The 346951-nt window shown below is 41.5% G+C and carries 375 protein-coding genes, 2 other RNA genes, 1 pseudogene, 3 riboswitches and 1 other annotated feature (1 of these 382 cut by a window edge); of the genes and pseudogenes, 306 read left to right on the forward strand and 72 right to left on the reverse strand.

The window, feature by feature from the left end:
• From QSJ46_RS07175 to QSJ46_RS07185, 3 genes are all read left to right on the forward strand, one after another.
• On the forward strand, nt 1–477 hold the 3' portion of the coding sequence (locus QSJ46_RS07175; protein WP_039179911.1) for a lipoate--protein ligase family protein. The gene continues 360 nt to the left of window position 1, outside the view; 477 of the gene's 837 nt are visible here — the last part of the coding sequence; its start codon lies off the left edge, out of view; its stop codon occupies nt 475–477.
• An 85-nt stretch (nt 478–562) separates the two neighbouring features.
• A complete protein-coding gene (mntR, locus tag QSJ46_RS07180) occupies nt 563–997 on the forward strand; it encodes a transcriptional regulator MntR (RefSeq protein ID WP_003215946.1) in 435 nt (144 codons plus the stop codon).
• A gap of 104 nt (nt 998–1101) precedes the next feature.
• Nucleotides 1102–1977, forward strand: coding sequence for a patatin-like phospholipase family protein (locus QSJ46_RS07185; RefSeq protein ID WP_047202281.1), 876 nt, complete (start codon nt 1102–1104; stop codon nt 1975–1977).
• Here the strand turns inward: QSJ46_RS07185 and QSJ46_RS07190 are convergent.
• Nucleotides 1974–2369, reverse strand: coding sequence for an SA1362 family protein (locus QSJ46_RS07190; RefSeq protein ID WP_039179905.1), 396 nt, complete (start codon nt 2367–2369; stop codon nt 1974–1976). The genes QSJ46_RS07185 and QSJ46_RS07190 overlap by 4 nt on opposite strands.
• 38 nt (nt 2370–2407) lie before the next feature.
• The gene (locus QSJ46_RS07195) at nt 2408–3364 is read right to left on the reverse strand and encodes a DUF1385 domain-containing protein (protein ID WP_047202280.1); all 957 of its coding nucleotides are present in this window, start codon (nt 3362–3364) and stop codon (nt 2408–2410) included.
• 223 nt (nt 3365–3587) lie between these two features.
• Between QSJ46_RS07195 and QSJ46_RS07200 the strand changes: the two genes are divergently transcribed.
• From QSJ46_RS07200 to QSJ46_RS07345, 30 genes are all read left to right on the forward strand, one after another.
• Nucleotides 3588–4115 (forward strand): YqhR family membrane protein, encoded by a 528-nt coding sequence (locus QSJ46_RS07200; RefSeq protein WP_047202279.1) that lies wholly within the window; start codon nt 3588–3590, stop codon nt 4113–4115.
• Between the two features lie 108 nt (nt 4116–4223).
• Nucleotides 4224–4667 (forward strand): type II 3-dehydroquinate dehydratase, encoded by a 444-nt coding sequence (aroQ, locus tag QSJ46_RS07205; RefSeq protein WP_034280247.1) that lies wholly within the window; start codon nt 4224–4226, stop codon nt 4665–4667.
• On the forward strand, nt 4664–5725 hold the full coding sequence (locus tag QSJ46_RS07210) for a M24 family metallopeptidase (protein ID WP_039179897.1): 1062 nt from the start codon (nt 4664–4666) through the stop codon (nt 5723–5725). Before aroQ ends, QSJ46_RS07210 begins: the two co-directional genes overlap by 4 nt.
• Nucleotides 5726–5750: 25 nt before the next feature.
• A complete protein-coding gene (efp, locus tag QSJ46_RS07215; protein ID WP_024422954.1) occupies nt 5751–6308 on the forward strand; it encodes an elongation factor P in 558 nt (185 codons plus the stop codon).
• A gap of 328 nt (nt 6309–6636) precedes the next feature.
• Nucleotides 6637–6918 carry a YqhV family protein gene (locus QSJ46_RS07220; RefSeq protein WP_024422953.1) on the forward strand — a complete coding sequence of 94 codons (282 nt, stop codon included), beginning with the start codon at nt 6637–6639 and terminating at the stop codon, nt 6916–6918.
• A 66-nt stretch (nt 6919–6984) separates the two neighbouring features.
• Complete coding sequence (gene spoIIIAA, locus QSJ46_RS07225) at nt 6985–7908, forward strand: stage III sporulation protein AA (RefSeq protein WP_047202278.1); 924 nt, start codon at nt 6985–6987, stop codon at nt 7906–7908.
• A complete protein-coding gene (spoIIIAB, locus tag QSJ46_RS07230) occupies nt 7902–8417 on the forward strand; it encodes a stage III sporulation protein SpoIIIAB (protein WP_285604517.1) in 516 nt (171 codons plus the stop codon). The genes spoIIIAA and spoIIIAB overlap by 7 nt, the downstream gene beginning before the upstream one ends.
• A gap of 19 nt (nt 8418–8436) precedes the next feature.
• Complete coding sequence (spoIIIAC, locus tag QSJ46_RS07235; RefSeq protein ID WP_003153142.1) at nt 8437–8643, forward strand: stage III sporulation protein AC; 207 nt, start codon at nt 8437–8439, stop codon at nt 8641–8643.
• Nucleotides 8640–9053 (forward strand): stage III sporulation protein AD, encoded by a 414-nt coding sequence (spoIIIAD, locus tag QSJ46_RS07240; RefSeq protein WP_087978339.1) that lies wholly within the window; start codon nt 8640–8642, stop codon nt 9051–9053. The genes spoIIIAC and spoIIIAD overlap by 4 nt, the downstream gene beginning before the upstream one ends.
• 19 nt (nt 9054–9072) lie before the next feature.
• Nucleotides 9073–10266, forward strand: a complete 1194-nt coding sequence (spoIIIAE, locus tag QSJ46_RS07245) for a stage III sporulation protein AE (protein ID WP_047202277.1) — start codon at nt 9073–9075, stop codon at nt 10264–10266.
• A gap of 14 nt (nt 10267–10280) precedes the next feature.
• The gene (spoIIIAF, locus tag QSJ46_RS07250; RefSeq protein ID WP_285604518.1) at nt 10281–10913 is read left to right on the forward strand and encodes a stage III sporulation protein AF; all 633 of its coding nucleotides are present in this window, start codon (nt 10281–10283) and stop codon (nt 10911–10913) included.
• A complete protein-coding gene (gene spoIIIAG / locus QSJ46_RS07255) occupies nt 10906–11577 on the forward strand; it encodes a stage III sporulation protein AG (protein WP_039179881.1) in 672 nt (223 codons plus the stop codon). Before spoIIIAF ends, spoIIIAG begins: the two co-directional genes overlap by 8 nt.
• Nucleotides 11577–12209 (forward strand): SpoIIIAH-like family protein, encoded by a 633-nt coding sequence (locus QSJ46_RS07260; RefSeq protein WP_024428006.1) that lies wholly within the window; start codon nt 11577–11579, stop codon nt 12207–12209. Before spoIIIAG ends, QSJ46_RS07260 begins: the two co-directional genes overlap by 1 nt.
• Before the next feature lie 195 nt (nt 12210–12404).
• Nucleotides 12405–12887, forward strand: a complete 483-nt coding sequence (gene accB, locus QSJ46_RS07265) for an acetyl-CoA carboxylase biotin carboxyl carrier protein (protein ID WP_039179875.1) — start codon at nt 12405–12407, stop codon at nt 12885–12887.
• A gap of 11 nt (nt 12888–12898) precedes the next feature.
• Complete coding sequence (accC, locus tag QSJ46_RS07270) at nt 12899–14248, forward strand: acetyl-CoA carboxylase biotin carboxylase subunit (RefSeq protein ID WP_285604519.1); 1350 nt, start codon at nt 12899–12901, stop codon at nt 14246–14248.
• Nucleotides 14249–14273: 25 nt separating this feature from the next.
• Nucleotides 14274–14681, forward strand: a complete 408-nt coding sequence (locus QSJ46_RS07275; RefSeq protein ID WP_034280262.1) for an Asp23/Gls24 family envelope stress response protein — start codon at nt 14274–14276, stop codon at nt 14679–14681.
• Between the two features lie 210 nt (nt 14682–14891).
• Nucleotides 14892–15287 carry a transcription antitermination factor NusB gene (gene nusB / locus QSJ46_RS07280; RefSeq protein ID WP_012010530.1) on the forward strand — a complete coding sequence of 132 codons (396 nt, stop codon included), beginning with the start codon at nt 14892–14894 and terminating at the stop codon, nt 15285–15287.
• Between the two features lie 11 nt (nt 15288–15298).
• Nucleotides 15299–16150 carry a bifunctional methylenetetrahydrofolate dehydrogenase/methenyltetrahydrofolate cyclohydrolase FolD gene (gene folD / locus QSJ46_RS07285; RefSeq protein ID WP_039179869.1) on the forward strand — a complete coding sequence of 284 codons (852 nt, stop codon included), beginning with the start codon at nt 15299–15301 and terminating at the stop codon, nt 16148–16150.
• A gap of 70 nt (nt 16151–16220) precedes the next feature.
• Nucleotides 16221–17567 (forward strand): exodeoxyribonuclease VII large subunit, encoded by a 1347-nt coding sequence (gene xseA / locus QSJ46_RS07290; protein ID WP_041086139.1) that lies wholly within the window; start codon nt 16221–16223, stop codon nt 17565–17567.
• Nucleotides 17564–17824: an exodeoxyribonuclease VII small subunit gene (locus tag QSJ46_RS07295; RefSeq protein WP_039179863.1), complete on the forward strand. Its 261-nt coding sequence runs from the start codon at nt 17564–17566 to the stop codon at nt 17822–17824. The genes xseA and QSJ46_RS07295 overlap by 4 nt, the downstream gene beginning before the upstream one ends.
• Entirely contained in the window at nt 17808–18704 is an 897-nt protein-coding gene (locus QSJ46_RS07300) for a polyprenyl synthetase family protein (protein WP_181286116.1), read from the forward strand. Before QSJ46_RS07295 ends, QSJ46_RS07300 begins: the two co-directional genes overlap by 17 nt.
• 150 nt (nt 18705–18854) lie before the next feature.
• Complete coding sequence (gene dxs / locus QSJ46_RS07305; RefSeq protein WP_047202274.1) at nt 18855–20756, forward strand: 1-deoxy-D-xylulose-5-phosphate synthase; 1902 nt, start codon at nt 18855–18857, stop codon at nt 20754–20756.
• Nucleotides 20753–21607, forward strand: coding sequence for a TlyA family RNA methyltransferase (locus QSJ46_RS07310; RefSeq protein WP_212040004.1), 855 nt, complete (start codon nt 20753–20755; stop codon nt 21605–21607). Before dxs ends, QSJ46_RS07310 begins: the two co-directional genes overlap by 4 nt.
• Before the next feature lie 369 nt (nt 21608–21976).
• Complete coding sequence (gene ahrC, locus QSJ46_RS07315; protein WP_024422938.1) at nt 21977–22426, forward strand: transcriptional regulator AhrC/ArgR; 450 nt, start codon at nt 21977–21979, stop codon at nt 22424–22426.
• A 33-nt stretch (nt 22427–22459) separates the two neighbouring features.
• Nucleotides 22460–24193, forward strand: coding sequence for a DNA repair protein RecN (gene recN, locus QSJ46_RS07320; protein ID WP_107163375.1), 1734 nt, complete (start codon nt 22460–22462; stop codon nt 24191–24193).
• Nucleotides 24194–24393: 200 nt separating this feature from the next.
• The gene (gene spoIVB / locus QSJ46_RS07325) at nt 24394–25671 is read left to right on the forward strand and encodes a SpoIVB peptidase (RefSeq protein WP_039179850.1); all 1278 of its coding nucleotides are present in this window, start codon (nt 24394–24396) and stop codon (nt 25669–25671) included.
• A 285-nt stretch (nt 25672–25956) separates the two neighbouring features.
• Entirely contained in the window at nt 25957–26760 is an 804-nt protein-coding gene (gene spo0A, locus QSJ46_RS07330) for a sporulation transcription factor Spo0A (protein ID WP_024422935.1), read from the forward strand.
• 270 nt (nt 26761–27030) lie between these two features.
• Nucleotides 27031–27228 (forward strand): hypothetical protein, encoded by a 198-nt coding sequence (locus tag QSJ46_RS07335; protein WP_047202271.1) that lies wholly within the window; start codon nt 27031–27033, stop codon nt 27226–27228.
• Nucleotides 27216–28316, forward strand: coding sequence for a Rap family tetratricopeptide repeat protein (locus QSJ46_RS07340; protein ID WP_048239244.1), 1101 nt, complete (start codon nt 27216–27218; stop codon nt 28314–28316). The genes QSJ46_RS07335 and QSJ46_RS07340 overlap by 13 nt, the downstream gene beginning before the upstream one ends.
• A 227-nt stretch (nt 28317–28543) precedes the next feature.
• Nucleotides 28544–29281 carry a glycerophosphodiester phosphodiesterase gene (locus QSJ46_RS07345; protein WP_064497583.1) on the forward strand — a complete coding sequence of 246 codons (738 nt, stop codon included), beginning with the start codon at nt 28544–28546 and terminating at the stop codon, nt 29279–29281.
• Between the two features lie 35 nt (nt 29282–29316).
• Here QSJ46_RS07345 and QSJ46_RS07350 read toward each other — a convergent pair whose 3' ends face one another.
• Nucleotides 29317–29553 carry a DUF2627 domain-containing protein gene (locus QSJ46_RS07350; protein WP_039179838.1) on the reverse strand — a complete coding sequence of 79 codons (237 nt, stop codon included), beginning with the start codon at nt 29551–29553 and terminating at the stop codon, nt 29317–29319.
• Nucleotides 29554–29702: 149 nt separating this feature from the next.
• On the opposite strand from QSJ46_RS07350, the gene QSJ46_RS07355 reads away from it, so the two are divergent.
• From QSJ46_RS07355 to QSJ46_RS07395, 9 genes are all read left to right on the forward strand, one after another.
• On the forward strand, nt 29703–31775 hold the full coding sequence (locus tag QSJ46_RS07355) for a sigma-54 interaction domain-containing protein (protein WP_047202268.1): 2073 nt from the start codon (nt 29703–29705) through the stop codon (nt 31773–31775).
• A 123-nt stretch (nt 31776–31898) separates the two neighbouring features.
• Complete coding sequence (gene yqiS / locus QSJ46_RS07360) at nt 31899–32792, forward strand: phosphate butyryltransferase (RefSeq protein ID WP_047202267.1); 894 nt, start codon at nt 31899–31901, stop codon at nt 32790–32792.
• Nucleotides 32793–32818: 26 nt separating this feature from the next.
• Complete coding sequence (gene bcd, locus QSJ46_RS07365) at nt 32819–33913, forward strand: branched-chain amino acid dehydrogenase (RefSeq protein WP_285604520.1); 1095 nt, start codon at nt 32819–32821, stop codon at nt 33911–33913.
• Between the two features lie 33 nt (nt 33914–33946).
• Nucleotides 33947–35068: a butyrate kinase gene (gene buk, locus QSJ46_RS07370; RefSeq protein WP_039179830.1), complete on the forward strand. Its 1122-nt coding sequence runs from the start codon at nt 33947–33949 to the stop codon at nt 35066–35068.
• A complete protein-coding gene (lpdA, locus tag QSJ46_RS07375) occupies nt 35058–36482 on the forward strand; it encodes a dihydrolipoyl dehydrogenase (RefSeq protein WP_285604521.1) in 1425 nt (474 codons plus the stop codon). The genes buk and lpdA overlap by 11 nt, the downstream gene beginning before the upstream one ends.
• A gap of 17 nt (nt 36483–36499) precedes the next feature.
• On the forward strand, nt 36500–37492 hold the full coding sequence (locus QSJ46_RS07380) for a thiamine pyrophosphate-dependent dehydrogenase E1 component subunit alpha (RefSeq protein ID WP_039179824.1): 993 nt from the start codon (nt 36500–36502) through the stop codon (nt 37490–37492).
• Nucleotides 37493–37504: 12 nt separating this feature from the next.
• Nucleotides 37505–38488: an alpha-ketoacid dehydrogenase subunit beta gene (locus QSJ46_RS07385; RefSeq protein ID WP_024422925.1), complete on the forward strand. Its 984-nt coding sequence runs from the start codon at nt 37505–37507 to the stop codon at nt 38486–38488.
• A 19-nt stretch (nt 38489–38507) separates the two neighbouring features.
• Nucleotides 38508–39761 carry a dihydrolipoamide acetyltransferase family protein gene (locus QSJ46_RS07390; RefSeq protein ID WP_285604522.1) on the forward strand — a complete coding sequence of 418 codons (1254 nt, stop codon included), beginning with the start codon at nt 38508–38510 and terminating at the stop codon, nt 39759–39761.
• Between the two features lie 66 nt (nt 39762–39827).
• Nucleotides 39828–40121 (forward strand): YesK family protein, encoded by a 294-nt coding sequence (locus QSJ46_RS07395; protein WP_039179818.1) that lies wholly within the window; start codon nt 39828–39830, stop codon nt 40119–40121.
• A 14-nt stretch (nt 40122–40135) separates the two neighbouring features.
• Here the strand turns inward: QSJ46_RS07395 and QSJ46_RS07400 are convergent, their stop codons facing one another.
• Nucleotides 40136–41029 (reverse strand): YegS/Rv2252/BmrU family lipid kinase, encoded by an 894-nt coding sequence (locus QSJ46_RS07400; RefSeq protein ID WP_144490302.1) that lies wholly within the window; start codon nt 41027–41029, stop codon nt 40136–40138.
• Between the two features lie 168 nt (nt 41030–41197).
• Between QSJ46_RS07400 and QSJ46_RS07405 the strand changes: the two genes are divergently transcribed.
• From QSJ46_RS07405 to QSJ46_RS07430, 6 genes are all read left to right on the forward strand, one after another.
• Entirely contained in the window at nt 41198–41635 is a 438-nt protein-coding gene (locus QSJ46_RS07405) for a BrxA/BrxB family bacilliredoxin (RefSeq protein WP_024428021.1), read from the forward strand.
• A gap of 195 nt (nt 41636–41830) precedes the next feature.
• On the forward strand, nt 41831–42595 hold the full coding sequence (locus QSJ46_RS07410) for a transporter substrate-binding domain-containing protein (protein ID WP_047202263.1): 765 nt from the start codon (nt 41831–41833) through the stop codon (nt 42593–42595).
• 114 nt (nt 42596–42709) lie between these two features.
• Nucleotides 42710–43366 (forward strand): arginine ABC transporter permease ArtQ, encoded by a 657-nt coding sequence (gene artQ, locus QSJ46_RS07415; RefSeq protein ID WP_039179807.1) that lies wholly within the window; start codon nt 42710–42712, stop codon nt 43364–43366.
• Nucleotides 43359–44081 carry an arginine ABC transporter ATP-binding protein ArtM gene (gene artM, locus QSJ46_RS07420; protein WP_034280282.1) on the forward strand — a complete coding sequence of 241 codons (723 nt, stop codon included), beginning with the start codon at nt 43359–43361 and terminating at the stop codon, nt 44079–44081. Before artQ ends, artM begins: the two co-directional genes overlap by 8 nt.
• A gap of 120 nt (nt 44082–44201) precedes the next feature.
• Nucleotides 44202–45155, forward strand: coding sequence for an aromatic acid exporter family protein (locus QSJ46_RS07425; protein ID WP_024422917.1), 954 nt, complete (start codon nt 44202–44204; stop codon nt 45153–45155).
• Nucleotides 45156–45207: 52 nt separating this feature from the next.
• Entirely contained in the window at nt 45208–45717 is a 510-nt protein-coding gene (locus QSJ46_RS07430; protein WP_041106809.1) for a L,D-transpeptidase, read from the forward strand.
• A gap of 38 nt (nt 45718–45755) precedes the next feature.
• Here the strand turns inward: QSJ46_RS07430 and prli42 are convergent, their stop codons facing one another.
• Nucleotides 45756–45848: a stressosome-associated protein Prli42 gene (prli42, locus tag QSJ46_RS07435; protein WP_149126490.1), complete on the reverse strand. Its 93-nt coding sequence runs from the start codon at nt 45846–45848 to the stop codon at nt 45756–45758.
• Between the two features lie 101 nt (nt 45849–45949).
• On the opposite strand from prli42, the gene mce reads away from it, so the two are divergent.
• Genes mce through QSJ46_RS07455 form a run of 4 tightly spaced genes read left to right on the forward strand, consistent with a single transcriptional unit; the run spans nt 45950 to nt 49445 of the window.
• On the forward strand, nt 45950–46372 hold the full coding sequence (gene mce, locus QSJ46_RS07440) for a methylmalonyl-CoA epimerase (protein WP_107163385.1): 423 nt from the start codon (nt 45950–45952) through the stop codon (nt 46370–46372).
• Nucleotides 46365–47828 carry an acyl-CoA carboxylase subunit beta gene (locus tag QSJ46_RS07445; protein WP_285604609.1) on the forward strand — a complete coding sequence of 488 codons (1464 nt, stop codon included), beginning with the start codon at nt 46365–46367 and terminating at the stop codon, nt 47826–47828. Before mce ends, QSJ46_RS07445 begins: the two co-directional genes overlap by 8 nt.
• 16 nt (nt 47829–47844) lie before the next feature.
• A complete protein-coding gene (locus tag QSJ46_RS07450; protein ID WP_073979640.1) occupies nt 47845–48966 on the forward strand; it encodes a tripeptidase T in 1122 nt (373 codons plus the stop codon).
• 14 nt (nt 48967–48980) lie between these two features.
• The gene (locus QSJ46_RS07455; RefSeq protein ID WP_039179788.1) at nt 48981–49445 is read left to right on the forward strand and encodes a chemotaxis protein CheW; all 465 of its coding nucleotides are present in this window, start codon (nt 48981–48983) and stop codon (nt 49443–49445) included.
• A 36-nt stretch (nt 49446–49481) separates the two neighbouring features.
• On the opposite strand, the gene QSJ46_RS07460 is transcribed toward QSJ46_RS07455, so the two are convergent.
• Both QSJ46_RS07460 and QSJ46_RS07465 read right to left on the reverse strand, forming a co-directional pair.
• Nucleotides 49482–50300, reverse strand: a complete 819-nt coding sequence (locus QSJ46_RS07460; RefSeq protein WP_052773100.1) for a membrane protein insertase YidC — start codon at nt 50298–50300, stop codon at nt 49482–49484.
• A gap of 28 nt (nt 50301–50328) precedes the next feature.
• The gene (locus QSJ46_RS07465) at nt 50329–50610 is read right to left on the reverse strand and encodes a hypothetical protein (protein ID WP_039179781.1); all 282 of its coding nucleotides are present in this window, start codon (nt 50608–50610) and stop codon (nt 50329–50331) included.
• Between the two features lie 180 nt (nt 50611–50790).
• Here QSJ46_RS07465 and QSJ46_RS07470 point away from each other — a divergent pair, with 180 nt between their 5' ends.
• The 10 genes from QSJ46_RS07470 to QSJ46_RS07515 all read left to right on the forward strand — a co-directional run bounded on the left by QSJ46_RS07470 (nt 50791) and on the right by QSJ46_RS07515 (nt 60870).
• A complete protein-coding gene (locus QSJ46_RS07470; protein ID WP_285604523.1) occupies nt 50791–51783 on the forward strand; it encodes a carbon-nitrogen hydrolase family protein in 993 nt (330 codons plus the stop codon).
• Nucleotides 51784–51897: 114 nt separating this feature from the next.
• The gene (locus QSJ46_RS07475) at nt 51898–53142 is read left to right on the forward strand and encodes a DNA polymerase IV (RefSeq protein WP_047202259.1); all 1245 of its coding nucleotides are present in this window, start codon (nt 51898–51900) and stop codon (nt 53140–53142) included.
• A 98-nt stretch (nt 53143–53240) separates the two neighbouring features.
• A complete protein-coding gene (gene gndA / locus QSJ46_RS07480; protein ID WP_039179776.1) occupies nt 53241–54650 on the forward strand; it encodes an NADP-dependent phosphogluconate dehydrogenase in 1410 nt (469 codons plus the stop codon).
• Between the two features lie 114 nt (nt 54651–54764).
• The gene (locus tag QSJ46_RS07485) at nt 54765–55613 is read left to right on the forward strand and encodes a GRP family sugar transporter (RefSeq protein ID WP_039183192.1); all 849 of its coding nucleotides are present in this window, start codon (nt 54765–54767) and stop codon (nt 55611–55613) included.
• Nucleotides 55614–55625: 12 nt separating this feature from the next.
• Complete coding sequence (locus tag QSJ46_RS07490; protein ID WP_107163388.1) at nt 55626–56411, forward strand: glucose 1-dehydrogenase; 786 nt, start codon at nt 55626–55628, stop codon at nt 56409–56411.
• Between the two features lie 136 nt (nt 56412–56547).
• Nucleotides 56548–56859 carry a PTS sugar transporter subunit IIB gene (locus QSJ46_RS07495; RefSeq protein ID WP_039179770.1) on the forward strand — a complete coding sequence of 104 codons (312 nt, stop codon included), beginning with the start codon at nt 56548–56550 and terminating at the stop codon, nt 56857–56859.
• Between the two features lie 3 nt (nt 56860–56862).
• Nucleotides 56863–57195 carry a PTS sugar transporter subunit IIA gene (locus tag QSJ46_RS07500; protein ID WP_039179767.1) on the forward strand — a complete coding sequence of 111 codons (333 nt, stop codon included), beginning with the start codon at nt 56863–56865 and terminating at the stop codon, nt 57193–57195.
• A 25-nt stretch (nt 57196–57220) separates the two neighbouring features.
• On the forward strand, nt 57221–58567 hold the full coding sequence (gene celB, locus QSJ46_RS07505; protein WP_041086060.1) for a PTS cellobiose transporter subunit IIC: 1347 nt from the start codon (nt 57221–57223) through the stop codon (nt 58565–58567).
• Complete coding sequence (locus QSJ46_RS07510) at nt 58551–59957, forward strand: glycoside hydrolase family 1 protein (RefSeq protein ID WP_047202255.1); 1407 nt, start codon at nt 58551–58553, stop codon at nt 59955–59957. Before celB ends, QSJ46_RS07510 begins: the two co-directional genes overlap by 17 nt.
• 190 nt (nt 59958–60147) lie before the next feature.
• On the forward strand, nt 60148–60870 hold the full coding sequence (locus tag QSJ46_RS07515; RefSeq protein ID WP_047202254.1) for a GntR family transcriptional regulator: 723 nt from the start codon (nt 60148–60150) through the stop codon (nt 60868–60870).
• 47 nt (nt 60871–60917) lie between these two features.
• Here the strand turns inward: QSJ46_RS07515 and zwf are convergent, their stop codons facing one another.
• Entirely contained in the window at nt 60918–62393 is a 1476-nt protein-coding gene (gene zwf / locus QSJ46_RS07520; RefSeq protein ID WP_212039998.1) for a glucose-6-phosphate dehydrogenase, read from the reverse strand.
• A 221-nt stretch (nt 62394–62614) separates the two neighbouring features.
• Between zwf and rnz the strand changes: the two genes are divergently transcribed.
• Entirely contained in the window at nt 62615–63544 is a 930-nt protein-coding gene (gene rnz, locus QSJ46_RS07525) for a ribonuclease Z (protein ID WP_285604524.1), read from the forward strand.
• Between the two features lie 139 nt (nt 63545–63683).
• A complete protein-coding gene (locus tag QSJ46_RS07530) occupies nt 63684–64991 on the forward strand; it encodes an aspartate aminotransferase type Ic (protein ID WP_047202251.1) in 1308 nt (435 codons plus the stop codon).
• Between the two features lie 46 nt (nt 64992–65037).
• On the opposite strand, the gene QSJ46_RS07535 is transcribed toward QSJ46_RS07530, so the two are convergent.
• Nucleotides 65038–65802, reverse strand: coding sequence for an alpha/beta fold hydrolase (locus QSJ46_RS07535; protein ID WP_285604525.1), 765 nt, complete (start codon nt 65800–65802; stop codon nt 65038–65040).
• 120 nt (nt 65803–65922) lie between these two features.
• Entirely contained in the window at nt 65923–66939 is a 1017-nt protein-coding gene (gene namA / locus QSJ46_RS07540) for an NADPH dehydrogenase NamA (RefSeq protein ID WP_047202250.1), read from the reverse strand.
• A 141-nt stretch (nt 66940–67080) separates the two neighbouring features.
• On the opposite strand from namA, the gene QSJ46_RS07545 reads away from it, so the two are divergent.
• A complete protein-coding gene (locus QSJ46_RS07545) occupies nt 67081–68694 on the forward strand; it encodes a M20/M25/M40 family metallo-hydrolase (protein ID WP_285604526.1) in 1614 nt (537 codons plus the stop codon).
• A gap of 130 nt (nt 68695–68824) precedes the next feature.
• Nucleotides 68825–69304, forward strand: coding sequence for a DinB family protein (locus QSJ46_RS07550; protein WP_285604527.1), 480 nt, complete (start codon nt 68825–68827; stop codon nt 69302–69304).
• A 36-nt stretch (nt 69305–69340) separates the two neighbouring features.
• On the opposite strand, the gene proC (QSJ46_RS07555) is transcribed toward QSJ46_RS07550, so the two are convergent.
• A complete protein-coding gene (gene proC, locus QSJ46_RS07555; RefSeq protein WP_047202247.1) occupies nt 69341–70168 on the reverse strand; it encodes a pyrroline-5-carboxylate reductase in 828 nt (275 codons plus the stop codon).
• Nucleotides 70169–70209: 41 nt separating this feature from the next.
• Nucleotides 70210–70421, reverse strand: a binding site (T-box leader).
• A gap of 167 nt (nt 70422–70588) precedes the next feature.
• On the opposite strand from proC (QSJ46_RS07555), the gene QSJ46_RS07560 reads away from it, so the two are divergent.
• Together QSJ46_RS07560 and QSJ46_RS07565 are read left to right on the forward strand one after the other, a co-directional pair.
• The gene (locus QSJ46_RS07560; protein ID WP_107163391.1) at nt 70589–71539 is read left to right on the forward strand and encodes an MBL fold metallo-hydrolase; all 951 of its coding nucleotides are present in this window, start codon (nt 70589–70591) and stop codon (nt 71537–71539) included.
• 12 nt (nt 71540–71551) lie between these two features.
• A complete protein-coding gene (locus tag QSJ46_RS07565) occupies nt 71552–72328 on the forward strand; it encodes an SDR family NAD(P)-dependent oxidoreductase (protein WP_039179737.1) in 777 nt (258 codons plus the stop codon).
• A gap of 63 nt (nt 72329–72391) precedes the next feature.
• On the opposite strand, the gene QSJ46_RS07570 is transcribed toward QSJ46_RS07565, so the two are convergent.
• Nucleotides 72392–73720, reverse strand: a complete 1329-nt coding sequence (locus QSJ46_RS07570) for a CoA-disulfide reductase (RefSeq protein ID WP_107163392.1) — start codon at nt 73718–73720, stop codon at nt 72392–72394.
• Between the two features lie 187 nt (nt 73721–73907).
• Here QSJ46_RS07570 and coaA point away from each other — a divergent pair, with 187 nt between their 5' ends.
• Nucleotides 73908–74867 carry a type I pantothenate kinase gene (coaA, locus tag QSJ46_RS07575; protein WP_039179731.1) on the forward strand — a complete coding sequence of 320 codons (960 nt, stop codon included), beginning with the start codon at nt 73908–73910 and terminating at the stop codon, nt 74865–74867.
• 34 nt (nt 74868–74901) lie between these two features.
• Here coaA and QSJ46_RS07580 read toward each other — a convergent pair whose 3' ends face one another.
• From QSJ46_RS07580 to QSJ46_RS07595, 4 genes are all read right to left on the reverse strand, one after another.
• Nucleotides 74902–76137 carry an MDR family MFS transporter gene (locus QSJ46_RS07580; RefSeq protein WP_047202243.1) on the reverse strand — a complete coding sequence of 412 codons (1236 nt, stop codon included), beginning with the start codon at nt 76135–76137 and terminating at the stop codon, nt 74902–74904.
• 198 nt (nt 76138–76335) lie between these two features.
• Nucleotides 76336–76680 (reverse strand): YolD-like family protein, encoded by a 345-nt coding sequence (locus tag QSJ46_RS07585; RefSeq protein WP_047202242.1) that lies wholly within the window; start codon nt 76678–76680, stop codon nt 76336–76338.
• Between the two features lie 15 nt (nt 76681–76695).
• Nucleotides 76696–77928: a DNA polymerase IV gene (locus tag QSJ46_RS07590; protein ID WP_047202241.1), complete on the reverse strand. Its 1233-nt coding sequence runs from the start codon at nt 77926–77928 to the stop codon at nt 76696–76698.
• Nucleotides 77929–78080: 152 nt separating this feature from the next.
• Nucleotides 78081–78530 (reverse strand): YfmQ family protein, encoded by a 450-nt coding sequence (locus QSJ46_RS07595; protein WP_047202240.1) that lies wholly within the window; start codon nt 78528–78530, stop codon nt 78081–78083.
• Between the two features lie 273 nt (nt 78531–78803).
• Between QSJ46_RS07595 and QSJ46_RS07600 the strand changes: the two genes are divergently transcribed.
• The 5 genes from QSJ46_RS07600 (at nt 78804) to QSJ46_RS07620 (ending at nt 82474) form a co-directional block, all read left to right on the forward strand.
• Nucleotides 78804–79283: a GNAT family N-acetyltransferase gene (locus tag QSJ46_RS07600; protein WP_285604528.1), complete on the forward strand. Its 480-nt coding sequence runs from the start codon at nt 78804–78806 to the stop codon at nt 79281–79283.
• A complete protein-coding gene (locus QSJ46_RS07605; protein WP_224928805.1) occupies nt 79280–80254 on the forward strand; it encodes a GNAT family N-acetyltransferase in 975 nt (324 codons plus the stop codon). Before QSJ46_RS07600 ends, QSJ46_RS07605 begins: the two co-directional genes overlap by 4 nt.
• Before the next feature lie 79 nt (nt 80255–80333).
• Nucleotides 80334–80660: an iron-sulfur cluster biosynthesis family protein gene (locus tag QSJ46_RS07610; RefSeq protein ID WP_047202238.1), complete on the forward strand. Its 327-nt coding sequence runs from the start codon at nt 80334–80336 to the stop codon at nt 80658–80660.
• Between the two features lie 12 nt (nt 80661–80672).
• Nucleotides 80673–80912, forward strand: coding sequence for a YqkC family protein (locus QSJ46_RS07615; protein WP_024422884.1), 240 nt, complete (start codon nt 80673–80675; stop codon nt 80910–80912).
• Between the two features lie 299 nt (nt 80913–81211).
• Nucleotides 81212–82474 (forward strand): response regulator aspartate phosphatase, encoded by a 1263-nt coding sequence (locus QSJ46_RS07620; RefSeq protein WP_047202237.1) that lies wholly within the window; start codon nt 81212–81214, stop codon nt 82472–82474.
• A 26-nt stretch (nt 82475–82500) separates the two neighbouring features.
• Here the strand turns inward: QSJ46_RS07620 and QSJ46_RS07625 are convergent, their stop codons facing one another.
• Nucleotides 82501–83427 carry an alpha/beta hydrolase gene (locus QSJ46_RS07625; protein WP_212039994.1) on the reverse strand — a complete coding sequence of 309 codons (927 nt, stop codon included), beginning with the start codon at nt 83425–83427 and terminating at the stop codon, nt 82501–82503.
• A gap of 123 nt (nt 83428–83550) precedes the next feature.
• Here QSJ46_RS07625 and QSJ46_RS07630 point away from each other — a divergent pair, with 123 nt between their 5' ends.
• Both QSJ46_RS07630 and QSJ46_RS07635 read left to right on the forward strand, forming a co-directional pair.
• Entirely contained in the window at nt 83551–83775 is a 225-nt protein-coding gene (locus QSJ46_RS07630; protein WP_047202235.1) for a YqkE family protein, read from the forward strand.
• 195 nt (nt 83776–83970) lie between these two features.
• Nucleotides 83971–84381 (forward strand): antimicrobial peptide LCI, encoded by a 411-nt coding sequence (locus QSJ46_RS07635; RefSeq protein ID WP_224928797.1) that lies wholly within the window; start codon nt 83971–83973, stop codon nt 84379–84381.
• 225 nt (nt 84382–84606) lie between these two features.
• Here QSJ46_RS07635 and QSJ46_RS07640 read toward each other — a convergent pair whose 3' ends face one another.
• Entirely contained in the window at nt 84607–85530 is a 924-nt protein-coding gene (locus QSJ46_RS07640) for an aldo/keto reductase (RefSeq protein ID WP_285604529.1), read from the reverse strand.
• A 168-nt stretch (nt 85531–85698) separates the two neighbouring features.
• On the opposite strand from QSJ46_RS07640, the gene QSJ46_RS07645 reads away from it, so the two are divergent.
• From QSJ46_RS07645 to lysA, 23 genes are all read left to right on the forward strand, one after another.
• Nucleotides 85699–86256: an NUDIX hydrolase gene (locus tag QSJ46_RS07645; RefSeq protein ID WP_046311676.1), complete on the forward strand. Its 558-nt coding sequence runs from the start codon at nt 85699–85701 to the stop codon at nt 86254–86256.
• A complete protein-coding gene (locus QSJ46_RS07650; protein ID WP_047202232.1) occupies nt 86253–87434 on the forward strand; it encodes a TIGR00375 family protein in 1182 nt (393 codons plus the stop codon). The genes QSJ46_RS07645 and QSJ46_RS07650 overlap by 4 nt, the downstream gene beginning before the upstream one ends.
• Nucleotides 87421–87873: a GNAT family N-acetyltransferase gene (locus tag QSJ46_RS07655; protein WP_039179697.1), complete on the forward strand. Its 453-nt coding sequence runs from the start codon at nt 87421–87423 to the stop codon at nt 87871–87873. The genes QSJ46_RS07650 and QSJ46_RS07655 overlap by 14 nt, the downstream gene beginning before the upstream one ends.
• A gap of 235 nt (nt 87874–88108) precedes the next feature.
• Nucleotides 88109–88330 carry a hypothetical protein gene (locus tag QSJ46_RS07660; protein WP_039179694.1) on the forward strand — a complete coding sequence of 74 codons (222 nt, stop codon included), beginning with the start codon at nt 88109–88111 and terminating at the stop codon, nt 88328–88330.
• A gap of 111 nt (nt 88331–88441) precedes the next feature.
• Nucleotides 88442–89572, forward strand: coding sequence for a S8 family peptidase (locus tag QSJ46_RS07665; RefSeq protein ID WP_082672218.1), 1131 nt, complete (start codon nt 88442–88444; stop codon nt 89570–89572).
• A 116-nt stretch (nt 89573–89688) separates the two neighbouring features.
• Nucleotides 89689–90333: a stage II sporulation protein M gene (gene spoIIM / locus QSJ46_RS07670; RefSeq protein ID WP_047204127.1), complete on the forward strand. Its 645-nt coding sequence runs from the start codon at nt 89689–89691 to the stop codon at nt 90331–90333.
• Nucleotides 90334–90443: 110 nt separating this feature from the next.
• Complete coding sequence (gene fur, locus QSJ46_RS07675; RefSeq protein WP_003215577.1) at nt 90444–90896, forward strand: ferric iron uptake transcriptional regulator; 453 nt, start codon at nt 90444–90446, stop codon at nt 90894–90896.
• A 117-nt stretch (nt 90897–91013) separates the two neighbouring features.
• Nucleotides 91014–91241, forward strand: a complete 228-nt coding sequence (locus tag QSJ46_RS07680; protein ID WP_024428058.1) for a YqzK family protein — start codon at nt 91014–91016, stop codon at nt 91239–91241.
• Between the two features lie 6 nt (nt 91242–91247).
• Entirely contained in the window at nt 91248–92138 is an 891-nt protein-coding gene (xerD, locus tag QSJ46_RS07685) for a site-specific tyrosine recombinase XerD (RefSeq protein ID WP_039179686.1), read from the forward strand.
• A 153-nt stretch (nt 92139–92291) separates the two neighbouring features.
• Complete coding sequence (deoB, locus tag QSJ46_RS07690; RefSeq protein WP_285604530.1) at nt 92292–93476, forward strand: phosphopentomutase; 1185 nt, start codon at nt 92292–92294, stop codon at nt 93474–93476.
• A gap of 11 nt (nt 93477–93487) precedes the next feature.
• Nucleotides 93488–94300 (forward strand): purine-nucleoside phosphorylase, encoded by an 813-nt coding sequence (locus tag QSJ46_RS07695; RefSeq protein WP_285604531.1) that lies wholly within the window; start codon nt 93488–93490, stop codon nt 94298–94300.
• 159 nt (nt 94301–94459) lie between these two features.
• Nucleotides 94460–95614, forward strand: a complete 1155-nt coding sequence (locus tag QSJ46_RS07700) for a D-alanyl-D-alanine carboxypeptidase family protein (protein WP_404841315.1) — start codon at nt 94460–94462, stop codon at nt 95612–95614.
• 162 nt (nt 95615–95776) lie between these two features.
• Nucleotides 95777–96130 carry an anti-sigma F factor antagonist gene (gene spoIIAA / locus QSJ46_RS07705; protein ID WP_024422866.1) on the forward strand — a complete coding sequence of 118 codons (354 nt, stop codon included), beginning with the start codon at nt 95777–95779 and terminating at the stop codon, nt 96128–96130.
• Nucleotides 96127–96567: an anti-sigma F factor gene (gene spoIIAB, locus QSJ46_RS07710; protein ID WP_024422865.1), complete on the forward strand. Its 441-nt coding sequence runs from the start codon at nt 96127–96129 to the stop codon at nt 96565–96567. Before spoIIAA ends, spoIIAB begins: the two co-directional genes overlap by 4 nt.
• A 13-nt stretch (nt 96568–96580) precedes the next feature.
• Nucleotides 96581–97348, forward strand: a complete 768-nt coding sequence (gene sigF / locus QSJ46_RS07715) for an RNA polymerase sporulation sigma factor SigF (RefSeq protein ID WP_024422864.1) — start codon at nt 96581–96583, stop codon at nt 97346–97348.
• Nucleotides 97349–97462: 114 nt separating this feature from the next.
• Nucleotides 97463–98083: a stage V sporulation protein AA gene (locus QSJ46_RS07720; protein WP_034280357.1), complete on the forward strand. Its 621-nt coding sequence runs from the start codon at nt 97463–97465 to the stop codon at nt 98081–98083.
• The gene (locus tag QSJ46_RS07725) at nt 98073–98489 is read left to right on the forward strand and encodes a stage V sporulation protein AB (RefSeq protein ID WP_039179670.1); all 417 of its coding nucleotides are present in this window, start codon (nt 98073–98075) and stop codon (nt 98487–98489) included. The genes QSJ46_RS07720 and QSJ46_RS07725 overlap by 11 nt, the downstream gene beginning before the upstream one ends.
• Before the next feature lie 20 nt (nt 98490–98509).
• Entirely contained in the window at nt 98510–98962 is a 453-nt protein-coding gene (gene spoVAC / locus QSJ46_RS07730; RefSeq protein WP_047204123.1) for a stage V sporulation protein AC, read from the forward strand.
• A 12-nt stretch (nt 98963–98974) separates the two neighbouring features.
• Nucleotides 98975–99991, forward strand: a complete 1017-nt coding sequence (gene spoVAD, locus QSJ46_RS07735) for a stage V sporulation protein AD (RefSeq protein ID WP_107163399.1) — start codon at nt 98975–98977, stop codon at nt 99989–99991.
• Nucleotides 99991–100341 carry a stage V sporulation protein AE gene (gene spoVAE / locus QSJ46_RS07740; RefSeq protein ID WP_007501045.1) on the forward strand — a complete coding sequence of 117 codons (351 nt, stop codon included), beginning with the start codon at nt 99991–99993 and terminating at the stop codon, nt 100339–100341. The genes spoVAD and spoVAE overlap by 1 nt, the downstream gene beginning before the upstream one ends.
• 6 nt (nt 100342–100347) lie before the next feature.
• On the forward strand, nt 100348–100956 hold the full coding sequence (gene spoVAEA / locus QSJ46_RS07745; RefSeq protein ID WP_047204121.1) for a stage V sporulation protein SpoVABEA: 609 nt from the start codon (nt 100348–100350) through the stop codon (nt 100954–100956).
• The gene (locus QSJ46_RS07750; RefSeq protein ID WP_047204120.1) at nt 100910–102382 is read left to right on the forward strand and encodes a spore germination protein; all 1473 of its coding nucleotides are present in this window, start codon (nt 100910–100912) and stop codon (nt 102380–102382) included. Before spoVAEA ends, QSJ46_RS07750 begins: the two co-directional genes overlap by 47 nt.
• Nucleotides 102383–102497: 115 nt before the next feature.
• On the forward strand, nt 102498–103823 hold the full coding sequence (gene lysA, locus QSJ46_RS07755) for a diaminopimelate decarboxylase (protein ID WP_212040029.1): 1326 nt from the start codon (nt 102498–102500) through the stop codon (nt 103821–103823).
• Between the two features lie 37 nt (nt 103824–103860).
• On the opposite strand, the gene QSJ46_RS07760 is transcribed toward lysA, so the two are convergent.
• On the reverse strand, nt 103861–104745 hold the full coding sequence (locus QSJ46_RS07760) for a DUF1002 domain-containing protein (protein ID WP_024422856.1): 885 nt from the start codon (nt 104743–104745) through the stop codon (nt 103861–103863).
• A gap of 321 nt (nt 104746–105066) precedes the next feature.
• On the opposite strand from QSJ46_RS07760, the gene QSJ46_RS07765 reads away from it, so the two are divergent.
• Complete coding sequence (locus QSJ46_RS07765) at nt 105067–105504, forward strand: peptidylprolyl isomerase (RefSeq protein WP_008359679.1); 438 nt, start codon at nt 105067–105069, stop codon at nt 105502–105504.
• A gap of 28 nt (nt 105505–105532) precedes the next feature.
• Here the strand turns inward: QSJ46_RS07765 and QSJ46_RS07770 are convergent, their stop codons facing one another.
• Nucleotides 105533–106732 carry an MFS transporter gene (locus tag QSJ46_RS07770; protein WP_285604532.1) on the reverse strand — a complete coding sequence of 400 codons (1200 nt, stop codon included), beginning with the start codon at nt 106730–106732 and terminating at the stop codon, nt 105533–105535.
• A gap of 271 nt (nt 106733–107003) precedes the next feature.
• On the opposite strand from QSJ46_RS07770, the gene QSJ46_RS07775 reads away from it, so the two are divergent.
• The 7 genes from QSJ46_RS07775 to QSJ46_RS07805 all read left to right on the forward strand — a co-directional run bounded on the left by QSJ46_RS07775 (nt 107004) and on the right by QSJ46_RS07805 (nt 111353).
• Nucleotides 107004–107585 carry a TetR/AcrR family transcriptional regulator gene (locus QSJ46_RS07775; protein WP_107163402.1) on the forward strand — a complete coding sequence of 194 codons (582 nt, stop codon included), beginning with the start codon at nt 107004–107006 and terminating at the stop codon, nt 107583–107585.
• A gap of 210 nt (nt 107586–107795) precedes the next feature.
• Nucleotides 107796–108032 carry a DUF2164 domain-containing protein gene (locus QSJ46_RS07780; protein WP_039179646.1) on the forward strand — a complete coding sequence of 79 codons (237 nt, stop codon included), beginning with the start codon at nt 107796–107798 and terminating at the stop codon, nt 108030–108032.
• Between the two features lie 230 nt (nt 108033–108262).
• A complete protein-coding gene (locus QSJ46_RS07785) occupies nt 108263–108607 on the forward strand; it encodes a hypothetical protein (RefSeq protein ID WP_008344451.1) in 345 nt (114 codons plus the stop codon).
• Nucleotides 108608–108712: 105 nt separating this feature from the next.
• Nucleotides 108713–108854, forward strand: a riboswitch (FMN riboswitch).
• Between the two features lie 252 nt (nt 108855–109106).
• Complete coding sequence (gene ribE / locus QSJ46_RS07790) at nt 109107–109757, forward strand: riboflavin synthase (RefSeq protein WP_039179642.1); 651 nt, start codon at nt 109107–109109, stop codon at nt 109755–109757.
• 11 nt (nt 109758–109768) lie between these two features.
• Nucleotides 109769–110395 (forward strand): 3,4-dihydroxy-2-butanone-4-phosphate synthase, encoded by a 627-nt coding sequence (gene ribB / locus QSJ46_RS07795; protein WP_080967235.1) that lies wholly within the window; start codon nt 109769–109771, stop codon nt 110393–110395.
• A gap of 26 nt (nt 110396–110421) precedes the next feature.
• Nucleotides 110422–110886 carry a 6,7-dimethyl-8-ribityllumazine synthase gene (gene ribH, locus QSJ46_RS07800; protein WP_029706184.1) on the forward strand — a complete coding sequence of 155 codons (465 nt, stop codon included), beginning with the start codon at nt 110422–110424 and terminating at the stop codon, nt 110884–110886.
• Between the two features lie 113 nt (nt 110887–110999).
• Nucleotides 111000–111353 (forward strand): GNAT family N-acetyltransferase, encoded by a 354-nt coding sequence (locus tag QSJ46_RS07805; protein ID WP_039179637.1) that lies wholly within the window; start codon nt 111000–111002, stop codon nt 111351–111353.
• A gap of 24 nt (nt 111354–111377) precedes the next feature.
• Here the strand turns inward: QSJ46_RS07805 and QSJ46_RS07810 are convergent, their stop codons facing one another.
• Together QSJ46_RS07810 and QSJ46_RS07815 are read right to left on the reverse strand one after the other, a co-directional pair.
• Nucleotides 111378–111902 (reverse strand): DUF309 domain-containing protein, encoded by a 525-nt coding sequence (locus QSJ46_RS07810; protein WP_285604533.1) that lies wholly within the window; start codon nt 111900–111902, stop codon nt 111378–111380.
• 90 nt (nt 111903–111992) lie between these two features.
• Nucleotides 111993–112085: a YjcZ family sporulation protein gene (locus QSJ46_RS07815; protein WP_012010430.1), complete on the reverse strand. Its 93-nt coding sequence runs from the start codon at nt 112083–112085 to the stop codon at nt 111993–111995.
• Nucleotides 112086–112294: 209 nt separating this feature from the next.
• On the opposite strand from QSJ46_RS07815, the gene QSJ46_RS07820 reads away from it, so the two are divergent.
• From QSJ46_RS07820 to QSJ46_RS07890, 15 genes are all read left to right on the forward strand, one after another.
• Entirely contained in the window at nt 112295–113053 is a 759-nt protein-coding gene (locus QSJ46_RS07820; protein WP_024422848.1) for a segregation/condensation protein A, read from the forward strand.
• Complete coding sequence (scpB, locus tag QSJ46_RS07825) at nt 113043–113636, forward strand: SMC-Scp complex subunit ScpB (RefSeq protein ID WP_024422847.1); 594 nt, start codon at nt 113043–113045, stop codon at nt 113634–113636. The genes QSJ46_RS07820 and scpB overlap by 11 nt, the downstream gene beginning before the upstream one ends.
• 113 nt (nt 113637–113749) lie before the next feature.
• Nucleotides 113750–114229, forward strand: a complete 480-nt coding sequence (locus QSJ46_RS07830; RefSeq protein WP_285604534.1) for a YpuI family protein — start codon at nt 113750–113752, stop codon at nt 114227–114229.
• Nucleotides 114230–114342: 113 nt separating this feature from the next.
• Complete coding sequence (locus QSJ46_RS07835) at nt 114343–115494, forward strand: D-alanyl-D-alanine carboxypeptidase family protein (protein ID WP_107163405.1); 1152 nt, start codon at nt 114343–114345, stop codon at nt 115492–115494.
• Nucleotides 115482–116069 carry a nucleoside recognition domain-containing protein gene (locus QSJ46_RS07840; RefSeq protein ID WP_039179626.1) on the forward strand — a complete coding sequence of 196 codons (588 nt, stop codon included), beginning with the start codon at nt 115482–115484 and terminating at the stop codon, nt 116067–116069. The genes QSJ46_RS07835 and QSJ46_RS07840 overlap by 13 nt, the downstream gene beginning before the upstream one ends.
• 4 nt (nt 116070–116073) lie before the next feature.
• The gene (locus QSJ46_RS07845; protein ID WP_041085969.1) at nt 116074–116610 is read left to right on the forward strand and encodes a spore maturation protein; all 537 of its coding nucleotides are present in this window, start codon (nt 116074–116076) and stop codon (nt 116608–116610) included.
• Between the two features lie 135 nt (nt 116611–116745).
• Entirely contained in the window at nt 116746–117480 is a 735-nt protein-coding gene (gene rluB, locus QSJ46_RS07850) for a 23S rRNA pseudouridine(2605) synthase RluB (protein ID WP_024422842.1), read from the forward strand.
• Nucleotides 117481–117570: 90 nt separating this feature from the next.
• The gene (gene resA / locus QSJ46_RS07855; RefSeq protein WP_047204114.1) at nt 117571–118101 is read left to right on the forward strand and encodes a thiol-disulfide oxidoreductase ResA; all 531 of its coding nucleotides are present in this window, start codon (nt 117571–117573) and stop codon (nt 118099–118101) included.
• A gap of 1 nt (nt 118102) precedes the next feature.
• On the forward strand, nt 118103–119782 hold the full coding sequence (gene resB, locus QSJ46_RS07860; protein ID WP_047204113.1) for a cytochrome c biogenesis protein ResB: 1680 nt from the start codon (nt 118103–118105) through the stop codon (nt 119780–119782).
• Nucleotides 119766–120944 (forward strand): c-type cytochrome biogenesis protein CcsB, encoded by a 1179-nt coding sequence (ccsB, locus tag QSJ46_RS07865; RefSeq protein WP_039179613.1) that lies wholly within the window; start codon nt 119766–119768, stop codon nt 120942–120944. The genes resB and ccsB overlap by 17 nt, the downstream gene beginning before the upstream one ends.
• Before the next feature lie 85 nt (nt 120945–121029).
• The gene (locus tag QSJ46_RS07870) at nt 121030–121752 is read left to right on the forward strand and encodes a response regulator transcription factor (RefSeq protein WP_003215596.1); all 723 of its coding nucleotides are present in this window, start codon (nt 121030–121032) and stop codon (nt 121750–121752) included.
• Nucleotides 121749–123530, forward strand: a complete 1782-nt coding sequence (locus QSJ46_RS07875; RefSeq protein WP_047204111.1) for an ATP-binding protein — start codon at nt 121749–121751, stop codon at nt 123528–123530. The genes QSJ46_RS07870 and QSJ46_RS07875 overlap by 4 nt, the downstream gene beginning before the upstream one ends.
• Nucleotides 123531–123732: 202 nt before the next feature.
• On the forward strand, nt 123733–124341 hold the full coding sequence (gene sigX, locus QSJ46_RS07880) for an RNA polymerase sigma factor SigX (RefSeq protein ID WP_039179611.1): 609 nt from the start codon (nt 123733–123735) through the stop codon (nt 124339–124341).
• Complete coding sequence (locus QSJ46_RS07885) at nt 124253–125362, forward strand: sigma X negative regulator (RefSeq protein ID WP_107163407.1); 1110 nt, start codon at nt 124253–124255, stop codon at nt 125360–125362. Before sigX ends, QSJ46_RS07885 begins: the two co-directional genes overlap by 89 nt.
• Before the next feature lie 104 nt (nt 125363–125466).
• Nucleotides 125467–126114, forward strand: a complete 648-nt coding sequence (locus QSJ46_RS07890) for a peptidoglycan DD-metalloendopeptidase family protein (protein WP_212039987.1) — start codon at nt 125467–125469, stop codon at nt 126112–126114.
• Between the two features lie 199 nt (nt 126115–126313).
• On the opposite strand, the gene serA is transcribed toward QSJ46_RS07890, so the two are convergent.
• Nucleotides 126314–127888, reverse strand: coding sequence for a phosphoglycerate dehydrogenase (serA, locus tag QSJ46_RS07895; RefSeq protein ID WP_024422834.1), 1575 nt, complete (start codon nt 127886–127888; stop codon nt 126314–126316).
• Nucleotides 127889–128175: 287 nt separating this feature from the next.
• Nucleotides 128176–128306, forward strand: a riboswitch (FMN riboswitch).
• A 144-nt stretch (nt 128307–128450) separates the two neighbouring features.
• Between serA and QSJ46_RS07900 the strand changes: the two genes are divergently transcribed.
• Nucleotides 128451–129032 carry a riboflavin transporter FmnP gene (locus QSJ46_RS07900; protein WP_041109656.1) on the forward strand — a complete coding sequence of 194 codons (582 nt, stop codon included), beginning with the start codon at nt 128451–128453 and terminating at the stop codon, nt 129030–129032.
• Nucleotides 129033–129066: 34 nt separating this feature from the next.
• Here QSJ46_RS07900 and QSJ46_RS07905 read toward each other — a convergent pair whose 3' ends face one another.
• Entirely contained in the window at nt 129067–129315 is a 249-nt protein-coding gene (locus QSJ46_RS07905) for a ferredoxin (RefSeq protein ID WP_003215700.1), read from the reverse strand.
• Between the two features lie 267 nt (nt 129316–129582).
• Between QSJ46_RS07905 and QSJ46_RS07910 the strand changes: the two genes are divergently transcribed.
• The 17 genes from QSJ46_RS07910 (at nt 129583) to fni (ending at nt 145634) form a co-directional block, all read left to right on the forward strand.
• Entirely contained in the window at nt 129583–130635 is a 1053-nt protein-coding gene (locus QSJ46_RS07910; protein WP_224928759.1) for a YpbB family protein, read from the forward strand.
• Nucleotides 130628–132136, forward strand: coding sequence for a RecQ family ATP-dependent DNA helicase (locus QSJ46_RS07915; RefSeq protein WP_107163411.1), 1509 nt, complete (start codon nt 130628–130630; stop codon nt 132134–132136). Before QSJ46_RS07910 ends, QSJ46_RS07915 begins: the two co-directional genes overlap by 8 nt.
• A complete protein-coding gene (locus tag QSJ46_RS07920) occupies nt 132133–132774 on the forward strand; it encodes a CPBP family intramembrane glutamic endopeptidase (RefSeq protein WP_047202731.1) in 642 nt (213 codons plus the stop codon). The genes QSJ46_RS07915 and QSJ46_RS07920 overlap by 4 nt, the downstream gene beginning before the upstream one ends.
• Nucleotides 132719–133504, forward strand: coding sequence for a LysM peptidoglycan-binding domain-containing protein (locus QSJ46_RS07925; RefSeq protein WP_285604535.1), 786 nt, complete (start codon nt 132719–132721; stop codon nt 133502–133504). The genes QSJ46_RS07920 and QSJ46_RS07925 overlap by 56 nt, the downstream gene beginning before the upstream one ends.
• A gap of 64 nt (nt 133505–133568) precedes the next feature.
• Complete coding sequence (locus QSJ46_RS07930; protein ID WP_047202733.1) at nt 133569–134024, forward strand: DUF2663 family protein; 456 nt, start codon at nt 133569–133571, stop codon at nt 134022–134024.
• An 87-nt stretch (nt 134025–134111) separates the two neighbouring features.
• Nucleotides 134112–134900 (forward strand): metallophosphoesterase, encoded by a 789-nt coding sequence (locus QSJ46_RS07935; protein WP_047202734.1) that lies wholly within the window; start codon nt 134112–134114, stop codon nt 134898–134900.
• A 165-nt stretch (nt 134901–135065) separates the two neighbouring features.
• Nucleotides 135066–135644 carry a genetic competence negative regulator gene (locus QSJ46_RS07940; RefSeq protein WP_024428080.1) on the forward strand — a complete coding sequence of 193 codons (579 nt, stop codon included), beginning with the start codon at nt 135066–135068 and terminating at the stop codon, nt 135642–135644.
• A gap of 196 nt (nt 135645–135840) precedes the next feature.
• Nucleotides 135841–137115, forward strand: a complete 1275-nt coding sequence (locus tag QSJ46_RS07945) for a Glu/Leu/Phe/Val family dehydrogenase (RefSeq protein ID WP_007500982.1) — start codon at nt 135841–135843, stop codon at nt 137113–137115.
• 124 nt (nt 137116–137239) lie between these two features.
• Entirely contained in the window at nt 137240–138211 is a 972-nt protein-coding gene (locus QSJ46_RS07950; protein ID WP_047202735.1) for a YpdA family putative bacillithiol disulfide reductase, read from the forward strand.
• Between the two features lie 155 nt (nt 138212–138366).
• Nucleotides 138367–139023: a glutamic-type intramembrane protease PrsW gene (prsW, locus tag QSJ46_RS07955; protein WP_024422824.1), complete on the forward strand. Its 657-nt coding sequence runs from the start codon at nt 138367–138369 to the stop codon at nt 139021–139023.
• Between the two features lie 134 nt (nt 139024–139157).
• Entirely contained in the window at nt 139158–140066 is a 909-nt protein-coding gene (gene sleB, locus QSJ46_RS07960) for a spore cortex-lytic enzyme (protein ID WP_047202736.1), read from the forward strand.
• A gap of 16 nt (nt 140067–140082) precedes the next feature.
• Nucleotides 140083–141432 (forward strand): germination protein YpeB, encoded by a 1350-nt coding sequence (ypeB, locus tag QSJ46_RS07965; protein ID WP_047202737.1) that lies wholly within the window; start codon nt 140083–140085, stop codon nt 141430–141432.
• 102 nt (nt 141433–141534) lie between these two features.
• Complete coding sequence (locus QSJ46_RS07970; protein ID WP_107163415.1) at nt 141535–142182, forward strand: flagellar brake protein; 648 nt, start codon at nt 141535–141537, stop codon at nt 142180–142182.
• A 63-nt stretch (nt 142183–142245) separates the two neighbouring features.
• Entirely contained in the window at nt 142246–142428 is a 183-nt protein-coding gene (locus QSJ46_RS07975) for a DUF5359 family protein (protein ID WP_024422820.1), read from the forward strand.
• A 71-nt stretch (nt 142429–142499) separates the two neighbouring features.
• The gene (gene cmk, locus QSJ46_RS07980; RefSeq protein WP_039179588.1) at nt 142500–143177 is read left to right on the forward strand and encodes a (d)CMP kinase; all 678 of its coding nucleotides are present in this window, start codon (nt 142500–142502) and stop codon (nt 143175–143177) included.
• Between the two features lie 223 nt (nt 143178–143400).
• On the forward strand, nt 143401–144552 hold the full coding sequence (gene rpsA, locus QSJ46_RS07985; RefSeq protein WP_041085926.1) for a 30S ribosomal protein S1: 1152 nt from the start codon (nt 143401–143403) through the stop codon (nt 144550–144552).
• 14 nt (nt 144553–144566) lie between these two features.
• Nucleotides 144567–145634, forward strand: a complete 1068-nt coding sequence (gene fni, locus QSJ46_RS07990) for a type 2 isopentenyl-diphosphate Delta-isomerase (protein ID WP_285604536.1) — start codon at nt 144567–144569, stop codon at nt 145632–145634.
• Between the two features lie 215 nt (nt 145635–145849).
• Here the strand turns inward: fni and QSJ46_RS07995 are convergent, their stop codons facing one another.
• On the reverse strand, nt 145850–145981 hold the full coding sequence (locus QSJ46_RS07995; protein ID WP_075611569.1) for a YpzI family protein: 132 nt from the start codon (nt 145979–145981) through the stop codon (nt 145850–145852).
• A 128-nt stretch (nt 145982–146109) separates the two neighbouring features.
• Between QSJ46_RS07995 and QSJ46_RS08000 the strand changes: the two genes are divergently transcribed.
• From QSJ46_RS08000 to ypjB, 36 genes are all read left to right on the forward strand, one after another.
• Nucleotides 146110–146703 carry a YphA family membrane protein gene (locus QSJ46_RS08000; RefSeq protein WP_483295690.1) on the forward strand — a complete coding sequence of 198 codons (594 nt, stop codon included), beginning with the start codon at nt 146110–146112 and terminating at the stop codon, nt 146701–146703.
• On the forward strand, nt 146700–147584 hold the full coding sequence (locus QSJ46_RS08005; RefSeq protein ID WP_039179575.1) for a YIEGIA family protein: 885 nt from the start codon (nt 146700–146702) through the stop codon (nt 147582–147584). The genes QSJ46_RS08000 and QSJ46_RS08005 overlap by 4 nt, the downstream gene beginning before the upstream one ends.
• 6 nt (nt 147585–147590) lie before the next feature.
• Nucleotides 147591–147785: a capping complex subunit for YIEGIA gene (locus QSJ46_RS08010; protein WP_008344527.1), complete on the forward strand. Its 195-nt coding sequence runs from the start codon at nt 147591–147593 to the stop codon at nt 147783–147785.
• Between the two features lie 159 nt (nt 147786–147944).
• Nucleotides 147945–149255: a ribosome biogenesis GTPase Der gene (der, locus tag QSJ46_RS08015; RefSeq protein ID WP_034280419.1), complete on the forward strand. Its 1311-nt coding sequence runs from the start codon at nt 147945–147947 to the stop codon at nt 149253–149255.
• Nucleotides 149256–149269: 14 nt separating this feature from the next.
• On the forward strand, nt 149270–150307 hold the full coding sequence (locus QSJ46_RS08020; RefSeq protein WP_039179572.1) for an NAD(P)H-dependent glycerol-3-phosphate dehydrogenase: 1038 nt from the start codon (nt 149270–149272) through the stop codon (nt 150305–150307).
• Between the two features lie 267 nt (nt 150308–150574).
• Entirely contained in the window at nt 150575–150778 is a 204-nt protein-coding gene (locus QSJ46_RS08025; RefSeq protein WP_034280421.1) for a DUF2768 domain-containing protein, read from the forward strand.
• An 18-nt stretch (nt 150779–150796) separates the two neighbouring features.
• Complete coding sequence (locus QSJ46_RS08030; RefSeq protein ID WP_107163417.1) at nt 150797–151522, forward strand: hypothetical protein; 726 nt, start codon at nt 150797–150799, stop codon at nt 151520–151522.
• Nucleotides 151523–151726: 204 nt separating this feature from the next.
• Complete coding sequence (gene spoIVA, locus QSJ46_RS08035) at nt 151727–153205, forward strand: stage IV sporulation protein A (RefSeq protein ID WP_008344534.1); 1479 nt, start codon at nt 151727–151729, stop codon at nt 153203–153205.
• A 375-nt stretch (nt 153206–153580) separates the two neighbouring features.
• Nucleotides 153581–153859 (forward strand): non-specific DNA-binding protein Hbs, encoded by a 279-nt coding sequence (hbs, locus tag QSJ46_RS08040; protein ID WP_003215863.1) that lies wholly within the window; start codon nt 153581–153583, stop codon nt 153857–153859.
• A 190-nt stretch (nt 153860–154049) separates the two neighbouring features.
• Nucleotides 154050–154619 carry a GTP cyclohydrolase I FolE gene (gene folE / locus QSJ46_RS08045; protein ID WP_003215789.1) on the forward strand — a complete coding sequence of 190 codons (570 nt, stop codon included), beginning with the start codon at nt 154050–154052 and terminating at the stop codon, nt 154617–154619.
• A gap of 24 nt (nt 154620–154643) precedes the next feature.
• Nucleotides 154644–154874 carry a trp RNA-binding attenuation protein MtrB gene (gene mtrB, locus QSJ46_RS08050; protein WP_008344541.1) on the forward strand — a complete coding sequence of 77 codons (231 nt, stop codon included), beginning with the start codon at nt 154644–154646 and terminating at the stop codon, nt 154872–154874.
• Nucleotides 154875–154989: 115 nt separating this feature from the next.
• The gene (locus QSJ46_RS08055; protein WP_285604537.1) at nt 154990–155757 is read left to right on the forward strand and encodes a heptaprenyl diphosphate synthase component 1; all 768 of its coding nucleotides are present in this window, start codon (nt 154990–154992) and stop codon (nt 155755–155757) included.
• Nucleotides 155758–155760: 3 nt separating this feature from the next.
• A complete protein-coding gene (locus tag QSJ46_RS08060) occupies nt 155761–156465 on the forward strand; it encodes a demethylmenaquinone methyltransferase (RefSeq protein WP_285604538.1) in 705 nt (234 codons plus the stop codon).
• A gap of 24 nt (nt 156466–156489) precedes the next feature.
• Complete coding sequence (gene hepT / locus QSJ46_RS08065; RefSeq protein WP_041085904.1) at nt 156490–157452, forward strand: heptaprenyl diphosphate synthase component II; 963 nt, start codon at nt 156490–156492, stop codon at nt 157450–157452.
• A gap of 129 nt (nt 157453–157581) precedes the next feature.
• A complete protein-coding gene (gene ndk / locus QSJ46_RS08070; protein WP_024422808.1) occupies nt 157582–158028 on the forward strand; it encodes a nucleoside-diphosphate kinase in 447 nt (148 codons plus the stop codon).
• A 145-nt stretch (nt 158029–158173) separates the two neighbouring features.
• Nucleotides 158174–158953, forward strand: coding sequence for a CheR family methyltransferase (locus tag QSJ46_RS08075; protein WP_039179563.1), 780 nt, complete (start codon nt 158174–158176; stop codon nt 158951–158953).
• A 74-nt stretch (nt 158954–159027) separates the two neighbouring features.
• The gene (aroC, locus tag QSJ46_RS08080; RefSeq protein WP_285604539.1) at nt 159028–160200 is read left to right on the forward strand and encodes a chorismate synthase; all 1173 of its coding nucleotides are present in this window, start codon (nt 159028–159030) and stop codon (nt 160198–160200) included.
• Nucleotides 160200–161291: a 3-dehydroquinate synthase gene (gene aroB, locus QSJ46_RS08085; RefSeq protein ID WP_047203214.1), complete on the forward strand. Its 1092-nt coding sequence runs from the start codon at nt 160200–160202 to the stop codon at nt 161289–161291. Before aroC ends, aroB begins: the two co-directional genes overlap by 1 nt.
• The gene (gene aroH / locus QSJ46_RS08090) at nt 161288–161671 is read left to right on the forward strand and encodes a chorismate mutase (protein WP_024422804.1); all 384 of its coding nucleotides are present in this window, start codon (nt 161288–161290) and stop codon (nt 161669–161671) included. Before aroB ends, aroH begins: the two co-directional genes overlap by 4 nt.
• Nucleotides 161672–161902: 231 nt before the next feature.
• Nucleotides 161903–163450 (forward strand): anthranilate synthase component I, encoded by a 1548-nt coding sequence (gene trpE, locus QSJ46_RS08095; RefSeq protein WP_039179554.1) that lies wholly within the window; start codon nt 161903–161905, stop codon nt 163448–163450.
• Nucleotides 163422–164444, forward strand: a complete 1023-nt coding sequence (trpD, locus tag QSJ46_RS08100) for an anthranilate phosphoribosyltransferase (protein ID WP_039179552.1) — start codon at nt 163422–163424, stop codon at nt 164442–164444. Before trpE ends, trpD begins: the two co-directional genes overlap by 29 nt.
• Nucleotides 164437–165189 (forward strand): indole-3-glycerol phosphate synthase TrpC, encoded by a 753-nt coding sequence (gene trpC, locus QSJ46_RS08105; protein WP_107163421.1) that lies wholly within the window; start codon nt 164437–164439, stop codon nt 165187–165189. The genes trpD and trpC overlap by 8 nt, the downstream gene beginning before the upstream one ends.
• A complete protein-coding gene (locus QSJ46_RS08110) occupies nt 165186–165854 on the forward strand; it encodes a phosphoribosylanthranilate isomerase (RefSeq protein WP_285604540.1) in 669 nt (222 codons plus the stop codon). Before trpC ends, QSJ46_RS08110 begins: the two co-directional genes overlap by 4 nt.
• Nucleotides 165835–167037 (forward strand): tryptophan synthase subunit beta, encoded by a 1203-nt coding sequence (gene trpB, locus QSJ46_RS08115; RefSeq protein ID WP_073979675.1) that lies wholly within the window; start codon nt 165835–165837, stop codon nt 167035–167037. Before QSJ46_RS08110 ends, trpB begins: the two co-directional genes overlap by 20 nt.
• On the forward strand, nt 167030–167833 hold the full coding sequence (gene trpA, locus QSJ46_RS08120; RefSeq protein ID WP_041109616.1) for a tryptophan synthase subunit alpha: 804 nt from the start codon (nt 167030–167032) through the stop codon (nt 167831–167833). The genes trpB and trpA overlap by 8 nt, the downstream gene beginning before the upstream one ends.
• A gap of 11 nt (nt 167834–167844) precedes the next feature.
• Nucleotides 167845–168942: a histidinol-phosphate transaminase gene (hisC, locus tag QSJ46_RS08125; RefSeq protein ID WP_285604541.1), complete on the forward strand. Its 1098-nt coding sequence runs from the start codon at nt 167845–167847 to the stop codon at nt 168940–168942.
• A 115-nt stretch (nt 168943–169057) separates the two neighbouring features.
• Nucleotides 169058–170173 carry a prephenate dehydrogenase gene (locus tag QSJ46_RS08130; protein ID WP_047203221.1) on the forward strand — a complete coding sequence of 372 codons (1116 nt, stop codon included), beginning with the start codon at nt 169058–169060 and terminating at the stop codon, nt 170171–170173.
• Between the two features lie 10 nt (nt 170174–170183).
• Nucleotides 170184–171470, forward strand: coding sequence for a 3-phosphoshikimate 1-carboxyvinyltransferase (gene aroA / locus QSJ46_RS08135; RefSeq protein WP_047203222.1), 1287 nt, complete (start codon nt 170184–170186; stop codon nt 171468–171470).
• A 280-nt stretch (nt 171471–171750) separates the two neighbouring features.
• Nucleotides 171751–173022: a tetratricopeptide repeat protein gene (locus tag QSJ46_RS08140; protein WP_058837950.1), complete on the forward strand. Its 1272-nt coding sequence runs from the start codon at nt 171751–171753 to the stop codon at nt 173020–173022.
• Between the two features lie 75 nt (nt 173023–173097).
• Nucleotides 173098–173637: a ReoY family proteolytic degradation factor gene (locus tag QSJ46_RS08145; protein ID WP_008344562.1), complete on the forward strand. Its 540-nt coding sequence runs from the start codon at nt 173098–173100 to the stop codon at nt 173635–173637.
• Nucleotides 173638–173698: 61 nt separating this feature from the next.
• A complete protein-coding gene (locus tag QSJ46_RS08150) occupies nt 173699–174145 on the forward strand; it encodes a YpiF family protein (RefSeq protein WP_285604542.1) in 447 nt (148 codons plus the stop codon).
• A 144-nt stretch (nt 174146–174289) separates the two neighbouring features.
• Nucleotides 174290–174796 carry a ubiquinol-cytochrome c reductase iron-sulfur subunit gene (locus tag QSJ46_RS08155; RefSeq protein ID WP_007500911.1) on the forward strand — a complete coding sequence of 169 codons (507 nt, stop codon included), beginning with the start codon at nt 174290–174292 and terminating at the stop codon, nt 174794–174796.
• A gap of 2 nt (nt 174797–174798) precedes the next feature.
• Nucleotides 174799–175473 carry a menaquinol-cytochrome c reductase cytochrome b subunit gene (qcrB, locus tag QSJ46_RS08160; RefSeq protein WP_003215804.1) on the forward strand — a complete coding sequence of 225 codons (675 nt, stop codon included), beginning with the start codon at nt 174799–174801 and terminating at the stop codon, nt 175471–175473.
• A 41-nt stretch (nt 175474–175514) separates the two neighbouring features.
• Entirely contained in the window at nt 175515–176282 is a 768-nt protein-coding gene (locus QSJ46_RS08165; RefSeq protein ID WP_039179522.1) for a menaquinol-cytochrome c reductase cytochrome b/c subunit, read from the forward strand.
• A 100-nt stretch (nt 176283–176382) separates the two neighbouring features.
• Nucleotides 176383–176976, forward strand: a complete 594-nt coding sequence (gene lhaT, locus QSJ46_RS08170) for a lipoprotein heptaprenylglyceryl N-acetyltransferase LhaT (protein WP_285604543.1) — start codon at nt 176383–176385, stop codon at nt 176974–176976.
• A 65-nt stretch (nt 176977–177041) separates the two neighbouring features.
• Nucleotides 177042–177845 carry a sporulation protein YpjB gene (ypjB, locus tag QSJ46_RS08175; protein WP_034280441.1) on the forward strand — a complete coding sequence of 268 codons (804 nt, stop codon included), beginning with the start codon at nt 177042–177044 and terminating at the stop codon, nt 177843–177845.
• 30 nt (nt 177846–177875) lie between these two features.
• Here ypjB and QSJ46_RS08180 read toward each other — a convergent pair whose 3' ends face one another.
• Nucleotides 177876–178748 (reverse strand): YitT family protein, encoded by an 873-nt coding sequence (locus tag QSJ46_RS08180; RefSeq protein ID WP_024422789.1) that lies wholly within the window; start codon nt 178746–178748, stop codon nt 177876–177878.
• 137 nt (nt 178749–178885) lie between these two features.
• Between QSJ46_RS08180 and QSJ46_RS08185 the strand changes: the two genes are divergently transcribed.
• The 17 genes from QSJ46_RS08185 to QSJ46_RS08265 all read left to right on the forward strand — a co-directional run bounded on the left by QSJ46_RS08185 (nt 178886) and on the right by QSJ46_RS08265 (nt 193839).
• Nucleotides 178886–179221 carry a nucleotide pyrophosphohydrolase gene (locus tag QSJ46_RS08185; RefSeq protein ID WP_107163426.1) on the forward strand — a complete coding sequence of 112 codons (336 nt, stop codon included), beginning with the start codon at nt 178886–178888 and terminating at the stop codon, nt 179219–179221.
• 5 nt (nt 179222–179226) lie between these two features.
• Nucleotides 179227–180030 carry a 4-hydroxy-tetrahydrodipicolinate reductase gene (gene dapB, locus QSJ46_RS08190; protein WP_039179514.1) on the forward strand — a complete coding sequence of 268 codons (804 nt, stop codon included), beginning with the start codon at nt 179227–179229 and terminating at the stop codon, nt 180028–180030.
• 17 nt (nt 180031–180047) lie between these two features.
• Nucleotides 180048–180467: a methylglyoxal synthase gene (mgsA, locus tag QSJ46_RS08195; RefSeq protein ID WP_034280445.1), complete on the forward strand. Its 420-nt coding sequence runs from the start codon at nt 180048–180050 to the stop codon at nt 180465–180467.
• Nucleotides 180454–181158 (forward strand): bacillithiol biosynthesis deacetylase BshB1, encoded by a 705-nt coding sequence (bshB1, locus tag QSJ46_RS08200; protein ID WP_285604544.1) that lies wholly within the window; start codon nt 180454–180456, stop codon nt 181156–181158. Before mgsA ends, bshB1 begins: the two co-directional genes overlap by 14 nt.
• A gap of 2 nt (nt 181159–181160) precedes the next feature.
• Nucleotides 181161–182306 (forward strand): N-acetyl-alpha-D-glucosaminyl L-malate synthase BshA, encoded by a 1146-nt coding sequence (gene bshA / locus QSJ46_RS08205; RefSeq protein WP_107163427.1) that lies wholly within the window; start codon nt 181161–181163, stop codon nt 182304–182306.
• Entirely contained in the window at nt 182299–183501 is a 1203-nt protein-coding gene (locus tag QSJ46_RS08210; RefSeq protein ID WP_107163428.1) for a CCA tRNA nucleotidyltransferase, read from the forward strand. The genes bshA and QSJ46_RS08210 overlap by 8 nt, the downstream gene beginning before the upstream one ends.
• Nucleotides 183474–184457 carry a biotin--[acetyl-CoA-carboxylase] ligase gene (locus tag QSJ46_RS08215; RefSeq protein WP_212039975.1) on the forward strand — a complete coding sequence of 328 codons (984 nt, stop codon included), beginning with the start codon at nt 183474–183476 and terminating at the stop codon, nt 184455–184457. The genes QSJ46_RS08210 and QSJ46_RS08215 overlap by 28 nt, the downstream gene beginning before the upstream one ends.
• A gap of 197 nt (nt 184458–184654) precedes the next feature.
• A complete protein-coding gene (gene panB, locus QSJ46_RS08220; RefSeq protein WP_024422781.1) occupies nt 184655–185494 on the forward strand; it encodes a 3-methyl-2-oxobutanoate hydroxymethyltransferase in 840 nt (279 codons plus the stop codon).
• A complete protein-coding gene (gene panC, locus QSJ46_RS08225) occupies nt 185491–186357 on the forward strand; it encodes a pantoate--beta-alanine ligase (RefSeq protein ID WP_047203232.1) in 867 nt (288 codons plus the stop codon). The genes panB and panC overlap by 4 nt, the downstream gene beginning before the upstream one ends.
• Entirely contained in the window at nt 186350–186733 is a 384-nt protein-coding gene (gene panD / locus QSJ46_RS08230; RefSeq protein ID WP_024422780.1) for an aspartate 1-decarboxylase, read from the forward strand. The genes panC and panD overlap by 8 nt, the downstream gene beginning before the upstream one ends.
• 114 nt (nt 186734–186847) lie before the next feature.
• Nucleotides 186848–189640 (forward strand): ATP-dependent DNA helicase DinG, encoded by a 2793-nt coding sequence (gene dinG / locus QSJ46_RS08235; RefSeq protein WP_285604545.1) that lies wholly within the window; start codon nt 186848–186850, stop codon nt 189638–189640.
• Nucleotides 189641–189772: 132 nt separating this feature from the next.
• Nucleotides 189773–189943, forward strand: coding sequence for a YpmA family protein (locus QSJ46_RS08240; protein ID WP_064497519.1), 171 nt, complete (start codon nt 189773–189775; stop codon nt 189941–189943).
• A 12-nt stretch (nt 189944–189955) separates the two neighbouring features.
• Entirely contained in the window at nt 189956–190441 is a 486-nt protein-coding gene (gene tseB / locus QSJ46_RS08245; RefSeq protein WP_039179489.1) for a cell wall elongation/penicillin-binding protein regulator TseB, read from the forward strand.
• A 115-nt stretch (nt 190442–190556) separates the two neighbouring features.
• Nucleotides 190557–191849, forward strand: a complete 1293-nt coding sequence (asnS, locus tag QSJ46_RS08250; protein WP_087975939.1) for an asparagine--tRNA ligase — start codon at nt 190557–190559, stop codon at nt 191847–191849.
• A gap of 99 nt (nt 191850–191948) precedes the next feature.
• Nucleotides 191949–192653 (forward strand): DnaD domain-containing protein, encoded by a 705-nt coding sequence (locus QSJ46_RS08255; RefSeq protein WP_047203234.1) that lies wholly within the window; start codon nt 191949–191951, stop codon nt 192651–192653.
• Between the two features lie 17 nt (nt 192654–192670).
• Nucleotides 192671–193333, forward strand: a complete 663-nt coding sequence (gene nth, locus QSJ46_RS08260) for an endonuclease III (protein ID WP_024422776.1) — start codon at nt 192671–192673, stop codon at nt 193331–193333.
• On the forward strand, nt 193330–193839 hold the full coding sequence (locus QSJ46_RS08265; protein ID WP_285604546.1) for a YpoC family protein: 510 nt from the start codon (nt 193330–193332) through the stop codon (nt 193837–193839). Before nth ends, QSJ46_RS08265 begins: the two co-directional genes overlap by 4 nt.
• A gap of 36 nt (nt 193840–193875) precedes the next feature.
• Here QSJ46_RS08265 and QSJ46_RS08270 read toward each other — a convergent pair whose 3' ends face one another.
• Complete coding sequence (locus tag QSJ46_RS08270; RefSeq protein WP_047203236.1) at nt 193876–196584, reverse strand: PBP1A family penicillin-binding protein; 2709 nt, start codon at nt 196582–196584, stop codon at nt 193876–193878.
• Nucleotides 196585–196603: 19 nt separating this feature from the next.
• Complete coding sequence (recU, locus tag QSJ46_RS08275) at nt 196604–197239, reverse strand: Holliday junction resolvase RecU (protein WP_058837936.1); 636 nt, start codon at nt 197237–197239, stop codon at nt 196604–196606.
• Nucleotides 197240–197285: 46 nt separating this feature from the next.
• On the opposite strand from recU, the gene QSJ46_RS08280 reads away from it, so the two are divergent.
• Nucleotides 197286–198242 carry a DUF2515 domain-containing protein gene (locus QSJ46_RS08280; RefSeq protein WP_107163434.1) on the forward strand — a complete coding sequence of 319 codons (957 nt, stop codon included), beginning with the start codon at nt 197286–197288 and terminating at the stop codon, nt 198240–198242.
• 23 nt (nt 198243–198265) lie between these two features.
• On the opposite strand, the gene sspM is transcribed toward QSJ46_RS08280, so the two are convergent.
• On the reverse strand, nt 198266–198370 hold the full coding sequence (gene sspM, locus QSJ46_RS08285) for an acid-soluble spore protein SspM (RefSeq protein WP_039179471.1): 105 nt from the start codon (nt 198368–198370) through the stop codon (nt 198266–198268).
• A 197-nt stretch (nt 198371–198567) separates the two neighbouring features.
• On the opposite strand from sspM, the gene QSJ46_RS08290 reads away from it, so the two are divergent.
• The 3 genes from QSJ46_RS08290 (at nt 198568) to QSJ46_RS08300 (ending at nt 199792) form a co-directional block, all read left to right on the forward strand.
• A complete protein-coding gene (locus tag QSJ46_RS08290; RefSeq protein ID WP_224928722.1) occupies nt 198568–198801 on the forward strand; it encodes a DUF5446 family protein in 234 nt (77 codons plus the stop codon).
• A gap of 49 nt (nt 198802–198850) precedes the next feature.
• Nucleotides 198851–199231: a YppE family protein gene (locus QSJ46_RS08295; protein WP_228280239.1), complete on the forward strand. Its 381-nt coding sequence runs from the start codon at nt 198851–198853 to the stop codon at nt 199229–199231.
• A gap of 108 nt (nt 199232–199339) precedes the next feature.
• Nucleotides 199340–199792 (forward strand): YppG family protein, encoded by a 453-nt coding sequence (locus tag QSJ46_RS08300; RefSeq protein WP_107163436.1) that lies wholly within the window; start codon nt 199340–199342, stop codon nt 199790–199792.
• 20 nt (nt 199793–199812) lie between these two features.
• Here the strand turns inward: QSJ46_RS08300 and QSJ46_RS08305 are convergent, their stop codons facing one another.
• Complete coding sequence (locus QSJ46_RS08305) at nt 199813–200232, reverse strand: Hsp20/alpha crystallin family protein (protein WP_285604547.1); 420 nt, start codon at nt 200230–200232, stop codon at nt 199813–199815.
• A gap of 169 nt (nt 200233–200401) precedes the next feature.
• Here QSJ46_RS08305 and QSJ46_RS08310 point away from each other — a divergent pair, with 169 nt between their 5' ends.
• A complete protein-coding gene (locus QSJ46_RS08310) occupies nt 200402–200908 on the forward strand; it encodes a PTS sugar transporter subunit IIA (protein WP_039183169.1) in 507 nt (168 codons plus the stop codon).
• Between the two features lie 53 nt (nt 200909–200961).
• Here the strand turns inward: QSJ46_RS08310 and QSJ46_RS08315 are convergent, their stop codons facing one another.
• A complete protein-coding gene (locus tag QSJ46_RS08315; protein ID WP_285604610.1) occupies nt 200962–202080 on the reverse strand; it encodes an NADH-dependent flavin oxidoreductase in 1119 nt (372 codons plus the stop codon).
• 160 nt (nt 202081–202240) lie between these two features.
• Here QSJ46_RS08315 and QSJ46_RS08320 point away from each other — a divergent pair, with 160 nt between their 5' ends.
• The 12 genes from QSJ46_RS08320 (at nt 202241) to pbuX (ending at nt 215196) form a co-directional block, all read left to right on the forward strand.
• Complete coding sequence (locus QSJ46_RS08320; protein WP_285604548.1) at nt 202241–204487, forward strand: DEAD/DEAH box helicase; 2247 nt, start codon at nt 202241–202243, stop codon at nt 204485–204487.
• A 24-nt stretch (nt 204488–204511) separates the two neighbouring features.
• Nucleotides 204512–205759: a ribonuclease H-like domain-containing protein gene (locus tag QSJ46_RS08325; protein ID WP_285604549.1), complete on the forward strand. Its 1248-nt coding sequence runs from the start codon at nt 204512–204514 to the stop codon at nt 205757–205759.
• A gap of 316 nt (nt 205760–206075) precedes the next feature.
• Entirely contained in the window at nt 206076–206315 is a 240-nt protein-coding gene (locus QSJ46_RS08330; protein WP_202738889.1) for a CotD family spore coat protein, read from the forward strand.
• A 48-nt stretch (nt 206316–206363) separates the two neighbouring features.
• Nucleotides 206364–206906 carry an SLOG family protein gene (locus tag QSJ46_RS08335; RefSeq protein ID WP_047203245.1) on the forward strand — a complete coding sequence of 181 codons (543 nt, stop codon included), beginning with the start codon at nt 206364–206366 and terminating at the stop codon, nt 206904–206906.
• Between the two features lie 75 nt (nt 206907–206981).
• The gene (gpsB, locus tag QSJ46_RS08340) at nt 206982–207287 is read left to right on the forward strand and encodes a cell division regulator GpsB (RefSeq protein ID WP_012010336.1); all 306 of its coding nucleotides are present in this window, start codon (nt 206982–206984) and stop codon (nt 207285–207287) included.
• A gap of 60 nt (nt 207288–207347) precedes the next feature.
• An RNA gene (gene rnpB, locus QSJ46_RS08345) (RNase P RNA component class B) lies at nt 207348–207734 on the forward strand.
• 109 nt (nt 207735–207843) lie between these two features.
• Entirely contained in the window at nt 207844–208998 is a 1155-nt protein-coding gene (locus QSJ46_RS08350) for a THUMP domain-containing class I SAM-dependent RNA methyltransferase (RefSeq protein WP_039179443.1), read from the forward strand.
• Nucleotides 208999–209103: 105 nt separating this feature from the next.
• Nucleotides 209104–209301, forward strand: coding sequence for a hypothetical protein (locus QSJ46_RS08355; protein ID WP_285604550.1), 198 nt, complete (start codon nt 209104–209106; stop codon nt 209299–209301).
• A gap of 75 nt (nt 209302–209376) precedes the next feature.
• Nucleotides 209377–211314, forward strand: a complete 1938-nt coding sequence (locus QSJ46_RS08360; RefSeq protein ID WP_285604551.1) for an ATP-dependent DNA helicase — start codon at nt 209377–209379, stop codon at nt 211312–211314.
• A gap of 123 nt (nt 211315–211437) precedes the next feature.
• Complete coding sequence (locus QSJ46_RS08365) at nt 211438–212943, forward strand: carboxypeptidase M32 (RefSeq protein ID WP_039179434.1); 1506 nt, start codon at nt 211438–211440, stop codon at nt 212941–212943.
• 136 nt (nt 212944–213079) lie between these two features.
• Nucleotides 213080–213179, forward strand: a riboswitch (purine riboswitch).
• Between the two features lie 116 nt (nt 213180–213295).
• Nucleotides 213296–213880, forward strand: coding sequence for a xanthine phosphoribosyltransferase (gene xpt, locus QSJ46_RS08370; RefSeq protein ID WP_047203248.1), 585 nt, complete (start codon nt 213296–213298; stop codon nt 213878–213880).
• A complete protein-coding gene (pbuX, locus tag QSJ46_RS08375) occupies nt 213877–215196 on the forward strand; it encodes a xanthine permease PbuX (RefSeq protein WP_285604552.1) in 1320 nt (439 codons plus the stop codon). Before xpt ends, pbuX begins: the two co-directional genes overlap by 4 nt.
• 199 nt (nt 215197–215395) lie before the next feature.
• Here the strand turns inward: pbuX and QSJ46_RS08380 are convergent, their stop codons facing one another.
• On the reverse strand, nt 215396–216250 hold the full coding sequence (locus tag QSJ46_RS08380; RefSeq protein WP_285604553.1) for a polysaccharide deacetylase family protein: 855 nt from the start codon (nt 216248–216250) through the stop codon (nt 215396–215398).
• A gap of 424 nt (nt 216251–216674) precedes the next feature.
• Between QSJ46_RS08380 and QSJ46_RS08385 the strand changes: the two are divergent.
• The 7 genes and pseudogenes from QSJ46_RS08385 to QSJ46_RS08415 form a co-directional block, all read left to right on the forward strand.
• Nucleotides 216675–216999 (forward strand): annotated as a pseudogene (locus QSJ46_RS08385) (transposase); the annotation flags it as partial.
• 326 nt (nt 217000–217325) lie between these two features.
• Nucleotides 217326–218426, forward strand: coding sequence for a type III polyketide synthase (locus QSJ46_RS08390; RefSeq protein ID WP_285604554.1), 1101 nt, complete (start codon nt 217326–217328; stop codon nt 218424–218426).
• A complete protein-coding gene (locus QSJ46_RS08395) occupies nt 218423–218932 on the forward strand; it encodes an isoprenylcysteine carboxyl methyltransferase family protein (RefSeq protein ID WP_285604555.1) in 510 nt (169 codons plus the stop codon). The genes QSJ46_RS08390 and QSJ46_RS08395 overlap by 4 nt, the downstream gene beginning before the upstream one ends.
• 85 nt (nt 218933–219017) lie before the next feature.
• Nucleotides 219018–219104 (forward strand): Fur-regulated basic protein FbpC, encoded by an 87-nt coding sequence (locus QSJ46_RS08400; protein ID WP_226340839.1) that lies wholly within the window; start codon nt 219018–219020, stop codon nt 219102–219104.
• A gap of 133 nt (nt 219105–219237) precedes the next feature.
• Nucleotides 219238–222834: a dynamin GTPase gene (dynA, locus tag QSJ46_RS08405; RefSeq protein ID WP_285604556.1), complete on the forward strand. Its 3597-nt coding sequence runs from the start codon at nt 219238–219240 to the stop codon at nt 222832–222834.
• Nucleotides 222835–222875: 41 nt separating this feature from the next.
• On the forward strand, nt 222876–223139 hold the full coding sequence (locus tag QSJ46_RS08410) for a YpbS family protein (RefSeq protein WP_039179417.1): 264 nt from the start codon (nt 222876–222878) through the stop codon (nt 223137–223139).
• 277 nt (nt 223140–223416) lie between these two features.
• Nucleotides 223417–224304: a 5'-3' exonuclease gene (locus QSJ46_RS08415; RefSeq protein WP_039179414.1), complete on the forward strand. Its 888-nt coding sequence runs from the start codon at nt 223417–223419 to the stop codon at nt 224302–224304.
• Nucleotides 224305–224503: 199 nt separating this feature from the next.
• Here QSJ46_RS08415 and QSJ46_RS08420 read toward each other — a convergent pair whose 3' ends face one another.
• From QSJ46_RS08420 to QSJ46_RS08430, 3 genes are read right to left on the reverse strand one after another with little or no spacing between them, the layout of a single operon-like run.
• Nucleotides 224504–224629 (reverse strand): hypothetical protein, encoded by a 126-nt coding sequence (locus QSJ46_RS08420; RefSeq protein ID WP_003215584.1) that lies wholly within the window; start codon nt 224627–224629, stop codon nt 224504–224506.
• A gap of 42 nt (nt 224630–224671) precedes the next feature.
• The gene (locus QSJ46_RS08425; protein WP_039179411.1) at nt 224672–225067 is read right to left on the reverse strand and encodes a reverse transcriptase-like protein; all 396 of its coding nucleotides are present in this window, start codon (nt 225065–225067) and stop codon (nt 224672–224674) included.
• A gap of 1 nt (nt 225068) precedes the next feature.
• Nucleotides 225069–225758 carry a queuosine precursor transporter gene (locus QSJ46_RS08430; RefSeq protein WP_047203254.1) on the reverse strand — a complete coding sequence of 230 codons (690 nt, stop codon included), beginning with the start codon at nt 225756–225758 and terminating at the stop codon, nt 225069–225071.
• 94 nt (nt 225759–225852) lie between these two features.
• On the opposite strand from QSJ46_RS08430, the gene QSJ46_RS08435 reads away from it, so the two are divergent.
• From QSJ46_RS08435 to QSJ46_RS08445, 3 genes are all read left to right on the forward strand, one after another.
• Nucleotides 225853–226524, forward strand: coding sequence for a ribonuclease H family protein (locus tag QSJ46_RS08435; RefSeq protein WP_047203255.1), 672 nt, complete (start codon nt 225853–225855; stop codon nt 226522–226524).
• 1 nt (nt 226525) lies between these two features.
• Nucleotides 226526–226708, forward strand: coding sequence for a zinc-finger domain-containing protein (locus tag QSJ46_RS08440; RefSeq protein ID WP_024422748.1), 183 nt, complete (start codon nt 226526–226528; stop codon nt 226706–226708).
• A 169-nt stretch (nt 226709–226877) separates the two neighbouring features.
• Nucleotides 226878–227060: a hypothetical protein gene (locus tag QSJ46_RS08445; RefSeq protein ID WP_039179402.1), complete on the forward strand. Its 183-nt coding sequence runs from the start codon at nt 226878–226880 to the stop codon at nt 227058–227060.
• Between the two features lie 51 nt (nt 227061–227111).
• Here QSJ46_RS08445 and cspD read toward each other — a convergent pair whose 3' ends face one another.
• Complete coding sequence (gene cspD, locus QSJ46_RS08450) at nt 227112–227312, reverse strand: cold-shock protein CspD (RefSeq protein ID WP_003215784.1); 201 nt, start codon at nt 227310–227312, stop codon at nt 227112–227114.
• A gap of 263 nt (nt 227313–227575) precedes the next feature.
• On the opposite strand from cspD, the gene QSJ46_RS08455 reads away from it, so the two are divergent.
• Nucleotides 227576–228277, forward strand: coding sequence for an AIM24 family protein (locus tag QSJ46_RS08455; RefSeq protein ID WP_041085797.1), 702 nt, complete (start codon nt 227576–227578; stop codon nt 228275–228277).
• A gap of 33 nt (nt 228278–228310) precedes the next feature.
• On the opposite strand, the gene QSJ46_RS08460 is transcribed toward QSJ46_RS08455, so the two are convergent.
• Both QSJ46_RS08460 and metA read right to left on the reverse strand, forming a co-directional pair.
• Nucleotides 228311–229462, reverse strand: a complete 1152-nt coding sequence (locus QSJ46_RS08460; RefSeq protein ID WP_024422744.1) for a diglucosyl diacylglycerol synthase — start codon at nt 229460–229462, stop codon at nt 228311–228313.
• Between the two features lie 227 nt (nt 229463–229689).
• Complete coding sequence (metA, locus tag QSJ46_RS08465) at nt 229690–230598, reverse strand: homoserine O-acetyltransferase MetA (protein ID WP_024428133.1); 909 nt, start codon at nt 230596–230598, stop codon at nt 229690–229692.
• A 139-nt stretch (nt 230599–230737) separates the two neighbouring features.
• On the opposite strand from metA, the gene QSJ46_RS08470 reads away from it, so the two are divergent.
• From QSJ46_RS08470 to QSJ46_RS08525, 12 genes are all read left to right on the forward strand, one after another.
• Nucleotides 230738–232420, forward strand: coding sequence for a formate--tetrahydrofolate ligase (locus QSJ46_RS08470; RefSeq protein ID WP_285604557.1), 1683 nt, complete (start codon nt 230738–230740; stop codon nt 232418–232420).
• A gap of 74 nt (nt 232421–232494) precedes the next feature.
• On the forward strand, nt 232495–232977 hold the full coding sequence (locus QSJ46_RS08475) for a glutathione peroxidase (protein WP_047203257.1): 483 nt from the start codon (nt 232495–232497) through the stop codon (nt 232975–232977).
• Between the two features lies 1 nt (nt 232978).
• Nucleotides 232979–233602: an HD domain-containing protein gene (locus QSJ46_RS08480; RefSeq protein ID WP_107163445.1), complete on the forward strand. Its 624-nt coding sequence runs from the start codon at nt 232979–232981 to the stop codon at nt 233600–233602.
• 30 nt (nt 233603–233632) lie between these two features.
• Nucleotides 233633–234769: a conserved virulence factor C family protein gene (locus QSJ46_RS08485; RefSeq protein ID WP_125587073.1), complete on the forward strand. Its 1137-nt coding sequence runs from the start codon at nt 233633–233635 to the stop codon at nt 234767–234769.
• A 307-nt stretch (nt 234770–235076) separates the two neighbouring features.
• Nucleotides 235077–236753, forward strand: coding sequence for a dihydroxy-acid dehydratase (gene ilvD, locus QSJ46_RS08490; RefSeq protein ID WP_024422739.1), 1677 nt, complete (start codon nt 235077–235079; stop codon nt 236751–236753).
• Nucleotides 236754–236834: 81 nt separating this feature from the next.
• A complete protein-coding gene (locus QSJ46_RS08495) occupies nt 236835–237269 on the forward strand; it encodes a BrxA/BrxB family bacilliredoxin (RefSeq protein ID WP_039179382.1) in 435 nt (144 codons plus the stop codon).
• A 66-nt stretch (nt 237270–237335) separates the two neighbouring features.
• Nucleotides 237336–238124 carry a class I SAM-dependent methyltransferase gene (locus QSJ46_RS08500; protein ID WP_212039969.1) on the forward strand — a complete coding sequence of 263 codons (789 nt, stop codon included), beginning with the start codon at nt 237336–237338 and terminating at the stop codon, nt 238122–238124.
• 284 nt (nt 238125–238408) lie between these two features.
• The gene (locus QSJ46_RS08505) at nt 238409–239026 is read left to right on the forward strand and encodes a YpjP family protein (protein ID WP_047203261.1); all 618 of its coding nucleotides are present in this window, start codon (nt 238409–238411) and stop codon (nt 239024–239026) included.
• An 18-nt stretch (nt 239027–239044) separates the two neighbouring features.
• Nucleotides 239045–239572, forward strand: a complete 528-nt coding sequence (locus tag QSJ46_RS08510) for a phosphatidylglycerophosphatase A family protein (protein ID WP_047203262.1) — start codon at nt 239045–239047, stop codon at nt 239570–239572.
• Nucleotides 239573–239675: 103 nt separating this feature from the next.
• Entirely contained in the window at nt 239676–240470 is a 795-nt protein-coding gene (locus tag QSJ46_RS08515) for a thymidylate synthase (RefSeq protein ID WP_047203263.1), read from the forward strand.
• The gene (gene folA / locus QSJ46_RS08520) at nt 240467–240952 is read left to right on the forward strand and encodes a type 3 dihydrofolate reductase (protein ID WP_047203264.1); all 486 of its coding nucleotides are present in this window, start codon (nt 240467–240469) and stop codon (nt 240950–240952) included. Before QSJ46_RS08515 ends, folA begins: the two co-directional genes overlap by 4 nt.
• Nucleotides 240953–240971: 19 nt before the next feature.
• Nucleotides 240972–241595: a lysophospholipid acyltransferase family protein gene (locus QSJ46_RS08525; protein WP_285604558.1), complete on the forward strand. Its 624-nt coding sequence runs from the start codon at nt 240972–240974 to the stop codon at nt 241593–241595.
• Between the two features lie 36 nt (nt 241596–241631).
• Here QSJ46_RS08525 and trhA read toward each other — a convergent pair whose 3' ends face one another.
• Both trhA and QSJ46_RS08535 read right to left on the reverse strand, forming a co-directional pair.
• Nucleotides 241632–242270 (reverse strand): PAQR family membrane homeostasis protein TrhA, encoded by a 639-nt coding sequence (trhA, locus tag QSJ46_RS08530; protein WP_024428144.1) that lies wholly within the window; start codon nt 242268–242270, stop codon nt 241632–241634.
• Nucleotides 242271–242284: 14 nt separating this feature from the next.
• Nucleotides 242285–243238, reverse strand: a complete 954-nt coding sequence (locus tag QSJ46_RS08535) for a sigma 54-interacting transcriptional regulator (protein ID WP_285604559.1) — start codon at nt 243236–243238, stop codon at nt 242285–242287.
• Nucleotides 243239–243419: 181 nt separating this feature from the next.
• Between QSJ46_RS08535 and ilvA the strand changes: the two genes are divergently transcribed.
• The 7 genes from ilvA (at nt 243420) to ypmT (ending at nt 248250) form a co-directional block, all read left to right on the forward strand.
• Nucleotides 243420–244688 (forward strand): threonine ammonia-lyase IlvA, encoded by a 1269-nt coding sequence (gene ilvA / locus QSJ46_RS08540; protein WP_025093104.1) that lies wholly within the window; start codon nt 243420–243422, stop codon nt 244686–244688.
• A gap of 36 nt (nt 244689–244724) precedes the next feature.
• Nucleotides 244725–244976: a YpmP family protein gene (locus QSJ46_RS08545; RefSeq protein WP_024422728.1), complete on the forward strand. Its 252-nt coding sequence runs from the start codon at nt 244725–244727 to the stop codon at nt 244974–244976.
• 187 nt (nt 244977–245163) lie between these two features.
• Nucleotides 245164–246006 (forward strand): DegV family protein, encoded by an 843-nt coding sequence (locus tag QSJ46_RS08550; RefSeq protein WP_047203268.1) that lies wholly within the window; start codon nt 245164–245166, stop codon nt 246004–246006.
• A 23-nt stretch (nt 246007–246029) separates the two neighbouring features.
• Nucleotides 246030–246620 (forward strand): SCO family protein, encoded by a 591-nt coding sequence (locus tag QSJ46_RS08555; protein ID WP_047203269.1) that lies wholly within the window; start codon nt 246030–246032, stop codon nt 246618–246620.
• Between the two features lie 69 nt (nt 246621–246689).
• Nucleotides 246690–247451, forward strand: coding sequence for an SGNH/GDSL hydrolase family protein (locus QSJ46_RS08560; RefSeq protein WP_047203371.1), 762 nt, complete (start codon nt 246690–246692; stop codon nt 247449–247451).
• Nucleotides 247452–247461: 10 nt separating this feature from the next.
• Nucleotides 247462–248028 carry a YpmS family protein gene (locus QSJ46_RS08565; protein ID WP_041085768.1) on the forward strand — a complete coding sequence of 189 codons (567 nt, stop codon included), beginning with the start codon at nt 247462–247464 and terminating at the stop codon, nt 248026–248028.
• A gap of 24 nt (nt 248029–248052) precedes the next feature.
• Nucleotides 248053–248250 carry a protein YpmT gene (ypmT, locus tag QSJ46_RS08570; RefSeq protein ID WP_047203270.1) on the forward strand — a complete coding sequence of 66 codons (198 nt, stop codon included), beginning with the start codon at nt 248053–248055 and terminating at the stop codon, nt 248248–248250.
• 31 nt (nt 248251–248281) lie between these two features.
• Here ypmT and QSJ46_RS08575 read toward each other — a convergent pair whose 3' ends face one another.
• From QSJ46_RS08575 to QSJ46_RS08585, 3 genes are all read right to left on the reverse strand, one after another.
• Complete coding sequence (locus QSJ46_RS08575) at nt 248282–248947, reverse strand: DUF4397 domain-containing protein (protein ID WP_047203271.1); 666 nt, start codon at nt 248945–248947, stop codon at nt 248282–248284.
• Between the two features lie 121 nt (nt 248948–249068).
• Nucleotides 249069–249329 (reverse strand): hypothetical protein, encoded by a 261-nt coding sequence (locus QSJ46_RS08580; RefSeq protein ID WP_024422721.1) that lies wholly within the window; start codon nt 249327–249329, stop codon nt 249069–249071.
• Between the two features lie 54 nt (nt 249330–249383).
• Complete coding sequence (locus QSJ46_RS08585; protein ID WP_007500780.1) at nt 249384–249815, reverse strand: MarR family transcriptional regulator; 432 nt, start codon at nt 249813–249815, stop codon at nt 249384–249386.
• Nucleotides 249816–249953: 138 nt separating this feature from the next.
• Here QSJ46_RS08585 and msrA point away from each other — a divergent pair, with 138 nt between their 5' ends.
• Both msrA and msrB read left to right on the forward strand, forming a co-directional pair.
• Nucleotides 249954–250487 (forward strand): peptide-methionine (S)-S-oxide reductase MsrA, encoded by a 534-nt coding sequence (gene msrA / locus QSJ46_RS08590; RefSeq protein WP_047203272.1) that lies wholly within the window; start codon nt 249954–249956, stop codon nt 250485–250487.
• A complete protein-coding gene (gene msrB / locus QSJ46_RS08595; RefSeq protein ID WP_024422719.1) occupies nt 250487–250918 on the forward strand; it encodes a peptide-methionine (R)-S-oxide reductase MsrB in 432 nt (143 codons plus the stop codon). The genes msrA and msrB overlap by 1 nt, the downstream gene beginning before the upstream one ends.
• A gap of 51 nt (nt 250919–250969) precedes the next feature.
• Here the strand turns inward: msrB and QSJ46_RS08600 are convergent, their stop codons facing one another.
• Nucleotides 250970–251998 carry an SDR family NAD(P)-dependent oxidoreductase gene (locus QSJ46_RS08600; protein ID WP_047203273.1) on the reverse strand — a complete coding sequence of 343 codons (1029 nt, stop codon included), beginning with the start codon at nt 251996–251998 and terminating at the stop codon, nt 250970–250972.
• Nucleotides 251999–252249: 251 nt separating this feature from the next.
• Here QSJ46_RS08600 and QSJ46_RS08605 point away from each other — a divergent pair, with 251 nt between their 5' ends.
• Complete coding sequence (locus QSJ46_RS08605; protein WP_212039967.1) at nt 252250–252972, forward strand: acylneuraminate cytidylyltransferase family protein; 723 nt, start codon at nt 252250–252252, stop codon at nt 252970–252972.
• A gap of 29 nt (nt 252973–253001) precedes the next feature.
• Here QSJ46_RS08605 and QSJ46_RS08610 read toward each other — a convergent pair whose 3' ends face one another.
• Both QSJ46_RS08610 and QSJ46_RS08615 read right to left on the reverse strand, forming a co-directional pair.
• Nucleotides 253002–253964, reverse strand: a complete 963-nt coding sequence (locus tag QSJ46_RS08610) for a CgeB family protein (protein WP_107163452.1) — start codon at nt 253962–253964, stop codon at nt 253002–253004.
• Nucleotides 253965–253979: 15 nt separating this feature from the next.
• Entirely contained in the window at nt 253980–254381 is a 402-nt protein-coding gene (locus tag QSJ46_RS08615) for a hypothetical protein (RefSeq protein WP_039179354.1), read from the reverse strand.
• Between the two features lie 207 nt (nt 254382–254588).
• On the opposite strand from QSJ46_RS08615, the gene cgeC reads away from it, so the two are divergent.
• The 7 genes from cgeC (at nt 254589) to QSJ46_RS08650 (ending at nt 260675) form a co-directional block, all read left to right on the forward strand.
• Nucleotides 254589–254909, forward strand: coding sequence for a spore maturation protein CgeC (gene cgeC, locus QSJ46_RS08620; protein ID WP_041085753.1), 321 nt, complete (start codon nt 254589–254591; stop codon nt 254907–254909).
• Nucleotides 254910–254926: 17 nt separating this feature from the next.
• A complete protein-coding gene (locus QSJ46_RS08625; protein WP_352230644.1) occupies nt 254927–256222 on the forward strand; it encodes a glycosyltransferase family 2 protein in 1296 nt (431 codons plus the stop codon).
• A gap of 145 nt (nt 256223–256367) precedes the next feature.
• Nucleotides 256368–257744 (forward strand): sigma-54 interaction domain-containing protein, encoded by a 1377-nt coding sequence (locus QSJ46_RS08630; protein ID WP_285604561.1) that lies wholly within the window; start codon nt 256368–256370, stop codon nt 257742–257744.
• Nucleotides 257745–257861: 117 nt separating this feature from the next.
• Nucleotides 257862–259262, forward strand: a complete 1401-nt coding sequence (gene kamA / locus QSJ46_RS08635) for a lysine 2,3-aminomutase (RefSeq protein WP_285604562.1) — start codon at nt 257862–257864, stop codon at nt 259260–259262.
• Between the two features lie 2 nt (nt 259263–259264).
• The gene (locus QSJ46_RS08640) at nt 259265–259546 is read left to right on the forward strand and encodes a YokU family protein (RefSeq protein WP_285604563.1); all 282 of its coding nucleotides are present in this window, start codon (nt 259265–259267) and stop codon (nt 259544–259546) included.
• 79 nt (nt 259547–259625) lie between these two features.
• Nucleotides 259626–259850 (forward strand): YozE family protein, encoded by a 225-nt coding sequence (locus QSJ46_RS08645; protein ID WP_024422709.1) that lies wholly within the window; start codon nt 259626–259628, stop codon nt 259848–259850.
• Nucleotides 259851–259994: 144 nt separating this feature from the next.
• Nucleotides 259995–260675 carry a hypothetical protein gene (locus tag QSJ46_RS08650; RefSeq protein WP_048239409.1) on the forward strand — a complete coding sequence of 227 codons (681 nt, stop codon included), beginning with the start codon at nt 259995–259997 and terminating at the stop codon, nt 260673–260675.
• Here QSJ46_RS08650 and QSJ46_RS08655 read toward each other — a convergent pair.
• On the reverse strand, nt 260672–260806 hold the full coding sequence (locus tag QSJ46_RS08655; RefSeq protein ID WP_255290989.1) for a hypothetical protein: 135 nt from the start codon (nt 260804–260806) through the stop codon (nt 260672–260674). The two genes, QSJ46_RS08650 and QSJ46_RS08655, sit on opposite strands and share 4 nt — an antisense overlap.
• Before the next feature lie 119 nt (nt 260807–260925).
• Between QSJ46_RS08655 and QSJ46_RS08660 the strand changes: the two genes are divergently transcribed.
• The 5 genes from QSJ46_RS08660 (at nt 260926) to QSJ46_RS08680 (ending at nt 263834) form a co-directional block, all read left to right on the forward strand.
• A complete protein-coding gene (locus QSJ46_RS08660; protein WP_064497481.1) occupies nt 260926–261096 on the forward strand; it encodes a YozD family protein in 171 nt (56 codons plus the stop codon).
• Between the two features lie 50 nt (nt 261097–261146).
• Entirely contained in the window at nt 261147–261755 is a 609-nt protein-coding gene (locus QSJ46_RS08665; RefSeq protein ID WP_144490254.1) for a phosphatase PAP2 family protein, read from the forward strand.
• Between the two features lie 54 nt (nt 261756–261809).
• On the forward strand, nt 261810–262127 hold the full coding sequence (locus tag QSJ46_RS08670; RefSeq protein ID WP_107163458.1) for a hypothetical protein: 318 nt from the start codon (nt 261810–261812) through the stop codon (nt 262125–262127).
• 112 nt (nt 262128–262239) lie between these two features.
• Nucleotides 262240–262935, forward strand: coding sequence for a purine-nucleoside phosphorylase (deoD, locus tag QSJ46_RS08675; RefSeq protein ID WP_285604564.1), 696 nt, complete (start codon nt 262240–262242; stop codon nt 262933–262935).
• Between the two features lie 68 nt (nt 262936–263003).
• On the forward strand, nt 263004–263834 hold the full coding sequence (locus QSJ46_RS08680) for a M15 family metallopeptidase (RefSeq protein ID WP_285604565.1): 831 nt from the start codon (nt 263004–263006) through the stop codon (nt 263832–263834).
• Between the two features lie 50 nt (nt 263835–263884).
• Here QSJ46_RS08680 and QSJ46_RS08685 read toward each other — a convergent pair whose 3' ends face one another.
• Nucleotides 263885–264136 (reverse strand): hypothetical protein, encoded by a 252-nt coding sequence (locus QSJ46_RS08685; RefSeq protein ID WP_048239413.1) that lies wholly within the window; start codon nt 264134–264136, stop codon nt 263885–263887.
• 92 nt (nt 264137–264228) lie between these two features.
• Complete coding sequence (locus QSJ46_RS08690) at nt 264229–264927, reverse strand: class I SAM-dependent methyltransferase (RefSeq protein ID WP_285604566.1); 699 nt, start codon at nt 264925–264927, stop codon at nt 264229–264231.
• A 150-nt stretch (nt 264928–265077) separates the two neighbouring features.
• Here QSJ46_RS08690 and QSJ46_RS08695 point away from each other — a divergent pair, with 150 nt between their 5' ends.
• Nucleotides 265078–266463, forward strand: coding sequence for a S41 family peptidase (locus QSJ46_RS08695; RefSeq protein ID WP_285604567.1), 1386 nt, complete (start codon nt 265078–265080; stop codon nt 266461–266463).
• Between the two features lie 242 nt (nt 266464–266705).
• On the opposite strand, the gene QSJ46_RS08700 is transcribed toward QSJ46_RS08695, so the two are convergent.
• The 3 genes from QSJ46_RS08700 to QSJ46_RS08710 all read right to left on the reverse strand — a co-directional run bounded on the left by QSJ46_RS08700 (nt 266706) and on the right by QSJ46_RS08710 (nt 269252).
• Nucleotides 266706–268193 (reverse strand): sodium:solute symporter family protein, encoded by a 1488-nt coding sequence (locus tag QSJ46_RS08700; protein ID WP_039179321.1) that lies wholly within the window; start codon nt 268191–268193, stop codon nt 266706–266708.
• Complete coding sequence (locus QSJ46_RS08705; protein WP_024422700.1) at nt 268193–268396, reverse strand: DUF3311 domain-containing protein; 204 nt, start codon at nt 268394–268396, stop codon at nt 268193–268195. The genes QSJ46_RS08700 and QSJ46_RS08705 overlap by 1 nt, the downstream gene beginning before the upstream one ends.
• Before the next feature lie 238 nt (nt 268397–268634).
• Nucleotides 268635–269252, reverse strand: coding sequence for a nitroreductase family protein (locus QSJ46_RS08710; protein WP_041085726.1), 618 nt, complete (start codon nt 269250–269252; stop codon nt 268635–268637).
• A gap of 138 nt (nt 269253–269390) precedes the next feature.
• Between QSJ46_RS08710 and yodB the strand changes: the two genes are divergently transcribed.
• Nucleotides 269391–269723 (forward strand): transcriptional regulator YodB, encoded by a 333-nt coding sequence (yodB, locus tag QSJ46_RS08715; protein ID WP_041085725.1) that lies wholly within the window; start codon nt 269391–269393, stop codon nt 269721–269723.
• A 75-nt stretch (nt 269724–269798) separates the two neighbouring features.
• The gene (locus QSJ46_RS08720) at nt 269799–270017 is read left to right on the forward strand and encodes a hypothetical protein (protein ID WP_024422697.1); all 219 of its coding nucleotides are present in this window, start codon (nt 269799–269801) and stop codon (nt 270015–270017) included.
• A 40-nt stretch (nt 270018–270057) separates the two neighbouring features.
• Here QSJ46_RS08720 and QSJ46_RS08725 read toward each other — a convergent pair whose 3' ends face one another.
• On the reverse strand, nt 270058–270531 hold the full coding sequence (locus QSJ46_RS08725) for an Hsp20/alpha crystallin family protein (RefSeq protein WP_039179316.1): 474 nt from the start codon (nt 270529–270531) through the stop codon (nt 270058–270060).
• Between the two features lie 86 nt (nt 270532–270617).
• Between QSJ46_RS08725 and rarD the strand changes: the two genes are divergently transcribed.
• From rarD to bshB2, 4 genes are all read left to right on the forward strand, one after another.
• Nucleotides 270618–271529 (forward strand): EamA family transporter RarD, encoded by a 912-nt coding sequence (gene rarD / locus QSJ46_RS08730; protein WP_241218592.1) that lies wholly within the window; start codon nt 270618–270620, stop codon nt 271527–271529.
• A 78-nt stretch (nt 271530–271607) separates the two neighbouring features.
• Complete coding sequence (locus tag QSJ46_RS08735; RefSeq protein WP_262090283.1) at nt 271608–271889, forward strand: hypothetical protein; 282 nt, start codon at nt 271608–271610, stop codon at nt 271887–271889.
• Entirely contained in the window at nt 271886–272236 is a 351-nt protein-coding gene (locus QSJ46_RS08740; protein WP_008359999.1) for a YojF family protein, read from the forward strand. The genes QSJ46_RS08735 and QSJ46_RS08740 overlap by 4 nt, the downstream gene beginning before the upstream one ends.
• Before the next feature lie 18 nt (nt 272237–272254).
• Nucleotides 272255–272920 carry a bacillithiol biosynthesis deacetylase BshB2 gene (gene bshB2 / locus QSJ46_RS08745; RefSeq protein WP_039179311.1) on the forward strand — a complete coding sequence of 222 codons (666 nt, stop codon included), beginning with the start codon at nt 272255–272257 and terminating at the stop codon, nt 272918–272920.
• A 43-nt stretch (nt 272921–272963) separates the two neighbouring features.
• Here the strand turns inward: bshB2 and QSJ46_RS08750 are convergent, their stop codons facing one another.
• Complete coding sequence (locus QSJ46_RS08750; protein ID WP_285604568.1) at nt 272964–274325, reverse strand: MATE family efflux transporter; 1362 nt, start codon at nt 274323–274325, stop codon at nt 272964–272966.
• Between the two features lie 59 nt (nt 274326–274384).
• Nucleotides 274385–274510: a hypothetical protein gene (locus QSJ46_RS08755; protein WP_008359993.1), complete on the reverse strand. Its 126-nt coding sequence runs from the start codon at nt 274508–274510 to the stop codon at nt 274385–274387.
• An 82-nt stretch (nt 274511–274592) separates the two neighbouring features.
• Between QSJ46_RS08755 and cdaS the strand changes: the two genes are divergently transcribed.
• The 7 genes from cdaS to odhB all read left to right on the forward strand — a co-directional run bounded on the left by cdaS (nt 274593) and on the right by odhB (nt 284832).
• Nucleotides 274593–275219 carry a sporulation-specific diadenylate cyclase CdaS gene (gene cdaS, locus QSJ46_RS08760; RefSeq protein WP_039179307.1) on the forward strand — a complete coding sequence of 209 codons (627 nt, stop codon included), beginning with the start codon at nt 274593–274595 and terminating at the stop codon, nt 275217–275219.
• Between the two features lie 404 nt (nt 275220–275623).
• Nucleotides 275624–276949 (forward strand): C40 family peptidase, encoded by a 1326-nt coding sequence (locus QSJ46_RS08765; RefSeq protein ID WP_142394572.1) that lies wholly within the window; start codon nt 275624–275626, stop codon nt 276947–276949.
• Nucleotides 276950–277027: 78 nt separating this feature from the next.
• A complete protein-coding gene (locus QSJ46_RS08770; protein ID WP_285604569.1) occupies nt 277028–277606 on the forward strand; it encodes a superoxide dismutase family protein in 579 nt (192 codons plus the stop codon).
• Nucleotides 277607–277695: 89 nt separating this feature from the next.
• Nucleotides 277696–278574, forward strand: a complete 879-nt coding sequence (locus QSJ46_RS08775) for an ATP-binding protein (protein WP_285604570.1) — start codon at nt 277696–277698, stop codon at nt 278572–278574.
• Nucleotides 278575–278585: 11 nt separating this feature from the next.
• Entirely contained in the window at nt 278586–280502 is a 1917-nt protein-coding gene (locus tag QSJ46_RS08780) for a vWA domain-containing protein (RefSeq protein ID WP_285604571.1), read from the forward strand.
• Between the two features lie 224 nt (nt 280503–280726).
• Nucleotides 280727–283561 (forward strand): 2-oxoglutarate dehydrogenase E1 component, encoded by a 2835-nt coding sequence (sucA, locus tag QSJ46_RS08785; RefSeq protein WP_039179296.1) that lies wholly within the window; start codon nt 280727–280729, stop codon nt 283559–283561.
• Nucleotides 283562–283575: 14 nt separating this feature from the next.
• Nucleotides 283576–284832 carry a 2-oxoglutarate dehydrogenase complex dihydrolipoyllysine-residue succinyltransferase gene (gene odhB / locus QSJ46_RS08790; RefSeq protein WP_285604572.1) on the forward strand — a complete coding sequence of 419 codons (1257 nt, stop codon included), beginning with the start codon at nt 283576–283578 and terminating at the stop codon, nt 284830–284832.
• Nucleotides 284833–284867: 35 nt separating this feature from the next.
• Here the strand turns inward: odhB and QSJ46_RS08795 are convergent, their stop codons facing one another.
• The 4 genes from QSJ46_RS08795 to QSJ46_RS08810 form a co-directional block, all read right to left on the reverse strand.
• The gene (locus tag QSJ46_RS08795; RefSeq protein WP_039179291.1) at nt 284868–285818 is read right to left on the reverse strand and encodes a bile acid:sodium symporter family protein; all 951 of its coding nucleotides are present in this window, start codon (nt 285816–285818) and stop codon (nt 284868–284870) included.
• A gap of 149 nt (nt 285819–285967) precedes the next feature.
• Nucleotides 285968–286789, reverse strand: a complete 822-nt coding sequence (locus QSJ46_RS08800) for a superoxide dismutase (RefSeq protein ID WP_107163464.1) — start codon at nt 286787–286789, stop codon at nt 285968–285970.
• Nucleotides 286782–288656, reverse strand: coding sequence for a terpene cyclase/mutase family protein (locus tag QSJ46_RS08805; protein ID WP_285604573.1), 1875 nt, complete (start codon nt 288654–288656; stop codon nt 286782–286784). The genes QSJ46_RS08800 and QSJ46_RS08805 overlap by 8 nt, the downstream gene beginning before the upstream one ends.
• A gap of 302 nt (nt 288657–288958) precedes the next feature.
• Complete coding sequence (locus QSJ46_RS08810; RefSeq protein ID WP_099663404.1) at nt 288959–290443, reverse strand: aldehyde dehydrogenase family protein; 1485 nt, start codon at nt 290441–290443, stop codon at nt 288959–288961.
• Between the two features lie 212 nt (nt 290444–290655).
• Here QSJ46_RS08810 and QSJ46_RS08815 point away from each other — a divergent pair, with 212 nt between their 5' ends.
• The 8 genes from QSJ46_RS08815 to QSJ46_RS08850 all read left to right on the forward strand — a co-directional run bounded on the left by QSJ46_RS08815 (nt 290656) and on the right by QSJ46_RS08850 (nt 296368).
• Nucleotides 290656–290868 (forward strand): DUF6501 family protein, encoded by a 213-nt coding sequence (locus QSJ46_RS08815; protein WP_024422683.1) that lies wholly within the window; start codon nt 290656–290658, stop codon nt 290866–290868.
• 49 nt (nt 290869–290917) lie between these two features.
• Nucleotides 290918–291055, forward strand: coding sequence for a DUF4025 domain-containing protein (locus QSJ46_RS08820; protein ID WP_075611524.1), 138 nt, complete (start codon nt 290918–290920; stop codon nt 291053–291055).
• Between the two features lie 279 nt (nt 291056–291334).
• A complete protein-coding gene (locus QSJ46_RS08825; protein WP_024422682.1) occupies nt 291335–291673 on the forward strand; it encodes a PH domain-containing protein in 339 nt (112 codons plus the stop codon).
• 175 nt (nt 291674–291848) lie between these two features.
• Nucleotides 291849–292496, forward strand: coding sequence for an SDR family oxidoreductase (locus tag QSJ46_RS08830; RefSeq protein ID WP_285604574.1), 648 nt, complete (start codon nt 291849–291851; stop codon nt 292494–292496).
• Nucleotides 292497–292587: 91 nt separating this feature from the next.
• Complete coding sequence (locus QSJ46_RS08835; RefSeq protein ID WP_285604575.1) at nt 292588–293088, forward strand: TraR/DksA family transcriptional regulator; 501 nt, start codon at nt 292588–292590, stop codon at nt 293086–293088.
• 132 nt (nt 293089–293220) lie between these two features.
• Nucleotides 293221–293406: non-coding RNA, 6S RNA (ssrS, locus tag QSJ46_RS08840), on the forward strand.
• Between the two features lie 133 nt (nt 293407–293539).
• Entirely contained in the window at nt 293540–295342 is a 1803-nt protein-coding gene (recQ, locus tag QSJ46_RS08845; RefSeq protein ID WP_285604576.1) for a DNA helicase RecQ, read from the forward strand.
• 234 nt (nt 295343–295576) lie between these two features.
• Entirely contained in the window at nt 295577–296368 is a 792-nt protein-coding gene (locus QSJ46_RS08850; RefSeq protein ID WP_039179273.1) for a LysM peptidoglycan-binding and 3D domain-containing protein, read from the forward strand.
• Between the two features lie 153 nt (nt 296369–296521).
• Here the strand turns inward: QSJ46_RS08850 and QSJ46_RS08855 are convergent, their stop codons facing one another.
• Entirely contained in the window at nt 296522–297034 is a 513-nt protein-coding gene (locus QSJ46_RS08855) for a GNAT family protein (RefSeq protein ID WP_285604577.1), read from the reverse strand.
• A gap of 198 nt (nt 297035–297232) precedes the next feature.
• Between QSJ46_RS08855 and QSJ46_RS08860 the strand changes: the two genes are divergently transcribed.
• The 4 genes from QSJ46_RS08860 to prpB all read left to right on the forward strand — a co-directional run bounded on the left by QSJ46_RS08860 (nt 297233) and on the right by prpB (nt 301452).
• A complete protein-coding gene (locus QSJ46_RS08860; protein WP_024422676.1) occupies nt 297233–297772 on the forward strand; it encodes a DUF420 domain-containing protein in 540 nt (179 codons plus the stop codon).
• A gap of 168 nt (nt 297773–297940) precedes the next feature.
• The gene (mmgD, locus tag QSJ46_RS08865; protein WP_047203849.1) at nt 297941–299083 is read left to right on the forward strand and encodes a citrate synthase; all 1143 of its coding nucleotides are present in this window, start codon (nt 297941–297943) and stop codon (nt 299081–299083) included.
• A 2-nt stretch (nt 299084–299085) separates the two neighbouring features.
• Nucleotides 299086–300522 (forward strand): bifunctional 2-methylcitrate dehydratase/aconitate hydratase, encoded by a 1437-nt coding sequence (locus tag QSJ46_RS08870; protein ID WP_285604578.1) that lies wholly within the window; start codon nt 299086–299088, stop codon nt 300520–300522.
• A 12-nt stretch (nt 300523–300534) separates the two neighbouring features.
• The gene (gene prpB, locus QSJ46_RS08875; protein ID WP_285604579.1) at nt 300535–301452 is read left to right on the forward strand and encodes a methylisocitrate lyase; all 918 of its coding nucleotides are present in this window, start codon (nt 300535–300537) and stop codon (nt 301450–301452) included.
• Nucleotides 301453–301539: 87 nt separating this feature from the next.
• Here prpB and QSJ46_RS08880 read toward each other — a convergent pair whose 3' ends face one another.
• Both QSJ46_RS08880 and QSJ46_RS08885 read right to left on the reverse strand, forming a co-directional pair.
• Nucleotides 301540–302202, reverse strand: coding sequence for a lysozyme family protein (locus QSJ46_RS08880; protein WP_285604580.1), 663 nt, complete (start codon nt 302200–302202; stop codon nt 301540–301542).
• Nucleotides 302203–302299: 97 nt separating this feature from the next.
• Nucleotides 302300–303625, reverse strand: coding sequence for an APC family permease (locus tag QSJ46_RS08885; RefSeq protein ID WP_285604581.1), 1326 nt, complete (start codon nt 303623–303625; stop codon nt 302300–302302).
• Nucleotides 303626–303811: 186 nt separating this feature from the next.
• Here QSJ46_RS08885 and czrA point away from each other — a divergent pair, with 186 nt between their 5' ends.
• The gene (gene czrA / locus QSJ46_RS08890) at nt 303812–304141 is read left to right on the forward strand and encodes a Zn(II)-responsive metalloregulatory transcriptional repressor CzrA (protein ID WP_024422670.1); all 330 of its coding nucleotides are present in this window, start codon (nt 303812–303814) and stop codon (nt 304139–304141) included.
• A gap of 31 nt (nt 304142–304172) precedes the next feature.
• Here czrA and QSJ46_RS08895 read toward each other — a convergent pair whose 3' ends face one another.
• A complete protein-coding gene (locus QSJ46_RS08895; RefSeq protein WP_107163470.1) occupies nt 304173–304697 on the reverse strand; it encodes a CcdC protein domain-containing protein in 525 nt (174 codons plus the stop codon).
• A 118-nt stretch (nt 304698–304815) separates the two neighbouring features.
• On the opposite strand from QSJ46_RS08895, the gene QSJ46_RS08900 reads away from it, so the two are divergent.
• The 7 genes from QSJ46_RS08900 to QSJ46_RS08930 all read left to right on the forward strand — a co-directional run bounded on the left by QSJ46_RS08900 (nt 304816) and on the right by QSJ46_RS08930 (nt 310826).
• Nucleotides 304816–305748 (forward strand): helix-turn-helix transcriptional regulator, encoded by a 933-nt coding sequence (locus QSJ46_RS08900; RefSeq protein WP_285604582.1) that lies wholly within the window; start codon nt 304816–304818, stop codon nt 305746–305748.
• A gap of 54 nt (nt 305749–305802) precedes the next feature.
• Nucleotides 305803–306276: a GyrI-like domain-containing protein gene (locus tag QSJ46_RS08905; RefSeq protein WP_285604583.1), complete on the forward strand. Its 474-nt coding sequence runs from the start codon at nt 305803–305805 to the stop codon at nt 306274–306276.
• Between the two features lie 36 nt (nt 306277–306312).
• The gene (locus tag QSJ46_RS08910; RefSeq protein WP_285604584.1) at nt 306313–307032 is read left to right on the forward strand and encodes an MBL fold metallo-hydrolase; all 720 of its coding nucleotides are present in this window, start codon (nt 306313–306315) and stop codon (nt 307030–307032) included.
• 3 nt (nt 307033–307035) lie between these two features.
• Nucleotides 307036–307608, forward strand: a complete 573-nt coding sequence (locus QSJ46_RS08915) for a TetR/AcrR family transcriptional regulator (protein ID WP_047202672.1) — start codon at nt 307036–307038, stop codon at nt 307606–307608.
• A 147-nt stretch (nt 307609–307755) separates the two neighbouring features.
• Complete coding sequence (locus QSJ46_RS08920; RefSeq protein WP_285604585.1) at nt 307756–308637, forward strand: hypothetical protein; 882 nt, start codon at nt 307756–307758, stop codon at nt 308635–308637.
• On the forward strand, nt 308600–309208 hold the full coding sequence (locus QSJ46_RS08925) for a DUF4166 domain-containing protein (RefSeq protein ID WP_285604586.1): 609 nt from the start codon (nt 308600–308602) through the stop codon (nt 309206–309208). Before QSJ46_RS08920 ends, QSJ46_RS08925 begins: the two co-directional genes overlap by 38 nt.
• Entirely contained in the window at nt 309198–310826 is a 1629-nt protein-coding gene (locus QSJ46_RS08930; RefSeq protein ID WP_285604587.1) for a YndJ family protein, read from the forward strand. The genes QSJ46_RS08925 and QSJ46_RS08930 overlap by 11 nt, the downstream gene beginning before the upstream one ends.
• Here the strand turns inward: QSJ46_RS08930 and QSJ46_RS08935 are convergent.
• The gene (locus tag QSJ46_RS08935) at nt 310823–311302 is read right to left on the reverse strand and encodes a hypothetical protein (protein ID WP_039179231.1); all 480 of its coding nucleotides are present in this window, start codon (nt 311300–311302) and stop codon (nt 310823–310825) included. The two genes, QSJ46_RS08930 and QSJ46_RS08935, sit on opposite strands and share 4 nt — an antisense overlap.
• Nucleotides 311303–311529: 227 nt before the next feature.
• Between QSJ46_RS08935 and csaA the strand changes: the two genes are divergently transcribed.
• From csaA to QSJ46_RS08950, 3 genes are all read left to right on the forward strand, one after another.
• On the forward strand, nt 311530–311862 hold the full coding sequence (csaA, locus tag QSJ46_RS08940) for a chaperone CsaA (RefSeq protein WP_285604588.1): 333 nt from the start codon (nt 311530–311532) through the stop codon (nt 311860–311862).
• Nucleotides 311863–312375: 513 nt separating this feature from the next.
• A complete protein-coding gene (locus tag QSJ46_RS08945; protein ID WP_285604589.1) occupies nt 312376–313767 on the forward strand; it encodes an MFS transporter in 1392 nt (463 codons plus the stop codon).
• A 24-nt stretch (nt 313768–313791) separates the two neighbouring features.
• Nucleotides 313792–315399: a glycoside hydrolase family 43 protein gene (locus QSJ46_RS08950; protein WP_285604590.1), complete on the forward strand. Its 1608-nt coding sequence runs from the start codon at nt 313792–313794 to the stop codon at nt 315397–315399.
• A gap of 43 nt (nt 315400–315442) precedes the next feature.
• Here the strand turns inward: QSJ46_RS08950 and xylR are convergent, their stop codons facing one another.
• A complete protein-coding gene (xylR, locus tag QSJ46_RS08955; protein WP_144494299.1) occupies nt 315443–316603 on the reverse strand; it encodes a transcriptional repressor XylR in 1161 nt (386 codons plus the stop codon).
• Nucleotides 316604–316813: 210 nt separating this feature from the next.
• Here xylR and xylA point away from each other — a divergent pair, with 210 nt between their 5' ends.
• The 3 genes from xylA to QSJ46_RS08970 all read left to right on the forward strand — a co-directional run bounded on the left by xylA (nt 316814) and on the right by QSJ46_RS08970 (nt 320460).
• Entirely contained in the window at nt 316814–318151 is a 1338-nt protein-coding gene (xylA, locus tag QSJ46_RS08960; protein ID WP_212039947.1) for a xylose isomerase, read from the forward strand.
• Nucleotides 318152–318186: 35 nt separating this feature from the next.
• Complete coding sequence (gene xylB, locus QSJ46_RS08965) at nt 318187–319686, forward strand: xylulokinase (protein WP_285604591.1); 1500 nt, start codon at nt 318187–318189, stop codon at nt 319684–319686.
• A gap of 87 nt (nt 319687–319773) precedes the next feature.
• Nucleotides 319774–320460: a glycoside hydrolase family 11 protein gene (locus QSJ46_RS08970; protein WP_064497461.1), complete on the forward strand. Its 687-nt coding sequence runs from the start codon at nt 319774–319776 to the stop codon at nt 320458–320460.
• A gap of 245 nt (nt 320461–320705) precedes the next feature.
• Here the strand turns inward: QSJ46_RS08970 and QSJ46_RS08975 are convergent, their stop codons facing one another.
• Both QSJ46_RS08975 and QSJ46_RS08980 read right to left on the reverse strand, forming a co-directional pair.
• Complete coding sequence (locus tag QSJ46_RS08975) at nt 320706–322748, reverse strand: molybdopterin oxidoreductase family protein (RefSeq protein WP_212042974.1); 2043 nt, start codon at nt 322746–322748, stop codon at nt 320706–320708.
• Nucleotides 322749–322879: 131 nt separating this feature from the next.
• On the reverse strand, nt 322880–324076 hold the full coding sequence (locus QSJ46_RS08980; RefSeq protein WP_047203380.1) for a cytochrome P450: 1197 nt from the start codon (nt 324074–324076) through the stop codon (nt 322880–322882).
• A gap of 470 nt (nt 324077–324546) precedes the next feature.
• On the opposite strand from QSJ46_RS08980, the gene proC (QSJ46_RS08985) reads away from it, so the two are divergent.
• The 3 genes from proC (QSJ46_RS08985) to QSJ46_RS08995 are packed head-to-tail and all read left to right on the forward strand — an operon-like array spanning nt 324547 to nt 327777.
• A complete protein-coding gene (proC, locus tag QSJ46_RS08985; protein ID WP_483298730.1) occupies nt 324547–325344 on the forward strand; it encodes a pyrroline-5-carboxylate reductase in 798 nt (265 codons plus the stop codon).
• A 27-nt stretch (nt 325345–325371) separates the two neighbouring features.
• Nucleotides 325372–326490 (forward strand): glutamate 5-kinase, encoded by a 1119-nt coding sequence (proB, locus tag QSJ46_RS08990; protein ID WP_285604592.1) that lies wholly within the window; start codon nt 325372–325374, stop codon nt 326488–326490.
• A gap of 18 nt (nt 326491–326508) precedes the next feature.
• Entirely contained in the window at nt 326509–327777 is a 1269-nt protein-coding gene (locus QSJ46_RS08995) for a glutamate-5-semialdehyde dehydrogenase (RefSeq protein ID WP_285604593.1), read from the forward strand.
• A 68-nt stretch (nt 327778–327845) separates the two neighbouring features.
• On the opposite strand, the gene QSJ46_RS09000 is transcribed toward QSJ46_RS08995, so the two are convergent.
• Entirely contained in the window at nt 327846–328409 is a 564-nt protein-coding gene (locus QSJ46_RS09000; protein WP_107163508.1) for a GNAT family N-acetyltransferase, read from the reverse strand.
• 87 nt (nt 328410–328496) lie between these two features.
• Between QSJ46_RS09000 and QSJ46_RS09005 the strand changes: the two genes are divergently transcribed.
• Entirely contained in the window at nt 328497–329324 is an 828-nt protein-coding gene (locus QSJ46_RS09005) for a MerR family transcriptional regulator (RefSeq protein ID WP_285604594.1), read from the forward strand.
• A 49-nt stretch (nt 329325–329373) separates the two neighbouring features.
• Here QSJ46_RS09005 and QSJ46_RS09010 read toward each other — a convergent pair whose 3' ends face one another.
• The 3 genes from QSJ46_RS09010 to gltC form a co-directional block, all read right to left on the reverse strand.
• Nucleotides 329374–331203 (reverse strand): ABC transporter ATP-binding protein, encoded by a 1830-nt coding sequence (locus tag QSJ46_RS09010; RefSeq protein ID WP_285604595.1) that lies wholly within the window; start codon nt 331201–331203, stop codon nt 329374–329376.
• Nucleotides 331196–332932, reverse strand: coding sequence for an ABC transporter ATP-binding protein (locus QSJ46_RS09015; protein ID WP_285604596.1), 1737 nt, complete (start codon nt 332930–332932; stop codon nt 331196–331198). The genes QSJ46_RS09010 and QSJ46_RS09015 overlap by 8 nt, the downstream gene beginning before the upstream one ends.
• Nucleotides 332933–333026: 94 nt before the next feature.
• Nucleotides 333027–333929 (reverse strand): glutamate biosynthesis transcriptional regulator GltC, encoded by a 903-nt coding sequence (gene gltC, locus QSJ46_RS09020; protein WP_034280677.1) that lies wholly within the window; start codon nt 333927–333929, stop codon nt 333027–333029.
• Between the two features lie 152 nt (nt 333930–334081).
• Between gltC and gltB the strand changes: the two genes are divergently transcribed.
• The 7 genes from gltB to QSJ46_RS09055 all read left to right on the forward strand — a co-directional run bounded on the left by gltB (nt 334082) and on the right by QSJ46_RS09055 (nt 345738).
• Nucleotides 334082–338653 carry a glutamate synthase large subunit gene (gene gltB, locus QSJ46_RS09025; protein WP_285604597.1) on the forward strand — a complete coding sequence of 1524 codons (4572 nt, stop codon included), beginning with the start codon at nt 334082–334084 and terminating at the stop codon, nt 338651–338653.
• Nucleotides 338654–338669: 16 nt separating this feature from the next.
• A complete protein-coding gene (gene gltD, locus QSJ46_RS09030; RefSeq protein ID WP_024428371.1) occupies nt 338670–340154 on the forward strand; it encodes a glutamate synthase small subunit in 1485 nt (494 codons plus the stop codon).
• Between the two features lie 191 nt (nt 340155–340345).
• Nucleotides 340346–341047 (forward strand): DUF421 domain-containing protein, encoded by a 702-nt coding sequence (locus QSJ46_RS09035; RefSeq protein ID WP_285604598.1) that lies wholly within the window; start codon nt 340346–340348, stop codon nt 341045–341047.
• Nucleotides 341048–341135: 88 nt separating this feature from the next.
• On the forward strand, nt 341136–342110 hold the full coding sequence (locus QSJ46_RS09040; protein ID WP_285604599.1) for a pectinesterase family protein: 975 nt from the start codon (nt 341136–341138) through the stop codon (nt 342108–342110).
• A 125-nt stretch (nt 342111–342235) separates the two neighbouring features.
• Nucleotides 342236–343720, forward strand: coding sequence for a D-alanyl-D-alanine carboxypeptidase/D-alanyl-D-alanine endopeptidase (gene dacB, locus QSJ46_RS09045; protein ID WP_285604600.1), 1485 nt, complete (start codon nt 342236–342238; stop codon nt 343718–343720).
• Nucleotides 343721–343745: 25 nt separating this feature from the next.
• Nucleotides 343746–345113, forward strand: a complete 1368-nt coding sequence (locus QSJ46_RS09050; protein ID WP_285604601.1) for an MATE family efflux transporter — start codon at nt 343746–343748, stop codon at nt 345111–345113.
• 64 nt (nt 345114–345177) lie between these two features.
• The gene (locus QSJ46_RS09055; protein ID WP_285604602.1) at nt 345178–345738 is read left to right on the forward strand and encodes a CatB-related O-acetyltransferase; all 561 of its coding nucleotides are present in this window, start codon (nt 345178–345180) and stop codon (nt 345736–345738) included.
• 20 nt (nt 345739–345758) lie between these two features.
• On the opposite strand, the gene QSJ46_RS09060 is transcribed toward QSJ46_RS09055, so the two are convergent.
• The coding region (locus QSJ46_RS09060; protein WP_483298731.1) for a BclA C-terminal domain-containing protein at nt 345759–346951 on the reverse strand (1193 nt) is incomplete at its 5' end.

A 346951-nucleotide genomic window follows, 5' to 3' on the forward strand; every position in this document is an offset into this window, starting at 1 on the left:
TTTAAAGAGCTGGGACTCGATGCGTATTTTGCCATTCCTCGTACAGATAAAGAAAAGGAAAGCTTAAAGAATCCAAGATCTTCTGTATGCTTTGATGCCCCTTCTTGGTACGAGCTTGTTGTAGAAGGCAGAAAGGTAGCGGGCAGTGCTCAGACGAGACAAAAAGGTGTCATCCTCCAGCATGGATCTATTTTAATTGACCTTGATGAGGATAAATTATTCGATTTGTTCCTTTATCCTAACGACCGGGTAAGAGAGCGGATGCAGCGAAGCTTTAAAAACAAAGCGGTTGCCATCAATGAAATCTCAGACCGAACTTGTACGATAGACGATGCGCGTGTTGCGTTTAAAAGAGGATTTGAAAAAGGATTAAATATTGAGCTTGAACCTTATGAGCTGACAGATGAAGAATTAGCGTTTGTCCATCATCTCGCCAAAACGAAATATGCCTCAGATGATTGGAATTACAAGCGTTAAGACGATGGACACTCCTTGTTTTTTAATGAACGATGGTGTAGAATTGGGTTGATTATTAAGTAAAGGTGCATTATGGAGGGGTTTTATGACTACACCTAGTATGGAAGATTACATTGAACAAATTTATATGCTGATAGAAGAAAAAGGATATGCCAGAGTCTCTGATATTGCAGAAGCACTCGCTGTCCATCCCTCCTCTGTAACAAAAATGGTTCAGAAGCTAGATAAAGATGAATACCTCATTTATGAGAAGTATCGTGGTCTAATTTTAACCCCGAAAGGCAAAAAAATTGGAAAACGTCTCGTATACAGACATGAACTGCTGGAGCAATTTTTAAGAATCATTGGTGTAGATGAAGAGAAAATTTATGATGATGTAGAAGGCATTGAACATCATCTCAGCTGGAACAGCATTGACCGCATCGGCGATCTCGTTCAATTTTTTGAAGAAAACGATGAGCGATCTGTTCAGCTGAAAGCGATTCAAAAGAAAAACGAACAAACAAATCAAGAATCTTAATCAAAAAGGACACCCTTAGCATGGGTGTCCTTTTTGATTAAAGTTCTAATTGAAAGCAAATGCTCCTACACTATTATTAGCGTGAAATCAAAGGGGGCTCCTTGATGAAGATAGATGGTGTGTTCTCAGGTGGAGGCATTAAGGGGGCAGCGCTTGCTGGTGCCTATGAAGCGCTTGAAGCGAGAGGATTTCAATTTGTCCGTCTTGCTGGTACAAGTGCTGGAGCAATCATTGCTTCACTCATCGCAGCAGGTTTTACAAGCCAGGAAATTCGGGAGCTTTTAGATGAAATGGATGAGCATCAATTGCTTGATAGAAGATGTCAATTCATCCCGTTCAAAATGCTTAGGTGGGTATCCATTTACTGGCGTCTTGGTCTTTATAAAGGAGATCGGCTGGAAAAATGGCTGACTGATGTGCTAAAACGAAAAGGGGTCACCGTGTTTGGAGACCTCAAAAAAGATTCGCTGAAAATTGTTGCGTCCGATTTAACGAATGGAAAAATCCTCGTACTGCCAGACGACCTTCCTTCATATGGCTTAAATCCAGAGCGGTTTTCCGTGGCGAGGGCCATTCGAATGAGCTGCAGCCTGCCGTATTTTTTCGAACCTGTCAAACTGAAGTCTTCAAAAGGCATTTGTACCATTGTAGATGGAGGAGTGCTTAGCAATTTTCCAATTTGGCTGTTTGCTGAAGAGAAAAAAAGACCGTTCGTCGGTGTCACATTAACGCCAAACGAAAAAGAACGCCCACAACACTCCATCCGCAATGCGTTTGAACTGTTTGGCGCTCTTTTTGAAACGATGCGTGGTGCTCATGACGAAAGACATATCGCCACAAAACACGAACGTCATATTATTTTTATTCCTGTAGAACACGTCATTGCCACTGATTTTCAACTCATGACAGAAAAGAAAAAGGCGCTCGTCGATCTAGGCAGACAGAAGGCCGAGCAATTTTTAAAAAGCTGGACATTTTAAAATAAGGCGCGATTCTTCTTTTTGTTTTTCTTGCCTTCAATCACAGTCAAATGTGTTTGGCTTTTCTTTTTGAGAAGGACGGGCTTAGACTTGTGGTCAGTCGGCACGCTTCGCAAATGAGTGACCCGATTTTTCATCTGGCTTTTCGTTTTTGGTTTAGGCTGCTGGTAGCGACGTTTTGATTGTTTGACTGCTTTGCGATAAAGATTGCCTTCTGTTCCAGTTCTTCGATTCATCAGCCATCTAAATAGGAAAAATAGGGCCGCTCCAATGATCACAACAGACAGCAGCATTGTAAAAAGTCTGCCTGGGTTCGTTGTGAGTAAGTACACAAATCCCAAAACACCTAAAGCGAAAATAATGGTAAAAGCAGGATGTACTCGGCGATTCATAACTGTCCACCTCCGAAGGAATTTACCGGATTTATAAGTTAGATCACTTGATGAGCAGAATCTGACGCTTGTTTTAGAGATGCTTCCTCTAAACGAAGAAGTTCATTAAAACTTGCAATGGCTACCTCGACTTGATCGTCAGAAGGTTCTTTTGTTGTAAGCAATTGCAGCCAAAGGCCAGGATAGCCAAGCACTTTAAGTACAGGCACTTCTCGGAGTTTGTTCGTGAGCTGAAGCACTTCAAATGAAATGCCCAGAACAACCGGAATGAGCGCCAAGCGGTTCAGAACTCTCACCCATAAAGGATCTGTCGGTACGAGTAAATAGACGAACATTCCAACAATGACAGTGAATAAAATAAAGCTGCTGCCGCATCGATAATGCAGACGGGATTGCTTTTGGACATTTTCCACTGTGATGTCAAGGTTCTGTTCATAGCAGTTTATGACTTTATGTTCTGCCCCATGATATTGAAATACTCTTTTAATTAAAGGGGTCATGGAAATAAAGTAAATATAGCCTAATAAAAGGACCAATTTAAAGAATGTTTCCACTGCGATTTGTGCGAAATTCCCTGAAAAGATGGGACGCACAAGCTCTGCTAAAAAGACAGGTACCAGGGTAAAGACAAATTTACTAAAGAGAAGAGAGAGAACTCCGATCACAGCAATGCCGAAAATCATGGATAATTTTGAGCCTTTTTGTTCTTTTTCAAGAGTATGATCTTCAGAAGGATCTAAGTCATATCGCTCACTGGAGAAGTTTAAGTGCTTACTGCCGTTTGCGCTTGCTTCAACAAGTGCAGCAACACCCCTGACAAAGGGGATTTTCTTGAGAAAGGCGGTTCGTTTATTGGAGGTCCGGGGAAGCTTCAAAAACTCAATGGACTGGTCCTTTCGCCGAATCGCTGTCACATAGTTCTTCTTACCTCCGAACATGACACCTTCGACAACTGCCTGCCCTCCATAAGCTGGAGGATTTGTTTGATTGGACATATTTCATCAACCTGCCTGTTTCCTGTAATTTACATGCATTTCCTTATACCTTTATTGTACAGGAAATGAGGGGAAATCACTAGCGCACAGGTCGATTATCTACTAGAATTCTATCTACCTCTTTTTAGCCAGTATACCCTGTTTTAAAAATTTTACACTCACGCATGGAAATCCTTTTTTTTCATGACATTTTGGACATACTACTTGCTGGAGGTGTTCACAAATGAAACGTGATGAAAAGAAAAACCAAGAAGAAAAAAATCAGTCCGTGCAAACGACATCACTTGTGGCAAGAGCAGCTGCTACAGGCTTTGTAGGCGGTGTTTTTTGGGGCTTTATCGGGTTTCTGACCCATGTGTTCCATTTTTCAGAGGTGAGTCCTAACATGCTGCTTCAGCCATTTGTGCTTGGAGAGTGGAAAAAGGGAGGACTTGGTACTTTTATAAGTATTATGCTGTTAGGAATTTTATCGATTGGAGCCGCCTTTATTTATTATGGGCTTTTAAAAAGGATCAAAGGCTTTTGGATGGGTCTAGTTTATGGCGGGCTTTTATGGCTGCTTGTTTTTTACGTATTTAATCCCATTTTCCCAGATGTAAAGCAAGTACAAGACTTGCAGCAAAGCACCATTGTTACGACATTTTGCCTATATATTTTATATGGAATGTTTGTCGGGTACAGCATTTCGTTTGAATATAATGAATTGACGAGTCAAAAGCTTGCGAGGGCACTCGGGAAAAAGACAGAATAAAGTGTAAATCACCTATTCATATGATAAAATATTTTTGGAAACGAAAGGTTTCTAAGGAAAAAGAAACAGATCTCAATATAGATTGAATTAGGGTGAAGGAGTGGTCATATGCCTCATTTTCTTGTACTGAATGGACCCAATTTAAATAGGCTTGGCAAAAGAGAGCCTGCTGTTTATGGAAGTAAGACGCTGACAGATTTAGAGACAGATTTGTTCCAGTTTGCAGAACGAGCAAACATTCAATTAACGTTCTTTCAATCGAATCACGAAGGAGATTTGATTGATGCGCTCCACGAAGCAGAAGATCAGTACGATGGAGTCGTGTTTAACCCGGGTGCATTTACCCACTACAGCTATGCGCTGAGAGATGCCATTGCAAGTATTTCTTTATCTGTCATTGAAGTACATATCTCAAATGTTCATAAGAGAGAGGAATTCCGCCATCATTCTGTACTTGCTCCAGTATGCCAAGGGCAAATCGTTGGACTTGGCTTAGAAGGGTATAAATTGGCGATTCGTTATTTAGTCAGTGAAGGGGGAGCAGTATCATGAAACTTGAAAAACTAAGAACACTTTTAAGCGAATTAGAGATCGATGGCCTTGTCATTACGAGCAGCTTTAATTTACAGTACATGACCAGCTTTACCGGATCTGCCGGCCTTGCAGTTGTGTCAAAGGACCGAGCAGCTTTTATCACGGACTTCCGCTATACAGAGCAAGCGAAGGATCAAGTCAAAGGTTATGACATCATTGAACATAAAGGAAACATTGTGGAAACGGCTGCCCAAACGGCGAAGGAATTTGGAGTAAAACGCCTTGGGTTTGAACAAAACCATATGACATTTGCCACGTATCAGCAGTACGCAGCCAAAGCAGGTGAGATAGAGCTTGTTCCAGTCTCTGAATCAGTTGAAAAGTTGCGCTTGATTAAGTCTAGTGAAGAGATTAAGATATTAGAGGAAGCTGCGAAGATTGCAGATCACGCCTTTGATCATATTCTCACTTACATCAAGCCGGGCCTGACGGAAATTGCTGTCATGAACGAGCTTGAATTTTTCATGAGAAAAGAAGGTGCTGAAGGATCTTCATTCGATATGATTGTTGCTTCTGGTGTTCGTTCAAGCCTGCCGCACGGAAGAGCGAGTGAAAAGGTAATTGAATCTGGTGATTTAGTGACACTCGATTTCGGTGCTTACTATAAAGGCTATTGTTCTGATATGACAAGAACGATTGCTGTCGGAACACCAAGCGACAAGCTAAAGGAAATTTATCATATCGTATTAGAAGCAGAAAACGCTGGTGTGGATAGAATCAAGCCAGGCTTAACAGGAAAAGAAGCTGATCGCATCACACGAGACATCATTGAAAAGTACGGCTATGGTCAATACTTCGGGCATTCAACCGGGCACGGCCTAGGTATGGAAGTACATGAAGCGCCAGGCCTTTCCTCACGATCAGAGGTCGTTTTAGAAGAGGGAATGGTCGTCACAGTTGAGCCGGGGATTTACTTGCCAGATGTCGGCGGCGTGAGAATTGAGGATGATATTGTCCTGACAGCTGACGGCAATAAACGATTGACCCACTCACCGAAAGAACTTATCATATTATGATGGTGAAATGTAGGAGGATGACAAAATGATTTCAGTAAACGATTTTCGTACTGGCCTGACAATTGAAGTGGACGGCGGTATTTGGCGAGTAGTGGATTTCCAGCACGTAAAACCAGGGAAAGGCGCAGCGTTTGTTCGTTCGAAACTGCGTAACCTGCGTACTGGTGCCATTCAAGAAAAAACATTCCGCGCAGGTGAAAAAGTAGCGAAAGCACAAATCGAAACAAAAACAATGCAATACTTGTATGCTAATGGCGATCAGCATGTCTTCATGGATACAAGTTCTTATGAGCAGCTTGAACTAAGTGAAGCACAAATTAAAGATGAGCTGAAATATTTGCTTGAAAATATGTCTGTTCAAATCGTGATGTACGGTGCTGAAACACTTGGAGTAGAACTTCCAAACACAGTAGAACTAGAAGTAGTAGAAACAGAGCCTGGTATTAAAGGTGACACAACATCAGGCGGATCAAAACCTGCAAAAACTGAAACTGGTTTAATCGTCAACGTTCCTTTCTTTGTGAACCAAGGAGATAAACTAGTGATTAATACATCAGACGGCTCATACGTTTCAAGAGCGTAATGAACGAAAAAAGGCTGTAAACCTCGTGTTTACAGCCTTTGTCTTCTTTTCAGCGTGATAGAAAACCTTTGCAGTCTAGGAAGGGTGAGCACTGGCGCGGAGCGAATTTGTTATTCGTGAGCACCAGCGCGCAGACCTGACACCGAATGCGAGGGTTTGTCTACACGCTGAGACTGTAAACCTCGTGTTTACAGTCTTTTTTTATTGAAAAATGACTCCTCAAGACTGGCCCTCTCTCAATTCTCTCATTCATCTCTCTTCCTTCCTGAAAAACAAGACTACTTCCAAATGGTCAAGCATATAGTGTAAAAAAAGCTGGAGGTTCTATATGAAACAATTTCTCCCAGGTCTACACCCGTCGGTCGCTGCAATGGCAGGCATGAGGTTCTTATCCGCTGCCATTGAACTGACGGCAGCCATCCTCATTTTAATCACAAATGATGTACGGAAAGCGGTGGTCATCAATAGTATATTGGCGATCATTGGGCCACTCATTTTTATTATCACGATGACGATTGGAATCTATCAAATTGCAGGGCAGCTATCCTATGCAAAGCTCGTGTTCATTTTCATTGGTGTCGTGTTTATTCTTGTTGGGATCTATAAGTGAAACGGCTTGGCATAATTAACGGCTCACATCATACATTTTAGAGAAGAAAAAAAGGAGGGGAATTCGTTGCGGAGTTTGTTGGATATTCTCCCGCACTCGATTGGACAAGAACTCAGACTGCTGAAAGAGGCAGAATGGGCGCAAATAGAAGAAATCCGCATTCGCACGGAACGTCCTATTGAACTGATGCAAGGAGGAAAAGCACGTTTTCTTTCTTATCACACAACCTGGGAAGATGCGTCTCAGCTATTAGGCAGGCTGAGCAATTACAGCATGTACACACTTGAGGAAGAGCTAAAACAGGGCTATATCACCATATCTGGCGGACACCGGGTAGGACTTGCAGGAAAGGTGATCGTTGAAAACGGATTTGTCAAAGGGCTAAGAGATATCTCTTCATTTAATATCCGCATTGCAAAAGAAAAAATCGGGATTGCGCTTCCCTTTCTTCCTTATTTATATGAAGAGCATTGGCACAATACACTGATCATCGGTCCCCCGCAAACGGGGAAAACCACATTGCTCCGGGATATAGCACGTCTTGCTAGTACAGGCACAAAGACAATCCCTCCTAGAAAAACAGGCATTATTGATGAGCGTTCTGAAATCGCCGGTTGTATAAGAGGGGTGCCGCAGCACCATTTTGGCCACCGGATTGATGTACTCGATGCGTGTCCAAAGGCTGAAGGGTTGATGATGATGATTCGGTCAATGAGCCCAGAGGTCATGATTGTCGATGAAATCGGAAAAAGCGAGGATGTCGAGGCACTTTTAGAAGCGATTCATGCCGGAGTCAACATCATCGTCTCAGCTCATGGCTATTCACTTGAAGATGTATATAAACGTCCTTCATTTAAGCCGTTATGGGAGCTTCGTGTGTTTGAACGATATGTTGAATTAAATCGAAACAATGGACCGGGTACGATCGGGCGGATGTACGGCGGGGACGGACAAGAGATGAAATGGAGGCGGGGAGTGGACGTATGTTAAAGCTCATTGGCGCTATTTTTATTGTTGCGGCCACGACTTGGGGAGGATTCGAGTTTGCCAAACGATATAGCGACAGACCTAAACAAATTCGGCAGCTACGGTTTGCTCTCCAGTCTCTTGAAGCTGAAATTATGTATGGCCAAACCCCTTTAGCGCGGGCGGCAGAGCAAATTGCAGCGCAGGTAGGTCCTCCTGTGAATCAGCTGTTTGAACAATTTGCAGAAAAGCTGAAGGTGGGGACTTTTTCTGCACGTCATGCATGGATCGAAAGTCTTGAGGATGTTTGGAAAAAAACCGTATTGAAAAAAGGCGAATATGAGGCATTGAAACACTTTGGGGAAACACTTGGCCAGCATGATGTCACATCTCAGCAAAAGTATATCAAGCTTGCTTTAGGCCATTTGGAATCAGAGGAGAAAGAAGCAGAAATCGCCCAAGCGAAAAATGAAAAAATGGTCAGAAGCCTTGGATTTTTAAGCGGATTGTTACTGATTCTTTTATTGATGTGAGAGGAAGGGAGTCGAGAGCATGGGCGTTGATGTAAACGTCATTTTTCAAATTGCCGGAGTAGGCATCGTCGTGGCCTTTCTCCATACGATTTTAGACCAAATGGGGAAGAAAGAGTACGCTCAGTGGGTGACGCTGCTTGGGTTTATCTACATTTTGTTTATGGTGGCAACCATTGTAGACGATTTGTTTAAAAAGATTAAAGCCGTATTTCTATTTCAAGGATAGGGGAGGGCTTACAAATCGAAATCATACAAATTGTTGGACTTGGTTTAATCGCTACTTTTTTAGCATTAATCGTCAAAGAACAGAAGCCAACCTTCGCCTTTATGCTTGTCGTTTTTACTGGATGTGTGATTTTCCTTTATTTAATTGATCAAATCTATGCCATTATCTCAATGATTGAAAAAATTGCAGCAAGTGCCGGCGTCAATATGAAGTATGTTGAAACCATATTGAAGATCATTGGTATTGCTTATATTGCGGAATTTGGCGCTCAGCTGACGAAAGATGCTGGGCAAGGCGCCATTGCATCAAAAATAGAGCTAGGCGGTAAGATTCTCATCTTGGTTATGGCAGTCCCGATTTTAACAGTTATCATTGAGACGATTTTAGGGATGATCCCGTCCATGACGTAAATGAAAAGAGGTGATGATAATGAAACGGGTGACCGCTGTAATGGGATTAATGCTTTTCTTTTGGCTGATTGCTCCGCATGCAGAGGCAGAAGAAAAAGAACCTTTATCTAATGAACAGCCAGCAGCAGAGGAAGTGGCGAATGGACAGGCTGATGCACTTGAGCTTCATTCCATCAGTGACTTTTGGGAAACCATTTTGGACGAGTATGGCGGCTTTTTGCCAGAAAGCCAAAAGGGCACAGTGAAGGAAATGATTGACGGTGATAAAGAGCTGTCTCCCCAAACATGGCTGAAAGCCTTTGTGCATTATCTATTTCACGAGGTCATTGCAAACGGAAAGCTCCTAGGTACTCTCATTTTACTCACCATCTTTTGTTCGCTTTTGCAACTTTTGCAAAATGCCTTTGAACAAAGCACCGTCAGCAAAGTCGCATATGCTCTTGTTTATATGGTGCTGATTATTATTGCACTCAACAGCTTTCATGTGGCGATTTCTTATGCCACAGAAGCCATTCAAACGATGACCAGTTTTATTCTTGCTCTTATTCCTCTTTTACTAGCGCTTATTGCTTCATCAGGCGGACTTGTCTCAGCTGGATTCTTTCATCCCGTTATTTTATTTTTAATGAACACGAGCGGTGTTTTCATTCAGTATGTTGTTCTCCCGCTCATCTTTTTATCAGCAATATTAAGTATTATCAGTACGCTGACCGAACAATACAAGGTCACCCAACTTGCGCAGCTGTTAAGAAATGTGGCAATTGGCGGGCTTGCCGTTTTTTTAACTGTTTTTCTCGGCGTCATTTCCGTTCAGGGTGCATCTGCAGCGGTTACTGATGGAATCGCTCTTCGTACAGCCAAATTCATTACCGGTAACTTCATCCCTGTTCTAGGCAGAATGTTCACAGATGCGACGGATACCGTGATCAGCGCCTCTGTTTTACTTAAAAATACAGTTGGACTAGTTGGGGTCGCCATTTTGATTTCAATTGCCGCCTTCCCGGCGATTAAAGTACTTTCGTTAGCCCTTATATATAAGCTTGCGGCTGCGATCCTTCAGCCGTTAGGGGGCGGACCCATCATCAGCTGTCTTGATGTCATTTCAAAAAGTGTGCTGTATATATTTGCCGCACTTGCTGTTGTGTCGCTCATGTTCTTTTTAAGCATTACCGTCATCATTACTGCGGGTAATCTGACCATGATGATGAAGTAAGGAGGGGAAACCTGTTGAGCTTTCTCACGGAATGGATCACAAGTATTATTCTCTTTATCTTATTTGCGATTGTCATTGATCTTCTGCTTCCCAATTCGAGCATGCAAAAGTATGCAAAAATGGTCGTCAGTCTGCTGCTCATCGTGGTGATGCTCAATCCGATTTTTGCTTTATTTCGAGCAGATCCTGACCAAATTTTTGCAGAATTGATGAAAGGGAAGGAAGAAGCGCAGTCAGAAGAAATAAAAAATCAGATGAATTTAGAAAAAAAAGAAATACAAGCCTCTCAGCGTGCATATATTTTAAAGCAAATGGCTGTCCAACTAGAAAAAAGCGCAAAGGAGCCACTGGAGAAGGAGAGCTATGAAATGAAACACGTAGAAGTGCTGGCTGATGAGGAGCATCTGGATCAGAATATGGAGGCGGATCAATTTCGCATCAAAGCAGTTCTTTCCCCGCTCACAGGTGATGCTGTAGAAACGGTGGCAAAGGTGGACATTGATCTCTCCAGGCAAAAGGAGGAAAGCGCTGAATCTTCTAGCAAAGAGATCACGAGTGTGAAAGAGACGCTGGCTAATGTTTGGAATACGAGTCCTGAGCACATCGCGCTGAACATTGAGGGAGGTGACGCAGCAGATCATGAATAACAAGGACTGGAAACAAAAGCTGAAATCCTTCTTCCAACCGCCTGAAAAAGGTGAAGGGAAACCCAAATTAACGAAGCACCATTACTTGCTGCTTGTATTCATTATCGGCGTATCTTTCATGTTAGTCAGTCAGATCTTGTCACCGCCATCAAGCAAACAACAAGCTGCGGTTCCTGCTGCTAAAAAAACATCCTCAGAAGAGCAGGAAGTATTCAAACCGGCATCCTCAGGTAAACCAAAGAATTCAATTGAGGACGTGGAGCAAGAATACGAAAACCAGCTGAAAGAAATTTTAGAGACCATCATCGGCGTTGAGGATGTATCCATTGTGGTCAATGTAGATGCAACGTCTTTAAAAGTGTTTGAAAAAAACAAATCCAATAAAAGTACAACGACCGAGGAAACAGATAAAGAAGGCGGTGTACGAAGTGTCACTGATCAAACAAAAGAAGAAGAAGTCGTCATCATCAAAAATGGCAATGAAGAAACACCAGTCGTTGTTCAAACGAAAAAGCCAGAAATCAGAGGTGTCCTCGTTGTTGCTCAAGGAGTAGACAACGTTCAAATAAAGAAAACCATCATTGAAGCGGTTACACGAGTGCTTGATGTACCGAGCCATAGAGTGGCTGTTGCCCCTAAAAAAATCAAGGAGGATTCGGAATGATGTTAAAAAAACAAACGGTTTGGCTATTAACGATGCTAAGTTTAGTTGTCGTATTAAGTGTGTACTATATCATGTCTCCACAGGGTGAAAATGCAGTGACAGTAGAAGATACGAAATCAAAAGGGACTGAAGAGAAAAAGGTTGAAACAGAAAAAGGAACGGACAAAGGAATGGAAAAAGGCGCTGATAAGAAATCCACTGACAAAGAAACAAACGGCAAACAGGAGGATATCGAAACAAGCGGTGAAGAAGGGAAAGCTGTGTCAGAGCAAACAGACGATGAGCTTTTTACAACATACAGACTAGAGCTTGAAGATAAACGAAGCAAGCAGCGCGAAGAATACAACGAAATCGTCTCAAGTGACGATGCAACGGCACAAGAAAAAAGTGAAGCATACGATCAAATGACAGCGCTTAGTGAAGCAGAAGGAACTGAGCGTCAGCTCGAGACCTTGATCAAAACAAAAGGCTATAAAGATGCGCTCGTAAGTGCTGAAGGAGATAAAGTGAGCATCACGGTTCGTTCTGATAAAAAATCAAAGTCTCAAGCGGCCGATATTATTGATATGGTCACAAAAGAAATGAGAGGTCTTGATAACGTAGCTGTCACTTTTGAGCCCACTAATCAATAAAAAATGAACTGGCGCCCTTTGCCGAAAAGGGCGTTTTTTGATGCGGCTTGACGCCCTCTCCAAGGTGCTTACGCGAGACGCTTCGCCACAATAGTAGTTGAATTCATTGAAATCCTCCTGTAAGATGGGTATAGTACGTACTTTTAGTACTAGCCTATAATAAAAAGATAAATCCATACATAGGGGTGCAAATCCATGTTAAAAATTGAAGAAATTCATGAACTGATCAAATTAATTGACGACTCTACAATCGACGAATTTACGTACGAAAACGAAGGTGCGAAAATCAAACTGAAGAAAAATAAAGAAGTCGTTCAGCAAGTTGCGGCACAAGCACCAGTGGCTCCTGTCCAAGCAGCTCCAGCTCAACAAGCTCCTACAGCACAAGCTCCAGCTCAGACTGAAGCCCCTGCACAAGAGGCAACTGCGTCTGAAAATCTGCATAAAATTACATCCCCAATGGTTGGCACATTTTATGCTTCATCTTCACCAGAAGCAGATCCATACGTGACAACAGGTTCTAAGGTGAAGGAAAATTCAGTTGTATGTATCGTTGAAGCGATGAAACTGTTTAATGAAATCGAAGCAGAAGTAAAAGGTGAAATCGTCGAAGTATTAGCTGAAAACGGTCAGCTTGTAGAATTCGGACAACCCCTCTTTCTAGTGAAAGCAGAGTAAGGAGTACGATCATGATTAAAAAGCTATTAATTGCAAACAGAGGAGAAATCGCAGTTAGAATTATCCGCGCTTGTAAAGAGCTTGGAATTGAAACTGTTGCGGTATTTTCTGAAGCGGATCGCGATGCGCTGCATGTACAAATGGCTGATGAAGCATATTGCATCGGACCAACTGCTTCTAAAGATAGTTATTTAAATGTCACGAATATCGTCAGCGTAGCAAAATTAACAGGAACAGATGCGATCCATCCAGGATACGGCTTTTTAGCAGAAAATGCAGACTTTGCAGAGCTTTGCGAGGAATGTAATGTGATCTTTGTTGGACCAACCGCGTCAGCGATTTCCAAAATGGGAACGAAAGATGTCGCGCGAGAAACAATGAAGAGTGCAGGCGTCCCGATCGTTCCTGGTTCTCAAGGAATTGTAAAAGATCTTGATGATGCTGTTTCAACAGCAGCTAGTATTGGGTATCCTGTCATTATTAAAGCAACTGCAGGCGGAGGCGGTAAAGGAATCCGTGTGGCTCGTACAGAAGAAGAACTTATTAACGGAGTCACCATCACGCAGCAGGAAGCGGCACAAAACTTTGGGAACCCTGGTGTCTATTTAGAAAAGTTCATTGAAGACTTTAGACATGTGGAAATCCAAGTGCTTGCAGATCAGCATGGCAATACGATTCATTTAGGAGAGCGTGACTGCTCGATCCAAAGAAGAATGCAAAAGCTTCTTGAAGAAACGCCATCACCAGCACTGAATGCAGACATCCGTGAGCAAATGGGTGAAGCAGCCGTAAAAGCAGCAGAAGCTGTTGAATACACAGGTGCTGGAACAGTCGAATTCATTTATGATTATAATGAAGAGAAGTTCTACTTCATGGAAATGAATACTCGTATTCAAGTAGAGCATCCTGTGACAGAAATGGTCACAGGTGTAGACTTGATCAAAGAACAGATCAAGGTTGCATCAGGTGAGAAGCTTTCTCTTACACAAGAGAATGTTGTATATGAAGGCTGGGCGATCGAATGCCGTATCAATGCAGAGAACCCAGAGAAAAACTTCATGCCTTCTGCTGGTGAAATTAAAATGTATCTTCCGCCAGGCGGTTTAGGAGTACGTGTTGATTCTGCCGCTTATCCGGGCTATGTGATTCCGCCATATTATGACAGCATGATTGCAAAAGTGATCACATATGGTAAGACGAGAGAAGAAGCGATTGCGAAAATGAAACGTGCGCTTCAAGAATTCGTCATTGAAGGAGTCTATACAACGATTCCATTCCACCTTAGATTGCTCGAGCATGAAACATTTGTGAGTGGTAATTTTAATACGAAGTTTTTAGAAACATACCAAATCATGAAATAATCACAGCTTTCGGAGGTGAATGATCGTGTCAGAAAACAATTTGCTTGAAATGAACCTTGATGAAGATCAATTGGGAAAAGTGCAAATTGCACCAGAAGTGATTGAAGTCATTGCTGGGATCGCCGCTTCAGAAGTCGAAGGCATTGCCGAAATGCGCGGCAATTTCGCTGCTGATGTAGCAGAACGCTTTGGTAAGAAAAATCACCGTAAAGGTGTAAAAGTAGATGTCTCTGATGAAGGCATCACAATCGATGTGTATTGTGTGGTTGAATTTGGCCTATCCATTCCAAAGGTATCCACTGCTGTACAAGAAAATATCCGTCAAACCCTTTTAAACATGACTGCCTTAACGATTAATGAAATTAACATTCATGTCGTTGGCATTCAATTTGATACAAAAGCACCTGAGGCTGAAGTAGATCAAGAAATGTAAAGAAGGGTTCAAGTGAAACCAAGGAGGCATTGCCTCTTTGGTTTTTTAAAGCCCATTTTTGGGTGATTTCCGAATATTGATAACGTCACGTGTTGATTGATTCGTTTTTCGTCAAAGCTCGCATGGATCTTGGTGCGACCACGGTCAAAATATGTTATGATCTCTGTATGGCTTAACGACAAGCGGATAAAGTGGTTAAAGGAGTAAATAATGAAAAGAAGAACTGCAAGAGAAAAGGCGTTACAAACATTATTTCAAATTGATGTGAGCAATATTGATCCGAAAGAGGCCATTACACATGCGCTGGATGAACAAGAATCAGATCCTTTTTTCGAGGAACTGGTTTTCGGTGTGCTTGAACAAAAGGACAAGCTTGATGACATGATCTCACAGCATCTAGTGAATTGGAAACTCGATCGTATTGCAAACGTAGACAGAGCCATTTTAAGGCTGTCTGTGTACGAGATGGTGTATCAAGAAGACATCCCAGTTAGTGTCTCAATGAATGAAGCGATTGAACTTGCCAAATTATTCGGCGATGATAAAGCACCGAAATTTGTAAATGGTGTACTTTCGAACATTAAAAACGACCTAAAGCAGCAATAGGAGGATTCGACATGACAGCAACAATCATCGATGGGAAAGAAACAGCAAAAGAAAAGCGTGAACAATTAGCAAAAGAAGTAGAAGAGCTAAAACAAAAAGGAGTCACACCTGGTCTTGCCGTTATTCTAATCGGTGATGATCCGGCTTCACTTTCTTACGTACGCGGGAAGAAAAAAGCAGCAGAAGCAATGGGCATGCATTTCCAGCTTGATCATTTAGATGCTTCTTTAACAGAAGAAGAATTGCTTCAGCTGATTGATCAGTACAATGCGAACGATCAATTCCACGGGATTCTTGTTCAACTTCCACTGCCTAAACACATTTCTGAAAAAGCCGTTATTGAACGTATTTCACCTGAGAAAGATGTAGATGGTTTCCATCCATTAAATATCGGGAAAATGCTGCTTGGGGAAGATACATTCCTTCCTTGTACACCAGCAGGTATTGTTGAATTATTGAACAAAACGGGTGTCGATCTTTCTGGAAAAGAAGTGGTTGTTGTGGGCCGCAGCAATATTGTCGGCAAACCAGTTGGACAATTGCTGTTAAATGAAAACGCAACGGTTACTTACTGTCATTCAAGAACGGCAAATATTTCAGAACACACGTTAAAAGCGGACATTTTAGTTGTTGCCGTCGGTCGAGCAAATTTTATTAAAGCTGACCAAATCAAAGAAGGCGCAATTGTCATCGATGTAGGAGTCAATCGTTTGGATACTGGGAAGCTTGTTGGGGATGTTGATTTTGAAGGAGCAAAAGAAAAAGCTTCTTACATCACACCAGTCCCTGGCGGAGTCGGTCCAATGACGATTACGATGCTTGCACACAATACGGTTAAATCAGCAAAACGTACATTAGCATAAGCTTTATCCATTCATCCACCTGCATGCTGCCGGTGGATGAATGTGCGTTTTTGAAGAGGAGGAATACGTCATGAGTGAAAAAGCCTTTGTGACGGTCACAGCCCTTACAAAATACATAAAAAGAAAATTTGATGTTGATCCGCATTTAGAAGATATTTGGATCAAAGGTGAGTTATCCAATGTGAAGATTCATTCAAGAGGTCATGTGTACTTCACCTTAAAAGACGAAAACGCACGCATGCAAGCTGTCATGTTCCAGCGTTCCGCAGCAAAGCTGCCTTTTTCACCAAAAAGCGGAATGAAAGTGTTTGTACGCGGCGGAATTCAAGTATATGAACCAAGCGGCAACTATCAATTATATGCAAAAGAAATGCAGCCTGATGGTGTTGGTGCTCTTCATCTCGCTTATGAAGAGCTGAAGAAAAAGCTGGCAAGTGAAGGCTTATTTGATGCGCGCTATAAAAAACCAATTCCTGAATATCCAGAGGTTGTTGGTGTCATTACATCCCCAACAGGAGCGGCTGTCAGGGATGTCATTACAACGATTAACCGGCGTTATCAGCAGGCGAAAATCATTGTGCTTCCGGCGCTTGTCCAAGGTGAAAATGCCACGCGTTCAATCGTAGAGAGGATCAAGGAAGCAAATGAAAAACAGCTTTGTGATGTCTTGATTGTCGGAAGAGGAGGCGGTTCGATCGAAGAACTTTGGGCCTTTAATGAAGAAGCTGTCGCAAGAGCGATCTTCGCATCAGACATTCCAATCATTTCTGCAGTAGGGCACGAAACGGATTTTACAATCAGTGATTTTACTGCAGACATGAGAGCACCCACACCAACAGGAGCAGCCGAGCTCGCTGTTCCAAGCACAGCCGATTTAATAGAACGAATCAAATCCATCGACATTCGGCTGACAAGGGCCGTGAAGAATCGAACATCACAAGCGAAAGACCGTCTTGTGGCGCTGCAATCCTCTTATGCTTTCCGTTTTCCAAAACGATTGCAGGAGCAAAAAGAGCAGCAATTCGATTTGGTATTTGACCGTTTTCAAAAACAGCTGACGAGACAAATTGAACAAAAACGCAGTCAACTAGACCGCCAGACATACAGGTTGAAGCCGCTTCATCCAAAAGAACAGCTGCTTCAAGCGAAAAAACGCCATGCCAATGAAACAGAACAGCTCATCCGAAGCATGAATGTGCAAATGAAAACAATTCATTCGCAGTTCCAATCTGTTCTTGGTAAACTAAATGCATTAAATCCACTTCAGGTGATGGAAAGAGGCTACAGTTTAGCCTATAAAGACGATGAACTGATTAAAAGTGTGAACCAAGTCGATACGAAGGATCAGCTGGCTATCACCATGAAGGATGGACGTCTGATTTGTGAGGTTATTGAGAAGGAGGGACAATCATCATGACAGAATCAAATAAACAAAAAGAAGAACAAATGACATTTGAAGAAGCGATGAAAGGTCTTGAGGAGATCGTTGGGAAGCTCGAAGAAGGAGATGTACCACTTGAGCAAGCTATTCATTATTTTCAAGAAGGCATGACACTTTCAAAGCTTTGTCATGAAAAATTACAGCACGTTGAAAAGCAGATGGATTTCATTTTAAAAGAGGACGGTGAGCTGGCTCCTTTCTCAGTGAAGGAGGCAGATGCTGGTGAAAAGTAATTTGCAGGATTTTTTAACAACACGAAAACAGGCCATTGAAGATTATTTATTTACATATGTTCAGGAATTGAAGATTCCTGAAGACCTAAAATCTTCGATGCTTTACTCTCTTAAAGCTGGAGGGAAAAGAATTCGTCCTGTTCTCGTTCTTGCTTTATTACATGCCTACGGCAAAAAAGAAGAAGATGGCATACCGGTTGGCTGTGCTGTAGAGATGATTCATACGTATTCATTGATACACGACGACCTTCCTTGCATGGACGATGATGACCTTCGCAGAGGAAAGCCGACCAACCATAAAGTATACGGGGAAGCAACAGCGGTTCTCGCTGGCGATGCTCTTTTAACAGAAAGCTTCCGTCTGATTACATCTCAGCTATCTAGCAGCGTCTCTCCTGACCAAAAACTCAAAATCGTAGATGAACTTGTGAAGTCAGCAGGTGCGCTAGGCATGGTTGGCGGGCAATTTGATGACATGGAAGCAGAGCAAAAACAAGTCCCTCTTGCAGAACTAGAATCCATTCACGCCCGGAAAACAGGAAAACTTCTCACATTCAGCGTCACAGCAGGTGCAATGCTGGCAGGTGCATCAGATGACGAAATCGAAAAACTAAGAGAATTCAGCTATCATATTGGCATTGCTTTTCAAATCCGTGATGACATTTTAGATCTCGAAGGAAGCGAAGAAAAAATAGGAAAACGTATCGGCTCTGATACGGCGAATGAAAAGTCGACATATCCTTCTTTATTAACGCTTTCAGGAGCAAAAGAAAAACTGCATGAGCACATCACACGTGCAAAAGAAATTGTCTCAAATCTTGAATTAGAGCAGCAATTGCTGCATGAGTTATGTGATCTGATCGCCTCAAGAGATCATTAAAAACAGCCTAGATTTGAGGGTCTTCGAGCAATTGTGGTAAACTGTAAACAGTTTATCATGATGAGACAACTCTTATTCCTGCTTGGTTTTCGTAGGAATAAGGCATTATATATGTAGATAGAAATTTTGTTGAAAGCGAGTTGATCCTGATTGGATCTTTTATCAATAAAAAATCCAACGTTTCTAAAAGGAATGTCAATAGCAGAATTAGAGGAGCTTAGTGCTGACATTCGCATGTTTTTAATTGAGTCCTTGGCTAACTCTGGCGGGCATATCGGTCCGAACCTGGGTGTCGTTGAACTTACGGTTGCCCTTCATAAAGTATTCGACAGCCCGAAAGACAAGTTCCTTTGGGATGTTGGACATCAGTCTTACGTTCACAAGTTGTTAACTGGAAGAGGGGCGGAGTTTGATACACTTCGTCAATATAAAGGACTTTGCGGTTTTCCTAAACGAAACGAAAGCGAGCATGATGTTTGGGAAACAGGCCACAGCTCAACGTCATTATCTGGCGCGATGGGTATGGCGGCGGCGCGTGATATTAAAGGAACAGATGAATATATCTTGCCGATTATCGGAGATGGTGCATTAACCGGAGGTATGGCGCTTGAAGCTCTGAATCATATCGGTGATGAAAAGAAAGATATGATCGTCATCTTAAACGATAATGAAATGAGTATTGCACCAAACGTCGGTGCGATTCACACAATGCTTGGCAGACTGCGCACAGCAGGCAAATACCAATGGGTAAAGGACGAGCTCGAATATTTATTCAAGCGGATTCCAGCTGTAGGCGGAAAGCTTGCTGCCACAGCAGAGCGTATTAAAGACAGCCTCAAGTATTTACTTGTGTCTGGCATGTTCTTTGAGGAAATGGGATTCACTTACTTAGGTCCTGTCGATGGACATTCTTATGAAGATCTTTTTGAAAACCTTGAATATGCAAAGAAAACAAAAGGTCCTGTCTTGCTGCATGTCATCACGAAAAAAGGAAAAGGCTATCAGCCGGCAGAATCCGATAAAATTGGGACTTGGCACGGCACAGGTCCATACAAAATTGATACAGGTGATTTTGTAAAGCCAGCAGCAGCTGCCCCGTCATGGAGTGGTCTTGTCAGTGAAACAGTCAGAAAGCTTGCGCGGAAAGATGAGCGAATTGTGGCCATCACGCCTGCGATGCCTGTTGGCTCAAAACTTGAAGGCTTTGCAAAGGAATTTCCAGAGCGAATGTTTGATGTAGGAATTGCTGAGCAGCATGCAGCCACAATGGCAGCTGGGCTTGCGACGCAGGATATGAAGCCATTTTTAGCGATTTATTCAACGTTCCTGCAAAGAGCTTATGATCAAGTGCTGCATGATATTTGCCGCCAGAACCTCAATGTATTTATCGGGATTGACCGTGCGGGTCTTGTCGGTGCAGATGGAGAAACGCATCAAGGTGTGTTTGATATTGCCTTCATGCGTCATATGCCGAATATGGTGCTCATGATGCCGAAGGATGAAAATGAAGGTCAGCACATGGTCAATACAGCCATTCAGTATGATGACGGTCCTATTGCCATGCGTTTCCCGCGCGGAAATGGTCTTGGCGTGAAAATGGATGAACAGCTGAAAACCATTCCGATTGGGTCTTGGGAGGTTCTTCGTCCAGGGAAGGATGCCGTCATCTTAACATTCGGTACGACGATTAAAATGGCGCTACAAGCAGCTGAGGAACTTCAAAAAGAAGGAAAATCAATACGTGTCGTCAACGCCCGGTTTATTAAGCCTCTTGATGAAGCGATGCTAAATGACATTCTTTCTGAAGGGATTCCGATTTTAACGCTTGAAGAAGCTGTGCTCCAAGGAGGATTTGGTAGCAGTGTATTAGAATATGTACACGACAAGAAAGCATCACATATTAAAGTAGAACGTATGGGTATCCCAGATCAATTTATTGAGCATGGAAGTGTTGATGCCCTGCTTGAAGAAATTGGTCTGACGAAAGCACAGGTTGCTAAAACTTTACGTGACCTGCTTCCCGCAGCACCAAGAAAAGGAATTGGATCATGACATCAAAGAAAGAACGACTTGACGTTTTATTAGTCGAACAAGGACTAATGGAAACAAGAGAGAAAGCAAAGCGTGCCATCATGGCAGGAATCGTTTACTCAAATGAAAACCGTTTGGATAAACCAGGAGAGAAAATTGCTCGTGATACTCCGCTCACAGTGAAGGGGAATCCTCTCAAATACGTAAGCCGCGGCGGGTTAAAGCTCGAAAAAGCGCTCAAAGAATTTGATCTGACAGTTGAAGGGAAATTGCTGATTGATATTGGCTCATCTACAGGCGGATTTACGGATTGTGCTCTTCAAAATGGAGCGATCAAATCATATGCTGTAGACGTTGGCTACAATCAGCTTGCGTGGAAATTAAGGCAGGATGACAGGGTGATCGTCATGGAGCGCACCAATTTCCGCCATTCCGTCCCAGCTGATTTTACTGAAGGATTGCCAGAAGTGGCTTCAATTGATGTATCTTTTATTTCACTTAAGCTCATTCTGCCAGCTTTAAAGCATATTCTTGTTCCGGGTGGTGACTGTATTGCACTCGTCAAGCCTCAATTTGAAGCGGGCAGAGAGCTTGTTGGGAAAAAAGGCATCGTGCGCGAGCCGTCTGTCCACCTCGGTGTACTAGAAGCAATGAATCAATTTGCTGCTAAAGAAGGCTATGATGTAAAGGATGTTTCATTTTCGCCTATCACTGGTGGAGACGGAAATATCGAATTTCTGCTTCATTTAGTGCTTCATCCTGATCAAGAGGAGAATACGGCGCTTCCGGTTTCAGAACTTGAGAAAGTCGTGAAGGAAGCCCATTCCGTATTGAAAGAAAAGAAAAACAGCCCTGAGCCGGCTGACACATGAGATGATTGATACAAAAGGAATAATAGCTCGCTATTATTCCTTTTCAGATTGTTGACAAAGGGTTAAAATGATCTTTATTTTAGCCCTTTGTCTTCTTTTCAGCGTGATAGAAAACCTTTGAAGTCTAGGAAGTTCGAGCACTGGAGCGGAGCGAATTTGACATTCGTGAGCACCAGCGCGCAGGACTGACACCGAATGCGAGGGTTTGTCTACACGCTGAAAGGAATAATAGCTCGCTATTATTCCTTTTTACATGGTCAAAAGACGAGAATCGGCTGGATCTCACGTAATGCTTGTTTTTTGAAGTGTGCATCATATAACATAGAACGTAAAGACAAACTGAGAATAAAACGCCTAGGGGGGTCAAATATGAATAAAGGTCAAAGGCATATTAAAATTAGAGAAATCATTGCAAGCCAAGAAATTGAAACACAAGATGAATTGGTCGATATTTTGAAAGCCGATGGATATAACATCACACAAGCGACCGTTTCTAGAGATATTAAAGAATTACATTTAGTGAAAGTTCCGACGAATAATGGAACATATAAATACAGTCTTCCTGCGGATCAGCGGTTTAACCCGCTGTCAAAGCTGAAGCGATCCCTAATGGATGCATTTATCAAAATGGATGCTGCCAGTCATTTAATTGTTCTGAAAACAATGCCGGGTAATGCTCAGGCGATCGGTGCTTTAATGGATAATTTAGATTGGGAAGAAATTATGGGAACGATTTGCGGAGATGATACCATTTTAATCATTTGCCGCACTCCAGATGATACAGAGACAGTTTCGAGCAAAATTTTAGAGCTTCTATAAAGAATCAGGTTTACTAAAAGAGGTGTCAAATGAGTGTTAGCAGAACTAACCATTAAAAACTTTGCAATCATTGAAGAGTTAACGGTTTCATTTGAAAAAGGACTCACAGTCCTAACAGGGGAAACAGGTGCCGGAAAATCCATCATGATTGATGCTGTCTCACTTCTCGTGGGAGGAAGAGGGTCCTCTGAATTTGTCCGATACGGTGAAAAAAAAGCAGAGCTGGAAGGGCTTTTTCTTGTACCAGCCGATCATCCTGTATTTGCTCTATGCGAAGAGCAGGGAATTGACGCATCAGATGAAATGATGATCCTCCGCCGTGATATTAACAACAGCGGGAAAAGCATTTGCCGGATTAATGGAAAGCTTGTCACCATCTCACTTTTACGTGAAGTAGGACGGCTTTTGCTTGATATACATGGTCAGCACGATAACCAGCTGCTTATGGAAGATGAAAATCATCTGCATTTGCTCGATCAATTTGGAGCAGAAGAAATTGCACCAGCACTCTTGCAGTATCAAGAAGCATATGATCAATATATGAAGACGGCTCAAAAGCTAAGACAGTTGTCCGAGAATGAGCAGGAAATGGTGCACCGCTTAGATTTACTGCAATTTCAGCTAGAGGAGATTGAGGCAGCGCAGTTAGAGCCGGGAGAAGATGAGCGGCTTCAGGAAGAGCGTCATCAAATCAGCAACTACGAGAAAATCTATTCCTCACTCCAAAACGCGTATAACGCTTTGCGTAATGAGCAAGGAGGACTAGATTGGGTCGGCATGTCCTCAAGCGAGCTTGAGCAAGTGTCTGAGATCAATGATGATTTGAAAAAGCTATCTGAACAAGTATCGAATTCCTACTACTTATTAGAGGATTCAACTTTCCAAATGCGAAGCATGCTGGATCAATTAGAATTCGATCCGGCTCGTCTTGATTTTATTGAATCCAGGCTGAATGAAATGAAGCAGTTAAAACGAAAATACGGCACAACCGTTGAGGAAATTTTGGAGTATGCGGCGAAGATTGAAGAAGAAATCGATCAAATTCAAAATCGAGACAGCCATCTGCAGACGCTCAAAAATAAACTGGATGCGATGAGCCGTGATGCCCTGCTGGAAGCACTTAACGTTTCGGAGCTGCGTAAAAAATGGGCCAAAAAGCTAGCGAAGCAAATTCAAACGGAGCTCAAGGATTTGTATATGGAGAAGTCATCATTTGATACAGCTTTTTCTATTCGATATGCGCCTTTTGGCAGCACCGATTGTCCGCTATTAGACGGAAAACCTGTCCAGCTCGGGAAAAATGGAATCGACCAAGCACAATTTGTCATTTCTACAAATACAGGCGAACCGATGAAATCTTTATCGAAAGTAGCCTCAGGTGGAGAAATTTCACGTGTCATGCTCGCTGTGAAGAGTATTTTCTCAGCCAAACAAGACGTCACATCCATTATTTTCGATGAAGTTGATACAGGCGTGAGCGGCAGAGTCGCACAAGCCATTGCTGAAAAAATTTACAAAGTAGCGTCTGGATCACAAGTGCTCTGCATTACACATCTGCCTCAAGTAGCTGCAATGGCTGACACACATCTCTTCATTTCGAAACGCTCGAAAGCGGGCAGAACACTGACGAGTGTCAAACCATTAAGTCATGAAGAAAAAGTGAGTGAAATTGGCCGGATGATTGCCGGTGTGGAAGTGACTGAGCTGACAAAACAGCATGCAAAAGAACTATTGCACCAAGCAAATGATGTCAAAACAACAGGGTAGCTGAATCATCAGCTGCCTTTTTTATATGTTGTGTAAAAGCCGGCGTATATACCCATAAAATCGTCTTTTTCTTTTATCAATTTATCCAATCATTTTCTAAAGCTGCCGGTTATAAATCCTCTCGAAGAAGGCAAAAGTAAAGATGTAGCCAAAACATGAGTGTTCTGGTGTGGGTAAGGAGCGAGGAGAGTGAAAAATGAATGCCCGAAAAGATGAGAAAAGCCATTGGTGTGATTCTCCTTGTTTCTTTAATAAGTACAGGGTTTATGAGCATAGTGAAGGAATACATCAGCATTCCAACAAATGTTGCTGTATTTGAAAAACAGAAGCACTCAATTGACACATCGATTGAAGCGTCAGCCAATGCTTCTTCGCCAGCCTTTAGCCTTTCAGAGAAAGAGAATCAGCTGGATATTACAGGACAAAAGGCGGGAAAAGCCGAAATTGTTTATGATTTTAAAGGATTTCCTATTAAGAAAACAAAAGTTGATGTTCTCCCTGAATTAAAAGTCGTTCCTGGAGGACAATCCATTGGCGTCAAGCTCCACTCTGTAGGAGTTCTCGTTGTAGGTTTTCATCAAATCACAACAGCAGACGGCAAAAAATCACCAGGTGAAGCCGCAGGCATTCAATCAGGGGATATGATCATTGAAATCAATGGTCAAAAAATGGAGAAAATGAATGACCTCACCCCATTTATTCAGAAAGCAGGGAAAACGGGTGAAACGCTTCGTTTGCTCATAAAGAGAGATCATAAAACCTTTCAAACAACATTAACACCCGCAAAAGATGCAAGTGAAGGCATCTATCGAATTGGTCTTTACATTCGTGATTCTGCAGCAGGCATCGGCACGATGACCTTTTTTGAACCTTCATCTAAAAAATATGGTGCCCTTGGGCATGTGATTTCTGACATGGATACAAAAAAACCAATTGTTGTCGACAATGGTGAAATTGTTAGATCAACCGTGACATCGATTGAAAAAGGCACAGGAGGCAATCCTGGAGAAAAATTGGCGAGATTCTCTTCCGAAAGAAAAACAATAGGAGATATCTCCCGCAACAGCCCTTTTGGTATCTTTGGTACGTTAACCGAAAAGCTTGAAAATCATGTAGCAGATAAACCACTTCCAGTCGCTTTATCAAATGAAGTAAAAGAAGGCCCAGCAGAAATTTTAACCGTTGTGGATCATGATAAAGTGGAGAAGTTTGATATTAAAATCGTCAGCACAACACCGCAGAAATTCCCAGCAACTAAAGGAATGGTATTGAAGGTAACAGATGAGCGGCTCTTAAGCAAAACGGGCGGAATCGTCCAAGGAATGAGCGGAAGCCCCATCATTCAAAATGGCAAAGTCATTGGAGCTGTCACACACGTATTCGTCAATGATCCGACTAGCGGGTACGGTGTACACATTGAATGGATGCTGTCGGAAGCAGGAATCGATCTTTATCAAAAAAACAAAAAAGCAAGCTGATCATTTAACTGCCGCGAATCTTCCGGCAGTTTTTTTCTACCCTTTCTTTCTCTTCCATCATGTTATAAAATAAGGAAAAAGAGATTTTTCGACAAAATGAAAAAAAGCATGTTGTCAAATTGCAATAATCGTCGATTCGTTAAGAAAAACATAGAAAAAGCTAGATAATGCTCTATTATTCGGAAAATTAAAGTTTTTTAAAGGGGATAGCATGGTTTTGTCGAATTGAACACTCAGAAGAGAAATGCAAAAGACTAAAGGAATCGACATTGGGGAGGAAAGAACGTGGAGAAAATTAAAGTGTGTGTAGCTGATGACAATCGAGAGCTTGTTGGCCTTTTGACAGAGTACATTGAGGGACAGGAAGATATGGAAGTACTTGGCGTGGCGTATAATGGTCAGGAATGCCTGACATTATTTAAAGATAAAGAGCCCGACGTTCTCCTCTTAGATATTATTATGCCTCATTTAGACGGTCTTGCTGTACTAGAACGCCTCCGTGAAAACAATGAAATGACAAAACAGCCAAGTGTGATTATGCTAACGGCCTTTGGACAAGAAGATGTCACGAAAAAAGCAGTTGATTTGGGCGCATCTTATTTCATTTTAAAGCCATTTGATATGGAAAACCTAGTAGGTCATATTCGTCAAGTCAGTGGAAACGGCACACAAGTTACCCATCGCTCTTCATCAATCCAAAACAGTGTTCTTCGAAACAAACCTGAACCGAAACGTAAAAACTTAGATGCGAGCATTACGACCATTATTCATGAGATTGGCGTGCCCGCTCATATTAAAGGCTATTTATACTTAAGAGAAGCGATTTCTATGGTGTACAATGACATTGAGCTTCTCGGAAGCATTACTAAAGTGTTGTACCCGGACATTGCGAAGAAATTTAACACGACCGCTAGCAGGGTAGAACGAGCGATTCGTCATGCCATTGAAGTCGCTTGGAGCAGAGGGAACATTGATTCCATTTCCTCACTCTTTGGTTATACTGTCAGCATGTCAAAAGCGAAACCAACCAATTCAGAATTTATTGCCATGGTAGCTGATCGTTTGCGATTAGAGCATAGAGCTAGCTAGTTTATTTTCATGAAAAAACGTTTCTTCATTGAGACGTTTTTTTATTTTGAAACATGTTGTCAAAAATTGGTTAGGTTGATAAAATCATTTTAATGTTTAAATTGGACAAACGGGCTGCTTTATTTTCAGAATAAAATGAAAAATAAAGCATGAAAAAAATAAAAAAGACATAAAGTAGTGGTAATCAGCTGCGCCAATCGATCATGAAGTCTTCAAAATAGAAAAAGAAAACGCTCATTCGTAAGAAAAAGGATGAGAGGAAAAGGTCTTATGGAATTGGTAATTAAAGCAAACGAGATCGAAAGTTCTATTTCTATTGACCTGATTGATTGGCGTTTTAAAGTCACTGGCTTCTTAGAGATTGTGCCATTTGAACTGAATATTCCCATTGTCGAATTTAATAATTTTCACATTCTTTTACTATGCTATAATAATGAAAAGAAGAGGGTGAGGTTATGGGAAAGCTGAAAATCCACTCTGCTGAGGTAGCGAACGAAATTAGCAAGTGGACGAGGGTCATTTCTCAGAATGACTTAGAAAAATCTGCTGTCTATAAAGAGAAAATTCAGAATTTGCTAAAAAATACAGATGAAGACCGTGAAGTTCTCCTTTATTATCAGCTTGTTGACGGCAGACATGAAATGTTACTTGGAAATATTGAAAAAGCCAATCAAATTATGAAAAGTGTCGGAACGCTCGATGAGAAGGCAGATGACATTATTAATTTTTATTTTTACTTTTACAAAGGCCAATATGCTGCATATGTGAAAAAGTATGATGAAGCCATTAGTTTTTACAAAATTGCAGAACAGCGGCTAAAACGTGTGAATGAAGACCTTGAAGTAGGAACTTTTCACCATAAGGTTGCTTCAATTTATTACGAACTGAAACAAAATTTCATATCCATTAATCATATTAAAAAAGCCATCGATACATTCAAAGCGCATGAAGAGTATACAGCGCAAGCAATTGACAGCTTGATTTTACATGCAAGTAATTGTATTGATTTGTTCCAATTCGATGAAGCAGAGGAGAAGTATCAAGAAGCTCTTGAGAAAAGTAAGCGCATTAACAATGAAGTGCTGATTGGGAAATGCTATCACAATTTAGCTGTTCTTTATTATGCAAAGCATGATTATGAAAAAAGCGCACATTATGCAAAAAAAGGAATGGGCATTCAAATTCACCGTGACAATAGTCATTATTACATCCAATCTTTATATGTTCTGGCAAACGCCTTAGTGCATCTAGGAGATCAAGAGGCGAGGGAATATATTAAAGAGGGTATTCTGTATAGTTGTGATATCCAAAATAATGAATATATAGTAAAATTTGAAATTTTGGATTTGATGTGCGAGAATAGTGGGGCAGCAGACGTATTCTCTGAAAAATTAGACTACATAGAAAAAAATAGATTATATGTGGAGCTTGAGGATTTGTCTGAACAAATATCGAAATACTTCAAGGAACGAAATGATTATCAAAATGCCATTCGTTTTCTTGAAAAGAAATTCGATGCACAAATACTTCAAAAGAAAGTGGAGGTTATCTTATGAAAAAGTTGTTGTTAGGTGTAACCGTTGTTACAGCAGTCGCAGTTGTTTCTTCCCTTTTTGCTCTTGACGTAGAGACGACAGAGCAAGCCATCAGAGCGATTACGTGATCGAATTTATCTGTCAACCTCTTCATGCGAATCAGAAGAGGTTTTTTTATGTGCTCAAAACTGGAAAAACGAAAAAAGACACGTCATAATGAAAGGAAGCATCATATTTAGAGGTGACCTATGACGAAAATTTTTGCACACAGAGGCTTTAAAGGCATTTATCCTGAAAACACCATGATAGCCTTCGAGCATGCACTCCATTCGGGAGCTGACGGAATTGAGCTGGATGTTCAGCTGACGAAAGACGGCAGACTTGCTGTCATTCACGATGAGAAACTGAACAGAACCACGAATATGAAAGGTTTAGTGAAAGACCATACATATGAAGAATTAAAAGCAGGAGATGCGAGTCATTCTTTTTATGAACAAACCGGTGCTGTATCCATTCCTCTTTTAGAGGAAGTATTAGAGCTAGTGACGCAGCAATCATCATTGATCATTAATATTGAACTGAAAAACTCCATTTATCGATATCCAGGTATCGAGGAGAAAGTAAAAAAGCAAATCGAGCATTTTCAAATAGAAGACCGTGTACTTGTTTCATCGTTTCATCACGGCAGTTTAGCTCTTTTTCACAAACTGATGCCGCATGTTGAACTTGCTGTACTCACAATGGATGTGATTCATCAGCCGGAAATGTATATAAAAACAGTACCAGCAAGAGGCTATCATCCAAATATTAAGGGTGCAGGCGTGACCAAAGAGGTTGTGTCAGCTCTACATGCATCTCAGCAAGTAATCAGGCCGTTTACAGTAAACAGTGAAAAGCAAATGAAAAACATGTTTTCCTTAGGTGTCGATGGCATTTTCACTGATTTTCCTGACCGAGCCGTGAAAATAAGAGAAGAAATGAAATAAAGACCTGCTATCATCAGCGGGTCTTTTTTCACGTTTTATCTCTGCTTAAAGCGAGCAGTCACTTTATTTCGTTTACGGTCTCTATATAAAATAAAGCCAGCCACTACATAAAGCCCTCCCCCTAAAAATAACAACCCTGCAATTCCTTGCAGCCATAAAAATGGAAATGGTGCAATGATGATGCCGAAAACAGTGTCACGCAGCAGCTTAATCCCAAGTGCAGCAAGCGCGCCAGGTATTAAAATAATCACTAGTGCAAGTATTCTCCCCATCAAATGTCCCCTTAAACGTCATTTACTTCCATTGTCTAATTCAAAAAATATTTTGTCAAGAAAGGAAAACGTGGTAATATAAGAGTTGTGCAATTTTTTGCAACGGAAAAATATGGTGTGCAAATTTTTTCATATAAAGGGGTAACGGGATGCAGAGAGTCTTGATTGTCGGTGCGGGACAAGGTGGATCAGCATTGCTAGAAACATTGCTGAAAACAAATATGATTCAAATCATTGCGATCGCCGACCTTGATCTTGAGGCACCGGGGATGGCAGAAGCGAAAAAGAATGGAATTGATACGACAACGGATTGGAAAGAATACATAAAAGATGACATTGATATCATCATTGAAACAACAGGCAGTTCAGCAGTGCTGAAAGAACTGATGGAAGAAAAGCCGGAGCATGCTGTCATTGTTCCTAGTTCAATGGCTTACGTCATATCAGAATTAATGTCAGAAAAACAACAGCTAATTCAAATATTAAAGGAACAAACCTATAAGCATGACCGCATTTTTAATGCAACGAACGATGGGATGATTTTTATAAACATGGACGAAGAAGTCGTCCTGTTTAATCGATCAGCGGCCAAAATGGTTGGATGTTCGCAAAAAGATGCGATTGGCCGCGACATACGAGAAGTGATCCCAAACACAAAACTTCCCGACATTTTAAGATCGAGAGAGCCAGAATTTAATCAAAAACAATTTCTGAACCAGCAAATACAAATTGTCACAACGCGTTTGCCAATTATTGATGACGCGGGGAGAATGCTAGGTGCTTTATCCATCTTTAAAGATATTACAGATGCCGTTGAGCTTGCGGAGGAAGTAACGAACCTTAAAGAAGTGCGAACCATGCTGGAGGCGATCATTCAATCGTCAGATGAAGCCATATCGGTTGTTGATGAGCAGGGAAAAGGGATCTTGATCAACCGAGCTTATACGAAAATGACTGGATTAACAGATAAAGAAGTTGTGGGGAAACCTGCAGGTGCAGATATTTCTGAAGGAGAAAGCATGCATTTGAAGGTACTTGAAACAAGAAGACCGGTTCGAGGCGTCAGAATGAAAGTCGGGCCAAATAAAAAAGATGTGATCGTCAACGTAGCGCCGGTTATCGTTGATGGCATCTTAAAAGGCAGTGTCGGCGTCATTCATGACGTATCAGAAATACAATCACTTACGAATGAACTAAATAAAGCAAGGCAGCTTATCCGGACACTTGAAGCAAAGTACACATTTGAAGACATCATTGGAGAAAGTGAGCAAATGCTTGTGGCACTTGAGCAGGCAAAGCTAGGCGCAAAAACGCCAGCCACCATTTTACTCCGGGGAGAATCAGGTACTGGAAAAGAGCTGTTTGCGCACGCCATTCACAATGAAAGTGACCGGAAATATAATCGCTTTGTACGGGTCAACTGTGCAGCCTTATCTGAGACCCTTTTAGAGTCAGAGCTTTTTGGCTATGAAGAAGGAGCGTTTTCTGGTGCAAGGCGCGGCGGGAAAAAAGGACTGTTTGAAGAAGCGAATCAAGGCAGCATTTTCTTAGATGAAATTGGTGAGATGACGCCAAGTACACAGGCGAAGTTGCTGCGCGTCATGCAGGAGAAAGAAATTGTAAGAGTAGGCGGAACAAAGGCAATACCAGTCGATGTTCGTGTGATCACGGCGACAAATGTCAATATTGAAAAAGCGATGGCGGAAGGAAAGTTCAGAGAGGATTTATATTATCGCATGAACAGATACCCGATCTCTATCCCGCCGCTAAGGCAGCGCCTTGAGGATATTGACTCGTTAAGCAAACGTCTCATCCAAAAGATCAATTTAGACTATGGACGGAACGTTCGCGGGTTAACAGAACAGGCACTTCATAGACTGCGATCATATAAGTGGCCTGGAAACGTAAGAGAGCTTGAAAATGTACTTGGACGAGCCATGATCTTTTTAAACCCGCAAGAAGAATGGATTGATGAGGGGCATATTTCTTTCATGGAGTCTGAAGATCAGGAAGAAAAAGAGCAGCAGGAACTGGCTGTCAGTCAATTTGAGGGGGAGACGCTTTCGGATGCTGTTGAGGCATTTGAAGCGCAGCTAATTAAACAAACCCTTGAAAAGCATCAATTCAATCGCACGAAAACAGCGAAAACGTTAGGGATCAGCATACGGAACCTTTACTATAAAATGGATAAATATCAACTTGCAAAAGATAGCATGCAATAAAATGCATGTAAACTGCAAAAGATTGCACGAATGTCATGCGAATTGCCTCATTTTACTGCATTTCAAACTGGCACGGAACTTGCATATAAAACATGAACCGAGCACAAGGAAAGGTGGGCATATATGAAGCTTGACGATCTGATTATGAAAGCCGCCCAGCTGCAGAATAAAACGGCGGCTGTGGCTCATGCAGAAGACGAAGAAGTGCTTCATGCCATCAAGATGGCAATTAAGCGAAAGGTCGCTCGCTTTCTCCTGGTTGGGAACAAACGCAACCTGAAGGAGCTAGTGAAACAGCATGAAATCGATGAGGACTGGATAGATATTATTCATTCAGATTCTCCCGAAGAATCTGCCAAAATAGCCGTGCAGGCAGTGAGCGAGAAGCATGCAGATATTTTGATGAAGGGGCATGTCCCGACAGCCGTTCTTTTAAAAGCGGTACTGAATAAAGAATATGGGCTCAGGACAGCAAGTGTCTTATCACATGTCGCAGCATTCGAAGTACCGGGCTTTGACCGCTTTATTTATGTCACAGATTCTGCGATGAACATCGCGCCCGATTTAAATATGCTGAAAGAGATTACGATCAATTCTGTTCAAGTAGCACAAGCTGTCGGAAACGACATGCCAAAGGTTGCAGTGCTTTCTGCGGTCGAGGTCGTGAATCCGGCAATGGATTCAACTTTAACTGCGGCAAGTCTAGCGCAAATGAATCGGCGGGGGCAAATTTCTGGATGCCTGATTGATGGGCCTCTTGCTTTAGATAATGCCATCTCTCAAACGGCAGCTTCTCATAAAAATATTACGAGTGATGTAGCCGGCCATGCAGATATTTTGCTTGTGCCAACAATTGAGGCAGGAAACATTCTTTATAAATCTCTCATCTACTTTGCACATGCGAAGGTGGGAGCTGTGGTGGCAGGAGCCAAGGCGCCGATTGCTTTAACAAGCCGGTCTGATTCAGCTGAAAGTAAGCTTTATTCAATTGCGCTTGCCATCTGTACATCAAATTAAGCGGAAGTAATAGGAGGAATAACACAATGGAACTTTTTAAATATATGGAACGATACGATTATGAGCAGCTTGTATTTTGTCAGGATGAGCAGTCTGGCTTAAAAGCGATTATTGCGATTCATGATACAACACTTGGACCTGCACTAGGCGGAACGAGAATGTGGACGTATGAAAACGAAGAAGCAGCTATTGAGGATGCACTGCGTCTAGCAAGGGGAATGACTTATAAAAACGCGGCAGCAGGACTTAATCTTGGCGGCGGAAAAACAGTGATCATCGGTGACCCGAGAAAAGACAAAAACGAAGAAATGTTCCGTGCCTTTGGACGTTACATTCAAGGGCTGAATGGCCGCTATATTACAGCGGAAGATGTCGGTACAACGGTAGAAGATATGGATCTCATACATGAAGAAACCGATTTTGTCACAGGTATCTCTCCTGCATTTGGTTCATCCGGAAATCCGTCTCCAGTCACAGCTTACGGTGTATATAAAGGGATGAAAGCCGCTGCCAAAGCTGCTTTCGGTACAGATTCATTAGAAGGAAAAACAATTGCTGTCCAAGGTGTTGGAAATGTGGCCTACAATCTGTGTAAACATCTGCACGAAGAAGGCGCACAGCTTATTGTCACAGATATCAACAAAGACTCTGTCAAGCGAGCTGTTGAAGACTTCGGCGCAAAAGCAGTCGATCCTGACGATATTTATGATCAAGCATGTGATATTTATGCACCGTGCGCACTTGGTGCAACCATTAACGATGTAACCATTCCAAAGTTAAAAGCAAAAGTGATTGCAGGTGCTGCAAATAACCAGCTAAGAGAAACGCATCACGGAGACCTTATCCATGAAATGGGGATTGTATATGCTCCTGACTATGTGATCAATGCAGGCGGTGTGATTAACGTGGCTGATGAGCTTTATGGCTATAATTCAGATCGTGCGATGAAAAAAGTCGAAGGCATTTATCAAAATATTGAACGTGTGATTGAAATTTCAAACCGTGATGCCATTCCTACTTATAAAGCGGCAGACCGATTGGCTGAAGAGCGAATTGAAAGAATGCGCAAATCAAGAAGTCAATTCTTGCAAAATGGTCAACATATTTTAAGTCGTCGCTAATTGGAAGAATGAGTTGAAACGGAGGTTTTGTTTTTGCTGACAAAAGAATGGCGTATTCTCACGATTAATCCTGGCTCTACTTCAACAAAAATTGGTGTGTTTCATAATGAACGTTCTATTTTTGAAACGACACTTAGACATACAGATGAGGAATTAAAGTCGTTTCCTCATATCATTGATCAATTTTCTTTCCGCAAAGAAACCATTTTGAAAACACTGCATGAACAGGGGATGAATATCTCAAAGTTTGATGCAGTGTGCGCGCGTGGCGGTCTCCTTCGTCCGATTGAAGGAGGCACATATGAAGTCAATGAGCAAATGGTGAAAGATCTAAAAGAAGGATATGCCGGCCAGCATGCATCTAATCTCGGCGGAATCATCGCGAGAGAAATCGCACTTGGCCTGAATATCCCAGCTTTTATTGTCGATCCAGTTGTGGTGGATGAACTAAAGCCAATTGCTCGTATTTCAGGGCTGCCAACGATCGAAAGAAAAAGCATCTTTCATGCATTAAATCAAAAAGCGGTCGCAAGAAAAACAGCGGCTTCTTTTGGAAAAAGTTACGAAGATTTAAACATGATTATTACTCATATGGGCGGCGGTATCACCATTGGTGTTCATGAAAAAGGGAAAGTCATCGATGTGAATAACGGTCTGCATGGCGAAGGTCCTTTCAGTCCTGAGCGTGCGGGAACCTTGCCGACAGGTGATCTTGTAAATCTTTGTTTTTCGGGTGAGTATACCCAAGAGGAAATGCTCAAACGCATTATTGGTGAAGGCGGGCTAGCGGGCTATCTTGGCACGACAGACGCTGTAAAAGTGGAACGCATGATTGAAGCAGGTGATGAGCGTGCGGCGCTCATTTATGAAGCAATGTGCTATCAAATTGCCAAGGAAATTGGTGCGGCTAGCGCTGTTTTAAAAGGAGCAGTTGACGTCATTGTATTAACAGGCGGACTTGCGTACAGCAAACAAATTACATCAAGTATTCGCGGCTATATTGACTGGATTTCAGATGTTGTCGTGTATCCAGGTGAAAATGAGCTGCAATCGTTAGCGGAAGGTGCGCTTCGTATTTTAAAAGAAGAAGAATCACCGAAAGAATACCCAAATGATCAACAGGAAAAGAAAGGAGTGACAAGTCATGGCAACTGAATATGACCTCGTCATTCTTGGTGGAGGCACAGGCGGCTATGTAGCAGCCATCCGTGCCTCACAGCTTGGATTGAAAACAGCAGTTGTAGAAAAAGAAAAGCTCGGCGGAACATGTCTTCATAAAGGCTGCATTCCGTCTAAAGCGCTGCTTAGAAGTGCAGAAGTATATCAAACCGTCAAACGCGCAGCTGATTTTGGAGTTGAGGCAGGCGGCATTGCCTTGCAATTTGCCAATGTGCAAAAAAGAAAAACAGAGATTGTCGAAAAACTAGCAGGCGGCGTCAAACACTTAATGAAACAAGGGGAAATTGATGTATATGAAGGGATCGGCCGTATTCTTGGCCCATCTATCTTTTCGCCAATGCCAGGAACGATCTCCGTAGAAATGGCAAATGGAGAGGAAAATGAAATGCTCATTCCAAAGCAGGTCATCATCGCCACAGGCTCAAGACCGCGGGTACTGCCAGGGCTTGAAGCAGATGGAACTCACATCCTCACATCAGATGATGCACTTGAACTGCCAGAGCTTCCGCAGTCGATGCTAATTGTTGGAGGCGGAGTGATCGGAATCGAGTGGGCGTCTATGCTCAATGATTTTGGAGTAAACGTCACTGTGATTGAGTTTGCAGACCGCATTTTGCCAACAGATGATCATGACATTTCCAAAGAAATGGAAAAGTTGTTATCTAAAAAAGGCATCACCTTTGTTACAAATGCGAAGGTACTGCCAGAGAGCGTAGAAAAGCAGGAGAATCTTGTCACAATTCAAGCGGAAAAGGATGGAGACATTCAGACGTTTGAAGCGGAAAAACTCCTTCTTTCAGTCGGCAGAGTACCTAATATCGAGGGCATAGGTCTTGAAAACACGGACATCCAAACCGAAAAACAAGGCATTGTCGTGAATGAACATTATCAAACGAAAGAATCGCATATTTACGCAATAGGAGATGTCATTGGCGGGCTTCAGCTGGCACATGTCGCTTCCCACGAAGGTATGATTGCTGTTGAACATATGGCTGGGAAAGATCCAAAGCCGCTCGATGAAACGCTCGTATCTAAATGTGTTTACTCTCACCCAGAAACCGCTAGTGTTGGACTCACTGAACAGGCGGCAAAAGAGCAGGGCTTTGAAGTCAAAATAGGGAAATTCCCATTTATGGCGATTGGAAAAGCGCTTGTGTACGGGGAGTCTGATGGATTCGTCAAAATCATTGCCGATCAAAAGACAGATGATATTTTAGGAATTCATATGATTGGTCCTCATGTAACAGATATGATATCTGAAGCTGGATTAGCCAAAGTACTTGATGCAACCCCGTGGGAAGTGGGGCAGACGATACACCCGCATCCGACCTTATCAGAGGCGATTGGCGAGGCAGCCCTTGCTGTTGACGGGAAGGCGATCCATTTTTAATCAAGGAGGGAAACATGATGAGTAACATGCGTCATCAGGAATTAGGATTATCAGATGAACAAGCAATTGATATATATAGAACAATGCTTCTAGCGAGAAAAATCGATGAACGGATGTGGCTATTAAACCGTTCAGGTAAAATTCCATTCGTCATTTCTTGTCAAGGGCAGGAAGCGCAGCAAGTCGGTGCTGCATTTGCCCTTAATAGAGAAGAAGATTACGTCTTACCTTACTATCGTGATATGGGGGTTGTCCTTGCTTTTGGGATGACAGCAAAAGATTTAATGATGTCTGGTTTCGCAAAACAAGACGATCCAAACTCAGGCGGAAGACAAATGCCGGGGCATTTTGGACAAAAAGCAAATCGAATTGTGACCGGATCTTCACCTGTAACAACGCAGGTTCCTCACGCGGTGGGAATTGCCCTTGCTGGACGATTAGAGCAGAAAAACTTTGTCAGCTTTGTCACGTTCGGTGAAGGCTCATCAAACCAAGGAGATTTTCACGAAGGCGCTAACTTCGCTGCTGTGCATAAACTGCCTGTTATTTTCATGTGTGAAAACAATAAGTACGCGATTTCCGTGCCATATGACAAACAAGTGGCCTGTGAACGCATTTCAGATCGTGCGATTGGATATGGGATGCCTGGCGTAACTGTAGATGGAAATGATCCGCTTGAAGTATATGCCGCTGTCAAAGAAGCGAGAGACCGTGCGGCTAGAGGCGAAGGCCCGACATTGATTGAAACAATCTCTTACCGTTTAACTGCGCATTCAAGTGATGACGATGACTCAAGCTATCGAGAAAAAGAAGAAGTGCTCGAAGCAAGAAAGAAAGATCCGCTCATCCAATATGAAACGTATTTAATCGAAGGAAACGTCATGACTTCTGAAATGAAAGAAGAGATGACAAAAGAAATCATGCAAATCGTAAACGAAGCCACTGATGAAGCGGAAAACGCAGCTTATGCTGAGGCAGAAAGCGCACTTCGTTACGTGTATGCGGAGTAAGGGGGAAGAAAAATGCCTGTTATGTCATATATAGACGCCATTACATTGGCGATGAAAGAAGAAATGGAACGAGATCCGAAAGTGTTTGTGCTCGGAGAGGATGTCGGGAAAAAAGGTGGCGTATTTAAAGCGACAGCGGGTCTTTACGAGCAATTTGGAGAAGCGCGCGTCATGGATACACCTCTTGCAGAATCAGCCATTGCTGGTGTAGGTATTGGGGCAGCGATGTATGGAATGCGCCCAATTGCAGAAATGCAATTTGCGGATTTCATTATGCCTGCAATCAACCAAATCATTTCAGAGGCTGCAAAAATTAGATACCGATCAAATAATGATTGGAGCTGTCCAATGGTCATCCGCGCACCATACGGAGGCGGAGTACACGGGGCACTTTATCATTCACAATCGGTCGAAGCGATTTTTGCTAACCAGCCTGGTTTGAAAATTGTGATGCCTTCTACACCTTATGATGTCAAAGGTCTTTTAAAGGCTGCAGTGCGTGATCCAGATCCTGTATTGTTCTTTGAACATAAACGTGCATACCGCCTTATTAAGGGAGAAGTGCCTGAAGAGGATTACACTCTTCCGATTGGAAAAGCAGATGTGAAACGTGAAGGCGATGATATTACGGTCATTACATATGGCCTTTGTGTGCATTTTGCGCTGCAAGCAGCAGACCGCCTTGCAAAAGACGGCATTTCCGCTCATATTCTCGATTTGAGAACAGTGTACCCGCTTGATCAGGAAGCGATCATAGAAGCGGCTTCTAAAACAGGGAAAGTGCTTCTGTTAACGGAAGATACAAAAGAAGGCAGCATCATGAGTGAGGTTGCGGCAATCATTTCGGAGCATTGCTTATTTGATTTAGACGCACCAATCAAACGCCTGGCAGGACCAGATATTCCGGCAATGCCTTATGCGCCGACAATGGAGAAATTCTTCATGGTCAACCCGGATAAGGTAGAAGCTGAAATGAGAGAGCTAGCGGCGTTTTAAGAAAGAGGAGGGTTTCAAAGTGGCAATTGAACAAATGAAAATGCCTCAGCTAGGTGAAAGTGTAACAGAAGGAACTATTAGCAAATGGCTCGTTTCACCTGGCGATCATGTGAATAAATACGATCCAATTGCGGAAGTCATGACGGATAAAGTGAACGCAGAAGTCCCGTCTTCTTTTACAGGAACGATTACAAAGCTATCGGCTGAGGAAGGCGAAACGCTGCAAGTAGGAGAAGTGTTCTGTGAAATTGAAGTTGAAGGAAGCGAGCAGCAGAGCGAGAAAGAAGCAGCACCTGAGCAAAGCAAAGCGCCTGAAGCAGATCAAACAAATGAGAATCAAAGTCAAAAGAAACGATACTCTCCAGCTGTTCTTCGTTTAGCAGATGAGCATGGCATTGATTTAGCAGCTGTTCAAGGTACGGGAGCAGGCGGCCGAATTACTAGAAAAGATTTGCTGCAGCTTATTGAAAACGGCGGCGTCAAAGAGAAGACAGCTCCTGTCAATGAACGTGCTGTTCAACCGGAGCCTGCGCAGCCAACTCAAGCAAAAGCGACTCCTGCCATCCCTTCCATGCCTGGTGATGTTGAGCTGCCAGTCACGCCGATCCGACAGGCAATTGCGGCCAATATGCTGAGAAGCAAACATGAAATTCCGCATGCATGGACGATGATGGAAGTCGATGTGACAAATCTAGTGACAAGAAGAAATCAGCTGAAGGATCAGTTTAAAGCAAAAGAAGGCTTTAACTTGACGTTCTTTGCGTTCTTTGTCAAAGCTGTGGCTCAGGCCTTAAAGGAATTCCCTGAAATGAACAGTATGTGGGCCGGAGATAAAATTGTGCAGAAGAAAGCGATCAATGTTTCGATTGCTGTCGCTACAGATGACGCGCTTTTTGTTCCAGTCATTAAGGATGCGGATGAAAAGACCATTAAGGGCATCGCCAAAGAAATTCATGAGCTGGCGTCTAAGGTGAGACAAGGAACGCTCAAGCAAAGTGATATGGAAGGCGGTACATTCACTGTCAACAACACGGGATCATTTGGTTCAGTACAATCTATGGGAATCATTAATTATCCGCAAGCGGCGATTTTACAAGTAGAATCGATCGTGAAGCGTCCAATGATAGTAAACGGAATGATTGCGGCAAGAGACATGGTCAATCTTTGTCTTTCATTAGATCACAGAGTACTAGACGGTCTTGTATGCGGCAGATTCCTTCAGCGAATTAAACAAATCCTTGAAGGCATCGACGAGCAAACATCTGTTTATTAAAACAATCATTTTCCCCCTCCCGGCATGAGAGGGGGATTTCCACATCTAGGGGAAAGGAGCGATGATATGTCTGGACTAGATTTTTTTGCTTTTCTAACGATTGGTCTCATGTTTATCACAGCGATTGCCTTCGCTTTTCTGCGGTACATTTCTAAATCACGTAATCATCCTGAACGATTACTGCTTATCATATCGATCGTTTCAATCATTCAAATCGTGTACTGTCTGCTGATTGTCGGTGGCTTCAAAGGAGCTGCCAATAGCTTTTTAGGAATATCACTTCTAGCTGGTACACTTCTCGGATATGCACTTGAATATTTATACAGACGCTATATCAAAAAAAAGCCCGAATCAAAATGATGTCGGGCATTTTTTTATTCTGCTGGAACAATAAAGGTCAAATGCTGCTTTAACACTTCTAAAGAAGAGGGAGCCTTCATATAAACCTCACCATCCGTATCAGCATCCATTTCCTCTTTTGTGTGGATACGAATACTGGACGCTTGAATGAGAGACAGATCGCCGGTGAAATCCTCCAGCTCTTCCCGGTTCATTGAGAAGATCTCTTTCAAAGCAGAGAAACTCGTATTTCTGCAAATTAAGATTTCAGCTTTTCCATCATCAATGGATGCATTAGGCAAATCAATTTTATTTGTACCGATAAAATGTCCATTCATGACAAGAACGATGACAGCTTCCTCTTCCCAGCTTTCCTCTTCGGTCTCAATCCGTACGTGAAAAGGATCTGTTTGCTGCAGTGTGCGCAGGGCACTTGTGAAGTAGCTGATTTTACCGAGTACGGCTTTTTCCTTGTCGTTAATGTTGTTGGACGTGTCTGCGATCAGCCCAATTCCCCAAAAGTTTAATACGTATCGATCCTCTGCTTTGATTAAGTCGACCTTTTTCTCTTTGCCGTCTACAATCATTTGAGCGGCTTTTTGCATCTGTTGAGGAATACCAAGCGTTCTAGAAAAATCATTGCATGTCCCGCCTGGTAATATCGCTACAGCGGGCCTTTTTTCTAAGCCGCCAATACCGTTCATACATTCATGCACGGTTCCATCTCCGCCTAATATGATGAGCAATTCCACCGTCTCATCAATATGACGACAGAAATCATAAGCATCATTTGGCTGCTTTGTTGGTTTAAGAATGAGTTCATCAATATGTAGAGAAAGAAGAGGCACTGTTTGACCGAGTGTTTTTTCCATGTTTTTTTGTCCAGCATTTCCATTATAAATGAGCATCGCTTTTTTGAATTGTGCCATCACGCAGTTCTCCCTTTCATCTCTTTATCATCACTTTTCCCCAATTTGACAGCTCATAAACGATGTTCGGAAAAAGAGGCGATGGATAAGACAACACATTTGCCCGCAGGCGTTTTCCTTGTTATGATGGAGTTAAATGGTTATGGTACGCTAAAGGAGTGGACGGACATGAATATTGATTTTAATTTATTTATGAATGATATTGTAAAACAAGCGAGAGAAGAAATTAAGCAGGCAGGCTACACTGAGCTCACGTCAGCTGAAGAAGTAGACGAAGCACTGACTAAAAAAGGAACGGCACTTGTTATGGTGAATTCAGTATGCGGCTGTGCAGGCGGTATTGCAAGACCAGCTGCTGGCTATTCTGTTCATTACGATAAGCGTCCAGATCAATTGCTGACAGTGTTTGCTGGGCAGGACAAAGAGGCCACAGCAAGAGCTCGTGAATACTTTGAAGGCTTCCCGCCATCTTCACCATCCTTTGCCTTATTAAAAGATGGAAAAATCATCAAAATGGTCGAGCGTCATGAAATTGAAGGACACGAGCCAATGGAAGTCGTGTCAAAACTACAAGCCGCTTTTGATGAGCATTGCGAAGAAATCTAACATATGACTTTTGAATGAATAAATATAAAGCAGTCCGGTCTTTAGATCGGTCTGCTTTTTGTTTTATAAGACAATAGAATCAAAATAATTTTAGCAAAATACTATTGCATCTTAAAAAGAAAGTGTTTAAAATACATTATAGTGAATAAATATTCAAATCAATACATGATTTTAAATACTGGGAGGCATCATCATATGAAAAAGTGGTTATTATTACTTATGACAGCTGGTCTTGCAGCTGCACTCGCAGCATGCGGAACTTCTTCTAATAATTCAAACGCATCAGGAGATGACAAGACAATCGTGATGGCGACATCAGCAGATTATCCGCCATTTGAATCAAAAGACGGAGATAAAATTGTCGGTTTTGATGTAGATCTTGCAACAGCACTAGCGAAAAAGAACGGCTACAAGCTAGAAATTCAAGATATGGACTTTGCTAGCCTTGTATCAGCCCTCAAAACAAACAAAGCTGATATTGTCCTTGCAGGAATGACACCTACAGAAAAACGTAAAAAGCAAGTTGATTTCTCTGATGTTTATTACAATGCTAAAAACTTGGTTGTATCAAAGAAATCTAGCGGTATTAAAGTAGAGAAAGATTTAAAAGATAAAACAGTCGGCGTTCAATTAGGTTCTATTCAACAAGATGAAGCAAATGGTTTGCAAAAGAAATATAACCTTACAGTTGAAGACCGTAATAAAATTTCTGATATCATTCAAGAGATCAAAGCAGGCCGTTTTGATGCAGCAATTATTGAAGATAAAGTAGCTGCTGGTTACTTGAAAAAGGAAAAAGACTTCCAAGCATTTGGATTGAACAGCTCAAACGAAGGTTCAGCCATTGCATTCAAGAAAAATAGCGACTTAACAGCGAAGTTTAATAAATCATTAAATGAAATGAAAGATAATGGTGAACTTGATAAATTAATTAAAAAATGGTTTGCTGATGAAAAGTAAGTCAGGAAAAGGATCAGCGTCATTCAAGAAAATCAAGTAGAAAAGCGCTGAAAAGTTCAACTCGTGTTGAACTTTTTTCCTGTTTTGTATGAAGGCAAAAAAAAGGAGAATGTCATGTTTGATTTTAAAGATGTAATACCTCAGATGCCCTTTATTCTAGAAGGGCTTAAGGTCACGCTTTCTATTGTAGTGGTATCCCTTTTCCTTGGATTTATCTTAGGAATTTTATTAACGCTTTGTAAAATTAGTGTGTTTAAACCGCTCATTTGGATTGCAGACTTTTATACGTCAATTTTCCGAGGCACACCGCTTGTGCTTCAATTGCTCATTATTTATTTTGGTCTGCCTCAGCTTCTTGGGTTCCAAATCGATCAATACTGGGCTGCTGTAGCGGCATTTTCACTCAACTCGGCGGCATACGTATCTGAAATTATTCGTGCGGGTATTAATGCCATCGATAAAGGTCAAAAAGAAGCAGCCGTTGCTTTAGGCATCCCTTATGCTAAAATGATGAAGGACTTATTGCTTCCGCAGGCGTTTAAAAATATTTCACCTGCACTTGTGAATGAAACGATTACACTGACAAAAGAATCAGCGATTGTAACAGTCATCGGACTGGGTGATGTCATGAGACGAGCCTATCAAGCTGGGGCCGTCACGTATAATTATCTTGAACCGCTTATTTTTGCGGGTCTTATCTATTATGTCATCGTGCTTGTTCTCACCTTTGTCGGCAAATCGGTGGAAAGGAAGTTAAAATCAAATGATTAAAATAGAGAAACTCACAAAATCTTTTGGTAAAAACGAAGTTTTAAAGGGGATCGACACGACCATTAAAGAAGGGGAAGTTGTTGCCGTTATTGGACCATCTGGTTCAGGAAAATCGACCTTCCTCCGCTGCATCAACTTACTTGAAAAGCCGACTTCCGGTGTAATAACAATTAAGGACACTGAAATCACCAATCCAAAAACGAATGCACTAAAAGTGCGTGAGAACATCGGAATGGTATTTCAGCATTTCCATCTGTTCCCGCATAAAACCGTGCTGGAAAATATCACGTATGCTCCAATGAATGTGAAGAATCAATCGAAGGAAGACAGCATCAAGCAAGCTGAAGACCTGCTCAAAAAGGTAGGGCTTCTAGAGAAAAAAGATGATTTCCCGAACCGTTTGTCCGGCGGTCAAAAGCAGCGTGTGGCGATTGCACGTGCGCTTGCAATGACACCAGACATTATGCTGTTTGACGAACCAACGTCTGCCCTAGATCCAGAAATGGTCAAGGAAGTATTAGAGGTCATGAAAGAGCTGGCTCAATCTGGAATGACACTCGTCATCGTCACACATGAAATGGGCTTTGCAAAAGAAGTGGCTGACCGTGTGATCTTTATGGATGACGGGAAAATTGTAGAGGATGCAAACCCTGTACAATTTTTTGAATCACCGTCTTCACAGCGTGCGCAAGACTTCTTACAAAAAATATTATAAAGAAAAAAGGGAAGGAGACTTAACATCTCCTTCTTTTTTTGATTATAATGGGGAAAGTAAAAAAAGTTCATCATTTCACAAAAGTGAATGGAAACAAGACAGAAAAGAGTGAATCACATCATGTTTAAAATCGGCTACCGAACGCTGAAAACAGCATTAGGAACAGCGATCGCTATTTATATTGCACAATTGCTTGGCTTGCAAAATTATTCAGCTGCCGGGATTATTACGATCCTGTGTATTCAAGTGACAAAGAAAAGATCCCTCTTAGCATCGGGAGCCCGCTTTGCAGCATGCAGTCTCGCTATTTTATTTTCTTATTTATTTTTCGATCTGATCGGGTATCATCCTTTTGTGATCGGTTTGATGCTGCTTGTCTTTATTCCAACAACGGTTCTGCTACGAATTAAAGAAGGGATTGTCACAAGTTCAGTCATCATTCTCCATTTATACATGTCTGGCGGGATTACCCTGCATCTCATTTGGAATGAACTGCTGCTGATTACCATTGGTGTTGGGGTAGCGCTGATTATGAACCTCTATATGCCTAGTGTTGATAAAAAGCTCAAACGCTACAGCGAACAGATTGAAGCCAACTTTGCTAAAATCTTTGAAGAAATCGAGCAATACTTAATGACAGGGAAGCAAGACTGGACAGGAAAAGAAATACCAGAGACACATCAATTGATTAAAGAAGCAAAAGCTCTTGCATATCGTGATGTTGAAAACCATGTATTAAGACATGAAAACCTGTATTATCATTATTTCAACATGAGACAAAAGCAATTTGAAATCATTGAGCGTGTGCTGCCCAAAATTACGTCGATTTCCGTCACAACGGAGCATGGACAAATCATTGCAGAATACATTAGAGACTTACGCGAACATATTCACCCAGGGAACACAGCGCATAAGTTTTTAAGACGTCTCATTGATATGAAAGAAGAATTCGACGCACTTCCGCTCCCGCAAACACGAGAAGAATTTGAGGCAAGAGCGGCACTCTTTCATTTCCTCGGTGAAATGGAACAATATTTAGTACTGAAAAGCTATTTTAAAGGGATGAAAGAATAGAGACGCATGAGTTCCTCCTTCATTGGTCAATCTAATGAAAAAGGAGGAGCCTATGCGTCTTTTATTTTATACCGTACTGACCATGTCCCTTTCACCTATCTGGCCGCTTGGGCAAAACCCGCTGCCAGGTGACCCATTTGTCATTATTAATAAACAAACAAATGAACTTGCCTTTATTGATCAAGGGAAAATTCAAAAAGTATATCCTGCCTCTACAGGAAAAACAGCAGATTTAACGCCAGAAGGTGAATTTACCATTATGATCAAAGCGAAAGATCCCTATTACAGAAGAAAAAATATTGAAGGCGGTGCGAAGAATAATCCTCTTGGACGAAGATGGATTGGATTTGATGCACGAGGAACAGATGGCAGAACCTACGGAATTCATGGAACGAGTGATGAAACTTCGATTGGGAAATTTATCACGGCAGGCTGTGTGAGACTTCATAATCAAGATGTAGAGCTGCTGTTTGATCAGCTTCCAATTGGAACAAAGGTATGGATTACAAAATCAAGTGCTTCCTTTGAAACGCTTGCCAAAGACAAACAGGCCATTCGTTGATATCCCGAATCACCTGCTTGTCTGCTTTTATTCAATCCTTATAAAAAGGCTGCTGCTCCTGCTAAAAGTGAAGAAACTAACAGCAGGCTAATCATAAGCAATACCATAAATTTCATGAATTTTTGAGACATATCGCACCCCTATAACCGAAGATTTTTGCGACAAGCGCAGTTGTCTTTATTTTATCTGGTTTTTTCATATGCGACAAGTGATCAGCAAAGGAAGTGAACGGATGACACAAATCGATCATATTGCCATTGCCGTCTTTTCTATTAAAGAAACATCTCAAACGCTTCATCAGCTATTTAATTGGCATTTTTCAGACATACAAGAGATTCCTGAGCAGGAGATTAAAGCGTCCTTCACTTCACTTGATGATCTGCACATTGAATTAATTGAGCCAATCTCAGCCCGCAGTAAACTACATAATTTCTTAACAAAAAGAGGAGAGGGGCTTCATCATATTGCGCTAAAGTCGGGTGACATTCAGGCTGATCTTAGCCGTCTCGATCACCTTGGCGTGCAGCTTCTCCAAAAAACAGCACAGATGGGCGCCAGCGGAAAGCAAATTGCATTTATTTCACCTAAAGAAACGTCAGGTGTGTTATTTGAATTGTGCGAGTCCTTGAAAGGAGAGAAACATAGTGATGAATGAATCATTCAATGACTTGTCTGAATGGCGGAAGAAAGCGCTAATGGGTGGCGGCGAAAAACGAGCAGCGGCTCACAAGAACAAGGGAAAGCTGACGGCTCGAGAGCGGCTTCATGAACTTCTTGACGAGGGCAGCTTGATGGAAATTCAGTCATTTGCAACAGGCGAGCTCTCAGAGCATGTTGGAGACGGTGTCGTCATTGGAACGGGACTCATTCATGGAAAACCAGTATGTGTTTATGCACAAGATGCAACAGTATACGGAGGCTCTTTAGGCGAAATGCATGCGAAAAAAATAGCCTCTTTAATGGATCTGGCCGCTAAAAATCAAATGCCGGTCATCGGTCTAAAAGACTCAGGTGGTGCGAGAATTCAAGAGGGTGTGGTATCATTAGAAGGATACGGACAGATTTTTAAACGGAATGTGCTGTACTCTGGTCGAATCCCGCAAATATCTGTTATTTTAGGATCATGTGCTGGAGGTGCAGTCTATTCTCCTGCATTGACTGATTTTGTCTTCATGACAGAGCAAACAGCTCATATGTTTTTAACTGGTCCGAAAGTAATAGAAAAAGCAACAGGAGAAACGGTCTGTCCTGACCGTCTTGGCGGTGCAAGTGTTCAGCATCAGACAAGCGGGAATGTGCACTATACTGGGAAAGATGAGAAGGACGTGTTAAAAGCGGTTCGAACTCTTTTAACGTACATACAAACGAAACAACAATCTGTCACACGCGCTGGGGCACGAAAGCACGATTCCGCCGATCCAGGCAGAATTCTGCCAAAGGATCCATCACGCACCTATGATGTCAAACAAGTGGTGACAGCGATAACCGATCCAGACTCATTCTTTGAAACGCAGCCTTGTTTCTCAAAAAATATTGTCACAGGTTTTGCCAGATTACAAGGAGCCTCCATTGGTATTGTTGCCAATCAGCCAAAGGTGCTGGCAGGCAGCCTTGATCTTGACGCTGCCGATAAAGCGGCCAGGTTTATTCGATTTTGTGATGCGTTTCATATTCCGATCTTAACCCTTGTGGACGTTCCTGGTTTTTTACCAGGGGAGAAAGCTGAGCATGCAGGAATTATCCGCCACGGTGCAAAGCTTTTATATGCGTATGCTGAAGCAACCGTTCCCAAAATCACTGTGATTTTAAGAAAGGCGTTTGGCGGTGCTTATGTCGCGATGAATAGCAAGGGCTTAGGCGCTGACTTTGTTTATGCATGGCCAGAGGCCGAAATTGATGTCATGGGGAAAACGTTCGCAGACGAAATTGTTCATCCTGCTTCGCGCGAGTCTGAAAACAAACCAAGTGTATGGAAAGCTGCCCAGGCAGGTCTGATAGACGATATTTTTATGCCAGCTGAAACGAGAGAGCGATTGATCCGCTCATTTGATTTGCTTCGCAGTAAGGAAGAAGATAGACCGTTAAAAAAGCATGGCAACATGCCGCTATAAGAGGAGGAGCATCATCATGATCAATGAAAAACGCTTACTAGACGAATTTTTAGAATTAGTTCAGGTTGATTCAGAAACAAAACACGAAGAGAAAATTGTTGAAGTATTAAAAGAAAAATTCTCGCAGCTTGGTCTTAAAGTGGTTGAAGACGATTCAAAAGCGGCAACAGGTCACGGTGCAGGCAACCTTGTCTGCACATTAGAAGGAAATCAAGAGGCAGATACGATTTATTTCACTTCTCATATGGATACAGTTGTGCCGGGAAATGGCGTAAAGCCAGTCATTGAGGACGGCTATGTGAAAACAGATGGAACAACCATTCTTGGTGCTGACGATAAAACAGGACTTGCTGCTATGTTTGAAGCGATCCGTGTGCTGAAAGAGAAAAATTTACCGCACGGGAAGATTGAATTTGTGATCACAGCAGGCGAGGAATCAGGACTTGTTGGAGCAAAAGCGTTAGACCCAAATTTGATGACAGCGAAATACGGCTATGCCCTTGATTCAGATGGCAAGGTTGGTACGATTATCGTAGCTGCACCAACACAGGCAAAAGTACGCGCAACGATTTACGGAAAAACCGCTCACGCAGGTGTCGCGCCTGAAAAAGGTGTGTCTGCGATTACTATTGCATCTAAAGCAATTGCCAGCATGCCACTTGGCCGAATTGATGAAGAAACTACGGCGAATATCGGCCGTTTTGAAGGCGGAACACAAACGAATATTGTGTGCGATCAAGTCGATATTTTGGCGGAAGCACGCTCTTTAGAGCCAGCAAAAATGGAAGCTCAAGTAGCGAAGATGAAAGAAGCCTTTGAAAAAACCGCTAAAGAAATGGGCGGAAGTGCCGATGTACAAATTGACATCATGTATCCAGGCTTCAAATTCTCACACGGCGATCAAGTCGTAGAAGTGGCGAAAAAAGCGGCAGCAAAAATTGGCCGTCCTTCAGAACTGCAGACGAGCGGCGGAGGCAGTGATGCAAACGTCATTGCAGGCAACGGCGTCCCAACTGTCAACCTAGCTGTTGGATATGAAGATATTCATACGAAAAATGAGAAAATGCCGATTGAAGAATTAGTCAAAACAGCTGAAATGGTTCTCGCCATTATCGAAGAAACGACAAATCCATCGTAAAGGCAGGAGACTCTGTGAGCGCGCAAAAGATTATTATTTTTCAGGTGGGGCAAGAGGAGTTTGGCATCAGTGTAGAGCATATTCGTTCGATTGAAAAGGTCCCTTACTTACAAGAAGTATCGAACCTTCCAAAAGAAATTAAAGGGCTGATGTCATTAAGAGGAGAGGTCATTCCTGTCAGTGACACAGGTGTGATGCTTCACGGAAAGCCTCTTGATGTAAACGAGCAGTCAAAGGTGCTGCTATTTGAAGTAAACGATCAAATGATTGGCTGTCTTGTCTCAGATGCAAAAGATATTATCGATATCGAGCAAAGCGAGATCAAGCCATTTCATATGAACACGAAGGCCTCTGAATATTTCTTCGGCGTTGTGGAGAGAGAAAACAAAATGATTTTACAAGTGGACCCAAATAAGTTCCTTGGGAAAATTGAGGACCTCGATCAATTGCCAGACCGGTTGAAAGAAGAATTGGCATAATGAAAAGCCCCTTATCTTTAGATAAGGGGTTTATTTTTATTCAGCAGCTGGTTTGGCTTGTTCGTTAGCCGCAGCTTTCGTTTTTGATTTTTGGTACATGACATTTAAAATAATCGTTTGAATCGTGAGTAGTAGTCCGCTTGTCATCCAGTATAAAGGAAGAGCAGCGGGTGCATTAATTGAAAGAAACAGCATCATGATCGGGAAAATCATGCCCATCACTTTCGCCTGCTTCAGCGCAGCCTCTGTCTGGGTGCCTGATTGCTTCGCATATTTTTGCGTGACATAAAATTGTAAGAAATACATAGCCCCTGCAAAAATCGCCACCAATAAATCGGTTTGTCCTAAATTAAACCATAAGAACGTATGAGTTGCGATCTCAGGTGTTGAGCGGATTGCTGAGTAAAAGCCAAGAACAATTGGAATTTGAATCAGCATCGGCAGACAGCCCATGGCAAGCGGGTTCACATTGTTCTCTTTATATACTTTCATCATTTCCATTTGTAGTTCTTTTTGTTTTTCAGGTTCTTTCGTTTTCTTCAATTTGCTTTGTATTTGGTCAATCTGAGGCTTCACCAATGCCATTTTTTCCTGCATGACTCTTTGCTTCTTAAATTGATTCGCAAAAAGCGGGAAAATCAGCAGGCGGACAATCAAGGTGACGAACATAATCGATAAACCATAATCATCATGAAAGAAGTTCGCAAGCCAAATGATCAGCTCAGAAAAAGGCTGAACAAAATAATGATGGAAAAACCCATCAGAGCTCGTATTCGTTTGCGCACTCGCTGCAAATGCAGGTGACGCAATCATCATCAAACATAAAGTCGTAAAAACAGTCAATAAACGTTTCAATTCGTTTCCTCCTCATGATTAAAAAAATTTAATTAGCGAGAGGAAGCGAATGGTCTTCATCATCATTAGATGATCTTTTCATTCGAATGACTTTACTAATCCAAGTTGTAATGCGATCATATATGATAAACAGAAAGTCTGTTCGATTCAAGCAAGATGCGTCCAACTCTTCCAAACGATGCCCACCAAGGTGTTCGTTCATACGGCAGTCTTTTAGTAAAAACGCAATGCCGATGGCCGTCAGCGCTGGAAGAATAATCGTAAAGAATTCAACAAGGAAAAAGACTTCATTGAATGTATCAATAATCATGATTATCACATCCATTTCATTACTCACAGTGTACTATACACATGGTTAAATGTCTAACAGAACCGCGTGTTTTCTCCATTAAATAAAATTCCTTATTATGTATAAAATAGTAAATGTCATCCAAACTTCATATTTCCTATCCTATAATGAGGGGGATGAAAAGAAATGGAGGTTTTGAATATGACAAGTATTTACCCAAAGTTTCGAGCAGCTGCGGTACAAGCAGCACCAGTCTATTTAAATTTGGAAGCAAGCGTTGAGAAATCATGTGACCTGATTGACGAGGCAGCTTCAAATGGTGCAAAGCTTGTGGCATTCCCAGAAGCATTTTTACCAGGTTATCCTTGGTTTGCTTTTATTGGTCATCCAGAATATACAAGAAAGTTCTATCATGAATTATATAAAAATGCAGTTGAAATCCCTAGCTTAGCCATTCAAAAAATCAGTGAAGCAGCAAAAAGAAATGAAACGTACGTTTGTATATCATGCAGTGAAAAAGATGGCGGCTCTCTCTATTTAGCTCAGCTTTGGTTTAATCCAAATGGAGATTTAATAGGAAAACATCGGAAAATGAGAGCTTCTGTAGCAGAAAGACTCATTTGGGGGGATGGAAGTGGCAGTATGATGCCAGTGTTTGAAACTGAAATTGGAAACCTAGGCGGATTGATGTGCTGGGAGCATCAAGTCCCGCTAGATCTTATGGCGATGAATGCCCAAAATGAGCAGGTACATGTAGCCTCTTGGCCAGGTTATTTTGATGATGAAATATCAAGCAGATATTATGCCATCGCGACACAGACATTTGTGCTGATGACATCATCTATATATACGGAAGAAATGAAAGAGATGATTTGTTTAACGCAGGAGCAAAGAGATTACTTTGAAACATTTAAGAGCGGGCATACGTGCATTTACGGGCCGGATGGGGAGCCGATCAGTGATATGGTTCCAGCTGAAACAGAGGGAATTGCTTACGCTGACATTGATGTAGAAAGAATCATTGATTACAAGTATTATATTGATCCGGCTGGACACTACTCCAATCAAAGTTTGAGTATGAATTTTAATCAACAGCCTACTCCGGTTGTGAAACAATTATCCCCTCAAAAAAATGAAGTATTCACATATGAGGACATTCAATATCAACATGGTATACTTGAAGAAAAAGTGTAAATGAACGTGAAACCTTCTCTTTTTTAGAGAAGGTTTTTTTAAGGAAAGATGAAGTAAATCAATGTATAATCAAAAGCAACTGATCAAAATTTAGGTAGACAAGAAAATGGGGTTATGCCAATGTCAAATATTATTTTTCATATAGACATGAATGCTTTTTATGCCAATGTAGAAATGGCGTATGATCCTTCTTTGCGAGGGAAACCTTTAGCCATCAGCGGAAATGCAAAAGAGCGTAAAGGGATTGTTGTGACGTGCAGCTACGAGGCGAGAGCATTAGGTGTGAAGCCCCCGATGCCCTTGTGGGAGGCGAAGCGGCTATGTCCGGGACTCATTGTCCGCACACCGAACTTTGACCGGTACCGCAGCTCCTCACAAGAGATGTTTACAATACTTAGAGAATACAGCGATTTAGTCGAACCTGTATCGATTGATGAGGGCTACATTGATTTAACGCATACGCCATATGCCGAGCATGCGGTAAAAACGGCTCATGATATTCAAACAAGGCTAGTAGAGGAGCTGATGCTTCCTTCAAGTATCGGCATTGCACCGAATAAATTTTTAGCGAAAATGGCGTCTAATTGGAAAAAGCCAATGGGCATCACCATATTGCGTAAACGAGATGTTCCGAACATGCTTTGGCCGCTCCCTGCTGGTGATATGCATGGGGTTGGACAAAAAACGGCAGATAAATTGAAAACCATCGGAATTCATACTATAGAAGACTTAGCGAAAGCGAATGAGTATACGCTAAAAGAATTGCTTGGCATTAATGGACCGAGATTAAAGCAAAAGGCGAACGGTGAACATGACGGCATCGTGGACCCAGAAAGAATATACGAATTTAAATCCGTCGGCAATTCATCCACTCTGCCTCATGATTCGGATGATTCAGATGAACTTGTCACGTTAATTGATAAGCTGTCACAATCTGTGAGTGCAAGGTTAAGGAGAAAAGAAGTGATGGCGAATCGGCTGCTCATCATGATTCGGTATGCAAGCTGGAAAAATATCACGCGAAGTGTCATGCTCACAAATCCAACGGATCGAAAGGAAGACATATTTGAAGCGGCAAAGCAGTTATTCCTGAAACATTGGAATGACCAGCCAGTGAGGCTCTTAGGTGTGACGGGGACGGACCTTGTCGAACGAAAAGCAGCCGTTAAACAGCTTGATTTATTTTCATATACAGAAGATGCAAAAGAAGAGCCCCTCCAAACCATTTTAGATGGACTGAAAGAAAAATATGGAAAGCCACTGGTGCAAAGAGGGATCACCATTAAGGAAAAAGAGAGTAAAACAAGCGGGACAAGTTTTAATAAAGATTTTTTTCAGGACGAAAGAGGAAATGACTAGCCTGAAAACTTGATAAAAGTGGTGATGTTGTGGTAATTTCAAAGGGTACATCATTTCAGCAGTAATCAATATAGTGTGTTAGAAGGGACGTCAGAATTATGTCAAAACAACAAATCGGTGTGGTTGGACTAGCCGTTATGGGGAAAAACCTTGCCCTCAATATTGAAAGCCGCGGTTTCTCCGTATCCGTTTATAACAGATCTAGCAGCAAAACAGAAGAGTTTCTTCAAGAAGCAAAAGGAAAAAACGTTGTTGGCACATACAGCATCGAAGAATTTGTTCAGTCGCTTGAAACACCGCGTAAAATTCTTTTAATGGTAAAAGCTGGAGCAGCAACAGATGCAACCATTCAATCATTACTTCCTCACCTAGAGAAAGGTGACATTTTAATTGATGGTGGAAATACATATTACAAGGATACACAAAGACGTAATCAAGAGCTTGCAGAAAGTGGCATTCACTTTATTGGTACAGGTGTTTCCGGCGGTGAAGAAGGCGCGCTAAAAGGTCCTTCCATCATGCCAGGCGGTCAAAAAGAAGCGCATGAGCTAGTGAAACCAATTTTAGAAGCGATCTCTGCGAAAGTAGATGGCGAGCCTTGTACAACGTATATCGGCCCAGATGGAGCAGGACATTATGTCAAAATGGTTCATAACGGTATCGAGTACGGAGATATGCAATTGATCTCTGAATCATACTTTATCTTGAAGCATGTTGCTGGATTGTCAGCAGGGGAGCTTCATGAAGTATTCTCAGAGTGGAACAAAGGCGAGCTTGACAGCTATTTAATCGAAATTACAGCTGACATTTTCACAAAAGTGGATGAAGAAACAAACCAGCCGCTTGTGGATGTGATCTTAGATAAAGCTGGTCAAAAAGGAACTGGAAAATGGACAAGCAAAAGCTCACTTGATCTAGGTGTCCCGCTTCCAATCATTACTGAATCTGTTTTTGCGCGCTACATTTCAGCAATGAAAGATGAGCGTGTGGAAGCAAGTCAATTGATCCAAGGTCCTGAGCCTGCGCAATCAGCTGAGAATAAACAAGAGCTGATCGAAGCGGTTAGAAAAGCCCTATTCATGAGTAAAATCTGTTCTTACGCACAAGGCTTTGCGCAAATGAAAGCAGCGTCTGATGAATATAACTGGGATTTAAAATACGGTGAAATTGCGATGATCTTCCGCGGCGGATGTATCATTCGTGCAGCCTTCTTACAACAAATTAAAGAAGCATATGACCGTAATCCTGAACTGAAAAACTTATTGCTTGATCCATACTTTAAGGATATTGCTCAAAACTATCAATCATCACTTCGTAAAGTCATTTCACTTGCAGTGGAACAAGGAGTTCCTGTTCCATCATTCTCAAGTGCACTTGCTTACTTTGATAGCTATCGCACGGCTGTCCTTCCAGCGAATTTAATTCAAGCACAGCGTGACTATTTCGGTGCACATACGTATGAGCGCACAGATAAAGAAGGCGTATTCCATACTGAATGGATGAAATAAACAGAACGACTGATAAACCTTACCTTTGGTAAGGTTTTTTTGTTTGCATATTTTCGGCTAAAAATGAGAAAAAGAGGGATGCTATGTAAAAAAGACAAGAAAGTAGGGATAGAAGTGGGCATCTTATATGCACTTCTCCCAGCGATATTTTGGGGAAGTATAGTTCTCATCAGTGTCAAACTAGGCGGGAATGCGTATCAGCAAACCCTCGGCATTACGCTCGGCGCGTTTTTATTTTCGATTGTAGCTTTTTTCATTAAAATGCCAGAGCTGACCCCGCTTATATTTGCGGTTTCCGTCATTTCAGGCATCTTTTGGAGTATTGGACAAATGAATCAGCTTTCAAGCGTCGCTTTTCTCGGCGTGTCTAAAGCGGTTCCTTTATCAACGGGCATGCAGCTTGTGAGCACCACCCTATTTGGCGTCATGGTCTTCAAAGAATGGCAAACGATGACGGTCATTCTCATTGGTTCCTGCGCCATTTTACTAATCATTGCAGGTGTTGTCATGACATCGCTCGGTCAAAAAAAGAACGGCGGCGAGAATGGCAGAGGCAATTTTAAAAAAGGGATCATTATTCTACTCATTTCAACCGTTGGCTACGTCGGATATGTTGTCATTTTAAGATGGTTTGATATTGATGGCTGGTCTGCACTCGTCCCGCAATCTGTCGGCATGCTGCTTTCATCCTTAGCGATTAGTTTAAAGCAGGATCCATTTAGTAAATATACGTTTAGAAATATCATTGCCGGTCTTGTTTGGTCAACAGGAAATCTTGGGCTGCTTTTGGCCATTCCATTAATTGGCGTAGCCGTAAGCTTTTCAATGTCACAAACAGGGATTGTCATCTCAACACTAGGCGGCATTTACTTATTAAAAGAGAAAGCATCTAGAACAAGCTTTGTCATTGCAGGCTGCTTGATGATTATTGCAGGCGGTGTGCTGCTAGGCTTTACAAAATAGGAGGTAACACGAATGTATCCAGATTTAGAAGGAAAAACAGTTCTGATTACAGGCGCAGGTACAGGAATTGGCCAAGCGATGGCACGCCGATTTGGACAAGAAAAAGCCAATGTGGTGATCAATTACTTTTCTGATAAAGAAAATCCGGATGACACCATTGCAGATATTCAAAAACATGGCGGACAGGCTGTGAAAATCAAGGGAGATGTATCAAAGGAAGAGGATATGCAGGCAATGATTAATAAAGCTGTTGATACATTCGGCAGTCTTGATGTGATGATTAATAATGCAGGCATTGAAAATGAAGTGCCTTCCACCGAAATGACGCTGGATAATTGGAACAAAGTGATGTCTACCAATTTAACAGGTATGTTTCTAGGATGCCGTGATGCACTGAGGTATATGACGGATCATGGGATAGAAGGCTCGATCATTAATATGTCGTCGGTTCATCAGCAAATTCCTTGGCCTCATTTTGTGCATTATGCAGCTAGTAAAGGAGGCGCCAAGCTTTTGACAGAAACATTGGCGCTTGAATATGCCCCTAAAAAAATCCGTGTTAACAGTATTGCACCAGGCGCCATTGATACCCCGATTAATGCGGAGAAATTCGATGATCCAGCCTTGAAAAAAGGTGTGATTGAGCTGATTCCAATCGGCTATATTGGAAAGCCGGAAGAAGTGGCAGCATGTGCTGCCTGGCTGGCATCAAAAGAAGCAAGCTATGTTACGGGCCTAACGTTATATGTAGACGGCGGCATGACAAAGTATCCTGGGTTCCAGGCAGGAAAAGGATAATATAAAAAAAGAGCGTACAATACGCTCTTTTTTTATATTAAATACAGACAAATAAAATTAAATGTCTAGACATTTAAAAATAAAAATATATAATATTAATTGGAAGCGCTTTTATTACAACAATGGGGTGAGAGAAATGAAACGTATTTTATTAGCATGCAGTTCAGGAATGTCTACGAGTTTACTAGTGACAAAGATGAAAGCACATGCCGATTCAATTGGGGACGAAGCAGAAATTTGGGCAGTTGGGCAAGATCAAGCGAGAAAAGAAATGGCGAATGCAGATGTTGTGTTAATTGGACCGCAAATGAGCTTTTTAAAAGGAGATCTGCAAAAAGAAGCAAAAAAATACGGGATTGAGGTAGAAGTCATTGATATGCAGGCATACGGGCTTGCCGATGGACAAAAAGCGTATGAACAGGCACTTGCACTGATGGGGGAATCTTAAAGGATGGAAAAGAAAACACTCGAAGGGCTCACGGAGGAACAAGTCAGCTTTCAATTGATCTTACACAGCGGGAATGCACGCAGTAAATTGCTCGAGGCTCTGAAACAATATCGAGAAGGTCTAGAAGAAAAGGCTTTTGGTCTCATGAAAGAAGCGGAAGAAGATTTACGGCATGCACATGACATCCATTTTCAACTCGTGCAGAAGGAGGCAGGAGGAGAAACAACATCCTTTTCCTTACTGCTCATGCACGCCGAGGATCACTTAATGTCGACTATTACCATCAAGGAGCTTGTGGGAGAGCTCCTGCCGATATTCCAATCGCTTAAACAATAAAGGGTGTAAACAAGGGGGGAAACCAATGTTTGATAAAATAAGTGCCATTTTGGTTCCGATTGCTGGGAGATTGAACAACAACCGCTATTTAGGCGTATTACGGGATGCCTTTATGCTTGCGTTCCCGCTCACCATCTTTGGTTCCATTATGGTTGTGCTGATGAATTTGCCATTTTTAGATAAAATCATGAGTAAAACCGTACTGGAAGGCGTCCAGTCTGCACTGAATATCGCACCGAGTGCGACCATCAGCATTATGAGTGTGTTTGTTGTATTTGGGATCGGCTACTATTTATCGAAAAGCTATGATGTAGAAGCTGTCTTTGGCGGCGTGATTGCTTTAGCCTCTTTCTTGCTTCTAACTCCGTTTTTACTAGAACAAGAAGGCGGTGCAACGATTGCAGGCGTCATCCCAGTCGATCGTTTAGGTGCAAAGGGGATGTTCCTAGGAATGATCACAGGCTTTTTATCTGCTGAAATTTATCGTTATTTTGTCCAGAAGAAATTTGTGATCAATATGCCGCAAGGGGTTCCGCCAGCTGTTTCCAAGTCTTTTGCTGCACTGATCCCGGCTACTTTGACACTTACAACCTTTTTATTAATTAATATCATCATTACACAAGGCTTCAAAACAAATATGCATGATCTGATTTATCATGCAATTCAGGCGCCGCTTGTCGGTCTTGGAAGCGGTATCATTCCGACGTTGATCGCTGTTTTCTTTATACAAATTCTTTGGTTCTTTGGGCTCCACGGTCAAATTATTATCAACTCTGTCATGGATCCGATTTGGAATACATTATCCATTCAAAACCTAGAGAGCTATACAAAAACAGGTGAGGTTCCTAATATCATCAGCAAGCAGTTTATTGAAATCTATACGGTTGGAATGGGTGGAACCGGTATGACGCTTGCTGTTGTGTTTACCATTTTAATTTTCCTGAAAAGTAAGCAATTAAAACAAGTAGCCAAGCTCGGCTTAGGACCAGGATTATTTAACGTCAATGAACCGATTATCTTCGGTTTACCAATTGTCATGAATCCACTTATTCTGATTCCGTGGATTTTGGCGCCAATGGTCATTACATGTATTACTTATTTTGCGATGGCATCAGGCATTGTACCGCCGCCTACAGGCGTGAATATCCCGTGGACAGTACCGATCTTTATTAGCGGAATGATGGCGACAAATTCACTAGCTGGCGGTCTGCTTCAGTTGTTTAACCTGATGATTGTGTTTGTCATTTGGTTCCCGTTCCTGAAATTTATTGACCGGATGAATGTGAAAAATGAAAAAATAACGACAACAGAAAATACGAAGACAGCAAACATCAAAGGTGAAGGAGACTCAATACATGTCGATGGAAACTAACAAGCAATCATATACATTTCCAGAAGGTTTCTGGTGGGGATCTTCTGCTTCTGCGACGCAAACGGAAGGGAGCGTCCCTGGTGATGGAAAGGGACCGAACATTTGGGATCATTGGTTTGAACAAGAGCCTACTCGTTTTTTTGATGGCGTAGGGCCGAACGTGACATCTCAATTTTATCGAAAATATAAAGAGGATATCCGTCTCATGAAAGAAATTGGCCACAATTCATTTCGGCTGTCGATTTCATGGTCACGCCTTTTACCTGAAGGAACAGGTGCAGTCAATGAAGAAGCGGTGTCCTTTTATAATGATGTGATCAATGAACTGATTGCACATGATATCGAGCCATTTGTGAACCTATACCATTTCGATATGCCAATGGCGCTGCAGGAGAAAGGCGGCTGGGTGAACAGACAGGTGGTCGACGATTATGTCAGCTATGCGACATTATGCTTCCAATTATTTGGTGACCGGGTGAAAAAATGGTTTACCCATAACGAACCGATTGTTCCTGTAGAAGGCGGATATATGTATAGCTTTCATTATCCAAACGAAGTCGATTTCCAAAAGGCTGTGCAGGTCGGTTTTCATGAACTTTTATCAAATGCGAAGGCGATTGCGGCTTATAAAGAGATGCAGCAAGGGGGTAAGATTGGCATCATCTTAAACCTGACCCCTTCGTATCCGCGAAGCCAGAATCCGCGCGATGTAGAAGCAGCTGAGATGGCCGATGCTTTCTTTAACCGCTCCTTCTTAGATCCTGCGGTGAAAGGACATTTCCCGGAAAAACTAGTAGAAGTCTTAAAGAAAGAAGGCTTTATGCCAAGTATGGAAGAAGGGGACCTTGAGCTGATTCAAGAGAATACGATTGATCTTCTTGGCATCAACTATTATCAGCCAAGAAGAGTGAAAGCGAAAGAGCATATACCGCATCCTCAAGCACCATTTATGCCGAACCATTATTTTGATTCTTTTGAAATGCCGGGAAGAAAAATGAATGTGTATCGAGGCTGGGAAATCTATGAAAAGGGTATTTACGATATATTGAAAAAAGTCCAGACAGACTATGATAATATCGAATGCTTTATTTCTGAAAATGGTATGGGTGTCGAAGGAGAAGAGCGATTTAAGGATGAAGAAGGAATGATTCATGACGATTACCGTATTGATTTTATATCTGAGCACCTCAAATGGGTGCATCAAGCCATTCAAGAAGGAAGCAATGTGAAAGGTTATCATCTGTGGACATTTATGGACAACTGGTCCTGGTCGAATGCATATAAAAATCGTTATGGATTTGTCTCAGTTGATCTTCAAAAAGACGGGAAACGAACGATTAAGAAGAGTGGATACTGGTTTCAATCAGTTTCAAAGAATAACGGTTTTTAATCAAAATACTTGCTCTTTCCTTGAAAAGGGCAAGTATTTTTCTTATGTGACGGTAAGTGGATGAAACAAAAATGGCTGGCACCTTTTAAGCTCACATCCCTTAGTGTAGAATGAGAAGAAGGCTAAAAAAACGCCATATTCCTTCTAGAAATAAGGCGCTATGAAAAAACAAGTCAGTTGGTGGTGTGAGATGAAGAAGTACGAACTCATTTCAGAAGAAATCAGAAAACGAATAGGAACAGCTTATTATCCAGAAGATCAACCCATTCCAGATGAAAACTCGCTTGCCGCTGAATTTCAATGCAGCAGAATGACGATGAAGCGTGCGCTTGATCTTCTCGTTGCAGAAGGTCTGCTCTTTAGAAAAAGAGGCCACGGTACATTTATTGTAAAGGCAGCGCTCAATCAAGGGGCCATCAATGTATCAGGCCATGAAAATAAAGGGTTCACAAAAGTCATGGCGGATAAAAACGTCACGACTCAAATCATTCACTTTGATGTCCATTTTCCAAGCGAAGAGGTGGCAGCCCATCTATCTATTGACTCAACCACACCTGTTTATGATATCATCCGGCTCCGTCTTGTGGATGAAGAGCCTTATGTATTAGAAAAAACGTTTATGCCTGTAAATCTCATTAAGGGCATAGATGAAAAGGTTCTACTGGGTTCTATCTATGGCTACATTTCAAATCAGCTTCATTTAAAAATAGCAGGAGCGCACAAGAAAATTAGAGCGGCTAAATCAGATCAGCTGGATCAGCAGTATTTAGGGTGTGACCCAACAGATCCTGTGCTTGAAGTCGAGCAGGTTGCTTATTTAAACGCAGGGCAGCCATTTGAATATTCATTTAGCCATCATCGCTATGATAAATTTGACTTTTCAACGGTTGAAATCACGAAAACAGGACGTTAAAAAAAGAGCAGAACCCCCAAGGGAGACTGCTCTTTTTTCATTTGATTTTATATGTTCCACCAATGATATCCATCTTTTTCTAGAAGCTCATCAGCTTCTTTCGGTCCCATAGAACCAGCAGGATAGTTTGGTTTTAATGTTTTGTTTTCTGCCCATTTCTCAGAAATCGGATCAACGAAGTTCCAAGAAAGTGCCACTTCATCCCAGTGAGCAAAGTTTGTTGCATCGCCTAGTAAGCAGTCATGAATCAGTTTTTCATATGCTTCTGGTGTATTCATGATGTCGTTATAGTTTGTCTGGTAGTCGAGTTTAATCGGTTTCGCATACGTGCCGCCATCCAGCTTGCGAGCATTCAGGTGAAGGGTGATGCCTTCATCTGGCTGAATATGAATGACAAGTAGGTTTGGATGCATGGCATTTCCGTTACCATAGTACAGGTTCATTGGAATGTCTTTAAATTGAACCACGATTTGAGTAGATTTCTTTTCTAACCGTTTTCCTGTACGAATGTAAAATGGCACCCCGGCCCATCTAAAGTTATCAATCAGCAATTTCCCAGCAACAAATGTTTCTGTGTTTGAGTTCGGGTCAACATTTTGCTCTTTCAGATAAGAAGGAACCTCGCTGCCATCAATCGTACCAGTATCATACTGTCCGCGGACAAAGAATTGATCGACCTCATCTTTAGAGAAAGGACGAAGAGCGCGCAATACTTTCCGTTTTTCGCTGCGGATTTCCTCTGTATTCAGTTTAATTGGCGGCTCCATTGCTAAAAGGGCAACCATTTGAAGCATATGGTTTTGGACCATATCTCTTAGTGCACCAGAATTTTCGTAATATCGAGCCCGGTCTTCAACCCCCAATGATTCACTGGATGTTATTTGAATGTTTGAGATATAGCGGTTTGTCCAAAGCGGTTCAAAGATGGCATTCGCAAAACGGATAACCTCAATGTTTTGAACCATTTGTTTACCAAGATAGTGATCAATACGATAAATTTGATCTTCTGTGAATGCATCACGAATTTCTTCATTTAATGTTTTCGCACTTGGCAGATCATGCCCAAATGGCTTTTCAATGACAAGACGTGACCAGCCGGTTGTTTCTGATACGCCCTCACTCTTTAGGAACTTCGCGATCGTTCCGAAGAATTCCGGTGCCATAGCTAAATAGAACATGCGGTTATTTGGAATACTGTACGTATCTTCAAGGCCTGTTAGAAGCGTGTTAAGTGATTGATAGGAAGCAGGGCTTGATACGTCAAAATCGTGATAATAGAAATGTGAAATGAACTCTTCTGTTCTCGCTTCTGCATCATCAGAAGAAACAGATTCCTTTACCACAGATCTGAGGTCCTCATGAGACCACGGACGGCGTCCAACTCCGACAACAGCGAATTGATCACCGAGCTTTCCGCTATGATAAAGTCTATGTATAGAAGGGTAGAGCTTGCGTTTGGCAAGGTCTCCTGTTGCGCCAAAAATGACAATGACTGCTTTAGGGTTGTTAGTTTCTGTATTCACGAGAAGTACCTCACTTTATTCGTAGCATTGTTGTAAAAACCGAGAATGTATGTACATTTTCTTTATTTTAAAGGTTCATTGTTCGTAAAGCAAACATTTGATTCGACTTTTTCTGCTCTCGTTTCACTTTTTTCAAAAATTCCGCTGAATTCACATTTACCTTGTCTTCATGTATTCTATATGAATGAAGATATTGTATACCGGCTTTAGGAGGAAAAGTAATGGAACTGCTCTTTTTAGGAACAGGTGCAGGCATTCCTGCAAAAACAAGAAACGTCACTTGCACAGCGCTAAAGCTTTTAGAAGAACGAAATGCAGTGTGGCTTTTTGATTGCGGAGAAGCAACACAGCACCAAATCTTACATACAACGATTAAACCGAGAAAGATCGAGAAAATATTTATCACACATATGCACGGAGATCATGTATATGGCCTTCCGGGACTTCTTGGCAGCAGATCCTTTCAAGGCGGGGAGGATGAATTGACGATCTATGGACCAAAAGGCATCAAGGCCTTTGTAAACGCAGCACTTTCAGCCTCGCAATCGCATTTGACATATCCGCTGCATATCATAGAAATAGAAGAAGGGATCGTATTTGAAGATGATACCTTTCAAGTAGAAGCAAGAAGAGTCTCTCACGGGATTCCGGCTTTCGGCTACCGGGTTGTGGAAAAAGATCTACCTGGTTCATTAAAAGCCGAAGACCTAAAAGAAATCGGTGTAAAACCTGGACCTTTGTATCAGAAGTTGAAAAATGGGGAAACCGTGACACTCGAAGATGGAAGAACCATCGATGGAACCGATTATTTGGAACCCCCTAAAAAAGGGAGAATCGTTGCATTTTCAGGAGATACCCGTTTGTGCGAGAATATAACAAGGCTTGCCAAAAATGCGGATTTGTTAGTCCATGAAGCAACATTCGGTAAAGAAGATGCAGATTTAGCCTACAATTATTATCACAGCACAACAGAACAAGCAGCGAAAACAGCACAGTTAGCAGGCGTAAAAAGGCTTATTTTGACCCATATAAGTGCACGTTACCAAGGAGAAGAAGCACTGAAACAACTGTTGAAAGAAGCCCGCGATATATTTCCGCTGACAGAAGCTGCACATGATTTCTCTTCTTTCCCCATTGAACGCACCCTGTAAAAATTGGATGAATCGTCAAAAAAAGTTGTGTGATTTTTTTGATATTTATGATGACGCTCTTTTTCAGGTAGTGGTAAAATGGTGAAGAAAAAACAAATGACGAATCAAACTATGAAGAATACGGGAGGCACAATCAAAGATGAGCGGTTTTACAGCATTAAGTGAAGCAGAATTGAATGACCTATATGTGGCACTACAAAATGAGTATGAAACTTACAAAAGTAAAAACTTGCACTTAGACATGTCTAGAGGGAAGCCTTCACCAAAACAGCTCGATTTGTCTATGGGCATGCTCGATGTTGTGACATCAAAGGATGCAATGACAGCTGAAGATGGCACAGATGTGCGAAACTATGGCGGCTTGACAGGCCTTCCTGAAACGAAGAAATTTTTTGCAGATGTACTTAATTTAAAGCCTGAACAAATCATCATCGGCGGTAACTCAAGCCTGAATATGATGCATGATACCATTGCACGTGCGATGACTCACGGCGTATGTGACAGCAAAACACCTTGGGGAGAGCTGTCAAAGGTAAAATTCCTTGCACCAAGCCCAGGGTATGACCGTCATTTTGCCATTTGTGAGCTATTTAACATAGAGATGATCACGGTCGATATGAAGGCTGATGGACCTGATATGGATCAGGTAGAAAAATTGGTCGCAGAAGATGAAGCGATTAAAGGCATTTGGTGTGTACCGAAATATAGCAATCCAGACGGCATTACGTACTCAGATGAAGTCGTTGACCGCTTAGCTTCAATGAAAACAAAAGCAGACGATTTCCGCATTTTTTGGGATGATGCATATGCAGTCCACCATCTAACGGATACACCTGACACGTTAAAAGATATTTTTCAAGCAGTTGAAGAGGCAGGATACCCGAACCGTGTGTTTATGTTTGCGTCTACGTCTAAAATTACATTCCCTGGCTCAGGTGTTGCGCTGATGGCGTCTAGCCCGGACAATGTGAGCTTTACTCAAAAGCAATTATCGATTCAAACGATCGGACCGGACAAAATCAATCAACTAAGACACCTTCGTTTCTTCCAAAATCCAGAAGGTTTGAAGGAACATATGAAAAAGCATGCAGCGATCATTAAGCCAAAATTTGACCTCGTTCTTTCCATTCTTGACGAAAAACTTGGCGGAAAAGATATTGCTGAATGGCACAAGCCAAATGGCGGATATTTCATTAGTTTAAATACACTTGATCATTGTGCAAAAGCGGTTGTGCAAAAAGCTAAAGAAGCAGGTGTCACAATGACAGGTGCTGGTGCAACATATCCATATGGAAAAGATCCGCTTGATCGTAACATTCGCATTGCACCAACATTCCCGGCTCTTGAAGAACTAGAGCAAGCGATTGACATCTTTACAGTATGTGTTCAGCTTGTCAGCATTGAAAAGCTGCTTTCTAAAAAAAGTCAATCTGCTCCAACGGCATAAATAAAAGAAACTCCTTGACTCATAACGGGTCAAGGAGTTTTTCGGTTTAATTAGCAGTTTGATAATAGGAGACAGGTTGTTTGGCTGCGCACCATACATCATAGATGGCAAGCTGTACAATATGCGGTTCATCATGATGAATATAGTGCGAGCTGTTCTGCGCTTGAATCCATCCGCTTTGGGATGACAAAGACAGCATGCGTTTATGAAGTCTGAGCCAAGCTTCATGCGCTGGATGAAACAATCGGCTCTTACCTGATGAAATGACAAGAAGCGGCATCATCCCATAATGGGCTTGCTCCTCTTTGATTGTGTTTAACATTTGCTGAAAGTCCTCATGCGTACATTCTGCTGTAAATTGCGCCATATATGAAGTGCGTTCTTCCTTTGATAAAAGCGGCAGGATCACCTGCTCTTGTTCCTCACTTGCTGGGTCTAGCAGCACCATGCCGATGACATCATCTCCTCTTCGGCTTGCCCATAGCCGGCTGACAAGAGAGCCGAATGAGTGAGCGACGATGAGAAATGGCGGCTGAATATTGGCTTCTTTCAGCAGCGCATCTAAATCATCAGCGAGGTCATGCAAGGTTCTTCCTTCACCGCTCTCACTGCTCTTTCCGTTTCCTAAACGGTCGTATAAGAAAACCCCAAGCTCTGGGTCAATATCACGGGCCATATTTGACCACGTATCACTAGAAATGCCGTAGCCGGCTTCAAAGATAATCGTGGCTTGCCTTTTGCCTTGACGATGTTTTGTATAAAAATGGTGTTCATCTATATGATACATTTTTTCAATCATTGCCGAATTCATTCTTCCATCTCCTCTAAGTGGTTCTTTAGCTAAAAGACGGCACAAAAGGCAGATATGTTTCTCTTAAAAACAAAAAAGATGCCTATTTCGAAAAATAGACACCTTTTTTCCTAAGAGCTTTTACCAAGCGCGATCATATTGATGCGGGCTTTCAATGGATGTACGGAGCTCTTGAGCAGCTGTTTTTGGAAAGTATGGATCGCGTAAAAATTCTCTGCCAATAAAGATCAAATCTGCACGCTGATTTCGTAAAATCTCCTCTGCCTGTACACCAGATGTGATCAGACCGACAGCTGCTGTTTGAATGCCGGCACCTTCTTTTATTTTCTCAGCGAATGTTACTTGGTAGCCGGGGAATGTGTTGATTTTCGCCTGTACGACAGCACCTGAGCTGACATCGATTAAGTCGACACCTTGCTCTTTGAGCCAAGTGGCAATCCCAATATAATCTGCAATATCAAGTCCTTTTGTTGTGTAATCAGAAGCCGACACACGGACAAATAAAGGTCCGTCCCATACGGCGTTGACCGCGTCTACGACTTCTCTTAAGAAACGATAACGGTTTTCTGGTGAACCGCCATAGTCGTCTGTTCGGTGGTTCGCCAGCGGTGAAAGAAATTCATTGATCAAATAGCCATGTGCACCATGAATTTCAATGATGTCAAATCCCGCTTTTTTTGCCCGTACAGCTGCATCCTGAAACGCCTGAACGGTATCTTTGATTTGATCAACAGACATCTCGACAGGGGTTTTAGATGTTTCATCAAATGGAATGCTTGATGGTGCAAGGATGTCCCCATCAAGTTCAGCTTTACGTCCTGCATGGGCTAGCTGGATGGCTGTCTTCGTTCCGTATGCTTTGATTTGTTCGTTTAATGAAGCGAAACCTTCAATGTGCTCATCGCTCCAAATACCGAGGTCGTGATCACTAATTCTTCCCTCAGGAGATACAGCACTTGCTTCCACCATGATGAGGCCAGCCTGACCTTGTGCACGGGAAATATAATGTGTGAAGTGGAAAGGCTGTAATTTCCCATCACGGTCATAAGATGAATACATACACATCGGGGACATCACGATGCGGTTTTTCAGTGTAACACCTTTTAATGTCCAAGGTGAAAAGAGTTTTGTTTCCAAAATACTTTCGCCTCCTCATGGAATTGTATAGCCGATTATAACAGCCATTCAAACTTTCGTCATAAAAGGTGCTCAAAGAATATAGCTTTTATACACGTTTTTGTATAATGGAGAGATAGAGACATCAAAGGGGGAGAACGGATGAAATGGCAAACAGAGAGTGAACTAAAGGAGCTCCTGACAGCTCTTATGCAATATGAAAGCATATCAGGTACAACAGGAGAAGTCGCGTTAGCGGAATACTTATATTATTTGCTAAGGGAACGGCCTTATTTTGAGCGGAACCCTGATCATTTGGCTTTGCATCCGATGAAAGATGGCCGGTATTATTTAACGGCACTTGTGAAGCGCAGTACGATGCGTCGTACCGTGCTGCTTCTTAGTCACTTTGATGTAGTTGATACAGAAGATTACGGCGAATTTCAAAACATGGCATGCAAGCCTGAAGAGTTAGTGGCATCTTTTTCGCAAAAAAGTGCGCTTCTTCCAAAGAGGGCAAGAGAGGACCTTGCTTCAGGCGACTGGCTGTTTGGGAGAGGGGCCATGGATATGAAAGCAGGGCTCACCGTGCAGCTTTCTATGCTGGAAAGAGCGATGACAGAAACATTTGATGGAAATGTCCTGCTTGTCACAGTTCCTGATGAAGAAGTGAATTCACAAGGAATGCTTGAGGCTGTCCCGAAACTAAAGGAGCTTAAAGAAAAGCATGACCTTGACTATACCGCGTGTTTAAACAGTGAGCCCATGTTTGAAAAGTATCCAGGGGATGAACATCATTATATGTATACAGGCAGTATAGGAAAGGTATTAGCCGGATTTTTCTGTAAAGGGATTGAAACGCATGTAGGAGAGCCATTCTCAGGCTTAAATGCGAATTTTATGGTATCTGAACTAAACCGGCTGTTAGAGCTCAATAGTGATTATTGTGAGGAAGTAGATGGTGAAGTAACGCCGCCCCCAACGAACTTAATGCAAAAGGACTTGAAAGAAGCCTATTCCGTTCAAACACCTCACACAGCCGTATCTTTATTTAATGTGCTCATGATGAAACGTTCAAGTGAAGAACTGCACGGCCTTCTCTATGATACTGCGAAGCAAGCAGCAGACCAAATCGAGGCCAATCTTCAGCAGAAAACAGCTGACTTTCAGCGCTTCAAACACTTTACACCCATCGACGCGAGGGTTACGGTTCTCACGTATCACGAGCTGTATCAAAAGGCCGCAGAACGCTCTGGCGAACAGGAGGTTGAGCGCATTGTCAACTATGCCTTTGCCAACCGGGGTGAGCTTGGAGATCGTGATTTTTCAACGAAAATTGTCTCGGAGCTGACGACGCTTTGTAAGGAAGAAGGACCGCTGATTGTTCTATTTTATAGTCCGCCATTTTACCCTTCTGTGTCCTCAACAGAAGATCCGCATATTCAGAAGACATTCAAGAAGATTCAAGAAGAGGCAAAAGAGGTGTACGGACTTGAAGTGGAGGAAGTGAAATATTTCCCGGGATTGTCTGATTTAAGTTACTTACAGCTCGAAAAGCAGGAGGTAGGTCATTACACGACCAATATGCCGCTTTACCAAAAAGGCTATTCTTTACCGCAAGGAGAAAAGGAAGCCCTTTACGTTCCAGTCATCAACGTGGGTCCATTAGGAAAGGACCCGCACAAATGGACAGAGCGGCTGCACGTCCCGTTCTCTTTTGGCATTTTGCCAGAATTACTAGAATCAACGATTCATGCTTTATTAGAGAAAAAGTAAGTAGATGTGATGAAGAGCCCTATCTTGGTGATAGGGCTTCTATTTTTAAATAAACGATCTTTCCACTTAGATAAATAGAGTATGATATTGATGAAGACTTACATTTATTTGAAGGGGGTAAGAACATTAAATGGAAACTGGGATATTAACAAAAACAGACATCATCACATCGCTTCAGGAAAGTATGCGTGAACTTGAGAAGCTAGTGGGGGCTTGTGATGATAACACACTGGATCAATCTTTAGGGGAGGGGAAATGGTCAATCAAGCAGCTCGCCGGGCATTTGTATGACACAGAAGAAGTCTGGTCAGAGCGGATAGAGCAGGCGATATCAGATGATCACACGCCCTTTCAATCGTATGATCCTGAAATATATGTGAGAGAAAGAGCGTATGAATGGTATAACGCAGAGGAGATCAAAGCATTGATCAAACGGATGAAAGAGAGACGAAACAACACGCTTCGGCTATTAGAAAAAGGCATATGGGAACGATCAGGCCTGCATCCGGAAGAAGGACTAATGACCGTTCAAATATTAGCTGAAACCATCGCTTTACATGAACAACATCATCTGGATCAAATCAAAGCCATCATGTCAATGAGGCAGTGAAAAAGCACCTGTCATCAAAACAGGTGCTTTTCAAATTCATTTATACGTGCTTGCTGAAAACATTTCGTTTAATTCTGCTGCGCGTTTAGTTGCTGTTTTGACACAATCGACAACAGCTTCTTCAAATTGATAGGCAGCCAGTGTGTTCAGGCCGGCTTCTGTTGTTCCGCCTTCACTTGTGATTTCTTTGCGCAGTTCGGCAGGTTCTTTTCCGCTGTCTTGAAGCATATTGGCGGCGCCTGCAATCATTTGGCAAATGAGTAATTTCGCAGTTGCTTGGTCCATTCCAAGTTCCGAAGCACCTCGCTCCATTCCTTCAATCAAATGATAAATGAAGGCAGGGCCGCTGCCTGCGATGGCTGTCACCGCATTTAGCTGCGATTCATCTAATACGGTGACATGCCCGATCGTTTCAAACAGCTCGACGGCCTTTTTCTTTTGCTTTTCAGTAACTTCACGACTTACGGCAATACCTGTTGCTGACTGCTGAATCGCCGCTGATGTATTTGGCATCGCACGAACGACTGCACTCTTTCTGCCAGCATAGTGTTGAATTGTTTCGATGGAAATACCCGCTAAAATAGAAATGATCAGCTGGCCATGTAAATGAGGCTGGACTTCAGAAATTCCGCTTTCTGCATCCTTCGGTTTTAGGGCAAAAACGAGAATATCCGCTTCTTCATAAATAAAGGAGCGAGCGAAATCCGTTTTGACCCCATATCGCGCCTGTAATTCCTCTAATCGTTTTTCATTCGTTTTGTTTGTGACAATGATATCTTCATTCGACATCATGCCGCTTTTTAATAAACCTTTGATCATAGACTCTGCCATCGAGCCTGCACCGATAAATCCAATTTTACTCATAAGCTGCTCCTCCTTGTAGAAAATAAAAAAACCTCTCGCCTGAAAAGGACGAAAGGTTTTTCGCGGTACCACCCTCAATTAGCATGCAAACATGCATACTCAGCTCTAGTCCCTTAACGCGGGAAACGTTTAGGTTTGCCTAACAGCTCAAAGGGCAGGTTCAGCAAATAAGAGGATGGTGAAGTCTTACAGCCGGCGGACCTCACTCTCTTGCATCATTATTTTGCTTACTAATCCTTGTCATCGCGCATCATATATTTGTTGTTCATTATGCAACGATGGACAAGTTTATGTCAATAGGGGCAGTTAAAAAAATTGCCCATCTAAACCGCATGACAGTCTGCCTTTTGCAAGATACAATGAAGTAAGAAGACTGAGTCCCACAATCATGAGTCAAAAAGCAGGAGATGACATATAAAAGTGAAAGAAGACATCATTCAATTATCCATCCCGACGCCGTTTGCCGTTGGGGATGTGCATGCATATGTATTAAAAGGAGAGGCCGTAACCTTAGTAGATTGCGGGCCGATGACAGAAGAGGCAGAGCATGCCTTTGTCACGCAACTAAAGGAACATCGTTTATCGATAGACGATATTGATCAAGTGGTGCTGACCCATCATCATGCAGATCATGTCGGTCTATTGAATTTGATGAAACCTCATGTCCGTGTGATCGGACACCAGCTAAATGAGCCGTATATTAGTCAGGATCCAGTGTTTAAGCAGCACCAAGTGGACTTTATGGTTCCTTTTTTTCAGCAGTTAGGTGTGCCGCTTCGACAAAATGAGTGTGAAAAAATGGTGAAGCAATCTTATACATATTCTTGTACTTCACATGTAGATGAGGTCATAAAAGAAGGTGATCGTTTAAGCGGGCATGAACACTTCTTTGTGATGGAAACACCCGGACACGCACAGTCTCACCTTTCCTTTCTAGACGAAAGAACGGGGAATTTTATTGGCGGCGACCTGCTTTTGACGACCATTTCCTCAAATCCGTTAATGGAAGCACCGTATGAAGGTGAGGAACGTCAAAAATCACTGCTTCAATATAAAGCATCACTTAATCGGTTATTGCGTCTGCCAATCAAGACGATTTATCCGGGACACGGTCAGCTCATCACGGCTCACCATGAATTGATCGAAGAAAGATTTAAGAAACAAGAAAAACGGGCAAACACAATGTATCAGCTGCTCAAACAAAAAGAAATGACAGCCTTTCATCTTTGCCGTAAGCTATTTCCAGTGCTATATGAAGAGGCCTTATTTTTAACGATGTCAGAGACAGTCGGTCAGCTTGATGTGCTCTTAGCGGCTGGTCAAATTGAAGAATTAGAAAAAGACGGAATCGTCTATTATAGGGCAAACTAAGGAGTGAAACGCATGGGGCGATTGACAGGAAAAAGAATTTGGATTACAGGCGCATCTGGGGGCATTGGTGAAAAAATGGCGTACTTGGCAGCAGAAGAAGGCGCAGAAATCATAATTTCAGCAAGACGAACAGAAAAGCTTACAGATGTGAAAGAAAAAATTGTGAGCGCTGGCGGGGTGTGTCACATTGCTCAGCTTGATGTCAGCCAGCTTGAGGATATTGATCGCGCGTATGAAGAAGTGGGGCCGGTCGATATTTTGGTCAACAATGCCGGCTTTGGTGTATTCGATCTCGTCGAAGATGCGTCCATCGAAGAAATGGTGTCGATGTTTGAGGTGAATGTGTTCGGTTTAATCGCCTGCACGAAAAAGGTCATCCCTGAGATGAAGCAAAGAGGGCAGGGACATATTATCAATATCGCATCCCAGGCAGGAAAGGTTGCGACGCCAAAATCAGCCATTTATTCCGCATCAAAGCATGCCGTTCTTGGATTTTCAAACAGCCTCAGAATGGAGCTGGCAGACTCAGGCATTCACGTGACGACAGTCAATCCAGGACCGATTGCAACAGATTTCTTTACCATCGCTGACCGCAGCGGTGAATATGTGAAGAACGTTGACTTTATGATGCTGAGTGCGGACAAGGTGGCAGGCAAAGTCGTATCTGCCATGATGACGAAAAAGAGAGAGATTAATCTGCCCGGGTGGATGAACGCTGGCAGCAAATTGTATCAGTTATTCCCATTTTTATTTGAAAAAGCAGCACGCAAAGCGTTGATGAAAAAGTAACAAAAAAGAAACCGGTTTTGAACTGGTTTCTTTTTTTGAGGTAAGGCTTCATTGCGCCACTTTCTATATCCGTCTTGCCGCTTGCTGAAGCGGGTCCCATACACTGTTGAAGGGCGGTGCATAGCTAATATCTAAATCTTCAAGATCTGTTATGGTCAGCTCTTGGTAAAGGGCAGCCGCCACGATATCGATCCGTTTATCTACACCGTTTCTGCCGATGATTTGGGCACCAAGCAAGGTATGGTCATCGCTTCTGTAGATCAGTTTGACTTTCATTTTCTGCGCATCTGGGTAATATCCTGCGTGATCCGTACTGTCAATGGTGATGGTGGAGAAAGGAATGTCCGCTGCTTCTGCTTCTTTTTCTGATAAGCCTGTTCTTCCCGCTGTCAAGTCCATAAATTTCATGATGGCTGTTCCAGTCACGCCTTGAAACGCCCGGTTTGTTCCTGTCATATGAAAGCCTGCGATTCTCCCTTGTTTATTCGCAGTTGTGCCAAGCGGAATATAATCCAGTGATTTTTTGATGCGGTGATAGGTCGCCGCGCAATCACCAGCAGCATAAATGTCTTTTATATTGGTTTGCATGTATTGATTTACTGCAATAGCGCCATTTTGAAGACGCTTGATACCGGTACGATGTAAAAAGGAGGTTTGCGGAGTGACGCCGATGGCCATGATGACCATATCTGTTTGAATGGTTTGTTTGTCTGTGATAACAGCTGTGACATGTGACTTGCCTTCTAATTGCTGCACTGTTTCTCCAAGTGATACGTGAATACCCTTGGCGTCAGCCTCGTCTTTAAGATATTTTGCCATATCGGAGTCAAAGCCCGGGCCGAGTGCTGCTCCCCGCTGAATGATATGTACGTTTTTTCCGAGCGCTTTTAAATTTTCAGCCATTTCAAGGCCGATATATCCACCGCCAATGATGGTGACATGTGTGATGTCCTTTTTTAAATGGTTCAAAATGGACAGCGCATGCGGGATGGTTTTTAATACGTGTACGCCTTCTAATGGCTGAGTGTCTAAATCCAGTGTGACAGGGCTTGCTCCTGTTGCAATTAAAAGACGGTCATAGCTTTCTGTAAAAGGTTCTTTTGTTTTTGTATGATGACCCGACACTGTTTTTTGCTCTGGGTCAATGGAGGTCACTTCGTGTAAGCATCTGGCGTCAATTCCATATTTCTCACGAAAAGTTTCAGCACTGCGTGCGATCAGCTTTCTGTGATGATCAATGAGACCGCCGATCAAGTAGGGGAGTCCACACTGTCCATATGAGAAAATCTCTCCTTTCTCAAAAGCAACAATGTGTGCATCCGGATCCTCTCTATATATTTGCATAGCGCAGCTCATTCCTGCTGCATCTCCGCCAATCATCACATATTTCATTTGGTGTGCTCCCTTCTATCTATCGTACTGAATACTCTTATTTACCCTCATATCCCTTTTTTTAATGCTTTTTTTGCAAAAGAAGCAAACTTTAGTTGAAAAATAAAGACAGCGCCTTCATTTTAAGCTACAATCGGATTATCGTCTTTTTGGGTTACGAGTTTAGTGAAGATTGGTGGGAAAGACTTTGAGTGACACGCGACTAGATTTTAATACGCTATACACGCGCCATACGAGAGAGGCCTGGGCCGCTCTTGGAGAATATATGCCGGTATCTGTTTCAGAAGAGGAAGCGAGAGCGCTGCAAGGGCTAAATGACTATTTATCGCTCGAAGAAGTTCGAGATATTTACATACCGCTTATTCGTTTTCTGACATTACATGTCTTTGCAGAAAAACAAAAAAACCAGCATGTGAATGCCTTTTTAAACTACCCGCATCATGCCAAAATTCCCTTTTTAATTGGGATTGCTGGAAGTGTAGCTGTTGGGAAAAGCACAACGGCTCGTATCATTGAAACGCTTTTATCGAGGCTTGGAGATGGGCTGAAGGTAAGTCTTGTGACAACAGATGGCTTTTTATATCCTCAAAAAGAATTAAAGGATCGAGGGCTGATGGAAAAGAAAGGATTTCCAGAAAGCTACGATGTCAAAGCCCTGCTGTCTTTTTTAAATGAATTAAAATCAGGTAAACAAACTGTGCATGCCCCGGTATATTCGCATCTGACCTATGATCGGCTTGAAGGGGTGTATGAAACAGTAGAGGATGCGGATATTGTCATTATTGAAGGAATCAATGTGCTCCAATCACCAGCGCTGGATGATCTGAAGGATGAACCGCGTGTGTTTGTATCAGATTTCTTTGATTTTTCGATTTATGTAGACGCCGCTGAAACGCAAATTCAATTATGGTATAAAGAACGGTTTCGTTTGCTAAGAGAAACAGCCTTCCAAGACCCTGAATCCTTCTTTCATCAATATAAAGATTTGACGGATGAAGAGGCAGATCAGATGGCAAGCACGATTTGGAATACCGTGAATCGGCCTAATTTATATCAAAATATTTTGCCGACAAAATATCGAGCTGATCTCATTTTGAAAAAAGGTGATCAGCACAAGGTGGAAGAGATCGCCATCCGCCGGGTATAAAGAAAAAACCGCTCAAACGAGAGAGCGGTTTTTTTTAATGATCTCCACTTACTTTAACAGCTACGTCTGCCGCCGATCGCTTTTTTAAACGGTAATATCCTATGAGTAAGAATGGAACGCCTGCAATGGTGATCATCGACAAGACCGTAAAAATGGAGAGGGGATGGGCTGCACCAAAATAGTCAATGCACAGTCCGCCGACAAACGGTCCGATGACGCTGCCGAGCTGAGAAAATCCCATCGCACCAAAGTACGATCCCTTCACTTCAGGCTTTGCAATATTGTCTACAAAAAGATCCATCATCGCAAACAGCAGAACCTCGCCAATCGTAAACACGACAATGATGAAAGCAAGCATGCCGAGACTCTGTGAAAAAGCAATGGCAAACAAACTGCCTGCAAGAAGAATATTCCCAGTGGTCAGCGACAAAATGGTGGAGTAGCGCTTCGCAATCATGATGAGCGGGTATTGTACGACAATGACAACCACTGCATTTAAAGACAAAAGATAGCCAAACAGTTTAGGACCATCCTCAATCATAGGTGACGCTGATAAGTATTGAGGCAGTGTTGAGCTTAAATGCGAATACCCGAACGAACATAAGGTAACGCCGATGAGGATGATGCTAAAGACCGTATCTTTTTGAATAATGGAAAGGGCTTTTTTGACGCTGATTTGTTTTGTGCTTTCTGGAGCAGCAACTGGATGTTTCTGAAATTGCCAGGCCAGTGTTAATCCGTATAACAAATAAATAAAGGCAGCGACAAGAAATGGAAACGTTGTTTTCGATGACCCGAGATATAAGCCAAGCAGCGGGCCGAAGATTACACCAATATTAATGGCCGTATACCTTAAATTAAAAACAAATAACCGAATACTTGATGGGGTGACATCAGATAAGAGTGCTTTAGACGTCGGTTCAAACAGTGCTCGGCACAGTCCATTTAAAGCGTTCATGAGGAAGAAGACCCAAATGGCATCTGCAAACGCAAAGCCAACAAAGACAAATGACCAGCCAAAGATGGATAGAAGCATGACTTTTTTTCTGCCGATTCGGTCAGAAACATAGCCGCCGTAAAAACTCGCAACGATCCCAATAAGGGAGCTGACGGCAATGATTAACCCAGCTGAAGAAGCTGAAGCCCCTTTGACTTGTGTCAAATAAACGGCCAAAAAAGGAATGCTCATGGACGTCGCCATTCGGCCGAATATGGTGCCGATGATGATCGTCCAACTAAGTGGATGTAAAGTACGTAAATTATTTTTCATGCTGTTTCTCCCCTGAGTGTTAAGATGTTCCAATCATACATGAAAAATTGTGCAAATTAAATACACAATTTGATGGAGGGGACATCCGCCATATGACAGAGGAGCTCCGAATAGCCCGCAAATTTGGAGAGCATGTTTTTCTGCCGATGCTTCTATGTCTTTTAGATCTGCTGATTCGTACGATCACTTAAAGACCATTTAATCAAGATCAATCGCGGCAATTTGCTGCAAGGACAGGTGGAGGACATCTTCATCATTGACGATTTTTATGCGCTGCGTTTCATAATGAATGGCTTTCACCCAGCCCCAAAACTGCTGTTTCATACCTGCTGCAGCATATGTCACGCAAATCGCTTGATCCTCTGTAATCGACTGTGTGATCAAAAAATTCATTTCCTCTAGCTGATCAGTGCTCAGCGGAGGAGGCGTGTATTCTTTTTTCTTCCGTTTTTGAGCAAGCAGCTGTTCACGGTGCTCTGGGAGCATCATTCGGCTTGATTCCCACATGATGTTATATCCAGGTGTTAATTTATTGGGATTCATGGATGTTCGCCTCCGTTATTTGTAATGTCCACCAATTTTTTCGGCGCGGTGATACGCCTGCCCTGCGCTTGTTAGTGACGAAGCGTGCAAGAGTGCAGCAGGTCCATACTTCATATGGATGGCATCAAATACTTTGCTGAGTCTGTCTTTTTTTAAATGGTGATCAAATAAACTCAGCTGATATTGGCTGTCAGGCTGCAGCTGCGAGAGAGTAATACCTACACTGCGAATGGGCTGGCCGTCCCAGTGCTGCTGACATAGCTGAATGGCTGCGTCTGCAATATCTGTCCCATACTGTGTGGGTGAATGGAGCTTGATTTGTCTATGAAATCCAGTCGGATGAGAAAAATCAGCACCTCTTACGCCAACAGACACCGTTTGCCCAACATAATGCTTAAAGCGCGCACGTCTTGCCACTTCTTCACTCAATTCAAGAAGGGCGACTTTGATGTCCTCAAAGGACGCATAATCATGGGGAAGGGTCATATGATGCCCAACCGCTTTTTGCTGATCATGTGTGTGAAGAGTGACCGGGGAAGGGTCGTGGCCTAAAGCAGTTCGTTGCAGAAGCTCCCCGTTGATTCCCCAGCGTTTTTTTAGCCGGTCTGACGGATAAGTAGCAAGCGTCCCAATGGTACTGATGCCCATTCGTTTTAAATGGTGCTCCATTCGTTTGCCGACGCCAAATAGTTTTCCAACCGGAAGCGGCCATAAATCTGCCGCGACCCGGTCTGCACGAAGCTCATAGATGCCAGATGTGTTTTTTTTAGCAAAATGGTCACAGGCCATTTTAGCGAGCACTTTATTAGGACCAATGCCAACACGTGCGTAAATGCCCGTCTGGTTCATAATAGTCGTTTGTATATTTTGGGCGATCTCGCGGGGGGAACCGAGTAGTGTCACACTCCCCGTAATATCGAGAAACTGTTCATCAATTGAATAGGGTTCGACAAGATCTGTGTATTGTTCAAGCAGTTCTGTCATCATGACAGAAACATCAAGGTAGCGCTGCATACGTGGACGTACGACGACGGCTTCAGGGCATTTCTCCTGTGCTTCCCATAATCTTGATGCATTTTGTACGCCCCGTTTTTTAGCGAGCGGGCAGGCCGCAAGTACGACCCCGCTCCGCCGCTCAGGATCTCCTGAGACGATGAGCGGCACATCCTTCAAATGGGGAGCCTCCACTTTTTCGACCGACGCATAAAATGACTGCATATCCACAAGCAGAATGGCTCGTTCATTCATCATTTTCACCTCTTAGAACGTATGTTCTGTATATATTTTAACCGCCAGCAGGTGAAATTGATACTGGTAAATCATTCAAAGAGAAGAGTGTAAATCCATACAAAAAAGACGAAGTGTCTCCACTTCGTCTCATCTGTGTAAAATGAGCCATTTTAAGCATGTGCCAAGTTATTAGATGCTTGGAGCGGCTCAGAACGCAAACGATAGGCCGTTAGTTTTTTCTTAGGCTTATGAGTAAACTGCCGCACTACATCCACGTGGTCATCGTAATGATACAGATAAAGGGTCACATCATGCTTGCCAAGCTTTGTTTGCATGGTAAGCGGCGCCGGTCCTTCCTGTGGGTGAAGAAAACGCTCTTCGTCACCAGGGTAAATATAATAGCGTTCAATAAAGATCGCATCATTAAAATGTTGAATAATTTCAGATGTTTGCTGATCATCGAGAGGACGTCCTTGAAACGTCATCGTTGTTTGATCACTTGTTACTTTTGCATGCACTGCATAACGACTAAAAAGTCGTTCAACAACACCAGAAGGCAGCGAAGTGACAAGCAGCTTTAAAAGACTAAACACAACAAGTGAAGTAACAATCCAAACCAATATCATCATCTCCAATAAACTTTTGTTACATTTCTTATATGAACAATTTTAACATAACAAAAGAATGGATCTTTCGCACAAAAAGTGAACTTTTTGAAATAAGTGTGAAGATTTAAAAGGAGATGACAGCAAAAGAACGAAGAACCAACAAAGCTGAAAGGAAAAAAGGCTGATACATCACCTTTACAAACAATTGATCAGACAGGTAGACTATTGAAACAGTTGATTTTTTGTGAAACGGTACAGCTAAAAATGAAAAGGGGCGAGGCCATCATGATACGTCAAGTGAAGCCGTCAGATTTTTATGCGGTCACATCCGTCATTCAAAGCTGGTGGGGAGGCAGAGATTTGCGCGCAAAATTGCCAAAGCTATTTTTCGAACATTTTCAGCAAACAAGTTTTGTCGTTGTTGAAAAAGGTGAACTGATCGGCTTTTTAGTCGGTTTTTTATCGCAATCGGATTCAGATGAAGCGTATATTCACTTTGTGGGGGTACATCCAGACCACCGAAAATTGAAGATTGGCAAAATTCTCTATCAAGCGTTTTATGAAGCGGCTGAAAAGGAAGGAAGAACAACGATTAAGGCCATCACAGCTCCTGTCAATAAAGTCTCGATTGCTTACCATACAAAACTCGGTTTTCAGATAGAAAAGGGAGATAAGACGGTCGATGGCATTTCAGTTTTTTCAGATTACGACGGCATTCATGAAGACAGGGTGCTGTTTGTGAAAAAGCTGGAGGCGAAAGCATGATCATTAGACTGGATCAAAAAAATAAAGAACAAGCAAAAGAGATGTTACATATCCAATTGGCCGCATATCAGCGGGAGGCAGAACAAATAGGCTATCAAGATTTACCGCCCTTAAAAGAAACGGTTAAAGATATAATAGAAACAAATGAGATTTTCATAGGATTTGAAAAAGAGGGGCATTTGTTAGGGATCGCTTCATATGAACTGTATGACGACCGGATCATCCTCAGCCGGTTAGCTGTGCACCCTCATCATGTCAAACAAGGCATCGGGACAGCGCTCCTGCAATCCATAATCCAGCATCAAAAAACAATTGAGCTCACAACAGCGGAAGCAAATATACCAGCAATCAAGCTTTATGAAAAACTAGGGTTTAAACAGAAGGACCGTTTGCAGGTGGAAAACAATCTGATGTTAACAAAGATGGAACGTTTAATGCTTCGAAAAGTGGAAGTGATTGAATACCAACCGAGCTGGCCAAAACAATTTCAAGATGAGCATGACAAGCTGAAAAAGATAGTTGGCGACAACTGGGGATATGGCCACCATATTGGCAGTACGTCAGTCATAGGAATGGCGGCTAAGCCAATTATTGATATATTGCTAGAGGTGAAGCATATCAGTCGCTTAGATGAATGTAACCACCTGTTTCGTCAGCTTGGATATGAACCGCTCGGAGAAAATGGACTCAAGGGAAGACGTTTTTTTAGAAAAGGCGGCTTGAATCGAACACATCACGTTCACGCCTATGAAGCTGGACATGATGATGTAAAAAGGCATTTGGTGTTCCGAGATTATTTACAAGCTGCACCTGATCGTGCCAAAGCCTATGCCAATAAAAAGCGTCAATTGGCAAAAGCATATCCTGAAGATATGGCAAGTTATATGAAAGGAAAAGATGGGCTCATTAAAGAAATTGAACAAGAAGCGTACAATTGGTCAGAGCAGTTAAAGAAAAACGATCAGACATAAGAACTGGCAGGACGTGAACATGTTTAATTAATGACTGATATGTTACAATGTAACAATCAACGAAAAAAGGATGTTCGGCATGTATATTCATATAACAGAACCAGCAGCAGCGTTCCTTACAAAACAACAAGCAGCGCATGAAACAAAAGAACTGCTCCTTCGATATGATTCAGATGGGTGCGGCTGTGCGGTAAGCGGTGTCCCAATGATTTGGCTCACAGGTGAAAGAACAGGCGAATGGGAAGAGCTCAAGCATAATCAGCTCTTTAAGCTGTACATACACACAGCACAAAAGGTCTTTTTTGACGAGGAAATGACGATTGATTTTAATGAAAAAGCCAACACACTCATGTTGAAAAGTCCTCAACAAATACTCAGCCCGAGAATGGGTATACTTGTAAAGTAAGGTGGAAATGTAGTGGATCAAAAGCTAAAAGTGATACAAAATACGGCACAAAATAAAACATGGGTGTCGTTTTTAAATAACAATCATCCCTATAGCCTTTTGCACTGGTCAATAGGTGGAATGGATTCGGTGAAAAAGGACGTTTGGCTTCTTCAAGATGAAGTCACATTTGAAACGGAAGAATTTCCAACACTCGAATTAGCTGTCAATTGGATCAAAGAGAATATGGACCAAGTAACAGATGTATTATAAAAGCCCTTTTTCGAAAGGGTTTTTTTCGTGCGTTCATCATCTATCAAACGGCACGGTTGTCTAATCTGAAAAATGATCTTTTGAAACAGAAAAAGGCGTTTTCAGCAAACAATTCGACAAAATGAGCAAGCTGGAAATAAAAAAATAATGGCTGTAAATGCCGAAAAATAGGCATTTGCAGCGTTTATTGCGGGATACCGAAAACTTTGCGAAAAATGACATTTCATATTTCTTCCATTCGAGGAAATGTGATAGAATACAACATGTATCGTATATGAGAAGGGAGGTGCTAAAGTGAATTGAAGCTCAAGCTGTCATCGCCTCAGGTTGGAATCAAAATAAACGAATGGTATAGGCAGATTTGCGGATTTCATGTGATGAAAGCAGAGAAGCTGAAGGCGGAGATCGAGCAGGAAATCCTCGAAATGGAGCAGGATCAAAACTTGTTATTGTTTTACCAGCTGATGGATTTTCGCCACAAGGTAATGCTTGAATATTTTGAACCGGCAAAGAAAGCCTCGAATGATGAAGAGATTAAGAATTTGCTAGAAACGATCGAACATTCACAAACGAAATTAACGGATATGCTTGAATACTATGTTCATTTTTTTACAGGAATGTTTGAATTTGAACAGAGAAACTACTTAAGTGCCATTGCTTATTACCGCTCAGCAGAAAAAAAGCTCAATCTCATATCAGATGATATAGAAAGAGCAGAATTTTACTTTAAATTAGCAGAAATTTACTACCACATGAAACAAACCCACTTTTCGATGCACTATGCCTTGCAAGCGTTAGATACGTATTCTGCCTACAGAACGTACACGCTGAGAATCATCCACTGTGAATTTGTCATTGGTGCAAACTATGATGATTTGAAATGCTATGAACATGCATTGCCCTACTTTAAAAATGCTCTAAAGCGAGCACGCTCAATTGGAAACCCTCGAGTCATAGGTTCGGCCCTTTTCAACTTAGGTAACTGTTATTATCAAATGAACGACCTTGCGGAAGCAAGCCGTTATCTGAAAGACTCTATTGAAGTGTTTGAAAAGGAGAATTTAACCCATCTTAATCGCTCTCTAGACCCACTATTTATGCTGACACAAATCCTGTTTAAACAAAAACAAATAGAAGAGTCGTTAACCCTCTATCAACAAGGTATTATGAAGGCCTGTGAATTAGAAGATGAAATTTACATCTGCAAATTTCAGTTCTTAAAAGCATTATACGTTGATGCAGACATAACAATCATAGACGATACATTAGACCTGCTCGAGGACAAGCGCTTATACCCGGATATTGAGGAATTGGCACTTGATGCGGCTCATTATTACAATGAGCTTGGACTGTTTGAAGTATCTACCCGGTTTTACGAAAGGAAAATTCAAGCCATATCAAAAATTCAAAATGGGGGTCATTTATATGAAAACGAGTTTGATAGTTCTTTTATTGGCAGCAACTGCAGGATTATCGGTCATGAGTCAGCAACAATCGGAAGAGAGCCATATGGAGCTTGCGGGCAGACACCATACAACAGTGGTGACTATCGCATAAGTTAGCTCAAAAAGAGGGGACGAACTGCTGTTCATTCTCCTCTTTTATTTTCATTCAATTCAAACCTTTGAAGAAATGTTTGAATTTCTTGCTCATAAGCTTCCTTATTTTCGCTAAAAGACATTGCATGCGCACCGTGTGGCGCAATAAACAACTGTTTGTCACCCTTTTTTCGTGCATATAACTGCTGACTTTGCTCACAGGGGATATAGTCGTCATGGCGGCTATGAATAAAAAGTACAGGTTCTTTCACCCGATCGATCACATCAAGAGGGGAAACTTGCCGGATGCGGTATCCGTCCCGCCATTTTAACACTTGATCACTTAATGGAAGAATCCATTGCCCTGAAAGGCGAAAATCTGTTTTTAATCGATACAGAAGCTGGTCCTTAAAAGAAGCAAAAGGGCAGTCTGCTATGTAAAAATTGGCGTTTGCTTCCAGCTTTGCGGCATATAACAAGGTCGTGACTGCACCCATTGATTCTCCGTGTATCCCAATGATGGCACTTTCTCCGAGTCTTTGTCTGAGCCACTTTACGATCTTTGCTAGATCTTCTTTTTCATAATATCCATAACTCGTGGTTTTCCCGCCGCTCATCCCGTGTCTTCTATGATCATAAAGCAGCACATTCCATCCGAGCTTTTGGAATAATTTCATATACTTAACGGAATTAATCAAACTGACTGTCACACCGTGGCAAAGTACGATTGTGCGTGTTGTATGAGGATGCGGCACAAAATAGCCATGTAGATTATAACCAAATGCTGAAGGAATACACACTTTCTCTTTCTTAAGCTGCTGAAATTCCTCGTGATGATAATGGCCTCCATCTGATTCTCGTTTGATGAGCTCTTCATCCGTTAATTTTCGAATATACATCATTTTATTGGTGAAAAAAATGCCGATTACAGCGAGTGGACATAATATGAAGGCAAATATAGCAATCCATTTCTTCATCTAGCCAATTCTTCCTTTCCGGAGTTTTTTCTATGACGATCATACCACATCTTGGTAGATTGGCGTGCCTCTTGCTCAGAAAATAAAACGGATGATACACTAAGTCAAAAGGAGAGAGGCACAATGAAAAAGACCAATCAGGATCAAGCGAAATTAAAGGACGGCATAAAGGACGATGTCAAACAGCAGCTTCTTCAAATGAAACAGAACCTCGCCGTCGAAACAGAAAAAAGAGAAGAACAAAAACGACAAGACCTCCTTCGGCAGCAGAAAGAAAAAGAAAAAAACAAAAGCTTTTCAGAGCTGCTAGATGAAAGCCATTTAGACTGGAGAAAGTATAAAAGCTAAAAAAGGGAGCAATGATGCTCCTTTTTTCATGTCATCATCATTGAGATAGATCCACAGAGAATAAACATAGGTCCATAAAGAGAAAAGCATTTCTGCCCCCTTCATATCACTTCATTTCAGAATCGCGACAGTATAATCTTTATAGTCAAACGAGACGAAATCCCATAACTTATGTTTTTAAACAGAAGTAAAAAGGTGAGTAATGATTTATTTAAATTCCTTTTTATTGAAAATATGGTCATTAAGACCCTTTTGATAGAGGATCGTTCTCCTTATAATGAAGGTGTATTACAAAATTTGGGAATGGAGATGATTCACATGAAATTGAGAAAAACAATGGCTGGAGTCGCTTTATCTTTAGGATTGCTTTTACCTGTTTCTGGACAAGCTCTTGCAACAAATGATTTAACGAATGCGGATGTGAGTACAAAGGCTACTTCAATTGTAGATTGTTCCAAAACTCCTTTTAAAAAAGAAGATAATAGATTATGTATGTTTTCAGATAATGGCGTTTTTGCAAATAGTTTCAACCAATTTGGTACTACATTTTATCTTAAAGGCAAATCTGGAAATTATGCATTTTATGAAAGTAAAAATAAAAGTTAATAAGACAACGGGGGCTCTTAGCCCCTCATACTGAGAGAAAACAAGATCGCATTTTTGTTCCTCTGGTTGAGGAGAAAATAAAATGTAAGTGCCAAGTTCTTCTCTCATCTGCATATGAGAACATGAAAACGTTCATTCATCATACATACACTAAAATAAAAAATTGTAGAAAAACACGAGTTTTTCTACAATCTGAGAGATCACACCATGTGATCTCTTTTTATATTATTTAAACCGGTGCGCTTCATACACAAACGGTTTTGTATAGTAAGTTACTGCTTTGACTTCTTGGTCGCTTAAAGAACGTGCATTTGCTGCTGCTATGTTTTCTTTTAACTGATCCACTGAGCTTGCGCCAAATACAACGGAACTGACCGCAGAATGTTTCAGTACATACTGAATGGACAGTTCAGTGAGGGACAGGTCATAAGCGACTTTCTTTAAAGAAGGAATGATCTGCTGGAGCTCTTCAAATGAATATTGAAGATAGCCGTTTTTTTGAATCACTGCACTTGCTTGAGAAAGTGGTTTTTCAGTTAATAATCCTTTCGCTAAAGGACCTCTTGCGACGACGCTAATGCTTTGTTCTTCAAGAAGAGAGAACCATTCTTCCGGGCGGCGGTCGAGTAAGCTATATTGCATCATCACGCTTACGATATTGGACTTTTTGGCATATTCCTTAATGACATTTGGGCGGATAGATGAAATGCCATAATAGCGAATAACGCCTTCCTCTACTAATTCTTCAAAAGCCTCAATGGTTTCATCAATGGGGTCATCAATCGTGCCTCCGTGCAATTGATATAAATCAATATAATCTGTTTGAAGCCGCTTGAGGCTTTGTTTTACTGCTTCCTTTATGTACGCCTTTGAAGGGTCCCAGTCCCAGCCTGGTTTGCCTTTTTCAAAGCGGTTGCCGCCTTTTGTCGCCAAAATCAAATCCTGCCGTCTATTTTTGATGGCTTCCCCAACAATTTCCTCATTTGTCCCAAAATCATATAAATCGGCTGTATCCAAATAGTTAATTCCGAGATCAATGGCCTCATCTAATAAAGAGAGCGCTTTTTCTTTTTCAGTCCCAAGAGACATGCATCCTAGTGCCGCCTCGCTCACTAAAAGATCTGAGGTGCCAATTCGTCTTTTTTTCAATTCCATCACACTCCTATCCTTTCACATTAAGTGAAAAAAATCAGGAATTCAAGCTAGGTGATTTCAAATGGCGCATTGAAGCAAGCGTTCTGCTTTTCGCTTCTCTTAAATCATCTATGTTAAAATAAATGAAGTAAAAAGTGAAAGTAGAACGAGGAGCTGACAAAATTGAAGGACTTTGAAGAAAAAACATTATCGTCGAAAGAATTATACAACGGAAAAATCATTGATTTGGTACTTGAAGATGTAGAATTGCCGAACGGAAAACAAGGCAAACGAGAAATCATTAAACATCCTGGTGCAGTAGCTGTCATTGCACGTACAGACGAAAATAAAATCATCTTGGTCAAACAATACCGTAAAGCACTAGAGAGAGCCATCGTTGAAATTCCGGCTGGAAAACTAGAAAAAGGGGAAGAGCCGGCACATACAGCATTAAGAGAATTAGAAGAAGAAACAGGATATACAACTCAGCAGCTTCAAAAGCTGACGGCCTTTTATACATCACCTGGTTTTGCAGATGAAATTGTTCACATTTATCTAGCAGATCAGCTAGTTCCGCTTGAAGAAAAAAGAGAGCTGGATGAAGATGAATTTGTCGAAGTAATGGAAGTTTCATTAGAAGAAGCCTTGCACCTCATTGAAAAGCAGCATATTTACGATGCAAAAACAGCCTATGCCATTCAATACTTACAACTGCAAGAGGTACTTGAGTCAACAAAATGAAGGAATTTTTTGCTGACATCCATATTCATATTGGCAGAACAAGAACAGGCAGAGCTGTCAAAATTACAGGTGCAAGGTCATTGACAATTGACCAAATTCTCATTGAAGCAGCAGAAAGTAAAGGGATGGGGATGATTGGTGTGATTGATGCACAATCTCCAGAAGTCTTAGAAGAGTTAATAGAGGGTGTAGAGGAAGGCCGGTACACGGAACTAAATGACGGCGGTCTATCATTTGGACCGACAGTGCTGCTTTTAGGCAGTGAATTAGAGATCAATGATGACCATTCAAAGGGTCCGATTCATGTGCTGGCATTTATGCCCACATTACACAAAATGTCTGAGTTCTCCGCATGGCTTTCGCTTCATATGAAAAATGTGCATTTGAGTTCACAGCGCCTCTATGTTGATGGGAAAACACTTCAGCGCAAAGTAAAGGAGCTAGGAGGATTGTTTATTCCTGCTCATATTTTTACGCCGCATAAAAGTCTATACGGCAAAGGGGTGAACACTTCTTTAACGGAAGTATTTGACCCTGATCTTATTGATGCTGTTGAGCTTGGTCTTAGCTGTGATACGTCAATGGCTTCCCGGCTGAGTGAGCTGAACCGGTATCCCTTTTTAACGAATTCAGATGCTCATTCTTTAGGGAAAATCGCGCGAGAATATACAAAAATCAAAATGGATCATGCCTCTTTTGCCGAATTCAAGCTAGCCCTTGAAGAAAAAGATGGTAGAGCTGTCACAGGAAATTATGGACTTGCTCCGCGGCTTGGGAAGTATTATCATACGACCTGCGAGAAATGCGGGGTAAGACCTCACGCATCAGATCAGGAAGAGTGCCACGAATGCGGACATACCCGGATGACAAAAGGAGTAAGTGAGCGTTTAAAAGAGCTTGCTGACCAAGAAAGTGAAAAAAGAATGAGACCTCCTTATGTTCATCAGCTCCCACTCCAGTTTATTCCGGGTGTTGGACCTAAAACGCTGGAGAAGCTAAAAGCCGTGTTTCACACAGAGATGAATATTCTGCATCAAGCAACAGAACAAGAACTAAAAGCCGTTTTGCCAGAAAAGACAGCGGGCTACATCATCAAAGCAAGAAAGGGCGAAGTCGGACTAATCGCTGGTGGAGGCGGAGTGTACGGTAAGGTGGATATCAATCATGAGTCACATTAAATGGACATGTCAAACGTTTGAACAATTGTCAAAAGAGGATCTTTACTTGATTCTTATGGAAAGAGTTAACGTGTTTGTTGTAGAACAAACATGTCCTTACCCTGAAATTGATCACAGGGATCAAGAAGCAATTCATCTCATCGCAAAAGAGAATGGTACCATTGTGGCTTATTGCCGAATTTTTCAAAACGGGATCGTGTACAAAGAGGCGTCCATCGGCCGTGTTCTTGTGACGCAGGCCGGCCGGAAAAAAGGGTATGGAAAGATGCTGCTCATCAAGGCTTTGGAAAAGCTTAATGAACTAGGTGAAACAAGTGTCAAAATACAGGCGCAAGCCTACCTGAAGTCATTTTACGAATCATTTGGTTTCAAGGTCGTCTCAGATGTTTATGATGAAGATGGGATTCCGCATTTTGATATGATAAAAACAGAAAGATAGACGTATTTACGTCTATCTCAGCGTGTAGACAAACCCTTGCATTCGTTGTCAGGTCTGCGCTCCGGTGCTCGCCCTTCCTAGACTGCAAAGGTTTTCTATCACGCTGAAAAGAAGACAAAGGGCTAAAATTAAGATCATTTTAGCCCTTTGTCAACAATCTGAGATAGACGTATTTACGTCTATCTTTTTTATGTAACATCGTGTATCATAACGTCAACGAAAGGGGTTTTGCCAAATGGGAAAAAGCAAAGCAAAGAAAAAACGAGAGCATATCCAAAGGCAGCACAGCCGTAATCCAGAACTGTCGAGAGGAAACATGCCGCATTTTAGCACACACGAAAGGAAGACAAAAACAAAACAAGAAGTCTTGCAGCACATGATGAAAAAACATAAAGGACGAAATGCTTATGATCACTATCAAGAGGATCATAAGCATTTTTATTTTGCTTTTTTGTGACAACTAGATCAAATAAATGGAAAAATTTTAAAAAATAGGACAAACGGTCGTTTCTTTTTGTCTAAAAATGTAGTTAAATGACAAAAAGAAACGAAAGGGAGAGTGAGTATCGTGAACGTCAAGTCATTTGGAGCAGGGCTTTGTATGGCAAGTGTGCTTGTGGCATCGGTCATGTTTGGCGCGTCAGATATTTCTGCAAAGGAGCAAGCAAAAAAAGAGTACATGATCGGCTTTTCTTCTTCCGTTCAAGACAAAATACAAAAACAGCTTGTAGAAGAAGCTGGCGGGCATGTGAAAGAATCCATAGAGCAAATAGATATGATGAAAGTGTCGTTGAATGAGACATCGAAAAAGAAACTGAATGAAGCAAAAGAAGTGACCTTCATTGAGGAAGATCAAAAAGCAAAAACAAGCAGTCAAACTGTTCCATATGGCATCAAAAGCATCAAAGCACAAAAGGTACATAAACAAGGATACGCTGGACAGAATGTCAAAGTAGCAGTTCTTGACAGCGGGATCGACGGCAAACATGAGGATTTACATGTCACCGGCGGGGTGAGCTTTGTACCGACAGAGTCCGATCCGCTTGTAGATCCGCATAAACATGGCACGCATGTGGCAGGGACAATTGCCGCTTTAGATAATAAGGTAGGTGTCGTTGGTGTTGCGCCAAAAGCCTCTATCTATGCTGTTAAGGTGGCAGATGAAAATGGTGACGGCTACTATAGCTGGATCATAAAAGGGATTGAATGGGCCATTGAGAATGACATGGATGTCATCAATATTAGTATGGGGGGAGCAAGTGAATCTGAGGCGCTGAAAGAAGCGGTAGATCGAGCGTATGATAAAGGGATTCTCATTGTGGCTTCTGCGGGGAATGAAGGAAGTTATGGATCTCTCAATACGATTGACTATCCGGCTAAATACAGCTCCGTGATGGCTGTTGCCTCTGTTGACCAAAAAAAGCAAAGAGCTTTTGATTCATCTGTTGGCGAAGAACTGGAAGTCTCAGCACCAGGCGTTTCAACGCTGAGCACCATTCCTCATAACGAATATGGCTACATGAGCGGAACGTCAATGGCATCACCGCATGTAACGGGCGCTGCGGCTGTCATTCTATCAAAACATCCGAATCTGACAAACGATGAAGTGCGTGAGAGACTGTCAAAAACGGCGACAAAACTTGGAGAACCTTTTTATTACGGTGCCGGGCTTGTGAACGTACAAAAAGCCGCACGATAAATGAAAAAGAGAAAGCAGTGAGCAGGCTGCTTTCTCTTTTTTCTTTCAATAAAACTGTCATGTTTCGTAATCTCTCTCATAGAATCTAGTAACCTTACGATTTGGGAGGAAGACACATGCGGAAAAAGTCTTGGAAGGAGCATCTTCTTCAGCACGTAAAAGATCATCTCTCGATTTATTTATTTGTCTCTGTACTCTTTTTAATGGGTGTGATCTTCGGTGCCATCATTGTCAATAGCATGACATTCAGCCAGAAAGAGGATTTATTCTATTATTTAAATCAATTTTTTGGTCAGCTGACGAATGAGAAAGCAGCAGAATCAAAAGAAATGTTTTTACAAAGCTTCCTGCATCATATGAAATATTTAGGCCTTATGTGGATACTGGGAATATCCATCATTGGTCTGCCGCTCATCTTTCTCATGATCTTTTTAAAAGGAATTGTTGTTGGATTTACTGTTGGTTTTCTCGTGAATCAAATGGGGCTGAGTGGATTTTTTCTCTCGTTTGTATCGGTGCTTCCGCAAAACATTCTGCTTATTCCAGCCTATTTAGTGATTGGCACCTGTGCGATTGCGTTTTCCATCCGTCTCATTGGACAGCTCTTCATGAAAAAAACCATCAGTCAAGCACCCGTCCAGTGGTTTGGCCGGTATGCATCGGTTCTGCTGATGATTTTAGCGCTTGCTGCACTTTCATCTTTTTTTGAATCGTACATATCATTCATGCTCATGAAAAAGCTGGCAGGCGTTCTTTTATAATTGTTATTAATTAAAAATCAATTTATTTATCAATTTAAAATGATTATAGTTGGCTCTCAGCACATCATTTGATATAATGATCAAGTAATGTGGCGTAGGAGGGAAAGTCAATGGAAAATAGGATTGATCGAATTAAGAAACAGCTTCATTCTTCCAGCTACAAGCTCACGCCACAGCGTGAAGCCACAGTAAGAGTACTGCTTGAGAATGAAGAAGACCATTTAAGTGCAGAAGATGTATACCTCCTCGTAAAAGAGAAGTCTCCTGAAATTGGTCTTGCTACTGTTTATCGGACGTTAGAATTGCTCACTGAACTGAAAGTTGTTGATAAAATTAACTTTGGAGACGGCGTTTCGCGATATGATCTTCGCAAAGAAGGAGCCGCTCACTTCCATCACCATCTTGTCTGCATGGAATGCGGAACAGTCGATGAGATAGAAGATGATTTATTAGAAGATGTCGAAGAGATTATTGAACGTGACTGGAAATTTAAAATTAAGGATCATAGATTGACATTCCATGGTATTTGCCACCGGTGTCATGATGATGAATCCGGCAAATAATCCGAATTGGAACCTTTTCATTTAAGATGAAGAGGTTTTTTGCATTTTCGCTGTATATTCCTTGTCCTACCTGGCATATGCTGAAGTAATGAGAAGGTGAGAAAGGACTTGAAGATCATGCGAAAATGGCTCAAAACAACAGGTGAAGTGATCAAAGTATTTATCTTGTTCACAGGTTTTACCGTCCTGTTCTATTATGCTATGATATGGATAAATTCAGAATATGAAAGCTACCATCGTTATGATAAACCAGAGGGTGCAGCAATTAAAGTGATGGAAATGGATCAGCCGAATCAAGACAATTGGCAAGACCGATTGATTTATTTTTATCAAAACGGGGAGTAGAAATCATTGAACGATCAATTATCCGACTTTATTCATTTTATGACCGTAGAGAGAGGACTCTCTGAAAATACCATTGTTTCTTATAAAAGAGATTTGCAGAACTACTTGTCTTTTTTAATGACACATGAACAGCTGACGGATATTAGCGATGTCACGCGCCTGCATATCATTCATTATTTAAAGCAGCTAAAAGAGGAAGGGAAATCGAGTAAAACGTCTGTACGGCATCTATCATCAATCCGTTCTTTTCATCAATTTCTGCTTCGGGAAAAAGTGACAACGGATGACCCGTCATGGAACATTGAAACCCAAAAAACAGAGCGAACATTACCGAAAGTTTTATCATTAGGGGAGGTCGAAAAGCTGCTTGATACACCAAATCAGCACACTCCCTTTGACTACCGAGACAAAGCAATGCTTGAGCTCTTATATGCAACCGGCATTCGCGTTAGTGAAATGCTGGATCTGACTCTTGCCGATGTTCACCTCACAATGGGCTTTATCCGCTGTTTTGGAAAAGGAAGAAAAGAGCGAATTGTGCCAATCGGTGAAGCTGCCGCAAGCGCAATTGAAGAATATATCGAAAAGGGAAGAAGCAAGCTGTTAAAAAAACAGCCGTCCGATGCCTTGTTTCTCAATCATCACGGGAAAAAAATGTCGCGCCAGGGCTTTTGGAAGAACTTAAAAAAACGAGCCATTGAAGCAGGGATTCAAAAGGAACTGACGCCTCATACGCTCAGACATTCATTTGCTACACACCTGCTTGAAAACGGTGCGGACTTAAGAGCCGTACAGGAGATGCTCGGACATGCCGATATCTCAACAACACAAATTTATACACATGTGACGAAAACAAGACTGAAAGATGTGTATCACAAATTCCATCCAAGGGCATAAGTAAAGCATGACACGATGAATGGGTGTCATGCTTTTTCATCTTTACGCCGTTTATGGTTGTCAACTGGCTTGTAAACGGTTTATACTTGAGATGTCTGACCTCTTACTGTTTGTAAGGTCAAAAGACAAGAATATTGAAGGAGGCGCTTTTTAATGCCTGATTATCAGTATAAACGCATTTTCCTCGTCGTAATGGATTCAGTAGGGATTGGGGAAGCACCAGATGCTGCTGATTTTAATGATGTAGGTGCAGATACACTTGGACATATTGCTGAAAAAATGAACGGGCTTCATATGCCGAATATGGCGAAGCTTGGGCTGAGTCATATTAAAGAAATCAAAGGAATTCCAGCGGATGAAAAACCGCTTGCGTATTATGGAAAAATGCAAGAAGCATCAAATGGTAAAGACACAATGACAGGGCACTGGGAAATCATGGGTCTTTACATAGACACACCGTTCAAAGTCTTTCCAGACGGATTCCCAGATGAACTATTAAATGAATTAAAAGAAAAAACTGGCCGGGGTATTATTGGAAATAAACCTGCGTCTGGTACGGAAATTTTAGATGAGCTTGGCGAAGAGCACATGAAAACAGGCGATTTAATCGTTTATACATCTGCAGATTCTGTGCTGCAAATTGCTGCGCACGAAGAAGTTGTGCCATTAGATGAGCTTTACCGTATTTGTGAAATTGCCCGTGAACTCACATTAGATGAAAGGTATATGGTTGGACGGATTATCGCTCGTCCGTTTGTTGGAGAGCCTGGTGCTTTTGTTAGAACGCCAAACCGTCATGATTATGCGTTAAAACCATTTGACCGTACAGTCATGAATGAACTGAAAGATGATGGGCTCGATGTCATTGCGATCGGAAAAATCTCTGATATTTATGACGGCGAAGGAATCACATCATCTCTTAGAACAAAATCGAACATGGATGGAATGGACAAGCTGGTCGATACACTTAAAACAGACTTTACAGGACTCAGCTTTTTGAACCTTGTTGATTTTGACGCTCTTTACGGACATAGAAGAGATCCAGAGGGTTATGGAAAAGCATTAGAGGAATTTGATGCACGTCTTCCTGAAGTATTTGACCTGTTGAAAGAGGATGATCTTCTTGTGATCACAGCAGATCATGGAAATGACCCGGTTCATCACGGAACAGATCATACAAGAGAATACGTTCCGCTCATTGCTTACAGCAAAAAGCATCAGGAAGCAAATGAACTGCCAACAGCAAAAACGTTTGCTGATCTTGGGGCAACCGTTGCAGATAATTTCAAATCAACGATGCCTAAATACGGAACAAGCTTTTTATCTAAACTCAAATAGGGGGAAATCTCGTGGGAGCACAGTTTTCAGAAGCGGCGGCATATATTAAACAAGCATCGACATATGTACCAACAGTTGGATTGATTTTAGGATCAGGGCTTGGTATTTTAGCAGATGAGATTGAAAATCCAATCAAAATAAAATATGAAGATATTCCCGGATTCCCTGTTTCAACAGTAGAGGGACATGCAGGGCAGCTCGTGATCGGAACGCTGAGAGGCACTGTCGTTTGCGCGATGCAAGGACGTTTTCATTTCTATGAAGGATATGATATGAAGCAAGTGACGTTTCCTGTCCGTGTGATGAAAGAAATTGGTATTGAAACATGCATTGTCACAAATGCAGCCGGCGGAGTGAATACGTCATTCCGTCCGGGGGATCTCATGCTGATCACAGATCATATCAATATGATGGGAACCAATCCATTAATTGGCCCAAATGACAGTCAAGGCGTTCGTTTCCCTGATATGTCTGCACCGTACGATAAAGAATTGCTGGCACTTGCAGCAGAAACAGCCCAGCGTTTAGGTATATCTGTACAGCAGGGGGTTTATGCAGGGATGACAGGCCCTTCATATGAAACACCTGCTGAAGTTCGTTTCCTAAGAACACTTGGAGCAGATGCGGTAGGAATGTCGACTGTTCCAGAAGTCATTGTTGCGCGTCATGCAGGAATCAAAGTACTTGGCATTTCATGCATTTCCAATGCGGCATCTGGTATTTTGGATCAGCCGCTGTCACATGATGAAGTGATCGAAGTAACGGAAAAAGTGAAAGCAAGTTTTCTTGATTTAGTAAAAGACATTGTCGAACAACTTTCATAGCATGTGTCCAGAAGCCTTCTGCTACCCAAGCAGAAGGCTTTTTTTATTTGCAATCATACGATCTCTGAATAAAACAGCCTGTATGAGGAAAAAATAGAAAGGATTACGATAATGGAGGTCTGCCACTTGAAACGTCATATATGTGCATTGTTTATTTTAATGATCCTTATCTCAATGGTTTCACCATCTGCGACAGCAAAAGAAAAGATTGAAAAACCAGGAGAAAAACAAACATCAGAATTGGCACACGAAGCCAAATCAGCGATCTTAATAGAACGTGACACGGGAAAGGTGCTTTACAACAAAAACAGCGATGAAAAGCTTGCACCCGCAAGTATGACCAAAATCATGACGATGCTTCTCATCATGGAAGCTATAGATCAGGGTAAACTGAAAATGACAGACAAGGTCAGAACGAGCGACTATGCAGCGTCCATGGGAGGCTCACAAATCTTCCTTGAACCAGGAGAAGAAATGACCGTGAAAGAAATGCTGAAAGGCATTGCGATTGCTTCGGGAAATGATGCTTCAGTTGCCATGGCAGAGCATATTGCAGGATCTGAAGAACAGTTCGTAGAGCAGATGAACAAAAGGGCGAAAGAGCTTGGCCTCACCTCAACAGTCTTTCAAAACCCAACAGGACTTCCTGAAAAAGACCATTACAGCACAGCTCACGATATGGCAATAATGGCAAAAGAGCTGTTGAAATATGAACAAATCACCAAATTCACAGGTGTCTACGAAGACTATCTACGACAAAACACAGATAAAAAATTCTGGCTTGTAAACACAAACCGTCTGATTAAATTTTATCCAGGTGTCGATGGGGTGAAAACCGGTTTTACAGGTGAAGCGAAATACTGTTTAACTGCATCTGCTAAAAAAGGCAACATGCGCGTCATTGCGGTTGTCTTCGGCGCAAGCACCCCGAAAGACAGAAACGCTCAGGTAGTCAAAATGCTGGACTACGCATTTAGTCAATATACGACTCATCCGCTTTACAAACGAGGGCAAGATGTGGCGGAGGTCAAAGTGAGCAAAGGGAAAAAGAAAAATATTCAGCTCGTTACTTCTGAACCGATCTCCCTTCTAACGAAAAAAGGCGAAAATGTGGATCAGATCAAAAAAGAAATCAAATTGTCTCATGATGTCAAGGCTCCATTTTCAAAAGGAACGGAACTTGGTACGATCGTCTTGAAAAAAGATGGAAAAGTGCTGCATGAAAGTCCTGTAGAAGCAAAAGAAGGAATGGAAAAGGCAGGCATTTGGACTTTCTTCAAACGAGCAATGGCTGATTTTGTAAAATGGAAATAAAAGGAGAAAGGCTGCTGAAATTGGCAGTCTTTTTGCTATGAGGAAAAAGAAAAGAACATCTAAATGTGACGAATGGTCACTAGTTTTGTCATGGTGAAGGATTTACTTCTTATAAAAGAGAAACACTCTTTATCCGAAATTAGAGCAAGGAGGAATAAAAAGATGAGCCTTGGTATTGATTTTCAAGTAAAAGAGAGCGTACTTTGCATTCGGTTAACAGGAGAGCTCGATCATCACTCCGCAGAAACATTGAGACAAAAGGTGACGAATTATTTGGAAACAGAGGACATTCGCCACATTGTGCTGAATCTGGCTGATTTATCGTTTATGGACAGCTCTGGACTCGGAGTGATTTTAGGAAGATATAAAGAGATTAAGCAGCTTGGCGGAGAAATGGTCGTCTGTGCCATCTCGCCAGCAGTGAATCGGTTATTTGATATGTCTGGTTTGTTTAAAATCATTCGTATGGAGCCTTCAGAGCAAACGGCTTTGCAAACATTGGGGGTGGCGTCATGAGAAATGAAATGAATCTGACTTTTTCGGCATTAAGCCAAAATGAATCGTTTGCGAGGGTGACAGTCGCGGCGTTTATCGCTCAGCTTGATCCGACTTTAGATGAATTAACAGAAATCAAGACCGTCGTATCCGAGGCAGTGACAAACTCCATCATCCATGGCTATGATGGGAATCCAGATGGCAAGGTGCATATCCATGTCACATTAGATGACCATGTCGTCTACCTCACCATCCGTGACGAAGGCATGGGTATTACCGATCTTGAGGAAGCAAGACAGCCGCTTTTTACAACAAAACCAGACTTAGAGCGCTCTGGAATGGGCTTTACCATCATGGAGAATTTTATGGATGATGTCATGGTGGACTCATCTCCAGAAATGGGCACGACCATCCGTTTAACAAAGCATCTATCAAAAAGCAAAGCGCTTTGTAATTAAAGGAGCTGCTCATATGGATGTGGAGGTAAAAAAGCAAGCTAAAAAAGCCCAGCTGTCAAATGATGAAGTCAAAGAGCTCATCAAAAAAAGCCAAGACGGTGATCAGCAAGCAAGAGACCTCCTCGTAGAAAAAAACATGCGTCTTGTTTGGTCCGTTGTTCAGCGCTTTTTAAATAGGGGATATGAACCAGATGATCTGTTTCAGATTGGCTGTATTGGACTGCTGAAATCTGTGGATAAATTTGATTTGTCATATGATGTAAAGTTTTCAACGTACGCCGTCCCAATGATCATCGGGGAAATTCAGCGATTCATTCGGGATGATGGTACGGTCAAAGTCAGCCGGTCATTAAAGGAACTCGGAAATAAAATCCGGCGAGCAAGGGATGAGTTGTCTAAGTCTCATGGAAGAATGCCGACCGTTCAAGAAATTGCCGAATACCTTGATATCACACCAGAGGATGTCGTCCTCGCCCAAGAAGCGGTCCGCTCCCCATCATCCATTCATGAAACGGTGTATGAAAATGATGGGGATCCAATAACATTGCTTGACCAAATTGCCGATCATTCTGAAGAAAGATGGTTTGACAAAATTGCTCTGAAAGAAGCGATCAAGGAATTAGAAGAAAGGGAAAAACTCATTGTGTATTTAAGGTATTATAAAGACCAGACACAGTCTGAGGTTGCAGAAAGACTTGGCATTTCACAGGTGCAAGTCTCACGGCTTGAAAAGAAAATTTTAAAACAAATCCAAATGCAAATGGATCAAAAAGACAGCTAGCCAATTCGGCTGGCTTTTTTTGTGTGGTAATTACCGGTAAATCAAGTTCTGTCAGTATGAGAACCATTTTTCACCACATACTATTTTTAACCCCTCGTATAGGAAGTGACTTGGATGGACGGACAAATCTTTATTCGGCTGCGCCATCGAATCAAGACCGGAATAGATCAGCTCATTTATTTAGAGGATATCGCCCAAATCACTGGTGATGAGTTTGCTGTGCAAAAGCTTAGCAAAATGCCGGTGTATCATGTCAGCAAAAAGGATCGTCACATCGTCGTTCTTGATATCATGCATGTCGTCAAAACGATCAAAAAAACGTGGCCAGATATCGACATTCAAACCGTTGGCGGCTCTGAGGCCATTGTTGAAATTGATACAGGCAAACGCCAGCTTTCTCCCGTTTTATTTGTGTTTGTATGGCTTCTATTATTTGTCGGAGCGGCGCTTGCCATTATGAATTTCCACGAGGATGTCAGTATGCGGCTCGTTCATATCCGCCTATATGAAATGATCACAGGGAAAACGGTTGAGCATCCGTATTTATTACAAATTCCATATAGCTTTGGACTCGGCTTTGGCATGATTTTGTTTTTCAATCATGTATTTAAAAAGCGTTTAAATGAAGAACCAAGTCCGCTCGAAGTGGAAATGTTTAAATATCAGCTCGATCTCGATCATTATGTCGCACTCAATGAAAATAAAGAAACATTGAAGGATATCCATGATCGGTAAATGGCTTTTTGTCGTACTCGTTGGACTTGGCGGCGGTTTAACAGTCGGAGCAGGATTTGTGGCATTTCTTACAGTGCTTGGCATCATCCCCCGCTTAATGCAATTAACCAAAACGCAGCGCTTCATACAAGGGTACGAGGCGGCTGTCATTAGCGGGGCGGTTGTTGGCGGCTGGGCCACCTTAAGTCAAATACATCTGCATTTAACCAAATGGCTGGCGCTGCCGGTCGGTCTTTTATCAGGCATCTTTGTCGGCATGCTTGCAGCTGCACTTACTGAAGTATTAAATGTACTTCCTATATTAACGAAAAGAATTGGAATGGACGGGAAAATTGTTTTGCTGCTCATGGCCATCGTCTTAGGAAAGATATTTGGTTCACTATTTCATTGGCTTATTTATATTTAAGAAATTGGAGGGAACAACACGTGTCGAGTTTAAAAGAGAACTATCCATCTAAGGTGAAAACGTATCAGCCCAAACCACCTTATGTCCTCAACTGCATCAAGGCGTTTTTAATTGGTGGCTTGATCTGTCTAATAGGTGAGGGGCTGCAGAATTTCTATATCCACTTTTTTGATTTTAACGAAAAGACAGCAGGGAACCCAACAGTGGCAACCCTCATTTTAATTTCTTCTATATTAACTGGAATCGGTATTTACGATAAAATCGGCCAGTTTGCTGGAGCGGGATCGGCCGTACCAGTGACAGGCTTCGCTAACAGTATGACAAGTGCTGCCCTTGAGCATAGAAGTGAAGGGCTTGTTTTAGGTGTTGCCACAAATATGTTTAAGCTCGCTGGGAACGTCATTGTGTTCGGTGTCGTCTCGGCATATATCGTAGGGATCATTCGATACATCTTGGAAAAGATGTTTTCGTAGGAGGAATGAAAGGTGAAACTAACAGGTAAACAATCTTGGGTATTTGAGCACAAGCTTTATGTCAATGCAGAAGGAACTGCTGCAGGACCTAAGGAAAAAGAAGGTCCAATTGGACATTTAATTGATAAAACATACGATGAAATGCACTGTGATCAAAAGAACTGGGAAATGGCTGAAAGGAAGCTCATGGATGATGCGATATCAACCGCTTTATCAAAAGCAAATTTGCAAAAAAGCGATATTGATCTGTTGCTGGCTGGAGATTTACTCAACCAAAACGTCACTGCAAACTATGTGGCAAGAGAGCTGAAGATCCCGTTTCTCTGCTTGTTTGGAGCATGCTCGACCTCAATGGAATCGGTCGCCATTGCGTCAGCACTCATTGATGGTGGCTTTGCAAATAGAGCCATCGCAGCAACAAGCAGTCACAATGCGACCGCAGAACGCCAATTTCGAAACCCGACCGAATACGGCGGACAAAAGCCAGATACAGCAACAAGTACCGTAACAGGGAGCGGAGCCGTTATTATCAGCCAAGAGCCCTCACAAATTCAAATTACAAGTGCAACGGTAGGCAGGGTCATGGATCTTGGCATTACAGATCCATTTGATATGGGGTCGGCCATGGCACCGGCCGCGGCAGACACCATCAAGCAGCATTTAGAAGACTTAGGAAGAACAGTAGATGATTACGATTTGATTTTAACTGGAGATTTATCAGGCATTGGTTCACCGATCTTAAAGGATCTCCTGAAAGAAGAAGGTATTCAGCTTGGGCGAAAGCACGATGATTGCGGTTTAATCATCTATACGCCCGATCAAAACGTATTCGCTGGAGGCAGCGGCTGTGCTTGTTCAGCGATTGTGACATTTAGTCATATTTTTCAAGAAATGAAAGCAGGGAATTTGCAAAGAGTACTCGTTGTGGCAACCGGGGCGCTACTCAGCCCGATGATGGTTCAGCAAAAAGAGACCATTCCAACCATTGCGCACGGTGTCGTATTTGAGCGTGCAGGAGGAGAGAGCTAATGGATTATCTTATCGCTTTTGTGGCAGGCGGACTTATTTGTGTCATTGGCCAGCTTTTGCTAGATGTACTCAAACTCACGCCTGCACATGTCATGACTACTTTTGTTGTGGCAGGTACCATTTTAGACGGATTCGGTATTTATGATAAATTTATTGAATTTGCCGGTGCAGGCGCAACCGTACCAATCGTCAGCTTTGGTCATAGCTTGCTTCACGGGGCGATGCATCAAGCGGATGTACATGGATTCATTGGTATCGGCATCGGTATTTTTGAATTAACCTCTGCTGGTATATCAGCTGCGATTTTATTCTCATTTATTATCGCACTTATCTTTAAACCGAAAGGATAACCTAATATGGGGCAAAGACGGAAAGTCATTTTAGTGACAGACGGAGATATATATGCTGCCAAAACCATTGAGCTCGCCGCTAAAAACGTCGGCGGACGATGTATTTCTAGCTCAAAAGGGAATCCAAGCAAACGAACAGGACCTGAACTTGTTCAGATGATTTTAAAAACGCCGTATGATCCAGTTTTTGTGATGTTTGATGATTCTGGACTGACCGGTGAAGGAACAGGCGAGACGGCGATGAAACATGTGGCACGCCACCCTGAAATCGAAGTCATTGGCGCGATTGCAGTTGCATCCAAGACGCACCAAGCCGAATGGACAAAGGTCCATGTCTCCATTGACCGGGAAGGTGAACTGACAGAATACGGTGTCGACAAACACGGTCTTCCCGAAATGGAGCCCCATAAAATGAGCGGGGATACAGTGTATTGTCTTGACTCCCTCAATCTCCCGTTCGTTGTCGGGATTGGAGATATTGGCAAGATGGGACGGAAAGATGATCTGAGCAAGGGATCTCCAATCACGATGAAAGCAGTGGAATTAATATTAGAAAGGAGTGGCTTCCATGAAGAAAGACAAGGTAAACGTGTACCGAGACCCGAAGAAAAATGAAGATTACTTCAAAGAAAATGTCGGAATGGGTCTCAGCTTTGACCTTGGTGTTCGGAAAATTTATATACACGATCAGGAAATCCAGCTTTACTATGTAAACGGATTGTGTGATACACAGTATGTCATCTACTTATTAAAAGAACTAATCGAAATCAATGACAACGAACCAGAATCAGATGATCTTGCACATGTAGTCGAGAACCGCCTTGTCAATCAGCAGGTCTCCAAGGTAGAAACGCTGGATGAAGCGGTGGATCAAGTACTGTCCGGGCTTGTAGCAGTTGTTGTAGAAGGTGAAAACTACGCCTTTATCATTGATGTTAGAAGTTATCCTGGCAGAATGCCTGAGGAGCCGGATACAGAAAAGGTTGTCAGGGGAGCAAGAGACGGTTTTGTTGAAAACATTATTGTAAATACAGCGCTTATTCGAAGAAGAGTGCGGGATGAAAAGCTGCGATACAAAATGCTCAAAGTAGGCGAACGTTCCAAAGCCGATGTTTGTGTTTGCTATATTGAAGATATTGCAGACCCAGATCTTGTAGATATTATAGAAAAAGAAGTATCAGGAATTAAGGTCGATGGGCTGACGATGTCTGATAAAACGATTGAAGAATTTATTATTAAGCAAGGATATAATCCCTTTCCGCTAGTGCGTTATACCGAGCGTCCAGATGTCGCCGCTAACCACATATTAGAAGGGCATGTCATCATCATTACGGATACATCCCCTAGTGTCATCATTACACCAACCACTATTTTTCACCACGTTCAGCATGCAGAAGAATATCGCCAGGCACCTGCCGTTGGTACATTCCTAAGATGGGTACGCTTTTTAGGCATTTTATGTTCTACCTTTCTTTTGCCGATTTGGTTTCTTTTTATCCTTGAACCAAATCTTTTGCCTGACAATTTAAGCTATATTGGGTTTAACAAACCTTCTCATATCCCTGTGATTCTCCAAGTGTTCCTTGCTGATTTCGGGGTGGAATTTTTAAGGATGGCAGCAATTCATACGCCAACCGCATTGTCGACCGCCATGGGACTGATCGCGGCTGTTTTAATTGGACAAATCGCTATTGATGTCGGTTTGTTTACACCAGAGGTCATCTTATACGTTTCACTGGCGGCGATCGGTACCTTTACAACGCCAAGCTATGAGCTGAGTGTCGCCAATAAGATTGTCAGGCTCATCATCCTAGCACTAGTGGCGATCTTCAAGCTGAATGGACTCATCATTGGTTTTACGTTGTTACTCATTTATTTAACTTCCATTCGTTCATTGCAGACGCCTTATATGTGGCCGTTCCTCCCTTTTAATGGGAAGGCTTTGTGGCAAGTGCTGATTCGGACGTCTGTTCCTGGCTCAAAAGTAAGACCGAGCATCGTTCACCCTCAAAACAGATCAAAAATTCCGCCAAATTCTTAAGGCTCATTGAAAGTGGCTGAAGATTGTGATATTGTATTTTTAACTTTGAGACAAGGCACAAGGCAGCTCACGCAGCTGCCTTTTTTCAGCCGAAGCGGAGAAAGAGGGAATGACATTGTATTTACACGGCACTTGCAGACAAAATGAACTCGGTCATTTAGAAATTGGTGGTGTTGATGCCGTTTCTTTAGCTGAAACGTATGGGACACCACTTTATGTATATGATGTGGCTTTAATACGGGAGCGCGCAAAAAGCTTTCAAAAAGCATTTATAGAGGAAGAATTAACAGCGCAGGTAGCATACGCGAGTAAAGCATTTTCTTCTATTGCCATGTTTCAGCTTGCTAAAGAAGAAGGATTATCTCTTGATGTTGTCTCAGGCGGTGAGCTTCACACAGCCATTTGCGCTGGGTTCCCAGTAGAAAAAATTCATTTCCATGGCAATAATAAAAGCAGAGAAGAATTAAAAATGGCTTTAGAGCATGGGATCGGCTGTATAGTTGTGGATAATTTCTATGAAACGAAGCTCATTGAACAGCTTGGTCAAGAGCTGTCAAAAAAAGTGAAGGTATTGCTCCGCATCACGCCTGGTGTCGAAGCGCATACGCATGATTACATTACGACAGGTCAAGAGGATTCAAAATTTGGCTTTGATCTTCACAATGGACAAGCAGATGAAGCGGTGAAACAAGTGCTTGGTTCAGAAGTGATCGAGCTTTTAGGTGTCCATTGTCATATCGGTTCACAAATTTTTGATACGGCTGGTTTTGTCCTTGCAGCAGATAAAATCTTTATGAAGCTGGATGAATGGAGAGAATCATTTGGTTTTATTTCTACAGTGTTAAACTTAGGCGGCGGCTTTGGGATTCGTTATACAGAAGAGGATGAACCACTTCCTGCGACAGAATATGTCGAGAAAATAATCCAAGCTGTGAAAGAGAACGTGGCCCGTTATGAGTTTGATATGCCAGAGATTTGGATAGAACCAGGCCGTTCTCTTGTTGGAGATGCAGGGACGACTCTTTATACGATCGGATCATCAAAACATGTACCTGGCATCCGCGATTATGTTGCGGTAGATGGCGGAATGAGTGACAACATTCGTCCGGCTTTATATCAAGCGAAATATGAAGCGGCAAGTGCCAATAAAATGAGTCAAACGCATGATCAAACCGTTTCAATTGCCGGTAAATGCTGTGAAAGCGGAGATATGCTTATTTGGGATATCGATTTGCCAGAGTTATCACAAGGGGATTTATTGGCTGTCTTTTGTACCGGAGCTTACGGCTATAGTATGTCAAACAACTATAACCGCATCCCGCGCCCAGCGGTTGTGTTTGTAGAGGACGGGGAAGCGCAGCTTGTGGTTGAGCGTGAAACCTATGAGGACATTGTCAAACTTGATTTACCGTATCAATCAAAAGTGAAATCATCTAATTAAAAAAGCTGCCTGGGGTACAGGCAGCTTTTTTAATGAATTATTTTCCTCCAGTGAATACAGAGACGATCGCGTTCCAGATGGAGACAAAGAAATCCCAAATCTTTTGAAGAAGGTTTTTCCCTTCATCCGATTCTATGAATTTTGTAATCTTGTCTTTTGCTTTATCAATTTGAGATCCTACTTGATTCCAATCGATATTGATGTTTTTCATTTTATCAAATAGCGAGACAAGCTGATCTTTTTGATCCTGCGTCAGATTTAAGTTCAAATCAGAAGCAGCCTGATCGACTTTTTCTTCTACTTCTTTGGTGGTTTTAGGGACACCGTTTTTTGCAATGTCATCTTTGATTTTTGCAATAAGGGCAGAAGCGTTGTCTTTCCCGATAGAGTCACCTAATTTAGATGTAGTCACAAGCTCTTCGTTTGCCACCTGCTTCACATCTTCTGGAATGGCTTTGTCGCTTGACACCTCATACGCTTTAAGTAAGCCCGTCAGTGCGGCTGTACCAGATACTTCAAATGGAGCAGTGACGACAACCTTGGCATCCTTGACACCTGCTGTCATTAAAGCATTTAAATACATCTCATCTGTAATGGTCTTGATGTTGTGTGTATCCACAGTCAGACCAGTACCTGATTTCTCAATGGTGATAGATGAAGATGATAATGCTCTCGTCCCGATAGAAGAACGAGGGATATACTTTCCTAAATATTCGTGCTCTTCTTTATTGGTTACTTCAATTTTTGTCGCATTTTCAGGTGGATTCAACTCGTCAAGAACCTTTTGTCGATCAGCTGGTGTTAAGTCTTGCCCGAGTGTGACGATGACATCGCCGACAGCTGCATCCGCTAAGCTGACTTTTGGCGCACCAATTAGGAAAAGGAGCGCTGCCATCATACCAAGCATCATTTTTTTAAACATGTTGACCTCCTTCAAGTCGAAAGCGTTCCTCTTTCAAGAGAAACTCAGCTTTTGAGTACACGTACAGAAATGCACTCCATCATATAGACGTAACAAATTGACTCGACGTTTCAATTTTCTTTTTAAGATGTGTTCCTTTTCCAATAAATGAAGACATGTCATTTCGTCACATATCATTTTATTAGGAAAAAAGAATCAAGCAATCCTATTTTATCAATCATCAGTTAAGAGGTAAATGACAATCGAAGAGCAGGGGATGTTTAACATCACCGAAAATGTGCTATAATGAGCGTTGTTTAACCTGAAAGGAGAATGTGAAAAATGGCGAAAAAAGGATACATACAATTAACGAATGGAAAGAAAATTGAGTTTGAACTTTACCCAGAGGCTGCTCCAGGTACAGTAGCAAACTTTGAAAAATTAGCGAATGAAGGCTTCTACGATGGATTGAAGTTCCACCGCGTGATTCCAGGCTTCGTAAGCCAAGGTGGCGACCCAAACGGCAATGGAACGGGTGGTCCTGGTTACACAATTAAATGTGAAACAGAAGGAAATCCACATCAGCACGAAAGAGGTTCATTATCAATGGCACATGCTGGTAAAGACACAGGCGGCAGCCAATTCTTTATCGTACATGACCCGCAGCCGCACTTAAACGGTGTTCACACTGTTTTTGGCAAGGTAACATCTGGTATCGAGGCTGTACTTGATATGGAGCAAGGCCAAGGCATGGAAAAAGTTGAAGTTGTAGATGCTTAATCTAAAACACCGCTAAACGCGGTGTTTTTTATTTTGTATCTGATTTTACAGTTATTTGTTCTGTTAAGCGGTAGGTGATGATCCAATACAAAATGGCTGTGGCGCTGATAGCGGCACCAAATAGACATACCCCATTCCAGCCATAGTTTGCGTATATGCTGGTTGAAACAATTGAACCGGTCGCACTACCGATGGAGTAAAAAATCATGTAAGCAGCCGTAAGCCGGCTTCTCGCCTCAGGCCGCACTGTGAAAATCATAGTCTGATTCGTTACGTGTACTGCCTGCACAGATAGGTCAAGAATGATAATGCCAATGACTAAGGCAATAAGTGAATGTTCAGTCAAACTGATGAAAAACCATGAAATGAATAATAGGACAAGGGCTATACCGCTTGTGAACTGTCCAAAACCTCGATCAGCAAGGCGGCCAGCCCGAGCAGCCCCTAACGCTCCGGTTGCTCCAGCAAGACCAAATGCGCCAATAGCAGTATGTGAAAGAGAGTGTGGCGCAGTACTGAGAGGCAGCACGAGTGAAGTCCACAACGTACCAAAGACGATAAAAATCAGAAGAGCTAGAATCCCGCGGATGCGCAGGATCCGTTCTTGTATGAACAATACAAACATTGAACGAAGCAGATGAGCATAGGATAATGACTCTCTTTTGCTGTCATCACGCGGGAGTACTCGGAACAATACGCCAGTTAGGATCAGCATGGTGACGGCAGAAACAAGATATACAGACCTCCAGCCAGCAAAATCGGTTAATACACCAGCAAAGGTTCGTGCGAGAAGAATACCGATGACGATTCCACTTTGCACCAAGCCGACGATACGGCCGCGCTCTTCTGGAGCAGCCCAACTTGCTGCAAACGCAACGAGTACCTGAGTGACTACAGCGAGCAGTCCGACCAATGCTAATCCTATAAATAGGACGGTGACGATAGGAGCGATGCCGACTAGAATGAGGGCAAGCACAGATAAAAGCATCTGACCAATGATGAGCCGGCGTCGATTCAACAGATCACCAAGTGGTACGATCAGTAGCAGCCCCGCCGCATAACAAAGCTGAGTAATCGTAATGACAATACCGATGGATGAATACGTGATATCGAACTCGGCTGCCAGTGAATCTAGTAACGGTTGTGCGAAGTATATGTTTGCAACAGCCATCCCGCAGGCTGTTGCAAAAAGTAGTGCCATATAGTGAGTCATTTTATCTTTAACCATTCATTGCATCCCCTTCTTTTTATACTAAAAAGAATAATATACTGATCGGTACAAAATGATTACTGTTAAGGATAACCATCAAAATGTTTTAAAGTCAAGAATTTATTCTGTGTTAATCTTGAAAGAAGAAAGACGGTTTGACAATTTTACCTGAACAAAATACAATCATAATGTACTGATTAGTAATGAAAAGAAAATGATATCCTTATAAATAAAGAAATAGACAATTGTTATCGTGAAAGGATTTTATTGTTGAAAAGAGGAATTGATGATGGTTCGACAGCGTGAGTTTGATGAGGAAAAAGCGTTGAATGATGCAATGATGCTTTTTTGGGAAAAGGGGTATAGAGCTACAACGTTAAGCGATTTGACTGCAAAAATGGGAATACAGCGGCCAAGTTTATACGCAGCCTTTGGAGATAAAGAGGAATTATTTGAGGCTGCATTACGCACATATACAAAGCAGCATGCAGCCCGTATTCGAACAAAACTTCAAAACAATCGATCTGTAAAGGAAGCATTTCATCTATTATTGACAGATGTAGTGGAAGAGGAATATGGAGATGGCCCAAGTAAAGGCTGTTTTTGCATTAATACAATAGTGGAGCTTGCTCCACACGAAGAGAAATTTGAAATTCTGACAAGAGAGCATCAAATGTATCTTTCGGTTATTTTTGAAGAAAAGATAGTGCAAGGTATTCGCTCAGGTGAGCTCGAAAGCGGCTCAAATGCTAAAGCCTTAGCACAAACACTGGTCGTTTCTTTCATCGGGCTCACCGTCCTAATGAAGTCACGTCCAGAGCGTTCATTTGTAGATCATTCTATAGCGACGATCCTATCCATTTTAAAATAAAATGGACAACACGCTATGACTGCTTCTGAGAAAAAAATTATACAAAATAGTGAAGCGTATTTTGATCCATTACATCAAAATACGCTTTTTCTTTTAGGGCAGTCATGCACAGAATCTTTTTTTATGATATGATAAGAGAACAAACATTCGTATTTGTGAAAAGCCAGCACATCCAGCTGCAAATGAAGAAAATAGAAAGAAGGGGAGACTTTGAAACCACTCACTAAAGAAGAAAAAAATCAAATGATGATGGCCATCCAGCGTTACTTTGCCGAAGAACGAGAAGAAGAGATTGGTGAATTAGCAGCCATTAATATACTAGAATTTATCACAAAAAACCTTGGAAGCTACTATTATAATCAAGGGGTTCGCGACAGCCGCAGCATCGCTGTTCAGCGGTCACAATTGTTAGAGGAAGACTTATTCGCACTCGAAAAAAGAATATAATCGAAAAGCCTGTAGTATCGGGTGGGACGAAATGATAAATAAGAAAAAGACCCCCTTAATAAAGAACGCATATTCGTATCATATGTAATGATTAAGAGGTGGAACCAAAGGGCCATCTGAATCGTTATATAAGTAACCATTAATGAAAATCAGCTTTTTTGGTTTTATTTCAATAAAAGAAGGAATAAAACATACAAATAGGCGAAGTGCAGATGATGGAGGTTCTAAATATGGGGAAAATTAAATTAAAAATTGCAATCTTATTTGTTTTACTGCTTTGTTTAGGCGCAGGTTATTTATACATGAATGGCATGAAAATTGAAGATGTGCCAACAGCCATTGGCGAGAGCTTAACAAATAATGATAAAGATTACACTATCTATGAATATACCATTACGAAAATTGATGGAGATGAATATTACGGTCAAGCAAAGAATGGCACCAAAATCATTTTTAATGGAAAGAAATTTGAAGATGATGTGGCCGATCTGAAAAAAGGCGATCGTATTAAAGCCTACTTTAGTAATGAAAAAAGAATAGATGGACTGATAAAAGTAGTAAAAGTCGTTAATTAACATGTCTCCTTTCCTATAAGGAGGCTTTTTTTGTGAAGAATCATGATTGTTGCATTTGAAAACAAGTATCGCTATAATAGCTCCTAAGGACAGCTAAATATCGATTGTATCCTTCGGGGCAGGGTGAAAATCCCGACCGACGGTAATAAAGCAAATGCTTTACAGCCCGTGACCCGTTAATTTATTAACGGTTGATTCAGTGAAAAGCTGAAGCCGACAGTGAAAGTCTGGATGGGAGAAGGATAAAGAAAGCTATGAACGAAAAATATTTGTTGATCATAGTCTTATTTCTGATGCAAAAAAACCACAGCCCCGGAATTTTTTCCGGGGCTTTCTGTATGTTTTTGTTGTTAATAGACGCATGCAGTGTTTATTAGGTGATCCCTCATCTACCTTGTATGGACCATAAAAAGCGACGAAGGTGCTCAATCGATCACATGTCCCTAACATCGCTTTTTTAAAAAGTGAGAAATACAAATGAAAAGAAAGGGAGGATCACATGTTTACGGGGATTATTGAAGAAGTTGGCACCGTTCAGTCATTAAGTAAAAAGTCAGCAGATGCCATGGAAATTGTCATTACATGCAGCCGTGTGCTGGAAGATGTTCACCTCGGAGACAGTATCGCCATTAATGGAGTATGTCTGACAGTCACAAGCTTCACAAAAGGACAGTTCGCGGCAGATGTGATGCCAGAGACGGTCAAATCGACATCACTGGATCAGCTGACAAAAGGCAGTCCAGTGAATTTAGAGCGAGCCATGTCCTCAAATGGACGATTTGGCGGCCATTTTGTCTCAGGCCATGTTGATGGAACGGCTGTCATTACCCGAATAGAAAAGAAGAGTAATGCCATTTACTATGATTTAAAGATGGACAAGACCCTCACAGATATGCTCACCCAAAAGGGTTCGATCGCAATAGATGGTGTCAGCTTGACCATTTTCGATTTGCGAGATTCACAAGTCACAGTCTCTATTATTCCTCATACGCTTGAAGGAACTATTTTCCCGACTAAATCTATGGGGGATATCGTGAATATAGAGTGTGACATGATCGGTAAATACATTTATCGTTTTTTAACAAAAGAGCAAGGCGATAAACAGCCATCTCGATTGACCCCATCATTTCTAAAAGAGCACGGATTCTAGGAGGCGATTGTATGTATCATTCTGTTGATGAGGCAGTAAATGCCCTTAAACAAGGAGAAATCATTATCGTAGTGGATGATGAAGACAGAGAAAATGAAGGAGACTTTGTGGCACTTGCTGAGCATGCCACACCTGAAGTGATTAACTTCATGGCTTTACATGGAAGAGGCCTCATTTGTACGCCAGTCGATGCGTCGATCGCCAAACACCTGAATTTGCATCCAATGGTTGAACATAATACAGATGCACACCATACAGCATTTACAGTAAGCATCGACCATGTGACAACGACAACTGGTATCAGTGCTTTTGAGCGCTCCACGACCATGCTGGCCATGTTAAATAAAGACGCAAAGCCAGACGAATTTGCCCGTCCAGGCCATGTTTTTCCGCTTATTGCAAAAGAAGGCGGCGTACTAGAAAGACCAGGTCATACAGAGGCGGCGGTTGATCTTGCTAAACTGGCAGGCTCAGAGCCAGCGGGAGTCATATGTGAAATTATGAATGAAGATGGATCAATGGCTCGCGTCCCTGAACTAAAGGAAATTCAAAAACAGCATGACTTAAAGATGCTGACAATAGAAGCATTACAGACATATTTAAACAATAATCAAACAGCGACTATCGAAACAAAATAAAAATCACAAAAAAGGATGATCAACATATGAATACAATACAAGGTCATGTAGTAGCAGAAGGACTAAAATTTGCAATCGTTGTAGCGAGATTCAATGATTTTATTACAAGTAAACTGTTAGATGGAGCAGAAGACACATTGCTCAGACACGGAGCAAATGGTGATGATATCGATGTTGTGTGGGTACCAGGCGCTTTTGAAATCCCGTACATGGCAAAAAAATTAGCTGAAACCAAAAAATATGATGCAGTCATCACACTTGGAACCGTGATCAGAGGCGCAACGACTCACTATGATTACGTTTGTAATGAAGCTGCTAAAGGAATTGCTCAAAGTGCAATGTCAACAGGGGTACCGATTATCTTTGGTGTACTGACAACAGAATCGATTGAACAAGCCATTGAAAGAGCTGGTACAAAAGCTGGAAATAAAGGCAGCGAATCGGCTGCAGCTGCTATTGAAATGGCGAATCTCAATCGAACTTTCTCTTAATTTAGTGAAAAAGAGTTTAAAAACGGTATAAAAATGTTTATAATGTGTGATGAGTAAATGAATCATAAGACATTTGCTGGAAATCAGGATAATTTGAATATTGAGGGGTATATATGTTAATTCGTTACAAGAGGTCTTTTGAAAAAATTGCCATGGGACTCCTGTCCTTTATGCCGGGTGAGAAAGACGTCAAACAGCTTCAGCAGACGATGAAGTCATATGAAATGGATGAAGATCGGCAGCTGTTCCTATGGAAAGATGGCGAGGATATTGTAGGTGCTATTGGTGTGTTGAAAACAGACGACCAAGTACAAATCGAACATATTAGTGTGAATCCATCCCATCGTGATCAAGGAATCGGCAAGGAAATGGTTTTAGCCGTGGAAGACATATTTAAAACCAAAACACTCATTCCAAATGAATTAACGCAAGGCTTCTTTCATAAGTGTCACAGCGAATCAAATTAAATATCACACATGTAAAAGCAGGGGCTACAGTCCTCTGCTTTTTTTACGTTCAATCTGCTTTTTTCGCTCCAGCAATACATCTGTCCGGTCACGGAGTCTATGTTTTTCGATTAAAAATGTATGGGATAAGTTGCTTTCCTGTCCAAAAAGCAGTCCTTCTTTTTGGGCCATTTCTTGGCATAAAGAAAGAAGTGCTTCATCTTTGATCGGCAGCATCAAACTTTCATAAGGCATATCTTCATCCATTTTCTTTTTCAGCGTTCTCAGAAGCATCAGAAATGCCTCATCATCCAGACCGAGATTCGATAATACTGAACGGTTTGCTTCTAACAAATGAAGACTGTTAGAAATGAGCCTTTTTGCTCCTTTTCCATTTCCCCGTCTTTGATGATACAAGGCAACAGCGAGCTGAATGAGCCCGACCCAATATTCTTTGCGCTGCTCAGGGGGATCTTCCTTCCAATATTCCTCTAGAATTTCATGACACTCAAAATAATCTCTTGTCGTATGAAATTCGTGTAAAAAAGCTACGTACGCTTCAGGATACACAGCGGTCATCTCCTTTTCCACTTTCAGTCTAACATATTGAAAAGAAAAGAAGAAAGAGCGTCCCTTTAGTGAAAAGGACGCTCTGTTTCTTTAATAAACCCAAGCCGCGCCAACGATGATCAGCAAGATGAAAAGCACGACAATAAGCGCGAATCCTCCGCCGAAGTTATAGCCATCTCCCATAATGATACGGCCTCCTTTTTCATCAGTTCTGATTACAATGGTATTCTATGTATAAATGCCCTTATTGGTATGGGCGAATCCACTGTTTTTCTTGATTTGCCCAAGGCATCATGGCCGAAATTATATTGGACGAGAGCTTTATCCTGTCTTATACTAAAGGTTAGCCGGTGAAACGGTACTTAGAAGACAGTAGAAATGGTGAGAAAAAGATGCTGGAATATCAGGTGAAAATAGATTCGTTCGAGGGTCCTTTGGACTTGCTTTTACATTTAATAAACCGGTTGGAAATTGATATTTATGATATTCCCGTCGCTAAAATTACGGAGCAGTATTTATTATATGTCCACACGATGAGGGAGCTTGAGCTCGATGTTGCGAGTGAATATTTGGTCATGGCTGCAACCCTCCTCAGTATTAAAAGCAGAATGCTTCTTCCGAAACAAGAGGAAGAGCTGTTTGATGAAGACCTGCTCGAAGAGGAAGAGGATCCTCGAGAAGAGCTGATTGGCAAATTGATTGAATACCGCAAGTATAAAAATGCAGCACAAGAACTAAAGGAACGCGAAGAAGAAAGGCAAAATGCCTTTACAAAACCACCGAGTGATTTAAGCGAATTTGCAAAAGAATCAGAAGCGAAGGACACAAATTTACACGTAACGGTGTATGATATGTTAGGTGCGTTCCAAAAGGTATTAAACCGAAAGAAAATAACGAAACCAGCACCATCAAAGATTACAAGACAAGAAATCCCGATTGAAGACAAAATGAATGAGATTATGAACCATTTAAGAAAAACAAAAAAGCGAACCAATTTCATGACTCTATTTCAACATGATCAAAAGGAACACCTTGTCGTGACGTTTCTTGCTGTTCTCGAATTGATGAAAAGTCATCAAATCATGTTAGAGCAGGAAGGGAACTTTGAAGACATTTATATCATAGGGAGTGAAACGATTCATGACGCTTGATATCGTGAATTGGAAAGCCATCTTAGAAGCGCTGCTGTATGCAGCAGGTGACGAAGGCTTAACAAGAAAACAGCTCATGTCTGTTCTTGAAGTAGATGAGTCGGTATTACTCGACATTATGTCTTCCGTAAAGGAAGAATATCAAAAACAAGAACGAGGGATTGAGCTCATTGAATATGCAGATTCATATATGCTGCTGACGAAAAAAGAATACAGCATGTATTTAAAAAAATTAGTCGAGACACCATCCAAAGGTTTGTCGCAGGCAGCGCTGGAGGTCCTTGCCATTGTTTCTTATAAACAGCCGATTACACGCAGTGAGGTAGAGGAGATCAGAGGAGTCAAATCAGAGCGGGTACTTCATAGCTTAGTAGCCAAAGCGCTGCTCTGTGAAGTAGGACGTGCCGATGGTCCGGGACGAGCGATTCTTTATGGGACAACCCCTACCTTTTTAGAGCAATTTGGCTTAAAAGCCTTAGATGAATTACCGCCGCTTCCAGAGAATGTGGAAGCAGATGGAGTACAAGAAGAGGCCGATCTATTTTTTGAAAACTTCAATCAAACATTTGAAGACATAAAATAGTTCAAAAGAAGGAAAAGTGTATGATAAAATATAAAAAAGATTTTAGGTCTAAAATCTTTTGATGAAAGATAAAATGGTGACAAAGCCATGAGGGGAAGGTAAACAAGAAACAAATGGCACATATGAATGTAAAGGCTCAAGTTGATCAAGCAGGCGTCTTTTTATCAAAGGTTGCAATTGAAATGAATAGTTTTCTGAACGAAGCCACCTTATCAAGCTTGAAACGATTAAACCCCGAAGCGGAAGCCTATTATTGTGACATATTGAGTACATTACGGAAGCTTGCAGTGTACAGCGAGGATGCAGCAGCAGTTTGCAGGAAAATGGGGCAGCAGCAGACATTTCCGCAGCAAGCCGCACAGCAGATGCTTCACCGTATTTATCATCAATGTATTGAAGAATTTTTCACGCCGAAAAAGGATACATGGTATGAAGACAGCCGTTCGGCCTATACAGGAAAAAGCAGCATTGTTTTTCACCATGAAGTATCCGCTGATATGAAACAATTATTTTCTTCATTAGAAAAAGACTTTTTAGCGATGAGAGAAGAGCTGGAATATACGACTTCTCATCAACAAGTGAAAATGGTATAAGTAATTCGAAGAAGCGCCTCTACATGTAGAGGCGCTATTTTTTATGGACGAGGCATCATAACTTTTTCAGCTGAGCATACACTTGTACAAAACGGACAAGGACGTGAATGAACATGCCCTATTTAAAAATTGGAACAGCAGTCCTTCTTCTATTTACACTCTTACTGCCTTTTTCCTCACATGCCAAAGCAGACATTTCGTTATCAGTGAGTGCAAGAAGTGCCATTTTAATAGATGGACAGTCAGGCAGAGTCCTATTTGGAAAGGACGAGCACGAAAAAAGAAGAATCGCCAGTATTACAAAAATCATGACGGCTGTATTAGCTATTGAATCAGGAAAAATGAAAGATACCGTCAAAGTATCAAAACGCGCGATTCAAGCGGAGGGCTCATCTATTTATTTAAAGGAAGGGCAGAAGGTGAGCTTAGAAGATTTGACATACGGGCTCATGCTGCGTTCTGGAAATGATGCAGCTGTTGCCATTGCAGAGCATGTTGGCGGCAGCTTAGAAGGCTTTATTTTTATGATGAATCAAAAGGCGGCTGAACTAGGAATGGAGAATACGAATTTTCAAAATCCGCACGGACTCGATGATCATAAAAATCATTATTCATCAGCCTATGACATGGCGATCCTAACAAAATACGCGATGAAACATAAACAATATCAAAAAATTGCCGGTACGACTTTCTATAAAGCGAAAACAATGGAAGGCTATTGGAAAAATAAAAACAAGCTACTCACCGGTTTATACGAATATTCAACTGGAGGGAAAACAGGATATACAAAACTTGCAAAACGTACACTCGTCTCCACCGCTGAAAAAGGGGATGCTGAGCTGATCGCTGTGACCATTAATGCGCCGGACGACTGGAAGGATCACATCTCGATGTTTGAATATGCATTTGATCACTACAAAACGTATGTGCTTGCTGAAAAAGGAAGACTTGCTTCTTTAAAAGGGACCTTTTACGAAAAAAAAGCGTTTATCAAGCGTGATGTGGACTATTTTTTAAATGAAGATGAGAAAAAACTTGTCAAAATTGAAACAGAAATGCTCACCCCTAAAAAGAAATGGAAAAAAAACGCCGAAGCCATCCCAGATGTTGTAGGGAAAATGACGATTTTATTAGATGGACAGGTGATCGAGCAATTACCGATTTTTTATGAGAATAAACGAAACCGCATGCCTCAGAAAAGCTTTCAAGAAATGTTTAAGTCTGTCTTTCAGACATCTATAGGCGGATCTTCATGGTCAATCTAATTTGGGTATTTCTCACTGTCATCGGTCTTGTCTATGCGATGTTTAATGGAACGATGCATGAAGTGAATGAGGCTGTATTTAAGGGCTCAAAAGAAGCGGTTACTATTTCAATTGGTCTGATTAGTGTCCTCGTTTTTTGGCTCGGGCTCATGAAGATTGCCGAAGAGGCAGGGCTGTTAAATTTCTTTAGTAAAATGTGCCGGCCCTTTATTTCAAAGCTATTCCCGGATATTCCGCCTAATCATCCTGCAATGGGGTATATTTTGTCCAATCTCATGGCAAATTTCTTTGGTCTTGGGAATGCCGCTACACCACTTGGGATTAAGGCGATGGAGCAGATGAAAGCATTAAATGGCGGAAAAAATGAGGCAAGCCGTTCTATGATTACATTTCTAGCGGTCAACACATCCTCTATCACACTTGTGCCAACAACCGTCATTGCTATAAGAATGACCTATGGGGCAGATCAGCCAACAGACATTGTAGGACCAACCATTTTAGCAACACTCATTTCAGGAATCGGAGCAATTCTCATCGATCGTTATTTCCACTATCGCAGAAGCAGGCGGGGGTGATCTTGTGGCATTTATTAACTGGCTGTCACTTGCTTTGATTCCACTGATCATCGCAGGGATTTTGATTGCTGGAACCATTAAAAAGGTACCAACATATGAAACATTTGTGGAGGGAGGAAAAGAGGGCATTCAAATTGCCTTTTCCATCATTCCCTATTTAGTGGGCATGCTTGTAGCTATTACGATATTCCGTGCGTCAGGTGCGCTTGATTTTGTTATGGGACTTTTAAAACCAGTCTTTACAGCGATTGGTTTCCCGGCAGAAGTCGTTCCGCTTGCGTTTATTCGCCCGATATCAGGAACGGCTGCACTTGGAATGACATCAGATTTGATAGCGACGTATGGCCCAGATTCTTTTATTGGCCAGCTCGCGGCTGTCATGCAAGGGTCAACAGACACCACCCTTTACATTTTGACGGTTTATTTTGGAGCAGTCGGTATTAAAAAAATGGGAGATGCGCTAAAAGTAGGTTTGTTAGCAGATCTCATTGGTGTCATTGCATCTGTGATTATCGTCAGTTTGTTATTTAGCGGCGCCTAATCAGGCGCTTTTTTGTATTTCATGGATGGAAAATTGCTTTTTAGCTGAAATTAGACAGACGAAACGCTTATTTTTCCACGAATGCTTGTTTGTTTTAGGTCAAGCAAGTAAGATAGTACATGAGGTGAAAGACAAATGGAACGTTTACAGAAAGTAATTGCACATGCCGGCGTCGCTTCAAGACGAAAGGCTGAAGAATTAATTAAAGAAGGACGAGTTACCGTTAATGGTCAAACAGTGACAGAGCTCGGAGTGAAGGTGGGCTCTTCAGATAAAATTGAAGTCAATGGCTTAAAGCTTGAAAGAGAAGAACCGGTTTACTTTATGCTTTATAAACCGCGCGGCGTCATTTCTGCTGCCGAGGATGATAAAGGACGTAAGGTCGTCACAGACTTCTTTGATGATGTCCCGCAGCGCCTTTATCCAATCGGCCGGTTAGATTATGATACGAGCGGTTTGATTTTGATTACAAATGATGGGGAATTTGCCCATAAGCTCATGCACCCGAAATACGAAATTGATAAAACGTATGCAGCGAAGCTAAAAGGCATACCATCAAAGGAACTGCTTAGAAAGCTAGAAAAAGGGATCATGTTAGATCATAAAAAAACAGCACCTGCTCGTGCGAAAATGCTTTCTATTGATAAACGAAAGCAAACTTGTATTGTCCAATTAACCATTCATGAAGGCAGAAACAGACAAGTACGCCGCATGTTTGAAGCGATCGGCCATGATGTCTTAAAGCTAAAGAGGGAGCAATATTCGTTCCTTCATATTGAAGGTATGAGACCAGGAGACCGCAGAGAATTGTCTCCACATGAAGTAAAGCGCCTGAGAGCAATTGCCGATCATGGGAAAAGCGCTTTTTAATTTTCACATAAACTTCAAAAAATGAAGAAGCATCAAAAGAAGGAGAATGCTATAATTTACCTGAATGTCTATGGGGAAGGGGTACTTCAGATGAAAAAAAGACGGTTTTTCATACGGACGGGCATTCTCCTCGTGATGCTTGCTGCACTATGTTATACAATGTATAACTCAGTATTTGCCAAACAGGATCGAGTCAAAGAAGGATCTATTGCGCCAAACTTTGTCCTTCAATCTGTGGATGGGGATCGGATTGAGTTAAAGGACTTAAAAGGCAAAGGTGTCTTTCTTAATTTTTGGGGTACATGGTGTGGTCCGTGTAAACAAGAATTTCCTTATATGGCGAATCAATATGAAGTGTTCAAGGATCGCGGTGTGGAAATTGTCGCAGTCAATGTTGCGGAATCCAAGATTGCCGTGAAAAATTTTATGGAATCCTATGGCGTGAATTTTCCTGTTGCCATGGACAAAGATCGTCAAGTAACAGAGGCGTATGATATTGGGCAGCTGCCAACTACGCTTTTACTTAATCCTGAAGGCAAGGTAATCAAAGTCATAAAAGGAACAATGACAGAACGTCAAATCTATGAGTATATGAATTTGATTAAACCAAAGGGGTCATAGAATGAAAGAGGTAAAGTGCGAGTGTGGACATATTAATCCAATCGGTACTCTTCTATGTGAATCATGCGGGAATCCTATTGCGGCTAAAGAGAAGAACTCTTCAAAGCTGCTTGATATGAGATATGACGGCAGTGCAAGACGCTCGCAAACATACAACAAAACGATTGTTGATAAAGTATGGAACTTTTTTTCTTCGGTTAAAGTGGGTGTGTGGCTGATTGTCATTACACTGCTTGCTTCTTCGCTTGGAACGATTTTTCCGCAGGAGCGATTTATTCCGCCAGGTGCATCTGCTTCCACGTATTATGAAGAGCAATATGGATCGTTTGGCAAGCTGTATTATACACTTGGATTCCATGATCTTTATAATTCTTGGTGGTTTTTAGCTCTTATCGCATCAATCGGAATCTCCCTTGTTATTTGTAGTCTCGACCGCGTTATTCCTCTTTATCGAGCACTCAAAAACCAAGGGGTCATTAAAACAGAAGGCTTTATGAGAAGACAGCGTCTGTTTAGTGAGACAGACAAAACATTAGATCAGCATACATATGAAGGCATCATCAGAGTAATGAAACAAAAGCGTTACCGCGTGCGAGAAGAAAATGGGTATATTTTAGCCGAAAAAGGACGTTTTTCACGCTGGGGACCTTACGTCAATCACATTGGATTAATCATCTTTCTCATTGGATCGATGCTCCGGTTCGTCCCGGGCATGTACGTAGACGAAACGCTGTGGGTCAGAGAAGGTGAAACTGCACCGATTCCAGGTACGGATGGTCAATATTTCTTGAAAAATAATGCGTTTTCAATTGATCGTTATGAAACTGGAAATGAAAAAGAAGTGTTTGAGAATGCCATTGAAAAAGCTGGCGACGGTCAAGTGGTGAAAAGCTATAAAACGGATGCCGTATTATACAAACGTGAAGGAGAAGTTGTATTGGGTGAAAAGCCCAAGCTGAAGCAGGTCACAGAACACGATATCAAAGTGAATGAACCGCTTAAGTTTGACAATTTCTCATTATATCAAGTGGATTTTAAACAAAATGAACTCGATCAAATGGTCTTTCAGCTGATTCGTAAAGACACAGAAAAATCTTTCGGTACAGTGAAGATTAATCTGCTGGAGCCTAAGTCAGAATATGATCTTGGTAGCGGTTACAAAGTCAAAGTGATGAGCTATCTGCCTGATTTTTATTTTGACGATGATGGAACACCAAGTACGAAAACAAGGAATCCAAATAATCCTGCTTTCGTGTTTGAAATGATTTCTCCTGAAAAACCTAAAGGTGAAAAAAGCTTTGTCGCCATTCAAGAAACAGTAGAGGGTTCTGATAACAATCTATATAAAATGAAGTTTGATCGGGTTGAAACGAAAAACGTCACAGGGTTAACTGTTAGAAAAGATTTAACACTAGGGGTGCTTATTGTAGGCGGAATCATTTTCATGATTGGTGTCGTGCAGGGGATGTATTGGCAGCATAGAAGAATCTGGCTGTCGGCAAAGGATGGAAAAGTATTGGTGGCAGGACATACAAACAAAAACTGGTTCGGCTTAAAGTCCGATCTTAACGTGTTACTGAGCGGCAGTGGCATCAAACAGCCAGTTGATCAAAAAGAGCTGCCTGATACAACAAGTATCAGCAAAAGCAAGGGGGAAGGATTAGATGGCGGCAGTCAGTGAAAATCTGTTATTTGCAGCTTTTCTATTTTATTTAGCGGCAGTTCCTTTTTTTGGTGGTGCCATTAAAGGAAAAAAGAAAGAAGATGGACCGCGAAGGAATAAGGCGGCACTCATTGGCATTACGCTTACTATCATCGGTTTTTTGAGCCAGTTGGGCTATTTTATTTCAAGATGGATTGCATCTGGTCATGCACCAGTCAGTAATTTGTTTGAGTTCACTACGGCTTTTGGCATGATGCTGGTGCTTGCATTCATCATTTTATATTTTGTGTATCAAGTGTCTGTACTTGGTTTATTCACACTTCCAATCGCTTTATTGATTATTGCCTATGCAAGTATGTTCCCATCAGATATTTCACCACTGATCCCTTCACTTCAAAGTAATTGGCTTTATATTCACGTGACAACAGCAGCACTTGGTCAAGCCATTTTAGCCATCAGCTTTGTGGCAGGCGTCATCTTTCTATTAAAGCATGTGGATCAAACAAAGCCAGGAAAGAAGACGTTTGGTTTAGAGCTTGTCATGTTTATGATTGTGGTGACACTTGCATTTATCGCTGTCACGTCTATCTTTAGAATGACAGGATATGAAGCGACATTTAATTGGATCGATAAAAATAAAGAAAAAAGTGTGATGGTCTATGAGCTACCAGCTCTTGTCGGACCTCATAAAGGGGAGCTTGTGACGGAAGATCGTTTGGAGCCGTTTGTTGAGCTGCCGCCTGTTTTTTCAGGCAGAAAGGTCAATACAGTGTTATGGTCATTTAGCGTAGGGCTGATTATATACGGACTCATTCGATTGATCATTCGCAAACGACTGAGCGCACTGCTTCAACCGCTAGTGAAACAGGTGAACCTAGATTTAGTCGATGAAATTGGGTATCGGGCTGTTTCGATTGGTTTCCCTGTATTTGCATTAGGCGGGCTGATCTTTGCCATGATCTGGGCGCAAATAGCATGGACTAGGTTTTGGGGCTGGGACCCGAAGGAAGTATGGGCATTGATTACGTTTCTCTTTTATGCAGCCTATCTTCATCTTCGCTTGTCGCGAGGCTGGCATGGTGAAAAGTCCGCTTGGCTTGCTGTGATCGGCTTCGCCATTATTATGTTTAATCTCATCTTTGTCAATCTTGTCATTGCGGGGCTTCATTCCTACGCATAATCACAAGGAAAAGCCAACTTTTATGATTCAATTCGGCTTTTTGTTAAAATGAATGTAACAACGGAGAAAGCAGGAGGACTGTCTAATGGAACACACAACTCAAACGAAAATATTAGTCGTAGATGATGAGGCAAGAATTCGCCGCCTTTTAAAAATGTATTTAGAACGTGAAAATTATGAAATCGATGAAGCGGAAAATGGAGATGAGGCGATTCAAAAAGGGCTTCAAACCGATTACGACCTCATTTTGCTCGATTTAATGATGCCTGGTACAGATGGAATCGAAGTGTGTAATCAAATTCGAGACAAAAAAGCGACTCCAATCATTATGCTGACGGCAAAAGGAGAAGAGGCCAACCGCGTTCAAGGATTTGAGGCAGGAACGGATGACTATATCGTCAAACCTTTCAGCCCGCGTGAAGTTGTTTTACGTGTGAAGGCATTGCTCAGAAGATCGTCTCAAACGTCTTATCTTAATACTGGGACAACAACAAAAGATGTTCTTGTGTTTTCTCATCTTTCTATTGACCATGATGCCCATAGGGTGACGGCTGATGGCAAAGAAGTCAGCCTCACGCCGAAGGAATATGAGCTTTTATATTTCCTTGCAAAAACACCAGATAAAGTTTATGACAGAGAAAAACTGTTAAAAGAAGTATGGCAATATGAGTTCTTTGGAGACTTACGAACAGTCGATACCCATGTCAAACGACTTCGTGAAAAACTGAATAAAGTGTCACCAGAAGCAGCGAAAAAAATCGTAACTGTATGGGGTGTCGGGTACAAATTTGAGGTCGGCGCTGAATGAAACTGTGGAAAAGTGTTGTAGGAAAGCTATGGTTAACCATTCTTTTCCTCGTCCTGATCGTTTTATCTATTTTAACTGTGCTTCTTTTAGAGTTCATTGAGAATTATCATGTAGAAGAAGCAAAATCTGATTTAACACAAATGGCGAACAAAGTAGCGGTCATTTTAGAAAGCCATGAGGATCAATCGCTTGCAAGATCGATAACATCAGAACTCGCTGACAAATTGACGAGTATTGCGATCATCCAAGAGGACGGGCTAGAGTGGTATTCGTCTGAAAAAGACGGGAAGCTTCCTGCGATTACAAAGAAACAAATTGAAGCGGACAGCGATTTAAATCAAGCACTGAAAGATCGTAAAAAAATCAGTAAACGTGCAGAACCTGATGCAGGCAATCAAAAAGATGAACGAATTGTAGTCGGTGTTCCATATGAGGCGAACGGAAAAAAAGGCATGGTCTTTCTTTCTCAGTCACTCCTCGCTGTAGAACAAACAACGAAACATACGACGCGATACATCTTCTTAGCCGCTGGAATTGCGATTGTACTGACCACTATATTCGCTTTCTTCTTGTCAACACGTGTCACCTATCCTCTTAGAAAGATGAGAGAGGGTGCACAAGATTTGGCGAAGGGGAAATTTGATACAAAGATTCCTATTTTAACGCAAGATGAAATTGGAGAACTGGCGATCGCCTTTAATCAAATGGGGAAGCAGCTTAAATTCCATATCACCGCCTTAAATCAAGAAAAAGAACATTTGTCTAATATTTTAAGCAGTATGGCTGATGGCGTCATCACGATCAATATTGATGGAACGATCTTGATGACCAATCCTCCTGCAGAACGATTTTTGCAGGCGTGGTATTATGAGCAAAATATGAAGATCAAAGATGGAGATGAACTGCCGCCAGAAGCGCGCGAGCTATTTCATACAGCTGTCAGCACAGAAAAGGAGCAAATGATCGAAGTTACGCTGCAAGGGCGTACGTGGGTTCTTCTCATGTCTCCGCTTTATAATCAGCAGGATGTCAGAGGAGCAGTTGCAGTCCTTCGTGATATGACGGAGGAACGAAGACTTGATAAGCTGAGAAAAGACTTCATAGCCAATGTCAGTCATGAACTTCGTACACCAATTGCCATGCTGCAAGGGTACAGTGAGGCGATTGTAGATGATATTGCAGGATCAGAAGAGGAAAAGAAAGAGATTGCGCAAATTATCTACGATGAATCACTTCGAATGGGACGTCTTGTAAATGATCTTCTAGATCTAGCGAGAATGGAAGCAGGTCATATTACACTGAATCTTGAATCAACAGATACGGAAGAGCTGACTGAGAAGATCTACCGCAAGTTTCTAGGGATTGCGAAAGAAAAACAAATCGATCTTACGTATAATATTCAAGTGGATGAACCGTACTTTGTATTCGATCCAGATAAGATTGAGCAAGTGTTTACGAATCTCATTGATAATGCCATTCGTCATACACCAGAGGGCGGAGAGGTTCACTTTTCGGTTCAATCGGTGGAAAACGGGCTGAAAATGGATGTGAAAGATTCGGGAAGCGGAATTCCAGAAGAGGATCTGCCCTTTATTTTCGAGCGCTTCTATAAAGCTGATAAAGCAAGAACAAGAGGACGTTCTGGTACTGGGCTTGGCCTTGCGATTGTGAAGAACATCGTCGAAGCGCATCAAGGCTCTATACATGCTCACAGCAAAACGGGTGCAGGTACACACTTCACCTTCTATATTCCGAGAAAAAAGCAGGAACTCGTCTAATCTTGACGAAGAATCTTGTTACATGAGAAACACTTCTTTTCGCAAGAAAATGAAGTGTTTTTTCTATTTTGAAATTTTTAAGGAGAAGTTAAACAAAAAGCCCTTTCCAAATTGTCGAACTTGTAATATATTTGTCATAAAGTTGTAATGTAACGTTTTATAAGAGTCACTCGACAAAAATAAGTGAACGGAGGGGTTTCCTATGCATGAAACCTTTCAAAAAATATATGATTCGTACCATCAAGATTTGTACCAGTTTTTATTTTATATGGTTAAAGATAAAAATCAGGCAGAGGATCTCGTGCAGGAGGTTTACATTCGGGTACTTCACTCATATAAAACTTTTGAAGGAAGAAGCAGCGAGAAAACATGGCTGTTTTCAATTGCAAGGCATGTGGCGATTGACTGGTTTCGCAAACAGCAAACCATTAGACAACGGGTGCTCGGCACGTTTGATTGGGATAAGCAGGATGTAAAAGACCCAGACTTGCTCCCAGACGAACTAGCTGTACAGGATGAAAATACAAAAGAAATTTATGCCGCACTTGATCACTGTACGATTGATCAAAGAGCTGTCATCATTTTAAGGTTTATCCAGGGCTACTCAATCATGGAGACGGCAAAGGCGCTAAAGTTCTCGGAAAGCAAAGTCAAAACAACGCAGCACCGAGGCCTGAAAGTGCTCCGAAAACATATGGAGCTTTTGAAGGAGGAGCTAGTGAATGAAAACGAACAGGTCCGATTGGAGCGAAGAACGAATCAAGGTGTTACTAAGTCAGCTTCCAAAAGTGGAGGACAACCGTTCATCTAAGCAGATATACCAGCAGATGCTGATGGCAAGCGGGAAGAAAAAGAAAAGTGTCAGATGGATCGGTCCAGCGGTGGCAACCGTTGTGGTTTTATTTATGGCGTTTTTAATTTCTCCTCATTTATTTCAGCGTGCTGCTCAAGAACAGCATCAACAGATGAAAATGGAATCAAGTGCTGACAAAGGACAGGTGAATGCCACATTAGAGCCGGTGAAACAGGCAAATGGTACCGCGCACGTTGTTTCTCATGAAGACAAGCAAAAATATATGACGGTTGCATACATAGATGAATCAACATCTCAAGTGGTTCCTATTAGTATTGAAAAAGAAAATGAACATGACCATTTGCAGGAAATGATGAACACATATGAACAGGTGCAGCTGCCTGAAATGACAAAGCCACTTCAATCTTATCTTGAGATGGTGGACCTTCGTGAAAAAGGGAATACACTTGTCTTTCAGTTAAAAAATGATTTGTCCCTTGATACGATAAAGGAAGCCAATCGGTTTAAAGATATGGTAAAAGAAACGCTGAAATGGAGCAGGTATAAGCAAGTGGAAGTCAAATCTGTCAAAGGCTCTCAGCTTCAATTAGGGGCAAGTGGAAGCATCGGCAGGGTATCGATTGATAAACAAACAAAGCAAGCTTATTACGTATTAGAAAATAAGAGCGGGACTTTTTTGGTGCCCTCAAAAACGCATTATTCTTCTTATGAAGAGGCGGTAGAGGCCATGAAACGGACGAGTGATTCTGGGCTCGAACCATTAATTAAAGAAGAATCCATTAAAGAAGTGACATCAAAAGGTAAGCATGTGACCATCACGTTTGGAGCATCAGCGAAATTATCGGACTCAATTGATCATATTCTACTCATTGAAGGTCTGCTGCTCACAGCGAAAGATTTTGGTTTTACAGATGTCACCATTCAAAATGTAGGAACAGATCAAGTAGGACCATATGAATTAAACGAACCAATAGAGGTACCGGCTCTGCCGAATCCAGTTGTCATCAAAGATCGTTAAAGGACGCAAGCAAGTCATTGCGTTCTTTTTTTATGTATAGAAAATGGCCTTCTTGCTGTATACTAAGCTGTCATGAAAAGAACCTCAAAGAAGGGGAGTCACTGATGAAAAGGTATTGCTTCATAGGTGCAAGCTGTTTTTTGTTCTTCATCTTAGCACCATTTGCCCATGCGCAGCAGACAAACGAATGGGTGGAGCCAGTGAAAGGAGAAGTCACTGACTTGTTTGGGACAAGGGGCGGCTCGCATAAGGGATTAGATATAGCTGCGCCAGAAGGAGAATCCATTTTTGCTGCAAGTGAAGGTGTGGTCACGCGTTCGTATGTATCGGCTACATATGGAGAGGTTGTGTTTATTCAGCATCCAAACGGATACGAAACCGTCTATGCTCATTTACACGACCGTTTTGTCAAAAAGGGTGACCAAGTACAAGCGGGAGAGCCGATTGGCATCATTGGCAACACAGGAGCCTCTAGAGGCACTCATTTACATTTTGAGGTACATCGTGGCAATTGGTCAGTCAGCAAAGAGGATGCGATAGATCCGCTCAAAATGATTGCAGTGGAACGTTTCAAAGAGCCAGCTCTTCATGTAAATGGACATGAAACAAATACATATGTCATTAAAAAAGGGGACACTCTTTGGTCAATAGCAAAGGCGCATGAAATGACTGTGGAACAATTGAAAAAGATCAATGAGTTGACCAGTCACCTCATTCGAACAGGAGACCGTTTAATGGTTTCAAAAAAATAAACCTCATGCAAAAGCATGAGGTTTCAGCGAGTAGACAAACCCTCGCATTCGCCCGCAGGTCTGCGCGCCGGTACTCACGAATGTCAAATTCGCTCCGTTCCGGTGCTCGCCCTTCCTAGGGCTGCAAAGGTTTTCTATCACGCTGAAAAGAAGACAAAGGGCTAAAATCAAGATCATTTTAGCCCTTTATCACTGTTTTTTAAAGGTCAATCAGGCGGACAGAAAGAATATCCTGTACTTCCGTTAATTTTTTCACAATTTCATCCTCTAGATGCTTATCGAAAGAAAGCATCATAATGGCTTCGCCGCCTTTTTCTTTACGTCCTACCTGCATTGTTGCGATGTTGACATCGTGGTCGCCTAAAATCTGTCCAACCTTTCCAATCACACCAGGTGCATCTGTATGCTGGATGTAGACAAGGTGTCCATCTGGATAAAAATCAATATTAAATCCATTAATAGAAACAACGCGTTCCCCTAGATGCGGGATGTAAGTCGCTTTTAGAGTAAAGGTTGAAAGATCACCTTTGACTTCAATAGAAATACTGTTTTCGTAACCAGATTCGCTGGAAGAAATTTTCTCACTAAAGCTAATGCCGCGTTCTTTTGCGACCATTCCAGCATTTACTTCATTCACAGTCGAATCAACGCGCTCTTTTAAAAAGCCTGAGAGGAGACTTTTTGTGATAAAGGATGTTTCGAGTTTTGAAATAGAGCCTTCATAAGAAATGCCTACTTCTTTTACAGGTTCTCTCATTGATTGAGAGACAAGACGTCCAAGTTTTCCTGCAAACTGATGATAAGGCTGAATCTTTTTAAATTCGTCTTTTGTCATCGCTGGTAGATTAATAGATGACATGACAGGAAGGCCTTTGGCAAATTGAAGGACTTCTTCAGATACTTGCGCTGCTACATTTAATTGTGCTTCTTTTGTAGAGGCACCAAGATGCGGAGTTGCAATGACGTGTGGATGATCCACAAGCGGATTATCAGTTGGAGGTTCTACCTCGAATACATCGAGCGCAGCTCCTGCGACATGGCCGCTTTCAAGTGCCTCAAGAAGGTCAGCTTCGTCAATAATGCCGCCGCGTGCACAGTTTACAAGGCGAACACCTTTTTTCGTTTTTGCAATCGTTTCTTTATTGAGAAGTCCTCTTGTTTCTTTTGTTAATGGCGTATGTACAGTAATAATATCTGATACTTCGAGTACTTCATCGAGTGATTTCGCATTGACGCCAATTTTTTCTGCACGTTCCTTTGTGAGAAATGGGTCAAACACGTTGACTGTCATGCCAAACGCTCTTGCACGCTGGGCGATTTCACTTCCGATTCTGCCTAAGCCGACAATCCCAAGAGATTTTCCGTAAAGCTCAGCACCAACATATGCACCTCTGTTCCATTCTTTTGATTTGACAGAAATATTGGCTTGCGGAATATGACGCATAAGTGATGAAATCATGGCGAACGTATGCTCAGCTGTCGAGATCGTATTACCGTTTGGTGCATTGATCACAATGACGCCATGCTTGGTTGCTTCATCAATGTCAATATTGTCTACTCCCACACCGGCACGGCCGACAATTTTTAATGAAGTCATTTTTTCATAAAGCTCTTTCGTTACTTTCGTGGCACTTCTGACAAGTAAGGCATCAAACGTGTGTAATTCATCTTCTGCTTCTGCTACATTTTTTTGGACAATTTCAACAAAATCTGACTCTAAAAGTGGTAGAAGACCATCATTGCTCATCTTATCTGAGACTAATACTCGAAACATCGTAAGATTTCCTCCTAAAATAAACGTCATAAATATCTGATAATTTACCATATTCCTTTTCACTGTGTCAATCAAATTAAAGCAGTAAAGTGAAAAAGAAAACACGAACATTTCTTTGTGTCTTTATAAAGAATGAACACCTTTAAACAAAAGATAACCAATTTTTGCGCATTTGTCATTAGAATTTTTGTGTTTTTTACGATTTCTTAAAACTGATGAATTTGCTCAGGATTTTTATCTGTACAAATGCTCATATATCATATATAATGATGTCGAATTGAATAATGATCAATCTTCGGGGCAGGGTGTAATTCCCTACCGGCGGTGATGAGCATAGTCTCTAAGCCCGCGAGCCTTTTTGGCAGGATTCGGTGTGATTCCGAAGCCGACAGTATAGTCTGGATGGGAGAAGATGGAGGTTCATAAACGTTGAAAACATTGATGTTTACACGTTTATTTGTCTAGCCCAATTTCCCCGCTCCTGTTTTCAAGGGCGGTTTTTTTGTGGCTAAAATGGAACAATCCTCTTTTCGAAAGATTTGATCGAAAAGGAGAGAGAATATTGAATCAAAGTAAAGTAAAGCGTTTAGTCGTTACCAGTATGCTCAGCAGTATTTCGTTTGTATTAATTTTATTGGATTTCCCTTTCCCGGGTCTTCCAGCGTATTTGAAAATTGATTTCAGTGATATCCCGGCGATTATCGCAATTTTAATTTATGGACCGGGTGCAGGAATTGCTGTTGAGGCATTAAAAAATGTACTGCATTACCTCATTCAAGGCAGTATGTCCGGCGTTCCAGTTGGGCAAGTCGCGAACTTCATTGCAGGTACATTATTTATCTTGCCAGTCGCCTTTATGTTCAAAAAAATCAAATCAGCAAAAGGGATGGCATGGTCTATGATCGCGGGTACATTGCTTATGACTGTGATGATGAGCATTTTAAATTACTTCTTATTCCTGCCAGCTTACACATGGTTCTTAAACGCGCCAGAACTATCCGATCATGCGCTCAAGACGACTATTACAGCAGGGATCTTACCATTTAACTTTATTAAAGGCATCATCATTACCATCGTGTTTAGCCTCATTTTTGTGAAAATGCGTCCATGGTTTGAAAATAAACGCCGACTTCAAAATAGTTAATATAAAAAAAGCCCCTGCATAAGGGGCTTTTATACTATTCATGCTTAAGTGGGTCACCCTCGAAAGATTCGTCCGCAACTTTGATTGAATCCGTTGGACATCCTTCAAATGCATCAAGCATATCTTCTTCAAGTACTTCTGGAACCTCTACAGTTCCTTGGTTGTCATCAAGCGTAACAAATGCAATGCCTTCATCATCATAATCATAAATGTCTGGAGCAGCTGCACCGCATGCGCCGCAAGCAATACATGTGTCTTTGTCTACAATTGTATATTTTGCCATGTTAAAAAAATACCTCCCAGATTGTTCGATGGAACAAATGGTCTAACCTTTTTAGTTTCACCGATAAAAAACAATTTCCTCAAACCTTATTGTAATGATTTTAATTTCACATTTCAACTGTAAAGTGATTGATAATGCTTATCACATAAGGGTTTGTTCATAACTTTCCCCCACAAATTGAGTTTAAACATTTCTTCTTCTATGAAATCTGTTAAAATAAAGGGAGAATATATTCGAATTTTGTCAGGAAGACAGGTGCTTTGGCGAATGACTCTTCATTATTTGGATGTCATGTTAATGGACAGCGTATATAAATTGAACGGCGAACGCTCCATAAGTGCTGTCTACCATCTTTTTAAAGGAAAAAAATCATCACAAACCATACAGGATGCCAGTTTATTTCAGCTTTCAAAGTACTTCGGCTGTTATCCGGGGTTTACGAGGGATCAGCTGAATCGCTCTACTATAAAACTTGACGAAGAGCACTACATCAAAAAAACGGGGGAGACATTCACTGTTACAGATGCAGGACAGCGTATGCTAAACCAGTATTTTTTAGAAAAACCGATGCCCGTTTATTTTCATGGTGCAAAATATCATGATAAAGCAAAGGTGCTATGGATGAGGCTCTCCTTACTTGTACAAGTGCTTTCTCACCATATGGCTGGATCGTATCAATATGTCCCAATACAAAGAGATGTATCCGTACAAAGCTGGACGAAATCCTTCTTAAAACAGCATCACGAGAAGAATAAACTTTCAGAAGAGCTGCATCATGAACTAGAAACGCTTCTTAGCCGTATAAGTGATCAAGAGGCGCTGATTTTTGTTTATTCATTGACGTCAAATGAAAGAATCGGGCGTACGTATCAGCAAATGGCAGAGTGGCTAAAAGAAGATGTGTGGTATGTGTACCTGCTTTTTTGGAATGTCCTTCATTATTTTATTCATGCTGCCCAAAAAGGTGAGGCACTAGTCATGCAGCAGCTCGTAGGTGACCTTGAATTCAAACGCGTGCTAACAACCTCTACTCACAAAACGCTCGAACTTGTGCAAAAAGGCTTTGATATTGATCAGATTGCGCATATTCGTTCATTAAAAAAGGCAACGATCGAAGACCATATTGTCGAGCTTTCCATACATGAACCGAACTTCTCAATAGAGCCGTATGTGAGCGAAGAAGCGCAGCAGGCCATTCATGCAGTAGCCAGGGAGCTTCAAACAAATAAAATGAAGCTGATTAAAGAAAAACTCGAACATTCATTTACTTATTTTCAAATACGATTGGCTCTGACAAGGATGGTGAAAGCAAATGGATAAGCTTCATCAGACGCTCATGCGATATTTTGGTTACGACTCATTTAAAACAGGTCAAGAGGACATTATTCAAAGTGTACTAAATCAAAAGGATACCGTTGCCATGCTGCCTACTGGCGGAGGGAAATCCATCTGCTATCAAATTCCCGGCTATATGACAGATGGATTAGTTCTCATTATTTCGCCGCTGTTATCGCTTATGGAGGATCAAGTAGAACGAATGAAAATGCGCGGAGAAAAACGAGTGGCGGCACTGAACAGCACATTGTCTTTTCAGGAGAGACGACATATCATTCGGCATTTGCCATCATATAAATTTTTATTCGTCGCCCCTGAGGCATTAATGTCAGAGGTACTGCTAGAACAGCTCAAATCGATGCATATTGGTCTGTTCGTCGTCGATGAAGCCCATTGTATATCCGAATGGGGGCATGATTTCCGTCCGGAATATTCTAAGCTGGGAGAATGGAGAGAAGCGTTAGGTCATCCTGTCGCCTTAGCACTTACGGCAACTGCAACAAAACAAACACTTAAAGATACCGTGCAAACGTTAAGATTGCAGCATCCGGACTTTCATATTCATTCTGTCAACCGGCCAAACATCGCTTTACTCAAAGAAGCGCACGAAACGAAAGAAGCAAAAGAGAAACGGGCCATTGAGCTTGTGGAATTCCTGCAAGGCCCCGGTCTGATTTATTGCCCGACTCGGCAAATGACTGAAGACATGGCGCTTTTTATGAAACAAAAAACCCATCAGCGTGTAGAGTATTACCATGGCGGAATGGATGCAGGAGACCGCATGCTTATTCAGCAGCAATTTATCAGCGGACAGCTTGATCTCATTTGTTGTACAAGTGCTTTTGGAATGGGAATTGACAAAGCAGATATACGATTTGTTATTCATATGAGCCCGCCTCAGTCAATTGAAGCATTTATGCAGGAAATTGGAAGAGCAGGACGGGACGGGAAAAACAGTGTGAGCATTCTTTTATATACAGAAGAGGATGCGGACATTCAACAGCATTTAATACAAGCCGAGGGCTTTGATGATCCAGAAATTGATTTTTTCTTAGCTAGACTGACACAAACGCAGACAAATGATGAAAAAAAATTACGTGAACAATTGATGGAATCAGGGCTTCAGGAGACACGGGCAAGAATGTTGATCCACTATTACAGGATGTATCAGTCTGAACAGCCTCGTGTGCTCCTGATGAAACTGAAAGAGAAATTGCAGGACAGACAAACAGAAAAACTGAGAAAAGTATGGCAATTTAAGGAGCGGATCACAGGTCATAGCTGCTTTAGACAATCTCTGTTATCATACTTTTACGAACAGCTTGATCAAACGGAGACCGCATCCTCTGGCAATTGCTGCTCTTCTTGCGGACTTGACCTGTCTGATTATGAAAAAAAAGAACAACCATTGGAGCTGAATGAAATGAAACACTGGAATACAGTGCTGAATCGTATGTTTCATCTGACAAAAGAGGCGCAGCATTGATCGAACAACATCGCCGAATCATTGAAAAATTAACCGATCGACAAGTCGTAGAACAGCTATATTTTACGCAGCTGCTGATGCTGGTTATTTCTTTTTTACTAGGGATATTTATGTTCGATCATTGGACAGATTTCACATCCCTTTGGGAGATTCAAGATGCGCGGATACTGACTTATGGAATTGGCGGCGCTGTGCTTGTAATCATTGTGGATGCGATTGTCATGAAGGTGTTTCCTGCTCATATGTATGATGATGGCGGATTAAATGAAAAAATGTTCAAAAACCGCAGCATCCCGCATATTGTTTGGTTAACACTGCTCATCGCCTTTTCAGAGGAAATTCTATTCCGAGGGATCGTCCAGCAGCAATTTGGATTGGAGATTGCTAGTATCGTATTTGCACTCCTTCACTTTCGCTACTTATCAAAAATACTCTTGTTTATCCTTGTGGTTTCCATTAGTATTTTTTTAGGACTTTTATACGAGTGGACGGGGAATTTATTTGTTCCTGTCATGACCCATTTTGTCATTGACTTAGTCTTTGCTTGTCAAATTCGTTTAAAATATAGGGGGAGGGATGAACATGGAAGAAATGTCGAGAATGAAGAGAAAGAAAGAGCAGCTGACAAACATCCATGACGATGATGTTGAGAAGATTTTTGAAGAAGAAGTACAGCCTTCAGATGACTCTCACTTTCCTACACGAGAAGATTTTCATGAATATAAAAAGCAGCGCACAAAAAAGGTTCGCAATCCATTGTTTACAACACTGGCTATTATCTTTCCTATTATCGTCGTCACGGTGTTCTTCCTTTTGATCTACTACACGTCAAAGGAAATTAACCATAATAATAATCAAGATGTATATAATATTGATTCTACATCAAGTGCTGACACAGACCCAGTCCCGTCAGCACTTGCCGAAACGAAAAATGACTCAAGCGCTGATAAAGCGGATGTGTCTGATGATGAGAAGCAAAAGAAAGATGAAGAAAAACAGCGATCGAAAGAAAAAGCTGAACAGAAGAAAAAAGAAAAAGCTGCTAAAGAGAAAGAAGAGCGTGAACAAGCAGTGAAAGAAAAAGAGCGGGAGCGAGCTGAAGCTGCCAAAAAGCGTGAACAGCAGCAGCTAGCCCTGCAAAAGCAACAGGAAGAGAAAAAACGAAAAGAAGCTGAAGAGAAAAAGAAGCAGGAAGAAAAGCCAGTTCGTGTCGTGCAGCACACTGTTGGTCCAGAGGAAAACCTGTATCGAATTTCAATGAAGTATTACAAAAACCGTTCGGGTGAAGAGAAAATTAGAGCCTATAATCATTTGAAAGGTAACAGCGTGTACAGTGGTCAAGTGCTGAATATTCCACTAGAAAACTAATCATCTGACATGAATGAAGAAGCAGGCACATACATATGTAGAAAAAAGGGACAGGGTGTATGTGATGACATTGCACGCAATCAGCCGATATATGGATCAGCCAACACAGAAGATGATGGAAACATTGATCAAAAGAAAGCATAAATATGAGGGTTTTGCCAAGCAGTGCAAAAGGTGGCAATGGACAGCCCTTCTATCGCTGGCCATTCTTTTGTTTTATTTTGTGATCACGGCAAATGCGGGAGGCGGCTCGCTTCAGCCGGAAGCCATGATTGCCACACTGCTTGGTCATGAAGTATTTCTGTTTTGGATCATGGCTGAGGTTTTTGCTTTTTATGCTTCTTATTACTATAAGAAAAAAGAAGAAAAGGCTGAAGATGAATATCATCGGCTTCGATGTGAAATTATACAAAAGAGCACAGACTTATGGCCGCAATCAAATCAGTGGAAAGAGCGCGAGGCAGTTTTTCACTATATGCAGAAGCAATATGACATTAATCTCTATTATGAAAGTAAATAAATGAGAAAAAAAGACGTTTAACAGTTGAAACGTCTTTTTTCATTCAAGCGTCTTATGAAAGAAAGATATGTAAGGGAGCCATTTGCGATGAAATATGCCATCGGATTTACTGCCGCCATTGCGGCTGTTACAACAGGTGTGTGTGTAACGGCAAAAATGGTGAAAACGGCAAAACAAAACAACATCAAAAAGCATTACTTTACAATAGAAGCACTTCAATCAGACCGACCTGCTGTCATTTTCTTTATTTCTGATACACACAGACGTCTCATAAGTGACACTTTATTAGCAGAAATCAGACAGGAAGAGCCAGATGTGATTATGATTGGCGGAGATTTAGCAGAAAAAGGTGTGCCCTACGCAAGGATTGAAGAAAATGTGAAACGTTTATCAAGAATTGCGCCGGTTTATTTTGTTTGGGGAAATAATGATCATGAGCTGCACCAGCAAAGGTTGAAAGAGATTCTTCATGCATACGATGTCACGACTTTGCAAAATGAAACGGCTGTATGGAATTTCGAAGGCCAGCGAATTAAAATCGGAGGAATTGATGATATTCGGCTTGAAAAAGCAGATTATGAAGCGATACGGCCAGAGTTTGTGAAAGAAGATGTCAATATTCTCTTATCACACAATCCAGATGTACATCATTTGATGAGTGAAGAGGAAGGAATTGATCTTGTCCTGAGCGGTCATACGCATGGGGGACAGATCCGAATTGGGAAATTTGGACCGTATGAAAAAGGAAGAACAGGCCAGGTCAAAGGTGCGTTCTTTCTCATTAGTAATGGCTACGGAACAACAAAAATTCCCATGCGTCTCGGAGCAGAACCAGAAACCCATCTGATCTATTTAATGCCTCTAAAAACGCGTTAACTTGCGGAACCCTCAATATTTTCCATAAAAGTCAGCGTAAGCATAGCTTCATGCTTGTCTTCCGTCTTGACACAGTGTAAACTGAATACAAAATTAAGAACCTATGACTCATCATCTCATATACTACAGTATGATGTGTGTTTAGAAGAGGCAGGAGGGAACGTTATGCGACTGGAGCGTCTGAATTATAATAAAATCAAAATTTTTCTCACACTAGATGACCTGACAGACCGAGGTCTTACGAAAGAAGACCTTTGGAAAGATTCGTTCAAAGTCCATCAACTGTTTAAAGACATGATGAACGAGGCGAATCAGGAGCTCGGTTTTGAAGCGAATGGACCGATTGCTGTTGAAGTATTTTCTCTTCAGGCGCAGGGGATGGTCGTCATTGTCACAAAGAGTCAGCAGGAAGATGCTGATGATGAGTTTGATGAAGATTACATTGAGATGCAAGTCAAGCTCGACGAGAGCAAGCATGTGCTCTATCAATTTGCCTCGTTTGAAGATGTGATTCAACTGTCCCATAGTTTAAGTCGTATTGGACTTTTAGGGGGTACAGTTTACCATTATGAAGGTCAATATTATCTCAGCCTAGATGATGTTGGAGAACTATCTGCTGATACAGTCATTTCAATTTTAGCAGAGTTTGGTTCACCTACGACACTAACCATTCACCGGCTAAAAGAGTATGGAAAAGTGATCATGCAAGAAGATGCTGTGAAAACGATTCAAATGTATTTTTAATCACTTTTTTCTATTATATTTAATACTGTTGTGATGAAACAACAGTATTTTTTTATATCTTTTTTTATATTTATAAACGCTGATATTTTATTTTGATAAAAAACGCTTTTTACCTTTGCTTTACCAGTACGAAGGTGTATACTATTGCTTGAAAGGGAGCAGTAGATCATGAAAGATTTCTAGGGGGTTTATTTTAATGGCAGCCGATCAAAACGCCGCTCATAACGCAGAAGATAAGCTAGATGTTTTAAAGTCAACTCAAACCGTCATACATAAAGCGCTAGACAAATTAGGGTATCCGCAGGAAGTGTATGAATTACTGAAGGAGCCAATTCGTCTATTAACGGTCAAAATTCCAGTACGTATGGATGATGGATCTGTGAAAATTTTCACTGGTTACCGCGCACAGCACAATGATGCTGTCGGTCCAACAAAAGGCGGAATTCGTTTCCACCCGAACGTTACGGAAAAAGAAGTAAAAGCGCTTTCAATTTGGATGAGTTTAAAATGTGGAATTGTGGATCTTCCTTATGGCGGAGGAAAAGGCGGTATTATCTGTGATCCAAGAGAAATGTCATTCAGAGAGCTTGAAAAACTTAGCCGCGGCTATGTTCGCGCCATCAGTCAAATTGTTGGACCAACAAAAGATGTTCCAGCACCAGACGTGTTTACGAACTCTCAAATTATGGCATGGATGATGGATGAATATTCTAGAATTGATGAGTTTAACTCGCCAGGATTTATTACAGGAAAACCAATTGTTCTTGGAGGATCACACGGACGTGATACTGCAACAGCAAAAGGTGTGACGATCTGCATCAAAGAAGCGGCGAAGAAAAAAGGAATTGACATTAACGGAGCTCGTGTTGTCGTACAGGGATTCGGAAATGCAGGAAGCTACTTAGCTAAATTCATGTATGATGCTGGAGCGAAAATCGTAGGGATTTCAGATGCGTACGGCGGATTATACGATGAAGATGGTCTAGATATTGACTACTTGCTTGACCGACGTGACAGCTTTGGAACCGTCACTAAATTATTTAACGATACAATTACAAACCAAGAGCTGCTTGAGCTGGATTGTGATATCCTAGTACCTGCAGCCATTGAAAACCAAATCACAGAAGATAATGCGGCAAACATTAAAGCCAAAATTGTCGTTGAAGCAGCAAATGGTCCAACGACACTGGAAGGAACCAAAATTCTTTCAGATCGTGGTGTACTACTTGTCCCAGACGTACTTGCGAGTGCGGGTGGTGTAACTGTTTCTTACTTTGAATGGGTTCAGAATAACCAAGGGTTCTACTGGACTGAAGAAGAAGTTGAAACTCGTTTAGAAGATATGATGGTGAAATCATTTAATAATATTTATGAAATGGCGCAAAACCGCCGGATCGATATGCGTCTTGCTGCATATATGGTCGGTGTACGTAAAATGGCTGAAGCTTCTCGATTCAGAGGCTGGATTTAAGCGGCTTATTTGCATCGCGCCTTAAAATCTCCTATCCTTAAATAGGAGATTTTTTTATGGAATGGAACAAAGAATCAAACAGCCCAGCAATTGTTATTGCAGTGAAATGACAGGAGTGGAACAAATGAAACAAGAAAAAGCGATCATAATAGGAGGCGGACCATGCGGGCTATCAGCTGCCATCGCATTCAAGCAAATTGGGATTGATGCACTTGTGATTGAAAAGGGGAATGTCGTGAATAGTATTTATCATTACCCAACACATCAAACCTTTTTTAGTACAAGTGAAAAGCTTGAAATCGGTGATGTCGCTTTTATTACTGAAAATCGTAAGCCCGTTCGTATTCAAGCACTTTCCTATTACCGAGAGGTCGTCAGACGAAAAAGCCTGCGTGTGCATGCTTTTGAAAAAGTAAACGCCGTGACGAAACAAGATGGCCGTTTTACAGTGAATACATCAAAAGACGACTATTCATGTGATTACGTCGTCATTGCAACTGGCTACTATGATCATCCAAACTATATGAACGTCAAAGGAGAAGACCTTCCCCACGTGTATCACTACTTTAAAGAAGGACATCCATATTTTGATAAAGATGTGACGGTGATCGGCGGGAAGAACTCCAGTGTGGATGCTGCGCTAGAACTTGTGAAATGCGGAAGCAGAGTCACTGTGCTGTATAGAGGAACTGAATATTCATCCAGCATCAAACCTTGGATTTTACCAGAGTTTGAAGCGCTTGTCCGTAATGGAACGATTCGAATGGAGTTTGGCGCGCAGGTGAAAGAAATCACAGAAGAAGAAGTGATCTTTACAAACCAGCAAGATCAAACGGATCGAGTGAAAAGTGACTATGTATTTGCCATGACTGGCTATCATCCAGATCATTCTTTCTTAGAAAAAATGGGTGTCACGATTGATCAAGAATCAGGCCGTCCAGCATTTGATGAACAAACGATGGAAACGAATGTTGAAGGTATTTTCATTGCAGGAGTTATTGCTGCTGGGAATAATGCGAATGAAATTTTCATCGAAAATGGAAGATTTCATGGCGGACTCATTGCAGAAGAAATCAACAAAAGAATCAACGGATAAAAAAGAACTGGATCCTTCAAAAGGGATTCGGTTCTTTTTTATATAAATTGGGATTATATAGAAAGTTATTTTTAGAAAAATGGGCCCGAGTCATATAAAAAAAGGGTAAATCATGGTACGATAATGAAGGATAATGTAGGGAAAGAGGTCTGGTTATGATCGCAATCATCTCAGCAGGTTTAGCTCCCGGCATCGCACTTTTAAGTTATTTTTATTTGAAAGATCAGTACGACAATGAGCCGGTTCATATGGTCATCAGATCTTTTATGCTAGGTGTCATACTTGTGTTTCCAACCATGTTTATTCAATATGTCCTTCAAGAGGAAAATATCGCAACAAACCCTATCTTGATTTCATTTGTGACGTCGGGCTTTTTAGAAGAATCATTAAAATGGTTTATTTTAATGGTCAGCGTTTATGCGCATGCTCAGTTTGACGAACATTATGACGGGATTGTGTATGGAACGAGTGTCTCACTTGGTTTTGCAACACTTGAAAATATTCTTTACTTAGTCGGTCATGGGGTCGAATATGCATTTACCCGTGCTTTATTACCTGTATCAAGTCACGCATTATTTGGTGTTGTGATGGGATTTTATATCGGAAAAGCCCGCTTCTCTGATAAAAAGGAGCAGCGCAAATGGCTGATCCTTTCTTTAACGCTCCCTGTGCTGTTTCACGGCCTGTATGATTTCATTCTATTAGGTATGAAAAACTGGGGATATATCATGGTGCCGTTCATGATTTTTTTATGGTGGTTTGGTTTAAGGAAAGCAAAAAAAGCCCGTGCGGTAAAAATGGTGCAAATTTAATTTTTGAAAACGTCCTATTTGTTGATAGGGCGTTTTTTTGTCTTTTCCATCCAATTCTCTCCTGTGTTGAATGTATAAAAATAGGGATCGGAAGAAACATATATTCAAACATCAAAAGTACAGGAGGATCAAATATGGATAAAGCTCGTTTCATAAAACAAATCGTTCTTATCTTCTCAATCGTTCTTCTTGCGTCTTCACTTTTGACAGAGAGTAAAAGTGAAGCCTTCACCAGCCAAGTCATCCAGCGGGGCGCAACAGGAGAAGATGTAGTCGAACTGCAAGCGCGTCTCCAATACAATGGTTTTTACAATGGCAAAATTGATGGCGTCTATGGCTGGGGGACGTACTGGGCCGTTCGTAACTTTCAAAGCCAATTTGGCATCAAGAAGGTCGATGGACTTGTAGGCGAGAAAACAAAAAGCTTATTAGTTCAAAAGACGAAATACTACAAAGAATTTGTTCAAAAGCAGCTGCAGCAAGGGAACCAGTTTACCCATTATGGCGGAAAGCCTCTTGATCAGCAAACAAAGGCTCCGAAAAGAAGCACGCAAAAAAAGACAGCTCAAGGTACAAAAGAAAATCAAAAAAGTCAAAGTGGATCATCTGCGAAGTCTGGCAATCAGTCAGGCAGCCAGCAGGGAAATCAAACACCGAAACAAACAGCAGCCAACATGCCTGGTGGTTTTTCTAGTAATGACATTCAGCTCTTGTCGCAAGCTGTTTACAGTGAAGCAAGAGGTGAGCCATATGAAGGACAGGTGGCCATCGCGGCCGTGATCTTAAACCGTTTGAACAATCCGACCTTTCCAAATACGATCGCAGGGGTCATTTTTGAACCGCTAGCGTTTACCGCTGTTGCAGATGGGCAATTTTATATGACGCCAGATGAAACGGCAAAAAAGGCTGTGTTTGATGCAATCAATGGCTGGGACCCATCTGAGAGCGCCATTTATTACTTTAATCCTGATACAGCAACAAGTCCATGGATTTGGGGAAGACCACAAATTAAACGAATCGGGAAACATATATTCTGCGAATAAAAAGAGGTGTAAATAAATGATCAGAGGAATATTGATTGCTATTTTAGGAATTGCTGTCATCTCAACAGGTTACTGGGGCTATAAAGAACATCAAGAAAAAGACGCCGTGCTGCTTCATGCTGAGAACAACTACCAAAGAGCCTTCCACGATTTAACGTATCAGGTGGATCAGCTGCATGACAAACTGGGCGCAACACTTGCGATGAACAGCCAAACATCCATCTCACCAGCACTTGCAGATGTATGGAGAATGTCATCAGAAGCGCATAACAATGTTAGTCAGCTCCCGCTCACATTGATGCCTTTTAATAAAACGGAAGAATTCCTGGCGAATGTCGGAGACTTTAGCTATAAATCATCAGTCAAAACTTTATCAGACGAACCATTAAATAAAGATACACACAAAGCCATTTCAGCCCTTTATAATCAAGCATCAGATATCCAAAACGAACTTAGACAAGTGCAGCATCTCGTCCTTAATAAAAACTTAAAATGGATGGATGTTGAAATGGCGCTGGCTGACGGCGATCGAAAGAACGACAACACCATCATTGACGGGCTGAAAACAGTTGAGAGAAATGCAGATGCGTTTGCAGATGTCGATCTTGGGCCTACAAATGTGTCGACAGAAAAAGAAACACAAGGCTACAATCATTTAAAAGGCGATAAGATTTCAAAAAAAGAAGCGATCCGCATTGCACAGCAATTCACACCCGACCATAATCAACATTTTAAAGTGAGAAAAAGCGGCAGCAAAACCAATCGCGACGTGTACAGCTTATCGATGTCTGATCCAGACAGCCATGCTAACTTTTACTTAGACTTAACTGAAAAAGGAGGACACCCAGTCTACCTTCTTCAGAATCGTGACGTGAAAAAACAAAAAATCAGTTTGAATGATGCATCAGAAAAAGCACTCAGCTTTTTAAAGAAGCACGGATTTGACACAGAATCGTTCCATTTAGATGAAAGTGCACAATTTGATAATATCGGTGTATTTACCTATGTGCCTCTTCAAAAAAATGTATTGCTTTATCCAGATAGTATACGCATGAAAGTCGCATTGGATGATGGCGAGGTTGTTGGGTTTTCAGCGAAGGACTACTTAACGAATCATAAAACTCGAGACATCAAGGCACCGAAAATCTCTCAAAAAGAAGCACAGAAAACATTGAATCAGCATGTAAAGATCGAAGATACTCATTTGGCGATTGTGCAAAATGATATGTCAGAGGAAGTTCTATGCTATGAGTTCCTCGGAACGATAAAAAACGATACGTACCGCATGTTCATTAATGCAGATACTGGAAAAGAAGAACGTGTAGATAAACTGAAAAATGCAGAACCTATATATAAAGACCTATAGAAAAGGAAGCGAGGAAAAGGCTAATAAGTCTTTTCCTTTTGTTTTAGACATGGTTTAATATAGGAGAGGATACGATTTCACAGATGAAAAGAGTGATGAGGAATGTTACAAATAGGGGATGCAATCACAATTGAATATGTCAATGAGAATAAAGAAGTGAAAACAGCAAAATCGAAGGTTTTGGAAAATAATAACGATGATATTTTCATTAATTATCCAGCAGATAAAGAAACGGGCCGCACCATCTACTTAAACCAGCAGACAGAAATCACCGTCTTCTTTTTTGATGAAAATCAAATTCCATACAAATGTAAAAGCGAAGTAATTGGAAAAAGAAAAGAAGATATTCCGATGATTGTTATTTCCATTCCGCCAAAAGAAGAAATGGTCCGGCTTCAGCGAAGAGAATATTTGAGAGTGGATACGATGATCAAAGCCACTATCATGCAAACGGATGAAGAGCCCTTTGACACGTTTATTGTGAATATAAGTGCTGGCGGCGTGGCGATTGCTGTTCCTGAGGGCGTGTCATTGAAAGATTATGGAGAAGTGGCCACAGAGTTTGAACTTCCCTTAAAAGAGCCTGTGAAAATTAAAGCGGTTGCAGAGATGAATCGAGTATATCAAGATGAACAGTCTGGCAAAACAAGAGCGATCATGGAGTTTTCAGAGATTACAAATGATCACCAGCAGCACATTATGAAATACTGCTTCCAGCAGCAGCTTTTAACACGTGTGAAAAAAGCATAAGAATAAAGGGTGTAAAAAGCTTCCATACTAGAGAGGAAAGAATCTAGCGTGGAGGCTTTTTGTATGAAGACAATGGAAAGATGGTTATTGAAAGTGGTGCTCATTCAGCTTGTTTTATTGCTAACTGTTCAGATCACACTTCATTTGACGAAAGGAGAACTTTTTTTGTCAAAAGTCGTGCAGTATGAGGGTGTGAATAACATGAGCATTGAAGAATGGATTGAGACGTTTAAGCAGAAGGATTGATAGAAAATTCCCCCGTTTGAGCGGTGATCGTGTTACAATTCATAAGGGAGATTCAATCAAGGAGAGGTATTATGAAAAAGAAATTATCTATTGCAATTGATGGTCCTGCAGCAGCAGGCAAAAGCACTGTGGCAAAAATTGTCGCAGCCAAAAAATCATATATTTATATTGATACAGGTGCCATGTACCGCGCGATTACACTTGCGGCACTTAATCAAGGTGTAGACCTTGAAGACGAACAGGCACTTGATTCATTACTGAAAAAAACAGTCATTGAACTTGTAACAACAGGCGAGGGTCAAAAAGTCCATCTAAACAATACGGATGTCACAGAGGATATTCGTACAGACCGCGTAAGCAACCAAGTATCGGTTGTTGCAAAGCACAGAGCTGTTCGGGAAGAAATGGTCCGCAGGCAGCAAGAGCTTGGCAAACGAGGTGGTGTCGTTATGGATGGAAGAGACATAGGCACTCACGTACTTCCAGATGCCGAAGTGAAAATTTTCTTGCTTGCATCAGTAGAAGAAAGAGCAAAACGCCGCTTTGAAGAGAATCAGAAAAAAGGCTACGATGTCAATTACGATCAGCTGATTGAAGAGATTGCAAGACGTGACAAGCTTGATTCTGAGCGTGAAGTTTCACCTTTAAAGAAAGCGGATGACGCCATTGAAATTGACACAACCTCCCTTTCTATTCAAGAGGTGGCAGGGAAAATTTTAGATGCAGCAGACCGCGTAGAGAAACAGTAAGAAATTTTAGAAAACTTTAATAAGTTAGAGGTTTATCTCTTGACAAACAAGGTCTTTTATTAGAAGTTTATACTAATACTATTTTTATTGATCATTCAAGCAATTATATTGATTTGAATGTTTCTATAATACATATTCGGCTGGCATTCATCATGCTTAAGACACATATTCGCCCAGTCGTTTTAACTAAGCTGTGTAGGTTTGGACCAAGGAGGTTATCGAAATGACAGAGGAAATGAATCAAATCGATGTTCAGGTACCAGAGGTTGGAGATGTAGTGAAAGGGATTGTTTCTAAAGTTGAGGACAAGCATGTCAATGTAGATATCGTCAATGTGAAACAACCTGGTATCATCCCAATCAGTGAATTATCAAGTCTTCACGTTGAAAAAGCATCAGATGTCGTGAAAGATGGCGACGAGTTAGAGCTTAAAGTAACAAAGGTCGAAGACGATGCTTTGATTTTATCTAAACGTGCTGTTGATGCAGACCGCGCTTGGGAAGACCTAGAGAAAAAGTTTGAAACAAAAGAAGTATTTGAAGCTGAAGTAAAAGACGTTGTAAAAGGTGGTCTTGTCGTTGATATTGGTGTGCGTGGATTTATTCCTGCATCTCTAGTAGAAGCACACTATGTAGAAGACTTCACAGATTACAAAGGGAAAACACTCTCACTTGTCGTGGTAGAACTTGACCGCGAAAAAAATCGCGTGATTCTTTCGCACCGTGCAGTGGTTGAGCAAGAGCAGTTAGACAAAAAGCAAGACTTCCTGCAAAAGCTTGAAGTAGGCAGTGTGATTGATGGTAAAGTACAGAGGCTTACTGATTTTGGTGCATTTGTTGACATTGGCGGCATTGATGGATTAGTTCACATTTCTCAACTATCCCATGCGCATGTTGAAAAGCCATCTGACGTAGTAGAAGAAGGACAGGAAGTCCAGGTCAAAGTACTTGCTGTTGATCGTGATAACGAACGTATCTCACTATCTATTAAAGAAACATTACCAGGACCTTGGAGCCAAATTGGTGAAAAGGTAAAACAAGGTGATGTGCTTGAAGGAACTGTTCAACGTCTTGTGAGCTTTGGTGCATTTGTTGAAATTCTGCCAGGTGTAGAAGGGCTTGTGCATATTTCCCAAATCTCTCATAAACATATCGGCACGCCGCAAGAAGTCCTTGAAGAAGGGCAGACTGTCAAAGTGAAAGTGCTTGATGTGAATGAAGACGAAGAGCGCATCTCACTAAGCATTCGTGATTTAGAAGAAAATCCTGAAAAACAAATCGAAGAGGATTATCGTCAATATCAGGCGAAAGAAGAAAACACAAGCGGATTCCAGCTTGGTGACCTGATCGGCGATAAACTCAATAAACTAAAATAATTTGGTGATCAAAATTGACGCGAGCAGAAAGAAAGAAACAGCATATTGAGCATGCGTTGTCCACTGGCCAGCATGCAGCAACAGGTTTAGAAGATGTTTCCTTCGTTCACGCCAGTTTACCAGATCTTGCAACATCACAAATTGATACACATACGACAATTGGCGGACTGACTTTCGGTTCGCCAATTTTTATCAATGCAATGACTGGCGGGGGCGGAGAATCTACCTATGAGATCAACCGCTCTTTATCGATCGCAGCGAAGGAGACCAATATCCCAGTAGCAGTTGGATCACAAATGGCTGCACTGAAAGATAAAGAAGAAAGACGAACATATGAAATCGTTCGTAAAGTCAATCCGGTTGGAATTGTATTTGCGAATTTAGGCAGTGAAGCGACGATTAAGCAAGCTCAAGAAGCAGTCAGCATGCTTGAGGCAAATATGCTCCAGATTCACCTGAATGTCATCCAAGAGATTGTCATGCCTGAAGGGGATCGCGATTTCAGGGGGGCGCTTGAGCGGATTGCAGCTATCGTTGAATCTGTTGGTGTGCCTGTTGTCGTGAAGGAAGTCGGATTTGGCATGAGCAAGGAGACGGCAAGAAAGTTATTCCATGCTGGGGTTGCAGCCGTTGATGTAGGCGGATTTGGTGGGACGAACTTTTCTAAGATTGAAAATCTCCGTCGCCAAAAAGCCCTTCGTTATTTTGATCAATGGGGGATTCCAACTGCAGCGAGTCTTGCTGAAGTACATACAGCCTTTCAGAATCAAACAATTTTAGCCTCCGGAGGTATCAAAGATGCTCTTGATGTAACCAAATCATTAGCTCTTGGCGCATCTGCTGCTGGTCTTGCTGGATTTTTCTTAAAATCATTGACCAGTGGAGGAGAAAGCGGCCTCATCGCAGATATCATGGATCTTCAAGAAGATATCAAGATGATGATGACAGTGCTTGGCGTGAAGACGATTGAAGAACTGAGACAAGCTCCAGTTGTGATCTCAGGGGAAACAAGTCATTGGCTCAAAGAAAGAGGCGTTGACACAACGTACTATAGTTTAAGATCTAGTAAGAGAGGCATGTGATATCACATGCCTCAGCGCGTAGACAAACCCTCGCATTCGGTGTCAGTCCTGCGCTCCGGTGCTTACGAATGTCAAATTCGCTCCGCTCCGGTACTCGTCCTTCCTAGACTTCAAAGGTTTTCTATCACGCTGAAAAGAAGACAAAGAGCTAAAATCAAGATCATTTTAGCCCTTTGTCAACAAATCTAAGGCATGTGACCATCACATGCCTTTTTTTATTGATTTCTTTTTCGAGCGCTTTCTGGACCTTCTAATGTTGTTGCACCCTTATGATGAATGGATTGATCACGATCAGATTCCACTCTTTTTGACGCCTTTAAACGCTTTTCCTGTCTATCTTTTCCCATCATTCATCCCTCCTCAATCATTAGGGTGTCACCTCTTGTTTATTTCATACAGAGCCGGTAACGATCCGCATGTTTAAAAATTGGAGATTTTCCCATAATGTAATTGAGGTGATGAGGCGTTGGAGGCTTTGTACTATTATTGGTCTATATGGTTCGTTTGGATCATGGTGACATTTATCATGGAAAAAAGTTTGTGGCGCAGCGTGCTGGGCATCTGTGTACTTGTCCATATTATATCCAGTCATTTCATGATATCCGTTTTAGATATGAGCATGAATGCGGGATTCTTGATGACTTTTTTATATGCATGTGCCGCTTTCGTCATATTCAGGCCTGGTTATCGATTCATGAGAATCATGCAATCGGGCTCAATGGTGAGCGCGTATGCCTTTTTTATGATGTTTGCATTATATGACCCTGTTTGGTTCACGATAATAAAGGTGGATTGGGTCGTATTTGCCTTGCTGATCTTAATGTGTATGACATATGGACAGCCGTTAACGGAAAGAATCACCCTATGGATGATGTCAGTGTGTCTCGGCGAAGCCCTTTATGCGCTGACGATTCACCGCCTCACATCATCAATTGTCATAGGGGATCTCTCTTTTCTTTCCTTCGTTGTGCAAGGAGCGGTCTTTCTATTAGGTGTCGATCAGCTTGAAAAGCTCTTGAACGCCCGTTCATCAAGAAAATCAGTAAAAGGGGCTGCAAAATCAACATGACAGACTATACGTTTCCTGTGATTATTGGTGTCATCTTTGGGATGGCGGCCAGACTTTACATGTTAAGAACCGATTACCGGCAATACCCTACGTATATTCATGGACAAGTGATTCACATTGCGCTTGGTTTTATTGCGTCAGGATTAGGTGCGATCATTATGCCTGCACTGATTCAGGAGGAATTTACGGCGATTACCTTTCTCACTTTGGCAGCCACGCAATTTCGCGATGTCCGAAATATGGAAAGAAATACGTTAACCCAAATGGATTCGTATGAGCTTGTCTCACGAGGCAGTACATATATAGAAGGCATTGCCATTGCCTTTGAAAGTCGAAATTATATTGCGATTCTCACTGCTCTCATTACAACGACAGCCTGTATTTTCTTCTCGCTTGTTGTTGGAACAGTGGTCGGTATTCTTTGTTTTTTCATGGCAAAGCTATTAATGTCAGGCAGTCAATTAAAGGATATCGTCAATATTCAAAAAGGGGAACTTCGCTTTGATGGGGCGGGGCTTTATGTGAATGATATATACATTATGAATATCGGGCTGCCTGAAAAGCAAAAGCTCATTTTAGAGCATGGGATGGGCTTTATTTTGACGCCGAAAAATTTCAACTCTGCTACAACGATTGCCAACCTTGGACAGCGGCAAGCCATTTTATTTGATTTATCGAACGTACTTGGCGTGTATCGCGATTCTGGGGAACCATCGCTCTGTCCGCTCGCAAAACGTGATCTGAATAACGGCACACTTGGCGTATTCATTTTACCTCAATGGTATCGTGAAGATTTGGCTGTCCGTGTATTAGAAGAGGTGCCTATTTTAGAAAATGCCATTCGAATGCCGACAGATTTCATTAAAAAGAAAGTGAGGTAATAGGGCATGGCGAACACCATTGAACAATTTATATTGGCTGTGGCGACAACAAATAAAGAGCGGGTCATTGGCGGAACAGCCGTTTTTTTCTGTGAAAATAAAGAAGAGCTCGACATGTATGCCATGAATTTAGAGGCCATTTTAGATGGAATTGCACACGGCATTGGAGAAGATCTTTACTTGATTGTCAAACATTTTTAAGTTATTCATTGTGGTCTGATTAAAAATTGATATAATATATAAGTTGAACCCTTCATGTTTGAAGGGTTTATTTCATAAAACTGAATGAAAATTATAAATCCCGGTTGAAACATGATGATGAACATATTGAATCGCGGCTGGATTGAAAGGAAGGGTACTATGGGTAAACCTGTCGTAGCCATTGTTGGAAGGCCCAACGTTGGAAAATCTACAATTTTTAATCGAATCGCAGGCGAAAGAATATCGATTGTAGAAGACACACCTGGTGTAACAAGAGATCGAATCTATAGCTCTGCTGAATGGTTAAATTATGACTTTAATTTAATAGATACTGGTGGAATTGATATTGGAGATGAGCCATTCTTGGCGCAAATTCGCCATCAGGCAGAAATCGCAATGGATGAAGCAGATGTCATTATCTTTATGGTAAATGGCCGAGATGGCGTGACATCTGCGGATGAAGAAGTCGCAAAAATTTTATATCGCACGAAAAAGCCAGTTGTACTTGCTGTCAATAAACTGGACAACCCTGAAATGAGAAGCGACGTGTATGACTTTTATGCACTCGGATTTGGCGAGCCGTTTCCGATTTCTGGAACACATGGATTAGGTCTTGGTGATCTGCTTGATGCAGTCGCAGAACATTTTAAGAATTTACCGGATACGCAATATGCTGAAGAAGTTGTCCAGTTCTGCTTAATTGGCCGCCCGAATGTTGGGAAATCCTCATTAGTGAATGCCATGCTGGGAGAAGACCGCGTCATTGTCAGCAACATCGCTGGTACAACAAGAGATGCTGTCGATACGATGTTTACGTACAATCAGCGTGACTTTGTCATTGTTGATACAGCAGGTATGAGGAAAAAAGGGAAAGTATATGAAACAACAGAGAAATACAGTGTGCTTCGTGCATTAAAAGCCATTGATCGCTCTGATGTTGTCGCTGTTGTACTTGACGGCGAGGAAGGCATTATTGAGCAGGATAAACGAATTGCGGGCTATGCACACGAAGCTGGTAAAGCGGTTGTCATCATTGTGAACAAATGGGATGCTGTTGAAAAAGATGAGCGTACGATGAAGGAGTTTGAGCAAAACATTCGTGAGCATTTTCAATTCCTTGATTATGCACCTGTCTTGTTTATGTCTGCTCTTACGAAAAAGAGAATTCATACATTAATGCCGTCGATTATCACAGCGAGCGAAAACCATGCAATGCGCGTTCAAACCAATATTTTAAATGATATCATCATGGATGCGGTGGCGATGAATCCAACGCCGACCCATAACGGACAGCGCCTCAAAATTTACTATGCAACACAGGTGGCCATTAAGCCTCCGTCCTTTGTTGTGTTTGTAAACGATCCAGAGCTTATGCACTTTTCTTATGAGCGTTTCCTAGAAAACCGCATTCGAGATGCATTTGGTTTTGAAGGAACACCGATTAAAATATTTGCGAGAGCGAGAAAATAAAAAGGGTGAGCAGGATGAAGAAAATTTCCGTACTTGGAGCAGGCAGCTGGGGAACAGCTCTTGCGCTTGTATTAGCTGATAATCATCATGATGTACACATGTGGGGACATAGACAAGAGCTCATTGATCAAATCAATGAGAAACATGAAAATCATGATTACTTGCCAAATGTCGAACTGCCAGCGTCTATTCAGGCAACAACCGATTTGAAGCAGGCTTTAGAGGGGACAGAGGCGATTATTGTCGCTGTGCCGACAAAGGCCATTCGTGAGGTATTGAAGCAGGCAAATGAGCTGATTTCATCGAAGGTGCCGTTTGTCCATGTCAGTAAGGGAATCGAACCAGATACACTTCTTAGAATTTCTCAAATGATTGAACAAGAAGTCCCATCTGAGAAAAGAGAAGCTGTCGTTGTCCTATCAGGGCCAAGTCATGCAGAAGAAGTAGGTCTGCGTCATCCGACAACTGTCACTGTCTCGTCAGAAAATATTGAAGCAGCTCAATTTGTTCAAGATTTATTCATGAACAATCATTTTAGAGTGTACACAAACCCTGATGTGATTGGGGTGGAAATTGGCGGCGCCTTGAAAAATATCATTGCTCTTGCGGCTGGGATCACAGACGGACTTGGATATGGGGACAATGCAAAAGCGGCGCTTATCACTAGAGGGCTCGCTGAAATCGCACGTCTAGGAACAAAAATGGGAGGGAATCCCCTTACCTTTGCTGGATTAACAGGCGTTGGCGATTTGATTGTGACATGTACAAGTGTTCATTCACGAAACTGGCGTTGCGGGAATTTACTCGGTAAAGGATATAAGCTCGAAGAAGTGCTTGAAAAAATGGGGATGGTTGTCGAAGGCGTCCGCACAACAAAAGGCGCTTATCAGCTCTCCAAAGAATACAAGGTCAGCATGCCGATTACAGAGGCTCTTTACGGCGTCCTGTTTGAAGGGAAAAAGGTTGACGATGCTGTAGAATCATTGATGGCACGTGTGAAAACGCATGAGATGGAAGACCTTGTGAACATGTTTGAAAACCAAACAAAATAAAAGGAAAGACTGAACTTAGGCATGTAGAGGATGCAAGAAGGGGAAGACTTGCATAACATAGCAATGAAGTTTGAATAGAGCTTTGCCTCTACAGAATGAGGAAAATAGTCGATCTAATGACTGAAGCAGAGTCCCCCTCTTTGCTTCAGTTTTTTTTATGCGCTTTTTTCTGAATGATTGGAAAAATGATTGATATTTACCTTATTTTTGGTTTAGAATGAAATATAAACGCTTACAATTCGTTCGTTTTGAAGGGGGACAGGCACGATGAGTTTTGCTTTAATCAAGATGTGGTTTGCGCTTGGTTCAATGGGGCTCATGTTTTTAGCCGTAGTAACCATTTATTTCAGCAGGTTTAAGCTGAAAAGCAAATTTCTTAAAATAACGGCCTCAACCGTCGCATACAGCTTGATGCTGATATCAGGTATCATTGTGTTTTTAGTTGTCTTTAGCGGACCGGTCAATGAATAAAGAAAAAGGAAGAATGTGATGATCAGAGCAAAAGTCAGTGTCACGCTGTTAGCACTTATGTTATTAACAGGATGTCTGTATCCAGAGAATCGCAAAGCTGAAAACCGGGTGCCATACGAAGAGCAGCTGCAAAGTGTCCAGACAGCGATTGAGGAATTTCAAAAAGCAACAAATGGTCTTCTGCCTATAGAAACGAAAGAAGCAGACACGCCGGTTTATCAGAAATATGTCATCGACTTTAAGCGCTTGTCACCAAGATATTTACACGATGTACCGTCTACATCTTATGAAGGCGGGGGCGAATATATTTATGTCCTCACAGACGTCGAAAAAAACCCAACTGTGAAACTGCTTGATGTCAAAATGACGCAGACCATCAATGAATTACGTCTTAGGATCAAGATGTATCAAGATGAACATACATATCCGCCATACGGAAAAGTCGTATCAGCCAATTTATATACGTTAAATGAAAAAAAATTAGGATTAAAATCGCCGCCTGCGGTCATGAGTCCTGTGACAGGGAATTCCCTCCCATTACTGATTTCATCAAACGGTGACATCTATGTGGACTACCGCAGTGATTTTGCTCATATTTTGAAGAATACGAAGCAAAAGCTGAAACCAGGTGAAAACATTCAAGATGTATATTGGCAGGAAACCCCGTTTGTACCCGCGTTTTCTGTCCCATATACCATCAACAAAAAAGGTGAGCCTGCCTTTTTAGAAAAAAAGACGTCATAAACAAGAATGAACCTTTTTCCTCTGCATATAAATGAGGAGAAAGGTTTTTTTATGGCTAAACATACTCTCAAAACAAAAAGGTGTCATATTCAAATAGGACAACGTCATACACATATATTGTCCAGACACCTTTCAAGCACAGTTTGATTGAAGAATAGAGTATTTAATTTGAAAACGAGGATAGCAAGTCCGGGAGGGGATCACTTGGAAAAAGTCGATATTTTCAAGGATATCGCTGAACGAACAGGAGGCGATATATATTTAGGAGTCGTTGGCGCTGTTCGTACAGGGAAATCTACGTTTATTAAAAAGTTTATGGAGCTCGTGGTGCTCCCGAATATCAATAATGAGGCAGATCGTGCAAGAGCACAGGATGAATTGCCGCAAAGCGCAGCAGGAAAAACCATTATGACCACAGAGCCAAAATTTGTACCGAATCAAGCAGCATCTATTCACGTGAGTGACGGTCTTGATGTCAACATCAGGCTTGTCGATTGTGTGGGATACACTGTCCCTGGTGCGCGCGGGTATGAAGATGAAAATGGCCCAAGAATGATCAATACGCCGTGGTATGAAGAGCCAATCCCGTTTCATGAAGCAGCGGAAATTGGTACACGCAAGGTCATTCAAGAGCATTCAACAATAGGTGTAGTGATTACAACAGATGGGTCCATTGGAGAAATCCCTAGACATGATTATATTGAATCTGAAGAACGTGTGATTGATGAACTCAAAGAGGTTGGAAAGCCATTTATTATGGTCATCAACTCAGTGAGACCATATCATCCTGAAACAGAAGCGCTCCGGCAGGAACTTAGCCAAAAGTATGATATTCCAGTACTCGCCATGAGCGTAGAAAGTATGAGAGAGCAAGACGTACTCAGTGTACTTCGTGAAGCATTATATGAATTCCCAGTTCTAGAGGTGAATGTGAACCTGCCAAGCTGGGTGATGGTGCTGAAAGAAGATCACTGGCTGAGAGAGAGCTATCAGGATTCAGTGAAGGAAACCGTAAAGGATATTAAAAGATTAAGAGATGTCGACCGTGTCGTTGGTCAATTCAGTGAATTTGATTTTATCGAAAGAGCGGGTTTAGCAGGAATTGAAATGGGTCAAGGGATTGCTGAGATTGACCTGTATGCGCCAGATGATCTATATGATCATATTTTAAAAGAAGTCGTGGGTGTAGAAATTAGAGGGAAAGACCATCTACTAGAGCTCATGCAAGATTTTGCTCATGCTAAGACAGAATATGATCAAGTATCAGACGCATTAAAAATGGTGAAGCAGACTGGTTATGGGATTGCAGCGCCAGCGTTGTCAGATATGAGTTTAGATGAGCCAGAAATCATTAGGCAGGGATCAAGATTCGGCGTGAGATTAAAAGCGGTAGCGCCATCTATTCACATGATCAAAGTAGATGTAGAGAGCGAATTTGCACCGATTATCGGAACAGAAAAACAAAGTGAAGAGCTCGTCCGCTACTTAATGCAAGACTTTGAAGATGATCCGCTTTCGATCTGGAATTCAGATATATTTGGCCGCTCCCTCAGCTCCCTTGTCAGAGAAGGCATTCAAGCAAAGCTGTCTCTCATGCCGGAAAACGCAAGATATAAGCTGAAGGAAACACTTGAAAGAATCATCAACGAAGGATCAGGCGGTTTGATTGCGATTATTTTATAGCAAGTGAGACCTCTCATTGATAGGGGTCTTTTTTTGCGTATTGAATGAGTCATAAAAAGACAATTGTATAAAGATTAGTCAGATTCAGGTTGAAATTAGGAATATTCGTTCGCAAAAGTGCCCTTAATCCTTGACGAATAAGGATTCTTCCCTTTAAAATGCTTGATATGGTATTTCATATGTGTTAATCTACTTACAGAAAATCTTCACTTTGTTGGACAAACATTCCTTCAAAGAGTTGTTTTCTAATGAAAAGCCATGTATAACGCTTTCTAGGACGCTCTTTTTTTCTAAAAAAGGGTATAGAAAGAAGATGAATTGTGAAGAAATGATAACAATCTATTGAATGCATATTTTTGGGAGGAGGTGAAAGGCATGAACAAGACAGAACTTATTAACGCGGTTGCTGAAGCAAGCGAGTTATCTAAAAAAGACGCGACAAAAGCAGTTGATTCTGTTTTTGATACAATTTTAGATGCACTTAAAAATGGTGACAAAATCCAACTAATTGGTTTTGGTAACTTTGAAGTACGTGAGCGTTCAGCTCGTAAAGGACGTAACCCACAAACTGGTGCAGAGATCGAAATCCCTGCAAGCAAAGTACCTGCTTTCAAACCAGGTAAAGCACTTAAAGACGCGGTGGCAGGTAAATAATCGTTATGTGTAATGATCCTGTTGAAGGAGTTATACATATACAGTTTCACACTGGTCTAGAAAAGCCCCTTTCATAAGGGGCTTTTCCTTTTGAATCAAAAGGTTCGTTTAGAACGCTCTCCTTTGCTTTTAGGATCTGAAGTGTGCTAGAATCTGAATGAAATGTAATCGCCTTTGGAGGATATAATACATGAGTGAAATAAATAAAGAATTAATCGAACACGCTGTACGCGATATATTAAAAGCAATTGGAGAAGATCCAGATCGTGAAGGACTTCTCGATACCCCAAAACGAGTCGCAAAAATGTATGAAGAAGTGTTTTCAGGTTTAAATGAAGATCCAAAAGAACATTTTAAAACCATTTTTGGCGAAGACCACGAAGAACTCGTCCTTGTAAAAGATATTGCTTTCCATTCAATGTGTGAACACCACCTCGTACCTTTCTACGGGAAAGCCCATGTTGCTTATATTCCGCGCGGCGGAAAAGTAACGGGACTTAGCAAGCTGGCAAGAGCAGTCGAAGCCGTGGCAAAACGCCCGCAGCTTCAGGAACGCATTACATCAACCATTGCAGATAGTATGGTGGAAACACTTAATCCGCATGGCGTGATGATTGTCGTTGAAGCAGAGCATATGTGTATGACGATGCGCGGAGTGAAAAAGCCAGGCGCTAAAACAGTGACCTCAGCAGTACGCGGCACATTTGCAAATGATGCAGCCGCAAGAGCAGAAGTGCTTTCCTTTATTAAAAACGACTAATTCAATAGATGGACGGTGAACAAAATGAGTGAAAATAAAGCATCTGATTTTGTGGTGATTAAAGCCATTGATAATGGTGTAAACGTCATCGGCCTAACAAGAGGCTCTGATACAAGATTTCACCATTCCGAGAAGCTCGATAAAGGTGAAGTGATCATTGCACAATTTACTGAGCATACGTCAGCGATCAAAGTAAGAGGCGATGCTGTCATTCAAACAAGCTTCGGTGAAATTCAAAGCGAAGCAAAGAAATAAAGAACTTGTATGCACTTGATAGCATAAAAGTGAGAGCTGATATGGTATAATAAATCTCTATACAATGTGCAGGTCTACATATGAAACTGTAATTTTTGGGACAAGGGTGATATCTTTGCAAGACATCTACGGAATTTTATCTAATCTAAATATAAAATTAAATAAAAAGCTTTCTCATCCTTATTTGGCGAAGCATTTACGCGCGCCACTCATCGATGAAGATAAGCTCCTTCTTTTTCATGCAATGTTTGATGAAGCTCAAATTGATGCAGAGAAAAAAGAAAATTATATTTTAACGGCGATGCTTGTGCAAATTGCCCTTGATACCCATGACGAAGTCACAACTGCTGCAGCCATCAAGCAAGACGAATTTAAAAATCGTCAGCTGACCATCCTGGCAGGAGACTATTTCAGCGGTCTCTACTATTCTCTTCTCTCTGACATGAAAGACATTTATATGATCCGCACGCTCGCTACGGCGATCAAAGAGATCAATGAACATAAAATTAGACTTTATGACCGGTCCATTCAAGATGCAGCGCACTTTTACAAAAGTGTAGCTACAGTTGAATCTGCGCTTTTCCAAAGGATTTCTGAGCATTTTCAATTAACGCATTGGAATGAGATTGCAAGTCGTTTTCTTGTTTATAAACGTTTCATGAAACAAGCAGAAAATGACAAACATTTAAAACTTTTTTTGAACGATAGTTATACGGACGCCTATTCATGTTTTGACAACTTTGAGAATGATGGCTATGAAAAGGCCAAACGGCCGATCAAGGAGCATCTTGTTTCATCTCCGGTCGTTCAAAAAGAGCTATTAAATCGCTTGGATCATATGAAAAATGAGCCTGCGTACCATCAGAAAGTGGAAGAAGGGTAAGTCATGCAGCAATCAAAAGAACAGCGAGTACACGGTGTATTTGAAAAAATTTATAAAAACTATGATCAAATGAACTCTGTTATCAGCTTTAAACAGCATAAAAAATGGCGTGATAAAACAATGAAGCTCATGAATGTGCAAAAAGGCTCTAAAGCATTAGATGTATGCTGCGGGACAGCCGATTGGACAATTGCGCTTGCTGATGCTGTTGGAGAAAAAGGCGAGGTCAAAGGCCTTGATTTCAGTAAAAACATGCTGAGTGTTGGAGAAACGAAGGTGAAGACTGGGGGCTACAAACAGATTGAATTGCTTCACGGCAATGCGATGGAGCTCCCTTTTGAGGACAACTCATTTGATTATGTCACCATCGGTTTTGGTCTTCGAAACGTCCCTGAGTATCTAACGGTGCTAAAGGAAATGACAAGAGTAGTGAAGCCCGGCGGAATGGTTGTCTGTCTTGAGACATCACAGCCTGAGATGATCGGCTTTAAGCAGGGCTACTACATCTATTTCAAATACATTATGCCGCTCTTTGGTAAACTGTTTGCCAAAAGTTATCAGGAGTATTCATGGCTTCAAGAATCAGCCAAAACATTCCCTGGAATGAAAGAGCTGGCGGCTCTGTTTGAAGAGGCCGGGTTGTCTGATGTCTCGTATCATCCATTTACAGGCGGTGTAGCAGCAACACATATCGGAAAGAAGCTTTGAATAAACGATATTTGGGTGAAGATAATGAAACTAAAAGCAATGATCTCTTTTTTAAATCATGATATCGATATAATTGAAAAAGAGCTTGAACAAACAGTTCGCTCTGATTATGCATTATTAAGTGAAGCAGGTCTTCATTTGCTGCAAGCGGGCGGAAAACGAATCCGCCCCGTTTTTGTTCTCCTTTCAGGCATGTTTGGTGACTATGACATTAATAAAATAAAATATGTTGCCGTTGCTCTCGAGCTAATTCATATGGCATCACTCGTTCACGATGATGTGATTGATGATGCAGAGCTGAGAAGAGGTAAACCAACGATAAAGGCAAAATGGGATAACAGAATTGCCATGTACACAGGGGATTATATGTTTGCGAGATCACTTGAATACATGACAAAAATCAATCACCCAATGGCACATGAAATTTTGTCAAAAATGGTCGTTGAGCTCTGTCTTGGTGAAATAGAGCAAGTGAAAGATAAATACAATATGGAACAGAACCTGCGTACATATTTAAGAAGAATCAAACGAAAAACAGCCTTGCTTATTGCGGGCAGCTGTCAATTAGGCGCTATTGCAGCAGGTACAGATGAAAAAACACATAAAGCCCTTTATTGGTTTGGATACTATGTCGGCATGTCTTATCAGATCATTGATGATGTCCTTGATTTCACATCAACAGAAGAAGAACTGGGCAAGCCTGTTGGAGGAGACCTTTTACAAGGGAATGTCACACTCCCAGTTTTATATGCACTGAAAAATCCGACACTAGAAGGTCAATTGAAGCTGATCAATAGTGAAACGACGGAGAAGCAGCTGAAGCCTGTCATTGAAAGCCTCAAACAAACAGATGCGATCGACCGCTCGATTCGAGTGAGTGAAATGTATTTGAAAAAAGCTTTTGAACAGCTCGACAAGCTTCCTCGAGGACGAGCGAGAACGTCACTCGCCTCCATTGCAAAATATATTGGGAAACGAAAATTCTAATCAACGTTATGTTGATTGGTTTTTTTGTGAAATTTTTTGTCAAAAATTGATTATTTTAAAAAAAAATGATACGATCACTTTGTAACAATGTAAGCCTATACATACATAACGACGGGGTGGAAAACGTATATGGACAAAACATTTCTTATGGTCAAACCTGATGGTGTGGAAAGACAATTAATCGGTGACATTGTGTCAAGATTCGAAAAAAAGGGGCTTCAGCTTGTTGGTGCAAAACTAATGAGTATTCCAAAGGAAGTAGCAGAAACACATTACGGAGAGCATAAAGAAAAACCATTTTTCGGGGAATTGGTTGACTTTATTACGTCAGGACCTGTATTTGCAATGGTATGGCAAGGCGAACAGGTGGTAGACGTAACAAGACAGATTATCGGCAAAACAAATCCGAAGGAAGCGCTTCCAGGCACAATAAGAGGAGACTATGGATTGACTGTTGGGAAAAACATTATTCATGGGTCAGACTCACCAGAAAGTGCTGAAAGAGAAATTAACTTATTCTTCAAACAAGAAGAACTCACAAGCTGGGATCAAACCATCTCAAGCTGGATTTATTAAGGTTCAAGCCAAGGTGTTCATCCAATGAGCACTTTGGCTTTTTTTATATTGAACTTTCTACACGAAATTTCGTATGAGAAGATACAAATTTTCGATAAAAACAGCTATACTAGGACAAAGATAGATGAGACAGGAGAGGACATTGATGGATCCATATCAAGTATTTGTTGGAAAATGGAAAAAACTAACCGGGGTTGATCTGAATTTATATAAAGAAGCACAAATGAAACGAAGATTAACATCACTTTATGATAAAAAAGGATTTAAAGATTTTGAAGCATTCGCTGCCGCGCTTGAAAAGGACAGAGCACTATTAGATGAGACTATGGACCGCATGACGATTAATGTGTCAGAATTTTACCGAAACTATCAGCGCTGGGAAGTACTTGATCAAAAAATCCTGCCGCTGCTTTCGAAAAATGGCGGCACCTTAAAGATTTGGAGCGCAGCATGTTCGACAGGAGAAGAGCCATATACACTCTCTATGCTGCTGTCAAGTCATCCTCTAGTGAAAGACTTTCAAATTATTGCAACTGACATTGATGATAAGGTTCTGCAGTCAGCTCAAAAAGGCAGATATCATGAACGCTCTCTGCAAGAGGTACCAGATCATATCAAGCAAAAATATTTCACAAAAGAAGATTCTTCATTTTACACTGTGAAAAATGAGGTTCGAAAGCATATTCAATTTAAGAAGCACAACCTTTTAGCTGATCCATATGAAAAACAGCTTGACCTTATCGTTTGCCGAAATGTACTGATTTATTTTACTGAAGAGGCGAAAGAAGAAATTTACTTGAAAATGAGCAGTAGTTTAAAACAAAATGGCGTATTATTTGTTGGTTCTACAGAGCAAATTTTTCACCCGGAAAAGTTTGGACTGACATCTGCTGATACTTTCTTTTATCAAAAGAAGGGTATGTAGCTGACTTTTTAGTAGCAAGTGTGTTATTATATTTTTACTTAAAAGCGTTAATGCGATGAAGGGAGATTAAGTCAATGAGGTACTTAACAGCAGGTGAATCACATGGTCCACAATTGACCACAATTATTGAAGGAGTTCCAGCAGGACTTTACATAGAGCAGGATGACATCAATTATGAATTGGCTAGAAGACAAAAAGGTCATGGCCGAGGAAGAAGAATGCAGATAGAAAAAGACCAGGCAAAAGTGTTAAGTGGCGTTCGCCACGGGAGAACATTAGGTTCGCCAATCGCTCTTGTTGTTGAAAATAACGACTGGAAGCACTGGACAAAGGTGATGGGAGCAGAGCCGATCACAGAAGAAGAAGAAATTGAAATGAAGCGTCAAATCTCTCGTCCAAGACCAGGACATGCGGATTTAAATGGTGCGATTAAATACGGACACCGTGATATGAGAAACGTATTAGAGCGCTCGTCAGCGCGCGAGACAACTGTTCGCGTAGCAGCAGGCGCAGTTGCCAAACAAATCTTGGCGCATCTAGGGATTAAAGTAGCTGGCCACGTTCTTGAAATTGGCGGAGTGAAAGCAGCTCATACAGCATATGAGTCTATTGAAGATTTGCAAAAGGTAACAGAAGAATCACCTGTTCGCTGCTATGACAGTGAAGCAGGTCAGCAAATGATGGATGCAATTGATGAAGCGAAGAAAAATGGCGATTCAATTGGCGGAATTGTTGAAGTCATCGTTGAAGGGATGCCGGTTGGGGTTGGCAGCTATGTTCATTACGACCGTAAATTGGACAGCAAGCTTGCAGGCGCTGTACTTAGTATCAACGCTTTTAAAGGGGTTGAATTCGGTATTGGCTTCGAGGCAGCCTCTAAAAATGGCAGTGAGGTCCATGATGAAATCATCTGGGATGAAGAAAAGGGCTATACGAGAAAAACAAACCGCCTAGGTGGCCTTGAAGGCGGAATGTCAACTGGTATGCCAATTGTCGTAAGAGGGGTTATGAAACCAATCCCAACGCTTTATAAGCCGCTTCAAAGCGTTGACATTGAAACAAAAGAACCTTTCTCTGCAAGTATTGAACGCTCTGACAGCTGCGCTGTTCCTGCTGCAAGTGTTGTTGCAGAAGCAGTCGTGGCATGGGAAATTGCCAATGCGGTTGTGGAGCAGTTTGGCCTTGACCAAATTGACCGCATTAAAGAAAATGTTGAAAAAATGCGCCAGCTTCAGAGGGAATTTTAATGAAAACACTGGAAGTTAAGACGTCATCAGCCACTTATCCTGTATTTATCGGTGATGGGATTAAACGCAATATCGTCGACTTGATAACTTCCACTGGGCATTCCTATACGAAGCTCTTAATCGTCACAGATACAGCTGTTGATGCCATTTATGGTGATGAAATGGTTCGCTTACTTCAAGAGAAGTGGCCTGTGAACAAAGTGGTTGTGCCAAGCGGAGAGCAGTCAAAATCCTTTGCCGAATTTGAGCATATTCATACGAAAGCCATTCAATTTCAGCTTGATCGATCCTCCTGTATTATTGCGCTGGGAGGCGGTGTGATTGGAGATTTGGCTGGCTTTGCTGCTGCCACTTATATGAGAGGCATTGACTTTATCCAAGTGCCGACGACGCTGCTGGCACATGATAGTGCAGTTGGCGGGAAAACAGGGATCAACCATCCGCTCGGTAAAAATTTAATCGGTGCGTTTCATCAGCCGAAAGCTGTGATCTATGATACTAGTATGCTTGAGACTCTATCTCAAATTGAACGAAGATCAGGCTTTGCAGAAGTCATCAAACATGCATTGATTTCTAGTGAAGACTTTTTATCAGAACTAATGTCCATTCGTTCTTTGTCGGATTTATCAAAGAGTGAGCTGGCACATATGCTGTATCAAGGTATTCAAGTCAAAGCGTCAATTGTTCAAGAAGATGAAAAAGAACAAGGCGTGCGTGCATTTTTGAATTTAGGCCATACACTGGGGCATGCCATCGAAGCAGAATACGGATACGGCGTCATCACGCATGGAGATGCCATTGCAATCGGCATGCAGTTTGCGCTGTATGTGAGCGAAAAGCAGCTAGGGCTCAGCCTTAATCGTTTGGAACTAAAAGAGTGGATGCAAGAGCTTGGATTCCCTGTACAAGTCACACCAGATATTTCAACGAAAACATTTGTTGACCGGATGATTGGTGATAAAAAAGCAAGAGGCGGAAGTGTTCAATTTGTTTTATTAAAACAGATTGGAGACGTCACCTTACAGTCTTTCACAAAAGATGAGCTGCACTACTGGCTCGAAGAATGGAAACGGGAGGAGGGATGTCTATGATGTTTCGCGGGATACGTGGGGCTACAACTGTGATAGAAGATACAGAAACTGAAGTGTTAAACAAAACGAAACAGCTGTTAGAAGCGATTATTTCAAGAAACCAAGTAGATCCAGAACGTGTCGTGCAGATCTTGATTTCAGCTACACAAGATATTCACTCCGTTTTTCCGGCAAAAGCACTTCGTCAATTTGAAGGATGGACATATGTACCGGTTACTTGCATGCAGGAACTAGACATTGATGGCGGTTTAAAGCAATGTATTCGTGTCTTAATGACTGTCCAGACAGATACAAAGCAGGAAGACATACAGCATGTGTACTTGGAAGAAGCTGTGACGCTTCGCCCTGATTTACAGTTGACAAAAAACAAGGAATTATAATACGATATGAACAGCCGAAGTTTACACACAGGTGTAAACGGCATTGCAAGCTTAGAGAAGATGAGAATGAGACTAGGGTAGTTGAGATGAGTAGAGTTGAGCAGAGATACGATACTTCTATTTAATCATACTGCCTAAAAGAGAAACCCTCTTTTAGGCTTATTTCGTATACTCATACAAACCCTCTATATGTCCCCTCATTCTCCTTAATCCCATTTAAGGAGTGTGCTTATGAATTCCCAATCAAACCTGACCCAATTTTTAAAGGACAGTGAGTCCTACAAAACGATCCCAATTGTTGAAACCATTACAGTCGATACGCTCTCACCGATTCAAATTGTTGAAAAACTCAAACAAGATATTGTGTATTTGCTAGAAAGCAAAGATGAGTCTTCCAGCTGGTCGAGATATTCCTTCATTGGATTGCATCCGTTTTTAACCTTACATGATGACCAAAACAAATACATTGCACGTGACGCTGCGGGGCAGGAAGTCATGCAAAAGCAAGAGCTGAAAGAACTGCTGGATTGGATGAAAGAGCAATATCAAATCAAAGCGCCAGATATTGATATCCCATTTACAGGTGGGGCTGTTGGGTACTTAAGCTACGATCTGATTCCAAATATTGAACCTTCTGTCAGGCCTCATCGAAACGCATCGCTGGCAGAAAATTGCACATTATTTGTCTGCCAAACGATGATCGCCTTTGATCATGAAACGAATCATGTTCATTTTATCCAGTACACCCAGCTAACCGGACATGAAGCAGAAGACGAAAAAATACGCGCTTACAAAGAAAATCAAAAACAGCTTGAACAGATGATTCACAAGCTCCATTCAAAGACTGATATGAAAGAACTGATTTTAACAGGGAATATGAACGAGCCGCCATCCTTTGAACATGTGACGTCAACCTATGAAAAAGCGCAATTTTTAAAGGACGTAGAAAAAATCAAAGAATACATTCGAGCGGGTGACATTTTCCAAGGCGTCCTCTCGCAGCGATTTGATATCCCTGTATCAGTGAGTTCATTTGAGTTATACCGCGTGCTTCGGATTGTGAATCCATCTCCATATATGTATTTTATGAAATTAAAAGATCGTGATTTAGTCGGCAGCTCGCCAGAACGATTAATCCATGCCAAAAACAGGCATCTAGAAATCCATCCTATTGCAGGCACAAGAAAAAGAGGAAGAACAAGAGAAGAGGATGCTGAGCTAGCAAAAGAGCTGCTTGAAGATGAAAAGGAAAAAGCGGAGCATTACATGTTAGTGGATCTTGCCAGAAATGATGTAGGCCGTGTGGCAGAATACGGCAGTGTGTCCGTACCGACCTTTACAAAAGTAGTGAATTTTTCACATGTCATGCACATTATCTCCATTGTGACAGGAAAGCTAAAGCGGGATACACATCCAGTCGATGCGCTCATGTCCGCTTTCCCAGCAGGCACATTAACAGGTGCCCCGAAAATAAGAGCGATGCAATTATTAAATGAAATGGAGCCTGAGCCAAGGGAAACGTATGGCGGCTGTATTGCTTATATTGGATTCGACGGTAATATCGACTCCTGTATTACCATTCGTACGATGAGCGTCAAAAATCAGACCGCTTCTATACAAGCAGGCGCCGGCATTGTGGCTGATTCTGTCCCAGAAAACGAATGGGAAGAGACTTGTAACAAGGCAGGAGCACTTCTGAAAGCCATTCAGCTTGCGGAACATATTTTCTCAGAAAAGGAGAGTGTGCAGGATGAATCACCGACTATCAGCTCTTGTTAATGGAGGCTTTCTATCAGAAAATGAAGCAAATAAACTCATGCATGATATGATGAGCGGCGTTTTAACAGATGCTGAAGTCGCTGCAAGTCTCTCGATTTTAGCGCATAGAGGAGAAACCGCTGAAGAAATGACGGGTTTTGTGAAAGCCATGCGGCAAAATGCAGCACCAATGGAACGATCGCTTGATGTTGTTGATACTTGCGGCACAGGAGGCGATGGCCTCTCCACCTTTAATATATCAACTGCCGCTGCGATTGTCGCTTCCGCTGCTGGAGCCAAAATCGCCAAACATGGAAATCGATCAGTTTCTTCTAAAAGCGGGAGTGCCGATGTACTAGAGTGTCTTGGGATTCACATTCAATCCACACCGGAAGAAACAAGAAGACAAATACAAGAGAAAAACATGGGCTTTTTATTTGCACCATTGTATCATTCATCTATGAAACAAGTAGCCACAGTCCGCAAGCAGCTCGGCTTCCGGACGGTATTTAATCTGTTAGGACCGCTTTGCCACCCAATGCAAGCCAAAAAGCAAATCATCGGCGTCTACTCAAAGGAAAAGGCAAAATTAATGGCAAAAGCCCTTGCGCCATTAGAGCCAGAACATGTGCTGTTTGTTTGCGGAGAAGATGGGCTGGATGAATTAACGATTACAGCAAATTCATATGTGATTGAACTCAAAAAAGATGTCATGACAGAATATACACTCAATCCAGAAGACTTTGGGCTGCAAAAAGGATATTTATCAGATATTCAGGTCCAATCACCGGAAGAGAGCGCCAAATTGATTCAGAATATATTGAATCATCAAACAGTAGGGGCGCCGCTTCATATTACAGCCCTGAATGCTGGAGCGGCTTTATATGTCGCAGGGAAGTCAGAAAACCTCATGGCAGGAACATTAAAAGCGATTGAAACGATTAAAAACGGCGCAGCCAAAGAACAATTGGCTCGTTTAAAACAAAAAACGAGAGAGGAAGAGATCTATGCTTAATCAAATCATTGCCCGCAAAAAAGAACATGTCCAAACATTGCAGTTACCAGTAGATGAACACTTTGAAAGACGATCATTTAAAGAAGCACTCATGAATCCTCATCGCTCAATTGGTCTAATTGCTGAGGTGAAAAAGGCGTCTCCTTCCAAAGGAATCATTCAACCAAATTTTGATCCTTTACAAACAGCAAAAGCTTACGAAAAATCCAACGCTGATTGCTTATCTGTTTTAACGGATGAACCATTCTTTCAAGGAAAAAACGAATACTTATCCCTCATTAAAAAACACGTAGATCGTCCAATTTTAAGAAAAGATTTCATCATTGACTCCATACAGGTAGAAGAGTCAAGACGTATAGGAGCAGATGCCATTTTATTAATTGGAGAAGTACTTGAGCCGCAAAAGCTGCACGAGCTCTATGCTGAAGCGAAAGAGAATGGACTTGATGTCCTTGTCGAAGTACATGCAGCAGATACACTGGAAAATATTTTAAAGTTGTTCACTCCTGAAATCATTGGAGTGAACAACCGGAATTTAAATACATTTACAACAACAGTTGAACAAACAAAAGAGATCGCCCCCCTCGTTCCAAAAGAGGTCTTACTAGTGAGTGAGAGCGGTATTCAAACATTTGATGATCTAACCTTTGTGAAGAATCATGGAGCGGGTGCAGTCCTTGTAGGAGAATCATTAATGAGAGAACAATCACAAGAAAAAGCCGTTCAGGCATTGTTTGGAGAATGAACAGGATGAAGCCTTATGTAAAATATTGCGGGGCAGTATCACAAGAAGATGTGGAATGTATTGCGCAATCTCACGCAGAGGCCATCGGATTTATTTTTGCTCCAAGTAAAAGACAAGTCCTTCCAGATCAAGTGAAACAATGGCTCACCCAAACAAAATGTAAGAAAAAGATTGCCGGTGTATTCGTAAATGAAAAGATTCAAAGAGTGCGCGAGATCTCAAAACAGATACCTTTAGATATCGTACAGCTTCATGGAGATGAAACGCAGGATGACGCAAAAGAAATCAAACAACAAACAGGGGCTGTCGTTTGGAAAGTGTTCCATCACGAGCTCGATTTAACAAGAACGCTTGAAAAAATGACGTCATTTGCGCCTGTTGTCGATGGCTTCCTCATTGATGCGAAAGTAAAAGGGATGAGAGGCGGCTCTGGAACAGCTTTTGCTTGGGAGGCAGTGCCTCTATACGTTAAACATGCAAAACGGCTGGAGAAGACTTGCGTAATTGCAGGCGGCATCACACCAGAAACGATAGCAGATCTGCTCGCCTATGGTCCAGAAGCGATCGATCTTTCAAGCGGAATAGAAGAAAACGGAAAGAAAAGCAGCGCTAAGATCGAAGCGCTCGAAGAAAGGATGTTAAATGATGTACGCATATCCAAATGAAATTGGCAGATACGGAGAATTCGGAGGGAAATTTGTCCCGGAAACGCTCATGCAGCCACTTGCAGAAATTGAACAGGCATTTCGTGAATTAAAAGAAGATCCTGCTTTTCAAGCAGAGTATGTATCACTACTTCGAAACTATTCAGGCAGACCAACTGCGCTTACATATGCTGACCAAATATCAGCATACCTCGGCGGCGCAAAGATCTATTTAAAAAGAGAAGATTTAAACCACACTGGTGCTCATAAAATTAACAATGCGCTTGGGCAGGCCCTGCTTGCGAAAAAAATGGGGAAATCAAACATCATCGCGGAAACAGGCGCAGGTCAGCACGGAGTAGCTGCTGCAACGGTAGCCGCAAAGTTCGGGTTATCCTGCACGGTCTTTATGGGAAAAGAAGATGTGGAAAGACAATCACTCAATGTCTTCCGAATGAAACTGCTTGGCGCTGAAGTCATACCTGTCACAAGCGGAAATGGTACATTAAAAGATGCAACAAACGAAGCCATTCGCTATTGGGTTCAGCACTGCAGTGATCATTTTTATATGATCGGCTCCGTTGTTGGCCCTCATCCGTATCCTCAAATTGTCAGCGAGTTCCAGCGCATGATTGGTGATGAAGCAAAAGAGCAACTGCTTGAAAAAGAAGGAAGACTTCCTCATAAAGTCATTGCTTGTGTTGGCGGCGGAAGTAATGCCATTGGAATGTACCGGGCATTTTTAGATGAAGAGGTAGATATCATTGGTGTAGAGGCAGCTGGAAAAGGAATCGATACGCCACTCCATGCTGCAACCATCACGAAAGGAACCAAAGGTGTGATCCACGGGTCTTTGACCTATTTAATCCAAGACGAATTTGGCCAGATTATTGAGCCATATTCGATTTCCGCTGGTTTAGATTATCCGGGAATTGGACCAGAGCACGCCTATTTACATGCGAGCGGACGGGTTCAATATGTGAGTGCGACAGATCAAGAAGCACTAGATGCCCTAAAACTGCTGACTGAAAAAGAAGGAATACTTCCAGCAATTGAATCTGCACATGCGCTCGCCAAGGCGTTTGAGGTAAGCAAGACGATGAATGAAGATGAAATCGTCCTTGTCTGCCTGTCAGGAAGAGGCGATAAGGATGTGCATACATTAATGAACGTGCTTGAAAGTGAGGGGAAACAAAATGATTAGATTTCAATTAGAGCAAGGCGAAAAATTATTCATCCCATTTATCACAGCAGGAGATCCGTCAGAAGACATCACGATTGATTTAGCTATCTCCCTTCAAGCAGCCGGTGCACATGCGATTGAACTCGGTGTTCCTTATTCGGATCCACTAGCGGACGGTCCTGTCATTCAAAGAGCCTCCAAAAGAGCTCTAAATCATGGCATGAATATCGTAAAAGCGATAGAATTAGCAGGGAAGATGAAAAAAAACGGTGTAAAAATTCCTGTAATTCTATTTACGTATTATAATCCTGTGTTACAATTAGACACAGAATACTTTTTCGCTTTACTGCGCAAAAATCATATTTCGGGACTCTTAACACCCGACTTGCCGTTTGAAGAGAGCAGCGAGCTGCAAAAGAACTGTCAAACCCATGACATTTCATATATTTCACTCGTTGCACCAACAAGCAAAGAACGATTAGTAAACATTGTAGAGCAGGCAGAAGGTTTTGTGTATTGTGTTTCATCTCTTGGTGTAACAGGTGTCAGACAATCCTTTGACGCGTCAATTACAGATTTTATTCAACAAGTGAAACAGCTGAGTCACATACCGGTTGCGGTCGGTTTTGGCATCTCAACAAGAGAGCAGGTAGACTCAATGAATAAACTGAGTGACGGCGTCGTTGTCGGCAGTGCACTTGTGAAAAAAATTGAAGAGCTTCAAGAACAATTGCTGGCAAGTGATACACGTCAAGAGGCTTTAAGAGAATTTGAAACATATGCAAAAACATTTAGTCCCCTCTATTCATTCAAATGAGGTGAAACATTTTGCAAATCAAAGATCAATTAAAACAGCTAAAACCGTATCAACCTGGGAAACCAATTGAAGAGGTCAAAAAAGAATATCAATTAGACAAAATTGTGAAATTGGCTTCAAATGAAAACCCTTTTGGATGTTCCGTACATGCAAGAGAGGCGATACAGGCCGAGCTCGAACATTTAGCGATTTATCCAGATGGATACAGCGCAAGTTTAAGAACGGAGCTGGCTGAATTTCTTCAAGTAAGTGAAAAACAATTAATTTTCGGGAATGGCTCAGATGAACTTGTGCAAATTATTGCAAGAGCATTCCTTGATCAACATACAAATACTGTAATCCCATCTCCATCTTTTCCGCAATACCGTCACAATGCAGTGATTGAACATGCTGAAATTCGAGAAGTGCCTCTTTTAGACGGAGGAGCTCACGATCTGAAGGGCATGCTGGATGCGATCGATGAAAACACGAAGGTTGTCTGGGTATGTAATCCAAATAACCCGACGGGAAATCATTTGTCAGAATCTGAGATTGTGGCGTTTTTAGACGAAGTGCCGGCTCACGTGCTTGTTGTACTAGATGAAGCGTATGTTGAATACGTTCGTGCAGAAGATTTTCCAGACAGTTTATCTTTATTACAATCCTATCAAAATGTCATTGTACTTCGAACGTTTTCTAAAGCGTATGGACTTGCAGCACTTCGAGTAGGCTACGGGATTGCATCAGAAGAGCTGATTACTGCCATTGAACCAGCGAGAGAGCCGTTTAATACTAGCCGTATCGCTCAGGCAGCTGCGCGTGCAGCGATAAAAGACCAAGACTTCATTCAATCATGCAGACAGAAAAATGAAGCAGGTCTCAAGCAATACCAAGATTTCGCTGAACGTTTTGGACTATATATCTATCCATCTCAAACAAACTTTGTGCTGATTAATTTTAAACGAGATGCAGATGAATTGTTCAATGCATTATTGAAAAAAGGTTACATTGTTCGTTCCGGTAAAGCACTTGGTTTTCCGACTTCTTTACGTATTACCGTCGGAACAAAAGAGCAAAATGAAGAAATTCTAAGTACACTTGCCGATTTACTGCAAGGCATTCGTGCGTAGCATAACCATAAAGTCATATCCTAATGCAGGATATGGCTTTCATTGTACCAACCTCCTATACATATAAGCCGTTGAAATATGTTGTTTAATTTTCGCGAAAAATCAGGTGATGAATATGAACGATGCAAACGAAACTGTATTAATCGCTGGACTCGGTTTAATCGGTGGGTCCATTGCACTCTCGATTAAAAAAGAGTATCCTCATAAAAAAATTGTAGGATTTGATGTTTCCAAAGAGCAAATGGTTGCTGCAACAAAGCTGGGAATTATTGATGCAACAACTGATTCGTTTCTGACTGGATTAGAAGAATCTTCGACCATTATTTTGGCAACACCTGTCCAGCAAACTGTAAAGATGCTTAGTGATATTGCAGACTCTGGAATTGAAAGAGAGCTCACAATCACTGATGTCGGCAGCACAAAGCAAAAGGTTGTCCATTTTGCTGAAAAAGTGCTGCCTGAACATTACCAATTTATTGGTGGACATCCAATGGCAGGCTCTCATAAGTCAGGTGTTATTGCAGCAAAAGACTTTTTATTTGAAAATGCGTTCTACATTTTAACGCCTGCAAAGGAAACAAACCGTCAAGCTGTTGATCGGTTGATGGATTTGTTAAAGGGGACAAATGCTCATTTCATCGAGATGACACCAGAAGAACATGATGCTGTGACAAGTGTCATTAGCCATTTTCCTCATATTGTTGCAGCCAGCCTTGTGCATCAAGCGCATCATTTTGAAGAACAATTCCCACTTGTTAAACGGTTTGCTGCTGGTGGCTTTCGTGATATCACACGAATTGCTTCAAGCAATCCTGCAATGTGGCGGGATATCCTGCTGCACAATAAACACAAGATTTTAGACCGTTTTCATGAATGGAAAAAAGAGATTAACCGCATTGAGACCTTCGTACAGCAAGAAGATGCTGAAGGATTGTTCTCTTATTTTCAAGATGCAAAGGAATATCGAGATGGACTTCCTCTAAGGAAAAAAGGAGCCATTCCTGCTTTTTATGATCTGTATGTCGATGTTCCGGATCATCCTGGGGTCATTTCGGAGATTACAGGGCATTTAGCAAGTGAAAACATTAGTATTACAAATATCCGTATTATAGAGACGCGAGAAGACATTAATGGGATTTTACGCATTAGTTTTCAAACAGATGACGACCGGAAGCGTGCAGAAATCTGTATAAAAAATAGAGCGAATTACGATACATTTTATGCTGACTGAGGTGACAAACATGAAAATTCATAAAAATGCTCCAATGAATGGAGAAATTCATATCCCAGGTGATAAATCTATTTCACATAGATCAGTGATGTTTGGTGCAATTGCTGATGGAACCACAGTAGTGAAAAACTTTCTTCCTGGAGCTGATTGTTTAAGTACGATTGATTGCTTTAGAAAGATGGGCGTTGAAATTGAACAAAAAGGGACAGATGTTGTCATTCATGGTAAAGGACTGAAAGAGCTCAAGGAGCCGTCTGACATTCTCGATGTTGGCAACTCTGGTACAACCATTCGTTTAATGATGGGAATATTAGCTGGTTGTGAGTTTCACAGTACACTAATTGGTGATGAGAGTATTGCCAAAAGACCAATGAAACGTGTGACGGGCCCGCTTAAACAACTAGGAGCCAAAATAGACGGCAGAGCAAATGGCGAGTATACACCGCTGTCTATTCGTGGCGGTCATTTAAAAGGCATAACTTATGAGTCTCCAGTGGCAAGTGCACAAATTAAGTCAGCTGTCCTTTTAGCAGGGCTGCAAGCAGAGGGCACAACGACATTAACTGAACCACATAAATCAAGAGATCATACAGAAAGAATGCTCTCAATGTTTGGTGTAAAACTAGATGAAGATGAACAAAGTGTTTCCATTGAAGGCGGCCAAACATTAACAGCAACAGATATATTTGTTCCTGGGGACATCTCTTCAGCTGCATTTTTCCTTGTAGCTGGATCAATCGTTCCTAATAGCCGGATTGTCTTAAAAAATGTCGGGCTAAACAAAACAAGAACAGGTATTATTGATGTACTGAAACTTATGGGGGCAAATCTTGAAATCAATGAAGTAGATGCCAAAGGCGGAGAACCGTACGGTGATTTAACCATTTCTACTTCATCATTAAAAGGGATTGAAATTTCTGGTGACATGATTTCAAGACTCATCGATGAAATTCCGATAATTGCGCTTCTTGCGACCCAAGCAGAAGGAACAACAATCATTAAAGATGCTGCTGAGTTAAAAGTAAAAGAAACCAATCGAATTGATACAGTCGTATCAGAACTTAAAAAACTCGGTGCTGATATTGAAGCAACAGATGATGGTATGAAGATTCATGGTAAAACTATGCTTCAAGGCGGCGCAGTCGTCTCAAGCTACGGAGATCACCGTATCGGTATGATGCTGGGAATTGCCGCATGTGTGACAAAGCAAGCAATTGAGATTGAAGATACAGAAGCTGTTCGTGTCTCATACCCGAATTTCTTTGAACACATTGAATATTTAACAAAAACAGTCTGAGGATGTCCTCAGGCTTTTTCTTTCCTTCTGCATATTTGTCAGAAATATAGCATAGCTTGTCTCAAGGTGAAACCTTGAAAAAAAACATTTTGTCCGATAAAAATAGTGTCTGCAGTTTACAAATCATCAGTTTCGTATAGGATGAAATGAAAAACAGTCTTTAAAACACAAAAATGGGTTCATTTTAAAAGAGCAACATATTTGCTGGATGTGCACCTGTCGATTATGATATGAAGTAACAATAGTTTAGGTTTTTGGAAACAGAAAGGAACGGTTTGATTTGAATAGTTCATTACAAGAAGCCATAAAATTAGTTGAGGCGGGTGAGACTGAAAAAGGACTCCAAACACTTGCTCAAGCAGAGAAACATTTGCACGATGAAGAAAAAGCGCAAGCGGCTCAATTATATTATGATTGGGGAGATATCGATAAAGCACGGAATCTCATCAGTGATTTACATGATTTATATCCAGAGGAAACAGGTTTAACGTGTTTTTATGCAGAGCTGCTGATTGACTCTGATGAAGAAGAGAAGGCGATTGCAGTATTAGAAACGATTCCTGAAGATGATGATGCGTACCCAGAGAGTTTATTGTTAATGGCAGATTTGTATCAGATGCAAGGACTATTTGAAGTCAGTGAACAAAAGCTTTTAAAAGCGAAAGAACTACTTCCGAATGAAGCTATCATCGATTTTGCATTAGGTGAGTTGTATTTTTCTCAAGGTCTTTCAAAGAAAGCGGCTGATTTTTTCTACAAAGTGGCAGATCAACAGCATGAGGTTGGCGGTGTCAATGTGTATCAGCGGCTTGCTGAATCACTCAGTACAGCTGGAGAATTTGAGGATGCACTTGAATGGTACGAAAAGGCAGTAAAAGATCAAGCAGACCCGAACACTCTTTTTGGCTACGGATTTACAGCGATGAGGGCTGGCAGAACAAAAACAGCCATTCAGCAGCTTACAGAACTGAAAGATATTGATCCGTCCTATTCGTCACTTTATATGCCTTTAGCGAAAAGTTATGAGGAAGAAGGACTATATCACGAGGCTTTAGAGGTAGTAAAAGAGGGTATTAAAGTTGATGAGTATAACAAAGAATTATATTTATATGGTGCCAAGATTGATTTGAAAAATGGGGATTCAGTAGATGCGAAAAAACTGCTTCAAGAAGCACTTGCTCTCGATCCGGGTTATATTGAAGCAGTTCAAACATTGCTGGCGATCTATTTAAATGAGGAGCTGTTTGATGAAATTCTAGATGTTATTAAAGAGGTTAAAAGCTTTGGGGAAGATGATCCAAAATGGAATTGGTATGCAGCATCTGCTTCTGTCGGGCGAGAAGAATACAAAGAAGCTGCCGAGTATTTCAAGCTTGCCCTGCCTGATTTTGATGAGGAACGTGACTTTTTATATGAATACGCTTCGTTCCTTTTAGAAGAGGGCAGACAAAAAGAAGCATTGCCGTTATTACGCAAAGTTCTAGAGAAAGATGGCACGAATGAAGAAATTGAAGAAACGATTTTAAGAATTGAAGACGAAATTTCCTTATAGTTTGCAGGAATGAAGAACTGGTTTGTTGAATAATTCATGTATAGCAATTTAATTTACGATAGAGGAGGGAATAACATGCAGACCCCTGTTTCTGTCAATGAAAAGAAGGAATTTATCCGGTGGTTCTTAAACCATTATCAGCTAAAGCGAAGAGAGTGTGTTTGGATATTAAATTATTTAATGAGTCACGACTCTTTGATGGAAAAGGTTCATTTTGTAGAGCAAGCAGAATTTTGCCCAAGGGGAATTATTATGTCAACACACTGTGTGGATGAAGTTCCCTTTAGATTTTATAAAGAAAACATCATGACGACAGATGCTGAAAAGTCATTTCATGATATTCGTTTGAATAAACAGCAGGATTTGTTTATTCAATTGAATTTCCGTTCTGCTTATCGTTCGCCGGAATATGCAGCTGTTCTTGAAACAAATCCCCATATTCCAAAGGATCTTTATGAGAACGAAAAAGATAAGGATCTTGCTGAAAAAGTGCTTGAGCACTCAATCGCAACTTTCCAAAAAGAACGGCTCATGAAAGAGATAGATGAAGCACTCGACCGTCATGATCAAGAAACATTTAATAAGCTGGCAAAAGAATTAAGCCTATTGTCATAAACTGAACGAATAAGCCTTGCCCTATACAGGCAGGGCTTATGTCATGAAAGAGGGGAAATTGATGAAGTTTCAAGCAGAGGACGCGGATCGCTTTTTGCAATCTAAAGCTTACATTGATACCGCTATCATTCCATTAGTTGGGATTGATGCAGAGCAAATGAAACAAACCGTGTCTTTAGGAGAGTTTACTATTCTTGTAGCAGAGGAACTTGAAAGACAATTAAAAGGGCGGGTTTTTCTTTTTCCACCACATACATATTTGGAAGTGAGTGACCAGAAACAAGAAGACATACTCACAATGAAGCAGTCGCTCAAAAATCATTTTCAGCATGTCGCACTGATCACATCTGATCACCAGTGGAAAGAGCATGCTGAGATTAGAGAATCGCTATTTTTGCTCAAGCCGGTTCCGCTGGAGCATTTGAAGGTTGAATTAAAGCAAAAAGTCATTCAAGACAGTGTAGAACAAATTTTGAACTTTTTGTTACAAAAATGGAACCCTTCATAAAAACCCTTACATTTGCATTGTACATAGCTTTTTAGGATGTTGACCTTGTGAATAGATTGATATATTATGAGGGTGTCCTAGTTTTATGAAATTTTTTCTAATTCAGTTATAAAGTAGCTGACGACCTGAGGGGGGGAGAAAAAAATGAGCGAGAAGAGACATGGAGTGTCCAGGCGTCAATTTTTGAATTACACGTTGACCGGCGTGGGGGGATTTATGGCCGCTGGAATGCTCATGCCTATGGTTCGCTTTGCGCTTGACCCTGTGCTTAAAGGAACAGAGGATCAGGATATGGTTCAAGTTGTCAGTGTAGATGAACTGACAAAGGAACCGAAGCGCTTTGACTTTAAAATTGATCAAGTAGATGCATGGTATGAGTCAAAGGAATCTAGGTCAGCATGGGTGTACAAAGAAGGGGATGAAATTGTCGCTTTATCGCCAATCTGTAAACATTTAGGATGTACAGTGAACTGGAACAGTGATCCGAAAAATCCAAACAAATTTTTCTGCCCGTGCCATTATGGGCTGTACGACAAGGATGGTACAAACGTACCCGGAACTCCACCGCTTGCACCGCTTGACCATTATAAGCAGCAAGTGAAGGACGGATACCTCTATCTTGGAAAAGCTGTGCCGAAAGGGGAAGGGTAACGATGCTTAACAAGATTTACGATTGGGTAGATGAGCGGCTAGACATTACACCGATATGGAGAGATATTGCGGATCACGAGGTGCCAGAGCACGTCAATCCAGCACATCATTTCTCCGCTTTTGTGTATTGTTTTGGCGGTTTAACGTTTTTTGTGACAGTCATCCAAGTCCTGTCGGGCATGTTTTTAACGATGTATTACGTGCCGGATATTAAAAATGCCTGGGAATCTGTCTATTATTTGCAAAATGAAGTGGCATTTGGCCAGATTGTCAGAGGGATGCACCACTGGGGTGCGAGTTTAGTCATTGTGATGATGTTTTTACATACGCTAAGGGTCTTTTTCCAAGGGGCGTATAAAAAGCCTAGAGAGCTGAACTGGATTGTTGGTGTGCTCATTTTCTTTGTGATGCTTGGACTTGGTTTTACAGGTTATCTTTTACCATGGGATATGAAGGCGCTGTTTGCGACGAAGGTTGGTCTTCAAATAGCAGAAGCAACACCTTTCATTGGTAAAGAGATCAAAACGCTGCTTGCAGGTCATCCTGACATTGTAGGGGCACAAACGCTGACGAGATTCTTCGCTATCCACGTCTTTTTCTTGCCAGCGGCATTATTTGGGCTGATGGCTGCCCACTTTATTATGATTCGTAAGCAAGGAATTTCTGGACCGCTATAAAATGTTGCGTTTGATGAATGTTCAATGAGGAGGGGATGACTTTGCATAGGGGAAAAGGGATGAAGTTTGTCGGAGATTCCAGAATACCGGCAGAAAGAAAACCTAACATACCTAAAGACTATTCCGAATATCCGGGAAAAACAGAAGCCTTTTGGCCGAACTTTCTTTTAAAGGAATGGCTTGTAGGTGCCGTTTTTTTAATTGGATTTCTTGTCCTAACTGTTGTTCATGCGCCTCCGCTTGAGCGGATGGCTGATCCGACAGATACTGGCTATATTCCGCTGCCAGACTGGTATTTCCTATTTTTGTACCAGTTATTAAAATATGAATTTGCTGCAGGTAGCTTCACTGTCGTCGGCGCGATGATTATGCCTGGAATCGCGTTTGGTGCACTTTTGCTCGCACCATTTCTTGATTCAGGTCCAGAACGCAGACCGTATAGAAGACCAATTGCAGTCGGGATGATGATCCTTGCAGTTGGCGCAGCAACATATTTAACGTGGGAGTCTGTTGCAACCCATGATTGGGAAGCAGCGGCAAAACAAGGTGAGATTAAGAAAGAAGCAGAGATTGATACTTCAGCTGAAGAATATAAAATTTATCAAGAGCAGACATGTATCTCCTGTCACGGGGATAACATGCAGGGCGGAGCAGCCGGACCGTCACTCGTTGACAACGGTCTTTCGCCTGAGGAGATCGCTAAAATCGCTGTAGAAGGAAAAGGCAACATGCCTAAGGGTGTCTTTAAAGGCAGTGATGAAGAACTCGAGAAGCTCTCTAAATATTTATCTGAGGTCAAATCAAAATAATTCAGTTGTTTAAATGCAAGTACAAGGATATACTCAAAAGAGAAAAAGCTGGCGCTGTCAGCTTTTTTCTGATTTTAACAGATCGTGAGTGAAGAGACATATGAGATGGATTCAATATTTGCTAGCGACGCGCTACATGCTTGTGCTGGTGCTTATGATCAATTTCCTTGGCACTGTGTACGGATACTATTGGTATATTCCGCAGCTCGTAGAGACGCCGGCTGTCTTTTTAGCTTTTGTACCAGACAGTCCAACGGCCAGCTTTTTCTTTTTATTTGTATTACTTGCGTTTTTGATGAAACGAAATGCTCCTTATTTTGAAGCACTTGCTCTTGTGACCTTGATTAAATATGGGCTATGGGCGGTAGGAATGAATATCTTTGTGCTTTTATCTGTTGATGAATTTCCGTGGGAAGGCTACATGCTGATTGGGTCTCACTTTGCGATGGCGGTTCAGGCTGTATTGTTTGCGCCGTATTATCGTTTTCAAATGCGTCATCTCGTGGTAGCGGGAATTTGGATTTTACATAACGATGTGATTGATTATGTATTTGGTATGATGCCGCGTTATTCTATGCTGTCTGCCTATTCAAACGAGATCGGCTATGCGACGTTTTGGTTAAGTATCGCGGTTCTTCTTGTTTCGTATTATCTCGTTCTATCGAAAAAATCGGTCAAGCTGGAACTCCCTTAACAATGTTGGTCTAACCTTGTCCTTTTCTTCATACGCTGTATGGAGAAGGGCTAGGAGGGACTTGCATGAAACGAAAGCCAATCGCGATGATTCTATTATTTTTTCTCGTATTACATCCGGCTGTTGCCAAAGGTGAGGAAACAGCTGCTAACACGCTGCAAGAATTAACGGAACTATCAGATTCCATCTTTCAATTAACGAGACAAGCTAAATATGATGAGGCATTACAAGTCGCATTGTATGTTGAAAAGACATTTAAAGCTGAGAATTGGCGTGGAACTTTGACGAATACGCAGATTCGGCAAATTACACTTGGCTATCAAGATATGATAAAAGGGCTGCCGCAGGAAGAATTGAATGAGCGCGAAAAGCTTCGTTATGCTTCTCAATTTAGAATGCTGCTTGATGCGATCCAGTCGGATTCTGAGCCTCTTTGGGGTTCGCTCGAGAAGCCCATTATGGGGTCTTTTCCTACTTTGAAAAAAGAAGTGAAAGATCCAGAATCAACGACATTTTATGAAACTTGGAATGAGCTGGTTTCTTTATACGATATGATCTATCCGAGTTTAACCATTGATATTTCGCCTGAAAAGCTCCAGACGATTAAGCAGCACATGGAAGTGATTGAGCAAGGTGAATTTTTAAAAGCATCAAGTGGGACAAAGCTTGAACGTCTCACGAAGCTGGAAGAGGATTTATCGAGTGTGTTTGCTCACGTCGATGAAGATGAAGCTGATCCATCGCTTTTATGGGTCATCTTAACAACCGGGAGTATCATTTTATTAACGTTAACGTATGTTGGATTTCGAAAATATCGTGCTGAAAAAGAAAAGAAGCAAAAACGTCAGGCTGATTATCCTAAATCATAAAAAAAGAAGCCCAAAACTGGTGCTTCTTTTTTAATGCGGGTTGAGCGGCTTTTTGTGTTCATCTAATGTAAAACCTTCGCCGAGTACATCATGCACGTCACTGACAGATACGAACGCATGAGGATCGACTGAGGTCACGACGCTTTTGAGGTGGACAAGCTCGTTTTTCGGAACGACGCAATAAAGGACGTTGCGCTCCTGCTTCGTATAGGAACCGACCCCTTTTAAGATGGTGACACCGCGCTCCATTTCATCCGTGATTTTCTTTTGAATGATGTCATCTTTTTCAGAGATAATCATGGCGCCTTTGGCAGCGTAAGCGCCTTCTTGCATGAAGTCAATGACCTTCGCAGCAACAAATACTGCGACAAGTGTATACATCGCTTCTTTATAATTTAAGTAGGTAAGAGAGATGGTAATGACGCATGCGTCGAAGATGAACATTGTTCGTCCCATGGCCACCTGATAATGCTTGTTGATCAGTCTTGCAATGATGTCCACACCGCCTGTTGTACCGCCGAATTTAAAGATGATCCCGAGGCCTGTTCCGATAAACACACCTGCAAAGAGGGCGGCTAAGGCTAAATCGTGCTGGAGAGGCATATGTATTTGAAAGCGCTGGAAGATGGCAAGAAAGACAGAAAGACTGACTGTGCCTACAATTGTATAAGTAAACATCGTTCTGCCGAGCATTTTCCAGCCAATAAAAAAGATCGGAATGTTTAAGACAAGGTTTGAAATAGATGGGTCAATGTGAAATAGAAAATATAAAAGCAGTGTAATACCTGTAAATCCGCCTTCCGCCAAATTGTTCTGCATATTAAAATGAACAAGACCGAAAGAAAAAATCGCAGATCCTATTAAAATAAATACGATATTTTTAAGACGAATTTCTTTTAGCAAGAGATCACTCCTTTTTTTGCTTAGACAGCGATAATATTATATGGTATGGGAGAGAAACAAGCAAACTGAGTCTTAAACATTTGTCAAATATTTATGATTTCGCTAACATGTAAGAGATGGATAGGAGGATGAGCTTCATGACGAAAGAAAAAACGCTGGGTCACGTGCAGCAAGAAGTAGATGATTACATAGGACAATTTAAAGAAGGTTATTTCAGCCCGCTTGCCATGATGGCCCGTCTGACAGAAGAATTGGGAGAGCTGGCAAGAGAGGTTAACCATTACTATGGAGAAAAGCCGAAAAAAACAACGGAAACAGAAAAAAGCATGGAAGAAGAAATAGGCGATGTATTGTTTGTGTTAACATGCCTCGCTAATTCACTTGATATTTCACTAGAGGAAGCACATGACCGTGTGATGCATAAATTCAACACAAGAGATAAAGACCGCTGGACGAAAAAAGAAGGGAAGTAGAGACGATGACGAATGAAACCATCAAAGTAGTAATCGCTGGAGCAAGAGGAAGAATGGGGATCGAGGCTGTGAAGCTGGCGGAAGAAACAGGCCATTTTCAGCTGGTGGCCGCACTTGATCACGTGCATGAAGGGAAAAAATTATCTGATGTGATCCATACGACCTCTCATGCGCCAATTTATACAGATATTGATGTGTGTCTTTCAGAAACAGCACCAGATGTATTAATTGATCTGACGACACCAGAAATCGGGAAAGTACATACAAAAAAAGCACTTGAACATGGCGTGCGTCCAGTCGTAGGCACAACTGGATTTTCAGAAGATGACCTAAAAGAGCTTCAGCAATTAACAGAAGAAAAGGGCATAGGTTGTATTATTGCGCCAAACTTTGCTGTCGGTGCGGTCTTAATGATGAAATTTGCCAAAATGGCCGCGAATTATTTTCCTGACGTTGAAATCATTGAGCTTCACCATGATAAAAAACTAGATGCCCCAAGCGGTACGGGCTTAAAAACGGCTGAAATGATTGCAGAAGTTAGAGAAAGCAAAAAGCAGGGACATCCAGAAGAGAAAGAATTGATCGAAGGGGCACGAGGAGCAGATTATGATGGTATCCGTCTGCACAGCGTCAGACTTCCTGGTATGATTGCACATCAAGAAGTGCTGTTTGGAATGGACGGACAGACGCTTACCATTCGTCATGATTCTTATAACCGTGCATCCTTTATGTCGGGTGTGAAGCTTTCAGTGGAACAAGTCATGCACATTGATCAGCTCGTCTATGGTTTAGAAAATATCATCGACTAATAAGGAGTGGATTCCTGATGAACATTGCTTTAATCGCTCACGATAAGAAAAAAAGTGACATGATACAGTTTGCCACCGCGTACCGTGATATTTTGGCAGATCATACACTTTACGCAACAGGGACAACAGGTTTGAGAGTGAAAGAAGCGACGGGGCTTCCCATTCATCGTTTCCAGTCAGGACCACTTGGGGGAGATCAGCAGATCGGTGCTTTAATTGCTGATAATGCAATGGATCTTGTGCTCTTTTTTAGAGACCCGCTAACTGCGCAGCCGCATGAGCCGGATGTATCTGCACTCATCCGGCTTTGCGATGTGTATACCATTCCATTAGCCACCAATATGGGAACCGCTGAAATTTTAGTCAGGAATTTAAATAAAGGTACGTTTGATTTTCGAGATGTAGCAAAAAACGGAGGAACAAATGAAACGACTTGATATCCTTGCATTCGGTGCCCATAGCGATGATGTAGAGATCGGAATGGGTGGAACGATTGCAAAATACGTAAAAAAAGGGGCGCGCGTCGGGATTTGCGACTTGACCCAGGCCGAATTATCTTCAAATGGAACACTAGAGAGCCGCAAAGAAGAAGCAAAAGCCGCCGCCGCTATTTTAGGTGTCAGAGCGAGAATCCAGCTCACACTGCCAGATAGAGGGCTGTATCTAAATGACGAAGCGATGAAGGAAATTGCGGGCGTGATTCGAACATACAAACCGAAACTGATTTTCGCTCCGCACCACCAAGATCGGCATCCAGATCATGGCCATGCGGGCTCACTTGTAGAAGAGGCCGCTTTTTCTGCAGGTATACATAAATTTGAAGATTCATACAAGCAGCCAGCGCATAAAATAAGCCAAATGTATTATTACATGATTAATGGGCACCATCGTCCAGATTTTGTGATTGATATTTCTGAGGAAATGCACCAAAAAATTGATAGCTTGCATGCGTATAAAAGCCAATTTATTAAATCGGCAAATTCAGTAGAGACACCTCTTGTGAACGGTTATATTGATTTTGTCAAAATGAGAGAGTCTATGTATGGAAGAGAAGTCAACAAAGCTTATGCAGAAGGGTTTATCACAAAGAAACCACTTTTGATGGACGATGACTTACTTGGGGGGTAATTATGAAAAAACTGAAGGTCGGAATTACATGTTATCCAAGTGTCGGCGGATCGGGCATTATAGCCACGGAGCTTGGAAAACGTTTAGCTGAAAAAGGGCACGATGTTCATTTCATTACCTCTAGCATTCCGTTTAGGCTTAATAAAGTGTATCCGAATATTTATTTTCATGAGGTGGATGTGAATCAATATGCTGTTTTTCAATATCCGCCTTATGACCTTGCGCTGGCAAGTAAATTGGCAGAAGTCGCAAAACGAGAAAAGCTTGATATTATTCACGCACATTATGCGGTCCCGCACGCTGTCTGTGCGTTTTTAGCCAAACAAATGACTGGACACTCTGTGAAAGTCGTTACGACGCTTCATGGAACGGATATTACGGTTTTAGGCTATGATCCATCATTAAAGGAAGTCATTCGGTTCGCCATCGAATCATCGGATCGTGTGACGGCGGTGTCGCATTCATTAGCTGCACAGACGTATGATCTCATCAAACCAGATAAAAAGATTGATACGATTCATAATTTTGTTGATGAACGGGTGTATTTGCGTGAAGATCACGATTTGCTAAAGACACATTATGGTCTTTTACCGAACGAAAAGGTCATCATCCATGTATCAAACTTTCGAAAAGTGAAACGGGTGCATGATGTGATTCATGTGTTTCAAAAGATTTCTGAACAGGTGCAGGCAAAGCTGCTACTCATTGGTGATGGTCCTGAAAAATCGGTCGTATGCGAACTTGTGAAAAAACTGGGACTGACAGACCGCGTGTTGTTTTTAGGCAAGCAAGAGAAGGTTGAGGAGCTTTATTCAATAAGTGATTTGAAGCTGCTTCTTTCAGAGAAGGAGAGCTTTGGGCTTGTGCTTCTTGAAGCAATGGCGTGCGGTGTCCCTTGTATAGGAACGGATGTCGGAGGTATTCCAGAGGTCATTACACATGGAGAAACAGGGTTTCTTGTCCCGCTCGGCGATATAGACGGAGCAGCAAAGTACGCAGTGTCTCTGCTAAATGACGAAGCGCTTCATGAAAAAGTGTCAGCGGCAGCTCAGTCTAGTGTTCAGGCTCATTTCTCCTCTGAAAAGATTGTGAGTGAATATGAAAAGCTTTACCTAGAATTGATCGAAGGTGATGTTGAAGATGAATGAACCATTCACACATGCGATCCCTATATTACATACACTGCACGAACATGGGCATCAGGCTTACTTTGTCGGCGGAGCGGTGAGAGATGTTCTATTAGGACGAGAAATCGGCGATATCGATATTGCGACAGATGCAACACCTGATAAGGTTGAGTCCTTATTTGAAAAAACAGTAGATGTCGGTAAGGAGCATGGCACTGTCATTGTTTTACATGAGGGTGTCAGCTATGAGGTCACGACATTTCGAACGGAATCAGAATATGAAGATTTTCGCAGACCGAAAGAAGTGGCGTTTATCAAGTCGCTTAAGGAAGATCTTTTAAGAAGAGATTTAACGATTAATGCGATGGCTATGGATATAAACGGGGAAATCATTGATCATGTAGGTGGTAAACAGGATATTAAGCGGAAACGAATTCAAACCGTAGGAGATCCTGCGTGCCGCTTTCAAGAAGATGCGCTTCGTATGATGAGAGCTGTCCGTTTTTTAAGCCAGCTTGGCTTTGAGCTGGCTGATGAGACGGCTGAAGCTATGAAAAAAGATAAGCATCTGCTTGCCAACATATCGGTTGAGCGCAAAAAGATTGAAATGGAGAAGCTTTTAAAAGGTCGTCATTGTGAGCAGGCCATTCAAGTGCTCATCTCAACTAAGTTATATGAAGAATTACCAGGTCTCAAAGAGGATCGTCTTCACGAATCCTTTCAATCCTTTCCATATTACTTGCTGGATGGACTAGAAGAGGTATGGGGGGCTTGTATCCATTTGCTTGGCCTAGATGAAGCGGAGGCTGCGGTCTTCTTAAAAGAATGGAAGCTGTCAACGAAGCTTTTGAAAGACGCAATAGCTATTAGTAAATACGTTGATTGTGACTGGGATGCGGAAAACATGTTTGAAGCTGGTGAACACGTGCTCTTATCTAGTTTGAAGATCACGCAGCTAAAACATGAACGCCGCATTTTCTTTGATGAGCTGGAGGCAGCGAAGCGTTCTTATGATGCACTGCCGATTAAAAAGCTCCAAGACCTCGCTGTTTCAGGAAAAGATTTAATGGCCTTTCGGCAAAAGACGTCTGGGAAATGGATTGCAGAAGAGCTTCATTTTGTGAAAAAAGCTGTTTTGCAAAACCGTTTAGAAAACCGAAAAGAAGCCATAGAGGAGTGGCTTAAAGAATGCGATCCGCAATTAGAAAACGATTAATTGAACTATTTACAGCATCCAGCCAGGATTTTGTCTCAAGTCAGCAAATTTGTGATGAGCTTGGCTGCTCCCGAACGGCTGTATGGAAGCATATGGAAGACTTGCGAAAAGAGGGGTATGAGGTAGAAGCGGTCAGAAGAAAAGGATACCGTCTGCTTCGTAAACCGGACAAAATTAGTGAGGACGAAATTCTGTTTGGTCTTGAAACAGAGAGCTTCGGCAGGCATATTTACTTTCAGAAAGAAGTCGCTTCAACTCAGCTGATTGCCCATGATCTTGTAAATGAAGGTGCGCCCCACGGCACGATCGTTGTCAGCGATCACCAGACAGACGGAAAAGGCCGCCTTCAAAGAACGTGGCATTCACCAAATGGGACAGGCATTTGGATGAGTCTCATTCTCCGGCCTGAGATCCCGCTATATAAAGCGCCGCAAATGACGCTTTTGGCATCAGTAGCCATCGCAGAAGCGATTGCGAAGCAAACAGGACTCACTCCATCAATTAAATGGCCAAACGATATTTTGTTGAATGGAAAAAAGGTCGTTGGCATTCTGACTGAATTAAAAGCAGAAGCTGACCAGGTTCATGCGGTCATTATTGGACCGGGCATAAATGTGAACCAAACAGCTGATGACTTCCCAGCTGAACTAAAGGATGTCGCCACAAGTCTGCGAATGGAACTGAATGAAAAAGTGGATCGGGCTGCACTCATACAACAGATCATGTCCGCCTTTGAAAAAAGATATGATGATTATATGAAGCAAGGATTTGCACCAATTAAACAACTATGGGAATCGTTAGCGATGACGATCGGTCAACATATTGTTGCCCGCACCGTCAATGGGCAATATACGGGGAAGGCGCTTGGAATCAATGAAGAAGGTGTTTTATTGCTTGAAACGGAGGACGGTATCCAAAAAATCTACTCCGCAGACATTGAGATCAAGTCAACTTGAGTGGAACACCCGGCACATTTTTGATATACTTCGTGTGGGCAGTATCTGCAAAGAACTGTACCTGTTAGGAAGAAAAATTTGATAAATTTCTGCCTTGATCCTAAGGGACTTGGACAGAGGGATGATTCGCCGCACATGAGAAATTAACGCATGTGATGTGAGGCAAGCCATCTCCTCTCCAGAATGAGGAGGAACAAATGAAGACAAAGCTAGATTTTTTCAAAATGAAAGAACAAAATGAACCTATTGTGATGCTGACCGCATACGACTATCCAGCTGCAAAGCAAGCGGAAAAAGCGGAAGTCGACATGATTTTAGTTGGTGATTCACTTGGGATGGTTGTACTTGGATTAGATTCCACAGTTCAAGTCACGATGGATGATATGATCCATCACACAAAAGCAGTGAAAAGAGGCGCAAAAGACACATTTGTTGTGACTGATATGCCATTTATGTCTTACCATTATTCGTTAGAAGAAACAATGAAAAATGCAGCACGCATCATGCAAGAAAGCGGTGCCGATGCCTTAAAGCTAGAAGGCGGAGATGGAGTATTTGAATCCATTCAAGCTCTAACAAGAGGCGGCATTCCTGTCGTCAGTCATTTGGGCCTCACACCTCAATCTGTTGGTGTACTTGGCGGGTATAAGGTGCAAGGAAAAGACCACGAAAGTGCTCAAAAATTGATTGAAGACAGCTTGAAATGTGAGGAAGCTGGTGCAATCGCACTTGTGCTGGAATGCGTACCTGGCGAACTGACAAAACGAATTACCGACATGCTGAAGATTCCTGTGATCGGAATTGGTGCAGGAGCTGAGGCAGACGGACAAGTTCTTGTTTACCATGATGTGGTAGGATACGGGGTGTCTAGAACACCTAAGTTTGTGAAACAATACGCGCAAATTGATACTGTTTTAGAAGAAGCGCTCATTCAATATACAAAAGAAGTAAAAGCACGCACATTTCCAGAGGACATGCACACGTTTCATATCAAAGAAGAAGTCCTTGATGGCTTATATGGGGGAATCAAAAAATGAACGTTGTCACCCATATTCACGAGCTAAAAGAATTAATCAAGCAGCATCAAGATAAGCAGCATTCCATCGGTTTTGTTCCGACGATGGGCTTTCTTCATGAAGGACATCTGACGCTTGCGAAGGAGGCAAGAGGACAAAATGACATTGTCGTGATGAGTATTTTTGTCAATCCTTTGCAATTTGGACCAAATGAAGACTTTGAATCCTATCCAAGGGATATGGAAAGAGACCAGCGTCTTGCACAAGCAGCAGGAGTGGACATTTTATTTACACCAGATGTGAAAGAAATGTACCAAAATGAACCATCTATTACGATGACGGTTCAAAAGCGGACGGATGTGTTATGCGGAAAAAAACGTCCAGGACATTTTGACGGCGTTGTCACTGTGCTTACAAAGCTGTTTCATCTTGTGTTACCAACAAATGTCTACTTTGGTCTAAAGGATGCACAGCAAGTCGCTGTGATTGATGCGATGATCAAGGATTTCTTCTTTGATCTTCACCTTGTATCTGTACCAACAGTCAGAGAAGAAGACGGTTTAGCGAAAAGCTCAAGGAATGTATACTTGTCAGAAAAAGAAAGACAAGAAGCACCTGCATTATACCGCGCATTAAAAAAAGGACGGTCAGCTGTTGAAAAAGGTGAACGTGATGTCAGCCGTGTGTATCAGCTGATTGAAGAGGAACTTGTTCAGACGAGCGGGGAAATTGATTATATTGAGATCTACTCATATCCAGAACTTGAGCCGCTTGAGCAGTTAGCAGGTCAAGTCATTATGGCGATTGCGGTGAAATTTTCACGGGCAAGACTGATTGATAATGTGATTTTCCATGTACCTGAAAGCGGTGAAAAACATGTATAGAACCTTTATGACATCTAAGCTTCATAAAGCGACGGTAACAGAAGCAAACTTACATTATGTAGGAAGTATTACAATTGACGAAGATTTACTTGATGCGGCAGGTATGATGGCAAATGAGAAAGTACAAATTGTCAATAATCATAATGGCGCGAGACTTGAAACATATATTATTCCTGGCGAAAGAAAGAGCGGTGTCATTTGTCTAAATGGGGCGGCGGCGAGATTGGTTCAGCCAGGGGATGAAGTCATTATTATCGCTTATGGGATGCTGTCAGAAGAAGAAGCAAAGACACATACACCAAAAGTGGTCGTGTTAAATAAACAAAATCAAATTGAGCAAATGATTGGGCAAGAGCCTGCGAGAACGATTTTATAACGCAAGCTCCGTAGAAACAGAACAGTTTCAGGAAGGGAAGCTGTTCTGTTTCATCTATTTTGTCCAGAGTGTGTTTCACTTCAGGGTGAAACGAGGAATTGAGGTGTCCATTTTATGACCGATCAAAGGTTTGTTGTCGTTGATATTGAAACCACCGGGAATTCACCTAAAAAAGGTGATAAAATCATTCAAGTAGCTGCGGTGGTCATTGAAAATGGACAAATTGTCGAACGGTATTCAAAATATGTGAACCCGGGAAAAGCAATCCCTGGATTTATTGAACAGCTGACAGGCATTCAGCAGTACATGGTTGACGATGCAGTGTTTTTTGAGGACATTGCCCAAGAGGTGTATGATCTCATACAGGGTGCTTATTTTGTTGCGCACAATGTTCATTTTGATTTGAATTTTTTAAATGATGAACTAAAAGCATGCGGGAAAAATGAGCTGGATGTGCTAGCAATTGATACAGTTGAGATTTCTAGAATTCTTTATCCTGAGCTTGAAGGTTATAAGCTCACTGAATTAAGTGAAGAGCTCATGCTTCCACATGACCACCCGCATAGGGCGGATAGTGATGCGGAAGTTACTGCCATGTTATTTTTAACTTTATTAAATCAATTAAAACATACACCGCAAAATGTGCTGAAGCAGCTGCGCAGATTATCCTCTTATCTTCTAAGTGATATAGGACTCTTAATTAAGCAGCTTGAAACGAGTCATGCCAGCCTGGAAGATTCTTTGGTGGAAGTCGGCTCTTTTTCTGTAAAAGATGTCACCAATCCTATCAGTAGGGGGACACATTCAGTAGGTGAAGATGATGAAAAGCTGTTTGAGGAGATCAAAAAGAAACTTCCGCAAACGGTAGAAGGCTATGAGGTAAGAGAAGGCCAGCTTACGATGATGAATAAAGTGAGAGACGTGTTTCATGAACGAGCCTATGCATTAATTGAAGCGGCACCAGGTATTGGGAAAACGCTCGCTTACCTCATCCCAGCTGCTTTAGAAGCGAGGAAATCAGGAAAACCTGTCATTATTAGTACATATTCCATCCTGTTGCAGCAGCAAATGCTTCAGCGCGATGTGCCGATGTTGAATCAACTGCTCCCGTTTGAGCCTGCTGCCTGTGTCTTTAAAGGCCGGGCGCATTATATTTGTTTAGATAAGTTTGAGCATGTGCTTCATGAGGAAGATGATAACTATGATGTGGTCTTAACGAAGGCGCAAATTTTAATGTGGCTCCTTGTAACGGAAACAGGTGATTTATCTGAACTGAATTTACCGTCAGGAGCCGCCAATATAAAAGACCGCATTTCCTGTGTACATATGCCGTTTACATCAAAAAAGCGCCGTTTTAAAGAGTATTGCTTTTATGAGCGCGCCAAAAAAAGGGCAAAAACAGCTGATTTAATTTTAACGAATCATCGTCTGCTCTTATCACAAACAGAGGCATCGTCTATCTTTCAGCATGCTGACGTATATGTGATAGACGAAGCCCATCAATTTGAGAAAACAGCCAATGAAACACTAGGGGATAGTGCGTCTTATATCCAGCTACATGCGAAATTAACGCAGCTTGGCTCCTTGCAAGGCGGACTGTTAAAGAAACTGAAAAAAAGATTTCATCATGCAGGGTTACAGACGGACACTTTTATTGAAATGGATGAGTATCTGAATCAGCTTCAAATGGAAAGTGACGCTTTCTTTAGCACCGTTCATTCATTTGTGAAAAGGACAAAACCAAAAGCCGACATCAATCGTCTCATTCATAGAGTACGTCATCATTCAAAGCATGCTCAGTGGAAACGGATTAAAGAAACGGCAAGTAAGCTTTGTTCCTTGTTAATTGCTTGTGAGAAGCTGTATGAACAGCAAAAAAATGAGCTTCTTCAAAAAAGTGATCAGCTGACAGAACACTTTGCCTTTGAAGCAGAGGAATACGACCAAGTCATGTCGTTTATGCATACTTTTTGCAGTACGCTTTACCGGTTTATCTTTGAACCGAAAAACGATGAAACGGTTTGGATTGAAATTGATGCAAAGGGCGCCAAAAACGCTGTCTTTATGCATGCACAGCCGTTAGATACTGGGGAGCTTTTGGCTGATCGTTTCTTTATGAACAAAAAGAGTGTCGTCCTTACATCAGGGACGCTTACGATCAATCACCGCTTTGATTATTGCTTGGAACGGTTTGGCCTGCAAGATTTTTACCCTCATCTTGTGCAAATTGATTCACCTTTCGAACTTGAAAAACAGCTCAAGGTCATTGTTCCAGCAGACATGCCGCCGATTACAAATCGTGATGAACGAGATTATGTAAAGCAAGCTGCGCAATATATTAAGATTATGGAAAAGCAGCAGCATGCAAAAATATTGGTTTTGTTTAATTCACATGAGATGTTAAAAGCAGTCTATGATGAGCTAAAAACAGAAGGGATGCAGTCCGCCCTTTTTGCTCAAGGTCTGACAGGCGGAAGCCCTGTAAAATTAACGAAAATGTTCAAATTAGCAAAACAAGCCATTTTGCTTGGTACGGGTAGCTTTTGGGAAGGTGTTGATTTTCCAGGCTCAGAGCTGACAACAGTCATCATGGCACGTCTTCCGTTCCGGCCGCCTGATTCTCCGCTCATTGAAGCAAAATGTGATGCAGCTAAAAAACAAGGGAAGAATCCATTTAAAGCCGTCGCTTTGCCAGAAGCTGTGTTAACCTTTAAGCAAGGAGCTGGACGCTTGCTGCGCTCTGAAAAAGACATTGGCACATTGCTGATTTTAGACCGCCGAGTGAAAACCGCTTCATATGGAAAACTATTTTTAGAATCACTCCCTCATGCGCCAGTTCACGAGATGTCAAAAGAGTCACTTGAGGCGTATATAGAAAACCTTAACAACGAAAAGCCGCTGTCATAAGCGGCCTTTAGCTGGTGTGGGTTTGGAGTTAATTTATCGTAACGGTTTTTTGTGTTCCGTTGTAAAAATAGTATCGGTTCCCGTGCAGAAAAGTATGACTAACAATATTTACGTACCGAGGAGGAATTAGAAGTGGAAAGTAAAATAGAGGTACTTTCAACTGTTCAAATTAAGCATTCAGAAGACCTATACAAAATCGTTGATGTATTGAACAGAACGCTTAAAAGAGAAGATCTCATGTTTGGATTAGCATTAGATCAAGAAGACCAAAATCAAGCGGTATTCACGATATATCGCACATAGGGGAAGCTTGACATGAAAAAAATAGTCTGGATTATTTCATCTGTAGTGGCTCTCGTTCTGCTCATTGGCATCATCAGTTTTACGTGGATTTATCAAATTGCCATGGGACAAAGAGAACAAGGGCATGAAGCCGCGATCGAACGAGCAAAAGAACAAGCAAACATCGTACAAGTGGAGCAAGTGGAAACCTTTGTCGGGAAAGAAAAGCAATTTATTGTTGAAGGGAAAAACAAACAGAATGAAACGACCTACGTTTGGGTTCCTGCCAGCAAAAAAGAAAAAGTGATCGCAAAAAAAGCAAAAGAAGGCATTACCTCGAATCAAGCAGTACAAGCCGTTCAAAAGGAGAACACGGTCTCTAAGCTAAAAGAAGTCAAATTAGCGAGAGAAGGTGACGTACTCCTTTGGGAAGTGACGTACTTAAATGAGAACAATCAATATAGCTTCAGCTATGTCGACTTTTCGACAGGACGCGTGGAAAAAAATTTAACACCGTAGTTTCTCCTGTCTTGCGTTGACCATGCTGATTTAGAACGGTTATAATAAAATGTATGAAAAAAGATTCACACCTGACAAATAGGTGAGTTTCTTTCTGGCTTTGGAGGGAATTATGTTGAAAACAACGATTAATCAAGTGTTCAAACACGTCGATCAAGAAGTAACCATCGGCGCATGGATTGCCAATAAACGTTCAAGCGGAAAAATTGCATTTTTGCAGCTGCGTGACGGGACAGGGTTTATTCAAGGAGTCGTAGTAAAAGCAGAAGTGGAAGAGGAAGTCTTTAAGCTTGCGAAATCAGTCACACAAGAAACATCTGTCTATGTGACAGGTCAAGTGACAAAAGATGAGCGTTCACCACTAGGTTTTGAATTACAAGTGAAATCCATTGAAGTGATTCATGAAGCGACAGATTACCCAATTACACCGAAAGAGCATGGAACAGAATTCTTAATGGATCACCGTCATTTATGGCTTCGTTCTAAAAAACAGCATGCCATTATGAAAATCCGTAACGAAATTATTCGTGCTACATATGAATACTTCCATCAAGAAGGTTTCGTGAAAGTAGATCCGCCAATTTTAACTGGAAGTGCACCTGAGGGCACAACGGAACTGTTTGCTACTAAATATTTTGATGAAGATGCGTACCTTTCTCAAAGTGGTCAGCTTTACATGGAAGCTGCAGCAATGGCACTCGGAAAAGTATTCTCATTTGGCCCAACATTTAGAGCAGAAAAATCTAAAACAAAACGTCATTTAATTGAGTTTTGGATGATCGAGCCTGAGATGGCTTTTGTCGAATTCAATGAAAACCTTGAGTATCAAGAAAATTATGTGTCTCATGTTGTTCAAAGTGTACTTGAAAACTGTAAAGTGGAGTTGCATACACTAGGTCGTGATACAGCGAAATTAGAAAACATCAAAGCACCATTCCCGCGCATCACTTACGATGAAGCGATTAAATTCTTGCAGGAAAAAGGCTTTGATGATATCGAATGGGGAGATGATTTCGGAGCGCCTCACGAAACAGCGATTGCCGAAAGCTATGATAAACCAGTGTTTATCACTCATTACCCAACATCATTAAAACCGTTCTATATGCAGCCAGCACCAGATCGTGAAGATGTTGTCCTTTGTGCAGACTTGATTGCACCAGAAGGCTACGGAGAGATTATTGGCGGTTCTGAGCGTGTTCATGATTTAGAGCTTCTTGAAGCAAGATTGAAAGAACATGGGCTTGATCAGGAAACTTACAAATGGTATACAGAATTAAGACAATACGGTTCTGTACCGCATTCAGGTTTTGGTCTTGGACTTGAACGTACAGTTGCTTGGATTAGTGGAGCGCCGCATGTGCGTGAAACCATTCCTTTCCCAAGATTATTAAACCGTTTATACCCTTAAGACGTGAAAGCCTCCAACAAATGGAGGCTTTTTCAAACGTCTTTTTAGGGAGGCACGTGAAATAAAACGTGATATACTTAAAATGAAGAGGTGTATCCGATGAATAGGCAGCAATTTATTAATATGCAGCAAATGGGGGCGACAAGTTTGCCTAATTTGCTGATTGCTCATTATGAGCAGTTAGGACTGAATGAATCACAGATGATGGTCATGCTCAAGATTAAAATGAATGAAGAACAAGGTGTTTTCTTTCAAACATTTGAAGAGCTTTCTCATGGAATGACCATATCAGCGGAAGAGTGCGCGTATATGGTGCAGCATCTGATTCAAAAAGGATTTATCTCAATTCAGCCATTTGAAGACAGGTCTGGTATTCAGCATGACCGTTACTCAGTAGAACCTTTATGGGGCGTGCTGTTTGACTTTTTAGAAACAAAACAGGCGAAAGAAGCTCAAAAACAACATGTGCAGGCAGAAAAATCTTTATATGCTTTATTTGAAGATGAATTCGGCAGACCGCTGTCTCCTCTTGAAGGAGAAACACTTTCGATCTGGATGGATCAAGACCATCATGATGCTGAAATGATTCGGCTAGCGCTAAGAGAAGCCGTTTTATCAGGGAAATTAAATTTCCGTTATATTGATCGAATTTTATTTGAGTGGAAAAAGAAAGGGCTGAAAACAGCGGAAGAAGCAAAAGAGCATAGCCAGCATTTCCGTTCTCAGCAGAAAACGCCACCTTCAAAAGAAGAGACGTCCACTTATAAACGACAAGTTCCTTTTTATAATTGGCTGGAACAATAACCAATAAAGGAGAAGGCATGTTATCAAAAAAACAAATCAATGAGTGTTTAGATATTATAGGAGACATGTTTCCAGAGGCTGAGTGTGAGCTTGTTCATGCCAATCCATTTGAGCTTGTGATTGCTGTTGCGCTCTCTGCTCAGTGTACAGACGTGCTTGTAAATAAAGTCACCAAAACGTTATTTCAAAAATATAAAACACCAGAAGACTATTTAAGTGTACCGCTTGAAGAACTGCAGCAAGATATTCGCTCGATTGGTCTTTATCGAAATAAGGCTAAAAACATTCAAAAGTTGAGCAAAATGCTGATTGAAGAATATGGCGGTGAAGTACCAAAGGACCGGGATGAGCTTGTCAAGCTTCCTGGGGTTGGCCGGAAAACAGCAAATGTCGTCGTTTCAGTCGCTTTTGGGGTACCGGCAATAGCAGTAGATACACATGTAGAACGAGTCAGCAAGCGTCTAGGCATCTGCCGATGGAAGGATTCTGTGCTTGAAGTAGAACAAACCTTGATGAAAAAGGTGCCAAAAGAAGATTGGTCTGTGACGCATCACCGCCTGATCTTTTTTGGGAGATATCATTGTAAGGCGCAGCGGCCGCAGTGCGAATCGTGTCCGCTTCTTGATATGTGCAGGGAAGGGCAGAAGAGGCTGAAAAAAGGACTGGTGAAGCTGGCATGAGCGGGGCAGCTGTTTTCACCTCATATGTCGAAAAGCTAAAAGAGAAAAAGGTAGAGATTAAAGGTGATCGAGTAGACATACTGAGAGCCAATCCGCTCGCATATGATCTATCTTCGGAACCTTTAACAGACGAGCTTCCATGGCAGGGAACAGAAGAATTTGTTCCTGTCATGTTCGAACTGTGGAACGAATTAAAAGAAAAAATGCTCCCACGTTTCCAAACAAGGAAATCCCGCTGTGAAGAAGATGATATGCTGCAAGGAATCATCGGTATGATCGCGATGTTTTACTGGATCAAAGGGGAGAGTGTCCAAACGTTTGAATGGGAACTTATCAAGCAAGAGACATTTCCTGTTGCACCGATTAATTGGACGGAACGTTTAGAGTTCATTTTGTTAAAACCTACTCAATATCACTGCTTTATTCAATTGGACGAGCTATACACGGAATTAAAAAAGCAGTATGGAAAATATGAAGCACTTAAGAAAATCAGACAGCAGCGTTAAAAAAAAGCACTTGCCAAGGAGGCAAGTGCTTTTTCATTATTCATCTTCTTTACGAGAAGTAGAATTTGATGGCGAATTGGAACTTTGAGAGTTGGCTTTCGCATCATCTTTCTTTTTATCTTTATGATCAGTTTGTGAGTTGCTGTTCCCATTTGTACTGTCTGAGCCATCATCTGAAGAACCATTATTTCCGTTTTCGGTATTTCCGCCTTGGTCTTTATCCTTATCTTGATCTTTTTTGTCATCAGGCTTTTGCTCATCAGTGCCAGGTGGCTGATTTTTGTTATCGTCTGTTTGGTCTGTCTGCTCGTCGTCAGGCTGCTGCGGTTCTTCTTCTTCTTTATTCTCATCATCCGCTTTTTCTTCTTCATCAGCGTCATCCTTAATGGTGAGGAAGGTAGAAGCCGCTTTACTTGTGACATCCTCTACAGTGGCTGTCACTTGGAATTTATATGTGGAGCCAGGCTTCACATCAGAGATGACCGCTTCTTTAGCAGAGCTGTTTTGAATCTCTTTATAGCCGCCATTATCAACCGCTTGCTTGACATTAAATGTAGCATCAGCGTCGTCAGAATAGCCCCAAGTCAGTGTAATGGATTTTTTCTCTTCATCATACACCGCTTTTAAGTCAGAAGGCTTATCGGCTTCTTTTTTCTCATATGTGTCAGACACTTTGGTTGGAACTGTTCCTTTAACAAAGTATTCTGTTGTCTTCTTGTCACTTGGTGTATTCGGTCCGGCTAATTTTGCTGGATCTGAACCTTTTTCAACCGTAGCTTCGACGACACTGTCTGGTTTTTCAAATGAGCCGCTTCCATCATCAATTTGAGAAATTAATCGCTGGAAGACGATTTTGGCAACACGCTGCTCGTAATCAGTCAGCCACATTTTACCGTCTGCATCTTTTGAATTACCGATTCCAGTCCAAACGGCTGCTGTATATTGCGGCGTATAACCGACAAACCACGAATCTTTCGCACCGCCAGAAGGGATATTGTATTTATTAATATCATCTTGTGTAAAGTTCGTTGTACCGGTTTTACCAGCTACTTGAACGTTCGGTACTTGTGCAAGTGTACCAGTTCCAGATTGAACAGCAGTTTTCAGCATGTCTGTGATCATAAATGCTGTGTAATCACTCATCGCTGCTTTCGAGTCCGGCGTAAGGTCAAGCTTTGTCCCGTCATTAAATTCAACAGATGTGACAGCGTGCGGTTCGTTATAGTATCCGTTATTACCGAATGCACTAAATGCTCCAGCCATCTTCAGAGAGGAGACACCATCGTCAAATCCACCGATTGAGTAGGACTCTGGAATGTCAGAAGGTAAATCCATACCTAAGTTATTAGCGAATTGAACGGCATTGTCCATGCCAGCTTCTTGGAAAGCTTTTAGGGCAGGAATGTTACGTGATTGTGCCAAAGCACTTCTCATCGACATTTTCCCTAAATGTCTTCTGTCAAAGTTATTAATCGGCGTCCCGTTTGAGTACGTATATGGTGCATCATCAATTTGCTGATATGTTGACCATTTTTTGTTTTCAATGACTGGGCCGTAATCTAAGATCGGTTTAATTGTGGACCCTGGCTGGCGTTTTGCATCTGTCGCATAGTTAAAGCCGCCGGCTGGTACATCACGTCCACCGCCAATGGCGCGTATTTCACCATTTTTCGTATCAAGCAGGGTAACGCCCGCCTGCATACCTTTCGTAAATCCAACTGAATCTCCATTGATGATATCATCTAGGTGATCCTGTGCTTTTCGATCAAGTGATGTATAGATTTTTAATCCATCAGTTGATGCATCCACTTTAGCTTTTTTCTGTACTTCTTCCATCACTTCTTCAATGTAGGCAGAGTACTTACTAGAGTTTTGGCTCTTATATTTACTAGCTGAAACAACTGTCTTGTTGACAGGGGTTGCTTTTGCAACGTCATAATCTTTTTCAGAAATATAGCCTTGTTTTTTCATAAGGCTTAAAACGATATTACGGCGTTTTTCCGCTGCCTCTGGGTGTTTCACTGGGTTATAGGCAGAAGGACTCTGCGGCATACCTGCAAGAGTGGCAGCTTGTGCAACGGTTAGTTTATTTAAATCTGTGACTCCGAAAAATTGTTCAGCTGCTTTCCCCACACCATAAGCATAAGGGGAGAAGAAAATACGGTTTAAATACATTTCTAAAATTTCATCTTTAGAGTATTTTTGCTCAAGCTGAATCGAGAGCCATACTTCCTGTACTTTCCGTTTTAACGTCTTTTGATTGCTCAGGAGGGAGTTTTTCACAACCTGCTGTGTAATTGTACTTCCGCCTTCAGCGCCAAAGCCGTCCTCAACGTTTGCGACAAGGGCACCGCCAATACGGATTGGGTCAATCCCGTGGTGCTTATAAAAACGTGCATCTTCAGTCGCAATAAAAGCGTCTTTTACCACATCGGGTATATCTTTTATCGAGACATACGTTCTTTTTTCTGCACCAACTTCTGCAAACACTTTCTTGTCTTTATCATAAAGTTTTGAAGAGTATGGTGTTTTAAGCTTACTATCATCAATAGAAGGAGCGCTTGATGCAAAAACGGCAAAAGTTGTGATTCCGGCAACTAAACAAAGTAGACCGATCACGAGTAAAGATAAAAATATTTTTTTAAATAGACCTGCTTTCTTTTTGCCTTTTTTGTTCTTTTGCTTCTTATTGTTTTCTTGACTTGCTTTACGTCGCTGCTCACGACTTGTAAATTGATCAGACATCACATCTCAACCTTTCGTGTTAAACCTTTTTCGAACGTAATTGCTGCTTGCTTTCATCCGAAAAATGAAGTGTCTCCACTACTTTAATATAATCAATTCTTGGCGAATATCCAAGTGTCATTATGTGGCCAGCTTCCATTAATTCGTCTTTGCTAATGGATTTACGGCCGTTTTGCTTCTGCCGCTCCCAGAAGAAAAAGAGATCTGAAGCGGGCAAATAATAAACGGAGCCAAAAGCGGATATAATAACGAAACAAATGCCGCCTTGCTTTTCAACCTGTTTCATATGCTCAATTTGATGGTCGTGGAAATTTTTGAGCGGAAACGAGGTAGTGCTTTTGGTTTCCTTTGCTTCAAAATCGATATAGCGGCCTTTGTACACCCCGTTATAGTCTGTTGTGGAGGATTGTTTAAAATAGGCTTCTTTAATGACAGCAGCACTTCTTTTTGGATAATCCACATTCACAATTTGAACTGGGGTAGGCTTTTTATGAATGACTGCGATCCCGTTGACCAAATAGTATTGGTTCGTTTCATTTAAATCAGCCTCAAGCGTCATCCCGCGGTTACTATAAGAGGATTCGCCGCTGATTCTTTTTTTTGTCCCAATTTGTTGAATGGGCTGATACGATTTTCCGTTTGGATACCGAATCATCAAGTTTCAGCCTCCTTTTAATGCATTTTGTATTGGAGAGATCACCATGTTGTCCCAAGAAGAGCACATCATCACTCAGCAAATTTTGCGTGAAACGAAAGCAAAAAATAAAGACAACCTGACGAGGACAAATGCTTACAAGCGGTTTTATGACCGGCATCCAGAGATGAAATGGTCGCTGCTCGCTTCCTTTGTCTCGAGAAATGCAGGGTGGTCCATGACAGATTTAAAGGGCGAACTCTTCCATCCAGGTTTAACGGATCAGCAGGGGCATCTTTTTTTCACAGCATATGAAAGAGCGAATTGGCTGATCTTTTCGGATGCTTATCCTCAGCTTCTTTTGTATGAATGGTCTAAGAGATGCAGTCAACCTTTGTTTCATCTGCTGCCTTATTTCTCCGTGTCTCGTTTTATGAGCGCTGAGTGGAAACATTTTTGGCTAAAGCATGACACAGAGCGTCTGCTTTATGCACTCATCATAAATGAACAATATACTATACAATCTCCTATTATACAAAATCCTCTTCTGAAAAAGAATGTTTTTCACTCGATTCAATATCTTTTCAGCGAGTGGGGACATTTCCAAACCGTTGTTTTTCCAACGGTGGACGGGCATTTGTACGGCTTAACCATACGGAAGTTTTCCAATGTAAAGGAACGCATTACATTAGGTAAAAAACTAGCGAAACTATTATTTCGAGCCGATTTGTTTTCGGATTTTTATCATTTTTTGCATACCGTTCCGCATACTGGGTCTCGGTTTGATTTTGAGCCGTTTTTAGGGATCGCTAGAAGGTCAACACCTTTTCTTCGGACGGTTTATCCGGTGATGACACATTCATTAGACGATCAAAGGGAAGATTGGTTTCAAAAGAAATTGAGTCCATCTTTATTTGAGGCAGAGGCGCTGCCAAAGCAGATTGAGCTAACGGACTGGTATTTTCATAAAAAAAGACAGCTTCGTTTTCTTTTCTCATTAGAGCACTATTTTTTGCATAAATAAAAAGCAGGGGGTGCCTGCTTTTTTTACGTAGATGGACGATTAGGACCGCCGAGCTTTTTATCAAGCTGATCTGTACTGTTTTCTTTCCCTTTTGGATTTTGCTCTTTTGGTGCTGGCTTCTTTTTCATGAAATCTACCTCCTTTTGTCCTTAGAATTTACACAATCGGACGCAATCATACAAAGAAGGACAAGCATCTGTCGAAAAGGAAGAAATAGCGCTTATCTACACTTAGATTGGCGATTTGCTTCTAGTTTTGTCATGTGTGAAGGAGGGTGAGAAAGAAAAGAGAATGTAACGAGAGACGATAAAGGAGGAATCTGATGATGAGCGAATTTGTATCAAAAGAATCCATTATGCAGTTGTTAGAGGAAATCGAGCGAAAAATTGATGCGGTGGAAGCGGAGCTGTCTCTTGCTGTGAATCAGACAAAACGTGCAGCGATAGAAGAGCAAGAACAAATAATTGACCGCCTTGAATCAGAAGTAAAGGACTGTGAAGTGAAGCTTCATGCAGCCGAGTATAAACTGGCGGCAAGACCGGCATATCACGCCGGATAGCTTTTCTATTTGAGCAATAGGTAAACGTTTGATAGGATGGTTCATAGAGGTGAACACTTTGGATAATCAAACATTACTTGAACATACACAAAACTTGAGAATATGGATCGAAAAAGCGTATGAGCAGTACCAAAAGGGAAAGGCTGAAGAGGAGTACCCATCGTATGATTTTTATACGGATATTCAGCCAGCCGTTGATACATTTGATCAGAAAATGGAAGAGTGGCTCACCGCAGCTATTTCCTTTGTTCAACAGGTCAAACCTAGATATTTACACCAAGAACAGCTTGAAGCCGTAAAAGAAAATGGTAAAGAGGTTGTCCTGCAATCTTATTTTGGCAAACAGCATGCACCCCGTGTAAAAAATTTAGTTGAGTCAGTGGTTTACACACTGAACCTTTTAATAGAAGAAATCAAACAGCGCAGCTAAAGACATAATGCTGCGTTTTTCTTATGACTTCTTTAGGCACATCTTCTGCTTTTGATCATAATATATGAGTGACATCAATATGTGTTGAGAGCGAGAGGAGCGAGATAGATGTTCCCTTATTCAAACCAGCAGCCTTATGAATTCAATCAATTCAATCAAAGGCCTTTTCCGTATTCAGAGATGCAGCAGCAGCCTCCGCAGCCTCCAGACTATTTCATGCCGCCATATCAAGGTGGAATGAACCAGGCACCATCTACTGTTTATCAGCCGCCTTATGGATACCAAGAAAATGTGCCGCTTATGCAGCCGCCAGAAGCGATGAATCCACCCCAAATGCAGCCGCCAGGCATGATGCTCATGCAGCAGCCTATGAACCCATATCCTTTGCCAAGACCGCAAAAACAGCAGCCTTCTCAGTTTAAAAGTGTGCTGTCGCAATTCAAAAAGACGAATGGGCAATACGATTTTAACAAAATGTTTGATACAGCCGGCCAAATGATGAGTACAATGAATCAAGTAGGCTCATTGGCGAAAGGATTTACAAGTATTTTTAAAGCATAGTTAAAACCCAATAGATCGATCTATTGGGTTGTTTGCTTTGGCGCAGATACACGAAGCGATTGATCTTTCCACACACTTTGCATTTTCGTTTCATCTATTTTTGCCGGCATTAAAATGGTTTTGGTAAAGCTTGAATACGAGGAAGTCGTATCCGTTTTGATTTTTTCCTGCACTGATAAGTGTAAATATTGGGATTTTACTTCTAACGCAATGTCACCTTCGACAAAATGGTCTGGAAATTGAATCTCGATATAGACATTCTGTTCATCCTCTGTCACATCAGTCGTAATTGATGCAAGTGATTGCGATGTGGTCATGAGTGCCTCCGCACTATTTAATATCTCGTGAAACGGGGAGGATGCAAAAAATTGTTCAATCGCTTCATATAGCATATCTTCATTTGCCAGCAATTCATGTTTGTTTTCGCCATCTTGTTTCATTTGAATCACCTCTCATCTACAGCCTATGCAGAAAGGGCTCAGGCGGTTATCAATTGATGAGAGGAAAAAATTATGATTAAATAGTGTTGAATGAAGCAAGGTGTATAGGCGTAAAGTTTCTTACACTAAATAGATTTAGGAAGCAAAGCTTGAAGGGAGCAAATTGACATTGCTGAAAAAATTATTCGGTTTCGGAAAAAACCAAGATGATGTAAAGGAAGAAGTCATTTATTCTCCAGTTGATGGAGAGTTAATGGATATGACTGATGTACCAGATCCCGTCTTTTCTCAAAAGATGATGGGAGACGGCGTAGCAGTAAAACCAAAAAGTGGGACGATTGTGTCACCAGTAGAGGGTGAAATCATTCAGCTCTTCCATACAAAACATGCAATTGGCATTCGAACACTCTCGGGGCTTGAGCTTCTGATTCATATCGGACTTGAAACAGTTGGTTTAAATGGTGAAGGATTTGAAGCGCACATTAAAGAAGGGGATAAAGTGAAAATCGGTGACCCTCTCATTACGTGTGATTTAGAACTGATTGAAGAGAAAGCATCAAGTACAGTGACACCGATTGTGATTATGAATGGTGACCTAGTCGAACGACTTGATAAAGAACCAAAAGGCTCTGTAGAAAAGCAGATGTCCAAGCTCTTTACAGTGAAAATGAAATAATTCATGAATAGAAAAAACTACCCGTTAATAGGGTAGTTTTTTTATTGAGGATATTAATCCTCCATTGGAACCCAGCCTTGACTCGCTTCCATGACAGACCACAATCCTTCTGGAATGAGATACTTGTCTTTTTGGCTACGTTTAATGACGGTTTCAATCTTCTGTTCTCTGCCTTCTTTAATCTTTTTAGCCCAATCTGGGTCGACGATCAGCTCTCGTGCGACAGCAATCAGAGGAATCCCTTGATTGTAAGCATGGAGAGCATCTTCAGCTGTAATGACGCTGCCTACTCCAATAAGCGGAAGAGTATCGCCGCATCGTTCTTTTAGCAGTTCCATACGTGTTTTATTAGAATCTGCACCTCGTCTTGCTTTAGAGCCAATCTCCATTAAAGAGATATGCAAATAATCGAGGTTTTTTGTTTTGAGAACATCCACTAATGTAAACGTCTCTGTCATTGTTAAACCAGGTGTTTCAGGTTCTTCAGGAGATAACCGGTATCCAAAGATAAAAGGTTTAGCCGCATGTTCTTTGATGGCCTCTTTGACTGCATCTACAACAGCAATAGGGAAAGCTAGACGTTTTTCTTCATTTCCTCCCCATTGATCTGTACGCTGATTGCTATGAGGTGAGTAAAATTGCTGTAATAAATAACCGTTTGCTCCGTGAATTTCCACGCCGTCAAAACCTGCTTGAACCGCTCGTCTTGCCGCTTCTTTAAAGGAGTCGATAATATGAGTAATTTCCTCTTCTTTTAAAGCGCGTGCAATTTGTTTTCCATCTTTGAACACATCACTTGGCGCAACCACATCACCGTTTGGAACTAAATGAGGGAGAGCCTGTGAGCCGCCGTGATGAATTTGGATAATGGCTTTTGTTCCTTTTGCCTGGATTGCTGAAGCCAGTTTTTTCAGACCTGGTATATCTTCATCTCTTGCGATAGAAGGCTGTCCTTCAAATGCCTTCCCATCTGGAGTCACGTTCGCACATGCTGTAATCACCATACCCATTTCACTTGATCTAGCTGTAATGAAATCAATTTCGTCTTTTGAAATGGTGCCATCGTCATGAGAACCAAAGTGTGTCATTGGAGCAACCACTAACCTACCATCAATAGAGGCGCCTCCAGGAAACGTAAATGGTTCAAATAAAGGCTTAAATTCGTTTTTCACTCTGATCATCTTCTTCCTTGATAAAATCATTTCACTATAGAAGTGTAATGGATACTGTTACAACAGTTCAAAGTATTTGCTCATAAGCCCAACATCAAAAAATTGCCGCCTAGTCATGCAAACAAATATTCGGTACACTAGAATGAGAGGTGGACGCAATATGAAAAAGAAAACAATGAACGAACTGATAGAAGAATTAAAGAAAGACGAACAGGTAGAGCATTGGCATGAAATTGAAGCAAAGCCTGCACAGACCTCTCCCGTTCCTGAAAGAGTGGATGACAGGCTAAAAAAGGCGCTTGAAAAACGAGGCGTGAAAGAACTGTACATTCATCAAAAAGAAGCCTTTGAACGAGTAATGGATGGTGAACATGTTGTAACGGTTACACCAACAGCTTCAGGTAAAACGCTTTGCTACAATCTGCCTGTTCTTCAGTCGATTGCAGAAGACCAGACAAACCGCTCTCTTTATTTATTCCCAACAAAAGCGCTCGCGCAGGATCAAAAGAGTGAACTTAACGAGATCATCCACGAGATGGATGTTCCGATTCATAGTGATACATATGACGGTGACACCTCACCAGCCATTCGGCAGCGAGTGAGACAAGCAGGACATATTGTCATCACAAACCCAGATATGCTGCATTCAGCCATTTTGCCTCATCATACGAAATGGGTCAGCTTGTTTGAGAATTTGAAGTATATTGTCATTGATGAGCTTCATACATATCGAGGTGTGTTTGGCAGTCATGTGGCCAATGTGATTCGCAGGCTAAAGCGAATCTGCGCATTTTACGGAAGTGATCCGGTGTTTATTTGCACTTCAGCAACGATTGCGAATCCAAAAGAGCTGGCGCAGCAGCTCACAGGGAGCAAAGTGCATCTTATTGAACGAAACGGAGCGCCTAGCGGTAAAAAGAATTTTGTGTTTTATAACCCGCCAGTGGTGAATAAACCATTAAATATTAGACAAAGCGCTGCCACTGTCGTCAACCAATTGGCTAAAACATTTTTAAAAGAAAAAATTCAAACGATCGTTTTTGCTAGAAGCAGAGTACGAGTAGAAGTGATTTTAAGTCACATTCAAGAGCTTGTGAAAAAGGAAATCGGTCCAAAATCGATTCGCGGGTATCGTGGAGGCTATTTGCCAAAAGAGCGGCGCGTGATTGAAAAAGGGTTAAGAGAAGGAGACATTTTAGGTGTCGTCAGTACGAGCGCCCTAGAATTAGGGGTAGATATAGGTCAGTTAAAGGTATGCATTATGACGGGGTATCCTGGCAGTGTAGCGAGTACATGGCAGCAGGCAGGACGTGCTGGAAGGCGTCATGAGGAGGCGCTTATTATCATGGTGGCAAGCTCCTCACCCCTTGATCAATATATTGTCAGACACCCTGAATATTTCTTTAATAGACCGCCTGAAGCGGCCAGAATCAATCCTGAAAATCTCATTATTTTAGTGGATCATCTAAAATGTGCTTCCTACGAGCTGCCATTTCGGACGGATGAACAGTTTGGCGACATGGAAGTAGAAGATATTTTGCAATACTTACACGAAGAAGGAGTTCTTCATTTTAGCGGGAACCGGTATTATTGGTCAGATCAATCGTTCCCAGCGCATGGCATCAGCCTGCGGTCTGCAAGCCAGGAAAATGTAGTGATTGTGGATCAATCAGATGTAGCGAATGTCCGAATTATTGGAGAGATGGATCGATTCAGTGCGATGACATTACTGCATGATGAAGCGATTTATTTACATGAAGGGGTTCAGTATCAAGTAGAAAAGCTAGATTACGAGCATCTGAAGGCTTATGTGAAACAAGTGGATGTAGAATACTATACAGATGCTAATTTAGCTGTTCAGCTCAAGGTGCTTGAAATCGATCAGACAACAGAGAAAGAAGCGGTATCTGTTCACTACGGTGATGTCACTGTCAACGCAATGCCAACAATTTTTAAAAAAATTCGGCTCAGCACTGGTGAAAATATCGGCTCTGGTCCGATTCACTTACCGGAAGAAGAAATTCATACGAGTGCGGCCTGGTTTGAATTACATGAAGCAGAGCGGAGATTTGAAGAGAAAACACTTGAACAGCTGCTGCTCGGCATCGCAAATGTTCTTCAGCACATTGTACCAGCCTTTGTGATGTGTGACCGTTCAGATATTCATGTTGTTTCACAAATTAAAGCGGCACATACCGGTAAACCGACAGTCTTTTTATATGACCACTACCCTGGCGGAATTGGCTTAAGCAAAGAGGTCCAAGCTCGTTTCGATGAAATAGCAGGTGCAGCCATTCAGCTGATAGAGCGGTGCCGCTGTGAGAATGGCTGTCCATCCTGCATTGGCATGGAAATGAAAGAGGTGAGCGGAAAAAGCAGCATTGTTGAATTGATGTCTGTATTTTAAGGGGAAGGAGGAAGAGAGCTACTCATGTCATTAAAAGGGAAATTAAATAGAATGAAGAAGCACTTATCGCACAACCAGCCAAACGAAAAACGGCAAAAAGCAGTGGAAGGAAAGCCCCAGCCTGTGACGGCTGATAACATCCCTTTTTTAAAGGAATGGGAGCAACTGGGTGCAGCTCCATATCACTTTGAGGATTCCTTTTGTCTCATTCGAGAAGTCACCTATTCATTAGATGACAAGCATGGACTCTATTCGTTTGCGGAACTGTCAAAGATCATCGAGGCATGGAACAAAAGCGGCATCCAGCATTCACTATCGGCTAAAGGTTACAAACCGCATGAACTGTTTTTCTTTGATACAGAAACAACTGGATTATCTGGCGGGACGGGAAATATGATCTTCTTGCTTGGACATGCGCGGGTTTTTGCTGACAAAGTAGTGGTGAAACAGCACCTGCTCACAAATCCGGGAAATGAAGCGGCTCTTTATAAAAGCTTTCTTGATGAAGTGAACGTAGAATCGCTCGTTACATATAATGGAAAATCATTTGATTGGCCGCAAGTGAAAACGAGACATACTTTGTTGCGAGATCAAATCCCTGCGCTTCCAGAGTTTGGCCACTTTGATCTTCTGCATGGGTCAAGACGATTGTGGAAGCATAAATATGAACGAATGGCGCTGTCTGTGGTTGAAAAAGAAGAGCTGCACGTTCACCGGGAAGGCGACACACCAGGTTTTTTGGCACCGATGATCTATTTTCATTTTTTAAAGGAACAAAATCCGAAGCTCATCGAAGGGATTTTGACTCATAATGAATTAGACGTCCTTTCGTTAATCAGCCTCTACATCCATCTATCCAAAAAAATTCTATCTATGGATGCGGTAAAGGAGCACGATGAGAAATACGCGTTGGCTAGGTGGCATCTTGCGCATCGAGATGTACAGGAAGCTACGAAGCATTTGCGGGAATTAACAGGTGCTGATTTTGAACATGCCAATCAGGCGGCTTATGATCTCTCCTTACAATATAAACGGCTAAACGAGTGGGATGAAGCAGTTCGAATTTGGGAAACATTATTTGAATCAAGTGATGTCCTTTTAGCATTAAAAGCGGGTATAGAGCTTGCGAAGTGTAAAGAGCATCGCCAAAAAGATGCAAGGTCAGCTCTTTCCATCACGGAATCTTTATTATCTTTCTCATCGTTAAGCGAACGAGACACGGAAGAGCTTGAGAAACGAAAAAAACGGCTATTGAGAAAAGCTTGGCAATGAAATATTATTACCCGGGAAAGCGCAAAAAATGACAACGTTCGGCTCTCGGCCGAAAATAAAAAATGTTTAGCACTTTTATTGTAGAAAGGCCGCGAATCCTGTAAAATAACGTTAGATATTGAATGAGGAGCGTATAGCATGTATAAGGGTCTTTTCTACTTGTTTTTTCTTGTGGTCATTTTGGTCGCTTTTGTGTTTTCAAACTATAAAGATATTTTTCTTGCCAACTTTTAAAATAGGTTAATGCATTAGTACATGTACACCTCTTGATTCATACATTGTTAATGTAAGAAAATAAAGGAGAGGGGAATGCTACATGTACCATCATCATCATCATTGCCATCCGAATGTTACACAGCCAATTGTTCATCCGACGAATCATTGCTGTACACACAGCGAGTCAACAACAATTGTGCCGCATATCCACCCGCAGCATGTGACAAATGTTCACCACCATAATTTCAAACATGTTCACTACTTCCCGCATACGTTTTCTCAGGTGGACCCGGCAACACATCAACACTTTAACTGCGGTGGACCTTGCTGTAACAGATAAAGTGAATGGGACTTTTATAAGTCCCATTTTTTAAAAGCAGGTGAAGAAATGAAAATTATTGCTGTCACAGGGTACAAGCCGTTTGAGCTTGGGATATTCAAGCAAGACGAGCCTGCACTTCAATACATAAAAGCGGAGCTTCAAAAAAGGCTGACAGCCCTTATCGAAGAAGGTCTGGAATGGGTGCTCATATCAGGCCAGCTTGGGGCAGAAATCTGGACAGCCGAAGTGGTGTTTGAGCTTCAGGAGGAATATCCAGCGTTAAAACTTGCAGTCATTACGCCATTTTATGAACAGGAAGAGCGCTGGAATGAGCAAAACAAAGAATTGTACGAAGGAATTCTTTCACAGGCCGATTTTGTAGAAAGTGTCACGCATAGACCGTATGAAAGTCCGGCACAATTTAAACAAAAGAACCGCTTTTTTATTGAAAAAACAGATGGTCTTCTCGTCTTATATGATCCCGAGCATGAGGGATCGCCGAAGTATATGATTAGAGAAGCAGAAGCCTATACCGATTACCCCATTATGTACATCACAATGGATGATCTAAGAGCACAGGTTGAGGCGGAAGATCCGTTTTTTGATTAAAAGCAAGAGAAAATTTGACAACGTCACGTATTTCTGAAAAAATATACTATGAATTCACGATATGAGGTGAAAAAGATGCTTGCTGATAAAGTAAAGCTTTCTGCGAAAGAAATTTTAGAAAAAGAATTTAAAACAGGTGTCAGAGGGTACAAACAAGAAGAAGTCGATAAATTTTTAGATATGGTCATTAAAGACTATGAGACCTTCAACCAAGAAATCGAAAAACTTCAACAAGAAAACCTCCACTTGTCAAAACAGCTTGAAGAAGCTGTTGAACAGGGGAAAAGACAGCCTGCACAGTCTAATACAACAAACTTTGATATTTTAAAAAGACTATCGAACCTTGAGAAACACGTTTTTGGCAGCAAACTTTATGATTGAGTCTTGCTGAAAAAGCTTGTGTCAGATGTCATTGTCGTTTATAATAACGCTTATTGATTAACGTTCGGGTAATCGCTGTAATGCTATTTAGGGCATTGCAGAGGAAAGTCCATGCTCGCACGGTGCTGAGATGCCCGTAGTGTTCGTGCCTGGCGAAAAAATAAGCCAGGGCAGCCTGGGAAAGGCTGACGGCAGGAAAAATGCCTACGTCCTTTTTAGGATATGGCAAAGTATCCTTGAAAGTGCCACAGTGACGAAGTCTCACTAGAAATGGTGAGAGTGGAACGCGGTAAACCCCTCGAGCGAGAAACCCAAACTTGGTAGGGGAACTTTCTCAAAGGAACCAAACGGAGAGAAGGACAGAGAATTCTGTAGATAGATGATTACCACCTGAGTACGAGGCATTTGCCGTTTGCAGTACGATGGAACAAAACATGGCTTACAGAACGTTATATCCGTTATAATAAACATGATGAAAACAAAGCTCTCCTATTTCAACATATGGAGAGCTTTTATCTTGAATACATAAAAGGACGAGAAAACAGGTGATAAATCAATGAAAACCTATACACTCATCGCAACAGCTCCAATGGGGATTGAAGCAATTGTTGCAAAAGAAGTAAGAGACCTTGGCTATGAGTGCACAGTCGACAATGGAAAAGTAATTTTCAAGGGGGATGCTCTTGCGATTTGCCGTGCAAACCTTTGGCTGCGTACAGCAGACCGGATCAAGGTACAAGTTGCTGAATTTTCGGCAAAAACATTTGATGAGCTTTTTGAACGGACGAAAGCGATTGACTGGGCCGCTTTTTTACCGAAAAATAGTACGTTTCCTGTCATCGGGAAATCTGTGAAATCTCAGCTTGCCAGTGTGCCGGACTGCCAGCGCATCGTCAAAAAAGCCATCGCGCAAAAGCTGAAATCCTCCTACAACATTCAGTCTGAATGGCTTGAAGAGACGGGACCTGAATATAAAATCGAGATCGCTCTTTTAAAAGATAAAGCTGTGCTTACTCTTGATACATCTGGTGTAGGTCTTCATAAACGTGGATACCGCATGGATCAAGGCGGAGCACCTATTAAAGAAACGCTTGCAGCTGCGCTCGTCCTATTAACGAACTGGACACCTGACCGTCCGTTTGTTGATCCTTTCTGTGGATCAGGAACAATCGCCATTGAAGCAGCGATGATAGGACAAAACATTGCCCCGGGATTCAACCGGGATTTTGCGTCTGAATCATGGGAATGGATCGGTGAAGACGTATGGAACAAAGCGCGTGTAGAAGTAGAAGAAAAAGCAAACTATGACCAGCCGCTCCGCATTATTGCAAGTGATATCGACCATCGTATGGTAGACATTGCAAAAATGAATGCAGAAGAAGCAGGACTAAGTGAACTGATTGAGTTTAAACAAATGCAAGTAAAAGACTTTCAAACAAAAGAAGAGTATGGTGTGATTGTCGGAAATCCTCCTTACGGTGAACGACTGAGTGATAAACCAGCAGTTGAAAAAATGTATCAAGGAATGGGTGAAGCATTTAAGAACCTAGATACCTGGTCCATTTACATCTTAACGTCACACGAAAAATTCGAAGAATGCTTCGGAAGAAAAGCGACGAAAAAGAGAAAGCTGTTTAACGGTTTTATCAAAACAGACTATTATCAATATTGGGGAAAACGCCCGCCTAGAAAACAAACAACCGAATCGTAATAAATGGCCGCACCGAAAGAAGGTGCGGCTTTTTTGTGCTGAAAAGGTATAACTCTAAGCGAGAAGGAATAAACTGAACTTGATTTTAAAAAAAGAGGTGTCTTTATGATTCATTATGATCAAATTCAGTTAATCCAAAAAGCACTCACTTCGACTGCTCAAGAAATAGAAGGGCATGAAGGTGGACAATCTGCTCAGCTAACGGCAGCCATCGAAGATTTGGCACTGGCTCAGGCATACATAGAACGTTCTGAGCATGCATATTTAATGAAGGAAAGCTATCAACATCGCCTGCGGTCATAAAAAAAGATTGTTTTTCCCCAGCGTAAATGGTACTATTGAATGTCTGAATGATTCAAAAGTTGGGGGTTGAAGCAGGTGACAGCATCTCGTTTGCCTTTTTCATTATCAAAAGAACACAATTTTTACGAAGAACTGGGCAACTGGATTGGTGATGTGTTTTATGACATTTTGCCAGAAAAGGGCTTTGATCTTCGAGATGAACAAATATTCATGGCTTTTCAGCTAGAAAGAGCCTTTAAAGAAAAAAGTGTGATGTTTGCCGAAGCTGGGGTAGGCACAGGCAAAACCATCGTCTATCTATTATTTGCCGTCACATATGCAAGGTATACAGGGAAGCCTGCGATTATTGCATGTGCAGACGAAACGTTAATTGAACAGCTCGTTAAACAAGAAGGTGATATCTATAAAATTGCCAATCACCTTGATATTCAAATAGATGCGAGATTAAGTAAATCGCATGATCAATATTTATGCTTAAAGAAGCTAGAGAAAACGATGCAGCGTGAAGATGATGAAAAGTGGCTCGATATTTATGAATCACTGCCTTCATTTGTTCATGAATCACAAGGTATGCAAACCTTTTATCCGTATGGCGATCGAAAAGAGTATCCAGAGTTATCAAATGATGAATGGTCACGAATTGGCTATGACTCATTTCAGGACTGCCTGACGTGTGATATGCGTCATCGCTGCGGTCTGAATTTATCAAGAGATCATTACCGGAAAGCGACAGACCTCATCATCTGTTCACATGATTTTTACATGGAGCATGTGTGGACGAAGGAATCCCGAAAACGTGAGGGTCAGCTTCCGCTGCTTCCTGAGCATAGCTCCGTCGTATTTGATGAAGGACATCTTCTCGAGTTTGCCGCACAAAAAGCGTTAACGTACCGAGTGAAGCAATCAACGCTCGAAACATTTTTGGAACGTCTTTTGCAAAACGACATACGCGAAGAATTTGCAGAGCTTGTTGAAGATGCACTTGCAACAAACGATGAATTCTTTTATCTCTTAAAAACACATGCCAAAGAAGTCAAAGGCTCGCACCGGCTTGAAATTGGGCGTGTCGATGAGGTGAAGCGTTCTGCAAGCGAATTGTGTGACTTGCTTGAAAAAATCGGAGAAGCGCTCGTGTTTGAATCTGAAATGTATACGATCGATCAATACGAATTATCTGTTGTGGAAGAATACATTGAACAAATGGCGTATTCTCTATCGCTCTATCAAAAAAATGCCATTAGCTGGCTGGAAAAACAGGAATTAGATACGACATTTGTTGTGATGCCGAAGACGGTTGCAGAGGTACTTGGCGAAAAAGTTTTCTCGCAAAAAAGACCATATATTTTCTCTTCCGCTACATTGTCTGAGAATCAATCCTTTGATTATTTAGCTGAAAGTCTTGGGATTAAAGATTACTTATCAATGAGTGTCGCTTCGCCGTATGATTACGATGAACAAATGAAGATTTATTTCCATGGAATTCAGCAGATCGCTGAGCAAGAGGAAAAAGCACAGCAAGTGATCACTCAGCTGAAAGAAAATGGAGGGCGATCTCTGATTCTATTCCCTTCATTTGATGAACTCCATTTCTTTAGAAAACAGCTGGAAGCAGCAAATGAATCACTGCCGTTTGACGTATATTTTGAGGGGGACGAGGAAATCAGCACAATTGTTCAAAAGTTCCAAGCTGATGAGACGTCTGTGTTAAGCTCTGTTCATCTGTGGGAAGGGCTTGATATTCCAGGTGAATCATTAACGAATGTGATCATCTGGGGACTTCCTTATCCGCCGCATGATCCGGTATTTGAAGCGAAAAGAAATGAAGCAAAGGATGCACATGCTGAAGTTGACCTTCCGTATATGCTGCTTCGCTTACGCCAAGGGATCGGAAGACTGATCCGGACAAGCCAAGACGCAGGAAGCATTCATATATATTTTGATCGTAAGGAAGATACGGCGCTTCAAAGTAAAATTGAATCCGTCCTGCCAGTGAAGCCCATCATCACATCTTAATTAGCTGAAAACTTGTAAATGAGGAGGATACCGCTGTGTATCCTCCTTTTTCATTGACAAAAGAACATTCATTGAAGTAGCCTTGAAACGTACATACATATTATTGATTGGGGGAACAAACGCATGAGTCTTGAAGCAACTGAGAAAGCGTTTTATCAATTACTAGGGAAAATCGCCCATTATACAGAGGCGCTCCATTTACTTTATTGGGACTCTAGAACACAAGCGCCTAAAAAAAGTGCGGATTTTAGAGCGGAAACGATCGGTCAATTATCAAGTGATATTTTTAATATGAAGACTTCTGACGAAATGAGAGATCTTCTTCACGAATTAAACAAACATCGAAATGAGCTGTCAAAAGATACACAGAAGGCGCTCGAATTATCACAAAAAGAGTATGATGAAAACAGCAAAATTCCGAAAGAAGAATTTAAAGAATACTCGATTTTGCAATCAAAAGCAGAGCATGTTTGGGTAGAAGCAAGGGAGAAATCAGACTTTTCACTCTTTGCACCATACTTAAAACAGCTTATTGACTTTAACAAGCGTTTCATCCAATATTGGGGCGTGAAAAAAACGCCTTATGATGTGCTGCTCAATAACTATGAGCCAGATATGACGGTTGAACAGCTTGATCAAAAATTTGGTGCACTTCGTGACGCCATTGTTCCTCTTGTGAAAAAAATCGAAGCTTCACCTAATAAGCCGGATACTTCATTTTTATCGAAAAGCTTTCCAATCGATAAACAAAAGGAATTGAGCCTCTTTTTCTTAAAAGAATTGGGATATGACTTTGACGCAGGCCGCCTTGATACAACCGTCCATCCATTTGCAGTGACATTAAGCAGAGGTGACGTGCGTGTGACGACCCGTTATGATGAGCATGATTTTCGAATGGCGATCTTTGGAACGATTCATGAATGTGGTCATGCGATTTATGAGCAAAACATTGATGAAGCACTGAGCGGAACGCTTTTGTGTGATGGCACTTCAATGGGTATCCATGAATCACAGTCTCTTTTCTTTGAGAACTTTATCGGCAGACACGAAGACTTCTGGAAAACGTATTATCAAAAGCTGCAAGAAGCATCTCCTGAGCAATTTAAAGATGTTTCTTTAGAAGACTTTGTGCATGCAGTGAATGAATCGAAGCCGACTTACATTCGAATTGAAGCCGATGAACTGACGTATCCGCTTCACATTATCATCCGCTATGAAATTGAGAAAGCGATTTTCAATGAAGAAGTAGCGGTTGAAGACCTACCTGCACTTTGGAATGAAAAATATCAAGCGTATCTTGGTATTACGCCTCCTAATGATGCACTCGGTATCTTGCAGGATGTTCACTGGTCTGATGGAAGCTTTGGCTATTTCCCTTCATATGCCCTTGGTTATATGTATGCGGCCCAATTAAAACAACAAATGATTAAAGACTTACCAAATTTTGATGAGCTGATTCAAAATGGGTCTTTTGCACCGATAAAAGAATGGCTGACGGAACATGTTCATCAGCATGGAAAACGGAAAAAGCCATCTGAAATCATTCAAGATGCAACAGGTGAAGAATTAAATGTTCAATATTTAATCGACTACTTAACGGATAAATATACGAAACTGTATTTATCATAAAAGAAGGGCACCCTTTCATGAGAAGGGTGCTTTTTTGATGCTTGAATATTCTAAAAACGAACATTTTGTTCTGATCTATTATTTAAGTTCGGTATTTTTCTAGAAAAGTGCTTTCCAAGCGTCTGAAATCTTGTTATAATTTGAACACTATAACACTCATATAATCGCGTGATGATGGCACGCAAGTTTCTACCGGACACCGATACGGTCCGACTATGAGTGAGCAAATGAAACAGCTCTTGTTTGAGCTGAAGATCCGTTGATCGTTTTCGCATTGCTTGCTCCTCATGGACAGCAATGCTTTTTTTATGCAAAAAATCGAATGTTTGCCAATATGCTAGGGGGAAGAATGATGGAATTGTTACGTCAAAAAATTGAGAACGAAGGAATCGTTCTGTCAAATCAAGTGTTAAAGGTAGATGCTTTTTTAAATCATCAAATTGATCCTGTGTTAATGCATGAGATTGGGCAAGAGTTTGCTAGATTATTTAAGCATGATGGCATTACAAAAATCATCACAATTGAATCTTCAGGCATCGCACCTGCTGTGATGGCTGGGCTTGCTCTTCAAGTCCCTGTTGTGTTTGCAAGAAAACGTCAATCACTCACATTAACGGATAACCTGTTAACAGCCAGTGTGTACTCTTTTACGAAAAAAGTAGAAAGCACGATTGCTGTCTCAAATACTCATCTGAGTGAACATGATTGTGTGTTAATCATCGATGACTTTTTAGCAAATGGTGAAGCTGCGAAAGGACTTGCAGCGATTGCAAAGCAGGCAAAGGCGAAAGTAGCCGGATTTGGCATTGTCATTGAAAAATCATTCCAGCCTGGAAGAAATGCGCTTGTGCAAATGGGCTACCGCGTCGAGTCCCTCGCACGTATTGAATCACTTGAGGAAGGGAAAGTCACGTTTGTACGGGAGGTACAATCATGAGTGCCGCTAAAAAAGTCAAAACGCTCTCGCTGGGCATTCAGCATGTACTGGCAATGTATGCAGGTGCTGTTCTTGTACCGCTCATTGTTGGAGATGCGCTTGGGCTCACGCCTGCACAGCTGACTTACCTAATCTCTGCGGATATTTTCATGTGCGGGGCTGCTACATTGCTTCAAGTATGGAAAAATCGCTTCTTTGGGATCGGTCTGCCTGTTGTATTAGGCTGTACATTTACTGCGGTTTCGCCGATGATTGCGATTGGCTCTAAGTATGGAATTTCGTCTATCTATGGCAGTATTATCGCTTCTGGGTGTATTGTCATTCTTCTTTCTTTTTTCTTTGGGAAGCTTGTGAAATTTTTCCCGCCTGTTGTCACAGGCTCTGTCGTCACCATTATTGGGATCACCCTCATTCCTGTAGCGATGAACAATATGGCAGGAGGAGAAGGAAGTGCGGACTATGGTTCTTTTGAAAATCTAGGGCTCGCTTTCCTTGTACTGTTTATCATTGTACTGCTCTATCGATTCACGAAAGGGTTTATGAAGGCGATCGCCATTTTAATTGGTATTCTCCTTGGGACAGCAGTTGCTGCGTTTATGGGGAAAGTGGAAACAGCTGAGGTGGCAAACGCCCAGGTTTTCCGCATGATTGAGCCATTTTATTTTGGGATGCCGACCTTTGAATTTGCACCGATCATGACCATGACGTTAGTTGCGATTGTGTCACTAGTTGAATCAACAGGCGTTTATTTCGCACTAGGTGATTTAACAAACCGTTCATTAAAAGAAAAAGATTTGGCTAAAGGCTATCGGGCAGAGGGGATTGCTGTGTTATTAGGTGGAATCTTCAATGCTTTTCCGTACACAGCCTACTCACAAAACGTTGGGTTGATCCAGCTAACTGGAGTCAAGAAAAACCAAGTCATTGTCGTAACAGGGGCATTACTCATGTTATTTGGTCTTTTTCCTAAAATCGCTGCCTTTACGACGATTATTCCAAAGTCCGTTCTTGGCGGTGCAATGGTTGCCATGTTTGGTATGGTCATTGCATACGGTATTAAAATGCTCTCGCGCGTGGACTTTGCAAAGCAGGAGAACTTGCTGATTGTTGCTTGCTCCGTGGGAATCGGCTTAGGTGTTACCGTCGTACCGCAAATGTTTGAGCATCTGCCAGAATCGATTAAATTATTAACAAGTAACGGCATTGTGGCCGGAAGCTTTACCGCTATTTTGCTTCATATTATTTATCACATGATTCCTTTTAAAAAAGAAACCGGGCATGACCTGGTAGAAGAACCTAAGCAATCTGTTATGTAAACCCCTCTCCAAGAGAGGGGTTCAGATTATGGACAAAGAGCTAAAATGACCTTTTATTTTAGCTCTTTGTCTTCTTTTTAGCTTGATAAATGATAAAAAACCTTTGAAGTCCTAGGATCCTAGGAAGGAGCGTGTGAGGGTTTGTCTACAAGCTGAAAGCCCGCATCTTTTGGATACGGGCTTTTTGTGATTAGCACTATTAATGTTGTACCGGCGGCATTGTTTCGTTAATGACTGCAAATGTATAGCCCCTTGCTTTTAGCTGTATAATCAGGCTGTCTAAATAGTTTGTGGTAGAGGGTTGATCATGCATTAATATAACTTTTGGTTCCCATGGTTTATTTTTCTCAAACATTTGCAATTGATTCAATACCTCTGGAACATATTGTGAGTTTTTATATCTCCAGTCAAGGCTATCAATCGTCCAGTCCCAGTAAATAAAGCCATTTTGGTTTAAACGTACTTTTTGATGATATGTTAAATTTGGAACACTGCCATAGGGGGTTCTTACAAGACGGCTGTAGACGCCTGTAACAGAGGCAAGAATACGCTGAGCTTCTCTCATTTCATTTGAGGGAGACTCGCTGTTCTGATAAAAGAGGTTTATATCATGCGTCATGCCATGAAGACCTAATTGATGTCCTTCTTGATAAAGTCTTTTCACAGCTGATTGGTGTGCTTGGATTTGCGGTCCAAGCATGAAGAACGTCGCCTTCACGTGATGTGCTTTTAATACATTTAACAGCTGATTTGATGTAGCAGAAGGACCATCATCAAATGTTAAAAAGACCGTTTTATTCGTTGCCTGTTGGTTTGGATTGGACTTAAAATGTGTATCCAATGTTCTTGTAGACTGATCTTTTGCTTTCAGACTGATGCTTGTGTCACGGAAGTCACTGCTGGCAACATTTTTTGCATGCCCATTTGTCGCCTGCAAATGGGGTTTAGACATATCCCAGATAAAAAAGAGAAACAGTGTAAGAAGCACTAAACCAATTACCTTTGAGAGAAGTATCATGTTGTAGGGTGTCTTTTTTTTGGAAACCTTTTTCATTACAATCACTCCAGTCAATTAAATTTTGAGCCGAACCATGTTGTAGATTCTTTCTTTTTTCACTGTTTTTCTTGGTACACATATTGATTATGTATATAGTGGAAAAAATCCTTTTTTATATAGAAAATTCAAATGAATTAGAAATTTATGGTTGTTACTTTGTGTTGATCAGCAAAAAAAGGTGATCCATTCATGTTTAAATAAAATCATTCTGAATAATGATTGAACCGTTAATATTTATACGCTAAGATAGCAGCAGATTTGACCATTAATTCGAAGCGAAAGGGAGATTCCTTATGAAAGTGTTGTATAATGACGATTTCATTGAAAAAAGGGTGCTTATGTGAAAAGTGGAGACAGAGGCGATTAATCTCAAAAAACATAGAGAAAAGCTCGTAACACTACAAAATAAAGAAGATATCGGCAAATTCGCTCTTACCATACAACGACTAGAGAAGGATTTAAACAATATGTGTCCGGTTTTCTTTTCTAGATAACTGTACACAAAGTCAAAATCATACCAAGCAAATTCATCGCATATTTGGCAAGACTAGATGAAGTAAACTACCTAAGACTCACTGAAATAAATAAAAGCAACTATGCAAAGCGGAGAGAAATAAAGAACGCGTCTTTGCGGATGCAAAAGAAAAGCATAGTATGCGTTGGGCGAAACTTCGTGTACTAAAAAAATTTCAATGCAAGCGATGCTTACTCTCGCTGCCATGAATCTTAAAAAATTAGCTAACTAGACATGGAAAACACTATGTCCAGCGTAAACCCTTTATAATGATAGTGAAAACCCCACTTTTATTTAAAGTAAAGGGAGGTTCTACGGCCTGAACACTTCTCTTTTAGAAGTGTTTTTTTGCATAAAAAAAGCAGGTTCGCTTGGCTTAGAACGAACCTGTGAAGGAGGAAAACTACATCATGTTTTCACCTATATTATCCAATATTTATCAATTGTCGTCAAGACAAAAAGTTAGACGGAGGAAAATATTTTGACTGAATTGTGACGTTTTGGCATGTATATCCTTTTTTCGATAGGGGATATTAATCGAAAAAAGAGGTGAAGCCGATGGCGTACATTCTTTCTGTTGGAACGAGTCTGCCACAACATCATGTGAATCAGAAAAAGGCGGCTGATTTTGCTAGATCCCAATTTAAACGATCGTTTAAAGATATCGACCGGCTGCTCAAAGCTTTTCAAAATGGAGAAATCGAGAGCAGACAGTTTGTGCAGCCAATTGAATGGTATCAGACGCACCACTCTTTTGAGGAGAAAAACAACCTCTATTTGGAAAAAGCATTGGCTCATGCAAAAGAAGCGGTCATACACTGTCTTCATGAGAAGGCATTCCTGAAAAAACCGATTCCGTTTGAAGAGATCGATGCATTGTTTTTTATTTCAAGCACCGGACTTTCGACACCAAGCCTTGATGCAAAACTGATGAATGCTCTTCCTTTTTCGCCTTATACGAAACGAGTGCCGATCTGGGGCTTAGGGTGCGGGGGCGGAGCGGCGGGGTTGTCTCGGGCTTACGAATACATAAGAGCATTTCCAGAAGCAAAGGTGCTGGTTGTCGCCTGTGAAATGTGCAGTTTAACCTTTCAGCCGCAAGATCAATCAAAAAGCAATTTAATAGGTACATCTTTGTTTGGAGACGGGACAGCAGCGCTTTTGTTAACTGGAGAAAAAGGCGTATCTGAATATACCCATTTAAAAACAGTTCCTAAAGTGATTGGTACACAATCCGTCACAATGAAAGAGTCTGAGGATGTGATGGGCTGGGAATTTACAAGTGACGGCTTTCGGGTTATTTTCTCCCGTGACATTCCTTCCATTATTTCCGGCTGGTTAAAAGAGCAAGTCGATCAATTTTTAGAACAGCAAGGGTATTCGGCAGAAGACCTATCAGTTTTTCTTGCCCATCCTGGAGGGAAAAAAGTGATCGATGCCTATATTAAAAGTCTTTCTTTACAAGAAGATCAGCTCTTTTCATCAAAAGAAGTGCTCAGACAACACGGAAATATGTCCTCTGCCACAGTTTTGTATGTGATCAAGCATTATCTTGAACATCAATCCGCTGAAGCGGGAGATATGGGTCTTTGCGGAGCGCTTGGTCCGGGATTCTCATCAGAGCTGCTGCTCATGAAATGGGAGGATGTCTTATCATGATTATTTGGCTCATCATTGGTTTCTTCGTGTGTCAGCGTCTTATTGAAATGCTTGTGGCTAAAAGAAATGAAAAGAAAGTGAAAGCGATCGGTGCCATTGAATTTGGTGCAAGTCATTATCCTTATATGGTCGCTATGCATGCGGGCTTTTTTCTCTCACTCATGGTTGAGGTATGGGGGTTAAACAGGCCGCCGTCGCGCTATTTTCTTGTGCTGCTCGTTTTCCTGCTGGCTACACAGGTTATTCGATATTGGGCATTATGCTCTCTTGGAACGTATTGGAATATAAAGATTTTAGTTGTACCAAATGCGATGATGGTGAAAAAAGGACCTTATCGCTGGTTAAAGCATCCTAACTATGTCGTGGTGGCGATTGAACTTATGCTGATCCCGCTTTTATTTAATGCCTATTTTACCGCCATTTTGTTCACATGTTTAAATGCATGGATGATGGCTGTGAGAATTCAAACAGAAGAGAAAGCGCTCAATCAGTATTTGTTAAATTAATATTGAAAATCATTATCAATTGTGATACACTTTCATTAATGATAAGCATTCTCAATCACGAAGGATGGACGGTGATCACATGACAATGGTTTTCTTACTCGGTACGGTCTGTGTATACAGCCTATTAATTGGCTTCGTATTAAAAGGTGTTTCTAAAAAATCTGCTTCCTGATCGCAGTCAATTGCGACTGATCGGGCAGCAGATTTTTTTTATTTCCTCAGATCAGAAGAAAAATCTCTTGATTTTGTGTAAAATGGTATCACATACATAACTGACTTTTCTAAAAACAAAGGGGTTTATCGTCATGGAAGACTTGTCTATTCGAGATTCGCTCGTTCAAACTACAGGTGCTTTATATCAAAGCCTTCTCAAAAGGGATGATCATGAACGCGCAGCCAAACTTGCATCGATTATCAAAAAGGAAGCAGAAGAAGAAGTATATATCGCATTTACCGGTCACTATTCAGCTGGAAAGTCATCACTTGTGAATCATCTGCTTCATGATCACATCCTGCCAACGAGTCCAATTCCAACAAGTGCAAACTTGGTCGTCGTGAGGAAAGGGGAGAGTGAAGTAAAGCTTCACACCTCAGATGGCCGTTTTGCAAAAATGAGCGGTTCTTATGATAAAGAAGCAGTTCAGCGTTTTTGTAAGGACGGAGAACAGATTGAAATGGTGGAAATTAGCGGGGACTATAGAGGATTGGAAGAAAAGGTGGCACTGATTGATACGCCTGGAATTGATTCAACGGATCATACCCATTTTTTATCTGCCGCGTCTATTCTACATCAAGCAGATGCTCTTTTTTATGTCGTGCACTACAACCATGTTCATTCGGAAGAAAACATTCGTTTCATTCGCTCCATTAAAGAGAAAGTGCCAAATCTTTATTTCATCGTAAATCAAGTCGATCGACATGATGAGCATGAGACAGCGTTTGAAGACTACAAAAATCAAGTGGTTGATATGCTTCTTAAAGAGGGCATTGAAGAAGAACATCTATACTTTACATCTGTAACCGATGAGTCGCATCCAAGAAACGAAATGATTCGTTTAATCGAGAAACTGCAAGAATTACAAACATTGCCGAAAGCATCTCTTCGCGCCTATACCGAGCAGAAAATAGAGAATGTTTTAAAAGAACATATTGACTCATTAAAAGAAGAGCTGCAAGAAGAGGATCTTGATTCACTGGTTCAAGAAAAAAGAAAAGAAGTCAAGGAGCTTGAAGCGAAAAGGAGCTTTATTGAAAATGGAGCAAAACAGTTAGAAGATGAAGTGTCTTCTGAAGTCGAGAACATTTTAAAAAATGCAAACCTAACCCCATTTAAAATGAGAGAGCTCGCAAGTGACTATATTGAATCGAAAGCTCCTGGCTTTAAGGTAGGACTACTGTTCGCTAAAAATAAAACCGAGCAGGAAAAAGAAAAGCGGGCGAACGATTTCTTAGTAGATGTCAAAGCAAGAATGAAAGCTGAAGTGGACTGGCATATTGCTGAGCTGCTCAAAAGAGAAGTCAAGAAACATCAGCTTGGTGAAGAGCTATTAAATCAAGTGATGGCATTTGAAACACCTGTGGAAGAATCACTACTTGAGAACGTCATCCATCATGGTGCGACATTTTCAAATGAATACGTTTTGCAATATGCAAAAGATGCTGGTGAAGCACTGAAAAGACAGACCAAACAGAAAGCAATACCATTGATTGAACAAATGACTGAGACGCTGAAAACCCAGCTCATGAATGAAAAGGGAAAGCAGCAAGATAAATGGGCCCAGGCAGCACAGGAGCTCCTAGCGCTCGAGCAAAGCATGGCAAAAAATGATCATATCAGAAGAGATATTGAGCATATATGGGATATATGGCAAAACGGAACAAATGAGCAGATCACAGATGATTGGTTTTATGTGAAAAAACATCGGATGCAGCATGATGAGCTAAATCAGAATCATACGTCCACTCATGCGGAAGAAAGCGAGAAAGAAAATCAGCAGCAGACAGAGCTTGATCAAATGCGTCAATCACAGCATATTACGACAGCTCAGTCAATTGACCAGTTTGAGCAGCTTTCTCAAATTTTAATGCCATTAAACGCGCTTCAGTCTCAAAGAAAGTCCTTTGAACAACGAACAAAACGGCTGCAAGCGAAGGAATTTACACTCGCCTTATTCGGTGCTTTTAGTTCGGGGAAATCTTCGTTTGCCAATGCCCTAGTTGGGAGAAAGGTGCTGCCATCATCTCCTACACCAACGACGGCCACAATCAATAAGCTGACGCGGCCGACAGAAGACCATCCGCATGAAAGTGTGAAAGTGGTGTTCAAAACCGAGCAGGAAATATTAGAAGAGCTCGATCAAATTCTTGGTTTTTCTATAACGGAAGAAAAGGGAGATACGTTTCAAGCGAAACTCGATCGAACGCTGAAAAAAAGAGCGCTTGAACAGGATCACCGCATCATTGTTGAACATTTTTTAAACGCTCATGAAAAGTTCCGTGATTCCATTCAAAAACAAACGCCGCTCAATGTCACCCTTCAAGAATTAAAGCCATATGTGGCAGAAGAGGCTGTTTCTTGTGTGGTGAAGGAAGTGACGGTGTATTTAAGTACACCTTTAACAGATAAAGGACTGACGATTGTTGATACACCAGGCGCCAGCAGTATGAATAAACGTCATACAGAGATTGCCTTTCAATATATGAAGGATGCTGATGCCCTTCTTTATTTAACTTACTACCAGCATTCTTTCTCAAAAGCAGACCGATCATTTTTACGTAAACTCGGGCTTGTAAAAGATTCATTTAGCATGGATAAAATGTTTTTTATTATCAATGCAGCTGACCTCGCTAAGGATCAAACAGAGCTTGAAACTGTCTTTGACTATGTGAAAAATGAGCTCACAAAAGAAGGTATCCGGCATCCAAACCTTCATCATGTATCCAGTAAGGAAGAGATCGAAGGAAAGGGTCAGTCGCCTTATAACCAGTATGCACAGCTTAGAACACAGCTTGACTATTTTATTGAGGAAGAATTAACGAAAGATGCGATTGAGCTGCTGTATTTTGAAGCGAGTACATTATGTAGAACAGTCGACAAGCTGCATGAGACGCTGCATCAGTCAGAAGATGAAAAGCAAGCAGAAAAGAAAAAGATAGACACATCCTATGAAGTGATCGTTGATCAAATGAGCCATATTAAACGATCTAAGCTAGTGACAGAAAGTGTGAAAAAGGACTTGCACGAACAGCTTTACCACATTGTTCAGCGCTTGTCACTTTATGCAAATGATCTGTTAAAGATAGCCTTTTATCCTGGAATATCTCAAGGGGACTTCAGGCAGGAGTTGAAAAAAGCGCTTGAACAGGCGCTAAAGGATTATGAATTTGAATTTGTACAGGAGATAAAGGCGCTTGATATTCGAATGGAATCGTTTATCACTCAATATTTCAAAGAGGAGTGGGAGAAAGGATTGCAGGCTGCGTGTGCAGAAGATCCTTACTTTTCTCTCCGGCTGTCGCCGCCAGATGAGAAAAATGCAGAGCTGAAACAAATTGAAGTGGAAGCGGACCTAACGCCGTTTGAGCCGCTCTTAAAGAAGCAAAAATCAGCGAAAGCTTTCTTTGAACAGAACGGGAAGGCAGCGTTTATTGAAGCGATTCGAGATGTTCTTTTCCAGTTAACGACGAAATGGGCAGATAAAGAAAAAGAAGAATTACAGAGCAGATACGAAATGATGGTGAAGACCTTTACTGAAAGATATGAGACAGAAGCGCTCAAGCAGCTGAATGAACAAAAACAAACATTTATCATGAGCTTGACGACAGATGCGAAAGAGCAGGCGATGATAGAACAAGTATACAAGCAGACAAATGAATGGAAGAATCAGTTGAAAACCATTTGATTCATGATAGACTATATAAAAAAGAAAGCAGTTGATAAAAAATGACGAGCGTACATGAAGAGATTTCCGCACATTCACAAAAACAGAATGCTCATATCAAGTCGTTTCTTGCGCTTGAGCAGAAAAGAGAGCAGGCAATAGAGACTGCTGTTTTCAAGTGTGAGCAAAACGAACCATTTACAACTGACGATATCAATGCGATTACTTCGAAGATGAATGAGCTTGCACGAGGCGGTATTGTTCCGCTGCGTAAGCATGTTACGATTGATATGGTTAAGGAGTATGTCGAACGAAAACAGAAGTAAAGAGTAACTTTCTCTTTTTTGGTCATCTTAACAAGTGAACCGAGAAAGGGGAATGATGATGGAAAAAAAGCAGCATGCAAAAAAGCAGGATGAGCGTAACCCGAAACAAAAAGAGATGCCGTCCTACGCAGAAGCAGAATCGAAAAAAATGCAATACGGTCAAAAATAATCCAAAGGTGCCACTTCTTTTCCAAAAGAAGAGGGCGCCTTTTTTATGTCGAATTCTATGTTCTGTGATAGAATAGGAGTATTGTTTTGAAAAAGGGAGTTTATAAGAATGAATAAACACGTACTGCTTGTTGATGGTATGGCGCTTCTGTTCAGATCGTTCTATGCAACGGCTGTCCATCGCAATTTTATGATAAATGATCACGGCGTCCCGACGAATGGTGTGAATGGTTATTTGAAGCATTTATTAACCGCTGTTCAGACATTTGAGCCAACTCATATTGTGTGTTGCTGGGATATGGGAAGCCAAACATACCGAAATGAATTGTTTCAAGATTATAAAGCAAATCGAGGAGAGGCGCCTGTCGAGCTCATTCCGCAATTCGATTTAGCAAAAGAAGCGACAGAAGAACTAGGAATTGTAAACGTTGGTTTAAAAGGCTTTGAGGCAGATGATTGTATCGGCACGCTGGCGGCAGTCTATCAGAATGAAGCACGTGTGACGGTTCTAACCGGCGACAGAGATTTGCTGCAGATATTGAATGAACGAGTGACTGTTGCTTTGATGCAAAAAGGGATCGGGAACTATAAACATTATACAAAAGCCTTATTTGAAGAGGAAATGGGCATCTCTCCAAAGGCGCTGATCGATATGAAAGCACTTATGGGGGATTCAAGTGACAATTACCCAGGTGTGAAAGGAATCGGAGAAAAAACAGCATTAAAATTTATTCAAACATATCAAACCATTGATGGATTATTAGAAAATGTTCATGAACTAACGGCCGCACAGCAAAAGAAAATGCAAGCAGGATTAGAAGATTTGAAGCTCTCCCGTTTATTGGCAGAAATCAAATGTGATGTCCCGCTGAGCTGTCCAATTGATGAGACGAAGATGAATATCAATCAAGAGCGGGCTGCTGCTATGCTGCGATACCATCAAATCAAAGGAATTGAACCGATGGTGAATCGATTAAGTAAAATAGAGATCAGCTAAGCCGATCTCTCAGCGTATAGACAAACCCTCGCATTCGTTGTCAGGTCTGCGCTCCGGTGCTCACGAATGTCAAATTCGCTCCGCTCCTCGCCCTTCCTAGGGCTGCAAAGGTTTTCTATCACGCTGAAAAGAAGACAAAGGACTAAAATAAAAATCATTTTAGCCCTTTGTTAGAGATAAGCTAAGCTGATCTCTAAGGTCATCTTTTTGTATTGCTTTTCTTCGCTCTATTTTCGAGCTGAGATAGTGGCTGCTTATCTTTTGTTTGCGCATCACCTTGAGGGGTTGTCCCATTTGTGACACGACCTTTATTCTCTTTATCCAATCAGTATCACCTCATACATTAGCATAACCGAAAAAAAGCGATTCATCCTTTAGAAAGGTGAATCGCTTTTCTAGCGAGCTGATCAGCTACTTGATTTTCCTTGCTTGGAATCCACTTTATGAAAAATAAATCAAACTGCCGTTGAAGCTCGATCATCTCTTTTATAAAAGGCTGAAAAGCTGGATTTTTAGCAAATCCTGCATTGGCCGCACGGTCAACTACCTGTGAATCTGTTCGAAACGAAACGGAACGCAGTCCTTTTTCTACGCAGATTTTCATCCCTTCAATGAGAGCAGAAAATTCTGCTTCGTGATTGCTCATTGATCCGAGAGGAATCGAGAAAGATTCTGCCTTTCCATCATATTTAATGAAAATGCCGATGCCAGAAGGACCTGGATTACCTGCGCTAGCACCATCAATGTATATTTCAGCTGGCAATTTATTTCACCCTTTCATCAAGCGGAACCATTCTTTTCGCTGCATACGCATATGGTGTCCCAATCGCGGCGACGATAAATTTAATCACATAAGTCGTGATGAAGATTTCGATCCATACATGAAATGGATAGGTGCCAAGAAAGGCAATGGTTGTGAAGATCAGTGTATCAAGCAGCTGGCTGATCATCGTACTTCCAGCGTTGCGCACCCAGAGCGCACCATCGGAAGGAAATATCCGGCGAATAAACGAATATACATAAACATCTAACATTTGACTGATGATATAAGCAGCAAGACTGCCAAGTGCGACCCTTGGCATAAAGCCAAATATCGTTTCGAGCGATGTTTGAGACATGTCAGATGGAGCGGGATGGAAAAGCAAAGCCTCCTGCATGACAACGGTTAGCGTTAAAAGGGTAGCAAAGCCAATCCAGACAGCTTTCCTCGCTTCATTTTGTCCATATTTTTCATTCAATACGTCCGTTGCAAAGAACACACTGCCATATAAAATGTTTCCAAGTGTTGCCGTTAAGCCAAACAATTCAACGGTTTTGACCACTTGTAAATTTGCAGCAACCGTCGCAAAGCCAATCCAGACGAAAAGGCCCATCTTGCCAAATCCTTTATAAAATAGAAGAACAATGATAAAATTAATGATCGCAAATAAGATCCAAATACCTTCATTAAACAAGTGACATGAACTTCCTTTCTCATTGTAAAATGTAACTTTTTGATTATAGCATAACGAACGTTTACCTTAAAAGCACGGGAAGGCGATGTGATCAATGAAATTAAGAGCGCACTATACAATGAAAGTGAAATCGATTGGGTCCATTGCTTTTTTCCAAGAAGATTGGATGGAGCTAAAAGAGGCCTTGATTTTAGCAAAACATATCGATAAAAAAGAACCACAGTCACTCCTATCATTTGAAGATGAAAAAGGGGCGATGTGGTCTATTAAAGAACTTGAAAAGCTAAATGAAGAATTAAAGCTTGAACCTGATCAGCTTCAGGTCTATTTTGATGCAAGTTTTCACAAAGAAACAGGCGACTCTGGCCTTGGGGTTGTCGTCTACTATAAGCTCGGAGAAGATGCTTATCGTTTGAGAAAAAATCAGTCCTTTCAAGGAATCACCAATAATGAAGCGGAGTATGCAGCTTTATTTGAGGCAGTAAAAGCTTTGAAAGACCTTGGGGCAAGCAGAAATTCTGTCACGATTAGAGGCGATTCATTAGTTGTCATGAATCAATTAAAAGGAGAGTGGCCTTGTTATGATGATATACATAACAAATGGCTCGACCGGATTGAAGCGGCTTTAAAGGAGCTGAGGCTTACGCCAACATATGAAGTCATCGATCGTAAACAAAATGCAGAAGCGGATCAGCTTGCAAGGCAGATACTTGCAGACGTCCCAATTGAAAGTAAATTGAAATTAGAAGCAGACGGAGCTGAATAATGTGGATAAAAAAACAGCAGTACAAGAATTGACGGATCTCCAAGACACGTATTGTTCAGATTGCTTGATTAAGAAGCACTTTCGAAAAGAATATGGCAAAAAATACGCCCACTCCTTTTGTATTCAGCAATGCACAGTAGGAGAGAAAATAAAAGAATACGGACAGACGCTGCTTAAAAAGTAAGCGGCTGCCCCGGTTTTCCTTACTCAAACATCCGCTCGTGAAAAAAAACGGATAGAATGTGTTAAAAAAGAACATATTCTGAAAAATGAGCCGATATAACTATAGAAAGTTTTGGTTGAGTTACTTTTTGACTAAGTGACGGATAATAGAGGAAAAGGGGAAGGCCGGCATGAATAATAAGGATTTCGAAACGGTATTACATCGAACATTTCAAGAGGTATACAGCGATCTAGAGCAGCTAGTAGATGTAGCAAAGAAGGGAAGACCTTTTCTCGAAAAAGATATTTCTGAAATTGAACAACGACTGAAGCAAAATATTTTAGCCATTGAAATTCAGCTGAAAATCAAATAAGAGAGGCATATGCCTCTCTTTATTTTGTCGTTTCATCATTGATTTAGTTGATTAAATTTTTGTTACGTTTGCAGCTTGAGGTCCACGATTACCTTCAACGATTTCAAAAGAAACTTCTTGTCCTTCTTCTAAAGACTTGTAGCCGTCACCTTCGATAGCTGTGAAGTGAACGAATACATCGTCTCCGCCTTCAACTTCAATGAAGCCGAAACCTTTTTCATTATTGAACCATTTTACTTTACCGTTTTGCATATTGCTTTTTCCTCCTAGTACTGTAGCACACCTTTTGGGCATACTAAAAAAAATTTTCATCACCTAACGACTTTACAGTTGTTAAATGATGGTTCCACTATACACCATCAAAAGTAACGCGTCAAGCAGGCGAGCCAAATTTTGAGCAGAATGTTTGATTTTTTTGTTTTTTTGGTGAATAACAATGAAAAATAAAATGTTCTTTTCGGAACCTAACGTGCAGCTTGTCCGTAAATAAAAAAAATACAGAAAGAGGTGCAATCATGAATCGTTATACACTTGAAGAATTTGTTCAGAATACGCAGCAAGAAGATAAGGGAGAAGGGGTCTTTGAACTTGAAACATCAAGGCTTCTAGAAATTAATTTGACTGACACCATTTGGGCAAAAACAGGTTCCATGGTTTCCTATCGAGGGAAAATCAAATTTGAACGTGAGGGTGTTTTTGAGCACGGCGTCTCAAAGATGTTCAAAAAAATGCTCTCAGGAGAAGGCACCTCACTAATGAAGGCGACAGGTGATGGGAAATTATATGTGGCAGATCAAGGCAAAAAAATCTCAATTCTCCGTTTGGCCCAAGGGGAATCTATTTTTGTTAATGGAAACGACCTGCTCGCATTTGAACCGTCTGTCCGCTGGGATATCAAATTAATGAAAAAGGTATCAGGCATGCTTGCAGGCGGATTATTTAATGTCAAATTAGAAGGGCCGGGCTTAGTTGCAATCACAAGCCATTATGAGCCGCTGACACTCATTGTTCAGCCTGGTGACTCTGTTTATACAGATCCGAATGCGACTGTTGCGTGGTCAGGGGATCTAAAAACTGAATTTGTGACAGATGTTTCCTTTAAAACTTTTATTGGCAGGGGAAGCGGAGAGTCCATTCAAATGAAGTTTAGCGGAAGCGGCTTTGTTGTCGTTCAGCCGTTTGAAGAAGTATACACAACAAATGGAAATCAAGGGTAAAGAAAAAGGTGTCCGTCATTGACGGACACCTTTTTATGATAATGCGCGAGCATATGTTTTGTTATTCATGATGAGATCTGACTGTTCGACGATATCTTCCAAAATGGTTTGAGAAGATTGTTTTAAGTGCAGTTTTTTCATGTTTTGTTTCATTGTTTCTAATTTTTCTTCGTCCTGAAGCAAGTTGGTCACAGATTCTAAAATGTCTTCATGTCTGTTAATGACGATGGCAGCGCCATAATCCTCAAAGAAAAGAGCATTTTCTTTTTCTTGGCCAGGGACAGGCTTGTAAAGAATGACCGGGACACCGATTGCAGTTGCTTCTGTTAAAGTAATGCCGCCTGGTTTTGTAATCATACAATCTGTTACTCTGAACAATTCATCAATTTGTTCCACATATCCAAGCGCCTTCAATTGATCTGGGTGTGCCTGCTCAAGAACGCTAAGCGATTGTTTCAGTGCGGCGTTCTTTCCGCATACAACAACAATTTGTACTTCACTGTCGAGAAGCAGCGCCTCACATAATTCCTTCACATTTTTTAGTACACCGTGAGCACCGGCCATGATAAGAAGTACTTTTTTGTCTGATGATAATCCATATTTTTTATAGATCATCGATTTTGGCACGTCTGCTTCAAACTGTGGTCTAATAGGAATACCTGTCACTTTGACATCGCTTGGATGTGTGCCGATTTCCACTAATTTTTGTTTCACATAATCGGTTGCAACATAGTATCGATCGATGTTTTCATGTACCCAAATCTTATGGAGACAAAAATCGGTCATGACATTAAAAGTTGGAATCACTTTCCCTGTTTTGTTTCGATATTCTGGTACAACAATCATCGGGAATGTAATAATGATGATATCTGGATTGTGTAACTGAATTAATTCATCGAGACGCTTATTTCCCATCTTTAAATAAATGTTAAATTTGCGTTTATTGTAAATTTTATCAACACCGTAATAAAACAAGCGATAAAATTGTTTCCCAATGGAAAAGCTCTTCAAGTATAAATATTGAGTCACTTCTGACACAATGGGATTCGATTCTTGATACAAATTAGAAACTACAACATGTTCAAATCCTTGGGATTTGCATTCATCATACAGTGTTTTTGCTACCTGCATATGTCCATTTCCATAATTTGCGGTCAAGATTAATATTTTTTTATTGGTATTCAAGAATATTCACCTCAAATGTAATCAACAACAACAAAACTTCGTACGAAACTATTAATCTCATAGGTCTACATATACATAAAGATAACATATAAACAGTTAGAGCATATCATTCGTTACGAAAGAATTAAACTAATTTTAAAAAACAAACAGATTCAATTGATAATGGAAGACAGAGCCATTTGTATTTTAACACATTTTGCCGATTTATCATCAGGCCACAGTCTATTTTATTCCCAAACGTATGGTGTTTCTTGATAAACATAATAATTAAGCCAATTCATAAACAATAAGGTTGCATGGGCTTTCCAACGATTTACTGGGATTAATGTGTCACCATCTTCTATAAAATAGTGGACAGGTTTTTGGACTGTATCATGTTTCAACAAATCTCTTTCATATTCCTGCATCAATGTATCTGTATCATACTCAGGATGTCCAGTTAAAAATACTTGTTTATCATCATCTGAAACAATTAAACAAACACCTGCTTCTTCAGACATACTCAAGACTTTCAAATTCGGCGTGTTTTTTAATTGTTCTGTATTAATATCTGTATGCCTAGAATGTGGGACATAGTATACTTCATCAAAACCTCTGACTAATCTTTCTTTTTTCTCTTTCACAATATGCTCAAATACACCAAATTTTTTCTCGGGAAGCTTGATCTTTTCAATCCCGTAATGGTGATATAAACCTGCCTGTGCACCCCAGCAAATATGAAGGGTAGACGTCACATTGGTTTTACTCCAGTCCAAAATGTCCTGCAGCTCTTTCCAATAAGAAACTTCTTCAAAAGGTAAGTGCTCAATTGGTGCGCCAGTGATGATCATTCCATCAAATTTTTTATGGCGAATCGATTCAAAGGTCGTATAAAATTCATCTAGATGCTCTCTCGACGTATTCTTCGGTGTATGTGTACTTGGAATCAAAAACGTAAAGTACACTTGTAAAGGAGAATTTCCGAGCATTCTCAGCAGCTGCGTTTCAGTTTGTATTTTTTTTGGCATTAAATTTAAGATCACGATATTCAAAGGACGGATATCTTGCTTGAATGCCCTTGTCTCATCCATGACGAAAATATTTTCGCTCTCTAGTATTTGTTTTGCCGGCAGATGAACTGGTATGTTAATAGGCAACTCGCCACCCCCTGAACCAAAGCTAATTTCACTTCATTATAGGAACTTTCTGGCGATATTTCAATGTTTCAATTATGTTACAATGAAAAATAGAGCAAAAAAGAATGCTGTTTCTGTAAAAAAAGGAGGCCGTTTTGTTATGATCACAAAGCATTTATCAGATATTGACATTGCCCAAAAGGCTAAGCTAAGACCAATTCAAGACATCGCAGCAAAGCTGCAACTACATGACGAAGAATTAGAATGCTATGGTTTCACAAAAGCGAAAATATCTTTGACTATTTTTGACCGTTTAAAGGAACAAAAAGAAGGACACGTGATTCTTGTCACTTCCATCAACCCAACGCCAGCAGGTGAGGGGAAATCCACGGTAACAGTCGGCCTTGGTCAAGCCTTCGAAAAAATTGGCAAAAAAGCGATCATTGCGATGCGTGAGCCATCATTAGGTCCTACAATGGGGATTAAAGGCGGGGCAGCGGGCGGAGGATATTCACAGGTGCTGCCAATGGAAGAAATCAATCTTCATTTCACAGGAGATTTTCATGCCATTACATCTGCACATAACGCCTTATCTGCTTTTATTGATAACCATATCCATCACGGAAATGAACTCGGCATCGACATGCGCCGCATTGTATGGAAGCGGGTGCTTGATTTAAACGATCGTGCATTAAGACAAGTCGTTGTCGGACTTGGCGGTCAGTTAAATGGGTATCCTAGAGAAGACGGATTTGACATTACAGTTGCTTCTGAAATGATGGCGATCCTCTGTTTAGCAGAAGACTTAACTGACTTAAAAAAACGTCTTTCTTCTATTGTTGTTGCCTATAATCAAGAAGGCGAGCCAGTCACAGTGGGAGCACTTGGATATGAAGGTGTCTTGACGTTACTTTTAAAAGACGCACTCAAGCCGAACCTTGTTCAAACGATTGAAGGAACCCCAGCCCTTGTCCATGGCGGTCCTTTTGCCAATATTGCACATGGATGCAATAGTTTAATTGCAACCAAAATGGCAGCGAAATTAGCTGATTATGTCGTAACAGAAGCTGGATTTGGAGCAGATCTTGGAGCAGAAAAGTTCCTTCACATTAAAACAAGAGCTGGTGATTTCAAACCTGGTGCAGTTGTCATTGTGGCGACAGTGAGAGCATTAAAGATGCATGGCGGAATGAAGAAAACCGAACTCAAAGAAGAGAATGCATACGCCGTATTAGAAGGTATACATAATTTAGAAAAGCATATTGAAACCGTTCAAGCTTTTGGTCTTCCATATATTGTCGCGGTAAACCGTTTTATTACGGATACAAAAGAAGAGATTCAAGCGATAGAAGATTGGTGCGGCAAACATGGCCATCCAGTTAAAGCCGTGAATGTATGGGAAGAAGGAGGCGAAGGCGGGACAGCTCTTGCAGAGGAACTAGCGGAACTCATTGAAAAGAAAAAGAACAACTTTACCTATTTGTATGAAGAGAATGATTCCATCGAAGAAAAGTTATCTAAAGTGGCCAAAGTGGTTTACGGGGCAGATGGGGTCACGCTCACATCCAAAGCAAGAAAGCAGCTGGCTGCCATTGAGGAAAACGGCTGGGCTCATTTGCCGGTATGTATGGCAAAAACACAGTATTCTCTTTCAGATGATCCAGCTTTAATCGGCAGACCTAAAGGCTTTACCATTACGATTCGCGAGTTAAAGCCATCTGTAGGAGCAGGATTTATTGTGGCCTTAACCGGAAGCATTTTGACAATGCCTGGATTACCTAAAAAACCTGCGGCTCTCGAAATGGATTTATTAGAAGACGGCAGTGTGACAGGACTCTTTTAAACGGAAGCATAAAAAGCGATTTTCTAAAAGAAGCATGTTACGATAGGAAAAAGTGAATCCTAGGAGGCTATGAGATGTCAATTTATGATATTCAGGTCAAGACCATTAACGGTCAGGAAAAATCGATGGCAGATTACAAAGGAAAAGTGCTCATTATTGTAAACACAGCAAGCAAATGTGGACTGACTCCTCAATTTAAACAATTACAAGAACTATATGATCAATATCATGAAAAGGGCCTTGAAATTTTAGGATTTCCGTGTAACCAATTTATGAACCAAGAGCCAGAAGGAGAAGAAGCCATTCAAGAATTCTGTTCTTTGAATTATGGAGTGACCTTCCCTATGTTTGCGAAAATAGATGTTAATGGCGAAGAGGCGCACCCGCTATTCAAGCATTTAACAAGTGAAGCGAAAGGTGTGCTTGGGACAAAAACAGTGAAATGGAATTTCACAAAATTTATCGTGGACCAAAACGGAGAAGTCACTGAACGGTTCTCCCCGAAAACGCCACCAAAAGAATTAGAAAGCTCAATCATCGCTCTGTTGGACAAATAAGATGCTGACAGTCATGCAGCGAAAACAATTGGAGGCAGCTGCCTCCTTTGTTTCAGACAGGCTGAAGGATGAACCAACTGGACACGATGCGGCTCATGTTGCTCGTGTGCGCGAGCTTGCCGTCCGTATTGCACATCAGGAAGGCGGCTCTTTATTTATCATCGAAATGGCGGCAATTGTACATGATGTCATTGATGAAAAGCTGTCAAGTGAATGGAAGATCACTACGGAGCAGCTTGAGTACCAGCTCCTTTTGTGGGAATTGGACACGCGGGATATCCGCTATATCATGGACATCATTACAACGATGTCTTTTCGTCACCGGCATAAGCAGTTTAGGCCGATGACGTTAGAAGGGGCTATTGTTCAAGATGCGGATAGGCTGGATGCGATAGGAGCAAGCGGTATCGCTAGAGTGTTTACGTATGCTGGCGCAACAGGTGAGCCCCATTATACAAAGGACACGCAGCAGGGCTCTGTGCTAAAGCATATGGAAGAAAAACTGCTCAAATTAAAAGACTTGATGAACACTCGTGCAGGGAAGCAGCTTGCTGATGAGCGGCATGAATTGATGAGTTTATTTATCAAGAAATGGAAAGAAGAATGCGGCCTTACAGATGAGTAGGGTCTTTATGTGTGTAAGGAGGATATATCAATGAAAATAACAGCCATAGAACCGACGCCAAGTCCGAATACCATGAAGGTTATTTTGACAGAAGCACTTGCCGGCGGTAAAAGCAACAACTACAAAAAGGATCAAAAAGACGAAGCCCCAGAAATGATCAAGCGTATTTTAAACATTGAAGGTGTAAAAGGGGTTTATCATGTCGCAGATTTCTTAGCAGTCGAGCGAAATGCAAAGTTTGACTGGCAGGGTATTTTACAGCAGGTCAGAGAAGCCTTTGGACAAGAAACAGAAGGCCTTCAGGAAGGATCGCAGTCAGGCGATGACACATTTGGTGAAGTGAAAGTGTTTGTCCAAATGTTTAATGGGATACCGATGCAGGTCAAACTGTCAGACGGTGAAAGAGAAGAGCGGTTTGGCATGCCTGAACGTTTTCAAGCAGCCATTTTAAAGCTTAGAAGTAGCTCAGACAATGTCGTGTTTGAACGTGTGTGGAAAGAACACGGCGTTCGTTTTGGGGAATTTGCTGATATCGGTCAGGAAGTCACAGAGGAGCTGCAAGCAGCCTATGATGATGAGCGTTTAGCCCGATTAACAGAGGCAGTTAAAGAAGGGCAGGAAGCTGTAGATAGACAGGTGAACCGAAAAGCATATGATGTAACAGAAGACATGCTGCAAGAGGAAGATTGGAAAAAACGTTTTGCCCATTTAGAGCAAATGCAGCCAGAGCAAAAGGATATACCTGTTTTAATGAAAGCAATGGAGGATCCAAAAACGTCTATTCGCAGACAAGCCGTTGTGAATGCTGGCATGATTGAAGATCCTGCCATTCTGCCTATTTTATATAAGGGGCTCGAGGACAAAACAGTGACAGTCCGCAGAACGGCTGGCGACTGTATTTCTGACCTTGGTGACCCTAGCGCTATAGAAGCCATGATCGCAGCATTAAAGGACCCGAGTAAGCTCGTCCGCTGGCGTGCAGCGATGTTCCTTTATGAAGAAGGGGACGAAACGGCACTTGAAGCATTAAAAGAAGCAGAGCAAGACCCTGAGTTTGAAGTCAGTCTTCAAGTCAAAATGGCGATTGAGCGCATTGAGCATGGAGAAGAAGCGAAAGGCTCTGTGTGGAAGCAAATGACAGAAAGTAGAAAGAATGCATCAGAATGATGAGAAAAATGAACAAGCTGCTAATGAAAAGCAGCTTGTTTTTCTAAAAAAGATAGACAGAAAAATTTTTTTAGAAAAATTATTTTGAATATTGTTGAAATATGCGAAAAAACTCTATATAGTAGTACCAATATAGAATATTGGAGGTCAGATTTTATGACACGAACCTTGCTGAGCGCTTGCTTCAGCAGCCATGTTAGTCATCAGTCATTCATAGGTGGCTAAATAAACAGAAAATTTGTAAAATAAAATCAACTCAAAATCATGCAGTCAACAAGACTTGTAGTATAGGAGGCTTTTTAAACAGATGGCAGAACTACGCAGTAATATGATTAAACAAGGAATCGACAGAGCACCTCACCGAAGCTTACTAAGAGCAGCGGGGGTAAAGGATGAGGATTTCGGCAAGCCATTTATTGCCGTATGTAATTCCTATATTGATATTGTCCCAGGACATGTCCATCTTCAGGAATTCGGGAAGATTGTGAAAGAAGCCATTCGTGAAGCTGGCGGCGTTCCATTTGAATTCAATACGATTGGCGTCGATGATGGAATTGCCATGGGTCATATCGGGATGAGATATTCATTGCCAAGCCGTGAAATCATTGCTGACTCTGTAGAAACCGTTGTATCTGCTCATTGGTTTGATGGAATGGTTTGTATTCCTAACTGCGATAAAATCACACCAGGAATGATGATGGCAGCGATGCGCGTGAATATCCCGACTGTTTTTGTGAGCGGCGGACCGATGGAAGCGGGTAGAACAAGTGATGGCAGAAAAATTTCTCTTTCTTCTGTATTTGAAGGCGTTGGTGCATACCAGTCAGGTAAAATCAATGAAGAGGAATTAAATGAATTAGAGCAGTTTGGCTGTCCAACCTGCGGATCTTGTTCAGGTATGTTTACAGCTAACTCAATGAACTGTTTGGCAGAAGCACTCGGGATTGCTCTTCCTGGAAATGGAACAATTTTGGCGACATCACCAGAGCGAAGAGAATTTGCGAAAAAGTCTGCAAAACAACTCATGGAGCTCATCAAAAAAGATATTAAACCACGTGATATTGTCACTGAAAAAGCAATTGATAATGCATTTGCATTAGATATGGCACTTGGTGGTTCAACCAATACCGTTCTTCACACATTGGCGATTGCGAATGAAGCAGGTGTTGAATATTCACTTGAACGCATCAATGAAGTAGCCGAACGTGTGCCTCATTTATCGAAACTTGCTCCAGCTTCAGATGTTTATATTGAGGATTTACATGAAGCAGGCGGCGTTACAGCCGCACTAAATGAATTGTCTAAAAAAGAAGGAGCTCTTCATTTAGATACAATGACCGTCACTGCGAAAACGCTTGGCGAGAACATTGCGGGACATGAGGTAAAAGACTATAACGTCATTTATCCAATTGATAAGCCATTTACTGAAAAAGGCGGCTTAGCCGTTTTATTTGGAAACCTTGCGCCAGATGGAGCCATCATTAAAACGGGCGGGGTACAAGACGGGATCACACGCCATGAGGGACCTGCGATCGTATTTGAATCCCAAGAAGAAGCCCTTGAAGGCATCATTAATAGAAAAGTAGAAGCAGGACATGTTGTCATCATTCGCTACGAAGGACCTAAAGGCGGACCTGGCATGCCTGAAATGCTTGCACCTACTTCACAAATCGTCGGTATGGGACTTGGACCAAAGGTTGCTTTAATTACAGACGGACGTTTTTCCGGCGCTTCTCGCGGATTGTCTATTGGACACGTCTCACCAGAGGCAGCTGAGGGCGGCCCGCTTGCCTTTGTTGAAAATGGTGACCATGTCGTTGTCGATATCGAGCAGCGCATTTTAAGCGTAGATGTTCCAGAGGAAGAATGGGAAAGAAGAAAAGCAAACTGGAAAGGCTTTGAGCCAAAAGTAAAAACAGGTTATCTTGCTAGATATTCAAAACTTGTGACATCAGCCAATACAGGCGGAATCATGAAAATTTAATCTGATATCGAACATTTGAAAATTGGCTCTCTCTATAGTATCCTTTATTCACAACATAAGGATTATAGAGGGGGCTTTTTTATGTCAATGGCATATGAAGAATACATGCGCCAGCTCGTTGTACCGATGCGTCAAGAGCTGACAAGTGCAGGATTTCAAGAACTAACAACGGAAGAAGAAGTAGAACAAACGATGCAAGAAAGAGAAGGAACGACATTTGTGGTTGTCAATTCTGTATGCGGGTGCGCTGCCGGCTTAGCACGCCCAGCTGCTACACAAGCTGTGATGAAGGCAGAAAAAACGCCAGATCGAATTGTCACAGTTTTTGCTGGCCAGGACAGGGAAGCAACGGCAAAAATGAGAGAATACTTCACAGGCGAAGAGCCATCGTCTCCATCTATGGCACTTTTAAAAGGAAATGAACTTGTTCATTTTATTCCGCGTGACGAAATTGAAGGTCATGAAATGGAAGACATCATGAACAACGTCTTATCTGCATTTGAAAAACATTGCTAATACACATGTTGAAATGTCCTGTGATCAAATCAGGGCATTTTTTCTTGATCATGATGGAGGAACCGCATGCTTATCACAACAAGCTTTAGAGCAAATGAACAAACGATAGAAACAGCAAAAGCCCTTGCGGAGGATTTACATGGCGAGTATGTAGAGAGGCGCAAACAATCTGTCAAGCAGCTTGCGATAAAACGAGGAGACGTCCTTGTCGTGGGGAAAGAAAGATTCGAATGGTATCAGACAAATGGTGAAAAGTTTTTCTTTCATCCAAGCTCAGCAATGTTCAGGGTGAAGCGGCTCATGCGCGGAGAAAAGGATCCTTTAATCGAAGCCACGCAGCTTCAGCCTGGCGATTCCTTTTTAGATTGTACGCTTGGCTTAGGATCAGATGCCATTACAGCAAGCATGCGAGTAGGTACGAATGGAAGGGTCGTTGGTATCGAAAAGAATCCCATGACAGCATTGCTAGTGCGAGAAGGACTAAACACATGGGAGACAGGGATAAGAGAAGCAGATGAAGCGATGAAACGGATATCTGTTGTAAGTGGAGACAGTATCGAGCAGCTAAAGAAGCTCTCTGATGGTTCATTTGATGTCGTCTATTTTGATCCGATGTTTGAGGAGACAATTCAAGAATCTGCAAGTATCGCCCCGCTACGTCATGCAGCAGAGCACCACTTTGACCACGAAATAGCCGTCCAAGAAGCGCTGAGAGTGGCGAGAAAAAGGGTAGTTTTAAAAGATCATTGGAAAAGCACCCGATTTCTAGCAGACTCCTATCAATTTCACGTTTTAAAACGAAAAACAGCTCAATTTCATTATGGATATATTGAGAAAGAAAAAAGCCCTCACTAATAGACAATGCTTTGAATTCCTTGTCAATCATCTAAAAAAGCCCTTATTTAGGGCTTTTAATCTGTAATCTCCATATAGACAAAATAAAATAACGTCAACAAGGAAGCCGTAATGAAAAACCCTTCAAGCATACCCATTCCTCCCAAATTTTAGTCGCCTTTGCTACCATTGTAAACGTTTTATTATGAAAAAGAAAGTCTCAAATCGGTGGCCAAATTGAATGACTGAAAATTCATTATATGCTAGAATAGCAGTATGATAACTTATGGAAGGAATTAGATATCATGAAGATGTGGATGAGAAAAACGCTTGTTGCGCTCTTTACGATTGCAACTTTTGGTTTAGTCTCTCCTCCGTCGGCTTTGATGACAGACAAGCCCTCTGAACTTTCTTCATCTGATAAAACGCCTTATACAGCTGTTTATGATAAATCAGATGAAATGCGCAGCTGGGAACTAACGCAACAGGAAAGCAAAGAGCAGACAGATCCCTTTGAGCAATATAAGCAAGAGGTGCTATCAAATGCAGAAAATCAATCCTTTCTCAAATTTGGTCGTAAAATCACACCTGTCATTGAGGACGAGTACAGAGAAGAGATTCAGCCGAAGATTGAACAAGTGTTAACCGACTATTTAACAAATTTCAAAGATGACGAAAAATTTCAAGATGTTGTTTTAACTGATCAGCCTTCAAGCGGAAATGGCGAAAAAATCTTCCACATTTACAACCGCAAGACCGGAGAAGATTTGCTCCGTTTCCATGTCAGAAGAGATCAGCCGCCTCACAGCGGATATTGGTTTAACTTTCATTACCATACAGCAGAAGATGGATTCCAGACGCATCATGAACTCGGTAATATTTACTGGGATAAAAACACCCCGCCGAGCTGGATGAGCCACTAGAAGGAGATGTCATGCCAATTGAAAAAATATACAATGAACGAAATGGTGCAGATTACAAAACAAATGTTAAACGATCGCGGAGTGAAAATTGAAGATATCGCACACATTGTGCTGAAGCTCCAAGAAAAATATCATCCAAACCTTCCACTTAGTGTCTGTATTGAAAATGTTGAAAAAGTGCTGAATAAAAGGGAAATTGTCCATGCAGTTTTAACAGGACTTGCCCTTGATCAGCTGGCAGAACAAAAGCTTTTGCCAGAGCCTTTACAGCACTTAGTTGAAACAGATGAGCCGCTATATGGAATTGATGAGATTATTCCACTTTCCATTGTCAATGTATATGGATCAATCGGTTTGACCAACTTCGGTTATTTAGATAAAGAGAAATTTGGTATTATTCGTGAATTAGATGAGGGCCGTCCAGGTGAAGTGCATACTTTCCTTGATGACCTAGTCGCTGCACTTGCCGCAGCAGCTGCAAGCCGCATTGCTCACTCACACCAAGATATTAAAGATGAAGAGCAGGAACGAGTGAATCAAGTATAAAAAGAAAAACATGTCTGCTCATCATGCAGGCATGTTTTTTTGGTTTCAACAAAAGCAGAAATAAGGTAAACTACAACAAGAACATAAATAAAGGATGAAAAAAATGAAACAATACAAAGAGTTATGCCGTCATGTATTACAGCACGGGGATGAAAAAGGTGACAGAACGGGTACAGGTACAATCAGCACGTTCGGTTACCAGATGAGATTTGATTTACAGGAAGGATTTCCTCTTCTAACAACAAAGAAATTACACCTGAAATCAATCATTCATGAGTTGCTTTGGTTTTTAAAAGGTGATACAAATGTCAAATATCTTCAAGAAAATGGTGTCCGGATTTGGAACGAATGGGCAGATGAAAATGGAGAGCTTGGCCGTGTGTACGGTGCACAGTGGAGATCATGGGCGAGTGGAGACGGCGAGACCGTGGATCAGATCACAAAGCTGATCCATGATATTGAGCACAACCCGAATTCAAGAAGACTGATTGTCAGTGCTTGGAACCCGGGGGAAATTGATCAAATGGCGCTGCCTCCTTGTCATTGCCTGTTTCAATTTTACGTATCAAACGGGAAGCTTTCCTGCCAGCTATATCAAAGATCGGCAGATATCTTTTTAGGCGTGCCGTTTAATATCGCTTCATATGCTCTCCTAACGATGATGATTGCTAAAGTCACAAATCTTGAGCCAGGCGAGTTTATTCATACACTTGGAGATGCTCATATTTACCAAAATCATCTTCCACAGGTGAAAATGCAGCTAGAGCGCGAGGAACGCACGCTTCCTAAGCTTCGCATCACAAGGGATGTAAAGAGCATTTTTGATTTTACGTTTGATGATTTTATGCTTGAGAACTATGATCCACATCCGCATATTAAAGGAGAAGTCAGTGTATGATTTCCATGATTGTGGCGACAGGAGAAGACAGAGTCATTGGTCAAGATAATCAAATGCCTTGGCATTTACCAGCAGATTTAGCGTATTTTAAAAAAGTCACAGGCGGTCATACGATTGTCATGGGCAGAAAAACCTTTGAATCCATTGGACGAGCGCTGCCTAACCGCCGAAACATTGTGCTGACCACAAGTTCTTCTTTTAAAGCAGAAGGATGCGAGGTTGTTCATTCAATTGCTGACGTTTTGGCAATTGCGGAAAGCGAGACAGAGCTATTTATTATTGGCGGGTCTAAGCTGTATGAAGAAATGATGCCATATGCGGATCGTCTCTATATCACGCACATTCACCATGCGTTTGAAGGAGACCGCTATTTCCCGTATTACAATGAAGACGAATGGACGATTGTATCACGCGAAAAAGGCCATCGTGACGAAAAGAACCCCTACAATTATGAATTTGTCGTCTATGACAAAAAAGGATAAGTGAGTAGGAGGAGTACGGTTGTTTCGTTATTGGTTTTTAACGATTTATGTTGTTGTATCCTTTTTAAAAAGTATGAGGCATTTGTACGATCATGAATTAACGGATCCACGCATTTCCTATACGAAACGAATGCATCTCATTCATGAGCATGCAAAAAGGTTTGCCCGGGGATGTATTGACCAATCAGGATCAGTCATGACCATTCATCAGCAAAAGAAACTGCCAGATGGGCCGGTTATTTATGTCACAAAAGAGCTGAATCCAGTCACGACGACATTATTGATCGGCCACCTTGAGCAGCCATTTGCTTTCATGGCAAAGCCGAAGCTCTTTCGGTGTCCGATTTTAAAACAATGGCTGAAAAAAATGGCGGTCATTCACCAGAATCAAACGGATGAGGTTTTATTAGAAGCAGCAAAGGAAATAATCATGTCTGGGCAGAGTCTACTGCTTTCAGAAGAGTATCGTCAAGTTGCAGAGGCGCTTGCTGAAGAATTCGATTGTCCGCTTGTACCGATTGAAACGAGCGGAACGGATCGTCTTTTAACGGGGAAGTTTGTGAAAAGAATGCGTCCTGTTAATGTCGATATTCATATTAAAGCTCCTGTCATGATCAGTGATTACGCACAAAAGCGCGCATAGAAAAAACCAGCATCCGAATAGTGGATGCTGGTTTTTTTATGCAGCAGGAATGTTTACGCAATAGAATAAAATACAGAAGAACATCGATGCACTGCCGCCGAGAACAAAGCTGTGCCAAATCGCATGATGATAGGGGATTTTCCGCCAAATATAAAAGATGGTTCCGACTGAATATAATATACCGCCTAACAGTAAGAGTCCAAATCCTGCACCTGTTAATTGGATATAAAGCGGTTTGATGGCAATGATAATCATCCAGCCCATTAATAAATAGACGAGGGTAGATACGATAATAAAGCGTTTGACGAAAAAGATTTTAAAGACAATCCCACCAGCAGCAAGCGCCCATACAATCGCAAGGAGCGTATAGCCGAGTGCACCTTTTAGTGGTCCAAGTAAAAAGGGTGTATATGTACCAGCAATCAATACATAAATAGCCGAGTGGTCGAGGATTTCAAAAATATCTTTTGTTTTTTTGTGCCGAATGCTATGAAGCAAGGTTGAACTTAAATAGAGCAGCAGCATGGATGCGCCAAATATCGAAAAGCTGATAATATCTGTGACTGTGCCGTATTGAACAGCGAATAAGACGAGAAACACAATAGCTGGTATGGATAAAATAACACCAATGCCATGTGTAATGGCGTTTGCAATTTCTTCTTTTACAGTAAACAATGGATGTCCTCCTTTTATTGAACCGGTATATAACCATCAAGCGACTTCAGGAATGAAAGACCTTCAAGTGTAATCTTCGTTCCGGCTCTGCCTTTTCCTTTCGTCACGTATGCTTTTTTCTCAAGATCATCTAAGCGGTTTCTCACCTGCTGAGGGGTGAGCGGAATGTCTCCTTGCTTGCTTAGTTCAGACAAGATGCGTCTGCTGGCTGCTTCTCCTTTTTCATTGAGAGATTTAATGGCTTCCAGCAAGAAAACAAACTCTTGTTTTTCCATTAGTGTAAGCTGGTGTTCTTCCTTTTTACCTTTCACGGCTGATGGAAGAGGTGCTAACACAAAGGGAGGTAAATGATGTAAAAATACCGTGTGGCCCTCGAGTATGGATGCAGCGTAATGAACGATATTTTTGAGCTCTTGCACATTTCCTTCAAATGGATACTGCTGCAAGGCTTCCCAAACACTTGGATCAATGTCAGGAGCCATGTTCAGCTCTTGAAAGAAAGCATTTGTTAACACAGGAATGTCTATTTTTCGTTCAGCTAAAGCCGGAAGGGCCAAATGAAGAACATTCAAACGATAAAACAGCTCGGGTAAAAAGGTTGAAGAAACCCTAAGTGCCTCTATTGATAAAGACGAAGAAGCGATTACTTTTGTTGCAGGTGAGGTTTCTAGAAAGTGAATGACCTTGTGCTGCATAGGAATACTTAATGCGGCGACCTCATCTAAATAAAGAATTTGATTGTTTTTTTCTGTGAAGGCTTTCTGTAAGATTTCTTCATTCAAGATGGGGCAATACATGTGTGTCATTGCTGCGTTCGCCATTTCTTGGGCAAATAGTGTTTTGCCTGTGCCGGTGTCTCCTGTTATCAAGACTGGCTGTTCGTTTTTCGAAAATTGTTTTGCCAGATGAATTGCATGCTTGATGTCTTGATGATCTCCATATATAGACGTGATCGATTGTGTGGCCATGAGGTGGTTCCTTTCTTTGTGGTTCTAATTGGTTCAATTGTAACACCCAATTAAAACAAATGTACAGGAAAACGAAAAAGTTTATAAAATTTATGATGGATCCGTGATCTATTGGTTTATTTTTTGAATATTCATGTTATAATGACAAATTAAATAAGGTTAAAGAGAAAGGATCTTGTACATGAAACCGTTGCTCAAAGAAAATACGCTAATTCAAGTGAAAGACATCTTAAAAGCCCATCAAAATTTGAAGGATGTAGTCATTCATACACCACTTCAAAAAAATGAGCGACTTTCTGAACGATATGAATGTAATGTCTACTTAAAAAGAGAGGATCTTCAAGTAGTTCGTTCCTTTAAATTAAGAGGCGCTTTTAATAAAATGAGCCAACTTCCAAAAGATAAACTAGAAAATGGCATTGTCTGTGCAAGTGCTGGAAATCACGCGCAGGGTGTTGCCTATTCTTGTAAATATTTAGGCATCCACGGGAAAATCTTTATGCCTGCTACGACGCCAAGGCAAAAAGTATCCCAAGTGGAGCTGTTCGGAAAAGAATATGTTGAAATTATTTTAACCGGAGATACGTTTGATGATTCATATCATGAAGCCGTAAAATGCGGAGATGAAGAAAAGCGCGAATTTATCCATCCGTTTGATGATTTGGATGTGATGGCAGGACAAGGAACGACTGCTGTCGAAATATTAAATGATATCGAAGTGGAGCCTCACTTTTTATTTGCAAGTGTCGGAGGTGGAGGTCTGTTATCTGGTGTTGGTACATATATCAAAAATATCTCACCAGAAACCGAAATCATTGCAGTCGAACCGCTTGGCGCAGCTTCACTGCATGCGTCACATGAGAAGGGCGAGGTTGTGACACTTGATTCGATTGATAAGTTTGTAGACGGAGCAGCGGTTCAGCGGATTGGCGAAAAGACGTTTACATCGCTTCAGTCTGTTGTCGATAAAATCAGTCTAGTACCAGAAGGGAAAGTATGTACAACAATTTTGGAGCTGTATAATCAATGTGCGATTGTAGCAGAACCGGCAGGCGCATTGCCGATCGCAGCATTAGATGCCCATCGCGAGGAGATTAAAGGCAAAAATGTTGTCTGTATTGTCAGTGGAGGAAATAATGACATAGGCAGAATGCAGGAAATCAAAGAACGCTCAATGATCTATGAAGGGCTTCAACATTACTTCATTGTCAATTTCCCGCAAAGAGCAGGAGCACTTCGAGAATTCTTAGATGAAGTGTTAGGACCAAATGACGATATCTCACGCTTTGAATATACGAAAAAGAATAACCGAAGCAAAGGCCCTGCGCTTGTCGGCATTGAATTGAAAGAAAGAGATGACTATGCCGCGCTGATTGAGCGGATGGATAAAAAAGGCTTCCACTATGTTGAAGTAAATAAAGATCAAGATTTATTCCACCTATTTATTTAGGCTTAACAGATAATTGGAAAAGAGGATTGATCGTTTGTGCTGCTCAAAACAATATGTTTTAGACGGATGGATGGAGCTCAGATCAAGGTAACAGAAGTCCCTGTTCTAAAGGGAGATGAGACGTATCGTTTTATGCTCACCTTTAGACTTGAAGCTTTCTTGAAAAAAGTCTATGTATCTAAAGGAAAGAGAGCTGTGTACTCTTTCAGAGAGGATGTGAAACGTAACGTCAAGTGGAGCACATATGAACAGATCTATCAGGAGCCTACACTGAAACACAATGCGTAAGCAGGAATCTTTGTCAAAAGGGGGAAGCAGCCATTTTGAAACGGCTGCTGCTCAGTTTGGCAAGGATTTTTTTCGTGACTAGAAGAAATTGTGACAATTTCAAAAACGTTAGGTCAGTTGTTTTCAAGTGTGCAGGAAATAAGGTAATATCATAAGTAAAGACTAAGACAGCAAGGATGAGACGATAGTGAAACAAATTAAAATTGTAACAGATTCAACTGTGGACCTTCCGCAAGACAAAATCAATGATCTTTCCATTCACGTGATTCCGCTCAATATCTCCATTTCTGGAGTTGATTATATTGACCGAGTGAATATACAGCCAGATGAATTTATTGAAAAAATGGAGGCCGCTGAGGAACTGCCGAAAACGTCTCAACCTGCGATCGGTCAATTCGTCGAATTATATGAAAAGCTGACTGCAGATGGAAGTGAAGTGATCAGTATCCATTTAACTGGCGGGATGAGTGGTACTGTTCAAACTGCTGAAAGCGCTTCGAAAATGGTAGATGGAAACATCACGGTGATTGATTCGAATTTTATTTCCTATGGATTAGGATTTCAAGTCATCAAAGCAGCAGAACTAGCCAAAAAGGGTGCAAGCCGTGAAGACATTATCACAGAATTAGATAAAATCCGTCTTCAAACAAAGCTATATGTCACAATCGATACATTAGAAAATCTCGTCAAAGGCGGCAGAATTGGAAGAGGAAAGGCGCTGATCGGCTCACTTCTTCACATCAAACCAATTGCCAGCTTAACAGACGGGGTATATACGCCAGAAGCGAATGTGAGAAGCTATTCTGCGCTTGTCCGGCATCTGACAAAACAGTATGTACAGGCGGTGAAGGGGAAAACAGTTCAAGCCATTGGGATTGCACATGCAGATGCATTAGAACTCGCTGAAAAGCTAAAACAAGCGCTGCTTGATCACACACCTGAAGCATTGATTGACATTGCCTACACAACACCGATTATTTCGTGTCATACCGGAAAGGGCGCAATAGGCTTTACTTTTTATACCGATTGATGGAAAAAGGGGATGGGCATATCATGGATAGAAAAAGGGGAGCCTTGCTTGGTGCGCTTATGATGATAAGCGTGCTTCTTTTAGTCTCATGTTCAAATGGACAAATCAAGGATGCGTTAAATTATCAAATAGAGCCGTTTGAGTTTGAAAACCAAGATAGTCAAAAGGTGTCATTGGATGATTTAAAGGGGAAAGTATGGGTAGCAGATTTTATTTTCACAAGCTGTGAAACGATCTGTCCGCCGATGACCGCTCATATGACAGAGCTGCAAAAACGGTTAAAAGAAGAAAAATTGGATGCGCATATCATTTCCTTTAGTGTGGACCCAGAGGTCGATTCACCGAAAAAGCTAAAAGAATTTGCAAAAGCCTATCCATTGTCCTTTAAAAATTGGGATTTTCTCACGGGATATTCACAGTCAGAAATCGAAAAATTCGCAATGAAAAGCTTTAAGACCATTGTCAAAAAACCTGAAGATGAAGACCAAGTGATTCATCAGTCCCTGTTTTTCCTTGTTAATCAAGAAGGGAAAGTGATGAAAAATTATGATGGCGTGCAAAACACACCTTATGATGACATCATCAAGGACATCAAAACGTTGAACCGAAGCTAGCATAAGGATGTTCAAATGGGCGAAAACATGATACACTTTTTTAATCAGAAAAAGGAGGGACATCATCGTTTGAAGGCTCGTTTGATTTTGATTGTGATGTCTCTAGCTTTTGTTCTTTCTGCATGTTCCGCGCAAGAGGCTGGCATAAAGGATAAACTAGAAGACACACAAAACGTAAAAGAACATATTACCATCGCAGCGGTTGGAGATTCCTTAACAGAAGGAATTGGAGATCAAGATAAAAAAGGCTATGCAGGCATGACCCGTGACAAGATAGAAGCGGTAGACGGCGTGCAATCTGTCACATTAAAAAACTATGCCATTAAAGGCAGTAGAACAGTAGATTTGTTAAAAAGATTAAAAGAAAAAAAGGTGCAGGACGGACTGAAAGACGCTGATTATATTTTCTTTACAATCGGCGGGAATGATCTCATGCATGTTGTCCGTCAAAATGTGCTTAATTTGACGTTTGCTCCTTTTAAAAAAGAGCAGGGTCCTTTTGAGGAGCGCTTTAAAACCATTCTTGCTCAACTGAGAGAACAGAATGACCATGCGAAAATCATGTATGTCAGCATGTACAATCCTTTTAAGTTCAGTTTGTCTGAGCTGCGAGATATTGATGAAGTCGTCAAAGACTGGAATGCCGCTGCCAAAAAGGAACTCAAAAAAGACGGCAATGCGGATATGATCAATGTAGCAGATTTATTTGAAGAAGGTTCTGATGAAAAATTACTGGCAGATGATGATTTCCACCCAAACCAAAAGGGGTACTCTCTTATGGCAAATCGTTTATTCTCCGAAGTGAAAAAAGAAGGACTGCCGAAGGAATAGGGTGAAATAGATGAAAAAATGGAAAAGCTTATTTTTTATTTTACTTGCAATCAATCTATTGATTGTGATTGCCTGCGGTATTTTAATGCTGCTACCAGGCGGTCAATCCGCTTCAACCAAAGAAGTGAAAAGCGAATATGCTTTTAATATATCCAGCTCAAAAGAATCGCTCACCAGCTTTGTGAATGATTATTTGAAAAATCAAGGATCAAATGATATGCCAGACTTTCATGTAGCGATCGATCAAGATGTGAAAGTAACAGGCGCAATTAAAGCTTTCTCTTCGACGATTGATGCAAACGTCTCATTTACGCCAACTGTTGAAGATAATGGTGACGTGCTTTTGAAAGTGGATGACTTTTCAATTGGACAATTGAGCATTCCGATTAGTTTTGTTTTAAGCTACATGGGTCAGTTCTATGAGTTGCCAGAATTCGTTCATGTTAAACCGGATCAAAAAACGGTTGAAGTGCGCCTTTCAGAAATGCCGTTGACGAATGATATGTATGTCAAAGCGAACAAAATTGATCTACAGAACGATGAAATTGAATTCTCATATTATCATCCAAAGCAATAGAACGTGTGAGTCAGGAGTGAAATCATGAAGCGAGTCTATCAATATTTTAGTTTACTGTCGTTTTTATTTGCTGCGTACTTTGGCATAACAGCTGCCAATGCTTTAAAAGCAGAAAATATCGATCAGTTTTACTTAAATATTGCCTACTGTGCATTATTTCTAGGCACGATGATTCTTTCTTTTGATTTTCAAAAGCAAGAAAAAGCTGAAGATGTCTCTTAAAGAGCCTTTTCCATTGAGGAAAGGCTCTTTTTTATAGTTGCTGAGACAAGACGACCTTCGCCATAAGTTCAGGTTCTCCGTTAGCAAATCCATGAAGCAGAATCAGGTATGCGCGCTTTGTTTGCAAATGAACTTTGGGGATATCAAGCAGTACACTTTGAGTGCCGGTGGCTTTCAATTCAAAATGATATTTATTCGGGGAGAAATGATGAATGTGGGTACTGTTTACATAATCAAGTTCCTTCGATATGATCCCTTGGTCTCGTTCATATATATCTATGGAAGGAAGGTCTGGAGACAGCTGTACAAATGTAAGTGCTGACAGGTCTTCTTGTTTGATCAAAGTAGTCTGCTGCTCAGTCAGCAGTGCAAAGCCTGCACGAGCACCTGTGATACAGAGTGTATAGACCTCGCCACTCTTAAATTGAATGCGAGAATGAAGAATTTTTTCATTTGTAGCCAGTTTGAACACTTCTATTTCATACATTCCCTCATCCCATTCCGTATAAGCGGTCAAATGGCTGTAAGGCATTGTTTTCATCAGCTGCTTCCGGTTCACATAAACAGCAAGCTCACTGAGATCTGGTGCAGCGTGAAATAATCGAATAAAGGCTTTTGATGAAGGGCTGCTTTGAAGATGCTCATAGGCGGCAGTGAATGGCCGATATGGAAAGTCATGATAAAAGAGCTGCTGCATGTCATCAATCCCTTCTTTCTTATACAAATGGTGTTTTTTGTAGCGTATGCATGAAAAAGACGATCTGTATAGGCAAAAGAAGCAAAGAAAAAAGCCTGACGGAATACGTCAGGCCGGCATGTTAAGAAGGAGAAGAATATTGATGATATTCAGCTAGTTTAATGAACGTTTTTTCATCCTCAATTAAACCACAAACGCCGCACTGGACCTTCATTTGAGGACCTTGATAGCTCAAGTGAAAAGGGGACAGCTGCTCTCCTTCGTATCTTTCAACAACTGCTCCTGTCGCTGGATCTAGCTTTACAGGTTCTGAAAGCTGCTCAATGAGATTAAAGCGCGTTCTGTTTGTTTTACAGTTTGGACAAAGATAAGGGCTAGTCATGGTTCATTCCACCTCTTTTTATCCGTAGCATGTCCTAAGCGCTAAAATCTATGCTTAATCCTTTTGACTTTTATCCAGCTTTTTAAATAATTTGATCATCGTTTTGAGTTCTTCGTCATCAAATGACTCAAATCGCTCCATAAAGTATTCTGTTTTCTTTTTCTCAAAATGCTCAGTAATTTCCTTACCCTTATCGGTTAAGTGGATTTTGATGATGCGACGATCCTCTTTTGAACGGATACGGGTGATCCAGCCTTTTTCTACGAGTGTGTCAGTCACAGCGGTAATATGACTTGCCGACACTCCAAGAATGGAAGCGAATTCCGTTACTTTTTTTGCACCTTGCTCACGGAGCAGATTTAAAATAAGAAATTCATTCCGAGATAATTCGTTTTCGAGCAGGCTGTTAATTTCATAACGGATCTGCTTAAATACGGTTCTCAGTAAAGTGTCCATTTCGTACATCATTTGTTTTCTTTGTTCCAATCATTAAACCCCCATTATATTTTAAAGATACGACAGAATGCTTTCTTTTATTTTAGGTATACAAGTCGTATCATTTTCATTATTTTTTATCATGTTATAATATGATGATACCATTTTTTAAATGAAGGGGGCACTAATATGTCTGAAAAACAAGAATTAGCCACATTTGCAGGAGGCTGCTTCTGGTGTATGGTTAAACCTTTTGATGAACAGCCGGGCATTATCAAAGTTGAATCAGGGTATACTGGCGGACATACAGTGAATCCGACCTATGAGGAAGTATGTACAAATACAACGGGACATAGAGAAGCGGTTCAAATCACGTTTAATCCTGACGTGTTCCCGTATGAGAAGCTGCTAGAACTGTATTGGCAGCAAATAGACCCAACAGACGATGGTGGGCAATTTGGTGATAGAGGAGAATCTTACCGTACTGGTATTTATGTTCATCATGACGAGCAGCGAAAGCTAGCGGAAGCATCGAAAGAGCAGCTGAGCCAAAGCGGGGTTTTCAAAAAGCCAATCGTGACAGAAATTTTAGATGCAGGTCCTTTTTATCCAGCAGAGGAATATCATCAGCATTATTATAAGAAAAACAAAATGCACTACGAACGATATCATGTCGGTTCGGGCAGAGCCGGTTTTATTGAGTCCCATTGGAGTGATAAATAATGGCAAATGAAAAAGAAAAGCGTATAAAAGAATTAAACCGCATGCAGTACGAAGTCACTCAAAATAATGGTACAGAGCCGCCATTTCAAAATGAATTTTGGGATCATAAAGAAGAAGGTATTTATGTGGATATCATTTCAGGTAAGCCGCTGTTTTCTTCTTTAGATAAGTTTGATGCCCACTGCGGCTGGCCAAGTTTTACAAAACCGCTTGAAGAGGAAGAAGTAGCAGAGAAGGTTGATACGAGTCATGGAATGGTGCGGACAGAGGTTCGCAGCAAAACAGCTGATTCTCATCTTGGCCATGTTTTTCCTGATGGACCAGGGCCAAACGGTCTTCGGTATTGTATTAACTCAGCCGCTTTGAAGTTTATCCCAAAGGATGATCTTGAAAAAGAAGGCTATGGGGATTTGAAACATCTATTTGATTGATTCATTTAAAAATCGTCACATGGAAAGCATTTGCTTCCGTGTGACGATTTTTTATTTTTTATGGTGTGTATGATGTAATTGTTCGATGATGTGGAACAGCTTTTCTTTTGTAATGAGCGGTGCTTCTTTTGAGGTGTAATTCGTTAAGTCGACTTTTTGAAAGGCAGGGTACAAATGTGGTCTCGGTAAAATGGCATAAAATTGTTCATGTTCAAAGAGTGCATCTGCTTCGTGCGGGAATGTGAGCTCCTCGTGAAGCTTTTCGCCAGGTCTTTTTCCGACTACAAGTACATCTGGAGATTTAGCATTGATTTGGGCGGCATATTCATGAAATGCTTTTAAGAGATCGGCAAGCTGTAAGGACTCCATCTTGAGAATGAAAGTTTCGCCGCCTTTCATCATGATTGCTGCTTGAAGTGTGAGGGAAACAGCTTCTTCAATGGACATAAAAAAACGTGTCATATGAGGATCAGTCACGGTTAAAGGTTTTTCATTTAATAGCTGCTGGAGCATGATCGGAATGACGGAACCTCTAGATCCAAGGACATTGCCAAAGCGTACAGAGCAAAACTTGGTTTTTTGATTCGGAATACTTTCGTTTGCTTGGAAAAATAATTTTTCTGAAATCAATTTTGTTGCACCCATGGCATTAGTCGGAGAAACTGCTTTGTCAGTTGAAATGTTGACAACATGACTCACTTCATGTTCGAGGGCGGCTTCAATGACGTGCTGCCCGCCGATGATATTCGTTTGAACGGCTTCGAACGGATTATCTTCACAAGTGGGTACTTGTTTTAAGGCCGCTGCATGAAAAATGATATCTACACCTTTGACGAGCTGTCTCACGCGGCTTGCATCCCGGACATCTCCTAAAGCGAATACGACCTCTGGATGATCTGCGTACTCATTTTTCATCATGTATTGTTTGCTGTCATCTTTACTGAAGACGATTACCTTTTTTGGAGAGCAGCTTGTTAATTTATTCACGATTTGCCGGCCGATGGATCCTGTTCCGCCTGTAACTAATATCGTTTTGTCACGAAAAAAGGTCTTCAAAGTCGTTTCTATCTGATTGGACATATCTAATCCCCCAACTCTCATTTCTCTACTTTGCATCATATGTGAAAGAGCGGCATTCGTTTGAGGAAAAGAACCACTTCATGTATAAATTAGGTGAACAAATTATAACCATCTGCTTGCCGTCTTAATAGAATATGGAGAGATAAGAGATTAACTAGAAAAACGAGAGACCTGATTACTTCAGTACTGCGATCAGCTCGGTCAGAGAAGAAAATTGTAAGGGAGCTGTGAGCGAGGGGAGAAGAGAAGACATGTATAGGGGAAATCGTATTTTAGCTATGATACCTGCATTTAGAAGTCACGACGGCCAGCATGATGAACATATACGCATATTGGCAGAGCGGCCGCTTATCTATTGGACCATTCAGCCGCTTTTGCAAATGATTGAGTTAGATGAAGTCATCGTCTCCTCAGAGGATGTCAATACGCAAATCATTTCATCTCACTACGGAGCAAATGTGATTGAATTGCCAAGTACACATGTAACAGAACAAACGCCGTCGCTGTTAGCTGTGAAGCATGCGCTTGCTTATTTAGAGCGGGAGGGGAAAACTTTTGATATTGTGCTATTTCTGCAGCCATCGTCTCCTCTAAGACAGCCGGCAGATATCGAGAAGTGCTTGCAGCTTTTAGTGGAGGGGGGATATGACTGCACCGCATCTTTTACAGAGGCGTTAGAAAACCCAAATGAAACTTGGACACTGCATGAAAACAATGAAGCTACTTTATATAAGGACAATCATTACTTTTTCATGCCAAAGCATGAGCAGCCATATACGTATGGCCGCCTAAATGGTGCGGTATATGCTTTTCATGCTCATTATGCCAAAGAATGCATTCATTCCTTTTTAGAAGGGTCTGTCGGAGCATATATGATGGATCACACGCGGTCGCTTGTGGTGAAACAGGAGGCAGACCGGAAAGAGGCCGAGCACGTCTTATTGGCTCGCCGAGATGCAGAAGATCATGCATAAGCTGGCCTTCAATAAGAAAAAGCGCCCAGTTATAGGGCGCTTTTTACGATTTCATAAAGCCTTTGCGGCATCGTATCAAATGTATTCCAGCGAACGGCTTGCTCGTAGTTGTTCAGTGCGGCCGCCTTTCTTTCACCTGCATTTGATCCATAGTATTCCACCTGTTTGATCAAATCGTCCTCATCTTTGTAAAAAGCAAAGCTTGAAAAAGTAGGCGGCGGATGTAGATCCGTCAATTGAAAACTTCCAGTTGCAGCAATGTCAAATGCTCTGTTATTGAGGCTCATATTTTGAATCATGGCTTTATTTTTGTTATATACAAATTGAGACGGCCTATGCGGATTCAGGACAATCGCTGTCTGTTGATAGATGTCCGCCATTTGCTGAGGACTCAGCCAATTCGTTATAAGGGTGAAATCACGATAATGTCTCCGTGATTTATTTAAGTGACGGTGCCATTCCTTACCTGCAACGAGAATACGCCATTTGTTTTGCTTTAAGAGTGTATCGATGGCTTTGATTCGGTTGGGATAAGGGTAGCCAATGAGTGCAATGTCAAACGTGCACATCTCATCTGGTGATTCATTTTTCTGAAAGACACGTGTATTTGTCGGAATGGGAAAGTAGTGTGTATTTTCGGCGCCTAATTGTTTGTAAAATGGCAAAATCCCTTCATCAATCGTTAAGATAAGCTGAGCATCACGTGCGCAAGCAGCTGATATATCAGTATAAAAAGGATCTTCTGTCATCCAAAGAACAATCGGAATTTTTTCTTGTTTGAATTGATGAAGTACATCTTTCGGAACATGATCACCGATCATCATCAAAACAAAATCCGGAGAAAATGTCCGGATTTTGTGCATGTTAGTGGGTAGAGATTCTCTATCAATCTTTACAAATGAAAAGGGGGAATCAATGAAGCTTTCTTCTACCCATTGATCAAACATGTGATAGATTCCGCCGTAGCCAGAACTGATATAAAGAAGCTTCATGATGACCCTCTCACATTAAGATGTGAATGTAACACTTTCAACTTTATCTACATCTAAAAGAGTCGTTGCTGAGCCGGTAGGTGTGACAGAGCTTTCTTGTGTAACAAATACAACACCTGTTGAAGCATCGAATGATACAAATTGAACTGGCCCAATTAAATCTCCTGAGTCAGTGACAATACTAATGACTGTTCCTGGTGCAAGTCTTGCAAAGATCCATCTTGCTGGCTGAGATACATCGAGTGTTGTAGCAGAATCTGAAGGTGATGCCTCAGCTGCCACTTCACTTAATAAATCGTTCAATTTCTCTTCCACTTGAACTCCTCCTTCTTCGAGATTAGCTGTTAATGCATGAGTAATTGGTTTGAAAAACACTTTCAATAGTTCTTTTTTTAATTCAGCACGCTTTTCGCTCATTTTTTCCCCATCCTTTCTTCATCAATTCAAACTCACCCCTATGTATATGCCGTTCATTTTTTTTGGCATAAGCAGAACGCTGATTCCTGATTCTTTTTTTCAATTAATCACTTCACACATTTTTAAAAATGTTTTCAAATGCTGAGGCTAAATGAAGTGGCGCTCATACTCTAGTAAAGATTAAATGTGAAGAGAGAGGGATTATGAATGGAATTTGAACAATTATTAGATGGTTGGAACGAAGAATTACTAGAGTCGGAAGGAGTGCTTGAAGTCATCTTGATTTTACTTCTTCTTCGCCTTTTAGAAGAAAGTGAGGAAGAGAATGTGTCAGACATCAAAGAATTACTTCGTCCATGGCTTGAGCTTGGCATTCCAGTGCCGCGTGTTCATTTAGTCAATGGAGATGTACTTCAAAACGTGGTTGTCGTGCAATTGTTTGATACGGTCGCGGTCTTTAAAAACGCGACAAATCAGCTAAGAGTGAGTGTTCCTTTTGTGAACATTGTCAGCTGGGGGGCATTTTAAACTAATCAAAAAGGATAATGATCATGAAAGTATCGGTGATTTTAACAAGCTACAATAAACCAGATTTCATTGATCGTGTGCTAAAGAGTATGGTAGAACAAACGTATCCGCATTGGGAGCTTTTGATTATGGATGATGGCTCAGAACAGGGCACCATTCAAAAGATCCAGCCCTATTTAAGTGATGGACGCATTCAGCTGTATTCGCACAAGGTTCATCCGGCAAATCGGCTGTTAACCGCACGATATGCGACGCTTATTAATGAAGCATTAACCCGTATAACAGGTGAGCTCATTTGTTATTTAACCGATGATACCGTGTACCATAAAGATCGTTTGCTTAAAATGGTGGATGTTTTTCGGTCGAAGCCTCATATAGATATTGTGTATTCCTCGCAGCGGGTCGTGCATGTGAATCAGCATTTAGTGGAAACGATGAGTTTTGTTCGAGAAGCAGATCAAATCTTAGAGCATGCGTCCTTTCAAGTGGACCATTGTTCGGTCATGCACAGAAGCCGCTTGCTTCCACTGATTCATGAAAAATACGGACAATATTGGGATGATGAGCCAAAGCACTGGCATCATGCAGATTCTGTTTTTTGGATGAGGCTGAATCATTTCGCTTCGTTTTTTCCATTAAAAGCTGTACTGGATACAACATATAAAACGCCCCATTCCTTTCATCATCAGTTTTCGAGTATGCCGTATGATTTAATTGACGGAACGATCATTGAAAAAGAAGGGGATTATTATCAAATCGCAGACGGGAAACTTCATGGAATTGAAAAGCGCTGGATCAATGAAAAGAACAGGCGTGCGATCCGTGTTCCGCTATTATGTGAGATGAAATATGAAATAAAAGAGAAGCTGGCAGTACCCAATTATACAGTTGTCACCGCAGATCAGGGGAAAACGTTCTTTTATATTGAAAAACAGAAAAAAAGAAGGTTTGCTTCAAAACGTGACGTGCAATATTTTCAGTTTCACCCAAAGGAGACCTATACGATTTCAAATGACCAGCTTCAGTCATTTGAGGATGGCGATATCATCAAAGTTTCTCCTGTATTCAGTCCGCCAAACAGGCGGCTGTTTAAATGGAAACAAGATGTTTATTTACTTGTGCATCATGCCTTTTGCCGTATTGATCCTGAGGTGGTGAAGCGGTTTGCTTTTTATCATCAGCCGATTAATCTGTACCCGTCCCAATTTACGTTATTTCAGGAAGGAAAGTCGATTGTTCCGCTGTATAGGGAATCGCTGCAAGAATTCGATATGTCTCTTTATCAAACATCCGGGCGAAAGCACTCCTCATAAGAGGGGTGCTTTTTAAAATTTTTGCAGGAAGTAGAAAGGAAAAAGCGAAACATGAAAAAGACAGGGAACCATTTAGAAATGATCAAGCCGCTGAAAACTCGGCAATTGATGCCGGTTTTTTGGCACTGAAAGTGAGGGGGAAAGAATGGGGAAAGTTGTCGAAAGAGCAGATTGGTTTGAATTAATTTTAGAAGCCATCGATGAAGCCATTCACGTTGTAGATGATCAAGGGATGACGATTTTTTACAATCATAATGCCGCTAAGTTTGACTGTTTACAAAAAGAAGAGGTGATTGGCAAGTACATCCTTGATGTGTATCCCTCTTTAACTGAAAAAACAAGTACGCTTATGCATGTGTTGAGAACAGGAAAGCCCATTTATCATTCGCTGCAAACCTATTTGAATAAAAACGGAGAAAAAATTGAAACAGTGAACACGACATTGCCTATTATTGAAGATAACGAGTTAATAGGTGCGGTCGAAGTCGCAAAAGATGTATCCAAGCTGTCAGCCCTTTCCAATCGTTTAGATCAAAAAAAGCGAACATATGACGTGGATGGGGTAGAACAAATGCATGATTTTGCTTCATTTTTAACAAATGATCCGCTTTTAAAAGAAATGCTTGAAAGGGCAAAAAAAGCAGCTGCTTATCCGTCATCAGTTGTTGTCTACGGAGAAACTGGGACAGGAAAAGAAGTGCTCGTTCAAGCCATTGTCCATGAATCTGACCGAAAAAACCAAGTGTTTATTCCGCAAAACTGCGCAGCACTCCCAGAAACATTACTTGAAAGTCTATTGTTTGGATCTGTCAAAGGGAGCTATACGGGCGCAATTGATCGCAAGGGACTTTTCGAATTGGCTGATGGGGGCACGCTTTTTCTTGATGAGCTGCAAGCGATGCCTCTCACGCTTCAGACGAAATTATTACGTGTGTTAGAAGATGGCGTTGTCCGCCGCATCGGTGATGCAAAGTCCATACAAGTGGATGTTCGGCTCATTACTGCGCTCAATATGGACCCATTCGAAGCAGTGAAAAAGCAAATTTTAAGAGAAGATTTATTTTATAGACTGCATGTATCATCTTTTCATATTCCGCCGCTTCGTGAGAGAAAGCAAGATATCACGCTGCTATCCCGCCACTTCATTCAAACCTATCATCAGCAGTTTTCAAAAAACGTCACACGCCTTTCTGAAGAAACGGAACGATTGTTTATGGCGCACCACTGGCCTGGGAATGTTAGAGAATTAAAACATACGATAGAGCATGCCGTGTTGATGATGCCAAAGGAAGCGGAAGAGATCACCCCTCTATACCTTCCGACTAATTTACGTGAGCAAAAACTGGAAAAGGAAACATCTGAATCCTCCTTAAAAAATCAAGTGTCTTCATTTGAACAAACATTGATTCAAGAAGCTTTACATCAGCATAATGGGAATATTAAAAAAACCGCCGCCGCCTTAAAAATCCCTCGACAAACGCTGCAATATAAACTGAAGAAATATGCAGATGCCGAAATCTAGGCACAGCATCCAATTGAATATGACGGGTAAAGCTCCTTTTGTAAAGAATAGGGGCATTTTCCCATGTTGGCACATAACTTGCATAGTATAAAGTGAATGCTGATAGGGGGAATGGATATGAATCAGAAATTGTATGAACCGGCGCGTCACTGGAAGGACATTGAGCTTTGGAAGGATGTACCTGAGGAAAAGTGGAACGACTGGATTTGGCAGCTGACGCATACCGTGAAAACGCTTGAGGATTTAGAAAAAATCGTAAACTTAACAGAAGAGGAACGAGAAGGGGTGAAGATTTCCACCAAAACCATTCCACTCAACATTACACCCTACTATGCCTCACTGATGAATCCAGACGATCCAAGATGTCCAATACGTATGCAATCTGTGCCAATTGCAGAAGAGCTTCATAAAACAAAATATGATCTGGAAGACCCGCTGCATGAAGATGAGGACTCACCTGTCCCGGGGCTCACGCACCGGTACCCAGATCGCGTGCTGTTTCTTGTGACAAATCAGTGCTCGATGTACTGCCGCTATTGTACGAGAAGACGTTTTTCCGGTCAGATTGGTATGGGTGTGCCGAAAAAGCAATTAGATGCTGCCATTGGATATATTAGAGAAACACCAGAGGTGCGGGACGTGTTAATTTCTGGTGGAGATGGGCTGTTAATCAATGATCAAGTGCTTGAATACATTTTGAAAAACTTAAGAGACATTCCGCACGTTGAGATCATTCGGATTGGAACCCGCGCGCCGGTTGTCTTTCCGCAGCGTATAACAGATGAGCTGTGCGAGATATTGAAAAAATATCACCCAGTTTGGCTGAATACTCACTTCAACACAAGTATTGAAATTACAAAAGAAGCAAAAGAAGCGTGCGAACGTCTTGTGAATGCCGGTGTCCCTGTAGGGAATCAGGCCGTCATCCTTGCAGGTATTAACGACAGTGTGCCGATTATGAAGAAGCTGATGCACGACCTTGTGAAGATTCGGGTCAGACCATATTATATTTATCAATGTGATTTATCTGAGGGCATTGGCCACTTTAGAACGCCGGTATCAAAAGGGCTTGAAATCATTGAAGGCTTAAGAGGACATACGAGTGGTTATGCAGTGCCAAGCTTTGTTGTAGATGCGCCAGGAGGCGGAGGGAAAATCGCCTTACAGCCAAATTATTTATTATCGCAAAGCCCTGACAAAGTCGTCCTTCGTAACTTTGAAGGTGTCATCACCTCTTATCCAGAACCAGAGCATTACGTCGCAGGCCAGGCAGATGCGTATTTCAATGAAATTTATGAAGAGAAACAAGAACCTGCAATTGGTGTTACCGCACTATTTCAGGATGAAGCGAGATCGTTTACGCCTGAGAATTTAAACCGAATGAAACGTAGAGAAGCATATGAGACAAATCCAGAACACGACACACTCAAAAACAAACGTGAAAAACGGGATGAATTAAAAGAGAAGAAATATCAAGCGCAGCTCAAAAAAGAACAAACCGTGAAGGAGGAGAAATAGCCTTGCTGACATGTGATTGGTGTGAGGAAAACAAAGCAAATGCTGAGCAGACAACAGTCTATTGGGAACTGATCACGGGCACACAATCAATTGAAATCATCAATACGCCGTCCATCTCCTGCACGCACTGCGGTATGACCTATCAAAAGGATGAGACGGTCAAAGAGATTGAAGATCAATTAATTTTAGTGGACCAGACAAAACTTCCAGAAAAAATCTCCTATGAAGAATTAATGAGCATGGAGCGGTTATTAAAGCGAAATTACTTTGACTTTTCTTCATAAGTTGTACCTCCGCCTATACAAGTCATCAAATTGCTGTATAATATAACAACAAAATAGAGTGTCGCGGAGGGAAAAACAGGTGAAGTCGTTTTACCATTATTTAATGAAGTTCAGACATCCAAAACCGAAAGATGAAATCAGCCATTTTGCAAATGCTGCGTATGAGGATCACAGCTTTCCTAAAGCTTCCACAGATTATCATGAGCTGTGTGCTTATTTAGAATTAAATGGTGATTATTTAAGCTCAATGACAACATTTGACGAAGCGTTTGAGCAATACGAAGTAGAAGTCAAAAAAAAATAACACACAACCGCTTGTTCCATATGGGAGAAGCGGTTTTTTTATAAGAAATAAAATGGCGTTTTGCATGGTGTGGTTGCCCATGCAGAATTCCTTGCGCCGGCATACGATACGTTAAGACCAAAAGTCGGGCAAGGGGGAGACAGAATGAAGGCGAAAGCACCAAAATATCAAGTAGGGGATATTGTCGTCGTTGTCATGTACGGCACAGTCGGAACGATTACAAAAGTCCATCAAATTGACCAGCACTATTTATATGAGGTCAATCATAATGAGGTGCTTTATTTTGAAACATCACTTCAGCTTTACGATGAGTATAGCGGGGTGATTGTCGATACAGAAAAGCTGGACATTGAATATGAGTTCCTCATTGGCGATGTTGTATATGTAAAAGATTACGGAAAAGAGCTATTTAAAATCATCGGTCATCGGACTGAAATTTGGCGCTACCTTGAAGATGGCTGGGAAGATGTCATTTATGAACTCACGAGGCTAAAAGACGGAGAGTGGCTGGAAACAGAAGAGGAAGATTTAACGCTTGTCCTAAGGAAATATGAGATGGACCAGTTTGTTCATCAGCTTCTTTTTGTGCATTACGTCGGAGAAACCTCAAAAGAGTTTGAAGAAGATATGGTTCAAACAGCTCTATTGCAGCTAGAAGAGAAACAAGAAAGCGAAGCTTCACTTGAATTTCTCGCTGTATCTATAGTGGATGAGCTTCTTGATATCTATAATGATTATAAAATTCTCTACGAATTTTTCAAAGATCCAGAATATAAGGATATGATGGATTTTATTTTGGAAAGTTTACACGAACATTTTGGTTAAAGAAAGACTTGTCCTAACACGAATAAAAAATAAGGCACACAAAAAAATGCAATCACATAAAACCATCCCCTCAAGATACGGCCCATCACCTGATCAAATGTTTCTCCATCTAATATGCTTAACCATTTCATTGCCTCAAGCCCCTTTTCTTTTTGTTTACTGCATTTATATGTATGGAATGAGCCATTATGACAAACTGTAATAAAAAACAGCTGGCGTTCATACATCATAAAAAAGGAGGCGGAATGCAATGAAAGAAGCAGATTTGGTGATTGATACAGAGGAAATTGCGGAGTTCTTCTACATGGAGCTGATCAAAAGAGGGTACATACCTGCTGAGCTTGAAACATTTGAGCTGGCTGACATTACATTTGAATATATGCTGAAAAAAGCAATGATAGTTGAAGAAGAGGCGTGGTAGGCACTATACTTTGAAGAGATTCTGAAGAGAGAGGGAGGGGAATCCTTCGCGTGTACATCCTATTTCTTTTCATTTTATTTGGCGCCATTGCTGCGCTTATGGTATCTGGGGCTTTTCAAGATTTGGACAACCAGATCATCTTATGGTTTGAAAGCATCAGACTCCCTTTTTTAAATGATGTCATGCTGGCTTTGACAGACTTTGGCATCAGCGCGCTGCTCGTTCCAATCATGCTCATTTTTAGTGTGGTATTGTTTATGTATAAGCGCTACTACTCTATCATGATGCTTTTTCTATTATATCTTACAGAAAAAACAATCAATCATGAATTAAAGGGGCTTTTTGCTAGGGAGCGTCCGGCCTTTGATCATCTTGTAGGTGAAACGTATTACAGCTTTCCGAGTGGACATTCGATGAATGCAGCCACCATCTATCCTTTTATGGCTTATCTATTAGTTGAGATGATTCCATGGCTGAAAGAACGACAGAAAATTGTCTATTTGCTCACAGGACTGGGCGTCCTAGTCATTGGCATCAGCCGGATGTATATTGGCGTGCATTATTTGACAGATGTCGCTGGAGGCTTTGCGATAGGACTCGCTTTATTTCTCATTTGTAAAAAGATTGACGAAAGATTGCCTGTCATTCGACAAAAATAGAAGAAGGAAATTGACAGATCCCAGCCAATTTTATATAAAAGGGGAGGGATTTGAATGCAATTGACGTTGAGATTTTTTCAAAAGAAACCTTCAGCATTTCACTTAACCATTTATCAAACACCTGAATATGGCGCTGCAAGTGGGCATCAGCCTGTGTACCGGACAAAGATTGGCGGCAGAACACACCTTGATGTACTGGAGAAAGCATTCTCGACATTTAATGTACAAGATACAGTCCCTAATGATTACAATGCGCGGTTTATCACAACTGGCGATATTGTTGTGATTGATGATAGGAAAAAGGGGAAGTGCTATTATCAGCTTTCTCCGGCAGGATGGAAACGCAGTGAACGACTAATGACGATAGGCTAAATAGATGATGAATGATGCCAGCTTGAGATCCAGCTGGTATTTTCTTTTTTAAGCTCTATCGTTTATAATAAATAGGATAAAATACATAGTAAACGTAAGTGGAGGCTAAAAAATGAGTGTACATATTGGAGCAGAAAAAGGACAAATTGCAGAAACGGTATTGCTGCCAGGCGATCCGCTTCGTGCGAAATATATTGCAGATACATATTTAGAAGATGTTAAGTGCTATAACGAAGTGCGCGGGATGTATGGCTATACTGGAACCTATAAAGGAAAACGTGTTTCTGTACAGGGCACTGGGATGGGCGTACCATCTATTTCAATTTATGTGAATGAACTCATTCAAAGCTATGATGTTCAAAATTTAATTCGCGTTGGATCTTGCGGAGCTATCAAAAGGGATGTCAATGTACGTGACGTCATTTTAGCGCAGACATCATCAACAGATTCACAAATGAACCGTGTGGCATTTGGACCGATTGATTATGCGCCATGCGCTGATTTTGGCCTGCTCAAGAAAGCCTACGACACTGCAGAAGAAAAAAATGTCGCTGTACGTGTCGGAAATGTATTTACAGCAGACCAATTTTACAATGAAAAACCACTTGAGCTCATGGCTCAGTATGGTATCCTAGCGATCGAAATGGAGACAACCGCTCTTTATTCTCTTGCAGCAAAATTTGATCGAAAAGCGTTATCCATTTTGACAGTGAGTGATCATGTTCTAACAGGAGAAGAAACAACGGCTGAAGAGCGTCAAACAACGTTTGATGAAATGATCTTAATTGCGCTAGACTCCGTTTTATAATAGTATAAAGGGTGTGCTACTATGTAGCGCATCTTTATTTTTTTAGAAGAGCAAAAGGAAGGTATGTCATGAAGAAAAGCTACAAAATACTCTCAATCGCATCGATTCTTGGTTTGACAGCCGCATTATCAGGCTGCCAGTTGCTGGATCAAAAAAGCGGTACATCTGAATCAAACAAAACAAACGAACAAAAAAACGCAGCAAGTTCTTCTCCCCAGCACAACTCAAACGATACGGCAGATTCATCGAATCAAGAGCTGACGTTAAAGAGTGAATATTTCAATGACATCAAGGTTGTGAGCGGTCTGAAAACCATTCAAAATCCTGAAAATGTGCTAGCACTTGTCAACAAAGAATATGCATTACCAGGAACCTATAAACCTTCTGATCTCGTTGTACCAAAAGTAGAATTCTCTTTTTCGGAAGATATTGAAAAGCGATATATTCGCAAAGAAGCAGCGGAAGCGCTTGAGAAGTTATTCAAAGGTGCAAAAAAGGAAAACTTCGAGCTTGCTGCAGTATCTGGCTATCGCTCCTATGACCGTCAAAAAGTCATTTTTGATAGTGAGGTCAAATTAAAAGGTAAAGAAAAAGCACAAGAAGCAGTCGCTCTACCGGGCGTAAGTGAACATCAAACAGGTTTAGCCATGGACATTTCCTCAAAAAGTGCCGGCTTTGAGATCTCTGAAAAGTTTGGTGAAACGCCAGATGGCAAATGGGTGGCTAAAAACGCCTATAAATATGGCTTTATCATCCGTTATCCAAAAGGAAAAGAAGACATTACGAAATACGAATATGAGCCGTGGCATTTGCGCTATGTTGGAAAAGAAGCCGCAAAAGCGATGCATGATCACGATTTAACATTTGAAGAATACATGAACAAAGTAAAGAAAATCTAAACAAGTAAAAGGCCTCCCAGCTATTCGGGAGGCCTTCTCTTATTGTTCTTTTAAAAAAAGAACAATCCTGCTAATGCGAAGCCGGTAATGAAACCGAGGCCGATGCCATACGCTGCACCCCAGCCATAATATCCGCCCCAATAGCCATAACCATAGCCCCCGCGAGACCCGCCGACTGGACGAATATAAACTTTGCGGTTTGTCACACGCTCAATGCGTCCGACATGTACTCTGCCATTACGATCAGTGATTCTAGCGACTTTCCCCATGTGCTGCTGACAAAGCTTGTAGTAGCGCTCCATGTTTTTCCTCCTTATGACAAACTCTTTTCACTCTTATCCTATGCGAGAGACCTCATAGAGTTTGGACAAAACATATAGGAGATTCGCTCATTTTATACGGTGCATTCAAATAGAATGTGACTTAGCTGCTTTCTGTGTGCTTGAATGAGATCGTAGTGTGTTTGCAGCGTCTCGTAAAGAGAAGGTGGTATGTGTTCAGATAATTCCATTTCTGTAGGTTCCTCCTGCACCATATGTTCATCGAATGAGAGAATCTGAATGTCACGGAAGCCTGCTGCTGTTAACTGCTCCTTCCATTCTTCAAGCGACAAGAGCGAGTGAAAACCATAAAAATCCCGAACAACGGTCATCTCTTCAGGCGTAAGAGGGGCTTTTAACACAGCTTCATTTGCAATCAATTGGCTTCCAGGAGCAAGGACACGCTTGATCTCAGCGAGTGCAACAGGCAGCTTGGTAAAGCTTAAAACAGATTCACTGATGAGTAGAGAGAACGCTTGATCTGGAAAGGGCAGCTGCTCAATGGATGCCTCTAAGGCGCGGGTTGGCAGTTCTTCCCGCTTGAATCGCAGGTTCGCCTTTTCAATCATCAATGGATGAGTATCAATGGCCTCCACCTGATAACCTATATTTCCTAAATAGGCGGCCGTCTGTCCTGTACCGCATCCGGCATCCAGTATACGTGCATGAGGCGGCAGTTTTATATGCTCAATCATCGTTTTTGTTAACTCAATTCCGCCAGGATGGGCACCTGATACGCCAAAATAGGCAAGCATTTCTACATAATCACTCATATCATCCCTTCTTTCCTTATCCTGTTCCTCTCTAAAGATTATGCAATAGAGGAGCAAATGGCTTATCTTTTCAAGTAGAAGTTGATCCTTTGGTTGACGGATGAAGCATCGTCCTTGATAATAATGAAAGGAGATAAAGGTGGTGTTTTTTTGAAAAAACAAATGAAGTTCGTGGTAGCCATTTTGGTGACTGCTGCACTGTCCTCTGCGATTACATTTGTGATCACAAAACAAGGTGCTGTCAGCGTCTCTGGAGACGAGAAGTTTAGTAAACTCATGGCTGCGTATACGAAGGTAAAGGATGAGTATTACGAAAAAACGGATGATCAAAAACTAGTAGATGGTGCGATCCAAGGAATGATTGGATCACTTGATGATCCATACTCTACATATATGGATCAGGAGGAAGCCGAAGGATTTAACAACACCATTTCTTCATCATTTGAAGGAATTGGTGCACAAGTAGAAGAGAAGGATGGACAAATTTTAATTGTCGCTCCGATTAAAGGCTCTCCTGCTGAAAAAGCTGGTTTGAAACCTCATGATCATATTTTAAAAGTGGATGGAAAAAGCACCAAAGGCATGTCGGTCAATAAAGCAGTCTCTCTCATCAGAGGAAAAAAAGGAACGGATGTCCAGTTGCATCTCAACCGTCAAGGAGTGGGCAATGTAGATGTGACCATCACAAGAGACACGATTCCGCTTGAAACGGTGTATGCCAAACTCACAAAAGACAAAATAGGAGAAATCCAAATTACGTCCTTTGCTGAAACTACATCGAAAGAGCTGGATAAAGCGATTGATGACCTCGAGAAAAAAGGGGCAAAAGGTTTTGTCATTGACCTCAGAGATAATCCAGGCGGCATTATGACAGAAGCCATTGAAATGAGCAATGACTTTATCGATAAAGGAAAAGTCATTATGCAGGTTGAAGAAAAAGGGAAGAAACAAGTGTACAAGGCTGAAAAAGAACGCAAAGTCCATCAGCCGGCAGTTGTTCTTGTAAATGGCGGCTCAGCCAGCGCTGCTGAAATCATGGCGGCGGCTCTGCATCAGTCTTCAGGCATTCAAATTGTGGGTGAAAAGACGTTCGGCAAAGGAACTGTTCAAAATGCGCAAAACTATAATGACGGTTCTAGTGTCAAGTTAACCATTGCAAAATGGCTGACTCCAGACGGTTCTTGGATTCACAAAAAAGGAATCGAACCACAGGTCAAAGCAGCTCTTCCAAGTTATGCAAAGCTGCCGTACTTAAGCCCGAAAAAATCGTATGAGCTAAATGACAATGGAGATGAAGTCAAAGCGGCTCAAAAAATGTTCCAAGCGCTCGGCTACAAAGCAAAAGCAAACGGTGAATACGATCAAGCATTCCAGACTATCGTCAAAAGCTTCCAAACAGACAACGATTTAAAGGTAGACGGTATTCTGACAGGAGATACAACGACCGTTCTGATGACAAAGATCCAAGATAAGTTAAAGAACAACGATACACAAATGAAAAAAGCCATTGAAGTCTTGAAAAAAGAAATGAAATAAAGAAAAAGCAGTCCTCATCAGGGGACTGCTTTCAGATTGTCGACAAAGGGCTAAAATGAACTTTATTTTAGCCCTTTGTCTTCTTTTCAGCTCAGCGTGATAGAAAACCTTTGAAGTCTAGGAAGGACGAGCACTGGCGCGGAGCGAATTTGACATTCGTGAGCACCAGCGCGCAGGACTGACAAAGAATGCGAGGGTTTGTCTACACGCTGAAAGCAGTCCTCATAGGGGACTGCTTTTTCTTATCTTGTGATCGCTTCTGTTTTTTCATCATCCTTTTCAAATAGTTCATTCATGACAGAATTGGATGTGACCTTCTTTTGGAAGAATGGATTTAAAATCAAGATGACTACGACGTTTGCTAGTAAACCAAGAAAACCTTCATAAAGACCAAACGTGACTTGTGAGATATTCGCTGTAAAGGTGACGATGATTCCAATGACTAACCCAGCAATCGTTGCTTCTCTCGATTGTTTTTTCCAGAACAAGCTGATGGCAATAGCTGGGAAGATTTGGACCATTCCTGAAACACCAATGAGCTGAAGTGTGACAAGTGCAGTTGGGAACAGCATCCCGAATAAAAGAGCGAGCCCGATGACGATAAATACCATCGAACGTGTAATGATGGTCAATCTTTTAGGTGACACATTCGGATGAATTAAGTCACGGTATAAATTATTGGCAAATAAATTCGATGCGCCAATAGCCATGATGGAGCATGGAATGAGGGAAGCCAGTGCAATCGTTGAATAAGCGAGCCCCTGCATCACGCCGCCATATGATGTTTGAATTAAATGAAGAAGAGCAAATCTTGGATTTGTATCTTCTGGTAAGACTAAAAAGGCAATAAATCCAAGGAAGATGACCAAAATCAATACAATATTATAAAGAGGCAAAAACATGCTGTTTTTACGGATGGCATCTGCGCTTTTGGCTGTAAAAACCCCAGTTGCCGCATGTGCCCACATAAACAAAGCAAGGGCAGAAACGCCTGAAGCAGTAATGAACCATAAAATCCCCTTAGGACCGCCTTCAGGGATCGTGAGAAGCTGAGGCGCTTCTTTGGCTAACGTGTTCATCATCGGTGTCCAGCCGTTAAAATGAATAATTGGCAGTGAAACGACCATAAACAGCATGATCACCCAAACGAGAATATCCTTAATAATGGCTGTATATGTAGGACCTTTAATACCACTGAAAAATGTATAAAGTGCGACTAAAATAAATGAAATGATAACAACTGCATTGACATTAATATAATTAGTTCCAGCGACAGTTAACGTATCTTGAATCCCGCTCAGCTGAAGACAAATATAAGGAATCAGCATAAGTACCCCAACAATCGCAATCAAACTAGATAACAGCTTGCTGTCAAACCGCTCACGTGCATAATCGGCAAGTGTTGTAAGGTTGTGACTTTTCGCTACCGTCCATAGTTTCGGTAAAAAGAAATAAGCAATAAAATAAGCTAGGACTGAATACGGAATAGCGAAAAAAGCGACGCTTCCAGCTGTATAAGCTGTACTTGTAAGCCCTAAAAAAGTATAAGCTGTATATAAGTCTGCGCCAACGAGGAACCAGACAAGCAGTCCGCCAAATTTTCTTCCGCCGACAGACCATTCTTCTACTGACTGTCTTGATGATTTGTCACGACCAGCGGCAAAACCGATGACCACGACGATGAAAATAATACTTGCAGTAATCAATAAAGCTGTTAAATTTCCTTGCATTAGTCAGTTCCTCCATTTGAATGTTGCATCTTATAAATGATAAATGTGCAAATTGGTGTGAGTACAATCCATAGTAAGAGCCAGAAGTGGAAAAAGGGAAGGCCGATGACAAATGGATGAATGCGATTCGCAAATGGCAGTAATGCGAGCTGTCCAATGAATGGAATCGCGATAAGTAGTGCCAGCATCAATTTTTTGTTCATGATTTCCTCCTGAATATTTTGTAATTTCATAATAATAGCAGTTGTCAGATTAGATCACAAGACCATTTTCAGAAAAAACAATCATTTTGGTGGATATCATACTAATATAACGCTTTCATTCTTAAAAAAGGAGAAAGAGTGAAGATGTAAAGAGGGGGAAGGTGAAAGAAAGTATGTAGAAATAATATTTAAACCAAATAAAAAAGCCTCAGCATAAAAGCTGAGACCTTGCCAATTTTTAAAGGAAATCAGATACTTCTTCGATGTCGAAACGATTGCTTTTATGAGCTTCTTTTGCTGCTTTACCAACAGAAATCAGCATCACTGGGTCGTAGCGGCCGCTTACATTGAATTCTTTGATGTATGCTTCTTTACTGAAGCCACCCATTGCACACGTATCATAGCCCATTGCTTTTGCCGCAATCATTAATTGCATAGCAGCTAATGAAGCATTTGAATACGCTGCTTCTCGTGCATATTGCTCACTTTGATATGCGCCATTGATTTGAGTCATCAATGTTTCTTTAATGTCTTCAGTAATAAAGCCTTGTTCAGCCAGCTCACTGTAGATTTTTTCGCCATTTTGGTTAGCTTCAAGGTCACCTAGAACTGCAATAACAGCTGATGCTTGTGATACTTGCTTTTGGTTGTACGCGATTGGAAGTAACTTCGCTTTTGCTTCAGCACTATGGAAAACAGTGAAGTGCCAATGTTGAAGGTTCCAAGCAGAAGGTGCTTTTGTTGTGATTTCAAGAAGCTCTGTTAACTCTTCTTTTGTCATTTCATGAGTAGTATCATACTCTTTTACTGAAGCTCTTTGTTTTAAGATGTCAATCGTTTTTTGATCGGTCGCCATATGGATATTTCCTCCCGTTTTTGCAAATAGTATGGTACAATAACTAAAAAGTGAGAAACTTACTTATTGTAACTAGACATATTTTAAATTGTACACCGTTAGTTTGTCAAACAATCATGAAAAGAAAGGCTGAAATTTATGGAATTCCAATTATGTCCACACATTCAGCAAGCTTTTTTACTCCTAGGCAAAAGGTGGAATGGGCTTATTATACATGTATTGCTTGATGGTCCAAAGCGTTTTAAAGACCTCACAGACACGATACCGTCTATTAGTCAAAAAATGCTTGCAGAGCGTTTAAAAGAGCTCGAGCAAGAAGGAATTATAGAGAGGACTGTCCTGCCTGAGACGCCTGTCAAAGTCATTTACAGTTTAACGGAAAAAGGGAATGCGTTACATGATGTGTTTCATGAGGTATCTCGGTGGGCAGGGGAGTATACAGACACTCACGACAAAAAGGAGCAAGCCTAGTTTCAGGTTTGCCCAAACATTTTAACTCCTGATGAATATGCTGATGTTAGGCACATGACAAAGGAGGAGAAATGCATGTACCCTCATACTCCGTATTTCCGAGGCGGCGCCCCTGGCATTCCGCCATATGAATCTAGAGTCCCTTTGTTTTTTGGTTTTGGCGCTCCTTTGGTCGGCGGACTACTTGGCGGATTTCTAGGAAGTGCGATTTTTAATTATCCCCGCCCATATTATCCCCCGCCACCACCGCCTGCTCCACCACCTTATGGCGGCGGATATCCACCATATTATTAAGAAAAAAGAGTAAGCCTGCTTCCATTCCAAAGCAGGCTTTTTATAATGGAATATCAATTTCAGAAATTCCTGGATCATCATGCTTTAAAAACATAATTTCCAATATACCGTCTTGGTACGACGCCTTCGTTCCTTTTCGCTTCACAGCAGCAGGGAGGACGACTTTCTTCTGCGCCCCTTCTTCAGGAAAATGATCAATAAACAGCAGATTGGCTGTATGTTTGATTTTGACTTTTTCTGTGTTTGGACGAGCAAGTTCAATTTTGACAAACACATGATCAGTCGTCTCGAACACTTCGACTTCTGGCTCTTTTTCCTTTTGGACGTCAGTTTCTCTCGTTTTTTGATTTTGAGAAAGGGGGTCCTGAAATGGGAACTGAGCAGGATAATTGGAGCCGAATACACTTTCCATGACTTGATTGACATACTGCTCAACGTCTTTAGGATCTGAATTCTTTAAGGCTTCTTTTGAGAACTGCTTTTGAAAAGGGAATAATCGGTTCCAGTCGAACATGCGAATCATCCTTTCTAAATGCCCTGAATTAGTATATGCCCATTCGTCAGCGTGCGTGCTATAATATACGTTAGATTTAGAAAGGGATGGTTACATTGAACGAACAGCATTCAAAAGGTGTTCTCTACACGGCAGCATCTTTTACACTCTGGGGTTTATTCCCGTTATATTGGAAGCTGATGGAGCATATTTCGTCAGGCGAAATTTTAGCGCACAGAATTGTATGGTCATTTGTGTTTATGTGCGGTATTCTTTTGTATTTAAAACAAGTCCGCCCAGCGATGCAGACAGTAAAAGGTCTCATACTAGATGGTAAAGCATTTTTTTCATTACTTTTATCTGCTATTTTAATTTCGGTCAACTGGTATGTATATATTTGGGCAGTCAATCATGGTCTTATGCTAGAAGCAAGTTTAGGGTACTATATTAATCCGCTTGTATCCGTTCTATTAGGGATTATTTTCTTAAAAGAACGACTAAATAAATGGCAAACCATTGCCATCCTCATTGCCGCATTTGGGGTGGTCCTTTCAACAGTTCAATACGGGTCATTTCCTGTCGTTGCTTTCTTATTAGCCTTTAGCTTCGGTTTTTATGGTCTGATTAAAAAAAGGATGAGCTTCACGAGCGCGATTGGTTTGACAATTGAAACACTGCTTCTCGCACCGGCTGCACTAGTGTACTTATTATTTTTCTTAAAAGAACCTGTTGTGACTATGAATCCTAACAGCTTCGGATCGCTCGGACTCCTATTTTTTGCAGGTGTTTTTACAGCCGTGCCGCTTCTTTTATTCTCAGAAGGCGCAAAAAGAATTCCTCTTTATCAAGTGGGCATTTTGCAATACATTGCACCGACAATTACGCTGTTTTTAGGGCTGTTTGTCTATCACGAACACTTATCCGCAGCTAAAATTGTGACGTTTCTTTGTATTTGGGTGGCGATTTTACTGTTTACCACCTCTCAATTACGCATGAAAAAAACAGCGAATTCTCATTAAGTCAAACGAGCAGTTTGCTTTTTTTTGCAGGCGGATCATGTCATAATAAGTTGTTACCAAAACTGTAGAGGTGATCATATGTCGTCAGCTCATGAGCTTGCAGCCGCCTATCAATCTTTATGGAAAAATCGTCAGCTTGATGTTGAAGATATGTCTTCTTTACACGAGGCCATATGTGATGATTTACTTGATGCACGAACTCATCCGCGGGCGAGGAAATCATTACATCAAAAGTATGTGCTTGCTGTGGAGAGGATTTTAGAAAGTGAGCTTAAGCATGATCATCAGCTGCAGCTGATCAGCTTACATACGAAAAAGCTGCGAGAATTAATTCAAAATGAAGGAAGGAACCACTCATGAAACCAATTCAAACGGAAGATGTCACAGCACATCTTGAATCGTTTTTAAATCGTCCAGTCTTCGTTCATCTTGAAACGACAACTGGTTCTTATTCAGCTCATGTAAACGAACAAAATATGACGGTTGTGGCGTATATCCGCAACGCGAAAGTCGTCTATTCACAGGCGAAAATAAAAGGACAAGGTCCATACCGTGTTGGAATGAAAACAGAAGATGGCTGGATTTACGCAGAAGGATTAACCGATTATGTGTTTGATGACCAAGGCCGCCTGCTTTTAGCTGGGCACTTGCCAGACGGGAAACTAGCGATCTCATTACAAATTAGTGAAACACCATTTCAGGTGTAGAAGAAAGGGTGACGAGTCATGAACGAACATGTACTAGTGATGCTGCCTCACCCCGATGATGAATCCTTTGGGGTTGCAGGTCTCATTGCACAAAGCAGAAAACGCGGAATTCCCGTCACATATGCATGCGGGACACTTGGGGAAATGGGCAGAAATATGGGAAGCCCAACATATGCTAACCGTGAAACACTTCCGGAATTAAGAAAACAGGAATTAATCAATGCCTGCAAAGAAATGGATATCACAGACTTACGTATGCTTGGCTTGCGTGATAAAACATTGGAATTTGAAGACGACGAGTATTTGGCAGATGTGATGGAATCCATCATTGATGAAGTCAAACCGACACTCATTGTGACGTTTTATCCAGGGCACGGTGTACACCCTGATCATGATGCGACAGGCGAAGCTGTGATTCGTGCTCTATACCGCAAGAAAAAAGAAGACCGCCCTGTCACATACTGCATGGCCATTACGAAAAATAGAGAAGAAGTGCTTGGAAATGCGGATATTGTCATTGATATTACAGATGTTGCAGATATCAAATTAAATGCACTGAGAGCGCATAGAACGCAAACAGAAGGCATGCTGAGAGAACTGGAACAAAAACTGAAAAACAAAGAACCTGTCGTCCAAAAATGGTTTGATGAAGAAATTTTCTGGACGTACCAATGGAATGATTAAACAAAAAAGCAGCTGACATAGATCAGCTGCTTTTTTGTTGTATTTAGTGATTCGATACATATCGAAGTTGACGTTTTTGAATCAACCTGAGACGGATAAAGAGGACGATGGCACCTGCGGCAAGGCCGGCAATCAGCCCTATCCAATAACCAAACGCACCAAAGGAGGTATATGTGCCAATGAGATAACCGGCAGGAAGACCGATGACCCAGTAAGAGACAAAGGCAGCAATCAGCGTATAATTCACGTCTTTATAGCCGCGCAGAGCCCCTTGAATGGGTGCAGCAATCGCATCTGACAGCTGGAAGAAGATCGCGTAAATCAAAAAGTGCTGTGTCATTTGTAAAACAGCTGATTCAGCTGTATATAAACCAGCGATCTCTGGTCTGAATAACAAAATAAGTGCGGCCGTACATAATGAGAATAATACCGCCGTACCAATGCCGATATAGCTGTAGCTTTGCGCGTCTTTATATCTCTTAGCCCCCGCTTCAAACCCAACAACGATCGTTAAAGCCATAGAGATACTAAGCGGTAAAATATAAAGAATAGAAGCAAAGTTCATCGCTGCTTGGTGACTGGCGATTGTAATGGTATCAAAGTGACCCATTAAAAGCGTCACTGCTGCAAAGATACTCGTTTCAAAAAAGATCGCAAACCCGATAGGAAGGCCAATTTTCAGTATTTGCCCTACACGGGAGATATTCATTCGAGGCAGTTTTTGAAACAAACGAAATGAGGCGAATGGCTCTACTTTAATGACAATACAAATACTCATGATGAAAATCGCCCAATACGTCATTGCAGATGCAAGGCCCGCACCCGCACCGCCAAGCTTTGGAAAGCCAAAATTTCCAAAAATCAATACGTAATTTAAAACAAAGTTAATAGGAAGTGCTGTGAGCGTGATGAACATCGTCACACGTGTTTTCCCTAATGCATCAATAAATGACCTTAGCACCGAATAACCAAACAGCGGGATGATGCCAAAAGCAAGAAAGCTGAGAAAATGCCGGGCAATATCCTCTACAGATTGCTCGAGTCCAAGTCCTCCGAGTATGTAAGGAACGCTGATCGTACCAATGACAATCACAGCGATACTTAAAAGAAAGGACAAATAGATCGCCTGAAAGACAGCCCGGGGAACATCTTCTTTATGCCCAGCCCCCATCAGCTGAGCCACAATTGGAGTAACGGCCATCAAAATACCGGCAAGTCCTGTATAAACAGGTGTCCAAATACTAGAACCGATCGCAACACCCGCAAGGTCTTCTGCACTTACTTTTCCAGACATCACCGTATCTAAAAAGGTAATAAGTGAAAGACCTGCTTGGGTGATTAAAATCGGAATCAAAATGGTTAAAAATAGTGTCAGCTTTGCTCGAATGCTATTCGTTTCTCTCATCATAAGTTCCTCTCTGAACAGAAATAACGAGAGGAATTATATCATGCTATGTAAAAAAATCAATTCTCCGTCGGATTATTTTTCTTAGATGGCTTCGTTTTTTTAAACATTTGGGCATAAATAAAAGAAAGACTGACAACACCTAAAATGCTGCAAGCATATTGGATGATTTTCTGAATGGTCATATTAAGTTCACCTCCATACAAATAGAATGTGCACAATTTGCTATTTTATAACAACAAGCGAAAGAAGGAGGGAAAAGGTCAGATGATCCACCGGACGAACGAAGAAGTCATATTTAAAGCCGGAATGAGAACACACTTGATGAACATTATGAAGGATGCAAGTGACATCATTGATTCTCTTGATGAAACAGAGCAGTGCTTACTTTGTGATCTCGAATCATTGCATGATCAGTTTAATGAAATGCATGCAGAGGCTTCGTCGTTTTATTTACAAGCGTATATGGAAGAATTCACACCAGGATTTGCTCAATTTTCTTTGGCCATTGAGCATTTATCAAAACAAAAGCATGGTGCACTCATTGTGATCCAAAGAAGGGATGAGGTTGAAGATTTTATTCAAAAAGGGACAAACCTCCATGCGAAAATTAGTGCTTCCTTAATAGAAAGCATTTTTTACCCGGGAAATCCACTTCATGATGGGGCTCTTTTAGTCAAAGAAAATACACTTGTTTCTGCTGCAAATGTGCTGCCGCTTACATCAAAAAAAGTGAGCCCGTCGCTTGGCACAAGGCACAGGGCAGCGATCGGACTCTCTGGTATGACCGATGCACTTGTTCTTGTCGTATCAGAAGAAACGGGAAAAATGTCGTTTGCGAAAGAAGGCGTGCTTTATCCGCTTACCGTAAAAGATCCGGAAATAAGAAAATAAAAACGAACGCTGCATTCTTCATTCGGAAGGATGCTTTTTTATTTGTGGAGAAAAAATAGCCAATTAAGCAAAAAGTCATTTGATACAGAAAAATTTGTCATGTAGAATAGAACTATGAAACTAGCAGCGTGCTTGTTTTGACAAATTTCTAAACGTCAACTTAAAAATTCCTTAAAAAATGTTTATAAATAAAACAAACAGCCGATAGAAACGATATGGCTTTGTTTTTTAGCATTTTGAGTTGGCTGCTTTAGCCTATTTGTTATTGCCCAACGTCTTCATGTCGAGTAATATAATAGAAATAAAGATAAAATAGTGCAAGAGAAGCAGAACCATTAAATGCTAAACTCGAAACTAGTACATAAGTCTTAATGAACCAAATTACGAAAGGCGGAGATTTCTTTATGAAGAAAAAAGTAGTAACCGGCCTCACAGTTTCAGCGATCGCTGGCTCAGCTGTGTTTGCTGCACCGGCAGAAGCACAGACGATCAAGGTGAAAAGCGGTGACTCACTTTGGAAGATTGCCGAACAGTACAATACAAGTATTTCGGAGCTTCAATCTCTTAATCAATTAAAAACGACAATGATTTTTGCAGGACAAAGCTTGAAAATTCCTGGCGAAAAAAGCAAGAAATCCAGTTCATCAACAGGATCAAAAGCAACGAAGAAATCAAGTGCCTCAACGACTTCCAGCTACACTGTAAAGCTTGGAGATTCTTTATGGCTGATTGCAAAAAATCATAAAATGTCAGTTGCGAGCTTAAAAAGCCTAAACAGCTTAAACAGCGACTTGATTCGTCCTGGTCAAAAGCTAAAGGTATCTGGCAGCACGAAGACGAGCGGAAGCCAGTCATCAAATTCAAACTCATCTTCAAATTCCAGCTCAAGCAATAAGACAACGAACTCAAATAGTTCATCGTCTTCAAGTACATACAAGGTTAAATTAGGGGATTCTCTTTGGAAAATTGCGAATTCGCTAAATATGTCGATTGGTGAAATCAAAACATTGAACGGATTAAAATCTGATATGATTTATCCGAATCAAGTATTGAAAGTAAAAGGGACGGCTGCATCAAAACCAAGTCAGTCAAAACCTACTAAACCAAGCAATTCAAACAGTAACCAGTCTTCTAGCGGGAAAACAACATCTTATACTGTAAAATCAGGCGATTCGTTATGGAAAATTGCGAATCAATTCAAAGTACAGGTTCAATCCATCCGCACAGCCAACAGCTTGAAAAGTGATGTGCTTAGAATTGGACAAGTATTAAAAATTAATGGTGCAGCTTCCGGCTCAACTGGATCGAACGGATCTACGTCTAACGGTTCAACAACTCCGGTCAACAATAACAAAAACGATGTACCAATGAACGCAAAGATCACGACAATGATCCAAGAGGGGAAAAAGCTGACAGGCGTTCCTTACAGATGGGGTGGTAATACTCCAGCAGGATTTGACTGCAGCGGCTTTGTTTACTATCTCATTAACAAAGTTTCATCTGTATCCAGACTAAGCACAGCAGGCTACTGGAATATGATGACTTCTGTTAGCACACCACAAGTTGGAGATTTTGTTTATTTTACAACGTATAAAGCTGGCCCTTCTCATATGGGACTATACCTTGGCGGGGGAGATTTCCTTCATGCAAGTGACAATGGAGTAGGGATCTCGAACCTAAGCAACCCATATTGGAAAAAAGCCTACTTAGGTGCAAAACGTTTCTTCTAAAAAAAGCCGATTTTCGGCTTTTTTTGTTTGCCCGCTGCTGTGATTGTCCATACTGATAACAAAAGGGGGCAGTCATAAATGAAAAAGTCAGTGTGGATGATCATGATATGTTTAGTCTTTGCTGCGTCAGCATGTCATGCACCGCCGAAAAAAGAAATGACAGAAGAAACAAGCGAAGTTGCCGCACCTAAACAATTACCAGTCACGACGTCACTCATAAACGAAAGCGGGCAAAAAATAGGAAGCATTGAAATCAGAGAATCCTCAGAAAATGGGCTGGATTTGCATGTGAAGGCGAAAGGGCTGCCGCCAGGTCCTCACGGTTTTCACATTCATGAAACAGGAATATGTGAAACGCCAGATTTTGAAACGGCAGGAGCTCACTTTAATCCAACCCATAGAGAGCATGGTTTTGACAATCCAAAAGGGCATCATGCTGGAGATATGCCTAATTTAGAGGTAGGGGCAGATGGACAAATCGATGTTGTCGTGAACGTACCAGATGTGACGTTAAAGGGAGGCCAAAATCAATTAATCGATCAAAATGGGCGAAGCTTTATCATTCATGCAGAAGCAGATGATTACTTAAGTAACCCTTCTGGAAACTCAGGGAAACGCATCGCTTGCGGTTCAATGACAAAAGAAATGGTAAAATAACAGAAGTCTAACCTTTATGTATTGAGTGCATAAAGGTTTTTTTAGTATACTTGGTGAGGAAAATGATCGAAGAGAGGAATTAATTATACATGTTTAACGAACAATCACTCCCAGAAGAAATTCAAGCAATGATTGAAGCAAAAGCAAAAGGGCTGGAAGATGAATTTCGTCCACTTATTGGAACAGGCGGCTATGAATCACAGGATACTTCTATCATTCAAGATGCCATGATTGCATTAGCACTAGGAAAAAACGTTCTTTTAAAGGGACCGACCGGCTCAGGTAAAACAAAACTAGCAGAAACATTATCCGCTTTCTTTCAGCAGCCGATGCACAGTGTGAACTGCTCCGTAGATCTTGATGCTGAAAGTTTGATTGGCTATAAAACCATCCACAATGATGGTCAGGTGGCTTCGATTGAATTTATTGAAGGACCTGTGACGAAAGCAATGAAAAAAGGCCATCTTTTATATATCGATGAAATCAACATGGCAAAGCCAGAAACATTGCCTATTTTAAACGGTGTACTCGACTACAGAAAAATGATGACAAACCCATTTACAGGTGAGGTAGTTAAAGCAGAAGAAGGCTTTGGCGTCATTGCAGCAATCAATGAAGGATATGTCGGCACAGTGCCTCTAAATGAAGCGTTAAAAAACCGTTTTGTTGTCATTGACGTTCCATATATCGGCGGCGGTATCCTGAAAGATGTACTGCAATCTCAATCTGTTTTAAAGGATGAGCGGTTAATCGATCAATTCGTACAGCTCTCATCAGACTTGATTACACAAGCTCATAACGGACAGGTGAGTGAAGAAGCAGCATCCATCCGTGCGCTCTTAGATACTTGTGATCTTGCGCAATACATCCCGCCGCTTCGTGCCATTGAACGAGGGATTGTTGAAAAGCTGGAAGATGACCGGGAAAAAGCAGCGGTAAGAAATATCGCTCAAACATTATTCGAGTGAGGTTCTGACTTTTGAAATTCATCAAATTTAATGACAGCAGAATCGATTCATTTCTATTTATGGAATTAACGGATTTAGCCAAAACATTAGCAAAAAGTGATGATGTCGAGCTTGAATACGGTGTGCAGTCCTACTATGAACCGTTTGAAAAGAAAATTTTCATCAGTCATTTTTGGGATGATCGTAAACAAGAAGATATGCTAGCAGGGCTGAAAAGTGATGTGTTCCTTCGTGCAGTAGGGACGGTTTATAGTGATCTTACTGTATTTCAGGAGATCATTCGTTATGCGCATACATTATCCATTCCTGATGTATGTAAACAATTGTTTATGCTGTTTGAAGATATCCGGATTGAAGAGCGGATTAAACATGACCGCCCAGGAACAAAAAAGGTATTTAAACGAAGAAGAGAGCTGTACCGGCGTCACTTCAAGACACAATTAACGATTAACCAAGAACGAAGCATTTTAACGGATGCACTCTTTTGTGCGATTTATGTGAAGCTGACAGCTGATTCTCCGCTCGAAGAGATTCCGCCTCTTCATGAGCAGATCAATCCGATGATTCCGTTTATTGAGTCAAGTCTTGAACGTGTGTATGATGCGGGTTCAACAGCAGACATTGCAGCTATTGTCAAAGAATTGATGGAAGGCTTTGATGAGCTGCTTGAAAAGGACATGCTGAATACGTACTTTTTCTTCCCTGAATTGGACTATGAACAAGCGGCAAAAGAACCACTGTTCCATGACTTAAAAAGAAAACCTAAATTAAGTGAGGACATCAAAGTCGACCGGGAAAAAGAAGGCGATGAAGACATTCACCAAGAGTACATGGAAGTATGGCATCGAGAAACCGAAGCGCCATCAAAAAGCTTCCTTCAATTTGATTTAGAGCATGGCGGTAAAAGTGATCTTGGTAAGGATGCAGCAAGAGAAGGCGATGACGGAGATCAGGCACTCGGAACTGTCCAAGGCTCTGCAAAGCAAACACACCGAAAAGATTATTCAAAACTTGAGGCGCTGGAAGAGGCTGAAGGTGAAGAAAGCGGAGCAGACGGTCATGAAAATGGAAAAGAGAACAAATATGCGTTTCCAGTCATGATTTCACCAGATCCGCCTATGCCAGAACAAATCAATGTATACAAGCAGCATGCGAAGGAAATTGAGCCTTACCAAAAACGTTTAAAACAAATGATCCAAAAAACTCTTGAACATAAAAAATCTTGGCCTAAAACGGACCTTCATGCAGGACGTCTCAGCAAAAAGCTGATTCGCTACTTTACAGAGTCTAATCCGCGTCTTTTCTATAAAAAACAAGCACCGTCTTCTCAGATTGATGCTGTTTTCACCTTATTAGTAGACTGTTCAGCGAGCATGTTTGACAAGATGGACGAGACGAAAAAAGGCATTGTTCTATTTCATGAAGCGTTAAAATCCGTACAAGTCCCACATCAAATTGTTGGGTTTTGGGAAGATACAAACGACGCAACAGAAACAAGTCAGCCAAACTACTTCAACACAGTCGTGTCGTTCAAAGATTCTTTATTTGATGCAGGGCCTTCTATTATGTCTCTTGAGCCAGAAGAGGATAACCGGGATGGTTATGCGATCCGCCAAATGACAAAGATGATTTTAAAGCGAAGAGAAGAGCAAAAGTTTCTGATTGTCTTTTCAGACGGAGAGCCAGCTGCGTTCAGCTACGAACAAAATGGGATTGTCGATACGCATGAAGCAGTTCTTGAAGCGAGGAAAAAGGGCATTGAAGTGATCAATGTGTTTTTATCCAATTCGCCGATAGAAGAAGCACAGATGAAAACCATTCAAGATATGTATGGCAAGTTCAGCATTTTTGTACCAGATGTCGATACATTGCCAGATGTTTTATATCCACTACTGAAGAAACTGCTGCATAAAAGCATTGGGGCATAAGGTTTTGCCCCTTTCTTTAAATTATTTTTCGGAATGATTTAAATTTTTTGTTTTTCTGTGAATTTTTTATCTTTAATTGAACAAAGAATGTAGAAAGTAATCCAAAACAGTGGTAGAATATTATTGGAAGCGTTTTATTACATAAATTTGGTCATTGTGTTCTGGAAGTTATATCGAGATAGTGTTCAATCACTTGATGATCAAAGTTGGGGGTAGTGTTCAAAATGTTTCAAAATGATGTGAAACAACCGTTGAGTTGGGAAGAATTTCATGGTCCGAACCTCGGCTATGTGCTCGAGCTCTACGATCAGTATGTCCAGGATCCTACTAGTGTTGATGAAGATCTAAGAGGCATATTTGATGAACTTGGTGCACCACCGAGTGAAATGAAGGAGGAAATTGGGAAAAAAGAAAATAGCGTAGTTACTTCTGAACAAATCCAAAAGATAGCATCAGTCGTTAAACTGGCAGAAGACATCAGAACGTATGGCCATTTAAATGCTTCCGTCAATCCTCTTCGCAAAGAAAAGGAATTACAAGAACTGTTTCCTTTAAAGGAGTACGGTTTAACAGAAGAAGATGTCAAGAATATACCGATATCTATTATTAGTCCGGATGCACCAAAACACATTTCAAACGGCATAGAAGCCATTAACCATTTGAGAAATACGTATAAGCGTACCATTTCATTTGAATTTGATCACGTGCATGACTTCGAAGAGCGAAATTGGCTCTCAAAATCAATCGAGTCTGGTGAACTATTTAAGAAAAAACCATCAGATAAACTAGTTTCTGTATTCAAGAGATTAACAGAAGTTGAGCAGTTCGAGCAGTTTCTTCATAAAACATTTGTTGGGCAAAAGCGCTTTTCTATAGAAGGTTTAGATGCACTTGTCCCAGTACTTGATGAAATTATTTCAGAGTCCGTTACACAAGGGACTTCAAATATTAACATTGGAATGGCACACAGAGGCCGTTTAAATGTATTAGCACATGTGTTAGGGAAGCCATATGAGATCATTTTCTCAGAATTCCAGCATGCGCCAAATAAAGAGCTTGTTCCATCAGAAGGCTCTATCGGCATCAGCTATGGATGGACGGGGGATGTTAAGTACCATCTTGGAGCTGACCGTCAAATCAAAGACGAAGATACAAAGAGTGCGAGAGTCACGCTTGCTAATAACCCAAGTCACTTGGAGTTCATTGATCCAATCATTGAAGGAAGCACGCGTGCCGCTCAGGAATCACGTACTCAAAAAGGCTATCCAGTTCAAGACGTTGAAAAAGCGTTAGCCATCTTAATTCATGGGGATGCAGCATTCCCTGGAGAAGGAATTGTGGCAGAAACATTAAATTTAAGTCAACTTGTCGGCTATCAAGTGGGCGGAACCATCCATATTATTGCCAACAATATGATCGGGTTTACAACGGAAAGCAATGAATCTCGTTCGACGAAATATGCAAGTGACCTTGCAAAAGGGTTTGAGATTCCTATTGTTCACGTCAATGCAGATGATCCAGAAGCGTGTTTAGCGGCTGTTCAGCTAGCTGTAGAATACCGCAAACGTTTCAAGAAGGATTTCCTTATTGACTTGATTGGCTACCGCAGGTACGGTCATAACGAAATGGATGAGCCTTCTACAACTCAGCCAATGCTGTACGATGCGGTCAGAAAGCACAAAACGGTCAAGAATATCTTTGCGGATAAACTTGTCTCAGAAGGTCTTTTGACAAAAGAGCAGCGTGAAGAAATCGAGCAGGCTGTGACGGCAAAAATAGAAGAAGCTTATAAAAAGGTGCCTTCAAAGAAAGAGCATACGATTCAAGAAATCGAACTGCCGGAGCCTGTATCAAACGGCTTCCCAGCAGTGGATACTTCAGTAGAATTTGATGTATTGCGAAAGCTGAATGAAGAATTGATCAGCTGGCCGAATGATTTCCAAGTATTTGGTAAGCTGAAACGGATCCTTGAAAAACGTGCAAAAGTGTTTACAGATGACCGTAAAGTAGAATGGTCACTTGGGGAAGCACTCGCATTTGCATCTATATTAAAAGACGGTACGCCAATTCGAATGACCGGACAGGATTCAGAGCGTGGTACTTTCGCTCAAAGAAACCTTGTTCTTCACGACAGTCAAACGGGTGATGAATTTATTGCTCTTCATGAACTGAGTGATGCAAATGCATCGTTTACTGTTCATAACAGTCCACTGTCAGAAGGCTCAGTCATCGGATTTGAATATGGTTATAATGTCTATTCTCCTGAAACGTTAGTGATTTGGGAAGCTCAATTCGGAGACTTCGCAAATGCGGCTCAAGTGTATTTCGATCAATTTATCTCAGCTGGCCGTGCAAAATGGGGACAAAAATCAGGTTTAGTGATGCTGCTGCCGCATGGATATGAAGGACAAGGTCCTGAGCATTCAAGTGGAAGAACAGAGCGCTTCCTGCAATCAGCTGCTGAGAATAACTGGACAGTTGCGAATCTGACAAGTGCAGCGCAATATTTCCATATTCTTAGAAGACAGGCGAAAATGCTGCTTCGTGAAGAGATTCGTCCGCTTGTCATTATGACACCGAAGAGTCTGCTTCGTAACCCGAACACATTGTCTGAAGTCCAAGAATTAACGGATGGACAGTTCCGTCCTGTTCTTGAACAGCCAGGTCTTGTACATGATCACGAAAAAGTATCGCGTCTCGTGCTATCTAGCGGGAAGGTATCCATTGATATTAGTGATCGTTTTACTCAAATGGAAGAGCCGAAAGATTGGCTTCACGTTGCAAGAGTGGAACAGCTATATCCGTTCCCAGCCAAAGATATTAAAGGAATTTTAACAAAGCTGACAAACTTAGAAGAAATCGTATGGGTGCAAGAAGAACCGCAAAATATGGGAGCTTGGGGATACATTGAGCCATATTTACGTGAAATTGCGCCTGAAAAAGTAAAAGTACGTTACATCGGCCGAAGAAGACGTTCAAGTACGGCTGAGGGTGATCCAACTGTGCATAAAAAAGAACAAGAACGAATTGTATCTGATAGCTTGACTCGCAAAAACTAAGGGGGAAATGAAAAATGGCGGAAATTAAAGTACCTGAATTAGCGGAATCAATCTCGGAAGGAACGATTGCTCAATGGCTAAAGCAGCCGGGCGATTATGTGGAGCAGGGGGAGTACCTGCTGGAACTTGAAACAGATAAAGTCAATGTCGAACTGACTGCTGAAGAATCTGGTGTATTAAAAGAAGTGCTCAAAGATTCTGGTGACACTGTACAAGTTGGAGAGGTCATCGGAACGATTGCAGCAGGTGAAGCTGGCGGAAGCGAGTCCGCAGCTCCAGCACCTGAGCAAGCTTCTGCACCAGCTTTGAAAGAAGAACCGGCAGCTGCTCAAAAAGAAGAAGCAGTGAAAGAAGAGCCGAAAGCTGGTAATGGCAGAACCATCGCTTCTCCTGCAGCTAGAAAACTAGCGAGAGAGAAGGGATTAGACTTATCTGAGATTCCAACCGTAGATCCGCTGGGCAGGGTACGAAAGCAGGATGTCGCTTCTTATCAAAAGAATGAAGCACCTGCAAGTGCACCGAAAGCCGCGCCAAAAGCAAATGCGGCGGTGCAAACTGAACAACCAGGAAAGCCAGTTGAACGTGAAAGAATGTCACGCCGCAGACAAACAATTGCAAAACGTTTAGTTGAAGTTCAACAAACGGCTGCGATGCTGACGACATTTAATGAAGTCGATATGACAGCTGTGATGGATTTAAGAAAGCGTCGTAAAGATGCCTTCCTAGAACAAAATGATGTCAAGCTTGGCTTCATGTCCTTCTTTACAAAAGCAGTTGTAGCAGCACTGAAGAAATATCCGCTGCTTAACGCAGAAATTCAAGGTGATGAGCTTGTCTTGAAGAAATTCTATGACATCGGCATCGCTGTTGCTGCAAACGAAGGACTTGTCGTACCGGTTGTCCGTGATGCAGACAGATTGTCATTTGCAGGGATTGAAAAAGAAATTGGTCATCTTGCGAAAAAAGCAAGAGATAACAAATTGGCTCTTAGTGAGTTACAAGGTGGATCATTCACGATCACAAACGGCGGAACATTTGGTTCTCTGCTTTCAACACCGATTTTAAACAGCCCGCAAGTTGGAATTTTAGGAATGCATAAAATTCAGCTTCGTCCGGTGGCGATTGATGAAGAACGTTTTGAGAACCGTCCGATGATGTATTTAGCTCTTTCTTACGACCATCGTATTGTCGATGGTAAAGAAGCAGTTGGATTCCTTGTTACGATTAAAAACCTGCTTGAAGATCCAGAGCAGCTATTGCTTGAAGGATAATTTTCCATTATAAAAAGCTAGCACTTGTTAAGGTGCTAGCTTTTTTTCTTTTCACTGTCAGGTTGTCCTCGTTTTGACCAATACGTCGCAAGCCAGGAACCAGATAAGTTATGCCACACACTAAAAATCGCACTTGGTACGGCTGCGAGCGGCGAGAAATGTGCTGTTGCAAGGGCTGCACCAAGCCCGGAGTTTTGCATGCCTACTTCAATCGAAATCGCTCTTTGAGAAGGGATATCCATTTTGCACCATTTAGCGATTAGGTATCCAAATAAAAGACCGAGCCCATTATGTAAAATGACAACGGCTAATATCAGCAATCCAGATTGAAGAATCTGCTCTTTATTTGCACTGACAACCGCTGCAATGATCACCACAATTCCAGCAACAGATACAAGCGGCAATGCTTGAACCGCATAGTTTACTTGTTTTTTGAAAAACACCTTAACAATAACCCCTAAGATAATAGGAATAAGCACAACTTGGACAATTGACAAAAATAATGCCTCCGGTGATACAGGTAACCATGATCTTGCAAAGATAAAAATAAAAAGAGGCGTTAAAAAGGGAGCAAGAAGGGTCGATATAGTTGTGACCGCTACGGATAATGCCATATTGCCTTTTGCCAAAAAGGTCATGACATTGGATGCAGTACCGCCTGGGCAGCAGCCCACAAGAATAACGCCTACTGCAATTTCAGATGGCAGCCGTAACCCGTAAGCTAATAGAAAGGCGATCAGCGGCATGAGTGTGTACTGCGCCAAAACCCCGATTAGTACATAGAGAGGTTTACGAAAAAGCTCCTTAAAATCTTCACCTGATAACGTAAGCCCCATCCCAAACATAATGATTCCTAGTAAAAAAGGGATATACGGTCCAATCTGAGAAAATACGTCAGGAAAAGCAAATCCAAGACATGCAAAGATAATGACCCAGATTGCGAAGGTTCTTCCTGCAAATTGACTAATGGTTAAAAGAATGTTCATTCATTGCTTCATCTCACTTTCCTCACATATCTTTCCTATTTTAAACGAATTTTCTGAAAAAACAACCTGTTCTTTATAAAGGTGTTGATAATTTGATTATGTAAACTAAAAATACCCCATATAAGCATGAGCCTATATGGAGCATCGTCTTAAAAAGGGGTCCACTTCACTTGCTGTGCTTGCTTAAGCCTTGCTTCTGGCTCACGCCAGTCAACTACATTCCACCAACGATCTACGTATTTCGGTTTTTCATTCAGATATTGAAGATAGTAGGCGTGTTCCCATACATCAAGGGCTAAAAGAGGAATAACGTCCCATTGTGACAAAAATTGATGGCGTTCTGCTTGTAAAATCTCTAATCGCTGGGATCTGGGCGCCCATACGAGAATGGCCCAGCCGACACCCTCTACTTGTTTGGCCGCTGCTGAAAATTGAGATTTAAATGCGTCATAACTGTCAAATGATTGTTCAATGAGACGAAGCATTTGTCCAGTGGGCTTTCGTTTTCCTGAAGGACTCATGGAAAACCAAAAAATACAATGTAAATAGTGCCCCGCACCATTGAAGGCAAGCTCTCTTTCCCAATGCTTGATCATTTTAAAATCATTGGTTCTTCTTGCATTTTTTAATGCAAGCTCAGCTTGGTTCAAACCATCAACATATGATTGATGATGCTTCTGGTGATGCAAATACATAATCTCTTTTGAAATAAACGGTTCTAGTGCATCATACCGGTAAGGGAGAGGAGGTAGCTTATGATTTCCCGCTGCTACCTCTCGCAGGTCTTCTTGTGGTTTCATGTCCTCAGAAATACGTTCTGCCAGTTCGTACCACTCTTGTTCACTGGAATGTTCATCATCCATTGAAAACCATAAATGGTCTACTTTCTGACGGATGTTGTCATCATGAATCGCGGATTGAATGGTGCTAAGCCACTCTTTGAGCTGCATTCGATACTGTTCCTTATTCATTCTTACGCCTCATTTCATCTAAAAATGTAGAACAAGCCATCATGGGAAAGACAAATGGGTAGCTATGATAGGTGATGTAAAATTGCTTTGGCAGGCCAATGCCTACTGGATAGTGCAAGGCTTCACTCGTGTGCTGATGATGGGTCAAAAATGAGATGGCTTTTAAAATCGCTTTGTCATCTGGCTTCTCATATTGTAAAAGTGCCTCTGCTGCCCAAGCCGTCTGCACCACTGTGCCAAACGGGAGGGGGACATACGTTTTTACCTCTGCACTTTTACACGATTCTCCGAAGCTGCCATCTTCTCGTTGAATCTGCTTTAAAAATCGACACGCTTTTTGAACAGCAGGATGGGTAGAGGGGATGCCGGCCGCTTTTAGTCCTGTTAATGCTGCCCACGTCCCATAAATATAGCAAACACCCCATCTGCCAAACCATGATCCATTTTTCTCTTGATGATCTAGGAGCCACTTGACACATTGATCTTTTTGCCTGTGAACGGGTGGTGACATGTTTTTCTCTTCAAGACCAATGAGATGAAGCACCCGGCCTGTAATATCGGGAGTCGATGGATCGATCGCTGCATCCTCCGCAGATTCAAGCGGCAGATGTCGAAGCAGGAAGTGATCTTGATTTTTTTCAAAAGCAGAGAATCCGCCGTCACGGTTTTGCATAGAAAGAAGCCAATGAAATCCTCGTTTCCATTGAACTGGTGCGTATGTTCGCGGAATGGCTTTTAAGACAATTTGCGTATCATCACAATCAGGGTTATTTGTGTTGATATCTGAAAAACCAAAGCCTCCCGGAGCAGTATGCCGGTTATGAATCGCCCAATCTGCTTTCTTCATTTGCTGCCGGTTCAGCAAGTATGAGAAAGATTTAGTGATGACTGGGTCTTCTTGTTTTTTGCCAGCTTTTTGAGAAGCATAACTGACAAGCGCTGTATCCCAAACTGTGGATGTGGAATTTTCTGCATACATTCTGCCCTGACAGACAGTGACTAGCTTTTTCATGCCTTTGACTGCTTTTAAAATGAGATGATGTCCCGGGGAGTACCCAAGACTCATAAGTGCATAGACCATAAAAATACTGGCACTTAAATAGCTGTACAGCGTGCCATCTTTTTCAAGGCGATCAAACATATATCGCTTTGCTGCTTCATATCCGAAAAAGTCCAGCCGGCTGTCGAGTGCTGTATACGATCGCATGTAAGTCAGAAAGTGTTGAGCGGAACGTTCTTCTCTTGCCATAAACCAGTCAAATGGATTCTTAGACATGTTTGCATCAAGGTGTGCCAAGCTTGGAAATTTCTCATGAGAGGTATATCGTTTGTTGAGTGCAATCATCATTGGTACAAAGTGAATTCTTGCATATGCACTAAGATGATAAAAGTGCAGCGGAAAGTATGTAGGGATGAGTAAAAAGGAAAGTGGTGCATAGAAATACGGCCAAGGGTGCATGCCGTTGACAGCGAGCATCCACTTTGTCATAAAGTGAACGTTCTTTAATCCACCTTTTGATCGAATATATTGCGCTGCTTTTTCCATATGCGGCTCATCTTGTTGAAACTTGCCTGATACGAGCATTCCGCAATAGCCCTGCACAGTGGCAGTTACATGTCCCGTTTGATCATGATACAAAGAAAAAGACCCATCCTCATTTTGTTTTTCGCGTATCGCTTCTGCTAATTGATGAACCAAAGCCTGATCCGAATCACCGACAGCCTTTAACAGCATAATCAAAAAAGCATTTGTCATCATAGGACCTTCAAAGCAGAAAACAAAGGCGCCATCTTCTCGTTGTCTTCGCTGCATTTGTATGTGCAATTCTTCGATAAATTCGTTTACTTTCAATTGAAAATCTTGCATATGCGGCCATGCTCCTTTCTTTTCATACTATATTCAGGAGCCGGCCTGTCACATGCAAACACAAAAAAAGCCGATGACAGGGTCACCGGCTCAGCGTGTAGACAAACCCTCGCATTCGGTGTCAGGTCTGCGCGCTGGTGCTCACGAATGTCACAATTCGCTCCGCGCCAGTGCTCGTCCTTCCTAGACTGCAAAGGTTTTCTATCACGCTGAAAAGAAGACAAAGTGCTAAAATAAAAATCATTTTAGCACTTTGTCAACGATCTGAGCCGATGACAGGGTCAAAGGCTTTCTTGACGTCATTAGTCTTGGAGATTAATCCATACACTTTTGACTTCTGTATAGTTGTTAAGGGCATATGACCCCATTTCTCTGCCAAGACCTGATTGCTTATATCCTCCAAACGGAGAGGCGGCATCAAAGACATTATAGCAGTTGACCCAAATCGTTCCTGCTTCAAGACGTGCAGCAATATCGTGGGCATGCTTTAAGTTTTCTGTCCAAAGTCCTGCTGCTAATCCATATTCAGACTGGTTGGCCCGTTCGACCACTTCATCAATGGAATCGTAAGGAATTGCAGATAAAACAGGTCCGAAGATTTCTTCTTTGGCAATGGTCATTTCATCTTCTACATCTTTAAAAATCGTAGGGGAGACGAAATAGCCAGCCTCATAAGGGCAATCGCCACCGACAACGGCTGTTGCCCCTTCGGATTTACCTTTTTCAATATAGCCTAATACGCGTTCGTGCTGTTCTTTACTTACAAGAGGTCCAATTTGTGTATCTTGATGAAGACCAGCGCCTTGCTTGAGTGATCCTGCATATTTGGCCATTTGATCGACCACTTCATCATATTGGCTCCGATGAACAAAGACTCTGGAACCCGCGCAGCATACTTGACCTTGGTTAAACATGACGCCATTTAAAGCACCTGGAATGGCTTTCTTTAAATCAGCATCAGGTAAAATAATATTCGGTGATTTTCCGCCAAGCTCTAATGTGACCCTCTTAATGGTTTTAGCCGCTTTCTCCATAATTAATTTTCCAACGCTTGTTGACCCAGTGAAGGCAAGCTTGTTCACATCAGGATGTTCAGTTAAGGCATTTCCGGCTGTTTCGCCAAATCCAGGAACGATGTTAATGACGCCTTCTGGGAAGCCGGCTTTGTCCACTAATTCTGCTAAATAAAGAGCAGAGAGTGGAGTTTGTTCGGCTGGCTTTAAAACGATGGTGCATCCTGTTGCAAGTGCGGCACCCATTTTCCACATGGCCATGAGCAATGGGAAGTTCCATGGGATGATTTGTCCTACAACGCCAACCGGCTCATGGCGGGTATAATTAAAATATCCTTGACTGACAGGAATGGTTTGTCCATTCATTTTTGTCGTCCAGCCTGCATAATAGCGCATGTGCTCAATAGCGAGGGGGATATCTGCATTTGTTGTTTCATTGATTGGTTTTCCATTATCTAAAGTTTCAAGCTGTGCAAGCTCTTCTTGATTTTCTTCCATTAAATCAGCAAGCTTGAACATGAAGCGGGCGCGTTCAGCGGCAGACATTGAGCGCCAAGGACCATGAAAGGCTTTTTTTGCAGCTTTTACTGCCTCATCAATATCTTTTTCACCTGCTTCATATACATCAATAAGGGTTTCGCCTGTGGCTGGGTTAGGAGTAGCAAAGGTTTTATTATCGTGACTTGTGACAAACTGACCGTTAATGTAGAGTTTTTTCGTCCCTTGGAGAAAAGATTCGAGTTTTGAACTAATTTGAAGTGTTGTAGAGCTCATAAATAAACAAACCTCCTTAAAGATATGGATTGTTTTCTGCGAGTTCTAGGTGAGAAAAGCGGACATGCAACGAAACTGTATACGCACAAAGATGTAAACGTATACAATTATCATATTACACGACATGTTTGAAAGCAATCCATAACACTCATTGCATTTCATGAAAAATTGGCTACAATAAATGTATAGATGAAAAAAGGAGTTTTTAAATCATGATCCATCAAAACTGGCAAACGGCTCAAACGTTAAAACAAGTAAAATGTGTACATACAAATGCGAAAAAATATATGGTCGACCGGGCATTAACGGTTGGAAGCACATATGAAGTGAAAAATGAAACAGAGGAATTCCTATTTGTCGTTGACAATACGGGTAAAGTAGGCGGGTATTACAAAGAGTATTTCGAAGATATTTCGGCTGAATGATTTTGAGGGTCATCACTCATACTAAGAAAAACAGTAAAGGGTGATGATGATGAAAAAGCAGCAAAATGACGAGCAGAAAAATCAAAATGCATGGCATGAACACGAAGATGCTGATATGGCGATTACACTTGAACAGATTTCCGATGTGTATGCCGAGGGAACGATTGATACACCAAAAGATGAATAGTCATTTAAAAACAGTGATTTAGCATAATCACTGTTTTTTTATTGGAATGATTCAGCATTTTTTCTCGAAAAGAACTGAAACTTTTTTCCTGCTTTAACAGTCTAAATAAATAGAGGAAAGAGCATCGGATCAAAAAGAAAAAGTTAAATGAAATTTAATCTATTCGTAATGGAATAACGATCATTTATAGCGTATTCTATAAGTGAGAATAAAACGTACCCACAGAGCCGTGTGGCCGTTTTGTCATAAAGGAATTTGATGCAGGAAGAGGGGGTTTACGTGGGTATTTTTTCTGTCAGTAAACAAAATGATAAGAAATTCGAATCCTTATTGATTGAAGGGGAAAGAATTGAGGCTGTTTACAGACTGCGTCACGACCAAATTTGCTTTACAAATAAACGACTGATCTTTGGCGATAACCGCGTATTTTCTAAGAAGAAAGTCAGGGTCTCCTTGCCGTATCGATCAATTGAAAGTTTTGCCATTCAAGAAGCTGGCGTGTTTGATCAGGACACAGGTATGCTGCTTGTCACAAGCTCAAAAGTATTTGAACTCGACTTTTCCAAAGAGACGGATTTGAGTGATGTGCAAGCCATTTTGACAAAACATCTTTGCTGATCAATCTTGCGATTACATAGATCATATGCACTTTTCTCATTCTTCGTTCTTATTTTCATAGATCGCACATTTCTGAGCCTTTCCCATCTGATGGGAGGGGCTTTTTTCTGCTTAAGTGTTTGAATGATAGCAAAAAAGGTTAAAGATGAAACAGATACAGAAAGGAGAATGAACAATGAAAGTGTTAGTTGCAGGAGCAAATGGACATACAGGAAGACTTGTCGTTCGTTATTTAAAAGAAAAAGGACATGAGCCGCTTGCTCTCATTCGAGATGAAAAACAAGCTGATGCGCTAAAAGAACTTGGTGCAGCACCTGTCATCGGTGATCTTGAAAAAGATGTGACAGATGCTGTGAAACAAGCAGACGCTGTCATCTTTGCAGCTGGTTCAGGCTCAAAAACAGGTGCAGATAAGACCATTGCGGTCGATCAAGAAGGGGCAAAACGCCTTGTTGATACAGCGAAAAAAGAAAACATCCAGCATTTTGTTATGCTCAGTTCCTATAATGCTGATGACCCAAACCAAGGAAAAGGGCAAGGAAGTATGGAAACTTATTATGAAGCGAAAAGACAAGCTGATGAGCACTTAAAACAGTCTGGTCTTTCCTATACGATTGTTCGCCCGGGCGCCCTGCTGCATGAGGAGAAGACAGGAGTGATTGAAGCTGCCGAGCATATTCCAGATGATCAGAACATCGAGATTTCAAGAGAGGACGTAGCCATTGTTCTTGTGGAGAGCTTAACAGAATCGAATGTGAAAAATAAGTCCTTTGACTTGATTAAAGGCAATAAACCAATCGAAGAAGCACTTCGCCATCTGTAAGAGAAGAAAGCTGCTGCCAAATAGGTGGCGGCTTTTTTGATGTTTTCTTTTCCCTTCCAGCGGGAAGGTAATGAGAAAGGAGTGATTGACCGTGGGCTTAACGAAAGAACAACAAGCTGATTTATACGAAAGATTGATTCAATTAAAAGAAGATGTGACGGGATCAAAAAAGAAAGAAGAATCGATGCTCGTTGAATCGAGTGAGATATCAAATGGTGTTGGGAATCATATCGCTGATCATGGGAGCATCTATTTAGACCGCATGACAGAACAAACGCTGGATCAAGTCGATGATCAACTTGAAGGTGAAATTGATGCAGCACTGAAACGAATGGAAGACGGAACATATGGGATTTGTGAGAAAACAGGGAAAGAGATCTCATATGAGCGTTTAAAAGCAGTTCCATATGCACGTTTTTCAATTGGTGCAAAGAAAAATGAGGAAACGACTCAAGATCCAAACGAGTTTGACCGTTCATTCTCCGATCAAATGCGTGATTTAACGAATAGAGAAACAATGGATCAAATGCATTCAGATACGTATGAAAGATTAGAGGAAGAGCAGGATATTGATGTGGATGAGGAAAAATAGCAATATATGAGAAGGTTAAATTTTTTCAGAATAATGTTTCCATATGTACTCGTGGACAAAAATCTTGTATACATGAGTATTTCAAAGAAAAAAGATCTCTTGAAATTTAATTAACTTTCGTGTAGTATAGTTTAAAGGCTGCGATGCGCGTAATGTTAATTAAGTTTTAACCTTTAAGCTGTAATAGGGAGTTTTATATTGAAGCCGGAATGTCATGCCTCCTTAGAGAGGAAGACAGGAACGTTTCTGCAAACACCCACTTTGAGGAGTGGTGGTTTAAAACTTTCTTACTTAGATTACGGCATCCGCAGCTTTTCTTAGGATGATTCAAGCCATTTTCCATTTCGGAAAATGGCTTTTTATTTTGTGAAAAAACGAAATTGCACAGACCGCCGGATGAAGAAGGAATGTATGTTAAAATAGACAAAACAAAAGACGGAGAGGGAATTGGATGTTAGAACAAGCAGAAGCACTCCTGAAACAATACTTTGGCTTTGACACCTTTAGGCAGGGACAGAAACAAGCCATTGAATCGATTGTAAACAAACAGAAGGATACCGTCTGTATTATGCCGACAGGCGGAGGGAAATCGGTTTGCTACCAGATTCCTGCCCTGATGATGGAAGGAACAACGATCGTTGTATCCCCGCTAATTTCTTTAATGAAAGATCAAGTCGATGCGCTAAATGAGATGGGCATACGATCGTCCTTTTTAAACAGCACACTTTCTGCAGCTCAAATGAATGAAAGGCTGAAAAAATGTGAAGATGGGGAATATCAGCTGCTTTATATCACACCTGAACGTTTACAAAATGAACGTTTTTTTCAGCTGCTTGATCGGTTAACGATCCCTTTAATCGCAATTGATGAAGCGCACTGTATATCTGAGTGGGGGCATGATTTTAGGCCAAGCTATCGCTTTATTCAAGAATGCTTAGATAAATTGACAAAAAGGCCAGTGATTGTCGCATTAACGGCTACAGCCACGAAAAAGGTCCACCGAGATATATGTGAACAGCTTGGCATGAACGAAGAAGAAACCATTTTTACTGGGTTTGCTAGAGAGAATTTATCTTTTCAGGTGGTCAAAGGAGAAAATAGTGACCGCTTTATCACACATTATATGAAGAAAAACAAGCTTGAGTCCGGCATTATCTATACAGCTACAAGAAAAGAAGCTGAAAACATTTACAACCGGCTAAAGAAACAAAAGATCAAAGCTGGCATTTATCATGGCGGGTTAGATGACGATGTGAGAGAAGAGCAGCAAAACCTGTTTTTAAATGATGACATCCAGGTCATGGTCGCTACATCTGCATTTGGCATGGGAATTAATAAGTCAAATGTCCGTTTTGTCATTCATCATCAAATTCCAAGGGATATTGAGAGCTACTATCAAGAAGCTGGGCGCGCAGGCAGAGACGGTCTTGAAAGTGAATGTATTCTACTGTTTTCGCCGCAGGGCGTACGAATGCAGCGCTTCCTCATTGAACAGTCAACAGAAGATGAAGTGCGCTATCAGCATGAACTGCTTAAACTAAGACAAATGGTGGATTACTGTCATACTGAGCAATGTTTGCAGCAATTTGTGATGGACTACTTTGATCAATCAGCAAGTACTCCTTGCCAAAAATGCAGCAACTGCCTTGATGAAAGAGAGCGGGAAGAGGTCACTCGAGAAGCGCAAATGGTTTTATCGTGTACGGTTAGAATGAACGAGCGATTTGGAAAAATGATGATTGCTCAAGTACTGGCAGGCTCTAAAAATAAAAAAGTGCTTGATCTTGGTTTCGACCGTCTTCCTACATACGCTTTAATGAAGCAGCAATCAGCCCAGCAAATCAGTGATTTCATCGAATTCCTAATTACAGAAGAGTATTTGCACATGTCTGAAGGGGCTTATCCAACATTAAAAGTGACACATAAAGGGAAGAAAGTGTTAGTCGGACAAGAGGCGGTGTATAAAAAGCAGGCAGTTAAAAGAGAGGCGATTCAAGAAAACGATGCATTATTTGAGCAGCTGAGAGCGGTGAGAATGAAGCTGGCAAGAGAGCAGGGCGTTCCGCCATTTGTTGTATTTTCTGATCAAACCTTGAAGGAAATGTCAGCTGTTCAGCCTAAAACAGAAGAAGAACTACTCCATATTAAGGGAATAGGCTCTCAAAAAAGAGAGAAATACGGGGATGTTTTTCTAGAAGAAATCCGTTTATTTATAGAAAAAGAGAAAAATAAAGAGGTTGAAGAAGAAAAATAAATTTTTTTCGCTGCGTTTGGACACGTTTTCAACAGGGAGTTTCTGATCCTTTCAAAACCTTGATATGGCGGGTAATTGAGCTGTTTTGTGGTCTGATTTACCAATGGAGAGAGATGTTTCATGTAAAGGAACTGTAATCTAAAACATATCGTTTTGTTATTGAATTGACATTTACATATGTTACGATAGCACTCGTTAGCCGCCATAAAAAGCTAACAAGGGAGGATTTACTTTATGAAGAAGACTATTATGTCCTTGGTTGCTGTTGCAGCAATCTCAACAACAGCATTTGGAGCACAGCAAGCTTCTGCAAAGGAAATCACTGTGAAGAAAGGTGATACACTTTGGGGAATCTCTCAAAAAAATGATGTGTCTCTAAAGGACCTAAAGGGTTGGAACAATTTATCTACAGACATGATTTATGTAGGTGATAAATTGACAATCTCTTCAAAAGAGAAAACTCAGGAGCAGTATAAAGTCCAGAAGGGGGACAGCCTCTGGAAAATCGCTCAAAAATTCAATGTGTCAATTAGCGATATTAAGTCTTGGAATAACTTAAACTCAGATATAATTGTGACTGGTTCAACACTAAGTGTTGCTGGTCAAAGCTCAGCTCCGGTAAGCTCAGAGCCTGTACAAAAACAGGAGCCTGTCCAAAAAGAGCAAACAACACAAAAAGCTGCTCCTAAAAAGGAAACAGCTAAAGCAGAATCATCTTCTGCTAGTCAAAGTGTACAAAAAGAATTGACTGTAACGGCTACGGCTTATACAGCAAATGATGGTGGCATCTCAGGTATCACTGCAACAGGGGTAAACTTAAACAAAAACCCAAATGCGAAAGTCATTGCAGTAGATCCTAATGTCATTCCATTAGGAAGTAAGGTTTATGTTGAAGGCTACGGTGAAGCTACCGCAGCAGATACTGGCGGCGCAATTAAAGGTAACAAAATTGATGTACATGTACCAAGCAAATCCCAAGCAAAAAATTGGGGCGTAAAATCAGTCAAAGTGAAAGTACTTAACTAGTAATCTATTGTTTTTTGGAAGAAAGCATCAGGTGGCGGCCTGATGCTTTTATTGTACCCTTTTTTTGGTCAAAAAAACACATATTTTTCAGAAAAATTTGCATTTTCGACAAAAACCAGCGTATATTCTATCATACACGCTGGTTTTTTGGCGTTAGCTGTCCACCCAATAAATTTCCCCGCTTTGTTCTTCCCAATTAATTTGGACATCAAATTGGTGCTTTTCATAAAAGTGGATCAAGCGGTCCACGTGATTCCAATCTCTTTTGACGAGGTCACCTGTGATGACTGGGATGTTCTGCTCTCTTGCGATTTCTTTTAAATGCTTCATGCAAATTGAGCCGTATCCATTATCAGGAGGGCCTTTAATATCAGCAATATGAATCTTTCCTTCTTCAGGATATTCCGCGATTAAGGAAAAATCAGATTGTCCGCGAAAAGCTTTTTCACAATCGCTGAGCATGATTTTGCATGTATCCGCACTTTCAATGGCAGAGACAATCATCCATTCTTCTTCTTTCGCCTGATCAATGCCAATGATCTTTGCTTTTTTCGAAATATCTTTCATATTTTCTTGCATTCGATACATTTGGAACTGCAATTGCTGTAATTCTTGCTCTAACGTCTTCACATCTTTGGTTGTTTCCTGTAAGATTGACAAGTCCATTACTCCTTTCATATAAGAAATCATAAAAACCACATAAATTCCCATTCTAAAGGAAGTGGATGGATCTTTCAAGCCGTTAGAACGCCAGTAATCGGCAAGTTTGTCTAAAATTCGACGAAGACAGCGAATTCATTGACTTTATAGAGAAAGTTAAATAACATACTCTTAGTCGGAACTAATAAAGAGAGGTTTTCAAACATGAACGAACAGAATCAAAAACCGAAAAATTTCACCGGCATTGTTGTCATTTTAACAATTGCCATAAACGGATTAATCGCTTTATTATTTTTAATGCCAAAAACAGATAAATTTAGTCATCTGGACATTACATTTCTTCCTTTATTGAATGCCGTGATGAACAGCTTTACGTTTATCTTCTTACTTTCAGCACTCATTATGATTAAACAAAAGAACATTAAAGCGCATAGACGATTTATCTTTGCTGCATTTTCAACAACACTTGTCTTTTTAATTTCCTATGTGACATATCATTCAATGGCAGCTGATACACACTTCGGAGGAGAAGGGATCATCCGTCCAATTTACTTCTTTATTTTGATTACACATATTGTGCTTTCAGCAATTATTGTACCGCTTGCATTGATTACACTATTTAGAGGCGCACAGATGCAGGTTGAGCGTCACCGTAAAATTGCCCGCTGGACGATGCCGCTTTGGCTCTATGTTAGTCTCACTGGCGTCATTGTCTATATCATGATTTCTCCATACTACAGCTAACGTATGTCCAACTGGACATACGTTCTTTTATTTACAAGATGAAGTGCTTTGGATAGAATGGAAATTGGATATCCGACTTGCACGGTATCTTCCCATCTATAGATTCACATCATTTCTGGCCGTTTGCTCGTTTGGAGATCAACAATTGGACGAAACGGGGGTTATATGATGACTGAACAATTGCAGTATAAACCGGGGCTTGAAGACATTGTGGCAAGCGAAACGTCCATATCATACTTAGATGTGGAGCAAGAGGAAATTGTAATTCGCGGGTACGACCTCATTGAGCTAGCACAAAACAAGACATATTTAGAAACAGCCTATCTGCTTATTTATGGAAGATTACCAGATACGATGGAATATCACCAATTTCAGCAAGATATATCCTCACAAACGAACTTACATCCAACCATTCAAACCATTTTAACGAAGCTGCCAAAAACCACTCACCCTATGGATGCGATGAGAACATGCTTATCTGCTCTTGCAGGGTACGATGATGCATTACATGATCGATCAGAAGCGTGCCAAGTGAAGCGTGCAGTTCGATTACTAGGCCAGCTGCCGGCCATTGTTGCTGGAAGCTATCATATTCTCACAAAAGACGCCGCTATTTCTCCAGATCAGACCAAATCCTACACTGAAAACTTTTTATCCATGCTAACTGGACGCACCCCGACCCAAGACGAAATCACCGCTTTTGACCAAACACTTACATTATATAGTGAACATGAGCTGCCGAATTCAACGTTTGCAGCTAGAGTCATTGCATCCACGCATTCTGACATGTATGGTGCTTTTACTGGAGCGATCTCTTCATTAAAAGGTGACCTCCACGGAGGAGCAAATGAAGCTGTCATGCACATGCTTCTTGAAGGAAAAACAACGGAAGGATTTCTTGCGCTCATTGAACGAAAATTAGCCGCAAAAGAAAAAATGATGGGTTTTGGCCACAGAGTATACATGAGAAAAATGGATCCGCGCGCCGCTCTTTTAAAACGTTCATTGAAAACGCTTACTGAATCGAAGGGAGATACAACGCTATATGACATGTGTGTAGCAGGAGAGGCATACATGAAAGAGCAGAAAAACCTCTATCCGAATCTTGATTATTACGCCGCTCCTATTTATTACGTGCTTGGAATTCCTATTTCACTTTATACACCCATTTTCTTTGCTGCAAGGGCTAGTGGATTAGCAGCCCACGTTATTGAACAGCATTTGCATAATCGCATTTTTAGACCGAGAGTCCGGTATTTAGGGCCAAGAGGATTAAAGGTTTCAAATGATGATGGAAAAACGGGGGAATGAATATGAACAAAACAGCAGTCGCCAATCAAACAGATCAGCTATTAGAAGAAATTGCTGCCTATGCAGTAGACGGAGAAATTACGAGCAAAGAGGCCATTGAAACCGCGCGTTATGTGCTCATAGACACGCTCGGTTGCGGAATGCTTGCGCTCAATTTTCCAGAATGTACGAAGCACCTTGGTCCCATCGTACCTGGAACAGTCGTACCTAACGGAGCAAGAGTTCCCGGCACTTCGTTTGTGCTAGATCCTGTTCAAGCGGCTTTTGATATTGGCTGTATGATTCGCTGGTTAGATTATAATGACACATGGCTTGCACAGGAGTGGGGCCATCCGTCAGATAACTTAGGCGGAATATTAGCTGTAAGTGATTATATCAGCAGAACTCGCCTTGCAAACGGAGAAGAGCCGCTAACGATGAATGACGTACTGCATGCAATCGTCAAGGCACATGAAATTCAAGGTGTGCTCGCTTTAGAAAATTGTCTGAATCGAAATGGATTGGACCATGTGTTATTTGTCAAAGTGGCAACAAGTGCAGTTGTATGTGCAATGCTTGGCGGAACAAAGGAAGAAGTCCAGCATGTGTTATCACAAGCGTTTGTTGATAATTCCCCGCTTAGAACATATCGCCACGCCCCAAACACAGGATCTAGGAAATCATGGGCAGCAGGGGATGCAACAAGCCGCGGAGTGAGACTGGCAATGATGACACGAAAAGGGGAAATGGGCTATCAAACGCCGCTTAGTGCAGAGAAGTGGGGGTTTGAAGATGTTCTTATGAAAGGAAAACCACTTACGCTCGCCCAGCCTCTTGGATCATACGTCATAGAAAATGTTCTTTTCAAAATTGCTTATCCTGCAGAGTTCCATGCGCAGACTGCTGCAGAAGCGGCTGTGATGCTGCATGACGCTGTAAAAAATCGTTTAGATGAAATTGACCGGGTAGAGATTACGACACATGAGTCAGCGATTCGGATTATTGATAAGAAAGGGCCTCTTTATAATCCGGCAGACCGTGATCATTGCTTGCAGTATATTACAGCCATAGGACTGATTTATGGTGAACTGACAGCTGACCATTATGAAGAAGAAACGGCGCAAAATCCGGTAATTGATCGTCTTCGTGATCAAATGGTTGTGAAAGAGGATAAACGTTATACAGAGGATTATTTAGATCCGAAAAAGAGATCAATTGCAAACTGTGTACAAATTTTCTTTAAGGACGGGACGATGACAGATCGAATTGAAATTGAATATCCACTTGGTCATCGAAGAAGAAGACAGGAAGGCATTCCGCTGCTTGAAAAGAAATGGGTCTATCATTTGAAAACAAGATTTCCACAAAAGCAAGTGGATCAAATTGTATCACTTTGCCAAAATCCAAATCAGTTAAAAACAACAACAGTACCAGCATTTATGGACCTATTCGTTATATAAGGGGGAGCTAGCGTGTGGATCGTGAATGAAGAAACAAGTCAGGCTGATTTAGCTGCAGCCTTTAAAGAACAAATGCACAAATCAGCTTTATTTCAAATTCCAGGCGTTCACGATGGAATGTCTGCGCTCTATGCAAAAAAAATGGGCTTTCAAGGGCTCTATTTATCAGGTGCTGCTTTTTGTGCCAGCAAAGGACTGCCAGACCTCGGCATGATCCATTCAACAGAAATGGCTGAAAAAGCGAAGGAGATTATTCGAGCTTCCCAGCTTCCGCTTTTGGTCGATATGGACACAGGTTATGGCGGTGTTTTAAATGCAGCAAGGGCGGCAAAAGAAATGGTTGAGAGCAAGGTGGCAGCTGTTCAAATTGAAGATCAGCAAATGCCGAAAAAATGCGGGCATTTAAACGGGAAATCACTTGTACCAGTAGAAGAAATGGTCGCAAAAATCAAAGCCATCAAACAAGCGGCACCAACGCTTTTGGTGATTGCGAGAACTGATGCAAAGTCCGTAAATGGAATGGAGGATGTCATCCGCCGGGCCAATCTTTACGTAGAAGCAGGAGCTGACGCTATTTTTCCTGAGGCACTCATCACAGCAGAGGACTTCACGCATGCGTCAAACAATATTAAAGGGCCGCTCCTTGCAAACATGACGGAGTTTGGCAAGACGCCTTATTATCATGCAGACGAATTTTCAATGTTTGGCTTTCAAATGGTCATTTACCCTGTGTCATCACTCAGAGTCGCTGCAAAAGCGTATGAGCGTTTATTTACAGAAATCATGGAAAAGGGAACGCAGCAGGGGATACTTGGGGATATGCAAACGAGAAAAGAGCTGTATGAAACGATTCATTATGATGAGTATGAGGAAATGGATCAGCATTTAGCAAAAACGATCCTGCCGGAAATTGGGAAAGAACAGCAATAAAATGAAAAGAAGACAAAGGGCTAAAATCAAGATCATTTTAGCCCTTTGTCAACAATCTAAAACACTTCCTTGACGGAAGTGCTTTTTTTACGATGATGGTGTGGATGATGAAGCCAAATTCATCTTTTCTTCAACTGTTTTCGTTTTTTCTTTTACTTTTTCAGCGTAAGTGAAATCACCGTAGCAATACGGATAGCGGAAGTTATCTTTGTTGCCGCCGCACGTATAGACCTTGGGGTTTCGTTTCACTTGCTTTTTGGAGTATTGCTTTGCCAATTTCTCGGAATGTTTCCCCCCGTTTTTTGCAACAAAATCAATATAGCCGATTCCCATGTTATAGCTTTGAATAATGGTTTCCAAATCAACGCCTTTTTTCTTCCCATGCTTGTACATAGTCGAAAAATGATGGACTCCTTGTCTAATGCTTTTCTGAGGGTCATTGATTTCATTTCGTTTCAAACCAAGAGATTCAGAGGACTGCATTGGATCTCCGCCTCTGCCTTTTGATTCTTGATACATCATACCGAGGATTAACGCGGTATACTGATCTAAATCTTGATCTCTTAACTCTGTTTCTACAAGCGGTTTGTAATCATCCAATCTCGACAAAACAATTGATTCCGTATCAATCGGCAGCTTTTTTAACTCCTTTTGATTAAAGGAAATGACAATGGCTGCTAATACGAAAACAAACAGAAAAATCGTGAAACAGCCTGAAATGGCAAAACATCCTGTTTTTTTCTTTTTCAAGGTCAGTTCACCCCTGTTTTGCCCCGCTTTTAAAAGGGAAGTACAGCCTTTTTATTATGCCATATCCTGCGCTGGATACCAAGTGAAAACCTTATAATCAATCATACCCAAACGTAAATTCAGGTCTTGTTTTCAGTCTGTAGCAGAAATAAACAAAACCGATCATCAGCCAAACCATGCCAATGATCAATGCATTTGTACTGATGCTCGTTAAGAGCCACATACAAAAGGCTGTTCCGCATAGAGGAATTACTGCATACCTCAATGTGTTCAGTACACCTCTCTGTTTTTGTCTGATGAAGTAATACGCAAAAACAGACAAGTTAACAAAAGTGAATCCAATCAACGCGCCGAAGCTGATAAAGGAATAAATGACTTCAAGTTCGCCAATGACTGCGGTTAAGGAGAAAGCCCCGATTAATAAAATATTAAAGACAGGGGTTTTTAATCTCGGATGAATATATCCGAAGAAACGTTTCGGTAACGACTCATCTCTTCCCATAGCATATAAAAGCCTTGCTGCACTCGCATGTGACGATAAGGAAGAAGAGATGACAGCGACCATTGTGCCAGCTAAAAAGAAAGAGTGGAGAAATGCGCCGCCCACAAATTCCGCAATTTCAAGTGAGGCTGCATCGGGATGCTTGAACTGCTGAAAATTTGGAAACACCTGCTGTAAAAAATAAGATGTCAAGGTAAACAGCACGCCTCCAATGGCGACTGTTAAGAAAATAGCGAGAGGAATCGTCTTTTTTGGCTTAATGGTTTCCTCAGACATAGTTGAAATAGCATCAAATCCCAGAAAAGAAAAACATAAAATGGTCGCTCCTGAAAAAATAAGTGCTGGATCTAAGCTCGCTGAATAAAAAGGACGGGCTGACAATAATTCGCCGCTGCCTGCGTTTTGCGTGAGTCCATAAATAATAAACCCAACAAAGGTGACGGCGACAATGACTTGGAAGGTCACAAATAGTGCCGTAATGTTGGCTGTTAGCCGAATACCGATTACATTGACAGTCGTTATGGCGATAGCAAGTATGATGATCCAAATGTAATGAGGTACATCAGGAAAGGCTGCGGTTAAATACGCGCTTCCGATCGCAAAATTCACCATAGGCAGAAATAAATAATCCAGTAAAAGTGTCCAGCCTACAATGAAGCCGACATGAGGGTGAATACTTTTTTGCGCATATGTATAAGCAGATCCTGCTTTTGGAAAAGCCTTCACCATATTCCCATAGCTAAGCGCTGTCAATAGTAATGCCAGCAACGTAAATATATAAGCTGCAGCTACGTGTCCTTTCGTCAGCTGAGCAACAATGCCGTATGAATCAAATACGACAAGTGGATCCATATAAGCAAGCCCGATCACAACAAGTGGAAAGACAGTCAGGCTGCGTTTTAGTCTTGGCTCTTCAGTCAATTTGCCTATCAGCTCCTCTAAAAAAATGAATAAATAATGCTCATTTTAAAAAGAATGCTACCAAGTGTCAATGCTATTTGAATAAATCTTTTTTCTAAAGTGTGCCCGCTTTGCACGCCGCACGTTTTAGTATATGATGATACATAGAATAAGTCGTGATTTGACTAACAAGAAAGGTGAAGCGAAATGAAGGAAGAACTGAATACAAATCAAGAACAGGAACGGATGGAGCTGGATGAAGAAAGTTTATTTCTTGTCTCCCAAACGTTTAAAGCCTTATCTGATCCGACTCGTATTCGCATTCTGCACCTGCTGTCTCAAGGTGAATACTCGGTCAATGATATCGCAGAAACGCTGAATCTCATGCAATCAACTGTTTCTCATCAGCTGCGTTTTTTAAAAAACCTTCGTCTCGTGAAATCTAGACGAGCAGGGACATCGATTTTTTACAGCCCTGAAGATCAGCATGTGATGGAAGTACTTGAACAAATGATTCACCATGCGCAGCATGACTAATAAAAACCTTCCTACTCATATAGGAAGGTTTTTACGCATGATGCATATGTGTTGATCGTTTACCTGCTTTCATCATTTGATAAGAAAAAACAACATAGTAAGCAGCTAACAGAAAAAAGCTGAGCATGGTCATAGCATCATCACTCACAATATGCTGATACAGTTCAACGATACCAATCTTTGTGAGCGAATGGTTTGTCAGCTCACCCAACTTAAAACTAAGTCTAGATAAAAATAAGCATAAAATGAAGCTTTCAATCCATTTACTCGTTTTCACATAAAGACGCCCATTTTCTTCTTTCATCCGGATCGTCTCATAGGCATGAACGGCCAGACTGCTTCCAAAGAGCATACCAATAGCGGCATAGATGAAAATGCTGTGATTTTGCCAGCCTTCTAATAAGAGAATAAGGGCAGTGAGTCCAAATACATACATTCTCATCAAAAGACTGATTGGGCGCACAAGCTGATAGCGTCTCATACGATTCATTCGAAAGATGATGCAGATCAGCATAATGCCTCCAATTATGAATAACTGCCACACGTGATGTGTCATGATGCAACCTCCTCCTGCATGTGCAGGGATGTAAACGAATGCTGGCTGTTCCTTATCTTTACCATTCTTTCTTTTTTTATCAAATCAAAACCTACATTTATGAAAAAGAGGAAAAGGCATGAAAATCGATCGTATTTTGTCTATTGTGATGCTGCTTATTAGCAAGAAGCAAGTCCAAGCGAAAGACCTTGCTGAACTTCATGAAGTGAGCGTGAGGACGATTTATCGCGATATTGAGACCATTAATCAAGCCGGGATTCCTGTTGTGACAACACAAGGAGCAGGCGGAGGCATTTCGCTTGTTGACGACTATCGTTTAGAGAAAAAATTATTTACCGATGATGACATTGAACTTATTTTAACAGCCCTTGAAAGCATGACGAGTGCATATTCCTTTAAAGAAAGTGAATATGTACTGAAAAAAATCAAATCTCTTATTCCGCGACAAACTCATGAAAGTGAGAAACAGCATCATGTCTTTATAGATTTAAGCTCATGGGGAAAAGACAGCCAGGCAGAGAAGAAGCTTCAGCTGCTCCATACAGCTGCCTCCGCACATCAATTCATCCAGTTCACTTATCGCAATGCAAAAGGTGAAACACTTCCACGGAATGTGGAGCCTTATACGCTTGTCTTAAAAGGAAGGCATTGGTATTTGTATGCGTTCTGTTGTGTGAAAAAAGCTTTTCGTCTGTTCAAGCTGACAAGAATGACAGACCTCATCACCATTTCAGCATATTTCAGGCCGAAAAGAATCAAAAATGAAGAGAAGCTTTGGAATGACTCTTGGCATGAAGAACCTTCAGTCACAACACTCACGCTCAGGTTAACGGAAGCATCAGTTGGCAAAGTGAAGGAATGGGTGGATGAGAACGAATTGATCGTCAGTTCAGATGGAACCTATTTGGCATCATTGACCGTGCCGCAAGATGATTGGCTGCACAGTTTCCTATTCCATTTAGGACCGGACGTCGACATTCTTTCACCTCAGCACATCAAGGAAGCGTTTGATCTCCAATTAAAACAATTTATGAAGCGATTAGAAACTTGACACACTGTTGTCAGGTTTCTTTTTATATGATGGGAGAAAAGGAGATGAGAATGTATGTACGATATCGTGACATTAGAAAAACAATGGATCAAAGGGTTGTCTGTTCGAACTACAAACGAAATAGAGCAAACAAAAGAGCGGAAGATTGCGCCGCTTTGGCAGGAATTTTTTTCGCAGCAGCTTCATGGGGGACAAGCCCCAGTCATAGGGCTTTATTCAGATTATGAGAAAGATGAACATGGCTCTTATTTATTTACAGCTGGGCAGTTTGCGGACCATCAGCGAGATCATGTCATAGAGATTCCTGCGTCCACCTACGCAAGATTTCGAACGAGAAAGGGACCAATTGAAGAGGTTGTGCTTGAAGCGTGGCACAAGATTTGGACGTGGGATCAGCGACAATACCGCACTTATACAGGTGATTTTGAATGGTATGATGAAAGATCTATTGATCCAAAAGAAGCGCAAATTGATATTTATATTGCGGTTGATGAAAAAATGTTTGCTAAAACTAATACCATTAGTTAATATAAAACTAACGACATTAGTTTTAGGAGGGCAATCATGAGATTAACAACTTTTGACCGTCTGCACCAGCTTACATTGATGCCGCAATTATTTCCGGTAAATTGCTATGTATTTGAGGAAGAGGAAGGACTCATTTTAATTGATGCTGCTTTAAAAATGGCGGCGAACTCGATCATCGAATTTGCCCGTAAAAAGAACAAACCAATTCATAAGATTATTCTCACTCATAGCCATATGGATCATATCGGTGCATTAGATGAGGTGAAAAAGGCTTTTCCCGAGGCAGTCGTCTATTTATCAAAACGTGATGCCCGCCTTTTTGAAGGTGACTTTTCCTTGCTCCCTGGTGAACCCCAGCAAAAAATCAAAGGCAGTTTTATGAAAAATATTCATACAAAACCAGATGTGCTTGTCGAAGAAGGAGATGAGATTGGACCGCTGAAAGTGATAGCAACACCAGGGCATACACCTGGCAGCATTTCTTTATACGATGAAAAGTCAGGAGTTGTCATTGCAGGTGATGCACTTGTGACAAAAGGGGGCCTATCGGTAACGGGTGAGTTTCGGTGGAGTTTTCCATTTCCGGCATTTGCCACATGGGATGCAGAAACCGCACTAAAAAGCGCTGAAAAATTACTAGCGCTGCGCTTATCCTGTCTTGCTGCCGGACATGGTGACCTTATTATTGAACCTCATGAAAAGCTTCAAGCTGCCGTCCGTAAAAGGCAGCACCAGCTAAAAAAAGGGGGGCAGTAAACCGTGTCTCCAAGAATGGGAATTACACAAGAAAAAATTATGGATACAGCGGCAGCATTTGTTGATGAAGAGGGCTTTTCCGCTTTGACCATTGCTACATTGTCTAAAAGGCTGAACATCAGACCGCCTTCTCTTTACAATCACGTATCCGGCCTTCATGAGATTCAGGCAGCACTCGCAGTAAGGGGGCTGTCCATGCTTTGTGAGGAAGGGATGCAAGTCACAGAGGGGCTGGAAAAAGAAGGAGCTGTTTTAGCCTTTGCCAGACAATATGTGCAATTTGTCCGAGAACACCCCGGTCTTTATGAAGCTGCCTTTTCACATATGAACGAAAAAGAAGTACGTCTTGCAGCAGAACGCCTTGTTCAGTTTGTCCAATCCATTATGTCACGCTTTGGTGTAAAGGAAGAGGAAATGACGCATGTCGTCAGAGGACTGAGAAGCTTACTGCACGGCTTCGGTGATATTTCTAATAAAAAGGGATTTCAACGAAAAGAACAGCTTGAAGAAAGTGTGAGCTATGCGGTTCGGCTCTATATCACAGGAGTATTGCAAAAAGAAGATCTGTCTATTTGACAGGTCTTTTTTTATAGCAAATCGATATCATAAAGGAACGTCCGTTTAGCCGAATTTTTTAAAGAGAAAACGAATAAAGATTTGACAGTTTTGTGAAACATGGTATGCTTATTATGTGAAATAATTCACATAGAGGAGTAGTGGCAGATGAAAAGAAAGCCTGTTTATGTGGAAACAACCATTCATGCACCTTTAGAGAAAGTATGGGAATATACGCAAAATCCAAAGCTTCATGAACAGTGGGATTTGCGCTTTTCAACCATTTCATTAAATGAACCTCAAGATGAACAGCCCCAAACCTTTTTGTATGAAAAGCATCTTGGTTTTGGTGTAAGTGTCACAGGGACAGGAGCATATCGAACTAGAATGATGGATGAACGGAATGAACGGGCATCCTCGCTGAAATTTAAATCGTCACACCCGTTGTCTTTTATCAAAGAAGGCGGCGGCTATTGGAAATATGTGAAAACGAACGATCATATTGTGTTTCAAACTCAATTTGATTACGAAACGAAAGAAGGAAAAGTGTGGGCGTGGGCAGATCGATTTCTTTTTCGCCCGATGATGGGGTTTATGACGGCCTTTAGTTTTGGCGCACTAAAGACGTGGCTTGAAAAGGGAACGCACCCTCGGTTGTTACTGGAGAGAACCCTTGCCCATTATGGAATTTGTTTGCTGTTTGCCATCGTCTGGCTATGCCAAGCGGTCATCCCATTTTCACATTCTGCTTTTGATCATAGCACAGGGCTTCGGTTATTTTATGCCCTGATAGGCGTATCGTGGCTGATTCCTAAGCTATCAAAGAAATATCTGTTCATTCTTCAAAGCGTGTTTCTGCTGATGATGCTTAGTATCGGGATTGTATCCCCACAATCGACACTTCATGAGCCGCTTGTGATGAGTGCATTTTTGATCCTATCCATTGGAGGAATGATTAATTTAAAAGATTGTATAGATGTATTTTCGATCAAACGGAAAAGGGGAGGTAGACATGGTCGTTCATCGTCATCAAGTAAAGGATTACGATAAGCTGCATCCAAAATTAAAAGAGAGATACAACCGTGCGTTTACTGCTGAAGGTACCATGGAGGAAATAGGCGGCGGAACGGGGCTCATTCGATTTTTCTTCAAAATTGGTCCACACTTTCGCTGTTTTTTCCCTGAGAGAGGAAAAAACATTCCCTTCCGAATTGTGAATAAACCCTTTATGACAAATAAGGGAGAGGAAGGCATGCACTGGTTCCGTACGTTTTATTTCCCCAAGAAGGAAAGGCACTTTGATGCAGATATGATCATTGATGAGAAGAGTCATAAAGTACTAGACTATTTTGGAAAGCCTCGACTTCTTATGTCAGAGCTTCATTTTACAGTAACAAAGCATGGTTTTCTGCACATTCAATCCGGCAAGCAGAGGCTGCTGTTGTTAGGACGTGAGTGGCCGCTGCCTTCATGGCTTTATGGTGTGTCAGATGTCACAGAAGGCTACGAGGAGCACTCGGGTGAGTATACCATTCATGTGCATGTGAAAAATCGACTGTTTGGCACTCTTTTTACATATAAAGGCCGATTTACTGAAAGGGTGGAGTCTCATGATGAATAAATGGCACTTGATATCAAGCCTTCTCTTCATGTGTTGTTTTATCGCCACCCGTTTGATGACAGGTCCGATAGCAGAGTTTTTTGTACTAATAGCGATTCTGTTTTTCCTTCCTGCAGTGTTAGCCTTTTTTGCGAAGGAAGAGAGTGAGAGAAAGCCGGGAGTACTGCTCGGTATTTTAATGAAAGCCTTTCCATTAGCTACTCTTTGTGCAACAGCTGCATTTATCTATCATTCTGCTTTGTTTGCATCGGGATGGTTTTTGTATACGATCATCTTGGCGTTATATGGCTTTACTCGTTTGCTGAAAAGGGGAACCTTTCCGCTTCATGAATTGATGATCGATGGTGCATGGATGTATCTCGCTTTAGGCGGGCTTTGGTTTTGGCTGTACACAGCAGATATACAGGTAATGACCTTTTCACCAATCATTGTGCTTTTGACTGCTATTCATTTTCATTACTCTGCTTTTTTTATCCCGCTTTTCTATGGATTATTAGGGAGACAGAGAGAAAAAGAGACAGCTTTATACAAAGCGGCAGGCTGGGGGATTTTGCTGTCGCCTGTGATGATTGCTGTTGGGATTAGCTTCTCCCGTCTATTTGATACGTTCAGCGTTATGCTATATGTCATTGCACTCTATTTGTACGGCATTCTTTGTATGAAAACAAGGTTTCGATCGACTGTGGCAAAAAGGCTGGTTGTGTTTTCTAGCTGCATCTTAATGGCGACGATCTTGCTATCTCTGCTTTATTCCGCCGGCATGCTCATGCGCGTGACCTATATCAGTATTGATCAGATGATTTGGTTTCATGGTAGTATTAATGCTTTTTTTGTGATTTTACCAGGTCTGATTGGATGGCTGATCGAAGGGCCAAAGGATCAATTGAAACAGAAGAACTTTCCGATATCAAGCGTGCATGGCCGTTTTCATATGATCTCTTTTCAAAAGGAAAGAATGCATGATCGCGAGAAGCTCGGTTTAGTCGATTCACTTGATGATTTAAATGGAACGACGTTTTCAGCTGAAAGGGTATCACCTGTGATTCGAAGGTTTTATGAAAATCCGACGGTATTTACTTTAAAAGCAGCAGTCTGTTTTCATTGGTGGGTGAGGCCGTTTGTTTTTTTACTTCAGCCCATGTTTAAAAAAATAGGGCAGCTCTATTTAGGAACATCTCGTATCCCTTATGAAATGAAGGGACGTCTGACAACATTTCAACATCCTAAAGAAGAGCGAAAGAATGTCAGGGCGTGGATTCGTCACAACGAAAAAGGGGAGCAGGTCTTTTTTGCACTTTATGCTCATCATCACGATGCAGCTGCGGGCTATATGAATATTGCGCTGCCGCTTCCATATTCTCAGCTGACCGCCATTTTAAAACCTTTTAATGAAAAGGAAGACTTTCTCTTAAAAAGTGCATGTCCAAAAGGCAGTACCGGTGACGAAGGTTTGTATTTGCATACGCCTTTTATCACCATGAAACTGCCAATGGAAGAAAGCTTTCATATGAAGCCGGAGACAGATAAAAGTCTCACAGCAGTTCATCAAATGAAGCTATGCGGTATTCCCTTTTTAACGATTCATTATCAAATTGACAGCCGGAAGCCATCCTGTTAGTCAATGATGTCACATGGTTCACCGTGCCGAATGATGTTCACAATCGCTTGCCCATCACTCGGATGATGATCTGCATACTGGACTGGCAGCAGTGCAAAAAATACATAGTAGACAGAGAAGTAAGCAAATTGATAGAAAAATTGATGTTCTGGCAGGATATCATTGGCGATCATTGTATTCAGTATGAGAACACTGAGCAGGTTGCATAATGATCCGCCTAGGTAGACAAGAATGTGCGAGAATCGGTTATTTTTCCTCATTTCTTCATAATGGCAAAATGCATCAAGAAAATAGATACGTCTAATTTCAACAACGCCTATTTTCAATACTTTTTTGCCTCTGCCAAGAGCAAAAGAAACCTTTGCGCCAAACATCCACGCGACCATAATATGGCCAACCTGATGCAAGATGGCAACGATAGGAAGAATGACGAAAAACGACCAGCAAAATGTCCACATATCCGATAATGTAAACAAGTGTTAACCCCTCCCCAATATATTTGGGAGGAAGCAGTAGGATTATTTGCCATTTTACTGAATTCATTTTCAGGATGCAAACATTTAATACAAGACAATAAAATCATTATGTAAACTAAAGGTTGCTTTTTGACTCACTTTTTTTACGAAATGAATGTGCTACAATGAAAAAACAATGGAAGACTCTAGTAAATGAACTTACCCTTGAATGAAGAGGAGAGAATCAGATGGCAGATATTGAACAGTTTTTAGCGTTAGATATTCGTGTTGGGACGATTATCGAAGCAGGATTCTTTGCAGAGGCAAGAGTACCTGCATTAAAACTCAAGATTGATTTTGGTGAAGAGATTGGTCTAAAACAATCCAGTGCTCAGCTGACAAAACGGTATACAGCTGAGAATATCATTGGCAGGCAAATCGTAGCAGTCGTCAATTTTCCGCCAAGAAGAATTGCAGGGTTCAAGTCAGAAGTGCTTGTATTAGGGGGCATGCCGTCAAAAGAAGACGTAGTATTACTAGCAACAGATGAGCCTGTAGAAAATGGGACAAAAATAGGATAAGAAAAAAGACATCTTCCTGAGAAGATGTCTTTTGCGTATTGAGGCGGAATAACCACACGCCACATTCGTGTGTGTCTCAAGGAGACATGTTACCCGACTTACACAATTCAGCTCATCGCTTGATAAATATAGCATGGGATGAACTGAATTGCAACCATTAAATGATTCACTTCAGTTTTTCACGTCGTTTCAGCAGAAAACTGACAAGAAATCAATTATTTGGATTATTTTTTCAAAAAATATTGAAAAGTCAGATCAGATTTTATAAAATGAACTCATCTTAGTTTGTTTAGTCGATAAACTAAGATGAGTTCTAAGTGATGATCCGACTATTAAAGGGGATGATTCTGTCATTCAAATCATTTGCTGCGTATGTGGGCTAAGCTGAAAAGATTAGATGTTCAGCTTCATTTTTACAACAAATTGAAAGCGCTTTATATTCTTTGCATTGACTGCTGCTGCCCTCCATCATCTGTTCATTAGAAGAGGCTAAGAGAAGAAGGGAGAAAGCTCATGGTAAGTGAGAATTTAAAAAAGATTCGTATGTCTGAAAAAGTGGGATATGCTTCAGGAGATTTCGCATGTAACTTAATTTATGCAACTGTCTCTACGTATCTATTATTTTTTTATACAGATGTGTATGGTTTATCAGCGGCGGCAGCAGGGACGATGTTTTTAGTTGTTCGGGCCATTGATGCGCTTGCAGATCCGTTTATTGGTGCAATGGTGGATCGAACGAACAGCCGTTTTGGCAGGTTCAGACCTTACTTGTTATTCGGTGCGTTTCCTTTTGTGGTACTCGCCATCCTTTGCTTTACGACACCTGATTTTTCTGAAATGGGTAAACTCGTTTATGCCTACATCACGTATGTTGGTTTATCGCTTACATACACATTCATCAATGTTCCTTATGGTGCTTTAACATCCGCAATGACAAGAAATAACCAAGAGGTTGTCAGTATTACGTCTGTTCGTATGCTTTTTGCTAATCTCGGAGGTCTAGTTGTTGCTTTTTTTGTTCCTTTTCTTGCGACTTTTTTGAGTGATAAAACAGGAAATACAGCCCTTGGCTGGCAGATGACGATGGCTTTTCTCGGCGTTCTTGGCGGTGCATTACTTATTTTCTGTTTTAAAAGCACGAATGAACGTGTCACGCTTCAAAAGCCGGAGGAAAAAATTAAGTTCAGTGATATCTTTGTCCAGTTACGTGTGAATCGTCCGCTTGTTGTATTAAGCATTTTCTTTATTATTATTTTTGGCGTGAACTCGATCAGCAACTCTGTTGGGATCTATTATGTGACGTATAACCTCGGCAGAGAAGATTTAGTGAAATGGTACGGACTCATTGGCAGTCTGCCAGCTTTAATGGTGCTGCCGTTTATTCCAAAACTGCACAAGCTGTTAGGAAAGAAAAAGCTGCTGAATTATTCATTATTGCTGAATATTGTAGGACTTCTTGCATTACTTGTGATACCGCCGAGTCAAATCACTTTAATACTTATTTTCAGGCTCATTGCAGCTGCAGGAAGTATTACAGCCGGTGCTTACATGTGGGCGCTCATTCCTGAAACCGTTGAATATGGCGAATATAAAACAGGGAAAAGGATGGGCGGACTCATCTACGCCATCATCGGATTCTTCTTTAAATTTGGGATGGCATTAGGCGGGATTGTGCCAGGGCTTGTACTCGATCGCTTTGGCTATATTGCGAATCAAATGCAAACACCAGAAGCATTACTGGGCATTTTAATCACGACTACGGTGATTCCTGTATGCTTACTGATTTTAGCGATGGTGGATATTAATTTTTATAACCTAGATGAAGAAAAACATAAAAAAGTCGTACGGGAGCTTGAGAACAGAGACAAGGTATATATCGATCATATGGACGATTTTAAAATGTAGGTCTCTGAAAGAGGAGGAAGTTCAATGAAGATTACCAATCCAGTGCTCAAAGGGTTTAACCCTGATCCAAGTATTTGCCGTGTCGGAGAAGATTATTATATGGCCGTCTCTACATTTGAGTGGTTTCCAGGGGTGCAAATTTATCATTCGAAGGATCTCGTTCATTGGCGCCTTGCTGCGCGTCCTTTGCAAAAAACCTCGCAGCTGGATATGAAGGGAAATCCTGATTCTGGCGGAGTATGGGCACCGTGCTTAAGCTATGCAGATGGACAGTTTTGGCTTATTTATTCAGATATCAAAGTAGTGGATGGTCCATTTAAAGACGGTCATAATTATTTGGTCACGGCAAGCGAAGTGGACGGCGATTGGAGTGAACCGATCCGGCTCAACAGCTCCGGGTTTGATCCATCTTTATTCCATGATCAAAGCGGGAAGAAATACGTCTTAAATATGCTGTGGGATCATAGGGAAAAGCACCATTCCTTTGCAGGTATTGCCTTGCAGGAATATAGTGTGGCTGAAAAGAAGCTCATCGGTCAAAGGAAGGTCATTTTTAAAGGAACACCGATTAAACTGACAGAAGCGCCGCATCTGTATCATATCGGTGACTACTACTATTTATTAACGGCAGAAGGAGGTACCAGGTATGAGCATGCGGCAACGATCGCCCGGTCCCCGCATATTGAAGGGCCTTATGAGGTTCATCCTGATAACCCGATTTTAAGTGCCTTCCATGCGCCTGAACATCCGCTTCAAAAATGCGGGCATGCTTCAATCGTTCAAACGCATACAAATGAATGGTATCTCGCTCATCTCACTGGCCGCCCAATTCAATCAAGCAAGGAATCTATTTTTCAACAGAGAGGGTGGTGTCCTTTAGGAAGAGAAACAGCCATTCAAAAGCTAGAATGGAAGGATGACTGGCCTTATGTTGTAGGCGGAAAAGAGGGGACGCTTGAGGTTGAAGCGCCAAAAATCGAAGAAAAGGTTTTTGCACCAACCTATCATACAGTCGATGAATTTAAAAAATCAACACTAAATAGACACTTCCAAACATTAAGAATTCCGTTTACCGATCAGATTGGTTCATTAACGGAGAAACCTCAGCATTTAAGGTTATTCGGTCACGAATCTTTAACGTCTAAGTTTACCCAAGCTTTTGTTGCAAGGCGCTGGCAAAGCTTTTATTTTGAAGCAGAGACAGCTGTTTCGTTCTTCCCAGAAAACTTTCAGCAAGCCGCTGGTCTTGTGAATTATTATAATACGGAAAACTGGACAGCACTCCAGGTGACATATGATGAGGAACTTGGGCGCACGCTTGAGCTATCTGTCTGTGAAAACCTTGCCTTTTCTCAGCCATTGACACATAAAATCATCATTCCAGATGATGTCACTTATGTCTATTTAAAAGTGACCGTTCAGAAAGAGACATATAAATATTCTTATTCTTTTGATCAAAAAGATTGGAAGGTAATTGATGTGCCGCTTGAATCCATCCATTTATCCGATGATTTCATTAGAGGTGGGGGATTTTTTACAGGGGCGTTTGTCGGTATGCAGTGTCAAGATACGAGCGGCGAGCGTCTGCCTGCTGATTTTCACTATTTTCGCTATGAGGAAAAAAATGAATAAAAAAAGACAACGCGCTGCGGGCTGTCTTTTTTGGAAACAGAGGTCATGTTGTGAGGGTGGCATCTTGCAAGAAAGCTTCTATGACAAGAGATGTCATCCCCAATACTGGTGCATTGTGTCCTAATGATGAGGGGAGCAGCTCTATCTGTGAGCTGAATTGCGTATCCATTCGTGAGGATACTTCCTCCCCAATCACATGTAGAACTGTTTGATGTGATTCGATCACTTTGTTTCTTAAAATGATGGCTTGCGGGTTAAAGGTATGAAGGACGTTTGTGAGACCGACGCCAAGGTAAAATCCAAAGTTGCGCAGAGCATTGAGCGTTCTCATATCATTTAACTTGGCCAGCTGTTCCAGGTCTTGATGGGAGATGGGCTGACCATCTGTTTGAAGAGACTGAAACAAGGCTTTCTCAGATGCATACAATTCCCAGCACCCACGGTTCCCGCAGCTGCATGTTGGTCCATTAAAATCAATCGTCATATGTCCCATTTCACCAGAAAAGCCGTACGCTCCTCTGTATAAGTGATGATTGATAATGATTCCGATCCCTATGCCAGTGCCGATGCTTGCATAGATCAAATGGTCATAGTGTTTAGCGGCACCAAAGATTTTTTCACCATATGCACCGGCATTTGCTTCATTTTCAATGAAGATCGGAACTTGGAATGTGTCTTGGAGCGGCTTTTTCAGATCAACATTTTTCCATTTGGAATGAGGCGTAAACACGATTTGTTCATCTGCATCCACTAACCCATGTATGCATAGACCAATGCCAATGAGCCCATATGGGGAAGAGGGCATTTGTGTGATGAGCTGCTGTATTAATTCAATTAATTTACGTATCGTTACATCAGGAGAGCTCGGTGGGAGCTTGATCTGCTCTTCGTAAAGAATGGACCCTTCAAGGTCTGTTAATATGCCATTGACATAATCAACACCAACATCAATCCCGATGGAGCAGCCAGCACGTTTATTAAACATCAGTAAAACCGGTCTTCTCCCGCCACTAGACTCACCTTGGCCGATTTCATAGACAAGATGTTCCTTCATTAACGTACTTACTTGAGAAGAAACAGTCGATTTATTTAATCCAGTGCGTTCAGATAATTTTGCTCTCGAAATGGGCGCATGCTGGAGAATTTCTTTTAATAATAGTTTTTGATTTATTTTTTTTACAAAGTTCTGATCAGCGATATCCACGTTATCCACTCCATTTGTTTCGTCTTTAGATTAAGTTGAGAAGAGCTGCTTTTTTTCGCATGTATTCGATAAAAAAGATGATTTTAACTTTATTATAACGAAAATATTTCTAAAAAACTAAAAAATATGGAAAATTCAAAGAGATTTTCTCATACATTGATCATTAGTTTGTTGAATCAACTTACAAAGTGTACTCAGGAGGAATGAAGAATGGCTAAATCAAATATGAAAACGTTATACAGCTTAGAAGGAATCAGCAAAATTCAATATGAAGGAAAACAATCAAAAAATCCACTCGCCTTTCAATACTATAATCCAAGCGAAGTGATTGGCGGAAAAACAATGAAAGACCACCTGCGTTTTTCAGTCGCTTATTGGCATACATTAACCGCTGATGGAACTGACATGTTTGGAACTGGTACGATGCAGAGAGCATGGGACTCCTATAGCGGAATGGATTTAGCAAAAGCTAGATTGGAAGTCGCTTTTCAGCTTTTTGACCTATTAGATGTACCGTATTTTTCATTCCATGACCGCGATATCGCGCCAGAGGGAGAGACGCTTCAAGAGACCAATCAACAATTAGACATCATTTTAGAAAGAATGAAAGAATACATGAAGCAAAGCGGAGTAAAACTGCTGTGGAACACGGCCAATATGTTCAAGCATCCTAGATTTGTACACGGTGCTGCGACATCTTGTCATGCAGATGTCTTTGCCTATGCGGCCGCGCAGGTTAAAAAAGGCATCGAAACCGCCAAAGAACTTGGTGCAGAAAATTATGTTTTCTGGGGTGGACGAGAAGGGTACGATACGCTGCTTAATACAGATATGAAAAGAGAGCTTGATCACATGGCGGCCTTCTTGCATATGGCTGTTGATTATGCAAAAGAAATTGGGTACACAGGTCAATTTTTAATTGAGCCAAAACCAAAGGAGCCCACAACTCATCAATACGACACAGATGCAGCGACATCCATCGCCTTTTTAAAGCAATACGGATTAGATTCTCATTTTAAATTAAATATCGAAGCCAATCATGCGACACTGGCTGGCCATACGTTTGAGCACGAATTGCGTGTCGCAAGAATTCATGGGCTGCTCGGTTCTGTTGATGCGAACCAAGGAAATTCGCTTCTTGGATGGGATACAGATGAATTTCCAACAGATCTGTATGCCACAACTCTTGCCATGTATGAAATTTTGCAAAATGGCGGGCTAGGGGCTGGCGGTCTTAATTTTGATGCAAAAGTGAGAAGAGCTTCCTTTGAACTTGACGATATTTTATATGCCCATATTGCCGGGATGGATGCATTCGCAAAGGGACTGCGGGTCGCTCATAGACTCATAGAAGATCGTGTGTTTGAGGATGTGATAAAGCACCGGTATCGCAGCTTTTCTGAAGGGATTGGACGTGACATTTCAGAAGGGAAGGCAAACTTTCATACATTAGAAGAATATGCGCTGAAACATCCTTTGATCAGAAACGAATCGGGAAGAGAGGAACAGCTGAAGGCCCGTTTAAATCAATACTTGTTAGAAGATTAATTGAAGGGGCGGACCTGTTTTGAAGGAGTGAAAACATGAAATATGTGATGGGAATTGACCTTGGAACGAGCGGGGTCAAAGCGATATTAGTCGATGAGAGCGGAAAGGTGTGCTGCGAAGCCTCTAAGCCGTACCGCCTCATTCAAGAGAAACCGGGATATTGTGAGCAGCATCCTGAGGATTGGGTAGAGCAGACAATAGCTGTGATGAAAGAACTGATGGCAAAGCAGCCTGTTCATTCAAGGCAAGTCGAAGGCATCAGCTTTTCCGGACAGATGCATGGGTTGGTTCTATTAAATGAATCTCGTGAAGTGCTCCGTCCTGCAATTTTATGGAATGATACACGAACGACAGCACAATGTGAACACATGACAAAAAAGCTGGGGGACCGGCTGCAAATGATCACAAAAAACCAGGCGTTAGAAGGATTCACACTGCCTAAATTACTATGGGTAAAGGAACATGAACCACATATTGATCAACAAATCGACATGTTTTTACTCCCAAAAGATTATGTCAGATTTCGTTTAACAGGCGCTGTCCATATTGATTATTCTGATGCGGCTGGCACTTTGCTGTTAAATATCGGTGAACAGACGTGGAGTGAGGAGATTTGTCAGGCATTTGATATTTCTCCTCATATTTGCCCGCCACTTGTCACATCAGAGGCGGAGGTTGGTACACTTTTGCCGCACATTGCACGTGATGTTGGGATGAAAGAAGGCGTGAAGGTTTTTGCCGGCGGGGCAGACAATGCTTGCGGAGCCATTGGTGCTGGCATCTTATCCTCTGACCGCACGTTATGCAGCATCGGCACATCGGGTGTCATTCTCTCCTACGAAGAAGATCATGAAAGGGAACTTCAGGGGAATTTGCATTTGTTTCACCATGCAAAAAAAGACGCTTTTTACACAATGGGCGTCACCCTTTCAGCGGGATATAGTCTTAACTGGGCAAAACACTTACTGGCACCTGAGGAATCGTTCCAATCACTTTTAGAAGGTGCGGCTCATGTAGCGCCAGGAGCGAAAGGATTGCTCTTTACTCCCTATTTAGTTGGGGAAAGAACACCTCATGCGGATTCGACCATTCGCGGCAGCTTGATTGGATTAGACAGCAGGCATGAAAGGGCACATGTTGTCAGGGCTGTGTTAGAGGGAATTACCTTTTCGCTAAATGAATCTATCGCATTATTCCGGCAGGCAGGAAAAAACATAGATTCTATTGTGTCCATTGGTGGCGGTGCAAGAAGCCGGACATGGCTTCAAATGCAAGCAGACATTTTTCAGGCTGACGTCATCCAGTTAGACAATGAACAAGGGCCTGCATTAGGTGCAGCCATGCTTGCTGCAGTTGGCTGCGGGTGGTATCCGTCACTTGAAGCATGTGCTAATCAATTGATCCATCAAGCCGCTGTTTATGAGCCAAATCAGCAGCATGCAGAAGTATATGCCGATTTATTTCATTTGTATCAAAAGATTTATACACAAACAAAAGACATCCATGCCGGGTTAAAGCCGTATCGTTCCATCTAGCAGAATGAGCTTCATGAAAGGAGGTGATGGGTTTTTCACCTTAGGGATGACAGAACAATACGGATGAAAAAAGGAGAGGGATGGAAAATGAATTTGAAAAGATTGAGGCTATTGTTTGTGGTGTGTATTGGATTTGTGCTGACACTGACGGCTGTGCCAGCTGATGCGAAAACGATTTATAATAATGAAATGGGTACACATAGCGGATACGATTATGAATTATGGAAGGATTATGGAAACACCTCAATGACACTCAATAACGGCGGGGCATTTACTGCAGGCTGGAACAGTATCGGAAATGCTTTATTTCGGAAAGGAAAGAAGTTTGATACCACTAAAACTCATCATCAGCTTGGCAACATCTCCATCAATTACAACGCAAACTTTAACCCAGGCGGGAATTCCTATTTATGTGTCTATGGCTGGACACAATCTCCATTAGCAGAATACTACATCGTTGATTCATGGGGCACATATCGTCCAACAGGAGCGTATAAAGGATCATTTTATGCCGATGGAGGCACATATGACATTTATGAAACGACCCGCGTCAATCAGCCTTCCATTATCGGGATTGCGACCTTCAAGCAATATTGGAGTGTACGTCAAACAAAGCGTACAAGCGGAACGGTCTCCGTCAGTGCGCATTTTAATAAATGGGAAAGCTTAGGCATGCCAATGGGTAAAATGTATGAAACGGCATTTACTGTAGAAGGCTACCAAAGCAGTGGAAGTGCGAATGTGATGACAAACCAGCTGTTTATTGGACGATAAAAGCAGATCAAAAAGCCAGCAGTTTTTTGCTGGCTTTCAGCGTGTAGACAAACCCTCGCATTCGTTGTCAGCTCTGCGCGCTGGTGCTCACGAATGTCAAATTCGCTCCGCTCCAGTGCTCGAGCTTCCTAGACTTCAAAGGTTTTCTATCACGCTGAAAAGAAGACAAAGGGCTAAAATCAAGATTATTTTAGCCCTTTGTCAACAATCTGAAAGCCAGCAGTTTTTGCTGGCTTTTACTTTTTCTATGATAATTTTTCAACTTCGACTCTGCCAGAAAAGAACGTTGCGCCGCCGCCCATATCTGCCAATCGATCAGGTGTTAATCCATTGACGAGATGTTTTTTGCCTTTTTGATCTGCCCATAATCCTTGACTGACCACAACACCAGATAAAACATTTTGACCGACTGACACGACAAGCTCACACTCTCCTCGATCGTTCAGTACACGGACCATGTCACCATCTTCAATTTTTCTTTCCTTTGCATCCTGTTCATTCATGTGAAGCTTCGGAAATTTCTCAAGCTTTTGATGCTTTTCATGAAGTGAGAAGGTGGAATTCAAAAAATTATGGTTCGGTCCCGGTATAAAGGTAAGCGGATAATCGCTTTCCTGATAAAGGGGCACATAGGTTGGAAGTGCTGGATACCCGTCTTTTTTCATTTGTTCAGAATAAAGCTCAATTTTCCCGCTTGGGGTTTGAAGCTTTAATTCCTCGAAAGATCCACGTTTTGCTTTGATCCATTTCTTTTCTTTTAATGCTTCGTATGAAATGTCCTCATAATGCGGATTTTCTTGATGATGAAGAGCTTGTTCCATGAGCTCAGCATCTGTCTCTCGGAAGGCTTCATCTTCAAAACCCATCGCATGAGCTAGCAGGCGGAATACTTCAGTATTGGATTTGCTTTCTCCGTAGCGTTCTATCACTGGCTCCTGAATTTGAATATAATGATGCCAATATGATGTATAGAAATCCTCATTTTCAAAGGCAGATGTCGCCGGCAGGACAATGTCTGCATATGCCGCTGTTTCTGTTAGAAATAAATCATGCACCACTGTAAATAAGTCCTCTCTCTGCAAACCTTCTCTGACTTTATTCGCTTCAGGTGTTACAACTGCTGGGTTGCACGAGTAGATAAAGAGAGAATCAACGGAAGGCTCTGCGCTTGTCAGCACACTTCCCAGCTGGTTCATATTAAATGATCTAGGTGTGCGTTCTTTTAATAAATCCGGCCGCTGAAGAGCTGTTTCATTATAGCTGAGAAAAGAAGAGTTTGATTTCATCGCTCCGCCGCCCTTGTGCAGCCATTGACCAGTCAGGGCAGGGAGGCAGGAAATCGTTCTAATACTCATCCCGCCATTATCATGGTGCTGTAAACCATTCCCAATGCGAATAAGTGAGGGCGATGTCTCAGCATACATTCTTGCAAGTGTCATGATGTCGCCTTTAGGGACACCTGTGATTCGCTCAACTGTGTCTGGATCATACTGCTCCACATGCTCGCGTAGCTCTTTATGGCCGACCGTGTAAGTCTCTAAAAAGGCTTCATCTGTACGTTCCTCTTTAAAAAGGACATGCATGATGCCAAGGGCAAGCGCACTGTCAGTACCAGGTCGAAGCGGAATGAACCAATCTGCCATCCGGCCGGTTTGGTTCTTGTGAACATCAATTACGACAATCTTAGCTCCTTGCTTTCGCGCTTTTTGTGCCAAGGTGATTTGGTGCATATTGGTCGATACGGCATTGATGCCCCAAAAGATAAATAATTTCGTATGAATGGTGTCTTCAGGATCTGTCCCAATGCTGGCACCCATTGTATATTTATAGCCAGTCGTTCCCGCTGACTGACAGATCGTCCGGTCTAACTGACTTGAACCAAGACGATAAAAAAAGCGGCGGTCCATTCCTTCTGCGTTGAGATTGCCCATGTTCCCATAGAAGCTGTAAGGCAGAATGCTTTCTGGCCCTTTTTCTTCGATCAGCTTTGTCCATTTTTGACGAATGGTTTCAATGGCTTCTTCCCACGTAATCGGTGCAAACTGTGCTTCGCCTTTTTTACCAACACGTTTTAAAGGAGTGGTCAGTCTTTTTTCATCGTATAAACGGGCTGTGACATTACGCACTTTGTTGCATATGTTTCCTTGTGTGACAGGGTGGTCCGGATCTCCCTGCACTTTCACGATCTTTCCATTTTCTTTATGTATTAAAAGACCGCACTGATCCGGGCAATCTAACGAACAAACTGATTTGAAAATTCCGTCTTTCATCGCTGTATAATCGGTCATGAGTTTTTGGCTTCCTTTCTGCATTCCGTTATCGCTTTGTATGGACTTTATTTTAGCATGTTCGGAGGTGGAAGGTAAGAAAGAGATGATGAATTGTAGAAAATGAAAAAAAGCCCCTGAAAAAGGGACTTTTAAAAACGGGTGACTTGTACAGGAAATTCTTTTACCCCAAAAACAAACGTGCTTTGAATAGGTTTTAGCTGATCTGCAGCGCAGGTGATGTCTTGAAACGTATGGAGTAAAATATCAAGCGCAATGTTGCTTTCAAGCCGGGCAAGCGGTGCACCGAGACAGAAATGAATGCCAAATCCAAAGCTCATATGAGGATTGGATTTCCGGTCAAGCCGGAACGTATCTGGATCTTCAAACTTCTGTTCATCCCGATTTGCTGAAGCAACCCAGCCGATGAGGTAGTCTCCCTTTTCAATGCGTGCGCCAGCAATTTCAACATCCTCTGCGGCGATTCGGCCAATGGCTTGAACAGGCGGATAATACCGCAACGTTTCCTCAGTCAATTGAGGAATAAGAGAGGGGTCCTGTCGAACGGATTCAGCGATATGCGGCTGCTCTGTCAGCAGTCGTACGGCATTTGTTATTAGATTGGTCGTTGTCTCATTGCCTGCAACAAGTAATAGAATACAAAAGCCAAGCAGTTCATTCTCCGTTAAACGCTCTCCATCGATTTCCGCTTGAATGAGAAGCGAGATCAAGTCACCCGCAGGCGTTTCTTTTCGTTTTTTGATCAAATGAGCAAAATAAACGGACAGCTCCTCTTCAGCGCGTTTTTGCATATCTACAACAGCCTGAATGGCCTCTTTTGATTCATCCTTAGCACCTGCCACAAGGGCATCAGAATGTTTTTTAATCAGCTCTCTGTCCTGCACCTCTGCACCGAGAAGCTCAGCGATGATCATCACCGGCAGGGGAGCTGCTAAATCTTGCACGATATCAAACGTACGTTGATCCTTGACTTGATTTAATAAATCATGTGTCAGGTCTTTGATCTTATCTTCTAATTGCTTGATCGCTTTTGGGGTGAATGCTTTATTCACGAGCGCTCTCATCTTTGTATGTTTTGGAGGATCCATCGTTAAAATACTTGTTTTAGACGTGCTTCTTCCCCGCTGTGAAGAGAACACTTTAGGCTGCTTTAAAACAGACTGGATATCGGCATATCGAAAGAGATCCCAGCACTTTCTTGTCTCATCATATCTAATATCACTTTCTGCACGCAGCTCATTGTAAATAGGGAATGGGAAAAGAAGGTCATCGGTAGAACGGATTTCTTTCATTGGTATCACATTGACATAGTTTTCTTTCACTTTCATTATGAACGCTCCTTTTTCACATGATTTCTCTTTCACGGTATCACCAGTAAAATATCATTTCAACGGACATGTTTTCTAAAATATGTCAATAGTCTAATCGAAAGATTCAAGCACATTCACCATTTAGGAAAATAGAAAGTGATTAAAATGAGAGCGCTTTCTAAAAAATAGAATTGAAGTCACCGAAACCAAAAATAAAATGGGGAATTCAGTCGAACGAAAGGGTCCTATGATTCAAATGATCATAGTTCTTTTGATCTAAATCGCTGAATTTGAAAAACACGGCTAACATACTTACAGCAAGCTGTCCGCCATGCATTCGGGACTTTTGAAAAGAGCTAGCTCTTTCTTGACACGATTTCTCATCATGTTACCATTACTAACGTGCGAAAAACGCGAACAAAAAGCGAACAAGGGAGAGGATCAATATCATTGATCAAAAGAAAGTTGCTTTCATTGGAGCAGGCTCTATGGCGGAAGGAATGATTGCAGGGATTGTGCGATCAGGACAGATACCGCTAGGCCAAATCTACGCAACAAACAGACAAAATCAACTTCGATTGAATGAACTAACGAAACAATACGGAATTCAAACAGCCGCAATGGATTCATTTCCTTTTGAAGAAATGGATATGTTGATCCTGGCCATGAAACCAAAGGATGCTGAAGCAGCACTTGAATCATTAAAATCTCGTATTCAGCCACATCAGCTCATCATGTCTGTCCTTGCAGGTGTTAAGCTATCGTATATTGAAGACATGCTGCACGAAGGTCAGCCTGTTATAAGGGTCATGCCAAATACCTCAAGTACGATCGGCGCATCAGCGACTGCTTTATCTGCTGGACGTTATGTGAAAAACGATCATATGAGCATAAGTGAGGCTTTTTTATCTGAAATGGGCGAAGTCTATACCATTCAGGAAGAGCAAATGGATATCTTCACTGGAATTGCTGGAAGCGGGCCCGCCTACTTTTATTTCTTAATGGAAAGAATCGAAGAAGCAGGAGAAGAGGCAGGTTTATCAAAGGAATTGTCTCGCCAAATTGGCGCGCAGACACTCCTCGGTGCGGCAAAAATGCTCCAAGAAACAGAGGAAAACCCTTCAGTCCTAAGAGAGAAAATTACGTCACCAAATGGAACAACTGCTGCTGGACTGAATGCATTAGATGATTTTGGCGGAGGAGAAGCGATCAAGCAGGCTGTCAAACATGCTGCCAATCGATCAAAAGAGATAAGCAATCAGCAAAAACAAAAAGTATCTATATAAATAGAATTCAGATGCAGGAGTGATAAGGTGTACGCAGATAAAGAGAGAAAACGAATTGTTGTGAAAATCGGAAGCAGCTCTCTTACTAGCTTTCAAGGTGAGATTAGTTTAAAAAAACTAGAAAACCTCGTCAATCAAATTGTGAAACTGAAAGATGAAGGACACGAAGTCATTTTGGTTTCATCTGGTGCGGTTGCAGCTGGTTACCGAAAACTAGGATTTATCGATAGACCGAAAACACTGCCGGAAAAGCAGGCATCTGCCTCAATTGGGCAAGGGCTTTTAATGGAATCATATTCTACTTTATTTTTATCACACGGCTATATTGCCTCACAGCTCTTAATCACAAGAAGTGATTTTTCTGATGAAACGCGCTATCAAAATGTGCGCAACACAATGAATGTGTTATTAGATCGAGGCATCATCCCAATTATTAACGAAAATGATACAGTGACGATCAATCGGTTGAAGTTTGGAGACAACGATACATTGTCTGCAAAAGTAGCTGGCTTAATTGATGCGGATTTCCTTGCCATTTTATCTGATATTGATGGCTTGTATGAAGATAATCCTCATACAAATCCAAATGCAAAGAGAATTCTTGAAGTCACTGACATTACAGAAGACATCGAAGCAGCTGCTGGAGACGCAGGCAGCAGTGTAGGTACAGGCGGAATGAAATCAAAGCTCGATGCTTTTAAAATATCAATGGCCGCAGGTATCAATGGCTTTTTAGGAAAAGCAGATACGCCTCACATTTTAGACAAAGCGATCAACGGGACAGAGGACGGCACTTATTTTACCGCTGACGAAAATGTAGCGCCGCTGAACTATAAGAAACAGTGGATTGCCTTTCATTCTGGACCAAAAGGTGAGATCTTGGTTCAAGAGAAAACACAGGAATTTCTCATACACCGAGAGGGAAGTCTTGATTCTGATGGGATTGTCAGTGTGAAAGGTTCATTTAAAAAAGGCGATGTCGTCCGTATTTTAGATCAAGATGGAAGAGAAATAGGGCTTGGCATTGTGAATTATGCGTCAGATGAACTCGCACGTAAGAGTGACTTGTTACAAGATGAAATCGTGCATGTCGTCGATCTTGAAGCATTTGTTTGTCATTTAGATTTATCGATTCCAGTTTGTTAACCAAAAGGGAGGAATTCCATGACACTGACAGCTGAAGTTGTCACATCGGTCAAAGAAAAAGCGAAAAAAGCAAAGTACGTTTCAAAAAAACTAAGTTTACTTCAAACAGAGGAAAAGAATGACGCGCTGCTTAAAATGGCAGAAGCGTTAGAGCAAAAAAGCAGTTTCATTTTACAGGAGAATCAAAAGGATTTAGATGTGGGCAAAGAAAAGGGCTTCTCAGAGGCACTCATGGATCGATTAATGTTAAATGAAGAAAGAATTCATGAGTTTGCTGAAAGTTTGCGGCTTGTGACGAGATTAACAGATCCTGTTGGAGAAATATTGGATGAATGGACTCTTGATAACGGCTTACATGTGAAAAGCCGAAGAGTACCGCTCGGCGTGATCGGGATGATCTATGAAGCGAGACCGAACGTCACTGTCGATGCAGCAGGCCTTGCCTTAAAGGCAGGCAACTCAGTGATTTTAAAAGGCGGTTCCTCCGCTATTTCTTCCAACAAAGCCATTGTCAGTGTGATTCATGAAGCATTGGATCAAACAAAAATTCCTCGTGATGCGGTGCAATTGATTGAACAAACAGACCGTTCATCGGTTCAGGCGATGTTTCAACTAAAAGAATGGATAGATGTGTTAATTCCGCGGGGCGGAGCTTCCTTAATCAAAACAGTGGTGGAAGAATCCACTATTCCAGTGCTTGAAACAGGGACAGGAAACTGCCATGTCTTTATTGACCAAACTGCGAATGTGAAAAAAGCCATTGAGATTGTGATCAATGCAAAAACGAATCGTCCCGCTGTATGCAATGCGCTTGAGACGCTGATCATTCATCGCGATTGGCTGAAAGAGAATGCAGCAGCATTGAACGAAGCCCTGCAGGAGCACCATGTCACTGTACATGGCGATCAGGCAGCAGAGTCTTACTTTTCAGATGCGGTTCCTGCTGGGGAAGTGGATTGGACAGATGAGTATTTAAGTCTTGATCTTGCAGTGAAGGTAGTCGATTCAATCGAGGAAGCGATCAGCCATATCGATCAGTACGGCACAAAACATTCAGAAGCCATCGTGACAGAAGATGAAAAACATGCACTCACGTTTCTAAACGAAGTCGATGCGGCGGCTGTTTATCATAACGCATCGACTCGCTTTACAGACGGCGGCGCACTTGGCTATGGAGCTGAAATCGGCATTTCTACTCAAAAACTCCACGCAAGAGGGCCAATGGGACTTCCTGCACTCACGACAACTAAGCTGCTTCTATGTGGCGACGGTCAGATTAGAAGCTAAAAAAGATTTAAGAAACACTACCTTTTTATGAGGTAGTGTTTTTAACTTTATAATGCATGTTATCATCCTTATGAACCGTTTTTCTTCATCACCTTTTCAAATTTAAAAAATTCAAATTCCTCAGGTGCTAAAGGTTCATTGCCTTGATCTGCTTCACGAGGTGCGTTTGGGTCTGGATGGTGTAAGTGATAAAATTCAACAATTTGAAAGCCGCACTTGTTGACATAGAAATGAATGTTGCGTTTTTCAAAATATGGGGTCACAACCTCCCATACAATTGTTTCTGGATATTGCGCCTCGATGGCTTTCCATGCTGCCTGACCAATGCCGCGGCCGTGAGAGGATGAGGAGATGTATAGCAAATCAACCGAGTTGTGATGTGTCTCTTGGTTGATTTTGATGACAACGCCGCCTGCCTTTTCACCATTTAGCATAATATGATAAACAATGTGTTCATTCGAATGAAAAGATTCATCAATCACTTCATCTGGTGGAATCGGTCCATCCTGCGCATCGCCGAATGCATCGATCACGCCAGCTGTAAAAGCTTTCTGAAGCTCTTTTTTCATAGAAGGGAAGTCCTTTTTATTTGCATGTGCTAATGTCACTTCATGTTGAGTTATTTTGTTCATTTTCTTATCCTTTCCCTGCGTAATGGTGTTTCTGCATGTTATGATAAAGGATGGAGTAACTCCATAGTCAAGAAAGGAGCCTTCATCATGATCAATGATGTGCAAAAAACATTTTTCACTGGAGAATTTGCCAAGCTATTTGATGTGAAAAAAGATACGCTTCTGTATTATGATAAAATCGATTTATTTAAGCCGGCTGGTGTTCATGAAAATGGCTACCGTTACTATACACTTGAGCAATTTGACCATTTTATTGCGATTCAATCCTTGCGGGCTGTTCAATTTCCGATCAAAGAGTTAAAACAATATTTCACAGAACCTTCTCGCGAGAGACTGCAAAGCCTAGCGGCCGACCAAGTAGAAAAGGTCAAACAAGAGATTGAAAAACTGCAAGATATCCAAGCTTTTCTTATGCGGGTGATCGAGACAACGCATGAATTATCAACTGTGAAAATAGGGGAGGTCCTGTTTCAAGAGCTGCCAGAAGAACCAGTTATACTAAGTGCTTCAAACCCGATCGACTTCAATACACCTGTAGAAGAAATATCGCGTATTGTAGGGGAATTTTTAAAGGAAGTTGGCATAAAAGGGGCTGCGGCAAATGGGTCTGTCTTAAAAAAGGAACAGTTTTGTAAGCGCCGCTATCATCAGTCAGATCAGCTGTTCTGCCGAATGGATGGACCGGGGGCAGTGAAAAAACCTGGCGGGATCTATGCGGTGATATATGATCAAGGAACATATGATGAGATTGAGTCTGCTTATTCGCATTTATTAGATGAAATCGAGAAAGAGGGCATGTTGCTGGATGGAGATGTATTTGAGGAGTATTTACTTCATTCGCTCATGTCTAAAAATGAAGCAGAGTATATAACGAAGCTCAGTGTAAAAGTGAAGAAGCGAGCAGATAACAATTGAAAAGAGGGTAGACAGCATGTGACATGCGTGTTTACCCTCTTTTTTGATGTTAACCAACTTGATTTTCGGCAAATTGACTCATATATAAATCTGCATAGAAGCCTTTTTGTTTTAAAAGTTCGCTGTGCGATCCTTTTTCTATGATGCTTCCATCCTTCATAACTAAAATGAGGTCTGCATCCTTAATGGTTGAAAGTCTGTGTGCAATCACGAAGCTCGTTCTGCCTTTCATCAATTCATTCATTGCTTTTTGAATATGCATCTCTGTCCGAGTATCCACACTGCTTGTTGCTTCATCTAATATCAAAATCTTTGGATCAGATAAAATGGCACGGGCGATGGTTAACAGCTGGCGCTGACCTTGTGACAGGTTGCCGGCATCTTCTGTTAACAGTGTGTCATATCCATCTGGAAGTGTACGGATGAAATCATCCGCATAGGCATGTTTGGCGGCTTTGATGACATCCTCTTTGGAAACGTCCTGTCTGCCATAGGCAATGTTGTCGTAAATCGTTCCTTCAAAGAGCCACGTATCCTGAAGAACCATCGCAAGTAATTCTCGTACTTGCTGACGGCTGAGATCAGTTGTTTTGACACCGCCAATGCGTATGGAGCCTTGATCTAATTCGTAAAAACGCATTAAAAGATTGATGATGGTTGTTTTTCCTGCGCCTGTTGGTCCGACAATGGCAACCGTTTGTCCTTCTTGCACATCTAAATTCAAATCTTTAATAATCGGATGATCTTTTTCATATCCGAATTGAACTTGTTCAAAGCTCACATCACCTGAGAGTGATGCAAGATCAATTGCCGCATCTTCTTCGGTACTTTCTTCTTCCTCATCAAGGATTTCAAAGACCCTTTCAGCAGAAGCGATCGCTGATTGAACTAAGTTTGCGACGCTTGATGCTTGCACAAGCGGCTGAGACATTTGCTGTGTGTATTGGATAAACGCCTGCACATCCCCGACACGAATATTCCCGTTAATGACAAGAATCCCGCCGGCTACACTGACTGCCACATAGCCAAGGTTCCCGATAAAGGTCATCATTGGCATCATTAAACCAGAAATGAACTGCGCTTTCCTTGAAGATTCATACAGCTTTTCATTTAATTGATCAAATGTATCGATCGCTTTCTTTTCGTAGCCATACGCACGGACTGTCTGATGACCTGTGAACATCTCATTAATATGGCCATTGATCGTCCCAAGCTCTTTTTGCTGCGCTTTAAAATGCTTTTGAGAAAATGACGTAATGCCGCGAATCGCAAACAGGCTGAGTGGAAGTGTCAAACAAACAAGCAATGTAAGCAGCGGACTGATGAAGAGCATCATCACGACAATCCCAATGACTGTAATCACAGATGTAATCACTTGGGTGAGCGCCTGCTGAAGCGATGTATTAATATTATCGATATCATTCATCACACGGCTTAATGTGTCCCCGTGGGTTGTTTTATCAAAATAACGAAGGGGGAGGCGTGTGAGCTTGTCATTTGCTTCTTGGCGTAATTCAGCAATGGTCTGTTGAGAGACACCGGCCATGACATATTGCTGAACGAATGAAAAGAGAGAAGCAACTACGTACAGGACGACAAGCAGCAAAAGAATTCGTGAAATGACATCAAATTGAACGGCTGTTCCATTCGTGAAGCTGTCAAATAGGGAAGAGGTGGCATCCCCAAGCAGCTTTGGACTAATGACATTAAAGACAGTTGAACCAATCGCTGCAATAAAGACGATGATCAGCTGAAATTTTCTTGGTTTTAAATAGCCTGTCAATCGAAGCAGTGTTTTCTTAAATTCCTTCGGTTTTGCGGCTGGTCCTTTAGGGTGGGCGCCTTTATGGCCCATGCCGGAAGACATTTTCTTACTCATCCTCGCTCACCTCCTGACCTTCCTGTGATGCGACAATCTCTTGGTACACAAGATTATCCTTTATTAATTGTTCATGTGTTCCGATACCTGCGATTTTTCCTTCATCAAGTACAATGATTTTATCACTATGTTTCACTGTGCTGATTCGTTGAGCGACAATGATGAGGGCTGCATGTGCTTTTTCTGCTTCTAATGATGCCCGCAGCTTTGCATCTGTTTTGTAATCAAGTGCTGAAAAGCTATCGTCAAACAGATAGAATGATGGTTTTCGCACTAGCGCCCTTGCAATGGAAAGCCGCTGCTTTTGGCCGCCCGATAGATTTGAACCACCCTGATCAATTTCTGCATCAATTCCGCCATCTTTTTGCAAAACAAATTCTTCGGCCTGTGCAGTTCGCAGCGCCTGCCAAACGTCTTCGTCACTTGCATCCTGCTTGCCGAAACGCACATTGTCGGCAATGGTTCCGCTGAATAAAACAGCTTTTTGAGAGACATAGCCCATCTGGTTTCTCAGTTTCTCCTGTGGCAGCTCTCTAATATCTACATCATCTAGTGTAATCCGGCCTTCTGTCACTTCATAAAAGCGCGTCATCAGCTGGAGAAGGGTAGTTTTCCCAGAACCCGTACTTCCGATAATGGCTGTTGTTTCGCCAGTTTTGGCTTCAAACGTGATGTTTTGAACGGCCGGTTTCTCTGCATTTGAGTAATAAAATGATACATCCTCAAAGCGAATGGATTGCGCGGGCTCGTGAAGCTCAGTCATAGACACTTCTTTGTCTTTAATCTTTGGTTCCATGTTTAACACTTCATTCATACGTTTAGCTGATGCTTGTGCTCTTGGGACCATAATAAAGCTCATCGACAGCATAATCAGTGCCATTAAAATCATCATCGCATATTGAATGAAGGCAATGAGATTCCCAACTTCCATTTCTCCGGCATCAATTCGGTTTGCCCCGAGCCAAACAATACCGATATTCGTGAAGTTCATGATGATCAACATAAATGGAAACAAGTAAGCCATTAATCGGTTGACTCTAAGGCCAGTATCCTTATAGGACGTGTTAGCTTCTTGGAATCGCTCCTTTTCATCATCCACACGGTTAAATGCACGAATGACCCGGATGCCTGAAAGAGATTCTCGCATAATTAAATTCAGCCGGTCTGTTTTTTTCTGAAGCTGGCCAAATAGCGGAATGGCTTTTCTTGACACCAAATAAATAAATCCGCCAAGAAGGGGGAGGGCTGCTAAAAAGATAAGAGACAGGACAGCATCCCTGGAAACAGCCAAAATGATTCCGCCCACAAGCATAAGCGGGGCCCGCGTCATCATTTGTAAAATCATGATCGTCACATCTTGGACTTGTTTTACATCATTTGTTGATCTTGTAATAAAGGAAGACGTGCCGATCTTTTGAAATTCTTCTAATGAAAATTGTTCGACATGTACAAACAGCTGTCTTCTCATATCACGGCCGAAGCCAAGTGCTGTCTTTGATGACAAGTAAGACTTCCAAATGGTGAGCAAAATGGCGAGTAAAGAACAAGCCACCATCCAGCCGCCAACCTTCCATATGTAAGCAATATCTCCCTGGACGATACCGACATCAACGATATCAGCTGTTAACGTCGGTAAATACAGCTGGAGCATACTGCTTAAAAAGGTGAGAATAACAATGGACACAACGGACAGCCGATACGGCTTTAAAAATGATAAAATTGATTTCATACAAATACCTTTCTTCCATATAGTCTTTTGTTCTGTAACCCATCATATACAAAGAGGGATTATTTCTACAAATGAAATGTCTTGTTTTAGTGAATTATTTATATTGTTCAATTTTAGAAAAGAAATCCTTCACAAACACATAAAAATCATGGGCAGAAGGAGACATTTCTCGCGTTTTAGATGCAATAATGCCAACCGTTCTTCTCACTTGAGGAAAATCGATCGGAATTTTCACTGTAAATCGCGGTGTTGTTTCATAAAAGGCACTTTCGGGTAATAAGGTAACGCCCATACCTGCCGATACGAGACCTTTTATGGCATCCAAATCTTCTCCTTCAGATGAAATGGTAGGCTCATAGCCTGCCTGCTTGCAAGCATCAACCGCAATTTGTCTCAGCACATACCCTTCAGGAAATAACACGAAATGATCCTTTCTTAAATCACTTAAATGAATGCTCCTTTGTCCGCTAAAGGGGTGGCTAACCGGTAAAAGGGCATAAATGCTTTCAGAAAACAAAATATTTCCTTCTATTTGAGAATCGTTTGTCGGTACAGGTCCTAAAAAGGCAAGATCGATATCACGATTTTTAACGGCTTCAATGAGAAACTTATAGGATCCTTGACGAAGTAAAAAATCGACCTCTGGATATTCCTGCTTAAAAGCGGAGATGACAGAAGGGAGCACTTGGCTTGCTAGACTTGTAGGAAAGCCAATATTTACCGTCCCTTTGTGCGGATCTAAGTATTCATCAATTTGCTCTTTTGCGTAATCAATGGCTTTGAGTGCAGTTCTGACATGATCTAAAAATTGTCTGCCGATCTTCGTTAATTTGATATTTCGTCCTTCTCGTTCGAATAAGGCCACTCCAAGTTCTTCTTCTAAATTCGCAATCTGCCGGCTGATGGCAGATTGGGCAACATGTAAGTTTTCAGCCGCTTCTGACACGTGTTCACGGTCTGCGACTTCTACAAAATAACGTAACTGACGAAGCTCCATTTTTGCACTTCACACCCATCTATCTCAAAAAGAGATTGTTTTGATCTAAATTATATATTGTTTATATCAATTTGAAAACTTAAAATAAGTTACAGAGTTTGTGAGATTTTATTACTGTGAAAAACGGATCTTTTAAACGGGGGAGAGAAACGATGACTTATAATCAACTACCACAACCACAAGGTCTCTACCGTCCTGAATTTGAACATGATGCATGTGGAATCGGACTGTACGCCCATTTAAAAGGGGAGGCGACACATAGCATCGTCAAAAAGGGATTACAAATGCTGTGCCAGCTTGATCACCGCGGCGGGCAAGGCAGTGATCCGTATACAGGTGATGGTGCCGGTTTAATGGTACAGCTGCCAGACGCTTTCTTTAGAAAGAACTGCAAAGAATTTGCACTTCCAGAAAAGGGCCGTTACGGGGTAGGAATGGTCTTCTTTTCAAAAGATGATGACGAAAAAACGCGTCAAGCCATCGAACAGAAAATCAACGGGTTCATTAAACAAGAAGGTCAAACATTAATCGGCTGGAGAACGGTTCCTGTCGATGCTGGGAAAATTGGTACTGTCGCAGCGAAGAGCTGTCCGGTTGTGAGGCAGGTCTTTATCGGTGCAAACGACAACATCACAGATCGTTTGTCATTTGAAAGAAAATTATATGTCATCCGTAAACAGGCTGAGAACTGGGGAACAAAAGAGGAAAAACAATTTTACTTTGTCAGCCTGTCGAGTCAAACCATCGTATATAAGGGGCTTTTAACATCAGATCAAGTCGATGCTTTTTATCTTGATCTACAGGATGAAACATTTGTTTCTGCATTTTCACTTGTTCATTCAAGATTTAGTACAAATACATTTCCTACATGGGAAAGAGCCCATCCAAACCGTTACTTAATTCACAACGGAGAAATCAACACATTAAGAGGAAACATCAATTGGATGAGAGCAAGAGAACAACAATTCGTATCTGAAGCCTTCGGAGACGATTTAGACAAGATTTTGCCAGTGCTGAATGCAGACGGAAGTGATTCATCCATTTTAGACAATGCCTTTGAATTCTTTGTGCTTGCAGGCCGTACACCTGCTCATACAGCAATGATGCTGATTCCTGAGCCTTGGACGGAAAACACGCACATGTCGAAAGAGAAACGGGCATTTTATGAATACCATAGTTCTCTCATGGAGCCATGGGATGGACCAACAGCGATATCCTTTACGGACGGTAAACAAATCGGGGCCATCTTAGACCGAAACGGATTAAGACCGGCTAGATACTATGTCACGAATGATGATCATATCATTTTCTCTTCTGAGGTCGGCGTGATTGACACAAATGAAGAAGATGTGAAGTATAAAGATCGTCTTGAGCCTGGCAAAATGCTGCTCATTGATTTAGAAGAAGGGCGAATTATTTCTGACGAAGAAGTGAAATCGACCATTGCGAATGAACTTCCTTATCAAAAATGGCTCGATGAAGAAATGGTCCACGTCAATCGCTCGGAAGAAAATTCAGAAAATTCTAGTATAATGGATGATTTGTTGACGCGTCAGCGTGCGTTCCATTATACGTACGAAGACATTCAAAAGTATTTAATTCCTTTACTAGAGGAAGGCAAGGACCCAATTGGTTCAATGGGAAGTGACACACCGCTTGCTGTGTTATCAGATCGTGCGCAGTCTCTGTTTTCTTATTTTAAGCAGTTGTTCGCACAAGTCACGAACCCGCCGATTGATGCCATTCGTGAGCAGCTGGTGACATCAACCATGACTTGGTTAGGTGCCGAAGGCGATATTTTACATCCGAATGAATATTCATGCCGAAGAATTAAACTTTATACTCCGGTCTTAACGAGCGGACAATTTAACGGCTTGAAAACAATTGTTCATAATGCCTTTAAAAGCAAAACAATTCATACACTTTTCACCGATGATTTAAAGCGCGGACTGGATGCGATGTTTGAAGAGGCAGAAAAAGCGATTAGAGAAGGTGTCTCTTTATTAATCCTTTCAGATCGTGAAATGACAGAACAAAAAGTACCGATTCCACCAATTCTTGCGCTAAGTGCACTTCATCAGCACCTTGTGCGTCAAGGTCTGCGGACAAAGGTCAGTCTGATCGTTGAATCTGGAGAGGTGAGAGAGGTTCATCATTTTGCCGCACTGATTGGCTACGGGGCAGATGCGATCCATCCTTACCTTGTCTATGAAACGTACAAACAGCTGATTGCAGACGAAGCGATTTCGATCAGCTTTGATGAAGCTGTTACAAAGTTTGGTAAAAGCGTGACAGAAGGTGTCGTCAAAGTCATGTCCAAAGTGGGGATTTCCACTGTGCAAAGCTATAGAGGCGCGCAAATCTTTGAAGCAGTCGGGATTAGTGAAGACGTCATTCAAGAGTATTTCACAGGAACAGCTTCTCAGCTTGGCGGGATTGATCTTGACACCATTGCACATGAGGCAAAACTTCGTCATGAAGCAGGGTACCAAGCAGCAACTGACCAGACACTTGAATCAGGCAGTGAATTCCAGTGGAGAAAAAATGGAGAGCACCATGCCTTTAATCCAAAAACGATCCATACGCTCCAGTGGGCATGCCGCAATGAAGATTATGACCTATTTAAACAATATACAAAGGCAGCGGATGAAGAAAGAATCGGCTTCCTCAGAAATTTGTTTGCGTTTCAGACAAAACAAAAGCCGGTTCGTCTGGAAGAGGTTGAATCTGCTGAATCCATCGTACGCCGCTTTAAGACAGGTGCCATGTCATTTGGATCTTTAAGTAAAGAAGCGCATGAGGCACTTGCAATTGCGATGAACCGAATTGGCGGTAAAAGTAACAGCGGAGAAGGCGGAGAAGATCCTGCCCGCTTTACAGTAGATGAACACGGTAATGACCGCAGAAGCGCCATTAAGCAAATCGCTTCTGGCCGATTTGGTGTGAAAAGTCATTACTTAGTCAATGCAGATGAATTGCAAATTAAAATGGCGCAAGGGGCAAAGCCGGGAGAAGGCGGACAGCTGCCAGGAAATAAAGTGTATCCTTGGGTTGCCGATGTACGTGGTTCTACGCCAGGTGTCGGATTAATTTCACCACCGCCGCATCATGATATTTATTCCATCGAGGATTTGGCACAGCTGATTCATGATTTGAAAAACGCAAACCGTGATGCACGCATCAGTGTCAAGCTTGTATCTAAAGCAGGCGTTGGCACGATCGCAGCAGGTGTAGCAAAAGGAACTGCAGACGTCATTGTCATTAGCGGCTATGACGGCGGTACAGGAGCTTCACCAAAAACGAGTATTAAACACACAGGACTTCCTTGGGAGCTTGGATTGGCAGAGGCTCATCAAACCCTTGTGCTAAACGGTCTTCGTGAGAGAGTTGTTCTTGAAACGGACGGAAAGTTAATGACAGGCCGCGACGTTGTCATGGCTGCGATTTTAGGAGCAGAAGAGTATGGCTTTGCGACAGCTCCACTTGTCGTGCTGGGCTGCGTAATGATGAGAGCATGTCATTTAGATACTTGCCCGGTCGGTGTTGCCACACAAAATCCAGAGCTTCGCAAAAAATTCATGGGTAACCCTGATCACATTGTGAACTTCATGATGTTTATTGCAGAGGAAGTAAGAGAAATCTTAGCAGAACTCGGTTTTACATCAATGGATGAATTAATCGGACGTACGGACGTCCTAGCGGTCAGTGAACGAGCAAAAGCTCACTGGAAAGCAGGGCAGCTAAACCTTGAAACACTGCTTTATCAGCCAGAAGGAGCGCGGACATTCAGAACACCACAAAATCATAAAATTGATGAATCGCTGGATATGAATGAAATCCTTCCTTATGTGCAAGAAGCGCTGAATCATCAAACACCGGTTGATCTATCATTGAACATTCGCAATATCAACCGTGTGGCCGGAACCATTACTGGCAGTGAAGTGTCTAAGCGCTACGGGGAAGAGGGCTTGCCAGAGGATACCATCACACTAAGATTCACTGGTTCAGCTGGACAAAGCTTCGGCGCATTTGTGCCAAAGGGCATGTCTCTCTATTTAACAGGTGATTCAAATGACTATATCGGCAAAGGACTCTCAGGAGGCAAAATTGCTGTCAAAACGTCTGATCATTTTGTACAAAATGGACATGAAAACGTCATTGTAGGTAACGTCGCTTTTTACGGTGCAACTAGCGGAAAAGCTTATATTAACGGGCGTGCTGGAGAACGATTTGCTGTTCGTAATTCAGGTGTACATGTGGTTGTTGAAGGAATCGGAGATCACGGCTGTGAATACATGACTGGCGGACGTGTCGTCATTTTAGGAGATGTTGGGAAAAACTTTGGTGCAGGTATGTCTGGCGGTGTGGCCTACATCCATACATCGGATGCAAAACAGTTCAAAAGAATGTGTAACATGGAAATGATCATGTTTGAAAAGCTAACAGATCATGAAGAAGAACAAGAAGTAAAGCAAATGATTAAGGAACACCTTGATTATACAAACAGCTCAAAAGCAGCAGCACTTCTTGAAAACTGGGAGCAAGAAAAGGATCAATTCATCAAAGTCATTCCGAGAAATTACAAAATGATGCTCCAAAGCATCGAAGAACAAAAACAAGCGGGCCTCAGTCATGAAGAAGCGGTGATGTTTGCCTTTGAAGCAAATACAAAACCGAAAAATCAAGAAACGGCAAACGGGCAAAAAGCAGCCCTCGCTCATTAAGAAAGGGGAGAGGACAATGGGCAAAGCAACAGGTTTTATGGATTATAAAAGAGAAAAGCCAAATGAACGTGACCCTCTCACTCGTCAAAATGACTGGAAAGAATATTCAGCTCCTTATACAGATGACGTATTGAAGAAGCAGGGCGCTAGATGTATGGATTGCGGAACACCGTTTTGTCAAATTGGGATGGAGATCAGGGGCGGCGTGTCTGGCTGCCCGATCTACAATTTAATTCCAGAGTGGAATGATCTTGTCTATCGAGGGAGATGGAAAGAAGCTCTCGAAAGACTGCAAAAAACAAATAATTTCCCTGAGTTTACTGGGAGAGTATGTCCTGCGCCTTGTGAAGGGTCATGTACAGTCGCTATCAATGATCCAGCTGTTTCGATTAAAAATATCGAACGCACGATCATTGATAAAGGCTTTGAAAATGGATGGATCACGCCAAGAATCCCTTCAAGCCGTACAGGGAAGAAAATTGCCATTGTCGGCTCAGGACCAGCAGGACTTGCAAGTGCTGATCAATTAAACCAAGCAGGACACGCTGTTACAGTGTTCGAGCGTTCTGACCGTCTTGGCGGACTGCTGACATACGGCATTCCGAATATGAAGCTCGACAAAGAAGTGGTCGAGCGAAGAGTCAAACTACTAAGACAAGAAGGCATTGACTTTGTGACGAACACAGAAATCGGCGTGGATATCACTGCCGACGAACTGAAAGAGCAGTTTGATGCGGTCATCCTTTGTACAGGTGCACAAAAGCAGCGTGACCTGTTAATTGAAGGCAGGGAAGCAAAAGGGATTCACCTTGCAATGGATTATTTAACACTCGCAACCAAAAGCATGCTTGATTCAGGATTCAAAGATAAAAACTTTATTGACGCAAAAGGGAAAGACGTGATTGTGATTGGCGGAGGAGATACAGGTGCAGACTGCGTTGCAACTGCACTTCGCCAAAAAGCAAAAAGTGTTGTTCAATTCGGGAAGCATCCAAAGCTTCCGGATACACGTGTAGGGGATAACATGTGGCCAGAACAGCCTTATGTCTTCTCGCTGGATTATGCTTATGAAGAAGCACAAGCAAAATTCGGAGAAGATCCGCGTCAATATTCAATTCAAACCACAAAAATTGTGGCAGATAAAAATGGGAAATTAAAAGAGCTTCATACCATTCAAATGGAAAAGGTGAAAAACGAACAAGGGAAGTTTGAATTTCATGAAATTCCAGGGACAGAGAAGGTATGGCCTGCTCAGCTTGTCTTTATTGCAATTGGTTTTGAGGGAACTGAACAGCCGCTTGTGAAACACTTTGGCGTGGACAGCAAAAACAATCGCATTGACGCAAAATATGGGGAATATACAACAAATGTAGAAGGCGTATTTGCAGCGGGAGATGCAAGACGCGGGCAAAGCTTGATTGTCTGGGCAATTAATGAAGGCAGACAAGTGGCGCACGAGGTAGACCGTTATTTAATGGGGAGTTCGGTTCTGCCAAAATAGGTCAAACAAAGGGTGTTACAATATAAAGAAAAGCCATGACCAACGTGTGGTCATGGCTTTTTATGATGTCTAGCACCAGATTAAGAATGCGTGAATACATGCGACACTTCGGTTGAAGAGACGAAAACGTTTAGATCCTTCCTTTCATGTATATGCTGTATATAAATGCAGCAAGAAAGGATGGAATCTTTGTGCCGTTTGTTAATATTTTGATTGAACTCTTAATTGGATTTTTCGCTTTATTTTTAATTACAAAATTATTAGGGAAAACACAATTTGCACAAATCACGCCGTTTGATTTTATTTCTGCACTAATTCTAGGCGAAATGGTCGGAAACGCCATTTTTGACCCAGAAGTCAAGGTTCAGCACATTTTATTTGCTGTTGCGGTATGGGGCGTACTCATTTATACAGTTGAATCACTTTCACAGCGCTTTAAATCTCTTCGCGCTTTTTTAGAAGGAAGACCTACGCTTGTGATTGATAAGGGGAAAATTCACTACAACCGGTTGAAGAAGAATATGCTTGATATCAATCAGCTGCAGACACTGGTTCGCGCAAAAGGCCATTTTGCCCTGAATGAAATTGAATATGCCATTTTGGAAACTGACGGTTCTGTCAGTGTTCTTCCAAAAATGAAATACGCACCAGCCACAGCAGAAGATGTGAATGTGAAGGGAAAAGAAGTCAAATTGCCTAGAACGTTTATTATTGACGGCGAAATTTTAAAAAAAGATCTAAAAGAAGCCGGCTTTGATGAATCCTGGCTGCTTGAGCAATTAAAAAAGCAGCACATTTCTTCCTATCGAGACGTTCTGTTTTGTGAATGGATTGAAAATGAAGGAATTTATGCGATGCAATATGAAAAATCTAAAAAAACATCCACAACATAAAAACGTGGGTGTTTTTTTGCGTGTGTATGGAATAGGATCAAAAAGAATGTTTGATGAAAACGTTCACAAAATGAGGAGGAGATATGTGATGAAATGTAGAAACGTATGGATTGTCATGGTCTTGTCTTTATTTCTTTTTGACCCAGCTTCACTTCAAGCAGCAGAAGCAGGGCATAACCGCGTCCTTGTCGTTGATCAAAAGGGAAGCGGGGCATACCGCACCGTTCAGTCTGCCATTGATGCGATTCCAACAAACAATCAACAGCGGGCAACGATCTATATTAAAAATGGCGTATATAGAGAAAAAATTTTGCTTCCGCAAAATAAACCACACGTATCTTTTATCGGTGAAAACCAGCACAAAACGATCCTTACGTATGATGACACAAATGCAAGCACTGGGAGTACTACCAATAGCTCAAGTACAATGATCCGTGCAAACGACTTTTACGCAGAAAATATCACCTTCCAAAATACAGCTGGCAGACATGCTGGTCAGGCGGTGGCCCTGTATGTGTCTGGCGACCGGGCTGTGTTCAAACAAATACGTGTGTTAGGCTATCAAGATACACTTTATGCAACAGGCACAGGGCGGCAATATTATGAAAACTGCTATATCGAGGGCACGGTCGATTTTATTTTTGGATCAGCCACGGCTGTGTTTAAAAGAGCTGAAATAAAAAGCCTTGGAAATGGGTATATTACTGCAGCATCCACAACAGAAGCACAAAGGTACGGTTACGTATTCATAGATTCTACGTTGAAAAAGGGAACGGCAGCTGCGCAATCGGTTTATTTAGGACGTCCGTGGAGACCTTATTCGGCTGTGACATTCCTCCATACAAAAATGGATGACCATATAAAAGCAGAGGGATGGCATAACTGGGATAACCGTGACAACGAAAGAACGGCCAGGTATAAAGAATTTGGATCAACAGGAGCAGGGAGCAGTACAGCAAACCGCGTAAAATGGTCAACTATTTTAACCAATAACGAAGCAAGTCAGATCACGGTTCAAGCAGTTCTTGGAGGAGCCGATGGTTGGAATCCAGAAAAGAGGTAAAGGGCTTGTCAGTTTTCGTCAAAGAAAGCTGACTTTTCTGTTTAAAAAACCTTTGAGAACAAACGTTCTTTTGTGTATAATGAACATATTCTTCTAAATTTGGCTGCAACAAAAGGAGGGATTGCGTGAAGCGTTTTTCACAGCTCATGTTTTTACAAATATGTATCCTGTCGATTTTATTTCTTCCTTTTTCAGCGAAAGATGAACAGCTCACAGCTCGTGACGATTCACTGACTTGGATGACCGCTTTAGACGAATTCATACGAACAGCACCTGATTTAGAGGGCGCGATCTCTGGCATCAGCGTCCGCGATACTTCTGACAACTCTCTTCTTTATGAACATCAAGCCGATATTCGTCTCACTCCTGCTTCTAATATGAAACTGCTCACATCAGCCATCGCACTTGATATACTTGGAGAAACACACACATTCCCTACAGACATCTGGATGGATGGTTCCATTCAAAAGAAAACGTTACATGGCAGCCTGTATCTTCGCGGCACCGGTGATCCGACTTTATTAGAGGAGGATTTTGCAGCACTTGCCAAACAAGTCAAAAGGGCCGGAATACATACCATTCGCGGACAGCTTGCGGTTGATGACACTTGGTTTGATGACACGAGATACTCCATTGATCTGCCTTGGAGTGATGAGGATCAATATTACGGGGCACAAATTTCTGCTCTCACGGCTTCACCGAATCAAGATTATGATGCAGGGACCGTAATTCTCGAAGTAAAACCAGGAAAAAAAGCAGGACAGAAAGCCGCATATGAGATGATCCCGAAGACGGATGTCGCTCAAGTCAGCAATCAAGTGAAAACAGTTCCTGAAGGCGGAAAAAAGAAAATCTCTTTTAAGCGTTCTCACGGAACCAACAAGATTACGTTAACTGGGACCATTCCGGTTAAAGCAAGCTCATCTAAACAATGGGTCGCTTTATGGGATCCGGCCGCCTATGCTTTAGACTTAATGAAACGAGCGTTAAAGGCGGAAGGCATTCAAGTAAAAGGACCACTGAAATCAAAACAAGTTCCTAAAAAAGCCAAAAAAATCGTCTCCCATACATCGATGCCATTATCAGAGCTGCTCGTTCCTATGATGAAATTAAGCAACAATACACATGCAGAAATTTTGCTAAAGGAACTAGGCAAAAAAGTGAAGAACAAAGGGAGCTTTGAAGCTGGGCTGGATGTCATGAATGAACGGCTTCCTGCGTTTGGCATCGATCCTTCGCTTGCAGTTTTGCGTGACGGCTCGGGGATATCACCTATTAACCTTGTCTCTGCTAACCAGTTCACTTTATTTTTGACAAACATTCAAAAGGAAAGATGGTTTAAAACCTATGAACATGCGCTCCCTTTAGCAGGGGCAAGTGAACGAATGGTGGGGGGCACGTTAAGGAACAGATTGAAAGAACCAGCTACACTAGAAAAAGTTCGTGCAAAAACAGGGTCGTTAACAACGGTCAGCACACTTTCTGGATATATTGATACGCAGGGCGGAAAAACGCTCGCTTTTTCCATCTTGTTAAATCACCTTGTTGATGACGAAAAAGGGAAAGAGATAGAAGACCGTATTGTCAGCATATTAGCTGAGAATCTTTAGATTTAGAGAGAGAAGGAGAACCATCATGACGTTAGATAACAATCAATCTTTAGTAAAAACCATGTCCATTTTTCTCATCCCGCTTTTGCTAAGCAATATTTTGCAATCGATCGGACAGTTAGTGTCCATTGTTCTTGTCGGAAGATGGATTGGAGAGGATGCAGTAGCTGCCATTTCTGCATTCTTTCCGCTTTTCTTTTTGCTCGTTTCTTTTTCCATTGGAATTGGATCGGGAAGCTCGATCCTTATTGGACAGGCCTATGGAGCAAAAAATGAACAGAAATTAAAAGAAATCATTGGCACAACGCTTTCATTCACTTTTTTGCTCGGCGTATCTTTAGCGATCATTGGAGGTTTTTTCGCAACAGACATCTTAAACCTCATGGGAACACCTGCTAATATCGTGGAGGAAAGTGCAGCATATGCCAGAATTTTATTCATCTCAATGCCGATCTTATTTCTTTATTTTGTTTATACGACCTTCTTGCGAGGGACAGGCGATTCGAAAACACCTTTTTATTTCTTAATGATTAGTACGGCAACGAATATTCTGATGCTTCCCATTTTATTATTTGGCTGGCTGGGATTGCCGGCGTTCGGCTTATATGGCGCTGCGTATGCTTCAGTGATTTCAACAATTGTGACGTTTATCATTCTACATATCTACTTATATAAGACAAAGCATCCGCTTCGTATTGATGCATCGGTGAGAAAGCATTTATTGATGAAAGGGGATCTATTAAAAACGTTATTAAAGCTCAGTATCCCATCAAGCATTAATATGATCCTTATTTCTTTATCAGAAATTGCCGTTATTTCTTTCGTCAACGATTATGGATCACAGGCGACAGCTGCCTATGGTGTTGTCAATCAAGTCGTGAGTTATGTGCAGATGCCGGCAGTGAGTCTTGGCATTGCGGTCTCAATCTTTGCAGCACAATTCATTGGTGCAGGTAATATGAATCGACTGAAAGATGTCATTAAAATTGGGTTAGGACTTAACTTCGCCATAGGCGGATGTATCATTATTTTCGTTTATATTTTTGCACCGCAGATTTTATCTATCTTTTTAACAGATCCTAAGACGATAGACATTGCCTATAGTTTGGTTGTCATTACACTATGGAGCTATCTCATCTTTGGAACGGCCCAAATTGTTGCAGCCACAATGAGAGCAAGCGGGACAGTTCTTTGGCCAACGATCTTTAGTATTTGTTCCATTTGGCTTGTAGAAGTACCAGTCGCTTATGTGCTATCCCATTATACATCCCTTGGCATTAAGGGAATATGGATTGGCTACCCTGCAGCTTTCTTTGTAAACTTACTCCTCCAATACAGCTACTATCAGCTGGTATGGAAGAAAAAACAAATTGTATCGCTTGTTCAATCATAATGTGAAGGCGTAAAGCAGCATATACATACGAAGATCTATCACTTTTAAGGAGGTCAGATCTTCTATGTTTTTAAATCAAAGAAGTGAACTAAGCTCGTACAATATCGGTGACTTTTCTTATGCCGGACCAGATTTCCAAGTGCTGACATGGGGAGAAGGAACGGCATTACATATTGGGAAGTTTTGTTCCATAGCAAACGAAGTGAAAATTTTTCTAGGCGGGGAACACCGTACAGATTGGGTCACAACGTATCCTTTTAATCAAATTTTCAAAGAAGCTGCCCACATTAAAGGACATCCCAAATCGAAGGGAGATGTTCATATTGGACATGACGTATGGATTGGATATGGTGCGACGATTATGTCAGGAGTATGTATAGGAAACGGGGCCGTGATCGGAGCAAATAGTGTGATCACAAAAGATGTGCCGCCATATGCAATAGCCGCAGGAAATCCCCAGCAGCTCATGAAATATCGATTTTCATCCGAAATAATCGAAAAACTGCAGTTATTAGAATGGTGGAATTTAGAGTTTTCAATCATCCAATCTATTTTTCACCTTTTGCAATCTGATGATATTGAACAGTGTATAAATGTAATAGAAGACATAAAAAAGAAAGGCTGAAAAAGCCTTTCTTTTTTAGTTTAGCTAAGCCGAATGATGGTCAAGGTAGCACCTGCAGCACCGCCTCCTCCAACTAAAATAGCTGTGACAACTGCCCCAAAAAACTGCAGTGAAATGGTGCTTCCAGCTGTTAAATTAACAATAACAGTGTTGTTGATAAATGAAGTTGAGATAACAGGTGATTGAACAGAACCAGAAATAGTAGTTGCTCCATTTAAAAGCAAACGTGTACTAATCAAAAGAGCTGTAGTGGTGTTGACTTGATACGTAATATAATATTTACCAGTTTGCAGAACGGTAAAAACAGTACTCGTGCCGTTTGCCGTAAAACCAGTAATGTTTTGAAAGTTTGGCAGAGGAATATTCGTTCCACCGGCTACAGTAACAATGGTAGGTCCAGAACTATTAGCAGCATAAAGTGCAGTATCTGTAAAACCACCTGTTCCAGTTGCCCCAGTGACACCAGTAGGACCAGTTGCACCTGTAATGCCTGTGGCGCCAGTAGGACCAGTAGCTCCAGTAATACCCGTTGCGCCAGTAGGTCCGGTAGCCCCGGTAATACCTGTGGTGCCAGTAGGTCCGGTAGCCCCGGTAATACCTGTCGCACCGGTAGGACCAGTAGCTCCAGTAATGCCTGTGGCGCCGGTAGGTCCAGTGGCTCCGGTGCTACCCGTGACGCCGGTAGGTCCAGTGGCTCCAGTAATACCCGTTGCGCCAGTAGCTCCAGTAATACCCGTTGTGCCAGTAGGTCCGGTAGCTCCGGTAGCCCCAGTAATACCCGTAGCGCCTGTCACGCCAGTAGGACCCGTTGCCCCAGTAATGCCTGTTGCGCCGGTAGGTCCAGTGGCTCCAGTGATACCCGTGACGCCGGTAGGTCCGGTATCTCCAGTGCTACCCGTGACGCCAGTAGGACCCGTTGGTCCAGTGCTACCTGTCGCACCAGTAGGTCCAGTGGCTCCAGTGCTACCCGTGACGCCGGTAGGACCCGTTGGTCCAGTGCTACCTGTCGCACCAGTAGGTCCAGTGGCTCCAGTGCTACCTGTCGCACCAGTAGGTCCAGTGGCTCCAGTGCTACCTGTCGCACCAGTAGGTCCAGTGGCTCCAGTGCTACCCGTTACGCCAGTAGGACCCGTTGGTCCAGTGCTACCTGTCGCACCAGTAGGTCCAGTGGCTCCAGCGCTACCTGTCGCACCAGTAGGTCCAGTAACTCCAG

Origin of the sequence: Bacillus sp. YKCMOAS1 (assembly GCF_030268125.1) — a bacterium.
In the GTDB taxonomy this organism is placed as follows: domain Bacteria; phylum Bacillota; class Bacilli; order Bacillales; family Bacillaceae; genus Bacillus; species Bacillus safensis.

What these genes read in the sequence shown, in the direction of transcription:
- QSJ46_RS07935 (WP_047202734.1), top strand. Translation starts at nt 134,112, where the DNA reads ATGAAATATGCCATCGGATTTACTGCCGCCATTGCGGCTGTTACAACA.
- QSJ46_RS07835 (WP_107163405.1), top strand. Translation starts at nt 114,343, where the DNA reads ATGCCCTATTTAAAAATTGGAACAGCAGTCCTTCTTCTATTTACACTC.
- QSJ46_RS07945 (WP_007500982.1), top strand. Translation starts at nt 135,841, where the DNA reads ATGGCAGCCGATCAAAACGCCGCTCATAACGCAGAAGATAAGCTAGAT.
- QSJ46_RS08810 (WP_099663404.1), bottom strand. Translation starts at nt 290,443, where the DNA reads ATGAGCTCTACAACACTTCAAATTAGTTCAAAACTCGAATCTTTTCTC.
- QSJ46_RS07725 (WP_039179670.1), top strand. Translation starts at nt 98,073, where the DNA reads ATGATCGGTAAATGGCTTTTTGTCGTACTCGTTGGACTTGGCGGCGGT.
- QSJ46_RS07515 (WP_047202254.1), top strand. Translation starts at nt 60,148, where the DNA reads ATGAAGAAGTACGAACTCATTTCAGAAGAAATCAGAAAACGAATAGGA.
- QSJ46_RS07750 (WP_047204120.1), top strand. Translation starts at nt 100,910, where the DNA reads ATGAAGAAAGACAAGGTAAACGTGTACCGAGACCCGAAGAAAAATGAA.
- QSJ46_RS08020 (WP_039179572.1), top strand. Translation starts at nt 149,270, where the DNA reads ATGAAGAAAATTTCCGTACTTGGAGCAGGCAGCTGGGGAACAGCTCTT.
- resB (WP_047204113.1), top strand. Translation starts at nt 118,103, where the DNA reads ATGAAAGAGGTAAAGTGCGAGTGTGGACATATTAATCCAATCGGTACT.
- QSJ46_RS07975 (WP_024422820.1), top strand. Translation starts at nt 142,246, where the DNA reads ATGAAGACAATGGAAAGATGGTTATTGAAAGTGGTGCTCATTCAGCTT.
- QSJ46_RS07590 (WP_047202241.1), bottom strand. Translation starts at nt 77,928, where the DNA reads ATGAATGAACGAGCCATTCTGCTTGTGGATATGCAGTCATTTTATGCG.
- QSJ46_RS08410 (WP_039179417.1), top strand. Translation starts at nt 222,876, where the DNA reads ATGACGAGCGTACATGAAGAGATTTCCGCACATTCACAAAAACAGAAT.
- QSJ46_RS07210 (WP_039179897.1), top strand. Translation starts at nt 4,664, where the DNA reads ATGAAACTTGAAAAACTAAGAACACTTTTAAGCGAATTAGAGATCGAT.
- QSJ46_RS08480 (WP_107163445.1), top strand. Translation starts at nt 232,979, where the DNA reads ATGCTGACAGTCATGCAGCGAAAACAATTGGAGGCAGCTGCCTCCTTT.
- QSJ46_RS07785 (WP_008344451.1), top strand. Translation starts at nt 108,263, where the DNA reads ATGGGGAAAATTAAATTAAAAATTGCAATCTTATTTGTTTTACTGCTT.
- QSJ46_RS08215 (WP_212039975.1), top strand. Translation starts at nt 183,474, where the DNA reads ATGCGATCCGCAATTAGAAAACGATTAATTGAACTATTTACAGCATCC.
- QSJ46_RS08150 (WP_285604542.1), top strand. Translation starts at nt 173,699, where the DNA reads ATGAAGTTTCAAGCAGAGGACGCGGATCGCTTTTTGCAATCTAAAGCT.
- QSJ46_RS07545 (WP_285604526.1), top strand. Translation starts at nt 67,081, where the DNA reads ATGAAATGGCAAACAGAGAGTGAACTAAAGGAGCTCCTGACAGCTCTT.
- yqiS (WP_047202267.1), top strand. Translation starts at nt 31,899, where the DNA reads ATGAAGCTTGACGATCTGATTATGAAAGCCGCCCAGCTGCAGAATAAA.
- QSJ46_RS07345 (WP_064497583.1), top strand. Translation starts at nt 28,544, where the DNA reads ATGACGAAAATTTTTGCACACAGAGGCTTTAAAGGCATTTATCCTGAA.
- gpsB (WP_012010336.1), top strand. Translation starts at nt 206,982, where the DNA reads ATGCTTGCTGATAAAGTAAAGCTTTCTGCGAAAGAAATTTTAGAAAAA.
- trpB (WP_073979675.1), top strand. Translation starts at nt 165,835, where the DNA reads ATGTACGCATATCCAAATGAAATTGGCAGATACGGAGAATTCGGAGGG.
- QSJ46_RS08980 (WP_047203380.1), bottom strand. Translation starts at nt 324,076, where the DNA reads ATGAAAGTGAAAGAAAACTATGTCAATGTGATACCAATGAAAGAAATC.
- artM (WP_034280282.1), top strand. Translation starts at nt 43,359, where the DNA reads ATGATTAAAATAGAGAAACTCACAAAATCTTTTGGTAAAAACGAAGTT.
- QSJ46_RS08815 (WP_024422683.1), top strand. Translation starts at nt 290,656, where the DNA reads ATGATCCATCAAAACTGGCAAACGGCTCAAACGTTAAAACAAGTAAAA.
- scpB (WP_024422847.1), top strand. Translation starts at nt 113,043, where the DNA reads ATGACGCTTGATATCGTGAATTGGAAAGCCATCTTAGAAGCGCTGCTG.
- QSJ46_RS07310 (WP_212040004.1), top strand. Translation starts at nt 20,753, where the DNA reads ATGACATCAAAGAAAGAACGACTTGACGTTTTATTAGTCGAACAAGGA.
- QSJ46_RS07585 (WP_047202242.1), bottom strand. Translation starts at nt 76,680, where the DNA reads ATGAATCCCAATAAATTAACACCTGGATATAACATCATGTGGGAATCA.
- QSJ46_RS07630 (WP_047202235.1), top strand. Translation starts at nt 83,551, where the DNA reads ATGAAAAAGACCAATCAGGATCAAGCGAAATTAAAGGACGGCATAAAG.
- QSJ46_RS07680 (WP_024428058.1), top strand. Translation starts at nt 91,014, where the DNA reads ATGCGAAAATGGCTCAAAACAACAGGTGAAGTGATCAAAGTATTTATC.
- deoB (WP_285604530.1), top strand. Translation starts at nt 92,292, where the DNA reads ATGCCTGATTATCAGTATAAACGCATTTTCCTCGTCGTAATGGATTCA.
- QSJ46_RS07385 (WP_024422925.1), top strand. Translation starts at nt 37,505, where the DNA reads ATGCCTGTTATGTCATATATAGACGCCATTACATTGGCGATGAAAGAA.
- QSJ46_RS08320 (WP_285604548.1), top strand. Translation starts at nt 202,241, where the DNA reads ATGAAAAAGAAAACAATGAACGAACTGATAGAAGAATTAAAGAAAGAC.
- QSJ46_RS07885 (WP_107163407.1), top strand. Translation starts at nt 124,253, where the DNA reads ATGAAAACGAACAGGTCCGATTGGAGCGAAGAACGAATCAAGGTGTTA.
- mntR (WP_003215946.1), top strand. Translation starts at nt 563, where the DNA reads ATGACTACACCTAGTATGGAAGATTACATTGAACAAATTTATATGCTG.
- spoVAE (WP_007501045.1), top strand. Translation starts at nt 99,991, where the DNA reads ATGGATTATCTTATCGCTTTTGTGGCAGGCGGACTTATTTGTGTCATT.
- aroC (WP_285604539.1), top strand. Translation starts at nt 159,028, where the DNA reads ATGAGGTACTTAACAGCAGGTGAATCACATGGTCCACAATTGACCACA.
- QSJ46_RS08505 (WP_047203261.1), top strand. Translation starts at nt 238,409, where the DNA reads ATGAAGATGTGGATGAGAAAAACGCTTGTTGCGCTCTTTACGATTGCA.
- QSJ46_RS08255 (WP_047203234.1), top strand. Translation starts at nt 191,949, where the DNA reads ATGAATAGGCAGCAATTTATTAATATGCAGCAAATGGGGGCGACAAGT.
- QSJ46_RS07565 (WP_039179737.1), top strand. Translation starts at nt 71,552, where the DNA reads ATGGGGCGATTGACAGGAAAAAGAATTTGGATTACAGGCGCATCTGGG.
- QSJ46_RS08470 (WP_285604557.1), top strand. Translation starts at nt 230,738, where the DNA reads ATGATCACAAAGCATTTATCAGATATTGACATTGCCCAAAAGGCTAAG.
- QSJ46_RS08390 (WP_285604554.1), top strand. Translation starts at nt 217,326, where the DNA reads ATGGCGTACATTCTTTCTGTTGGAACGAGTCTGCCACAACATCATGTG.
- QSJ46_RS07195 (WP_047202280.1), bottom strand. Translation starts at nt 3,364, where the DNA reads ATGTCCAATCAAACAAATCCTCCAGCTTATGGAGGGCAGGCAGTTGTC.
- QSJ46_RS07840 (WP_039179626.1), top strand. Translation starts at nt 115,482, where the DNA reads ATGGTCAATCTAATTTGGGTATTTCTCACTGTCATCGGTCTTGTCTAT.
- QSJ46_RS08605 (WP_212039967.1), top strand. Translation starts at nt 252,250, where the DNA reads ATGTATAGGGGAAATCGTATTTTAGCTATGATACCTGCATTTAGAAGT.
- QSJ46_RS08895 (WP_107163470.1), bottom strand. Translation starts at nt 304,697, where the DNA reads ATGACACATCACGTGTGGCAGTTATTCATAATTGGAGGCATTATGCTG.
- qcrB (WP_003215804.1), top strand. Translation starts at nt 174,799, where the DNA reads ATGCTTAACAAGATTTACGATTGGGTAGATGAGCGGCTAGACATTACA.
- QSJ46_RS08920 (WP_285604585.1), top strand. Translation starts at nt 307,756, where the DNA reads ATGAAAAGAAAGCCTGTTTATGTGGAAACAACCATTCATGCACCTTTA.
- folD (WP_039179869.1), top strand. Translation starts at nt 15,299, where the DNA reads ATGACAGCAACAATCATCGATGGGAAAGAAACAGCAAAAGAAAAGCGT.
- QSJ46_RS08025 (WP_034280421.1), top strand. Translation starts at nt 150,575, where the DNA reads ATGAGTTTTGCTTTAATCAAGATGTGGTTTGCGCTTGGTTCAATGGGG.
- QSJ46_RS07655 (WP_039179697.1), top strand. Translation starts at nt 87,421, where the DNA reads ATGAGTCACATTAAATGGACATGTCAAACGTTTGAACAATTGTCAAAA.
- QSJ46_RS08380 (WP_285604553.1), bottom strand. Translation starts at nt 216,250, where the DNA reads ATGAAAAAGGTTTCCAAAAAAAAGACACCCTACAACATGATACTTCTC.
- recU (WP_058837936.1), bottom strand. Translation starts at nt 197,239, where the DNA reads ATGATTCGGTATCCAAACGGAAAATCGTATCAGCCCATTCAACAAATT.
- folE (WP_003215789.1), top strand. Translation starts at nt 154,050, where the DNA reads ATGAGTGAAATAAATAAAGAATTAATCGAACACGCTGTACGCGATATA.
- QSJ46_RS08270 (WP_047203236.1), bottom strand. Translation starts at nt 196,584, where the DNA reads ATGTCTGATCAATTTACAAGTCGTGAGCAGCGACGTAAAGCAAGTCAA.
- QSJ46_RS09055 (WP_285604602.1), top strand. Translation starts at nt 345,178, where the DNA reads ATGTTTTTAAATCAAAGAAGTGAACTAAGCTCGTACAATATCGGTGAC.
- sleB (WP_047202736.1), top strand. Translation starts at nt 139,158, where the DNA reads ATGGATAAAGCTCGTTTCATAAAACAAATCGTTCTTATCTTCTCAATC.
- mce (WP_107163385.1), top strand. Translation starts at nt 45,950, where the DNA reads ATGACACAAATCGATCATATTGCCATTGCCGTCTTTTCTATTAAAGAA.
- QSJ46_RS08615 (WP_039179354.1), bottom strand. Translation starts at nt 254,381, where the DNA reads ATGAGCGAAAAGCGTGCTGAATTAAAAAAAGAACTATTGAAAGTGTTT.
- QSJ46_RS07410 (WP_047202263.1), top strand. Translation starts at nt 41,831, where the DNA reads ATGAAAAAGTGGTTATTATTACTTATGACAGCTGGTCTTGCAGCTGCA.
- artQ (WP_039179807.1), top strand. Translation starts at nt 42,710, where the DNA reads ATGTTTGATTTTAAAGATGTAATACCTCAGATGCCCTTTATTCTAGAA.
- QSJ46_RS07820 (WP_024422848.1), top strand. Translation starts at nt 112,295, where the DNA reads ATGCTGGAATATCAGGTGAAAATAGATTCGTTCGAGGGTCCTTTGGAC.
- sspM (WP_039179471.1), bottom strand. Translation starts at nt 198,370, where the DNA reads ATGAAAAAGAAGCCAGCACCAAAAGAGCAAAATCCAAAAGGGAAAGAA.
- pbuX (WP_285604552.1), top strand. Translation starts at nt 213,877, where the DNA reads ATGAGTGCCGCTAAAAAAGTCAAAACGCTCTCGCTGGGCATTCAGCAT.
- QSJ46_RS07425 (WP_024422917.1), top strand. Translation starts at nt 44,202, where the DNA reads ATGTTTAAAATCGGCTACCGAACGCTGAAAACAGCATTAGGAACAGCG.
- dinG (WP_285604545.1), top strand. Translation starts at nt 186,848, where the DNA reads ATGACCGATCAAAGGTTTGTTGTCGTTGATATTGAAACCACCGGGAAT.
- QSJ46_RS08475 (WP_047203257.1), top strand. Translation starts at nt 232,495, where the DNA reads ATGTCAATTTATGATATTCAGGTCAAGACCATTAACGGTCAGGAAAAA.
- trpE (WP_039179554.1), top strand. Translation starts at nt 161,903, where the DNA reads ATGAATTCCCAATCAAACCTGACCCAATTTTTAAAGGACAGTGAGTCC.
- proC (WP_047202247.1), bottom strand. Translation starts at nt 70,168, where the DNA reads ATGAGTAAAATTGGATTTATCGGTGCAGGCTCGATGGCAGAGTCTATG.
- QSJ46_RS08005 (WP_039179575.1), top strand. Translation starts at nt 146,700, where the DNA reads ATGACAGACTATACGTTTCCTGTGATTATTGGTGTCATCTTTGGGATG.
- QSJ46_RS08365 (WP_039179434.1), top strand. Translation starts at nt 211,438, where the DNA reads ATGAGTCTTGAAGCAACTGAGAAAGCGTTTTATCAATTACTAGGGAAA.
- QSJ46_RS08575 (WP_047203271.1), bottom strand. Translation starts at nt 248,947, where the DNA reads ATGCAGCAGCTCTTTTATCATGACTTTCCATATCGGCCATTCACTGCC.
- resA (WP_047204114.1), top strand. Translation starts at nt 117,571, where the DNA reads ATGAAAAAAAGACGGTTTTTCATACGGACGGGCATTCTCCTCGTGATG.
- nusB (WP_012010530.1), top strand. Translation starts at nt 14,892, where the DNA reads ATGAAAAGAAGAACTGCAAGAGAAAAGGCGTTACAAACATTATTTCAA.
- bshA (WP_107163427.1), top strand. Translation starts at nt 181,161, where the DNA reads ATGAAAAAACTGAAGGTCGGAATTACATGTTATCCAAGTGTCGGCGGA.
- accC (WP_285604519.1), top strand. Translation starts at nt 12,899, where the DNA reads ATGATTAAAAAGCTATTAATTGCAAACAGAGGAGAAATCGCAGTTAGA.
- deoD (WP_285604564.1), top strand. Translation starts at nt 262,240, where the DNA reads ATGAGTGTACATATTGGAGCAGAAAAAGGACAAATTGCAGAAACGGTA.
- QSJ46_RS08060 (WP_285604538.1), top strand. Translation starts at nt 155,761, where the DNA reads ATGCAGCAATCAAAAGAACAGCGAGTACACGGTGTATTTGAAAAAATT.
- QSJ46_RS08850 (WP_039179273.1), top strand. Translation starts at nt 295,577, where the DNA reads ATGAAGAAGACTATTATGTCCTTGGTTGCTGTTGCAGCAATCTCAACA.
- csaA (WP_285604588.1), top strand. Translation starts at nt 311,530, where the DNA reads ATGGCAGATATTGAACAGTTTTTAGCGTTAGATATTCGTGTTGGGACG.
- QSJ46_RS08565 (WP_041085768.1), top strand. Translation starts at nt 247,462, where the DNA reads ATGAAAAAATGGAAAAGCTTATTTTTTATTTTACTTGCAATCAATCTA.
- QSJ46_RS07400 (WP_144490302.1), bottom strand. Translation starts at nt 41,029, where the DNA reads ATGGCACAATTCAAAAAAGCGATGCTCATTTATAATGGAAATGCTGGA.
- proC (WP_483298730.1), top strand. Translation starts at nt 324,547, where the DNA reads ATGGCGGAAGGAATGATTGCAGGGATTGTGCGATCAGGACAGATACCG.
- QSJ46_RS08705 (WP_024422700.1), bottom strand. Translation starts at nt 268,396, where the DNA reads ATGAACAAAAAATTGATGCTGGCACTACTTATCGCGATTCCATTCATT.
- sigF (WP_024422864.1), top strand. Translation starts at nt 96,581, where the DNA reads ATGGATGTGGAGGTAAAAAAGCAAGCTAAAAAAGCCCAGCTGTCAAAT.
- QSJ46_RS07475 (WP_047202259.1), top strand. Translation starts at nt 51,898, where the DNA reads ATGCCAATGTCAAATATTATTTTTCATATAGACATGAATGCTTTTTAT.
- QSJ46_RS07870 (WP_003215596.1), top strand. Translation starts at nt 121,030, where the DNA reads ATGGAACACACAACTCAAACGAAAATATTAGTCGTAGATGATGAGGCA.
- QSJ46_RS07950 (WP_047202735.1), top strand. Translation starts at nt 137,240, where the DNA reads ATGAAACAAGAAAAAGCGATCATAATAGGAGGCGGACCATGCGGGCTA.
- QSJ46_RS07805 (WP_039179637.1), top strand. Translation starts at nt 111,000, where the DNA reads ATGTTAATTCGTTACAAGAGGTCTTTTGAAAAAATTGCCATGGGACTC.
- panB (WP_024422781.1), top strand. Translation starts at nt 184,655, where the DNA reads ATGAAGACAAAGCTAGATTTTTTCAAAATGAAAGAACAAAATGAACCT.
- panC (WP_047203232.1), top strand. Translation starts at nt 185,491, where the DNA reads ATGAACGTTGTCACCCATATTCACGAGCTAAAAGAATTAATCAAGCAG.
- QSJ46_RS08970 (WP_064497461.1), top strand. Translation starts at nt 319,774, where the DNA reads ATGAATTTGAAAAGATTGAGGCTATTGTTTGTGGTGTGTATTGGATTT.
- QSJ46_RS07720 (WP_034280357.1), top strand. Translation starts at nt 97,463, where the DNA reads ATGGACGGACAAATCTTTATTCGGCTGCGCCATCGAATCAAGACCGGA.
- serA (WP_024422834.1), bottom strand. Translation starts at nt 127,888, where the DNA reads ATGTTTCGAGTATTAGTCTCAGATAAGATGAGCAATGATGGTCTTCTA.
- QSJ46_RS08555 (WP_047203269.1), top strand. Translation starts at nt 246,030, where the DNA reads ATGGATAGAAAAAGGGGAGCCTTGCTTGGTGCGCTTATGATGATAAGC.
- QSJ46_RS08145 (WP_008344562.1), top strand. Translation starts at nt 173,098, where the DNA reads ATGCAGACCCCTGTTTCTGTCAATGAAAAGAAGGAATTTATCCGGTGG.
- QSJ46_RS08395 (WP_285604555.1), top strand. Translation starts at nt 218,423, where the DNA reads ATGATTATTTGGCTCATCATTGGTTTCTTCGTGTGTCAGCGTCTTATT.
- sigX (WP_039179611.1), top strand. Translation starts at nt 123,733, where the DNA reads ATGCATGAAACCTTTCAAAAAATATATGATTCGTACCATCAAGATTTG.
- QSJ46_RS08870 (WP_285604578.1), top strand. Translation starts at nt 299,086, where the DNA reads ATGAACAAAACAGCAGTCGCCAATCAAACAGATCAGCTATTAGAAGAA.
- QSJ46_RS08155 (WP_007500911.1), top strand. Translation starts at nt 174,290, where the DNA reads ATGAGCGAGAAGAGACATGGAGTGTCCAGGCGTCAATTTTTGAATTAC.
- rarD (WP_241218592.1), top strand. Translation starts at nt 270,618, where the DNA reads ATGGTTACATTGAACGAACAGCATTCAAAAGGTGTTCTCTACACGGCA.
- QSJ46_RS08265 (WP_285604546.1), top strand. Translation starts at nt 193,330, where the DNA reads ATGAGCGGGGCAGCTGTTTTCACCTCATATGTCGAAAAGCTAAAAGAG.
- QSJ46_RS07660 (WP_039179694.1), top strand. Translation starts at nt 88,109, where the DNA reads ATGGGAAAAAGCAAAGCAAAGAAAAAACGAGAGCATATCCAAAGGCAG.
- QSJ46_RS08290 (WP_224928722.1), top strand. Translation starts at nt 198,568, where the DNA reads ATGAGCGAATTTGTATCAAAAGAATCCATTATGCAGTTGTTAGAGGAA.
- QSJ46_RS08950 (WP_285604590.1), top strand. Translation starts at nt 313,792, where the DNA reads ATGAAGATTACCAATCCAGTGCTCAAAGGGTTTAACCCTGATCCAAGT.
- QSJ46_RS08335 (WP_047203245.1), top strand. Translation starts at nt 206,364, where the DNA reads ATGAAAATTATTGCTGTCACAGGGTACAAGCCGTTTGAGCTTGGGATA.
- QSJ46_RS08280 (WP_107163434.1), top strand. Translation starts at nt 197,286, where the DNA reads ATGTTGTCCCAAGAAGAGCACATCATCACTCAGCAAATTTTGCGTGAA.
- gltC (WP_034280677.1), bottom strand. Translation starts at nt 333,929, where the DNA reads ATGGAGCTTCGTCAGTTACGTTATTTTGTAGAAGTCGCAGACCGTGAA.
- trpD (WP_039179552.1), top strand. Translation starts at nt 163,422, where the DNA reads ATGAATCACCGACTATCAGCTCTTGTTAATGGAGGCTTTCTATCAGAA.
- celB (WP_041086060.1), top strand. Translation starts at nt 57,221, where the DNA reads ATGTTTGATAAAATAAGTGCCATTTTGGTTCCGATTGCTGGGAGATTG.
- QSJ46_RS08750 (WP_285604568.1), bottom strand. Translation starts at nt 274,325, where the DNA reads ATGAGAGAAACGAATAGCATTCGAGCAAAGCTGACACTATTTTTAACC.
- spoIIM (WP_047204127.1), top strand. Translation starts at nt 89,689, where the DNA reads ATGCGGAAAAAGTCTTGGAAGGAGCATCTTCTTCAGCACGTAAAAGAT.
- cdaS (WP_039179307.1), top strand. Translation starts at nt 274,593, where the DNA reads ATGATCCACCGGACGAACGAAGAAGTCATATTTAAAGCCGGAATGAGA.
- dynA (WP_285604556.1), top strand. Translation starts at nt 219,238, where the DNA reads ATGGAAGACTTGTCTATTCGAGATTCGCTCGTTCAAACTACAGGTGCT.
- QSJ46_RS07815 (WP_012010430.1), bottom strand. Translation starts at nt 112,085, where the DNA reads ATGGGAGATGGCTATAACTTCGGCGGAGGATTCGCGCTTATTGTCGTG.
- QSJ46_RS07300 (WP_181286116.1), top strand. Translation starts at nt 17,808, where the DNA reads ATGCTGGTGAAAAGTAATTTGCAGGATTTTTTAACAACACGAAAACAG.
- QSJ46_RS07430 (WP_041106809.1), top strand. Translation starts at nt 45,208, where the DNA reads ATGCGTCTTTTATTTTATACCGTACTGACCATGTCCCTTTCACCTATC.
- QSJ46_RS07490 (WP_107163388.1), top strand. Translation starts at nt 55,626, where the DNA reads ATGTATCCAGATTTAGAAGGAAAAACAGTTCTGATTACAGGCGCAGGT.
- QSJ46_RS08670 (WP_107163458.1), top strand. Translation starts at nt 261,810, where the DNA reads ATGCAATTGACGTTGAGATTTTTTCAAAAGAAACCTTCAGCATTTCAC.
- trpC (WP_107163421.1), top strand. Translation starts at nt 164,437, where the DNA reads ATGCTTAATCAAATCATTGCCCGCAAAAAAGAACATGTCCAAACATTG.
- QSJ46_RS07775 (WP_107163402.1), top strand. Translation starts at nt 107,004, where the DNA reads ATGGTTCGACAGCGTGAGTTTGATGAGGAAAAAGCGTTGAATGATGCA.
- QSJ46_RS08765 (WP_142394572.1), top strand. Translation starts at nt 275,624, where the DNA reads ATGAAGAAAAAAGTAGTAACCGGCCTCACAGTTTCAGCGATCGCTGGC.
- QSJ46_RS08455 (WP_041085797.1), top strand. Translation starts at nt 227,576, where the DNA reads ATGAATCGTTATACACTTGAAGAATTTGTTCAGAATACGCAGCAAGAA.
- spoIIIAE (WP_047202277.1), top strand. Translation starts at nt 9,073, where the DNA reads ATGAAACGGGTGACCGCTGTAATGGGATTAATGCTTTTCTTTTGGCTG.
- aroA (WP_047203222.1), top strand. Translation starts at nt 170,184, where the DNA reads ATGAAAATTCATAAAAATGCTCCAATGAATGGAGAAATTCATATCCCA.
- QSJ46_RS07510 (WP_047202255.1), top strand. Translation starts at nt 58,551, where the DNA reads ATGTCGATGGAAACTAACAAGCAATCATATACATTTCCAGAAGGTTTC.
- QSJ46_RS08010 (WP_008344527.1), top strand. Translation starts at nt 147,591, where the DNA reads ATGGCGAACACCATTGAACAATTTATATTGGCTGTGGCGACAACAAAT.
- QSJ46_RS09005 (WP_285604594.1), top strand. Translation starts at nt 328,497, where the DNA reads ATGATCAATGATGTGCAAAAAACATTTTTCACTGGAGAATTTGCCAAG.
- QSJ46_RS07970 (WP_107163415.1), top strand. Translation starts at nt 141,535, where the DNA reads ATGTTACAAATAGGGGATGCAATCACAATTGAATATGTCAATGAGAAT.
- ndk (WP_024422808.1), top strand. Translation starts at nt 157,582, where the DNA reads ATGGACAAAACATTTCTTATGGTCAAACCTGATGGTGTGGAAAGACAA.
- rpsA (WP_041085926.1), top strand. Translation starts at nt 143,401, where the DNA reads ATGACAGAGGAAATGAATCAAATCGATGTTCAGGTACCAGAGGTTGGA.
- QSJ46_RS08305 (WP_285604547.1), bottom strand. Translation starts at nt 200,232, where the DNA reads ATGAAACAAGATGGCGAAAACAAACATGAATTGCTGGCAAATGAAGAT.
- QSJ46_RS08660 (WP_064497481.1), top strand. Translation starts at nt 260,926, where the DNA reads ATGAAAGAAGCAGATTTGGTGATTGATACAGAGGAAATTGCGGAGTTC.
- cgeC (WP_041085753.1), top strand. Translation starts at nt 254,589, where the DNA reads ATGGAATTTGAACAATTATTAGATGGTTGGAACGAAGAATTACTAGAG.
- QSJ46_RS07905 (WP_003215700.1), bottom strand. Translation starts at nt 129,315, where the DNA reads ATGGCAAAATATACAATTGTAGACAAAGACACATGTATTGCTTGCGGC.
- tseB (WP_039179489.1), top strand. Translation starts at nt 189,956, where the DNA reads ATGAAAAAAATAGTCTGGATTATTTCATCTGTAGTGGCTCTCGTTCTG.
- QSJ46_RS07220 (WP_024422953.1), top strand. Translation starts at nt 6,637, where the DNA reads ATGAAACAATTTCTCCCAGGTCTACACCCGTCGGTCGCTGCAATGGCA.
- rluB (WP_024422842.1), top strand. Translation starts at nt 116,746, where the DNA reads ATGGAACGTTTACAGAAAGTAATTGCACATGCCGGCGTCGCTTCAAGA.
- QSJ46_RS07395 (WP_039179818.1), top strand. Translation starts at nt 39,828, where the DNA reads ATGTCTGGACTAGATTTTTTTGCTTTTCTAACGATTGGTCTCATGTTT.
- fur (WP_003215577.1), top strand. Translation starts at nt 90,444, where the DNA reads ATGGAAAATAGGATTGATCGAATTAAGAAACAGCTTCATTCTTCCAGC.
- msrA (WP_047203272.1), top strand. Translation starts at nt 249,954, where the DNA reads ATGTCTGAAAAACAAGAATTAGCCACATTTGCAGGAGGCTGCTTCTGG.
- QSJ46_RS07335 (WP_047202271.1), top strand. Translation starts at nt 27,031, where the DNA reads ATGGAATTGGTAATTAAAGCAAACGAGATCGAAAGTTCTATTTCTATT.
- rnz (WP_285604524.1), top strand. Translation starts at nt 62,615, where the DNA reads ATGGAACTGCTCTTTTTAGGAACAGGTGCAGGCATTCCTGCAAAAACA.
- prli42 (WP_149126490.1), bottom strand. Translation starts at nt 45,848, where the DNA reads ATGTCTCAAAAATTCATGAAATTTATGGTATTGCTTATGATTAGCCTG.
- panD (WP_024422780.1), top strand. Translation starts at nt 186,350, where the DNA reads ATGTATAGAACCTTTATGACATCTAAGCTTCATAAAGCGACGGTAACA.
- QSJ46_RS08975 (WP_212042974.1), bottom strand. Translation starts at nt 322,748, where the DNA reads ATGACCGATTATACAGCGATGAAAGACGGAATTTTCAAATCAGTTTGT.
- QSJ46_RS08515 (WP_047203263.1), top strand. Translation starts at nt 239,676, where the DNA reads ATGAAACAATACAAAGAGTTATGCCGTCATGTATTACAGCACGGGGAT.
- sucA (WP_039179296.1), top strand. Translation starts at nt 280,727, where the DNA reads ATGTTTCAAAATGATGTGAAACAACCGTTGAGTTGGGAAGAATTTCAT.
- ahrC (WP_024422938.1), top strand. Translation starts at nt 21,977, where the DNA reads ATGAATAAAGGTCAAAGGCATATTAAAATTAGAGAAATCATTGCAAGC.
- gltB (WP_285604597.1), top strand. Translation starts at nt 334,082, where the DNA reads ATGACTTATAATCAACTACCACAACCACAAGGTCTCTACCGTCCTGAA.
- QSJ46_RS07580 (WP_047202243.1), bottom strand. Translation starts at nt 76,137, where the DNA reads ATGAAAAATAATTTACGTACTTTACATCCACTTAGTTGGACGATCATC.
- ccsB (WP_039179613.1), top strand. Translation starts at nt 119,766, where the DNA reads ATGGCGGCAGTCAGTGAAAATCTGTTATTTGCAGCTTTTCTATTTTAT.
- QSJ46_RS08075 (WP_039179563.1), top strand. Translation starts at nt 158,174, where the DNA reads ATGGATCCATATCAAGTATTTGTTGGAAAATGGAAAAAACTAACCGGG.
- QSJ46_RS08355 (WP_285604550.1), top strand. Translation starts at nt 209,104, where the DNA reads ATGATTCATTATGATCAAATTCAGTTAATCCAAAAAGCACTCACTTCG.
- QSJ46_RS07530 (WP_047202251.1), top strand. Translation starts at nt 63,684, where the DNA reads ATGAGCGGTTTTACAGCATTAAGTGAAGCAGAATTGAATGACCTATAT.
- bshB2 (WP_039179311.1), top strand. Translation starts at nt 272,255, where the DNA reads ATGAACGAACATGTACTAGTGATGCTGCCTCACCCCGATGATGAATCC.
- trpA (WP_041109616.1), top strand. Translation starts at nt 167,030, where the DNA reads ATGATTAGATTTCAATTAGAGCAAGGCGAAAAATTATTCATCCCATTT.
- QSJ46_RS08740 (WP_008359999.1), top strand. Translation starts at nt 271,886, where the DNA reads ATGAAACCAATTCAAACGGAAGATGTCACAGCACATCTTGAATCGTTT.
- gndA (WP_039179776.1), top strand. Translation starts at nt 53,241, where the DNA reads ATGTCAAAACAACAAATCGGTGTGGTTGGACTAGCCGTTATGGGGAAA.
- QSJ46_RS07550 (WP_285604527.1), top strand. Translation starts at nt 68,825, where the DNA reads ATGGAAACTGGGATATTAACAAAAACAGACATCATCACATCGCTTCAG.
- QSJ46_RS08500 (WP_212039969.1), top strand. Translation starts at nt 237,336, where the DNA reads ATGCTTATCACAACAAGCTTTAGAGCAAATGAACAAACGATAGAAACA.
- lpdA (WP_285604521.1), top strand. Translation starts at nt 35,058, where the DNA reads ATGGCAACTGAATATGACCTCGTCATTCTTGGTGGAGGCACAGGCGGC.
- QSJ46_RS08625 (WP_352230644.1), top strand. Translation starts at nt 254,927, where the DNA reads ATGATCATGAAAGTATCGGTGATTTTAACAAGCTACAATAAACCAGAT.
- QSJ46_RS07350 (WP_039179838.1), bottom strand. Translation starts at nt 29,553, where the DNA reads ATGGGGAGAATACTTGCACTAGTGATTATTTTAATACCTGGCGCGCTT.
- QSJ46_RS09000 (WP_107163508.1), bottom strand. Translation starts at nt 328,409, where the DNA reads ATGAACAAAATAACTCAACATGAAGTGACATTAGCACATGCAAATAAA.
- QSJ46_RS08860 (WP_024422676.1), top strand. Translation starts at nt 297,233, where the DNA reads ATGAACGAACAGAATCAAAAACCGAAAAATTTCACCGGCATTGTTGTC.
- czrA (WP_024422670.1), top strand. Translation starts at nt 303,812, where the DNA reads ATGAAGGAAGAACTGAATACAAATCAAGAACAGGAACGGATGGAGCTG.
- spoVAEA (WP_047204121.1), top strand. Translation starts at nt 100,348, where the DNA reads ATGGGGCAAAGACGGAAAGTCATTTTAGTGACAGACGGAGATATATAT.
- QSJ46_RS08685 (WP_048239413.1), bottom strand. Translation starts at nt 264,136, where the DNA reads ATGGAGCGCTACTACAAGCTTTGTCAGCAGCACATGGGGAAAGTCGCT.
- QSJ46_RS07500 (WP_039179767.1), top strand. Translation starts at nt 56,863, where the DNA reads ATGGAAAAGAAAACACTCGAAGGGCTCACGGAGGAACAAGTCAGCTTT.
- msrB (WP_024422719.1), top strand. Translation starts at nt 250,487, where the DNA reads ATGGCAAATGAAAAAGAAAAGCGTATAAAAGAATTAAACCGCATGCAG.
- xylB (WP_285604591.1), top strand. Translation starts at nt 318,187, where the DNA reads ATGAAATATGTGATGGGAATTGACCTTGGAACGAGCGGGGTCAAAGCG.
- bcd (WP_285604520.1), top strand. Translation starts at nt 32,819, where the DNA reads ATGGAACTTTTTAAATATATGGAACGATACGATTATGAGCAGCTTGTA.
- QSJ46_RS09040 (WP_285604599.1), top strand. Translation starts at nt 341,136, where the DNA reads ATGAAATGTAGAAACGTATGGATTGTCATGGTCTTGTCTTTATTTCTT.
- QSJ46_RS07830 (WP_285604534.1), top strand. Translation starts at nt 113,750, where the DNA reads ATGGCACATATGAATGTAAAGGCTCAAGTTGATCAAGCAGGCGTCTTT.
- folA (WP_047203264.1), top strand. Translation starts at nt 240,467, where the DNA reads ATGATTTCCATGATTGTGGCGACAGGAGAAGACAGAGTCATTGGTCAA.
- QSJ46_RS08720 (WP_024422697.1), top strand. Translation starts at nt 269,799, where the DNA reads ATGTACCCTCATACTCCGTATTTCCGAGGCGGCGCCCCTGGCATTCCG.
- QSJ46_RS07610 (WP_047202238.1), top strand. Translation starts at nt 80,334, where the DNA reads ATGTATATTCATATAACAGAACCAGCAGCAGCGTTCCTTACAAAACAA.
- QSJ46_RS07875 (WP_047204111.1), top strand. Translation starts at nt 121,749, where the DNA reads ATGAAACTGTGGAAAAGTGTTGTAGGAAAGCTATGGTTAACCATTCTT.
- QSJ46_RS08110 (WP_285604540.1), top strand. Translation starts at nt 165,186, where the DNA reads ATGAACAGGATGAAGCCTTATGTAAAATATTGCGGGGCAGTATCACAA.
- QSJ46_RS08485 (WP_125587073.1), top strand. Translation starts at nt 233,633, where the DNA reads ATGAAAATAACAGCCATAGAACCGACGCCAAGTCCGAATACCATGAAG.
- QSJ46_RS07625 (WP_212039994.1), bottom strand. Translation starts at nt 83,427, where the DNA reads ATGAAGAAATGGATTGCTATATTTGCCTTCATATTATGTCCACTCGCT.
- QSJ46_RS08030 (WP_107163417.1), top strand. Translation starts at nt 150,797, where the DNA reads ATGATCAGAGCAAAAGTCAGTGTCACGCTGTTAGCACTTATGTTATTA.
- QSJ46_RS09015 (WP_285604596.1), bottom strand. Translation starts at nt 332,932, where the DNA reads ATGAAATCAATTTTATCATTTTTAAAGCCGTATCGGCTGTCCGTTGTG.
- aroB (WP_047203214.1), top strand. Translation starts at nt 160,200, where the DNA reads ATGAAAACACTGGAAGTTAAGACGTCATCAGCCACTTATCCTGTATTT.
- spoIIIAG (WP_039179881.1), top strand. Translation starts at nt 10,906, where the DNA reads ATGAATAACAAGGACTGGAAACAAAAGCTGAAATCCTTCTTCCAACCG.
- QSJ46_RS08185 (WP_107163426.1), top strand. Translation starts at nt 178,886, where the DNA reads ATGACGAAAGAAAAAACGCTGGGTCACGTGCAGCAAGAAGTAGATGAT.
- QSJ46_RS08700 (WP_039179321.1), bottom strand. Translation starts at nt 268,193, where the DNA reads ATGCAAGGAAATTTAACAGCTTTATTGATTACTGCAAGTATTATTTTC.
- QSJ46_RS07495 (WP_039179770.1), top strand. Translation starts at nt 56,548, where the DNA reads ATGAAACGTATTTTATTAGCATGCAGTTCAGGAATGTCTACGAGTTTA.
- xseA (WP_041086139.1), top strand. Translation starts at nt 16,221, where the DNA reads ATGAGTGAAAAAGCCTTTGTGACGGTCACAGCCCTTACAAAATACATA.
- QSJ46_RS07340 (WP_048239244.1), top strand. Translation starts at nt 27,216, where the DNA reads ATGGGAAAGCTGAAAATCCACTCTGCTGAGGTAGCGAACGAAATTAGC.
- QSJ46_RS07700 (WP_404841315.1), top strand. Translation starts at nt 94,460, where the DNA reads ATGATCCTTATCTCAATGGTTTCACCATCTGCGACAGCAAAAGAAAAG.
- QSJ46_RS07930 (WP_047202733.1), top strand. Translation starts at nt 133,569, where the DNA reads ATGACATTGCACGCAATCAGCCGATATATGGATCAGCCAACACAGAAG.
- QSJ46_RS07940 (WP_024428080.1), top strand. Translation starts at nt 135,066, where the DNA reads ATGCGACTGGAGCGTCTGAATTATAATAAAATCAAAATTTTTCTCACA.
- QSJ46_RS07570 (WP_107163392.1), bottom strand. Translation starts at nt 73,720, where the DNA reads ATGAAATATGTGATGATTGGCGGAGATGCAGCAGGAATGAGCTGCGCT.
- QSJ46_RS07890 (WP_212039987.1), top strand. Translation starts at nt 125,467, where the DNA reads ATGAAAAGGTATTGCTTCATAGGTGCAAGCTGTTTTTTGTTCTTCATC.
- QSJ46_RS07445 (WP_285604609.1), top strand. Translation starts at nt 46,365, where the DNA reads ATGAATGAATCATTCAATGACTTGTCTGAATGGCGGAAGAAAGCGCTA.
- gltD (WP_024428371.1), top strand. Translation starts at nt 338,670, where the DNA reads ATGGGCAAAGCAACAGGTTTTATGGATTATAAAAGAGAAAAGCCAAAT.
- QSJ46_RS08800 (WP_107163464.1), bottom strand. Translation starts at nt 286,789, where the DNA reads ATGAATAAGGAACAGTATCGAATGCAGCTCAAAGAGTGGCTTAGCACC.
- QSJ46_RS08680 (WP_285604565.1), top strand. Translation starts at nt 263,004, where the DNA reads ATGAAGAAAAGCTACAAAATACTCTCAATCGCATCGATTCTTGGTTTG.
- QSJ46_RS07760 (WP_024422856.1), bottom strand. Translation starts at nt 104,745, where the DNA reads ATGTTTAAAAAAATGATGCTTGGTATGATGGCAGCGCTCCTTTTCCTA.
- der (WP_034280419.1), top strand. Translation starts at nt 147,945, where the DNA reads ATGGGTAAACCTGTCGTAGCCATTGTTGGAAGGCCCAACGTTGGAAAA.
- QSJ46_RS07190 (WP_039179905.1), bottom strand. Translation starts at nt 2,369, where the DNA reads ATGAATCGCCGAGTACATCCTGCTTTTACCATTATTTTCGCTTTAGGT.
- ypjB (WP_034280441.1), top strand. Translation starts at nt 177,042, where the DNA reads ATGAAACGAAAGCCAATCGCGATGATTCTATTATTTTTTCTCGTATTA.
- QSJ46_RS08900 (WP_285604582.1), top strand. Translation starts at nt 304,816, where the DNA reads ATGAAAATCGATCGTATTTTGTCTATTGTGATGCTGCTTATTAGCAAG.
- QSJ46_RS08795 (WP_039179291.1), bottom strand. Translation starts at nt 285,818, where the DNA reads ATGAACATTCTTTTAACCATTAGTCAATTTGCAGGAAGAACCTTCGCA.
- QSJ46_RS07260 (WP_024428006.1), top strand. Translation starts at nt 11,577, where the DNA reads ATGTTAAAAAAACAAACGGTTTGGCTATTAACGATGCTAAGTTTAGTT.
- QSJ46_RS07925 (WP_285604535.1), top strand. Translation starts at nt 132,719, where the DNA reads ATGGAAGAAATGTCGAGAATGAAGAGAAAGAAAGAGCAGCTGACAAAC.
- ribH (WP_029706184.1), top strand. Translation starts at nt 110,422, where the DNA reads ATGAATACAATACAAGGTCATGTAGTAGCAGAAGGACTAAAATTTGCA.
- QSJ46_RS07765 (WP_008359679.1), top strand. Translation starts at nt 105,067, where the DNA reads ATGGCGAAAAAAGGATACATACAATTAACGAATGGAAAGAAAATTGAG.
- QSJ46_RS08910 (WP_285604584.1), top strand. Translation starts at nt 306,313, where the DNA reads ATGAGATTAACAACTTTTGACCGTCTGCACCAGCTTACATTGATGCCG.
- QSJ46_RS08945 (WP_285604589.1), top strand. Translation starts at nt 312,376, where the DNA reads ATGGTAAGTGAGAATTTAAAAAAGATTCGTATGTCTGAAAAAGTGGGA.
- yodB (WP_041085725.1), top strand. Translation starts at nt 269,391, where the DNA reads ATGGAATTCCAATTATGTCCACACATTCAGCAAGCTTTTTTACTCCTA.
- QSJ46_RS07770 (WP_285604532.1), bottom strand. Translation starts at nt 106,732, where the DNA reads ATGGTTAAAGATAAAATGACTCACTATATGGCACTACTTTTTGCAACA.
- QSJ46_RS08415 (WP_039179414.1), top strand. Translation starts at nt 223,417, where the DNA reads ATGAATAAACACGTACTGCTTGTTGATGGTATGGCGCTTCTGTTCAGA.
- QSJ46_RS07185 (WP_047202281.1), top strand. Translation starts at nt 1,102, where the DNA reads ATGAAGATAGATGGTGTGTTCTCAGGTGGAGGCATTAAGGGGGCAGCG.
- QSJ46_RS08770 (WP_285604569.1), top strand. Translation starts at nt 277,028, where the DNA reads ATGAAAAAGTCAGTGTGGATGATCATGATATGTTTAGTCTTTGCTGCG.
- QSJ46_RS08535 (WP_285604559.1), bottom strand. Translation starts at nt 243,238, where the DNA reads ATGGCCACACAATCGATCACGTCTATATATGGAGATCATCAAGACATC.
- QSJ46_RS08820 (WP_075611524.1), top strand. Translation starts at nt 290,918, where the DNA reads ATGAAAAAGCAGCAAAATGACGAGCAGAAAAATCAAAATGCATGGCAT.
- QSJ46_RS08650 (WP_048239409.1), top strand. Translation starts at nt 259,995, where the DNA reads ATGAAGGCGAAAGCACCAAAATATCAAGTAGGGGATATTGTCGTCGTT.
- QSJ46_RS08495 (WP_039179382.1), top strand. Translation starts at nt 236,835, where the DNA reads ATGTCAATGGCATATGAAGAATACATGCGCCAGCTCGTTGTACCGATG.
- QSJ46_RS08630 (WP_285604561.1), top strand. Translation starts at nt 256,368, where the DNA reads ATGGGGAAAGTTGTCGAAAGAGCAGATTGGTTTGAATTAATTTTAGAA.
- QSJ46_RS07995 (WP_075611569.1), bottom strand. Translation starts at nt 145,981, where the DNA reads ATGGGAAAAGATAGACAGGAAAAGCGTTTAAAGGCGTCAAAAAGAGTG.
- QSJ46_RS07465 (WP_039179781.1), bottom strand. Translation starts at nt 50,610, where the DNA reads ATGATTATTGATACATTCAATGAAGTCTTTTTCCTTGTTGAATTCTTT.
- QSJ46_RS07915 (WP_107163411.1), top strand. Translation starts at nt 130,628, where the DNA reads ATGGATAAGCTTCATCAGACGCTCATGCGATATTTTGGTTACGACTCA.
- QSJ46_RS07200 (WP_047202279.1), top strand. Translation starts at nt 3,588, where the DNA reads ATGAAACGTGATGAAAAGAAAAACCAAGAAGAAAAAAATCAGTCCGTG.
- aroH (WP_024422804.1), top strand. Translation starts at nt 161,288, where the DNA reads ATGATGTTTCGCGGGATACGTGGGGCTACAACTGTGATAGAAGATACA.
- QSJ46_RS08830 (WP_285604574.1), top strand. Translation starts at nt 291,849, where the DNA reads ATGAAAGTGTTAGTTGCAGGAGCAAATGGACATACAGGAAGACTTGTC.
- ilvA (WP_025093104.1), top strand. Translation starts at nt 243,420, where the DNA reads ATGAAACCGTTGCTCAAAGAAAATACGCTAATTCAAGTGAAAGACATC.
- QSJ46_RS07405 (WP_024428021.1), top strand. Translation starts at nt 41,198, where the DNA reads ATGAATATTGATTTTAATTTATTTATGAATGATATTGTAAAACAAGCG.
- QSJ46_RS08400 (WP_226340839.1), top strand. Translation starts at nt 219,018, where the DNA reads ATGGTTTTCTTACTCGGTACGGTCTGTGTATACAGCCTATTAATTGGC.
- ribE (WP_039179642.1), top strand. Translation starts at nt 109,107, where the DNA reads ATGTTTACGGGGATTATTGAAGAAGTTGGCACCGTTCAGTCATTAAGT.
- mmgD (WP_047203849.1), top strand. Translation starts at nt 297,941, where the DNA reads ATGACTGAACAATTGCAGTATAAACCGGGGCTTGAAGACATTGTGGCA.
- QSJ46_RS08735 (WP_262090283.1), top strand. Translation starts at nt 271,608, where the DNA reads ATGTCGTCAGCTCATGAGCTTGCAGCCGCCTATCAATCTTTATGGAAA.
- ypeB (WP_047202737.1), top strand. Translation starts at nt 140,083, where the DNA reads ATGATCAGAGGAATATTGATTGCTATTTTAGGAATTGCTGTCATCTCA.
- cspD (WP_003215784.1), bottom strand. Translation starts at nt 227,312, where the DNA reads ATGCAAAACGGTAAAGTAAAATGGTTCAATAATGAAAAAGGTTTCGGC.
- ypmT (WP_047203270.1), top strand. Translation starts at nt 248,053, where the DNA reads ATGAAGCGAGTCTATCAATATTTTAGTTTACTGTCGTTTTTATTTGCT.
- QSJ46_RS08925 (WP_285604586.1), top strand. Translation starts at nt 308,600, where the DNA reads ATGGTCGTTCATCGTCATCAAGTAAAGGATTACGATAAGCTGCATCCA.
- QSJ46_RS07380 (WP_039179824.1), top strand. Translation starts at nt 36,500, where the DNA reads ATGAGTAACATGCGTCATCAGGAATTAGGATTATCAGATGAACAAGCA.
- QSJ46_RS07535 (WP_285604525.1), bottom strand. Translation starts at nt 65,802, where the DNA reads ATGAATTCGGCAATGATTGAAAAAATGTATCATATAGATGAACACCAT.
- QSJ46_RS08435 (WP_047203255.1), top strand. Translation starts at nt 225,853, where the DNA reads ATGAAATTAAGAGCGCACTATACAATGAAAGTGAAATCGATTGGGTCC.
- QSJ46_RS08995 (WP_285604593.1), top strand. Translation starts at nt 326,509, where the DNA reads ATGACACTGACAGCTGAAGTTGTCACATCGGTCAAAGAAAAAGCGAAA.
- spoIVB (WP_039179850.1), top strand. Translation starts at nt 24,394, where the DNA reads ATGCCCGAAAAGATGAGAAAAGCCATTGGTGTGATTCTCCTTGTTTCT.
- QSJ46_RS08610 (WP_107163452.1), bottom strand. Translation starts at nt 253,964, where the DNA reads ATGAAGCTTCTTTATATCAGTTCTGGCTACGGCGGAATCTATCACATG.
- xylA (WP_212039947.1), top strand. Translation starts at nt 316,814, where the DNA reads ATGGCTAAATCAAATATGAAAACGTTATACAGCTTAGAAGGAATCAGC.
- QSJ46_RS08755 (WP_008359993.1), bottom strand. Translation starts at nt 274,510, where the DNA reads ATGACCATTCAGAAAATCATCCAATATGCTTGCAGCATTTTAGGTGTT.
- QSJ46_RS08600 (WP_047203273.1), bottom strand. Translation starts at nt 251,998, where the DNA reads ATGTCCAATCAGATAGAAACGACTTTGAAGACCTTTTTTCGTGACAAA.
- QSJ46_RS08210 (WP_107163428.1), top strand. Translation starts at nt 182,299, where the DNA reads ATGAATGAACCATTCACACATGCGATCCCTATATTACATACACTGCAC.
- cmk (WP_039179588.1), top strand. Translation starts at nt 142,500, where the DNA reads ATGAAAAAGAAATTATCTATTGCAATTGATGGTCCTGCAGCAGCAGGC.
- QSJ46_RS07605 (WP_224928805.1), top strand. Translation starts at nt 79,280, where the DNA reads ATGATCATTAGACTGGATCAAAAAAATAAAGAACAAGCAAAAGAGATG.
- QSJ46_RS08350 (WP_039179443.1), top strand. Translation starts at nt 207,844, where the DNA reads ATGAAAACCTATACACTCATCGCAACAGCTCCAATGGGGATTGAAGCA.
- QSJ46_RS08655 (WP_255290989.1), bottom strand. Translation starts at nt 260,806, where the DNA reads ATGAAATGGTTAAGCATATTAGATGGAGAAACATTTGATCAGGTGATG.
- QSJ46_RS09050 (WP_285604601.1), top strand. Translation starts at nt 343,746, where the DNA reads ATGACGTTAGATAACAATCAATCTTTAGTAAAAACCATGTCCATTTTT.
- ribB (WP_080967235.1), top strand. Translation starts at nt 109,769, where the DNA reads ATGTATCATTCTGTTGATGAGGCAGTAAATGCCCTTAAACAAGGAGAA.
- QSJ46_RS08805 (WP_285604573.1), bottom strand. Translation starts at nt 288,656, where the DNA reads ATGCAAGATTTTCAATTGAAAGTAAACGAATTTATCGAAGAATTGCAC.
- prsW (WP_024422824.1), top strand. Translation starts at nt 138,367, where the DNA reads ATGATCGCAATCATCTCAGCAGGTTTAGCTCCCGGCATCGCACTTTTA.
- QSJ46_RS07650 (WP_047202232.1), top strand. Translation starts at nt 86,253, where the DNA reads ATGAAGGAATTTTTTGCTGACATCCATATTCATATTGGCAGAACAAGA.
- QSJ46_RS08775 (WP_285604570.1), top strand. Translation starts at nt 277,696, where the DNA reads ATGTTTAACGAACAATCACTCCCAGAAGAAATTCAAGCAATGATTGAA.
- accB (WP_039179875.1), top strand. Translation starts at nt 12,405, where the DNA reads ATGTTAAAAATTGAAGAAATTCATGAACTGATCAAATTAATTGACGAC.
- QSJ46_RS07450 (WP_073979640.1), top strand. Translation starts at nt 47,845, where the DNA reads ATGATCAATGAAAAACGCTTACTAGACGAATTTTTAGAATTAGTTCAG.
- kamA (WP_285604562.1), top strand. Translation starts at nt 257,862, where the DNA reads ATGAATCAGAAATTGTATGAACCGGCGCGTCACTGGAAGGACATTGAG.
- nth (WP_024422776.1), top strand. Translation starts at nt 192,671, where the DNA reads ATGTTATCAAAAAAACAAATCAATGAGTGTTTAGATATTATAGGAGAC.
- dapB (WP_039179514.1), top strand. Translation starts at nt 179,227, where the DNA reads ATGACGAATGAAACCATCAAAGTAGTAATCGCTGGAGCAAGAGGAAGA.
- QSJ46_RS08930 (WP_285604587.1), top strand. Translation starts at nt 309,198, where the DNA reads ATGATGAATAAATGGCACTTGATATCAAGCCTTCTCTTCATGTGTTGT.
- ilvD (WP_024422739.1), top strand. Translation starts at nt 235,077, where the DNA reads ATGGCAGAACTACGCAGTAATATGATTAAACAAGGAATCGACAGAGCA.
- QSJ46_RS08855 (WP_285604577.1), bottom strand. Translation starts at nt 297,034, where the DNA reads ATGGACTTGTCAATCTTACAGGAAACAACCAAAGATGTGAAGACGTTA.
- QSJ46_RS08130 (WP_047203221.1), top strand. Translation starts at nt 169,058, where the DNA reads ATGAACGATGCAAACGAAACTGTATTAATCGCTGGACTCGGTTTAATC.
- QSJ46_RS08445 (WP_039179402.1), top strand. Translation starts at nt 226,878, where the DNA reads ATGAATAATAAGGATTTCGAAACGGTATTACATCGAACATTTCAAGAG.
- QSJ46_RS08330 (WP_202738889.1), top strand. Translation starts at nt 206,076, where the DNA reads ATGTACCATCATCATCATCATTGCCATCCGAATGTTACACAGCCAATT.
- QSJ46_RS09010 (WP_285604595.1), bottom strand. Translation starts at nt 331,203, where the DNA reads ATGAGTAAGAAAATGTCTTCCGGCATGGGCCATAAAGGCGCCCACCCT.
- lhaT (WP_285604543.1), top strand. Translation starts at nt 176,383, where the DNA reads ATGAGATGGATTCAATATTTGCTAGCGACGCGCTACATGCTTGTGCTG.
- QSJ46_RS08325 (WP_285604549.1), top strand. Translation starts at nt 204,512, where the DNA reads ATGTCATTAAAAGGGAAATTAAATAGAATGAAGAAGCACTTATCGCAC.
- QSJ46_RS07355 (WP_047202268.1), top strand. Translation starts at nt 29,703, where the DNA reads ATGCAGAGAGTCTTGATTGTCGGTGCGGGACAAGGTGGATCAGCATTG.
- QSJ46_RS07600 (WP_285604528.1), top strand. Translation starts at nt 78,804, where the DNA reads ATGATACGTCAAGTGAAGCCGTCAGATTTTTATGCGGTCACATCCGTC.
- odhB (WP_285604572.1), top strand. Translation starts at nt 283,576, where the DNA reads ATGGCGGAAATTAAAGTACCTGAATTAGCGGAATCAATCTCGGAAGGA.
- QSJ46_RS08710 (WP_041085726.1), bottom strand. Translation starts at nt 269,252, where the DNA reads ATGGCGACCGATCAAAAAACGATTGACATCTTAAAACAAAGAGCTTCA.
- xpt (WP_047203248.1), top strand. Translation starts at nt 213,296, where the DNA reads ATGGAATTGTTACGTCAAAAAATTGAGAACGAAGGAATCGTTCTGTCA.
- QSJ46_RS08905 (WP_285604583.1), top strand. Translation starts at nt 305,803, where the DNA reads ATGTACGATATCGTGACATTAGAAAAACAATGGATCAAAGGGTTGTCT.
- QSJ46_RS07910 (WP_224928759.1), top strand. Translation starts at nt 129,583, where the DNA reads ATGACTCTTCATTATTTGGATGTCATGTTAATGGACAGCGTATATAAA.
- QSJ46_RS07295 (WP_039179863.1), top strand. Translation starts at nt 17,564, where the DNA reads ATGACAGAATCAAATAAACAAAAAGAAGAACAAATGACATTTGAAGAA.
- QSJ46_RS08690 (WP_285604566.1), bottom strand. Translation starts at nt 264,927, where the DNA reads ATGAGTGATTATGTAGAAATGCTTGCCTATTTTGGCGTATCAGGTGCC.
- QSJ46_RS08725 (WP_039179316.1), bottom strand. Translation starts at nt 270,531, where the DNA reads ATGTTCGACTGGAACCGATTATTCCCTTTTCAAAAGCAGTTCTCAAAA.
- bshB1 (WP_285604544.1), top strand. Translation starts at nt 180,454, where the DNA reads ATGAAACGACTTGATATCCTTGCATTCGGTGCCCATAGCGATGATGTA.
- QSJ46_RS08300 (WP_107163436.1), top strand. Translation starts at nt 199,340, where the DNA reads ATGTTCCCTTATTCAAACCAGCAGCCTTATGAATTCAATCAATTCAAT.
- spoIIAB (WP_024422865.1), top strand. Translation starts at nt 96,127, where the DNA reads ATGAGAAATGAAATGAATCTGACTTTTTCGGCATTAAGCCAAAATGAA.
- spoIIIAB (WP_285604517.1), top strand. Translation starts at nt 7,902, where the DNA reads ATGTTAAAGCTCATTGGCGCTATTTTTATTGTTGCGGCCACGACTTGG.
- QSJ46_RS08580 (WP_024422721.1), bottom strand. Translation starts at nt 249,329, where the DNA reads ATGACTAGCCCTTATCTTTGTCCAAACTGTAAAACAAACAGAACGCGC.
- aroQ (WP_034280247.1), top strand. Translation starts at nt 4,224, where the DNA reads ATGCCTCATTTTCTTGTACTGAATGGACCCAATTTAAATAGGCTTGGC.
- spoIIAA (WP_024422866.1), top strand. Translation starts at nt 95,777, where the DNA reads ATGAGCCTTGGTATTGATTTTCAAGTAAAAGAGAGCGTACTTTGCATT.
- efp (WP_024422954.1), top strand. Translation starts at nt 5,751, where the DNA reads ATGATTTCAGTAAACGATTTTCGTACTGGCCTGACAATTGAAGTGGAC.
- mtrB (WP_008344541.1), top strand. Translation starts at nt 154,644, where the DNA reads ATGAGTGAAAATAAAGCATCTGATTTTGTGGTGATTAAAGCCATTGAT.
- QSJ46_RS07470 (WP_285604523.1), top strand. Translation starts at nt 50,791, where the DNA reads ATGACAAGTATTTACCCAAAGTTTCGAGCAGCTGCGGTACAAGCAGCA.
- spoIIIAC (WP_003153142.1), top strand. Translation starts at nt 8,437, where the DNA reads ATGGGCGTTGATGTAAACGTCATTTTTCAAATTGCCGGAGTAGGCATC.
- hepT (WP_041085904.1), top strand. Translation starts at nt 156,490, where the DNA reads ATGAAACTAAAAGCAATGATCTCTTTTTTAAATCATGATATCGATATA.
- mgsA (WP_034280445.1), top strand. Translation starts at nt 180,048, where the DNA reads ATGAACATTGCTTTAATCGCTCACGATAAGAAAAAAAGTGACATGATA.
- hbs (WP_003215863.1), top strand. Translation starts at nt 153,581, where the DNA reads ATGAACAAGACAGAACTTATTAACGCGGTTGCTGAAGCAAGCGAGTTA.
- recQ (WP_285604576.1), top strand. Translation starts at nt 293,540, where the DNA reads ATGTTAGAACAAGCAGAAGCACTCCTGAAACAATACTTTGGCTTTGAC.